The 358,448-nt window shown below is 48.6% G+C and carries 329 protein-coding genes, 2 tRNA genes, 1 rRNA gene, 5 pseudogenes and 3 riboswitches (1 of these 340 cut by a window edge); of the genes and pseudogenes, 91 read left to right on the top strand and 246 right to left on the bottom strand.

Annotated features, from left to right (window positions below):
• Window positions 1-121: ribosomal RNA gene (locus tag M3630_RS11940) — 16S ribosomal RNA — on the bottom strand; the annotation flags it as partial.
• 412 nt (window positions 122-533) lie between these two features.
• On the opposite strand from M3630_RS11940, the gene M3630_RS11935 reads away from it, so the two are divergent.
• Entirely contained in the window at window positions 534-815 is a 282-nt protein-coding gene (locus tag M3630_RS11935) for a hypothetical protein (RefSeq protein ID WP_015892359.1), read from the top strand.
• Between the two features lie 68 nt (window positions 816-883).
• Here M3630_RS11935 and M3630_RS11930 read toward each other — a convergent pair whose 3' ends face one another.
• From M3630_RS11930 to M3630_RS11920, 3 genes are read right to left on the bottom strand one after another with little or no spacing between them, the layout of a single operon-like run.
• On the bottom strand, window positions 884-1,660 hold the full coding sequence (locus tag M3630_RS11930; RefSeq protein ID WP_251252225.1) for a fumarylacetoacetate hydrolase family protein: 777 nt from the start codon (window positions 1,658-1,660) through the stop codon (window positions 884-886).
• A gap of 42 nt (window positions 1,661-1,702) precedes the next feature.
• Window positions 1,703-2,902: a tRNA uracil 4-sulfurtransferase ThiI gene (thiI, locus tag M3630_RS11925; RefSeq protein ID WP_173612347.1), complete on the bottom strand. Its 1,200-nt coding sequence runs from the start codon at window positions 2,900-2,902 to the stop codon at window positions 1,703-1,705.
• Window positions 2,903-2,927: 25 nt separating this feature from the next.
• Complete coding sequence (locus M3630_RS11920; RefSeq protein WP_237898908.1) at window positions 2,928-4,097, bottom strand: cysteine desulfurase family protein; 1,170 nt, start codon at window positions 4,095-4,097, stop codon at window positions 2,928-2,930.
• A gap of 276 nt (window positions 4,098-4,373) precedes the next feature.
• Between M3630_RS11920 and M3630_RS11915 the strand changes: the two genes are divergently transcribed.
• Window positions 4,374-4,520 (top strand): hypothetical protein, encoded by a 147-nt coding sequence (locus M3630_RS11915; protein ID WP_232773860.1) that lies wholly within the window; start codon window positions 4,374-4,376, stop codon window positions 4,518-4,520.
• A gap of 113 nt (window positions 4,521-4,633) precedes the next feature.
• On the opposite strand, the gene dapF is transcribed toward M3630_RS11915, so the two are convergent.
• Complete coding sequence (gene dapF / locus M3630_RS11910) at window positions 4,634-5,494, bottom strand: diaminopimelate epimerase (RefSeq protein WP_251252224.1); 861 nt, start codon at window positions 5,492-5,494, stop codon at window positions 4,634-4,636.
• Between the two features lie 143 nt (window positions 5,495-5,637).
• Between dapF and M3630_RS11905 the strand changes: the two genes are divergently transcribed.
• The gene (locus M3630_RS11905; protein ID WP_173612350.1) at window positions 5,638-6,168 is read left to right on the top strand and encodes a DUF84 family protein; all 531 of its coding nucleotides are present in this window, start codon (window positions 5,638-5,640) and stop codon (window positions 6,166-6,168) included.
• A gap of 68 nt (window positions 6,169-6,236) precedes the next feature.
• Here M3630_RS11905 and M3630_RS11900 read toward each other — a convergent pair whose 3' ends face one another.
• Entirely contained in the window at window positions 6,237-6,818 is a 582-nt protein-coding gene (locus M3630_RS11900; protein ID WP_173612351.1) for a DUF1700 domain-containing protein, read from the bottom strand.
• Between the two features lie 97 nt (window positions 6,819-6,915).
• Here M3630_RS11900 and M3630_RS11895 point away from each other — a divergent pair, with 97 nt between their 5' ends.
• Window positions 6,916-7,506, top strand: a complete 591-nt coding sequence (locus tag M3630_RS11895) for a 5' nucleotidase, NT5C type (RefSeq protein ID WP_173612352.1) — start codon at window positions 6,916-6,918, stop codon at window positions 7,504-7,506.
• Between the two features lie 61 nt (window positions 7,507-7,567).
• Here the strand turns inward: M3630_RS11895 and M3630_RS11890 are convergent, their stop codons facing one another.
• Window positions 7,568-7,792, bottom strand: coding sequence for a DUF1540 domain-containing protein (locus M3630_RS11890; protein WP_173612353.1), 225 nt, complete (start codon window positions 7,790-7,792; stop codon window positions 7,568-7,570).
• Between the two features lie 100 nt (window positions 7,793-7,892).
• Between M3630_RS11890 and M3630_RS11885 the strand changes: the two genes are divergently transcribed.
• Window positions 7,893-8,672: an SDR family NAD(P)-dependent oxidoreductase gene (locus tag M3630_RS11885; protein WP_251252223.1), complete on the top strand. Its 780-nt coding sequence runs from the start codon at window positions 7,893-7,895 to the stop codon at window positions 8,670-8,672.
• Here the strand turns inward: M3630_RS11885 and M3630_RS11880 are convergent.
• The gene (locus M3630_RS11880) at window positions 8,649-9,905 is read right to left on the bottom strand and encodes an MFS transporter (RefSeq protein WP_251252222.1); all 1,257 of its coding nucleotides are present in this window, start codon (window positions 9,903-9,905) and stop codon (window positions 8,649-8,651) included. The genes M3630_RS11885 and M3630_RS11880 overlap by 24 nt on opposite strands.
• 139 nt (window positions 9,906-10,044) lie before the next feature.
• Window positions 10,045-11,262 (bottom strand): MFS transporter, encoded by a 1,218-nt coding sequence (locus M3630_RS11875; protein ID WP_251252221.1) that lies wholly within the window; start codon window positions 11,260-11,262, stop codon window positions 10,045-10,047.
• A gap of 158 nt (window positions 11,263-11,420) precedes the next feature.
• Here M3630_RS11875 and M3630_RS11870 point away from each other — a divergent pair, with 158 nt between their 5' ends.
• Window positions 11,421-12,155, top strand: a complete 735-nt coding sequence (locus M3630_RS11870; RefSeq protein ID WP_251252220.1) for a transcriptional regulator — start codon at window positions 11,421-11,423, stop codon at window positions 12,153-12,155.
• Window positions 12,156-12,182: 27 nt separating this feature from the next.
• Entirely contained in the window at window positions 12,183-12,500 is a 318-nt protein-coding gene (locus M3630_RS11865; protein WP_251252219.1) for a hypothetical protein, read from the top strand.
• Window positions 12,501-12,573: 73 nt separating this feature from the next.
• On the opposite strand, the gene M3630_RS11860 is transcribed toward M3630_RS11865, so the two are convergent.
• The 14 genes from M3630_RS11860 to M3630_RS11795 form a co-directional block, all read right to left on the bottom strand.
• Window positions 12,574-14,010, bottom strand: coding sequence for a serine hydrolase (locus M3630_RS11860; protein WP_251252218.1), 1,437 nt, complete (start codon window positions 14,008-14,010; stop codon window positions 12,574-12,576).
• A gap of 32 nt (window positions 14,011-14,042) precedes the next feature.
• Complete coding sequence (gene menC / locus M3630_RS11855) at window positions 14,043-15,155, bottom strand: o-succinylbenzoate synthase (protein ID WP_173612360.1); 1,113 nt, start codon at window positions 15,153-15,155, stop codon at window positions 14,043-14,045.
• The gene (locus M3630_RS11850) at window positions 15,136-16,143 is read right to left on the bottom strand and encodes an ABC transporter ATP-binding protein (protein ID WP_221868172.1); all 1,008 of its coding nucleotides are present in this window, start codon (window positions 16,141-16,143) and stop codon (window positions 15,136-15,138) included. The genes menC and M3630_RS11850 overlap by 20 nt, the downstream gene beginning before the upstream one ends.
• Window positions 16,140-17,129 (bottom strand): ABC transporter ATP-binding protein, encoded by a 990-nt coding sequence (locus M3630_RS11845; RefSeq protein WP_088908700.1) that lies wholly within the window; start codon window positions 17,127-17,129, stop codon window positions 16,140-16,142. Before M3630_RS11845 ends, M3630_RS11850 begins: the two co-directional genes overlap by 4 nt.
• Before the next feature lie 23 nt (window positions 17,130-17,152).
• A complete protein-coding gene (locus M3630_RS11840) occupies window positions 17,153-18,007 on the bottom strand; it encodes an ABC transporter permease (RefSeq protein ID WP_173612362.1) in 855 nt (284 codons plus the stop codon).
• A 15-nt stretch (window positions 18,008-18,022) separates the two neighbouring features.
• Complete coding sequence (locus M3630_RS11835; RefSeq protein WP_173612363.1) at window positions 18,023-18,943, bottom strand: ABC transporter permease; 921 nt, start codon at window positions 18,941-18,943, stop codon at window positions 18,023-18,025.
• Window positions 18,944-18,960: 17 nt separating this feature from the next.
• A complete protein-coding gene (locus M3630_RS11830) occupies window positions 18,961-20,559 on the bottom strand; it encodes an ABC transporter substrate-binding protein (protein WP_251252217.1) in 1,599 nt (532 codons plus the stop codon).
• Window positions 20,560-20,584: 25 nt separating this feature from the next.
• Window positions 20,585-21,463: a MurR/RpiR family transcriptional regulator gene (locus M3630_RS11825; RefSeq protein WP_173612365.1), complete on the bottom strand. Its 879-nt coding sequence runs from the start codon at window positions 21,461-21,463 to the stop codon at window positions 20,585-20,587.
• Entirely contained in the window at window positions 21,464-22,957 is a 1,494-nt protein-coding gene (locus M3630_RS11820) for a M81 family metallopeptidase (protein ID WP_232773852.1), read from the bottom strand.
• 203 nt (window positions 22,958-23,160) lie between these two features.
• On the bottom strand, window positions 23,161-23,937 hold the full coding sequence (codY, locus tag M3630_RS11815) for a GTP-sensing pleiotropic transcriptional regulator CodY (protein WP_016742124.1): 777 nt from the start codon (window positions 23,935-23,937) through the stop codon (window positions 23,161-23,163).
• Between the two features lie 216 nt (window positions 23,938-24,153).
• Window positions 24,154-24,930, bottom strand: a complete 777-nt coding sequence (locus tag M3630_RS11810; RefSeq protein WP_173612367.1) for a sporulation protein — start codon at window positions 24,928-24,930, stop codon at window positions 24,154-24,156.
• A gap of 56 nt (window positions 24,931-24,986) precedes the next feature.
• Complete coding sequence (locus tag M3630_RS11805) at window positions 24,987-25,532, bottom strand: sporulation membrane protein YtrI (RefSeq protein WP_007720889.1); 546 nt, start codon at window positions 25,530-25,532, stop codon at window positions 24,987-24,989.
• On the bottom strand, window positions 25,529-25,840 hold the full coding sequence (locus M3630_RS11800; RefSeq protein ID WP_007720892.1) for a YtrH family sporulation protein: 312 nt from the start codon (window positions 25,838-25,840) through the stop codon (window positions 25,529-25,531). Before M3630_RS11800 ends, M3630_RS11805 begins: the two co-directional genes overlap by 4 nt.
• Before the next feature lie 132 nt (window positions 25,841-25,972).
• Window positions 25,973-26,200: a hypothetical protein gene (locus M3630_RS11795; RefSeq protein ID WP_173612368.1), complete on the bottom strand. Its 228-nt coding sequence runs from the start codon at window positions 26,198-26,200 to the stop codon at window positions 25,973-25,975.
• A 325-nt stretch (window positions 26,201-26,525) separates the two neighbouring features.
• On the opposite strand from M3630_RS11795, the gene M3630_RS11790 reads away from it, so the two are divergent.
• From M3630_RS11790 to M3630_RS11780, 3 genes are read left to right on the top strand one after another with little or no spacing between them, the layout of a single operon-like run.
• A complete protein-coding gene (locus M3630_RS11790; RefSeq protein WP_251252216.1) occupies window positions 26,526-27,773 on the top strand; it encodes an MFS transporter in 1,248 nt (415 codons plus the stop codon).
• The gene (locus M3630_RS11785) at window positions 27,770-27,922 is read left to right on the top strand and encodes a hypothetical protein (RefSeq protein WP_173612370.1); all 153 of its coding nucleotides are present in this window, start codon (window positions 27,770-27,772) and stop codon (window positions 27,920-27,922) included. Before M3630_RS11790 ends, M3630_RS11785 begins: the two co-directional genes overlap by 4 nt.
• 15 nt (window positions 27,923-27,937) lie before the next feature.
• Window positions 27,938-28,075, top strand: coding sequence for a hypothetical protein (locus M3630_RS11780; protein WP_251252215.1), 138 nt, complete (start codon window positions 27,938-27,940; stop codon window positions 28,073-28,075).
• A 71-nt stretch (window positions 28,076-28,146) separates the two neighbouring features.
• Here M3630_RS11780 and M3630_RS11775 read toward each other — a convergent pair whose 3' ends face one another.
• Window positions 28,147-28,662 (bottom strand): hypothetical protein, encoded by a 516-nt coding sequence (locus M3630_RS11775; RefSeq protein ID WP_251252214.1) that lies wholly within the window; start codon window positions 28,660-28,662, stop codon window positions 28,147-28,149.
• 42 nt (window positions 28,663-28,704) lie between these two features.
• Window positions 28,705-29,784, bottom strand: a complete 1,080-nt coding sequence (locus tag M3630_RS11770) for a M42 family metallopeptidase (RefSeq protein ID WP_251252213.1) — start codon at window positions 29,782-29,784, stop codon at window positions 28,705-28,707.
• A 153-nt stretch (window positions 29,785-29,937) separates the two neighbouring features.
• Here M3630_RS11770 and M3630_RS11765 point away from each other — a divergent pair, with 153 nt between their 5' ends.
• Window positions 29,938-30,777: a GNAT family N-acetyltransferase gene (locus M3630_RS11765; protein ID WP_251252212.1), complete on the top strand. Its 840-nt coding sequence runs from the start codon at window positions 29,938-29,940 to the stop codon at window positions 30,775-30,777.
• A gap of 78 nt (window positions 30,778-30,855) precedes the next feature.
• Window positions 30,856-32,157: a BaiN/RdsA family NAD(P)/FAD-dependent oxidoreductase gene (locus M3630_RS11760; RefSeq protein ID WP_251252211.1), complete on the top strand. Its 1,302-nt coding sequence runs from the start codon at window positions 30,856-30,858 to the stop codon at window positions 32,155-32,157.
• Window positions 32,158-32,395: 238 nt separating this feature from the next.
• Here the strand turns inward: M3630_RS11760 and M3630_RS11755 are convergent, their stop codons facing one another.
• The 7 genes from M3630_RS11755 to M3630_RS11725 all read right to left on the bottom strand — a co-directional run bounded on the left by M3630_RS11755 (window position 32,396) and on the right by M3630_RS11725 (window position 40,912).
• Window positions 32,396-32,605: a hypothetical protein gene (locus M3630_RS11755; RefSeq protein ID WP_173612375.1), complete on the bottom strand. Its 210-nt coding sequence runs from the start codon at window positions 32,603-32,605 to the stop codon at window positions 32,396-32,398.
• Entirely contained in the window at window positions 32,602-35,043 is a 2,442-nt protein-coding gene (locus tag M3630_RS11750; protein ID WP_251252210.1) for a septation ring formation regulator EzrA, read from the bottom strand. The genes M3630_RS11755 and M3630_RS11750 overlap by 4 nt, the downstream gene beginning before the upstream one ends.
• A gap of 47 nt (window positions 35,044-35,090) precedes the next feature.
• Window positions 35,091-35,693: a forespore capture DNA-binding protein RefZ gene (gene refZ, locus M3630_RS11745; RefSeq protein WP_173612377.1), complete on the bottom strand. Its 603-nt coding sequence runs from the start codon at window positions 35,691-35,693 to the stop codon at window positions 35,091-35,093.
• Between the two features lie 256 nt (window positions 35,694-35,949).
• Window positions 35,950-36,858 (bottom strand): hypothetical protein, encoded by a 909-nt coding sequence (locus M3630_RS11740; RefSeq protein ID WP_173612378.1) that lies wholly within the window; start codon window positions 36,856-36,858, stop codon window positions 35,950-35,952.
• Between the two features lie 128 nt (window positions 36,859-36,986).
• Window positions 36,987-37,985 (bottom strand): MBL fold metallo-hydrolase, encoded by a 999-nt coding sequence (locus tag M3630_RS11735; RefSeq protein ID WP_251252209.1) that lies wholly within the window; start codon window positions 37,983-37,985, stop codon window positions 36,987-36,989.
• A gap of 66 nt (window positions 37,986-38,051) precedes the next feature.
• Window positions 38,052-40,292 (bottom strand): sensor domain-containing diguanylate cyclase, encoded by a 2,241-nt coding sequence (locus M3630_RS11730; RefSeq protein WP_285860494.1) that lies wholly within the window; start codon window positions 40,290-40,292, stop codon window positions 38,052-38,054.
• Between the two features lie 38 nt (window positions 40,293-40,330).
• Window positions 40,331-40,912, bottom strand: a complete 582-nt coding sequence (locus M3630_RS11725; RefSeq protein ID WP_251252207.1) for a histidine phosphatase family protein — start codon at window positions 40,910-40,912, stop codon at window positions 40,331-40,333.
• A 230-nt stretch (window positions 40,913-41,142) separates the two neighbouring features.
• On the opposite strand from M3630_RS11725, the gene M3630_RS11720 reads away from it, so the two are divergent.
• The 6 genes from M3630_RS11720 (at window position 41,143) to M3630_RS11695 (ending at window position 50,323) form a co-directional block, all read left to right on the top strand.
• A complete protein-coding gene (locus M3630_RS11720) occupies window positions 41,143-43,428 on the top strand; it encodes a YcdB/YcdC domain-containing protein (RefSeq protein ID WP_251252206.1) in 2,286 nt (761 codons plus the stop codon).
• Between the two features lie 292 nt (window positions 43,429-43,720).
• Window positions 43,721-44,320, top strand: a complete 600-nt coding sequence (gene rpsD, locus M3630_RS11715) for a 30S ribosomal protein S4 (RefSeq protein ID WP_047071935.1) — start codon at window positions 43,721-43,723, stop codon at window positions 44,318-44,320.
• Between the two features lie 325 nt (window positions 44,321-44,645).
• The gene (locus M3630_RS11710) at window positions 44,646-47,786 is read left to right on the top strand and encodes a penicillin-binding protein 1A (protein WP_251252205.1); all 3,141 of its coding nucleotides are present in this window, start codon (window positions 44,646-44,648) and stop codon (window positions 47,784-47,786) included.
• A 71-nt stretch (window positions 47,787-47,857) separates the two neighbouring features.
• A complete protein-coding gene (locus M3630_RS11705; RefSeq protein WP_173612383.1) occupies window positions 47,858-48,490 on the top strand; it encodes an N-acetyltransferase in 633 nt (210 codons plus the stop codon).
• A 34-nt stretch (window positions 48,491-48,524) separates the two neighbouring features.
• On the top strand, window positions 48,525-49,169 hold the full coding sequence (locus M3630_RS11700) for a CBS and ACT domain-containing protein (protein WP_173612384.1): 645 nt from the start codon (window positions 48,525-48,527) through the stop codon (window positions 49,167-49,169).
• Window positions 49,166-50,323 carry an acetoin utilization protein AcuC gene (locus M3630_RS11695; RefSeq protein WP_173612385.1) on the top strand — a complete coding sequence of 386 codons (1,158 nt, stop codon included), beginning with the start codon at window positions 49,166-49,168 and terminating at the stop codon, window positions 50,321-50,323. The genes M3630_RS11700 and M3630_RS11695 overlap by 4 nt, the downstream gene beginning before the upstream one ends.
• A gap of 61 nt (window positions 50,324-50,384) precedes the next feature.
• Here M3630_RS11695 and M3630_RS11690 read toward each other — a convergent pair whose 3' ends face one another.
• The 4 genes from M3630_RS11690 to M3630_RS11675 form a co-directional block, all read right to left on the bottom strand.
• Complete coding sequence (locus M3630_RS11690) at window positions 50,385-51,317, bottom strand: 5'-methylthioadenosine/adenosylhomocysteine nucleosidase (protein ID WP_173612386.1); 933 nt, start codon at window positions 51,315-51,317, stop codon at window positions 50,385-50,387.
• A 45-nt stretch (window positions 51,318-51,362) separates the two neighbouring features.
• Window positions 51,363-52,373, bottom strand: coding sequence for a catabolite control protein A (gene ccpA, locus M3630_RS11685; RefSeq protein ID WP_173612394.1), 1,011 nt, complete (start codon window positions 52,371-52,373; stop codon window positions 51,363-51,365).
• A 116-nt stretch (window positions 52,374-52,489) separates the two neighbouring features.
• Window positions 52,490-52,798 carry a metal-sensitive transcriptional regulator gene (locus tag M3630_RS11680; protein ID WP_007720961.1) on the bottom strand — a complete coding sequence of 103 codons (309 nt, stop codon included), beginning with the start codon at window positions 52,796-52,798 and terminating at the stop codon, window positions 52,490-52,492.
• Window positions 52,799-52,924: 126 nt separating this feature from the next.
• Window positions 52,925-54,022: a bifunctional 3-deoxy-7-phosphoheptulonate synthase/chorismate mutase gene (locus tag M3630_RS11675; protein ID WP_173612387.1), complete on the bottom strand. Its 1,098-nt coding sequence runs from the start codon at window positions 54,020-54,022 to the stop codon at window positions 52,925-52,927.
• 313 nt (window positions 54,023-54,335) lie between these two features.
• Here M3630_RS11675 and M3630_RS11670 point away from each other — a divergent pair, with 313 nt between their 5' ends.
• Entirely contained in the window at window positions 54,336-56,492 is a 2,157-nt protein-coding gene (locus M3630_RS11670; RefSeq protein WP_251252204.1) for a cell division protein FtsA, read from the top strand.
• Window positions 56,493-56,563: 71 nt separating this feature from the next.
• Here the strand turns inward: M3630_RS11670 and ytxJ are convergent, their stop codons facing one another.
• The 3 genes from ytxJ to M3630_RS11655 form a co-directional block, all read right to left on the bottom strand.
• A complete protein-coding gene (gene ytxJ / locus M3630_RS11665) occupies window positions 56,564-56,890 on the bottom strand; it encodes a bacillithiol system redox-active protein YtxJ (RefSeq protein ID WP_047071916.1) in 327 nt (108 codons plus the stop codon).
• Between the two features lie 122 nt (window positions 56,891-57,012).
• Window positions 57,013-57,411 carry a hypothetical protein gene (locus M3630_RS11660; RefSeq protein WP_285860470.1) on the bottom strand — a complete coding sequence of 133 codons (399 nt, stop codon included), beginning with the start codon at window positions 57,409-57,411 and terminating at the stop codon, window positions 57,013-57,015.
• Between the two features lie 445 nt (window positions 57,412-57,856).
• Window positions 57,857-58,090 carry a hypothetical protein gene (locus tag M3630_RS11655; RefSeq protein ID WP_015892416.1) on the bottom strand — a complete coding sequence of 78 codons (234 nt, stop codon included), beginning with the start codon at window positions 58,088-58,090 and terminating at the stop codon, window positions 57,857-57,859.
• 226 nt (window positions 58,091-58,316) lie between these two features.
• Here M3630_RS11655 and M3630_RS11650 point away from each other — a divergent pair, with 226 nt between their 5' ends.
• Together M3630_RS11650 and M3630_RS11645 are read left to right on the top strand one after the other, a co-directional pair.
• Complete coding sequence (locus tag M3630_RS11650; protein ID WP_017250455.1) at window positions 58,317-58,409, top strand: YjcZ family sporulation protein; 93 nt, start codon at window positions 58,317-58,319, stop codon at window positions 58,407-58,409.
• Window positions 58,410-58,582: 173 nt separating this feature from the next.
• A complete protein-coding gene (locus M3630_RS11645; RefSeq protein WP_232773843.1) occupies window positions 58,583-59,695 on the top strand; it encodes an aminopeptidase in 1,113 nt (370 codons plus the stop codon).
• A 56-nt stretch (window positions 59,696-59,751) separates the two neighbouring features.
• On the opposite strand, the gene M3630_RS11640 is transcribed toward M3630_RS11645, so the two are convergent.
• A complete protein-coding gene (locus M3630_RS11640; RefSeq protein WP_047071910.1) occupies window positions 59,752-60,285 on the bottom strand; it encodes a PadR family transcriptional regulator in 534 nt (177 codons plus the stop codon).
• A gap of 450 nt (window positions 60,286-60,735) precedes the next feature.
• Here M3630_RS11640 and M3630_RS11635 point away from each other — a divergent pair.
• Window positions 60,736-60,990, top strand: a pseudogene (locus tag M3630_RS11635) (S1C family serine protease); the annotation flags it as partial.
• A gap of 13 nt (window positions 60,991-61,003) precedes the next feature.
• On the opposite strand, the gene M3630_RS11630 reads toward M3630_RS11635, so the two are convergent.
• Window positions 61,004-62,098: a YheC/YheD family endospore coat-associated protein gene (locus M3630_RS11630; protein ID WP_251252202.1), complete on the bottom strand. Its 1,095-nt coding sequence runs from the start codon at window positions 62,096-62,098 to the stop codon at window positions 61,004-61,006.
• 200 nt (window positions 62,099-62,298) lie between these two features.
• Here M3630_RS11630 and M3630_RS11625 point away from each other — a divergent pair, with 200 nt between their 5' ends.
• The 3 genes from M3630_RS11625 to M3630_RS11615 all read left to right on the top strand — a co-directional run bounded on the left by M3630_RS11625 (window position 62,299) and on the right by M3630_RS11615 (window position 64,485).
• Window positions 62,299-62,619 carry a winged helix-turn-helix transcriptional regulator gene (locus M3630_RS11625; RefSeq protein ID WP_088908731.1) on the top strand — a complete coding sequence of 107 codons (321 nt, stop codon included), beginning with the start codon at window positions 62,299-62,301 and terminating at the stop codon, window positions 62,617-62,619.
• A gap of 112 nt (window positions 62,620-62,731) precedes the next feature.
• Window positions 62,732-64,183 carry a recombinase family protein gene (locus M3630_RS11620; protein ID WP_251252201.1) on the top strand — a complete coding sequence of 484 codons (1,452 nt, stop codon included), beginning with the start codon at window positions 62,732-62,734 and terminating at the stop codon, window positions 64,181-64,183.
• Window positions 64,184-64,206: 23 nt separating this feature from the next.
• Window positions 64,207-64,485, top strand: coding sequence for a S1C family serine protease (locus M3630_RS11615; RefSeq protein WP_221868157.1), 279 nt, complete (start codon window positions 64,207-64,209; stop codon window positions 64,483-64,485).
• A gap of 29 nt (window positions 64,486-64,514) precedes the next feature.
• Here the strand turns inward: M3630_RS11615 and M3630_RS11610 are convergent, their stop codons facing one another.
• On the bottom strand, window positions 64,515-64,661 hold the full coding sequence (locus M3630_RS11610) for a hypothetical protein (RefSeq protein WP_017250462.1): 147 nt from the start codon (window positions 64,659-64,661) through the stop codon (window positions 64,515-64,517).
• A gap of 62 nt (window positions 64,662-64,723) precedes the next feature.
• On the bottom strand, window positions 64,724-65,005 hold the full coding sequence (locus M3630_RS11605) for a DUF2325 domain-containing protein (RefSeq protein WP_007721245.1): 282 nt from the start codon (window positions 65,003-65,005) through the stop codon (window positions 64,724-64,726).
• A 329-nt stretch (window positions 65,006-65,334) separates the two neighbouring features.
• On the opposite strand from M3630_RS11605, the gene M3630_RS11600 reads away from it, so the two are divergent.
• The 3 genes from M3630_RS11600 (at window position 65,335) to M3630_RS11590 (ending at window position 67,781) form a co-directional block, all read left to right on the top strand.
• The gene (locus M3630_RS11600) at window positions 65,335-65,934 is read left to right on the top strand and encodes an IMEF encapsulin system ferritin-like cargo protein (protein WP_232773839.1); all 600 of its coding nucleotides are present in this window, start codon (window positions 65,335-65,337) and stop codon (window positions 65,932-65,934) included.
• A gap of 37 nt (window positions 65,935-65,971) precedes the next feature.
• On the top strand, window positions 65,972-66,820 hold the full coding sequence (locus M3630_RS11595; protein ID WP_007721249.1) for a family 1 encapsulin nanocompartment shell protein: 849 nt from the start codon (window positions 65,972-65,974) through the stop codon (window positions 66,818-66,820).
• Between the two features lie 142 nt (window positions 66,821-66,962).
• Window positions 66,963-67,781: an alpha/beta fold hydrolase gene (locus M3630_RS11590; protein WP_251252200.1), complete on the top strand. Its 819-nt coding sequence runs from the start codon at window positions 66,963-66,965 to the stop codon at window positions 67,779-67,781.
• 54 nt (window positions 67,782-67,835) lie between these two features.
• Here M3630_RS11590 and M3630_RS11585 read toward each other — a convergent pair whose 3' ends face one another.
• From M3630_RS11585 to moaC, 5 genes are all read right to left on the bottom strand, one after another.
• Window positions 67,836-69,044: an aminotransferase-like domain-containing protein gene (locus M3630_RS11585; RefSeq protein WP_251252199.1), complete on the bottom strand. Its 1,209-nt coding sequence runs from the start codon at window positions 69,042-69,044 to the stop codon at window positions 67,836-67,838.
• Between the two features lie 191 nt (window positions 69,045-69,235).
• A complete protein-coding gene (locus M3630_RS11580; protein WP_173610993.1) occupies window positions 69,236-69,706 on the bottom strand; it encodes a hypothetical protein in 471 nt (156 codons plus the stop codon).
• Between the two features lie 154 nt (window positions 69,707-69,860).
• A complete protein-coding gene (locus tag M3630_RS11575) occupies window positions 69,861-71,042 on the bottom strand; it encodes a pyridoxal phosphate-dependent aminotransferase (RefSeq protein WP_251252198.1) in 1,182 nt (393 codons plus the stop codon).
• A gap of 83 nt (window positions 71,043-71,125) precedes the next feature.
• A riboswitch (SAM riboswitch) is annotated at window positions 71,126-71,240 on the bottom strand.
• Window positions 71,241-71,300: 60 nt separating this feature from the next.
• Complete coding sequence (locus M3630_RS11570) at window positions 71,301-72,557, bottom strand: MFS transporter (RefSeq protein ID WP_251252197.1); 1,257 nt, start codon at window positions 72,555-72,557, stop codon at window positions 71,301-71,303.
• A 3-nt stretch (window positions 72,558-72,560) separates the two neighbouring features.
• On the bottom strand, window positions 72,561-73,043 hold the full coding sequence (moaC, locus tag M3630_RS11565; protein ID WP_173610990.1) for a cyclic pyranopterin monophosphate synthase MoaC: 483 nt from the start codon (window positions 73,041-73,043) through the stop codon (window positions 72,561-72,563).
• Between the two features lie 172 nt (window positions 73,044-73,215).
• Here moaC and M3630_RS11560 point away from each other — a divergent pair, with 172 nt between their 5' ends.
• From M3630_RS11560 to M3630_RS11540, 5 genes are all read left to right on the top strand, one after another.
• Entirely contained in the window at window positions 73,216-73,755 is a 540-nt protein-coding gene (locus tag M3630_RS11560; RefSeq protein WP_251252196.1) for a methylated-DNA--[protein]-cysteine S-methyltransferase, read from the top strand.
• Window positions 73,748-74,461, top strand: a complete 714-nt coding sequence (locus M3630_RS11555; protein WP_221868154.1) for a 2OG-Fe(II) oxygenase — start codon at window positions 73,748-73,750, stop codon at window positions 74,459-74,461. The genes M3630_RS11560 and M3630_RS11555 overlap by 8 nt, the downstream gene beginning before the upstream one ends.
• Window positions 74,462-74,473: 12 nt before the next feature.
• On the top strand, window positions 74,474-75,292 hold the full coding sequence (locus tag M3630_RS11550; protein ID WP_251252195.1) for an SPL family radical SAM protein: 819 nt from the start codon (window positions 74,474-74,476) through the stop codon (window positions 75,290-75,292).
• A 103-nt stretch (window positions 75,293-75,395) separates the two neighbouring features.
• The gene (gene moaD, locus M3630_RS11545; protein ID WP_251252194.1) at window positions 75,396-76,103 is read left to right on the top strand and encodes a molybdopterin converting factor subunit 1; all 708 of its coding nucleotides are present in this window, start codon (window positions 75,396-75,398) and stop codon (window positions 76,101-76,103) included.
• A 4-nt stretch (window positions 76,104-76,107) separates the two neighbouring features.
• Window positions 76,108-77,133, top strand: coding sequence for a ThiF family adenylyltransferase (locus M3630_RS11540; protein ID WP_251252193.1), 1,026 nt, complete (start codon window positions 76,108-76,110; stop codon window positions 77,131-77,133).
• Window positions 77,134-77,202: 69 nt separating this feature from the next.
• Here the strand turns inward: M3630_RS11540 and M3630_RS11535 are convergent, their stop codons facing one another.
• Genes M3630_RS11535 through M3630_RS11525 form a run of 3 tightly spaced genes read right to left on the bottom strand, consistent with a single transcriptional unit; the run spans window position 77,203 to window position 80,696 of the window.
• The gene (locus tag M3630_RS11535; RefSeq protein ID WP_251252192.1) at window positions 77,203-78,264 is read right to left on the bottom strand and encodes a sensor histidine kinase; all 1,062 of its coding nucleotides are present in this window, start codon (window positions 78,262-78,264) and stop codon (window positions 77,203-77,205) included.
• Window positions 78,261-78,923 (bottom strand): response regulator transcription factor, encoded by a 663-nt coding sequence (locus M3630_RS11530; protein WP_217367230.1) that lies wholly within the window; start codon window positions 78,921-78,923, stop codon window positions 78,261-78,263. The genes M3630_RS11535 and M3630_RS11530 overlap by 4 nt, the downstream gene beginning before the upstream one ends.
• 15 nt (window positions 78,924-78,938) lie before the next feature.
• Window positions 78,939-80,696 (bottom strand): ABC transporter ATP-binding protein, encoded by a 1,758-nt coding sequence (locus tag M3630_RS11525; protein ID WP_173610982.1) that lies wholly within the window; start codon window positions 80,694-80,696, stop codon window positions 78,939-78,941.
• Window positions 80,697-80,988: 292 nt separating this feature from the next.
• On the opposite strand from M3630_RS11525, the gene acnA reads away from it, so the two are divergent.
• The 3 genes from acnA to M3630_RS11510 all read left to right on the top strand — a co-directional run bounded on the left by acnA (window position 80,989) and on the right by M3630_RS11510 (window position 86,819).
• Entirely contained in the window at window positions 80,989-83,718 is a 2,730-nt protein-coding gene (gene acnA, locus M3630_RS11520; protein ID WP_221868151.1) for an aconitate hydratase AcnA, read from the top strand.
• Window positions 83,719-83,965: 247 nt separating this feature from the next.
• Complete coding sequence (alr, locus tag M3630_RS11515) at window positions 83,966-85,147, top strand: alanine racemase (RefSeq protein ID WP_251252238.1); 1,182 nt, start codon at window positions 83,966-83,968, stop codon at window positions 85,145-85,147.
• A 79-nt stretch (window positions 85,148-85,226) separates the two neighbouring features.
• Complete coding sequence (locus M3630_RS11510) at window positions 85,227-86,819, top strand: alkaline phosphatase family protein (RefSeq protein WP_251252191.1); 1,593 nt, start codon at window positions 85,227-85,229, stop codon at window positions 86,817-86,819.
• A gap of 82 nt (window positions 86,820-86,901) precedes the next feature.
• Here M3630_RS11510 and M3630_RS31345 read toward each other — a convergent pair whose 3' ends face one another.
• A complete protein-coding gene (locus M3630_RS31345) occupies window positions 86,902-87,195 on the bottom strand; it encodes a hypothetical protein (protein ID WP_463674828.1) in 294 nt (97 codons plus the stop codon).
• A gap of 81 nt (window positions 87,196-87,276) precedes the next feature.
• On the opposite strand from M3630_RS31345, the gene M3630_RS11500 reads away from it, so the two are divergent.
• On the top strand, window positions 87,277-87,600 hold the full coding sequence (locus tag M3630_RS11500) for a DUF3892 domain-containing protein (protein WP_173610979.1): 324 nt from the start codon (window positions 87,277-87,279) through the stop codon (window positions 87,598-87,600).
• Between the two features lie 116 nt (window positions 87,601-87,716).
• On the opposite strand, the gene M3630_RS11495 is transcribed toward M3630_RS11500, so the two are convergent.
• The 3 genes from M3630_RS11495 to M3630_RS11485 all read right to left on the bottom strand — a co-directional run bounded on the left by M3630_RS11495 (window position 87,717) and on the right by M3630_RS11485 (window position 89,731).
• Window positions 87,717-88,220 (bottom strand): DUF4188 domain-containing protein, encoded by a 504-nt coding sequence (locus tag M3630_RS11495; RefSeq protein WP_221868149.1) that lies wholly within the window; start codon window positions 88,218-88,220, stop codon window positions 87,717-87,719.
• Window positions 88,221-88,229: 9 nt separating this feature from the next.
• Window positions 88,230-88,862: a TetR/AcrR family transcriptional regulator gene (locus M3630_RS11490; RefSeq protein ID WP_173610977.1), complete on the bottom strand. Its 633-nt coding sequence runs from the start codon at window positions 88,860-88,862 to the stop codon at window positions 88,230-88,232.
• A gap of 122 nt (window positions 88,863-88,984) precedes the next feature.
• Complete coding sequence (locus M3630_RS11485; RefSeq protein ID WP_047071855.1) at window positions 88,985-89,731, bottom strand: IclR family transcriptional regulator; 747 nt, start codon at window positions 89,729-89,731, stop codon at window positions 88,985-88,987.
• 227 nt (window positions 89,732-89,958) lie between these two features.
• On the opposite strand from M3630_RS11485, the gene M3630_RS11480 reads away from it, so the two are divergent.
• Window positions 89,959-90,696, top strand: coding sequence for a YheC/YheD family protein (locus M3630_RS11480; RefSeq protein ID WP_251252190.1), 738 nt, complete (start codon window positions 89,959-89,961; stop codon window positions 90,694-90,696).
• Between the two features lie 56 nt (window positions 90,697-90,752).
• Here the strand turns inward: M3630_RS11480 and M3630_RS11475 are convergent, their stop codons facing one another.
• From M3630_RS11475 to M3630_RS11385, 19 genes are all read right to left on the bottom strand, one after another.
• The gene (locus tag M3630_RS11475; protein WP_232773831.1) at window positions 90,753-91,577 is read right to left on the bottom strand and encodes an aldo/keto reductase; all 825 of its coding nucleotides are present in this window, start codon (window positions 91,575-91,577) and stop codon (window positions 90,753-90,755) included.
• 78 nt (window positions 91,578-91,655) lie between these two features.
• A complete protein-coding gene (locus M3630_RS11470; protein ID WP_251252189.1) occupies window positions 91,656-93,293 on the bottom strand; it encodes a hypothetical protein in 1,638 nt (545 codons plus the stop codon).
• A gap of 36 nt (window positions 93,294-93,329) precedes the next feature.
• Complete coding sequence (locus M3630_RS11465; protein ID WP_251252236.1) at window positions 93,330-95,429, bottom strand: phage tail protein; 2,100 nt, start codon at window positions 95,427-95,429, stop codon at window positions 93,330-93,332.
• A 33-nt stretch (window positions 95,430-95,462) separates the two neighbouring features.
• Window positions 95,463-97,706, bottom strand: a complete 2,244-nt coding sequence (locus M3630_RS11460) for a putative baseplate assembly protein (RefSeq protein WP_251252188.1) — start codon at window positions 97,704-97,706, stop codon at window positions 95,463-95,465.
• 41 nt (window positions 97,707-97,747) lie between these two features.
• Window positions 97,748-100,798, bottom strand: a complete 3,051-nt coding sequence (locus tag M3630_RS11455) for a putative baseplate assembly protein (RefSeq protein ID WP_251252187.1) — start codon at window positions 100,796-100,798, stop codon at window positions 97,748-97,750.
• Between the two features lie 49 nt (window positions 100,799-100,847).
• On the bottom strand, window positions 100,848-101,249 hold the full coding sequence (locus M3630_RS11450) for a GPW/gp25 family protein (protein ID WP_251252186.1): 402 nt from the start codon (window positions 101,247-101,249) through the stop codon (window positions 100,848-100,850).
• Window positions 101,250-101,265: 16 nt separating this feature from the next.
• Window positions 101,266-101,991 carry a phage baseplate assembly protein V gene (locus tag M3630_RS11445; protein ID WP_251252185.1) on the bottom strand — a complete coding sequence of 242 codons (726 nt, stop codon included), beginning with the start codon at window positions 101,989-101,991 and terminating at the stop codon, window positions 101,266-101,268.
• Window positions 101,988-103,103, bottom strand: coding sequence for a phage late control D family protein (locus tag M3630_RS11440; RefSeq protein ID WP_251252184.1), 1,116 nt, complete (start codon window positions 103,101-103,103; stop codon window positions 101,988-101,990). Before M3630_RS11440 ends, M3630_RS11445 begins: the two co-directional genes overlap by 4 nt.
• A gap of 7 nt (window positions 103,104-103,110) precedes the next feature.
• Window positions 103,111-103,746 carry a CIS tube protein gene (locus tag M3630_RS11435; RefSeq protein ID WP_251252183.1) on the bottom strand — a complete coding sequence of 212 codons (636 nt, stop codon included), beginning with the start codon at window positions 103,744-103,746 and terminating at the stop codon, window positions 103,111-103,113.
• A gap of 57 nt (window positions 103,747-103,803) precedes the next feature.
• Window positions 103,804-107,736 carry a hypothetical protein gene (locus M3630_RS31340; RefSeq protein ID WP_251252182.1) on the bottom strand — a complete coding sequence of 1,311 codons (3,933 nt, stop codon included), beginning with the start codon at window positions 107,734-107,736 and terminating at the stop codon, window positions 103,804-103,806.
• A 33-nt stretch (window positions 107,737-107,769) separates the two neighbouring features.
• Window positions 107,770-108,234 carry a phage tail protein gene (locus M3630_RS11425; RefSeq protein WP_251252181.1) on the bottom strand — a complete coding sequence of 155 codons (465 nt, stop codon included), beginning with the start codon at window positions 108,232-108,234 and terminating at the stop codon, window positions 107,770-107,772.
• Between the two features lie 5 nt (window positions 108,235-108,239).
• Window positions 108,240-108,431 (bottom strand): DUF6760 family protein, encoded by a 192-nt coding sequence (locus M3630_RS11420; protein ID WP_007721336.1) that lies wholly within the window; start codon window positions 108,429-108,431, stop codon window positions 108,240-108,242.
• On the bottom strand, window positions 108,428-108,805 hold the full coding sequence (locus M3630_RS11415) for a phage tail assembly protein (protein WP_251252180.1): 378 nt from the start codon (window positions 108,803-108,805) through the stop codon (window positions 108,428-108,430). The genes M3630_RS11420 and M3630_RS11415 overlap by 4 nt, the downstream gene beginning before the upstream one ends.
• Window positions 108,806-108,891: 86 nt before the next feature.
• Window positions 108,892-109,323: a phage tail protein gene (locus M3630_RS11410; RefSeq protein WP_007721341.1), complete on the bottom strand. Its 432-nt coding sequence runs from the start codon at window positions 109,321-109,323 to the stop codon at window positions 108,892-108,894.
• A gap of 37 nt (window positions 109,324-109,360) precedes the next feature.
• On the bottom strand, window positions 109,361-111,121 hold the full coding sequence (locus M3630_RS11405) for a phage tail sheath subtilisin-like domain-containing protein (RefSeq protein WP_251252179.1): 1,761 nt from the start codon (window positions 111,119-111,121) through the stop codon (window positions 109,361-109,363).
• Window positions 111,122-111,302: 181 nt separating this feature from the next.
• Entirely contained in the window at window positions 111,303-112,109 is an 807-nt protein-coding gene (locus tag M3630_RS11400) for a hypothetical protein (protein ID WP_251252178.1), read from the bottom strand.
• A complete protein-coding gene (locus M3630_RS11395; protein WP_258183171.1) occupies window positions 112,109-112,663 on the bottom strand; it encodes a Pvc16 family protein in 555 nt (184 codons plus the stop codon). Before M3630_RS11395 ends, M3630_RS11400 begins: the two co-directional genes overlap by 1 nt.
• Window positions 112,664-112,793: 130 nt before the next feature.
• Window positions 112,794-114,950 (bottom strand): ATP-binding protein, encoded by a 2,157-nt coding sequence (locus M3630_RS11390; RefSeq protein ID WP_251252177.1) that lies wholly within the window; start codon window positions 114,948-114,950, stop codon window positions 112,794-112,796.
• An 18-nt stretch (window positions 114,951-114,968) separates the two neighbouring features.
• Window positions 114,969-117,725: an adenylate/guanylate cyclase domain-containing protein gene (locus M3630_RS11385; protein ID WP_251252176.1), complete on the bottom strand. Its 2,757-nt coding sequence runs from the start codon at window positions 117,723-117,725 to the stop codon at window positions 114,969-114,971.
• Between the two features lie 170 nt (window positions 117,726-117,895).
• On the opposite strand from M3630_RS11385, the gene M3630_RS11380 reads away from it, so the two are divergent.
• Genes M3630_RS11380 through M3630_RS11370 form a run of 3 tightly spaced genes read left to right on the top strand, consistent with a single transcriptional unit; the run spans window position 117,896 to window position 121,411 of the window.
• Complete coding sequence (locus M3630_RS11380; protein WP_015892467.1) at window positions 117,896-118,282, top strand: DUF4280 domain-containing protein; 387 nt, start codon at window positions 117,896-117,898, stop codon at window positions 118,280-118,282.
• A gap of 19 nt (window positions 118,283-118,301) precedes the next feature.
• Window positions 118,302-119,975: an MORN repeat-containing protein gene (locus tag M3630_RS11375; RefSeq protein WP_251252175.1), complete on the top strand. Its 1,674-nt coding sequence runs from the start codon at window positions 118,302-118,304 to the stop codon at window positions 119,973-119,975.
• Window positions 119,976-119,977: 2 nt separating this feature from the next.
• A complete protein-coding gene (locus M3630_RS11370) occupies window positions 119,978-121,411 on the top strand; it encodes an eCIS core domain-containing protein (RefSeq protein WP_251252174.1) in 1,434 nt (477 codons plus the stop codon).
• Between the two features lie 53 nt (window positions 121,412-121,464).
• Here M3630_RS11370 and M3630_RS11365 read toward each other — a convergent pair whose 3' ends face one another.
• From M3630_RS11365 to dpaL, 9 genes are all read right to left on the bottom strand, one after another.
• A complete protein-coding gene (locus tag M3630_RS11365; protein ID WP_173610957.1) occupies window positions 121,465-122,103 on the bottom strand; it encodes a pyridoxamine 5'-phosphate oxidase family protein in 639 nt (212 codons plus the stop codon).
• Between the two features lie 73 nt (window positions 122,104-122,176).
• Entirely contained in the window at window positions 122,177-123,517 is a 1,341-nt protein-coding gene (locus M3630_RS11360; protein ID WP_221868135.1) for a YjiH family protein, read from the bottom strand.
• Window positions 123,518-123,589: 72 nt separating this feature from the next.
• Window positions 123,590-124,864 carry an imidazolonepropionase gene (gene hutI, locus M3630_RS11355; RefSeq protein ID WP_251252173.1) on the bottom strand — a complete coding sequence of 425 codons (1,275 nt, stop codon included), beginning with the start codon at window positions 124,862-124,864 and terminating at the stop codon, window positions 123,590-123,592.
• 5 nt (window positions 124,865-124,869) lie between these two features.
• Window positions 124,870-126,540 (bottom strand): urocanate hydratase, encoded by a 1,671-nt coding sequence (hutU, locus tag M3630_RS11350; RefSeq protein WP_251252235.1) that lies wholly within the window; start codon window positions 126,538-126,540, stop codon window positions 124,870-124,872.
• A gap of 163 nt (window positions 126,541-126,703) precedes the next feature.
• Window positions 126,704-128,200: a helix-turn-helix domain-containing protein gene (locus M3630_RS11345; RefSeq protein ID WP_251252172.1), complete on the bottom strand. Its 1,497-nt coding sequence runs from the start codon at window positions 128,198-128,200 to the stop codon at window positions 126,704-126,706.
• Between the two features lie 99 nt (window positions 128,201-128,299).
• Window positions 128,300-128,857 carry a signal peptidase I gene (lepB, locus tag M3630_RS11340; protein ID WP_251252171.1) on the bottom strand — a complete coding sequence of 186 codons (558 nt, stop codon included), beginning with the start codon at window positions 128,855-128,857 and terminating at the stop codon, window positions 128,300-128,302.
• 101 nt (window positions 128,858-128,958) lie between these two features.
• Window positions 128,959-130,740, bottom strand: a complete 1,782-nt coding sequence (locus tag M3630_RS11335) for a sigma-54-dependent Fis family transcriptional regulator (RefSeq protein ID WP_251252170.1) — start codon at window positions 130,738-130,740, stop codon at window positions 128,959-128,961.
• Between the two features lie 74 nt (window positions 130,741-130,814).
• Window positions 130,815-131,975 carry an ArgE/DapE family deacylase gene (locus M3630_RS11330; protein WP_251252169.1) on the bottom strand — a complete coding sequence of 387 codons (1,161 nt, stop codon included), beginning with the start codon at window positions 131,973-131,975 and terminating at the stop codon, window positions 130,815-130,817.
• Window positions 131,972-133,216 carry a diaminopropionate ammonia-lyase gene (gene dpaL, locus M3630_RS11325; RefSeq protein ID WP_221868130.1) on the bottom strand — a complete coding sequence of 415 codons (1,245 nt, stop codon included), beginning with the start codon at window positions 133,214-133,216 and terminating at the stop codon, window positions 131,972-131,974. The genes M3630_RS11330 and dpaL overlap by 4 nt, the downstream gene beginning before the upstream one ends.
• Before the next feature lie 574 nt (window positions 133,217-133,790).
• Here dpaL and M3630_RS11320 point away from each other — a divergent pair.
• Window positions 133,791-135,011: a leucine-rich repeat domain-containing protein gene (locus M3630_RS11320; protein WP_251252168.1), complete on the top strand. Its 1,221-nt coding sequence runs from the start codon at window positions 133,791-133,793 to the stop codon at window positions 135,009-135,011.
• Between the two features lie 100 nt (window positions 135,012-135,111).
• Here M3630_RS11320 and M3630_RS11315 read toward each other — a convergent pair whose 3' ends face one another.
• Window positions 135,112-135,690, bottom strand: a complete 579-nt coding sequence (locus M3630_RS11315; protein ID WP_173610949.1) for a TMEM175 family protein — start codon at window positions 135,688-135,690, stop codon at window positions 135,112-135,114.
• 274 nt (window positions 135,691-135,964) lie between these two features.
• On the opposite strand from M3630_RS11315, the gene M3630_RS11310 reads away from it, so the two are divergent.
• Window positions 135,965-136,375: a BlaI/MecI/CopY family transcriptional regulator gene (locus tag M3630_RS11310; RefSeq protein ID WP_251252167.1), complete on the top strand. Its 411-nt coding sequence runs from the start codon at window positions 135,965-135,967 to the stop codon at window positions 136,373-136,375.
• Window positions 136,376-136,411: 36 nt separating this feature from the next.
• A complete protein-coding gene (locus M3630_RS11305) occupies window positions 136,412-138,670 on the top strand; it encodes a M56 family metallopeptidase (RefSeq protein ID WP_251252166.1) in 2,259 nt (752 codons plus the stop codon).
• A gap of 143 nt (window positions 138,671-138,813) precedes the next feature.
• Here the strand turns inward: M3630_RS11305 and M3630_RS11300 are convergent, their stop codons facing one another.
• The 20 genes from M3630_RS11300 to M3630_RS11205 all read right to left on the bottom strand — a co-directional run bounded on the left by M3630_RS11300 (window position 138,814) and on the right by M3630_RS11205 (window position 159,376).
• Complete coding sequence (locus M3630_RS11300) at window positions 138,814-139,227, bottom strand: VOC family protein (RefSeq protein WP_251252165.1); 414 nt, start codon at window positions 139,225-139,227, stop codon at window positions 138,814-138,816.
• Window positions 139,228-139,305: 78 nt separating this feature from the next.
• Entirely contained in the window at window positions 139,306-140,058 is a 753-nt protein-coding gene (locus M3630_RS11295; protein ID WP_251252164.1) for a sigma-70 family RNA polymerase sigma factor, read from the bottom strand.
• Between the two features lie 133 nt (window positions 140,059-140,191).
• Window positions 140,192-141,049 (bottom strand): putative RNA methyltransferase, encoded by an 858-nt coding sequence (locus M3630_RS11290; RefSeq protein ID WP_251252163.1) that lies wholly within the window; start codon window positions 141,047-141,049, stop codon window positions 140,192-140,194.
• A 307-nt stretch (window positions 141,050-141,356) separates the two neighbouring features.
• A complete protein-coding gene (locus M3630_RS11285) occupies window positions 141,357-142,316 on the bottom strand; it encodes an ATP-grasp domain-containing protein (protein WP_251252162.1) in 960 nt (319 codons plus the stop codon).
• A complete protein-coding gene (locus M3630_RS11280; protein ID WP_251252161.1) occupies window positions 142,317-143,588 on the bottom strand; it encodes a type III PLP-dependent enzyme domain-containing protein in 1,272 nt (423 codons plus the stop codon).
• Complete coding sequence (locus M3630_RS11275; RefSeq protein WP_251252160.1) at window positions 143,581-144,753, bottom strand: DegT/DnrJ/EryC1/StrS family aminotransferase; 1,173 nt, start codon at window positions 144,751-144,753, stop codon at window positions 143,581-143,583. Before M3630_RS11275 ends, M3630_RS11280 begins: the two co-directional genes overlap by 8 nt.
• Complete coding sequence (locus tag M3630_RS11270) at window positions 144,750-145,781, bottom strand: GNAT family N-acetyltransferase (protein WP_251252159.1); 1,032 nt, start codon at window positions 145,779-145,781, stop codon at window positions 144,750-144,752. The genes M3630_RS11275 and M3630_RS11270 overlap by 4 nt, the downstream gene beginning before the upstream one ends.
• The gene (locus M3630_RS11265; protein ID WP_251252158.1) at window positions 145,750-146,397 is read right to left on the bottom strand and encodes a sugar transferase; all 648 of its coding nucleotides are present in this window, start codon (window positions 146,395-146,397) and stop codon (window positions 145,750-145,752) included. The genes M3630_RS11270 and M3630_RS11265 overlap by 32 nt, the downstream gene beginning before the upstream one ends.
• A complete protein-coding gene (locus tag M3630_RS11260; protein WP_251252157.1) occupies window positions 146,381-147,391 on the bottom strand; it encodes a polysaccharide deacetylase family protein in 1,011 nt (336 codons plus the stop codon). Before M3630_RS11260 ends, M3630_RS11265 begins: the two co-directional genes overlap by 17 nt.
• Window positions 147,358-148,596, bottom strand: coding sequence for a glycosyltransferase family 4 protein (locus M3630_RS11255; RefSeq protein ID WP_251252234.1), 1,239 nt, complete (start codon window positions 148,594-148,596; stop codon window positions 147,358-147,360). Before M3630_RS11255 ends, M3630_RS11260 begins: the two co-directional genes overlap by 34 nt.
• Window positions 148,556-149,758: an O-antigen ligase family protein gene (locus tag M3630_RS11250; RefSeq protein ID WP_251252156.1), complete on the bottom strand. Its 1,203-nt coding sequence runs from the start codon at window positions 149,756-149,758 to the stop codon at window positions 148,556-148,558. The genes M3630_RS11255 and M3630_RS11250 overlap by 41 nt, the downstream gene beginning before the upstream one ends.
• A complete protein-coding gene (locus M3630_RS11245) occupies window positions 149,759-150,475 on the bottom strand; it encodes a phosphocholine cytidylyltransferase family protein (protein WP_221868120.1) in 717 nt (238 codons plus the stop codon). It abuts the gene before it with no gap.
• Window positions 150,420-151,247: a CDP-alcohol phosphatidyltransferase family protein gene (locus M3630_RS11240; RefSeq protein ID WP_251252155.1), complete on the bottom strand. Its 828-nt coding sequence runs from the start codon at window positions 151,245-151,247 to the stop codon at window positions 150,420-150,422. The genes M3630_RS11245 and M3630_RS11240 overlap by 56 nt, the downstream gene beginning before the upstream one ends.
• 15 nt (window positions 151,248-151,262) lie before the next feature.
• Window positions 151,263-152,660 carry a flippase gene (locus tag M3630_RS11235; RefSeq protein ID WP_251252154.1) on the bottom strand — a complete coding sequence of 466 codons (1,398 nt, stop codon included), beginning with the start codon at window positions 152,658-152,660 and terminating at the stop codon, window positions 151,263-151,265.
• Window positions 152,661-152,683: 23 nt separating this feature from the next.
• Window positions 152,684-153,379, bottom strand: coding sequence for a CpsD/CapB family tyrosine-protein kinase (locus M3630_RS11230; RefSeq protein ID WP_251252153.1), 696 nt, complete (start codon window positions 153,377-153,379; stop codon window positions 152,684-152,686).
• Window positions 153,354-154,106 (bottom strand): YveK family protein, encoded by a 753-nt coding sequence (locus M3630_RS11225; protein WP_251252152.1) that lies wholly within the window; start codon window positions 154,104-154,106, stop codon window positions 153,354-153,356. The genes M3630_RS11230 and M3630_RS11225 overlap by 26 nt, the downstream gene beginning before the upstream one ends.
• A complete protein-coding gene (locus M3630_RS11220) occupies window positions 154,099-155,187 on the bottom strand; it encodes an LCP family glycopolymer transferase (RefSeq protein ID WP_251252151.1) in 1,089 nt (362 codons plus the stop codon). The genes M3630_RS11225 and M3630_RS11220 overlap by 8 nt, the downstream gene beginning before the upstream one ends.
• On the bottom strand, window positions 155,184-157,079 hold the full coding sequence (locus M3630_RS11215) for a polysaccharide biosynthesis protein (protein WP_251252150.1): 1,896 nt from the start codon (window positions 157,077-157,079) through the stop codon (window positions 155,184-155,186). Before M3630_RS11215 ends, M3630_RS11220 begins: the two co-directional genes overlap by 4 nt.
• 40 nt (window positions 157,080-157,119) lie before the next feature.
• Window positions 157,120-158,400 carry a nucleotide sugar dehydrogenase gene (locus M3630_RS11210; protein ID WP_251252149.1) on the bottom strand — a complete coding sequence of 427 codons (1,281 nt, stop codon included), beginning with the start codon at window positions 158,398-158,400 and terminating at the stop codon, window positions 157,120-157,122.
• The gene (locus tag M3630_RS11205; protein ID WP_251252148.1) at window positions 158,393-159,376 is read right to left on the bottom strand and encodes an NAD-dependent epimerase; all 984 of its coding nucleotides are present in this window, start codon (window positions 159,374-159,376) and stop codon (window positions 158,393-158,395) included. Before M3630_RS11205 ends, M3630_RS11210 begins: the two co-directional genes overlap by 8 nt.
• A gap of 191 nt (window positions 159,377-159,567) precedes the next feature.
• Here M3630_RS11205 and M3630_RS11200 point away from each other — a divergent pair, with 191 nt between their 5' ends.
• Complete coding sequence (locus M3630_RS11200) at window positions 159,568-161,106, top strand: glycoside hydrolase family 55 protein (protein WP_251252147.1); 1,539 nt, start codon at window positions 159,568-159,570, stop codon at window positions 161,104-161,106.
• Window positions 161,107-161,161: 55 nt separating this feature from the next.
• On the opposite strand, the gene M3630_RS11195 is transcribed toward M3630_RS11200, so the two are convergent.
• Both M3630_RS11195 and M3630_RS11190 read right to left on the bottom strand, forming a co-directional pair.
• Window positions 161,162-161,557, bottom strand: a complete 396-nt coding sequence (locus M3630_RS11195) for a hypothetical protein (RefSeq protein ID WP_353057229.1) — start codon at window positions 161,555-161,557, stop codon at window positions 161,162-161,164.
• Between the two features lie 111 nt (window positions 161,558-161,668).
• The gene (locus M3630_RS11190) at window positions 161,669-164,596 is read right to left on the bottom strand and encodes a DNA translocase FtsK (RefSeq protein ID WP_483298466.1); all 2,928 of its coding nucleotides are present in this window, start codon (window positions 164,594-164,596) and stop codon (window positions 161,669-161,671) included.
• A 170-nt stretch (window positions 164,597-164,766) separates the two neighbouring features.
• Between M3630_RS11190 and M3630_RS11185 the strand changes: the two genes are divergently transcribed.
• Window positions 164,767-166,041, top strand: a complete 1,275-nt coding sequence (locus M3630_RS11185; protein ID WP_251252144.1) for a hypothetical protein — start codon at window positions 164,767-164,769, stop codon at window positions 166,039-166,041.
• A gap of 63 nt (window positions 166,042-166,104) precedes the next feature.
• On the opposite strand, the gene cysC is transcribed toward M3630_RS11185, so the two are convergent.
• From cysC to M3630_RS11120, 13 genes are all read right to left on the bottom strand, one after another.
• Window positions 166,105-166,710 carry an adenylyl-sulfate kinase gene (cysC, locus tag M3630_RS11180; RefSeq protein WP_173610924.1) on the bottom strand — a complete coding sequence of 202 codons (606 nt, stop codon included), beginning with the start codon at window positions 166,708-166,710 and terminating at the stop codon, window positions 166,105-166,107.
• Between the two features lie 38 nt (window positions 166,711-166,748).
• Window positions 166,749-167,888: a sulfate adenylyltransferase gene (gene sat / locus M3630_RS11175; protein ID WP_251252143.1), complete on the bottom strand. Its 1,140-nt coding sequence runs from the start codon at window positions 167,886-167,888 to the stop codon at window positions 166,749-166,751.
• Between the two features lie 42 nt (window positions 167,889-167,930).
• On the bottom strand, window positions 167,931-168,647 hold the full coding sequence (locus M3630_RS11170) for a phosphoadenylyl-sulfate reductase (RefSeq protein ID WP_251252142.1): 717 nt from the start codon (window positions 168,645-168,647) through the stop codon (window positions 167,931-167,933).
• 15 nt (window positions 168,648-168,662) lie between these two features.
• A complete protein-coding gene (gene cobA, locus M3630_RS11165; RefSeq protein WP_251252141.1) occupies window positions 168,663-170,120 on the bottom strand; it encodes a uroporphyrinogen-III C-methyltransferase in 1,458 nt (485 codons plus the stop codon).
• A gap of 55 nt (window positions 170,121-170,175) precedes the next feature.
• On the bottom strand, window positions 170,176-170,415 hold the full coding sequence (locus tag M3630_RS11160) for a DUF3906 family protein (protein ID WP_221868112.1): 240 nt from the start codon (window positions 170,413-170,415) through the stop codon (window positions 170,176-170,178).
• Between the two features lie 37 nt (window positions 170,416-170,452).
• Window positions 170,453-172,069 carry a nitrite/sulfite reductase gene (locus M3630_RS11155; RefSeq protein WP_251252140.1) on the bottom strand — a complete coding sequence of 539 codons (1,617 nt, stop codon included), beginning with the start codon at window positions 172,067-172,069 and terminating at the stop codon, window positions 170,453-170,455.
• Window positions 172,035-172,847, bottom strand: coding sequence for a sirohydrochlorin chelatase (locus M3630_RS11150; RefSeq protein ID WP_251252139.1), 813 nt, complete (start codon window positions 172,845-172,847; stop codon window positions 172,035-172,037). The genes M3630_RS11155 and M3630_RS11150 overlap by 35 nt, the downstream gene beginning before the upstream one ends.
• 220 nt (window positions 172,848-173,067) lie before the next feature.
• Entirely contained in the window at window positions 173,068-173,835 is a 768-nt protein-coding gene (locus M3630_RS11145; RefSeq protein WP_251252138.1) for a potassium channel family protein, read from the bottom strand.
• 147 nt (window positions 173,836-173,982) lie between these two features.
• Window positions 173,983-174,420, bottom strand: a complete 438-nt coding sequence (locus M3630_RS11140; protein ID WP_251252137.1) for a DUF350 domain-containing protein — start codon at window positions 174,418-174,420, stop codon at window positions 173,983-173,985.
• A gap of 21 nt (window positions 174,421-174,441) precedes the next feature.
• Complete coding sequence (locus M3630_RS11135) at window positions 174,442-175,683, bottom strand: glutathionylspermidine synthase family protein (RefSeq protein WP_251252136.1); 1,242 nt, start codon at window positions 175,681-175,683, stop codon at window positions 174,442-174,444.
• A 10-nt stretch (window positions 175,684-175,693) separates the two neighbouring features.
• Window positions 175,694-175,951, bottom strand: a complete 258-nt coding sequence (locus M3630_RS11130) for a hypothetical protein (protein ID WP_173610912.1) — start codon at window positions 175,949-175,951, stop codon at window positions 175,694-175,696.
• 11 nt (window positions 175,952-175,962) lie between these two features.
• Window positions 175,963-176,409: a hypothetical protein gene (locus M3630_RS11125; protein ID WP_173610911.1), complete on the bottom strand. Its 447-nt coding sequence runs from the start codon at window positions 176,407-176,409 to the stop codon at window positions 175,963-175,965.
• A gap of 143 nt (window positions 176,410-176,552) precedes the next feature.
• Window positions 176,553-177,329 (bottom strand): inositol monophosphatase family protein, encoded by a 777-nt coding sequence (locus tag M3630_RS11120; RefSeq protein WP_173610910.1) that lies wholly within the window; start codon window positions 177,327-177,329, stop codon window positions 176,553-176,555.
• A gap of 110 nt (window positions 177,330-177,439) precedes the next feature.
• Here M3630_RS11120 and M3630_RS11115 point away from each other — a divergent pair, with 110 nt between their 5' ends.
• The gene (locus M3630_RS11115; RefSeq protein WP_173610909.1) at window positions 177,440-177,817 is read left to right on the top strand and encodes a hypothetical protein; all 378 of its coding nucleotides are present in this window, start codon (window positions 177,440-177,442) and stop codon (window positions 177,815-177,817) included.
• Window positions 177,818-177,864: 47 nt separating this feature from the next.
• Here the strand turns inward: M3630_RS11115 and M3630_RS11110 are convergent, their stop codons facing one another.
• The gene (locus tag M3630_RS11110; RefSeq protein ID WP_251252135.1) at window positions 177,865-178,353 is read right to left on the bottom strand and encodes a PaaI family thioesterase; all 489 of its coding nucleotides are present in this window, start codon (window positions 178,351-178,353) and stop codon (window positions 177,865-177,867) included.
• Window positions 178,354-178,551: 198 nt separating this feature from the next.
• Here M3630_RS11110 and ilvD point away from each other — a divergent pair, with 198 nt between their 5' ends.
• Window positions 178,552-180,228: a dihydroxy-acid dehydratase gene (gene ilvD / locus M3630_RS11105; protein WP_015892520.1), complete on the top strand. Its 1,677-nt coding sequence runs from the start codon at window positions 178,552-178,554 to the stop codon at window positions 180,226-180,228.
• Window positions 180,229-180,375: 147 nt separating this feature from the next.
• Here ilvD and M3630_RS11100 read toward each other — a convergent pair whose 3' ends face one another.
• Complete coding sequence (locus tag M3630_RS11100) at window positions 180,376-180,876, bottom strand: C40 family peptidase (protein ID WP_251252134.1); 501 nt, start codon at window positions 180,874-180,876, stop codon at window positions 180,376-180,378.
• Window positions 180,877-181,325: 449 nt separating this feature from the next.
• On the opposite strand from M3630_RS11100, the gene trmB reads away from it, so the two are divergent.
• Window positions 181,326-181,970 carry a tRNA (guanosine(46)-N7)-methyltransferase TrmB gene (gene trmB / locus M3630_RS11095; protein ID WP_173610906.1) on the top strand — a complete coding sequence of 215 codons (645 nt, stop codon included), beginning with the start codon at window positions 181,326-181,328 and terminating at the stop codon, window positions 181,968-181,970.
• A 357-nt stretch (window positions 181,971-182,327) separates the two neighbouring features.
• Here the strand turns inward: trmB and M3630_RS11090 are convergent, their stop codons facing one another.
• From M3630_RS11090 to M3630_RS11055, 8 genes are all read right to left on the bottom strand, one after another.
• Window positions 182,328-183,026: a response regulator gene (locus tag M3630_RS11090; RefSeq protein WP_251252133.1), complete on the bottom strand. Its 699-nt coding sequence runs from the start codon at window positions 183,024-183,026 to the stop codon at window positions 182,328-182,330.
• The gene (locus M3630_RS11085; protein WP_483298462.1) at window positions 183,004-184,635 is read right to left on the bottom strand and encodes an ATP-binding protein; all 1,632 of its coding nucleotides are present in this window, start codon (window positions 184,633-184,635) and stop codon (window positions 183,004-183,006) included. Before M3630_RS11085 ends, M3630_RS11090 begins: the two co-directional genes overlap by 23 nt.
• A gap of 98 nt (window positions 184,636-184,733) precedes the next feature.
• Window positions 184,734-186,041 carry a CitMHS family transporter gene (locus M3630_RS11080; RefSeq protein WP_251252131.1) on the bottom strand — a complete coding sequence of 436 codons (1,308 nt, stop codon included), beginning with the start codon at window positions 186,039-186,041 and terminating at the stop codon, window positions 184,734-184,736.
• 244 nt (window positions 186,042-186,285) lie between these two features.
• The gene (locus tag M3630_RS11075) at window positions 186,286-187,152 is read right to left on the bottom strand and encodes an ABC transporter permease subunit (protein WP_251252130.1); all 867 of its coding nucleotides are present in this window, start codon (window positions 187,150-187,152) and stop codon (window positions 186,286-186,288) included.
• A complete protein-coding gene (locus M3630_RS11070; protein ID WP_251252129.1) occupies window positions 187,124-188,086 on the bottom strand; it encodes an ABC transporter ATP-binding protein in 963 nt (320 codons plus the stop codon). The genes M3630_RS11075 and M3630_RS11070 overlap by 29 nt, the downstream gene beginning before the upstream one ends.
• Before the next feature lie 90 nt (window positions 188,087-188,176).
• Window positions 188,177-189,352, bottom strand: a complete 1,176-nt coding sequence (locus M3630_RS11065) for an anti-sigma factor family protein (RefSeq protein ID WP_251252128.1) — start codon at window positions 189,350-189,352, stop codon at window positions 188,177-188,179.
• Complete coding sequence (locus M3630_RS11060) at window positions 189,349-189,873, bottom strand: RNA polymerase sigma factor SigX (protein WP_217367222.1); 525 nt, start codon at window positions 189,871-189,873, stop codon at window positions 189,349-189,351. Before M3630_RS11060 ends, M3630_RS11065 begins: the two co-directional genes overlap by 4 nt.
• A 124-nt stretch (window positions 189,874-189,997) precedes the next feature.
• Window positions 189,998-190,708 (bottom strand): AAA family ATPase, encoded by a 711-nt coding sequence (locus tag M3630_RS11055; protein WP_251252127.1) that lies wholly within the window; start codon window positions 190,706-190,708, stop codon window positions 189,998-190,000.
• Window positions 190,709-190,804: 96 nt separating this feature from the next.
• Here M3630_RS11055 and M3630_RS11050 point away from each other — a divergent pair, with 96 nt between their 5' ends.
• A complete protein-coding gene (locus tag M3630_RS11050) occupies window positions 190,805-192,229 on the top strand; it encodes a L,D-transpeptidase family protein (RefSeq protein ID WP_251252126.1) in 1,425 nt (474 codons plus the stop codon).
• Window positions 192,230-192,375: 146 nt separating this feature from the next.
• Here M3630_RS11050 and M3630_RS11045 read toward each other — a convergent pair whose 3' ends face one another.
• The 4 genes from M3630_RS11045 to tkt form a co-directional block, all read right to left on the bottom strand.
• Window positions 192,376-195,693, bottom strand: a complete 3,318-nt coding sequence (locus M3630_RS11045; protein ID WP_251252125.1) for a collagenase — start codon at window positions 195,691-195,693, stop codon at window positions 192,376-192,378.
• Between the two features lie 233 nt (window positions 195,694-195,926).
• On the bottom strand, window positions 195,927-196,277 hold the full coding sequence (locus M3630_RS11040) for a hypothetical protein (RefSeq protein ID WP_173610895.1): 351 nt from the start codon (window positions 196,275-196,277) through the stop codon (window positions 195,927-195,929).
• A 101-nt stretch (window positions 196,278-196,378) separates the two neighbouring features.
• Complete coding sequence (locus M3630_RS11035; RefSeq protein ID WP_251252124.1) at window positions 196,379-198,895, bottom strand: transglycosylase domain-containing protein; 2,517 nt, start codon at window positions 198,893-198,895, stop codon at window positions 196,379-196,381.
• Window positions 198,896-199,065: 170 nt separating this feature from the next.
• Entirely contained in the window at window positions 199,066-201,072 is a 2,007-nt protein-coding gene (gene tkt, locus M3630_RS11030; RefSeq protein ID WP_251252123.1) for a transketolase, read from the bottom strand.
• A 129-nt stretch (window positions 201,073-201,201) separates the two neighbouring features.
• Between tkt and M3630_RS11025 the strand changes: the two genes are divergently transcribed.
• Together M3630_RS11025 and M3630_RS11020 are read left to right on the top strand one after the other, a co-directional pair.
• Window positions 201,202-201,357: a hypothetical protein gene (locus M3630_RS11025; protein WP_229088116.1), complete on the top strand. Its 156-nt coding sequence runs from the start codon at window positions 201,202-201,204 to the stop codon at window positions 201,355-201,357.
• Between the two features lie 16 nt (window positions 201,358-201,373).
• Window positions 201,374-201,835, top strand: coding sequence for an NUDIX hydrolase (locus M3630_RS11020; protein WP_251252122.1), 462 nt, complete (start codon window positions 201,374-201,376; stop codon window positions 201,833-201,835).
• A 254-nt stretch (window positions 201,836-202,089) separates the two neighbouring features.
• Here M3630_RS11020 and M3630_RS11015 read toward each other — a convergent pair whose 3' ends face one another.
• The 3 genes from M3630_RS11015 to M3630_RS11005 all read right to left on the bottom strand — a co-directional run bounded on the left by M3630_RS11015 (window position 202,090) and on the right by M3630_RS11005 (window position 203,467).
• Entirely contained in the window at window positions 202,090-202,677 is a 588-nt protein-coding gene (locus M3630_RS11015; protein WP_251252121.1) for a DedA family protein, read from the bottom strand.
• A gap of 188 nt (window positions 202,678-202,865) precedes the next feature.
• A complete protein-coding gene (locus M3630_RS11010) occupies window positions 202,866-203,072 on the bottom strand; it encodes a YqgQ family protein (protein WP_015892550.1) in 207 nt (68 codons plus the stop codon).
• On the bottom strand, window positions 203,069-203,467 hold the full coding sequence (locus tag M3630_RS11005) for a hypothetical protein (protein ID WP_232773789.1): 399 nt from the start codon (window positions 203,465-203,467) through the stop codon (window positions 203,069-203,071). Before M3630_RS11005 ends, M3630_RS11010 begins: the two co-directional genes overlap by 4 nt.
• A 22-nt stretch (window positions 203,468-203,489) precedes the next feature.
• On the opposite strand from M3630_RS11005, the gene M3630_RS11000 reads away from it, so the two are divergent.
• Window positions 203,490-204,827, top strand: a complete 1,338-nt coding sequence (locus M3630_RS11000; RefSeq protein ID WP_353057228.1) for an MFS transporter — start codon at window positions 203,490-203,492, stop codon at window positions 204,825-204,827.
• A gap of 63 nt (window positions 204,828-204,890) precedes the next feature.
• Here M3630_RS11000 and abc-f read toward each other — a convergent pair whose 3' ends face one another.
• The 4 genes from abc-f to M3630_RS10980 form a co-directional block, all read right to left on the bottom strand.
• Window positions 204,891-206,816 (bottom strand): ribosomal protection-like ABC-F family protein, encoded by a 1,926-nt coding sequence (gene abc-f, locus M3630_RS10995; RefSeq protein WP_251252120.1) that lies wholly within the window; start codon window positions 206,814-206,816, stop codon window positions 204,891-204,893.
• A gap of 454 nt (window positions 206,817-207,270) precedes the next feature.
• A complete protein-coding gene (locus M3630_RS10990) occupies window positions 207,271-208,068 on the bottom strand; it encodes a stalk domain-containing protein (RefSeq protein ID WP_173610887.1) in 798 nt (265 codons plus the stop codon).
• A 99-nt stretch (window positions 208,069-208,167) separates the two neighbouring features.
• Window positions 208,168-209,106, bottom strand: a complete 939-nt coding sequence (locus M3630_RS10985) for an AEC family transporter (protein ID WP_251252119.1) — start codon at window positions 209,104-209,106, stop codon at window positions 208,168-208,170.
• Between the two features lie 13 nt (window positions 209,107-209,119).
• Window positions 209,120-209,521, bottom strand: coding sequence for a hypothetical protein (locus tag M3630_RS10980; protein WP_047071713.1), 402 nt, complete (start codon window positions 209,519-209,521; stop codon window positions 209,120-209,122).
• A gap of 816 nt (window positions 209,522-210,337) precedes the next feature.
• Here M3630_RS10980 and M3630_RS10975 point away from each other — a divergent pair.
• The 5 genes from M3630_RS10975 (at window position 210,338) to M3630_RS10955 (ending at window position 214,518) form a co-directional block, all read left to right on the top strand.
• Window positions 210,338-211,165: an amino acid ABC transporter substrate-binding protein gene (locus tag M3630_RS10975; protein WP_251252118.1), complete on the top strand. Its 828-nt coding sequence runs from the start codon at window positions 210,338-210,340 to the stop codon at window positions 211,163-211,165.
• 176 nt (window positions 211,166-211,341) lie between these two features.
• Entirely contained in the window at window positions 211,342-212,175 is an 834-nt protein-coding gene (locus M3630_RS10970) for an amino acid ABC transporter substrate-binding protein (protein WP_173610884.1), read from the top strand.
• Window positions 212,162-212,857, top strand: a complete 696-nt coding sequence (locus tag M3630_RS10965) for an amino acid ABC transporter permease (protein WP_056489631.1) — start codon at window positions 212,162-212,164, stop codon at window positions 212,855-212,857. The genes M3630_RS10970 and M3630_RS10965 overlap by 14 nt, the downstream gene beginning before the upstream one ends.
• A 17-nt stretch (window positions 212,858-212,874) precedes the next feature.
• Entirely contained in the window at window positions 212,875-213,609 is a 735-nt protein-coding gene (locus tag M3630_RS10960) for an amino acid ABC transporter ATP-binding protein (RefSeq protein ID WP_173610883.1), read from the top strand.
• A gap of 534 nt (window positions 213,610-214,143) precedes the next feature.
• Window positions 214,144-214,518 (top strand): YybH family protein, encoded by a 375-nt coding sequence (locus M3630_RS10955; RefSeq protein WP_056489635.1) that lies wholly within the window; start codon window positions 214,144-214,146, stop codon window positions 214,516-214,518.
• A gap of 87 nt (window positions 214,519-214,605) precedes the next feature.
• Here M3630_RS10955 and M3630_RS10950 read toward each other — a convergent pair whose 3' ends face one another.
• A complete protein-coding gene (locus tag M3630_RS10950) occupies window positions 214,606-215,376 on the bottom strand; it encodes an ANT(4')-I family aminoglycoside nucleotidyltransferase (RefSeq protein WP_251252117.1) in 771 nt (256 codons plus the stop codon).
• A 169-nt stretch (window positions 215,377-215,545) separates the two neighbouring features.
• On the bottom strand, window positions 215,546-216,469 hold the full coding sequence (locus M3630_RS10945) for a LysR family transcriptional regulator (protein ID WP_251252116.1): 924 nt from the start codon (window positions 216,467-216,469) through the stop codon (window positions 215,546-215,548).
• A 145-nt stretch (window positions 216,470-216,614) separates the two neighbouring features.
• On the opposite strand from M3630_RS10945, the gene M3630_RS10940 reads away from it, so the two are divergent.
• Entirely contained in the window at window positions 216,615-217,097 is a 483-nt protein-coding gene (locus M3630_RS10940) for a DinB family protein (RefSeq protein ID WP_251252115.1), read from the top strand.
• A gap of 42 nt (window positions 217,098-217,139) precedes the next feature.
• On the opposite strand, the gene M3630_RS10935 is transcribed toward M3630_RS10940, so the two are convergent.
• Window positions 217,140-217,691: a nitroreductase family protein gene (locus M3630_RS10935; RefSeq protein WP_251252114.1), complete on the bottom strand. Its 552-nt coding sequence runs from the start codon at window positions 217,689-217,691 to the stop codon at window positions 217,140-217,142.
• A gap of 156 nt (window positions 217,692-217,847) precedes the next feature.
• Between M3630_RS10935 and M3630_RS10930 the strand changes: the two genes are divergently transcribed.
• A complete protein-coding gene (locus M3630_RS10930) occupies window positions 217,848-218,564 on the top strand; it encodes a GDSL-type esterase/lipase family protein (RefSeq protein ID WP_251252113.1) in 717 nt (238 codons plus the stop codon).
• Window positions 218,565-218,609: 45 nt separating this feature from the next.
• Here M3630_RS10930 and M3630_RS10925 read toward each other — a convergent pair whose 3' ends face one another.
• Window positions 218,610-219,392, bottom strand: coding sequence for a SagB/ThcOx family dehydrogenase (locus tag M3630_RS10925; protein ID WP_173610876.1), 783 nt, complete (start codon window positions 219,390-219,392; stop codon window positions 218,610-218,612).
• A gap of 125 nt (window positions 219,393-219,517) precedes the next feature.
• On the opposite strand from M3630_RS10925, the gene M3630_RS10920 reads away from it, so the two are divergent.
• The gene (locus tag M3630_RS10920; protein WP_251252112.1) at window positions 219,518-220,399 is read left to right on the top strand and encodes a LysR family transcriptional regulator; all 882 of its coding nucleotides are present in this window, start codon (window positions 219,518-219,520) and stop codon (window positions 220,397-220,399) included.
• Between the two features lie 21 nt (window positions 220,400-220,420).
• On the opposite strand, the gene M3630_RS10915 is transcribed toward M3630_RS10920, so the two are convergent.
• The 6 genes and pseudogenes from M3630_RS10915 to M3630_RS31155 all read right to left on the bottom strand — a co-directional run.
• A complete protein-coding gene (locus tag M3630_RS10915) occupies window positions 220,421-221,200 on the bottom strand; it encodes a GNAT family N-acetyltransferase (RefSeq protein ID WP_251252111.1) in 780 nt (259 codons plus the stop codon).
• Between the two features lie 178 nt (window positions 221,201-221,378).
• Complete coding sequence (locus tag M3630_RS10910; RefSeq protein WP_048034142.1) at window positions 221,379-221,762, bottom strand: hypothetical protein; 384 nt, start codon at window positions 221,760-221,762, stop codon at window positions 221,379-221,381.
• 79 nt (window positions 221,763-221,841) lie between these two features.
• Window positions 221,842-222,822 (bottom strand): BtrH N-terminal domain-containing protein, encoded by a 981-nt coding sequence (locus M3630_RS10905; RefSeq protein ID WP_229088118.1) that lies wholly within the window; start codon window positions 222,820-222,822, stop codon window positions 221,842-221,844.
• Window positions 222,806-223,378, bottom strand: coding sequence for a PadR family transcriptional regulator (locus tag M3630_RS10900; RefSeq protein WP_048034144.1), 573 nt, complete (start codon window positions 223,376-223,378; stop codon window positions 222,806-222,808). The genes M3630_RS10905 and M3630_RS10900 overlap by 17 nt, the downstream gene beginning before the upstream one ends.
• A 466-nt stretch (window positions 223,379-223,844) precedes the next feature.
• Complete coding sequence (locus M3630_RS10895) at window positions 223,845-224,018, bottom strand: hypothetical protein (RefSeq protein WP_251252110.1); 174 nt, start codon at window positions 224,016-224,018, stop codon at window positions 223,845-223,847.
• A gap of 77 nt (window positions 224,019-224,095) precedes the next feature.
• Window positions 224,096-224,272 (bottom strand): annotated as a pseudogene (locus M3630_RS31155) (glycoside hydrolase family 15 protein); the annotation flags it as partial.
• Between M3630_RS31155 and M3630_RS10890 the strand changes: the two are divergent.
• Window positions 224,207-224,674 (top strand): annotated as a pseudogene (locus M3630_RS10890) (LysR family transcriptional regulator substrate-binding protein); the annotation flags it as partial. The pseudogenes M3630_RS31155 and M3630_RS10890 overlap by 66 nt on opposite strands.
• 6 nt (window positions 224,675-224,680) lie before the next feature.
• Window positions 224,681-224,794: pseudogene (locus M3630_RS31335) on the top strand (GNAT family N-acetyltransferase); the annotation flags it as partial.
• Here M3630_RS31335 and M3630_RS10885 read toward each other — a convergent pair.
• Both M3630_RS10885 and M3630_RS10880 read right to left on the bottom strand, forming a co-directional pair.
• Window positions 224,794-225,133: pseudogene (locus M3630_RS10885) on the bottom strand (GNAT family N-acetyltransferase); the annotation flags it as partial. The pseudogenes M3630_RS31335 and M3630_RS10885 overlap by 1 nt on opposite strands.
• A gap of 29 nt (window positions 225,134-225,162) precedes the next feature.
• On the bottom strand, window positions 225,163-226,617 hold the full coding sequence (locus tag M3630_RS10880) for an aminotransferase-like domain-containing protein (RefSeq protein ID WP_251252233.1): 1,455 nt from the start codon (window positions 226,615-226,617) through the stop codon (window positions 225,163-225,165).
• Window positions 226,618-226,754: 137 nt separating this feature from the next.
• Between M3630_RS10880 and M3630_RS10875 the strand changes: the two genes are divergently transcribed.
• Entirely contained in the window at window positions 226,755-227,657 is a 903-nt protein-coding gene (locus tag M3630_RS10875; protein WP_251252108.1) for a DMT family transporter, read from the top strand.
• Between the two features lie 466 nt (window positions 227,658-228,123).
• On the opposite strand, the gene M3630_RS10870 is transcribed toward M3630_RS10875, so the two are convergent.
• The 4 genes from M3630_RS10870 to M3630_RS10855 all read right to left on the bottom strand — a co-directional run bounded on the left by M3630_RS10870 (window position 228,124) and on the right by M3630_RS10855 (window position 232,766).
• Window positions 228,124-229,206, bottom strand: coding sequence for a glycoside hydrolase family 15 protein (locus M3630_RS10870; protein ID WP_251252107.1), 1,083 nt, complete (start codon window positions 229,204-229,206; stop codon window positions 228,124-228,126).
• Window positions 229,207-229,372: 166 nt separating this feature from the next.
• Entirely contained in the window at window positions 229,373-230,197 is an 825-nt protein-coding gene (locus M3630_RS10865) for an inositol monophosphatase family protein (RefSeq protein WP_221868080.1), read from the bottom strand.
• Window positions 230,198-230,466: 269 nt separating this feature from the next.
• Window positions 230,467-230,679: a CstA-like transporter-associated (seleno)protein gene (locus M3630_RS10860; RefSeq protein WP_017250626.1), complete on the bottom strand. Its 213-nt coding sequence runs from the start codon at window positions 230,677-230,679 to the stop codon at window positions 230,467-230,469.
• Entirely contained in the window at window positions 230,676-232,766 is a 2,091-nt protein-coding gene (locus M3630_RS10855; RefSeq protein WP_232774471.1) for a carbon starvation CstA family protein, read from the bottom strand. Before M3630_RS10855 ends, M3630_RS10860 begins: the two co-directional genes overlap by 4 nt.
• A gap of 256 nt (window positions 232,767-233,022) precedes the next feature.
• Here M3630_RS10855 and M3630_RS10850 point away from each other — a divergent pair, with 256 nt between their 5' ends.
• Window positions 233,023-233,508, top strand: coding sequence for a hypothetical protein (locus M3630_RS10850; RefSeq protein WP_173610865.1), 486 nt, complete (start codon window positions 233,023-233,025; stop codon window positions 233,506-233,508).
• Window positions 233,509-233,568: 60 nt separating this feature from the next.
• On the opposite strand, the gene M3630_RS10845 is transcribed toward M3630_RS10850, so the two are convergent.
• From M3630_RS10845 to trxA, 6 genes are all read right to left on the bottom strand, one after another.
• A complete protein-coding gene (locus tag M3630_RS10845; RefSeq protein ID WP_251252106.1) occupies window positions 233,569-234,351 on the bottom strand; it encodes a LytR/AlgR family response regulator transcription factor in 783 nt (260 codons plus the stop codon).
• Window positions 234,326-236,053, bottom strand: a complete 1,728-nt coding sequence (locus M3630_RS10840) for a sensor histidine kinase (protein WP_251252105.1) — start codon at window positions 236,051-236,053, stop codon at window positions 234,326-234,328. The genes M3630_RS10845 and M3630_RS10840 overlap by 26 nt, the downstream gene beginning before the upstream one ends.
• Window positions 236,054-236,213: 160 nt before the next feature.
• Window positions 236,214-237,041 carry a GNAT family N-acetyltransferase gene (locus M3630_RS10835; protein WP_251252104.1) on the bottom strand — a complete coding sequence of 276 codons (828 nt, stop codon included), beginning with the start codon at window positions 237,039-237,041 and terminating at the stop codon, window positions 236,214-236,216.
• Window positions 237,042-237,083: 42 nt separating this feature from the next.
• The gene (locus M3630_RS10830; protein ID WP_251252103.1) at window positions 237,084-237,689 is read right to left on the bottom strand and encodes a sigma-70 family RNA polymerase sigma factor; all 606 of its coding nucleotides are present in this window, start codon (window positions 237,687-237,689) and stop codon (window positions 237,084-237,086) included.
• Window positions 237,690-237,858: 169 nt separating this feature from the next.
• On the bottom strand, window positions 237,859-238,950 hold the full coding sequence (gene hppD / locus M3630_RS10825; RefSeq protein WP_251252102.1) for a 4-hydroxyphenylpyruvate dioxygenase: 1,092 nt from the start codon (window positions 238,948-238,950) through the stop codon (window positions 237,859-237,861).
• Window positions 238,951-239,176: 226 nt separating this feature from the next.
• A complete protein-coding gene (gene trxA / locus M3630_RS10820; RefSeq protein WP_251252101.1) occupies window positions 239,177-239,491 on the bottom strand; it encodes a thioredoxin in 315 nt (104 codons plus the stop codon).
• Between the two features lie 285 nt (window positions 239,492-239,776).
• On the opposite strand from trxA, the gene M3630_RS10815 reads away from it, so the two are divergent.
• Window positions 239,777-240,175: an RrF2 family transcriptional regulator gene (locus tag M3630_RS10815; RefSeq protein ID WP_173610859.1), complete on the top strand. Its 399-nt coding sequence runs from the start codon at window positions 239,777-239,779 to the stop codon at window positions 240,173-240,175.
• A gap of 102 nt (window positions 240,176-240,277) precedes the next feature.
• Window positions 240,278-240,958, top strand: a complete 681-nt coding sequence (locus tag M3630_RS10810; protein ID WP_251252100.1) for a class I SAM-dependent methyltransferase — start codon at window positions 240,278-240,280, stop codon at window positions 240,956-240,958.
• Window positions 240,959-241,578: 620 nt separating this feature from the next.
• Here M3630_RS10810 and M3630_RS10805 read toward each other — a convergent pair.
• The gene (locus M3630_RS10805) at window positions 241,579-242,997 is read right to left on the bottom strand and encodes a hypothetical protein (RefSeq protein ID WP_251252099.1); all 1,419 of its coding nucleotides are present in this window, start codon (window positions 242,995-242,997) and stop codon (window positions 241,579-241,581) included.
• Between the two features lie 133 nt (window positions 242,998-243,130).
• Here M3630_RS10805 and M3630_RS10800 point away from each other — a divergent pair, with 133 nt between their 5' ends.
• Window positions 243,131-244,804: a M14 family metallopeptidase gene (locus M3630_RS10800; protein WP_251252098.1), complete on the top strand. Its 1,674-nt coding sequence runs from the start codon at window positions 243,131-243,133 to the stop codon at window positions 244,802-244,804.
• A 62-nt stretch (window positions 244,805-244,866) separates the two neighbouring features.
• Here M3630_RS10800 and M3630_RS10795 read toward each other — a convergent pair whose 3' ends face one another.
• The 4 genes from M3630_RS10795 to M3630_RS10780 all read right to left on the bottom strand — a co-directional run bounded on the left by M3630_RS10795 (window position 244,867) and on the right by M3630_RS10780 (window position 249,298).
• Window positions 244,867-245,748 carry a methyl-accepting chemotaxis protein gene (locus M3630_RS10795; RefSeq protein WP_173610846.1) on the bottom strand — a complete coding sequence of 294 codons (882 nt, stop codon included), beginning with the start codon at window positions 245,746-245,748 and terminating at the stop codon, window positions 244,867-244,869.
• A 30-nt stretch (window positions 245,749-245,778) separates the two neighbouring features.
• Window positions 245,779-247,236, bottom strand: coding sequence for a benzaldehyde dehydrogenase (gene yfmT / locus M3630_RS10790; RefSeq protein ID WP_251252097.1), 1,458 nt, complete (start codon window positions 247,234-247,236; stop codon window positions 245,779-245,781).
• Between the two features lie 85 nt (window positions 247,237-247,321).
• Window positions 247,322-247,407, bottom strand: a riboswitch (cyclic di-GMP riboswitch).
• 175 nt (window positions 247,408-247,582) lie between these two features.
• Window positions 247,583-248,518, bottom strand: a complete 936-nt coding sequence (locus tag M3630_RS10785) for a methyl-accepting chemotaxis protein (protein ID WP_251252096.1) — start codon at window positions 248,516-248,518, stop codon at window positions 247,583-247,585.
• A gap of 24 nt (window positions 248,519-248,542) precedes the next feature.
• On the bottom strand, window positions 248,543-249,298 hold the full coding sequence (locus M3630_RS10780; RefSeq protein ID WP_017250646.1) for a hypothetical protein: 756 nt from the start codon (window positions 249,296-249,298) through the stop codon (window positions 248,543-248,545).
• An 85-nt stretch (window positions 249,299-249,383) separates the two neighbouring features.
• Here M3630_RS10780 and M3630_RS10775 point away from each other — a divergent pair, with 85 nt between their 5' ends.
• Window positions 249,384-250,796, top strand: a complete 1,413-nt coding sequence (locus M3630_RS10775) for an RsmB/NOP family class I SAM-dependent RNA methyltransferase (RefSeq protein ID WP_251252095.1) — start codon at window positions 249,384-249,386, stop codon at window positions 250,794-250,796.
• Between the two features lie 78 nt (window positions 250,797-250,874).
• On the opposite strand, the gene M3630_RS10770 is transcribed toward M3630_RS10775, so the two are convergent.
• The 6 genes from M3630_RS10770 to M3630_RS10745 all read right to left on the bottom strand — a co-directional run bounded on the left by M3630_RS10770 (window position 250,875) and on the right by M3630_RS10745 (window position 256,161).
• Window positions 250,875-251,120, bottom strand: coding sequence for a hypothetical protein (locus tag M3630_RS10770; RefSeq protein ID WP_173610842.1), 246 nt, complete (start codon window positions 251,118-251,120; stop codon window positions 250,875-250,877).
• A gap of 164 nt (window positions 251,121-251,284) precedes the next feature.
• On the bottom strand, window positions 251,285-251,911 hold the full coding sequence (locus M3630_RS10765; RefSeq protein WP_251252094.1) for a LysE family translocator: 627 nt from the start codon (window positions 251,909-251,911) through the stop codon (window positions 251,285-251,287).
• Window positions 251,912-251,916: 5 nt separating this feature from the next.
• Window positions 251,917-252,351 carry an Lrp/AsnC family transcriptional regulator gene (locus M3630_RS10760; RefSeq protein WP_251252093.1) on the bottom strand — a complete coding sequence of 145 codons (435 nt, stop codon included), beginning with the start codon at window positions 252,349-252,351 and terminating at the stop codon, window positions 251,917-251,919.
• A gap of 190 nt (window positions 252,352-252,541) precedes the next feature.
• Window positions 252,542-253,708: an MFS transporter gene (locus M3630_RS10755; protein WP_251252092.1), complete on the bottom strand. Its 1,167-nt coding sequence runs from the start codon at window positions 253,706-253,708 to the stop codon at window positions 252,542-252,544.
• A complete protein-coding gene (locus tag M3630_RS10750; RefSeq protein ID WP_251252232.1) occupies window positions 253,698-254,534 on the bottom strand; it encodes a MerR family transcriptional regulator in 837 nt (278 codons plus the stop codon). Before M3630_RS10750 ends, M3630_RS10755 begins: the two co-directional genes overlap by 11 nt.
• A gap of 145 nt (window positions 254,535-254,679) precedes the next feature.
• Window positions 254,680-256,161, bottom strand: a complete 1,482-nt coding sequence (locus tag M3630_RS10745; RefSeq protein WP_251252091.1) for a DEAD/DEAH box helicase — start codon at window positions 256,159-256,161, stop codon at window positions 254,680-254,682.
• A gap of 318 nt (window positions 256,162-256,479) precedes the next feature.
• On the opposite strand from M3630_RS10745, the gene M3630_RS10740 reads away from it, so the two are divergent.
• Both M3630_RS10740 and M3630_RS10735 read left to right on the top strand, forming a co-directional pair.
• Entirely contained in the window at window positions 256,480-257,013 is a 534-nt protein-coding gene (locus M3630_RS10740; protein WP_251252090.1) for an RNA polymerase sigma factor, read from the top strand.
• On the top strand, window positions 257,000-258,112 hold the full coding sequence (locus M3630_RS10735) for a DUF4179 domain-containing protein (RefSeq protein ID WP_251252089.1): 1,113 nt from the start codon (window positions 257,000-257,002) through the stop codon (window positions 258,110-258,112). The genes M3630_RS10740 and M3630_RS10735 overlap by 14 nt, the downstream gene beginning before the upstream one ends.
• A 62-nt stretch (window positions 258,113-258,174) precedes the next feature.
• Here the strand turns inward: M3630_RS10735 and M3630_RS10730 are convergent, their stop codons facing one another.
• From M3630_RS10730 to M3630_RS10710, 5 genes are all read right to left on the bottom strand, one after another.
• A complete protein-coding gene (locus M3630_RS10730; protein WP_251252231.1) occupies window positions 258,175-259,251 on the bottom strand; it encodes a M42 family metallopeptidase in 1,077 nt (358 codons plus the stop codon).
• 254 nt (window positions 259,252-259,505) lie between these two features.
• Window positions 259,506-260,942: a dipeptidase PepV gene (gene pepV, locus M3630_RS10725; RefSeq protein ID WP_251252088.1), complete on the bottom strand. Its 1,437-nt coding sequence runs from the start codon at window positions 260,940-260,942 to the stop codon at window positions 259,506-259,508.
• The gene (locus M3630_RS10720; RefSeq protein ID WP_251252087.1) at window positions 260,929-261,660 is read right to left on the bottom strand and encodes a GTP pyrophosphokinase; all 732 of its coding nucleotides are present in this window, start codon (window positions 261,658-261,660) and stop codon (window positions 260,929-260,931) included. The genes pepV and M3630_RS10720 overlap by 14 nt, the downstream gene beginning before the upstream one ends.
• A gap of 133 nt (window positions 261,661-261,793) precedes the next feature.
• Window positions 261,794-263,875 carry a methyl-accepting chemotaxis protein gene (locus M3630_RS10715; RefSeq protein WP_251252086.1) on the bottom strand — a complete coding sequence of 694 codons (2,082 nt, stop codon included), beginning with the start codon at window positions 263,873-263,875 and terminating at the stop codon, window positions 261,794-261,796.
• Between the two features lie 122 nt (window positions 263,876-263,997).
• Complete coding sequence (locus tag M3630_RS10710; protein WP_173610832.1) at window positions 263,998-264,471, bottom strand: N-acetyltransferase; 474 nt, start codon at window positions 264,469-264,471, stop codon at window positions 263,998-264,000.
• Window positions 264,472-264,672: 201 nt separating this feature from the next.
• On the opposite strand from M3630_RS10710, the gene M3630_RS10705 reads away from it, so the two are divergent.
• Window positions 264,673-265,266, top strand: a complete 594-nt coding sequence (locus M3630_RS10705; protein ID WP_047071619.1) for a TetR/AcrR family transcriptional regulator — start codon at window positions 264,673-264,675, stop codon at window positions 265,264-265,266.
• A gap of 38 nt (window positions 265,267-265,304) precedes the next feature.
• Here the strand turns inward: M3630_RS10705 and M3630_RS10700 are convergent, their stop codons facing one another.
• Genes M3630_RS10700 through M3630_RS10690 form a run of 3 tightly spaced genes read right to left on the bottom strand, consistent with a single transcriptional unit; the run spans window position 265,305 to window position 268,446 of the window.
• Window positions 265,305-266,981 (bottom strand): peptide ABC transporter substrate-binding protein, encoded by a 1,677-nt coding sequence (locus M3630_RS10700; protein WP_251252085.1) that lies wholly within the window; start codon window positions 266,979-266,981, stop codon window positions 265,305-265,307.
• Window positions 266,982-266,984: 3 nt separating this feature from the next.
• Entirely contained in the window at window positions 266,985-267,158 is a 174-nt protein-coding gene (locus M3630_RS10695) for a hypothetical protein (RefSeq protein WP_173610830.1), read from the bottom strand.
• On the bottom strand, window positions 267,118-268,446 hold the full coding sequence (locus M3630_RS10690) for an ATP-binding protein (protein ID WP_251252084.1): 1,329 nt from the start codon (window positions 268,444-268,446) through the stop codon (window positions 267,118-267,120). The genes M3630_RS10695 and M3630_RS10690 overlap by 41 nt, the downstream gene beginning before the upstream one ends.
• A 181-nt stretch (window positions 268,447-268,627) precedes the next feature.
• Here M3630_RS10690 and M3630_RS10685 point away from each other — a divergent pair, with 181 nt between their 5' ends.
• Window positions 268,628-271,120, top strand: coding sequence for a U32 family peptidase (locus tag M3630_RS10685; protein ID WP_251252083.1), 2,493 nt, complete (start codon window positions 268,628-268,630; stop codon window positions 271,118-271,120).
• 31 nt (window positions 271,121-271,151) lie between these two features.
• The gene (locus tag M3630_RS10680; RefSeq protein WP_015892616.1) at window positions 271,152-271,382 is read left to right on the top strand and encodes a DUF1128 domain-containing protein; all 231 of its coding nucleotides are present in this window, start codon (window positions 271,152-271,154) and stop codon (window positions 271,380-271,382) included.
• 66 nt (window positions 271,383-271,448) lie between these two features.
• Here M3630_RS10680 and M3630_RS10675 read toward each other — a convergent pair whose 3' ends face one another.
• The 3 genes from M3630_RS10675 to fabF form a co-directional block, all read right to left on the bottom strand.
• Window positions 271,449-272,519 (bottom strand): DUF4179 domain-containing protein, encoded by a 1,071-nt coding sequence (locus M3630_RS10675; protein ID WP_251252082.1) that lies wholly within the window; start codon window positions 272,517-272,519, stop codon window positions 271,449-271,451.
• A complete protein-coding gene (locus tag M3630_RS10670) occupies window positions 272,494-273,042 on the bottom strand; it encodes a sigma-70 family RNA polymerase sigma factor (RefSeq protein ID WP_251252081.1) in 549 nt (182 codons plus the stop codon). Before M3630_RS10670 ends, M3630_RS10675 begins: the two co-directional genes overlap by 26 nt.
• Before the next feature lie 127 nt (window positions 273,043-273,169).
• Complete coding sequence (gene fabF / locus M3630_RS10665) at window positions 273,170-274,402, bottom strand: beta-ketoacyl-ACP synthase II (RefSeq protein ID WP_251252080.1); 1,233 nt, start codon at window positions 274,400-274,402, stop codon at window positions 273,170-273,172.
• Between the two features lie 134 nt (window positions 274,403-274,536).
• On the opposite strand from fabF, the gene M3630_RS10660 reads away from it, so the two are divergent.
• Entirely contained in the window at window positions 274,537-275,403 is an 867-nt protein-coding gene (locus M3630_RS10660; RefSeq protein ID WP_251252079.1) for a helix-turn-helix transcriptional regulator, read from the top strand.
• A gap of 84 nt (window positions 275,404-275,487) precedes the next feature.
• Here the strand turns inward: M3630_RS10660 and cimA are convergent, their stop codons facing one another.
• From cimA to M3630_RS10625, 7 genes are all read right to left on the bottom strand, one after another.
• On the bottom strand, window positions 275,488-277,110 hold the full coding sequence (gene cimA / locus M3630_RS10655) for a citramalate synthase (protein ID WP_173610823.1): 1,623 nt from the start codon (window positions 277,108-277,110) through the stop codon (window positions 275,488-275,490).
• Between the two features lie 119 nt (window positions 277,111-277,229).
• Entirely contained in the window at window positions 277,230-278,069 is an 840-nt protein-coding gene (locus tag M3630_RS10650; protein ID WP_251252078.1) for an alpha/beta hydrolase, read from the bottom strand.
• A 104-nt stretch (window positions 278,070-278,173) separates the two neighbouring features.
• Entirely contained in the window at window positions 278,174-279,265 is a 1,092-nt protein-coding gene (locus tag M3630_RS10645) for a YheC/YheD family endospore coat-associated protein (protein ID WP_251252077.1), read from the bottom strand.
• A gap of 118 nt (window positions 279,266-279,383) precedes the next feature.
• Complete coding sequence (locus M3630_RS10640) at window positions 279,384-280,577, bottom strand: M20 metallopeptidase family protein (RefSeq protein WP_251252076.1); 1,194 nt, start codon at window positions 280,575-280,577, stop codon at window positions 279,384-279,386.
• 75 nt (window positions 280,578-280,652) lie between these two features.
• Complete coding sequence (locus M3630_RS10635; protein WP_251252075.1) at window positions 280,653-281,651, bottom strand: histidinol phosphate phosphatase domain-containing protein; 999 nt, start codon at window positions 281,649-281,651, stop codon at window positions 280,653-280,655.
• A gap of 153 nt (window positions 281,652-281,804) precedes the next feature.
• Complete coding sequence (locus M3630_RS10630; RefSeq protein ID WP_251252074.1) at window positions 281,805-282,281, bottom strand: dihydrofolate reductase; 477 nt, start codon at window positions 282,279-282,281, stop codon at window positions 281,805-281,807.
• Window positions 282,278-283,072, bottom strand: a complete 795-nt coding sequence (locus tag M3630_RS10625; protein WP_056489736.1) for a thymidylate synthase — start codon at window positions 283,070-283,072, stop codon at window positions 282,278-282,280. The genes M3630_RS10630 and M3630_RS10625 overlap by 4 nt, the downstream gene beginning before the upstream one ends.
• Before the next feature lie 107 nt (window positions 283,073-283,179).
• Here M3630_RS10625 and pdxR (M3630_RS10620) point away from each other — a divergent pair, with 107 nt between their 5' ends.
• Window positions 283,180-284,619 (top strand): MocR-like pyridoxine biosynthesis transcription factor PdxR, encoded by a 1,440-nt coding sequence (gene pdxR / locus M3630_RS10620; RefSeq protein WP_251252073.1) that lies wholly within the window; start codon window positions 283,180-283,182, stop codon window positions 284,617-284,619.
• A gap of 117 nt (window positions 284,620-284,736) precedes the next feature.
• Entirely contained in the window at window positions 284,737-284,937 is a 201-nt protein-coding gene (locus M3630_RS10615; RefSeq protein WP_173610816.1) for a hypothetical protein, read from the top strand.
• A 115-nt stretch (window positions 284,938-285,052) separates the two neighbouring features.
• On the opposite strand, the gene M3630_RS10610 is transcribed toward M3630_RS10615, so the two are convergent.
• The gene (locus M3630_RS10610; RefSeq protein WP_173610815.1) at window positions 285,053-285,259 is read right to left on the bottom strand and encodes a cold-shock protein; all 207 of its coding nucleotides are present in this window, start codon (window positions 285,257-285,259) and stop codon (window positions 285,053-285,055) included.
• 124 nt (window positions 285,260-285,383) lie between these two features.
• Here M3630_RS10610 and M3630_RS10605 point away from each other — a divergent pair, with 124 nt between their 5' ends.
• Both M3630_RS10605 and putP read left to right on the top strand, forming a co-directional pair.
• Entirely contained in the window at window positions 285,384-285,863 is a 480-nt protein-coding gene (locus tag M3630_RS10605) for a hypothetical protein (RefSeq protein ID WP_173610814.1), read from the top strand.
• Window positions 285,864-286,048: 185 nt separating this feature from the next.
• A complete protein-coding gene (putP, locus tag M3630_RS10600) occupies window positions 286,049-287,512 on the top strand; it encodes a sodium/proline symporter PutP (RefSeq protein WP_251252072.1) in 1,464 nt (487 codons plus the stop codon).
• Between the two features lie 129 nt (window positions 287,513-287,641).
• Here putP and pdxR (M3630_RS10595) read toward each other — a convergent pair whose 3' ends face one another.
• Window positions 287,642-289,063: a MocR-like pyridoxine biosynthesis transcription factor PdxR gene (pdxR, locus tag M3630_RS10595; RefSeq protein ID WP_251252071.1), complete on the bottom strand. Its 1,422-nt coding sequence runs from the start codon at window positions 289,061-289,063 to the stop codon at window positions 287,642-287,644.
• A gap of 114 nt (window positions 289,064-289,177) precedes the next feature.
• Between pdxR (M3630_RS10595) and M3630_RS10590 the strand changes: the two genes are divergently transcribed.
• The gene (locus M3630_RS10590) at window positions 289,178-289,759 is read left to right on the top strand and encodes a GNAT family N-acetyltransferase (protein ID WP_251252070.1); all 582 of its coding nucleotides are present in this window, start codon (window positions 289,178-289,180) and stop codon (window positions 289,757-289,759) included.
• 243 nt (window positions 289,760-290,002) lie between these two features.
• Here M3630_RS10590 and M3630_RS10585 read toward each other — a convergent pair whose 3' ends face one another.
• The 4 genes from M3630_RS10585 to M3630_RS10570 all read right to left on the bottom strand — a co-directional run bounded on the left by M3630_RS10585 (window position 290,003) and on the right by M3630_RS10570 (window position 293,402).
• Entirely contained in the window at window positions 290,003-290,671 is a 669-nt protein-coding gene (locus M3630_RS10585) for a PspA/IM30 family protein (RefSeq protein ID WP_251252069.1), read from the bottom strand.
• A gap of 1 nt (window position 290,672) precedes the next feature.
• On the bottom strand, window positions 290,673-291,269 hold the full coding sequence (locus M3630_RS10580) for a hypothetical protein (RefSeq protein ID WP_221868052.1): 597 nt from the start codon (window positions 291,267-291,269) through the stop codon (window positions 290,673-290,675).
• A gap of 140 nt (window positions 291,270-291,409) precedes the next feature.
• Window positions 291,410-292,720: a sensor histidine kinase gene (locus M3630_RS10575; protein ID WP_251252068.1), complete on the bottom strand. Its 1,311-nt coding sequence runs from the start codon at window positions 292,718-292,720 to the stop codon at window positions 291,410-291,412.
• Between the two features lie 10 nt (window positions 292,721-292,730).
• Entirely contained in the window at window positions 292,731-293,402 is a 672-nt protein-coding gene (locus tag M3630_RS10570) for a response regulator transcription factor (RefSeq protein ID WP_251252230.1), read from the bottom strand.
• A gap of 992 nt (window positions 293,403-294,394) precedes the next feature.
• On the opposite strand from M3630_RS10570, the gene M3630_RS10565 reads away from it, so the two are divergent.
• Together M3630_RS10565 and M3630_RS10560 are read left to right on the top strand one after the other, a co-directional pair.
• A complete protein-coding gene (locus M3630_RS10565) occupies window positions 294,395-295,459 on the top strand; it encodes a hypothetical protein (protein WP_251252067.1) in 1,065 nt (354 codons plus the stop codon).
• A gap of 88 nt (window positions 295,460-295,547) precedes the next feature.
• Complete coding sequence (locus M3630_RS10560) at window positions 295,548-296,411, top strand: hypothetical protein (RefSeq protein WP_188069490.1); 864 nt, start codon at window positions 295,548-295,550, stop codon at window positions 296,409-296,411.
• Between the two features lie 107 nt (window positions 296,412-296,518).
• On the opposite strand, the gene M3630_RS10555 is transcribed toward M3630_RS10560, so the two are convergent.
• Window positions 296,519-298,486, bottom strand: coding sequence for a dynamin family protein (locus tag M3630_RS10555; protein WP_251252066.1), 1,968 nt, complete (start codon window positions 298,484-298,486; stop codon window positions 296,519-296,521).
• On the bottom strand, window positions 298,483-300,153 hold the full coding sequence (locus M3630_RS10550) for a dynamin family protein (RefSeq protein ID WP_251252065.1): 1,671 nt from the start codon (window positions 300,151-300,153) through the stop codon (window positions 298,483-298,485). The genes M3630_RS10555 and M3630_RS10550 overlap by 4 nt, the downstream gene beginning before the upstream one ends.
• Window positions 300,154-300,364: 211 nt before the next feature.
• Between M3630_RS10550 and M3630_RS10545 the strand changes: the two genes are divergently transcribed.
• The 3 genes from M3630_RS10545 to M3630_RS10535 are packed head-to-tail and all read left to right on the top strand — an operon-like array spanning window position 300,365 to window position 304,271.
• Window positions 300,365-301,939 carry a spore germination protein gene (locus M3630_RS10545; protein WP_251252064.1) on the top strand — a complete coding sequence of 525 codons (1,575 nt, stop codon included), beginning with the start codon at window positions 300,365-300,367 and terminating at the stop codon, window positions 301,937-301,939.
• Window positions 301,940-303,046, top strand: coding sequence for a GerAB/ArcD/ProY family transporter (locus M3630_RS10540; RefSeq protein ID WP_251252063.1), 1,107 nt, complete (start codon window positions 301,940-301,942; stop codon window positions 303,044-303,046). It abuts the gene before it with no gap.
• Complete coding sequence (locus M3630_RS10535; RefSeq protein WP_251252062.1) at window positions 303,039-304,271, top strand: Ger(x)C family spore germination protein; 1,233 nt, start codon at window positions 303,039-303,041, stop codon at window positions 304,269-304,271. The genes M3630_RS10540 and M3630_RS10535 overlap by 8 nt, the downstream gene beginning before the upstream one ends.
• A 229-nt stretch (window positions 304,272-304,500) precedes the next feature.
• Here M3630_RS10535 and M3630_RS10530 read toward each other — a convergent pair whose 3' ends face one another.
• From M3630_RS10530 to M3630_RS10510, 5 genes are all read right to left on the bottom strand, one after another.
• Complete coding sequence (locus M3630_RS10530) at window positions 304,501-306,234, bottom strand: hypothetical protein (RefSeq protein ID WP_251252061.1); 1,734 nt, start codon at window positions 306,232-306,234, stop codon at window positions 304,501-304,503.
• 346 nt (window positions 306,235-306,580) lie between these two features.
• Window positions 306,581-307,105 carry a type 1 glutamine amidotransferase domain-containing protein gene (locus tag M3630_RS10525; protein WP_173610801.1) on the bottom strand — a complete coding sequence of 175 codons (525 nt, stop codon included), beginning with the start codon at window positions 307,103-307,105 and terminating at the stop codon, window positions 306,581-306,583.
• A 291-nt stretch (window positions 307,106-307,396) separates the two neighbouring features.
• Window positions 307,397-307,479, bottom strand: a tRNA-Leu gene (locus M3630_RS10520).
• A gap of 16 nt (window positions 307,480-307,495) precedes the next feature.
• A tRNA-Pro gene (locus M3630_RS10515) sits at window positions 307,496-307,572 on the bottom strand.
• Between the two features lie 116 nt (window positions 307,573-307,688).
• Window positions 307,689-308,195, bottom strand: coding sequence for an IseA DL-endopeptidase inhibitor family protein (locus M3630_RS10510; RefSeq protein WP_251252060.1), 507 nt, complete (start codon window positions 308,193-308,195; stop codon window positions 307,689-307,691).
• A 135-nt stretch (window positions 308,196-308,330) separates the two neighbouring features.
• Here M3630_RS10510 and M3630_RS10505 point away from each other — a divergent pair, with 135 nt between their 5' ends.
• The 3 genes from M3630_RS10505 (at window position 308,331) to M3630_RS10495 (ending at window position 310,955) form a co-directional block, all read left to right on the top strand.
• Complete coding sequence (locus tag M3630_RS10505; protein WP_173610796.1) at window positions 308,331-308,555, top strand: hypothetical protein; 225 nt, start codon at window positions 308,331-308,333, stop codon at window positions 308,553-308,555.
• 71 nt (window positions 308,556-308,626) lie between these two features.
• Window positions 308,627-309,079, top strand: a complete 453-nt coding sequence (gene fosB, locus M3630_RS10500; protein WP_483298461.1) for a metallothiol transferase FosB — start codon at window positions 308,627-308,629, stop codon at window positions 309,077-309,079.
• A 154-nt stretch (window positions 309,080-309,233) separates the two neighbouring features.
• The gene (locus tag M3630_RS10495) at window positions 309,234-310,955 is read left to right on the top strand and encodes a protoglobin domain-containing protein (RefSeq protein WP_251252058.1); all 1,722 of its coding nucleotides are present in this window, start codon (window positions 309,234-309,236) and stop codon (window positions 310,953-310,955) included.
• Window positions 310,956-310,960: 5 nt separating this feature from the next.
• Here M3630_RS10495 and M3630_RS10490 read toward each other — a convergent pair whose 3' ends face one another.
• From M3630_RS10490 to M3630_RS10405, 18 genes are all read right to left on the bottom strand, one after another.
• Entirely contained in the window at window positions 310,961-312,064 is a 1,104-nt protein-coding gene (locus M3630_RS10490; protein ID WP_251252057.1) for a S1 family peptidase, read from the bottom strand.
• 681 nt (window positions 312,065-312,745) lie between these two features.
• Window positions 312,746-314,056 carry a nucleobase:cation symporter-2 family protein gene (locus M3630_RS10485; protein ID WP_173610792.1) on the bottom strand — a complete coding sequence of 437 codons (1,311 nt, stop codon included), beginning with the start codon at window positions 314,054-314,056 and terminating at the stop codon, window positions 312,746-312,748.
• Between the two features lie 32 nt (window positions 314,057-314,088).
• Entirely contained in the window at window positions 314,089-314,679 is a 591-nt protein-coding gene (locus M3630_RS10480; RefSeq protein WP_015892653.1) for a xanthine phosphoribosyltransferase, read from the bottom strand.
• 232 nt (window positions 314,680-314,911) lie between these two features.
• Window positions 314,912-315,013, bottom strand: a riboswitch (purine riboswitch).
• 136 nt (window positions 315,014-315,149) lie between these two features.
• Window positions 315,150-316,235, bottom strand: coding sequence for a ribosome small subunit-dependent GTPase A (gene rsgA / locus M3630_RS10475; RefSeq protein ID WP_251252056.1), 1,086 nt, complete (start codon window positions 316,233-316,235; stop codon window positions 315,150-315,152).
• Window positions 316,236-316,478: 243 nt separating this feature from the next.
• On the bottom strand, window positions 316,479-316,745 hold the full coding sequence (locus M3630_RS10470; RefSeq protein ID WP_251252055.1) for a hypothetical protein: 267 nt from the start codon (window positions 316,743-316,745) through the stop codon (window positions 316,479-316,481).
• Window positions 316,746-316,841: 96 nt separating this feature from the next.
• Window positions 316,842-317,063 (bottom strand): WYL domain-containing protein, encoded by a 222-nt coding sequence (locus tag M3630_RS10465; RefSeq protein ID WP_221868041.1) that lies wholly within the window; start codon window positions 317,061-317,063, stop codon window positions 316,842-316,844.
• A 166-nt stretch (window positions 317,064-317,229) separates the two neighbouring features.
• Complete coding sequence (locus M3630_RS10460) at window positions 317,230-318,471, bottom strand: MFS transporter (RefSeq protein ID WP_251252054.1); 1,242 nt, start codon at window positions 318,469-318,471, stop codon at window positions 317,230-317,232.
• Between the two features lie 277 nt (window positions 318,472-318,748).
• Window positions 318,749-319,372 (bottom strand): YcnI family copper-binding membrane protein, encoded by a 624-nt coding sequence (locus tag M3630_RS10455; RefSeq protein WP_173610787.1) that lies wholly within the window; start codon window positions 319,370-319,372, stop codon window positions 318,749-318,751.
• 15 nt (window positions 319,373-319,387) lie between these two features.
• On the bottom strand, window positions 319,388-320,674 hold the full coding sequence (locus M3630_RS10450; RefSeq protein WP_251252053.1) for a copper resistance CopC/CopD family protein: 1,287 nt from the start codon (window positions 320,672-320,674) through the stop codon (window positions 319,388-319,390).
• A 152-nt stretch (window positions 320,675-320,826) separates the two neighbouring features.
• Window positions 320,827-321,660, bottom strand: coding sequence for an alpha/beta fold hydrolase (locus M3630_RS10445; protein ID WP_251252052.1), 834 nt, complete (start codon window positions 321,658-321,660; stop codon window positions 320,827-320,829).
• A 66-nt stretch (window positions 321,661-321,726) separates the two neighbouring features.
• Window positions 321,727-322,830, bottom strand: a complete 1,104-nt coding sequence (locus M3630_RS10440) for a Ger(x)C family spore germination protein (protein WP_173610784.1) — start codon at window positions 322,828-322,830, stop codon at window positions 321,727-321,729.
• Window positions 322,827-323,930 (bottom strand): GerAB/ArcD/ProY family transporter, encoded by a 1,104-nt coding sequence (locus M3630_RS10435; protein WP_251252051.1) that lies wholly within the window; start codon window positions 323,928-323,930, stop codon window positions 322,827-322,829. Before M3630_RS10435 ends, M3630_RS10440 begins: the two co-directional genes overlap by 4 nt.
• Window positions 323,931-323,947: 17 nt before the next feature.
• Entirely contained in the window at window positions 323,948-325,423 is a 1,476-nt protein-coding gene (locus M3630_RS10430) for a spore germination protein (RefSeq protein WP_251252050.1), read from the bottom strand.
• 149 nt (window positions 325,424-325,572) lie between these two features.
• Window positions 325,573-326,628: an ABC transporter substrate-binding protein gene (locus M3630_RS10425; protein WP_173610781.1), complete on the bottom strand. Its 1,056-nt coding sequence runs from the start codon at window positions 326,626-326,628 to the stop codon at window positions 325,573-325,575.
• A gap of 61 nt (window positions 326,629-326,689) precedes the next feature.
• A complete protein-coding gene (locus M3630_RS10420; protein WP_173610780.1) occupies window positions 326,690-327,487 on the bottom strand; it encodes an ABC transporter permease in 798 nt (265 codons plus the stop codon).
• Window positions 327,484-328,287, bottom strand: coding sequence for an ABC transporter permease (locus tag M3630_RS10415; protein WP_251252229.1), 804 nt, complete (start codon window positions 328,285-328,287; stop codon window positions 327,484-327,486). Before M3630_RS10415 ends, M3630_RS10420 begins: the two co-directional genes overlap by 4 nt.
• Window positions 328,288-328,331: 44 nt before the next feature.
• Window positions 328,332-329,318: an ABC transporter ATP-binding protein gene (locus M3630_RS10410; protein WP_173610779.1), complete on the bottom strand. Its 987-nt coding sequence runs from the start codon at window positions 329,316-329,318 to the stop codon at window positions 328,332-328,334.
• Window positions 329,319-329,471: 153 nt separating this feature from the next.
• A complete protein-coding gene (locus M3630_RS10405) occupies window positions 329,472-330,419 on the bottom strand; it encodes a DMT family transporter (RefSeq protein ID WP_251252049.1) in 948 nt (315 codons plus the stop codon).
• A gap of 136 nt (window positions 330,420-330,555) precedes the next feature.
• On the opposite strand from M3630_RS10405, the gene M3630_RS10400 reads away from it, so the two are divergent.
• Window positions 330,556-331,905, top strand: a complete 1,350-nt coding sequence (locus M3630_RS10400; protein ID WP_251252048.1) for an aminotransferase-like domain-containing protein — start codon at window positions 330,556-330,558, stop codon at window positions 331,903-331,905.
• 337 nt (window positions 331,906-332,242) lie between these two features.
• On the top strand, window positions 332,243-332,866 hold the full coding sequence (locus M3630_RS10395) for a YqaA family protein (protein WP_221868034.1): 624 nt from the start codon (window positions 332,243-332,245) through the stop codon (window positions 332,864-332,866).
• Window positions 332,867-332,920: 54 nt separating this feature from the next.
• Here the strand turns inward: M3630_RS10395 and M3630_RS10390 are convergent, their stop codons facing one another.
• The 5 genes from M3630_RS10390 to rbsK form a co-directional block, all read right to left on the bottom strand.
• Complete coding sequence (locus M3630_RS10390; protein WP_251252047.1) at window positions 332,921-335,059, bottom strand: ATP-dependent Clp protease ATP-binding subunit; 2,139 nt, start codon at window positions 335,057-335,059, stop codon at window positions 332,921-332,923.
• 118 nt (window positions 335,060-335,177) lie between these two features.
• Window positions 335,178-336,317, bottom strand: a complete 1,140-nt coding sequence (locus tag M3630_RS10385; RefSeq protein WP_251252046.1) for an MFS transporter — start codon at window positions 336,315-336,317, stop codon at window positions 335,178-335,180.
• Window positions 336,318-336,382: 65 nt separating this feature from the next.
• The gene (locus tag M3630_RS10380) at window positions 336,383-336,979 is read right to left on the bottom strand and encodes a TetR/AcrR family transcriptional regulator (protein ID WP_173610773.1); all 597 of its coding nucleotides are present in this window, start codon (window positions 336,977-336,979) and stop codon (window positions 336,383-336,385) included.
• Between the two features lie 147 nt (window positions 336,980-337,126).
• The gene (locus tag M3630_RS10375) at window positions 337,127-337,489 is read right to left on the bottom strand and encodes a cupin domain-containing protein (protein ID WP_217367201.1); all 363 of its coding nucleotides are present in this window, start codon (window positions 337,487-337,489) and stop codon (window positions 337,127-337,129) included.
• A gap of 11 nt (window positions 337,490-337,500) precedes the next feature.
• A complete protein-coding gene (gene rbsK, locus M3630_RS10370; RefSeq protein WP_251252045.1) occupies window positions 337,501-338,403 on the bottom strand; it encodes a ribokinase in 903 nt (300 codons plus the stop codon).
• A 166-nt stretch (window positions 338,404-338,569) separates the two neighbouring features.
• On the opposite strand from rbsK, the gene nfi reads away from it, so the two are divergent.
• Window positions 338,570-339,256: a deoxyribonuclease V gene (gene nfi, locus M3630_RS10365; protein WP_251252044.1), complete on the top strand. Its 687-nt coding sequence runs from the start codon at window positions 338,570-338,572 to the stop codon at window positions 339,254-339,256.
• Here the strand turns inward: nfi and M3630_RS10360 are convergent.
• From M3630_RS10360 to M3630_RS10270, 19 genes are all read right to left on the bottom strand, one after another.
• Window positions 339,253-339,891 carry an immunity protein Imm33 domain-containing protein gene (locus M3630_RS10360; RefSeq protein WP_251252043.1) on the bottom strand — a complete coding sequence of 213 codons (639 nt, stop codon included), beginning with the start codon at window positions 339,889-339,891 and terminating at the stop codon, window positions 339,253-339,255. The two genes, nfi and M3630_RS10360, sit on opposite strands and share 4 nt — an antisense overlap.
• 146 nt (window positions 339,892-340,037) lie before the next feature.
• A complete protein-coding gene (locus M3630_RS10355; protein WP_173610769.1) occupies window positions 340,038-340,313 on the bottom strand; it encodes a hypothetical protein in 276 nt (91 codons plus the stop codon).
• Window positions 340,314-340,352: 39 nt separating this feature from the next.
• Complete coding sequence (locus M3630_RS10350) at window positions 340,353-340,634, bottom strand: hypothetical protein (RefSeq protein ID WP_229088133.1); 282 nt, start codon at window positions 340,632-340,634, stop codon at window positions 340,353-340,355.
• Between the two features lie 26 nt (window positions 340,635-340,660).
• On the bottom strand, window positions 340,661-341,290 hold the full coding sequence (locus tag M3630_RS10345; protein ID WP_251252042.1) for a hypothetical protein: 630 nt from the start codon (window positions 341,288-341,290) through the stop codon (window positions 340,661-340,663).
• Window positions 341,287-341,808 carry an imm11 family protein gene (locus M3630_RS10340; protein WP_251252041.1) on the bottom strand — a complete coding sequence of 174 codons (522 nt, stop codon included), beginning with the start codon at window positions 341,806-341,808 and terminating at the stop codon, window positions 341,287-341,289. The genes M3630_RS10345 and M3630_RS10340 overlap by 4 nt, the downstream gene beginning before the upstream one ends.
• A 15-nt stretch (window positions 341,809-341,823) precedes the next feature.
• Window positions 341,824-342,927, bottom strand: coding sequence for a pentapeptide repeat-containing protein (locus M3630_RS10335; protein WP_251252040.1), 1,104 nt, complete (start codon window positions 342,925-342,927; stop codon window positions 341,824-341,826).
• 16 nt (window positions 342,928-342,943) lie between these two features.
• Window positions 342,944-344,413 carry a contractile injection system protein, VgrG/Pvc8 family gene (locus M3630_RS10330; RefSeq protein WP_251252039.1) on the bottom strand — a complete coding sequence of 490 codons (1,470 nt, stop codon included), beginning with the start codon at window positions 344,411-344,413 and terminating at the stop codon, window positions 342,944-342,946.
• Window positions 344,414-344,640: 227 nt separating this feature from the next.
• Window positions 344,641-344,880 carry a DUF7660 family protein gene (locus tag M3630_RS10325; RefSeq protein WP_251252038.1) on the bottom strand — a complete coding sequence of 80 codons (240 nt, stop codon included), beginning with the start codon at window positions 344,878-344,880 and terminating at the stop codon, window positions 344,641-344,643.
• A gap of 185 nt (window positions 344,881-345,065) precedes the next feature.
• Entirely contained in the window at window positions 345,066-345,761 is a 696-nt protein-coding gene (locus M3630_RS10320) for a hypothetical protein (protein WP_251252037.1), read from the bottom strand.
• Between the two features lie 268 nt (window positions 345,762-346,029).
• Window positions 346,030-346,497 (bottom strand): hypothetical protein, encoded by a 468-nt coding sequence (locus M3630_RS10315; protein ID WP_251252036.1) that lies wholly within the window; start codon window positions 346,495-346,497, stop codon window positions 346,030-346,032.
• Window positions 346,498-346,730: 233 nt separating this feature from the next.
• Window positions 346,731-347,255 (bottom strand): hypothetical protein, encoded by a 525-nt coding sequence (locus M3630_RS10310; RefSeq protein ID WP_251252035.1) that lies wholly within the window; start codon window positions 347,253-347,255, stop codon window positions 346,731-346,733.
• 16 nt (window positions 347,256-347,271) lie between these two features.
• A complete protein-coding gene (locus M3630_RS10305; protein ID WP_251252034.1) occupies window positions 347,272-353,085 on the bottom strand; it encodes an RHS repeat-associated core domain-containing protein in 5,814 nt (1,937 codons plus the stop codon).
• A 13-nt stretch (window positions 353,086-353,098) separates the two neighbouring features.
• Complete coding sequence (locus M3630_RS10300) at window positions 353,099-353,521, bottom strand: DUF4280 domain-containing protein (protein ID WP_251252033.1); 423 nt, start codon at window positions 353,519-353,521, stop codon at window positions 353,099-353,101.
• The gene (locus M3630_RS10295) at window positions 353,508-354,059 is read right to left on the bottom strand and encodes an imm11 family protein (RefSeq protein ID WP_251252032.1); all 552 of its coding nucleotides are present in this window, start codon (window positions 354,057-354,059) and stop codon (window positions 353,508-353,510) included. The genes M3630_RS10300 and M3630_RS10295 overlap by 14 nt, the downstream gene beginning before the upstream one ends.
• Entirely contained in the window at window positions 354,056-355,201 is a 1,146-nt protein-coding gene (locus M3630_RS10290) for a pentapeptide repeat-containing protein (protein WP_251252031.1), read from the bottom strand. Before M3630_RS10290 ends, M3630_RS10295 begins: the two co-directional genes overlap by 4 nt.
• Before the next feature lie 71 nt (window positions 355,202-355,272).
• On the bottom strand, window positions 355,273-356,697 hold the full coding sequence (locus M3630_RS10285) for a contractile injection system protein, VgrG/Pvc8 family (protein ID WP_173611961.1): 1,425 nt from the start codon (window positions 356,695-356,697) through the stop codon (window positions 355,273-355,275).
• Window positions 356,694-357,362, bottom strand: a complete 669-nt coding sequence (locus M3630_RS10280) for a hypothetical protein (RefSeq protein ID WP_251252030.1) — start codon at window positions 357,360-357,362, stop codon at window positions 356,694-356,696. The genes M3630_RS10285 and M3630_RS10280 overlap by 4 nt, the downstream gene beginning before the upstream one ends.
• Before the next feature lie 14 nt (window positions 357,363-357,376).
• Window positions 357,377-358,156: a DNA and RNA helicase gene (locus M3630_RS10275; RefSeq protein ID WP_251252029.1), complete on the bottom strand. Its 780-nt coding sequence runs from the start codon at window positions 358,154-358,156 to the stop codon at window positions 357,377-357,379.
• A gap of 45 nt (window positions 358,157-358,201) precedes the next feature.
• On the bottom strand, window positions 358,202-358,448 hold the 3' end of the coding sequence (locus tag M3630_RS10270) for an acetate and sugar kinases/Hsc70/actin family protein (protein WP_251252028.1). It continues 2,426 nt past the right edge of the window; only the last 247 of its 2,673 coding nucleotides appear in the window; the start codon falls outside the window, past its right edge; its stop codon occupies window positions 358,202-358,204.

The following is a 358,448-nucleotide window of genomic DNA, read 5'->3' as shown; positions in this document are numbered from 1 at the left end:
GGCAGGTTGCCTACGTGTTACTCACCCGTCCGCCGCTAGCCTCCGAAGAGACTCGCTCGACTTGCATGTATTAGGCACGCCGCCAGCGTTCGTCCTGAGCCAGGATCAAACTCTCCAATAAAGTTTGTTACTGGTTCAAAGCTGGCAAATCATTTAATGATAGACTCATTAACGCTTTCGCTGTTCAGTTTTCAAAGAGCAATTTGTTTCATTCGCCCGAAGGCGACTTTTCCATCTTATCATGTAGCAGCTGTTTTTTGCAAGAAGTTTTTTTAACCATTTCATTTGCTTCAGCAGCGACAAGATCTAATATAACAAAATCACCAGATATAAGTCAAGTATTTCTCTCACTTTTTTATTGATGATTTTTTATTTGTATTGATTGTTTCGAGCAGAATTTAAATATAAATGAAATAAGTAACGGAGTCAACAGGAAAAACGAATAGCGATTCTCTTTTTATTTCACACTATAAACGCTTGGCTTTTTAGCTCCATGCCCATGAAGCATCCAACAAATAAATGGCGGTGTTACTATGGATCCAAAACCAACCTATGAAGAATACGAAAACGATCATTACAGTGAATTATCTACCGTAGAGTCACAACGCAATGAAATCCTTCAGGAAGAATTCCCTGAGGGGCCATTTGGAGCAGCCACGAACGAAGCTCGCTTAGGGAAAGCAACAGGCTGGGAGCCGGGACAGCATTCCACCACCACTCGATTCACTTACGAAACAAGGCTAATGCATCAAGACCTTCCTAGACAAGACCCATCCGCGCACCCCATTCATGATGACCCGAACGAAGAAGAATAAAATAAAAAAACCAAGCCCCCACTTCAAACAAGCAGGGGGCTTGGTCGATCTTATCAAAGAATGTACGACTACTCCTCAGCCACTACATGAGTCGTTAAGGTTCCGATCCCTTCAATGGTTACCGAAACTTCATCACCCGGAACAAGCTCACCTACACCAGATGGCGTCCCGGTTAAAATAACATCGCCGGGACGAAGCGTCATGACCGCTGTCACAGCCTCGATCAACTGCGGAATCGAAAAAATCAATTGGTCTGTGCGAGCATCCTGACGAACTTCCCCGTTTACTCGTGTCACGATACGCAAATTATGATAATCAAGTTTGGCTGCAATAGCAGGTCCAAGCGGACAAAACGTATCAAAGCCTTTTGCCCGAGTCCATTGCCCATCGCTCATCTGCAGATCACGAGCGGTCACATCAATCGCACAAGTGAATCCCAAAATATAATCGTCTGCATCCGCAGCCTTGATCTTCTTGGCCTCTTTCTTAATCACCACGGCGAGTTCGCCTTCATAATGAAGGTTCTGCGTCAGCTTTGGATAGACGATAGGCTCGCCAGGTCCAATGACTGTTGTTGATGGCTTCAAAAACATCAGCGGTTCTTTTGGCAGGTCAATCCCCATCTCAGCCGCATGGTCCCGGTAATTCAATCCGATGCATACGACCTTGCTTGGATCACTTGGCGCCTTTAACGTGACCTCATCCAAAGGCAGCTCAAGGCCCGTCATGATCGGTTTTGCCGTATGGATTTTGTATATGTCCCCTTCAATCACGCGTACTTTGCGATCCTCTTCCACCATCCAGCCATGCTTCACCTTACCATTGCGCTCATAACGGATTATCATGGTTCCTTCTCCCCCGTGTCGCGAGTTTCTCTATACTTGTAGTTAGAACAAGTCGGTTGTCGTTTCTTTTGGCTTCGTTGTAATCTCTTCGATTTCAGTTCGCGCTACAGCATCCTCCACTAACGCTTCTACATCCAGCGCTTCCTCAAATTTTGCAGCGAGGCGAGGCTTCGGTCGCGTTACAGGATTTTTCGGTGTAAACACTGTGCAGCAGTCTTCATACGGCAAAATCGAAAGCTCGTACGTATCGATTTGGCGAGAAATGTCCACGATGTCTACCTTGTCCATGGCGACGAGCGGTCGCAGGATTGGAATTGAAATCACCTTGTTGATCGTGTCCATGCTTTCCAAAGTTTGCGATGCGACTTGACCGAGGCTTTCTCCTGTTGCGAGTGCCTTGGCATTGGTATTTTCCGCAACACGCTCCGAAATGCGCATCATGAAGCGACGCATGATGGTGATCAAATAGTCTTCTGGACATTTTTCACGAATGGCGGTCTGAATCTCGGTAAACGGTACGACGTGGAGACGAACAGTTCCTCCCCATTTCGTCAGCTTATGAGCCAAATCACGTACTTTTTGCAAAGCGCGCTCGCTCGTAAACGGATAGCTGTGGAAGTGGATCGCTTCAAGCGTCACACCACGCTTCAGCATCATCCAACCTGCTACGGGACTGTCGATACCCCCAGATAGAAGCAGCAGTACTTTTCCGCTCACCCCAACTGGCAAGCCACCAGGTCCCTGGATGGTTTCACAGCTAAGGTAAGTACCCTCTGTGCGAATTTCTACATTCACGATGGTGTCCGGCTCATGCAAGTCTACACTGATAGCTGGCAGTGCGCGCAGGATATGCGTTGCTACCATTCGATTGACTTCCATAGAAGGAATCGGATAGCGTTTATCAGCCCGGCGGGAAACCACGCGGAACGTACGCGGCTGTGGATTTAATTGACGGACCATCTCCAGTGCTTTTTCCTTGATTGTTTCAATATCAGGATCTACCTGGATCGTCGGACTAAAGGAAGAAATACCAAAAACGCGCTTCAAACGCTCCATAACCGCATAGGCGTCCTCGCCATGCAGCTCCACATACATCCGGCCGTAATTGCGTCGAACTTTTACTTTAAAAAACGAGCGCAGTACGTTTCTCACACTCTTTACAAGGGCTTCTTCGAATTGATCCCGGTTTTTCCCTTTAAGCGCCAACTCACCATAACGAATTAAAATAACATCGTAGTTCATGTTTATCTCCTTTTAGTTGTCCACACTATTTTCTATGAGCGGGGGCAGGTTGTTGTTTGATATAAGTACGAAGCACACTGACGCATTCCTCTAGTGCCTTCAAAAACTGCTGAATGTCCTCCGCTGTATTTTCTCGGCCCAGACTAATCCTCAGAGACGACAGCGCGCAATCCCGCTCGATGCCAATCGCAGTCAGAACTCTGCTCGGCTCATTGACTTTGGATGAGCACGCCGACTTGGTGGATATCAGAAAGCCTTTTTCCTCCAAAGCATGCAACAGGACTTCCGCTTTTACTCCTGGTACTGACAAATTCATAATATGGGGAGCCGTATTCGCTTCCGGGGTATTCACAATGCAACCTTCAATCGTTGCAATCCCTTCACGAAGCTGTTGATTCAATTTTTGCAGCCTGATCATTTCGACGCTACCCAGTTCTTCTAAAATCCGGATTGCTTTTGCCATACCGGCGATGGCTGGGAGGTTTTCCGTTCCTGAGCGAACACCGCCTTCTTGACCGCCACCCATCATCAATGGGTGAATGATCAAGCCTTCTCGTTTATACAAAATGCCGACTCCTCTAGGACCGTAAAACTTGTGCGCAGAGACACTCAACAGATCAATCCCTGAATCCTTGATGCGCAAAGGAACTTTCCCAATTCCTTGGACAGCATCGACGTGAAACAGAACTTTCGGGAATTGCTTTAACCATTGTCCGATTTCCAAGATCGGTTGAATGGTTCCCAACTCGTTGTTCACATGCATGACCGAAACGAGAATCGTATCCGGACGCATTGCCTTTTGAACAGCTTCTACCGACACGCGACCTTCACGATCTACCGGCAAATACGTCACAGCAAATCCCAGACCTTCCAACTGCTTGCAAACATCATAAACAGCCGGATGCTCTACCTGCGTCGTAATAATATGTTTCCCTCTGTTTTGATATTGAAAGGCTACGCCCTTGATCGCCGTATTATTGCTCTCCGTACCACCTGAAGTAAAAATAACTTCACTTTCTTTACAGCCTAAGTACTGAGCGGCAACCTTTCGCGCCTGCTTCAGTACATTTTCCGCCTCTACGCCTTTTTGATGCAAAGAAGACGGGTTTCCATAGTAGCTTTCCATCGCGCGTCTAACGGTTTCAATCACTTGAGGATGAGGCCGGGTAGTCGCACTGTTGTCCAAGTAAATCACCAGTACACACCTTCCTAAGGGCAAAAGGCCCGAATACTACGCTTCATCATAACATGACTTTTCGTAAAGAACATACAAAGTATTACACTTCTCGGCCTTATTTTTCCCAGAGTGCCTTGCTCTCAAAAGACCAAATCAGACAATCTGAACAACCGTTCACAGACTATTCACGGATAAAGCGCTTACATCCAGATATAGGCTATTTACATTGTTTTGGCCTTTCGTTAGAATAGTCAATAAATTTAGATAAAAAACAACAACAAGGAGAGAACCACCATGACAGCACAAGCTATGCAAGAAGAAATCAAGAAGATGGAAGCCGAATTGAAAAGACTGCAAGCAGAACTTACGAAGATGAACAAGAATACCCCTCAATACGACAGTACGGAAGTCGCATACCTAAATGAGGTGTACAACGCGTGACACTTATTCGAATTCGATAGCGTGGTGACGGCATGTAGGATTGGCCGTGACCACGCTATTTTTTGTAAAAAACCGCTCCTGTCGGTTGCGACGGAACGGTTTTGGATTTGCTGTTATTTAAAAGGGATCTCCCCCAAATACACACCAGAAAAAACTTCAGTTGCCGGGCCCGTCATATAGACGCGGTTATCCGCTTCCTTCCATTCAATAAAGAGATCGCCTCCTGCCAGGTGGACAGTGACTTTTCTACCGGTCTTCCCGCTCAAGTGGGCAGCTACTGCAGCAGCGCAAGCTCCCGTCCCACAGGCAAGCGTTACACCTGATCCCCTCTCCCATACACGGAAAAGAATTTCCTCGTGATTCAAAATTTGGATAAATTCGACGTTGGTTCGCTCTGGAAACCATTCGTGATACTCGATCAATGGTCCGTAGTGACGAACATCTTCTTCCTTCACTTCATCCACGAAAAGGATGGCATGGGGATTGCCCATCGAAACAGCCGTCATCGTAAACGCCGTTCCACCGACCTCGATCACCTCTTCTCGCACTTGCTCCTCAGGAATGCCTGTCATCGGAATTGCTGCTCGCTCAAAATGAGGCTCCCCCATATCGATCGTTACTTGATCGACCTTACCATCTGCTCCTAGCGATACAACAGGAGTGACGGTCCCTCCCAACGTCTCCACGGTAAACGTTGTTTGCTCTGTCAAACCGTGATCGTATACGTATTTGCTCACACAGCGCAAGCCGTTTCCGCAGTTTTTTGCTTCGCTGCCATCATTGTTAAAGACCCGCATGCGAAAATCAGCTCGCTCCGATGGCATAATGAGGATCAGTCCATCGCCCCCAATGCCAAAATTCCGATCGCTCACCCTTCTAGCCAATTCGGGTAAATCTACACGCGACAAGTCTTCCTCAAAACAGTTGACGTAAACGTAATCATTCCCCAAGCCATGCAGCTTTGTAAATTTCATCGTCCACTCCTCTTTCTCTTTCGTATGCTGAGTCTGACTATTATCTATGCCTATTATCTTAACACAACCTAGAGAATCGCGGTCGAATCAAAAGGTGGTATACTACCACTAGCATCGATGATGGAAAGAGGTGGAACAAGCCGTTGGATTATCATATTTTCCGCTATGCACTCGGAACGAAAAATGAAGCTAAGCGTCTCGCTGTGCAAAAAGCAACCGGAACGGAGCCTTTCTGCATATCCGTCCCCTCGGGCGTATCGGCTCAGCCGATGAGTGAAGAAGAGACGATTACAGGAGCGATCAATCGAGCAAAAGCTGCACGTAGTCAAACCCCAGAAGCAGACATTGGGCTAGGCTTGGAAGGCGGACTTATGTACGATGAGCGTTTTACAAAGCAGTGGTATTTGATTTCCATCTGCGCAGCCTGGAATGGAAGTGAGCTATTTATTGGTAAGGGGTTGGCTTTTCCTATCCCGAATCAAGCCGTTCACCGAATCCAGCAGGAGCAAATTGAGCTCAGTACCATCATTGATGAATGGGGGAAAACCGTTGGCAGTAATCATCGTGGCGGCGCCTATTCTCTTTTAACGGATAATCGCGTACGTCGTTCCGATGTGTTTTGTGACGCCGTGATCGCAGCCATTACGCCTTTTGTTTCCTCTTTGTACAAATAGCAGTAGCGCAGCATAAAAAACCCTCTCCGGCTTTGAACGAACTGGAGAGGGTTTGCGGTTTGATGCTTTTAGCGAGCCGTATAATACGGGTAGATGACTAATGCGCCCAAAATGGCAACAGCACCTATGATCATCGCCCAAACTCCCAGCGTCTTCGAGTTGCGTCGATACGCCAGATAGCCAAGCACCATACCAATTGGAGCCACCAAGTACGGCATGAGAAACAGGGACAGGATCGATAAGCCCAAGCCAGTCATCCCGATACCGCTGGCCCCTTTTTCCCGGTTATCCTCGTCTGTGTCGATCTCACTGGCAGCACGACTGGTCGGAAACGGCTCGGCGATTTCTGCCGCCGCCTCGATGTCGTCATCTCTGACTTTGGCAACCGGTGAACGGTCTTCTTTTGTCAAAACAACGCCATCCAAGCGCTCCGAAAAGTCCTTTCTCTCCTCATCCAGCTCGCCTGTATAGCGCTCTGTCAAAGAGTGGGGGTCGTAGTGAACCCTGCGCCTAGACCGATTTTCCTCTTCGTCAAAGACGGCCTGTGTCCAAGTATTCGCTGCAAACTCCCTGTCGTGCTGATCAACCGTCTCGGAAAAACCGGTGTCTTCCTTCCGCTTCGCATCATTACGTTCATGTCGATCCAACATAGCATGCTCAGCCCCTTTTTTGGTAAAGGATTAATTAAGTGAAGGAAGTAGCCTTATTGTCTGCCTACGTTGTACAATTTAAACGGGAGGCGAGAGAATGAAACCAGACAAAATCCTAACCATTGGCATTGATATTGACGGTACAGTCACATCACCTAGCAGTATTGTTCCGTTGATGAATGAGAGCTTTGGAAGAGATTTACGATATGAAGATTGTGTGGAGTACAATTTAGCCAACGTGTATCAAATCACGGACGCAGAGTTTGAAATGTGGCTGGATCAAAATGGGGAGCGCCTTTATGATGGTGCGCCTGTTCATGGAATTGCCGATCAGGTTTTGCGCGATTGGTTTTCCTCCCACAAGCTGGTATATATAAGTGCTCGTGAGGATCGTCACCGCGATGTGACCTTACAATGGTTTGCTCGCTACAATATCCCTCATCATGAAGTGGATTTGATTGGGAGCCACGACAAGCTGTCAGCTGCACGCAAGTGGGGTGTGGATCTCTTTTTGGAGGATCGTCTGGAGAACGCTTTGCAATTGTCAGAAGCACTGCAAATTCCCGTGTTCTTGTTTGACACTCCGTATAACCAAGCTTCCCTACCTCCGCTCGTCCATCGAGTCACTTCTTGGGAAGAAGTTGCCCAAAAAGTCAACGAGCTTTTTCCGGCTAAGACAAGCGTATAGGTTGAATAGCAAAAAGACGTATCACCATTAAGGGATACGTCCTTTTTGCGCCGAAGCCGCGTTATTTCTTTTCGGATGTCCTCGGCTTAAACGTCAGACAACAGGTCTCAGACGAAGTGGAAGCCTGATCCTTATGCTGCGTATTTTGACCATACTCACCTGCAAACTCTTCTTTCAAGTTAACAGTTGCGTGTGCGTCAATCTCCACCATGATTTCTTCGGCGCTGCAAAGATTGCCCTTCGCCCAGTACTCACAGTTTGCAACAGAACATTTTACTGCTGGCATGTGCATTCACCCCCTAGAGGCTAGCCTTCACATCAACTTAGGGGCTTATACTTTGCCATTTACAATGGAAACAAACTCTACAAGGAAAGAAGAGAATGACATGTCGACTGCCCGTATTGTCATCATCACCGGAGCTTCTGGTGGCCTTGGTCTAGCTTTGACACGACTCCATTTGGAAAAAGGAGACTGTGTCATTGCCACAAGCCGGAAAACGATTACCCAGGAACTCGTTTCGTTACAAAAAGTTTATCCTGATCGTCTCCATCATTACCCGTTAGACGTCAGCAGCAACGAAGACATTCGGCAGTTCGCTGCATGGGTGCACATCCGCTTCGAACGTTGCGATTTTCTTTACAACAATGCCGGGATGGCCGTCTTTGAACCACTGATCGAAATGCGCGTAGAGGAGCTGGAAGAAACACTGCGAACAAATATTTCCGGTGTTCTTTACACGACCCGTGCCTTTTTGCCGATGATGCTCCAACAAAAGCAAGGTCATATTATTACGGTTGCCTCCCTCGCTGGACAAGTTGCAACAGCCAAAGCTGCAGTATATGCAGCCAGCAAAGCAGCCGTCATCCGCTTTAGTGAAGGATTGCGCCACGAGCTGCAAGGCAGTGGTATCGCTGTAACGTGTGCGATGCCAGGGCCGATCGACACACCCTTTTTAGATAAGGCAGACAAAACGGGCAGCTATCGTAGCAAAGTGAATCGGTATTTGCTGACACCGGAACAAACGGCAAAGGCTATTTATCGAGCGGCGAAAGCAAAGCGTCCGGAGGTTGCCATGCCATTTCGTCTTCATGCGCTCTCCCGCATCTACTTCTTAATGCCTCAGTGGCTAAAACAACTCGTCTCACCGCTCCTCAACAGGAAGTGACGAGGAATCCTCCAAGTTTTTCAATGCCCCGAATGCAAGGAGACCGAAAATGATACATACGGCTGCTCCGGCTCCAATGATCCCTTGAACGCCCAGAAAAGGGATGAGGAAGCCGGAGACAGCCGCTCCCGCCGGCATCCCTGTCCCCGTAATTGTGCGAACGCTGGTTAATACCCTCCCCAAGAGAGCATCGGGCACCTGCTTTTGCAGATAACTTCTGTACATGATGTTATAGGGAGCAAAGCAAAAGCCCGCCACAGCTATCGAAGCCATTGCGATCTCCAGCCTTGAGAACAAAGCGATTGGCAATGTGGTCAATCCCCACGTCACAATAATTCCTGCCAGCGTCGACCCCAACGGAAGTTTCCACGTAACCGTCGAAAAAAAGAGTGAGCCTAGTAAAGCCCCAACTGCCAAAGAAGACCACAGCATCCCTAACGCAACAGATCCTCCTGCCAAATCCTGATTCGCATACAGGGGTAGTGCAATTTCAATGGGGCCATACGACATGTTAAATAAAAACGTAAAGAAAACAAGAATGATCAATTGCTTGCGTCCAAATATGTAGCGATACCCTGTTCGCATGTCACTCAAGAGAGAACGCACGAACACTCCCATTTGACCTTTTACAATCGCTGCCGGATTCGCACTTTTCGTAAGCTCACGCGGCAGCCGGGAGAAGCAGAATGCACATACGAAAAAGCTGGCCGCATCAATCAACAGAACATAAGCTTCCCCAATCAACCCGATTAAAACACCCGCGAGTGCCGGTCCAAACATATAAACAATTTGCCATTGCGTTTCCATCACGCCATTCGCTTTGACCAATTGATTTTTGTCCCAGACGATTCTCGGCAACAAAGTCTGCGCCCCAGCAGTGCTCAACGGAGAAAGGATTCCTGCAATCACAATTAGTATGTATATCACAAATAGTGGAACCTGATCGACCTGCAATAATGCGACCAGCGCTATAAAAATAAGCCCTCGCGCCACATTGTCCATCATGATGAGCTTGCGTCGATCAAATCGATCCAGCAAAACTCCCGCTACTAAACCAGCAAAAACAGCAGGGAGCATATACGCAAGAACAACCCCACCCATCGCAGCAGGTGAGCCTGTTTTATTCATGACAAACCACGTCAAGCCCATCCAGCCAAACTGATCCCCCAGACTAGATAAGAACATCCCCATCCAATACCAGCGAAATGAACGCTGCCGCCATAATTCCTTCATGCTGCATCTTCCTTTTTCTCTATTTTCCATTCATTGTATATTCAGGTTCATACTTTTTCAATAATTATATTTATTAAATTAAAAAGTTTTATTTCGTATATAAAAGAACCTCTGCTCCAAATCAGCAGAGGAACCTCTCCTATGTCATCACTGAACGTCTGCGATCTTTTTGCAACTTACGACGGCTCCAAAGCCACAGAAGTCCTGCTGCTACCCCAAAGAAGCCAAGCCACACGGAGACAGCAGCACTGCCGACCTGCTCCGCACTGAATCCGAGAATCAAGCAGCTCGCAGAAAAGCTCCCCATGGTCGCCATTTCCCGAATGGAAAAAACGCGAGCCAAATAAGCAGGATCAGAGAGTCGTTGTAACTTTGTCACAGACAATATCGATGAGCTAAACTGAGCCGTTGATGCAAACAGGATGGCGATCGCCATTCCAAGTAGTGGTTTTGCATGAAACACGGCGATAATTGAGCATCCCATCGCTACGAGTGCCCATCCTTGGACACGCCATGTTGCTTTTTCACTCAGACTATCAGACAGCTTGTTCACAGCAATCCCAGCGATCACACCTCCGAGTCCCAACGGAATATCCAAGAGTCCGAATACATACAAGCCCTCTCCCCGCTCCGTAAGAACATAGTACATCAGCATAATGTAATAGGCGCCACACACCCGTTCCGCCATCTGATAGCCGATGACACTGGCAATTTCCCGATGTTTGCCGATATAGCGGAAGCCCTCATTTAGCCTTTCCATAAAAGGTACAACCGCTTTCGAATCAACAGAATTGGCGATATGCGGGAGCGGCAGCAAGACGAACAGCGACAACAAATAACAGGCGGCATCGAGCAAAAAGTTGTAACGATACGAGAACAAGTAAACCAGAACTGCTGCCATACCCTGACAAACAATAATGAGAAACGAAGTCGTCCCCTGTAAAAGGGAATTGGCAGCCAGTCTGTCCTTTTCCTCCACGGATTGTACGATCGCTACTTGCATGGCTGGTTGGAAAAAAGCACTGCAAATATTAACCAGGATCAATAACAAAAAAGCCACCCATAAGTAGGTCGCAGAAGTGATGAAGAAAAACAAACTGACGAGTATGCCCCGAAGCAGATTGACGACAATCATGACCCTCCGTTTATCCCAATTCTCCACAAGTGTCCCTGCGAAAAAGCTGGCAAATACATAGGGGATCATGCGAAACACAGTACCTGCCGCAAAGGAAAGACCCGATCCACTTAAATCATGTAATAGTCCAACGACCGCAATAAATGTAAATTCATTTCCGATGATGTGTACAATGTGGGCCGTATACAAACGGCGAAAGACGGGATGTTGTAAGATCGCCACAGGAATACATCCTCTCACCGTTTTTAATATTGTAGCATTTGTCGAAAAATAGGCGCAATTCATTCTTGCGAAACGGATCGTTTTGTTTTTACAATACGTTCAAATAAAATTGAACGTCTAAAAAAAATATCCACGTTCAGCGAAAGAGGTTGATCGACTTGAAACGATACGTAGTTGTGGAAACTTTGGATCAATTAAAAGCTGTCAGCGATTCCTTGCGCCTACAGATCATCACGATGCTGGTCAAGGAGGAATACACAGGCAAGCAGCTCGCTACCCTTCTCTCCCTTTCTCCCTCTAAAGTGCGTTATCACCTAAAGGAATTAGAAAGCCACGGCTTCGTTGAAGTCGTGCGTACGGAAGAAAAGAACGGGATCGTGCAAAAGTTTTATCGGGCTGTTGCTTACGACTTCAAAGTAAGTGATGATTTGCTGCCCTCCCTGCGCGAAGACAGTATCCTGTTGCAGGAAACGATGCTAAATCACCTGCGCTCCAGTATGAATCGCCTGTATAACGCACCAGACGAGTCATTCATGCTCTTTTCGGATCAAGAGGATCGTCCTCCTGCAATTGCAGTTAACTCCGAAGTAAAAGCACCTCGGAAAGAAATATTTGCTTGGCTCAATAAATATAAGGCTTTACTTGAGGAGCTATCGGAAATGGAAGATCGTTACTTGGAGAGGATTGCTGCTGGAGAAGAGGAGGATACGGTTGAAAACTTTTACATGGTCACGGTCGGGTTCATGACGAATGAACGCTACTACGTCGCAGAAGACGATTCCTTACCTGATAACTCTGAGCACCAACCATCTGAATTCAAGCATATCACTGGCAAGATTGTGGTGAAGAAAAAGAAGGAGGGGAATGGAGATGAGTACGCTGGCAACAAATAATTCCCTTTGGAAAAATGGATCGTCGGAATGGCACTCAGTATGACGAATATTCCGTTCATCACCTACATTCAAAGTATCGTCCCTGCCAACATGCTCGGTCGTGTCATGTCATTGCTTTCCCTGATGTCCGTCGGCTTCGGGCCTGTTAGCTATGCACTGTGCTCCTTTCTTCTCGCCAAAAACATCGCAACACCGGGGCTTCTATTGTTCTTTGGCGGTATCATATTTGCAAGTATCAGCCTTGGCCTGTTCTTTTTCCGCTCGTTTCGCCAAATGGAGCAGCATCCGAACTGGAAACGACCTATGGTAGAGGAGCAGCAACTTTCTGCCACCCTTTCATCGTAACGCCTCTCCTATATAAATAGAAAGAACGCGCACCACGCAAGCATGAGCTCTTGCAGGTACGCGTTTTGCTTTATTATACAGTTTGTTCTTTTTCGGCAAAGACCTTTATTAGCTGACGAGCGCCAAAGCCCATCCGCGTAACTACTCCTGCCTCATCGCGGACGAAGCGGATAAACGCATCCGTTTCTCCCCGCTTCATGACGAAGCTGTCTTCTCCCACTGAACGCAGTGGAATATTCGTTCCATTACTCTTGGCTACCAGCTCGTTCTCTTCGATTTCTACCGATACAGTCGCCCCTTCAGACGAGCGGTACTCCCCTGTAAATGCAGCGAGTGCATCTACAGAAATTTCATAATCCGGATATTGGAACGGCACTGTATTCGAAGAGTGTCCATTAGTTGCGTTTAAAATGCCATGCATCAAATCGGCCATTGGCCCGCCATCTGTGTTCATCAGTACGGCTCCTGTCAGGCCCCGCTCCGGTAAAACAAAAATTTGTGCCGCAACTCCCTTGATCGCTCCACCATGCTCAATGAGTGTTCCATCATGGCAATTGGCTACAAACAATCCATAGCCGTATGCTTGAAACGGCGAAATCGAGAAATGAGGCGCCGTCATGGCCTGCACACTCTCAGGTGAGAGCAAGCGATTCTCGCCCACCATTCCACCCGTTCTAAAAATTTCCGTATAGCGCAATAGATCGTGAATGGTTGATTTCAGAAAGCCAGCTGCCCGCATCGATGGTGAATCCCACCAGGAAGGGGAACGGTAAACCTCACCGCCATCCTTTGGGCTTTTTCGGGTGAATAGCGTAGCCACCTCTGCTTCCTCTGGCAAATCTTCGACGAGAAAAGCACTGTTCTTCATCCCGGCAGGCTCCAAAATATGGTCCTTCACAAACTGCTCGTAAGATATTCCGCTCACTCGTTCAATAATCAGTCCGAGCATGGCGTAACTGTCGTTGGAGTAGCTAAATTCCGTTCCAGGCGCACCTAGAAACTCGTAATTCAGCTTGCCGATATAGGTCATGAATTCTTCTTTTGTATTGATCTCTTCCACTTTATCGAGATCAAAAGCAAGACCGGAGCTAGAGGACAGGTCATCCCCTCCCTCTACAATGCTTCTTTTCATTGCACCCGCTAATGTATCCAAAGGAGGAAAACCTGCGGTATGTGTCATCAAATGATGAATCGTGATCTCCCGGGTATAAGCTTCATTGGGTGTACGGAGCTCAGGGAGATACTTGATGACCGGATCATGAACGGATAGCTTTCCTGCGTCCTGAAGCTGCATGATGGCTACACATGTAAAGGACTTGGTCACAGAACCGATGCCAAACACCGTATCAGCGGTTAATGCTCTTGCGTCTTCTGTGTTGTCTGCCAAACCGAAGCCATGGAAATACCTCAGCTCTCCTTGCTCTGCCAATCCGACTGCTGTTCCTGTTACTTTTGCCTCTGCAAGCAGCTTTTGCGCGTATTCCTCAAACGACTGTACCCAATCCGCCATGTTCCTTCTCCCCTTTTTCATTAAGCTTTGGTTTAAGGCCGGAAGTTTGCCGTGCGAATCACATAGTTGCCGATCGCCTTTTGGTTCAGGGTATAACCGATACCCGGGCTATCTGGAACTGCCAATTGACCGGGAGCCATCAGCTCTACACCATTCTCGACGATGTCTTCCTCCCAGTAACGGCTGGAGGCGGCTGTATCACCTGGGATCGTAAAATTCGGCAATGAAGTAATCGCAATGTTGTGCGCGCGGCCAACACCCGACTCAATCATGCCTCCGCACCAAACCGGAATGCCGTGTGCCTGGCACAAGTCGTGAATGCGCTTGGACTCTGTCAGTCCACCGACCCTCCCCACCTTGATATTAATAATGCCGCAGCTGCCTAGCTCTATCGCTTTTCTGGCATCATCCACATTGTGAATACTTTCATCGAGGCAGATTGGTGTGGACAGCTCCCTTTGCAGCTTGGCATGATCAATAATATCGTCATGAGCGAGTGGCTGTTCGATCATCATCAGCCCATATTGATCCAGCTCCTTCATCACATCCAGATGCTCCATTGTGTAAGCGGAGTTCGCATCTGCCATCAACGGGACACCCTCGCCAAAGCGTTCGCGGATTGCTCGAACCACCTCTACGTCAAAGCCCGGCTTGATCTTTACCTTGATTTTTTTGTAGCCCTCACCGAGATGGCGCTCTACTTTTGCCAAAACTTGCTCGACAGTCGGTTCGATACCGATGCTGATCCCAACGTCGATGACAGATTTCTCTCCTCCTAATGCTTTGGCGAGAGAGATTCCTTTTTGTTTACTGTAGAGATCCCAGATTGCGCCTTCTAAAGCCGCCTTCGCCATGTTATTGCGGCGAATCGGGGCAAACAGCCGATCCACATCCTCAGGGGTCTCGATCTCATTCGTGAACAGCTTCGGTATCATAAACTTTTCCATCATGTGCCATGCTGTCTCTGTCGTTTCTTCACTATAATAAGGGGCTGACATCGCCACACTTTCCGCGTGCCCTACCTCTCCCTCTCCATACACACTAACCAAAATGAGCTCCTTGATGGTCGTATATCCAAAGCTCGTTTCAAAACGGAAACGAAGTGGCATGTGTAGTTGCTGCAATTCAATTCGTTCGATTTTCAATGTACTTCATCCCTTCTGTTCCATATAAATGACATGCGACATAATGTTGCGGCGAAGCTAATGTAGCGACAGGACGCACTGTACGGCAAATTTCCGTGGCATATGAGCACCTGGTATGGAACGCACACCCTACGGGAACGTTGGCCGGAGAGGGAACATCCCCAGAAAGAACGATTCGCTCCTTCTTCCGAAACGGATTCGCTTTGGGAACCGCTGACATGAGCGCTTCTGTGTACGGATGTAACGGTCGCGTAAACAAATCCTTTTTGCTGGCGATTTCGACGATTCGTCCGAGATACATCACCGCAATTCTGTCACTGATGTGGCGAACAACACCTAGATCGTGTGAAATAAACAAATAGCTCAAACCTAGACGTTGCTGCAAATCCTGCAAAAGATTCACGATCTGCGCCTGAATGGAGACGTCAAGTGCTGAGACCGGCTCATCGGCTACGATTAATGAAGGTTCCACTGCCAGTGCGCGAGCGATCCCGATCCGCTGCCGCTGCCCACCGCTAAACTCATGGGGAAAGCGAGTAGCGTATTGAGCATTCAGCCCGACCATTTGAAGCAGTTCCTTTACTTGATCGCGCCTTTCTTTCGCCGACATCTGCGGATTTTTGACGCCTAACGCTTCCTCCAAAGCCCCTTGTACAGTCATTCGTGGATTTAACGACGCATACGGGTCCTGAAACACGATTTGCATTCGTTTGCGGAGTGGACGAAAACGTGCAGCCGACATCTCTGAAATGTTTTGCCCTTCAAATTCAATCGTTCCACTCGTCGGCTCAATGAGTCGCATGATACTGCGACCAGTCGTTGACTTGCCACAGCCGCTCTCTCCTACCAGCCCAAGTGTTTCTCCTTTGCGCAACTGGAAAGAAACCCCATCGACTGCCTTGATCACTTCGTCGCTATTGCGAAACAATCCTTTGCTAATGGGAAAATACGTCTTTAAATCGTTTACCGATAACAAGATATCCCTCATACCGCCATCTCCTTGTTCTCGTACAGCCAGCATCGAACGGCCTGTGTGCCTGTGCCCGTTGCCATCAGCGGCGGTTTTTCTTGGTAACATCGCTCCTCGGCCTGTGAGCAGCGGAAGCGGAATGCACACCCTTGTGTCACTTCACCCAGCAGCGGGACACTGCCTTCAATCGGATCAAGGCGAAGCTTCTCCTCCTCATCCAGATCGGGGATGCAGCGTAAAAGCCCAATCGTATACGGATGCTTCGGATGCGAAAACAGACTGGCAACATCAGCTTCCTCTACGATCTCCCCGTAGTACATCACAAGCACACGATCAGCCATTTCAGCCACGACACCCAAGTCATGCGTAATGAGCAGCAGAGAGGTATGATCGTTTTCCTTCAGATCGTTCATCAGTTCCAAAATTTGCGCTTGAATGGTCACATCCAGCGCGGTGGTCGGCTCGTCCGCGATCAATAAATCGGGGTTGCAAGCCATCGCCATCGCAATCATGACACGCTGCTTCATCCCACCTGATAGCTGATGGGGATATTCCCGCATGATGTCTTCTGCCCTCGGCACGCCAACTTTTTTGAGCATCTCAATCGCTTTTGCTTGGCGTTCTTTTTTCGATAAATCGGTATGCAGCTGATACACTTCCTCTAGCTGTCGGCCAATCGTATGCACCGGATTGAGCGACGTCATCGGCTCCTGAAATATCATCGCGATATCTTTTCCGCGAATGTTGCGAAGTTCACCGGTACTCAACTGGTTCAATAAGATATCACGAAATCGAATGCTTCCCTCCATCTGTGCATTCGCCCGGGACAAGAGTCCCATAATCGCCAAGGACGTCACGCTTTTACCGCAGCCAGACTCGCCTACCAACGCTACCGTCTCACCTTTTTTCAGTTGAAAGGAAATGCCTTGCAGCGCTGGCAGCTCGCCCTTGTCCGTCTTAAACTGCAGACGCAAATCCTTTACTTCCAAAAGTACCTCTTTCATCAGCTCGTGCCCCCCTTCATCCATTACCTCGTTTTCGGGTCGAATGCATCCCGTAATCCGTCACCTAACAGATTGAAGCCAAGGACAACCAGCATGATGGCCAATCCAGGAAAAATGGACATCCACCAGGCCTGACTCAAGAATGCCTTGCCGACAAAAACCATGGCTCCCCACTCAGGCATCGGCGGTTGCGCGCCCAGTCCGAGAAAACTCAAGGCCGCAGCTGCTAAAATACTCACACCGAATTGAATGGTGGAAAGCACGATGATCGGGGAGAGAATATTGGGTAAAACGTGTTTCAGCAAAATCTGCCAGTCCCTGATCCCCAGAGCGCGAACAGCCTCAATATACTCTTTTTCCCTTATGGATAAGACCGCAGAGCGAACGACCCGCACATAGGATGGAATAACGGCAATGACTACCGCGATCATGGCATTCGTTAAACCTGGACCCAAGACCGCAATGACAGCAATCGCCAGAAGCAGTGCAGGAAGTGACATGAGAATATCCATGCCCTGCATGATAAACAGATCCACACGACGATAATAGCCAGCGATAATCCCGAGCGTAACTCCGATCAAGGTAGAAAGCACAACTGTTATCAAACCCATCAGCAAGGAAATTCGCCCCCCGTGCAACAGACGGGAAAAAATATCTCTGCCGAAATCATCCGTTCCGAGAAGATGAGTCAAATTCGGAGCGCTTAATCGGCTATTAAAGTTCATTTGTTCGACAGGATGAGGGGCAATGACTGGCGCAAGAAGCGATCCCAGTGTAAAGACGATCAAGATAACCACACCCGCCATTGCTGTCTTATTGCGCCTCAGGCGTTTGCCCATCCCTCCCCAATACGACTCCGGACGATTACTGTTCACCATCTATCCGCTCCTTCCTTAGTCGAAATGGATTCGCGGATCAATCCGGCTGTAAATCAGATCCACGATCAAATTGGTTAAGGCAAAAATCAACGCCATGAAAAACACCATGCCCTGTATGGTCGGCATATCCCGTTTACTGATCGCCTCAATCGCCAGACTGCCGATCCCTTGCAGAGAAAACACGGTTTCCACCACCACAGCTCCAGCCATGAGCGCACCGAACTGCAAGCCTAACATCGTGACAACAGGAATAATGGCATTCGGCAGACCATGGCTCAAAATGACTCGGAAAAGCGCCGCCCCTTTAGCCTCGGCTGTCCGCATGTAATCCTGCCTGATGACTTCCAGCATGCTGGAGCGGGTCATTCGGGCGATCATCCCCGCTTCCGCCAAACCCAACGTGATCGCTGGCAGCAGCAGGGAGTGAATCCCCTCATAGCCGGAAATCGGAAACAAGGCCAGCTTGTAAGCAAAAATCCAGATGAGAAACAAGGCAATCCAGAAGCCGGGTGCCGAAATACCGAGTAACGAGGCAAGCACCACAAGCCGATCGATGATGGTGTTTTGCTTGACAGCAGCAATCGTGCCCAACAAAATACCGAATATTGCGGCAATGATTACACTAAGAATGGCAAGCTGCATGGTGATCGGGAAACGGTTCATAATCTGATCCCATACCTTTTCACCAGTGAATAACGATGTTCCCAAATCGCCAGCGAACAGGTTTCCGACAAACCGCAAGTACTGCTGCCACAGTGGTTGGTCAAGACCAAGCTTCGCTCTCATTTGACTGATAGCCTCTGGTGTCGCAAACTGTCCGAGTATTTGTGTTGCGGGATCGCCCGGAATGAGATGCACCATCAAGAAGATCAGGACGGATACGCCAAGCAGTGTACCCACCAGGGAAAGTAATCTTTTTATTACATATCGGCGCATGCCTTCACCTCCGTTGTCTATTTTTCGAGCGTGACATCATGCAACGTAATGCCTTGCGTGTACGGATTGACCGTAAAGCCTTTGACGCCGCGTGTGGCTATCACCGTTTCACTTACCCATAAAGGGACCCACGGCAAATCATTTACCAAAATCTCCTGTGCCTCTTCGTAAATCTTGAGACGCGCCTGCTCATTCATTTCCAAACGTCCTTTATTCAGTAAAACATCCAACTCAGGGTTGTTGTAATGAGTACGGCTTGTTGAATTGCTCTTTTCAAAAATGAGGTACAAGATATCCGCATCAAACCAGCCGTAGTACATCAACGCCATGTCATACGACTTTTTCGAAATACGCTCTTTGATGGTTGTCATTTCTTGCACGCTGATTTTCATATCAATACCCGCTTCTTTCAGCTGGCTCTGCAAAATCTGCACCGCTCGCTGAAATGCTGGCTCTTGAGAGACGAGCATTTCTAAAGACAACGGTTTCCCGTCCTTATCTACGATGCCATCCCCATTACTGTCCGTCCAGCCTGCTTCCGCTAGCAACTGCCTGGCTTTGCCTAAATCTCTCGTATATAACTGCTTCGCCTTGCTTTCAATCGCTTCACTGTAGCCATAAATCGTGGGTGCCAAAGGACCATAGACCGGCTTGCCGAAGCCGTTCAACGCTACCTGAACAAGTGGATCGCGATCTACGGAGAGGGCTACTGCTTTGCGCAGACGGACATCTGAAAACAACGGGTGCTTATTGTTCAATGCGATGTATTTGTTTCCAATGTCCATCACTTTCTCAATCTTGACTCCGGGCAGTGTCTCCAGCTCCGCAACCGAGTTCGGTGGCGCATCATACAACACATGAACCGTACCCTTTTTGAATTCCATCAGGCGTGTATCGTCGTCTTTCATAAACCGGAACATCATGCTGTCGAATTGCAGAGGACCTTTGTTGGCAGCGTACTCCGGTCCCCAGTTATAATCTGGATTTTTCTTGTAGGTGAGCGAAGCACCCCGCTCGCGTTTGTCAAAAATGATCGGTCCCGTTGCAGATGGGTTATCTGCGAAGCCATCCCCTAATTCTTTTGCCTTTTTGGCGTCAAGAGGCGAGACTAATCCACCGACAATGACGTTAACAAACGGAGCAAACGGTTGGCTAAAATGCACCTTGAGCGTATGTTCGTCTGTTGCTTCCACTTTTTCAATTGGACCTGCAAGCCCCTTCACAGGCGAAATGGCGAGCAAACGGTCAAAGGAATCTTTTACGGATGCTGCCGTCATTGGATCGCCAGAGTGATAGCGGACATCTTTGCGGAGGATGAATGTCCAAACCTTGCCGTCCTGCGAGATTTCGTACTTCTCTGCCAAACCCGGATGAAGTTTGCCTGTTGCATCACGGGTCAATAGAGGCTCGTATATTAAACTGTTTTCCATACTCAGCCAGCTCGTTTTGTGCATATCAAGCGAGTCTGGGTCCGTCAAGGAAGCGATGACTAATGTGTTCCCTTTGGCCGCCGTGTCATTCCCCGTTTGATTGGTCGGCTGTGAGGAGCAGCCTGCAATCAACGCCGTTGCCACAAATACACTCATGGCCCCTTGCTTCCACTTGTGAATTTTCATTTCCCGTCCCCCTTATCAATTGCCGTTACACTTCGGTCCCTTCCGCAAACGGGTATATTTGTCGACTTGTCTCTTCGTATTCTTTCAGTCTTTGTTGTACCTGTTCTCCATCAGCCTGAACCACACCACTGATCAAAATATTCAGCATGGAAAAGATCGCCGTCATTCCTTTTAAAGCAGTAGGAGCAGGTGCGCTGACTTTTAAAATTTGATCGGCTACCGGCCCAATAGGAGATAGCTCATCGTCTGTAATCCCGATGATTTTGGCGCCTCTCTCTTTGGCTGCTTTTGCAAACAGAATCGTTTCACTCGTATAGCGGGGGAAGGAGAGTGCGATCACGAGCCACTCCTGATTGATCTGGGTCAACAGATAGTTGACGTCATCAACTGGCCCATTGTACAGATGCGCGTTTCCTCTGACGACATTCAATGTAAAGGCGAGCCAATGGGCTGGAGCATAGGAGCTGCGAAACCCTACAACGAGAATGTGTTTGGCTGCCATAATACTTGAAACCGCTTGCAAAAGATGGTTCTTTTGCAACTCCCCTAACGTTTGCCGAATATACGCAACATCCTGTTCCATGTTATAAGAAATCAGATCTTGTTTTCCCTTCATCTCAACAGCCGCTGTTCGGAAACTGTGGATGGCATCAGCTTTTGGGACTTTTTCCAATAAGGAGCTGCGAATCTCATTTTGCAATTCGCTGTACCCGGAGTAGGCGAGAGCATAGGATAGTCGGATGATTGTCGTTTCGCTTGTGCCGCTCAATGCCCCAACAACTTTGGCTGGTTGCAGTGCAACGGTCTTCGGCTCGGCGAGAATATATTTGGCTGCTAGTTTTTGTTGGTTGGTCAATTCCGGATAATGCTTGCGGATGCGCTCCTGTACGGATTCCATGATCATCTACTTCCTTGTCAATTGATGTAGGTTCCACTCTGTGGCTGGGTCTAACGGATAAATCGGACGAATGGCGCGCTCGTATTTGAAGAAGCGGAAGTTGAGCGTCGTCAATCCCGGCGAATCGACGGTAATAACGCGTGCGCTAATCGGTTCGAAGGATGCCCGGAAGTGTGTGCTTGATTTCAAGGCCACGATCTTGTATTTGGTCACATCAATTCCGTGCAACAGAAAAATTTGCTCATCCAGCACTTGCGATTTCACGGAGCAAACCAGTACATCAACCCCGTCAATTTGCAAACGAACGGACTTGCCAAAATTCTCATGGCCCCCTTGCCCCATCGGCGTTGTCGCAATGAATTTTCCATCTGTCAAAGCTTTGACGTAGGCTGTTACTTCAAGCGGTTCTCCATGCAAGTAGTCTGTCTTTCCACCCAGTGATAGTTGTATGGTAGCACCTACTCCTGCCTGATGGGCAATCTGGACTACTTCGGGATCGTAAATAAAACCAAAGCATGCATTCGTCAGCTTGGCTTCCAGCATCGCCCGCAGCAAATGCGTTCCGTCTCCGGGTGTGCCTCCGCCAGGATTATCTGAGGTCTCATTGATTACGATGGGCATGCCTTCCGTTTGCAGTGCCATCGCAATTCCCTCGGCAGGCGTGGGCATGTTCAGCTCGAATTCATCCCGCTTTTCCCAAATCAGACTGGCGACATCCTCGCTCACTTTTTTGGCGAGCTCCTGATCGTTATTCGTAACGCTCAAAACGGAGACGCCCAACTCAGGAATGTCTGTGTACGGAAAACCGTGGAAGAATGCACAGTCGATGACGCCTTCTTCCTTTTCCCACGCCCAGCAGGCTTCGTTTATTTCACGTGCTGGGGAATGATGAGTAGCCGATGTAGGAATCAATAATGGCAGTCGGGTCAAATGCATGGTCGGCTTGATACCTTCTGTAACCATCTTATGCGCAAGGTCGATTGCTTCAATACCACGTTCATAGCAATCCACATGCGGGTAGAGGTGAACACCCAGGAGCGCATCGGCCTCATCCACCATTTTTTGTGTCATGTTTGCATGGAGGTCGAGCGTAACAATTAAGGGAATGTCATAACCGACCAACTGACGCACTGATGCCAGAATGTCCCCCTCCAGATCATCTATTCCTTCTACAACCCCCGCTCCGTGAAGCCCCAGACAAATGGCATCTGCACCTTCTGTCGCAGCAATTGTGTCAAGAAGCTCCTTTTTAATCCGGTCATACGCTTCTCGCACAATCGTCCCCGCTGGATACGTAAAGGTGAGAAAGGTCGGCAAAAGCTCGATGCCCAGCTCTTCGGCGCGATCCACCATCCCTCCAGGAAAGTTGCGAACGCCCCGATTGCGATTCACAATCGTTTCATGATAATCCCACTCATAGCTTTGAAACATCTCGAGCGTCGTGGGCACATTGGAAAACGTATTCGTTTCATGCGCAATCCCACCAATTATCACCTTCATTCTTAGACCCTCCATCCGCTTTTGAAGTATGAACTTTAATTTTTGAATTTTTTGAAGTTTAAACCTTTGTGGACATTATAAAGGGAAGAAAATCATTTATTCAATCGCTAAATTATGAACGTTTTATCGTTTCTGCTATACTCGTTGATTCATAAACAAAAGCCCTCCCCGTACAGGGAGAGCTTCTGTGTTGTTCGTGCAAATTATGAGGTTTTCCATTTCGCCAATTCAGAAGGGAATTTGTCATTCAGCACTTTGATATAGGTACCCTTCATTCCTAACGAACGGGATTCCAGTACACCCGCGCTTGCCAACTTGCGAAGAGCGTTCACGATGACAGATCGTGTCAGACCTGCTTGATCTGCAAGCTGACTAGCTACTAGCAAACCTTCGCGTGCATCCAATTGCTCCATAATTTTTTCAATCGCGATCTGTTCGCTGTAGGACAACGAAGAGAGTGCGATTTTGGCAAATGTTTTGTCACGGACTTCATTTTCAATCTGTTCTGTGCGCTGACGAACGATTTTCATACCGATTACGGTAGCACCGATCTCGCCCAAAATCAGATCTTCTGTTTCAAACTGACCGTAAGCACGCAGCAAGACGAGTGTGCCAAGACGGCTTCCCCCTGCATTGATAGGAACAATCGTCGTCATCATTTGCGGGAAGATTGAATTCAACTCTTTTGGAACCAGGCTGTACGGGCTGGTAACCGGCTCGTTGGCCAAGGTTTGTGACACTTCCAGCAGCTTCTGATGTACACCTTCCTGCAGTTGCGTGGATGAACGACCCTCTTCTTGCAGGGAGATCTCCTGATTCATTCCACTTCCCAGGATCGAACCATCTGCGGTAATGATGTAAACATTTGCAGAAATCACTTCAGATAAAAGCCTTGCGAGATCTTGGAAACCTACTCCGCTGCCACCCATTGTTTTTTGAAGCATCACATTAATTTTTCTCGTTTTTTCTAACAAATTCATAATAATATCCTCCTCTGGATTCTTCATGCTCACAGTATTGTCAGAAAAATCCAGCCCTATACATGCAAATCAAAAAAGTAGAAAGAGGATTGTGTACAGGAATGGGGGTAGAAGCCTCGACTATCGTAGACGTTGGCGATGATTAAAACCTCCAAAAAGAAAAAAGGCTGACAGAGTGGTTATTTTCACTCCGTCAGGCCTTTTTTGAATCACACTCTAGCGAAGCTGCTGCTTAATGAGCGCTTCTATCGCTTCGGCAATGACATGCGTATGTTTGTTCACGTCTGCATTCGTTAAGCGGAAACGAATATAGCGTTCATCGAGATTAAACGCTTCTTCAAATGCTCCCATAAAGCCGCGCGCACGTTTGTCCAGTTCCAATAAAACTTCCAATTCGCCATCACGAAGGAAGAAGACTACTTCGAGCTCCTCCAATTGGCTGCGATATGGCCCTGTTGGACGGAATTCAAATTCCTGTACAAACGGATGGTTGCGACCAAGGTGGCGATTGTATTCGCAGTCTACCTTATACAGCTGGAATCCGATCTGTTGAACAGCATCCAACACTTTGGTCATTAACGGATGTGGGCGAACCTCGATGAAATCGGAATCCCCTGGGTCAATCGCATTTTTAATATCGAGACCTGTCCGCAAGTAAACGGGTTGACGCCCCATTGTCAATGGCGTCTCATAAGGCAATTGAAAAGCGAATGGCAGAACGGTTTCTTCTTTCGGTTTCAATTGTACCCGCTCAGACAAACGATATTTGACAAGTGTGCATTCTTCCTTCGTCTTGTTATCGTTGATTTCTCTTTCATAGTGTGTAACGACATACATGTAGATTTCGTCGATTTCCTGGGCCACATCTCCTCCCTTGATATGGACTTCACCTCTGACCATATCGCCGGGAATGAGTGAATCCTGCTCAAGACGTGCATCTACTTGGGCAGAGCCAATACCTACACTAGCCAACAATTTTTTGAACATGGACATGCGTTCGCCTCTCCTTTATACCGACCCAGACCTACATGATCCGGCTATCAGATATTCTATATAGAAATATACGGCGGAAGAAATAGAAAGTTTCGCGCAATCTTTTGCCAAACATCATCGGGTATAACGTCCGCTGTCACGAACACATGCAGCGTTCTACTAATCACAACCGTTTTGATTCGTACCTCCACGGTCGTTCGATCTGACAAAATATATTCGCGGCGTCGCAGCATTTCATGCAAGACCTGATGGACCTCTGCAACCTGTTCAACCTTCTTCCCTTTTAACGAAGCGAGATCCTTTTCCACGCGATCGACTACTTGAACCACAATGGTGGCATGAAGCGGCTGCTTCTGATCGGCAGTGAGAACAGAGGCGCGTACGTCTTCGATAACGGTCTCTTGCTTTTTGCGATAGACCCGCTGATTTTGCTTCAGCTCCAGATTTTCCTCGTACAGTTTTTTGTTTTGCAGTTCCAAGCTTTTTTTGATCAGCATCATCTGCTCCATCTCGCGTCCGTATGTAAATAAAATCACGGTTCCGCCCAACACGCACCCCATGAGCAAAAGAGCGAGGTAACGTTTCCAAAGAATCACCTTCATGAGCGCACCTGTACCAGCCAATGCACGCAAATCGTTCCGATATGGGCACCCAAGAATGCAACGACGATCATAACAAGCTGTTTAAAGACCGGAGTCAAATTTCCCATCAGTATTTTTTCGATCTGCAAAAACGAATCAAATGTTCCGCCCAATGCCCCAACCAATCCCCATATTTTGAGCTGGTCAGCCAATTGGGCCATCGATAACAGGGGAGGCTTTTCCGTAAGAAATGCGCCCACCCCACCTGAAAGAGCGCCGCCGACCACAATGCCATAAGCCACAAAAAACGTCAAAATGACTTGTGCCATGATGTGCTTCATCCTTTCTTCGAACAAGCAGCATATGCTTATCCCTACGCTCGTCATCCCGGTTTTATAACAGGACTTGACAGCGTTCCAAATAAAAAGCGGCATGCTATATTGGGCAGCATGCCGGATCAATCAGCGTTGGTTCCTTCTCCATTTCTTCAATTTCTTTTCAATGCTAGGCGAGTTCATGATCATGAGATCCGTAAACAGGTTAACCATTTTCGGATTGCGCAGCATCTGGTTAAAAACCTCTGGATTTTGCTTGAACCACTGCTCATTGGCACGAATCCATTTCTTGAAAGCGTCGTTTGTTTTGTAATAGTGATTCAATTGCCGAACCGGTCGACGATATCCACTCATCTTAATCTATCCCTTCGTCAAAAAATATAACGAGGAGAAAAACGATCACGATGATCCAGATGATTACTTCGAAACCTTCCTCGTTGAAGAAACCAAATCCTCTCACGTCAGATCCCCCCTTCATCCTGCCGCGCTCCTCGCACCATTCCATACGCCCATGGTACCTTTCCCTATAGGTATATGTCGTTCCACGCTTGTTGGATTGGACGCTTGCCTGCCTTCATATTAATTTTGTGTGCTGGCCTACTTTGTTGTGAAAAACGACGCATAGGGACAATCCTTTTCCACTCATACTAGAGAGGACTGAAGCAAAGAGGAGACGAACATGACAGCCTCTACTGGATCTCTGTTACGCAACAAGTCTTACTTGTTGTTACTGCTAGTCGTCTTTTTCATGCACATGGCCTCTTACCTGGTCATTCCCGTCTTCCCAGTCTTTTTGCAAAAGGTACGGGTTCTTTCACTCTCCCAAGTCGGCATCATTTTGGCAGCGGGAAGCATCACATACCAAATCGGAAGCTTGGCAGGCGGCTTGATGTCAGATCGCTGGGGCAAACGCTCTATCCTAGCCTTGGGGGCATTCCTTCAGGGATGTGCCATGGCAGGCTATCACTTCAGCCATTCCTATGGTTTCTTCTTGTTATTTTCCGCTGTCAACGGCTTGGGTCTTGGCCTGCTCGCTCCTACCATTAAAGCCATGATCGCAGATGAAGTGGATGAGAGCCAAAGAACTGCTGCCTTCTCGTGGAGAGGGATACTCGCTCACAGCGGGATTATTGTCGCAGGCTTGATCATTACATGGATGACTGCGGGCGGGAAACAGCCGTTTCTCGTGGCTGCCTCTGTATACGGAGCACTTGCTTTCTTTTCTCGCTTCATCCTTCCCGATGATCGCTGTGTCGGAACAGATTGCAAGCAAACGCCAATCAAGGAGTATCGTCACATCTTGACCCATCGCAGCTTTCTGCTTTTTTCCCTGATCTCGCTCTTGATCTGGTCGCTTTACGCTCAATTCGCCATGATCCTGCCGCTGCGGGGAGAACATGTCCTGCATTCGGCTACGATGATTGGTCTCATTTGGACGATCAACTCGCTCAGTGTCGTCGTCTTGCAAGGGTTGATTTCACGTTTTGTACTACAGCGCATCAATCCGTACTTGTCCGTCACAATGGGAACGATCTTGTTAGGTGCAGGGCTAACACTCATGGGATGGGCAAACCACTTCCTCACACTGTGCGGGGCTGCGATTCTTTTCATTTTGGGCGAGATGCTGTTTATGCCGATGCTGGACAGTCTCGTCACCCATTTCGCAAAAGAAGAATGGCTGGGGGCGTACTTTGGCTTTTCCAATTTCGTCTCTGGTCTTGGGACAGCTCTTGGGACGGGTTTGGGTGGAGCAATGGTTGAAAAGCTAGGGGGAGTCGGCAGCATCAATCCGTGGATTGGCTATGGAGTGATTACACTGTTTTTGGCGGCTATTCTTGGTCTGTTTGCCCTATACGCCATTCCTCGCCACAAAAATGCTGTACTTGACTCCCCCTCAAAAACTCCCAGAAAGGAAGGGGCCACATGAACGTAGAGGAAAACGCACAGCATCAACTCGAAAAGCAGATGGAAGTGCTTCGGCGAGTGCCGCTCACCTCCCTGTTCATCCAACTGGAGGACCATGTATCCTCCCGTATTCGCCAAAAAACAAATTCGCCTTGGCAGCCATGGCTCTAAGAAAGGGGTAGTTACATGACCAAGCAAAACAAGGATTCCTCTGTAGAGCAAAATCGACCAGACGAACGCAATCGTCAGCCCAAAAACGTTCAAAACGATGCGCCGGGCTATGGAGACAAAAAACTGGAGGGGCCAAATCGTCCTTCCACCTAACCCTTAGGTAATCAATGAAAAAAGTCATTTTGCGCCTTCATGCAAGGGCAAAATGACTTTTTTCGTTTCCTTTACGCAATCGGTACGAGCTTGTACGGCAAAGAAAATTCTTCTAATCTGTCCAAAAATGCTTGGCGGGACTTTTCATCAGGCGTAATGAGTTGGAGATAGCGTGTGAAGTAAAACACGATGCGATCTTCTTTGCCCTCCTTCAAGCGATAGTGTGACAGCTGTGCGATGTCCGTCAGGTTGTAGAAGTATTCATAGTGCTCCTGTGTAAAAGGCGCATGAAAGATCCGGCTGACAACTACACCATTGCTCTGATTTTCCCTCATGTTCTCTTTTGTTGCCCCAAGAAAACGAAGCAGTTCACCGGCACGCTTCGCCCCGACCTTTTCCACCAGTAGGCTGTCGTTGTATTCCACTTCCAGATCGGTCAATCTGTTGGAAACGGCTGCAAGCATTGCCATCAACACCTTGCGCACTGCCAGATTCTCCGTAGCAAATTGATTGTCAAACACATTAAACTCAAAGGACGTAGCTTCGCCCTGACGCCGTGTATACAGTATGATCGCGTTCAAAAGCATTCCTCCGCTTTCTACTCACTCAATGATATTCTCCGTACCAATTTATCTAGGCAAAATAGATTCCCACGTCGCACGATCCAGCTTGCGAATGACACTGAACAAGAGACGCTTGGCTGCCTCGTAATCCTCACGATCAATGATCGATGCATGGCTGTGAATGTAACGGGACGGAATTCCAATAACGGCAGACGGTACTCCCTTGCCATGGTACTGAACGACACCTGCATCCGTCCCGCCTTTTGCTACATAAATCTGGTATGGAATGTTCTCTTCTTCGCACGTGGAGATAAGAAGCTCACGCAATCCTACCGGCATGACGTACATCGGATCGTAGATGCGCATCAACAGTCCACCGCCGAGCTTGCCGCCATCATCTTTTACCCCTGGTATGTCTGTGGCTGGACTCGCATCCAATGCCAGGAACAAATCCGGATCAATGGACGCAGCGGCAGTTTTCGCGCCGCGCTGCCCGGTCAATTCTTCCTGTACAGTAGCCCCGACGTAGACGATATTCGGATGATTTGGGTTTTCATGCAGCTCTTTTGCGAGCTCCACTGCCAAACTGCAACCATAGCGATTATCCCATGCTTTAGCCATGATGCGGCGCGGATTGGCCATGACCTGCAACGGGCAAACTGGTACGATTTGCTGACCAGCCCGTACTCCTGCCTGTTCGGCTTCCTCTCGTGAATCCACGCCGATATCAATGTACATGTTGCGTACATCCATCGGGCGATTACGCTGATCGTCGCTCAAGACATGCGGCGGGATCGAGCTGATTACGCCTTCGACTGGTCCATTGTCCGTAATAATATGTACACGTTGCGCGAGCAGGACCTGCCCCCACCAGCCTCCCAGCGTCTGAAATGAAATAAATCCTTTATCTGAAATTCGGGTGACCATGAAGCCGACTTCGTCCATGTGACCCGCTACCATAATTTTGGGACCGTTCTCGTCACCACGCATAACGCCAAAAATACTGCCCAGATTGTCGTACATGAGTTCACTCGTATAGCTGTTTATGTATTCCCGCATAATCTCGCGTACCGGACCTTCGAAGCCAGGCGCTCCTGGTGCCTGCGTCAAACGGTTCCACAGTTCAGCTTGAAATTTATTTTCCATCGCCAAAAATCCTCCTCGACCCTAGTTTCATGCCAGTTAACCTTCTCTATTATCTGCGAGAGAGAATTCAGACGCAACTACCTCCAAGCAGGAATGCAAGATCTTGTCCCGAATGAAGAAAAAACACGAATCGTTTTGAGGGGGAAAAAGCAGATGGCAATCACATTGCGAAAGTTGACCGAATTCAGTGAAATTGAGCAATTAGAAGGAATGGAAGGAAAAATATGGGACCCTTCTAGTGCTATTCCTCACCATATGACACTCACGATGCAAAAGTTTGGCGGTCTGTTTTTAGGGGCATTCGATGGCGAGGAAATGATCGGCTTCTTGTACAGCTTCCCGGGCTTTACCAACGGAGAACCCCATCTTTGTTCGCACATGCTCGGCTTTTTGCCAGAGTATCGCAAGCAAGGGCTAGGTGTTCAAATGAAATGGCTGCAAAAGGAAGAAGCGGCAGCTGCAGGCTATTCCAAAATTACATGGACGTACGACCCGCTTGAGACGGTAAACGGCGTTCTGAACATCGCCAAGCTCGGCGGAATCGTTCGAACCTATTTGCCAAACTGCTACGGAGAGCTCGATGACGACTTTAATCGAGGACTGCCGACAGACCGTTTCCTCGTGGAATGGATGATCGGAAGCGATCGTGTGAAATCCCGTCAGGCAGGAAAGAACCTTACTCCCTCTTTAGAACAGGCGCCAGACCTGTTGCGTCTGGAAATCAAGAATGGTATTCCATATCCTGTCGAAATCGACTTGTCACGCGAAGAGCCTATCGTGCTGCTGCCTGTCCCTGCCTTCTTCCAGGATGTTAAACGAGCTGATATGACCGTCGCTTCCATGTGGCGAGAGATGACCCGCGAATTGTTTACGGCCTATTTTGCCAAAGGTTATGTCGTTACGAATATCATCCGAGATGAATCCACCGTTCGTTACGTCTTAGAAAAGCAGCCGTTGACTGATATTTTAGGTGTCTCATCCTCTCTATCCTAGCTAGAATTGCGCGCCGGGTGCGCAGGTTGTGGTAAAATGGTGGTTGCCCAACCCTACACAACAAAGGACGAGAATGAAATGAATCGATCACAATACAAGTATGACGTTATCATCATCGGCGGCGGCCCCTCTGGGCTGATGTCTGCTATTGCTGCTTCTGGCCAAGGAGCAAGAGTTTGTCTCGTGGAAAAAGGCTCAAAGCTCGGACGCAAGCTCATCATATCTGGCGGCGGACGTTGCAATGTAACCAATGCGAAGGAACAAGATGAATTGATCAAACAAATGCCGGGAAATGGCCGCTTCATGTACAGTGCTCTCACCCAATTCGGCAACCGAGAGATTATCCAGTTTTTTGAGGAGTTGGGGGTCTCGTTAAAAGAAGAGGATCGCGGTCGCATGTTTCCGGTCACAGATAAAGCCGTGACAGTCGCCCAAGCGTTGATTGATTTGTTGAAGCAAAGAGGTGCCAGTATTCATTTAAATGCCCCTGTAAAAGAAGTGCTCTATTCGGAAGGCAGAGTCGGTGGCATCATGCTCCAGTCTGGTGAAAAAATTACCGCGCCTTGTGTGATTATTGCCGTTGGGGGTTGTTCTGTACCACAGACGGGATCTACAGGCGATGGCTATGCTTGGGCGAAAGCAGCCGGGCATACAATCACAGAACTGTATCCTACTGAAGTACCGCTTACAGCCAATGACTCTTTTATTCGCGATAAATCGATCCAGGGTCTGTCGCTGCGTGACATCACGATGACGTTGTACGCGCCCAATGGGAAAAAGATCAATACACAGGAAGGCGACATGATCTTCACTCATTTCGGAATATCAGGCCCCGCCTCTCTGCGCATGGGACATTATGTCTCTGTGTCGCAACGAAAATACGGAGCGGTTCCTCTATCTCTGACGATCGATCTCATGCCTGACAAAACAGCCGAGGAAATCATGTCGGAAAGCTGGCAACTGATCGAGGAACAGCCAAAAAAGGCAGTAAAAAATGCAATCAAAGGCTTCCTGCCTGAACGGATTATCCCACTCTTGCTTGCCATGGCAGGAATTTCGGATGAAACGACCTACAGCCATATGAAGAAACAGGAGTGGAGCAAGTTCACGAGCTTGATCAAAGCTTTTCCACTTACCATTACGGGGACGCTCTCTCTCGAGGAAGCGTTCATTACAGGTGGCGGTGTGAGTGTAAAAGAGATCGATCCACGTACGATGAGATCCAAACTCATGGATGGGTTATATTTTGCTGGAGAGGTCATGGACGTCCACGCCCATACCGGCGGCTACAACATCACCATCGCCTTTTCGTCTGGCCATTCTGCAGGTACGCATAGTGCGCAGGAAGCATTTGAATTTTTTTACGAGAATGACGTTTAGGTTATGAAGGATTGGGGAAACTATGAATCAGGTTCTCTTTTCATGAAAAGAGAAATCAGCACATTACTCCCCCCTAGTTGTAATGTGCTGGTTTAACAGACCTTACTCCCTTTATCTTCCTAGATGGGGCATCGCCTGCGTGAGCGATGCTTCTTTTTTTTGCCCACCAAAAAGCACCGGCTACAAAAGACGGCAAGTCCATCTTTTCATAGCAGGTGCTTTATCATTGATTATCGGTTTATCCAACAAGGCGGAACAAATACGCAAATCCAGCGAGCAAAAAGCCTAGGCCCAACAGAAAGAACGTATTGGCACGCTGCTTGACGCGCCTTTCGTCTCCCTGAAAATAAGCGTTCATCCGCGATTGCCAACGTTTTGTCCGCGGCTGCACCATGACGAGAATGCCAACTGCCAGTAAGAAGAGAGGAAAGACCATCATCTGGCTCATCCCTTTTTCTTACGACGGAGAAGCCAACCGTTGTCATCTTCGGTTGGTGCGCCTTCGATTACCAGACGTGCCTCCTCCGCAAGCTGGTAGGCTTCTGCGAAAGCCAGTTGTCGAAATGATATCTCTGCCTTCGTCAACAAATCATTGACCTGGCGATTTTGGCGACGATAACGGTTTGTATACTGAATGGCACCCTCTGCCATCTGACAAGTTGTGATAATCCGTTCTGCCATCCGCTCTGTTTCGCCGACCAAATCACTCGCGTCCTGGATCAACATGGCCACCTCTTCCAGATCATAGCGGTACTGTTCCATGATCGTTTGCACGCGGCCCAACGTTTGCACGACTTCTTCAAACATGTATTTCAATTGATCCGGAATGCCCGGCAAGTAGCTGCGCTTGATTTGCTGACGGAGTCGGACTAATGTGTTAGAAATTCGCTCCAGTTCATCCAGCGCATCGTCTTCCGTTTCGATGACCAAATACGCTTGCTCTTCTTCTTCCGGAATCATCTCTTCCTGTTCAGGCTGACTCTTCGGCATGACCAGTTCATACTCTTCTTCTTCGTACACAGGCTCCTCCGCTTTGGCTGCTGGAGCTGGCTTTTGTGCTTTTTTATTGAAAAGCTGAGGAATTGCTTGCAACAACACGGAACGTTCAGCTTCACTCAGCTCAGAGGATTTTCCTCGAACCGCTTGCTCTTCTTCCACTTTCGTCTGCTGGAAAGGCGTCGGTTTTACAGGATCTTCTTGCGCGGTCTCGCTAGCCAGAGTCGGCTCAGGTGTACGAATCTCCGGCTCCACAGGCGCGGATGTCGCAACTACTTGCTGTAGGGAATCATCCTGTTCCGCCTCTCCTACCTCTGCTCTCTTTTCTTCCTGCACAAATTCTTTTTCATCCTTACCTTGATTCACTTCTGCTTGTGGTTCCGATTCAACTTCTGCATACACCGTCGCTGCCGCTTCATCACGAGCAAGAACACCATCTTCTATCGCTTGGTACGTCGCATCAATGAGCACTTCGAACGCTTTGACATGGGTCAACACCATTTCCAGGCTTCCCTCTTCCAAAGCGCTCTTCGCAGACATGACCAATTGCTTTGCCTGCAAAAGAGCATTGTCAAAGGAATCCTGCTTTAATTGAAAGCCGTCACGAACGGCCTGCTCAATTCCTTCCTCCAGATGCTTGAATTCTTCCGGCAATTCCTTTTTCACGCGTTGCACAAGCTTTGGAATGAGCTCCATCGCTTGTCCTACCTGCTCCAAGACTTGCTGAGCTTTTTGTGTGGTTTCGTAGGCGGCAATGTCATCCCCTGCCGCCCGCGCTGTTTTCACGAGTTTTCGCATCGTGTCTACTTCATCCAGCGATGCTTTCAATTCATGGAAAGACAATCCGTACTCCAGGCGCAAATCGGACAAGCGTCGTTCCATCTGTTCTACTTGTTTTCCGATCTCAGGAACAACAACCTTGTTTTCTTGCTTGGTAACGGCCACTTTGGAAGTGTCAGTTTTCAGCTCATCAAGCTCTTCTTCAATTTTTGAAATGGCCTCTCTCGCCTCATTCAGCATGCCAAGTGCCAATGTAAAACGGAAACGATCGCAAGCCTCTTCTGCATCGAGAATCATCATTTCCACATCTGGGATGCGAATGCGCAGCAGATTTTCTTTTTTGTCAGCCAAGTGGTGGTAACGTACTTCTGTCATGCCGCTGGAACGGCGAAGCGGTTTTTCTACCTCAATAACATTGATCTTCTCAACGAGCTCTTCCTTCCAATCCTCTACATCGTCTACTTGGGCAAAAATAGCACGACGTCTGATCATTGCGTAAATCAAACCGATCGATAGCCCAGCAAATACCGCACCAACCAGATAGATCCACCAGGGAATCCCTCCGAGTGTGCTACTGCTTTCGTTCTCTCCCGCTTTACTAGCGTCGGTCGCATCCGGTTTTGCTGTTGCTTGCTTGCTTTCAATACGGCTAAGCTCCCTGTTTACTTCCGCGATTACAGTTTGTATACCGGTCAAATACTGCTTTTGTGTGCGGAATGCGTCATAAAAAGACGCGATCTTTTCATGCAGCATTGCCATCGTGGCACCTTTTTCCTGCAAAGAAGGACCGGCATAAATCCCCAGCTGTTCGGTGTTCATGTCAAGTACGATCATCAGTGCATCATCGGCCAAATTGTAATTGTCAAACAGCTTTTGCGCGTAAATATCTGGAGATTCAGCTTCCGGTGCAGTGCTTTCCACTACCACGACTTTGTAGCTGCCGGGTATCCCGTTCAAAGAATTTGCAAAGGCCGTTCTGTCTTCTTTTTTCAAATAGTTGTCAGCGTCCTGAACAACTTCGTCTTTTTTATCTGGAAACGGCGTTGCATAAGCCGGATTCGTATATAACAACATGCCTGCCAAACAGAGCATGAATAGTTTTCGTTTCACTTGTCATACATCCCCTTACTAGAATCATTCATTGGGAGAGGCCACGCCTAAGCGGGCAGCAAAGAACCTCGCAGATAACACATAATCGAGGTTTGCAGCCATTGGACGAAATCCTCGGAAGATGGCTCCAGATCATAGACCTGGCGAACCATTTGTGGTTGCAAAAATGGATATATCATCTGGCTCGTCATAGCCAGTACTGTACGATCAATAGAGACGGGCAAAAACTCACCCGAGACGACACCGCCCTCGATCACACGCGAAAGCCCGTGCTTCCATCGGCTCATATACAGTGTCATCACTTCGCGTGCAAGCATGGATTCTACGCTCAGCTCACGGTGAATCAAACGTGTGATAGGCGCATGCTCACATTGAAATTGCAAATACAGCTGCACAACTTGTTCCAATCGTTGATAGGCAGGGATGTTTTCCTGCTCGTTTTCCAGTTCTTCCAAAAGGCGAAACAACGTCTCAAAGTAGGAAGCAATCAGCGTCTCCAGGACTCCTTGCTTCCCTTCAAAGTGATAGGAAATCAGCGCGGAATTTACTTGAGCAACAGAGGCAATTTGTCTTACGGAGGTTCCTTTGTAGCCATGAACATCAAAAAGCTTCGCTGCTGCGGATAAAATACGCATTTTCGTCTGATCCATCAGGCATCTTTCCCATTGTACAGATTATTCGACGAAAAAAGATAGTCTTGTTGTAAGTTCGACAATGTTTTCCATGATTCCTTCTCACAATGCTGATTCCATCGAAAAAAACCGCTACCGCATAGATTTTCTTCCACATAAGAAGTACGTAAAAAGTATCGAGTACGTTACCTTATCTTTTTAATTTTCCCTGACAGAAAAAAGACGCTCCTGTCTGTTTTGCAAGAGGAACGTCTCACTTGATTACTCTTACTTCCTATTTGCTTTTTTCCGTTGGAGCTATAATGGGGGCTACCGTTCCATATTGCTGCAAATACGTTTCTACTTGCGTATGCTCTTTTACACGCTGATCGTTCAAATCGTACGAAGATCGGATTGACATCGTCATGTTCGTGGGGAGCATCGTTTTTTTATTGTAATGAATCGTGTACTCTGCCTCCACTTCCATCTGGTTCACGAGCTCGTTTACGTCCACCTTCTTCTTGGACTGAATCGTGGGTCCGGAATGATGGGCAGGCGTTCCTCTCCAATTGCCTTCCGAGAGTGACATCGCTATCTTTAGCTTCGGTATGTAGGGTTTTTCTCGCCCTGCTATCGATTGGACTTTTGCTCCCGACTTTGTTTGTTCTTGCATTTGGGTAACAAGCCAGCTCTTTAGTTTGGCAGAATCCAATACCACTCCGATCGCCTCAAAATCGTCTTTTGGATTGTCATCAGGCAACATCCGGACGTTTCGTTTCATATCGTCGATTTGCTGAAACGAAGCGATGGGGTTCCAGTTGTTCATTTCTTGATGCAGGGCCGGACTATCTCCTGCAACATGGTTCCAGCCTTCGTTTTGTCCATCCTTGGTGTACAGCTTGTCCCCTTGGCTGAGCAAGGATAGGTTGTCCACTCTGTTTTCCTCTGGTACGGAGAGCTTCACGTTCATGTAAACAGCCTCTCCGTCTTTTCTTCCCGAAAAGTTAACCATGTTCGCATTGGCACTGTTCGCCGTCAACAGCTTGGTTTGGCCGTAGAACGCATACGATTTTTGTGCATCGAACTTGTCTCGTACCTGCTCAAACGTTGTATTCGCATCCTGCTTCACTCTCATTTGGTTACAGCCACCCACAGCAACTGTACACGCTAGAGCCATCACGCAAATGGGCCAATACTTCTGCATCGATGCTACCCTCCCTCGGTTACCCTTGGGTCAGCCTCATGTGAGGTCCCAGGGTAATAGTCCCTTTTAGCGTTTCCGGGGAGGAATAGGCTTATTCTACTTGCAAGCCTCTCTTGCGCGATCAGGTTTTACAGGTGGTAATACAAGACTCGATCCTGCTCTCTCACTTCAATCTGATGGAGAATCATCAACAAATCGATGTGCCCCAATGTCTCGGATAGCGTTAATGGCAATTCTTTTTGGTACAAGCCCGGAAATAAGAGAGCATTCAGTTCAAAAGCTGTCTTTTCTCCATTTGCAAGAAGCCTGCGGAGCATGTCTGTTCTCTCCCAGTTCTTTTGCAGACGAGTGAGTATGAGCTCTCGATGATTGTCAACCGGTTCACCGTGTCCACTCAGGACTTGTTCGATCTCCATGTCCGCACACATTTGCAGCGCTGTGCGGTATTGGATCAAAGTCAGTGGTCTTGTACTCGTACGATTCCGGGGTGGTTCAATAAACGCATTGGATGAAATGCGCTTGATGATATGGTCTCCACCAATCATGACTTGATCCTTTGCCCGATACAACGACAGATGGCTTTGGCTGTGTCCCGGCGTATACAGTACTTGCCAGTCCTCCAGGTACGGCACCTTTTGCTCATGCTTCAGATGAAAGTCAATCTGGCTTGGCGCAGAAAACGTCTTCATCAGCTTGTGAAATTTCGAGATAATGACCATCATTTTTTCTGGCACACCGCTCTGGATGTACAGCTCTTCGAAAAACTGATCATGAAAAGTCATAAACTGCTCATCCTGCTGTACATAAGGTGTTGCCTGCGGATGGGCAAATGTCTTCGCTCCCGATCGCTCCCGTACTTTTTCTAACTGCCCGCAATGATCCACATGATGATGCGTCAGTATGACTTGATCGATCTCTTGCACGCTTACCCCAACCGATTCTAAGCCTTCTGTTAAGGCCACCCACGCAGCGTCGGTCAATGGGCCCACATCAACTAAGGTCAAGCGCTCCCCTTTTAGCAAGTAAACGTTTACTGCCCCCACATCAAAAGGCGTAGGTATTTCCAGACAATAAATATCAGGTGCTACTTGCATCGCGATCCTTTGCTTGCCATCATTTGTTGTCATTTTTTATCTACCTCTCAAGTTTTTTGCCTTTTTTTCCGAAAAGAGAAAAGAGCCATTGTTTTGGCTCTAGGCGAGAACAACTTGATTTCTACCTGAATTTTTGGCTTCATACAAAGCTATATCTGCTTGATGGAACAGCGCTTCTACACTCAGGTTTACATCCATCTCCCTGCTCCATTTCGCTAGTCCGCAGGAGATCGTGACCTGTGGAGACGTCTCCTGCTCGACGCATTCCCGTATGCGCTCTGCCACGGAATGTGCGGTGTTTTTGTCCACACGCGGCAAATAAACAGCGAGTTCCTCTCCGCCCCATCTTGCCGCGATATCACTGTCTCGAATGCTATGTCGAATCAGATTGGAGACCTGAATCAGTACCTCGTCCCCTACCTGATGACCAAACGTATCATTCACGTTCTTAAAATAATCAATATCGATCAAGATCAACGAGCCATAGTTGTCTTTTTGTAATGATCCTCTTACTCGTTCATTCAAATGTCTTCTCGTGTACAGACCTGTCAAATTATCCGTAATGACCATTCGTTCCATTTCATTATGCAGGACCGCGTTGGTCATTGCCAAGCTCGCGTGCTGGCCAAAGATTTCGAGGAGTTTGTAGTCGTCAAAACTAAAAAAATGATAACGGGAATCTGCGACTAAAAGGACTCCACTAATCTCACCCTCGACAACGAGTGGAACCCCCATGAAGGAACAGCACGAAAAGAGCGAAAAAGGAAGCGGTCCTGCCCCTGGCTGAGCCAGCAACAATGCCTGCTTGTTTTGCAAGATTTGCTGAAATGGCTTTTCATTAGAATTGATAGCCTGGCCATTGAATGCTGGTATGGAGGAAGAGAGCACATCGAAGCAATCTTCTCCTGGCGTTTTTCGCAAAATAGCACAAAACTCCGCATCAAAAGTAGCCCGCATCATGGTCGTAACAAAATCGAGAATTTCCTTTAAATCAAGACTTCTGTTCAACTGGCGTGCCATCTCATTAATCAAACGCAATTCTCGAATTAAATTGCGCGATTGCTGATAGAGCTGTGCGTTTTCAAACGCAGTGCCAGCAGTATCCGCCAAGATCGAGATGTAATCCTTTTCATGCTGATTCAAGGTGATTCGCTGATCGGATGTCACTTGCAAAACTCCGTAGATGCCTTGCTTGCCCAAGAGCGGCGCTGCGATCACCGTCACCTGTTGCTCCCCTTCTCCCACTTCTTCGGCAATGAGACGTCCTTCCAAATAGGCCTTGGTACTGGTCGACGGCTCTACTTCTTGAAAAGATAGCTGTTTGACCGGGGTGGTTGCATTGGGTTCAACCGTCAGGAAAAGCTCTGCTGACAAGTACGGATAAAGGCTGGGAATGCTCGTCACGATTTCATGCAAAACATCATTCACATCAATCGATGCCTGAATCTTAGACATCAACTGATACAACAAGTCTTTTTTGCTCGCTTCACGACGCAGGTCGTCCGACATGATCGAACGCCAAAGCGCAACGCTTGCCTTCGCGCCTACTTCCTGCAAAAAAGCTACATCCCGTTCATCGTACACGCAATCTGTTTCTTCGGGTGGCAGATGCAAAAACAATGCGTAGAGCGGCGTTTGGTTCAAGGAGACAGGCACGACGACAAGCCTGTGGTCATCCAAAATAGATGGCATGATTGGCGCCGTACCGAATCTCGAAACCAGTTGGGCAATGTGGGTTTGTCCACCTTCGGCCACTTGCGTTGTTACGCTCTCCTGTGGAATCAATGTGGCATTGTCCGCGAGCTTAACGGCCGAACAATAGCCTTTTTGGATAATGTCACTAATCTGACCCGTCAAGCTTTGCAACAGCTCTTTGGCCGTATCATGCAGCGTCAAATCCATGACAATCTGGCTGGTCACGTGTTGAATATAAGCATCATATCCCATGCGAATCAACGGCTCTAGCCCGCGCATGTAGGATGACAAATCGAAGTGGATCTGGTCTGTGGGCGCTATTATGCCAATGACAGCTCGAACCCTTCCATCTTCTTCACACAAAGGAAAGGCTCCACACACCTTGTTCGTTTCACTTCTCGTTTTGACTACGATCTCTTTGGAAGAAAGTGCCTCTACAACAATATCAAAGACTTTACCAATCGATACATCGTGTTGCAGGGTAAGCCCTTGAGAATTCCGAGATGGACCAACCTGCATTTCCATGAAGTTGATTACGCGGCCCCCGGAATCTGTCAAGAAAAGGATGCCTGGGCGCTTTTCCGGCCAAGATTGTAAGATAAAATGGGCCGTGTAGGAAAAGACCGTCTCTAACTTCCCCAACATTTTACTTGACACGAGAAACTCCCTCTCTCAGCATTTTCTCAAGCTTTCAAATGGTCTGTATCATTAACGGATAGAACTTCCCACCTGCGATCTACATACCGAAATATCGTAATACCGGTATTATCGATACGTGTAATCCCTGTTCCTTGTTCTCCTACCGTCACATAATGCAAGAAACTATTAATGAGACCGCCATGCGAGACAACGACAATCGCCTCACCTGGATGACTTCCTGCTATTTCTGTCATGGCAGCTACCGCTCGACGCTGCATGTCTTCGAATGTCTCGATTCCACAGGAGGCCTCATCCTGATTCTCAAATCGCTCACGTATTTCTTCATAGGTGAGCCCCTCCCACTCCCCATAGCAGCGCTCTCGCAAGGTTGGCCGCGTTGAAACAGAGGATTGGAAGCTATCAGCAATCTTGGCAGCCGTATCGCGCGCGCGACTAAGATCACTCGAATAAAAAGCGTGAATCGTCTCGCCTTGGAACCTGTCTGCTACTTGCTCGGCCTGGCGTACCCCGAGCTCGTTCAATGCGATGTCACTGTGGCCTTGTATACGGCGAACCTGATTCCACTCCGTCTCTCCATGACGAATGAGATACATGATGGTTTCCAAAACGATTTATCTCCTTACCGTTCTGTATTCTTATGGATAGTATTTCTTATTATATAAGATGCATGTTCACAATTCTAGATTGATAAAAAAACATTTGGTACAAAATTCCTATATTTCATTCCTTTCTGCAAATACCGGGAGCTTTTTTTCATGGATTTGAACTGAAACGAACTTTTACTTCCCCTCGTCAGAGGTGATAAGAAGAATATGACATCGTTGGAGGGGTTCCTATGAAACCGTGGATCATTCGGTCTAGCTCATTTGTTCTATCTGCCAGTCTGTTGCTGCCTGTCGCACAAGCGCATGCACAATCACCTCATGTGAGTACCAATAATATGGCGACTACTGTGTCACAAGCAGACTCCGTGGCACAAGCCAAAGCAAAGCTCTCCAAGGAAGCTGCCTTGGCACTCGCTACAAAAATAGTGCCTACCGCCGGGATGACAGTGCAAGATGTATCATTTCGTTCAGCGGATAGCTGGCGCCCATTTCCTGAATGGTCGTTTAGTTGGGTGAAGAAAAATCCGGAAAACGGCAAAGTCCTTCTATCATATAGCGTCAGTATCCACGCCAATACAGGCGAGCTGACTTCCTATTCGCGTCATGAGCAGGGAGCATCCTCGCTTCCCTATGCAAAGCGAATTTCCTACACGGAGGCGCAAGAGCAGGCGAAGCGTTTTTTGGAGAAAAACAATGCAGGAAAAGCAGCGGAAACAAGACTATATACTCGCGACATGCCAGAGCCAAAAACTCCGCTGAACGCAGAAGTTTACTATAATTTCCGTTTTGTTCGTGACGTGGATGGCATTCTCTTTCCCGACAACGGCGCAGAAATCACCGTAGATGCTTCCGGTACTGTGACCAACTATTCTCTGTCGTGGAACGACGTGACTTTCGAGGATACGGATACGAAAATCTCAGAGGACGAAGCCGAGAAACTGTTTAAAGAACAAGCGAATCCAAAACCAGTTTACCTGCTGCCATGGGAGCGAATGGAGACGCAAAACAACAAGCCATCCCTAGGTTATATGAATCCCTTCACCTTTTATATTGATGCGGAGACTGGCAAAGCAATGACACAATCGTTGACCTCGTATCAAGCACCGAAAGATCCTGAGCCTGTAAGCAGCAAAGTCCTTCCTGCACGCCGCAGCGGACAACCACTCTCCCAAGAGGAAGCTGTACAATGGGCATTGAAAACATTGAATTTGTCCAACTACGAGCTTCGTTCTGCCAATTACAATGAAAAAGACTTCCGTGGCAATCGCCCTGTCTGGGATCTCGAATTCGGCGAAAAAGGCAATAGCGAAGACGGATTTGCGTATGTCTCCGTGGATGCTGTAACCGGCGACATCTACCGATTGAACAAGGACTTCCGCGGCCATAAAGAAAAAACAACCGCTACTAAAAAACCAGATATGGAAAAATTCAAGGCAAAAGCGATGGAAGCGATTCGCGAACTGGCTCCAACCATGGCCCACCAGCTTTACTGGACAGAACGTATTGAGGAAGAAAATCAACCCGTTGTTGATTCCGAGCGGACGCAGATCCGATTTGAGCGTTTTATCAATGGAATTGCTGCAGCTAGCGGCTCTGCCCATTTCACGTTTGACATAGAAACAGGCGAGCTGCTGAATTACAGCGCTGATTTGGGCAACGAAACATACCCGACACAAGTTCCCAAGCACCTGCCTGCTGCCGAAGCGAGCGAGAAGTGGTGGACTGAGACAAAAGCAGAGGAAGTATACGCCCTCGTCCCTCTTACTCCTGAGGATGCCAAACGCGCAAAAGAGCAGCCTTCCTACACACCGAAGCGAACCGCCAAGATCGTTTATCGGGCGACCATTACGCCATTTGAGCAGCCGTATTACCTTGACGCTGTAACAGGCGAGTGGAGCTCCACCTCTACTGGCAAAACGATTGCACTGCATCGTCCGGCTCCTGCCGATTTGGAAGGACATCCAGCAGAGAAGGAACTTTTGCTGATGTATGAATACGACGCACTCACACTTGAAAACGGCAATATTATGCCGCAAAAACCGATCACACGTGGCGAAATGATTGAGATGCTCATGATCAGTCTCAACCAAGGCAGAAACTATCCACAGTACTCTCTGGAACGCAAGGCCACCTATAGCGATGTGGCAAATGGCTCGCGCTTCTTCTCAGCCGTGGAAGGTGCTGTTGATCGCGGACTTCTCGATAAAAATACTTCCAAGCTGAACCCAAATGAGACGATTACACGTGAAGAGCTCGCAGATATGATTGTTCGTGCACTCGGCTACAAAAAACTGACGGACTTCCCTGGCATGTTTCAGTCCGGGCTCTCAGACATTGCCAATTCGAAGTACCGCGGTTCGATCATTATCGCGACTACACTCGGTATTGTGCCGACCGATAAGCAGAAGTTCCAGCCGCAGAGCCTCGTCCCTCGTGCCGATGCAGCCATTACCTTTACCCGTTTCCTCGAAAAACGGGATAATCCAGACGGTCCGGTTACTTTGTTGCGAAAATAAAACCCAAAAAGCGCCATCCATCCCACTTCTTGCGGCGGATGGCGCGCTTCTTTTCCCTTGACTTTACTATAACGCGCCTAGTATTATTGAATGTATGTGTACAGGGTAGCATTGATTGTAGGTAAAAACGGAAGGATGTACCCTCTTAGTTCCCTCCCTTTACAGACTGCGGCTGATCATCTGTGAGGAGCACGATGCGGAAACGCTACCGTCCGAAGTTCGTGTAGATAAAGTAGGAACTAACCTGCCGGAAGTAAACACCTGCGAATCCATATTAAAGGAGAATGAAAACATGTCACGTTACACAGGACCTCGTCACAAACTGGCTCGTCGTCTGGGTATTTCCCTCGATGGTACAGGAAAAGACATCAAACGCAACTTCCCTCCAGGTCAACACGGTCACAACAACCGTCGTAAACTGAGCGAGTACGGAATCCAGTTGCAAGAAAAGCAAAAACTGCGCCACATGTTTGGCCTTAACGAAAAACAATTCCGCCGCACTTTCGACAATGCTAGCAAAATGGCTGGCGTAGTGGGCGAAAACTTCATGAAATTGCTGGAATCCCGCCTGGATAACCTGGTATACCGCATGGGCTTTGCTCCAACTCGCCCAGCTGCTCGTCAGTTGGTAAACCATGGTCACTTCCTGGTAAACGGCAAAAAAGTAAACATCCCATCCTACCGCGTACAACCGGGTGATGTAATCTCCATTCGTGAAAAGTCCCGTGGTCTGCAACTGATCAAGGACTCTCTGGAAAGCCGCACTTTCCTGCCGAACTACGTTACATTCAACGATGCTGCTGCTGAAGGTACCTTCACTCGTCTGCCAGACCGTGAAGAAATGCCAGCTGAAATCAACGAAGTTCTGATCGTTGAGTTCTACAGCCGTTAATCGTCTGAGGATAAAAAGAAAAAGAGTAGTGCCGCTTGTCGGCCTGCTCTTTTTTTATGTATTTGCTTTACGCCACGCTTTCTCCTGCTCCGACACCTCTCGGATGAATTCATCTTTCTGATTGCTGTGTTCAATTGTCTCCTCCTATGAAATCTATTTTCTCATCCCACTCTATAAGCTTAATAATGTCTGTAAAATGCAATCAATCACATGCCGTTGACAACTTCCAACGTTTTTTGACACATTTTGCTATCTCCTGCGCATTTTCTATCCTCTAGGTTCCTCGTATGGTATAATCAGGGGGTATGCTAGGGGGTCGTAGATTATGTCGAATAACCACACATCTTCCTCTGAACCGACGAAGAAAAAGCGACGCAGAAGCCGCGGTAGAACGTTCTGGATCATCTTCCAAATCGTCTTCGTACTAGGGCTTATGGGAGCTGCAGTCGCGGGAGGAATCGTGACAGGTTATGTTGCCGCACTCGTGAAGGACGAGCCTGTGCGCAGCAAGGAGGAACTGGAGAATAAAATCTTCACCAACTATCTGACTGGATTCGCCTACTACAACGACGGCTCTCTGATTGGCCAATTGCGGGCCGAAGAAGGCGATCGACGTTTAGTGAAGAAAGCAGACGTTTCTCCCTATTTGATTAATGCCATCATCGCAACTGAAGACAAAACCTACTACCACCACTCTGGAGTTTCGCTTCAATCTACCATGCGCGGAGCGATTCAGGAAATTACCAACCAGCCTGTCGTCACAGGTGGTAGTACGATTACACAGCAGCTTGTAAAAAATACAATCCTTTCTGCTGAAGTTAGCCACACCCGTAAGGCCCGTGAAATCTTTACCGCGATTCGAATCGAGCGCATGTTTTCCAAAGATCAGATTCTGGAAGCCTACATGAACGAAATTTACTTCGGAAAAAACGCCAACGGATCAAACGTATACGGCGTTCAGGCTGCCGCAAAAGGGATTTTTGGCAAAGATGTAAAAGAGCTGGGGCTCGCTGAGGGCTCATATCTTGCGGGCATGATTCAAAACCCAGGTGCCTACTCTCCGTTCCGTGCAGAAAGCTATCAGCGCGGGAAGGAACGCCAAGAAATGGTGTTGGATCGCATGCTGGAAAATGGCTACATCACACAAACCCAGTACGATGGAGCTCTCGCAAGTGATTTGAAGGCACAGCTAGCAAAACCCACGCAGCAAGCTTATCGGGAAGTACCATTCTTGATGATGGAAATTGAAGATCGTGCCGCACGTCAACTTGTGGATGCAGACCTCTTGGAAAAAGGACGAGACAAATCAACCATCGGCCGCAACGAATACCGACAGCTGGTTGAAGAGAAACGTCGCGACATACTGCGAAAAGGGTACAAAATACATACCACAATCGACAAGAGCGTATATGACATCATGCAGGCTGTTGCAGCCGATCCGAAAAACTTCGGTAAGAATCGCACCTATACGATTCGCCGCTCTAACGGCAAAACAGAGAAAATCGAAAATGCTCTGGAAGAAGTCGGCGCAATGCTGATTCACAACAAAACAGGAGCCATCCTCGGCATGATCGGGGGACGTGACTTCAAGGTGGAACAGACAAACCACGCCACTGTACCTCGTCAGCCTGGTTCGGCTATGAAGCCACTTGCCGCTTATGCTCCTGCTTTTGAACTGGGATTGCTCCAGCCAGCATCCCCAATCGATGATGCTCCGGTGCTACTCGCTGACGGCCAGAACGGTTCTCATTTACCTAAGAACTGGAACAACAAATGGCAAGGGATGATGAGTGCCCGCGAAGCGCTGCGGATGTCCTGGAACATTCCGGCGATCAAGACGTATTTGAAAGTTGGCATTCCAACGGCTCTCGAATACGTAAAGAAAATGGGAATCACTACATTGGTAGATGCTGACAACTATGCAGCAACTGGTGTAATTGGCGGTCTTACCTACGGAACAACTGTTGAGGAAATTACAAACGCCTATGGAACATTCGCAAATCACGGTTCTTTCGTGGATGCCTATCTGATTGACCGAATTGAAGATAACACCGGAAAAGTCATTTACCGACATGAGACTAAACCAGTGCAAGTGTACAGCGAGCAAACAGCATACTTGATCACGGATATGATGCGTACCGTTGTCAATAACGGTACAGGTACACACATCCGCAAATACGTGCCGCGCAAAGTCGATGTGGCAGGTAAAACCGGAACAACGAACAACAGCAACGACCTCTATTTCGTCGGTTACACGCCAGAGCTGTCCATGGGGGTATGGGTTGGCTTTGACGAGCCATATCCAATGCCAGACGCGGACAAATATGTTCCGATGGTCGTATGGGGTAAGGTCATGAAGGATGTCATTGCGAAGCATCCGAACCTTTCACCTCCTGATTCCACCTTTAAAAAGCCAGCAGGAATTGTCAGCGCGACTGTTGACTCGAAATCAGGTCTTTTGCCAAGTGAGCTTTCGAAAGAAGCTGGCCATTTGATCACTGATTTGTTCAACAGCAAATTCGTTCCGAGGAAGGTTGACGATACCCACCAAAAAGCACGCGTCATTACTTATAATGGCGAACGGTATTTGGCGAAGGAAGGGACACCTGAAGATTTTGTTACTGAAGGCGTCTTCTACCGCTCACCTGATCTACTTCCTACCAAGGAGCAAATTCAAGCGAAAAACAGCAGAGTCGCCACCCACCCACCAGATTGGGAGCAGCGTCTGCCTGACAGGGAAGATCCTCGCACAGAGACAGGTGGCGCGCCATCTTCGCCAAGCGGTGTAACAGCTACAGGCTCAGGCAAGCAAGTTACGCTTACGTGGCAGTCAGCCAAAGAAGCTGACTTGGTCGGTTATCGCATCTACCGTGCTGATGTTCAGAACGGCTTTGTCAAAGTAGCGACTGTGAAAGATCCATCGGAATTGACTTTTGCCGATACGACTGCAATCCATCGAGATTTAGGCTATTATGTCACTTCTGTGGATATCGCCGGCCATGAATCGCAGCCTTCCGCAATCGCTTCTGTCGGTTCATCACAGACATGGCAGTTGCCTGATCCAAATCAAGGTTCGGAAACAGGCATCCCGAATCCGATGGACAATAACGGGAATGGTCAAACAGATCCAGGCGGAACGGAGACGAACCCAGCAGATGGATCAGGAGGCACGAATACAAACACAGATTCCACTTCACTACCTGCTGCTCCAAGATCCTTGTCTATCAAAAATACGCCTAACGGTTGGCAGCTAAAGTGGAAAGGAAGCAGCTCGTCTGAGCAGATGTACAACGTATATTTCAGCCCTGACTCAGCAAGCGGCTATTTGCTACTCGGTACTGTCTCTAGCACAAGCTTTACACACGCAGCAGAAGTACCGAATGGCAGCAACTATTACATTACCGCAGTCAACAGTTACGGAGAATCGCCACATTCTAACATCGTAACTGCCAACACCACAGAATAAACTGGAATGACAACTGACAGAGATGGTTAGACGCCATCTCTGTTTTTCTACAAACGTAAGGGGGGGAACTGATGGAGCACGTCAAACGCTATCATTCATTGAGCCTAATGGTGAACAACAAGGAGCTGCTCGTCGAAGGACCGATTACAGGAAGTTATCTAGCCTCATTACGCTTTGATGAGGGACTGAAAGCTTTTCGTATCCCTGAACAGCAACACGAAGCTCTCATCGAAATCGCTGATTTGCCTGAAGGGCGCATTATTATTGCACGCGAAGGAGACCTCGTCCTCGGCTACGTGACCTTTCTGCACCCCGATCCACTGGAGCGATGGTCACAAGCCCAACTGCCTGATTTGCTGGAGCTGGGCGCGATTGAAATCAGTCATAAAGTGAGAGCAGGTGGCGTAGGCAAAAAGCTGCTGGAAGTCGCCTTCTTGGACGACGCCATGGAAGACTACGTCATTATTACAACGGAGTATTATTGGCATTGGGACCTGAAAGGAACAGGACTCGATGTATGGCAATACAGAAAGGTCATGGAAAAGGTCATGGGCAGCGCAGGTCTGAGCTGGATGGCGACAGACGACCCGGAAATATGCTCACATCCCGCCAACTGTCTAATGGCCAAAATCGGCAAGCGTGTACCGCCAGAAACAATCGTTGCCTTTGATGCTATGCGGTTTCAAAATCGTTTTCTTTACTAGTTTGGATGCCTTTTGATTCCAGGAGGTCACTCTTATGCGTATTGAAGAGATTATGCGAAAAAAAATTGTCACGATCCAGCCTTCCACTACAATCGGAGAAGCACTTCTTCTCCTCCGTGCAAACAGAATCAGGCATTTGCCTGTCATTGAAAACGACTCACTCGTAGGCATTGTCTCGGACCGTGACCTGCGAGACGCTCTCCCCTCTCGCCTGCTCACACATGACGATGATGACACCGTCCTGCACAAGCCTGTAGCCGATATCATGAATCAACAAGTCATCACAGCCCATCCACTGGATTTCATCGAAGACGCAGCCCTCCAACTATACGAGCACAAAATCGGCTCTCTACCCATCGTCGAAGGGAATCGGCTCGTAGGATTGATCACGGAATCGGATCTTTTCTCTAGCCTGATCGAACTTTTCGGCGTTAACAAACCTAGCTCCCATATCGAAGTAGAAGTAGACGACCGCGTCGGCATGCTGGCAGAAGTCAGTCAAGTGTTTCGCGATGCACAGGTAAATGTCACGAGCGTCGTGGTCTTTCCTGGGAAAAAGCCGGCGAAAAAGAACCTTGTTTTTCGGGTACAGACCATTGATCCGCGTATCGTGACGCAATTGCTCCTTGAAAAAGGCTTTTCCGTAATCGGCCCTACGGAAGGAGGGATACCCCAGTGAGCCGAAATGCTCGTCTGATCTACTCTCCAGACTACACGCAATATTATTTTCATGATGATCATCCGTTCAACCAGCGTCGTCTGCTCCTCACACACGATCTGATGAGCAGTTACGGAATACTCCAAGACTCAGACATCCTGACTCCCCGACCGGCGACAGATGAAGAACTCGCCCTGGTGCATGACCCACGCTATATCCAATTTGTTCGCGATCAGGGCCATAGTGAACACGAGCTTCCGCAGGCAGCCAGTTATGGCTTGGGAACAGAGGATGTTCCCTGTTTTTCAAACATGCATGAAGCGTCCTCGCTGATCGTCGGAGGTACGTTAAACGCAGTGGACGCGGTTATGAGTGGACAGGCAGAACACGCCTTCAATCCAGCCGGTGGACTGCACCATGCCTTTCGTGGGCGCGCCTCCGGATTTTGTATCTACAATGATTGCTCCGTCGCGATCGCTTATTTGCGAAAAAACTGGAATGCGCGCGTGTTGTATATCGACACTGATGCCCATCATGGGGATGGGGTACAGTGGGCGTTTTACGATGACCCTCATGTATTGACTGTATCCATTCACGAAACAGGAAAGTATCTCTTCCCGGGAACAGGCAATTTGTCTGAACGTGGTGATGGAAGCGGTTACGGTTATTCTGTCAACGTTCCGCTCGATGCCTTCACAGAAGACGATTCTTTTCTGGAAGTATATGAAGAGCTGGTGTCAAAGCTAGCAGCTGGCTTCAAGCCGGATGTCATCCTGACCCAAAATGGTTGTGACGCTCATGCATACGACCCCCTCACCCATTTGTCTTGCTCGATGAAAATTTATCAAGCGATTCCTCGCCTTGCTCACCGTCTCGCTCACGAATATTGTGACGGTCGTTGGATAGCAGTAGGAGGCGGGGGTTACGATATTTGGCGGGTGGTGCCACGGGCGTGGACACTGGTATGGAGTGAGATGAGTGATCAGCCTCTTGCGGACGGTGATCTTCCCGAAGCCTGGCTCAAGCGCTGGCAGCCTGAGACGGATTTGCCCTTGCCACCTCGGCTTTTTGACGAACCATTCCCAACAATCCCACGACGAGCAGAGATCACGGAAAAAAATCGGCTTACGTTAGAACGTGCGATGCTGTACGCACCTACTGGATCAGAGAAGTAAAAAAAAGCGTCCTGTCCTCGTACCTTTGGGTACTGGTCAGCACGCTTTTCTATTCCAAACTCTATTTCACCAGCTCTTCCAGCTCAGACGGTGCAAAGCCTTTTACCGCTTTATCACCTACGACTGTAACAGGCACACCCATGAAGCCAAAGCGCTCCACTTCTTCTTGATAGGCACGACTCGTCATGACATCGCGCACTTCAAAGGTAACACCTTTTGCTGTCAGCCAATTCTTAACCATGTCGCAATCCACACAGTTTTTCGTCGAGTAGACAATCACTCCGGCAGTTGTCGATGCTTGTGTTGCTGTCAGCATATTACGGACAATCGCGTAGGAGCGCTGGGAAGCCAGCTTGGTAAATTCCACGAAGTTTACATGCGCGGAGCCGTCTGCTTTATCCGACATCGAACGAACCACGACAAACGGCACGCCATTCATCGCACATACTTGTCCAACAGATGCCCCTTCCATTTCGGTGCAGTGTGCTGCAAATTGCTCATACAGCCATTGAACCTTTTCCCGACTGGCAACAAACTGGTCACCGGACAAGATACGCCCGCTCACTACTTGAACTCCCGCTTCCAGCTCCTTGCCCGCATCGATCGCTTGCTGCATCAGCCCAGCATCCGCTTGCCAAGTCCATTGCTCTGTAAACGGAATCTGTCCTGGCTCAAAGCCAAGTGGTGTCACATCGATATCATGTTGGATGCAATCCGTCGAAACTACAATATCACCAATATTTAATTCAGGGTGAACGGCTCCTGCTACACCTGTGAAAATGACACGTTCCACTTGGAATGAATCGATGAGGATTTGTGTCGTCACGGCAGCATTCACCTTGCCGACACCTGATTTGCACAGCACGACATCCTTGCCTTCCATTTTACCTGTGTAATAGGTAATGCCTGCTTTGGTGGCTGTAGTCGTCTCTTGCATCGCTTCCAAGTAAAGCGCGATTTCTTCATCCATCGCGCCGATAATTCCGTAACGCATTTCCCATCCCCCTCTTGCTGTCAATTACCAACGTTCCTTTACCGATCAGGCTTGATCGGGTTTTGTGCTCTCCCGATACTCAATTCGATGCGGCAGCAGCACGACATGCTCTTCGACATTTTCGTTATTCATGTACTTGGTCAACAGGCGCATCGCCACCGCACCAATATCGTACATGGGCTGTACGACAGAAGTCAGTCGTGGACGTACCATTTCAACCAGACGAATATTATCGTGACCAATGACTTCGATGTCACCTGGCACGTTCAGGCCAGAATCTTGAATGGCATGGATCGCGCCAATGGCCATCTCATCATTTGCTGCAAAAATCGCCGTCGGCGGATTTTTAAGGGCAAGAAAAGCTTTTGTAGTGGACAAGCCGGATTCATAAAAATAGTTGCCTGTCGCAATCAGCTCTTCATCCAGCTCGATACCCGCATCTTTCAACGCCTTTTTATAGCCTTCATAGCGCATCAACCCTGCCAATGGATCGTTTGCAGGACCTGCGATCATCGCAATGCGTTTGTGCCCGCGTGCAACCAATGCTTCCGTCGCATCATATGCGGCTTGGAAGTGGTCAATGCTAACCGACGGAAGTACGTTATCCGCATCGCGAGTCGCGGCGAGTACTGTCGGTACGGAGGTGCTTGTTAATGCCTGCAAATGATCTTCTTTGATTTCTGCGCCCAGGAACAGAAGCCCGTCCACCTGCTTTTCGAGCAAAGTATTAATGAGCTGTAATTCCTTTTCCATCCGTTGGTCAGAGTTACACAGAATGATGTTGTATTTGTACATGGTAGCGATATCTTCGATCCCTCGCGCCAATTCGGAGAAAAACAAACTGGAGATATCCGGGATGATGACACCAACTGTAGTCGTTTTTTTGCTGGCGAGTCCACGAGCAACCGCATTTGGTCGATATCCCAAGCGCTCAATCGCAGCCAATACCTTTTTTCGGGTCAAAGGCTTTACGTTGGGATTCCCGTTGACTACGCGGGAAACTGTCGCCATCGACACCCCCGCTTCTCTTGCTACGTCGTATATAGTAACCGGCATCATGCACCCTCACTTTCCCTATTTTTTGGTTTTCATAAGCGTTTTCATAAATATATGCACCTATGATACGACAAGCCGTATGCCGTTGCAATCGTTTTTGACGGCTTGCGCACCTGTTACTTCATGAGTTTGTTCATCGTTTTCAAAAGCTCATCAATCACTTCATGATCGCCTTGCTGAATGCGATCCATCACACAGCTTTTCATATGTCCTTCGAGGAGCATTTTCCCAACCGCATTCAGTGCGGACTGCACAGCCGCAATTTGATTGAGAATGTCGTCGCAGTAGACATCCTTTTCTACCATTCCGCGAATTCCACGAACCTGTCCCTCTACCCGATTCAGACGGGAGATGAGATTCGACTTGATTTTATCAGGTCTTTCAGTGGACCGATCAGTCGAGCAGCATTGATGGTTGTCTTCCATATGGCCTATCCTCCTTCACCAATATCAGCACGTAATTCTAGCTTACTTGGTCGCCAATGGTTCGTCAAATGAGAAAGGTCCTCCCGCGCGCAGGAAGGACCCTTAAAAGATACCCGAAAGGTATTCTTATGCTCTCGTTGCCACAATCTCGCCTTTGTACAGGCCAGAAGCGAGCAGTTCATCAACGAACTCATTGAACTGTGGAATGTTCAACTGTTGCTTCGCATCAGACAGTGCCACATCTGGATCTGGGTGAACCTCTACCATGATTCCGTCAGAGCCGACTGCGAAACCTGCTTTCGCGCAAGGCAAGAGCAGATCACGGCGGCCTGTAGAGTGCGTCACGTCTACAAACACCGGCAAGTGCGTCTCCTGCTTGAGGAGTGGTACAGCAGAAATATCGAGCGTATTGCGTGTCGCTTTTTCATACGTGCGGATTCCACGCTCGCACAGCATGACTTGTGTGTTCCCTTCGGACAGGATGTACTCTGCCGCGTAGATGAACTCTTCAATCGTAGCTGAGAGGCCACGCTTCAAGAGGATCGGCTTGTTCACACGACCTGCCGCCTTCAGCAGCTCGAAGTTTTGCATATTGCGAGCACCGATTTGGATGACATCGATGTATTTCGTCGCCATCTCAAGATCTGCTGGCGTCACGATTTCACTGATCGTTACGAGGTTGAATTCATCCCCGATGCGCTTGAGAATTTGCAAGCCCTCTTCACCGAGACCCTGGAAGTCGTATGGCGAAGTACGAGGCTTGTACGCGCCGCCGCGCAGTGTGCGCAGACCGCGTTTTGCGTGATTTTCTGCTACTGCTCTTACTTGCTCGTAGCTTTCCACGGAGCAAGGACCTGCGATGAGGATCGGATTTTTTCCTCCGAACTCTACGCCTTTTACCGTGATAACCGTATCCTCTGCCTGTTTCTTACGGCTGACGAGGAGTACTTTTTTCTTATCATCGTCTTGCAGATCTAAAGAAACTTGGAAAATTTGCTTGAACAAATGACGAATAGCATTGTCATTGAAAGGACCTTTATTGTTTTCAACGAGCAGATTGAGCATTTGGCGCTCACGCTCTGGGTCAAAACGGTTGCTGCCCTGTTTTTCTTTTTCTTTGCCGAGCTCTTGAACCAAGGTAGCTCGTTTGTTGATCAATTCAAGAATTTGCAGGTTGATCTCGTCTATCTGCTTACGCATAGTTTCGATTTGATCGTGTGCCATCTCTCTCCACTCTCCTCTTTTTATATAGGGATTTATCGATAAATTAGGGTAATTATAATCGATTCAAACACCCTTGTCAGCAGTTTAGCGCCAAAAAGCGCGAAAGTAAATTTTTTCTGTTTTTTTATCTTTTCCAATTATTCGTCAAAACGAAGAAGATTCCTTGATTCGACAGGATTCTTTCCTTTCAAATCGAATAGTTTTGGATATATGTTCTAGCTAAAAGTGATTGTTCCTTTCCGATACAGACCAAAATCACCGATAAGTATTGTAAAGACTTCATGAACAACCTCTTACAAGGAGTGACCTACATTTGTCTGACATCACAGCCCCTGAGCTTATTTTTTCATTAGATATTGGAACGCGCAGCGTCGTCGGCCTGATCGTGGAAACGACCGGCGAGCAGTACCGTGTATTGGACTGCGCAATTCGAGAGCACGATGAACGCTCCATGCTCGATGGGCAAATTCACGATATCGTCGCCGTAGCTAAGGTGATTCAACAAATAAAAGAAGAGCTGGAGGGGAAATATGGCAAGCTGCATCAAGTAGCGGTCGCTGCTGCCGGTCGGTCATTGCGCACCCGCCGTGTGCGTGTGGACATGCCGTTAGCCAGACATGCCTTCATTTCGCGTGAAGATGTTGTCGCTTTGGAGTTTTCCGCTGTACAGGAGGCTCAAGCCGCATTAGCCCAGGAGCTAAAGGATCAAGACGTCACTCGCTATTATTGCGTGGGTTACAGCGTCGTCCATTACCATCTGGATGGAGAGTTGATCGGGAGTCTGATCGACCAGCGGGGTGACATAGCAAGCACAGATGTGATTGCAACCTTCCTTCCACGCGTGGTTGTCGACTCGCTGATCGCAGCACTGAAACGATGCGATCTGGAAATGCAGGCATTGACGCTCGAGCCTATTGCGGCGATCAATGTCCTGATTCCTGTGACGATGCGCCGACTGAATATCGCCTTAGTGGACATTGGGGCAGGTACTTCTGACGTAGCGTTGACTGAAGAAGGGGCGATTACCGCCTACGGTATGGTGCCCGTTGCAGGCGATGAAATCACGGATGCGCTCATGAATGCTTTTCTCATGGATTTTCCGATGGCAGAAGAGGTGAAGCGTCTCTTATCCACCGAGGAGTCCGTCACCTTCACGGACATTCTCGGAATGGAGCATACGCTGAGCGCTTCTGAGGTAACGAGTGCGATTGAGGCAGACATCCAGCAACTCGCCGATAAAATTGCCTTCAAAATATTGGAGCTCAACGGAAAAGCTCCTCAAGCCGTCATGCTGATCGGCGGCGGCAGCCTCACCCCTGGGCTTACCGGAAAAGTCGCTCAGGTCTTGAATATTCCTGCCGCCCGTGTTGCCGTTAGAGGCGGCGATGCGATCAAACAGTACGTCGGAGACAACCCTTCGCTCAGTGGACCTGAGTTCGTAACGCCGGTCGGTATTGCTGTTGCTGCGCGCCGTCATCCGTTGCGCTATGTAACCGTTACGGTCAATGATGCTCCTGTGCGCATATTCGATCTGCGAAAAATGACGTTGGGAGATGCCCTCATTGCATCCGGACTGGATATCCGCCGTCTGTATGGTCGCCCCGGATTAGCGATGACTGTCACGGTAAACGGACGGATGAAAATGATTCCGGGTGGTCACGGTACGGGGCCGGTGATTGAGCGCAACGGGGAGGGCGTCAGTCTCGACACGCCAATCAATGACGGAGACCAAATCACTGTAGTGGCAGGTACAAATGGCGATGATGCACGTGTGTTTGCCAAAGATTTATTCGATGAGCTGGACACGCTTGAGGTGATCTGCAATGACCGTCCCTATTCGCTCGGTCCAGTCGTACATGTTAATGGAGCGGTTGCTACTCTCGATACCTTGATCACTGATCGTGCCGAGGTGGACATCCGTCTTCCGCGCACTGTCTATCAGGTACTGGAGCTCGCTGGCCTGAAAACGTCGGCGGAATCAGGCTTGCGTTTTTCCGTGAATGGACAAGATTATTCGATTCCGTCCCGTATCGAGGTGATCGAGCTGAACGGAAGACCAGCAGCTCTGACAGATATTGTCCGGCAAGGTGATGTCCTCGTATACCGGCTGGATGAAGTCCCCGCCCCTTCCATACAAGATGTCATCCCCTTGGAAGAATGGGTGCAGGAGACTATGATCGTACACTTCAATGGTGAACGGGTCGAATTGCCTGTTGCCCAGGTAACGATTACCGTAGACGGAAAAGCGGCGAATGCCTCTGATCCTGTGAGCGAAGGTGCCGACATCACGGTAAAATCCTCACCTGCGACTACACCTGTGTTTAGCGATGTCTTCCGTTTTGTCGATGTTTCCTTGGAAAAGCCCGACCGTGAGAGTATCTCCGGATTCGTCATGCTCGTCAACGGCGAACAAGCCAACTTCCAGACAGAATTGAAAAGTGGAGACAAGTTGGAGCTATTCTGGGAATAGTCTCTCCCGGGCTCTTTTTCTCCATGCAAAAAGCCGGATTCACCTCCTTATAGGGTGTTCCGGCTTTTTGATTACGCGTTGAGCGCCTGTCCAATCGCGTCCTTCGTAATTTTCCAGTGAGATGTGTGCCATTTTACTTCCCCGTCTTCCAGCAAAAAGATTTGCGGGGATTCGTGTTTGATGGAAAAACGATCCGCTACGGCATTGGAGACAGGGCGATCCTCCCTTACCAGAATGACCGCAGATTCCACTTGATTGTCCTGCAAATACGCTTGAAACTCTTCATAAGCGGACGTACTGATTGGGCAGATCGTGCTATGCTTAAACAAAAGCTTTTTCCCATTTTTCGCTACGAACTCATCCAGTTCTTCTATGGAGTGAAGCTGTTTTTGTGACATGATTCATCTCTCCTTATCTTATGTGCCTATCAGTATACCTAAGTCCAAGCAGCAAAGTCTACATTTGCGGTGCAGTGGAGAAATGAAAAAGAGATACCTTTTTCCTAGGCATCTCTTTTTCCTTACACCATGATTTTCGTTAGACGTTCGCGTAGCTCCAGCATCCATTTTTCATCGCCAAGGGACTGCGCCAACAAAAACAGATCCAATAGCTCGTTGACTTTTTCACCAAGTAATTCTCTTACGTTCGAATTCACCTTCTCATTAGCAATCAATACCAATAAGTTGGATAACTCTGACATTTCTTCGAATTCGATTGCCTGGCGCTGCGGATGTTGGCCCAGTTCCTCCATGAGTGACTTCAAATCATCCTTAATCACATCTACCACTTGGGAATGGTCACAGTCTTCGTCCACGCAGACGTGTACAGGTACATTCATGATTTTAACTCGTTTCCGGTACACGACATTGCGTAACTCGATCTCCATTTCGTTCCCGCAGCGGTTGCATCTCTTTTGCAAAATGTTCACCCCTACCTATCTATGTATGTCTCTCATAACTATTCGAGGAGCGTCCTTTCAATCCTGCTAGAGATCAGGTGGTACTTGGTGGATATAGAGTCAGATATAGACTAGAGTTCACATAGTGGAGGAGAAGAAAAAGCACAGTTCTCTTCGACTCTGACACGCACGCAAGGGGGATTGACTGTCCGTCTCCACTTCAAAAAGGGGACCGTCGATCCAAAGCCACCCTACGGGCGGATGTTTCTCAGAGAAGAAGTGTTCGACAACCGGGTCCCCTTTTTGAAGTTCCGACTGGGTAGGCGTTGTCAAGGTCTACGAGCCCTGTGCTTTTTCTTCTCACCAGCTAAGTGCGTTTATCGGTACCTTCTAAAACTTGAAAGAACGCAAAAAAGACGATGCTTGTAAGAAACATCGTCTTTCCTTTGTGATCAAAACTTCAATCTCACGCGTAGATTGCGTTTACTTTTTCACAATGCGGACAAACAGCGACTTTCCCCGCTTTTCCGTCTTCGTCTTCTACACGGTAGCCAGTAATTTGCTCGGAGAAACAAAAGAGACATTCTGTATTGAAGTCCATATCGTACTGCGCTTTCCACACAATGGATTTAAAGTCTTCTCCAACATTAATCGTAATTTGGACCAAATCATGCTGCAGGCTCGATAATGATCTTTGCATCACATAAACATCCTTTCATACTTGCAAAGTCTTTTGGTATCCTCTAGCTTTTCCTGCTTTTCAGAATAATAAACATCGAGAATTGCAAGAGTATGAAAAACGAGAGATTATCAAAACAATTTTCTCAAAAATGGGCGGATGCCCGGTTCGGTCCTATGTGATCACCCATATGTTGTAGATGTAAGCACAAGAGGCTTAACACACACATGAGGAGGATGTTTATTCGATGAGCGGCATCTTTAATGGAGAATTCGACGGCTTCACTCTGGTTTTGATTCTTTTCATCCTGCTGGTTATTATCGGGTGCAGCTGCGATTAATCTTTCTTCCCCGAAGATATAGCCATATTCAGCAGGCCGTTGCATATACATGAAGTACCGAATCCTTCAAGCGCGTTTCCTCCGCAAGCTACCCTCGCCAGTGGGTAGCTTTTTTCTGTTTGAGTTGTGTACAATGGATAAGAATGATATGGAAAGCGAGGGATCCCCTTCCTATGAAAGATCCACGAATTGAAAAACTGGCTGACGTACTCGTCAATTATTCGGTGACTGTCAAGCCTGGTGAAAACGTTTTAATTTACTCCATTGGCAACGTTACCGATCTGACAAAAGCCGTAATTGCCAAGGTATACGAAGCTGGGGGAAATCCGTTTGTCCAACTGATCGACCAATCCGTTCAGCGCGAACTCTTGATGGGTGCCAACGAAACACAATTGGGTATCATGCGTGAAGCAGATGTGGCTTTCATGAAACAAATGGATTGCTACATAGGCATCCGCGGCGGCGACAACATTAGTGAGCTCTCTGATGTACCTGGAGACAAAATGCAGCTGCATTCCAAGCTGCTAGCGCGTCCTGTACTGGATATTCGCGTACCGCATACCAAATGGGTCGTGCTACGCTATCCAAATGCATCCATGGCTCAGTTGGCTAATATGAGCACCGCCGCTTTCGAAGATTTTTATTTCAAAGTGTGCACGCTTGATTACGGCAAAATGGATAAAGCCATGGACAGCCTGGTCGAGCTGATGGAGAAAACCGACAAGGTACGTATCGTAGGACCAGGCACTGATCTGACCTTCTCTATCAAAGATATTCCGGCAATCAAATGTGCTGGTGAAGCCAACATCCCTGACGGAGAAGTATTTACTGCCCCTGTCCGTGATTCCGTCAACGGTACGATCGCGTACAACACGCCATCTCCTTATCAAGGCTTTACATACGACAACATCAAGCTCACCTTCAAGGATGGCAAAATCATCGAAGCAACTGCGAACGACACCGAGAAGATCAATGAAATCTTTGATACGGATGAAGGTGCGAGGTTCGTTGGGGAATTTGCGATTGGCGTGAATCCATACATCCAAAACCCGATGAAAGACATCCTCTTCGACGAAAAAATTGACGGAAGCTTCCACTTCACACCGGGACAGGCCTACGATGAAGCATTTAACGGAAACAAATCCTCCATTCACTGGGACTTGGTTATGATTCAACGTCCTGAGTGGGGCGGTGGAGAAATTTGGTTTGACGATCGCCTGATCCGCAAAGACGGACGTTTCGTTGTACCAGAGCTCGAATGCCTCAATCCAGAAAACCTGAAATAAATGAAAATAAGCGAAGGGCTCATTGTTCACAAGACATGAGCCCTTCGCTTTATTGGCTAAACGGAATAAGCTGGTTGTTTCAACAAGGAAGTCATTTTTTGTTCCATAAAGGAAATCGTTGACTCCAGATGATGAATGGTATACTCCCAGCAAAAACGTTGATATTCGTCAAAATTTACTTCCAGCTTTTTATAAGAAGCCTTACTTTGTTGGAGCAATTGACGCTGCGTATCCAAGCAGCCCTCTAGCAAATCCTTTTGTTCGTCGATCGTGCGGCTCTTGCCGAAGAAAATTTTAACCAGCATGTCTGAACGCAATACTGGCGGCAAGATAGGCGTCTGGATTTCTTGACGGAAAGATTGTTTTCCGGCTTCTGTAATACGGTACAAAATCTTGTTCGGCTTGCCAGACTGAATGATTTCTTGCTTCGTCACGAAGCCTTCTTCCTCCAGTTTGCGCAATGCTGGATAAATAGCACCAAAGCTAGCGTCATAAAAGAATCCAATACTGTTTGTAAACGCTTGCTTAATATCGTAGCCACTCATTTCCCCATAGCTCAAGAAACCCAGTATGATCGTTTTAACATCCATCTCTTCGCATCCTCCGTTACCGTTCTTTTTCTCTCTCTAGCGGCTAGGACTTAGCCTTTATGTTCAAAATATTCTTTAACTACATGTTATTATAAATGCATTTAAATAATTATACCAATGCTATTTCTTTATTATATCAATCAAAATTAATGATATAACCATACACTCGACTAGAAATTGGGCGTCCCTTCCCTCTCCACTCCCCATAAGATGATACATACCTATCTGCTGTAGGGGGAGAGATCGGTGAAAAGTAAAAAATGGTCCCAGTATACGCGGGTAAAGTACCCTGTGAGCAGCAGCAGTCTGCACCCATTCAATTTCTTCGTTCCCATTGTCGAGCGAGTTCAAGAGGGAGTAGTCTCCATCGTGACCGAAGATGCTCCCCATTCCAAAGACGTGGATTCGTTAATTCGCAGCCTCATTGATCATGAAGATAATTCTCCACCCATGGAACGAAGCTTTGGCTCCGGATTTCTTTTTCATCCGAAAGGGTATATCTTGACGAGCGAGCATGTCATCGGCAAATCCAAAAACATTTTCGTGAAGCTATATAACGGTAGAGTGTTTGAAGCCAAACGTATTATAGCCGATCGAGTCCGGGATTACGCCGTCATCAAAATTGATGCAGACTGCAAGCTATATCCGCTGCCACTAGGCAACTCCTCTCATACAAAAGTAGGAGAATGGGTCATCAGCGTCGGTTCTCCATCTGTATTCAAAGAGACAAAAAACGAGCCTGGTTCCGGGCCAAATACAGCGCAAATTGAACGGGACGGGCTATCGCCTTCTTGTATAATGCCATGTCACCCATCTGGCGAAAAACCTCTCTTCCCGGCTTGGGATTCACTTCGATTAACCACGCACGTCCGTCCACATCCACCCCAATGTCCAGCCCGAATTCCATCATGCGACCGAAATAGTCCTCGAGCGTGTTTGCTACATCAAAAGCAAGCCGATAACATTCCTGTTTGATCAGCTCTCCACGCTCCCCGCCAAATCGTCTGAACATAAACCATTCAAAGGGAATCGCTTTGCCCCCTCCATGCAAATTGGAAGTAGCACTGCCATTCTCCCCCATACGTACTGCGCACCCAGTCACCTCCCACTCCCCACGCTCGTCCTTTTGAATCAATAACCGTACATCAACGACATGCTTGCGTAGCAGGCCCAGGTCCAAACCTTGCTGCACCAGAAAATTGCCATCGCGAATGCGCTGTTCCTGTACCCACGTTTTGACCCATTTTTCCACGCCTTCCACCGTATCAATTCGAGCTACATGATACTTATGCTTCTTGTCACGTCCAGAGAGGTTATACTCCTTGCCACTGCTCTTCACTCTGAGAATGCTTCTTCCTCCTGTGCCATTCCCTGGCTTGACATAGACGAGCCCATGGCGTGCGAGCATGTTTCGGATCTTGCCTTTTTCGTAAACATGCGTCTCCGGAATCCAGCGTTTGACGCGTTCATCAGAAGCGAGCAGATTCGTCACTCTCCATTTTTTACTGAACGGACTATTGGCAAAGAAAAACAGATCACTATTTCGCAGCCGGATATACTCCTTTACCCTGCGTCGGTACCGATCGATTACGACTTCTGGCCAAGGGAATGTTTTACTCATCCAGCCCCCGTTTGGTTTGGGAATGAAGCCTTTGATCTTTCTGGCGGAAACATTGACGTCCTGATGCGAAAACAGGTAGATTTCTGCGCCTAGCTTTTGCCCTGTTTGAACCAGCCTTCGCAAATAAGCTGGTTCCTCAAAGCGTAACCCCTCCCGCCAGGTTAAAATGCCGATTACCCGTTTTGGAAGCATCGCAACACCCTCTTCGCTTCTTTTCTTTCGCGATTAGTGTATGTGTAGACACCTTATAGGGAAACATTTGTCCATGAAAACGGGCTTGACTTCTCAGCATTGTCAAAGTGTCATTCCAACTTTTCGTTACTTACTTTTTTCAAGCTAATCTGTTAGAATAAAGGGCAACAATAATGATGCTAGATAGAGGTGACGCCGATATGAGTCATGATTTTTCTGGCGAACACATGTGTCCAAAATATGAATGTGCAATGAACGTCCTTGGAAAACGTTGGACCGGCCTGATTATTCATGTGTTGCTACGCGGGACTGTACGATTCAAAGATATCCGGGAAATGGTTCCACATATGAGCGATAAAATGCTCTCGGAAAGACTGAAGGAGCTGGAAGAGCTCGAGATTTTGGAGCGCAAAGTGTACCCAGAGATCCCGGTTCGCATTGAATACGAATTGACCGAAAAAGGAAAAGATTTACGTCCTGTCATTGATTCCATTCACGAATGGGGCCAAAAATGGATGTAGCATAACCCCACTTGTCCAAAACGGATAAGCGGGGTTTTTTATTTGCGGTCAGGCATAAGCTCCTCCCTTTTGCTGTACACTCTAGCAACCCAAGATGAAGGGAGGACGGGCGATGCGAACGGCCGTCTACATTCGCGTCAGTACGGAGGATCAGGCACGCGAAGGGTTTTCGATCCCCGCTCAAAGGGAAAAGCTGCTCTCGTACGTTCACTCCCAAGGATGGGAAGTCCATGCAGTTTACGCAGATGAAGGCGTGAGTGCCAAAGATACGAATCGCCCCGCACTTGGTCAGCTCTTGCAGGATATCCGAACGGGTCAAATCGATGTCGTCCTCGTCTATCGACTCGATCGGCTCACTCGCTCTGTCCTTGATCTGTATCAGCTCCTGCAGGAGTTCGATCGACATTCGGTGCATTTTAAAAGCTGCACGGAGGTATACGATACGACTACGGCAATCGGGCGATTGTTTATAACCTTAGTGGCTGCCCTCGCACAATGGGAACGGGAAAACTTGGCAGAACGGGTCAAGCTGGGGATGAGCCAGATGGCAAGAGAACGAAAACGACCAGGAGGACCTGCACCGTATGGATACAATCTGGTACGAGGAACGCTGGTCGTGAATCAAAGGGAAGCAGCAGGCGTACGAAGCATGTTCGAGCGCTATGATCGAGGCGAATCTCCGCGTCAAATCGCTGAATGGGCAAATCATTCCGGATTGCGCGGCAAAAATGGCGCTTCATGGAGTGCAAGTGCCGTGCTTCGCCTGTTAAAAAATCCGGTCTATCACGGTGCGCTGCGTTGGAATTACACCGACGCCGATCAACAACGCAATGACCCTGAGGAATGGATTATCGAAGAGGCGACTCACCCGGCCATCATCGATCAATCCTGTTTCTCCCGGGTGCAGGAGCGGATGAGTTCTCGGGCAACAAGACACCCCCGCGTTCTCAGCTCCCGCTACCTTTTTTCCGGATTGCTGTACTGCTCGCGTTGTGGCTCCGCGATGCGCGGGAAAACAACTACGATCACAGGAAAAAGGGAAAAAAGCTACACGCACCGCTACTATTTATGTAAAAACAAGTTGGCTGGTACGTGTGATGCTCCTGCCATACGTGAGGATCGCTTGGAAAAAGCCATTGTGCAAGAGCTGATGCAGTATTCGCCAGAGTCAATCGCTGTAATGAAGGAAGTGTATCAGACTGTGTTGCAGACGAATTCCCGCGCTCCCGCAAAAGAAACCGAGCAGCAACTGCTAATTCGAAGGCAACGTTGGGAACAAGCTTATGAAGAGGGATTCCTTACACTCCCTGCCTTGCGAGAGAAAATAAGTGCGTTGGAGCTGGCTGCAAAAGAACAGGAACGGGCTTACTCTGCTTTTTCACACGTACACCATCTTGATTTAGATGCCCTTTCCAATTGGAATCTCATTTGGACGTATGCAAATGAAAAAGAACGGCGATTGCTCGTGTGCACACTCATCCAACGTATTGACGCAGAAGCAACAGACGCTGCCTCTAGTCAGAAAAATCGAGAGGTCTGTTTGCGTCTGTTGTCCTTTCATTAAAAATTGCTACTGATTTTGTTTGTATGGATACAGGCGGTTCCCCACTCGGGTTGGAAAATTCTGTGACAGCGGGAATCATCAGTGCTAAAAACCGCCGCCTACAGGTTGCGAAGCGGATGTACGAAGAAATTTTTCAGACGGATGCTGCTATTAACCCAGGAAATAGCGGAGGCCCACTCATTAATTTGAATGGAGAAGTCGTTGGTCTCAATGCATTCATCATTCAATCCAGCCAATGCTTGGGCTTCGCCATCGGAATTGACGCCCTCAAAATGCAACTGGAGCAATACGTATTCAAGTGAGAAGCATCGCTTCAATAAAAAAACCCCGTCTAGGAGGACGGGGATTGCTTCTCTAGTGCAATAAGATATACATTTGGACCTTCTGTGTTGATTTGTTCTTCTGCCTGTTTTAGTTGTTGCAGCTGAGCGGCCGTAAGCTGTGCGATAGGCAGTTCACTCAGACGATTCTGTTCCATGCGCATTCCTCCGTTGGTGTCAGACTCACGATCGTAGTCTGCCCGATCCGGAGAGTATGTATTTACGCAGTGAGGTCAAAAGCTTTGGCAATCGCAGAACACGAACGCTTGCAGAAAACGATGGGCAGCTCGCGATCTTTGGCTTGGTTTTTCACAGTTTTGGCCAAGTTGTGATTGACGAAATCAGTCAACACCAGAATCATGTGGATGCCAGCTGGAATTTTCACCCCGGTTTGCGAGCTTTTCCGTCCAGTTACGTGGTGAATATCCTTGAAGCCTTGACCCTGCAGAAATTCGATAATATTGCCCAGACGATCTCCGCCTATAACTAAAATGGATGACATAACTTGTTACCTCCTTAAATTTAGGTGATGTAGGATTTATGTTTTCTTCTCTGAATGCTAATTGATAATGAATATCACTCTTATTGATAAATATTATCATTCCCATTTGGCTTTGACAATACTCTCCATGATAACTTTTTTGTCAAAAAACAAAACTAGATACGATGCCGAAAAGAAAAGCCATGGCGCTCTAGTGTTCCCGCCCTCTTTTCCAAATTACACCGCACCATATTCTTCGTAATCATAGGAAAATGTACATAGGTGTTGCCCGGGTGTTTTTTCCAAAGGTATAATGAAAAAATAGATTGTGAATGAGGAGGTGGCGTAGGGTGCAAGAAATTACACAGCTGCACGCCATTTTTGATCGCACCAGAGGTTACATCAACAGTTTCATGGGCGTTATCCAGCCGATTATCGACGCGGCAACGGACGAGCATACTCGTCTTTACTACCATCATATTTTGGAAGAAGAAGAACAGCGCATGGGGCGCTTGCAGGAATTGGTTCCCTACCTGGAGAAGCTGTCAGCAGGAAAAAGCCTGGATCAGCTAAGTGATCGCGACCTCTCACAAATGCTGTCCGATGTGAATTTGGAACGTTTTGGACTGCACAATTTCCGCGAGCATCTGGAGCTCTCTCTGTATGAATTCAAGGATGACGAAACACGTCAGCTCCTGGATGGCATGCGTGAAAAGACGCATACAGACTATTTGACAGTCAAAGAGATCATGGCGAACATAAGCCAACGCTTCTCTGATGCGGCTCATCCTGATCTCACTGATCACGATGAGGGGCACGACATTCACCAGGTTGATCATTTGAAAGCCTCGGCTTCCGCTCCTCACGGTGTTGCTTCCGTGATCAAGCATTCCGCCCCAGCAGTTGCTGGCAAAAAAGGACTGACTGTTGGCAGCTTGAAAGGAATGTAAAGAATCGGAAATCCTGAAATAACATGGAGGTTACACTATGGACAAGCTTCGTAAATACCCAGACTCTCCCTTGACGACCGAAGAATGGAACCAGTTGGACGCAACTGTCGTTGACATGGCTCGCCGCCAGCTGGTAGGACGTCGTTTTATCGATATTTATGGACCATTGGGTGAAGGCATCCAAACCATTACCAACGATGTATATGAGGAATCCCGTTTTGGCGGTCTCTCCCTGCGAGGAGAATCACTGGAAATGACACAGCCTAGCCGCCGTGTCAGCATGACGATTCCGATTCTGTACAAAGATTTCATGCTCTACTGGCGCGATGTTGCCCAAGCACGCACACTGGGTATGCCTTTGGACATGAGCGCGGCTGCGAACGCGGCTGCGGGTGGTGCACTGATGGAAGACGATCTGATCTTCAACGGTGCTGCGGAATTCGACCTTCCTGGTCTGATGAACGTAAAAGGCCGCCTCACTCATCTGAAGAGCGATTGGATGGAATCTGGCAACGCATTTGCCGATATCGTGGAAGCACGCAACAAGCTGCTGAAAATGGGCCACAGCGGTCCGTATGCACTGGTTGTTTCTCCTGAGCTCTACTCTCTCTTGCATCGCGTGCACAAAGGCACCAACGTGCTTGAGATCGAGCACGTTCGCAATCTCGTTACAGATGGTGTCTTCCAATCCCCTACCATTAAAGGCCGTTCCGGCGTATTGGTAGCGACTGGCCGTCACAATCTCGACCTGGCGATTGCAGAAGACTTCGACTCTGCGTTCCTCGGCGACGAGCAAATGAACAGTCTGTTCCGTGTGTATGAGTGCGTTGTATTGCGGATCAAGCGTCCAAGCGCCATTTGCACCTTGGAAGAAACAGAAGAATAGAAAGCCCTTTGGCACACCCATTGACGATTCTCGTTGTGGGTGTGTTTTTTCATCCTTGAAATATGCAGCAGATTGCTTATAATAAGAACATACGTTCCGAACTTTCCAAACAATCTGACACAAATTCGTTGGGGGGCTTTTTATGAGATGCGAGGTCAATGGCGTCAACCTTTATTATGAGGAGATCGGAAGCGGTTTTCCTGTCTTGATGATTCACGGCTTTTCACTTGATCACCGCTGCATGACAGGCTGTCTGGAACCCATTTTTGAGAAACGTCCGGGATACCGACGACTTTACATAGATCTGCCGGGAATGGGACAAACGGAAAACTATGAACATATCCACACCACGGACGATATTCTAGAGGTTGTGCTCGCGTTCATCGATCAGCTCATTCCAGGTGAGCCCTTTTTCATTGCAGGTGAATCATACGGCGGATATCTTACACGAGCAGTTATCGAGAAGCGCCAGAAGCAAGTAAAGGGTGCCCTTTTCATCTGTCCAAATGTCATTCCAGACAAAGATAAACGCACACTGCCGGATAAACCTCTTCTCGTACAGGAGCCTTCCCTCCGGGAGGAGTTGAGTGAGACGGAACGGGCGGAGTTTGAGTCGATGGCGGTAGTCGCTACTGATTATACGTGGAATCGCTATCGAAAAGAGATTATCGATGGCTACATGCTGTCTGACCCTTCTTTCCTCACGAAAATCAGACAAGCGTATGGCGTGTCCTTCCCATTAGATACGGCCCCCTTCCCCCATCCGAGCCTTTTTCTTGTCGGCAAACAAGATCATTCTGTCGGTTATCGAGATATTTGGGATATCATCGAAGGCTACCCGCGCTCTACCTTTGCCGCTCTCGATTGTGCCGGCCACAATTTGCAGATCGAGCAGCCGCTTCTGTTTACAGAGCTCGTGAATGAATGGCTGGATCGTGCAGAAAGAGAGATCTCCCTGTAAACATGCATAAAAAAGACAACCAGCTCAAGGAGAATGGTTGTCTTTTTGCTTCCATTAAACATTTGTCACCAGTGATTCGCTGTAGGCGTGAAATGCTTTGCCAAGTCGTGAAATCGCAAGCTCCGTGTCTTCCCGGTTCAAGAGCGTATAGTTCAAGCGCATCGTATTGAGATGCGGCTCGGCTGCATAAAACGGCTTCCCTGGCACGAATGCCACGCCTTCCTGTACGGATTGGGTCAGCAGCTTCTCTGCATCGAAGTGCTCAGGCAGATTCACCCAGAGGAACATCCCTCCTCTTGGTTTTTCCCACTGTACTCCCTCCCAGTTTTGCGCAATCAAAAGCTCATGCATCCATTCCATCCGTGCCTTGTAGGACTCGCGGATTTTCTCAATATGACGCTCCAGATCAAAGCGGGACAACAGCTCATACAGCGCGTACTGGTCAATTGTGCTCGACTGCAAATCAACTGCTTGCTTCGCCTTCACCATCATTTGAATCACGCGTGTATCACCGATGGCCCATCCGGTACGCAAGCCTGGTGCGACAATCTTGGAGAAGGTACTGGTGTACACCACACAGGAATCGGTCGGATGCTCATCCAGTGAGAAAATGGAACGGTACGGAGCCTCCCCATCAAATTGGATCTCTCCATATGGATCGTCTTCCAGGATGAGAATGTTTTGCGCCTTGCATTGACGAAGCAAGCCTAGACGACGTTCAAGGCTCCATACCTTTCCTGTTGGATTGGCAAAGGTAGGAATGACATACACCATTTTCGGGCGATACTGGGCAATTTTTTTCGCCAGATCGTCCAAATCCATCCCATTGGCATCACCGTCTACGGGAATCGCTTTGATTCCCCGGAATTGGAACAGCTGAACGGCTGCCAAATAGGTAGGGTTTTCGACGAGAACGACATCGCCTTCGTCTAAATATACACGGCACAACAAGTCAACTGCTTGCTGAGAGCCAGTAGTGATGATCATATTATCTGCACCGACGTTCATATGCTTTTGCTTCATGCGGGATGCAATCCACTCACGAAGCGGCAGGTATCCATCAGTCAATCCGTACTGAAGAGCTTTTGCTCCTTTTTCAAATGCGCGGTTAAACGCTTCGCGCATCTCTGCGATTGGAAAAGAATCCTCTGCTGGCAGTCCACCTGCGAGCGAGAGCACTTGATTGCCTTGGGTCAGCTTCAAGATTTCCCGGACAGCCGAGGAGGATAGTGCTTCGACAGATTTTGAAAATGAGTACTCCATGTTCCGTTCCCCCTTGATTTTGCTTATCCTTGTTTTATCACTGTCAACAGCGTAAGTCCAATCTTTGCTAGCTATGAGCAGATAGGTTTTGACTATGTCGAGCGGTTGTTCAACCATTAGTCTTCACTCCACTGCATGCAAAAAACCCCTCTTCGTATCAAACGAAAAGGGGTTCATATGTATCGCTATATCTAGGCGATGCGGAACACACGCGGTTTTTCTGTATGTGGGAGGAAAGAGAGGTCGACATGATTGGACGCTTCTTCCATACCGATATCGCTTGCCAACAGCAATGCCTCTTCCTGAAAGGTCGGCGTACAGCTACCTTCATTCAGCTCACAGAGTCGCTTCAATCGCTTCAGTCTCTCTGCTGACTTTTCTATTCTCATGCATTCGTTCGTCAGCTCACATACGTTGACGTGACGAGCATCAGCGATCATGCTGATATCATTCACATGGACAATCAGTCTTTTGCCTTCTTCTGTAACAAATCCGATCGAGCAAAAATGCGCACCTGACATTTCCAAACGAGTGAGAACAGCATTGGCGTAAACTTCTCCCGTCCGCAAGCGAATCTGGCCTGCTTCAATGGCTCCGCCGATTTTTCTCTCGTTGGCGATCACCGTATACATATCCGTGTAACCGTTAATCTGATAGCGCATGGTACCCTCCCGCTCTCGCTGAGACTAATTATCATTAACAACAATGACATCGTATAATGAAAATCATTATCTGTCAATAATGAGAATGATTTTTATTCTAAAAGGAAAAAGCCACACTCCATTTATACGGTAGTGTGGCCAAATTGCCTCGCTTTTATTTTGTTTTCGTAAATAACCCCAGCCGCTCAATCCGCTTGACTGCTTCCGCAAGACGCTCTTCGTTGGATAACAAAGCCGCTCGCACATAGCCCTCACCTGTGGGGCCAAAGCCATTTCCCGGCGCTACGACGACATGCGCTTTTTCCAAAAGCAGGTCAGAGAACTCCACGGATGTGAAGCCGCTTGGAACAGGAAGCCAAGCAAAAAACGAACCTTGAGATGGTGGCGCCTGCCAGCCAATCCGATGCAGATTGGAGTACAAGGCATTACGGCGGCTTTCGTAGACAGCGACGAGATCGCGGACGCACTGCTGCGAATCCGTCATCGCTTTGGCTGCTGCCATCTGTACCGCTCCGAATAGGCTGACGAAGTAATGGTCCTGAATGAGGTTAATCAGACGAACCAGCTCGCGATTTCCTACCATGGCACCCACACGCCAGCCTGCCATGTTGTACGTTTTGGACAAGGTATAAAATTCTACGCCCACTTCTTTTGCACCCGGAACCTGCATGAAGCTGACCGGCTTTTTCCCGTCATAGCTAATCGCCCCGTAAGCGAAGTCGTGGCAGACGACGATTTCATGTTTTCGGGCAAAACGAATAGTTTCTTCATAAAACTCAAGTGGTGCGTTGACTGCTGTCGGATTGTTCGGATAGTTGAGAAACATCAGTTTCGCTCGATCCAAATCAGCTTGGGAGAGCTGGCTGTAGTCTGGCAAGAAATCGTTTTCCGCCTTCAACGGCATCATGGCCATCCGTCCGCCTACGACCGCAACCCCCGACCAATAATCCGGATAGCCTGGGTCTGGAACTAGTGCAACATCGCCTGCGTTCATGAGGACTTGGCAAATCTCTACGAGTCCGGTTTTGCTACCGAACAAAATCGCTACTTCTTCCTCTGGATCGAGGTCCACATCAAATTCTTGCTTATACCAATGAGCCACTGCCTGCTTCAGTTCCACGCGTCCCTGAAAAGGCGGATATTTGTGATGGAGTGGTTGTGCCGCTTGCACCTGTAATTCTTCAATAATGTGCGGCGGTGTCGGCAAATCCGGATTGCCCTGCCCCAGGTTAATGACGTCGTGGCCTTGCGCAATGACCTTGTTTACTTTTGCCACCAGGGTCGCAAAAAACTGGGTAGGGAGTCGATCAATCATATCGGAGGGTTGAATGCGCATCTTTGTTCCATTCCTTTCTTGGGCCCAATACAGTAAAACCCCCTTTTTCCATACAGAAAAAGGGGGAGATCAGCTTGGTCACGTCCTTATCTGTCAGGAAAAAATCCTGCTGGAATTGGCACAGCATCTGTCCATCACATGGAACAGATCCGCTGCCGGGCTTCATAGGGCCAGTCCCTCCACCTCTCTGAATAAGTCAAACACACGGAATATACTGTTTTTTCGTCTATATCATACTACTTGAGCACGTAAACCGTGTCAAGATGCTTGGTTCTGTACCGGCATTTGATGCCTTCTTTTCTGAAAAGAGCTGTGGAAGGCAAAGAAGGCGACAGACAACAAACACAAGCCTGCCATCACGAACAATAGTCCCTGCGCGTGAATGGATTGGAAAATGAATGCGCCAAGCAGTGGACCGAGCATCCGCCCAGCCGATCCAGTCCCTGCAATCAGCCCTTGGATAAAGCCTTCTCGTCCCTCAGGCGTAAATTGTGCAGCTACTGCCGGCACCGCTGGCCACACGAGCATTTCGCCCAGCGTCATGATGAACATGCCTGCCACAAAGCCTGCATAAACCGTTGACTGAGACAAAATCAACATCGACAAGGCAAAAATATAAGCGCCCAAGAGCATTTGTGCTTTTAGCGTACGAGCAAAGCGTCGAATGACCCACGCAATCAATGGCTGACCAAACAGGATCAAACCGCCGTTCAGCGTCCACAACAGACTGTATTGACGGAGGGAAATGCCCAGGGTTTGCATATAGGTCGACAGCACCGTCGTCCATTGGACATAGACAATCCAGCTAATTAATAGTCCCCCGCATAATAGCAGCAATGCGCCCCATACCACCTTTGTCTCTTGTTGTGGTTGTCGCGGCACATCACCAGCTACTTGCTCAGGCATGCTTTGTCCAGTCGTCGCGTTTCCGCGTTGTTGTTCCACCATTTTTAGCTGACGCGGCAAAATGAGCATGAACATCGCGAGGACGATCACTTGAGAGATGGCATTACCGAAAAACGTCCAGGCAAACGATACACTTGCCAAGAAGCCGCCCAACGCAGACCCGGCAGCTACCCCCACATTGAGGGAGACATAAATCAGATTGATTCCTTTACGTCCTCCGTCCGGCCATAAAACGACGGCCAATGCATTCATCACAGGAGAAAGTGTCCCGTAAAACAGTCCATTCAACAGAAGCAAGACAACATAAATCGTAAAATCTTGCGTTACACCTAATCCGATCGAAATCAGGATAACACCGATGGAACCTACAATAATAGTGCGCATTTTGCCCCAGCGGTCAAACATCATCCCGCCAACAATACTTCCGATCAAAAATGCGCCTTGATTTAAAAGCAACAAGAAGCCGGCTACAGTCAGCGGCTTTCCGAGATGATTGTGAATATAGATCGTTACTAGCGGCCAAATACACGCCATTCCGGTAGAAAAAATGACGGCAGCAATCGCCAATAAACGAATGCTGCTCGGATAGGATTCCCACTTTTGCCTCATGGCTTACTTCTCTCCCCGATGGAAATCGCCGCTTTTTCCGCCTGTTTTGGATTGCAGACTGGTCGGACCGATTATCATTGCTTTATCCATGGCTTTGCACATGTCATACACCGTCAAAGCCGCTACGCTGACAGCGGTCAACGCCTCCATCTCGACGCCAGTTTTCCCTGTCGTCTTCACGGTTCCTGTAATCGCAAGCGTCGTTTCATCTACAAATGCAAATTGTATGTCGATGCCAGTCAATGGCAGCGGATGACACATCGGGATAATTTCCCACGTCTTTTTGGCAGCCATGACACCTGCTACCTGCGCAACTGCGAGTACATCGCCCTTTTCGATTCGACCTTCGCGGATTCGGGCGAGTGTTTCGGGTTTCATGCTGATTTGGCTCTCGGCTACAGCCACCCGTTTTGTGACGTCCTTCTCGGATACGTCTACCATCCGCGCTCGATTTTGTTCATTAAAATGTGTTAATTGATCTGTCATACTAGCATCGTTCCTCCTCTATCTCCTCCTACCTTACTCCCGCCGCTGGATAAAAGCAATGGGAATGTAGAAGACATTGTTTCGTTATCTTGCTCATCCACTCCTAAAAACGTACGAAGAACAGGTGCTGGAGGTATACTGTTCGTACACAGCTCAAAGGAGGCGTATCGAATTGGAAACGAGGAAGAATCAGACGGTACATTGGTCCATGCTTGTGCATGGTGATTGGACCATTTATTTAGCTGCAACGACTGCCGGGCTTTGTTATGTCGGCTCGGTCAACCAGCCTTTTGCTGAATTGGAGGCTTGGGTTAAAAAACATCACCCACAAAGTTCGCTGGTGCAAGACGATCTATGGCTAAAGCCTTTTGCAACAGAACTGATGGAGTATTTGCAGGGAACGCGCGAGCATTTTTCCATGGATTGCGACCTGTCTGGAACGCCTTTTCAGCTCGCTGTCTGGGAGGCACTGCGCCAAATCCCATACGGTCAAACGGTATCGTACACCGACATTGCAACCGTTATTGAAAAGCCTGCTGCTGTTCGTGCTGTCGGTGCAGCAATCGGTGCCAATCCGGTTCTCATTACAGTGCCCTGCCACCGCGTCGTCGGTAAAAACGGTTCACTAACTGGCTATCGTGGAGGACTGCCCATGAAGACAACTCTGCTTGATCTGGAGAAAAAGACAAATCGGGGTGTGAAGCATGGCTAAATCAGTGGCAGAGACGATCGCTGCACTTGACTGGCATTCGTTGCAACAGGAGCTAGACAAACAAGGGTATGCAACTTTTCCTTCCTTAATAAGCGCCGATGCGTGCGAAGAATTAATCGCTACGTATGGACAGGATGACCTTTTTCGCAATACGATCCAAATGGCGCGGTACCGTTTCGGTGAAGGGGAGTATCGCTATTATCAAGCTCCCCTTCCCTCGCTTTTGCAGGAGCTTCGCGAAGGCTTTTATCCAATGCTTGCGCAGACTGCGAATCGGTGGCTGGAACTGCTGGGACGCGAAGCTATTTATCCTGCTACCCTCCCTGAATTTTTGGCGCAATGTCACGAGCAGGGTCAGTTGCGCTCTACTCCACTGATTTTGAAATACGAAACAGGTGGCTATAATTGCTTGCATCAGGATATGTACGGCGAAGTGTTCTTCCCGTTTCAAGTGGTTTTTGCCTTGAATCAGAAGGAGAAGGACTACAGAGGCGGAGAATTTCTACTGATGGAGCAACGACTGCGCGCACAGAGCAGGGGACATGTGATAACCTTGGACCAAGGCGCTGGCCTGATTTTCCCGACATCCTACCGTCCTGTGCAGGGAACGCGAGGCTACTATAAAAACACGCTGCGCCACGGTGTCAGTACGATTACCTCAGGAAAGCGCTACAGCCTCGGAATTATTTTTCACGATGCAAAGTGAGGAACGCCCCATATGAAAAGCATCCTTTCCTATAAAATGCCGAAAACCCTCCTTAATAAAGGAAGCGGATTTCTTGCGGATTACACTCACTCGCTCAATCCCTATACGGGCTGTTCTTTCGCCTGCTCTTATTGCTATGTTCGGCAAATGCCTGTCTCTTTGTTTCGCAACGAGCAATGGGGCACGTGGGTTGACATTAAGCAGCAAGCTGCCGATTTATTGCGCAAGGAGCTTTTGCGGGCAAAGAAAAAAGGAAAGGTAACCATCTTCATGTCTTCGAGTACAGACCCGTACCAGCCCATCGAACAAACGGAAAAAGTAACGAGGTCTTTCCTCGAAGTCATGGTAGAGAATCCACCCGATTTTTTGCTGGTGCAGACGAGAAGTCCCTTGGTTTGGCGGGATGCAGATTTGTTGCTCCTGCTGGGTGATCGCGTCCGCATCAGCATGACCGTCGAGACCGATTTGGAGGAGATTCGCCGGCACTTTAGCCCGCAAGCTCCCCCCATTCAAGCGCGGCTCAAAACACTCCAGCGCTTGGCGGAAGCAGGCATCCCTACACAAGCAACGATTGCCCCTGTTTTGCCGAGCAGTGAGTCATTCCCGGAGATTTTGCGACCCTTGGTCACCCGTGTCTGTGTCGATGACTTTTATATGGGAGATGGCAGCGGCGGCAAACGAACGAAAAGAAACGGCACTCCCGCTCTCTATGAACAGTTGGGACTGGAACAATGGTATGATCCTACCGCCTATCGGATCGTCTATGATCGGCTATTACGTGTTTTTCCGCCGGATCAGATTTATTTGAGTCAGGAAGGCTTCGCCCCTTAGAATCTACTGTTGATTGTAACACCCCATTCATTGGCAACTTTGATCGGTTTATGATATCGTCTAGCCTAGAGAGTAGTATCATCCAGGGAAATGAGGAATTGTCTTGACCATTACAATCTTGTTATTTGCCGGACTCGCCGAACGTGCGAATGCCCGGGAAGTACAGTTGACCTTATCTGAAGGCGCGACCGTTAGCGACCTTCTGCAAGCAGTGGAAAAAGAATATCCTGCGCTCTCTGCGCTTTTGGGCAGTTGCTTTGTCTCTATCAACCACGAATATGCAACGAAAAATCAAATCCTTTCAGCCGATGACGAGATTGCCCTCTTACCTCCAGTAAGCGGCGGAGAAGAAGACCCGCGCTTTGCCATTACCGAGGAGCCTATTTCTGCGGACAAGCTCGTTCGATTGGTGAGCAACCCGCATGCGGGTGCAATTCTTACTTTTGTCGGAACTGTTCGGGAATTCACCCATGGGCAGCGCACCGTGTATTTGTCCTATGAAGCGTATGCCCCTATGGCTGTTGAAAAAATGAAGCAGGTGGCAGCTGAGATCGAGGAACGCTGGCCGGGAGCGCAAGTCGCGATGCACCATCGCATCGGTCATTTGACTGTGGAAGAGATAGCGGTTGTTTGTGCCGTGGCAACAGCGCATCGCAATGAATCATTTGAAGCAGGCCGTTATGCCATCGAGCGACTCAAGCAGATCGTTCCTATTTGGAAAAAAGAAATGTGGGAAGATGGAAGCGAATGGAAGGGCCATCAGCAAGGACCATGGAATCCGCTTGCGATGCCAGAAGGAAAGGTGGAGTAACGCCTTGGATACTCGCTATTCCCGTCAAATTTTGTTTCATCCAATCGGGCGCAGTGGACAGGAGAAGCTCGGGCGAAGTCGTGTTGCGATCGTCGGCATGGGAGCGCTCGGAACGGTTATCTCCAATCATATGGTCCGTGCTGGAGTAGGTTTTGTTCGCATCATTGACCGCGACTTCGTCGAGCCGAGCAACCTGCAGCGTCAAATGCTCTACGACGAATCCGATGCAGCCGAGCATTTGCCAAAAGCAATTGCAGCCCACGCCAAGCTGACAAAGATCAATTCAGCTGTTACGATCGAACCGATTGTCGCAGACCTCACCGCTTACAATGCGGAGGAATTGCTGGCAGACGTCGATCTCGTTCTGGATGCGACAGATAACTTTCAGGTGAGATATCTCGTGAACGATGTTTGCGTTAAGCATAGTATCCCGTGGGTGTACGGTGGCGCCGTGAGTGCGACCGGAACCTTTACCGCGATTCGTCCAGGAATCACGCCTTGCTTGCGCTGTCTTTTCCCTGAAGCGCCAAACCCGGGCGAGATGCCTACCTGTGACACGGCTGGCGTCATCGGACCGATCATTCACATCGTCGCCTCCTATCAGGCAACAGAAGCATTCAAGCTGTTAGTGGGCGCAATCGATGAACTCAATCCGAATTTGGAGCACTTTGAGATTTGGCATAACCGCCATCAGCAAATCAAGGTGGTCAATGCCCGCCGAGACGATTGTCCGACATGCGGGCAGAAGCAATTTTCGTTTTTACAGCCGGATACCCAAGATGGACAAGCCGTTTCGCTTTGTGGTCGAGACACCGTACAAATCTCGCCCGCCGCTGCAATGACACTTGATCTGAACGCATTGGCTGAAAGACTTTCCCCTTTGGGACAAATTGAGCAGAACAAGTTTTTGCTGCGTTTCCGTGTCGATACGTACACGCTCGTCATTTTCCCAGATGGTCGCGTCCTCGTGCAAGGCACAGATGACGTCAGCCTGGCACGTTCGCTCCATGCCAAGTATATCGGCGCGTAACTGGTTTACCCGTAATGAAAATAAAAATAAGCTGTCCCAGACCGTCACTCGGACGAAGGGGCAGCTTTTTTACGCCGTTTGAACAAATGTAATCGTAAACGTGGTACCTTTCCCTACTTCACTATCCACGACGATCGTGGCATGATGCAAATCAATTATTTTTTTCACAATCGCCAGCCCCAGACCACTACCCGAATTGGCTCGATTCCGCGATGGGTCCGCCTTGAAAAATCTTTCGAAAATGCGCTCTTGATTTTCCTTGGAAATCCCGATTCCTGTGTCGATTATTTTCACGAGTACTTCTCCGTTTACCTTCTCCAGCTTTACGCTGATTTTCCCGCCTGCCCCTGTGAATTTGATGCTGTTCCCAAGCAAGTTGGTCCAGACTTGACTCAGCATATCCTCGTCTGCCACGATTTCGACTTTTTCCAAGTCTATGTCCATTTCAATCTCTTTCGCCACCCATTGGGGCTCGCATGCAAGGATAAGTGCGCGTAGTTGCGTGTCCAACCGATATGACTTCCGCTCCAAATCATGCTGGATGCCCTCTAGCGCAGTGAGCTTAAGCAGGTTGTCGCTGATCTTGGACAGTCGCTTGCTTTCCGACTCGATAATCTCCAAGTAGCGTTTACGCTCTTCTTGGCTAAGTCCTTCATTATGCAGGGCGCGAGCAAACCCGCTGATGGACGTCAAAGGCGATTGGATTTCGTGGGAAACATTGGAGATGAACTCCTGCCGCAGCTTCTCCATTTCATTTAATTGTTCCGCCACATGGTTGATGCCGTCCACCAGCTCCCCCCATTCATGCGCCAGCTTGATATCCAGATTGACCCGAAAATCCCCCATGGCAATCCGTCTAAGCGCATCAATCAATGGTTGAAACCTGCCCCGATGCCTTGACATGGTGAAGAAAGAAATAATTATTCCTACCCCAATAAACAGGATGCAGTTCAAAACGGATTGGACCAACGTTTTTACAAGATTATTGGGATGATAGCCCGTATAGCTATAAAAGAGAGTCGTAATCCCGTATGCACCTAGGCCGCACAAGGCAAAAACAACACATAAGCCCACCACACCGACGATTTTTTTCAGCAAAACATAGGAATGTTCTGGACTTCTCTTTTTCATACGACGATCTCCAAACGATAACCAAGTCCTCGGACCGTCCGGATCAAAAAGCCGTACATCGCTTCCGGAAAACGTTCCCGCAACCGGTTGATGTGCACGTCTACCGTACGCTCATTCCCCTCAAAATCATAGCCCCATATTTGTTCGATCAGCTGCTCGCGGGAAATGGTCTGCCCGGGATAGCTGGCCAGTTTGAACAACAACTCGAACTCCTTTAGTGGGATCGTCCAGGTTTTCGTGCCACTCGTGACTGCAAATGTTTTACGATCAAGTAACAGTTGACCTGCTTGAACCTGATGCGAAGCGGCAATCCGGTAGCGCTTGAGCAGCGCTTTTACCCGGACGACCAGCTCCTGCGGATCAAACGGCTTCACCAAATAATCATCTGTCCCTAGCTCAAAGCCTTTGATTTTTTGTGATGTCTCTCCCTTGGCAGTCAGCATGAGCAAGGGAAAATCATAATACTCACGAAGCTTTCGACACAGCTCCCAGCCGTCCATGTTCGGCATCATGATGTCAAGAATCACCAGTTGTGCGGCAACTGATTCCAATTTGTCCAATGCCTCCTGTCCGTCAACGGCTTCCACTATCGTAAAGCCTTCATTGCGCAAGAAGACGCTGACAAGCTCGCGAATATGCGGATCGTCGTCAACTACCATAATCGTGGTCACGTTCTACACCCTCTCTTTTACGAGCAATTGCTGACTAGCCAATTCCCGGTACATCTCATGGGTTTGAAAAAGCTCTTCATGTGTACCCATACCTGTGATTTTTCCCTTTTCCAAAAAGATGATTTGGTCTGCCTCCACCACGGTAGACAAGCGATGGGCAATCACGAGGGTGGTGCGTCCCTTCATCAAATTTTGCAACGCCTTCTGGACGATCATCTCGGAATTACTGTCCAAGCTAGAGGTCGCTTCATCCAGCATCAAGATTTGGGGGTCCCGAAGCAGTGCACGGGCAATGCCGATTCGTTGGCGTTGTCCACCCGATAGCTTCATGCCTCGCTCCCCTACTTCTGTCTCATAGCCATTCGGCAATTCCTCAATAAATTGATCCGCATAGGCCATCTTTGCCGCTTCCTTCAACTCCTCGTCGGTAATCGTCCGTGAAATCCCGTAGCAAATATTCTCTCGGATGGTTCCGGCGATCAATGGACTTTCCTGGGAAACGTAGCCGATTTGACTTCTCCATGACTTCAAGGAAAAATCCGTGATGGGATCATTGCCTAGCCTGATTTCTCCAGTCAGCGGCTGGTAATATCTTTCAACTAGGGAAAACAACGTCGTCTTGCCGCTGCCGCTCGGTCCGACAATCGCATTTACTTTTCCCGCCCCAATCGTAAAGCTGACATCATCGAGAATGGTTTCCCCGTTCTCATACGCGAAGCTCACATGGCTCAAATGGATGGGCAGTCCTGCGTTTTCAAGCGTCCGTCCTGTCAGAAGATCTTCCTCTTCAGCGTTCAGTGTCGATATGATTCTTTCGGTTGCCCCCATGGCTTTTTGTAACGAGGTGAAAAACTGTGTGAATTGCCCTAGTGGGATGACAATTTGCACCAGATACAAAATAAATGCGACCAGCTCACCAGCTGTCAATGCTCCCATGGACACGCGCATGCCACCATAGCCGATCACAACCACGAGCAGCACCATCAGGATAAAGGACATTAGCGGTCCAATGACGGCTTGGACCTTTCCTTCTCTCAGCCCGAATCGGAACAAATTCCCGATTGCCTTTGTTCCCATTCCCAACTCGTGGGTTTCGGCATTGGAAGATTTGACGAGCCGCATTTCTTGGAGCACTTGATTCATAATGGTTGTAAAGCTGGCCGTTTCATCTTGCAATCCTTTTGAAATTTTGTACATCTGACTGCCAAGCGGCATGAGAATCCCGATGCACAGCGGCACAGCAACGAGCATGGTTAACGTCATTTGCCAATCGAGGTAGAGCAAGGTCACCACAGAACCAACAATCGTGATCAATCCTGTGAAAAAGCTGGACAGGTGCTCCGTAATCAGGCTTTTCACAACGCCGGTATCGTTTGTCATTCGACTGATCGTATCACCTGTCCGGTTGTTATCATAATAAGAGATCGGCAGGACGAGCAGTTTTTTCCATAGTCGTTCACGGAGTGAGGCCACCACACTCTCGCCGACATGATTTAATAAGTAGATGGACAGTCCTCCTGCAATGGCTTGTGCGACAAAGGCAACGATCATTAGAATGATTTGCGGTGTTGTGATCGTAGACAGGGAAAAGCTGTCCACCAAATCCTTCGTAAACAACGGTATCACTAAGCTAACTAGTGTAGTTGCGATGCTCATGAACAACGCGACACCGATTTTCAGCTTGGATGGCTTTGTGTCCCTAATTAATCGAAAGAAAGGTCGCCAGTTTCCCCATTTCGCTACGCTGTTGGTTTGTTCCATTCGTTCATTTCTCCCCTTTTTCCTCCACTCATTTTCACTTGCAAGTGATAAGATACTGCATGAATGTAAACGAAATATAAACGGGATAATAATTCAAGTGCGTGCAATTTTCTTCTTTACTAAGTAAGAAGACGTTTCTGATCCAATTTTCTTTACCTATGATTTTTGTATATAAATGATGAATTTGGGGTAGAAGCCGGGAAACAAATCGTATATAATAGGTTCGTAATGAAGAAACGAAACAACGTTTCACCAGATGAAACTCCAAGTTATTATAGGGAGGTTGTATACATTGGCTAACAAAGATGCTTACAAAGTAAAGTCTTCCCTGCAAGTAGGCGACAAGTCTTTTGCTTACTATCGCCTGCAAGGGTTGGAAGAACAAGGATTGGGCGATGTTTCCAAACTGCCGTTCTCCATTAAAGTTCTGCTCGAGGCTGCTGTTCGTCAGTTCGACGGCCGCGCGATCACCAAAGAACACGTACAACAATTGGCGACCTGGACAAAAGGCCGCGACGAAAACCAAGAAGTACCTCTCATGCCAGCTCGTATCGTTCTGCAAGACTTCACCGGTGTACCGGCTGTAGTTGACTTGGCAGCGATGCGCATCGCGATGAAGCGCGCTGGTGGAGATCCAAAACGAATCAACCCGTTGGTTCCAGTTGACCTCGTTATCGACCACTCCGTCATGGTTGACGATTTCGGTAACGCGTCCGCTCTGGACAACAACATGAAATTGGAATTCGAACGCAACCAAGAGCGCTACCGCTTCCTGCGTTGGGCACAAACTGCGTTTGACAACTTCCGTGCGGTTCCTCCAGCTACTGGTATCGTTCACCAAGTAAACTTGGAGTACCTCGCAACGGTAATCGCTACTCGCGAAGTAGATGGCGAATTGGTTGCTTTCCCTGACTCTCTCGTAGGTACTGACTCCCACACCACTATGATCAACGGTCTTGGTGTTCTTGGATGGGGTGTTGGTGGTATCGAGGCAGAAGCAGGAATGCTCGGACAACCTCTGTATTTCGTAACGCCAGAAGTAGTTGGTTTCAAACTGACTGGTACCCTGAGTGCTGGTGCGACTGCAACCGACCTCGCTCTAACTGTTACGCAAATGCTGCGTAAAAAAGGCGTTGTAGGTAAATTCGTGGAGTTCTACGGACCAGGCCTGTCCAACATCTCTCTGGCTGACCGCGCTACCGTAGCAAACATGGCACCTGAGTACGGCGCTACTATGGGCTTCTTCCCAGTAGATGCTGAGACACTCAACTACATGCGTCAAACCGGTCGTGAAGAAGACCTCATCTCCTTGGTTGAAGCTTACACCAAAGCACAAGGCCTCTTCCGTACTGACGAGACTGTTGACCCAGTATTCTCCGAAACATTGGAACTGGATCTGTCCACTGTCGTACCTAGCTTGGCTGGTCCAAAACGTCCTCAAGACCGCGTAGAACTGACTGCTATGAAGGAATCCTTCAATAACAGCCTCGTGACGCCGATCGACAAAGGCGGATTTGGTCTCTCCGAAGAGAAAATCGCAGCTAGCGCACCTGTTGCTTATCCAAACGGTGAAACAGCTACGCTGAAAACTGGTTCGGTTGTTATCGCAGCGATCACTTCCTGTACCAATACATCAAATCCTAGCGTAATGCTGGGTGCAGGTATCCTGGCGAAAAAAGCTGTGGAAAAAGGCCTGAAAAAGCCTCCTTTCGTAAAAAGCTCCCTGGCTCCAGGTTCCCGCGTAGTTACCCAATACCTGAAAGACGCTGGTCTGATCGATTCACTGGATGCTATCGGATTCAACGTCGTAGGTTATGGTTGCACCACTTGCATCGGTAACTCCGGTCCATTGCCAGAGGAAACCAGCAAAGCTATCGCTGACGAAGATCTGACAGTTGCAGCGGTACTCTCCGGTAACCGTAACTTCGAAGGCCGTATCCATGCACAGGTAAAAGCGAACTACCTCGCTTCTCCTCCATTGGTTATCGCCTATGCACTCGCAGGTACTGTAAATATCGACCTGACTACAGAGCCAATCGGCACTGGCAAAGACGGTCAACCTGTATTCTTGAAAGACATCTGGCCAACTCCACAAGAGATCGCAGCTGCTATGGACAAAGCTATGAATCCGGCTCTGTTCCGCGCTGAGTACGGCCAAGTGTTCACACAAAACGAAGCTTGGAACAAAATCGACGTTCCAACTGGCGACCTGTATGAGTGGGATGAAAAATCCACGTACATCCAAGAACCGCCATTCTTCCAAAACCTGGCTGGAGAAATCGCTAAAATTGCAGACATCAAAGCAGCGAACACCATCGCACTCTTCGGTGATTCTGTGACAACTGACCATATCTCCCCAGCTGGTAACATCTCGCCAACTAGCCCAGCAGGTCTGTATCTGCAAGCAAACGGCGTAGAGCGCAAAGACTTCAACTCCTACGGTGCTCGTCGTGGTAGCCACGATGTCATGATGCGCGGTACATTTGCGAACATCCGTATCCGCAACCAAGTAGCTCCTGGAACTGAGGGCGGCGTAACGAAATACTTGCCAACTGACGAAGTAATGTCCATCTACGATGCTTCCATGAAGTATCAAGCAGACGGTACTCCACTCGTTGTACTGGCTGGTAAAGAGTACGGTACTGGTTCTTCCCGTGACTGGGCAGCAAAAGGTACATTCCTCTTGGGTATCAAAGCGGTTATCGCTGAGAGCTTCGAGCGTATCCACCGTGCTAACCTGGTTGGTATGGGCGTTCTGCCTCTGCAATTCGCTGATGGCCAAAGCTGGAAGTCCCTCGGCATCGACGGTACTGAGTCCTTCAGCATTGTGGGTCTCTCCGATGATGTTCAACCTGGCCAACGCGTAAAAGTAGAAGCAACGAAGAAAGACGGCAGCACTTTCGAATTCGAAGTAATCGTGCGCCTCGATTCCATGGTAGACGTAGACTACTACCGCAATGGTGGTATCCTGCAAACGGTTCTGCGTCAGTTGCTGGATGAAGGCAAACCAGTAAACGCGTAAGCAAACGAATAAAAAATAAGTTCGTATCAGCACCCACCCAATGAAAAGGGCAGGCTCCGAGTATCTCGGCAGTCTGCCCTTTTTACGTTCCCAGTCAGAACATGGTTGTCGTTAAACAGGCCTCCCTACACTTGGTCTGTTTTTTGTTTTCACTTCCTGATAGTGATAGGCCACGCCTAAGAAGAAGAAACGGTGAATACGCATGGAAGAGGGAATTGTTTCCCACAAAAAGGGAGGGATTTTCGTGATGAAACAGTTGTTTCGCGAAACCTGGATCGAGGTCAATCTCGATGCCATTAAGAAAAACATTCGGGCCATACGCCGGCATATTCCTGAACAGACGAAAATCATGGCAGTTGTAAAAGCGAATGCCTATGGCCATGGTTCTGTTGGAGTAGCCCGCCATGCCCTCGAGTACGGGGCTACTTCTCTCGCTGTCGCCATCCTGGAAGAAGGCATCGTCTTGCGAAAGGCGGGCATTGTAGCACCTATTCTCGTGCTGGGATTCACTCCTCTTTCACGTGTCAAAGAGGCGGTCGCCTGGAATATTGAGCTGTCTGCGTTTCAGGCCGATTGGATCAAAAAAGCCGATAAAATTGTCAAAGCAACCACTTTCTCCAATCGTTTGAACATCCATATCAATGTAGACACCGGCATGGGACGTCTCGGCGTACGGACAAAATCTGCGTTGCTTTCAGTCGTGAAGGCGTTAACTTCAAGCTCTTCCCTTGCATGGACCGGAATCTTCACTCATTTTTCCACTGCGGATGAACCTGACCACACATTGACCAAAGCGCAACACGAGTTATTTGTTGATTATCTTCGTTACCTGAAGGAAAAAGGCTTCGAGCTTCCGACCGTACACATGTGCAACACCGCCGCCACTATTGCTTTTCCCGAATACAACGCCGATATGATCCGCCTCGGAATCGGCATGTACGGGCTGTATCCATCTGCTTATATCCGCCAACTCCATCGTGTGAAGCTCGTTCCGGCACTCAGCTTGAAATCGCGCTTCTCCTATGTGAAGACAATGCTGACGCCACCGTATACCATCAGTTATGGGGCTACATACATAGCAAAGCACGGAGAGGTCATCGGGACGGTTCCAATCGGTTATGCCGACGGATATTCGCGCGCACTCTCTAACCGGGGATTTGTTCTGTATCGAGGCAGAAGGTTGCCAATCGCAGGGCGAGTGACGATGGATCAGATGATGGTCAGCTTGGGAGAAGGCAGTGGAAAGCAAGGCGATGAAGTCGTGATTTATGGCAAGCAAGGAAACGTCGAGATTACTGTCGATGAGATTGCTGAAATGCTCGGAACGATCAATTATGAAGTCGTTGCCACCCTCAGTAATCGCATCCCTCGTTTATTTTTGGAAAAAGGGGTGGTTGTAGAGATCTCTCATCTGTTACCGGAAGGGTAAATGAGGCAGGCTTGGAGAATAATTTTTCCCCGAAAACGAAAAATAGGGAAAACCAAATTCGCATAAAAGGAATGGAAACATGAAGCCGCGATTCACATACGCCACCCTTCTCCTGTTGGTGCTGAGTCTGACTGTGATCAGCTGCAAGCCAGACTCAGCTTCCCAAATCCGTCAGCATAGCCTTAAGGCTCAACCCACGGCTGAGAAAAACGAATCACAAAAGCCTGTCCTGCTCATTCTCATTGATTCGTTAATGGACAAACCACTGCAAGAAGCAATCCGGCAAGGCCGCGCTCCAGCTTTGGGTTATTTGCTTGCAAACGGGCGCTATTACCCGCAAGTTGTGAGCTCATTCCCCACCATGTCGGTGGCGATCGACAGCACCCTTCTTACAGGGACGTATGCCAATCAGCATCATGTACCGGGATTATCCTGGTTCAGCAACAAGGAAAAGCGGATGATTTATTACGGGTATGGCCCCAAAGAAGGGCTAAAGATCGATCAGCCACAAGTGCTATTAGATATCCTTCATCAATTAAACCTGGTCCAGCTCAATCCGCATACGAAAACCATCCATGAAGAATTGGCGGAAAAAGGCAAGGATACCGCTTCCATCAATGCGATTCTATGGCGAGGCAAAACGCCCCACACCTTACAAATCCCCCGTCTCATTGATTTCGGCACACGTTTGCCAAGTGAACTGAATGTGACCGGACCAAAATTGATGTCGTATGCAGCATTTGCCCAGCTTGATCCGAATCAAAAGCGTGAAAAGCGCATTTGGCGAAAATACGGGATGAACGATGAGTTTTCCGCGCAGGAGGCTGCCTATCTCATCGCCAACAAGAAGCTTCCCCCTCTTACCATCACCTACTTGCCGGAAAATGATATGGAAGTACATAAGAAGGGACCCGCTACGATCGAAGGGATTGAAAAAGCGGATAAAGCGCTTCAGACCGTACTCGATGCATTTGGCTCGTGGGACAAGGCAATCAAAGAAGCGCGGTGGATCGTCATGGGAGACAGTGGACAGACCCCTGTTCTGGATGATCGCAAGACCGCTACCATTGACTTGCGCAGCTTATTGACCGACTATCGCATAGCCAAAATCAGTCAGCCTGTCACCCCTACTGATCAAGTCGTGATTTCGACCAACGAACGGATGGCTTATATTTACGCCTTGGACTCACGTATTCCGTTATCGGATATCGTAAAACGCTTGCAGCGTGAAGCTAAGCTGGACATCATTGCGCGTAAGGAAGATCAAAAGATTGTCGTAACAGCAGGCCAGATCAATCAACAGTTTTCTTACCAGCCAAACGGTCCCTATATTGATCCATATGGTCAAACATGGAGCTTCGATGGCGATCCGCGTTTGCTGGATATGACCATCAAGAACAACCGGATGACATACGGGAAATACCCGGACGTTCTAGCGAGGCTCTATGGCGCAATGAATTCGCATGAAGGCAGCTATGTGGTCGTTACTGTTCAGCCTGGGCATGAGCTCATTACCGAAAGCTCTCCCACCCATATCGGCGGAGCGGCACACGGTTCCTTGCACGAGATCGATTCACTCGTTCCCCTGCTGGTAACCGGGACAACCACGAAACCCAAAACTTTGCGTATCGTAGACTTGAAAGATTGGCTGCTGCGCCTGACAACCGAGTGAGTAAGGCAGTTTTTTAGAGAAAGGGCGGGTTTCGGAAAATCTGCCCTCTACTCTTTTTATTCCGTCGTTTTATTGCTTCCCCTTATCTTGATCCTGCATCGGAATCATCCTTTTCTCTTACATCCGGCAAGAAACAGACCTGCGAGGCTATGGGGAAGAAAAACGCTGGGCGCATGCTGCCACTCATGCTGCAGACGCTCTCGATGACCTGACTCAATGCAGTGAACTGGATCAGACTGACCTGTCTGGAATCGTGATGAACTCTCAATGGATGATTTGGATGGATGGGTTCGGAGTTTTGCGAATCGTTTGGATAGTAGCTATTCAATCGAATCGTATAAGTGGATTGCAGCGACCTTGCTTCCTCTAAGTTCACAGCGAGCATAGTCACCGAAAATCAAAACGAATACATGTTCTCCCCTATTTTAGGCACCCTACTGATGAGGAGGGATGATGCATGGATCAACGAAACTTTGAACAAATTTATGAAACGTACAAAAATGCCGGAGAACAACAGGCGATCCAGGAAAATGAAGACAACAGCCCACTGACGAATACGGGAAAAGAGCAAATCGTCGCCGTCAGGAAAAATGACGATGGAGACTTGATCGCCTTTAAAACAGACACAGGCCGCGAGCTCGACTATATCACCGCACTCAACGACGCAAAGGCTGGCAAGCTGGCTCATGTAGACGTATTTCACAAGTATGGGAGAGACATTCTGCGGAGTGAGCCAGACGGAATCAAGGAAAACAATTTGGATAATCTGCCTGACTTTTGACGGCAAAAAGGTCGCCCACAGCAGAATCGGGGCGACCTTTTTTTGTATCGACGCGCATTGGATTAGTGGATAAACTTACCGCTACTCAATTCTTTTGTGGCTGCCGGTCTCTTCTGTTATTGTGCAGGAGTAGGAACTGCTGGCTCGTTCTCACCGCCCAAACGCCGGCGTGCCGTCTCCCTTTTTCCCACTGCCGGTAGATGCTCTCCTGCCTTGGCCAATCCCCAGACAGGCATATTTCCGTAAAGACATTCGTATTTTCCCGCATCGACCAAATACGTCTCGTGAAAAATCCCAACCGTTCCATCCATTCCTACCGCTTGGTTGAACTTCTTCCACGCGCTCAGATGATTGTGGCTTTTTCTCGCGTAATTTTCCAGGTGCTCATAGGATCGCCAGTACTGGATTTGGGTGATTTCACGGAGATTAAAATGCGAAGTGTGCCCCAAAAGTCCGAGCTCAGGATGCTGATACAACTCTCGCATCATGCCACCCATGGCGTTGGCTACTGGCATCCACTTATGAACCGCAAGCATACGGTTGATTCGCATCCCGATGATAAATACGACGAAAGATCCTTCCATTTGTGCTGTAAAACGCCCCGGAACTACTTTTGCCATCCGACTCCCCTACCTTATCAATGATTTGAGGTGCAGCTCATAACACGCCATATAATCAGACACATGAAACAAATGTGCCGTCAGATAGGCTCCGTAAAATATCGAGAATAGCAGAATAACGGCTTCCCTCTCCGGCAGGTGAAGGGCGAGTTGACCATCCTCGGCTGCTTCTTGCACGCACTTTTGCAACATTTGATGAAGATCAGTTGCTCTAATGGCTTCTCTCTCCTCTTCCTCGGGGAAGCGCAAGTACAATTCTGCATCAGATAAAAGCGGGACACACGGGTGCATTTTTTGCTCGGCTAAAAAGCTGATAAGGCTAAGCATGACCCCAGGCTGCTTCTCGCTATCGCGCGTAACCTTGGCAAAAATATGCCGAACAGCTTCCCAGCCTCTCTTGTCAGTACTCCGCAACTCAACAAAGCACTCTGCCTGCCATATGCTCATGTAATAAATCAAGAGCTCTTCTTTTTGCGGGAAAAATTTAAAGAATGTAACCTTCGACACCTCTGCTCGTTCGCAAATGTCATCCACCAGTACATTGCGGAAGCTCCCGTCTCCTATCAGCTCCAAGGCAGCGTCCAGAAGGGCGAATTTGGTTTTTGCTTTCTTTTTCTCACGTAGTGATAATGCTTCTGCCATCTTGTACTCCTTTTTCCATATTTCCATTTTCGTTTATAATAGTATATAAATTAACTTAAGTAAAGTTTTTTATTCGAGTAACAAAAAACCAGCACCTCCATGGCGGTGTGCTGGCTTCTTCGTTATTTCATCATTTTCCCCATCCGATAGGCTGCTTCCATGATGTAAGGAGCATATTGGCTCATTTTTTCAGGAGTCAGGCGGTTGGAAGGACCCGACGCCGCTATTGACGCTACCAATTGTCCGTTGCGGTTGAATATCGGGACGGCTACGGCTGCTGTCCCCAGCTCCCGTTCCTCTACGCTAGTCGCGAAGCCTTGCTTCCTGATTTGATCCAATTGCTCAATGAAAGACTCCTTGTTCACATAGTCAGGCCAATTCGGATCGCTGATGACTTCCTGCAAAATGAAAGGCTCCGCGTAAGCAACGAGTACCTTGCTGGATGCCCCCACCGCAAGTGGCATACGCGCTCCGATTGGCGCCACCCTGCGAATCGGCTGCTTGCTTTGGACTGCCTGTACGCGTATCCGCTCGTTTCCATCCCGCACGTACAAACTGATCGTTTCCTCCACCAAATCCCGCAATCGCTCCATTTCCGGCAGCAGCAATGTCGCTGGATCATCGTTTTGCGACAAGTTGGCGGATAACTCCCAAACGCGAAACCCAAGTCGATACTTCTCCGTCTGGACATCTCGTATCAGAAACCCTTTGTTCTCCAGCGTTGCCAGCAAACGATGCACGGTACTTTTATGCAAGGAGAGTCGACTCGCTATCTCGCTCAGGCCCAGATCCGTTGCGTCCGTAAAACAGAGCAGGATATCCAAAGCCCGATCGACTGCTCGAACGTTTGCTTTTTGTTCTTCTTCCATAAGTGTTTGACACCTGCTTCCTACTTTGTTCCGATCGTTTCATCTGATGAAACGAATATGCTACTTTTCAGTATACGAAAAAATAAAGCATAGTAAAGAGCGAATCCAAAGGCTCCCCTACCTATTTTCTATTTACGAGGTCATTCCCACAGACGCGGAAACCAGATAGGACATACACTGACAGCAAAATAGCTACGTTTCCATTCTCGATTGGGGGAATGACCTTCTTGGGCAAAAAGAGCAAATCAAAACTGACCAAGCATAACCTGCTCCGAGCAAGTTCTGCGCTTGGCTCGGCCTTACCCCGGACAGCTCGTTTTTCTAAACAGTCTTTGTATGCATTTCTGGATCAATACAAAAAGGTGATCGTCAAACCAGCAACAGGAAGTGGTGGTGCTGGCGTCATGCTCATCACCCGGAAAGCCAAGGGCCGTTACCGCGTGCAACGTGGACCTGCACACCACACGTTGCGTGGCAAATTGGAGACTTACAGGTATTTGCGCAGAAAAATAACGACCTCTTATCTGATTCAGCGCGGTATCTCACTGGCACGCGTCAATGGTGCCTTGTTCGATGTAAGAGTGATGGTCCAAAAAAGATCAGGCTCTCCCTGGGCCGTTACCGGAATCCTTGCAAAAGTAGCAGGCAGAGGCTATATTATCACCAATGTCAAAAGAAGCAAGGGACGGGTGCTGCCGATCCGTTCAGCTATTCAACGCTCATCGATTCGCGGTGCTTCTACCTCCACGATCATTGCTCGCCTGCGAAGAATCGCCATACTCGCTGCCAAACGTTTGGCACGCTATTACACGAGCCAGAAGGTCTTCGGACTGGATATGGGGATTGACGCAAGTGGCCGCGTGTGGATTATTGAAGCCAATCTCCACCCCGACATTACCCTGTTCCTGAAGCTTGCCGACAAATCAATGTACAACAGCATATGTGCTTATCGAAGGCATGTATAAGAAAAAGGGGAGCCGTTCTGACGCGGGCCCCCCTTTTTCTGTGTGTGATTGTCCTTTTAAAAATCAAAATGATCCGGGTCTGGCCCAAAACGCTTGTTTTCGTTTAGGGCAGTGATTTTTTCTACATCCTCTGCACTGAGGGAGAAGTCAAAAACATCTGCGTTCTGGCGAATCCGCTCAGGTGTGATCGACTTCGGAATCGTTACCACTTGGTTTTCCAAATCCCAGCGAAGCACAATTTGTGCAGGAGACTTGCCATATTTTTGTCCCAATTCCACCAAGAGAGGATGATCGAGATTTCCTTGCATCAACGGGCTCCATGCCTCTAGTTGAATGTGATGCTCTTTGCAATACGCATGCAATTCTTTTTGGGTAAGCAATGGATGATACTCGACTTGGTTGACAACCGGAATGATCTCGCTATGTTGGCGCAAATCCTCGAGGTGGTGGCTATGAAAATTACTGACGCCAATCGCACGTACATATCCATCGCGGTACAGCTTTTCCAAGGCCCTCCATGTATCGACATACTTGTCTTTTACGGGCCAGTGAATCAGGTACAAATCCAGCGTATCGGTACCCAATTTTTTCATACTTTCATCAAAAGCCTTCAGCGTTGACTCGTAGCCTTGATCCGCATTCCATACCTTGGTCGTGATGAACAATTGATCGCGATCAATCCCGGCTTGACGGATTCCTTCGCCTACGCCTGCTTCGTTGCCGTAGATAGCTGCCGTGTCTATACTGCGATAACCCGCTTCAATCGCGGATCGGACGGCCAACGTTTCGTTTCCGTCTTTTGCCTTCCAGACACCCAGACCCAGCCAGGGCATCTTCACCCCGTTGTTCAAAACGGAATGATCTGTGATATGTGTTGCCATTGGATCTCCTCCCGTCTTACGCTGATATGTACTTACATTAAGAAAGTGTAGCATAAATACAAAATGAAGCAAACCTTGCTACTCTTGCGAATCTTGATACACCTCATCCTCTGTCCCAGCTATCAGCGGTTTGATCGCCCACCATCTGATCCTTGCCCGATCTGTCTGAACAGGTCCCTTCACCTGGACGCCGATCCGAAACGTTCCTTTCTGCGGATAAACGATAACCCCCACGGCAAAATGCGCTGCATCTGTCGCATACTCCGAATCATCAAAAACACTGCTATGCCCGTACATCACTTGCTCATGCTGGGAAAGCAACTCATCGATCACATCTGCATGAAAATCCTCGATTCCTGCACCGACATACACGTTACCTTTTCCGAGAGAATGCTTGAGCTCCTCAGAAAAATAACGATTGCCAATCTTGACTCCAAACGGCCAGTTGGAGGAGTATGGCTCAATCGGTATTTCTACCACGCCAGTTGCTACTTGTTCATTAGTCTTTCCTGGTCGGGGCAGTCCAAGCTCAAACTGGTAGACAGACGCCAGATGATCGTAGCTCACATCGAACTGCGGCTTATCGCCTGCCGCGATTTCTTTCACACGCGTGGTCACCTGGAAGGAATCCCCAGGGGACCCTTGCTCGACTGGCTTTCCCTTCTGTACACGCAACGCAAGCTTTTGCAAAAGCGTTGGCGTATACACGTACTCCCCAAACGGAACAGGAACGATCTTCTCAATGACATAGGTCGCATTCATTTGCAGCAAGCATACTTTTGCCAAATAAAGAAAAGGCTGTTCGTTTGCCTGTGTCACCTGATCTAGCTTGCGATTGTAGTAATCGGACACAAGCCGCTCTACCAGATCGTCTGTCGTGATTTCAATTTTCCCTACAGAGACGAGATCGGTATGCACCAAGCGATCGCCGAGTCGAACCTCTGCCTTGCCACCCAGCACTGTCAGCTCCACCGTACCGCGATCCCTGCCAGCCTTGATCGGAATGGAGATGACGTAATCCGTCTCTTTCGCGTCAACAGGCTCTAAGAAGGATACGCTACCGTCGCTGCTTTCCAAGACTGTCAGCCCTGCCGCATCCAGCTTGTAGTGGAATTGCACGCGTGAGGTTTGTACCGTCTTCTCGATGTGCAACTGCAAGGTAAATACTTCACCCGGATTGACGTATCGCGGAGTTGCCTGCCAAATGCGCACCTGTTGATCTGCATAGAGGAGCATTCTTTGCTCTACCAGTTGCACCCCTTCGATGGAAGCGGGATGTGGTGCCTCCTCTTTGATAAAAAGCCGGTATCCTTCTGCCACCCGGTTGTATTCAGCCATTTCCTGCTCGACGGTTTCGGAGACGGAGAAGACCTGTTCTTTGCCTTTTTCATCATAGGCCAAGCAGACGTACACATTTTTCGCGTAATCGTTGTTGCTAAAGCCTTCCATCATGGACAGCTTCAGCTTCACAGGCTCAGGGAGCACGATTTCCCTCCCGAGATAATCGAGAGCGACTCCAGCTTCGACCGAAATCTGCTTTTCGTCCACAGCGATCACCTGCAAACCGCATACCACTCCACCCCCGTGAAGCAACCGATTGGTGAGTCGACGTTTGTCATTAAAATAGCGCTGTTCTGATTCGAAATCTCTGACGGTCAACAGCTTCCCTTTGAAATACACATTCCGTTCATGTGGAAAATAACGCAGATTCTTCATCTCGAACACCCCACTTTGCGTAAAAATCTCGGCTTCTTACTCCAGCTCTGCATCCAGGCCAATCCTCGTGTCATAATCGATTCGTCTGCTGCGGTCCTTTCCGCTTAGCACCGTGTTGTACGGCATGGATAAATTTTGATCAAGCGTAAGGAACGACGGCTCCGTCAAATAAGAATTAATTCCTACGTAGCTATGGAGGTCGGCGTAGATGCCCGGTCGCAGAACGATGAGCTTCGCCTCTGTAAAAGCAGGCTTTTGATCTTCCAAAATCTTTTGCAGAACCGACTGCTCTCGCTCTGTTTTCGCGCATTCCTGCGAAACGATCAGGCAAAATTGATACGGATGATCCATGTACAAGGAAGAGATTAGCTCGTGCAGCTCCGGAATCGCCTTCATGTCCCTGATTTGAAAATACTCAACGATCATCGGGCGCTCCCCGGTATACAGCTGTACCATCTTTTCCAATCCCGCACGAGTACCCCGCTCTGCGTACAGCTCCGGTGCGCGACGAATCAGCTCTCGGCGCTGTGCCTCTGTCCAATGCTCTTCCCTGCCCATCCCTAACCAGGAAGCGAGCCAAGGGACGAACTCTCCAGGTGTCGTATCAGGATCGAACAAACGTGAGATGGTATCAATCTGTTCCTCCAGCTCCAAGTAAAACGTCCCGAAAAGGGAGAGGAAGCGCTCCAAAAAATCAGCACTGGCAGGTTCACTTTGATAAGTCGCTGGCAGATAACGCAAAAATGTGTCGCGCGGCGAGTAAATCCGCATTTGCCTGAGGAGCGGCGAGTGGCGGTCAGTACCGAGCCATTCGATTTTGAGCCATAAATAGCGGCCTTGTGCGGAATGAAACAGCGCATCTGAAGCGTTGATTACCGGCTCTGACCATAGATTAGCCGTCCGTTGCAGCTTGGTTTTCCAGTCCATGCCGGGTTCCAGCAAAAAATCATCCAGATTGCGTACGGCTCCATCAATCACCTGCTCTTTTCGATCAGAAGAAAACGTCGAGATGAGTAACTGCGTTTCTTCCGGTATGTCTGCTTCCAGCGTGAATTTATGCCACACCGTTTCAAATTCCGTGCTATCCAATGCACGAGAGAAGTAGATGCCCATCGGTATTCCCGTCGCATCCAGGTTGGACGTCCGCGAGACGAGCCTCATCATAGTCAGAACATTTTTCTGCGCATCCCAAACGTACAATCGTTGCTGGTGATCAAAAACAAGCTTGTCTGCTCGACCGTGGTAATTGGTCAATGGCGCAAGTGCTTCTCCCGTAGGTTGAAAACGCAAAATGAATCGGGTATGATCATGGGCCGAATCGATGGAACGACTATCACCCACATAGAGGATGGGACCTGGACCCACTGCAAATCCCGCGGGCTTGGTGCCTGACGGAATCGCCAGAGTGCACACATCGGCGCCTTCCGAAGAGAACCGAAACACTTGATTCGTCTGTGCCAAAAATAGATAGGCCATGCCCGTTCCGGCAACAGACAGACGAAACAACCTTCTTCGCCTGATCTCACGGAGTGCAGATGTCTCTGTTACTTTCAATTCCTCATGCACGTATGTAGCGTCCACTTTGCCTGCCCGATTCAGCCGAAGGACGATGACTTGTGTTCCCGCTGCGATTTCCTTCCGTGCATTGTCCCCATCTACCACCACAGGTGTCGCGATGTAAAGACGTCCTTCTCCATCCAGCCCTGCATCCAAAGGAAAAAGCCGCGGTTCCTCCCCCTCTTCCCAGTTCCAAACGCACTGGCCATTGGCTATGGAATACGCTCCGACTTTTCGCCTCGCCTCGGGGTCGATGATGTACACGTATTCATCGTCAGCGACGAGAAACGAATCTCTGGAAAACAACCCGCGTCCAGCCCGAAACACCGTCTCCTTGAAGTTGTTGCTGTCATCGTAATGCGTGATCTGCCCGCTTTCATCCAGCCAAAGCAACGAACCAACGCGTGCCATGGCAAAATCCAAGAGTCGAGAGTGATGTGTCGTCCCAGCCTGATGCACATGATCGATCACATATTCGGGCGATTTATTCAGCGCGATCCCCTCGTTGGAGACGTGAAGGTTATACCAGGCCCCCCGCTGCCAATCGGACGGATTGTTCAGGGAAAAGAAACGATTCATTGTATCCACGCCCACTCCTCCGTTTGTTCACGTCTATCTTTCTCTATCCAAAACGAGCTCCAGAACATGCTCTCCTGAGTACACCAGCGCATGGCGCGGAATCTCAATATCGCCCCCTTCGTCCCTGACGATGCCTGTGCCCTCTGCGGAAACCCACAAATCCGTCACGTACAGCACACCCTCGATCTGGTTTAACACCTCGTAGAGATCACTTTTATAAACAGGTCGGCCAAACTCCCATCCTTTTCCTTGGTGAGTCGAAGGATTGTGCAGATCCAAAGGTGTCAAATATCGCTGTAATGCTTGTAGCACCATCTGCTTTTTGTCCGCAAATGCAGGCTCCACCATGATTGTCGCAAAAACGGTCACTTTGATATAGGCAGGAGCAGCCACATGGACTTCTGTTGTCAGGAGCCTTCGCTGTTCCAATTGGTGGCGAACGGTCCTAAGGAAGCCTTCACTTGGCAATGGTGTCGGCTGATCGCTGAATGGGACGATGACGACGGTCATTTGAGCGGCTGCATTTTGCTCGGAAGCTCCCATTTCCCCTACTTTGTACAGGGGGATTGCCTTCGCCCGGGCCACTCGCAATCCGGGAGTCGATAGCGCGATGGCCTCATAATCTTCTGCTGTAACGGCCCGCTGCGGTTTTTTCCATTCCGTCCTCATCCTGCGCTTGGCTTCATCAATCGTTTCCCGTTCGCTTCCCCCACAGGCTGGACGGGGATTCGTCACCTGCGCAGTGGTTCGCTGCCGGGCGAGTGGCAGGAATCGGGTAATTTGCCCTCCTTGCACATTCCCCTTCGCACCTTGGCCTGTCTGACACGATATGATCCGAATACCCGCCATGCCTTCCAGTCTTTCGGGAATGGCTCCGTGCTCATTGTTGCCAAACGCAATTTCTGCCCCGTCTGCATCAATCAGCATAAAATGGCGGTCCTGTGGTCCTGATCGGTCAAAATCAGTGACCAGCGACCAGTCTTCCCAGACGGGAAACGGACTGCCTTCATCCTGACGCGCCACCTGAATGACAAACGTTTCCGGCAAGATCGATTGGACATTCAGCCGAAACACTTGATGTGGCAATCCACTGCTTTCTCCAATGAACCGCTGCCCTGCAAAGTCACTCCGATAAGCGATGACCCGAATATTTTTGCGACCTTCTGGCGTTGCACTTCCAAATCGAATCATCGTTGTGCCCTGTTCTGGGTCACGCGAAACACGAAACGAAAATACGCCTGTATCGGCTTGGTCTGGTTCATCTTGATTCCATCCACTTTGCCAATGTTGCCCCTTTTTGTATTGAACCTCCACAGTGCCGTCGTACGATAGCGAACTGGAAAGGACGATCGTCTGATCCGATTCCCCCGTTCCATCGAACTCCCACGCTTGACTGAAGGTTTCTCGTTGGATGACACTCACGGTGTTCAGCTCGATTTTCTCCATGCGAGGAGCCAATTCGAATCGACCTGCACGCAATGTCGCACAGAGCCAAAAACGCGGCCGATCATTGGCAGGGTAAAGCATGAGCGGCTTCATTGTTCCTTCCAGCTCGATCAGGACTCGTCCCGAGAAGGAGAGATTCATCGTTTCATCCGAGATTGGTGGCAACGGACTCCACCCCATTTCCTGCGTTCGTTCGTTCTGTCCGTAGTACTCCCACTCGAGGCTGGCCGATGGAACGAAAAGCGATGTGGGCGTAAGCGGGGCAATTGGGACAGGATAGTCCTCAAACAGGCGCAATCCGATGGAGACTGCTTTCCCCACTGGCAGCGGTCGATCAAAGCCCAAGTAAATCTTGTTTCCTGTCTTCGGTTCCTGGCCAAATGCGTAGTAGGAAACACCGTTATGCGCATTGGATGAACTCACATCCGCCGTCCCGCTTTCTGTATGAACCAGCACTCGCTCCAGGCTGGCCGGTACCAGAACAAGCGAATGTTCCGTCTCGAAAGGAAGATTCCCCGCGAACAATCTCGTCTTCTCCGGAAGGATCGCTTCTTCTGACACGTCGAAAAACGTTACATCTGTCATTGCACATGACTGGTTCTTTGGGTGTACACCCATAAGCTGCAAAAATTTGCGTTCGTTCTTTTCGGTTATCCGGTTGAGATAATATTGCTGCATTTCCATCAACCACGCGAACATCTCCAAAAGCGTAATGCCGGGATCGTGATGACGGTGATCCCCCCACTCTGGCTGCAGCTTGGGGATCGCGTTTTTTGCTTGTTCGACGATCTCTTCAAAGTGGCGATCATCCAGATTCTTGGATGGAAGCATAGTGCACACTTCCTTTTTCAATGTTTAGGTGGGAAGAAAGCCTAGCCTTCGTGAACGCGGACGCTGATTCGATGTGCTCCCTCTGTGACGATCCCATGTACAATCGTTTCGTATTCAGAAGCGAGTATTTCTTTTCGGTGCCCATTTTCTGTTCGAAATACAGCCAAGGTCAAATGATCCACAAAGCGGACGCCCTTTACGGATTTCAACAAGGCAAACAAGAGCGAAGGGTGTACACGTTGGCCTATTTCCCAGCCCCCACCATGCAGATTTCCCGAAATCGGGTCAAGGAATCTCGCGAGCTTGCCGAGTGTCTCCAGCTCCACCTCAACGATTTCCTCCAAAGCCCCCACTGCCAGCTCTGCCGTCACCGCAATTTCCAAGTAGACAGGCTCCCTGACATGAATCCGTTCGGGAGAGGCTATTGTCGCTGCCGCATGTGTAAGCAAGTAGTTCGTGACAGAACGCCGGAGCTCCAAAAATGGTGTCCCGAAGCTTCCCACTGCGGGCAATACGATCACAGTGACATGTCCTGCTTCTTTTTGCAGTCGGCTGTTCCGATTCGGCAAACACTTCACTTTGACTATCCCCGGATGCGCTTCGCGGACGAGCCATTCGAAATCTTCACTCGTCACCGCTCGATAACGATGCTTGATTGTCTGAGGACCGCGCTGCAAGGCTTCCGTCAGCAATTCCCGATTACTTCCCCCAATCGCAGGCACCGGATTGCTGACAGCTTGGACAAACGGAATTGATTGTTCCAGTTGATTCAACTGCCCAGCAGGCAGATTCCCTGCTGTTCCCCCTCCGACCTTATACGTCACCCTTACGGAACCGAGTCCGGTTTGTGGAAGCTCCCTACCGTGTCGGCCATCGCCAAACAAAATTTTTCCGCTAGCACTCTCCAAGCAGTAATGGCGATCATCCGGGCCAGAATCGTGCAGATGCTCTACTCGCTTCCACAGAACCCAGCATTTTTGCTCGTTCCCTTCAGAATCATAGAGAAGCTCCACCCGATTTTCTGGATACTCCAGCCAGCTCTTTCGTTCACTCGGCAAAAAGAAGCCTGTCTCATCTACCCATACCTCTTCGCCCATGACGGGATGTCGGATCAGTCTGTACTCGGCTTGTGGTCCCTCTGCTATCCGCTCTGCCATTTCATTGCGAATCGTCTCCTGTTGAATGGCTCGTATCGTATTCGGATAAAAGCCGCTTAGCACGGGATGTCTTGCATTCGAAGTGCCTCCTCCAAGACGATTGTCTACGTTGACGGCGCGAATCCAATAACGCTCCCGTTCAAACATTTTGCTTTTTTCCATATCAAAAGGACCAGCGAAACGTACGGTACCACTTTCCGTAAAACCAGCGGTCTGATCAATCGTTTGCAGCTTGGCCCAAGTCGTCGCTCCTGTATCTCCGCGCTTGTATTCCCATTGCACAACCGGAGCATCCCCTGGGGATTTTTCCATTGGTAGAAAAGAAAAGTAGAAAGAGAGCGGTCCTTGTAATGGCGGCTGCTCAAATCCAAAGTAGACGGCGGGATGCAGGCATTCGGGCGGCAAAAACGGCTGGAAGCTGGCCTGATGATTGCCTCTACCGACAGGTTGCTGCCAATCCAAGTCGTTCTGTATGAGAATCGCTTCCGGCTCATGCAGCGACTCTCGGTACGAGTAGCTCAGACGCATATCTTCCAGCCACGGGGCCATGTATACAGGATTTGGGCCGTATAAGCCTTCCACCTGAAGAATTCTCACACGAATCCAACAACCATACTGGGATTGCACGGTTGTCGGCTGTAAATCATCCGGACATGTAAAAGCAACCACAATCTCCTCATCCGAATCGGTGCCGGCAAATAGCTTTTCAAGGTCGTTTCCTGACAGAAGCACCATCCATCCGCTGCCATTCCAGTATTCCCATACCACCTTGCTGACCGTGACGGGTGTCGTCGCAGGAGGGTCAAAGGAAGACTCTTTCATGATCCATTTCCATTTCGGTTCCGGCTGTGACAAGTGCGTAGCGGGATAGGGCACTGTCTTCATTCGAAAACGAAGGGCAACTGTACTTCCAGGCTTCGTCAACGCCTCTTCACAGGACAAAAAAAACATGCCATAAGGTGCGAGGTGCTCGCCAAACGCAAGGCAACCACTCCCAGAAACCTGTACATCATTGGAGAAAAGCATGTCGGGTGCAAGGCCCTCCGGATCATCTGTCGGCAAATAATCCGTCTTCAGCTGGATGTGGGTCAGAGAAAGGCTCCCGCCATTTTTCATCCACTCGCGAATCATGCCTGGCTTCACTCTACAGCGAAGCCAACGGTTTTCGATTCCTTGCACTTCACTGGGCTCCCATTTTTTCCGCTGCTTTTTTTCCAAGCGCAGCCGATTTAGATCAGCTTCGATCTTGTCGAACAAAACCCATTCGCCCTCTGACTGATACGTCCACTCGACCAGCTCCGGATTCGCCAGCTTCTCTGCCAGCAAGGATTCCAGATAGCGTTCCTGATTGGACACCATCGTGAGCTGGATCGAAGCACTCTCCCCTAAACAAAACAAGTCCTCGTGCCCCAAATACCAGCAATGCTCCTGGTGATTAGGCAAAGCCTGGCAGTCCAATAGCGGGAGCGGTGCATTTGTTCCAAGCCAACACGTTACATCTGTTAAAAAGTCTCGGCTGCCATTGGAAAACAACAAATCTGTCGGGAGAGAGGGGGTAGCCAGCATAGGATGATCGGTTTCAAAAACCACTTCATCGCCAAGGGCAGACTTCCCCGAAACCTTTGTACCCGCCGGAATCCACACTGGCTTTTGCACGCCCGTACTCAATTCAAATGCCAAAAAGGTTTCTGCCGGTCTTGCCTGAGCCATCCCGACACCAAGCATGTTAAGAAAAGCGATAAAATTTCGCTCCGGCACTTGATTCAAGCGATCACGATTATTCATCAGCATGTCTGCGAAAAGGAGAAACAAAGCCGTACCCGCATCAGGATCTTCTGGAGTGAAGCGCCACTCCGGGGTGTAAAATGGCACCACTTCGCGCATTTTTCGGATGACTGCCTGCATGTCCCGCGGATCGACCAACGGTGGTTTCACATTACCCACCTCCCTTCCTTTTTTTCTTCACGCGACTGTGACTCTTGCGCTACCCATGTGGATCGAGACGATGGACAGGATACAACAGCTGATAACCTTTGTTTGTCGCACGTACGGTATAGCTGATCGTAACATTCACCGTTTCGGAATGAGTCTTGTCGACCTTGGCCTCCACTTGGACATCCCGCACACGCGGTTCCCAGATTATGATCGCTTCTGCGATGCCTGATTGGAGCAAAGCCAGGCTCGTTCCATCCGTGCCATCAAACATAAAGCCTTGCAATCCGCTCCCGAATTTCGGTCGCATCACACGCTCACCCTTTGCTGTGGAAAGAATGATGCGTATCGCTTCAGCGATGTCATCCTCGTAGTCGGACAAGCGAATACGGCCTGTAGCCTGATCCACCTGAATAGGGAACTTCCATCCTTTTTCACCGAATGGCTGCTGCATGGAATCCCCCCATGAATTAATTCAATTTGATCACGGAACCGTTGATGGCAACGATGCCGTCAGATTTGATGTTCAGGGACGCTCCTGCTTTAATCGACATGGCTCCCTGCGCCTCCAGATTCAACTGGGTGGACTTGATTGTCAGCGATGTGTCTGACTGAATGGTAACTTGCCCTTTTGCATTCAACGTAATCGTACTTGAGCCGCTCTTCACCGTAACTTCATTGGCGCTACCGCCTTTAATAGCGATTTGGTTGTTTCCACTGCTCTCCGTGAGCACAATACTCTCATCCTTGTCCGACAGTTCCACCTGTTGTCCTTTTTTCGTGGCAATTGTGATCTTCCCGTCATTCGGATCATCGCCGAAAATCACTTCATGGCCTGCACGGGTCGTGATTTTTCGGATGCTGTTTTTCTCCGCCATTTCCGGACCTTTGTTTTCCTTATTCCATAACATCCCGATCACAAATGGTTCGCGTACATCTCCCCAGTGAAAAGCGACCAACACCTCGTCGCCTACCTCCGGAATAAACAGGCTGCCGCGATCTTTTCCTGCAAAAAGCGTGGCAATTCGCACCCAATCTGTCTCCCGCTCGTTATCAACCAAAGGCAGCTTCAGCTTCACACGCGAGAGCTTTTCCGGGTCTTCGTTGTTCGTCACAATCCCAACAATGACACCGTGGATTTTTGCCCGTTCTTCTTCTGTTATTTCATCCTGGTAGAACCAATGATCAAAGCTCATATCGTATTTCCCTTCACTTGAAACATCGTGACATAGCCAGATGCCACATCGATGGTGTGTGTAACAGATGTGATGTAATATGGCTGACTCAGCTTTTTCCCCATGCCCTCTAGTGTGATATAGCGGCCAGCACGAATTTCTGGCAGACCGATGGCCTCGCAGTTGCCGTCGAGAAGGTTCATGGCGAGCTGATTCAGGCGTGCCTTTGCGACCGCCTTTATCTCCTCGGGTGAGTCCAGCTTTTTCGTAGACTCGTATTTATCAAAATAATCACCGATTGCTCGTAGCAGATCAGCGCTTGTCTTCGAATTGGTCCCGAGCTTCCCGATATCTGCGCTCGTTGCTTTCGCTTCCTGGAGCACCGTTGTTTTGTCCTTTTCTACCCATCGCACCGTATAGGAGGAGGCTTGAGAAGCAATGTTCACATCGACGGAAAAGCTGCGCAAGGAAACTCCCCAGATCAAGGTAAGGACCGGCGTCGTGTTGCTCAGTGGCTTACGGAAATACAAGTTCTTCCCGACGATAAAAAAGTCGTAGTTACAAATTTTCGCAAGACGATTGATAAACTGAAAGTCAGTCTCGGCCACTGTCTTGGTAATGGTCTCGATTGTCTGAACCGTATCATCCACATGCGTTGACAAGCCGTATTTTTGTCCCAGCTCTTTCACGACATCACTGTATTTCTTTTTATTCCAGGAGGTAGACTTGTTATCGACCATAAGCAGGAACGATTTGTCCATCCCTTTTACCGTTATGGTAGGCGTCTCCTCGCATGCAAACGAAACGGCTGTAATGTGTCCGTAAAAGAGACTGGATAGCTCGGTTCCATAGCCCATCTGAATTTCAATTTCGTTGCCAGGAACCAAATAGTCATCTACCCAGCGGAACTCCCACGCTGCCGTATCAAAAGCATTGGTTACTGAAAACGAAAACGTATCTGCTTTGCCTTCCAAGCTAGAGTTGATCGTTGCTTTGGTAATGGCGACACCTACCTGGCTGATTAGCTTTTTCCCTCCAACGAGTATTTCCAGGGCTGGGGAATGAAAGTTGTTGTACGTTTGGCGCAGGTCATCGAAGGAATGGCGGTCTGTCGTCAATTTCAATTCGCTCATGCCCTCGTCACCTCACAAGTGGCACATGCAGGGTAGTAGCCGATTTTAGAAGTCTGGGATTGTCGATCCGATTGGCGTTCGCAATGTTTCGCCATTTCGACGCATCATTGTACGAGCGATACGCCATCAAGTACAGCTGATCTCCTTGGCTGACTGTCTGTTGTGCGACCTTTTCTCTTGCGGCCCCGATATCGTCCGCGGACTTTTTCACGCTCGTGCCTTTAAATGTGACGCCTAGCGTGGCTCGTACCGGTGTGCCTTGATCGAGAAACATCGTGAATCGCTGCGAAACCTTCTCGACAACACCAGTGAATTGAAAGCTGTCCCAGACGAATTTGCATAGGGGTGGTGTACTGATTTTCTTTTCTACGGCCATCAGTCCCAGCACCTGATTGGTGAATGCACGCACATCCACTCCTGCCTCGTATGTATCAAAAAACAAGTCGACCGATAATGTCTCGATATCACCGCTCGTAAACATTCCGACTGGTACAGATTGCCCCAATATCTTTTGCCAAGAGTAGTTATTGGAAGCATCTACCTTGTATTCCGAAGGGTTAAAGAGAACAGAAATACTCTCCTTGAAGTCACCTTGCCCATTGCGGTCCACTAAAATTTTGGCCTTTTTCTCCTGACCCATCATTGGCTTTTGCCTCTCTTTACCGAAGAAATAGTCGTCTGAGCATACGGCAAATCCTGCTTATAAACCTCGTCGCTGCCGCTCCTGCGTGAGGCGCTTGTCCAGCTCCTTCATCATTTTATCCATCAATCGATCCACCTCTTGTGGGGACAACGCCCTCTGATTGCCAGCCCCCTCTTGCACGTGTAAGTCGACCTGTCGCTGGGGTGGAAGTGTTGTCGTCTGCTGCACAGCGGTTTCTTGAGGCTGAATGCTTTTTCGCAAGTACTCCATGGACGGCGGCGACTGAACGGTAGCCACAGGGCTTGTGTGGCTGTCCGCTGTTCGTAATCCTCGTCGATGAATATGGGTTGCGTTTTCGGACAGGGAAAGCAGCTCGAATTCTTCTGGCGCTCTTTGAGCTTGTTGGATTCGTTGCAGGAGTGGAGGCAGCATCGTCATTGCAACCATTGGCTTTGGAACAAGTGTTAGGGATGTGTTTTTTTCCGCCTGTTCTACTTTTTCCGTGAATAGCCCTGGTTTTTGCAGAGGAGTGAGACGAGCGTCTCGAATCTCGACCTCCTGTGCCCAATCACTAGTTAGCTGTTTGATCGTCTGCATCTTTTGGTTAACCATCAGAATCTGCTCTTGGTTGCTTTGTTGAAAACGGCTGCGGCGACTGAACTGTCCAGAATGCAATCTGTCCATGGTTAAATCAATGGATTTTTCTCTCGCGAATGGAACGGAGCTGATTGGATGGTGGCGAGAAAATGGCTTCAATCTGTTGACTCGATCTTGTCGTTGGAGTGGCTCGATTGCACGTCTGTTTCCACTCTCATGCACGATACTGTGGGGTATCCCCACGATTTGACCATGCACAAGGCTATGGAATGGTCCCCATTGTTTCTGGACAACCATTTGTGCATCGTGACGATTCAGAACAGTCGAGAGTGGGTGATGGCTTTGGACATATGTTTCCGTCCGGAAATCAGTTTGGATAGCTTTTCTGATTTGCTCCATGACTTGAAGAAAGGAGCGAGCACGTAGGGCAACGGAGTTGGTCCGCAAGTTGGCTGTCTGCTGCAAGAAGTGGGAGCCACGGCTTTCTCGTAATGGATTGCTTTCGCCCTTGCGAGACCTTGACTGATCATTCGATTGCTTTTCACTGCTCGGGGAAGCTTTCCTACTTGTGCTTGTTGAGCCTACCTTTGCAAACCCACTTGTTGATGATAGCTTTGCAAACTCGCTCATCGCTGCCAGCTTCGCGCTTTTTTGCAAGAGGATCGTGAGTCCTAGTTCCACACTCCATCCAGCAGCTAGCTGTCGCAATGAGTTTCTGTCAGTGACGTCCTCGCTGGTAGAAAACGGCTTCGCAGACGTACTTTGCAATTGCTGATGATCTGCTCCTCCAAGTCCAATCCAATCTGTGGCACGAAGCGTTGCAAAACCAAAGCGGTTCAACCTGAGGAAAATGGCTTCCCGATCATGACGATGTGAATGCACGAATGCTTGACTTGTACTCTGTTCATTTTTTAGGAAGACGGTGTGCCGTAATGGTCTATGCACATGCTCGTGTACCATCAAAATCGTCGCTTTTCGTCCCAATAGGCTGAACTTTTCTTGATTCTTGGAGAAAGGGAAAGCAACATTTGTCTGCTTGCCCCTCTCACTCTGAAACGACAGTAGCTGACGTACCATCTCGTTTGACATCTGAGAAACGTGCTGATTTTGCAGAAAATAAATAGCTGGCTGGACATGATTACTGACCGATGTACTCTCTTTCGTTAGAACATTCAGCAGGTGTATCAACCATCTACTAGGCGTACCTGCCACAGGATGCAGAGATCGATTCTCCGGTTCATTCAAAAGGTTCCTTGGCGCTTGAGTTCTAGTAGCAAGGAGCTCCCTTGCTCTCAGCTGTTTTACCGCCATCTGTTGAAGATGCACCCACTCCATCACAGACTTCCCGTTCGTCTCGTGATGGGTATAACTTACGATACGATTCTGTAGCGTCTGCCAGAGTTGGCGATTCACACGGAAGACAGGCACGAAGCGATTCCCTACAAATCGTGCAGCACTTGCTGTACCTGCTGGCTCACGCTCGATTTCGTTATGAGTTTCAAAATATTGCTTGACCCACGGTTGGTTCAACCATCCTCGTTTTTCAAAGAAAACAGGATCATTGGCGGACTGGTAGCTCTGAATCGAATAAGCAGCAATCGATTTCCTGACAACTGACTGTGAGAGAAGCGGAACTGTTCGGGAGCTATCTGTGGTACGCGTTATACGCAATGGGAACGGTAGCCCTTGCATATAGTGTAAAACGTGTAACGGCGAACCCGTCCTCCACTCTCGCTGTAGCATGTCAAGCTGCTGATACGAAGCACGAGACACAGCTGGAATCACATTCTTGTTACCAAAATGAGTTTGCCCATGGTTCGATCTCAAGCGAACGGACTGCTCCCTAGCAATCTGATTCAACCCAGCTTCCTGTGAGATTCGCTGTTGCAGCCACTCGTATGTCCGCTGATTCCTTTGATTCTTTGTAGCCATTGTTTCAAATGGAAGCAGTTGCAACGTATGTAATGGAATGCTAGGGGGGTTCTGCTCAACCCGAGACACCAACATGGTTGCCAGTTGCTCTTGGCTTAGGACAAGCTGACGCAACCAATGTAAAAAAGTACTCGACTGTTGTTCCCGCAAGCTGTCTATCTGCTTCGAGCTCTGTCCAGAACCATGTACGGCAAAATGTACAGGATCACTTTCTGCCTTTGAAAACTGTTGAGCCAAATGGAACAGCTGTTTAAAGCGTTCCCTTACAGCCTGCTGTTTGGTCCGACCAGTATCCGCTCGATGAAGCATGCGAGGCATTAAGGACGAGAACATCTTCGAAAGCTCATTGCTATGAAGTATCTTCCGTTCCAATGGGATCAAAGAAACATCAGACTGCGTTTCTATCATCCACTCGCTTTTTACTTGTAAATGTTGACGGCTTCTCGCGAAAACAATCGGCTGTAATACACGTAGACGTGGATGCGCGTTCATCGTCCTTGGACTTGTGATATCTCTGCCGTCATTTCCGGCTTTCTCCGTCCACACCGAGCGGTCCAAGAAAGAGCTCGCAGCCCGTCCTTCTACTCTTTTTAAGAAAACTGGAAAAGACCACGTCCCAATCGTTGGATCCATCCCTCTGTGAATCAATTGCCAAAAATGGCGAACTCCAATCTGTTCGAATCTGCCAGTTTTAGAAAGTGTCGATCTGACACGTGAAATCGAAATTGCATCTACTCTTGCCCCGAACCGTATCCGTTCAAGTTCATGTTGCAAGCTCCTGCGTCCACCAGGATCACCCATTCGCACCGTGTGTACCAAAAACTCCGGTGAAATATAGGGAGTCCCAGGCGTCCAAAAACTTCCGCGTACCGTTTCCTTGCTGTCTGAAACCATTGCTTTCAAAAGAGGCGCGGCAAAATCGGCTGGGTGTATCTGCTCTTTTAACCGCCACTGCGGGAGCCATTTTTCAAGTGAGCTTCCTCGCTGAACCGAAGATTGAACATAGCTGGACCTGCGATATCTATCTCTTCCATTTGAGATAACCGTGATCTGCGGCAGGTATACCTTCTCGATTATTTTGGATGACGCCCACTTCTGAAAAAGCTCATGTATCAAAGTAGCTGGTCGTACTTTTCGTCCTGATCCCGATGCTTGCGTCATCACCACGCGCTCTTTTGCCCCTTGTGAGCCAGCCTGTCCGTTCGGCAACCTCTCGCGATTCAATCCGAGGTAGGAGTCAACTTGTGCACGCATGCGCACATGAATGAAGGTCTGATGAAAATGGTTTTCCTGCCCTCCGATACTCGGCGAAAAATCACGATGGATCAAAGCGAGGTAGCCGGGATCGCGACCTTCCCCGTGCCGATACTTTTGCATGATGCCCTGTGCAAAGCCTTGGTTGGACGCTCTTGGCAGCAGTGATGGACGGCGCGAAGGTGGGAGCTGCTTGATCGTTATCATCGTTTCTTTTGCTCCTTGCAGACGGGATACGGCTTAAAAATACGATTTTAAGCCGTGATGCACGATTTCCAATGTCTCGACGGCCACTTCTCCATGCGTGGCCCGGAACTCCGGTCCAACCCACTTGACCGGATACGCCCCTTCAAATGCCCAAGCCCCCACGTCGTTTCCGTTTGGGTCCATAAGAATGATTGCCCCTTGCTTGCGCTTGCGCTTTTCTGGCGGGCCAAAGTGGAAGTCCTCATACCATCTCCACAGCTCGTTTGATCTCACAAACCCCCGTTTGAAGACCAGATTGGGAAACTTGCTGCGTTTCGGCAGCTTGTGAACGAAATGATTCACGCCGCCCTCCTGGTATTCCTCCAGCTCTGTTTCGACCGCCAATCCGGACACTTCACTAAATCCAGCAACCCAGATACCATCCAGCTCCAATCCAAACGGAAGAAAGTCCACACGAAATCGGAGGTTGGTGTAATACGGATTCTCATTGCCGAACACCAGACTCACCTCCGCTTGAACACATCAAAAACATTTTCGGGTTCGTCATTTTGCTTGCGATTGATGGCGGATATTTCTTCACACCAGCGCCGTCGTTCCTTGTGTTCCATCGACATGATCTCGTCGTGAGGCCAGTGAAAATAGTAGGCGATGAAGGCGGCTTCTTCATAGATCTTGTCGACGGGATACCCACTCATACTTCCTCCAGCGCCCCTGAAAAAGCCATATCTACCTGAAATTCATGCTCGCATTTCGGGCAAGATGTCTTGAACATCGAGCTGTCCAATTCATTGATCTGTCTGTACAGGTTTTGCAGGTACGCGAGATCCGCTGTAAACAGTCGTTCCACCACTCTTGTATCTATTCCCCGTACATCTCCCAGTTTGGTAACCACTCTCGTCAGCAAAATAATCGTCAGGTAGCCGGGATTTTGCTGGACACGCGGATCACGCATCGGCAAAATCTCGTCAGCAGCCGTCGCCAAGCGCATGACGCCCCGCTTGTGCAGGTTTCCTTCTTCATCCACATAGCCGCGCGGGAGCTCAAATTCGTATTCCGTTTTAAATGCCATGGTGTCATCCTCCTCATCACCCGAGGCCAGCAAGAGTGACAAAGAAAAGCCTTTTCCTTGCCACTCTTAGGCGTCGGGATTTTCTATTATTTCGTGCGTGTCATTCCTTCGTGGGCAATTTCCAACTGCTCAATCGCCACCTCTGAGGACGTACCGTTAAAATCAGGGGCCGTGTATTTGGTCGGCCATGCTTCGATGACCTTCCATGTAGCGACATCATCTCCGGCTTCGTTAATGGCAATGATCGTTACCGTTTTGCGTGCGACCTTGCCCTGGATGGTGTCCTGCATCCAGTTGTACAAATCCATCGAATCCGTCACGCCCCATTTCAGCGTGATGTTCCCGTATTTCGCCAAGCCCGGGAGCTTGCGTGGAGTAATCACCTCATTGCCTTCGCGATACTCGACTACGTCCACAGACGCATCAAAGCCCGATACCTCACTGAAGCCTGCCTGCTGAATGCCGTCCATCTCTACCCGATACCGAAACTTGCGGTATGGATCCTTGCGATCTGCCATACTGTACCCCTTTCCTCACACCGTTTTTCTCCGTGAATTATTGCTGATCAGATGTTTTTTGTGTAATACGGAAGATGACGAACTCTGCTGGTTTGACAGGAGCTACACCAATCACGCAGATCAGTCTGCCATTGTCGATATCATCTTGCGTCATCGTGCTTCTGCCGATTTGGATGTAAAAAGCTTCCTGAGGGCTTGAGCCCATCAACGCGCCATCTCGCCAGACACGCGTCAGGAAAGAATCAATCGTGCGTTGGACGCGGGCCCACAGCCTCTCGTCATTTGGCTCAAATACCACCCAGTTTGTCCCGTTTTTGATCGATTGTTCTATGAAAATAAACAGGCGGCGCACGTTTATGTACTTCCATAGCCCATTGGATGACATTGTCCGCGCGCCCCAGACGCGAATTCCTTGACCTGTAAACGCACGAATCAGGTTGACTCCCTTCGGATTCAAAATATCCTGCTCGCCCGTATTGTACTGGCAATCCAGTCCTGTGCAGCCACGTACGACCTCGTTAGCCGGGGCTTTATGGACGCCACGAGTGTTGTCCGAGCGCGCGTATATACCAGCCATGGAGCCTGATGGCGGAATGTAGATGTTGCGCTTGTCCAACGGATCGAACACTTGCAGCCAAGGATTGTAGATGGCAGCGTATTGTGTATCGAAAATATTGCGATGCGTCAACACATCGCTTACTTTTTTCTTGTCGCGTGGGATATCGAGGATGGCGAAGCGGCTTTTCAGGTTTTCACAATGCGCCACAAGCGCAAGCTGCACATTCGGATCTGTCACGCCTGGAATGGCCATAATGCTCACTTCGTCATTATCGATGAAGGCTTGGATTCCCGTACGTTTTCCCGGTCCGTGGTCCTCTCCCATGTATTCGCCTGCTGACAGATTGGCGACAGAACCGTCGCTCCCCCCTGCCAATGAGATTTGATACAGACCGAATTCCGTCTTTCCGCCCTCGGATTGCGTTTCTTCCGCCATCCCTGAAATGACGGTAAAAGGAGGGATGACTTCTGCGCTCGCTGGGGCAGCACCTGCTTCGACCTCGACGATATTGCTCTTGGACAGCAGCTTGCTGACATGATTGGCAGCAGAGACATTGAGCGAGCATTTGTCGAACTCTTCGGCCTCATCGTTGTAGAAGACTTGCACCGTAAATTCGCATGTGGACAAAATCTTGACTGGCAGCAGATTGTTATCGATGACGTCTCCTGTAAGCACGGCAGACAACTCGATCACATTGTCCTGCGAAGAAACCACTTCGCTGTACTGCTTCGTTTCACCGTCGTAGAAAGAAACAACATCACCTGCTTGAAAGCCTGCACTGTTTTTCACGCGGTATTTAGGAGCTTCGCCTAGCTGCTCGTAAATCTGCGTTTTTGCCTTGCTCGACGGAATCAAATTTACGCGGATCTGATTTCCCCATGCCCCCGGGTTTTTTGCCGTAATCCGAAGGACAGCCCCTTCGCTGTTGCCCTCATTGGAAGCCGGCTTCGCATCTGCTGGCGCTACCCGCATCACATAACAACGAGAGCCACCATTCAGAAAGAAGTGATCCACCGCATAGGCGAGATAGCGGTATTCGCCAAATGCATTTTCAGACAAATAGGAACCGAACAACTTGCGGAAATCATTGACACCTGTAATCAGCTCGGGCAATCCCGCAACGGGTCCTTTTTGGGCCAGCCCGATAAAGCCGGCCGTGCTCGTACTCGCTCCCTCCATGGGAACGGGGCCACTATCAAACTCCTCGACATACACCCCTGGTGATAGGTACTCTGGCATCGTAACCTGATTGGAGAGTTCCGCATGTATCAGCAGCAGAAACCTGCAATCAGTCCCTCCCTCCGATTAATTTCATCACTTGCTTGACCACTTACAAAAATGCCGTTTTGATACGTGAGCCTTGCTCTATAATCAGGCAGCAGGATGTCATGGACCGACGCCAAACAACTGCCGGATCACCCTATTTAGGTCTGTTCATTTGGATGATACCTATGGATTGGTTCGTACCTGCTTGAATGGAAAGCTCGGCAAAACCAGCGGTTTCTTCCCGCCGCACTTCAATTTTCATACGTGCATGAGTTTTTTCCAGAAACAACGGAAGGGCAACTACGAATTCTCCTCTGTCGTCGCAGTGCGTTTCGAGCAGTGGGAGTAAGACAGTGCCTCTTGGGTAGGCAAAAGAAAGAGGTTCGGTCAAGGGATAAACCCGACCTTTTGGGGGACTTGCAAAACGAATGATCGTCCCTTTACATGTGGATGTTTCGAGAAGAAAAGCGTCAGCCAAATCGACTTGGCCCTTTTTACTGGCTACGATTAGCTCCGTGGCCTCTTTGTCAGCATCCTCGGCCAATCTCACCGGGGCATCTCGCTCATACGAGATGACAGCCTGCACACAGGCACCGCCAGCTGGGGAACCATCCGCCACGCAGGCTCTCCCTCTAACAAGGGAGTCTCCTGGCCGGAATGGATAGGCTGGACTCGGATGCAAGTAAACGATTCGTTCGGAGCAAGATGTGCTCCCGGTGATCACGGAGAAGGTCACAGAGCGATCCATATACTCCCTGCTGCTTATGTTAAGTGTGTAAATCCCATCGGGCAAATCAGTAAAGATATACCATCCGTCCCCTTTTTCTATGGGCACTTGTGGATGATTCGCCAAGCGAACAGACAAGCTCGAGCGAAAAGGAGCTCCTCTTGTATACATGTCCACCAGACGGACGGCATACGAGAAGACGGAACGAATGCGCACCTGGAAATGCTGCTCCATTAACCATGACCTTCCCCTCGTATGCGAATATCCCGTTCCAGCACGCGCTTCGTTGAACGAACTCGGGTGGAATCGATATGAACCGGCCCGACCGAGTAGCCGATGGATAGCTTGTACGGAACATGCGGAAAGAGTTGGATGAGTTTATCAACGGGAGGCTGCTCCACGACGACACGAAGCTCTGTATCCATGTTTGCAAGGGAGCCTTGAAGCTGATCGCCACGCAAAATGGCGTTGTCGTAGAGAACCTGCATGGCACGCCCGAGGATGCGGTGCTCGTCCAGCATGCGGGTATGCTGTTCCGCTGGGGAATGGGCGGTCAATATGTAGGAGAGATTGACCGTCATTGGGGGATATCGCAACTGATCAGTACCTTCACTGATCATCATGTGCTGCCTCTCCTGACTTTCCCGGATTTCGTATAAAAACAAGGCTAAGGCCAAATCTCCTGGCTGAGCAGGCGAGCTTAGACCAATCAGTTCGGGTTGGCTAATCGGCTCCGGCGTCATTTCTTTTCGCAAAAGAGCGAGCAGCGTCTCTCCTACTTCAGCAATGGCGGTGTACTGGCTGATACCCGCTCACCTCGACATTATTTGACAGAATATACTTATCATAACATTCAAATTAATGGTTTTACATGAATTTTTATCTAATTTTGTAAAATTACACACTTTCTTCGACACGCTACCTGCTGGCGTACTCCCCCAAATCCTCTTTCAATAGCAGCTTACCCGTCTTTTTTAACTCCTGCTTCGCAGCCGCAATCAAATGACTCATGGAAACGGGCGTGCCTTCCGATGCAGCCAAGAAGGATGCAGCGAGAACCACATTTTTGATCCCTCCCCCAGCAATGTGCAGCTTGGACGCGAGAAACTCAAAATCGATATCAGCAGTTCGCGGCGTATCGGTCGGGAACATGCTGCGCCATATTTCTTCGCGATAGTCCGGTTCGGGAAAAGGAAACTTCACCACGTAGTTGATTCTGCGCATGAAAGCCTCGTCAAAATTTTGCAAGAGATTCGTCGCCAAAATGGAGACCCCCTCGTACTCCTCCATCTTTTGCAGCAAGTAGGCCGTTTCCACATTCGCGTATTTGTCATGCGAATCTTTCACTTCTGAGCGCTTGCCAAAAAGGGCATCGGCTTCATCAAAGAAGAGGATGGCATTGCCGATCTTCGCTTCTGAGAAGATGTGGTGGAGGTTTTTTTCCGTCTCCCCAATGTATTTGCTGATCACCTGCGACAAGTCAATTTTAAAAAGTTCCAAACCTAGTTCATTTGCCACGACTTCCGCCGACATCGTCTTGCCCGTACCCGGAGGACCTGCAAACAACATGCTGACGCCCTTGCCATAAGAGAGCTTTCGCCCAAAGCCCCACTCTCCCAAAACGACATTTCGGTAGGTCACCTGATTGCAGGCGTTCCGCAACAAAGTCAGTTGCTCCTCAGGCAAAATCAAATCTTCCCAGCTGTATTTGGGTCTCAAACGCGTGGCGTGCTTTTCTAGTGCATGCCTCATTTGCAGGAAGCAAGCTTCATGGAGATGTGTTTTCGTAATGATCCCGTCTTTCGTCTGCATCGCCATCTCGTTTGCTCTGTGCAGCGCCTGGTTGATTTGCCCGGCATTCAGCTTGAATTTTCCAGCCAAAACGCCTACATCAATCTCTTGAGAAAAGCTCATGCCAGCACGGCCCTTCTCCCATAATCGCCTCCTTTCCGTTTCATCTGGACCAGGCACCTCCATTTCCAGCCAAATCCGCTTCCCCAGAGCGTTTTCCGGCTTCCATTGACTTTTCGCCAAAATGGCAATGGGGCCCAGAAAGCTTTCGAGTTCATCCATCACCAGTTGCTTTCGCCCAACAGTTTGGACCTCTTCTGTCTTAAAAACCTCGAACTGATGCAAGCACAGCACCCCCCGACGCAGCTGCACCTCCCGCAATACCTGCTGGAATCTGCGTGAAAAAGCTTCCTCGCGGATCAAGCGCTCTGCATCGACGAACAGCACTGGTCTCCTGACGCGATGAAACAGATGCTTGACTCGATGCCTTTTGCCAACGCCAGTCGGACCATGCAAATGCAGGAGAATCCGCTCTGAATCTGCTCCCGCCGTTTCCCACAATGTGTCAAAGAGCTCCTGCAAATGAATCGCACTTTCTCCTACCAACGGTTCCAGCTCTTGATCTGGCAAGCTCCAGGATAGCCAAGGCGGCAGACCGGCATCACCTCCATCCCTTGTCGTCAAAAAGTGCAGCAAACGTTCATCCAGCTTTAAAGGCCGAGAGAGCCAAGAGCCGCTGCCCCCCATGTCCTCCTCGGTAAAAAGCAGCAATCGGCCCAGCTTGCTTTTTTGCGCAAATGCTGTCCAGGCCTCTATTCTCTCGGTCGCTGTCCGGCAAAATAGCTGCATCGCCAATTCGGGAGTAGGTGACTTGCATGTAATATCATCGAGGAGGTAGCCAAACAGCTTTTCGTACTTCCGATCCAGCTCGACTGCCAGGCAAAGAAATAAACATCCCAGCTCGATGCGGTTGAGTGAAAAAGCGTCTGCCACTGCCAGAATTGGTACGCTACCCGCTTCTTGCATGTGCAGGGCATGAAGTCGTTCCTCGCATGCTGCCACCCGCTCTGCGAAAGCTTCCCATAGCAGCGTTGCCGGCGGAGCTGCCTCGAGCAATTGCACGACTTCTTCCTCTGTGACAATCACCCCCCTCATTTGATCCAGCGGATAATCATCCCCCTGCTGTGCTCGCACGGCCATCAAGCGCATCAAATGAATATCCAGCCATCGAAGCATCTCTTCGTAATAGTTCCACTGGTTGTGATTTGGTTCGGGACTCGTCATTTCGCTTTTTCACCACTCCTACGATATTTTCAACTCGCCAGACCAATCTCGCTCGGCCCCTTTTTGCGCGTATTCGTCACATAAGTAGAAATACTGTCGCGCCGCCTGATCCCAACGGTTTTGCTTGATGACGGACAGAAAAGCGGAGCGTGCATCGTGAAACCTCCCATTCTGATACATCGCAATCGCTTGCTCAAACAAATCCTTCGTCTCATCCTTGTGCGCACGAATCTGTTCAGCGTCCCCCTCGTAGACATCGTACAAATGCATCGGCTGAGCCTCCCCCTCGATATGCACCCAGCCTAAATCACGATATCGATACGGGGTGCTCTCTCCCATCTTGGCAAACAGCGAATCGGACATCAGGATGCAGGCCCCGAGCGTTTCCGCCATTTTTTCCATTTTCTCCACCACACGGACGTGATCCGATATAATCGCAGCCTCCAGACGCGTCGCCTCACCAATAATCCCCAGCATCAGCGGACCATGATGCAGAGCAACTCGCAACTCAATCGGATCGTATCCTTTTTCCGCCCGTTGCTCGTTATAGTCTGCTAACGTACGGCGCATCTGTACCGCCGCATCCAACGCGTCTTTTGCCTCTTTTGGATAAACAGCAAGCACCCCGGGATCGAGATATTCGGTAATCATCCCTTGATTCTCGTTCACAATCGGAGCAAAACGTTTGAGAAACGCATTGATGACACGGAAGGTCGTCTCTGGTTGCAGGCGATGAGAGATGGCATGAAACGATTGCAGACTCATCCGCATAACGGCCATTTCCCGCTCCACTTGATCGCCCAGCTCCACGTCGAGTATGCTTTCCTTCCCGAGAAAATGGATAAACTGCTTCGGCACAAAGCGATTGTTCGCCTCGCTCATCCTCGTGATATTCGAAATGTACTGACGAATGCGCTTTGCCATTTGGTTGAAGCTTTCTGCCAGCTTTTGAATTTCATCCATGGAACGAACCCTGGCCACCACACTGTAGTCGCCTTTTCCCATATCGGAGACGTTCGTTTGCAGATTGCGGATGTTTCGGTAAGTCAGCCACGAGAAAAGAAAAAATAGACTCGCACAGATCGACCACACCAGCGCAGCGCCACGACCGAGCTCACGGGACATTTCGTTGTGTTGTATGCGGACCCCGTTCATTTCTCTGCCTAACTCCAACACACCGGATAGCTTGCCTGCGGAGTTGTAGATCGGGGCCATCGCGTACATCCAGTAGCCTGTCCGATCCTGGGCTTTACCCGAGACGATCTCCCGTTTCATGACCACACTGCGGAACTCATCATCAATGGACACATTCTCAAACACTTCTGCGCTGTCATTGTCATCCATCATGAGAAACAATTCGCCATCTTTGTATTTGTAAATCGTTTTATATAACCCCCTGTTCACATTCACATCGTCTGGGACCCCCAGTTTTTTCAGGTTGGCCTGTATGGCTTGATAGTCCGCATTCATGTAGTCAATCGCTCCATTGATTCCATCCAGCCTGTCCCCTTCGATCAGCGTAGAAACAACATAGGCTTGGAGACGAAGATCGGTTTGATTTTCCTTCTCCATAAACGAGAAGGTCAGCTTCGTTCCCTCCAGTTGAAGAAATACAGGGACAACAATGAGTGGGGCGATCACAATCGTTTGCTTGATAATCAACGGAATCCGGAAGAGGCGAAACAACAGAAACTGAATGACACAAAACAGGAGAACTGCCACACCCAATCCTGTCCACCAGGTCCATTCCTTCAAGCGATCTTCTCCGGATACAGACGGGGCCGTGAGCTTGGTCATCACATTTCCTTGTTGATCCAGGAAGGCGAGTTGACTGTCTGTGGCGACTACGATCTCATACTGGGGAGTTACAGCAAACGCCGTTAAGGCACTGCTATCGCTCGACTTGATCTGCTCGAATGTTTTGGAAGGCACCATCAAGGCGATTTCATCTGGATGTGCGGGATCGAAGCGTTCAATGACATTTTGATCAGAATTGTAGAAAAGAAGACGACCTGCTGGCCCCACTTTGACATGATCGGGGACGGTACGATTCGTTTCCGAGCGTTCAGAGTGAATGTAGAGCGGACCTTTCACTTGAGCTTCCCCGCTTCCCTGGGGAACGTCGACCTGAAAAAACTCTCCGCGCTTAGTAGTGACATAGGTATTCCGTGGGTCTACTCCTGTGATTTCATTGACGTATACTTCATTAGGCAATTGGATTTGATAGAGTTGTGTGGGGGGTGAATCAGAGGGTACAAATTGATAGGCAATTACTTCAGGATGTTGATACACATAAAAATAAAGGCGATCTTTCGCAACTTGCAGGGAGCGTACCTTGCCAATTCGCTTGTACGAGCTGTTCGCTCCGTATGAATCTTCATACACGACTTGTACGATTTCTCCCTCTGGCGACATTCGCACGATTCTCTCGGATACAGTCCGCAAGCCAAAGCTGTCGAGCTTTGTAATCAGCACGTACGCATATCCTTCTTCGTCGATGGCTACCTCTGTGAAATTTTCCAAGCCTTCCTCTGGATTTTGCTCCAGGACTTGCTGGTACCGTAGCGTCCGATCGGGGTACAGGCTAGTCAGCTTTTGGTGTCCATCCGTTATGAGGACGACATCCTTTTGACTATTGACCGCGATGCTGTTGATCCTTTGAAACGGTTCGTCCTGCTTTCCGCTTCTATCCATGTTCCAAACGAGCAGCAAGCCGATCCCAACAAATACAATCAGCAGTCCGGTCAACCAGGAATACTTCTTGTTATTTCCCATCGTTTGCGGTTCTCCCATCTCTCGAAAACGTATTTTCGAAAATGATACCAAGCAACATTATACTAAAAATTACAAATTTCGCTATACATCTTCTCTATTTGACATTTATACTACTATACAGATTGATTTTCAATATCTTACCAGATGACTTATGAAAAGGAGTTGGCTTCATGGGACAACTTGTCTGCGGAGGAGCCATGCTACAGTGCAGCTTCGGTGCTGCTCCCAGTTCACTTATGGTGCTCCCGGTGAATCGCGTCACAACCAGTATGCCGATTGCAAACATCATGGACAATAAACCGATGGTAAACGTCCTTCCATTCGGGATGTGCAATACGATGTCCAACCCTCAGGTCGCAGCAGCCACAGCGGCAAAGCTGGGCGTTTTCACTCCGGTCCCCTGCGTTCCTGTCACAGCAGCCCCTTGGGTTCCTGGCTCCCCTACTGTTCTCGTCGCCAACATGCCTGCCCTCAATCAAACCTCCAAGCTCATGTGCAGCTGGGGTGGCGTCATTTCAATCACGAACCCCGGACAAGCGACGATTCAGGTTCCCTGACAAGTAGGGAGGTTACGATATGGACAAACAACTCCAAAAGCTAACGGAACAAACGATTGTCGACCCGCTCACCCATCCGCTCAAAAAATGGGGGCAGGATTGGATAAAAAAAGGAGCCGCCCTCCCCAAGCAAGCCCTCGATTGGATCAAGAACGGCATTGCCGGACTGTTCACCAAAAAAGAAACTTCACTCAACGATTACGTGCATATCGGCCGTTTTTACATCGCCAAACGCTTTCTCATTTTGACAGGACTATTCCTCCTTGTCCTGGCCTACTTCCTATTCATCAATCCTCCCGATGCGCTTAACCGCTTTTTGCAACGTCCCATCGTCATTCACTTAAAAACTCCCAATCAACAGATTTCCGACACGGGTTTTGCGATCATCTACAACCCGGAAGGCACGATGATCTATTCTGGTCAGCTCGTGGATGGTCTGTATGACGGAAAAGGCGAGCTCTATGACGACAATGGCAAGCTTTTCTACAGCGGCGAGTTTAAAAGCGGCACTCCGCAAGGCTTGGGCAAAGGATACCGGAAAGGCGTTCTCGTCTATCAAGGCAGGTTTGACAATGGGGTATACGCTGGTCAAGGAGCGTTGTACAACGACAACCAGCAAGTTGTTTTTCGGGGAGATTTCAAAAATGGGAAGCTGGATGGAGCCGGTCAGGAATTGTACACAAATGGCGCAATTAAGTACGAGGGTGCTTTTCAAAACGGCGTGTACAACGGAGCTGGCCGACTTTTTACGAAGGATGGGAAGCTGTTCTACGACGGACTTTTTGACAATGGCTTCTACGGCGGCGAAGGTACCGATTACTACGAAAACGGGCTCGTGCAGTATAAAGGGCAATTTGTGGACGGCAGATACAACGGGGCCGGGAGTCTTTTTGATCGGGATGGCAAGCTCGTGTATGAAGGGCATTTTCGCAATGGGCACTTCAATGGAACCGGAACCAAATTCTCCACCAGTGGCAGCATCGTTTATCAAGGTGATTTTTTGCTGGGCGTGTATCACGGGCAGGGCGAGCTGAAAGATGCAAGTGGCGTTACGCTGTATAAAGGCGGCTTTGCCGAAGGGCATTATCACGGAACGGGAGAGCTTCGTTCTGCCGAAGACGCTCTGTTGTATCAAGGGCAATTTCGGGCAGGTGCCTACGACGGCATCGGGGTACTCTACGACCAGGAAGGCTTGCCTCTATATACAGGTTTTTTTCGCGAAGGGCGCATTCATTTGCCAGGATTCATTGGCATCTCCCGGAGCAAGCTGGAGGAAATCATGGGCAAGCCCGACGATGACACACCGAAGGAAGCCGAGGGTGCTGTTCCTCCTCCTGCCGATCAAAAAGCACCCGAAGTTCCACCAGTAAAGGATACCGCTTTATCGCCGCAAAAACTTTCATATCGTGAAATGAACATGGCTTTTACACTTGAACCAGCACCAGGACTCCCTGGCAAGCAGATTGTCACTGCCGTGCACGTATATCACCCACAGGTCATCTCGATTGTCAAAGAAGATCGGAACGAGCTCGACAGCAAATCTGCCATTTTGCCCAAGACATCCTCCACATACTCTACCCGTACTGGCGCTATCACGAGCTATTTGGTCGACCCGTATCTGTATCTCTATTTCTATCAGGCACAGCAAAAGGAACCCGTTCAATTGGACGTGTCAAAAGCAGAGGGGGTGTAATCATGCGACGCTATGAATCTAGCAAGTCGTCTATGGATGCGATTCAGGAAAAACCGAAAGCACCTGTCTCCAAGCCCATGCTCCAACCGAGCCAGATCCAAAGAAAGGCGAGTCACTCTTCCCACATCCTTTCGCTGCAAAAGACTCTTGGCAACCAGGCCGTCCAGCGCATGTTATCGAATACTCCCCTGCAAAAATCGGAGAATCTCTCTTTCGGCAGCGGCCGCTCGCTCCCCGGTTCCGTCCAAGCAAAAATGGAAAAGGCTTTTCACACTGATTTTTCAGATGTACAAATTCATCCAGAATCGTCTGTCGCCTCCCAAATCGGTGCTGTTGCCTTCGCCCAAGGGAATGACATTCACTTTGCTCCGGGGACGTATCAGCCAGAGACGCATAGCGGCCAACAGCTACTCGGTCATGAGCTGACACATGTGGTCCAGCAACGACAAGGACGGGTACAGGCGAACGTTCCTGATTCCAGCTTGCCCATCAATGATGATCCGGCTCTGGAAGCGGAAGCTGATCACTATGGGTCACTGGCAGCAGCAGGAACCATGACGGATGGTACAGGTACGGATGCTTCTGGTTCTGTATCATCCCCCATTATCCAAGGCACTTGGGATGAAGCATTAAAAGATGCACGAAGAATGTGGGGTAAGCATGTGGATAAAACCAATGACTTGCATGACGGCACAGTCAGTGAACTTTTTGACAATGTTGACTACTTAACCTTCAATGACAAAGTGCGCTTCAGCTATAGTCTGCATTCCAAAATTTCCGATATTTTTTCAGTTACAGGCGGGAACTATACAGAACTTGAAGAGGCACAGCGCCTTTTGGGAGAGGAAATCACGCCTTTTTTCGGTCAGGATAAGGACAATGATCCTGACATCGATTACAGCTATTGGGAGGAGCAAGAAAACGACAACGATGAGAGAGTCGACATGATGGACGAAGACGAGGAGAATTCAAATGTTTTACACGTGGAAAAACGCGTTGCAATGGAGATCAAGACGATCAGTTCCCATGATGATTTACAAATTAACGCACGTATTCACGAGGCGATTGGTCAATTGGATAAACGACGAGATACCGATCAATATGATGAATACGTCATCGTCATTCAAAAATATCATCCAGAAAATCCTTGGCCGTACACCAAAATGGAAAACCGGGCGGCTGCCGAACTAGGCGATCTCAAGCAAAGGGTTATTCAAAGATTGGGGAGCATGACCAATCTGCCCAACTATAATATCAAGGTTATATTCCGCGGCATTACCAGAGGTACACCCACAGGCGGAACCGGTGGTGTAAATCCTGCATTCATTATCCCGGAACACATCCGTTATTCGAATATGCCATCGTATTCGTTGGAGTGTTACTACTGGGGTGAAATCGGGGCAGGGTGGCTGGTAGATGATCCAGTTCGCGAATAACATGATAAAACGACAGCCACGCTAAATAAATGGCTGTCGTTTCAATTTTGACATTAGTACAATCGATTCGTATAGCTGTCTTGCAAGCCCTCTGCCACTTCTTTTGCCGTCACACCTGGAAGCTTCACATGATCCGCCAGCATTTGCGCGACATTAGGAGTGGTCCCCTCTGCCGGCCAGGTCTCTGGCTTCCATAGACCGGAGCGCATAAATGCCTTCGCACAGTGGACGAAGCACTCCTCGACCTTTACGCCGATCCCGAGCGTTGGCGCCTTCCCGTTTACCGCCATTTTCGCGAGTATTTCTTCATCGCGAATAATGCAAGCCTTGCCGTTCACGCGAAATGTCTCTTCTAGCGTAGGAATCAAAAAGATAAGCCCAATATGCGGGTTGACCAAAATATTCGTGATAGAGTCCATCCGCTTGTTTCCTGGGCGCTCAGGGATGACGAGATGGTGATCGTCGATGACATGCACAAAGCCAGGCGCATCTCCGCGTGGCGAAGCATCGCAATGGCCATCTTTGTCTGCTGTGGCAATGATGAGAAATGGCGCTTGGGCAATGTAATTGCGGCTATGGTTATCCAACTGGGTTATCGCCTTGTTCTGTACGAGACGACTTGGCTCTCCTACCATTTCGCGCAGTTGCTGCTCTGACGTGATTACATTCCGGAATATTCCGAATCCTGACATGACTTCCCCCTCTTTCCTCTGCTTGTTCGAATCTGCCACCATCATACCATATTTGCCCATTCTCTTTTCATGATTATGGCAGGAGCAGGAAAGCTAACGGGGTAACAAACAGCAGCGTTAAGATCGTACGCTCTACCCAAATCACCAGAAGCTTTGGAATACTAATCGGAATCTCGGTAGACAAAATGCAAGGAATCGTCGCGGAAAAGAACAGGATGGAAGAAACTGAGACAACTGCAATGACAAACTTGGTGACCAGAGGCGCTTTTACCACTAATAGTGCGGGCAAAAACATTTCGGCAATTTCGATTGCTGACGCTTTTGCAGCCAGCATCGGCTCTGGAATTTGCAAGAGCCATGTAATCGGATAAAACAAGTAACCCAGCCAGTCAAACAAAGGGGTAAATTCAGCCAGCACCAACCCGAGCAAACCGACCGACATAATGGACGGAAGAATACTCATGGTCATAATAAAGCCATCCCGCAAGTTCTCCCAAATGTTTCGTTTAAGCGGCAGTGCTTTTCCCGCCGCATCCATTGCTTCCGTCCACGCCTGGCGCAGCCGTTTTTCCTTGATTACTTTTTCAGGATCGCCGTTGTCCTGATAATACGCATCGCTCATGCTGGACAGCGGCCAAATACGCACCGTCACTGCGGTTACGAGAAACGTCACGACGAGCGACACCCAGAAGTAAAGATTCCAGTAATTCATCAAATCCAATGTTTTCGCGATGACGATCATAAATGTCGCAGAAACGGTGGAAAAGCCCGTTGCAATAATGGCTGCTTCTTTAATCGTATATTTGCCTTCTTTGAATACCCGGTTCGTGATCAAAAGACCAATCGAATAGCTTCCCACAAAGGAAGCCACCGCATCTACCGCAGAGCGGCCTGGTGTTTTCCAAATCGGGCGCATGATCGGTTGCACCAGTACCCCGATAAATTCCAAAAGGCCGTAGCCAACCAGCAACGCCAAGAACACGGAGCCGATCGGGACCACCATGCCTACGGGAATCACCAGCTTTTCAAAAAGAAATGGCCCCATATTCTTGTCCAGCAGCCATGCTGGACCCGCCTGAAAATAGATCAACAGAGCGATAGGCACACCCAGTACTTTTAGTGCAGAAAAGACGAGATTTACTTTGCTCTGCTTCCAACTGCCCGTTACAAACGGATAAATGGCCCCAAGCACAATCACAAGCAAGGCATATATCGGTATTACACCCGGCATGATTTGCCGAACCCATGTCACGATGTGATCGAGCATAATCGAGCTTGTGTCATTAACGGTAACTGGAATAAAAAAGACAAAAATACCAATGAGGCTAAAAACAAAAAACTTCCAAGCATGTGTGGTGGATACGGCTTGCTGATCAGGATGAGGTGCAAGATTGCTGTTCGAAATATTTCCCATACATGTCCCCCCATTTCATAGACAAGCCGGTCTCCCCCACTTCTATCCGTTTTTCTTTTGCTCTCTTTCGTATTACGCCAGTCTGCTCCCAGCAACGACAATTGTTCCGTTTTTGATGACCGTGTTTACGTGATTGATCCCATACCGATATTGCAAGGTCATGAAATCAGGAACGTCAAAAATCGTGACATCTGCTTTTTTCCCAACCTCAAGGCTGCCGACTTCATGCGCGCAGCGGATTGCGTGAGCGGCATTGATGGTAGCTGCTGTCAGCACCTCGGCTGGCGTCATCCCCATTTTCAGGCAACCAAGATTCATGATGAGTGGGAGCGAAACCGTTGGAGACGAGCCCGGATTGCAATCCGTTGAAATCGCGACAGCCACGCCACGATCAATCATTTTCCTGCCATTTGCTGACTCTGCCATCAGGAAAAACGCCGTACCGGGCAGTAACACAGCGATGACACCCGCTTCTGCCATCTGTTCAATCCCCTTGTCGGAGGCACGCAACAAATGATCCGCAGATACCGCCCCAACCGAAGCTGCCAGCTCTGCCCCTTCATACGGTTCGATTTCGTCCGCATGAATCTTCGGCAGCAACCCATGACGGACCCCTGCTTCGAGAATGCGTCGGGACTGCTCAGGGGTGAACACACCTCTTTCGCAAAACACATCGTTAAAAACAGCCAGCTTCCGACGAGCAACCTCCGGGATCATTTCCTCGATGACCACGTCTACAAACGCATCCGGATTTTCCTTATATTCACGCGGCACCGCATGTGCACCCATAAAGGTACTAACGATGTCGATGGGATGTGCTTCGTGCAACTGCTTGGCGACCTCGAGCTGCTTCAGCTCATCTTCCAATGTCAGGCCGTATCCGCTTTTCGCCTCGACGGTTGTGACCCCATGCAACAGAAACTGGTCAAGACGCTGCTTACTCTGGGCAAACAGCTCTTCGTGGGTGGCTGCGCGGGTCGCTGCAGTGGTCGAGTGAATACCACCGCCATTGTTCATAATCTCCATATAGGTCGCACCGTTTAGTCGCATATTAAACTCGTTTTGCCGACTGCCCGCGTGCACCAAATGTGTATGAGGATCGATCAGCCCTGGCGTGACCAGTTGGCCCGAAGCATCGATGATTTGCGCCTCATGCGCACGGTCTCGATAGTGAAGCGACAGTTCTTCATCTGTTCCCACACGCTGGATCACGCCGTCTTCCAGCCAAATGCTTCCGTCCTCGATGATCGACAACTCGTTCATTTGCGCTCCTACTACAGGGGAAGAGGAGCCGCCAGCCAGCGTGGCAAGCTGACTGGCATGGCGAATCCATACAGGTTTTGTCATGGCTCTTACTCCTTCATCATCGGAATGTGGACGCCTTTTTCCTTGGCTGTTTGAATCGCGAGGTCGTACCCTGCATCGACATGTCGGACGATGCCCATGCCTGGATCGGTCGTGAGGACACGCTCCAGACGACGTGCTGCTTCTGGTGTTCCGTCTGCCACGATGACCATTCCGGCGTGGAGGGAGTAGCCCATGCCAACGCCTCCTCCGTGGTGCACAGACACCCAGCTCGCTCCGCCTACTGCATTGATCATGGCATTGAGAATTGGCCAGTCTGCAACCGCATCGCTGCCATCCTTCATCGCTTCCGTCTCACGGTTTGGCGAAGCAACAGAACCGGAGTCCAGATGGTCACGCCCAATGACGATAGGAGCCGATAGCTCGCCGCGCGCCACCATCTCATTGATGATTTGACCAAAACGCGCACGCTCGCCATAGCCTAACCAGCATATGCGGGAAGGCAGTCCCTGGAACTGAATGCGCTCCTGTGCCATGCGAATCCAGTTGCACAGATGCGTGTTATAGGAAAACTCGCGCAGGATGACTTCGTCTGTCTTGTAAATATCCTCCGGATCGCCGGATAGCGCTACCCAACGGAACGGCCCCTTGCCCTCACAAAACTGCGGACGGATGTAGGCTGGCACAAAGCCAGGGAAACGGAACGCGTCCTCCACACCCTCGTTTTTTGCCACCTGCCTGATGTTATTGCCATAGTCGAAAGTGACTGCTCCTTTTTCCTGCATGGCGAGCATCGCGCGAACATGTTCAGCAATGCTTGCTTTTGCGCGAGTTTCGTACGCTTTCGGATCGCGCGCCCGCAGTTCAGCTGCTTCCTCCAGTGACATGCCGATGGGAATGTAGCCATTGAGTGGATCATGCGAGGAGGTCTGGTCCGTCAGCACATCCGGGATAAAGTCGCGAGCCAGCATGGCATTCAGCACTTCGGGTGCATTGCCCAACAGACCGATGGAAATGCCTTTTTTGTCGCGTTTCGCGTCTTCCGCCAAACGGATCGCTTCATCCAGACTCTCTGTCATCACATCCAGGTATTTTGTGTCCAGTCTGCGTTGGATACGAGTCGGGTCCACCTCGATATTGATGCTCACACCGCCATTGAGCGATACGGCTAACGGTTGCGCCCCACCCATGCCGCCCAAGCCTGCTGTGACGGTAATGGTTCCGGTCAGCGTTCCTTCAAAATGCTGGCGTGCCAGTTCTGCAAAAGTCTCATACGTTCCTTGTACGATGCCCTGGCTGCCAATGTAAATCCAGCTTCCCGCTGTCATTTGTCCGTACATCATCAAACCCTTTTTGTCCAGCTCGTGGAAATGCTCCCAATTCGCCCAGGCAGGCACCAGGTTCGAGTTTGCCAGCAGCACACGCGGCGCATCGGTATGCGATTTGAATACAGCAACTGGCTTGCCAGACTGGATGAGAAGTGTTTCATCGCTCTCCAACGTTTGCAATGTTTTGACAATTGCATCGAAGCATTCCCAGTTCCGCGCCGCCTTGCCAATTCCGCCGTATACGACCAGATCCTCTGTACGCTCCGCTACATCGGGATTGAGGTTGTTCAAAAGCATGCGCAGCGCGGCTTCCTGCACCCATCCCTTTGTATGTAATTGGGTACCTGAAAAGGCTTGGATCAATTGCTCAACGGATTGTGTCGTCGTCATCATTTCCACCTGCTTTTCTAAAAGGATGTACTTCTTAGCTCCATTGTAAAAAAGCAAGGAAAGACAAAAAAGGCACCGCGCTTTCGATTTGGTGCCTCTATTTTCGATTCAGTTGCAACCGCATTCATGGTTTGACGAAAAAATCTGTCTTTTCTTTCGATTTCTATCTTTTCTTCTGATTTCGTAACAAACGTGGAGTTGTCCCTGTCTTTTCCTTAAAAATTTTACTGAAATAATTGGCGTTAATGAATCCGCATCGCTCTGCTACCTCTTGAACAGACATCGATGTTTCAAGAAGCAATCGACGTGCCTCTTTTACCCGCAACGAAGTGAGTATTTGGCGAAAAGAGCTTCCTTGCTTTTGCGCGAGCAGCGTACTGAAATAGGAAGGGCTACGGTCGATATAGCGTGCAACCTCCTCCAAACGCAGTGCCGGATCGGTATAGCGGCCCTCTATATAACGAATTGCCTGTTCCACGACATCGACACGGGACTCGTCGATGGGATGGTGAGCAGCATCCAGAAGCTGATTGATGAACAGCAGCAGTTCCACTACGATCCGATACAAGATCGGCGAGTACAGAATCGTTTCGAAAACCCGGTGATACTCCTCTTCCAAAGGTCCAGAGTCAAGACCACGTGATATCATGTAGCGTCTGACTTGGGCCAAAATACTCGTCAGCCGAATACGCAACAGCCCGGGCTCTGGATAGGGCTCTTCCTTGTAAAAAAAGTGTGTATACAGCCACTGCTTCAACTCTTCCCGATTGCCTTCATCCAGCATTTCTACCCACGTGCGCTGTTCGGCGGGGGTCAAAAATGGGTCAATCATCGTCCAATTCACGCGATTGTCCACGACCGTCACTTGCCGATATCCTTTGAAAAAGCGGACTTGCAGGGCTTGGCTCGCATCCGCATAATTTTCGTTCAAGCTCCGCTCATGGTTGCTTGGGTCATACATGACCAAAAAGAGCGGCGCGTCATTGTTTGCTTCCCAGTCCATCAGCAGACGCTTGCCCATTTGGTGGAGCGTAGAAGGCGAGACCACAGCATCCATTGGAAAAACCCCCACAATGGTCTCCCCTAACGGCAAAAGAGCGGGTTTGTCGCGAAACGGATATTCTTCAAAAAAGCGCAGCAGCTCAGGATGGCGCTTCGGATCCTCCAATTGAGCCAGCATGAGCGAATAAGACTTGGCTTGAACATGCCCGGGGAAAAACAGGTCAAGATACGAGACATCCCTGTCATTGTCCGATCCTGTTCTCTTCTCTTCGTTCACTCGCTTCCGATCCAAGCGCTCCTGGCAGCATCTCGTCAGGATTCTCCTGATGTATTCCGGTGTCTGTGGCTTCAGCCATAGATCGCGGGCAAAAAGTCCAATTCCCTGCATCGCGCGCTCGAACGTGGCTTCTGATGTGGTCACCACAACGGTCGGATGATACTGCTCCACCAGGAGCTTCAGCCGATCCCACTCCCCGCGCCCGATCATGTCCAGTTCAATACAGAGCACTTCCGGTGTATGCGCTTCCATCATTTCGAAAACGTCTTCCATGGTCCCGGCACTATGCACCTTGTCATACGGAATGGCATAGCTGTTGACGAGCCATCCGATCCCAATTCGTTCGTTCTGGTCCCGATCCGCTATCAAAATGCTGGGCATAAGCCGTCCTCCTTTTTAGAGCGATCAGAAAAGTGGGACATCATTCACTATGAAACAAAGGTTGCCCATAAATGGACAACCTTTTCTCCTTCACGTCCCTTACTTCTTGAGAGGGTTTTCGATCATGGTTCCCATCACATGATCCAGCGGAATAAAGCCAATATCGCGGGAATCTGTACTGTGATTACGGTTATCTCCCATAACAAAAATATGATCGGCTGGAACCGTGATCTTTCCGTCTGCTACATATTCCATCGTTTCTTTGATATATGGTTCGTTCAATGCCTCACCGTTTCGATACACCTTGTTGTCTTTGAACTCGAGTACGTCGCCTGGTCTTCCAATGACACGTTTGACATACATCGTGTGATCATCGCCTTGGCCTGTGACCAGCGACACCAAGGGATGCCCCATGATATCGTCCATCAATGTACGGTCTCGCTCTACCCTACTGTCGATCACGACAATGTCGCCGTAATCTGGCAAATAAGAAAACGTGTGTGATAGTTTAGACACATATATGCGCTGTTCGTCTTGTAAGGTTGGGTCCATGGAATGCCCATCAACCTTGAACGGTTGAAATACAAAGATTCCGAGGACAAGAGCGAAAACGACAGCAAAAGTTATCGACCGAATCCATCCCATTACTTCTTTCATTTTCTTTTGGCACTCCTTCCTTATACCATTCTCTCTTCCTGTATCGAAACCATCATACCACATTATCCGCCCAATCCCAAAAAATCGACCGGAAGCAAAGATCAGGTGAGACCGTACTCGCGCAGTTTCCGAAACAGCGTTGCCCGGCTTATGCCTAATAGCGCAGCTGCTTCTTCTTTTCGTCCGTTCCTATCCCGTATTTGTTGCATCACGGTATCAATTGCTGCTCGTTCCAGCTCTTTCAGCGTAAGCCCTTGCTTTTGCCAGTCGAATGACCCCTGATTTTCTTTTACGAAATGTGGGGAAGATTCACGCAGCATTCCCGTTCGAATGGGCAAGCTCGCAGGCTGGACCCAAGGGCTTGCTTCCATATTGACCGCGTACTCGATTACATTTTCCAGCTCTCGGACATTTCCTCTCCAGCCGTGATGAAACAGGACGTTTTGCGTTTCCTGGGAAAAGCCGAGCAGCTTCTTCCCCGCTCGATTCGCATGCGCCAAAAGGATATCGTTCGCCAAAGGCAGTATATCCTCTCTGCGTTCTCGCAGCGAGGGCAAGTGGATGGGAATTACATGCAAACGATAGTACAGGTCCAACCGAAACAACCCCGCGTCTACTCGCTCCTGCAAATTTAGATGGGTCGCTGCAATGATCCTCGCCTTTAAGCGTATAGGCTTGCCGTTTCCTCCGATTCGGTACAGTTCCTTTTCTTGCAACACGCGCAACAGCTTGCTCTGCAGAGGCATGGGCATATCCCCGATTTCATCGAGGAACAGTGTGCCTTTTCCCGCGACCTCAAACAAGCCCGGTTTTCCACCCTTTCGCGCTCCTGTGAACGAGCCTTCCTCGTAACCGAACAATTCGCTTTCCATCAAATGCTCAGGGATTGCTGCGCAATTAATCGAAAGGAACGGCTCGTCACGACGCGGGCTTGCCTGATGAATGGCTTTGGCAAAGAGCTCCTTTCCGGTTCCACTTTCACCTTGGAGCAGGACAGTCGAATCACTTGCTGCCACACGTCTTGCCACTTCCTTTGCCTGCATAATGGCAGGACTGTTTCCACCGATCATCCGAAAAGGGTCGGGCTCCGAATATCCACTCACCTGCCTTGCGATTTGCACGACTTCCTGTACATCATCAAGCGTAATCACCCATTCTTTGACCGTTCCTGCCAGTAGAATGGGCTTGATGGCAAACAAAAAGGTCTTGTCTTCCTGCCCGATGGACAAAACGACCTGCTTTGGCGCAGATTGCTCAGCATCTGCACGGCGAATGGCATCTATCCATTCTGCCGTCTGACTGTCGTCGTGATCGAGCTGCAAATATTGACGGGCACGCTGGTTCGCTTGCATGATCCGATTGTCTTGATCGACGAGAAACATAGCCTTGTCCATTTCATCCATAACGACACGCAGCTTTTCTACCGTATGCAGCTGCTCGACGTACAAGTAATGCTCTTTTAACTTAATGGCGATCAGCTCAGCCATTTTTTGCAAATAGGTCAATATCGCATCCACATCTGCAAACAACCGCTCGCGCTGCTCCTCATCGAAAGCGAGCAAGCCGATCACACCTATATTTTCATTATCTAATTGAATCGGGCAACAAATCTCTCCCGTCTCCCTGCAATTTCCATAATGCATACAAGGACGGCACCGCTCATCCTGCCCGGGATGCATGATCACAACAGGATGCCCGGCGAGCAACGACTCCCGGTAGATATGATCCTCTCCTGCCATCGTTCGCAAAACGCCAGCCTCATTCTTCCCCGTCCCTGCGATCCGCAAAAACTGACTGTCCGCAATCTCTACTTCTACGCGCAGAACCGATGCAACAGCCGAAGCAATCTGTTGCACACTTTCTTGAATATCTCGCAAGGGCATCTGGCTTCCCCTCCCGTCAATCTCTTGCATCCATTATAACGCATCACAGGAGAAGCCAGCCCTCTATGCAATTTTTACCGGCAAAAATCGCAAATTGTCTCCACCAAGATGGCACTCATGTCTACCAAGCTATCCACCTCTACATATTCGACTGCCGCATGCAGCCCAGCTCCCACTGGTCCAAACAAAACTGTAGGGATTCCCGCTTCCTGCAACAATGCTGCGTCCGTCCAACCCGAGAATCCGCACACTTCGGGTGTTTTTCCCGTCACACTCTTACACGCTCCCTGAAGGGCTATATAAACAGGCTCATCTAACCCGACTTCAAACGGCTCCCGCAAAAATGACAGCTCGGCGCTTGCTCGGAACGTCTCATCTTCTGCGCGCAGCTTCTGGAGTAATGCTTCTATTTCATTGGCAATGTCTGCCTCTGTCTCGCCCGGCAACGTCCTTCTCTCCCAGTCGATCCGGCAATAGTTTGGATAGGTGGACAGCTCCGTTCCTCCTTGAATGAGTGATGCATGGACAGATGCCGCACCGAGAATCGGATGAGCGGGACCTTGAGCCAACCTGTCCGAGAGGCGCTCCAGCTCTTGCAGGACTCTGCCCGCCCGAACGATTGCATCAATCCCTTCTGATGGACGGCTTCCGTGAGCTGCCTTGCCCAGCACCTCGCATTTGACCCAGGCAAAACCTCTGTGTACGACACCAATCGCCAGATCGGAAGGCTCGCAGCATATCGCTGCATCTGCTTTGTACGCCTTTACCAACTCCTCCGTGCCGATGCTTTTATACTCCTCGTCAGCGACAAAAGTCAAAATGACATCTCCTGCCAATGGAACCTTTGCTCGTGCGATCGCCTCTACTGCGGCAATCATGGCCCCTAGACTGCCCTTCATGTCCTGACTGCCTCTGCCGAAAATTTTGTTGTCCACAAGGGTAGGCTCAAACGGCGGAATTTCCATGCGCTTGGCGCTTACCGTATCCATATGTCCATTTAGCATCAAGGATTTGCCGCCGCCCGTTCCCCGTAGGATCCCGACGACATTGACCGCTGTGTCGCTAATAGGCGTGACGTGAACCTCCAGTCCAGCTGCCTCCAAACGCTCTCGAATAAAAGCGGCGATCGCTTTTTCGCCTGGGCCATCCTCGTCCAGGTATGGATTCACCGAATCAATGCGTATCAAATCCTGTACGAATGAAATCAGTTCCTCTCGATTGATCGTCACGTTCATTTTGTCAGACCCTCCTCTTCCCGGCATGCGCCCTCCCAGATGATGCGTTTGTAGATATCCCGATCCGTGTCACCCTCCGTACTAAAGCACAAAACAACGGAATTTTCATCTAAGCCGAGCTGCTCACGCTGCTGATGATACATTGGCTTGCTCATCAAGGCAGCGAGTAGCCCTACCCCGACTGCTCCACTTTCCCCGCTTACGATAGAAGGGTCGGTTCCAATCGGTGCCGCAAGTATACGCATGCCGTTTGCAGCCACATAATCGGCACAGCTAACGAAGAAGTCCGCATGCTCCTGCAAGATCTCCCATGCCATCGGATTCGGCTCGCCACATGCCAGACCTGCCATGATGGTTCCTAGCTCTCCCGTAGCAGTATGTGGTTGTCCGTCGTTCTCTTCTGCTGAGAGGACCATGCAATTGGCGCTATGTGGCTCTACAATCACGGTTGTCAGGTCTTTGTTTACTTGCGCCGCTACGAAATGTCCCAAGACTGCGGCAGCCATGGAACCGACACCTGCCTGCAAGAAGAGATGCGTCGGCTGTTTGGCGTCAGTAAGGGCTGAGAGTTGTTCCATAGCCTCTGCTGCCATCGTCGTATAGCCCTGCATAATCCACATGGGAATAGTCGTGTAGCCTTCCCATGCTGTATCTTGAATCACTTGCCAACCACGTTCTTTGGCCATTTGTTCTGAGAGTCGCACGGCTTCATCATAGTTTCCATGGATCACGTGAGCTTCTGCGCCGGCCTCGCGTATCGCATCTACCCGTTGCTGGGTGGAGCCTTTGGGCAAATAAACAACGGCATGTTGTCCGAGCGCCTTCGCAGCCCATGCAACGGCCCGTCCGTGATTGCCATCTGTTGCAGTGACGAAGGTGACTTCTCCAATTCGCTCTTTCACTTCTTGGGAGCACAGTGCTTCAAAAGTCATGTCTTCTGTCGATTTCCCCAGCTTCTCGCACAAAAAACGCGCCATCGCGTAAGAAGCTCCCAGGACCTTAAAAGCATTGAGACCAAATCGCTTGGACTCATCTTTTACAAGTACCTGTCCTACCCCCAGCTCACGTGCCAGTGCAGGCAATGTAACAAGGGGAGTTGGCTCGTAGTTTGCGAGAGATTGGTGAAAAGCTTTGGCAAAACGGGATTCTATTGTGGTCAAATAGGTAGGAACGCGAGAACTCTCCCTATTTTTTCTCTTATTCTTTACGACGTAGATTGGTGGCAGATTACGTTTATCCATTTGATGTGTACCTCCTCCGTTGGTTTCATCCAGAATGATAGAGCAAGGATCGTGCCAACGGTGGGAGGCGTGGGTGGCTTATTGTTTTGGTGGGAATCGTATCATAATGAGATTAAATTGTATCATTTTGATACTTTCAGTCTTTTTTTGAGACTTTTTATCCCGACTGCTGTGTTTGGAGGAAACAGAAGAAAACGCTCCAGCTTCTTGGGTCACCAGGCTCTTCGCTTATTTCTCCTGTTTCCTTGCGAGCGGATGTAGTTTCAAGTGGCTTTTAAAGATTAAGAATCATTGGACAGCTTCGCAGTGATTTGCGGGCAACAGAAATGCAACGTGCCCACGCTACGAAGCGGCTACCACTTTTGCATTTCCCCGCAAATCGCTGCGGAGCGGACAGTCCCCACTTCCCAGCAGGACGTAGCCCGGAGCGTAGACTGGAAATATTCTTCTCTCCACTACAGCAACTACAAAATCAACTTGGCTTTCTATGCTATATTTTTATTAAGCTCCAAGGTATTGAGATGTATTGATACATAGCGCAGAAGTCAGGAGTTAAGAAGGAAGGATGAAGGAAATGACAAATCATAAGCAAGTTCGTTCTCCTGCTGGTTCTATAAGAGAAGATGGTCGATATCCCATCGACCTGACTGGCCCTCACAGCCATACACTTGTTATCAAGCCTGGCGTAGGCAGTCTCTCCATTGGACCCTCACAATTGGGCAATAAGGCAGATTTGCACGTAGATCCCTATGCCCCCATCAATTGGAACATATTCGATTCCTTTGCCACACCAGCTGGCTCTCCCTGGCCGCGGTTTCTGTACTACACAGGTAGCGACGCGGGCTTCTTCAACTGGGCCAAAGAACGCCCCATTGAAGAAATGACATGGGTTCCGATCCTGTCAAAAGACATGGTCGTTGACGCCAGCCAATCCAAATTGCACAGCTTGCATATCGAACTGGACCAGTTTGAAAGCTGTTTGCATTTGAAACTCCCGAAACGCCAAGTCTCTGAATATTTCCGTCTGAGTGTGGCTGGAGATCTATCACGCTTCTCTGTCAATGGCGACATGCCATACTCCCTGACACTCAAGCCGCGAACCAGCCGCCGCAAGAATCATGCCCCCGTCTTGCTACCCGATCTGGGCGAGCTGCACCAGGTCACGAGCCTGACACTTCGAAACGAACCGCTGGCGCAGCCTGTCTCGCTGACGTGTTTAGAGAGATTTCAAAATCTTACATCATTGAGCTTGTGGGGCAATTTCTGCGACTTGGAGCTGTTAGCTCGTCAGACGCAGTTAACAAATTTGGAGCTCCGCTTCATGCCTGATCTAGGTGACCTGCCGCCATTAAATGTGTGGCCGTTGCTTGACAGATTTATCGCCTTTAACGTGGAAGAGATTACAGGCAAGCGACTGAGGCAGCAAATGAAAGCCCGAGCCAACACCCGCCCATGGACTGGCCACGCTTCCGTGAGCCAATTACGGAAGCCCGAGTGGTGGACGACCGAGTTTGGCCGCCCATTTTCGTCCTGGCCGAAACGTCTGGCCAAGCTGGCTAATGAAGCCTATGACGTTGCACAAGCGACCTTGGCGCAAGCCCGCAGCCTTGCTGATGCGGAGGCAGCCATTACGGCCTTTACAGTGCGTTTCAACACCCTCAAAGGTATCGAAACCATCGAACGAGATGACCTGGGTGAAGCTGTCTGGCAACTAAGCCAGTCTGACCACCAAATCGGCCAGCCTATTACGGAGGAAATGGCTCAACGCTGGTTCGACGCCGCACGCGATTACTGATAAAAGTGAAGCAATGTTACTAACAAGGTTTAAGGCCATCCTTTGCGGGAACCTATTTTTGAAAAAAAGCCTCCGGTTTGGAGGCTTTGCTTAGGCACAATTATTCGCTTCTCAAGATATGCTCGATTCGCTTTTCCGGCACGACCCAGATCACAGCAACGAGTACATAAAAGAAACCGGAAACCCATGGACCCACATACGCGGTCAATATTGCGAGCAAGTAGAGAAAAGGAGATACTTTCACCTTCCAGTCTCGGCCCATTGACTTTACGAATACGGAATCGCCAGAATGCTGGCTAATAATTGCGAGCTGGAGAAACCTGTAAGAAGTAGCTGCAAGCAGAAGAACGATCCCGTACAATGCCATCGGGGCGGGAGCAAAATGACTTTCCCCCATCCAGGCGGTCGTGAAGGGAATAAGGGATAGCCAGAAAAGCAATATCAAGTTGAGCCACATTAGCCGCCCGTTCATTGTTCGAATCATGTGCAGCAGATGGTGATGGTTGTTCCAGTAGATGCCGACATAAACAAAACTGAAGATGTAGCTAAGCACTTTTGGTCCTAATTCAATTAACGAATACCAGTCTTGGCCTTCCGGTACTTTGAATTCTAGCACCATGATCGTAATGATAATCGCCAGTACGCCATCGCTGAACGCTTCCATCCGGTTTGCTCTCATTTGGTGATCACCTGTTTCCTCTTTACGTAATTTGTTGATTGATAGATATTTGTAGTTATTCTATATGTTCTGCATAATGTCAAGCACAATTGTTGCGAACATTCCCTTGCGTTTCTGGCCGAATTGAACCGCAGCTGAGCCATGCGTATGTAAATAACAACCTGTGGTTATGAATGGAAAATATTTCTTGACACGCTTTATTTACGTTTGTAATATTAACCCGACAGATTATATTTACATCTGTAAATCAAAAGATGGATTAGGAGGTGAGTACATGCACAATCTCCCGAAAATTTCTGAAGCAGAGTGGGAAATCATGAAGATTATTTGGAAGAACAACCCTATAAACGCCGAGAATATCGCACTCCTCTTGCCTGATGAAATCGAGTGGACCGATCAAACCGTTCGTACCTTTATCAACAGACTTTTGAAGAAAAAGGTGATCGGTTTTGAAAAAGCAGGAAGAAGTTATAAGTACTTTCCATTGATTTCCGAAAAAGAATGCATCAAGGCAGAGAGCCAGTCGTTTTTGAAAAGAGTCTTTAGCGGGGCGGCAGACATGATGATGACCAATTTTTTAGAAGACGTCAAGTTGTCCCAGAAGGATATCGAGCATCTCCAAAAGATTCTGAATGAAAAGCAGAAAGACAAGGACAGAAGAGGCGATGACAGATGTGAAGAATGACAAAGCAGCAGAACTCACTGTAAAGAGGTAGAAAGCATGGATATGCTATGCGATATTTTTTTATGGGTTTTTGATGCCACCATTGGAGCTAGCCTCGTCGCTTTGATGGTGATAGCCATCAAGAAAATCTTTCATCACCGAATAAGTGCTCGACTTCACCACGCACTTTGGCTGATTGTGTTAATACGGCTTCTGTTCCCTTTTCTCCCTAACAGTCCGGTAAGCATCTTCAATATCTGGCAAGTAGGCGTAGACAGCATAAAAAATGCTGTTTCCCCTCACTCCCCTGTTGCGAATGACGCGTCACAAAAAGAGATAGAGCAAAACAGCAAACAAACAAACTCACCTCAAAATAATAAGACAAACCAGCCAGAAAATCAAAAACTTCTGGATCCCTCCCTATCCCACCAAATCAAAATCGATCCAGACCCTGTCGAGAACAATCACATCCTTGGCGTAAAAATAGCAGCCATCGTTTGGCTTGTGGGATGTTTTTCACTGCTTGGATTTATGTGTGCCTACATGTTGCGAACCAGAAGCAGAATGAGCAGCCTCAAGATCGAAACCGACCCGCAAGTCATTTCCATCCTAGATGATTGCCGAAAAAGATTTGGCATCACCAAACCAATCCCTATCTATTCAGGAAGCTATAGAAAAAGTCCGCATATCTCCGGGGTGATCCATCCATGGATTTACTGTCCCGAAGAGATATGCAAGGAATCGAACGCCTCTGCGCTTACCCACGTCTTCTCCCACGAGCTTGCCCACTACAAAAGAAAAGACATCGCGTGGAATCTGCTGAGTCTACTTGCTCTGGCCATTCACTGGATGAACCCTTTTGTTTGGTTGTGTGTAAAACAGATGAAAGCCGACCGGGAGCTTGCGTGTGACGCCTATGTGTTGAACGTTCTGGGTGAAGATGAGTCTGTGCCCTACGGGATGACGATTATTCAATTTTTGCAGCGTTTTTCTGCCAACCGCCAGCAGCTTCACTTGCTTCACTTTAACGAAGCAAATAACAAGAATCAAATGATAAGGAGAATTCAGATGATAAAAAGCTTTAAAGCAGGATCTTACAAGCTTTCGGTTGCTACCGTTTTGTGTGTAGCTTTGATGAGTTCGGTGACCCTTACGAATGCCGCGGTGAAGGTGGAGAGCACGGCCAAGCCAGTCGCCTCCGATAAAGCTAATGCAGGGCAAGAGGCTAGATTTTTATTTGACTCGGATGAGCGAACATACGACCGATTGTCAAAAGGAATACAGACAACTGGTTTTGATTTTAAAGTTCCTGATGTGCTTGCTATGGACTATGAGTTTAGCGGGATGTATATCGATCAGAAAAAGTTGCGTACCAATAAAGAAACGCACGTTCAGATTGAATTTAGAAAAAGAGGTCCATCATCCAAATATGTGCGTTTTTCTGCAAGGAGCGGACTAAAAGAATTGGAGGCGGCTTACAAAATAATCGTAGATGAACAAAAAAAGGGATATGGGGAACAAAAAATAGAGAAGCAAAATTTAAATGTCCAAGGGATAGATGTAATGAAAGTGACTTTTAATAGCGAACCCTCCGGTGAAGAAAACAACATTAACTACGTTTACTATCTATGGCAAGATAACGGAATACAGTATAACATTAGTAGTTTCGCTAGCGATCCTCAAGAAGACATTGCGAAAATGATCTCGAATGTGAAATATCCGGATCAAGCGATGAAAGAACGTTATGTAGGCAATTCCAGTTACGTCATGGGCTTATATGATACGGAAGATGTACAGCACGGCTCAAAAGCTATAGGGTTTACTCCTAAATTTCCTTTGGAGCTGCCGGGACAGTTCAAAGGTACAGCAGCAGATATAAGCTCAAAAGTAAATTTCAGCATGCCGGCAAATGAGGAAGATTATAAGACTACGTACCTTGGGATTTACTACGATGTTGCTGAGAAAAACGAAAGATTGAGCGGAGAAAATAGAATCTCATTTGATCAAATCAAAGACACAAAAATATACGAAGATATGAAAAAGGATGGAAATGTAGCATTTCACCTCGGTATGGATGATAAGCACATAGTTAAGGTAAACATGCTGAAAATCGCTGGAAATGAAGTGTTCAAAACGGCGAAATACAAGCGTTTTGGAGAGGCGAGCAAACCAGAGGATCCAACTCTCATCTCCTATTTCTGGAGAGAAAATGACGTTTGTTTCAAAGTCACGTTTACGGACGAAGTACCCAATGAGGAGGAGATTGTTTCCTACCTGATGAGCCAAAAAACGGTGGACTTTCAGAACTTGAAGTAGTAAGGACGTACTAGTACTGTGCGGTAGAAGGGAAGATGGTTTAGATGCCACCCCAGAAGCAAGCCTAGTTGTTCTGGGAGTGGCATCCTTCAAAAAGTACGGTTGTTAACGGGGGAATCAAAACGCTTAAGAGCTACCATTTTCTATGCGTTTCTCTCTTCATCCTCAGCAGAAGGCCAGCCACCCCATAGGTGGTTCAAATGCCCATCTGGATCACGAAATCGAAAGCTGTAGCCTCCGCCTCGCTTATACGTCATTTCACTTACTTCGATTCCTTTGCTTTTCAACTCCTCATAAACCTCATGGATTTGGTCTACCTGCAAGGAGATGATCGGCTGGGCTTGTCCGGCCATATCGGTAAAGTCCAATCGCGGAACCTCCGGGCAACGAATGAGTCCGAGACCTACTCCGCCTACGTTCAACCAAGCCTCATTGTCTCCAGGTGAATATTCAAACGTGAACGGAATACCGAGCACATCGCGATACCACTTTATGGATACCTCCAAGTTTTTGACTGGCAGCTGTACAACCGCAAAATTACGCACATGAGTACTCATTTGTGTTCGCTCCTTTTTTTCAAATATGTATTTTCACCCTCATGAACGAAAGAAAAGAACAAAAAGAAACGGGTACTTCTACCATTTCTGAAAAAAATGCAGCAAATGTCCATCCGGGTCACGAACCGCAAAGAAAAGGCGATCGCCTGCTACCGAAACCTTTTCCACGCTCACGCCCAGTTTTGCGAGGCGCAGGTACGTTTGACAAATTGCGTAGGCATCCCCTGCACGAAAGGCAGACAAAAATTGCTCGAACCCTTCTTTTGATACAAAACCGGACGAATCATGACGTCCAGCTTTGGCGAATTTCTTTTTGTGGGATGGGCTTTCTCCCTGTCTGGATTGCTCTGCCAACACGAACAAGCGCTGGCGTGCCCTCTTCACTCCTTCCTTCACTGCCCCTACGGTCGTATGGAGCAATGTGGCTGTTTCCTGCGCCGTAAACGAAAAAATGTCCATCATGAGAATCAGCACCATCTGCCTGGCATTTAGTCGATCCGCCAGTTGCTCGAACATCTCTCTCTGCACAAACGCATCAGATACACTGGACTGATGCAGATAGATCGCTTCATCAAACAAGGCGGGATGCTCATTCGCCTTTACTTTCCTGCAATGATCGATCCAAGCATTCGTAGCAATTTGCTTCAAAAATGCCTTGGTTAGTTCTCTGTCTGGAGTCTTCTGCAAGGAACGATACACCTTCGTCAATGTTTCCTGGAAAAGATCCTGCGCATCCCACTCGTTTTTCGTGAGGGACAAGCAATGCTTTTGGATATCCGCAAGGAAAGGTTTTACGCGCAAAAAGGAAGCCTTATCCTGATCAGCCCCCATACTATCCCTCCGAAACTTTTCTGAGTATTCATGCTTATTTTCAAAAAAATAAAGAACGCTGTCAACAACGACCATCTACAAATAGGAAAGCGACTGTCCCAACGGATTTTTCCCGCTCAGGACAGTCGCTGCTTTATTTCCTGCCAATCAATACAAGTAAGTCTATCGTCATATCCACTCCTGCCAAGTCAGACACTCGCTCCAATTGCTCAGGTGTCGCTCCCCACGCCAACGGAGTCATCTGAAGCAGGGACACAAGACGCTCTTCCTCCAGTCGGAACTGATACTGAACCCGTTCCTTACCAATTAGCTGGAAGCTGGTTTTGAAGTGCTCGATCGTACGAGTATTCTTATATTGTGTTTTGGGAGTCTCTTGATACAAGGCTTCTCGTAGCTCTCGCAAATAGTTGGCCTCCGGAATGACTTTGATCATCCGTCCATCATCAGCGAGGAGTCTATGAAACTCATCCGAATTGGATGGAGATAATAGATTCAAAATGCATGAAAACTGTCTGTCGACAAACGGCGCCTTCGTCAAATCGCCAACGCACCAAACTACTTCTGGATCGCTCTTCGCCGCGAGCATAACCCCCTCTTTGGCGAGATCGACACCCACTCCGACAAATGGGACTTTGCTTGTTTGCATCACTTTCTGCCGAACCTGCGTCAGATGATAGCCTTCGCCGCATCCTGCATCCAGCACGTACATCTGGCTTTCCTCAGCGTCTGTCCTCTGCAGGATGACTTCGCTCAATACGTCATACAATGGATCAAAGAAGCCTTGCTCCATGATCGCCCTTCTCGCTGCAAACAATTGCTTGTCATACTTTGTTTTGTAGGTTCGCGTAGCCAAGTGAACATAGCCGTGCTTGGATAAATCAAAGCAATGATGATTGTTGCATACCAAGCTGGTGGCAGGTACATTGCGCATAGCTGCCTGGCAAATTGGACAACGAAAAATCCCCACATGCTGGGAGATAGCTGTAGACATCAAAAAAAGCACCCCATTCATTCGTATTTCGGTGAATGAAAAAAGGCACAGTCAAATAAACCCCAAGCATTTTCAAAAAATGCGGGATTCTGTTGAGCTGTACCTCACATTACCGATAACGAATGAACTGGATGATCATGGTCTGTAACACTCCTGCACTTTGATTAAGTAGGCATCACGTGGACGCTCAGCTACAATTGTAGCACATTTCAGCAATACAGCCACTGTACAATATGGGGCAGGTACGCAATATTGGTCTTGTTTTTCGCTTCCCTGCCCTTTCCCGCTTCTGAGGGATTTTTTCCCTTCACTCCAGAAGCATGACCTCATCGTATTTCATCATGATGCTTCCTTCCTTGTACTCCCCTACTTTTGGTACATTGACCAGACCCTTTATGTTTTGGAGAAGCGCACGGACGCTGTTCACTCCGCTTTCGTGAGCATGGGGATACCCTCCTCCAAAGCGGGGATTGATCTCCGACACAACGTACTGATCTCCGACCAAAAAACAATCGATGTCAATGGGCCCTCGCGGCTCCAGGACACGAATCAGTTCCTTCGCTAGTGATAGCAGACGCGGATCTTTTACCGCGAGTGAGCGATCCGTCTCCCCTGCCCGCATGCGCAGCTTTTTGCGGGTGAAAAGTGTCACCAGCTCCCCCGAGATCAGATCCACATAGCCGTCCACTCCGTACTCCTCTGCCTGCAAGAACGGTTGAATGACGACATCCTCCGTGTTTTCCGTGAGCATGGACCATTCTTGATCATTCTCCACACGTGTGATGCCTAAACTGGCACTTCCATACCGCGGCTTGACAATCAATGGATACATAATCTGCCCTGCTGTAAGAGCTGCTTGTACCTCATCCACTTTTGTAAAGGTGGGAATGGCGGGAATCTGATGCGTGGACAAAAAATCATACGTAGCCATCTTATCCAAGCACATCTGGATTACATCCCGATCGGACACGATCACCTCGATGCCCTGCATGTAGAAACGTTCAGCATGCGCAGCCAACAGTGTCAGCTCCGGGTCTATTAAAGAGAGGATTGCCTTGATCTCGTAGCGTTGGCAAATGTTCAGCAGGACATCGAGATAACCAGGATCGTCGATACGCGGCACCTGCTCATGATAATGGGCAGCGTACAGAGCCGGGGCTGTCGTATCGCAGTCTGCCGCTATGATTTTGCCAGTGTCACCCCATTCGCGTACAAAATAGTGGAGCAGCTTGACTCGTCTGCCTACACTGGTCACAAGTACGTTCATTCAGTTCACGACCCCCTGCTTGTCAACGTGAAAACGATAAACCGATTCGGGTATGAATTGTTGGAGAGTCTCTTTTCCCCTGACAATGACTGCATCTTTTCCATCGATAGCGAGAACCGGTGGCCTCTCCCGAATAAAAGGTGGATTAAAGACGAGCGTATACGCCCCTACGTGTCCGAAGACAAAATAATCCCCGCTGTCAGGCAAAGGTCCCGTATAGCTTTGAAGCAAATAATCTTTTTCCATGCACGTATACCCGACGACATGATAGCTCGCTTCGGGAAGTGGCTTGCGGTTACACACATGTCGGGCTGGCAAAGGGTGCGCGTGCATCGTCGGCTTGACATTGTGAATGCTGCCATCCACGAGAACAAATCGCTCTCCTCTGTTTTCTTTTACATCGATGACCTGGCAAACGAAATGAACGGCATCTGCCACAAGTGAAATACCCGGCTCCAGAATCAGCAGCGGAGCGTGATCCAGCTCTGCCAGTTCCTCCTTCATGGCCGACGTAATCGCTTCGGCGTACTCCTCAAAGGTTGGTGCAGCCGTCATCCCGAATGAAGTCGGGAGCTCGCCAAAAAATCCGCCTCCCATATCGATAAAAGCAAGCCGCTCGCCCAAATGCTGTTTTCCCAAACGGCATAAATGGCGCGCAATTTGGCGATACACACCGACACTGCGATTGGTGGAAAAGTGTCCATGCAACCCGACTACATGCACATTCGGGGCGACAGCCAATTGACTCAGGGCTTTTTCCAAATTGCCGTTTTCGACGCAAAAACCAAATCGGCTGACCTCGTACCCATTTTGCAGAGGACTCACGCCACCCCTGGCCAAATCCACATTGATCCGCAGCCCGATCCGAAACGTCTGCTCGGGATACTGCTTGGCGTAGGCCACCACCCACGGGATTTCCGAAAAAGAATCCAGATTGATCAGGCTCCCCTGCTCCAAGGCAAAATGAATGTCCTCTTCCGTTTTGAGCGGGCCGTTGAAAATGATGGACGCAGGGTCGACGCCGAGTTTCCGTGCCAATTCGTATTCCAGTCGAGAGACGACTTCAGCATGCGCCCCTAGCTGATGCAGCTTTTGGCATAAAAACGGCAAGTAATTGGTCTTATACGAATACGCGACGACTACATGCTCATACCGCCGGGTAAAAGCCCGTTGGAAACGACGATAGTTCTCGGAGAGCTTCACGGTGTCCAGCACGTAATAAGAAGACGAGCAGAGGCTACGCCATTTTTCCAACTGCTCATAACTATACATGGCGCACCCCCCGTTCCTGGTTCAGGAGGCAGCTCATGATCAGACCGATGACCCGCTCCTGTTGTTCAGCAGTCAAGCTGGAACCCGACGGCAAGCAAACACCTTCGGCAAATAGCCGATCTGATATACTCTCATCAGGTTGGTGCGGATAGTATTGGCATTGTGCGAACAACGGTTGTAGATGCATCGGCTTCCACACGGGACGGGCTTCGATATTTTCTCTACCCAGTGCATCGATCAATTGTGCAGCAGAGAGTGTCGTGTCAGCTGGATTCAGTCTCATCACCGTTAGCCAGCGGGTGGATCGCCCTGTCGCCGGCTCGGGCATGAACGAAATGCCAGGCAATTGTCCGAGGGCTTGTTCATAACGCTTATAAATCCCTCGCCTTGCCTCGATTCGCTCCTCCAAGACGCGCAGCTGCCCCCGACCAATTGCCGCCAGTACGTTGCTCAACCGATAGTTGTAGCCCATCTCTTCATGCTGGTAATGCCTCACTGGCTCCTTCGCCTGCGTCGACCAGAAGCGCGCCTTTTCAATCGCCTCAACGTCATCGGAGACGAGCATTCCACCACCTGAAGTCGTCATGATTTTATTGCCATTAAATGAAAAAGTCCCAACATGACCAAAGGCCCCGCTCATTTTCCCTTTGTATACAGCTCCTAACGATTCTGCTGCATCTTCCACCACGCGCACCCCATACTGCTCACAAAGCGCCATCAACGGCCCCATATCTGCGCTCTGCCCATATAAATTGACGATGACGACCGCCTTGGGCAACTTGTCCGCTGCTCCCGCCTCCTGCAAGGCTCGCTCTAATGCCTGCGGAGACATATTCCAGGACCCTTCCTCGGAATCAATAAATACAGGAGTCGCTCCCTGATACAGAATCGGATTGGCACTGGCGACGAAGGTGAGACTGGAGCAAAACACCGTATCACCCGGAACCACACCGGCTAGCCTAAGCCCGAGATGGATAGCAGCCGTTCCAGAGGATACAGCCAGCGCAGCTTTTACGCCGACATACTGGGCAATCTCCCGCTCAAAAGCATCGACGTGTTCCCCCAATGGTGCGATCCAATTGGAGGCAAAGACGTCTGCCACCAAGTCCCGCTCATCCTCTCCCATATGTGGCGGTGATAAAAAGATTCGCTGCTGCGCACTCATTTGGATGTCCCTCCATTGCGATAGGCAGGAAAGAAATCTTGCTCGCCAGCCTGATCGACCTGTAGTTTTTGGCACAAAGCCAGATACACTTCCTCATCGTGAACTTTTTTGCCCATCCAGTACGGAAAATGATTGCCGTTTGCAAACGAGGACTTGAAACGGAACAAGCCATCCCCATCCAGATTTCCTCCTCCAAGGAGAAGCAGCTGTGCTCCATCTTGCTTTGCCTGCTGGATCATGGCGTCGAAGAGGAGGTGGTTGACGCCAAGCGCCATGTCTTCCGTATGGGATGCCCCTAGCTGATAATGGGCGAATTGATTTCCACTGAGCAAAAGTACTCCCGCCACCGGCCGATCCTCATGCATGGCAAGCAGAAGCCGCGGCTTGCACAGCTCTGTTTTTTTCATGAGTCCCCCAAAAAATTCAGGTGCATAGTAATAGATCGCCGCGGCTTGATTACGGTCCATCGTCTCCCGATGCAGCTGGATAAAAGAAGGAAGCCAATCGGTTCCGCCCAATGTAACCCGGACGTCGTTTGCCGCGGCCTTCCTGATATTTCGTCCGACGTTTTGCGTATAGTGAGCACGAATGTAGGAAAGTGTGGGGCGCAAATCGACAGCCGTTACCATCCTCACCAAATCCAGTCGCATTTGATCTGCAAACAGCTCCGCATTTCCCAGCAACGGATGAAAGCGGACCGTTTCTGTCAGATAGTTTTTGTAGCGACAGTAGACGTGGAATTGCTCCTGGAACAATCGGGCAGCCGTCTGTCCTCCCACGACAAATGGCCCTCCGTATCCAATCGAAACCAAATCCGCATAGCCGGGAATCCACCCATCCAGACGTCTGACCAAATACGGGTAGAAAACCTCGTTCTCCCCACTCTTGAAAAAAACAGCTTCTGGCGTGCCCTGCTCCATTTTGGCGTATAGCTGCACAAATTCTTTCGTGTAGGACACGTCTAATTTGAAAAACCGTCGCAAATATTCGGTCCAATCATCCTGTTCCGACAGTACGATCAGGCTCACATGCTTCCCTCCCAGCGCGCTCTGTGTTTTCACTCCCTCTGAAGTCTTCTACCGTGACGCTGCCCAGTTGATTTATGCCTGTCGATTGAAAAACACGCTTGATCGTCAGACCGATAATCCGCATATCCAGTAAAAAGCTGCCATTTTCTACATACCAGACGTCCAGCTCGAACTTTTGCTCCCAGTCAATCGCATTTCTTCCATTGACCTGCGCCCAGCCTGTAATCCCCGGCTTTACGTCGTGTCGTTTTAACTGCCGCGGCGTGTACAACGGCAAGTACTCCATCAGTAGCGGTCTCGGCCCTACGAGGCTCATTTCACCGCGAAGCACATTCCATAGTTGTGGCAATTCATCCAAGCTATACTTGCGCAAAAGCGTTCCGAATGAACCCAGCCGCTGCTCGTCAGAGAGAAGCACTCCACTCTCATCACGCTCATTGGTCATCGTGCGAAATTTGTAGATAAAAAAAGGTTTTCCATGCAAACCTGGTCTCTCTTGTACAAACAAAACCGGAGACCCCAGCTTCCAACGGATGAGCAGACTCACCAGCAAAATCAGCGGGGACAGCATGACGAGCATCAGGAAGGATATCCCACGATCAAACAAGGACTTCATGCCGCACCTCCTGTTGATTCCACTTCGCTGCCGCTTCCTCCATACTGAGGCTCTGCATGCCGTACCTCTCGCGTAACATGGAGTAATGCTGGAGGATTTCCTCCAAAAAGGACAGATTCTCTTCCATGTGGTTCCCGAAGTTTTCCGGATGCCACCATAGATGGTACAAGCGATTGTGCTCTGCCGTATGAGTCAGGTCGCGTTTGATTCTTTTCATGCGCCATTTTTCCAACCTCTGTAGTCGAGGATGATAAGGACGCAAAAACCGGCTGGATGGAACATCGACCATTCCCTCTGGACTACGCTGCAATGAAACATAATTGTTATGACCGGAGAGATTCACATACGCATCCATCAGTCGCATGGCTCTTTTGAACAAGGTCTCTTCGGCAGCCCCTTTTGTGTGATACATCCAAGACTGCTCGTTGCCGCGATAGGAACGAAACCCCTTTTTCTTGCACAAAGATAAATAGGCAGGCTGTACTTGATTTCGCGGAAAAACGATGCTGGTAGGGGAGTATCCTTTTTTGCGAGTCACTCGATGAAAAGAATCAAGGTCAGCAGCAAAAGCTTCGGGAGTCTGTCCCGGCTCCAGACAATAGTAGTGGGAAAGGGTGTGACTTCCGATGAATTGATGCGGGTAAGAGGATATCAGCTTGATTAAGGAAGGAGCAAAATGATACGGGTCGACCTGCTCATGCTCTCCGATCGCATCTGTGTCCATATAGGGATAGGGTGACAGCTTTTCATCGGCATACGCCGGGAGATGCCATGGGACGACACTTGCCAACTCCTTGCGCGACTCGCAAAACAAAAAACCGACAGTCGCCCAGGTGACGTGCATTTCATACTTGGCAAACAGCTCCAAAAGTGCGGGGATCACTTGACGAACGCCTAGCAAATTTTGCTCATAGGACTGAATGGTTCTCTTGTCTCGGACGCCCCAGTAGAGTTCAAAGTCTAGGGAAATGACGAATGCTCCCGTCTTGTCCAATCTTCTCCGCTGCCTCCTTTCTCCTGCTCTCTTTCTTCTCTCAGCTGACCAGTGAGTTGGGCAAATAACGCCGCCTGCTTCGCGAGGACCGTTCGCTCATCAAAGTGCTCAAGCGCGATACTGCGGCTGTTCTGCCCGAATGCTTCTCTGAGTCTCGAATCCACTACGAGCTTTTTTAAAGCTGTATACAAGGGACATATCTGTTTTGGTTCTACTAAAAATCCGTTGACCCCGTCCCTGACTTCTTCCCGACATCCACGGATATTCGTGGCGACGATCGGTTTTGCCATCGCCATTGCCTCAATGATGGATCGAGGCAGCCCTTCGCGATGAGAAGGAAGGACAAAAATATCACTGGTGGCCATCAACTCCGGGATGTCTGTGCGGAATCCAGCCAAAATGATTTGCGGATGCTGTCGACAAAGCTCCACGAAGTTTTGCCCCCGCTGATCGCGTTCACTGGAAGACACGTCCCCCACCAACAAGAGGCGCAGACGTGGAAATTCGCCCGCCAGCTTGCGAAAGGCCTCCAACAGCTCAAAAATTCCTTTCTCCGAGACCATACGTCCTACATAGGTGATCACCACATGATCATCCCGAAGCCCCAGTGAGGACTTGATGGACTGGACCTTTTCTCTCGTAACGTGTCGCGGGTGAAAGCGTTCTGTGAGATCAACACCGTTGCCAATATGCAGAATCCGCTCCGCCTGAGAGGAGAAGCCATCCTTCACGCTCAACTCGTAATCCTCCCGACTTTGAAGCAAAAGATAGTCAGTCATATGCCGGGCAAACCATTTTTCCAGCGTGTAATACATCCGATACGTTCTTTTGCTCATGCCCTCATGAAAGAAGTAGCCATGTGCTGTGTAAATGACATGCGGCACTCCTGCCAGCCTTGCTGCCACACGCCCGAGAACAGCAGCGATCGGTGTATGAACATGCACGACATCATACTTCTCCCTTTTCATTAACCGATACAATGCCCCAATCGTGACCAGATTGGAAATCGGGTCGATCTTTCGCTTAATGGGGATACTTCTGAGCGTCAATCCCTTTGCTGTTAGCACATCAAAGCGCCCTGTATCCGAACACGCGGTATGCACCTCGAAGCCTTCACCCATCAGCTTTTCAATCAGGGGAAACAGCAAGCTTTCTACAGAGCGGTCAATTGCGCATACTTGTAAGATTTTTTTCAAGCAGATCACCGCCATTTTTGATCTGACGCGTATTGATTTCGGCTGTCACAAAATACAGCGCGAGTATGATCCAGAAAAACGTTTCGCGAATTCCATTATGAGTGAGTCCGTACAAAATTTGGAAAACAAGCGGATACCAAGCAACCAATCGATGCCCACGAACCGCCCCATAAATCACGAGAATGAACAACACCGTGCCCATTACGCCGTAGGAAAAGAACAGGTTGGCTAAGGTAGAATGGAGTTCCAACGAAATGCTGCTGTTAAATCGCTCGTACATCCCTTCCCCTGCTCCGAACAAAATGTACTCCGGATGGTTGGCAATCCGGTCATAGCCCCGCGCTGCCCAATTGTCATCCGAATCTTCGCCGAGTGTGACCATTCGTTCTTCGATTTGTGTGTAAATAGAAGCATCGCTCAGCACGTTTTCGTTGGTGTACAAATAGATGAAGAAGACAGTGAAGGACGAGACGAGCACACAAAGCAGATTCATCCAAAACAAGCCCGTGCGTTCTTTGATCGAGAGGAGCAAAAAAACGAGGTACATCCCTACGGCACTAATGATCGCTGCTTTTGACAGGGACGCTGCAATGATGCTAAACGCCGTGCCGATCGCAACAAAGAGAGGAATGGTCTTCACAGATACGAAGCGGGCACACAGCAGGCATATCCCCATGCACAGAAGCCCAAAATAGCCGAGCTGGTTCGGATTGTTGAAGAACAAGGACTGCCTGAACTCGTCACTATCCGGTGACAGTCCTGACACGAGAATGAATGTCTGAACGAGCAAGGAAGTGGACGTAGCCAGGAAGACCCATTTGACGTACTCTTGCGGGTTGCGCCTGAACAAAATAACCAGGGCAAGCATCACGGCTCCGTTGTACAAATACCACTTGGTCGAGCTGAATACATCCATTTCCCCGCCGAGTGCAATCGCCCATATGCCGTTCACCATCATAATGTCGTACAAAAACAGAAGGGTAAGGAAGAGAAAAAATCCGAGTCTGCGGTTGACCCGCCCCAAGCGAAACAAGAAGCTGTAGGCGATCAAGATCAGCATAATAAAATCGGCGATTTGCGGATTGCCACTTGGGAAGAAGTAGAAGGGCTTAAGTACCACATATAGAAAAAGAAGGATCTTGTCCGGTGAGAGCTTTTCCTTGATCATCATTTACCTGTGCGCCAGATGGTTGGTGAATTGCAGGATTCGCCGATAATCCTCCCACGTATCAACCTCTGCCCAAAACAATCCCGATGGTATTTGTGCGACATACACATTCCTTTCCCCCAAAAAAGAATAGAGGACATTTTCCCACCACAAATCATACTGCTTCTCCTGAATCAACCTTTGTAATCGCCGCAAAAATATTGGCAGAAAGCTCTCTTGAAGCTTGGCAATTCCAACGTATTCGCCAGTTGTCTCTTCCAGTGAGAGCTCCTTTCCATGGCGGAGCAAGCGTCCGTTTTCATAGCCAAATTTATAATCCCCCTCATAGCGACGCACTGGATCAGCAAACATGACAGGACATGCGGTCTCTTGCAACACTACCTCCAGTACCTTCGACTCAAAGAAAACGTCGGCGTTCAACAGCAAGCAGTCACTTCCTTGCAAAAACTCGCGGGCGAACCAGAGGGACACCATACTATTCGTCCGATCATAAAAAGGGTTGTGATAAAAACGAATCGGTTCATCTCCGAGCAACTGGGTAATCACGTTGGCTCGATAGCCCACCACCATCGCGATCTCTTCAATTCCGTGGCGCCTTAGCTTTGTTATCGTATTTTCAATGAGCGCCTGGTTTCCGATGTCCACTGTACACTTGGGAATACCGTCAATTTGCTCGTTGATTCGTGACCCGAGACCTGCTGCCATGAGCAATGCCTTCATCCGACTCCCCTCCTTCTTTCAGAGATGGCATGACGTATTTGATGTTCAGCTTCAGCTTGTACATCGATCTGGCCAGTCCGACGAACAGGTGGTAGAAGGTCCATAGGAGCAAAAATAGCATCTGACCGCTGATTGCCCACAGGAACGCGGTAACGAGCACGCCCAACTGATAGCCCGTTTGGGTAAGAAAAAGGAAGACAAAAGCATCGATCCATTTGCTGCGCTTTCTCATAGAGACTGTTTCGTGAGAGATTTTCCCTTGACTAAAGACGAGATCGGAGCCATTCGTCGCCAAAATCTCTGCAAAAATCGTCAGCAAAATCAAATAGAGCAGCCACGGCCCCAACATCGCGTGATGATTGATGATGCCGTATATCACACCGAATGACACCAGGTAGAGTGCATAGTTGAGCCCGATGTCCAGCCATTCTCCTCCCTTGCTCTTCTGGTTGCGCATGCGGGCCACTTCCCCGTCGACGCAATCCGCCAAGTAGCACACCTGACAGAAGAAGCAGCCGAGCAGAAAGGATGCCGCCGTTCCATACATAAATGCTGCAGCGCTTAGGAGCCCGGCAACAATCCCCCCCATTGTAATCGCGTTGGGGGAAATGCGTGTTTTTCGGGTCAGCAATAAGCTCACGTAGATGGAGATGCGACGAGTGAAGTAGTACGACCAAAATTCCTCCCTGCTCCACGGCTTCTGCACCTGCAGACGGCAATGGCGTGTCTCTTCACTATCCCAAAACATAGACGGATACAGCTCATCCTTCACGGTAAGCCACCTTCTTCATGACCTCGTCTCCTGGAGCGAGACGGAATATTTTTCGGACAAAAACGGGATATACCACGTGCGAAATCCAAAATATTTGGATGCCCAATACGAAGCACAAAGATCTCGACAGATCAGGCTGATTGATGTAGCAATGGCGGCCCCGATAATTCCATACAGCGGAATGAGGCAAGCGTTTCCGATTATGTTTAGTGCAGCTGAACAGACAAGAATATTGCGGGCCGTTTTCTGATGCCCGGTCATCGTCAATAAGGGGATAACACTCCCTGTGCAAAAATTGACAAACTGCCCCATGCACAAAATCACTAGGACGAGGCTCTCACTGGCAAACTCTTCGCCAAAAAAAGTGAGCAACGGAACGGCGAATAGCGCCACTAGCAGATTGAGAGGAGCAGAGGTGAAGAAAATGAGCCGATTGGCAAACGCAATCATCTTTTTCAAGCCGTCCATATCATTACGTGCGTACAGCTCAGAAAACTTCGGAGAGAGGATCGTATTGATGGAAATCAACGCAAAGCCCGTCACCATTGCCAGACGAATGACCACACTGTATACTCCGACGGTTTTGGCGTCCGTAAAAATCCCCAGCATGATCATATCTGTCCACGTCATAATCAATTCCATCGACGCACTGAGATACATCGGGAGTGCGACTGCAATAATTTCCCTCAACCTAACACCGGGCTCTCCCGCAGTCGGCTGTACACCGCTACGAAATCCTCGGCTCGTCGCATACCACTGCCCCATCCCATACACCGCATTCAAGATAACAGCACCTGCGAGCAGTTGAATCAAGAGCATCGTACTGGGTTCGAAAAAAGGAATGGCGATGAAGAGAAACGCCAAGTGCAGAAAACGCATACCGACGATATCGACAGTGATCGAGATGACAACCCGATGCAGTGCCCGAAATGCAGATGCATACAGCCTGGCGAGCGACACAAACGGAAGCATCCACGCGACGACTCTTAGTGCCTCTGCTGGCAGCTCCCCTGCAAACACGTAGGCGGACACCTGCTCTGAGAACAGATGCAAAAGTACCCCAAGCACAATCGAAATCAGCGTAGCCCACAGCACTACTTTGTTGAAGACTTCGGAAATCTGATAAAGTGAGCCTTTCGCGCGAAACTCCGAGAGAAAGCGGATGATGGCTGTATCCGTCCCCAAAACGGCCAGCACCATTCCGATGTTCATCAGGGTGATCGTCAGCGAATAGATGCCCAGGCTCTCGGCTCCATACTCTCTGGCAATGTAGAACTGCAAGAGATAGAGTAGTACGAAGCCAAGGAGCCGAAACAAAAACGTGAAGGCCGAGCCGCGAATCACTTCGTGAACGTCGCGATCTTTATTGAGACGGCTCCATTGTCGTTGCCAAGCTATTTTGAGGGCATGCATGCCTACAAACGCCCCGCTTTCTGCTATGCGTTGTACCCGTTTCCGTAGTAGCCTTCTCTCTTTCCTACCTTTTTGTTGTTGAGAACAACACCGAGCAGGTTGGCGCCTGCTGCTTTTAACTGCTCTACCGCCTTGACAGCAGAATCCCGCTTCGTCTTGCTTGCATCCACAACCATGACACAGCCGTCCATTTCCCTCGCCAGCACCATTGCGTCGCTTACGATTAGTGGCGGACTGTCGACAATCACGAAATCGTAGTTGTGGCGCAGGTACGCCATCAATTCCAAGAGCCGTGGCGTCCCGAGCATTTCCGCTGGATTATGCGGGATCGGCCCTGCTGTAATGATCGACAACTCTGATACCCCAGACGGTTGGATGATATCGGGAATCTGGCACATATCCGAAAAGTAAGAACTGATCCCGTACAGATTCGGCATATCAAAGGTGAAATGCACCCGGGGATTGCGCAAGTCAAAATCAAGCAGCACCGTTTTCTTGTGATCCTTTGCCATCATCAAGGACAGGTTGGCAGCGGTGATCGTTTTTCCCTCAGAAGCCCCCGGACTGGTGACTAAAATCGTTTGCATCAGCTTGTCGCCCATCGAAAACTGAATGTTCAAGCGAAGAGTACGGTAGCCCTCTACCAGCGGAGACAGCGGCTCCCAATGGGCGATCAGCTTTTGATAACGATCATCAGGCTTCTGCCTTCTCATACTCATTCCTCACTTCCTCCACCTTGGGCTGGCGAAATGCCTTCCGTGTTTTTTTGTCAATCACCGCAATCGTTGCCAGTACAGGTAAACCTAAAAACTCCTCCACTTCTTTTTCCGATTGAAGTCGAGTATCCATCTGCACAAGCAAGAAGACGACGACCATAGATGTTGCCAACCCGAGGACAAAAGCGATCACCGAATTGAGGATCGGTTTTGGGCTCACGGGAATGGCCGCCGGATTGTTTCGGGCTTCCGCCAAAATATGCACGTTGTTCATGCTAAGCATTTTGACGACTTCTTCCTGAAAGGTCTTCGCGATGGTATTGGCGATGAGCACAGCTCTGCCCTGATCCGGGTCTTCTACCGTAATGGAAATGACCTGCGAGTCCTTGACTGGCTCCACTTTCGTTTGAAGAAGCAGATCCTCCATCGTAGCGCCGGCCCCGATCACTTCGAGCACGCGTTCCATCACCCGTGGACTTTCAATAATGACGCGGTAGGTCTCAATCAATTTCAGATTGGAATCAATTTCTGCGACGGATAGCACGCTCTCTACGGTTGAATCCAGCGAGCGATTGACTAATATTTCCGTCTTAGCCTGATAAATCGGTGTCAGCAAATAGAAGCTCACGAGCGCTGTTCCGATGGTGCACAAAGAAGTAATCAAAAGGATCAGCTTCCATCGCTTCAACAACATCAGGAGTATTTCACGAAAATTAAGCTCCTCATTCATCCTGCTTCCCCCTTTGCCCCGCCATGCTGTCACTTCCTTCTTCCGGCAGTTGTACGGGAGGTTCGATTTGTTTTTGAAAAGTTGAAAGACTCTCGGTCAATCTCTCACGCTCTTGCGGGCTGACGATATAGTAGTAGATTCCATTGATCATTTGACCCTTTCCTTCCAAACGAATCGTCTCAACGGAGGTAACTGCCGTGCTGTAGCTTAGGGCAAGCTGTTTCATCACATCAAAGGTCATGTTCGTTTTCACGTATTTCCCCATCGTCGTAAGGACATCATTCAATCGGGTAGGCGATGCAAGGGTTACCCCTTTATCCAGCAATGCCTTGATGATTTCCTGCTGTCTTTCGTTGCGCCCGAGGTCGCCTCTCGGATCTTCGTAGCGCATGCGAGCGTAGACCAAGGCTTGCTTCCCGTCTAACTGGATGGGACCTACCGGAAAGGTGTAATCGGCATAAGTAAAGGCAAGCTTGTTGTTGACTTCCACTCCGCCCAGCGCATCGATCACACCTGCGAATCCTTCCATATTCGCGGTCACCACGTAATCAATGGGAAATTGGAGAAACTGCTCGACGGTGTCTACTGCCTGCTGTACACCGCCGAATGCATAGGCATGATTGATCTTATCCTGAGTACCTTTGTGAGCGATAGCGGTTCGCGTATCACGCGGTATGCTGATGAGCAGCGCAGATTTCGTTTTCGGGTTGACGGAGAGTACGAGGATGACATCTGAGCGTCCCTTGTCGTTCTCTCTCTCATCAACGCCTAGAAGCAGCAAGGTGATCGGTTCTTTGGGCAAGATAGCGGAGTTCTCCACTTCAGCCGCAGATGGTGTTGTTGCTCCTTGGGAATTTAAAGCCGGTGTTTGTCTCACAGATGCTGGTTCAGTCGCTACAGGTATCTCCACAGATTTCTGCGTGCGGATAGGGAGGTACATTTTGCTGGCCGTTTCTTTTAACGACAGATAGACGTACACACCATACCCACTCAAGCTGATGAGACAAATCAATCCTCCCCATGCCAGCAGCCGCTTCCACTTGATCGTGGCGATCTTTTCCTTCCATTTGCAGACGCTCATCCGATTGCCACTGGATAAGGGACTGGCGTAGACTCTTCCTTCACGTAAGAAGTGGATTGATAGCCTGGAACGATCCCTTGCAAAATCTCGATAATGGATTGTTTGTCCTCCATCGTCGCTCCCTTGTCTGCAATTTGCTCCAACCGGGCGATCCCTGCCAAGAGCTCATTCCAGGAAAAATCGAGCGGCTTGCCTATGAAGATGCGATTATGGCAAGTAGACGACAAGCCTTCTTCCGCGGTCAAAATTTCTTCGTACAGCTTCTCACCCGAACGAATTCCTGTGAATACAACCGGAATATCCTTCCCCGGCTCCAAGCCTGCCAAGCGAATCAGGTCGAGGGCCATATCGACAATTTTGACCGGTTTCCCCATATCCAGAATGAAGATCTCCCCTCCCTGAGCGAGTGCTCCCGCCTGGATGACGAGCTGGGCAGCCTCAGGAATGGTCATGAAAAATCTCTCCATATCTGGATGTGTAATGGTAATCGGTCCGCCTGCCCGGATTTGATTGAGAAAAACGGGAACGACACTCCCCCTGCTCCCCAGGACATTTCCAAAACGAACAGCCGCGAACCGGGTAAGTCCGAAATGGTTATACCCCTGGATCAAAAGCTCGGCGATCCTTTTCGTGGCACCCATCACACTCGTTGGATTCACTGCCTTGTCCGTCGAGATCAGGATGAAATGAGAGACGCTGGTTTCCAGTGCGCATTCCGCTACGTTTTTCGTACCCAGAATGTTGTTCTTTAATGCCTCACACGGATTGTTCTCCATTAACGGCACATGCTTGTGGGCTGCCGCATGAAAAACAACGGCGGGACGATATTCATGCATAATCGAAGCAATTCTTTGTCTGTCACGAATATCTGCAATCAAGCTGACTGTCTCCTGCTCAGGAAACAAACGCGAGAGCTCCAGGCTCATTTCAAAAATCCCGTTCTCTTCATTCCCCAAGAGAAGAAGTTTCCTTGGTCCAAATCTAGCTATCTGTCTGCAAAGTTCCGACCCAATAGAGCCGCCTGCTCCTGTCACAAGTACGACTTGCTGTCGCAAGTATCCCGTAATCTCCTCCAGATTGACTTGAACAGGCTCCCTTCCCAATAAATCCTCCAACGCTACATCCCGAATCATGTTCATCGTGATTTTTCCACTAATGATGTCTGCTACGTGCGGCAAAATTTTGACGCTCGCTTTCGTCGTTTTGCAAATGTCGAAAATCTCCTTAATCGTCTGCCGGGAAGCGGATGGCATGGCAATCACGATGTCTGAAATGGAAAGTCGTTGCACGACACGGGCGATATCAGCCCGCTTCCCTACAACGGGCAGGCCATACACGCGCAGATTTTGTTTGCTGGGCTCATCATCGATAAAGGCCACTGGACGCAGCTCCGACAAAGGCGAGGTTTTCATCTCTCTGGCTACGAGCACACCTGCGTTGCCTGCCCCAATAATTAATGTGCGCCTGCGATCCTGCGTCCTTTTCTCCCGCTCTTCATTCCACCACTTCCAGACAAACCGGGAGCCTGTGATGCCGAGCAAAACAAAGGCTAGCGTCATCAGAAAGAGTGAGGTGGGAAATCGGATAGACCAACCAAGCAGGTACGTCATTTTGAGTACCAGGTAGAGCGCCAAAACGGAAAAGCTCGTGGCAAAAATGATCGAGACCAGCTCGCGAACACTGACATAGCGGAAAACAGGTCGATAGAGTTGAGCAAAGTGCATGCCTGTCACGACGAACAGTACGTGGCCAATCATCAAATACATAGGTTGATATTCGCTTATCTCCGTGAAAGAAAAATCAAATCGAACCAGGCAGGCCATCCAAACAGCCAAGCTGATAATTCCTGCGTCCGATAAGCTTAACCAGAATCTTCTCTTCCGGTAGCTCATATTCATCCGCTCCAGGTGATCGTTATTCAAATAATGGTCATCATAAACGCCATAGGCTAATTTCTGCCGGGCATGTTTCGCGATTGAGCACGCTTTTCACGTCTGCGATGACACCTTGCCCCTGATTCAAGAGTCCGGCAAGCTCCTCCCATCCCAGGTGCAGATATCGCTCATGAGGTACGGCCAATACGATTCCGTGGGCAGGCTGCAGGTCTTCCCACTCTCGCAATTGAATGCCGTATTCCTCTCTCGTCCGCTCTGGACAAGCCAATTCATCTGTCACTTGGACCTCTACTCCGAACTCCTTCAGTTCCTGGACAATGTCGATGACCCGACTATTGCGAATGTCCGACACGTTTTCTTTAAAGGTGATGCCCATAATCGTGATCCGCGAGCCTTGAATCGCAATATTTTGCCAGATCATTTGTTTCACGAGTGAGGTCGCGACGAACTTGCCCATCCCGTCATTGATCCGTCGTCCAGCGAGTATGACCTGCGGATGATAACCAACACTCTCCGCCTTGTATGTCAAATAGTACGGATCGACGCCAATACAATGACCACCGACGAGTCCCGGAGAGAACGGGAGGAAATTCCATTTTGTTCGAGCGGCTTCGAGCACATCTGCCGTTGAGATGCCCAAGCGGTCAAAAATAATCGAGAGCTCATTGATCAAGGCGATATTGATGTCGCGTTGCGTGTTCTCAATCACCTTGGCTGCCTCAGCCACCTGAATCGAGGGCGCTTTGTGAATACCTGCCTCTACAATCAGCCCATACATCTCGGCAATCGTTTCACACGTCTGGCGATCTTGCCCAGAAACGACCTTGACGATCTGGGACAATCTCCGCTCCCGATCCCCCGGATTGATTCGTTCAGGTGAGTAGCCGACATAAAAATCAATCCCCGCCAGCTTTCCAGACGCTTGTTCCAATACAGGAATACAAATCTCTTCTGTTGCCCCTGGGTATACTGTCGATTCATAGACGACGATAGTCCCTGAACTCAGGTGTTGCCCAACGCTTTCAGACGCGAGAATGAGTGCCCGCATATCGGGCCGTTTCGCAGAATCGACAGGAGTGGGCACCGTTATGATGATAAAATCGCACGCAGCGAGACTTGCAGGGTCATCTGTATACATGATGTTGGCTCGCTTCAGCTCATCTGTCGACATCTCTCCCGTTTCGTCCATTCCACTCTCCAGACTGCGTATGCGTCTTTCGTCTATGTCAAAACCAACCACTGGAAGCACTTGGCCAAAAGCAATCGCGACAGGCAGTCCTACATATCCAAGACCTACGACTCCCACTTTTTTACGCATGAGCGACACCATAATAGCTGACGTACCAGTCTACAAATCGAGATATCCCCACGTCGACTGGTGTTTTTGGGCGAAAGCCTGTCGCCTCATACAGAGCTTCTACTGACGCATAGGTAGCAGGAACATCCCCCGGCTGGATGGGCAAATAGTCGCGAACAGCCTTTTTCCCCAGCTTCTCTTCCAATATTGAGAGAAACGAAAGTAAATCGATCGGCTGGTGATTCCCGATGTTGAACACCTCATGCGGCGCCTTATCCCCCTCCCTCTGCGGGATTCGATTCATCAGTCGCAGCATCCCTTCGACGATATCGTCCACATACGTAAAGTCCCTCGTCATGTTGCCGTAATTGAAAATGCGGACAGGCTCTCCCGACAAAATCGCCTTGGTAAACGTATAAAGCGCCATATCGGGTCGGCCCCAAGGCCCATATACCGTAAAGAAGCGAAGTCCCGTCGCAGGCAAGCCGTATAAATGACTATAGGTATAGGCCATCAGTTCATTGGCTTTTTTCGTTGCTGCGTACAAGCTGACCGGCTCATCTACGGGATCGTACTCCGCAAATGGTAGCTTTGTGTTCCCTCCGTAGACGGAGCTTGAAGATGCGTAGAGCAACTGCTTGACCCTCGACTGACGGCATCCTTCCAAAATGTGCAGAAACCCGGTGATATTGGAAGTCGTATAGGCGTGAGGATTTTCCAGACTGTACCTGACGCCCGCTTGAGCGGCCAAGTGAATGACAATTTCCGGCTCCATCTCTCGGAACAACTCGTCCATTTTGCTCTGATCTGCAATATCCGCTTTGACAAAACGAAAGGATGGATACGCTTGGAGGATTTCCAGTCGGTTGCTCTTCAAGACCGGGTCGTAATACTCATTGCAATTATCTACCCCCCAGACCGTCTGTCCTTGTTCCAAAAGCCGTCGTGCTACATGAAAACCGATAAATCCAGCTGCACCAGTCACCAAAATCGACATACTATCCACCTCTTTGCTTATTCATACGGAGGTTCTAGGACAAATATGCCAGTGGCTGCCCAAAGTTTATGGAACACATTTTTGTGTAGTCCATGCCCTTTTTATTAAATGGTTGTCAACATTTGAGAAATAGTTGAATGAAATGAAATGAAGACAATCTTGTCTACCAATTACTGGAGGAGAATGCTTTTATGTGGATTGATGTAAAAACACACGGAGCGAAGGGGGATGGAGTGACCGACGATACCCAAGCAATCCAGGCTGCATTGACTGCTGCTCTGAACCTGCAAATCCCATTATTTTTTCCTGCTGGCACCTATATCATTGAGCCAAACAGACTGGAGGTCATCCTAGGAGCAGGAAAAAGCCTAGTGATGCAGGGAATCGGTCCGTTTTCCGTGTTAAAAAGGAAAGCCAATTCATCTGGCGCAGATTGGCGCTGGCTTTTCTCGATCACGTCCTCGGGTGGTGATGCTGATTCTTTTGTGGTCTCCAACCTGAAGATTGATTCCAATGCAAGAGCAAATCCGCTGCCACCCGATCCTTACGATTACGAACATAGCGCTGATTTCTACATTCGTGGTGGAGGTCCTAGTAGCTATATCAATTACGTAGCGCTACAACAAGTATGGTGTACGGATGGAGTCGCCGACCATTTTTACTTTGCCGGGGAAACGAACTGCTATGTCCGCACTGTGCAAATTACCGATTTTTATAGCGACAACCGCAAGCGTACACGCTCAGACATTACGGTGACGGGTGGCCTGGAGCGGCTAAATGCAACGAATGTAGCTTGTGATCGTTTTGAAGTCGAGCTCAATCAAGGGTACGACGGAGCCACACCCATGTTCGTAAACCTGAGCAATATCTCTTGCCGTCAACAGCTCGACTTGGAAGGAGATTTGTCCTCCCCGATGGTCGTGCAAGGTAGTAATCTGGTTTCGCTCGCCAGCTTCAGTCTTACTGGCATGACAGGCTGTATCAGCTCCTCGGTTTTTTATACGGCACCTGATCAGAAAAATCGGGTGAACTTTATGAAAAACATGACCTTCAGCAACTGTCGCTGGGTATTGCATACGACCTCGCAAGGAAGTACAAAGACGGTAGGTACTGGTCTAACCGTGGACTATTCGGATGTAGGACTTGTATTTGATGGCTGTAGCTTCGAGGCCAATGATACAGCGACTTCCATCGGCGGCTACGCCTTGAGCTTGGAGCCATGGGATGTGCTCGCCGAGCGGCATGTTACCGTGAGAAGTTGTTCGTTTGACCCTCGACTGACCCAAAACATTTCATTGAACCGCTGCGGAAACGTCTATCTCATAAACAACCGTTATTCCGGATCTGACCACGCGATCATGCTCTACGGCACTGGAACGTACCCATTGGTAGTCACCGTGGATGGTGGCGACTTCAGCCAGGTTACCGGAAAAATGTTTTATCACAAGACTTCGGATAAAATAACCCTCTCCATGAAAAACCTCCCTGTTCCTGTCTCCCTCACTAGCGGCTACAAATCCGAAAACTCTTCCTATATCCCAACTGTTTCCATCAACGAACGTGTGGTGTATGTCGCAACAGCCCCCAGCGCCTCCGTCAAATACGGTGGTCTCAAAGGCGATACTCTGCGCTTGATCACTCCTGTAAACAATCAACCATGCGAATGGATTGCAACTACGACAAATAAAACTGCCTGCACCTGGCTTGTGACCAAAACAGCCAAAAGCTAAGGGGAATGAAAAACATCCATCTGCCCCTCGTTGTGGGATAGATGGATGTTTATTATTAGGCAATACGCTCTAAATCCGGATTGTACCGTTTCACGTAGGTATAAATTTCTTCTCCAAGCAATTGCGTTCTCACTAGCTCATCTGCCCGTTCACTCAAGTGCCGGGTGAGTTGATTGGTTCCATTTTCGATGCGTCTTTTGGCAGCCTCAGGCAGTGTCAATACATGCGGTACGAGCAATTGCAGGTACCATACGCCCTTTTCTTCCTCGGAGACATCGATCTCCAGTTCCATGTCCGGACTGTCGAAATCGTACAGCTGGTTAAAGAGCCATTCTCTTTTTTCCAGCGTCATTGCGGCAATGTCGATTTTTTCCACGCTCAAATAATACTCTTCATTAAACAAGACAAGTTTGTCGTCAATTTCCTGATACTTTTTCGCCAGCGGATTCATCGTCATCGATCCTTTCCATCTCACATCTATTTTATAGCATACTACCTTACTGAATATTTAGGCAACTCGTCCGTTTAGAAAGGGCCTTGCTCCATGCAAGACCCTCGTTTTCTACAGGAGTGTCGATCCCTCCACTACGGCTTGTGCGTCCTCCTTGGAAATAAGGACAGCGCGAGCCTTACCGCCGCTTTGTCCTGCGACGTATCCATCTGCCTCCATCATTTCGATGAGACGGGCAGCACGGTTATATCCGACGCGGAAACGACGTTGCAATCCTGATGCAGAAGCTTGACCCTGCTCGGCCACGAACACGAGCGCTTCCTGATACAACGGATCGTCTCCACTGTCAAACGATGCAACCTGCTGCTCCAAATCCTCTTTGCTGAAAATGTACGCAGGCTTTCTTTGCTTTTTGATCATGTGCGTGATTCGCTCGATCTCGTCATCCGAGACGAAGTTCCCTTGCAGACGAACCGGAGTCGTGCCGCTCTCAAGGAACAGCATGTCCCCTCTACCCAACAGTCGTTCTGCCCCAGATTGATCGAGAATCGTACGCGAGTCAACTTGGGAGAATACGGCAAAAGCAAGACGCGTCGGTACATTTGCCTTGATGTTTCCGGTAATGACATCCACAGATGGGCGCTGTGTCGCCAAAAGCAAATGAATACCGCAAGCACGTGCCTTCTGAGCGATCCGGATAATACAATCCTCGACATCCTGCGGCGAGACCATCATCAGGTCAGCCAGCTCATCGATGATGATCACGATATAAGGCAGCTGATCATCTGTCGTCTGATTGTAGCGATCAATATCGCGAACACCCGCATCTACGAAAAGAGCATAGCGCTTCTCCATTTCTTCCACGGCCCACTTGAGAGATGCCGTTGCCTGCTTGGCCTCTGTCACGACAGGCGTAACCAGATGAGGCAAGTGATTGTAAGGCGCGAGCTCCACCATTTTCGGATCGATCAAGAGCAATCGCACCTGCTCAGGAGTCGCTTTGTACAGCAGACTGACGATGATCGAGTTGATGCACACACTTTTACCCGAGCCTGTCGAGCCGGCAATCAAACCGTGCGGCATCTTTTTAATATCCGCAATAATCGGCTCTCCACCGATGTCCATACCGAGTGCGACCGCCAGCGGAGATGAATGCTCCTGAAACTTGTCTGAACTGATGATCTTCTCGATTAATACAGGTTGGCTGGACATATTCGGGACTTCGATCCCAATGGCATTGCGTCCTGGAATCGGTGCCTCGATGCGAATATCTTTGGCAGCCAAATTCAGCTTAATATCGTCAATCAATCCCGTAATCTTGTTCACCTTTACCCCGGGAGCCGGTTGCAACTCAAAGCGTGTCACGGATGGACCTTTGACAATCCCTACGACCTGAGCGCTGACATTGAAATTCGCGAGCGTCTCTTCCAATAACAGCTTTTGAATTTGGGTATGCTCATCGTCATCATCGCTGACCGGCGGGCTCGGATTCAGCAGTCCCAAATCCGGCAAGGCGTATGGCGGCTGTGTGGACTCTGCTCCTTGGTCAGCTTCATTGGACGAGTCTTTTACCGGAGCTGACGCAGGCTGCACCGCCCTGGATGCCTGGGACATGTTCACGGGCTGTGCTGTGGATGAAGCAGGGACTGGGGCTGGAACGGTTTCTGCAACAGAGGTTGCAACTGGTACTACAACCGGTTCCACAACGGACTCCACAATTGGTTGAACAATGGATTCAGGCTCAGTTGGTTCTGTTTGCTCTGACGTATCTTCGGAGACCGAACCCACTCCTGCTGAACTGAGCTCCAGAGTATCTACTTCTGCTCTCTCTAGCAAACGACTGATAGCAGGTGCATAGGCAGGCTTTTCGACGCCATCGCTCTCTAGGGCCGTATCGACTGCTTGATTCTCCTCACCAACAGAAGGAGCCTGCACGTTAACGCCATCATGCTCGCTTTCCACCTGCACAACCGCACTGAGTGTAGTAACCAGTCTATGCTCGGTTTCTTCATGTGCTTGCCGCTCTTCCATCGTTTGAGAGTAGACTGTAGGTTCTGGTTGCCCAATAGACTCCGATACCTCTTCTTCCTCATGCACATCAGCCACCGTCTCTTCGACTTTTGGCTCGAATTCGTCAGAATCAGAATCTTGCAGCGCCGTCGCTTTTATTTCTTCTACTACCGTCTCTTCCAATTGTACGGAAGCAGCAACTTCTTGTTCTGAATCAAGAGCATCTGCCACAGCAGTCTTTGCAACAGCATTTTCTCCTTCATTATGTACAGAATCATTCGCAACAAAAGCATGCTGCGGTTCATTTTGCTCAGTAAATGCAGACTCTTGCTCCTCTGGAAAATATCGCTCGCTTATCTCTTGTTCCCACTGCTTCATCTGCTGCAAATGCTCTTCTTGTTCCAAACGTGGGTAAATGATTCCCGCAGTCGTATGGATGCGATGTTCCGCCTCGCGCGTCGCCGGAGTAATCTTCCCGTAAACAGGCGAAACGATTTCAGAAGGCTGATAGGCACGCTTTTCTTCTGTAGAAAAAACGGTCCTCGTCACTTTTTCCACTTCTTTTTGCGGCGTACGGACGGGACGCTGCTGTATCTCGCTGTTGTTTTTGACAAGCTCAGGTTTCTTTTTCTCGAAAACGGGCTCTGTCTTTGTTTCTGGCACGCGATCATTGGCTGGCCGCATCGTTTCACGCTTCGGCTCGAATCGCTCACGAGGTGCCTGTTGGCGACTGCGTTCATTCGATTCGGCAGAATTTACGCTTTGATTGCGCTTCCTCTCCAAATAGTCATCCGGGACAACCGGAAAACGAAATTGACGCTCTCTTCTTTGACGCACATTGTCTTCTATATCTCGATTGTCTACCCGCTCTTTTGGGTATATGCTTTTTGTTCTCGCCTGAGGCTGAGGCTGACGGGGAACGGGATTACCTGTTGGGTTACCGGTACCTGCTGGACGGCCTTCTTCCTCTATTTCTTCTTCTCTTTCTCCCTGAAAAAAGTTCATCAGCTTTTGAAGCCACGACCACATGTTGCAACGCCCTTTCTTCACTAACCATCTTCTCCCCTTCATTTTACCATGAATAATGAGGCAGAATTAGCCGGATTGTGATTTTTTTCCGTTTTTGCGAAACCTTTTCTCTATTTGTGCGTAGAACAAAGGGGGAATAAAAAATAATATACATAGGGGAGGAACACATCATGTGGAAAAAAGGTAGCGCCCTTCTGGTAGCAGGTACAGTACTGCTGACCGGTTGTGCAGGCGAGGCATCCCTGGTGCGTGATTCTATCGTAGCGACCATTGACAAGCCTAACTATGATTTTGAAGGCACTTTGAAGCTGACAGGAGACGTTGAGAAATTGCCTGAAGCATTCGGAGAACCGGTTGACAAAGAAGAGCAAGCATTGTTGTCCGCTTTGAAAGCAGGCGTAACAGTAAAAGGATCCCAGCTGGATCTGGACACTGTGAAGTTTGAAGTGGAAGTAAAAGACGACAAGCTCCTGCGCGACAACAAGCTCTGGACAGGTGACAAAAAAGCATCCGTTGAAACCATCGTTGACGAGGATAAAGTCTACGTGAAGTCTCCACTGGACAGCAAGTACTTGGTAATCGATTCGAACGCTTCCAATCCTTTCATGGCTGAGCTTGGCGGCTCCGATGCTGCTAACGCTGCGAAGCTGAAAGAATACCAAGACAAAATGAACGACCTTACTTTCAACTTTGTGAAAAAGTATGTAAGTAAATATGGCTATACATTGGCTGACGCGAAAAACCATGGCAAACAATCCGTAACATTGCCGAACGGTGAAAAAGTAGAAGCAACTCATGTAACTGTAAAAATCGACGCAAAAGAATTGGTAAAAATGTTCTTCTTCACAGCTAACGATGCAGTAGCTAGCAAAGAAGTAAAAGATTTCGCGATCGATATGATGGTACTGACCACTTCCATGACAGAAGATCTGTATCCGGAACTGGGCAAGAAAACCACAGAAGCTGAGAAGCGCGCAAATGCGGAAGCGATGGTAAACGAAGGCATGGCTGAAGCGAAAAAATGGTTGGATGAAACAGGTAAAGCATACACACCTGAAAAAATCGTAGAAGAAATGAAAAAAGAAGGCTTCCACAAGCTCGCTTGGAACCTCGACTTCTACATCGACAGCAACAAAATGCCTGTGAAACAAACAAGCGATTTGAGCGTAACTTTCCAAGCTCCTGAAATGAAGCAAGCTGTAACAATCGGTCTGGCTGCTGATCAATATGCATACAACTTCGGAAAAGCAACCAAGTTCAGTGCGCCAGCAAAAGATGCTGGTCTGACTGTAGAACAGCTGGTGAAAGATGAAAAAGCAATCAACAGCTTTAGCGACAAAGGCTTTGTTCGTCCAATCGCTGAAAACATGGTTGATCAACAAAAATGGATGGAAGAATTGTCTGAGGATCTGGAAGTTGAAGAAGCAGCGACCACTACGAAGTAATATTTTTCCTCACGAAGAAAGCACGGCGCCTCTCGCGTCGTGCTTTTTTACCTATCCATAAAACTAGAGAATCTTGTGCTTTTCCAGGTATGTAAGGACAATCTGGACAGCTTCTTCAATGGTCTGCTTGTCGCTCTCAATGACTAACTCCGCTTGAACAGGCTCTTCATACGGCGCTGATATCCCCGTAAACTGACCAATCTCCCCACTTCTCGCTTTTTGATACAATCCCTTCACATCCCGGCGCTCACACTCATCCAACGAACATTTTACATATACCTCGATGAATTCCCCAGCTTCTACCAGATTACGCGCAAGCTCCCGGTCTTCCCGATAAGGAGAGATAAATGCCGTCAAGGTAATCACGCCTGCCTCTACGAACAGCTTCGCAACCTCGCCAATTCGGCGAATATTTTCCCGTCTATCCTCTGCCCCAAACCCCAATCCCCGGTTTAAGCCGTGACGTATATTGTCACCATCCAGTACGTAACTGGCTACCCCTCTTTGATGGAGCTCATGCTCGACTGCATTCGCCAACGTTGATTTGCCAGCACCAGACAGCCCCGTAAACCATAAGACACAGCTTTTGTGGCCCGCACGCTTCTGTCGGTCTTGTTTCGTTACCGTCGTCGGATGCCATACGATATTCGCGGTACCCTCTCTACTCATCGTCTCTCCCCTCTCGCACAACCGATTTTTTCAGCGGATTAGACGGACACCGGGCGCAGCCCCTCGATCAATACCCGCGCAACCTCAGGACGGCTAAATTCAGGTGGCGGAGCCTCGCCACGCGACAGCATTTCCCTCACCTTGGTTCCAGACAGCGCGACATGATCCTCGCTATCATGCGGGCACGTTTTGGTAGACGCCATGTTTCCGCAGGTCTTGCAATAAAAGCTGTTCTCGAAAAATAATGGTGTAATTCCTAGCTCCTCTGGCTGGAACTGGCGGAAAATATGCTGGGCATCGTAAGTCCCGTAATAGTTGCCAACGCCAGCGTGGTCCCGGCCTACAATAAAATGAGTGCAGCCATAATTCTTCCTCACCAATGCATGAAAAATCGCTTCCCGCGGTCCTGCATAGCGCATGGCAGCCGGGAACACAGCCAACTCTACCCGTGTAGCCGGATAGTATTTTTCCAGCAATACCTGGTAGCTGTTCATCCGCACATCAGCAGGAATGTCATCTGCCTTCGTTTCGCCCACAAGAGGATTTAAAAACAGACCGTCGACGATTTCGAGAGCTGACTTTTGGATGTATTCATGCGCGCGGTGGACTGGGTTGCGTGTCTGAAAGCCGACAATCGTTTTCCAGCCCTTCTCGGCAAATCTTTCTCTCGTTTGTGCCGGATCGAAGTGATAGCTGGCAAAATGCCCTTTTTCGGTGCGCTTTACCAACGTAATTGGGCCAGCCAAATAAACAGCGGGACGCTCCAGCAGCTTTTTCACCCCGGGATGATTCGTATCGTCGGTGCCATAGACGAGCCGAGCTTCTCGCTCCTTGTCAGGTGAATAAATATCGGTAATTGCAAGAATGCCGTAGACCCCCCCCTGATGACTCAACCGCACCATGTCTCCGATCTGCAACGCTCCTGCGACAGTGGTCGAGACCGGAAGTGTTATTGGAATGCTCCAAACGGTACCATTTGCCAGCCGCAGCTGCTCAACGACAGAAATATAATCCGCCCGATTCAAAAACCCTTCAAGCGGACTGTAGCCTCCAATCCCGATTAACTCCAGATCTGCGAGTGCAAATGCATCTATCTCCACCTCATGCGTAGTCACTGACAGGTCTGCCTGTGGATCAAAACGGTTTACCAACTCTCCCCCGTGAGGTTTCCCACTCATACAAAAGCCCCTCCTATCCTTGATTTGTTCTTCTCTTTCTCCTTACCTTGCGAGATGAAGACCACATTCCGTTTTCCCTGCTTGCGCCCAGCGCCCTGCTCTTGAATCCTCGCCCTCTTTTACAGGACGCGTACAAGGAGCACAGCCGATGCTCGGATAGCTCTGGTCGTGAAGGGGGTTGTACGGCAATTCAAATGCTCGGATGTACTGCCACACTTCTTCCGACTTCCAATGAATGAGCGGGCAAATTTTCAACGACTGGAATTTTTCATCGCGATTGATAAACGCGACATTCGCTCTCGTTGCAGACTGCTCTCTGCGCAGCCCTGACATCCATGCAACCGCTCCAGTCAGCACACTTTCCATCGGCAGTACCTTGCGGATATGGCAGCACATATCCGGCTGCCTGCTCCACAATTCTTCGCCATGGAGGTCTGCCTGCTGTGCCAGCGTGATGTCCGGCTGCTTGACTGTTATACGCAGCGCCGGATACCTTGCTCTCACCTGGTCAATCAAGCTGTATGTCTCGGAAAAGTGGAGATTGGTATCCAAAAAGGTGACCTTGGCATCCTTTTTCACATCGCTGATCATATCGAGCAGCACCATGGCCTCCGCTCCAAAGCTACACGAATAAATCAAATCATCCGAAAACGTGGTGTAGGCCCATTTGATTACTTCTATGGTGTCGCCCTTTTCGAGACGATTATTGATAGAAGCGAGTTGTTCCTCTGTCGCTGACGCATAATTTAGCTGGCTCATGTGCCCCCTCCTTGATCATTTAGCGTACGACTCCTTCAGCTCGTTTATATTGATCGCGTTATCTTCTTGGCTGCTCACGAATTGCCAGCCCATTTCTCTGGCTGCATCCGCTGTTTCCTTTCCGACACATACGATTGGTGTCTTTGACCAGGCATCGCCAGCGAATTGGGCCAGCGCTGACAGCGTATGGACATCATCCGTGGCTAGCCAGTCAAATGAGCATCCTGCCATCTTTTCATTGGGGTTCTTCCCATCCCATTCGAACGTGCCCGCTTGGATCACTTGAATCGCCTTGCCATCGTCCAACCTGATTTTTTGCGGCTTCCCTTCCCCTGCGTAAAGCACCTGCTCTTCTTTTTCCAAGGCAAGCAGGTCAGGGAATGCCAGCAGTGACGTGTTTTCATCGAGCACCAAGTCCGGATATATCCCCTGTTTCTCGAAAGCCGCATATGCCCGTTGTCCACAAACAGCCAGCTTGCTCGTTAAGCGCCGTACATCGTAGCGCTGTTGTCGCAGGGCAGAAGTAAAAAAGGATACCTGCTGCGCATTCTGGAAGACGAGCCAACGATAAGTGGCAAGCTCTGTCAATGGGATGTCAAACGTGCAGCGTTCGATCAAAGAAATCGGCATGACTTCGGCTCCCAACTGTTCCAAGGCAATCAAGAGCTCGCTATTTCCTTCATCGCTTGCTCTTCTTGCAACAGCTACTCGTTTACCGAACAAGGGGCGGGATTCGTACCAGTTCAGCGATTCCCGCAGACGGACGACCTCCCCTACGATAATGATAGCGGGTGCGGCAAAACGAGCCTGCTCGACTTCCTTATCTATCGTCCCAAGCTGGCCGATCAGCGTCTCCTGCTCACGCACCGTCCCCCAGCGCACGAGAGCAACGGGTGTATCGGCGTCTTTTCCATGCGCAAGAAGGCGCTCCCTGATCCGAGGCAGATTTTTCACACCCATGTAGATGACCAACGTTTCCATCGAGGCGAGGGCTGCCCAGTCCGGCTCCTTTCCCGCATTTTTTTCACACAAGTGACCGGTGACAAAAGCGACGGAAGAGTTGTAGTCACGATGCGTCAGCGGAATACCCGCATAGAGCGGAGCCGCCATCCCGGAAGTAATCCCCGGGACGATCTCAAACGGAATAGAATGGTCACGGCACATCTGCGCTTCTTCTCCTACCCGCCCGAACATGCTCGGGTCCCCGCCTTTCAGTCGAACGACATACTTCCCTTTTTGGGCTTCCCGAATGAGAAGGAGGTTGATCTCTTCCTGCGGCAATGTATGATGATCGGCCTCTTTCCCGCAATAGATGAGGCTGGCGCCCTTTTTTGCGTACGAGAGAAGCTGCGGGCTTGCCAGGCGATCGTACACAATCACATCCGCAAGACGAAGCGACTCCATGCCGCGAATTGTCAGCAGCTTGGGGTCACCCGGCCCTGCTCCGACAAAAACGACTCTACCTGTGTTCATTGCGAATCCGTCCTCCTTGCTGCTTTGTTCCTTCACAGGAAGAGCCTTGGCTGTATCAGGCAAACGTAGAGGTTTCCACTACGTACCCGACTCCTTGGCGTCCGAGCGGCTTCTTCTCTACCAAGCTCAGCTCTTTGATGCGAGGTGGCGCTATGGTATGTCGCAAGAGATTGTTCTCGGCTGAAGAGAAAGCTCGCTCATCCGTTTGGGCGATCACAACAATCGTCAGTAACCGCCCTTCCTCTAGCACGGCTTCCAGCTTGTAAAGGTAGCTCTCTGCTTGTTCCTCTCCCATGACATTCCCCCCTAATCTAACGCTACCCGCCCTAGCATTACGCTGGTTGCAGAATGGAGTCAACCTGTGCTTGGATATGGGAAAGTCCTACCCGCTCTACGTAGCGCCAGTACGGTTCGTCTTCCTGACGATCCACCTTGTACAGCGTGATCAATTGGGCAAGGAACGGCCCGAGTCTGTCCACAGCAATCCGTGCATTGAGCTTGCGGTTGAATTGCGGTTCCTCCAGTGTCCCGCCTACGAAGATGTCAAACGCCTCTACCATTCCGTCCGCTGTCTTGACCAATGCACCTTGCAGGCCGATATCCGCAATTTGGCGCTGTCCGCAAGAATTCGGGCAACCGATCATGTGAATGCGCAGCGGCGTTTCGAGAACGACCGTATCATCCAAATATTGAGCCAGCGAACGCATCCGCTCCTTGGTCTCCACGATAGCCAGATTGCAATATTCCGTACCTGTACACGATACGGCATACCCGACAAACGTATTGGGCTGCAATTTGAAACGATTCACAATCAACGACTCATTGCGGAAAGCTGCTACTTTTGCTTCAGGAATGTTGCGAATCAGGACATTTTGCGTGTTACAGGTGCCAATCGTCCCATCGCCATATTCGTCCGCCAAACGGGCAAGTTCATTTAGTTCCCTTGCATTCATCCGCCCAACGGGAACAGACAAGCCCGCGTAGTACAGTCCTGCTTGACGTTGCTCGTGAATGCCATAAAAATATCCACCATTCCACCCCGCGGTTAAATCGATACCACCTGGCTCTAATTCGCCAACCAGCTCCAGTAATTGCTCCTTGAACTTTTCCGGTCCCCAGTCAGCGACCAAGAACTTTAGACGTGCATGTGTACGTTTTTGACGGTAACCGAAATCACGGTATAAAGTCGTAACTCCTGCGGCTACTTTGACGACATTCTCTGGTCGCACGAAAACATCCAGTTGCTTCGCCAAGAATGGCTTCGCTGACAAGCCGCCACCCACCCATACATGAAAGCCGATCACTTCCTCGCCAGCTATGACTTTTTTGGCCGGAGTGAATGCCAGGTCGTTGATTTGCGCATGCGCGGCGTTATGGATGTTGGCAGAAACCGATATTTTGTACTTGCGTGGCAGATTGGAGAAGTCCCGATTGAGCAAGAAAAATTTTTCTAACTCCGCTACGATGGGGCGCGTATCCAGCACTTCATACGGATCAATTCCTGCCAGTGGGTTCCCCATGATTTGCCGCGGGCAGTCTCCACATGACTCAAAAGAGGAAAGTCCGGCTGATGCGAACCGCTCAAAAATGTCAGCGAGCGATTCTACCGTGAGCCAGTGAAATTGCACAGCCTGACGCGTGGTCACATCCACCAGATCACGGCCATAATCTGCTGCGATATTGGCGAGCACCCGAGCTTGTTCACTGCTCAAAATGCCTCCAGGTATTCGTACACGCATCATGAAGTGTCCGTCCTTTGGCCGCTGCTGATAGACGCCTGCCCATTTAAATCGATCCATGTCAGAAGATTCAATCGATGCAAATCCTTCTTTGGAATAGGTGTTTACGATCGTCTCGATGACATCCAGTCCGTCTTTTTCCAGCTTCGTAAACTCCATTTTGTTGAGGGATGGATCAGCAGCCCATTTCCACTGCTTTCTCTCGGCCATGCTCGTACATGCTCCTTTGTGTGAAGATGTCAGTTACCAATGCCATTCGAATCGATTGGCTCATCCAGTCCGCAATCAGTGGATGGGGCAAGTACGCACTGCCCTCATAACGATAAGCCAAGCCCACAAGCCTTTTCGGGATTGCTTGTCGCGTGAAGTAACCTTGGCTGACAAACAGAGGAAGCACGAGAACCTCCCCTTTTTCTGCAAGTAAACAGGCTTGATCGTACAGTGTATCAGGCCTCAGTGTCGCATATCCGGCAGCGGCAAATGCAAAGCGGTTTTGCAAGCGGAATGTCAGACGCAAGAGCAGCTTTTCCCAGCGCTCATGACATCCCGGCAAGTCACTGCCGTGCCCGACGAGCAACAAAGCCTCCTGATTAGGCAAGCGTGATAGACTTGCGATTCGCTCTGCCACAATCTGCTCGACGTTTCCGTGATCCTCCAATGGTGGACACCAAAGAATTCTTGCCTGAACGGGAACGCGAATCAGGTCTGTCTCTCCTGTCGGCCATGGGTCTAGTCCAAGCATCGCGCGGATTTCCCCTACGTGATTGCTTCCAGCCGTAGCGAATAGCGGAACGACGACAATCGTTGTCGCTCCTGATGCTTCCAGACGATTCACTTCCTCGCTGATGCTTCGTCCTTCCACTCCTCCCAAGTAAGCTACCCGAATTGGCAAATCAGTGCGGCACTGCCAAACGGCTGATTCCACCAACGCCAACCAGTCAGGATCCGGTGAACCGTGAGCAATTACCAAAACCGCTGTTTTCGCCATCGGATAATCCCCTTATCCAAACTTATTTTGTAATTCATATGTGTTTACTCGGAATTATAATTTGGATGGATTGCCTCGTCAATAACAAAATCATATTTCACTTGAACATAGTGGTTTGGAAAGTTGCTGTTGTGGAGGGAAGAAGCTTTTAAAACACTATGAAAGTGATTCAAATGGAGAAGAAAAAAGCTGCCAGGCCTAATGCCTGACAGCTCTCCCCTTATTCCTCACTCTTTTTCCTCGTTCGGCGATACAGCAAATCCATGCTTTCTTTGAGCGTTTCATACTCGCGCTCGGTCAAGTTTTCGATCTGTTGGATATTTGTGATCGCCTGCTTTTTGATCTCTTCCGTCAAGCGATCTTTCTCATCCAGGCTTTTGCTTTCATGTGTCTCTGTCCAATGCGTAGCAAAATTTGCCGTCAATGCTCCCAGCATTCCGATCCCCGTTATCATCAAAATCGTCGCCATGATCCTTCCACCTGCCGTCACAGGCGAAATATCACCGTAGCCGACTGTCGTAGTTGTCACAATCGACCACCACAACGCATCCGGGAAGCTTTTGATATTCTCGTTTACACCGTATTCGAGCAAATAAATCGCAGTCGAGCTCCACAGCATGATGATCGTGACGACACCAAATACTTGACGCATCGGGCCAGATCGAATGATTCCCAGCAAAAATGGCGAAGCACGCACGATGCGCACCAGACGAAGCACGCGCATGATTCTGGCTAAATACAAATAAGAGTCCAATGGAATCATTGCGATCAGATCGAACCAGTTGGCATAAACGAATTTTCGTTTGTCCTTCGCCCTCCATAGCCGGACCAAATACTCGACAATCAGCAAAATGATCAGCCCATTGTCTACCTTGTCCATCAGTTCATCCGTCAACAGCGGATGATTGGAGAAGTCTGCGAACAACAGAATCGCATACGTAATCACAAGCATAATGATAAAAATCTCATACATGACGCGCCAGAACAAAAAGACTCCTCCCTGTGCCCGTAAGTACCTGTTCAAAATATGAGCGGTTCCACATCGAAAAAGAGGCGAGAACCTGAAGCGGGAGGAGCCAAATGCAGAGAACCTACATGAGCACCAGACTTCGAAGGTGAACGCCTCTTTCCATGCTTAGTAGCTGATCAGCGCAGCCATCAACAAGCCCGCTGCAATACTCAACCGCGATGCGAAAATACCGACGGATACGTTCCCGTTCGGAATTTCAGACACGACTTTAAATGGTGTGATCCATTCGAACAAATAAAAAATGATGACTTGAAATACCATTCCTACAATACCCCAGATGACCAAATCCCACAAGTTAACGGAGTGGTAAACAGCCGAAGCAAGGACGATTGCCAAACCGATGATTTTTCCTCCCAAATCGTGCGAGGCTGCTTTTGCCGCTGCCATTTTCTTCGGATCGTCAGTCTGTGCTCCCTGCTTGATCAGATCAAACTCCTTGTAAGGAGTCGTAATCGTAAACACAATAATCCCTACAGCCAATATCGGAATGGTCACTGCCAAATACGCCAAAAAGTTTACTACGTAATCCAATTGTCCCAACATGTAAGTTGTCCTCTCCTTTCGCTACTTGTCTATGCCGACCGGCAAATAATATGATAGGTTGTTTGTAATCGGTCCACCGACACGAGCTACAATTGCCGATGCCTCTGTGCCGATCCAAAAGGACCCCCAGAGCAGTCGTCCAGCATAAGCCCCCTTCATCGTCTGAACCGTAATCTCCGGAAGCTCCACCCGTTTCTGATAAATCATCGGCTGCTCCCAGTAAAACTCTTCCTGATCTTTCTCTTGCAGCGTACCATCTGATGCAAACAGCATGACACCGCCACCTTCTCGCCCAAAAATCGGCTTCGTGACGTAGTCCTCCTTGCCTGCAAACCGATTTTCAAAATAAGTAGGCAGCATGTAAGCTTCGATGATCGCGTGCTCCTCTTCGGTGAAAAACTCATTCGCCTCATGCAAGTTCCAGATGAGCGCCTGCAAAGCCTTCGTCTGAATGAGAAACGCAGAAGGAGGATTAATAATGGCGAGCTTTTTGCGGGCAATCAGCGAAAGCACATGCTCACCAGTCGGGTAGCCGTCTTCATCTTGTTCTACCGCCAGCTTTTCCAAAGCATGCAGACGGTACAGCACATCGACTGGGAGTAGCTCCTCATTCTCCTTTACATAGAGCCGATCTTGCCAAACACGCAAATGTTCCAAAGCGGCAAACCGGGCAGAAAGACCCGATTGGTTCAGTAAGTACAATGTCGTTCCCTTGTCTTCCTCATGCCAGTCGAGCGAGCTAAACCAGATAGAATCCGTATCATAGCCTTTCGCCCAATACGCGTCGACCACCTTGCTGAAAGCCGAACGCAACTGCCGCTCCATCCCTTCATTCGGGTCCTCACGCAGGAAATGGCGACAGGCACGACCGTTCACATAAAAAGCCTCGACGATTCCTGTAGGGGTGTCGCTGTTGCACTCAAGCATCTTCAAACCTTCTGTCGTCTGGGCAAAATCAAAGCGTCCAATCACAGTCGGCACCGTTTGGGAAACTACGATCCTGACTGCCTGCAATGCCTGCTTTGGCACTCCCAGTTCCAACAACAGGGAATCCTCTGCACGCTGCAATACCGGAACGACCTTGGTAAAGATTTGCCCCAGTCGCTCGGTTGCCATCGCGATTTCCTCTCGAAAGGTGGGGGAGATCAGGTGAATATCATGGAGCGCATATTCCTCGCCATACATCCAATCCCAGGTAAATACGCCCTCTTCCCGCATCGGACCGTACAGCGCCTCTCGTTCTCGTCGGTTATGGTCTGCCACTTTCCTCACCTCACCCGGAGCTGGAATAGCCCGAGCTGCCGATACCGCCCTTGGAGCTGCTCGTGCTTATCCCACTCGATACTCCGGATTTGCTCTTGTAAGACCTGTAGGTAGAGCTCGAACCCCCACTGCTGCTGCTATCGTCACAATAGCCGTCATTGTCATTATCGTAGCAATCATCATAGTCGTCCCCGGAAGAACAACCGCTGATCGCAAGTGCAGCTACGACGAACAGACCGACTACTTTCTTTGATTTCGTTTGTGCCATTTTTCTTCCTCCTACACTGGCTTCGCGTAGTAAACATAAACCTGCCGATCTTCATCCACCTCGGCCGATGTCTTCTCCCATTCGCGTCCATTCACGTACAAGTAGTCGCTTTGCAAATGCAAGAGAGCATCGTCATCGTCCTTGAAATAAAACGTGTGGACGAGCGGATAAACGCTTGCATTTTCTTGAAATTCACGCATTTCGATCTGGATGCTGCCCCAGCGTGCAGACACAGCCTCCGCGTAATCGACAGCTTGTTCTTCTGTTGAGCGCTTGACGTAAATGACATACGTACCGTTTTCGATTGCACAGGACGTTTTTTCATAAACGACATGCCCCTTCACCAAATAATCGCAAGCGAAACGCAGGGAGACCTCATCTTTGTTCACGTGGTCGTAGTAAAACTGAACTGGGTATCCCCTCGCCTCATCCAGCAGCCGATATTCCATTCGTGCCATTTTTCTCACCTCTTTACCTATCACAGAATAGCAAATCTTTCGCACAATTTTATACGTGCGCCGAAACATTTGGTTGCCAATAAATGAAAAGAAATCCAGCAGAGCCATAAACCGCTACATAAGTCCTGCTTCTTTTGTACCCGTTACTGTCGAATCATACCGCGAATGGTTTCATGCAAATGTCCGTTGCTCGCCATTAAGGAAGGGGTGTGATCTTGTTGGAACGGCTCATGCTGATACGGTTTTCCAGACCAGTCCGTAATCGTTGCACCCGCCTCCTGGGCGATCACAATTCCGGCGGCAACATCCATAATATTGGAGCGTTGCATGACAATATAATCGAGCCATCCGTTTGCCAGCAGGCACCAGTCCAGTGCAGGCGCAATATTTCGCATGAGACGCTTGGTCTGGAATACAAACGGTTCCGTAAAAGCCATCTCTTCCTCCTTCGTTACTGTGTTGCGTCCACGGATGTACGTTCCGACTGCACGTGTGAGGTCTTGTCGGTTATTGACGTTCAATCGTTTTCCGTTCAAATAGGCTCCCTTTCCTTTTTCCGCCCAAAACATTTGACCTGCTACCGGATTGTAGACGACGCCCAGTACCAGCTCGCCCTTGTGCTGCAACGCAATCGAGATTGAGAAATACGGATAGCCGATAAAGTAGTTATTCGTTCCATCTAACGGATCGATAATCCACAGATACTCTTCCTCGCGGGAAACCATTCCGACCTCTTCCGAAAAAATGGTATGTGTCGGGAAGTGGCGATGCAGGACCTCAATGATGCGCTGTTCACTGCCTTTATCCTCTGGCAGCTTCACGTCGTTATGCAATTCCTCATCGGGCACGAGCTGTTCAAGAAAACGTTCCTTCAAAAAGGCACCCGCGACACTTGCTGCTTCTTTTGCAATTTCGATCATGATATTTCGCTCCTTTATACGTTTGGAACACTTTTTTGAACAACCTTCCACTTGCACTTGCATAGGAAAGATTACTATCATAGAGAGATACCCGAAGGAGGGGGATAAATATGAACACCGACTTCATTCGGCTGAAAAATATGGAAGGTGAACTCAAATTCACCCAAATGAACAATAGCTACGGCTTCTCCGTCACCACAAAGGAGCTCGTTTTTTTCAAGCCACATATGACCTACCATTTGTTTTTACAGGATATCATCAGTATGATCCCGATGAAGCTGGACACAAGCCCTGTCACATTTCGGCATCAGAGTCAGACGGTACACGCCTCGTTTGGTTCCGATTACTACAAGCTGACCGCCAAGTGGGCGCGGATTGTTTCACGTTCTGGTATCGTCGAAAAAGAAAATATGGAGTTTATCGTGCCGCTTTCCACCAAAATGCTCACTTACATCTCGGAATACAGTGGTCTCGTTGTCATCAAATAACACCGTCACCCCTCGTTCTCACCTTTTTGATGTGGAGCGAGGCTTTTTTATTTCCGACCATTTCTGGAAAGCACAATGAACGTTCCTGTACCGTGGGCGATCCGCCTATCCCGATCATCGTAAACACTGCCCTCCATGACGACCAGCGTGTGTCCGCGATGCAAAAAGCTCGCTTCGGCGCGCAGCCGCTCTCCTGTTCCCGGAAGCAAGTAATTGAGCTTCAGCTCTGTCGTCACTGCATACTGATTGGGTGGCAAGGATCGATTGATCAAGGAGCCCATCGCTGAATCGATCAAGGTCGCAAGAATTCCTCCATGAACAACTCCCCCTGAATTGTGCATAAAAGGGGTCAGAGGCAATTCGAAGCGATATGACTGTCTTTCTTCGTCTATGAACTCTCCCTTTAATCCAAGAAACCCGGAGATAAATGCACTATTCCGTTCCCGCTTTTGATGAATGGCAGCAACAGCCAGCTCGATAATGCGGCGCTCCTCTTCACTCCCGTCCGACCAGATGTTTTTTAACTCGTCTAACATTTCGTTCACTCCAACCGAAATAGAATCGATTCTTCTATTTTATCCCAAACAAGCTGATTTCGCTATGATTCCTAAACTTATGTCATTCGAGACTGAGCAAATGTTCAGACTTTTACGGTTGTTTCTGTAATTAAAAATTGATAAGATAGTTCAAAACATAAGACAGGCATGATCCGTATTGGAAGGGAGTTTTTCAAATTGGCCAGACAACGAAGTGATATGATCAAAAAAGGATTCGACCGCGCACCACACCGCAGCTTGCTTCGTGCAGCAGGTGTAAAGGATGAGGATTTCGATAAACCGTTTATCGCCATTTGCAACTCGTACATCGACATTATTCCGGGTCACGTGCACTTGCAGGAGTTTGGAAAACTGGTCAAGGAAGCCGTTCGTGCTGCTGGCATGGTACCATTTGAATTCAATACGATTGGTGTTGACGACGGAATCGCTATGGGACATATCGGGATGCGCTATTCCCTCCCGAGCCGTGAGATTATTGCAGACAGCTTGGAAACCGTTGTCGCTGCTCACTGGTTTGATGGCATGATCTGTATTCCAAATTGTGACAAGATCACTCCTGGGATGATCATGGGTGCGCTTCGTGTCAACATTCCAACCGTCTTTGTAACCGGTGGTCCTATGAAAGCCGGAAAAACGAGTGATGGCCGCTCCATCTCGCTTTCCTCCGTATTCGAGGGTGTCGGAGCTCACCAAGCAGGCTTGATCAACGACCAGCAACTCGAAGAGCTGGAGCAATATGGATGCCCGACTTGCGGTTCCTGTTCCGGTATGTTTACAGCAAACTCGATGAACTGTTTGCTCGAAGCCATTGGTTTGGCTCTCCCTGGCAACGGTACCGTACTCGCTGTCTCGCCTGAACGTCGCGAGTTGGTACAAGCATCTGCTGAAAAACTGAAAAATCTGATTGAACGCGACATTAAGCCACGCGACATCGTGACACTTGAGGCAATCGATGATGCATTCGCACTCGACATGGCGATGGGTGGTTCAACCAATACGGTTCTCCATACTCTGGCTATCGCACAAGAAGCAGGCATCGAATACCCAATCGAGCGCATCAACGAAGTAGCGAAGCGCATTCCACATATTTGCAAGCTGGCTCCTTCCTCCGACTATCATATCGAGGATTGCCACGAGGCAGGCGGCGTATCAGCGGTTCTGAAAGAAATCGCGAAAAAAGCAGGCGCGATCCATCCAGACCGTATCACCGTCACGGGCAAAACCCTTGGCGAAAACATCGCTGACGCCGAAATCAAAAACGATCAAGTCATTCGTCGCCTAGACAATCCGTACAGCGCTTCCGGCGGTCTCGCTGTTCTGTTCGGCAACCTGGCAGAGCAAGGCTCGATCATCAAAACAGGTGGTGTCGATCCTTCTATTAAAAAGCACGAAGGTCCAGCCATCTGCTTTGACTCCCAAGAGGAGGCTCTGGCAGGAATCGCTGCTGGCAAAATCAAATCCGGTCATGTTGTCGTCATCCGCTATGAAGGTCCTAAGGGCGGCCCAGGTATGCCGGAAATGCTGGCTCCTACCTCGCAAATCGTGGGTATGGGTCTCGGTAAAGAAGTCGCGCTCGTTACAGACGGACGCTTCTCCGGAGCTTCTCGCGGGATCAGTATCGGTCACGTGTCTCCTGAAGCCGCAGAAGGCGGTCCAATTGCCTTCGTACAGGACGGAGATATCATCTCGATTGATCTCGAGGAGCGCACGATGCAACTGCTCGTGGATGAAGCCGAGCTGGCTCGCCGCAAAGAAGGCTGGAAAGAATTCGAGCCGAAGGTAAAAACAGGCTATCTGGCTCGTTACTCCAAGCTGGTAACGAATGCGAGCATGGGTGGTATTTTGAAAATCTAGCACACTGCTAGCATACAGACCAAAGCCCTTGTCTTTGTGGGAGACTCCACAAGGCAAGGGCTTTTTTTTACAAGATTTGCATTCCTCGATTCTCGCAACAAATTGGGTTGCCAGACGTATTAGTAAGTAGAGAGCCAGACGAGTAGATTACAAGACTCGCCGTGCCGAAACGAAGCGCTTCTCCCAGGACGTGCCCTTAAAGGTCGAATACGTCACTCCTGGTTTTCCATACGTATGTAAGAGTTTGTTGTTGCCTGCATAAATCGCTACGTGTGTAATCCGTTTGGATGTCGTCGTTGTACTCGCCTTGAAGAACACCAAGTCTCCCTTTTTCAGGTTGGCCTTGGACACACTTGTTCCTTTCTTGGCTTGATCGCGAGAAGTGCGTGGCAAGCTCTTGCCGACTGCGACTTTAAATACGCGCTGTGTAAAGGAAGAACAATCAAATACGGCTGTGGTATTGCTGCTCGCACCGAATTTATAAGGAGTACCCATATATTTTCTTCCCGTGGCAATGACCTTGTCCGCCTTGGATTGCGTCCACGCTGCCTCGGCTACATTTTGCTTTCCTGGCAGTGGAGCGACAATCGATGTGACTCCCAATGTTACTCCCATTACGATTCCTATGAGGGTTTTATGTAATTTCATGCTGTTCATCCTCCCTTTTCTTTTGAAAAAGATCCCTGCTCAACTAGGGACCATTTTATGCAAAGTTTGGCTGACCTCTCACTTGTTCTCTACTTTACCAAAGCTCACACTCTATGAAATTACCAAAAACTTACCAAAAACTATTTTTCCAACTGGATACGATTACCGCTTGACGCCTTCGCGCTTGATTTGACGGGCATTCCTCAAATTTTCAGTCTATTTTCCTGCCATAATGTCCCTCCTAAATTGGGAAATTTTATCCAGCTACCATTTGTCCAAATCCACACTCCATGCGACTTTCGTCCTAGTTCTATTTACAAAAAACCCCTTTTCCCTCCTTTTTCACGTAATCTGCCTCTGGAATCTCGCTTCCCTTTCTTCTCTCTCTACTTGCAACTAGCAGGGAGTCATCGTAAAGTAGATAGGAGTTCGTTTTGAAGGAGGCACATATGCGACTGCGTAACATTCCAGGTGCCGAAGCGGCCCTGAGAGAATATCCGACGTTTGTAGACAATCCCCTTTCCTATAAAGGAAACTGGAAGGAACGCTTCGGGAATAACAATCCGATTCATGTGGAGATCGGCTGTGGAAAAGGACGTTTCATTAATACATTGGCCGAGCGTCACCCTGACATCAATTTCATTGCGGTTGAACTGAAAGCGGAGGTCGTTCTGCGCGCTGTTCAGCGTACAGAGTACAAAGCTGTTCCGAATCTGGCCTTTGTCCAATACGACGCTTCCAAGTTGACCGACTTGTTTGCCGATCACGAAATTTCTCGCATCTATTTGAACTTTAGTGATCCGTGGCCAAAAACTCGTCATGCGAAACGCCGTCTTACTTACAAAAGCTTCTTGAACACCTATCGCCAGGTGCTTGTGGCAGACGGTGAGATTCATATGAAGACAGACAACGAGAACCTCTTTGAGTTTTCACTCAACCAATTCGCTGGGGAACGCTTCCAGATGCGCAATATCACTTTTGACCTTCACCAGTCCAAGCTGGCGGCGGATAATGTGATGACGGAGTACGAGGAGCGCTTTTCTTCTCGTGGGCAGCGTATTTATCGGGTGGAAGCGAGCTGTGTGATTAAGTAGGCTCTGGTTTGAGTCAACATAGGGGAGGAGAAGAAAAAGCACAGCTCTCTTCGACTCTGACACACCAGCAGGGGGGATTCACTGGACGTCTCCACTTCCAAAAGGGGACCGTCGAGCCAAAGCCACCCTACGGGCGGAAGTTTCTCAAGGAAGAAGTGTTCGACAAGCGTGGTCCCCTTTTGGAAGTTCCGACTGGGTGGGCGTTGTCAAGGTCTGCGAGCCCTGCGCTTTTTCTTCTCACCAGCTTTCGTTGGTTCATCGGAACCTTCTAAATGCTTATTAGAAATCAGAAGTACCAAAAAACCCTCCACGCTCTCTAGTAGGCTTGTACCTTACTTGCGAACGCGAAGGGTTTTTTTATTCTTTTTGCCGTCCGACGCTTTTGTACACGCGCTCTGGACGTCCGACGACTCCGTACGAAAGGTCTGCGATGGCGTCTCCTTTGGCTACCAGATATTCGAGATATCGCCTTGCTGTTGAACGGCTAATGCCTGTTTCTTTACTGACCAAATCGGTCGTGGCCTCCTGGGTCTGCATGAGAAAGCCTGAAATTTTGTCCAGCGTGATTTGATCAATTCCTTTGACTGCCCTTGTCTCGGTTGTCTTCTTTTGCCCAGTCCGGGAAATAAGCTCATCGATTTGGGCTTGGCTGATTTGATCGGTGTCTTTTTTCCAATCACTCACCTTTTGCCTGAACTCCTGATAATTCCGCAACGTTTGTTGCAAGCGTGCAAAGATAAGTGGCTTGGTAATAAAATCGAATACGCCATAGCGGATCGCCTCTACAACCGCATCTACTTCTTTGGCGGCTGTCAGCATGATGACATCCGTTGTAGGGAACTGCTCCTTTATGATCGACAAAAAATCGAGGCCGTCCATATCCGGAAAATAAATGTCGAGCAAAACGAGGTCGGGATGTAAAATTTCCATTTGGTCCTTGGCCTCTTGCCCATTCGTGGCAATGCCAATCACCTCGTACTCCTCTACTTTTTCCACGAAGCGTCGGTTTACCTCTGCGATTCTCAGGTCGTCTTCAATAATGAGTACCCGTATCATCTAGTACGGCCTCCTTCCGTTCTGCCGTGCGTGCATCCTTTGGTATCGTCACAGTAAAAATCGTTCCGCCTACCGGATTACCCGTATGCGTAATATTGCCGTGTACATGTAAAACAGCTTGTTTGACCAAGTGCAGACCGTAGCCATGATTCGGATGTTGTTTGGTAGAGAAGCCCAGCTCAAAGATTCGTTCGGCATTTTCTTCGGAGATGCCTGGCCCCCGGTCCTCTACCTCTATAAGCAAGACCTCTTCCATGTTAAGCAAAAAGATCGTGATTTCAGGAGCAAATGCACCTGGAGCTTTTACAGCGTCCATCGCATTATCTATCAAATTGCCGAGAATGACAATCAGCTGTGAGCGATCAATCGAGGCAGGAATGTCACGGAAGTTGCTTTCTGGATCTATTTTCAATTCCACTTTGCGTTCGTTGGCTTGATTCAGCTTCCCAAGCAACAAGCCACCTATCAGCGGGTCGGGGACTTCTTGCATAATAAACTTCGTATTGTGGACATGCACATTCAACTCGGAAGAGATCGTTTCAATGGCTTCCTGATACGATTCAAGCTGGATGAGTCCTGATATGAGATGCAGTTTGTTGGAATACTCGTGCGTCTGGGAACGAAGGACTTCCGCATACTCCTTCACTCGTGACAGCTCCTGTGTGACCTCGAACAGCTCGGACCGATTGCGAAAACTCGCTACAGCACCCATTACATGGCGCTCCTTATCCATAATCGGGACCCGGTTCACGACTAATACATGCTCGTCCACATTCGTTTCGCGGTCAAATTCGGCTTTCCCTGTCGCAATCACCTCATGAAGACCAAGCGAACGAACCAGCTCGTCCTGTTTGTCCATGATTCTGTCTTTATCCTTCGCTTGCCCGAGCATGTGGAGAGCGGTCTGATTCGCGAGCGTGATCGCCCCATCCTTATTGACTGCCACAATACCTTCGCGAATCGATTCCAGCACCGCTTGATTTTCCTGATACAATCGCCCGATTTGTTCTGGCTCCAAACCAAATATCGCTTTCTTTACATTTTGTGAAAGAATGAGCGTAGCCACCACACCCAGAAGCATGATGATGATGCCGATGACAACGATTCGATTGCGATACGATTCGATTGTTTCATTTATATCCTCAAACAAGAAGCCGACAGAAACGACCCCCATCACTTTTCCTTCCTCATCATAGATCGGTGTTTTTCCTCTCAGCCCAGGACCAAGCGAACCGACTGTCTCAGAGATGATGGATTGTCCCTCAAATACTGCCTCATTGTCGCCTCCCACCATCTTTTTGCCAATCTGCTCTGGATCGGGATGTGAGTAGCGGATGCTTTGCAAATTTCCTACGGTGATAAAAGCCGCATTCGTGTCCACGCGTATTTTTTCCACGATTGGATTAATAATCTTGGCGGGATCTTCTGTGTCAAACGCCTGTTTGATCTCGGACATCTGCGCGACGGTCTTGGCGGTGTGCAGTGCTCGCGTCCCGATCTCATGCTCTAATACGCCCGCCAGCATCTGTTCAAACATCGTACCGAGTATGACAATCACACCAAAAAGGAGCGAGCAAATAATCAACATCAGCTTGCTGTGAAAACGCACATCGTTCCCTCCTCTTCTTCTCATTGTATCTCATTTCGCCCGATGACGAAAAAAGAGGCCATGAGCAGGCCTCTTTTTTTCTTCCTTCTTTTCGTTGATCAGAATGAGATGACTCCGGTAAGAAGAGCAAGCGCAATCATCACCATCGATGTTCCAAACGCCCATTTCAGGACGAACTTTTGGGTTTCCGCATAATCGACTCCAACCATTCCGATCAACAGGTACTGTGCTGCAAACAACGGGCTGAGTACATGCAGCGGTTGACCCAGGATGGAAGCGCGACCAATTTCCGCCGGATCGATTCCGTAAGCGGCTGCTGCATTTGCCAGGATTGGAACGATCCCGAAGTAATATGCATCATTCGACATGAAATACGTGAATGGCATGCTTGTCAGCGCTACGAGTAGAGGCATATGGGAACCAAGTGAATCTGGAATCCAGGAAACGAGTGTGCTCGCCATCGCATCGATCATTTTCGTTTCAGTCAGGATGCCTGTAAAGATTCCCGCAGCGAAAACCATGGACACGGTAGCCAGTGCGTTAGCAGCATGGGCTGCAATTCGCTCTTTCTGATCTTGCATTTTCGGATAGTTCACAAACAGGGCAATGGCAAAAGCGAGCATGAACATCGTCGGCAGTGGCAAGAAGCTCGTAATCAGACCGACCATCAGGGCTGCGGTCAACAACAGATTGAACCAGATCAGGCGCGGACGTTTCAGTGCAGCAGTCTCATCTGTCGCCGCCACTTCTTGTCCTGCAAGCGATTGCAAATCTTCATCTGGTATCTCCATAATCCCCAGACGCTTACGCTCTTGTTTGCCCAGAATACAGGCTACGATCATCACCCACGCAATTCCGCCAATCATTACAGGAATAACAGGGACGAAAATCTCGGAAACATCCATATGAAGTACACTCATGACACGTGCTGTCGGTCCACCCCAAGGCGTCATGTTCATGACACCGAGTGCGAGCATCGGCATGACTGCCAGAATCATCGGTCTAATTCCCAGCTTGCGGTACAAAGGCAGCATCGCTGTAACCGCAATCATATAAGTAGTAGTTCCATCACCATCCAGCGCCACCAAGGTAGCGAGGATCGCTGTACCTACAATCACCTTCAGTGGGTCACCCTTCACCATTTTCACGATTTTCTTGATTAATGGATCAAACAGACCTGCATCCATCATGACTCCAAAGTACAAGATGGCGAACAACAGCATAATTCCCGTCGGCGCAATTTTCTTGATGCCTGCAAGCATCATGTCGCCAATTTCTGTACCAAATCCGCTAATCAACGCAAAAACAACAGGAACGACAATCAAAGCAACCAATGCCGAAAGCCGTCTCGACATAATCAGGTACATGAAAACGGCTACCATGAGAAATCCAAATAATGCCAACATACGCTAGTTCCCCCTTGCAAGAATGCGCTTACAATGATGTTGTAGCAACCATGACGAATGCGCTTTCATATTGTGCTGTCATTATAACAATGTTCGTAAAAATCCGAATAGAATATGCGCATAAACTGTTTTAACTGCATTTCCTCTATTAACATCATAAAAATCACGAAATGCGCATATGGTGATCGGCCATGCAAGGGCGAAAAGAAAAAGAACGGCCGAATTAGCCGTTCTTTTGTCTTTCTTATACATCTCGCTTCTGAAATACCCGAATGGACAGCCCTAACGCTACGACGCCATAGAGAATGGTGTAGATGAGCATGGCAGTACTCGGAGGTGAAGTCGTACCGAAAATGCCTTGCGAAGCGAAGGACAACGGATCGTCAGCTGTATCAAATAGCGAGAGCGTCGTTTGCCTGAATAACGAATCGGTTGGAAAAACCAGACTGGAAATAATCCCGATGTTCGTGAGTGAGCTGTTGCTAAATGCAACACCAAGCTGCTCGATAAAGCCACCAATAAAGCTGATCCCGTACAGAATGATCAAGATAATACCGCCCGTTACTGTTGTAGTCATACTGCTCAAGAGCATGGCTACACAAACAAGAATGATCGGCATACTTACGAAGAAAGCGGCTGCTTTCAGGATTTGGTCTCCTCCTACCTGAACAGCCAAGGCACCACCGCCCACCCATTGGTTGATCGCCAAAAGTCCGAGGAACATCAGGAGTGCGTATAGCCCCAACATACTTGCCAACCCGAAAAATTTCCCCAATACATATTTGTAGCGAGGAAGGGCGCGAGCCAGCCACGTGTCGATTTGGTGGCTCTCGATTTCAGATGCAATACTCCCGACACTGCTCAAAATCGCCAAGAGTGCCGTAATGACGGAACCAAAGTACAAGCCCATCCCCAAGAGCTGAGTGGAAAAGAAGTTTTTTTGCAGCAAAGCTTCCGGACCTGCGCCCTCGAACGATTCCTTCATTTCCTTGACCGCATAGCCTGTGGCAAGCCCAAACAGCAGCAGGAAGGCCAGCGACATGATCAGCGTAATCGTGAAAATACGCTTGGAGATCATTTCTCTATACGTGATTTTGATGATCGGCCACATGTCGTTCTCCCTCCTTTCTCTGCACCCAATACAGGAATACGTCTTCCAATGATTGTTGCTTGCGCACGACTTCATGTACTCCAGCCCCGGATGCAACCAATTGTTGCAACAGAGCGGGTACCCGATTGTCCTGATCCATCGTCATTAACCATGTATCACGGTCTTTCTCTTGTCTTACGAGACGACTCTCTGTGACAAAGGAAGGAAGCTCGTTCTGAAAGCCTGCGCTATCCTTGTCCACTGTCAATTCAATTTGTGGTTGGACGCTGCTCAGCTTGCGCCAGTCGCCATGTACGACCAACTCACTGCGGTGAATGATCCCGACGTAGTTGCACACGCTCTCCATTTCACTCAGTAGATGACTGTTGAGAAAAACCGTCTTTCCTTGGTCACGCAGCCGCGCGATCAGCTCACGCACTTCTTTCCGCCCGATTGGGTCCAGTGCGGAGGTCGGCTCATCGAGGAAGATCAGCTCTGGATCGGATAAGAGGGCGCAGGCAATCCCGATACGCTGCTGCATGCCTTTGGAATAGCCCCGGATGCGTTCACTCTCCCGTCCAGCCATTCCGACCAGCTCAACGACATTTTTTATCACGGATTTGCTCTCACGATATGTTAATCCACACAACTCAGCATGATGCTCTAGGAGCTGCTGGCCCGTCAACCAATCAGGATAGCGAAACAGCTCTGGCAAGTACCCTACCTTTTTTCGCGATTCGACACTGCCAATCGGCTGCCCAAGCATGACCGCTTTGCCATTCGTTGGGTGCAATAGCCCGAGCATCGTCCTGACAAAGGTACTTTTACCCGCTCCATTTTGACCGAGGAAACCAAATACGGAGCCGCGCGGTACTTGTAGCGTAATATTTTTGCAGCCGGCTTTACCGTTATATTGCTTAGTCAATTCCCAGGTCTCTATCACATAATCTGACATCGTTTACCTCACTTTCTCCATCGCAAAACGGGACAAAGCAGAGTCCTCCTTCTTCAGGAAAACTCTGCCAACACTCCACTATTTGTATACTTATTTCAGTTCTTTTGCAAAATCCAACAGCCCGTCAGCGTTCTTTTCGCTGCCTTCCAGCATGTGAATTTGTCCATCCTGCTGCCACATCAGATGCGAATTGTATTTACCTGTGATCAGCATTCCGTTTTGACCGTTCACTTTCACTTCCTTCATCTTGCTCTCGCCGTCTGCCATGTATGGCACAGGGAGGGTATGCTGCCAGTCTTCGATGCTAATCATCTGCTTTTTCACTTGATCCGGAATGAACGGCAGGGCCAAGATTGTCTCGCGAAGCTGTGCCAGATCGACTCCCTCTGGTGCGCTTAGCTCAGGAGCATCTACGACAGAGTAGCCAATATTTTCTTTTCCGACAAGCATCCTGACCTGCTGCATCTGTGGAATCTTCAAGGAGAAGCGTTTGCCACTCAGCTTTTCATCAAAGCGCGCCTCTACCTGCAATTGCGCCAGTAGCTTGTTTGCACGATCGGCATCGATCTCCATGTGCATGGTAAAAGGAGATTGGATCTCTACACTATCCACCGTGACGTCCTGCGGCAGCTGTGGCAGCTTCACCCCAGCCTTTTCAGCGGATTCCTTGTTGTTATAATAGTAGCTTCTTTGCTCAAGTTTCTCTTGATCGTTTTTATCCATCCAGATTTTTCCGATCCCAGGCAGTTCCGTCTCGCCCCAATTGCCGTTAGCGATCCATTGTTCCAGCTCTTGCATATCTTCTTTCGTCACTTTGACGAACTCTACTTTATCCATACGGAAAATGGACAGAAAATCGTTCGCTGCTGCTTGTACTTGGGGGAAAGACAGGGATACAGCCAATACTGCTGCTGCCGAAGCACCTGTCACCCATCTTTTTGTTTGCTTATTCATCTGATTCCAGCTCCTTCTGATTGTTGCTCGATTGGTTGTCGCTTGTCGATCTTGTGCATTTGTGTTCGTCGGTTTCTCGATTGTTTGCGAAAAACGCTGCCACGCTGCTTCCGTATTGACCTTCACATTGCTTGTCTCGGAAAAAGCATGCTCCATCTTCTCACCAGTCCAGCTATCCAACGCGGACAGTTCGTCCAGCCGTGTGCGGCAGGTTTCACAGTACTCCAGATGAAGCAGGAATTGCTTACTTTCTTTTGAGCTGCATTCCCCATCCAAGAACGCCTGGATAAAGCCTGTATCGGCACATTTCATTCCTCTTCCCCCCTCATCCGGCCATATATGGTACGAAATTTACTTTTCGCTCTCGCGAGGAGTGTTCCCACCGAGCTGATCTGCGTGCCAGTCGCTTTCGCCAACTCCGCATAAGGAAATCCGGAATATTTCATGACCAGCAAGGTTCGTTCCCGCTCGTCTAGCTCCTCTAGCACATCGCGGACGATACTCTGGGACTCTTTTGCAAGCCACATCTCTTCTGACGAAGGGCTGACGTGTTCTTGCTCGGATGCACTTCGCTCTTGTCTGGCGTACCTGCGTTTTTCTGAACGAAGATAATTGTACGCTGCGTAGAGCGCGGACTTGGACAGCCATGCCGGAATATGTTCGATCCCTGTGCGATCGGTATGGTAAAAGGAGAGAAATACATCCTGCGCAATGTCTTCTGCCGTTTGTTGATCTTTCACAATTCGCATGATCTGTCGGACTACAAACGGATAATACGTCGTAAACAATTCTTGAAAGGAATCTGTATGATCCTCTACTCGAGCATGGTTCATCACCAGGTTTGCTTGCACCTCCACTGGATTCCTCCTTCCCGCGTGCGCTATTGACGAATGCCCTACTGCTTCGTTCATCTAATAGAAACCGCCAAGCCGTTTTTTGTGACAGGAAGAATGAAAATTATTTTTCATCTAAAAATAGATCGGGCTTCTCCAGGAAACGGCGCGTCAATTGATAGTGCTCCGTATCGCGATAATTCACCTCTTGTACCGGCGATTCATCAAAATTGAGGATAGTTGCTCCGGGATAGCCCAATAGAATCGGCGAGTGCGACGCAATGATAAATTGTGCTCCTTCTTCCACCAAATCGCGCATCAAGTACAAAAAAGCGATTTGACGCTTCGGTGAGAGAGCAGCCTCGGGCTCATCCAGCAGGTAGATTCCCCTGCCGTTGAAGCGATTGGCAAACAACGAGAAAAAAGATTCTCCGTGCGACTGCTCATGCAGCGAGCGTCCGCCGTAATGTTGATAGCTTTTCGGGCCCATCTCATCGATATGGCTGGCAAACTGATAGAAGCTCTCCGCTCGCAGGAAAAAACCATTCGTTATTTTAGGCAGCCAGGAAAGACGTATGTAGTCACCCAGAATCGCCTCCGAGCGATGCACCTCATAATAGTTGTGACGCGATCCTCCAGCTGTGTTAAAACCGCATTGATAGGCAATTGATTCCAATAACGTCGATTTACCCGAGCCATTCTCTCCTACAAAAAAAGTGACGCTGCTAGCAAGCTCAATCTCTTCCAGCTTGCGCAAGGACGGCAAGTGAAACGGATATTCTTTCATGTTGGGAAATTTCTCCCGCAGCAGCTTGATCGTTCGTAAATAAACCATTTTTGACCTCCACTCTCATTATTTTCCCGACTCCATCCGATACATCCTTATAAGGGCGCCTTTTTAAACGCTCATTTATTTGGGGGAGAAGTATCCGTGGACAAGGTTTCCTTTCTTCAGGAAAAAAGTACATTTCATATGAAATATCCGGATCAGAGCGACCTCGCCTTTTACCGGTGGTATACGACGCAGTATCCAAACGAAGCCATCGGCTGGTTTCACCTTGGCCAAGAACGAGAAGCACAAGGAAACCGGGAACAGGCTCTCGAAGCGTACAGGCGTGGACTGGTATCCAAGCAAGGCTCGTATTACAACGAGACGCGTGACGCTTATCAACGACTGCTGCGGGAGCGACAACGCAATTCCTTGGGCAATCGAACGCGTTTACTCTTGGCTTCACTCTTGTTTCTCTATTTTCAATTCGCTTTTTCGCCCGGACCGTTGAGAGATGCGTCTTCCAAGACAACGCCGCAGGCTGCCAAACAGCCCGTACCGACACCTGGGCAAACGCAGCCGCATGTAGAGGTCATTGCAGTCCCTCCTACACTCAGTGCCCGTGAGCTATCTGAACAGGTCCGGCGGTATGTAGAGTCTCGGCGCCCTGCTCTGACTCAGCCTTTTTCAGTGATGGTTGTCCCGGAAGTGCCTGGTTCGCCGTTGTTCCGTCCCTTGCTGTTTTATCAGCCACGTGAAGTCCGAGGCATCTTGCGTTATAATCCGACGAGTCGAACTGTTCTCAGTGAAAAATGGTGGGATAAACCTGTGCAGTTGGAACGAGAACCGACACTTGCCACAGTAAAGGCAGAACTCACAGATGAGCAGCTAACCCTCCAGCATGTACTGATTTTGCGAAACGCCTTGTATCGCTACTATCAGCAAACCGGTACATTGCCTGCCCAGCTGTCTGATCTGGCTGGCGCATATCCAGGCAATTATTTGCCGCAAGTTCCAGTACCGCCGAAGAGACTTTTGTTAAAAAGCTATCCGTATCATCCCAAAGCCTTCTTGCCAGAGTCCGCATGGGACAGCTTGCGCAATGTGCTGCCGCTTCCCGGCTATCCGGAGCCAGTGGCGCCTTTCGAACCGTTACAGCTTCACTTGTCTACCTCGACACATACGATGAAGCTCATCAGCGGTTCCCATCTGGTACGCAGCTATCCCGTTGCCATAGGCAAAAACGGTTCTACACCCGAAGGCTACTATACCATTCAACAAAAAATCAATCAGCCGCGCGGACATGACAATATTTATGGAACGAGGGGCATGGTCTTTCAGGAGAACGGGTACGCCCTCCACGGGACAAACCATCCCGAGAGCATTGGCTCATCCGTTTCGCTCGGATGTGTTCGCTTGTACAATGCCGCTGTCGAGGAGTTGTACAGCTTTGTTTCCTTGGGGACAGAATTCATGATCTCCAATGCACCGTCCCCTGCCCAGCCTTGGAACAATCCTGTACCATTCGTTCTCCCGGCTGGCCCTGAGGAAGAGACGCCACAAGTCATTTACAATTGGCTCCATTGATTCCTTAGGCTTCGTAAAGAAAAGACGTGTGGAACGCCATCTCGTTACGCGCAGATTTTTACCAGGCGCTTACCAAACGAAAAAAGCCCTTCTATCCCTTTGAAAAAAAGGTGTAGAAAGGGCTTTTCTTCCTATAAACGGGAGGATTAGTCTGCGTTCACGATAGCTTTATACGGAATCGTCGTTTTATTTGTGTTGTAGACTAACAAGTAATATTTCCCTGGTTTTGCCTCAAATTCTCCCGTCAGTTTCTTACCTGCATTTTTGGGGTAGGCGAAATACGTTTCGAGATCATCTTCATGGAACACTACCCAGTTCAAGCCTTCGTCCTTCTCGCTACTTACCGTAACTTGAACAACCCCTTCCTCTTCAACCTGAAAGATGTACGTATCCTTGTCATCTGTACGATCGGTTTGACCACTTATCTCTTCGCCCAAATGTAGTGCATTTGCGTCATCGAATGAATTGTTCGGCTCCGTTTCGATTGGTTCTGATTCTTCTTCCGGCAATTCCGCGGTTACTTTGTATGGAATGGTTTCACCGTTAAAGTTGTACACGGATAAATAGTAGGTACCCGGAGTTGCTTCAAACTCACCGGAGAGCGTTTTTCCTGAAGTTTTGGGGTAAGCGAAATAATGATTCAGATCATCCTCGTGGTGAACGACCCAGTTCAAACCAGTATCATGCTCGCTCGTTACGTTGATTTTCACCGTTCCATTACCCAATACCTTCAAGGCAAAAATGTCCTTGTCATCTTGTTTGCTTGTTTGACCACTCAACTTCACATTGCTTTTCAACGGATTTGCCTCTGAAAAGCTGTTGTTTGGCTCTTGTTCCTTTTCCCCGATTTCTCCACCCTGCTCCTCGATTGTGATTGTCATCGATTTCGCAGTAACAGCTCCTTTGTCATCCGTTACTCGCAGTTTCACGGTATATTCTCCCTGATTTTCGTAGACATGCGTAGGATTGGCATCACTGCTGCTTGTGCCGTCTCCAAATTCCCACAAATAGGATACGATGCTTCCATCCGGATCGGAGCTTCCGTTACTGCTGAATGCAACCTCCTCGTTTACGGCCGCTTTTGATGGTCCGTTCATGACAATAACAGGCGGCTGGTTCTCACCATCTCCCTGTTCTGGAAGAACCCCGTGGAACGTGACATCATATTCAAACTGATTGGATGCATTTACTCTGTAGTTGGTAAAGTAGGCCGTTAAGGTTTTGTAGCCGTTCCATGGCCGGGAAGTAAGTGTAGTTAGAAACTCGTCTGTCATGCGATTCATCGTTTCCCAGTCTCGCTTCTCCCCTTGTGCCTGCGTACCCGTGTACGTGCCTGTTAACGTAAAGGTTTGGAAGAACGCTGAATCGTACTTGTTTGTAGACACATTTTGTAATCCAGTAACCTCTTCAATTTCCCCGAAGATTTCTGCATTTGCTTTGGGGTCTGGCGCGACCAGATAATCATCGGATACCAGCGGTACAGTCAGATCGGGATAGCTGTCTACCAATAATTCCATTGTTCGATGGTAATTCCGATTTAGCTCGGAATCATTGCTGAGCGTACGGATTAACTGGTCATAACCATCCACGTTATTGGCCTCTATGTAATCCATGATATCGTCCAGCTTGTTCCAGTCCTCTTTCATCATGTGATACTGCAGGGCGTATGAATACGTATAAAAGTCCCACGAGCCATAGCGTGCGTGCAAAGTTTGAGACGCCGTATACCAATTATTTTGCCCAAAGCGAATGAGATTGTTGACCATGGATTTTCGAGGCAGAACACCCGTTGTTCGCGTGGAGCCTGCAAAGAGTTCCGCTCCTCCTTCTTCAAACCACGACAGTCTCTCGTCTCTGTAAATCGGCCCCTCATTCCACAAGCCAGGTATGGCATAGCGCCCTTGCAAATAATGCGTGAATTCATGTCGGAACAATTCTTCCAGTGTGTACGTGCTCTGCTGCGGTGTTCGTTCGTAGGTGAAGAAAGTTCCTTTTCCCTCGATATACATGCCTCCGTTGTCCGTTTCATAGCCATACAGGGGGTTGTTCATCTTGTACTCTGAAGGACTATTGTAAAGGACAATGGTCAAAATATCGTCGGGGTTCCCTTCTTCCATCGGTTCATCTCGTCCTACCATCCGATGAAACTGCGCTTTGACCTCTTTTGCCGCCCAATACAACCGTTTCACTTTTTCTTCCGTGACATCTCCGCCTGTTTTCATGACGATGCTTCCGTCATCAAATGTGTATTCTTTGGGCAAATACTTTTCCATGGCATCCTCACGAATCTTGTTGAACTGGATGTCTCTTCCCTGCGCGTCTTTTCCTCCATAGACCGTTTGGATCAGCTTCGCTGCTTGCATATACTGAAGTCCCACATACGGATAAAGCTCTAACGCTTCTGTGAGGACCTCATTCCCCTTATTCGGATTGGAATGATATTCTCCCAAATACGCACTATGATAAAACCCATTGTCGACGACCCATTCTTTTGCCTCATCCGTATCGCCATGCAAGGCGAGTTTTCCCAACTCGTTCAGATACGAATCGATTTTGCCGTAAAACTCCTGCTTCTTCGTTGGTTCATCCACTTTCCACATTAGAATATAGCTAAACTGGCTCATGATACGGAATACAGCATCACCCGCACTCCGCTGCGTAATGAAAGTATCCATTTGTTCCTCGTATTGACGGATGATCGGGGCAGCTTTCTCCACGAGGGAAGCGTTTACAAAAGTGTTTCCGATGAGTCCACCAAATGCACCTACCACCTCATTTTGAGCATCTGTCCCTAATTTGAAATTCGGATTGTCTGCAATGGCTTGCAGAGCAGGGAACACTTTTTGATGCTCGCTTCTCTGATTGAGATAGGATAATTCCTGATGGTAGTAGCCAAGGTAATATCCAGAGCGAAGAACTTCAACCAAGGTGTCAATTCCTTTGGAATCGCTGCCGGAGTATTGCGTACCTCTCACTTGCAATGCGTCAATGATGGCCTGAACGCGCTGACGATCGTTGTAAAAAGCATACGAATCGGGGGTAAAGTCGAATAATTCAGGAATCTGCTCCCAGCTGACCGTCACCAGTACTTTGACTAACTCGTCATAACTGAGTTTGTTCAAATCGGACATCGCGTACTTTTCGGCATTTGCCTTTATGCTCCACTGCTGTTCGCTAGAAGAATCTTGCTCCTCCACACTCCAGGTCGGCTCCACTGGATGCGGATATTCTTCTGCTTTGTCACTGGATTGATGCTGAAACGAGGTGACTGGGTCCAGCTTTCTCCCCGCATATTTCCCAGAGGGCGGAACGTTTTGATGCGCATCCCTTCCAATCGCACTCGTGTAATCCTTGACCGCCAAGGCTTGGGCAGGGGTACCAACCGTCCCCAATAGAAATGATGTCGAGAGAAGGACACCAGCCATCATGCGGCTTGTGTGTACCGTGTGACGCTTTTTCCTCATGAATGAGCAAACCTCCTTTTGGAATGAAATAACGTACACGCTGTTAAAATTGCAATTATGGTGCCAATACATATAGCAGAAGAGAAGAGTATGTGTGTATACATTTTTTTACATAATTACATAAACATGTATGTTTCGTTAGACACTGTTACTTTCCTAAGTGAGCCTAGCTTAGCGCACGCAAAAAAGCGCGTTCCCGCAAATGGGAACGCGCCATGTTTTTACAGTCACATTTATTTTTCTTCTTCCAATTCCCTCATCGACTCTTCTTGTTCTTCTTCTGGGTTCCAATAATCGAGCACTTTTCCTTGCAGAACCTTGCCTTGAATGAATTCTACCTGCTGCTCACTGAAATCCTCTGTCCACTCAATACCCAATTGTTCAGCTAGACGTACGACGGTCAACAGTTCTGACCAAGCCACATAACGTTTGTACCAGAAGAACTGTGGCTGTTCGTTCATGTATGGGTAAAGATCATCGAAATCGGTGTGTTTACAGTCAAGTGCTCGCTCAAAATTCAACTTGGTTTGGCGTAACTGTTCTTTGAAAAATGTGGGTAGATCCCTTTGTGCGTAGCCAGACATGGACTGTCCCCCCTGTCTCCCGATTTAATGGTATTGTACCACGCGAAAGAAGTTGTGCAAATAGTCGAATCGGTTTTGAATCGTTCCTGCTGGGCTAATCTTTAGCCGTCTGAAGCATCCGGGAACTGGTTCTGCCCCTCCTCTTGTGGAGGTGGCGGTAATTGAATTTCGTTGGAAGAACCATTTGTCTGACCAGGAACTGGATTCATGATGTCCGGTGGAACCTCACCTGTTCCCTGATTTGGCGGTTGGCTACTGCCTTCATTATTTGTATGCTCACCAGTCTCTCCGGTACCTTGGTCAGGTGGAATTTCACCGTTGCCATTTCCCGTACCATCCGGATTTTGTCCCTGATTGGTGCCTTCCTCGTTATGACCCGGATCTTGATTAATCAGATTCTCCAGCTTCTTGGAATCGATTGGGACTTCTTTTGATGGTGTCCCTTCCTCACCTTGCGCATTTCTCGGAACGACTTGATAACGATATTGTTTGGGACTGTCCAACACATCCAGGAACGAGGTTTCCTTCGTACCCGCAGAGATGAGTTGTTTTTCGCCGTTTTCGCTAATGCGGTACAGATCGTACGTACTGCCGTCAGCTCCACCGATCCAGCTAAGCACGACCATCAATTTATTGGTGCTGGTATCCAATGTCATGTCGGCAGCCAATTGAATTTCCGGTTCAACTTCCTCTTGTTTATGTTGTACGACGCCTTCTGGTCGAACGAAGTCTGATGACGGCACCCCTTTTAAGGCTGTTGCCAACACTTTGGAAAACATTTGCGCCGTCATGCTACTTCCTTGGTGCATCAAATGCTGTTTATCCTCTGGGTCAAAGCCCATCCAGACTGCACCGACGTATTCCGGTGTATAGCCTACAAACCAAGCATCCTTGTTTGCTTTGCTATCTCCCGCAATCGATTGTGTCGTTCCTGTTTTCCCTGCAACATGGCGGCCAGAGATACGTGCTGCCTTCCCTGTCCCTTCCTGTACCGCTTTCTCCAGCATGGTGTGAATCTCCCAAGCTGCTTCCGGCTTCAGTGCCTCCGATTGTTTTGGCTGGTATTCACGGACGACACCCTCAGTCTTGTTCTCGACCTTGGAAATGGCGTGCGCTTCGGACACTACCCCTCCATTTACAAAAGGTGTATAGGCCTGAGCCATTTGCATCGGAGATATACCTGCATCCAATCCCCCGAGGGCAATCGCCAGGTTCCGGTCATTCGGTGTCAGCTCAATGCCGACCTTCTTGAGGTACTCCAAGCTTTCCTTTACACCGATTTCATTTAGCAACCATACAGGCGGGATGTTTGCAGAGTCGATCATTGCCCGGCTCATGCTCATTGTTTCACTGTAGCGGTTATTGTAGTTGCGCGGCTCATAGCCATTGAAGCTCTGCCTTTTATTGCTCAGTTGCGAATTCGCGTTCCATTTGTTGATATCTTTATTTACTGCTGGAGCGAACACGGCAATCGGCTTAAAGCTGGAGCCCGGTTGACGCTTCATGTCTGTCGCATAGTTAAAGCCTTTTGGCGCATAGTTGCGTCCGCCCATCATCCCGGCAATTCCGCCCGTTTTCGCGTCGATGACAATCATCGATGATTCTACACCGCGCTTGGCGCCGTCTTTCGGGAAGTTTTTGGCATTCGCATATTCCTCTACCATGGCATCCTGTACTTTCGGATCGAAGGTCGTGTAAATGTCCCAGCCTCCGCGGTACAGTTCTTCTTCCGTTACGCCGAACTCAGCTTCAGATTCTCGAAGCATATGGTCAAAAAATGCGCGATAGCCTTTTTTCAAGCTCGCACCCGCCACTTCATGCGGTTCTTTCGGCAACGCCTCTGCTTGAGCTGCGTCTTTTTGTTCATTGGTAATGATTCCTTGCTCATACATCAGACGAATAACGGTGTCTCGACGCAGTTTTGCTTTTTCCGGATTGTTAAAAGGTGAATAAGTGGTCGGTGCTTTTGGAATGGCCGCCAGCATCGCTGCTTCTGCAACGGTAACATCGCTCGCGGACTTACCGAAGTAATACTGGGCAGCGTCCTCTACCCCAAATTCCCCTTCGCCCAAATAAACGCGGTTCAAGTACATCTCTAAAATTTGATCCTTGGAATACTTACGCTCCAAGCCAATCGCGATACTCATTTCTTTTGTTTTGCGCCAGAATGTTTGGTCTAGGGTGAGAAAGACGTTTCTTGCCAGCTGTTGGGTAATGGTACTTCCCCCTTCAGCTAACGATCCTTTTTTAATGTCATTAACGATGGCGCCACCGATCCGAACCATATCCACGCCTTTGTGTTCATAAAAGCGCTTATCCTCTACGGCGAGGAAGGCATCGATCAGAGTCTTTGGCATTTCGTTAATCGGTTTGTATACACGGTTCTTCTGACGAATCAGGCTCGTCATCTCTTTCCCGTTTTTGTCGTAAATGACAGTTGGTTCTGCTTTTAAGTCCTGTAGCTTTTGCACGTTTTGCTCAATCATCCGGTCTCCCGCATACAACAGAGCAAAGTAGCCCCCAATCACACTAAGGATAAGGAAAATTGCAAACGATACGGCAATCATCAGCAAGTTGTTCTTTTTCTTCTTGACTGTCTTCTTGGCCTTTGCTGCCATTTTTTACCTCCTGGTCTTCTCTCTCTCCCCCACATCTTATATAGACGGTCCCATTTCAAAAAAGTTTCTGTTTTGGGTCGTAGTCTATCATTCCATACAAAATTCCGTTTGTCACTGGAAAAGCCTATCTCCTGAAACAGAAGATAGGCTTTTTCCTAAAGGTTTACGATTTATTTCAGCAGTTTTTCTGCTTCAGCTACAACATTTTCTACCGTGAAGCCGTATTCCTTCATAATACGCTCACCTGGTGCAGATGCGCCAAACTGATCGATTGCGATGACCGTACCGTTATCGCCAGCATAACGCTCCCAGCCCATTGGAGAACCCATTTCTACCGCCACGCGCGCTTTTACAGTTGGCGGAATCACAGCGTCGCGATACTCTTTCGGCTGACGCTCGAACAGGTTCCAGCTCGGCATGGAAACAACGCGTGTTTCAATACCTTTCGCGAGCAATTGCTCACGCGCTTGCATCACGAGGGATACCTCAGAACCAGTTGCCAACAGGATGAGCTGCGGATTGCCGCTTGGAGCGTCTGCGAGAACATACGCACCTTTGCTCACGCCTTCTGCCGCTTTCTCAATGGTTTCAGGCAGAACTGGCAGGTTTTGACGAGTCAGTACCAGGACGACTGGCTCATCTGTACGGGATACAGCGTATTTCCAAGCCTCGTTCGTCTCCACTGCATCAGACGGGCGAAGAATGGTCAAGCCTGGCATTGCACGCAAGGAAGCGAGCTGTTCAATCGGCTCATGTGTCGGTCCATCTTCACCAACAGCGATCGAGTCATGTGTAAATACGTAGACAACTGGCTGCTTCATCAGTGCAGAGAGGCGAATCGCCGGACGCACATAGTCGGAGAATACGAAGAACGTACCGCCGTATACTTTAACTCCACCGTGGAGAGCCATACCGTTGAGGGCTGCACCCATCGCGAATTCGCGAACACCAAACCAAATGTTGCGGCCATCGTAAGAGCCTGGCAGGAAGTTGCCCGCTTCTTTAATTACCGTGTTGTTGGAATGTGCCAAGTCAGCAGAGCCACCCAGGAAGAACGGAATGCTGTTTGCCAATGCATTGATTGCATTACCGGAAGCAACGCGTGTCGCCAGCTTCGCGCCAGCTTCATACGTCGGCATATGGTTGTCCCAACCAGTTGGCAGATGACCTTCCTGTGCAGTCGTAAATTGCAGCGCCAGCTCTGGATACGCTTTTGCGTAAGCAGCAAACAGGTCGCGCCAAGCCGCTTCTGCTTTTTCTCCCGCATCAGCCAAGCCTGCATAGAAATCCGCCACTTCTTGTGGTACGTGGAACTCACTTTCATGGTGCCACTCGTAGTTTGCTTTTGTCAGCTTCACTTCATCTTTTCCAAGCGGAGCCCCGTGGGAAGAACTGGAGCCGCCTTTGTTCGGGCTTCCGTATCCAATGACGGTTTTTACTTCGATCAAGGTAGGACGATCCAAATCTTTTTTCGCTTCTGCGATAGCCGCGTCAATAGCAGCCAGATCATTGCCGTCTTCTACGCGAATATATTGCCAACCATACGCTTGGTAGCGACCCGCTACGTTTTCAGAGAAAGAACGGGAAAGCTCGCCATCCAGAGAGATATCGTTCGAATCGTAGAGCACGATCATTTTGCCCAGTTTCAGGTGAGCAGCCAGGGAAGAAGCCTCGCTGGATACACCCTCCATCAGGTCACCGTCGCCGCAGATTACGTATGTGTAATGGTCAACGATGTCAAAATTGTCACGGTTGTAAACAGCTGCCATGTGCTTTTCAGCCATCGCCATACCGACAGCCATCGCGATCCCTTGTCCCAAAGGACCCGTTGTCGCGTCAACACCCGCCGTGTGCCCAAACTCAGGGTGACCAGGCGTTTTGCTGCCCCATTGACGGAAGTTATGTAGGTCTTCCAGTGAAACATCGTATTTCATCAGATGCAACATCGAGTATAATAGCATAGAGCCATGTCCTGCCGAGAGGACAAAACGGTCACGGTCAATCCATTTTGGATTGCTCGGATTTACTTTCATAAAGCGGCTCCACAGTACATGTGCCATTGGGGCTGCACCCATCGGCATTCCCGGGTGACCGGAATTCGCCTTCTCGATGGCATCAATCGCCAGCGTGCGGATGGTATTAATGGATAACTGATCAACAGACGTATGCTGAGTCATCTCGCAAAATCCTCCCTGCGTTTTCTAGAAATTACTACCGAGAATCAGGTAAAAACACACTGTGCCATTATAGCATAGTTCCCATTCATAATCATGTTCGCTTTGCATGAATTAAGGAGGTCTTTTTCAATGAATTGGCTTTATCTTACTATCGGGATCATTTTAGGTGTTGCTGGAATTGGCATGCTGCTCTTGGCGATGACCAGCTCTCCTATTTTGAAAAAAAACAGACTGGAACGCCGAAGACAGGCTGCCGAAAATCATCGCCCGGAAGAATATCATTAAATAGAGGAGAATTCGCATGCAAAAAGAGCGCTTCGCGATGCAGGTAGCCGTTCACCTTTTCCTGGTAAAAGATGCGCAAGTTTTGTTATTACGCCGCTACAATACCGGCTACGAAGACGGCAATTACAGCGTTCCCGCCGGACATCTCGATGGGAATGAAGAAGTGAAGACAGCCGCGATCCGCGAGGCCAAAGAAGAATGCGGAATTGACATCGATCCAGCGAGCTTGGAGATGGTAGGCGTCATGCATCGTCGCTCCCATGATGAACGCATCGATTTTTTTGTCGCTGCTACTGAATGGCGCGGAGAAATTATCAATGCCGAGCCGAATAAATGCGATGAGCTCGTATGGGTGAACATGGATAAATTACCCTCGAACGTCATTCCTTATGTGAGGCAAGCTCTCTCGAACTTTAGACGAAAGCAGTGGTTTGACAGCTTTGGCTGGGAGCCTGCTTTCGAGCAGAAGAAGTCATAAAAAGCAACCAATCCGCCAAAAGCCTTGTGCTCGCTTTGGCAGTTGGTTGCTTTTTTTACGTTACCCTTCGCTTACCGAATCTCAGAAGAGGACCTTTTCCCCCTGATTAGCCAGACCTACTGCTTCCACCTGCTCAGGTGAAAATGGAAATCTATGACACAACGACATTTGGTAAATAAATCGGCATAAAAAAGTCGCCTGCCATCCGAAAAGCTCGTGGATAGTAGACGCCGCACTCTAGGAATTCGTATCGATCATGACGCAGGTGGTTGCTTATTCGTTCGAGGTTCTTTCATTCCACCCAGACGCTGCAACTGGCGAATCATGAGGAACGAAAACCCTGCGAAACAAACGATTGTCAACGTAATTTTGCTATATTGATAAACGCCCGCAACCAATATTTCCAGTTGATCGGAAAACCAGTAGCCTGCCACAAAGTAATGCAAGGTCCAAACCATACTGCTCGGCAAAAAGAATAGAAGGAACTGCCGAAACGGCATTCGGCTGGCACCGGCGAGGATCGGCACGATATGACGAATAATCGGAAGAAAGATACCAAAAGCAAGTAGCCACCCCATTGACCCGCGCAATGCCGACAGTAAATCAGCACGCAAGCCCAGCTTCCGGGTCATCCAGCCAAATGCCTTCGCTCCCAGCAAGTACCACACGCAAGAAACGATGAAAAAAACGGGGTATATGACCGCAAATGCTATAAAAAAATCCGCTCCTGTATTGGCAATCTGCGCCCCCATGGACATGACCGTAATCTCATCAGGAATAAATTTTCCCAGCGTGCCTGTAACCATTTTCCCGAATAGCTCGTAATACCCTGTAAACTCCACCTGCGCCGCCTCCTTTCTCTCTGCACTCTATCCTAACGGGTAAACCTTTCAAAAGAAGACAGAAATCCTTAAGAAAAGGAAAAGTGTTTCTGAAGAATTTCTTACAAAATAGAATTCGAGATTCCCAAACAAAAAAACGTGCTCACCAACTACCGCATACACACGGCATGGCAAACACGTTCTTACTCTTATTCTCTTCCCTCAGCCTTACGTTTGCTGCGCAACGCTGACATGGCTTCAATGAACTCTTCCTTGTCAATGACATTCAGCTCATATAGCTCCCGAATTTCATCTTCTATCAACAGCAAATCCCCTTCAGGATCACCTGTATAAATAACCAATCCGAAACGGTGCAGAAACGCCTTCAAATCGAATTCATTCGGGTTTATTTTCAATGAGCTCCCTCCAGATCGATTTCCATCCTTGCGAGGACGGCATCGTAATCAAACTCGACAGCAAAGCCGGTAATGACGATGATCTTCGCGTGTGGATACGCTTCTTGCCACGCCTCCTCCTCTTCCGGTTTCAATCCGACGATATACAACGGAGCCGCGGACAACAGTGGATGTTCTTGACACAAGCGTAAAAACTCCTTGCATCTCTCCTGTTCGACAGCCGCATTCAGAACGAGGACCGCTCGCTCAACTTCTCCGGACTCTCTTTGTTTAGCCAGCAACTCAAACGTTTTGACCGAAGGCACAATGGCATTGATCTCAGGAAAACGATCGAGCACTTCATCCAGCCAATCATCTTCATGCCAGGCCAGGTAGTAAAGCATCGCAGTAGACATGTAACAAACACCTCATGGATATATACTTGACAAAATAGGTAGCCATTCTTATTTCCTTTCTATTATAGCACGTCTTGGTATAACTGCCCACGCTGCTAGCTTGACTTCACCTTTTCCTTCACGTAAGGTGGAAAAAGCAAACAATCCGCTTGAACAGATTTTTGTGCGAAAAGAGGTAGACGTAGTGAATAAGAAGCACCTTGCCCTCTTGTTCTTTATTGCTTTTTTCATCATGCTCGGTTTTGGCATCATTATCCCCATTCTTCCCTTTTTCGCGGAAAAGTTGGGTGCGACTTCGTTTCAAATCGGTGTCCTTTTTGCCAGCTACAATATTATGCAACTGGTGTTTGCACCGATTTGGGGAGCACTTTCTGACAGAGTCGGGCGAAAACCTCTCATATCATTCGGGCTGTTCGGCTTTTCCATCACTTTTATCCTGTTTGGACTCGCTGACAGTTATACAGAAATGCTTCTGTATCGCATTTTGGGTGGAATCGTCTCGGCTGCCGCATTGCCAACCGTAACCGCTATGGTAGCGGATCTCTTCCCTTCAGAAGAACGGGCAAAAGGAATGGGGATCATTGGCGCCGGAATTGGTCTTAGCTTTGTCTTTGGTCCAGTCATTGGTGGACTGCTCAGTGAATTCGGCTTTGCCGTTCCCTTCTATGCATCGGGTATCGTGGCGTTGCTTACGTTTTTCCTGATCCTTTTTGCCTTGCCAGAGAGCTTGCCGAAAGAAAAACGGGCGAATCTGCAAAAAGAACAACGGCAAAATCCGCTTGTCTCTTTGTTTGGTTCCATGTCCTTGCTATACGGTATTTTGTTCACCGTCTCCTTTGCTTTTTCCGGTCTGGAAACGACTTTTGCCCTGTACATAAGTGATTTGTACGGTTTTACCTCCAAAGACCTCGGTTATATGTTTCTCGTCATGGGCTTGATCGCTGCCGCGGTACAAGGCGGACTCATCGGGAGAATGGTCAAGCAGCTAGGGGAAGCAAGTGTCCTCGTCATCGGGATGATTCTTTACGGCATTGGATTTTTTGCCATTCCGCTGTCGGGTAACTTTTGGGTGCTGGCGTTGATCCTCTCCTTATTCGGAGCAGGACAAGGAATGATCAGAGCGACAGCCACAGCAATGATCACCCAGCGAACGATGCAAGGCCAAGGCGTGACGAGTGGGGCAATCAGCTCGATGGACAGTCTTGGACGCATCTTGGGTCCATTAGCTGGTGGAGCGGTATACCAAGTCTCCCACAGCGGTCCGTTCTTCCTTGGAGGAGTCTTGATGGTATTGCTCCTCCTCTGGTTCGTCAGCGGCTATCGTCGCCTGCCAGAACCAAGCACACAAGCACAATCGTAAGCCAACCAAAAGGAAGCACCGTCAGCATCAACACTTTGCTGACGGTGCTCTTTTTATTGCCGCCTACTGCTCCTGTAGCTCCATCCACGCCGAAAAGGTTACCTCTATCTCCTGCTGCACCTGATCGATCGCTTGTTGCCAAGCCACTAATTGCTCGTAATCGGCCCCTTCACTTTGGAGCAAGGCCGTCAGTTCGCCTTTTCTTCCTTCTAATGATGCTATTTTTTGTTCAAGCTCTGCCAGCTTGTATGGATTCGGACGTTTGACTGTCGCATTCGTCGCGGCGGTCTCTTGGACATGCTTGACTGCTGGCTGCTTTCGCTCTATTTCCTCCGGCTTACCCGCACGAGCAGCGATCCGCTGTTTTTGCTTTTCCCTTGCTTCCTCATAGGAACCCACATCGTGAACCAGCCGCTTATTTTCTACCCAAAACACACCATCTACCATCTTTTGCAGGAAATAGCGATCATGCGAGATGATGAACAACGACCCGTGAAAATCTGCCAACGCTTCCTCCAATGTTTCTCGCGCTTCAATATCCAGATGGTTGGTCGGTTCGTCCAGAATGAGCAGGTTAATTTCCTGATGCATCATTTGGGCCAAGCGCAGTCGCATCCGCTCTCCGCCGCTCAACTGCCCGATCCGCTTGAAAACTTGTTCGCCGTAAAACATAAACCGTGCCAGCAAATGTCGCGCTTCCGGCTCCGTCACTCTGGCTACTTCACGGAAAACGTCAATCAACCGCTGGTTTTGGTCCCCTTCCAAAGCTTGCTGGGACAAGTAGCCTACTTTAACGCTGCTGCCAATTTTGAGCGTACCTGCATCTGGCTCAACCTCTCCCAGCAGCATGCGAATCAGCGTAGATTTCCCGCAGCCATTTGGTCCAAGCAGCGCTTTTCGCTCCCCGTAGCGCAATAAAAAGCTGGCGTCCGCAAACAATTGTTTTCCGCCAAATGTTTTCTGTACCCCCGTCGCTTTCAGCACATCCTGTCCGCTTCGGTCGGTTTTCATAAACTGCAAGCCCATGCGATCCGCTTCCATTTTCGGTCGCTCGATACGCTCAATCCGTGCCAGTGCTTTTTCCATGCTTTTTGCCCTTCGGTGAAAAGCCTCATTTGGCGGATTGGAACGATTCCCCCACTCCTTGAGCCGTTTGATCGTCTCTTTCATTTTTTTGATTTGCTTCTGCTGTTCCTGATAAGCGGCAAACTGGCGCAGCAAGCGCTCTTCACGCTCCGTGGCGAATGCGCTGTAATTGCCGATATAGAATTCGGCTTCTCCTCCGTCCACATGATAGACAGACGTGACGACAGCATCCAAAAAATAACGGTCATGAGAGATGATCAGGATCGTGCCCTGATAATTTTTCAAAAACTCCTCTAGCCATTCCATCGACTCCACATCCAAGTGGTTCGTCGGCTCATCCAAGAGCAGAACATCGCTTTGTTGACAGAGTAGCTTGGCAAGGCCAGCCTTCGTCTTTTCCCCACCGCTGAGTTGGGCAAAAGGTGTCGCTAACAGTTCTGAACTAACTCCCAAGCCTTGTGTCACCTGGGTCATTTTCGTCTCCCACTGATAGCCATCCAGTTGTTCAAATTCATCTTGCAGCTTTTGATAGCGCAGCATGAGGCGGTTTAGCTCTTGTTCATTTTCGTAAAGCAATCCCATCTGCTGCTCGAGCTCGCGCATCTGCTCCTGGAGCTTGATGACATCCGCAAAAGCGCTGGCTACAACATCCGCCCCCGTCCACTCAGCCGGATACTGCGGCGTTTGCGGCAGGTACGCCCATATCGTTCCTTTTGCCCGAAAAAGCTCACCAGAATCGGGGCTTTCGATACCTGCCAGCAGCTTGAACAACGTGGTTTTGCCTGCTCCATTCGGTCCGACGATCCCGACGCGTTCTCCTGTTTTGATTTCCAATGTGATATCTTGTAATACCGGATCTGCTCCGTACGATTTTTGCAATTGCTGTGTCGCGACAATAATCATGATTGTTTCCTCCTAGAAATGTTGGTAACGGTTCAAAATAATGGATTTCCTGGTGGCCCCGGCACAATTTTGAGACCACACCGCACGTGCGAGTGGACGCAAAAAAGCCGCAGGCCATTACCTACGGCATCGTGAAAGGGACCGACCTTACGTCAGTTACCCATTATAGTCAAGAACAAACCGCCCCTGATCGATGCATGGTACGCCTATGGAAACTCCGTTCAGTTGTATGCGCAAAAAAGGACAGACTGGTCCCGTTGAATGCAAAATCATGCGTCATACTGGAAGTTTCTACCACAAACCATGCTTGCAGAGTTCCGAACACGTACACACACCTCCATTTCTCAAGGGATAGGAAATCACAACCATATCTTACATCAGGAATCACCCAAAAACAAGAGGGCCTGCTACGTGCTTATCGCTAGCAGACCCTGTACTTCTTTACCCGATTTTCTTATCGACTTCCATTGCCCTCTGTGGCAAATAGCGGCTTCTTCGTCTCTGCATCCAGAAAGGAAATCGTCGTGTAAGGTGGCAGCTTTACTTTTGCCGCCAAATACGGATAGGAAATCACTTGCGGGTACATTCTACCCGGATCAGGGAGCGTTTGTTTGACATACACAAAAACCTGCTCCAAGCTCTGCTCGACTTTGGTTACTTGAAGTCCGTAACCGGGATTCGGTGATGGGCCGCGAGCGATGACATACAGATCCCCTTGCTTGTGAATACCTTGCTGTTCTTTTACCGAGTCAATAAACGTACGTTCCTGTTCTGTCAGTTTATCCGCATCGACAAGCGTAAAAGCACTCTCTTCCCCAGCCATCACAATTTCCACCGCCTTTTTCTCGGCATTCCACGTGATTTGATGTCCGGCCTGCTCTGCCATCCATCTCAGCGGCAAATACACTTGCTTGTCACGCACGATTGCGCCCTGCCCATCTAGTAGCCACTTGCCATTCAACGCTACTTTTCCTGTAACGAGGTGGAACGTCAGCGTACCTTTCGCCAGCTTCATTTCCCCATTCGTTGCATCCTGTTTCCAAGAACCTTCCAAAATCCTGCTCGCATCCTCTGCGGAGACATACGTACGCTGCTGAACGAGAAGCGGTGCTTTTACCAAGGGAGCTTGCTCTCCGTTTACCAGTATCGGAGCTGTCGTTGTTTGTGGTGTGCTAGACACTGCCGCCTGCACAGGATAAGCCGCCAACACTTGCAGTGTCAGGGCAACAGCCAAAATCGATTTGCCTTTCATTGATGTTCCTCCATCCCTGATCATCATTTTCGTCATTCTTTACTTGTTAGACATAGGTTACCTCTGATTCGTTTCACTATGACTGAGATTGGCGAGAGATTAATGCAAAAGCCAATTTCCCATGACCAGAACAACCGGGATGGACAAGAGCGCCAGCAAGGTAGAACAAACCGTCGTCATGGCACCCATCTCCTCATCCGCCGCATAGCGCCCGAACAAGATCGAGGCTAATGTCAGGGTGGGCATTGCTACTTGCACGAGGGAAACGCTGACAATATCGCTGTCGATTTGAAAAACGGACAAAAGAAATGCCGTCATCAGCGGAAAAACAACTAGTTTAAACGTAAGTGGCATGCTCAAAAGCTTCAGGGATACTTGCGGTTTGTTGCGCAAAAACATGGGCAAGAGCATACCAATATACATCATGGCTAGCGGAGAGGCGAGCTTGGACAGCGTTCCAAACAGCTGCTTCACAGGCTCAGGCGGCACAAACCCGATGATGGCAGAACCGAGTCCGAATACAATCGCGATCATCGGAATGTTAATGAGTGTTTTGAGCCCTTTCAAGGAAAAGCTTCCTTTTTCCTGGAGCATCATCACACCCACTGTCCATAGCACACCATCCACCCCTGCGTCGAAAATAGCCGCCAAGAGCGCCCCTTTTGGCCCAAACAATGCCGCACAAAGCGGCAAACCGATGAATCCAGTATTCCCCAAGCCGGACAAAAGCGCGATCTCCCGACGTTTTTTCACAGGAAGCGGTAGTGCACGCGCACCTAACCAGCCGATAAAAATGCCCAAGCAGTTAAGGATAATTGAAATGAAGAATATTGCAAAAATTTGAGTTAACATTTGTTGATCAATGGTTGTCTGAAAAATCCCGTCTAAAATAATGCACGGCATGGCAACGTTTACAATAATCGTGATGACGAGTTGGCGGGAGTCCGCAGTCAAGGGTTGCCGGTAGCCGATTAAGCTACCGATCCCAATGATGACGGCCATGATGAGGATGGACTGCTGCAACGTTTGTAGTTCCATGCTGCCCTCCTGCCTACATTTCTACTGGAAGCCATTCGAGTTCGCTCGGCTCCCCTTTTTCACATGTTCGCAGCAAATCCCCGCATAAAGGAACAACCTGCTCAAGCGGAACACACCAGGAAAGGGGAAAGGCAACCTCACTACCCTCGATGACGAGTGTGGACATCACCGCCGATTGCTTGTCTGCCGCAAGTACAAAGTGCTGCTCCGCCGGCTCGTGTTCTTTCCATTGCACCAATACTTTGCCGTTGTTCCCGCCTGCGACGACCAAATCCACATGGTCGCCATACGCTGCGTGAACCAACGTCCGCGTTACTCCATCCAACTGAGCGATTTCCTTCAGCACTTCATGCCAAGCTACATGCTTTTGCTCCATTCCACTTCCATCTGTATACATACGCCAGTCGTTTAACATGTTGATTGACTCCTTTTGTCGGTGCGCTCTCCTATGAAGAACAAGCACGTCATTGCTTGTAGGCCTTTCAATTCGTACTAATTGTACGCTTCTTGACGAGGAACCTCAACCACTACTTATGCGCCTAGTTTTCGTCTCATGCACATAGCTACTGCAGGAATAGAGAATCCTTAAAAGAGATAACAAGTATATCGTTACTGTTGTGGTGGGGAGGAAACAGGAGAAAACGCTCAGATTCTTGTCCCACCCGCTGGGGGATTCACTGCCCGCCTCCATGCAAAAAGTGAAACCGCGTCCAAAGTGGTCATTCCACGTTGTAATTCAGAGGTGGACGCTTAAAGGCATGTTTCGCTTTTTGCATTCCGTCTCGGTCGGTGTACCAAAGATCTTCGCTGTTTTCTCCTGTTTCCTCTGCGAGCTTTCCCTGTCTAAATAGGCTTTTAGAGATTTAAAAAATGAAGAAATGTCATCTGTTACGCCAGAGAAGAATATTTCCAGACGTAGCGACTTGTGGAGTCCTACCGAGCGGAGAAGGGATTTGCGGGCACAAGAAACGCAACGTGCCCGAGCGACGAAGCGGCTACCACTTTTGCGTTTCCCCGCAAATCCCTTCGGAGCGTACAGTCTCAGCCCCCAGCAGGACGGAGCCTGGAGCCTAGACTGGAAATATTCTTCTCTTCACCGCAGCTACATAGAACCTTATCCTTTTCAATTCAAAGTAATCAAATAGGATTTAACAATTTAAACATTGACAAAGGCATGAACGACCACTACTATGAATCCATGAAATCCGATTAACATAAAGGGGATTACAACATGAAAAAAGTCATTCTGTCTACTTTACTATCTTGCCTGCTACTGGGAATGGTTGGCTGTAGCACTTCTGGTTCTCCTTCTCAGCCGAATAATACGACTCCGCCTGCTGATCAAGCAGCTTCGCAAAACTTGCTGGAAAAAGTGAAAGCCGAGAAAAAACTCGTCATTGGTACGGAAGGTACATACTCTCCGTTTACGTACCATGATCAGTCGGGCAAATTGACCGGATATGATGTGGAGGTTGTCACGGAAGTTGCCAAGCGACTCGGTGTAGAGGCTGTATTCCAGGAAACCCAGTGGGATGCCATGTTTGCTGGTCTCGACTCCAAGCGCTTTGACGTCATTGCCAATCAGGTAGGAATCCGTCCTGATCGTCAGGAAAAGTACGATTTCTCCAAGCCATATACGATTTCCCGTGCGGTTTTGGTGACTCACAAGGACAATAACACCGTAAAAGACTTCAAGGATATCAAAGGATTAAAAGCCGGACAATCCATGACCAGCAATTACGCTGACCTTGCACGTGCCAATGGGGCAGAAATCGTCGGTGTAGACAACTTCAATCAGGCGATTGACCTGATCGCACAAAAACGCGTGGACGTCGTGCTCAACGATAATTTGTCAGTGCTTGATTTCCTGAAACAAAAGCCGGATACACCAATCAAAGTCGTGGCGAAAAATGCAGAAGGCCAACCAACCGCTTTCATGTTCCGCAAAGGTAGCACGGAATTGATTGATGCGATTAACAAAGTGCTCGATGAGATGCAACAGGACGGCACCCTTTCCAAAATTTCCGTCAAGTGGTTCGGCGAGGATATCACGAAGTAATTCTTAAACCTAAAGAAAACCATTATCGAGGAGAACTCAAAAGGGATCGCCCGCGTTTATACGGTAAGTTTTCATGCGCCTACGAATTTAAATAAATTCTTAGGCGTTGACAAAATTGTCTGTCCCTTTTAGTATGTTCCTATTCAAATTCACATCGGTTTAGTGGGGGTTAATTTATGAAAAAACTATTATTTTCCCTTCTCGCTTCCACTCTGTTAGTCGCATTGGCAGGTTGCGGGTCGTCTTCAACGGGACAGCCACCGCAAAATAGTGCCGCTCCTGCCCCAACAGAAGAGAAAAAAGAACAAAACTTGTTGGAAAAAGTAAAAGCCGACGGTAAAATTCTGATCGGAACCGAGGGCACATACGCGCCGTTTACGTTCCACGATCAGTCTGGCAAGCTGACGGGCTATGATGTGGAGGTCGTGACAGAGGTAGCGAAGCGCATCGGTGTTGAGCCTGTGTTTCAAGAAACACAATGGGATGCGATGTTCGCTGGACTTGACTCCAAGCGCTTTGATGTCGTAGCGAATCAGGTAGGCATTCGCCCTGATCGTCAGGAAAAATACGATTTCTCCAATCCATATACTGTATCCACAGCGGTCCTTGTCACCCATAAAGACAACACGACCGTAAAAGGCTTTGAGGATATTAAAGGTTTGAAAGCAGCGCAAACATTGACGAGCAACCTCACCGATATCGCGAAGAAAAACGGAGCGGAAATCGTCGGTGTGGAAGGCTTTAACCAAGCGATTGACCTGCTTGTTTCCAAGCGTGTAGACATTACGATCAACGATGGGATTTCCCTGTTGGACTTCATGAAGCAAAAGCCTGATGTTCCTATCAAAATTATCGCAAAAGATCCGAACGTAGCGAAAAACGGTTTCCTCTTCCGCAAGGACAGCGCAGAGCTGGTTGATGCATTCAACAAAGCACTGGATGACATGACGAAAGATGGTACCCTCGCAAAAATATCAGAGAAATGGTTTGGTGCAGATGTCTCTAAGTAGCTTCTTTGAAAACCCAGAACGCCTGAACCGATGGATCGATATCGCGCAAAGCTCCTTTCTTCCCCTGTTGAAAGGAGCCTTGCTCTATTCTTTAACAATCGCCATCGCTGCCTTTTTCATTGGTCTAATCTTAGCGGTTCTCACTGCGCTGGCACGTCTATCCGGCATAAAGCCGCTGATTGCCATCGCCCGCTTTTATGTATCGATCATTCGCGGTACTCCTTTATTGGTCCAGTTGTTCATCATTTTTTACGGATTGCCGAGCATCGGCTTGATGATCGATCCGATACCGTCGGCAATCATCGGCTTCTCTCTCAGCGTAGGTGCCTACTCCTCCGAGGTAGTACGTGCCGCGATCTTGTCCATTCACAAAGGGCAATGGGAAGCAGCCTACTCCCTGGGGATGACTTACTGGCAAGCACTGCGCAGAGTCGTGCTCCCTCAGGCAGCTCGCGTCTCCATTCCTCCTTTGTCCAATTCGTTTATTAGTTTGGTCAAGGATACTTCGCTGGCTTCGGTCGTTCTGGTTCCGGAGATGTTTCGCAAAGCCCAGGAAGTCGTTGCTGCGACATATGAGCCGCTGCTCGTCTATGTGGAAGCGGCCCTTATCTACTGGGTGATTTGTTTCGTACTCTCCATTATCCAGGATCGCATTGAAAACAAGCTGGACCGTTACGTCTAAAAAGCAGGTGAAAACGAATGATTACGATCACGGATGTGCATAAACAATTCAACACCTTACATGTGCTCAAAGGCATTTCCCTCTCGGTGGAAAAAGGAAAGGTAGTCGTTATCATCGGTCCTTCTGGCTCCGGGAAGACAACCTTGCTTCGCTGCCTGAATGCACTTGAGGTTCCGACCAGCGGCAGCGTCCAAATTGGCGACGTCAAGCTGGACTTTTCCAAAAAAGTAGAGAGAACAAGTATTCCGAAGCTGCGTAAGCAGACAGGGATGGTGTTCCAAAACTACAATCTGTTCCCTCACATGACCGCCGTTGAAAATGTCATGGAGGGGCCTGTCACTGTCAAAAAAGAAGACAAAGAAAAAGCACGCACGAAAGCCGTTGCTCTCCTGAAAAAGGTCGGTCTCGGCGACAAGCTGGACCATTTTCCGGCACAGTTGTCTGGCGGACAGCAGCAGCGCGTAGGGATTGCGCGGGCATTGGCGATGGACCCGCAAGTCATGCTATTTGACGAGCCTACCTCCGCTCTCGACCCGGAGCTCGTTGGCGAAGTGTTGAAGGTGATGAAGGAGCTTGCCCAGGAAGGAATGACAATGATCGTCGTCACGCACGAGATGGGGTTCGCCCGGGAAGTGGCCGACGAAGTTATTTTCATGGACCAAGGCGTCATCGTGGAGCGAGATACACCTTCCCATTTGTTTGCAAAGCCGCGTGAGGAACGCACACGTCAGTTCTTGCAGCATTTGAAGTAGTGACCAGAAAAAAGACTCTGTCTCTTGTATTAAGAGCACAGAGTCTTTTCTTTGTACGATTGCCTTAATCATCAATGAAACAAATCACTAGAAAAATAATAATGAGAATCCAAATGAACCCGCCACCAAAAAAGAAGCCACCGCGATTGCAACCCATAATCTTCCTCTCCTCTCATTGAGATCAGATGGAAGCACCGATCAGCTGACAAGGATCAGTACTTCATTCAGCTTATGAAAACCGCATCTCTCCTGTATGGATGCCTGTCTATCCCAGCGATCAAAAAGAAAAAAAACGGGTGCCTGACCCTCGGCATTTATACAAAACCTAAAATTAACAAATGCTTCATGTTCTCTCTACTCTTCCTTAACATCAGACATCTATCATGAATGTGTCAGACCCTACGATGGACATTACGTCCTCCATTTCCGCCCGAATAGCCCCCTTCTACATCGGGCGGGCTTTTTTTCTTTGCCGCAAACCTATAAAATATGGATAAATAGACCATTTTTTTAGCGGAGAGAGGGATTTACTTCATGGAAGAGTATAAACGGGCGTTAGCGCAATATATTGACGCTACCAATACACATGACTTTGCCAATGTAGAAAAAGTGCTTCATCCGAATGCCATTTACTGGTTTTCTGACAAGACGTGTACATCCATGAGTGAGATCCGCGCTTACTTTGAAAATGCATGGCATCTGATCAAGGATGAAGTCTATGCAGCTACGGATGTCCAGTGGATTGCTGTCGATCAAAGATCCGCTAGCTGTGTATATACGTATCAATATCAAGGCTATTACAACGGGGAATTCGTCAAGGGAAGTGGTAGAGCCACGAATATTTTTACGAAAACAGAGACAGATGAATGGAAGCTCATTCATGAGCATTTGAGCGGCAAAGTTGAGTAAGAAAAAATAAAAGCCTCGCTAGGAAGCAAGGCTTTCTTGGTAAGTCGAGACCCCTTTTGGTAGGGGTCTCATTTCTTTTTTTATCCATTAAAAAGGAATTCGTTCTGAATGAATCACATACTGATGCTGTGCAGCCCACTCTTGGAGACCATCCCAGAATGCTTCGCAAGCGGTAACGATTTTTGCTGGATCAGTCAAATCCCCCGCCATTACCAAGCTGGCTACCTGATCGAATCCAGCCGGACGATGCGGCAATTCCAGCGCTTCTGGCAAAACCTTGGCCCCTGTTGAGTATAGCTGTCGGTTATGCAGCCCGATCAACATCGCACCGTATTGGGCAAACTCCATAGCCAAATAGGGCAGATAGGTGTGGGGGCCGTTTAGATTTACGTTTCGCAGCTTGCCAATAAACTCGTACATTTCCCCTACGAGAATACCGTTGATATTCTCTGTGAACGCTTCCTGCGACGGTGATTCTGCTGCTTTTTTGAGCGTTTCAAAAAAGCCCTTCGGATCGTACAGACTCAGCGGAGAAAAGAATGGGCCATGTGTCAGCGGCCAATCATCCTCGACAGTAGCGGCAGTGTTCAGCAAAACATCAGCACTGCACACATTCACTTCAGCCTTCCAAGGTCCCGCTGACCATTCGTAGCTAAATTCGATTTCTTCCCCTGTTTCTTCTAGTACACAAAACATCTCGATATCCGAATAAGGGCCGTCTGTCCCGCGAGAAATGGAACCATACACCCCAATGGCCAGAACCTTTTCTTTGTACACTTCATGCAATCTCGCAGCAATTTCTTGGCAGGTTTGAAATCGTTCACTTCGAGACATTTTTACAGGTCCATTCATGTTCATTTACGTACATCTCCCTTGATATTTTTTGAGGTGAGCTGACACAAATACATGAATGGAGGACCTCGGGATTAACGGGGGACTTTTTTTGGATGCATGTGAACTTCCTCCCATCGACCAGATCGTACTGTTCGTCATGATATGCATTTATTTTACCAAGGAAAGGAAAATCTTACGAGTGATTATTATTGATGGCGGAAGCCTGGGCGTTGTCGATGGCCGATTGAATATACGCTTGTAGCGTATCGATGAAGATACGAGCGGCGAACCCCATATATTTGTCCTTGCGATAAACCAGACAGATGTCTTGGCTGGGTGTCGGATGCAAGAGATTGATGATCGCAATCTCGTCGTCGTTTACGTTTTGCAGCAGTAAGCTAGGCAGGATACAGCCCCCGATCCCCTTTTTTACAAGACTCAATTGAGACTGGAGTGTAGTTGTTTCGATATGAGGCTGCAAACGAAAGCCTTCCTGTATGCAATAGCGATTGATGAGCTGTCTTGCTTGATGATCCGGCGGAAACATTACCATTTTCACATCTTGAAGCTGACCAAACTTAATTGCCTTTTCCTTGGCGAGTGGATGTGCGCGATGAACGGCAAGCGCGAACTCTTCATGAAATAGCGGAATGACAGTGATTCTCTCATCCGGCTCAGGTAACACAGTCACGCCCAAATCAATCTCGCCGGATGTGATTTGCTCCACGATTCTTGTAGACTCTATGACGGATAAAGCTGTTTTCGGATACAAGCGGTGGAATTCTACAAGAAGAGCATCAAACAATAAATCGGCATCGCCAGGCAAGACACCGATCGTAAGCGTGCCCCCTTCGTTGTTTTTCATGGCAGCAATCGCTTCGCGTGCGTAGTCGATATGGGAAAAAACATGCCGACTCTGCTCCAGCAATACCTTTCCTGCTTCTGTCAGCGTGATTCGCTTGCCCAAGCGGTCAAACAGCGGGACACCCAGCTCACTCTCCAAAAACTTGATTTGCTGGCTGAGGTTGGACTGCGAGGTACACAGCTTTTCCGAGGCCCGGGAAAAATGCATTTCCTCACATATTGCCATAAAATACTCCAATTGCCTGAGCTCCATTGCTTCACCTCTTGCGTCCATTATCATTTTTACTAATCATTCTAATCGGAAAAGCATGATTGTTGCGTTTTCCCCTACGACGTACACTTTAGTTGACGGTAAGAGCGCTGTCAATCATAGGAAAATGATAGGGAGGTTTTGTCTCATGTCTCAAAGCATGATCGCTACAGCCACATCCGTTCGTCAAATTGGCCTGCAACAGATTCCATTGATTCCTGAGGAGCTATTGGATGTTCAATCCCCCGCTTTTTCAAATACACTTCGCTGGAATATCGGGCATATCGTCTTTTGTTTTCAACATTTCCTGTCCATCGGCTTGCCTTACCAATCTGACCTGCCCGCTTCTTACGCGACTCTTTTTCAGACAGGAACGAAGCCTGCTGACTGGACGACTGCACCACCCTCGAAAGATGAGCTGATTCACTACCTATCCGTACAGCTAGATCTGCTGGCCTCCGTCACCCCTGACGAGCTAGAAGCAGCTTTGCCTGCCCCCATTACCATGGGTCCCTTCCAGTTTGCGACGGTAGGCGAAGTCTTTAACTTTGCCGTCATGCACGAATCCATCCATCTAGGGATCATTTCCAGCATGGTAAAAGTCATAGCGCAGGAAGCAACAGCAAAGTAGTTGCAAAAAAACGAGACCATTCGGAGGTCTCGTTTTTTTCGTTTATTCGAACCGAGTGAACTTTTCTTCGGCAGGTGTGCGCGTGCGTGCTGCTGGTACATTTTCCTGATCAAAAAAGCCGAGGTGCAGGAAACCAACGATTTTCTCTCCTGGCGCAACACCCAAGATAGCGTGTGCCTTCGGGTCCCAGTTGTGGGCGTTTGTTTTCCAGACGACGCCTAATCCATGCTCCCATGCGAGCAACTGGAAGTTTTGAATGAGAGCAGCCGTCGCACTGAAATCTTCTTCCCATTGTTTTTGGCGCGGATCTTCTTTCATGATCACGACCAAATAGGCTGCCGGCTGGTTGTACATGTCTCTGCGCGCCTGATGGGCTTCTGGAGGATAGCAGGTGATCAGCTTCTCCACAAACGCTTCTTTTTTCTCTGAAGATACAAACAAAAATCTCCACGGCTCACGAATACCATGGTTCGGCGCGTATACGGCGTCATTCAACAGCTCCAGAACAAGTTCTTCGGACACAGTATCTGGTTTATAGTCTTTTTTAATAGAGCGGCGCTCTCGAATGATTTTGGCAATGGACACAACGGTCACCCTCTTCTTTTAGACTTTGCACTTTGATAATGGTTATCAGTCTTATTCAGAACATATGTTATCGTGTACACTCGTCAAAATCAAGTAAGAAGTAAACGAAACTGCACACCACGCTTTTAAGGATATGGTAAACTTTTGGACGAGGAGGGATGTAGCTTGGACAGACAGCGCCCAGCTCTCATAAAGCCCGGATTTTTCAGTATCGATGCGCCAGCAGACAGGCGACGCAACGAATTTGACTTTCATAATGAAGCGTTGCTTTTCCACCAGCAGCCCGTCGATTTTGTTTTTTTCGGCGATTCCATCACGCATTGGTGGGATCTCGCTACCTTTTTTGGCCGGCCAGATCAGACGATCGTCAATCGTGGAATCGGCGGTGACACAACCGAACAAGCACGCAGACGTTTTGCCGCGGATGTCCTTCAATTAAAGCCACGTTATGTGGTGATCATGATCGGGATTAACAATACGTGGGCACTGGATACATTCTTGCCTTCCGACCGACTGACACCCCAAGAGATTTGCCAGCAGGTGACCAGTGATGTAGAAGCAATGGTGCATGCGGCTCTCGAGCAAGACATTCAGCCCATTCTTTGTTCCCTTTTGCCTACATGCATGGACCGATACGCACGCAACCGTGAACGAAATGAGCTCGTCATCACTATCAATGAACGTTTTCAAGTGATTGCTAACCAAACAAACTGTCTCTATGTCGATTTTCACTCCCGCATGACGGACGCAGATGGCATCACACTGCGCAAGGAATTGGCTGACGACGGGCTTCATCCGCATGTCCTCGGCTACCAGCTCATGGCGACCGTTCTGCGCGATACATTTTCTGCACATGACATCCCACTTGGCACACCATCATAAATGCAAAAAAGGATGCGGCTACTGATGCCCATCCTTTTTTGCTGCTTATTCCGGTCGACGGTCCGTCAGCCAATGTCCGCCTGCGATTTTGCCCACTGATGCCATCAAGACAGACAAATGAGACGTGCCATCGATGCCTAAATATTCGTTCATGTCATGATCCATCCAGTGACCAATCGTCGTTACCCCAAGCCCCAGTCCGTTTGCTACCAAATGCAGGTTCTGCGACACGTGCCCGGAATCCCACCAAATATAGCGGTACGCACGTTCTTTGTATTTGTCTTTCGTGCGATCCACCATCGCTGTCCAAACGAAATTGACAGCAGCCCGTCTCGTCACCTCTTGTTCTTCCGTGAACAGATACGCAATCTCGGATGTGTCTTCTCTCTTCAGTCCCTCCAGGCACCAATTCTGTACATCCAGGTGGTACAAGCCTTTCTCTAGTCCCTCCACATTGTTGATCATCAGGTACGTCTCAATCGGATACAGGGCCCCGGCAGACGGCGTCGTGCGTAATTGATAGTCTCCCATATCTTCTGTGATACCCTGTGTCCCCCATAGCAAGAGATTCAATTCGTTAAGCGTCATGGGCTGCTTCAAGAAATTACGCTTGGATCTTCGATTGGCGAGAACCTCCCACAAATCGACGGACGCTGGAAACTGTGGCTTGCCCAATTCTATGCGGGCAAATACCTCTTCATAGCGCAAATACGTCGCCGGTCTTTTGGAAAAATCGTAACGAGAGGCCCAGCCTTTTTCCAGCTCGCCCACCCGGTAAGAGGTCGCCTCGATAAATTCATTTGCAATTCGCTGCCATTCGGGATGCATCTATGTTCCTCCTCGTATGTTCTTGGTGGTGATGTCTTTTACTATACGAAGCTCTTTTCCATTAGTAAAACAATGATTTATAATATTTTTCATAAGATAAAACTAATGAAAAGGAACGTGGAGACATGACGCTTACCCAACTGCAAGTGTTTGTCGCCGCAGCAAAAGCTGGTAGCTTCACGCGGGCAGCAGAAGAAATCGGCTTTACGCAATCCGCCGTCTCGCAGATGATTCAGTCCCTGGAAAAAGAGCTAGGCGTCAGTCTTTTTCAGCGCAGTCGCAGCGGGATCACTCCGACGAGCATCGGAGAACGGATGCTTTCGCACGCTCGCGACATTTTAAACATCACATCCTGCATGACGGAGGAAGCAAACGTGGCCCGTGGGATTTCATCCGGCACCTTGCGTATTGCCTCGATCCCCAGCGTCGCCTCCCGCTTTTTGCCCGGACTTTTGGGCAGCTTTCGCAAGCGGTTTCCAGCTGTGGACATCCTGCTTTTGGAAGGCGATAGCGATGAAATTGGCAACTGGTTGCACAGCTCGGTTGTCGACATTGCTTTTACCGTTATGCCTGATAAGGAAATGCAAACGTTGCCGCTCCTGCAAGACGAAATGATGGTCATTTTGCCAGATACCCATCCGCTGAAGGACAGTCAGACCCTTCGTTTTTCCGAAATTGCAGAGCGTTGTTTTATCATGCCAAAGGATGGCTGCATCCGAAAAATGCTGCAAGAGAATCACATCACCCCGACGGTTACATTTGAAGTGCGTGAGGTGTATACGATTTTGACCATGGTGCAGGAGTATATTGGCGTCACCATCATGCCTGAGCTGTACATGCCACCTGTCATCCCCAAAGTCGTCGCGATTCCTCTGTCGCCCCCGATTACAAGGGAAGTGGTGCTCGCGGTGCGCAACTGGCAGTCGATCTCCCCACTCACGGCAGAGTTCGCCGTTCACAGCCAGCAATATGTAAAAGGCATGGATTTCACGCCAACGAGCAAGTAGTCACACGAACAAAGCCCTCGCCTATTGGGATGGGCGGGGCTCTTGGTGTGCGAGAAGCTCTGTTAGCCATTTTTCAAATTTATTGGCACTCATAATTTCATGGGTAATAAATTCGCCATCATAAAACAGGCCAAAGGTCGTCCATATGACAGGCGCGTTCTGTGCTGCTTCCCTCGTTGTCAGCTTGTACGCATAAAAGGGAACACTTTTCGCTTCCGCTACTTTTCTCAACTCTTCCAAAACACCACCAGCAAATGGACATTGCGCTGTGTAATAAATGGTGACGCCTTTCTCCTTTGTAGAAGTTGTTCCTGTTTTCTTAAAGGACGGCATTGCTGCTTGTCCATTCCATTTCCATGCCACTAATTGAAAATAAGGTTCTGCCTGGTCTGCCAGCTCAAACCCCATATGCTCAAAAAAGCGTCTCTCGCTCAAATATGGGTACTTGTTCTTCCCTACGATATGAACGATTCCGTCCATGCCACGTTTGACGGCATCTTCCTTGCAATGATGCAACAATTGCTTCGCATACCCGTTCCCTTTATATCTGCCGGACACCCACAAACAGTTGATATACATATAATTGGGCGCTTCAATTGGAACCCATGCCATTTCCGCAGGCAAGTACTCAATAAATACTTTAGCCCGGTCATCCAAGCGATAAAAAACCAATCCTTCATCCATTCGCTCTGTCAGCCACTTCTTCTTTTCAGCTACTGCACTCTCGTATTGTTTTGCACCTAATGCACAGCATATGTGCTCCGTTTCCATGTTCTTTTTCGTGATTTCTATATACCCCATTTTTTATCGCCTCCACCTTTCCTCTGCTTTTAGATTAAAATCGGCGATTCTGGATAAAAATGGTTGTTTTTTTAGTAGCCGAATAGTTGTGTATATTTTACCACTTCCTGACTCCTATGGAAAAGAAAGCAGAAGCATTTGTAGTACCAGTAGCCATTGAAGGCAATTGCGTGCGAATTTAAAGCTCTATTTCACCTGCTCGATCTTGCTCCAGATGAACAAGTGGAACAGGAGAGTAGATAAACGTATCCCCGTCGTTTTCAAGCTTGTACATGATACAAAATAAAGCTGAACCTCTATGATCGCCACTCGGTATGGAGAAAATCATGGCTGGACAGCGCAGCTCAGCAGAATGAACGCTTGCACACAGATCTTTATAAGTCACAACAGCAAGGTTATCGACATCAGCGAGATGCTGTTGACAATCCCCGATAACTTGCCTGTAATACTCTATATTCTGATTATACTTATTCGCAAAGCTCTGCTTATACTCCTCAATGCTAAGAAAGCAACACTCCCAATCCAAAGGTGGGATACTTAACACATAGCGATAGAACTTCAACTTTCGGATTCCTCCTTTTTTGAAATCGAGCTATTATACGCGATCATTAAAGCATATCTACTGGTATGAAATAAGGCTATCACAACAATAGCTCCATGGCTGCGCGTTCTTTATCCGCAATCTCGAGCAACAGCTTCGACGCGTGCACGAGCTCTTGGTGCTCACCTGTTCTTCCTGCATGGTCGATTGAAGCAGACACGCTAACCCACATTGGAGCGATCTCTGTAAACATAGAGTGGGCTTGTTCGATCCTCGGGTCCTCCAGCCGATCAGCACATTCTCTCAAATAATCCCTATACAGATTCCGAAATAAAGCGCCGCCGGTTCCCGCCCGCTCCATTAGCGTCGCGGTAAGACATAAATCATGTTCGAAATTGTTGCTGCGAGAAGGCCACTTCAAGATTTCATTGCTCATTTTAACAACGCCTCTATTGCCAATATTCTGAATGGGCGGGTTCAGATAGTCATGCGCATTCATGGTCAAGGATTCGCGCATAGCAGAAACAAGCGGAAGCAATGCGTCGTTTGGCTCGATCGTAAAGGAACGATTCCGGGAGCTCATGGGTCCCTTTGCATTTCTGGCAGCGGCCAAGCTTGTCAAACTCGTCTTCACTAGTCCACCCTGTTGTCTGGTGTCCGCCAAGTAGGCATATTCGTCATCTATACCGTAAAGTACCGCATAGTGACCGGCGAAGTGCACTTTGTTCGTAAAATAATCCAAGTAATAGGCATCTAATTTAAGCCCAACCGGAATCCCGTGTTCGATGCTGCTTCGGACGTTCTGCCACGCCTTATTGACGGACGAGGTTTCTTGATATCTGACGTTCAAGCCGAGTCGTTCGGCGAGATAAGCGGTCAGTTTATCCGGTTTTATCCTTCCTCCGATGAAGGGGAAGTCCATTCCCTTCGAATCCCAGTATATGAATCCAAGCCCTTGCCCGAGTCCGAACAACATCGGCTCAGACAGGTGGACTCCCGCATATTGCATTAAATTGCCCATGGCGGTTGTTTCGCAATGTTCGCCTTGATAAGGAATGAAACCTTCAATAAATTTGACCATGGCTACTTGCCTCCTCCAATAATTCATGTATGAAACGTCTAACGAACGCTTGCTCGCTCTCGATTAAGCTGAATGGATGCAAGAACAACGCCCTTACGTTCAGCGGCAAGCTAGCTCCGCCTTGTGATTCGTACTTCTGTCTTATTTTTATCGAGGCTTGTTCAAGAAAATCCAGTCGTTTCCGTAAAGCAATGACGGCCTCTTCCTTCCCGATATGGGGCAAAGCGGCCAAACCGAGATCGAAGCGGTTGTCCCGTTCCCGTGTAGACGAAAGACTATCAAGAATTTCATTTCTCAGCTTACGTATACCCACTTCGGTGAGGGCAAACCGGGTCGGCGCTGGCCCCTTGCCAGATTTCTCGTCGGATGTCTCGGGTGAGATCCATCCTTTATCGCTAAGTTTCTTCAATCCTGTATATATCGAGGTTGTACCGATATTCGCCCATTCTTTATAACCTCGCTGTTCGACTAACTTCATAATATCGTATCCGGAAGCTTGACGATGTTCCGCGATCATTTGCAGGAGCATGAATTCGACATTCGATAATGTATGCATAGAGAGACTCCTTACCTTTAATATTTCATACGTGAAATATAACGCAGGTGTAATAAAAATTCAATAACCGAATCAGCTAAAAAACTACAGCTTGAGAATGTTCAAATCAGGAACTGACGAACTTCAGAATGTATGGGTCTTGAGGTTGATAATGAAAGCGCAAGATCTTGAAACGTACATTCCCCTATACTAAAAATGGCAATTAGTTGTAACGAAAAATGGGGGAACGAACATGGGTAACAAGGTGGAAGGATTGTTAACTTATTTGCGGGTGGCATTGGATTGTTAGCTTCGGCTTTTACATTATTGTTCACCCCATTTTTACAACTACGTATGAAATCATTTCATGAAGTAACATTGGAAAAAGATGTGTCTATAAAGAGCTAAGGAGTGCCTTAAGAAGTATGAAACTAATGGTATCAATCGTTGTCAGCAATAAGAAAAACCAGGAAGACCCTCTTCCTGGCTAGTACCGAATGCCGAGCTCTGCCGCCAACACGAGAAACATCGCATGCGACCAAAGGAGCGGCACAGCGGGATGCCCTGCCCTCTCCACCCACATCTCATAATGAGTCGGAGAAAGCAAATGCTCCTGCACTTGCTCAGGCGTCCGCTCGCTTGCCGCTGGGACACCATCCACGCCGCTATCTTTTCGGCTTCTTCACGCCTGCCCGTTTTCACGTAATACGTATCGGTCGGATAGCGATGTACGCCGTATCCTGCGCGCAGCTCCTCTTCTATAGCCTGCACGGTTCGGAGCATAAGCGGATCATTTACATCGACGATCCCATACGGCAGTGCCAGCCAGAGAAGACTTGCATCCACAGAATGATCCCCGACGGATTTTATCAATCGCCCGTTGGCTGTACCATGCTCGCATATGAATTGGCGAATGGTCTCTCCTTGCTGAGTCGCCTCCCGCTTTTGCCCGGACTTTTGGGCAGCTTTCGCAAGCGGTTTCCGGCCGTGGACTTCCTGCTTTTGGAAGGCGACAGTGATGAAATTAGCAACTGGCTGCACAGCTCGGTTGTCGACATTGCTTTTACCGTTATGCCTGATAAGGAAATGCAAACGTTGCCGCTCCTGCAAGACGAAATGATGGTCATTTTGCCAGATACCCATCCGCTGAAGGACAGTCAGACCCTTCGTTTTTCCGAAATTGCAGAGCGTTGTTTTATCATGCCAAAGGATGGCTGCATCCGAAAAATGCTGCAAGAGAATCACATCACCCCGACGGTTACATTTGAAGTGCGTGAGGTGTATACGATTTTGACCATGGTGCAGGAGTATATCGGCTTCACCATCGTAGGGAAGAACAAGTACCCTTATTTGAGTGAGAGGCGTTTTTTTTAGCATATGGGGTTTGAGCTGGCAGACCAAGCAGAGTCGTATTTTCAATTAGTGGCATGGAAATGGTGAACGATTCCGTCCATACCACGTTTGATGGCATCTTCCTTGCAATGATGCAACAATTGTTTCGCATGCCCGTTCTCTTTATATCTGCCAGAGACTCACAAACAGTTAATATACATATAATTGGGCGCTTCAATTGGAACCCATGCCATTTCCGCAGGCAAGTACTCAATAAACACTTTTGCTCGCTCATCCAAGCGATAAAAAACCAATCCTTCATCCATTCGCTCTGTCAGCCACTTCTTCTTCTCAGCTACTGAATGTTCGTATTGTTTTGCACCTAATGCACAGCATATGTGCTCCGCTTCTATAATTCTTTTTCGTGATCTCTATATACTCCATTGTTTACCGCCTCCACCTTTCCTCTGCTTTTATCTATGATCGCGGACGATTTGACCAAGCCTCTCAATGCCAGATTCAAAATCGGCGATCGAAGCGTACCCATACGAGAGCCGCACATACCCTTCTTTCGTCTCCCCGTAAATGTTGCCCGGATTCAGCAGAATGCCCTGGCGTTTGGCTGCTGTAAAGAGCTCCATCGTCGAGAGCTTTCCATTTATTTTCAGCCAGATGAAATATCCTCCGTCAGGTACTTCCCACGTCGCGAGCTCACTCATGTGCTTCGTAAGTGCCCGGATGGCAGCCGCTCGTCTTGTAATGAGCTGCTCTCTGACCTTGTGCATATGCCTCTCATACAAGCCACTTGCCAGCCACTCCTCCGCCACACGTTGTGATAGTGAGCTGACTCCGTAATCCGTCTGCATCTTGATATCAGCCAGGCGTTCGATAACTGGCTCTGGCCCCACTACCCATCCAATCCGCAAGCCGGGGGTCAATGTCTTTGACAGGCTCCCGATGTACAGGACATGTCCGTGTTTATCTCTAGCCTTGAGCGGCAGCGGTGGAGGCTCTTTCGTCCACAGCTCGCGGTAAATGTCATCCTCGATAATCGGCAGACGCTCTTCTTCACATACCCGCAGCAGCTCCAACCGGCGTTTTTCTGTCATCAGGATGCCTGTTGGATTATGAAAGCAAGGATTGGTGTACAGAATCGCCCCATGCTCCTCTTTTCGCCTCGCATAGATCGCCTGTGCAATCATCCCCTGACGATCCATCGGCAATCCGGCAAGCTCCATCCCCGCCGACTGGAACACATGCAAGGAATTGAGATACGAAGGCTGTTCCAAAAACACAGTTGAACCTCGATGCAATAACCCAACCGAAATGAGCTGGAGCGCCTGCAATGCACCAGACACGATTAAGACAGAAGACGGCGAAGCTGTAATTCCTTGTCGTCCGACATAATCACTGACCGCTTGGCGCAGGGGAAGGTACCCTCTCGGCTCTTCATATCCAAATCCGCTAAGGTTCCTCGTTACCCGCTCCATGACTTGCTTCATCGTATCGACTGGAAACATGTCTGGGGAGAGCTCTCCTTTGCTCAGCTGAACCAGGTCTGACTGGAATTCACGCTTATTGATTTCTTGCACCGACGTCATGCTTGGCTTGTGCAATCCAGATCTGACGTACTCACTCCAATCCGGCGGTGGTGTCGTAGCCAACAGCGTCCAGGTATTATTGACAACGACAGTGCCCATTCCCAGCTTGCCCTCGATCAATCCGTCTGCTGTCAACTCCTCCAATGCCGCAATGACCGTGCTCCGATTGACTTCGAACGCTTGTGCCAAGTCGCGTTGGCTGGGGATTTTGCTGCCAATCGGCCATTCTCCTGTAGATATTTTTCCTTTGATAAAATCAATAATTTTCCGATATTTCGGCAACCGTTTCTCTCTGTGCAACCTGATCGATCCCTTCCTCTTCCTCATCTTTATAGGTAAAAGTGGTTGGTTTTTTTGATAGCCGAGTGGTTGCAGATATTTTACCACTTCTTGTTTACCATGGAAAAGAAAGAAGAAGCAGAGAATAGCAGGTTGGTTTTTTCATTCGAAGGAGGGAAGTTATCTTGTTTCATCCTGTCAGAAGTCGTATTTTCGCTGCACATGCCATCAGCATTTTGTTATGGGCCTCGGCCTTTGCCGGTATTCGCGTTGGGCTGCAAGCATACTCGCCGGAGCATCTCTCGCTGCTTCGCTTTCTGATTGGTTCTCTTTTTCTCGGGATACTCGCACTGTTTTTCCGCATCCGTCTGCCGGAGTTAAAGGATGTCCCAGCTATCCTTCTGCTTGGGGGCTTGGGTTTCGCCGTTTACCATACAGCACTCAACTACGGGGAGATGAGCGTAAGTGCAGGTGTAGCCAGCCTTTTGGTCACGACGACGCCGATCTTTTCCGCTCTCCTCGCTCTCCTATTCTTCCGGGAGCATTTCGGTGTGAGAGGCTGGTTCGGTGCACTGATCAGTTTTCTAGGAGTCGCCATCTGTACGATTGGCACAGGAGAGACCATCCAAATAACAGACGGAATATTCTTGATTTTATTGGCAGCCAGTAGCGAAAGCATTTACTTTGCGTTTCAGAAGCCATTCGTAGAAAAATACGGCGTTCTCGCGTTTACCGCCTACACCTTATGGGCAGGTACCTTCTGCATGCTCTTCTTTCTGCCCGGACTTGGCACAGCGATAGCCCAAGCGCCTTGGGATGTGACACTCAGTGTTGTGTATTTGGGCATTTTCCCTAGCGTTGTTGCTTATTTGTCCCTCGCCTATGTGACTTCTGTCGTTGGCACCTCGGAGGCTACTACCTCCCTTTACATGACGCCAGTGCTCGCTTTTCTGATTGCTTGGGTGTGGCTGGGTGAAGGTCCTACGCTTGTGACGATGGCTGGTGGCGTTGTGACGCTTGTCGGTGTCCTGCTCGCAACGATGAAGCCTCGGTTATCCAGAAGCACATTCAAACACCAACCCTTTTAGAAACGCCAGTATTTCCATGCTTGTCGCTATAGGCGTATCGATCGGAATCAATATGCTTGGAGCTTGGAATGACTACCGTTTTGCTTTGCGGATGCCTCGTAACCATTTGGATCAGAGAGAGCTTCACATCGAGCTTTGACTCAGTCTCCTCCGGGAGAAACAGAACCGGGCATCTCATTTGTGCGCAGGCATCCTCAAAGTGCACAAATCACAGACTGTCTCTATGCTCAGCGAGGCAGGTGCTCCCTTGCAAGGCCCCTTGCCCGCACGACAGAGGAAGCGGTTGCTCTGATTTTGTCCTATGAAGCTCTCCCCTCCTTCACGGACAAGCCATTTGCAAAAGAAACCCTGTCTGTGATAGCCAAGCTGCTTGCGAGTATTCCAACAGAGTCCTGAGCTGAGCATAGCAACAAATGGTGTCAATAGATGTCAGCAATAAGAAAAACCAGGAAGACCCTCTTCCTGGCTAGTACGGAATGCCGAGCTCTGCCGCCAGCACGAGAAACATCGCATGCGACCAAAGGAGCGGCACAGCGGGATGTCCTGCCCTCTCCACCCACGACTCATAATGAGACGGTGAAAGCAAATGCTCCTGTACTTGTTCAGGCAGTCCGCTCGCTTGCCGCTGGGACACCATCCAGGCCGCTATCTTTTCGGCTTCTTCACGCCTGCCTGTTTTCACGTAATACCAGCCCAGCCACGCAGATAACAAGAGCCACTGCCCCCCGCCGTAATACGTATCGGTCGGATAGCGATGCACGCCGTATCCTGCGCGCAGCTCCTCTTCTATAGCCTGCACGGTTCGGATCATAAGCGGATCAGCCACGTCGACGATCCCATACGGCAGTGCCAGCCAGAGCAGACTAGCATCCACAGAATGATCCCCAACGGATTTTATCAATCGTCCGTTGGCTGTGCCGTGCTCGTGTATGAATTGGCAAATGGTCTCACCTGCTTTAGCGAGTTCGAAAGCTCGGTCGGACAAATAAGGCTCCATCGCCTTGATCCCGGCATAAATGGCTCCAAGCGTCACCGGGTGGATGCGGTCTCCTCCCTCTTCCCAGCAATCAAAGTTTGGGAGCTGCCAACACGCCATTACATAGTCAAGCGTCAGTTCAATAGATGGCTTCAACTCGTGAATCAAGTCATGCTCTCCACTCATCCGCACATGCTCAGCCAGCCCCCACAGCCATGTCCCGTATCCATCGAGCTGAAAGCTGCCCCATTCACCTATCACTTCTTCTCCGTCCGCAGTATAGCGTGTATGCAAAAAGCGGTCGTTCCCCGCCTCATTTTTGTCTAATCCTTTTTTTACTGCCGTAATGGCTGCTCTTGCTTTTGTCTCATGCTTTCGGATCACAGAATCGCACCACTGGTAAAACTTGCGGGCACTCCCATGGTTGCCAGTACGGTTCATCGCGTATGCTGTAAATGTTCCATCGCGAAGCCACGCATACTGATAGTGGACAAATGCGGGTGAAGCGAGATACGCCCCAGTACTCGCTTGATGCTGTAGGATCAACCTTACACTTTCCTCGATCAGGGTCATGGTTATCCCCCCTTATTCGGACAAGCCGACTTCGTAACAAAAACAGTCGCTGCTCGTCTTCCGGCTATGCTTTTATAGCATATGCAACCGACATCCAAACGAAAACCCAATCTACATAGCAAAAGAAAACCCACTGGATGCGCATATCCAGCGGGTTCGGTGACACTTAATTTTGTGAAGGTACATCGGTATGTTCCGATTTCAGAAAATGCTGCAGCTCCTCATAAAAAGTCGGGTTGCAAGCCATCACGCTGCTTTTTTGGTCGTACGGCAGTGGTGTCCCCGTCATGGTCGTCACCCGCCCACCGGCTTCCTCTACAATGATGCGAGCTGCCCCGAAATCCCACGCATTGAGCTGCATACTGACGTAGCCATCCAGTCTCCCCGCAGCCACATATGCCATCTCCAGAGCGGCGCTTCCCAAAAGGCGCATTCCGCGAACCTTACCAGCAAGCTTTTTCACAATCAAATCGATGCCGATCTGCTCAGCACGCTTGTTCCAAAATACACTCGTGCATAACAAAGCTTGCTCCAGGCTCACTTCTCGATTCACCTGCAAGGGACGATCATTCAGAAAAGCCCCTTCCCCTTTTACCGCATAAAACAACTCGTCTCTGGAAGGATCGTAAACGGCTCCGACCATTCCCTCTCCCTTATGGTAAACGGCAATGGAAACGGAAAAATTGATTTGCTGATGCACAAAATTGGTCGTGCCATCAATCGGGTCGATGACCCAAAGCGTGTCATACTGCTTGTAATCCTCCGCATGTGCACTCTCTTCTCCTAGAATGCCGTGATCAGGGAAGCGTGCAAGAATCATCTGGATGACGTGATTCTCCACTTCTTTATCTACGGCTGTAACAAGATCGGAGGCAGATGTTTTATACTCGACGGTAAAAGGCTCCTTCATTCGCTTCAGACTCAGCTCACCCGCTGAACGGGCGCATTGCAAAGCGAGCTCCTTGAGAGCCGCCAGTGTTGATGCTTGCACACGTATCGCCACCTAAAACTTGACTTATTTTTTCGCAAAGCACACCCTTTTCTTCTGGAATAGAGAGGCTTCGACGTTTTATTTGAAAATGATGAGACAGCTCGTGCTAAAAAACGGTCATGCTATATGATTTAGTGTACCATACTTTACCTGCTGTTACACCACACGTTAGCCATGAGGGATGCGCCTTAAAGTGCGCGGATTATTGAAAAAGGGCCTCTCCCTCGTCATTTTCTGACCGGGGAGACACCCTTTTTTACATGACTACTTTAGCAGCAGCGCGTTACGCCGCCTTTTTCAAATCGTTCGGTCAATGCGTACATATAGTACTCACGCTCTGTCATCGGAAAGATCCCTGGTGCCCCATGTGTCTCGTACCAATGGGCGAGATACCGATCATAGTCGGGCATTCCGAAAATGGTTTTAATAGCAGAGCTCACTTTGCGCATTGCCTTTCGCATGGCTCTTAGCTTGCGCCTCATGCTACGTGATGTCCTTTCCCGTCAAATACATTTCCTTTGGACTTGATGTACGGCGACTCCTGCAACGGATAGTGCTTGCCGCGAAGAATATTGATCCATACCCGCGCTCCGTCAAGAATGATCCCAACCGTAATGACCATGAAGATCGCACATACCACCGCATCGATCTGGTCGTTGAAGATCATTTTTTGTGCAGCTTCCACCGTTTTTACCCCTTTGGGCAGCGTACCGGCATCCAATGCCTTTTGGAATGCTTCTGCGTGTGAGAGGAACCCGATTTTTGGATCAGGATGGAACAGCTTTTGCCAGCCTGCTGTCAGCGTCGCCGTCGTCAGCCAAGCCATCGGTACGAGTGTGATCCACGAGTAAGCCGCTTTGCCCATTTTGAAAATAATCGTCGTTCCCACTGTAAACGCAATCGCGGCGAGCATCTGGTTGGCGATACCAAAGAGCGGCCACAGCGTGTAAATGCCTCCCAACGGGTCCATGACACCTTGAAGCAGGAAGTATCCCCATCCGATGGTAATGATCCCGGAACCAATCAGATTACCTGGCAGCCAGTTGACTTCCTTCATTTTCGGAATGACGTTGCCAAGCATGTCTTGTACCATGAATCGTCCGACACGTGTTCCCGCATCGATCGTCGTCAAAATAAAGACAGCCTCAAACAAAATCGCAAAGTGATACCAGAATGCCATTAATGCCTTGCCACCCAATACACCGGAGAAAATCGTCGCCATTCCGATAGCCAGTGACGGCGCTCCGCCCGTCCGGGAAAGGATCGTCTTTTCTTGAATGTCGTTGGCAAGAGTGGTTAATTGGTCAGGGGTGACGGTATAACCCCAGCCCGTTATCGTCGTTGCAACCTGGACCACATCCACGCCAATTGCTGCGGCAGGTGAGTTGATCGCAAAATAGACTCCGGGAGTCAGCACGCATGCTGCAATCATCGCCATAATCGCGACGCCAGACTCCATCAGCATCCCGCCGTAACCGATCAAAGGCGCATGCGATTCCTTCGCGATCATCTTCGGTGTCGTTCCGGAAGACACGAGTGAATGGAATCCCGATACGGCACCGCACGCGATAGTAATAAACAAGAAGGGGAACAAATTTCCCGCAAAAACAGGGCCAGTACCATCAATGAACTTCGTCAGTGCCGGCATTTGCAATGGTGGCAGTGTCAGCACGATTCCTACCGCCAATACCGCTATCGTCCCTACTTTCAAAAACGAGCTGAGGTAATCGCGCGGTGCCAATAGCAGCCACACAGGCAAAACCGAGGCAATAAAGCCGTATACAATAATCATCCAGGCAAGCTGTACCTTGGAGAACGTAAAGGCTGGTCCCCATGTTGGCGATGCAGCAACGATTTGACCGAGCCAGAGGGAGAAGAACAAGAGAGCAAGCCCGATAATCGATCCTTCCAATACCTGCCCGGGTCGTATATACCGCATATACAATCCCATCAATATCGCGATTGGCAGCGTCATGAATATCGTAAAGGTAGCCCACGGTGATTCAGCAAGGGCGTTAACTACAACCATCGCCAAGACTGCAATCAAGATGATCATAATGGCAATAATTCCGACCAAGGCAAGCGCTCCGCCAACAGGACCGATCTCTTCCTTGGCAATCTGACCGAGAGACTTTCCATTGCGACGCATTGATCCAAACAGAATGATAAAGTCCTGCACCGCTCCACCGATCACGACCCCGACGATAATCCAGATCGTTCCCGGCAAATATCCCATTTGCGCAGCCAGCGTAGGACCTACGAGCGGACCTGCACCTGCAATCGCAGCGAAATGGTGCCCAAACAACACCCATTTGTTCGTTGGCACGAAGTCTTTGCCGTCGTTGTTCACTTCTGCCGGAGTAGCGCGATTGTCATCGAGCGCCATTAGTTTTTTGGCTATGAATTTACTGTAAAAACGATAAGCTACAGCATAAGTGCAAAATGCGGCAGTCAGTAACCAGAACGAGTTGACTGATTCCCCTTGCCAGAGGGCTATCATCCCGAATCCGACAGCACCCAATGCGGCTATCCCGCCCCAAATCAAAAGGGAAAGAAACCATTTCTTCACCCGAGTCGCCTCCTTCTATTTATCAAATATTCAGGCAATGAACCTTAGAAAAACGTATCACATCGGACAACTTGCCAACATAAAAAATGGCTGAACCGTACAAAAACAGGCACAAGCTGCACCATCCTCGTTTGAGTGCAAGCGCATTCAATTTTGGGACGTAGAAAGTCTCCGCCCAGAGTCTGATACAAACTCCTCCACAATATGTTAAAGTTATACATAAATTGGTATGGACATCAAAAAGGAGAATACGCACATGCGACGAATCGCGGGTTACATCATTATCGGAATCGGAGCGATTTTTGTTCTGGCCACCTACCTGAACGTACCGCTCGCACTGGACTTGCTATGGCCAGTCTTCCTTCTCATCCCAGGAATCGGGTTTCATATTTTCTTTTTTATGAACCCAAAGCCAAATCGCGCTGGATTGCTCGTACCGGGCGGAATCTTGCTCGTTTATGCCCCACTCTTCTTTTTCAGCCAGCTATTTTTTCATGGGGATATGAGCACGACGTGGCCCTTCTTCCTGCTCGGTCCTGCCGTGGGGCTTACCGAGCTGTACCTATTCGGCAATCGCAAACCCGCTCTCTTGATCCCCATTGGCATCCTCACCGTTCTTGCTATCGTATTTTTGATCGCGAATCTGGCGTCTACCCAGGTAGGCGGCATCCTTGGCTTGATCCTGATCGTATTAGGCGGGATCATGGTGACACGTAAGAAAAACGATGAATATCCCATGTAAGCTTTCGGAAAAAACAGACCAATCCTCCCCCAAACGGGACGCAGGATTGGTCTGTTTGCTTTAAAACCCCAATCGTTTCTTCAATTCCTTCACGACATTGCGGCTAACAGGCACTTCTGTTTTGCGGTGATCTTGCATGACTAGATGAATCGAGCCTTTGAACCAAGGGACGAGCTCAGCCGTTTTAGATAAATTAACGATAAAAGCCCGATGCGTCCGAAAGAACTGCTGGCGTGACAGCCTGCTCTCCAGCTCCTGCAACGTAAACGTGGTCGCATATTGCTCACCTGCTGTACAAATGATCGCATACCTTCCTTCCAAGGTGGCATAGACGATTTCGTTTGGATCAATCAGCATGATCTTGCCGTTTTTTTCTACGGGGACACGACGCGGCTGAGTATCGACCAGCACATTTTGCAGAAGGGACTGTAGCCTTTCCTCCAGCAGCGGTGACGAGTCCAATGCAGGTTCGCTTTTCCGCCTCATTTTTCGTACCCGATTCATCGTCTTTTCCAGACGCATTTCACTGAACGGCTTGACAATATAATCTACGGCTTCGGCCTCAAATGCTCGAACCGCATGAAAGTCATACGCGCTTGCAAAGATGATAACAGGTGGATTGACCATGGATTCGAGAAGCTCCTGTCCCACATCAACTCCATCCCTGTCCTGCAAATGAATGTCCAAAAAGACCGCGTCTGGCTCTGTCTGAAGCACCGCTTCCAACGCCTCTTCCCCGCTGCCCGCCTCTCCTACTACGGACACTTCCGAAAACTGCTCTAGCAAATACCGCAGTTCTTCTCTGGCAGGCGTCTCATCATCGACGATGAACACTTTGAGCACTGACGTTCACCCCTATCGGTAATTGTATGGTGCATGTTGTACCGCTCCCGCTTTTGCTCTCGATCACGATTCCATACGGTTCTCCGTAAATCGACTGGAGACGGCTTTTTACATTGGCAAGACCGATCCCGGATAATTGCCTCCCTGCACGCTTCTCATTAAGGGCTGGCTCGAATGGGTCCACTTCCATTCCGACCCCATTATCTGCCACTGTCAGTTCGACGATTTGCTTTTCTTTGCGGCGCGCACGAATCACTACCGTTCCCCCTTCGCGTTTGGGCAATAGCCCGTGCTTGACCGCATTTTCTACCAGGGGCTGCAAAATCAGTCCTGGCACAGTAATCCGCTCTACACCATCCTCGATGTCGTACTCTACATGGAGCTTGTCCCCGAACCTCGCACGTTCGATGGCCAAATACGCTTCGATATGCTCCAGCTCACGCGCCAAACTGACATATCCGCCAGAGTCATGCAAATTACGCCGGAAGTACTCCCCCAAATGAATCAACAGTTCACGGGCCTGTTCGGGGCGGAAGCGAATGAACGAAACGATCGTATTGAGCGCATTAAACAAGAAATGCGGATTGATCTGCGCATGCAAGGCTCTGATTTCTGCATCTGCCAACAAACGGGATTGCTTCTCCAGCTCAGCCAGTTCGAGCTGACTCGAGATCAGGTTCCCCAATCCACGCACGAGTTCCAGGTCCACTGCCGACAATTTGCGAGACCGATCCTGATACAGCTTAAGCACGCCCGCCACCTCACGTCTTCGCATCAGAGGGACAAGGATCGCATAGCGCAAGGAACAATTCGTCTCCCTGCACCCAATCTCTTCTTTCGTCTGGGCAATTTTTACTTCTTTGGTCGATAAAACTTCACGGGTCGCCTTAGTCGTTATGCCTTCTCCAACTACGTGATGGGACGAGCCTGCGCCAACATGCGCAAGCACAGAGCGCGTATCGGTAATCGCTACCGCTGCTACACGCGTCGTCCGCAATATTTCCTCCGCTACCTTTTGGGCAGAATCATACGTCAGTCCTTGACGCAAGTAAGAGAGTGTCTTGTCCGCTACTTGCAGCGTTCGCTGGGCTTGGAGCGCGCCAATCCGATCCTCTTCCTTTTTGGCCAAATCAATAATAATAATCAAAATAGCAATTCCAACCGAGTTGACGACTGACATCGGCACACTAATGGCCTGCACCAATGCCAAAGCGTCAGCGTAAGGACGTGCGATTAGAAGAACAATTCCCATTTGCAGCCACTCCGCCAAGAAACCAACGAAGAGTGCTGTCGTCCACCCGATTTTTTTGCTGCGGTTACGGAGGAACTGATAGATTAATCCCGCAAACAAGCCCTCGCTAATAGTCGAGATGGCACATGCCAAATCTGTAAAGCCCCCCAATGAATAGCGATGAATTCCCGCAATCAGCCCTGTCATTAACCCTACCCAGGGACCAGCCAGCAATCCAGCCACGACAGTCCCGATCACACGTGAATTCGCAATCGCATCCTGATACCAAATGCCATTATAGGTACCCAGTATGGAAATAGCAGAAAAAATGACGACCATCAGTGCTTTTTCTCGCCATGTCGCTTGCTGGTTCAATATGCTGCGGAATGCTCGTACACGTGTAAACAACAAGGCCGCCACTATCAAGACAGCCGTCCGCTCCGTCAACGGAACCATTAATGCCATATTCATTGGTTGATCCCTCTCAATCGCTGCCCGATGGTTCCTGCTCGTTTCTGTAACTAATCAAAATATTCACTCTCTACTACGTATTTCCCTTTTGTTTCTCTTCCTTTCCTAGTAAAAAAGGTTGCCGAAATGATTTCGACAACCCATGTATATCCGTATCGTTTTAATACTCGAACTCCAATATTTTGCACTTTTCCTTCGGCTCAAATCCTAGCTTTATCCCCAAACGAACTGATTCCTCATTCGTTTCCAGCGTGGTCCAGTGCGGTGTCAGCCCATGTTCCACGCAATGCTCCAGGTACGCCGCACAAGCAAGCGTAGCAAAGCCTTTGTTCATATCGGCTTCCTCGTACGTTTCCACGCTAATTTCATGGTCACGCTCATGGACACAGCAAGACAGGCAAGCACTCACAATCGCATTTCCTTTACATACGCAAAAACCTACGCCCCACTGCAGAAAATCATCCACCGAATGATAGAATTCCTCCACAACCTCGAGCAAGATGTTGTCCGGATCGTTTTCAATGACGCCTGCATCGATTCTTTTCAACGTGTATCCTTCGGGCAGAGGGCGATAGCTGATCTTTCGCGCTTGGAATTGCTCGGGATTGAACTGGTAGTAATATTCCCAATCCGTTTCGATCTCTCGATGCGAGATGGCTTTGGTCACTGCTTTTTCCCACGTCTCATCTGGGACAACTGCCAGAAAATGAGTGCCCCCGCACGATTCGGTCGTATATGTGCGCAATTCCCCCTCAATAAAGCCCCCCAGATCCGCTGTGAACGCTTCATTGGCAGCATCCCCTACGAAAATGCTGATCACTCCTGTTTGATCGACCAAGGCTGTCCGGGGCTGCTCCACATCGTCTACGTAAATCACTCCTCGATTTGTCCCATTGATAATCGCATGGATGGTCAAAATGTTCACATTATTAGGCGAGACCAACGTTCTGATTTTTGCATAATCATTTGGTTCCAATCGATGAATCATCCTAATTTCGGCCCTTTCTCTCTCTTTTGGACATCTGTGTACTTATGCGGCTAATAGCGGAGCGAAGTCGTCCAGACTCAGCTTCCGCACAAAAGTCGGGTCATCGTCCACGTTCCTTTCCTGGGAGGATTCCAGCTCTTCTGCAAGCAGTAGGCGAGCCCGGTTCAGCCGGGATTTCACTGTACCTTCCGGGATGCCTGCTCGCAAGGCGACTTGCTTGATTGGCAAATCCTCGTAATAGTGAAGCCAAACGACGATGCGCAGCTCTTGCTCCAACTTCCATACTGCCTCTGTTAATTCAATCGCTTCGTAGGGAACCTGTACCGCTTTCTCCTCTATTTGTAGTGAAAACAGCTCTACGGTTGTTGGGCTTCGTTTCTTTTTTCTCTGCCATTGTCTGCATTCGTTTATGAGAATTTGAATCATCCATGTTTTGAAATAAGCAGGCTCTCGCAGCGTTCGGATGGCTCTGAATGCTTTCATCACCGCATCCTGCACCACATCGGCACAATCCTCGTCCCGCCCGACATAGGTTCGTGCCAAGCCATACAAAGTCCGCTCGTACAATTGAATGACTCTGGCAAAAGCTTCTACGCTGCCGTCCTGCGCCAGCTGAATGTCCTGCTGAACTTCCCTCTTGATGCTCACATCGCATAACCCTCCTTTTATATCCAACATTTGGTTCTCATTAGTATAGATGATAGAGACGGGTAAATGGTTCATGAGGCATTCATTTTTCTGCTTCGAAAATAGAAAAAGACCATCCCTTCAGCTTTTTCAGCTTGAGATGGTCTTGTCATGCCGTTACATCAATAAATTACAGGTTACCTCTACGCTCTTGCTCGCGCTCCAGCGCCTCGAACAGTGCCTTGAAGTTGCCATTCCCGAAGCCACGCGCACCTTTACGCTGGATAATCTCGATGAACAGCGTCGGACGGTCTACAATCGGCTTGCTGAACAGCTGCAAGAGGTAGCCTTCGTCGTCTCTGTCGACCAAGACTCCCAGCTTTCTCAGCGCCTCGATGTCTTCGTCAATTTCCCCTACACGCTCTTTCAAATCTTCGTAGTACGCATCTGGCACCATGAGGAAATCCACACCGTTATCACGCAGCTTCGATACAGTGTCGATGATATCGTTGGTCAGGATAGCAATATGCTGTACCCCTGGCCCTTTGTAGAACTCCAAAAACTCCTGAATCTGCGACTTGCGGCGTCCTTCTGCGGGCTCATTAATCGGGAACTTGATGCGTCCGGTTCCGCTTTGCATTACTTTGGACATGAGCGCAGAATACTCTGTCGAGATGTCGTCCTCACTGAAATTTTGTACAGCTGTAAAGCCCATGACCTTTTGGTAATATTCTACCCACTCATCCATGACCTCGACGTTTCCAACGATGTGGTCGATGCCGATGATACCCGTACTCTCTCCTTTGACTGGAGATTGGTAAGCTTTATAGCCTGGGAAGAATGGTCCGTTGTAATTTTTTCGTTCGATAAAGGAATGAATGTTTTCTCCGTACGTACCGATAATCGCTTTTTTGACCGTCCCGAATTCATCGGTATACTCAGTCGGTTCCATGATCGGAATGGCTCCGCGAGAAACTGCCTCCCGGTAAGCCTGCTCACAATCCTCTACACGCAGGGCAACGTCTTTGACTCCGTCCCCATGCTTTTTCACAAAATCCGAGATCGGGCTGTCAGGCGTAAGCCCCCCGCTGATCACGAACGTCATATGCTTCTGCTTCAAGACGTAGGAAACCTTTTCCCGAGAACCTGTCTCCAAGCCCGCATAGGCTACTGCTTCAAATCCAAACGCTTTTGTGAAATAGTGCATGGTTTGCTTGGCGTTCCCTGTATAAAACTCCAGGTAGTCCCAGTCCTGAATCGGGAAAAAATCGGTATTGCTCATTGCCTACCCCTCCGCTTTCCTTTTCGATTATTGACATTATTTTGTGAATTGGGATTATTTTGTCGTTATCTTGAGAGTACATTGGAAGCGCTTCCCCTTGCAAGAACACGGAACAACGCGAAAACGCTCAAACGCTTTCATTCATTAAAGTACGCATGCGAGTAACAACTGGATACCAAAAAGCCACCGATCAAGTTGACCGATGGCTTTCCCTGAGTTTAGCTACTTACCTGTGTTTGAAAACAAATTGTTTCAGTTCCGCCAGAGGGGCCGCTCCTACGACTTTGTCGATCAATTCCCCGTTTTTGAGCAAAATGGTCGTTGGCAAACTCATAATGCCATACTGATTGGCAATCTCCGTTTGTTCATCGACATTGACCTTTAGGACTCGCACTTCGCTGCTATGCTCTCCGTCAAACGATTCGAGTATCGGCCCAAAAAAGCGGCATGGCCCGCACCAAGGTGCCCAAAAATTGACGAGAGTATAGCCTTCGCTTACATCATGTTGAAAAGTAGTATCTGTCGTGTGACAAATGCTCATTTGTACTTTCCTCCCTTTTATAAGTTGAAAAGTTAATTAAAACAACCATTACAGATTCCTAATATCCCTGATGGAGACAAAAAAACGCTGTGCTTGAATCATTTCGAATAACTTATTCACAGACTTATTGTGTCTATAATATCTCTAAAAGTTTTTTTGTGTCAAGTTGAACCATCCAAAAATGGGCATCGAAAGTGCAGAAAACAGCGCGAATCACTCTTCCCCTTGCTCATGCTTCCCATTCACTTTATGATGGATGTATTAAGTCCATGATTGAGGTGTCTTATGAAGTATTCACAGGCAACAGACTATGCCCTCCATGCGATGCTCTATCTGGTAGCAGAAGCCCCTGATAAACCCGTTAGTGTTCAGCTTTTGGCAGAGAAGCTGGGCGTCTCACAAACGTACCTATCCAAAATGCTGACCAAACTGGTCAAGGCTGGGTTAATACACTCGATCTCCGGCGCAAATGGCGGATACAAGCTCAAACGCAACCAGGATGATATATCGTTTCTGGATGTTATCCAAGCCATTGAAGGGACCACCTCCTTGTTTGAATGCAGTTTCCGACATGATAGTGCCTGCCTGATTCAACAGGTTGTGACTGAGGCCGAGCAGCAAATGATGCAGACGCTTAAGAGTAAAAAAATTGCTGATTTGGTCCCACATATCCCCAAACCATGATCGACTGACGTAAAACAACTTCCATGAAAAGCTCCGGCCGCCTCGACCGGAGTTTTTCTTCATAATGGTATCGCTCAATCGAAGAGAAAGGCGTGAAAAAGGATGAGCCAATGGACGGAACAAGCGGCCAAGCAATGGGATCAATTTGCAGAAGACTGGCAAAAAAGAAGTGAGCACATGTGGGAAAAAGGGAGTCGAAGCACCATCCTTCCCTATTTTATGAAGCATATACCTGTTGGATCTGGATCTGTTCTCGATGCAGGCTGTGGTGACGGCTATGCCAGTTGCAAGCTTGCAGAGCACGGCTACCAGGTGGAGGGCATCGACATTGCCGGGGAAATGATCCGCCTCGCTCATGACCGGGTCATTTCCTTCTCGGGTTCCGTTCATTTTCAGACAGGAGACATCAGTGAGCTTCCTTTTGCCAATGATACATTCTCCGGTGTGCTCTCCATTAACGTAGTGGAATTCACTCCGTCTCCGCTCAAGGCACTCCTAGAGCTTCACCGCGTGCTCGCACCCGGAGGAATTCTCGTCTTGGGTATCCTCGGTCCTACAGCTGGTCCACGCGCACATAGCTATCGCAGACTATATGAAGAGACGACGATCCAAAATACGATGATGCCCTGGGAAGCCAAGCAGTTGGCGAGCGAAAATGGCTTCACACTGCTGGGTGAAGAGCCGGTATACAAAGAGGGAATTACGCCAGATATCGCGGGCCGCTTAAGCGTAGAGCTGCGGGAGGCTGTCAGCTTTTTGACCTTGTTTGCCTTGCGGAAATAGATCAGAATGCTCTCAACTTTAAGTGAAGTATGCCGGTCACACCTATGAGAGGGAAAACCGGCAATTTTTTATGATCAATCACGTCAAACAGAGTCCCGTTAGTCTAGGCTTTGCTATTCCATAACTGGGCAGTTTACTAACCAATATTTCGTTGTTAAAATGGGTCGTGCTAATAAAATTTATTTATTTTTATTAATTCTACTAGAACTTTGTGCGACACGCATCTCGGAAGGTGAGTATCATTATCAACGAATACAATTTTACAATTGTTGCCCCTATCATTTGCTTTCATTGTGGGAATGGGAGCTTTCACAAATCTGATAATAAACACCAAATATACAAAGATCTCATCAATAATGAAGTCATTGAGATACCGGTAAAACGTCAACGGTATCGATGCACTGCTTGTGGTACGAAAGAATGGGACGTTGTATTGGGAGCATCGACGCATTTGAAAAAAACGAGAAGACTGCTCTCCTTTGAAAAGCGCCATACATGATTCCAAGGTTCATATGCCATTGCGAAATGATCCACCAGCTATAATTAAGCAGCCGCTTCCCTGAAGATTACAGGGAAGCGGCTGCTGCGAAATAGCTTATTATATTCTAGGTTCTTTTTTCTTAACGGTACGAAACATTATTCAATTGCATCCACATCCATTTACTGTCAATTAGCATCGCAAGCGTCATCTCATCCATCCCGTGCAGTTGACGGTACAAGCGCTGCGTTTCGACCAAGTCATTGTAGGTCAAGAACGGATAGTCCGGTCTGCCGAATGTTCCATCGGGAAAATAAGCGTAATGCAAATCGCCATTTCCGAGAATCCACTGCGATCCGAGGTTTACGACACCATAAAGCATCATATCCGCTAAATCTTTGTCAGTCCGGTCGCCGAATTGCAGGTAGCTTTTGTAGAGAAAATTGATTTCCGCCAACTGATGGTTCAAAGAAACATGTGTCTGAATCATCGGATTCGTTGCTGTCGCGTAGTCAGAAACCAGCCAGCCTTGCTGTACACCAGCGATGACAAAACGGTTCATGGCTGCGTGATTGTGAAAGTAAGAAGCATATTTTTTCGCTGATTGGCAAAAGTCCTTTTCTTGATACTGATCACAGCCCCGCAGCATCAGATCTGCCGCTCCTGTGTTGAATCTCGTATCGTAAAAGCCTTCTGGTATCCCGTAATCGCCACTTAGCCACAAGGAGCGCGGCTGCGTCTTCCAGTACCCCTCAGGCTCCTGCTGTTTCAAGCTCGCCCTCAGCATTACATAGCCCATATCCCGGGCAGCCTTGCTTCCACCTGTATATAAAAAGGAGCGAAGGACATAATTTTCAGGAATCCGCCAAAAGGAGGACTCCGAAGTCGGCTCATACGTGGAAGGGCTTTGATAGTAATACCCATCGTACAGCCATTTTGCCTTTTCCGTCACGTCCAAGTTAATCCAGACGCTGTCAATCGATTGTTCTCCCCAAGGAACGAGCGGATCTCTCGAATCGAGCGCCCACATTTCACTGATAACCCCTGCTTTCATCGGCAGCTTGATCACGAGCTCGACACCATAAGCCGTCTGTTTTACTTCGACTGGCAACGCCAATGCCGGCTTTTCTTCAATCGTGGCTCTGCCTTTATCCACGTAGGTAATGGGCTTACCTAACCAAATATACCTGCCCTCCGTCTCTACAAAACCTGAGGAGAGCGGAAGGATCTGGACTTGATCAAGCGTGACAACCTTCCAATACGGTTTCTTCGATTCATCATAGGCACGATAGCGGAACATCATGTTCTGACTGTTGCCCTGAATCGGAATGGTGAAAACGTGGGGCATCATATTGCGCTGACCTGTCATTTTATGGGCCCAATACGTGACACCATCGGAGAATCGAAATTCTTGTTTTTGGTGAATCGCGCCATTCAGGTGGTCAACAGTCTCTGTTTCTGTTGGTTTTTTCCATTCGTTTGCAGAAATATCGCTCGGAAAGAAACTACTTACGGCGATGGCCGTCATCAAAAGGAGCATTCTGCTGATTTTTCTGACCATGTCATCCCCCTATTCTATTAAAGGAGAACCGAAAGTCCTACTTTAAAATGAATATTTCGTAGTGATTATTATTTTTATAATAATCTGATAAATTAACCATAGGTGTCTACTTCTATTTCTCAGGAGGGAATTTATGGACAAGAAAGTACGCTACGTTGTTTCTACAGCACTCGTAATATCTCTGTTCACCAGCCCCTCAATCATCCATGCCAACCAAGCTGAACCACAAACCCACATTCCTTATTACGGAATAGGGCCAACCTATGTACAGCCTGCACAGATTGAGAGCTTGTTTCCCAAGCCAACTATCCAGTTTGGGACACCTGGCTTCCAAGAAGGAAAAGAAGCTTTTACGTCCCAGGAAGAAATGATGGCTTACATAAGCAAATTGGCTGCAGGCAACAAGGAAATCCAGCTGCTATCCATCGGTACATCCCTGGAAGGTCGCGATATCCCCCTGCTGTTATTCAGCAAAGACCACGGCAAGCTCAAACAAAACAAAGAGAAGCCACTCATCTGGCTACAGGCACAAATCCATGGAAATGAACCCGCATCCGGTGAATCTGCTCTTTTGATCGCCAAATGGCTGGCAGAAGGAAAACTTGGCGCCGATCTCTTGGATAAAGTAAACATTGCGATTGTTCCCCGCATCAATCCAGATGGCTCCTACCAGTTCAAACGCTACATCGCGACAGAGCTGGATGCCAACCGCGACTACATGAAGGTAGAATATCCAGAAGTGCAAGCGGTTCACCAAGCCATTAATGCCTATCAACCTGATGTGGTGCTTGACGCCCACGAATACGGCGTCTCTTCCAGCCAGCTTCGCGATGTTGGAGAAAAAGGCGCGATCTCTTCCTACGATGTTCTAATCTCCTCTGCGAAAAACTTGAATATCCCCGCCAACCTGCGAAAAATGTCAGACAACCTGCTCTTGGCTGACGTTCAAAAAGCACTCGACAAGGAGCAGCTTTCTAATCACGCTTACTATACGCTGGCAAAAGGCAAGGACGGAAAAATGACCGCAACAGAAGGCAGCACAGAGACAAGAATCGGACGCAATGCTCTTGGATTGAAAAACACATTGACGTTTTTGGTGGAAACACGCGGCATCGGCATTGGACGCGCCGATTTTGAGCGCCGTGTATACAGCCAGGCCATGACTCACGCTGCTGTCATTCAATCAACAGCGGCCAACGCCAAAGCAATCAAGTCCGCCGTGATGCAGGCACGCGCAGAAATCACGGAAAAAGGCAAAAAGGCAAACGACAACGACAAACTCGTCATCCTGAGTGAGAATAAGCGCGTACCGGGTCAGTCTCTCGAAGTGGTCGACCTAGCCACCGCAAAAAAAGTGTCTACCCCCATCGACTGGGTAAGCTCCACGGATGCCTATCCCATACTCGAGCGCGAGCGCCCCACTGCCTACCTCATGCCTCCTGGCTACCATGACGTCGCGACCAAGCTGGAATTGCTCGGTGTTTCGGTAAGCAAGCTATCAAAAGAAACGACCATAGCGGTAGAAAGCTACACCATTTTGGAAAACAAGGTGAATACGATTTACGAGAATGGGCATTTCACCAACCAAGTGACTGCAAATGTAACAGAAACAACGAAAACCTTTCCTGCGGGTAGTTACGTGTTCAGCATGGCCCAGCCAAACGCGAACTTCATTGCGTTAGCCCTGGAACCGGAATCAGTGGACAGCTACGTCACGTTTAACTTCTTGCCCGTTGAAAAGGGCGATGAAGTCCCGGTATATCGCTATATGCTGGAGCAACCGCTACCCACCACACAAAAGAACTAAAGGAAAAATTCCCCTCTCTAAAGTTAGACTCCTGAGAGGGGAATTTTGTTACATGTCTGGGCTTACTTTATTTCAAACACTTCTTGGGCAAGCCCTGCCAGCTTTTGCGTATTGCCGCTCACTTCGACCATCGTCGCGGAAATTTCCTCTGTGGCGGCTGCCTGACTCTCCATGGTTTGATTGATCAGTTCAATCGAGTTTTGCAGAAGCGTTATCAAATCCCGGATGGAATCCGTGGTTTGCTTGATTTTGTCTGCATTCGCCCTGGAATCCGTCGCCATATTGCGAACCTCATTCGCAACGACAGCGAACCCACGCCCTGCATCTCCTACTCGCGCAGCCTCAATGCTCGCATTTAGTCCCAAAATGTTACTTTGATCAGCGATTTTTTTCACGGCGAGTGTAATTTGCTCGATCTCGGTCGTACTTTGGCTGACATCATTGGCTTGCTCTGAGATCGCCTTCATTTGCTCGTTCAAATTCCCGATCTGCACGGCCATCTCGTGTGTGGTGGCACTCACCTGCTCGACGACACTCGAGAGATTTGCAGCGATTTCATACAGCTCATTGGCTCGCTCCATACTCGAACCAATGCCGACACCGCCAATGACTTTTCCCGTGTGATCATGCAGGGGAATCGCCCGTGCGACGAGAGGGAAACCAAACAATTCCTTGGGGACCATCATCGCCTGCTTGGTGTTTTTTCGGATCGCGTTGGTGATCACATCTCCTTCCTGGAGTGGATCACCAGGCTTGACTTGCAGTGCAAATGTTTGGGCAGGTACATTGCACAATAGCTTTTCCGTGTCGTAGACCCCAATGGTAATGTCATCGGAAAGCAAATCATTTAAATAGGGGGCAACCTTGATGAAAGCCTCGAGCAGTTCTGCGTTTTTCCCCTTTTCGGAAGCCTCTGTTTCGTTCCATTCTTCGTATCCGTTCATGACCCTCTTCACCTCTATATTTTGCTGGCATTAGTACGGAAATTGACGCTTCTTGTGCTGAACCGAAATCCATTTCAGCGTAGTAAACTCTTCTAAGCTCCATTGACCATTCAATCGTCCCAACCCGGAGTGCTTTTCACCGCCGAACGCCACGATTGGCTCGTCATTGATCGTTCCATCGTTGATGTGAATCATGCCGGTCTCAATGCGCTTGGCCATCTCGGCACCTCTCTCCAGATCACGGGTGTGAATTGCCCCGGACAACCCAAATGGTGTCTCGTTCGCCATGCGAATCGCTTCTTCCTCGGAAGCAAACGACATGATGCAAACAGCCGGACCAAACAGCTCTTTGGATGCAATCGACATGTCTGTGGTCACTCCTGTCAAAACAATCGGTTCGACCACGTTTCCTTTTACTTCCCCTTTCAGTGCAGGAACGGCTCCTTCGCGTATCGCCTCATCGATCGTTGCCATCAGATTGGCGACTTGCCGTTGATTGATGAGTGGACCGATTACCGTGTCAGGATCATTCGGGTCTCCTACCTTGAGTCCAGATACTTTTTCCACGTACAAATCGAGGAATTTATCGTATACATCTTGGTGAACCAGAACCCGGTTAGCTGACATGCAAATCTGACCTTGGTGGGTAAAACGGCTGAATACTGCTGCATTGACGGCATACTGGAGATCCGCATCCTCCAAAACGATCAGCGCACTATTGCCGCCCAGCTCCAAAATCGCCTTTTTGAAATGCTTCGCTGCCACCTGCGCGATATGGCTCCCAACTTGGCTAGACCCTGTAAACGAAAGGATGCGCGGAATCGGGTGGGAGACAAAACCATCGCCAATTTCAGCGATATCCGTCACTACGACGTTAATCAAGCCTTTGGGCAGACCTACTTCTTCAAAAATTTTCGCGATGAGAGTCCCACCCGTGATTGGCGTGTGCTCATGTGGTTTGAGGACGACACCGTTGCCCGCGCCAAGAGCTGGAGCTACGGACTTCATCGACAGATAGAAGGGGAAGTTGAACGGACTGATGACGCCGACAACTCCTGCGGGAATCCGATACAAGCGGTTTTCTTTTCCGTCTACGGGAGAAGGCAGAATTTTTCCTTCCATCCGCACTGGGAAGGTAGCCGCCTCGCGAATAATATCCTTCACAAGCCCGATCTCAAAAAACGCTTTCAATCGGGTTCCGCCCAATTCACGAATGATGATCTGAATGATTTCTTCTTCATGCTCTTCGATATAGTGAACAGCACGCTCCAACATTCGGGATTTGGTATAAGCATTCACTTCGTCCCACTCTTTTTTCGCGTGGGCTGCCGCCTTGTAAGCCGCGTCGATATCCTCCAGATTTGCCATTTTGAATTCTGCGATGACTTCCCCATTGTAAGGGTTGATATCTTGCAATGTCTTCGCGCCCAGCCCGTCGCGCCACTCCCCATTGATGTACTGCTTGTCCAATGTTTGCAGGATTGACATGCTACAACCTCTCCCTTTTGTAAAGGTAATAGGCCCCTTTCGCATGAAAGGAGCCGTAAAACTAAAACAGCAAAATACACTGCTCGTTGGCAACCCGGCTGCCATCGTAACGTGTACATTAGGCCCGTGGCTTTGCGTCCCCACTTTTCAATGGGTTTGCCCATTCATAGCGAATGCCGATATGATTTTGTCGAAAAAAGGAAAGATATGGAGAATGATACTTTGATTATAGTACTCTATTCCTAATAGTCAAACGAAAACATGTAAATATTTCGTGAAAGGAAGTAACAAATATCAAAAAGCCCGCATCGCTTGGATACGGACTCCTGGTTCTTCTTCCTTATGCTCACAATAACGATTTGACATTCTTTACGCTCGTCGCGAGCATTTGCTCTGTCGCGTTGGCGTCCCTTATGTGCTTGGTCAAGCCTTCATTCAGCTCGTCCAGCAAGCCCTTTGCATCACTTACCTGCTGGGACACATCATCAGCAAATCGCTTTTGATGCGCGATGATTTCCATCACACCCGACACTTCGACGTTCAGTACCTGGAAAGCGTTCACGATCTGATCTGTCTTCTGTGCAGCATCCTTGCTGATAGAAAGTCCATTTTTGATTGCACTGCTGCTTTTTTCACTGTTAGACAATGCTTCTTTTGTTTCTTCCTGAATCTTGCCAATCAATTCTGCAATCGTCTTGGTCGAGTTCGCTGTCATCTCGGCCAGCTTCCGTACCTCATCCGCTACGACAGCGAAGCCTCGGCCTTGTTCACCTGCACGTGCCGCTTCTATCGCTGCATTCAGGGCGAGAAGGTTGGTCTGATTCGCAATGTCGCTGATCACCTTGACGATGCTCGTAATTTCCGAAGAGCTCTCTTCCAAGCGGCTCATGGACTTGGACGTATGGACCGATTCTTTGTCGAGCAGGCTCATGACCTGCACAACGTCCGTCATTGCCTTCTTGCCTTCATCTGCACACGCTACCGATTGTTTGCAGATGTCTGTCAGGCGCTCTCCTCGAACCGACAACTGGCTCGCAGATTCATCATCCCGCTCGTTAATGGCCTGGATATTATCTACGACACGCTTCATCCTTGTCACCAGTCGCACCATTTGATCGGATTCGGCGTTCATCGCCTGGTTTGAACTGAGGATCGCACCCATCTGTTCGTAAAGATCGCGAAGCTCATGTTTCCAAGCGTCTTGCTGTCCTGTCATTGTGGTTGTGGCTGTCGTCGCTGCTGTCTCTTTATCTGCCAGGCCTTTGTCTTTTTTCCAAAACATCCGCTTCCCTCTCCTCTGTACCCATCAATTGTCACCTCGGCGGCTATATACGCGGGACTCGATTATTCCCGGATGTTGTTTCGCCAAGCTCAGCAAGTTTTCCAAGAAATAATAGTGACCCTCCAAGAGCTCCACGTCTTTACGCTCAAAATGCTTCGCCTGCAAATACTGCTGCATTTCCAAAGCATAGCGCTCCAGTTTATCGTGAAAATCGTTGGCACGAAGCATTTGCTCCACTTCTGGATATTCTGTTTTCAGGCGACTTAGCTCGCTGTATACACGCCCACCCTCCAGAATCATCTGGTAGGCCGTACGCTCAAGCGTAGCTGTCGTAGCTGCCTCCTGCTCCTCACGCTCCTCGCGCAAAGCTGCCAAGTACGTGATAAAATGGTAGACAGTTAAAAACAATGGTCCTAAAAATAGAATGATCCCTGCCTTGTACACATGCTGATTGGACAAATTGCTGATGAGCAGGAACAAGTGAAACAAGATCGCACCCAACCATACATAGATGATGATTTGGTGATTGATCTTCCCTGCCTTTTGGTGGCGTGAAAAGGCAAAGGTAAGTCCGAGCAGATAAAAGGCAAGCAATGTAAAGCTGGCAGAAAACAAAGCCATCTCCATATCGATCAGCCAATCTGCGTCGGCGGGTATTTCGATAAAGAATTCAAAAGCGAGCACCAGCAGTGAGAACAGCAACCCCATGATCCAAAACCGGCTTACTTCCGAGTCATTCCTCCGCCGGGAGCGGTAGCGTTTTGCACGGGATCCTTCCATAATGCTCTCACCTCATTCTCTATGATTCGCCATGATTCTATCTTTTCCTTTCACATGGGGCCAAAATCTGACATCGGAGGCTGTTATGACAAAAAATTTACCGACACCATTTACCGAGCGCATGCAAACCTTGCTCGGGCACGATTTCGAGGCATTCGTTTCCTCCTATGATCAGCCTGTAACACACGGCTTACGGGTCAATCCGTTGAAGGTAGGGCGTGACGATTTTTTGAAAATCTCGCCGTTTGCTCTGGAAGCAGTCCCTTGGTGCGAAAACGGATTTCGCTACAAAGAGCCAGCTCGTCCCGGCAAGCATCCTTTTCACTCCGCCGGCATGTACTATTTGCAGGAGCCAAGCGCGATGTCCGCTGCCGAAGCACTCGGTGCCCAACCTGGTGAGCGCATCCTCGACCTATGTGCAGCGCCAGGAGGGAAATCGACGCAGCTTGCAGCGTTTTTGCGTGGACAAGGAATGCTTGTGGCAAACGAGATCCATCCTGTTCGAGCAAAAGCCTTGTCAGAAAACCTGGAGCGCTGCGGCGTTACCAATGCCGTCGTGACCAACGAAACGCCTGAACGTTTGCAAGAGCGATTCCCCCAGTTTTTTGACCGAATTTTGGTAGACGCTCCATGCTCTGGCGAAGGAATGTTTCGCAAGCTACCCGAAGCAATCGAAGACTGGAGTCCTGCAAAAGTAATGGAATGCCATGTCATGCAAGGTGATATTCTCGAGGCGGCCGCTGCAATGCTGAAGCCAGGCGGGACGTTGGTCTACTCCACCTGCACATTTGCTCCGTTGGAAAATGAGCAGTCCCTGGTTAACTTCCTGGACCGTCACCCGGAATTTGAGATCATCTCGCTGCCACATGCAGATTGCTTTTCTGCTGGCCAACCCGAGTGGGCGTCGCCACAAAACGAGGAGCTCACCCAGACAGCCAGATTGTGGCCGCATCGTCTACAGGGAGAAGGTCATTACCTCGCCAAGCTGCAAAAGAGCGAGAGCGCTGAGGTTCAAGAACCTTCCGGGAAGCGTAAAGAAAAGCGTGCAGCAAAATCAACTCCGACGGGTCGAAAAGAAGCACTGGCAGCCTGGCGTACGTTCGCAGTCGAAGCGCTCCCGGCGCTCTCCAAATCATTCGAAGATGAAGCTGCTTTTCTTTTATTTGGCGAGCAGCTCTACTACTCACCTGCTCCCGAGCTCGACTGGGACAAGCTCAAGGTCATGCGCGTCGGTCTGCACCTGGGAACCGTAAAAAAGAACAGATTTGAACCTGCACACGCCTTGGCGCTCGCCCTCTCTCCTTCGGAGGCAGCCCGTGTCGCTTCGTATGGCGCGGACGATCCTGAACTGTTGCGGTACCTAAAAGGAGAAGCGCTCACGCGAGATGGGGAAAGCGGCTGGACGCTGGTTACTGTAGATGGATTCTCCATCGGTTGGGGCAAGCAATCAGAGGGGCAACTCAAAAATCATTATCCAAAAGGTCTACGCTGGTTGTAAGATTGCATCAAAAATAAAAAAGCTCACAAAGCTACACGAAATGCTTTCGCGACTGCTTGTGGGCTTTTCTCTTTTTTCTCATGATCGCCCTCTGCGGGGCGGACTGTCTACTACCGTTAACGAGCCATTTCTTATATAACGCAATATTTTTGAAACAGATATCCCTGTTGCATTGGCAATTTGCATCGCATTCGAATTCGGATAGGTTCTCACGTAATTGCGAATCATCTGGTAGTCTTGTATTTCGTTTTCTCCGCAAACCTGGCAACTGTACTCTCCCCGGCCCATCGGACTGCCGCATTTCAAGCACGTATCCGTCGTCATCACTGGTTCTCCTCACACCCTGTACTATGGTACTTTCACAAGAAAGGGTTCTATCTTCCTATCTATTACCCAATTCACATGGGAGGAAAACACTATTTTCTCTCACAATTCCTGTATCCTATTAAAATTCGATGCAGTCATTCCGAACTCCTTTAAAAAGGCCACTATCGCGGCAGCAAACAGCTTTTTGCGTAAAGGACAATCGCAAACCCAATTAGAAAGACTCCACTAAGCCCATGAAAAACGTTGAGCCAACCCGGGCGAAAAAAGCGAGCCAAATACGCGGCCAACAAAGCTACCAACCCCAGGAACAATAAAGTCGATAACAGACAGCCCGTAGCAAACAAGAACAACTCCGTTGAATGAACAAAAGTGCCAGATGCCAATAGCGAACCAAATACTCCCGCCCAAAACAGAACGGTCAGAGGATTTGCGAGCGTCAGAAGCACGCCGTGCCAAAAGCTGCTTCGATCCGACCGAGGATGCTGGACTGGTGTTTGTTCATGCTCTCCTCTTCCTTTTATGGCACGCAAGGTTTGAATCCCAAACCAAGTCAAAATCAGGGCTCCCATAATCAAGACCATCTGTTTGACCCATTGGATTTGTAACAGCAGCGACAGTCCCCCAATTGCCCCTACCATATACACCGTATCCACGAGTGCCACACCCAGTACCATCATAAGTGACTCCCGCAATCGCCGAGTCATTGAGCGATGCAACACCGCCAGACAAACCGGACCAACGGATAGCTGGAGCATCATCCCGAATAATAGACCGTTCCAGATCGCCATCAGATTCATATCTCCTCTTTCATGGAAGACAGGACGATCATCGTATTCGTCTTGCTTACCCCTTCTACTTGCTTTAATGTTTCAGAGATGAATCGTTCCAGATCAGCCGTCCCTTTTACGGCGATCTTCAATACATAGTCGTAAGCTCCCGCAATATGATGGCATTCAAGGACACAGTCTGCCTGCATGACCGTTTCACGGAAGCCAGCGATATGCTCCGTTTTCTCGATTTGTACCATCACAAACGCAATCAGGTGAAGCCATAGCTGCTCCCGATCCAGCTTCACCGTGAATTGCTTGATGAGTCCTGTATCCTCCAGCTTACGTATTCGCTCGGAGACCGCAGGCACGGACAAATGAACCTGCTTGCTGATGTCGGAGCTGGTGATCCGGGCATTTTCCCGCAATAAGCGGAGGATTTGTTCATCGATCCGGTCCATAGTGGTACCCCTCCTTTTTATCATGATTATACCAATTTCTTTAGAATAAAAAGGAGTTCGGCACTATTACCGTATTTTTTAAAGAATTGTCGCACTATCTCTTTCGTTTTTTCTGTAGCACAAATAATCTTGGGGCGTTTTCCTAAAATAATGCTGTCGAGAGAGACGAAAAGGCATCTTTCGCTATCTTCTACGCTGATAATTGCTCTTTCTCTTTCTTTAACGAAAACAAACGGATCGCGAGCAACAGTGACAGCAACGCAATAACAAATCCGGACCAGCCTAGATGCTCCACAGAGGCGTTGCTGATCACCAGTCCCCCAACCCATGATCCCAAAGCAAAGCCAAATTGAATAAAGGATGTATTGATGCCAAGAGCGATATCCGGCGAACGGGGCACCTGAGTAACCAGATATAGCTGTTGGGCCGGAGACGTTGCCCATGTGGCGAGCATCCACAGCATGATGATCACGATATGGACAGTTATCACTCCATCCATGACCGAAAGCAAAAGCAGCATGCTTGCCTGAAGGGAGAGTCCAAAATAAATCGAAAATTTCGGTCCCTTGCGATCTGCGATAACCCCTCCAATTTTTGACCCCATAAAACTGCAAATGCCTGCTAAAAACAGAATCCCCGAAATCTCGGATGCCGAAAGCTCTGCCCGGGTTAGCAGGAAAGGCGCAATATAAGTAAACACTGTTGAATAAGCGCCGATGTACAACAACGTGATAACAACCGCGGCCAGAATTTTTTTATTTTTTATAACAGCCAGCTGTGCCCGCGGTGTTACAGTCTCCTGCGCATTTATAGGCGGGACTTTTTTATAAATGACAAGCAGCGGAATTAAGCCCAGCAGTCCAATGAAAATGAACAGCAGTCTCCAGCCAATCGCTTCACTTAAATAAGTGCCAACCGGGAGGCCAAGTACAAGCGAGCTGCTCAATCCCATCAAAATGATACCGATTGCCCGTCCACGATTGCCCTCTTCAACTAGCTGTGTAGATACCGCCATCGCAACAACAGTAGCAACTCCTCCACTGAGTCCTTGAATCATACGTGTAACCAGCATCATCTCAAAGGAAGGACTCACATAGACCAGCCAGTTGCTCAACATAAAAATGCCAAGCATCGTGAGTAATAATTTTTTTCGGTCAAGATGGATGGTAGCAGCGATGATTATGGGAGCCCCTATTGCCGCAAAAAGGGCAAAAGCAGTGACAAGCAATCCGGCAGACGATGTCGTGACACCCAGGTCAACTGCCACGATTTGAATAATGCCGCTGATCATATACTCCACCGTCCCAATCAGGAAAACGGCCAAAGCGAGAGTATAGACAACCCATTTATTTCCCATGCTCAATTTGCCCCCTTGCTTCAATTGGAATCTGGATTTCTATGAGCTCAACTCCAGGTTCTTCTGATAAGGGAACATAGATTTCTCTGCCGGGCTGTTCGCTTCGAATACAGTAGCCATGCTGTTCAATCCACGTAGCCAGATCCAGGCAAGCTGATTCCTTAAAGGTCGAATCCGAACGGAATAGTAGCGTAGCCATTGTCTCGGCAGGCAAGAAGCTTCGTTCCATTTGCTCGGGCAGTGTGACAGAATCTGTTTTAATGGCGTAGCCCACCCCAAATTCGAAAAGCTGATCCTTTGTTCCGCTTTCCTTCCATAGCACTGTTTTGGGACCAGTCAAGGATGATTTCAGGCTGGCATCAAGCAAACTGTCGAACATTTGAAACAGCCAAGGAATATCTTCAGCAGCACCTCGTGCTGAATAGGAAATCAAGTGCATACGATCTACCTGCTTCAGAACCACCTCTTGCTCCTTCTCGATCCTTCCCTCCCGTTCAACAAGCTGCACCCGTTCTTTAATACGGGCAAGCTTTGACATCTCCATCTCCAGCAGGGATTGGATTTCATTTTCTTTGAGCCTCAGCATGCCCCGAATTTGTTCGGCTGGTATATTCTCATGAAGCAACTGCGCAATCTGCTGCAACGAGAACCCCAATTCTTTGAAGATGACAATTCGATTGATCTGCAGAAGCTGTTCGGCACAGTAATAACGGTACCCGGTCGTATCATCGATTTTTGCTGGTTTTAGAATCCCAATCTGATCATAATAGCGCAACGTTTGTAACGGAATTCGACTCAGTCGGGAAAACTCGCTGATTTTGAACAATTCCACACCTTCTCTCCCATTATTTCGATCCGAGTATAAACCTTCTAGTCGAGTATAAAGTCAAGAACTTCCTTTCATACGCCAAAGGCGTTTCTACAAAAAAACCGCCCAGATCCTTTTCGAATCTGGGCAGCCTCTTCATTTCTTATCTTCCTCTTGATTTCCCGGCAGATTGACTAAACGGTCTTCCACCCTTGGCAGAGCGAGCCGCTCCACCTTTCCCTGCTTTTTTGGCATCGGCAGGCTTAGCAGATTTACCCGCTTTGCGTGCTGCAATTGCTTCTGCCTTCTTGCGATTTTTCTCATACTGGGTCTGCAATTCACCCAGTTCACGCGCCATCTTCTTTTTGTAGCCTGGTTTTACCTTCGTCTTTTTCTTCAAGGCTTCACGTACAGGAGAGAACTCTTTGTCTTTTTCCTTCTGTTGCTCTTTCGCCTGTTGCGCCCGCAGCTCAATGAAATGAGCTTCCCGTTCTTCCGCACGTTGACGGCGACCCGCATCCAGATGGCGTCCTGCCTGCAAAATTCTTTCCTCGATCGATGCCTTCGTGGCTTTGGCAAAACGCCCCATCAAATTCTTCTGACGAGGAGAGATGAGGGAGATGGCTTTTCCTTTTTGTCCCGCACGACCCGTACGCCCAACGCGGTGAATGTAACTGTCCACGTCATTCGGCAAATCGTAGTTGATGACATGTGTTACGCCTTCTACGTCGAGTCCACGAGCTGCGATATCTGTCGCGATCAAGTATTGGAAACGAATCTCACGGAATTGCTTCATCAGTTGTTCCCGCTTGTTTTGAGACAAATCACCGTACAGTGCTTTCGCAGCGAGGCCATTTTCCTGCAATCGGGCTGTAAGCTGCTGCACACGAACTTGCGTATTGGCAAACACGATAGTCAAGAACGGCTGCTCCTGCTCCAGCACATCGACGAGAGCGTCCGTCTTATCGCTTTGGTTCACCACATAGTAAAATTGTTCAATGCGCTCCACAGTCTTCTGCTTGCCCTCGATCTTGATATGCGGTGGCTGCTTCATGAAGCGGTGCGCCAGTCTTTTCACCAAATCAGGCATCGTAGCAGAGAACAACAGCACCTGACGCTGGGAAGGCGTGTGGACGATCACTTGCTCCACATCTTCCAAGAAGCCCATTTCCATCATTTTATCTGCTTCGTCCAGCACTAGTGTAGAGATGCGTCCGAAATGGAGCGATCCGCGCTTCATATGATCCAGCACGCGCCCTGGTGTTCCGACTACAACATGAACCGTTTCTTTCAGTTTGCTCAGTTGCTTGTCGATATCCGTTCCACCGTGCAGAGACAGCACGTTTACATTCAGGTGCTTACCCAGCTTTTCTACTTCTTTTGCAATCTGAATGGAAAGCTCACGTGTCGGGGTGAGGATGAGCGCTTGAATGTCTCGTTTTCCCTCTTCCAATGCGTTGAGGATCGGCAGCATGAATGCAGCTGTTTTTCCCGTACCTGTCTGAGCTTGTCCGATCAGATCTTTGCCTTCCATAATGAGAGGAATGGCTTCCTCTTGAATTTGTGTCGGTTCTTTATAATACAGGTCTTGAATCCCTTGCATCAGCTCCGGACGAAAACCAAAAGACGCAAACGATTTTGCCATAACTTCCACTTCCTTTCACAAGCGATCCGATTCGTACACCATAACTGCATGGACAGTGAATGCGATAAAATCGGCTCTCATCAATCAAAATTCATCCTAGGCAGGTTGTTGCCCTTGCGAAATCCTATCCTACCTATACTAAAGGAGTCTTTTCGAAAAAACAACTAAACCGTTCAACTCCCGGGCATTTTTCTTCGAGTCTCGCGACGATGAAGCAAGCCTGGCCGAAATTTTTGCTTACATAATGTGACCATGTATCGATTTCGCTGATCTAATTATTGTCAATGTGAAAAACCAACACAGAAAGGAGTGAAAAAGGTGAATCTAAGAGAACAGGTTCTCCTGGCAAAGCAAGGAGATCGCGAAGCTTTTATCGCTGTTGTCAAACAAGTGGAGAGCTCCTTGTACCATACGGCTAAATCCATCCTGAAAAAAGAGGAAGATATTGCGGATGCTCTCCAGGAAACCATTTTAAAAGCATATAAATCGCTGCATTCACTTCGTGAGCCCCAATTTTTCAAGACATGGATGTTCCGAATTTTGATCAATGAATGCAACAAGATAGTAGCAAATCGCTCCCGTAACGTTCTCGTGGATGAATTCCCTACCCATTTGTCACTCTCACCGAAAGACGAACATATTGATCTGCGGGACGCCGTTGAGAGGTTGGATGAACAGCAGCGCCTTGTTATTGTGCTTCACTATTTTGAAGACATGCCTTTAAGACAAGTAGCAGAGGTACTGGAAATTTCGGAGAGTGCCGCGAAAATGCGACTCAGTCGGGCACGGAACAACTTGATGGAGAAATTAACTACATTTCGGGAAGGGAAGATACAATATGGATCAATCTAAATTCGATTTCGAACTAAAAGAGTACAAACGTTCAAAGGAAACGACGATGTCACCATTGGTACGGGCTCGACTGGATGAAACATACGCCGCACTCCCAGAAATGTCTCGCGATCGAAAAGTCCAACGATCACGCAAGGCACCTTATGTTGCGGCCGCCGCAGTCATTCTGGGTGCAACTGTATTCACCTCCGGTTTTATCTCGCCGGTCATGGCGCAATCGATTAAGCAGATCCCAGTGGTGGGGAGTCTCTTTAGCTTAATCGAGGCGGACCTCGGATTACGAGCTGCAGGAGAACAAGGTCTTTCTTCCAAGGTGAACAAGAGTATTTCTCATCAGGACATGAAGCTCGAGGTAACGGAGACGGTCTTCGACGGAACACGCGCTGTCTACCTACTCAGTGTAACGGCTCCAAACCTGAAGGACGGCATGTTTGATACGGGAAAAGAGGTTGTCAAACTCAGTGACGCTATCGAGAATGTCACTTTTAGTATCGATGGAAAAGGTCAAGATGACCCAGGTAGTTTGGTATCTGGCGGTGGTTTTTTCTCCTCTGCTGGCGAATCGCACCCAAACATGCTTGTCTTCGAAGAAATTTTGAAGACACCTGACCACAATTCAACAGGCAAGATTCCAGACTCTTTCCAAGCGGAAGTGGTTGTTAAGCTTGCTGGAATTGATCAAACCTTCAAGCTGGACATTCCGTTCCAAAAAGCGACAAGCAACATCATCCAGCTAAAACCGAATGCTGTTCAATCAAACGATGGGATTTCTTTCGAAGTATCCGAGGTCAATGTGACGCCAGTGACGACGCGCTTGTTGTATTCGGTCAAACTGGATGGCGAGACAGCAGATAAGTCCATCAGAGCTGCCCTGTTTGACGACCAAGGTCGTCAACTGACATCCCTCCACGGAGAAGGGGAACAACGCAAGGATAACACTCTCACATTTGACGCCCGCTATGCTTCTGAACAAGGACAGCCGAAGTATTTCATAATCAAGCCTTTTGTCGTAAAAGATCATTTCGCTGAAACAGTCACAGACGATCAATTTATTAAGGGTCTGGAAATAAAGGTAGACCTCCCCGAGCAGAACAAGTAACCAAACGAAACCCTCCCCAATGCATTTACACCTTGAATGGGGAGGGTTTTGCTTTCCTTACCTTATCTGTCTATCAATTGTTGTACTGTTTCCTTATCGAGCTTCTTGATAACAGCTGTCAGCAGCTGGGCAGCCTGCTCGAAATCGCTTTTGGACATAATCGCATTATGGCTGTGAATATACCGTGTCGCAAAACCGACGACAATCGACGGGCAGCCAATGCCGCTTGTATGGAATTTTGCGGCGTCTGTCCCGCCTCCAGCGAGTGCATCCACCTGGATATTGATGCCGAGCTCCTCTGCTGTGTCGAATACGAGATCGCGCAATCCGGTATGCGGAATCATCGTAGCATCAAATAACATGACGAGCGGACCGTCCCCCACATTGCAGGTCATCGGATACGATTCATTCCCAGGAGTGTCATATGCGAGTCCAACATCAACAGCAAAAGCAATATCCGGTTCAACCAGCCTCGCTACTGTGCCAGCACCGCGAGTTCCGACTTCCTCCTGCACAGTTGCACCGGCATATACCACATTCGGATGCTCTTCCTTCTGTAAACGTTTCAGCACTTCGATTGCCAGCGCACATCCCGCACGATTATCGAGTGCCTTTGCTACCCACAGCTCACCGTTGCGCATGGTCGTAAAATCACTGTCAGGAACAATCCAATCACCTGGGCGAACACCCATTTCCTTCGCATCTGCTTCATCTTTTGCCCCGATGTCAATGTACAGCTCCTTGAGCTTCATGACCTTTTCCCGTTCTTCTTTTTCCAGCGCGTGTGGTGCCTTAGAACCAATGAGTCCCAGATACTCACCTTTGCGTGTCTTGACCTTCACACGATGTGAGAGCATATTGTGCGTCCACCATCCGCCAAGCTGGATGAAACGCAAGTACCCTTTTGGCGTGATATGCGTCACCATGAACCCTACTTCATCCAAATGTCCCGCGAGCAAAATTTTCGGGCCGTTTTCTGCACCCGTCTTCTTTCCGAGTACCCCACCCAGCCGATCCTTTACCAACTCGTCGCTGAGAGGCTGCAAGTACTCCTCCATCTTCACCCTGACTTCGCGCTCGTGCCCAGGTACTCCGTCCGTTTCCGTCAAATCCTTGATCAATTTCGTAAGATCGTCCATCATTTATCTCCTTTTCGATACTGACATATTCCCATATGAGTTCGAGAAACCGCCTACAGAATCCTTTCATTTCCAAATTGCCTACACCCTACTTATGATTGTTCCCCCAACCCCTGTCCCGAATGCGCCCGAGTACTTCTTATGCTGTCACATTTGAGTGGGTTGCCTTCGCAGCATTTGCAAAGTCTTTTGTCTCGCCTGATTCAGCAAAAATAAAAAAACGGCTGGCGCTTTGTACCAGCCGTTTGCTATTTCTACTTCGCTAATTCATAGATCGCTTGCGCGTAAATCGCGGTCGCTTTGATCAGGTCATCCACGAAAATATATTCATCTCGCTGGTGTGCACTGTCAGGACGCCCTGGGAAAAGCGGTCCGAATGCTACCCCAACATCCAATGAACGGCCGTAGGTAGCGCCGCCAATGGCAATGATGCCAGCTTCCTCGCCTGTTTGTTCTGTATACACGCGTTGCAGTGTCGTCACCAAAGGGTGATTCGGATCGACGCGGTGCGGTGTCAGGTGCTCTGCCACTTCGAGCGAAAATGCCCCTTCGCTGAATCGTTCAGCCAGAACAGTCGACCATTTTTCGAAGGAAACAGAATGTGGGTAACGGATATTCAGACGGAAAAGCGCATCCTGCTTTTCATCATACTCGATCACACCTGTGTTCAGTGTGAGCGCACCCATTTCTTCATCATCATGCGCGATGCCGAGCGCTTCCCCGTAGTGCTGCTTGTGCAAATAACGATCAGCCAAGCTTACAAATGCAGCTCCGCGTTCATCCAGGGACAAGGTGCACAAAAAGTGAATGAGCTCGGTACCCGCGTTGACGCCTTTGCTCGGGTCCATTCCGTGAACCGAGACGCCCTCCATGTGCAGCACTACGAGACCGTCCTGCTCTTCCGCCTTGCCTTTCAAGCCAGTTGTATCCAAGTGCTGGCGATAACTTTGTGCAATCGCCTCACTATTCAAACCGATTGGCGCAAGTGTTGCTACAGCCTTGTCTGGAACCATGTTCATCCGCAAGCCAGCCTGTAAGGAAACGAGCTTTGCCTCCACGTTTTCCGCTACAGGCATTCCGAGGCTTTGGAAGGATGCAAGCGTCTGACGCAACGACAGATCAGTCAAGCCTTTTTCCGCATAGATCAGCGGGAAGTCTGCATCCGGCGTAAAGCCCATCGTCGGCATTTCTTCCGTTTCAAAATACGTGTTCACACATTGCCAGCTCGATTCTTCATCCGTACCGAAAATAAAGCGCACGCGCTTCGAGAGCGGCAATCCCAGCTCCATCACGATCTTCGCGGCGAAAATGGCAGCCATCGTCGGTCCCTTGTCATCAATCGCTCCACGAGCCACGATGCGTCCATCCACGATCTCGGCTGCATACGGTGGCGTACTCCAGCCATCGCCTTCCGGTACGACATCGACATGGCTCAGAATGCCGATCAATTCCTCGCCTTGCCCGAATTCAGCATGCCCTGCATAGCCGCGGACGTCTTTGGTTGTCATGCCTGCCTTTTCACACACGTCTAGCGCAAAGTCAAGCGCTTGCCGAATCCCTTCTCCAAAAGGGGCCCCTTCCCGTGCGGACTCGGGGTCCAATACGCTCTTTATTTGCAAAAATTGTTGCGTTGTCGCAATTAGTTCTTCCTTGCGTTTATTTGTTTCTTCCAGCCAATTAACGCTTGTCATCCTCTTCTCCAGTCCCCTCATTCATACTTCCTGCGTCCATTGCCGCATCGACGTCGAGATCCAGCTCCACCAGCGATAACAATGACTCCATCGGCACTTCTTTTTTCGTAAACTCTGCTTGGGCGTCTTTAATTTCGTCCCGGATATTGTTCATTTCGCTATCCAGCTTGTAGGACGCCTTGGCAGCCTCAAACAATCTTTGCCGTATATCAGACGGGATAATTCCCTCGTATTTATAATTCAGCGAGTGCTCAATCGTCGCCCAAAAATTCATTCCCAACGTGCGAATCTGAATTTCTACCGGAATGGTCACTTGCCCACCCGCCATCATGATCGGATACTCCACAGCAAGGTGATAGCCGCGGTATCCGCTTTCTTTTGGGGTAGAAACATAGTCCTTCTCCAAATAGACACGCATGTCTCCGCGATTGCGGATCATCTCTACGACTGCCGGTATATCATCAATAAACTGGCAAATGACGCGGATGCCTGCGATATCGCGAATTTCCCAGCAGATATTCTCATCAATCGGAAACTGCAAGCGGTTTGCCTTGTTGTAAATACTCGGGATCGATTTGACCCTGCCTACCGCAAACTCAATCGGTGAATGCTCCTTGCGTTTGCGCAGCTCGTTACGGATATTTTTAATTTTGACTTTGATTTCTTCTACAGCTTGTTCGAACGGTAGCAGATATAGTTCCCAATCTAGTTTGTGCACGCTTACGTCCCTCCGGCTTGAAACTCTCCATCGTCCTTATCATTCAACATTTTGTGTGAGATATCCTTCCAAAATACAAAAAGAGACGGGAGAAAAGGCAGTTGTCACCGGCTTTTGCTCCGTCCCTCTTTTCTTAATTTTCGCGCGAAACAAAGGTTGCAAGGGAGCTTCTCAGCTCTTCTGCCAGAATAGCCAGCTGATTCGCAGCATCTGCGATGAGCTCCATCGCTGCACTCTGCTCCTCTACCGCAGCCGAGATGCTTTGGACACCTGCAGCCGCTTGCATTGAAGCAGACGATACTTCCCCAGCGACTACAGCTACCTGTTGGGTATCTGGCGCCATACGCTTGAAGGCTTCGCTGACGCTGTTAATTTCTTGCGACACCCCGAGGATGTTTTCCTCGATGTGCTGGAACATCTCTTGCGATTGGTGTGCTGTCTTCATGCCACGGGCGGTCGTTTGGGCACCCTCTACCATTCTGGATACTGCTTCTCTCGTATCCTTTTGTACGTCTCCAATCATGCCTACGATCTGCTGGGCAGCACTGTTGGTATCTTCCGCGAGCTTGCGCACTTCCCCTGCAACGACGGCAAATCCCTTGCCATGCTCTCCTGCTCTGGCCGCTTCGATTGCAGCATTCAAGGCTAGCAGATTGGTCTGGCGGGCAATTTCTGTAATGACAGAGATAATTCTCGAAATGTCCTTTGAGCGACCTTCCAATACATGAATGACATCCGTGGCAGCTTCTACCGAACGATTGATTTCGTCCATGCTTTCCATCACATCTGCGATTGCGCGTCTGCCTGCGTGTGCATGCTGCTTCATTTCTTCCGCAGATAAGGTCACTCGTTCTACATTTTCCGTTACCACCGCCACATCCTTCGTCAAATCCACAGCAAGATTCAAGGTTTGTCCCATTTTTTCTACCTGACTGTCAGCTGCTGCAGCCACTTGATCGACGACGAGGACAATTTGCTGGCTGGAAGCGGCAATCTCACTGGTGTTTCCCTGAATATTTCGCACGGCACCGGAAACGGAAGCAGCTGCCTGCTGAATTTGAAACAAGATTTTGCGCAGTTGCTTTTGCATCGTAACGAGAGACCCTGCCAGCTCCCCTAATTCATCTTTTCGTTTTAATAGCTTGTCAGGAATCTCACGCGAAAAGTCACCATGCCCAATCCGCTCTGCGACAGAAAGCATGCCGCGAAACGAGCGGCGAAGCCAGTTTGCTGTAAGTAATGAGATGATGACAATGAGCACGAGTACGGCACCATTAAAGGCAATCATGGCATCCCGAATGCGGGTTGGGCCTTCCAGTATTTCGGTCATATTTCTCTCTGCCAAAATCGCCCACGTCTTCTTCCCCACTTTAACCTGATCGTAGGACACGAGCACTTGCTGCCCCAAGTAATCCATGCTTTCGGCCGTTCCTTCGGATTGTTGGGTGAGCAAGACTTGATCGACGATGGGCGTATCTACTTTTTGCTGTAACAACGTATTTGATCCACTGCCCAATTGCGAGCGCATGAGCTTGTCCGGGCCGCCAACCAAGTAAATCTTCCCGGTTTCCCCCAGACCTTCTCGTTGGTTGAATATTCTTGAAATATAATCCATGGAGACTTCGACTGCTATTTGCCCGATGATGTAGCCTCGTTCGTAGATCGGCGCTGCAATGTATACCCCTGGCGCCCCTCCAGATGGTTCGTAAATGCCTAGATCCGACATTTCTGCGCTTTGGGTTTTCTGGACTTGCTGCACAGTCTGGCCAAGTACAGAGTCAGCGTGTGGGCCCGTCAGGAGATTGGTACCAAAATCGGCCTGCGGCTTTGTCTCGTACACGATGTCCCCTTGTGCATTCAACAGAAAAGCATTTACGAAGCCGTAACGGGCAACCTCCATCTTCAATTCGTTCGTATATCGCGCTTGCACTTCTTCATAAGCAGGCGATTCCAGGCCTTGCCGCCACACGTCCTCAAACGAAGAAAGGGCGGACATTACTGTTCCCGATGCAGCCAACGTATCCACGTTCCTGGCTCGCTCGCGAAAGTAATTTTCCACCTGTTCCTTGTTGCTTTGACGTAGTGCTTCCAGTGTAGCGGCACTTCCATTCAACAATTCCTGCTTGGATTCCTGATAAGCAAACACTCCCGCTGCCGTCAGCGGTACACTTCCTGCCAATAGTAGTACGAGCAGTATACGAGCGCCCAACTTCATGGAAAAGCCCCCCATTTTTGCCAAACTATTTTTCTGGTATACTAATAGAATATTGTTTATATTTCTACTATTCATATGAATATAGTACCAGAAAAGGAAAAAGGAAGGCTAGACCAAATGTATCAGGACGTTTCGAAAATCATAGCAATTTCGTCGCACATCGGCAGCTTGGAGCAGTTAATACAATCCTTCCAGGCTTTTTGCGGCAGTGTTTCCTTGGCGACCACCCAAAATCCGCACTTTTCAAAAAACACTTGTTGATAGGTCAGCGCCAGTACACGCTTAATTCCCAAAAGGCGGCATTGCTCAACCAAATGAAGAACCAGATGCTTCCCAACGCCCATCCCCTTTGCTTTTTCCGAGATAGCCAAGGAGCGGATCTCCGCCAGGTCCTCCCACAAAATATGCAAGCCTGCGACACCTACGACCGAATCTCCATCATGAGCGACAATAAAGGATTGCAAGTTTTCCAAGAAAGACAGCTTCGTACGTGGCAGCATCAAGCCCTGCTGTGCATATTCATTAACAATCTCCAACATGGCATCCACGTCTTTCATCGTAGCCTGACGTACTGCCAGCGCCTTTGCAACACCCATTTTACTCTCCTCCACCCCATGCATAACGAGCCTGGTATGATTTAATATTTATTCATTATAGTATATAAATATACATTCGCACTGCGCAGAAGTCTATCCTTTTTTCACCTAAATTATGCTCAATTGCATGAACTATTCTTTTGTTAGGTAACGGTTGTGTTATAATCAAGCGTACGAGTTCTTAAGGAGGTGCTACATAACTTGACGACGAGACGGGAACGGAAAAAGCGCGAAACACGCGAAAAAATCTTCAATGCTGCCATCAAGCTTTTCAAAACGCATGGCTTTGAAGCAACCACCATCGACATGATTTCCGAAGAAGCCGATGTTGCTCGCGGTACGATCTTTTTGCATTTCACTTCAAAGGAAGCCATTCTCGCTAACTGGGGATATGAACGTCTGCATGAAATCGAGGAGCGTCGGGAAGAGTGGGACTATGGTAACGACTGCAAATCGAAGGTACTGCGGATCTACAAGATCATGAATGAAGTCACCATTACCAATTTCGATTTCATCAAAGTCGTCGTAGAATCTTCGATGAAACATCGAAAAGTGCTTGAGAATGAAAAGAACATGTACTTTGAATTGCGCCAACTATTCGCTGACCTGATTGAAGAAGCGCAAGAAAAGAATCAATTGAAAAGCAAATTCAACCCTCTTGTCGCTGCAAATATGTTGGAAAATATTTACTATAACGCTCTTTATGATTGGGTACGCAGCGAAGGCGCCTGGGCACTCGAAGAAATCATGGAAGAGAAGGTCTCTATCGTATTCGAAGGGCTGGTCGTGGAATAATCCGACTGACCAGCCCTTCGAATGTGACTACATATGATTTATTCGAAATAGGCCCATTTGTACTGCGCGTATCCCAGACCAGAAATGACTACGCCTTTCAACTTGGGGTTTTGCGCATACACCGTAGACTTAAAGTAAAACGGAATAACTGGCATTTCGTCTACCAAGATTTTCTCAGCCTCTTGCAAGATCGCTTTTCGTTTGGCAGCATCCTTCTCCTTGGCAGAAGCCGCCAATAGATCGGCAAATTGACGATTCTCCCAACGAGTATGGTTGTTGCCTTCCTTCCTCCGGAATATTTCCAGGAAGTTGATCGGATCGTTGAAATCCCCCGTCCACCCCATCCGCGCTACTTGATACTTCCCGTTTTTCACGTTTTCATAATAGACATTCCATTCCTGATTCTCCAGCTTGACGTGCACACCCAAGTTTTTTTGCCACATGTCCTGTACGGCTTGGGCGATTTTCGTCTGTGCTTCCTCCGTATTATAGGACAGTGTAATCGGCGGGAGCTGGTCGATGCTGGCGTACCCTTCTTCCTTCATGCCTTCCGCCAACAGTTGCTTGGCTTTTTCCATGTCGTTGTCTGTAAACAAGCCTTGCTCGTTCTCAGCAAACATCGTAGGCGGCACTACGGCTGTCGCAACCAATTCCCCTCCCTGGGTGATGTTCTCCACAATGTCTTTCCGGCTGATCGCGTATGAAAAGGCTTGGCGAATTTTTTTGTTGTGGAAAGGCTTTTGCTCTGTGTTGAATTCATACCAATACGTCCCTGCTTTTGGTGTGATCACCAGCAAACCTTTTTCCTTCAAGGTCGGCATCGCGTCGAGCGGAAGATTGCCAGTCGGGGCGCCTGCCCAATCGAGATCGCCGCCCTCCAGCATGGACAGCTCTGTATTCGCGTCATTGATCATATTCATTTCGATTTTGGTCAGCTTGACAGCGTCTGCGTCCCAATAATGCTCATTTTTCGTAAGCGTCAGCTTGTTTTTATGCTCCCACGCAGTGAGTTTGAACGGTCCATTCGAGGTGTAGGCTGGTCCTGCTTCCTTCGCCCAGTCCGGATGTTCTTTCACCACTTTGGTATTTAGCGGAAAGTAGCTGTAAAAAGCCGTCAGCTCCAGGAAAAACGGCGTCGGGTTTTCCAGTTGAACAACCAGTGTCTTGTCGTCTGTTGCCTTGACCCCGATCTCTTCGGGCTTCGCTTTGCCAGCAAAGGCCGCCTCTGCATTTTTTACATAAAACAGCTGGTAGGCATACTGGGAACCGTTTTTGGAATCGAGTGCCCATTTCCAGGCATTTTCAAAATCGTGCGCGGTTACGGGATCGCCGTTCGACCACATCGCATTGTCGCGAATCGTGAAGGTGTACGTCAACAAATCATCTGATGCCTTGATTTCCTGGGCCATCGCGGGCTGTGGAACGCCCTTGTCATCAATTCGTGTCAGCCCTTCAAACGTCTGAAAAATAACATTGGATGACCAAACATCCGAAATGAGTCCGGGATGAAGAGAAAGCGGTTCTGTAAAGTTATTCAGCCTGAGTATCTGTTCAGGTTGCGTAGATGCACTAGCTGGTGTAGCTTCTGTCGTTGGTTGTGTGGCAGGCTTTGCTGCTTCCTGAGGTTGTCCGCATGCAGCAAGCGTGAAAGCCAAACCTGCTGCGAAAACAACTTTTCCTGTCTTTTGCCACCATCGGTTTGCGGAACTTCTCATGGTCTATTCTCCTTCGTTTGAGAGCCTTCGCTGTTCTTCACGCTGCTGCCATTCTTTCAGCTCGTTTTTGATTTGATAGAGTTCTGCACGTGTTTCGAGCTTGAACGCTTTTAATTCACTTCTGATGACAGCCAACTCATGAAAGAGTCGCTCCCACACCTCTTGATCTTTGTCCATGTTCGCCTCCTTTTTCGGTCGTATACACTGCAGGCAGTTGAATCGTCACCTGCGTTCCGTGCCCGCGTTCACTCTGAAAGTGGATCGTCCCCCGCATCGCCTCGATAATCCGGCAGGTTACCATCAAACCGAGACCTGTCCCTTTTTCCTTCGTAGAATAAAAAGGTAGCCCGATCTGTTCAATCTGCTCCGGCGTCATCCCCTCTCCCTCATCCTTGATGGAAATCACATGATAGTTCCCGGCTGCTCGTACGGTGACATGCAGTATGCCACCTTGTCCCATCGATTCGATACCGTTTTTCATCAGATTCATCAATGCTTGCTTGAGCTTAACGGCGTTGCTCTCAACGAATAGGCCCGGCTCGGTCTCACAGGCGATTTCCACTCGATTCATGACGCTGTACGAGGACATAATGGCGCTCACTTCTTTTACGGTATGCGCAATCTCCAGTCGCTCCAGCGTCTCAGAATGAGGCTTGGCCAGATTTAAATAGTCGGAAATGATAAATTCAGCCCGGTCGAGTTCATTTAAGACCAATCGGATGTATTCAACGTTTTTCGGATTCGTCTCCTCACGCAACAATTGGACAAAACCTCGTACCACCGTGAGTGGATTGCGCACTTCGTGGGCGACACTGGCTGCCAGCTCGCTGATCAGATTCAGCTTTTCCGAGCGTTCGACCTGCTTGCGGATAATATGAGATTCTCGAATAAACTCGATGAAATAAACGGCTCCGCCTTGTACGATCAAAGCGAGGTAGCCAATCTCCACTAACGGCTCCAGATGATCGCTAATGATGGACAACGGGAACCCTCTCCAGATCAAAACAACCATCCCTCCACCGATGATGGATAGCTGCTTTAAGCATCCGATCAAGAGAACGGCCGCTAGTTTTTTTCGTAAAGAGTAGCCATACCAACGATTGACCAACAAAAACGGGATGATCGCGTAGACCATCGTTCCAAGAATCGTTATAAGAACGCCATCGCCTCCCAGAACAATCTTTACAACAAACATCATCAAAATCGTTAAAATGCCCGGGATATACCCGGCGTATAAAATGGTAATAATGATCGGTATCGAGCGTAAATCGTACTCCATACCATTACTGAGTTGTACTGGAAAGCTCATGGCAAAAATGACACTGATCGAGCTACAAACGATAACCATGGATGATTTGACGCTCATCTTGTTCGAGGTTGATCGCCCCAGCCAAACGTTTCTATACAGCAAAACAGGGACGATAACGAACAGCAACTGCAGCAAAATGTCTTTGATGATTAACATATATCGGTTCCCCTGGTTCGTAGAATATTTCGATTTTTCTTACAGAATACCATTACTAGGTATCTTTCTGGAAGGCACATTTTCAACATCTGGCAGAAAGGATGTTTTTGTTGCGGTGACCAGCACATTTCCCTATGATGAAGAAGAGCTTGTTTGAAGACCTTGGAGGTAAGACATACACATGCGAAATGGTATAAAGCGTGAAGATATTGAGCTGTTGGCACCTGCTGGTAACTGGGACTGTTTGAAGGCAGCCGTGGCCAACGGTGCCAATGCCATCTTTTTTGGGGTAGAAAAGTTCAACGCGCGTGCTCGTGCTGAGAACTTCCAAATGGCGGAACTGCCTGAGATTATGGCTTATTTGCACATGTACGGGGTAAAGGGCTTCCTTACCTTTAATATTCTCGTATTTGAAAATGAACTGGAGGATGCACGCGAGCTGATTGACGCCTGTATTCACGCTGGAGTAGACGCGGTGATCGTACAAGACCTCGGTCTTGTAAAGATGATTCGCGAGATTTCTCCAGACTTCCCTATTCATGGCTCTACACAAATGACGATTACTTCGCCGGAAGCGGTGGAGTTCACGAAGCCGTTTGATATGGAACGCGTCGTGCTCGGTCGTGAAAATTCATTAAAAGAGATCAAAAAAATCGGAGAAAAAGCGAAGCTGCCGATGGAAGTATTCGTCCACGGTGCCTTGTGTGTTTCTTATTCCGGCCAATGTCTGACCTCGGAAATGTGGGGGGGACGCTCGGCAAACCGTGGGGAGTGTGCCCAGGCCTGTCGCTTGCCGTATGACCTGATGGTAGACGGTGTGCAAAAGGACATGGGAAACATCGCTTACGTGCTGTCCCCGAAGGACTTGGCTGCTATCGATTTGGTTCCTGAGTTGATCGAGGCTGGCGTGACTTCCTTTAAAATTGAAGGCCGCCTGAAAACACCTGAATACGTGGCAAACGTCGTGAGCAAGTACAATGCCGCCATCGAGCGTTATTTTGCCGGACAAGATACGGGACCAACCGAGGTAGAAGTACGCGAGCTGCAACAAAGCTTCTCTCGCGGGTTTACGCACGGATTTTTGACCGGGACAAACAACAAGCAGCTCGTAGATGGTTCGTTCCCGAAAAGCCGCGGTGTGTTTTTAGGAACCGTGAAAAAACTGCTTCCTACAGGCGTTTTGGTGGACATCACTGCTCCTGTCAAACGCGGAGACGGTATCGTGTTCGACGCAGGTGACCCTACGCAAAAAGAAGAAGGCGGTCGCATCTACGATATTTTGAGCCGCAGTAAAAAGGTAGAAGGTGAAGTTTCCAAAGGCTTGTACGAAATCGTCATGGGACGCAATGACGTGAATCTGAAGCGTCTTCACGTCGGTGACCGCGTATGGAAGACGAGCGACCCTGAGCTGGATCGTCGCCTGCGCAAAACGTTCGAGACCGAAAAGCCTTATCGCACCTTCCCGCTGTCCGTTCACGTGAGCGGAAAGCTGGGTGAAAAACTCAGTGTCACTTGGGTGGATAAACAAGCGAATCACGCTGTCAGTGTTCCTTCCGAGGTACTGCTGGAGACTGCTTTGAAGCGCCCTCTGACGAAAGAGTTACTGCACGATCAATTAAGCCGTCTGGGCGGAACCATTTTCCACCTGGAAGCTCACGATCTGACTGTCGATCTTGAAGGGGATCTCATCGTACCTGTCAGTGAGTTGAACCGGATGCGCCGTGACGCAGTCGAACAGCTCGTGTTCCTGCGCTCCAAGCCGCCGATTTACCACCATCACGATATCAACGTATACGCGGATGTTCCGAAGAGCCAGCCAGTGGAAAAGCCGCTCCTGACAGCGCTGTGCCGTTCCCTTGAGCAATTGGAAGCAGCTGCGCAAACCGACGTGGACTTCCTCTACGCTGACTTTGAATTCGTCAAGCAGTATCCAGAGGGTGTCAAGCTGGCCCATAAGTACGGGAAAAAGATCGGGATTGCTACGATGCGCATTCATATGCCGGATGAAAACGGGGTCCTTGCCCTGATCGCGAAAAGCAAGCCAGATGCTATTCTGGTCCGCAATACGGGAGCACTCTATTACTACTTGTCCCGTCGTGATGAAATCGACATTCCGCTGATTGGCGATTTCTCCCTGAATGTCGCGAACCACAAGGCAGTTGAGCTGTTCCTTGCAACAGGTCTTGAGCGCGTAACGCCATCGTACGATCTGAACATCCAACAAATGGTCGATCTGCTCAGCCGCTCAAACGCTGCGAACATGGAACTGGTTATCCACCAGCACATGCCGATGTTCCACACGGAGCACTGCGTATACTGCACATTCATGAGTGAAGGTACTGACCATACAAACTGCGGAACTCCATGTGAGACCTCCCGCATTTCTTTGAAAGACCGCGTCGGCTTCTCACACCCTGTACGTGTGGATACCGGTTGCCGCAATACCGTTTATAACGCGATTGACCAGTCTGGTGCTGAGTATTTGAGCGAGTTCCGCTCCCTGAATGTCGGTAGCTATCGCATCGAGTTTTTGGAAGAAGAGCCAGAGCGCGTGAAAGAGGTAATCAGTCTGTATCGCAAAGCATTGCGCGGAGAAGTTAGCGGTACACATGTATGGCGTACCCTGAAGGCAACCAACCAGTTGGGCGTCACACGTGGGCAACTGACGAAATAACTACCAGATTTGTAGAGAGGAGCGAGAAAGCATGGCTGACCTGAATCAACCGACTGTAGAAAACTTGGCCATTATCATTGAGGGCATCAAAGCAAAGCTGAACATGGCGAATACTGCGGTGATGCGCCCGGAAGATTTCGATCTCGTTCATTACGAGGATTTGCTGTACCTGTACAACATGGTGCAGAAAAAAGCAGCGTTTGGCATCAATGAAATGACTGCCATCGTTGAAGAGCTGGGTGCGATGAGAAAACAATCCTAGTTTTTGCCCCAACAAGAGAAAAAAGCGTCGCTCCTGTACATGGAGTGACGCTTTTTTGCGTGGACTTTATTTTTTCAACGTAACGGTAAACGTTTTGAACTCAATGTCTTTCCCTTGTTTCTTTATCATGTCGATGGTTGTTTGGATTATCGTTTCTTTTCCATTTCCATCTATCCCAACACCACCACCTTGAGATGGCAATGACAGATATGGAGTGATCCTTAATTCTTTTACATCTGCTGTCACAGGATCGAAACGACGGGTTCCTGCAAGATATTCTTTACCATCAGATTTTTTACCTTGGCTACCGCCTGAGTAGGCTCCTAGCTCATTTCCTTTATCATCAACGACCTTGAATTCCAAATAGCTCGATAAATAGCCGATTTCCTCCGTTACCGCCTGGAAGCTGACCACCAGTCCTGCTGGACCCATTGTTATATCCGGAACAGTGAGGTCAATGCCTCCAGCTTTTTGCTGGTGATTGATCGCAATGCGCTTGGTTTCTGTACGGGAACTGATTGGCAAGGAGAAGTTCCACTGCTTGCCGTCCTCCCCATGAAAGCTCAATCCCAGCTTGAACTCCTCTGGCAAGCCATTGATCGCATCGATATCGACAATCCCGGTCGCTAGCGTCGGCGTGATCTGTGTATGTTTGCTGCTTCCTGCGTATCCAAATGCTTTCCCATTTACCGTCAGATCTGGGGAGGAGCCTAAATAATGCTCTCCGACTGCCTGCTTCGTTTCCAATGTATAACCAATCGTAAAACGCGTGCCGTCATAGTACACTTCATTGACAGTAATTGCATGACCATCCACGTCCTGCGACTCGCCAATGACAGTTGTTAAGCCTTTTTCACTCGCTAGCTTCAATCCGTTGTCTCCATATGCCGAGAAAATCGATCCAATCAAAGGCACCTTGGACACCAGATTGGCCATCGCCGGGGAAACTGCTGCTGAGCTAAACAAGACCCCTAAAGCTACGACCGCTGCCCCTGTACTGTACACCAGCTTTCGTTTGTTCAGGCGTTTTCTCTTCGGTACAGCCTGAACCGTTTGGGCGATAATAGCGTCCAGCTTCTCTGTCGGGACTCGAATGCGATCTACTTGCTCTTTATAGGCATGAATTTTTTCTCTCATCGAAATACTCCCCTTTTAGTTTCTTTTTTAATAGCGTCAATCCTCTGTGAATATTCGTTTTTACAGTGCCTTCCGGACAATCCAGCGTTTCGGCGATTTGTTTTACGGAGTAGTCCTTGTAAAACCTTAGCAGCAGTACCGTTACATACTTTTCTTCCATCTCTTCCATTGCTTCCAGCAGATCGATCCGTTCCTCGAGCCTTACGCTTCCTGTATCCCGCACATTTTCAATCATGTCTTTGCTAAGCGAAATTACCTTGCGTTTCCTAGCCAAATAGGCAAGCGCCGAGTTGATCAAAATGCGTGTCAACCATGTGGTAAAATACTGCTCTTCCTTTAAGGTTGAAATGGAGAGCAACGCCTTATAGACCGTTTCCTGAAAAATCTCAAGTGCATCCTCTTCGTTGCGCGAATACACGAAAGCCATCTTGTACAAATTGGTTTTTTCCTGATGAATCAGCATTTGGAACGCGTCAGCATCACCAGCCTTGGCACGAGCAACGAGACCAAGTTGTCTATTCAAACAGCTCCCCCCTCCTTTTCTCCCCTGTTAGAGAAATCAGGGCGACAAAACGTTTCATTTTTTCTATCGAAATAAAAAAAGCCTGCTCTCACAGTCTACCTGAGACTACGAGAACAGGCTCTATCCATTACATTTTTTTCAGCACAATGACTGCGTTGTGACCGCCAAAGCCAAAGGAATTGGACATGCCGATGTCAAGCGTGGCTTTGCGCGCTGTATTTGGCACATAGTCCAGATCGCATTCAGGGTCACGCTCCACCTGATTGATCGTAGGGGGAATGATTCCTTCCTGCAAGCTCTTGATCAGAGCGACCGCCTCCGCCCCTCCTGCTGCACCAAACATATGACCCGTCATCGATTTGTTGGCGGTGATCGGTACACGGTACGCATGGTCGCCAAACAGCTTTTTGATAGCCAATGTCTCGGAACGGTCTCCGATTTCTGTGCTGGTTGCGTGCGCGCTGATGACATCCACGTCTGTCGGTTGCACTCCTGCTTCCTGGAGGGCCCATTTCATCGCACGGTAGGGACCGATTCCTTCCGGATGTGTCGCCACCATGTGGTAGGCATCAGAGCTTGCCCCATAGCCAATCACTTCGGCATACATGCGTGCGTTTCTTTTCTTGGCGTGTGATTCCGATTCCAAAATCACAATTCCGGCACCTTCCGCCATGACAAACCCATCCCGCTTGGCATCAAATGGCCGACTCGCTGCTGTTGGATCATCATTTCTTGTGGACAATGCCGTCGCATTGCTAAAGCTGGCGAGAGATATGTCTGTCACTGCGGCCTCAGACCCTCCTGCGATGACGACATCCGCCCCGCCCGACCGAATGAGCCGGAAAGCCTCACCGATGGACGTATTCCCAATCGAGCACGCCGTAACAGGTGACATCGTTGGCCCGTACAGACCGTACTTGATGCTGATCATCGCTGCTGCCATGTTGGAGATGAGCATGGGAACCAGCGTCGGACTGACCCGCTCAGGACCTCGTTCACGAAGAACGTCATGCTGCTCAAGGAGCGTCCCTACCCCACCGATGCCAGAGCCTACATATACCCCGATGCGCTCGCGGTCCAACTCGTCCAGCCGAAGCCCAGCATCCTCTAGCGCTTCTTCTGCAGCAGCAAGGGCAAACTGGCAAAAGCGGTCCATTCGCCGCGATTCTTTGCGCCCAAACCGCTCTACCGGATCAAAATCTCGCACCAAACCTGCGATTTTCGTTTTATTGCGTGCTGTATCAAAAGTATCAATAGGCGAGATACCAGACTTCCCTTGCACGAGACTGTTCCAAAACTGATTCACTGTATTCCCTATCGGGGAGATTACCCCCATGCCTGTGACAACGACTTTTTCCATGATTAGCCTCCCATTGAGTGCCTTATGAAAACAATCTTGTCACACGGGTTATCCTATTACAAGTTGTTGTTTATCCTAGTATAATGAGTACTAGTCTAACAAACTTAACCAGTTGAGGAAACGGAGAGTGTACCATGAATCAGCAAACACGTTTGCAGGCACTGTCTACTTTTTTGAAAGCGCAGCGCGCCAAAATCCTGCCACAATCGGTCGGGCTGGCTCCTGGGACACGCAGAAGAACACCTGGGCTTCGAAGAGAAGAAGTTGCTCAACTCGCGGGGGTTAGCTCCACCTGGTATACATGGCTGGAACAAGGCCGCGATATCAAGGTCTCGCCATCCGTTCTGGATGCGGTAGCGAGAGCCCTACAGCTTACCGTCGATGAGCGAAAATATTTGTATGCGCTGGCACTGGAGACAGGCACTGGAGTAGGGCAAGACGTGCAAAAAGAAGATGAACCGCCGAAGATCAATCCTGCCCTCAAACGAATCTTAAAAGAGTTGCGCTCATGTCCAACCATCATTTCAGATCGGCGCAGTCATATTGTCGGCTGGAACGAGGCAGCGGCGCATGTCTTTCTCGATTTTGAACAAATCCCTTATGAAGAGCGCAATTTGATCCGCCTGGTGTTTACGCGAAAGGAATTACGGCGGCTGGCCGTGAACTGGGAGCATTTCGTCAGCGGCTTTCTCGCGATTTTTCGCGCCAATTACGGTCAGTATGTAGAGGACGAGTGGTACGAGCAGTTTTTAAGCGAAATGCGACAGGTTCATCCCGACTTTCACGAGCTTTGGGAGCAAAGCCGCGTCAGCTCAGCACCGGAGGTTTTACTGGAATTCCGTCATGCAAAGGCAGGGAAAATGCTCTTTCATCTGACTTCGCTGCAAGTTTCCGGGAGCGCGGATTTGCGGTGCAGCATTTACACGCCTGACCCGAATTCTGCCACGGAGACAAAGCTGCGGCAGCTAATTGATCGGCCGGTTTCATCTTCGAAGCCGTGACCGAAGGTCTTTGTGGTTTGAGTCAACATGGTGGAAGAGAAGAAAAACCAGCCCGACGGCATCTGCCCGGGCTGGTTCACTTTGCTAATGATTCACAATTCCTACGCGCGTCCCGGAGGAAGCAAGGCTTCCTACTTCCTCGCAGCCTTCTTTCCACAGCAAGTAACGGATACTGTCTGCCAGCGCTTCCCAGCTCGCTTCGATGACGTTGGTAGAGACACCGACTGTGCTCCACTTTTCGCCGTTGCTCGAGGATTCGATCAGGACACGTACTTTTGCGGCAGTCGCGCCATTTTCGTCCAGGACACGCACTTTGTAATCTTCCAGCTGCATTTTTGCAATGCATGGATAGTAGCCTTCCAATGCTTTTCGCATCGCATTGTCCAGTGCATTCACCGGACCATTGCCATCAGCAGCCGTATGGACAGACTCCCCGTTCACCCGCAACTTCACGGTCGCCTCCGACGTGATCGATTGGACGGCTGCCTTTTCCAGCATGATTTTGAAGGAGTCTAGTTTGAACAGGTTCTTCAGCTTGCCGGAGGCTTCCAGCAGCATCAGCGTCAGTGAAGCCTCTGCTCCCTCGTATTGATAGCCTTGGAATTCGCGCTCTTTGATGTGTGTAATGATTTCTCTCGCCTTTTGGCGATCCAGCGAGAGGTCGATCTCGAGCTCTTCCATTTTGGCGAGCAAATTGCTTTGTCCTGCGAGTTCTGAGACGAGTACGCGGCGTTTGTTGCCGATGTTTTCTGGCTCGATGTGCTCGTACGTTTTCGGGTCGCGCATAACGGCGCTTACGTGAATACCACCCTTGTGAGCAAAAGCACTGTACCCGACAAACGGCTGATTGTTCGGCATGGTCATGTTGGCAATTTCCGCTACATAGCGAGACAGCTGTGTCAGCTCCTGCAATTGATCAGTGCTCACACAATGATAGCCCAGCTTGAGCTGCAAATTGGGAACCACAGAGATCAAATTGACATTCCCGCAGCGCTCACCGATGCCGTTAATCGTTCCTTGCACTTGCTGTGCGCCAGCCTGAATCGCAGCTAGTGCATTGGCAACTGCCACTCCACTGTCATTATGCGGATGAATGCCTACAGGCGTCCGCAGATGGCCCACAGTCGTTTTGACAATATCATAAACTTCATGCGGCAGTGTCCCGCCATTTGTATCACAGAGAACAATCCAGTCAGCCCCAGCCTCTTCTGCTGCTTCTAGCACCCGCAATGCGTAGCGCGGGTTCGCCTTGTACCCATCGAAGAAATGCTCAGCCAAAAAGAGAGTCGTCAGTCCGTTTTCTTTTAAAAATGCGACCGAATCAGCGACCATGCGCACGTTTTCTTCCAATGTCGTCTTCAGAGCATCTGTCACGTGCAAATCCCATGATTTCCCGAAGATCGCGGCTGCCGAGGCTCCGCTTAAGATCAACGCTTGCAGATTGTCATCATCTGGCGCTGCTACATTCGGTCTACAGGTACTGCCAAAAGCCGTTACCTTTGCGTGCTGCAGCGAAATCTCCCGGATACGCTCAAAAAAAGCCATGTCCTTTGGATTGCTGCCCGGCCAACCGCCTTCAATAAAATCGATACCAAACTGGTCCAGCCGCAGTGCGATCTTTATCTTGTCTTCTACTGACAGGCTGATCCCCTCTCCCTGCGTACCATCTCGCAGGGTCGTATCATACAGATACACCTTGCTATTCATGTTTCTTCTCCACCTGTTCTGTTATTTTTCTGAATAATCACATCATTCCAACCGTTAGAACGATTCCCAGTATACCACAGCCCAAATGGAAAGAAAACGCGGGAAAATAGAGGTTTTTTCTATGTCCGTGGGGTGCGGACAAATGCGACGGTTTGCTTGATTGCAGCTTCCAACGGAGTCGATGTTCCCGCAAACGGATGACGCGTGTTAAATGTATGATCTCCGCCTTCTATCCAGTGCAGCTCGCTGTTTTTGGCGGCCTGATGAATTCTTTTTGCACCCTCTACCAGACGGACATAATCTTTTTCTCCTGTGATGATGCACAGTGGTTGCTCCATCGTAGAGACAAGTTTCAAAATATCGTATTGCTCTCGATTGTTGTCCACGTCCTCGATCACGACTCTCGTGATTGGCATGTCTTGACCAGTCCGCGCATTCGCTATGTATCCGACACCAGTCTCTTCTATTTCTCTGCGCAGCTTCTCGTCGAACAAATCGACATGAGCGATTCCGTTCCAGGTCACAATCCCTGCCACATGCGGGTTGTTTGCTCCGAATAAAATCGCGTCACCGCCGCCCTTGCTGTGTCCCAATACATACAGCTTCGTTTTGTCCACATAATCGGGTAACGGTAGCTCGCCTGACAAAATCCGTTCCGTCAACGCTTGCAAATCAGCCAGTTCGCGGGCATATGTATTGCGGCCGAATTTCTCCAGCTCGTCGAACTCCGTCAAGCTCTCCCCTACGCCATTGCAGCTAAAATTAAAGCGAATCGTGGTAATGCCTTGCTTGGCCAGCTCATCGGCTACGTAGGGAAAGCTTCCCCAATCCTTGAAGCCTTTAAAGCCATGGCAAAACAGCAGTAGTGGCTGTTCTGAGCCTGCCGCTTCCTCCGTATGAATATCGCCGCGAAGCGTCAACTCCTCATCGAGTGCGATGGAAAAGGATTGTTTTTGCATGTACGTTTCACCTCTTGTGCATTTTTTTATTATTATGCCGTGTCCCCCTCCTAAAAGAAACGAAAATACCAAAAAAAGAGATCTTCCTCTATGGAAGATCCCCTTTAGTTCACTGCATTGTTTTTATTAACAAGGTACAACGCATACTCCAACGGCCGCCGAACCGCCGTCGCATATCGCTTGTGCTGACGCATCTGCTTGAAAATTTCTCTCCCTGGCTTCGGATTGATTTCGATAATCCAAACCCTGCCATGAACATCAATCCCCAGATCAAAGCCAAACTCCATCATCAGGCCGAAATGCTCTTCAATGCGTTTGACAGTCTTGATCGCGAGCTCCCTGCATTCCAGCACAATCTGCTCTGCCTTTTCCCGACCAAATCGTTTGACCAAAAAGGAAACAGCAGGCAAAGCGGTTCCCCCTCCATGCAAATTGGAGGTGGACGATTGTATCGGCCCAACGCGAATGCCCATCCCGGTCAAACACCACTGACCCTTCCCGTCCTTTTGCACAAGCATGCGAGCATCTACTGTTCGCTTGGGAACCAGTGACAACCGTAGCCCCTGTTGAAGAAAAAACTGCTCGTTTCCGCTCTTCTCCTTGTTCATCCAATGCTCCAGCCGCTCGCACACCTCTGTGAGCGTCGCCAGTTTTTCGCAGCTTTTGGCTTGCTGCTTGGTCCTGCCATGCAAAAGGTAGCGACCTGCTTGTTTCTCCACACGCAGTATACTTCTGCCACCAGTGCCGTTTGTCGGCTTGAGATAAACCAGACGATGATCGGCAAGCATCGTAGCAAGCGTTTTTCTGTCGTAGGGGAGTGTTTCGGGAAGCCAGCGCTGCAGCTCAGGATCTTGTATCAAAATCTGATGCACAACATATTTGTTCGAGAAGCGGTTATTCGCATAACGAAACCAGTCTTGCTTGCGAAATGGCAAATAGGCACGATGCTTGGGCAATGGATAGTAGCGATAACGATCAATGACGATGTCGGGCCAGGCAAAACGCTCTCGTCTCCACTTCGTGCCATCTGGTACATAACCGTTGATCCGCTTTTCTTCCAAACGGACATCTTGTGGGCTAAACAAAAAAACCTCTGCCCCCATTTCTCTTCCTTCCTTAACCAGCCTTCGCAAATAGCCGGGCTCGACAAAGCCTGATTCTCCTCGGTAGGTCAGTACGCCTATCCGTTTTCTCACCGAAAGGCCACTCCCTCCCTTGTTCGATTTTCTAGCTAGCCTTGTATAGCTTATGGTTGAAAGCAAAAAAAAGCGCCTTTGTCCTATGTAGGCAAAAGCGCATCTTTCATACGTTTTCTTATCGTTGATGTGTTTCCAAATAATGCAGTGCTGTTCGTCCCAAGAGCTCGCCTGCAATCAGCATGGCATCCTCGTCGATATCGAAGCGGGGATGATGGTGGGGATATGTCGCCAGCTTTTCCGGATTGCCTGCCCCTACGAACAAGTAAGCGCCGGGCACCTTTTCCAAGTAGTACGAAAAGTCCTCGCCACCCATCAACGGCTTCATCGATTCCACACGGCCAGCTCCAAATGCGGCAATAGCTGCTTCCCGAGCGATCGCTGTTTCTCTTTCATGATTAATGACAGCTGGATACCCTCGCTCGTAGACAACTGTAGCGCTTCCTCCCATCATGGCAGCTGTCCCTTCCGCAATTTCTGTCAGGCGCTGCTCCGCTCGATCGCGGACGTCTGGCAAAAAGGAGCGGACAGTCCCTGTCAAACGACAGCTATCTGCGATGATGTTCGTACTGTCTCCGCCGTTGAACGTTCCCACAGTCACGACCACACTTTCTAATGGGCTGACGTTGCGGCTGGCAATCGTTTGCAGATGACCGACGATTTGCGAACCGATCACAATGGAGTCGACAGTTTCTTCTGGAACAGCACCGTGTCCCCCTTTACCTTTGATCTCGATGGAAAAGTCGTCCGTATTCGCCATGAGCGGACCCGCACTAATGAATACCTTTCCTACAGGGAACATCGACCAGAGATGAACGCCAAAGATCGCATCGACGCCATCTACAGCCCCATCCTCAACCATTTGGGTAGCTCCGCCCGGATTTTCCTCTTCCGCATGCTGAAAGACAAAGCGAATTTCACCGGGAAACTGCTCACGATTTGCTGCCAAAACAGAAGCGAGTCCTAATAGCTGGGAAGTGTGCGCATCATGACCACACGCATGCATGACACCAGGTACAGTAGATTTATACGGTACTTCTTTTTGATCTTGAATCGGCAGCGCGTCAAAATCCGCACGCAACGCGACGACCCTACCCGGGCTCCCTCCGCGCAAAACACCGATGACTCCTCTACCGCCAACGCCTGTACGAACCTCATCGAAGTGAAGTCCTCTTAATATTTCGGCAATAAGCGCTGGAGTCTTCTCCTCTTGAAAGGAAAGCTCGGGATGCTGGTGCAGATGACGCCTCCAGCTAATGATTTGCGGCTCCATTTCTTTGAGCAGCTCTTTTAATTGTTCCTGCAAGGCCATGGTTCTTACTCCTCCCCTGGATGCACCATTCTTTCTCCCATCATAGCAGAATCATGGGCTAAATGGGGAGCTTGACTAATCCAGAGCGAGCATGCTGCGTTTTCGTTTTTCAAAAACGGCAAAGCTCGTATAGCCTACCCGTTTCAACTGCGCTCGAGCCTCGTCCAACTGCTGACCGACTTGATCAGGCGCAGTAGCACTAGATGCCAAGGTGATGGGCACCTCATTCTGAAACAAAATTTCCAGAAAACGATAGCTGGGCGAAAATTCTCGGAGCTGACTCGCCAAACCGTAGCCTGTATTGATTTCCGTCGCAATCCCCATTCGTCCAAGAGCCCGGGCCACACGCTGATAATAGGGTAATAGTGCAGTTTCATCCGGTCTTACACCAAACGCTTTGATGCCATCGATATGGGCGATGACATCGAATAATTGAGATTTGATCGCCTGCTCCAGCTTGTCAAAATAAAGGCTATACAATCCGATGAGCTCCTGTCTTCCAAAGCGTTCTCGTGCATCGTGGATCGGATAGCCCCAGCCTTCCAGAAAATGCACGGCTCCTATACATACATCCCAAGGATATTGATTGATGACATGCCGCAGCGTCTCTTCTCCACCTGAAAAATAGTCCAATTCAATTCCCACACGCAGCTCAATCCCATCCTCCGCCCAACGAAGCCGCTCTTTTTGCAGGAAAACAACAAAGCTGTCCAGTGAGTCGTTTGCGACCTGACTCAGCCAGTTGCGCTGCGCTGTCCCCAAACGATCAGAGCCGATGTGCACATGCTGTTCGTAGTACGACTGGTACTCAAGAAAACGGTATAAGTGCTCGACCACACAAACTTGCTGAATCCCAGCCTGTTTGGCACGTAATCGATACAATTCAAGCCAATCCCGTGAATACGGTCCTTGTTGAAGCCGCTCTGCCAACCCATTGGTCAGCATACTTGCCCATTTTCGGCTCCCCTTCACTTCGGCATGCTCCACGAGGGGGCGCAATGATTCCGCTTGCTTCAGCAACCAGTCCAGCGAATACGGCCCTTCCTCCAGATGGACGTGAAAGTCTACCTTCACCCGATCACCTCCTTGGGTTCGTCCCTGCTATTTTCTATCGTTATATATGCGTTTGGTTCCATACATATGTCGAGTATTCACATGACGAACGACCTAGCAGAAGAGGTGACAAAAGAACAAAAAAATGCCTCCGCAACGAGGCATTTTTGCTTATCAGCTATTTTTTCGCTCATACACGTAAAACGCATGCGGATGAACGTTCTTCTCATCCACGATACCCTCACGCTTGTTCACCAAGGTGTAAGCATCGCGATCCCATGCCGGGAAAAACGTATCGCCCTCTGTTTCCAAATCGATTTCTGTAATGTACAGACGATCAACGACATCGAGAAACTGGCGATAAATTTCCGAGCCGCCAAAGATGATGACATCACCCATGGCGAGAACTTCTTCCTTCGTATGAACGACATCTACACCTTCAGGGTGAAAGTCCTGGCTGCGTGTCAGAACGACATTTCTGCGGTTAGGCAGAGGCTTGCCAATCGATTCGAACGTTTTGCGTCCCATCACAATCGTTTTGCCTGTCGTTAATTCTTTTACATTTTTCAAGTCGGCGGGAAGGTGCCACGGCATGTCGCCATCTTTTCCGATGACTTGGTTGCGAGCATAGGCAACAATCAGGCTGATCATACGGCCACCTCGCCTTTGATGTGCGGATGGGATTCGTAGCCGACGATTTCAATATCTTCGTATTTGAAGTCAAAAATGGAAGTCACTTCCGGATTGAGCACGAGCTTTGGCAGTGGTTTCGGCTCGCGGGTGAGCTGGAGCTTGACCTGCTCGATATGGTTGAGATACAGATGAGCATCTCCAATCGTATGAACAAAATCGCCCACTTCAAGCCCGGTGACATGCGCTACCATATGCGTCAGCAACGCGTAGGAAGCGATATTAAACGGCACACCCAAAAATGTGTCGCCACTGCGCTGATACAGCTGGCAGGACAGCTTTCCGTTCGCTACATAAAACTGGAACAGCAGGTGACAAGGCGGCAATGCCATCTTGTCCAATTCAGCCGGATTCCACGCGCTAACGATCAAGCGGCGAGAGTCCGGATTGCGTTTGATCTCATCAATGACCCATTGAATTTGGTCCACTGTTTTGCCGTCGCGTCCAGTAAAAGAACGCCATTGGCTCCCGTATACCGGGCCCAAATCTCCGTTTTCATCGGCCCATTCGTTCCAGATCCGCACGCCGTTTTCCTGCAAATATCTGACATTGGTATCTCCCGATAAAAACCAGAGCAGTTCGTGGATGATCGATTTCATGTGCAGCTTTTTCGTCGTGACCATGGGAAAGCCTTCACTCAAGTCAAAACGCATCTGATGCCCAAAAACACTGGTCGTTCCGGTGCCTGTCCGATCCTCTTTTGTGACACCCTCATCCAAAATGCGCTGGCACAAATCCAGGTATTGTTTCATCGTCCATCTCTCCTTCCATCTCATCTATTTTACCTGACCGAGACAAAAAGGAAAGATCGGAATGTCATGATATAATAAATGGATAAATGTAGAAAGCGGGATTCGTGATGGATGGCATATCTCCTGTGGCTACAAAGCCCTTATATAAACAAATAGCAGAGCAAATCGAGCAAAGAATCAGCAGTGGTGAATTCGGTCCTGGCAGCTATTTGCCCTCGGAGCGCACGCTGGCCAAAGAACTGAACGTCAACCGTTCTACCGTCGTCGCAGCGTACGATGAGCTGCAAGCAGCAGGTATGATCGAGCGCATACAAGGAAGTGGCACGATCGTCAGTCAAGATATTTGGGGACTGGCACGGACCCGCGTTCCGAACTGGCGTCATTTGACGGAGTCAGGTTCGTTTCGTCCGAATTTACCGTTGATTCGCAAAATCCGTCGTGAAACACAGGAAAATGACTTGATCGATTTGGCGAGTGGCGAGCTCTCGAGCGAGCTCGTCCCCAACCAAACGCTCCAACAGCTCATGACCCCCGATGACTTCCCAGCTCATCTCGGCTATGAGCATCCGCAGGGCAATTGGGCTTTGCGAGAGACATTGAGCATCCATATGAAAACTTGGCGAAGCATCGAAGCACCTGCTACCTCGATCATGATTACGTCTGGAGCCCAGCAAGCCCTTCATCTCGTCGTTCAATGCTTGTTAAAGCCAGGGGATGCGGTTGCGATTGAGGAGCCGTCTTATTGTTATTCCTTGCCGCTTTTTCATTCAGCTGGCTTGCGTACCTTTTCGCTGCCTGTAGACCGGGACGGAATCGATCCGAAGCACTTAGCCCAGCTCCATCGCCAGCACCGCATCAAAATGGTTTTTCTCAATCCGAATTATCAAAACCCGACAGGGACACTGCTTTCATTGGAGCGGCGCCATGAATTACTCACGTTCTCCTATGAAAATGGGATTCCCATCATCGAGGATGATCCATACAGCTTGACCAGCTTTTCGAGAGAGCCCGTCCCAACCTTGAAATCACTGGATCAACACGGAACAGTACTCTACATCAGCTCTTTGACCAAAATCGTCGCCTCGGGTCTGCGCATTGGCTGGATCGTCGGGCCCCCTACTGTCATGGAAAGACTGGCAGATGCGAAACAACAGTTTGATTTTGGACACAGCATTTTTCCGCAATGGCTGGCGAATCGCTTTCTCGGATCGCCTCAGTTTGCGAGTCATATTGATCTTTTACGAACAGAGCTATCCTTGCGGCACGATCAGCTTGTCTCCTCGCTTCAAGACAAGTTCGATGATCAAGTAGAAATAGTCGGTTCAGAGGGAGGCATTCACCTTTGGTGCAAATTTAAAGGGATATGGAGCGGCGAATGTCTTCTCACAGAATCAGTCAAACGAGGAGTTGTCTTTGTTCCGGGACATCTTTTCGGCGCAGAGCAAGGGTATGTCCGCTTCACCTTTGGCAGAGCTACCCTGGATCAGATCCCTGAGGCAGTCTCGCGCTTAGCGGATGCATTCACAGCAAGTGGATGGGCAAAATAATCCCCAAGTGGATGGCAACATTTTTGTGCGGTCGGTATATGATCGAAGTAAGCTACCGTATGCATCCTCGTGTATATCCAGCAGGATGACTGGGCCATACAGAAAGGACTGGCTGTTATGAGTATTTTGCCTTTCATTATTGCAATTATTGTACTTGTTCTTATAGCCCTCGTCGTTACGATAAAAATCGGAATCAACCCATCCGAATCCAAAGTGCGGGGCTTTAAACAACGCTCCCGAAATCTGTTGATCATTTACGGCATCATTACGATCGCTCTGGTCATTGCACTGTCAGTCTTTCTCTACAACAATCTTTGATCAATCCCGACGCTACGTGACATAAATAAGACGCCGTCTGCCTTTTACAGGTATGACGGCGTTTTTGAATCGAAGGAAGTCCTTCGTCATGTGTTTGTAGAAGATGTTGCCTCTTTTACACGACTTTCTTCGCCACATTGGCGGCTTGCAGCCCACGCTGCCCATTCACGATTTCAAAAACCACCTGCTCGCCTTCCTCCAAGTTCCGGTAACCGGACCCCGTGATCGCAGAATAGTGTACGAAAACATCAGGTCCTCCATCACGCTCGATAAACCCATAGCCTTTTTCTTTGCTGAACCATTTTACTTTCCCTTGAATCATTGTGTTTCCTCCCTGTAATCAGTGCAGCTCTTACGCTTACCTCATCATATGCGGATGCGAAGTCAGTGGATATACGGTAAAATAAATAAAATATGAATCGTCACGCCAGAAAGGAGTGAATCACATGAAAAAAGTATGGATGATTGCATGCGCGTTGCTGCTCACTGCCTGCTCCGATCTATCCGAAGGGGTCCAAACCGCTCAGCAAGCAGTAGAAACAGGTCAACAAGCGATTGAGACAGGTAAACAGGCTGTCGAGGCGGGCCAACAAGTACTGGAAGCCGGCAAGCAACTGGCTGAGTCTGAAGTCGCCAAACAGCTTCAAACATACCTCCAGCAAAAATACGAATCCTCTGAAGCATTGCGTAATGCCATGTTCAGTGGAGATGGTCAGTTGCTCGTAGAACAATTGCAAAAGACCGAGCTTGCGAACTTCAGCTTTTACAAATCTGACATGTTTGGTGTTGAATATACAGGCACGCTCTCGGCCGATGGTACTTTCAAAGTGCTCAAGCACGATTTGAACAACCAAGGTGCGGAGCCTACAGTCGTAAAGGAATTCAAAGTAACACTCGATGGAAACGGTCAGGTTCAGGTTCAGTAATTCGGAAAACATTTCAAGAAAAGCCTGCGATCAATCCTCGCGGGCTTTTTCGTGTTGTAAAAAACTTTTTATTGGGTTTCTACGAAATTTTCTGTGTTTACTTATAGATTTTTATAATTGGGCATGATAATGTGTAAGATGTTCATATAAATTTCACAAATACTAAACACAACGAGGTGATGCCAATGAATATGCTGCTCGCATCTATTATTGTGTACATGGCAGGTATGCTACTGATCGGCTATTATGCCTACAAGCGTACCTCCAATCTGACAGACTACATGCTCGGCGGTCGGTCGCTCGGTCCAACTGTAACCGCTCTCAGTGCGGGTGCATCCGACATGAGTGGCTGGTTGATGATGGGCTTGCCTGGCGCCATGTTTGCCCAAGGTCTTAGCGCATCCTGGATTGCCATCGGTCTGACTCTCGGAGCTTATGCCAACTGGCTGTATGTCGCTCCCCGCCTTCGTTCGTATACAGAGGTTGCCAACAACTCGATTACGATTCCTGCTTTTTTGGAAAATCGTTTCGGAGATGGGTCACGGATGCTCCGTCTTGTCTCGGCTCTTGTTATTATGATCTTTTTTACTTTTTACGTCTCATCCGGGCTCGTTTCTGGAGGCGTGTTGTTTGAAAACACCTTCCACTTGAGCTATCAAACGGGGCTATGGATTGTCGGATTGGTCACCATTGCCTACACATTGTTTGGAGGTTTCCTCGCTGTAAGCTGGACGGACGCTGTACAAGGACTCATCATGGTCATCGCGCTTATTCTCGTTCCACTCGTGACCGTTCTTACAGCAGGCGGATTGGGAGAAACATTTACCGAGATCCACACTGTCGATCCCTCTTTGCTCGATATTTTTAAAGGGACGAGCCTGCTCGGCATCATTTCCTTGTTTGCATGGGGTCTCGGCTATTTCGGACAACCGCACATTATCGTTCGCTTTATGGCGATCACGTCCACGAGTGAGATCAAAAAAGCACGCAGCATCGGTATGGGCTGGATGATTTTCTCCGTCGCTGGCGCCATGCTGACAGGTCTGGTCGGTATTGCCCTGTACTCTAAGCAAGGCTGGACGTTGAGCGATCCTGAGACGATCTTTATCCAGCTAGGTACGATCCTGTTCCATCCACTCATTACCGGCTTTTTGCTGGCGGCGATTTTGGCAGCGATCATGAGTACGATTTCCTCTCAGCTGCTCGTTACGTCCAGCTCCTTGACCGAGGATATTTACAAAACCTTTTTCAAGCGTTCTGCAACCGACAAAGAACTGGTCAACTTTGGTCGCCTGTCCGTCTTAATAGTATCTGTCGTCGCCTTTTTGCTCGCCTTGAATAAAAATGACACGATCCTCGATCTCGTCGGATATGCGTGGGCCGGATTCGGTGCTTCTTTTGGGCCAGTCATTTTGCTTTCCCTCTATTGGAAGCGCATGAACAAATGGGGTGCTCTCGCGGGTATGGTCGCTGGCGCGCTTACCGTTATCATCTGGACTCGTTTTGATGTGCTGAAGGACTTCCTCTATGAGATGGTTCCGGGCTTTGCCATTAGCCTGCTCGCCATCGTAGTTGTCAGCCAACTGACCAGCAAGCCTTCGAATGAGGTCAGCGCTCAGTTTGATGAGTACCAAAAAAGCATGAAATAATCCTTTTCGAAAAAAAGCCAAGCAGCCTATGCGCTGGACAATTGCCCTGTCCCACGCCATAGGCTGCTTTTTTCTGTTGAAACGATTTGGGACCCTCATCGGAACGAGAAGATCCGACAAAAGCGCAGATCATAACGAAAACCAAGCTTCTGCCAAACGACTGATTCCTACCGTAATGTCTTGTTCCTCCACTCCACCAAATCCAACGATGATTCGCGGCCGTGCATTCGTCGGATCATTGGCCCAGTTGTGCCCACTCGGATAAATGCGAACATCGGCTGCACTCGCCAGCTCGATCAGCTCCTTCTCCGTTCGGGAAGTATCCACCTCCAGCAAAATATGCAGCCCTGCTGACTGTCCCAATACTCGTACTTCTCGGGGCATGTACGTCTGTATCGCCCGAAGCAATGCATCGTGCTTGCGGTGATAGACGGTGCGCATTTTTCGGACATGCTTTTCCCAGTAGCCCTTTTGCATGAACAACTGCATGCTCCGCTGCAAATGGCGGGAAACCGGAGAAGGATACGCCTGAAATGCTTCCAAATAACGCCTGAGCAATTGCCTCGGAAGTACCGTATAATCCAAGCGAAGTGCTGGAGAAAATGCTTTGGAAAAATTGCCGATATAAACAACGCAACCGTCCCGATCCATTCCTTGCAGAGATGGCGTAGGGTGTACGTTGTAGCGGAATTCACCATCATAATCATTTTCGATGATGATTCCGTTCTTTCTTTTTGCCCATTGCAGCAATTGTTGGCGCTGACCGACTGGCATGACCATCCCATACGGAAATTGATGGGCAGGCGTCGTGTACACGACCGTTGCTTTGCTTTTCTCCAAGGCTTCAATGGACAGCCCCTCTTCCGCTAGCGGGATGGACACGACCTCATAGCCGTGATGGGAAAAGACGATCCGTGCATCTGCATAGCCGGGCTCCTCGATCGCAACCACACGATGCCGATCTGCCAAGAGCAGACATAAAAAGCTAAGAGCCTGCTGTAGTCCCGTGCCGATGATAATTTGCTCAGGCTGACAAATGAGCGTACGTGCTCTGCGCAAATATTTACTAAGCTCTTCTCTGAGTTCCCTCTCTCCTTGATCATCCCCGTAAAAAGAAAAATCCTCCGGATAGACATCTAGCGCCTCCAGCATGCAAGAGCGCCATGCAGCGTAAGGAAACGACTTCGTATCGATGACAGAACCGTGAAAATTGTAACGACAGGTGAGGTGCTCTCCTTTTTTCTTTTTCGAGATGGACGAGTACAAGGCAATCTCCTCATCCTGATCCACTGGCTCTGACCATCTCTCGATCTCGGCAGCGTAAAAGCCGCTTCGCTCCCGGCTCACGATGTAGCCTTCTGCTAGCAGTTGCTGATAGGCTGCTTCAATCGTATTTTTTCCGACGCCGCTTGCTTTCATCAACTGACGGATCGACGGCATCTTGGTTCCGGACGGTATCTCTCCTGATGCAATCCGTTTGCTCAATTGCTTGTATAGCTGCTGATACAGAGGTTCTTTGCTCTGTGCATCCATGATCGGCATGTACTCCATCAGCGGCCCTCCAATCTGTTCCCATCCAACTCTCCTAAACTGTCACTGTGTATAGGAGCAGTTCTCTTATACAATGATTGTACCAGATTCACCCAAACGAAAGGAGAACAAGTCATGCCTATTCATTTGCAAGGAGAAAAGGTCGTTCTGCGAGATATTCGAACAGAAGATTTGGATACGATCTACTATTGGAAATACGAAGCAGAAGATCGTGAACACCTCAATTGGAATGGCCCCTACAAACCGCTTGATCCGTACACAAAAGAAGAGTATCGTGCCCTCCCACGCTACCAGGAGTCTCTCGCTCTCGTCGGAACAGATGCACCAAGAACTGAGCTGATCATTGAGATTGACGGCGAGCTAAAAGGCAGTGTCGGTCGCTACTGGGTATCTGAGGAGACGAACTGGTGCGAAATCGGAATCGTCATTTACGACTCCCGCTACTGGCAGAATGGCTATGGTCGGGAAGCGTTTCGGATGTGGATCGACTACTTGTTTACCCATATGGATACAGTCCGTTTAGGCATTGGTACGTGGTCTGGCAATGAACGGATGATCAAGCTGGCTGCTCACATGGGCATGGTGGAAGAAGCGAGGGTACGCAAAGCAAGGATTGTTCGAGGTGAATATTACGATGCGATTAAGATGGGGATTTTGCGGGAGGAATGGGAGATCGGAAATAAGACTTTTGAATAACGGTTGTTTTTAACATGAGCATCTTCCATCTGTATAGGAAACTCCCTATACGAGGAAACTGTATGCCTAATATGGAAGATATCACCGTCCAAAAGTCGAATGCAGAACGAAAGAGCTATGTGTTTGTTGGTGCCATTTATCATGCAGCAGCGGAAGTCTGTTCAGTCGGTTGTCGGGTACCGCAAAAAACAAACTCCCTTCTATCTGAACAAAAAAGGGAGTTTGTCTGCGTTTCACATCCTCTTATTTCACTTCTTTCGTTTTTTTCAGCTCTGCTAATTGGGCCTCGACTGTTTCTGCCAGAAGATGATCAATATATGGCTTCCTGTCGACAGCTTTCGTACCGTAAACGTACGAACTCGCAGCTACTTCAGCTTCCAGCTTCTGGACAAACTCTTCTACCCTCGCAAATCCTTTCATTGCATAATCGCTATGAAACCCTAACAGCATTTCCTGTCCTTGCTTGATAGATTTTGCAGCGTGGGCTCTGGATGTTAACACCAGCTTTTTGTATTGGAACTCTTGATAGGTGTTTTTAAGTTTATCTATTTGCTCATACAGGATCGCTGTCTGTTTTTTTGTCGCGTCATATTGATCCTGGTACAGATTGCGCTTATTTTCATGAATTACTCTTTCCTGTAGGGCAAGCTTTGCCATGTTATCTTCATTACAATCAACAGCAAGGTTGGCTTGTTTCGTGCGCTTTTCTATGTTTGCTTCTTCTTCTGCGATGAGAAGATCATACCTTTTCTCAAGAAAGAGTTGATAGGAAAGTGCCTGGTTGGCTTTTTCGATTTGCTTTTCCATGTCTCTTATATATTGATCTAACAAAGTGATTGGATTCTCTACTTTATTTAATACTTCATGCACATCTGCAACAACAATATCTCTTACCCGTTTAAAAATACCCATCTTATTTTTCCTCCTTCGACATCTGTTTTTCCCATTTATCTAAAATGGCTGAATTACTATTCTCACCTGAATATGGGGAGTGAAGCGGTACATCAACGAAAACGATATTCCCTTTACGCGGTCTGATTCGTATACATAACCAGTAAATGAAGAACGCAATGACAAGTAATGGCAGGATGGGAAGAACCCCAACAAAGATCAGAAGCCAGCCTGTCCATTTTCTCCAGATACTCTCATTTGCATGTTTGCGAACAAACCAACCACTGATGACAAGACCTGCTGCAATCAGGAAGAATACCCAACCATCTGCTTGATGTCTTCGCTCACCGTGTTCTCGTTTGATATCCTCTTTGTGGAATCGCCTTCCTTCAGATTTGGGTTGTAATCGCTCCGAATGTTCGCTTTGTCCTACCAATTCCTTCTCGCCTCTGTCTTGCAAGCTTACAAAGATTTGATAAACATGCGGATAAGCGAGCATCTCCTTATTCATCCAGCCTGTTGCATGTAAAGCCCGGAATCCGCCAGCAAGAATGACAGCTGAAACAGTAGCAACGATCAGCCACCTCCAGATTTTCCGCTTCTTTTTTTTTTCTTCCATCCGTTCTCCTCCTTTTTCGATGATGAGATGTTTTGTTTACAGGTACGATTATGGACCTCCAGCCTTAACTTTTCCTTAAGAACTACAAGAGCAGGAAAAAAGAAAAAAGAGTACCAATGGAATCGGTACCCAATACTTTGTTATTTTTGATTCTTCGGGAACGTAATTTCAAAGCAAGTTCCTTCCCCTGCTTTGCTGCTGACCGTAATTTTTCCATGATGCTTGTCAATAATCCACTTGGCAATAGATAGCCCTAAACCATAGCCTTCTGCCATCGTCCGTGCTTTGTCGCTTTGGTAAAACCGCTCAAAAATGTTTGGAATTTCTTTCTCGTCCATTCCAATCCCATCATCTTTCACCTTCAGTTTAATTGTGGAGGCAGTTTGTTCACATATAAGTGAGATTTCGCCTCCTGCTTCTGTATATTTCATAGCATTGTCTAAGAAAATGAGAATCAACTGATGGACCCTTTCTTTATCTCCTGTGAAACTGATATTTACTGGCGTATGAAGAGTGATCGCTTTCTCTTGATATACAGTAATTTCTTCATAGTTAGCTACAATATCTCGCAGAACTTCATCAAGCAAAAAGGGCTGTTTCTTCATTTCCATCTGATTGGAATCAGATCTCGCTAAGGTAAGTAAATTGGTTACCAGTTTGGATAATCTTCTAGACTCATTTGAAATCATGGAAATATCAATACTTTTTTCTTGAATCGTTGCAGCAGGCGAGCGAAATAATAAATCTGTTTTTGCTTGTATGACAGCAAGTGGTGTTCTTAATTCATGAGAAGCATCTGAAACAAACTGTTGTTGTTTTGTCCAGGAATTTTGTATTGGGACCAATGCTCGACCTGCAAGAAAATAACCGGCAATCACAGAAGATACGACCCCGATACAGCTTCCGATGATAATAATGACGAGCAATCTGTCCAAAAGCTCCTGCTCTGAATTTACATTGCGGAGATACTGTACCGTTATTACCCCATTCGGGGAATGAACTTTCAAGGTTTTCACGTGAAAAGCAAAGCGCTCAACATGAATTTCCTGAATCTCTCCATCATCCAAGTGCCTTGGCTTCTTGACGAAATTCGCTTTTTGGAAGAAATCTACTCCTGGCCCAGTATTAATCAGCTCATTTTTATCATTCCAGACAAGCGTGATGACACGCGGATCATTTTCAAACAAGAATTCCTCGAGAGCCGGTCCTTTTTCAGGTCCTTTTTTTGCTCCAGCGCCAGGCTGACTCCCGGGCTTACTTCTAGGCTCATCGCTTCTTTCAGGCCTAAGCTGCGGGTTTAACTTCTCAGCTGTTTTTAACAGGGATCGATCAACATCCTTATACAATTGTACATAGGTGAAAAAGTAGATCACAGTAGCTAGCAAACCGATAAGCATTATGAAAACAACTGAATTCATAATGGTAAGGCGCATATGCGTTCGTCTGAACATATTCTTCCCCTTACTGTTCTTTTAACATATACCCAACGCCTCTAATGGTTTGAATATCTTTATGGTATCCGAAGGGCTCCAGCTTTTTTCGAAGATGATGCACAAAAACCTCAACAACTAATATTGTTGTATCTGACTCGAATCCCCATATGCGATCATAAATCTGCTCTTTTGTCAGAATGATGCCCTTGTTTTGTACGAGGTATTCCAATAATTCGTATTGTTTTAATGTCAATTTTACAGGCACCAGATCTACTAGGGTTTCCTGTTCTTTACCAACTAACTGGATGCCACGGTACTTTAAAGTATGATCAGTCGTCAAACTGCCGCTCCTTCTTAACAGCGCTCGAATGCGTGCTTTTAATTCAGCCATTTGAAAAGGCTTGGTTAGGTAATCATCTCCTCCCAACTCCAGACCTTGCACTCTATCCTCCAATGAATCCCTCGCTGTCAAGAATAATACTGGCGTTTTCATTCCCTCCTTGCGCATGCTTTCTATAATTTGAAAGCCATCCATTCCTGGTATCATCACATCTAGCACAATAGCATCATAAATATTTTGCATGGCTAGAAAGAGTGCTTCCTCCCCTTCAGATACTCCATCTACTTTAAACTCATCCACTAATATTTGAATAATCGATTCTTTCAAAGGGAGATTATCTTCTACAACTAACAAACGCAACATCACTTCACCCCACATCAATACATCTATTTTCATACTGAGGATCAATTATGTCTTACAACCCTTAACTCTTCCTTAAAGTTCACATCCTCGCAACTTAAGGATTTGTTAAGTTTTCTACGCTACTATTTATCCAACTTAAAGACAGAGGTGACTTTTGTGAAAAAAAATAAAACCTTGGCTACCCGCGGTCCTTTTCGTAACGGATATTGCAATGCTTATTCTTTATTCATTCTATACCACACCACAAAAAATGCACCAAGTTCCTCCTATCGGTGGCGGTCATCCGAATATGGCGAGCGGTGATTATCGAGATATCTTTCATTTACTTGGCCCGCTCGTCAAACATATCTTCCATTTTCATCTGTTTACAGGGTGGGCAGCATTAGTATTTAGTATATTGCATTCGTACCTAAGCTTTATTGGTCTTATCTTTTTGTTCATTCATACAGGTGGTCATTTTATAATCACCGTGACCGGTACGATACTCGTCTTGATTGCGGTTTGGCTCATAGGTTTTTTCACCAGACACGCGGATCCTCACACAAAATCAACCGTCATTCATTTAGACGATCAGCTATGAGGGGAAAAAGGAGATTTGATTAATGGAACTACAAGAGGAGAATCTGATGACTCCTTTACTCCATTTAATCATGTGACATGCTCTATTTAACAACAGAAAAAAGGCAATCCCCTCGTCGTTACAAGATCCGGGAACTGCCCTTTTCATTTTTCACTCTCAAACCTCTCTATTCCAACTCAGCCGCTACACGACTCACTTTTGCCGCCAGCTCGTCGAGATCGACGTGCAGGCGTTCATTGATTGGCGGCATGATTTTATCGGTCGCCTAATTATTTATTTAAAAACAATAATTTACATATATTCAATGTTGTGCTAAGCTTCAAACTGTAAATATTTACAGAAAATACCTTTTCTCAACCTTAAGGTACTAGAAATTAATTCATTTGAGAGGAGTGAAGTTTGTAACTACTTGGCACCAGTAGTACAAACGAAATACATGATGAAAAAATTACTTTGGGTTAAATTACTACTGATTTTTGGTTTATTCTTTTCCAACTCTAATAGTGCGTTTGCCAATGATGGAATAATAGAGAAGCAACAAATTCAGCAAAGTGACATCGAGGCATTCATTACTGGTATCACTGAAGAAGATTTTGAAGAAAAACCGCATAGAATCCAGATGGTAGAAGAAATAAAAGATTATATGAATGAACATGATGTATACTATTTCGAAGATGTTGCATCAATAATTGATAAACATCAGCCTACACGAACATCTAACATGAAAGCAAAACAATCAGAGGATATTGACTATAACGACTTGCAGGAAGACTTTGCAAGAATAGATGCGCTTGCACAAGAATACTACGAATACTATCAAATCCATCAAAGCTTCCCAGAGGAAAGTATGAGCTTGCGAAGCTCTATGTCAGAAAGTGATGCAATAAAGGCTCTAGGCAACGCTGGACTTAAAATGACTGAACGGCAATTAGCAGCTCGATTGGTTACATTAGGAGCTTTGGCAGCAATTGATGGCCCTTTGCCTGTGGGAGACTTTGTGGCGTTGGTTACAGGTGCCATTATTGTGAGTGAGTATTTAGATAATTATTTAGAAAACCAAGCAGCCTTAGAGAGAAATATTAGAGAGAATGAAGGACGTTCTTATGCCAGAGTTGTCACAGACAGTGTAACAATGACTAGTGAAATTGCAGATGAGATTAAAAAGAATAATGTTAAACACTTTCGAGCACGCTTGAATAGTTCTGGTGGGGTCCTCGTTACTACACCGCTATCCCTTGCAGCAGCTAAACTGGCTGCAAAAGATGAGGAAAATACATTTAGTGTTAGAAAGAGCCGAGCAAAAGACGTAGTAACGCAAACTGGGTATGAAAATATGCAGCATGATCCACATTTTTTTACTAGTCGGGGAATTCGCCCAGCCAATCTTCCTCACTATCACTTACTCAAAAAAAGAAACAATAATTGGGAACAAATGGAAGGGCATCATTTCTATCCTTGGAAATCCATGGGTTGAACCTTTTTGACGTAACTGTATTTACAGTTACGTCATCTCTTACTTATACTGGATGTTAAAATCGATCGTGCACACCACAGGAGGAACCATGAGGCTGGAAATATGCAAACTCGACGAGGTGATCGTCATTGGGGTCCCACAAGATTTGGATTTTGATTCTCATGACGATGATTACGCACAATTTTACAATCCTCGGCTCATTGGGATCGAGCATGTACTTGAGCCAGAAAAAATATTTGAGGTGTGGGATTCATATGGCACGATCATCGGGAAAAGAGTGAGCCATATCGGGGCTATTCCAGGTGGGTGTTTTGTGAAAAAAATACCCGCTGGACAATTTGCCAAACTTCATTCGAGTCAATTGGATTATACGCTAGATATGTTTGCTAGGACAAATTATCTCGAAGAAATGAGCTATGGATTCTCTACCAAAGTGACGAAAAAAAATGGCGATAAACAAGAATTTTCCTATCGTCCAGTTCAGTATCGTCCTGATGTTGTGAATACACGTACGATTCCATCATTAGAGAAAGAACGTTCTAAGTTGTTAAAAGAACGCTATGTTTCCATCTTTTTTGATACGGAAAGCTGTAGCTTTCGTCGATTTTTATATAAGCGATATGTTTCACAGGACAGAGGTTGTCTCTGGGAATTAGCGAGATTCAAAAACAATGATAAGGGTATCGTCAGAGAAGGTCTTTCAAAAAATGAAGCTGCAGCATTTTTACTCCAAAAAGGCGAGGTTCTCGTATTTTGGGAAGGGTACAGTACGTTTGGTAAAGAGATGATTCGTGACAAAGTAATGAAGATGGACGCAAAGCATCTGCTAGAAAACTACACGCGATTCACCTCTGACATGTACATTTTTGATGAGTCATTGACGTGGACAGTTATTTTTCAGCACGAACGAGATGAAGATGGATTCAAGCATATTTTGCTACGGGTAGAGTGATGAATGGGCTGACTCTCTATGCACTCCCCACACTTTTACCGAAAAAAGGGCAATCCCTGGTCTGAACAAGACATAGGGACTGCCCTTTATTACTTTTAGAAAATTAATTACTCCAACTCAGCCGCCACACGACTCACTTTTGCAGCCAGCTCGTCGAGATCGACGTTCATCTCAAGAGCCGCAAACAGACCTGTGAAGTACTCGTTGATCTGGTCGATGACGCGATTGCGTTCACTTGCCACCAGCTCTTGGAACAGCGTAGAAAACTGCTCATCCAATTGCTTGTTTCCGATTTCTACATATCCGCTCACTGGTTCTTGCATCCGCTTCTCCAGCTCGTCACGCATTTTTGCTTTGCCATCCTGCTCGAAAAAGTCTTTCGTGTTTTTGAACAAGGAAATCGCGGAAGCAAATGCGGATTCGGTTACTGGCAGCTCGTTTGCAAAGGAGAGTGTTTCCACCTGTCTCTGCTGATAAGGTGCCAAAGTCAAACCTGCTGCATAACCTTGTACATCCTTTTGCCACGCCGCAACAAGCATTGTGCCCTGCTTGTTCGTGAATTTCTCCAAACGAAGGGTAGTGGCACGCAGCTCCTGCGCCAAGTCGTAGCTGATCGAACGCAGAAGATCAGTCAAGCATCCTTGCAGTGCTTGCTTCATGTTGCGTCCATCGTCCTTAATCACAGCCGGGTTAAAAGCCAGATTAAACAGCTCATTGAAACGGAAGAACAAGCGCTGGCGAACGTAGTAGAGCAGCTCCTCGCGCTCTTTTGCCAAGTCGCGTTCGAACGAAGCGGTAGACAGTGCTTCAACAGCTGACAGAGCCTGTGTCTTGGCGTTGCTTGCTGCTTCTTTGCGCAATAGACGCTCGTCTTCCCCGGACTGTGCCATACGCATGAATTCAGTCAAGGTATCATGGGCGCGACGGATTTCACCGATTGCAGCATTCACAGCAATTTGCGTCAGCTCTTCAATCGTAAAGCGGAGGAACTCTGCTTCAAACGACGCCATTCCAGAGAACTTGAATGCTTCATCTGCTGGCATTAGCGGCTCGCCTTCAGCCGTATTCGTGCGCTGGCGGTATACTTTCTCAGCAGAAGCTGCCAGCTTGCCTTTTTCATGCATACGTGCCAACAGAGCAGTCTGGCTCGATACCGGATAAATACGTGGGAGGCGAATTCCGCACGAGAGGAGGTTTTTCTCTACGTGGGTTAGGACACCCTGCAATTCTTCTTCATTCGCTGCGAGGTCACAAGCATTGACGATAAAGAACATTTTGTCCATTTCAAATGTATCCTTGACGCGACCCATTTGCAGCAAAAACTCGCGGTCAGCCTGTGCAAAGGCGTGGTTGTAATACGTCACAAACAGAACCGCATCCGCGTTTTTCATGTATTCAAACGCCACACCTGTGTGACGTGCGTTAATGGAGTCAGCACCAGGGGTATCTACCAGAACAATTCCCTGATCAGTCAGCGGACAAGAATAGAACAGCTCGATGTACTCTGCGAAACAAGCTTTTTCTTCTTTTGCCACAAACCCTTTAAACGCTTGCATATCAACCAGCAGCTCGCCGCCCAGATGAGCCGACATTTCTGGCAAGCCTTTTGTAACAGCTTTCAAAAAGGTGTAGTGAGGTTTTGCCGTTGGCGGGATTTGGGCGACGTCGATCTTGCCCAGCTCAGCCAGTGCCCCTTCGAGATCAGTAGCGGTCATACCAAAGACAGCTAAGGAACGGATCACGTCCTGCTCAATGGCTTCACGCTCTTTCATGACGACACGAACCGTGCCATGCGGATGTGTATCTGTCGGCGGCATGATTTTGTTGATAGCCGCTGTTGTCGGGTTCGGTGACACTGGCAGCACGAGATCGCCCATCAAAGCGTTCGCAAAAGACGATTTCCCTGCACTGAATGCGCCAAACAGTGCAACGGTAAAACGATTGGCAGTCAGGCGATCTGCTCGATCCAGCATCGCCTGTGCCTGTGCTTGCATCCCTGGTACAGATACGACTTCTTCACTTGCGCGTCGCAGACGCTCTGCTGCCGCAATTAGTTTGTCTCGTAGTTGATTCATGCTACCTGTTCTCCTCCACGCATAATCGCCAACAGACGACCCTTGGTTTCTTCTTCTCTCGCTGCCAGTCCAGCCAGCTTTTGATGCAGTGCTGCCAATTCACGCAATACGCCAAGACGCTCGCCTTGAGCTGCACTTTCTACACGCACTTTCTCCTTTATCATCTCGACCACTTGTGCAATGAAAGAGAGACCCACTCGTCTGTACTCCAGCTTCATCCCGCTGGAAATATCCGCACAGTAGTTCAGGACGTACTCACTCGAAGCAGCACCCTCTTTGATGTGCTTGCTCAGGAACTCTCCTGTAATCTCAATCTTGGTCGCGTGCACGCTGGCGTGATATTCTTCGCTCCGCAAATCAAACACTTGCGGCTGCTTGCCAAGCCATTCTTTGAAATGGAAGTCGAGATTTCCCGCCACTTTTTCGCGGAACTCAACGAGAAGCGCTTCTTCACGACGTGCGCGTTCTTCCTCCGTCTTCTTGCCTGCAAACAACAATCCCACCTTGAAGCCCGGCTTACGGCTCTCCAAGTAGCTTCGTGCTGCTTCGTTTGTGCTGAAATAAGTCAAACGAGCATTGTCCAAGAGTACACTCAGCTCTTTTTCCATCTGCATTCGGGCATCCTCAGCACGCTGCTGTAGAGCCGCTGCAGTCGCTTCCTCCTGCTCAAGCGCTTTCTCCACAGCCGCTCTATTACGACTATCGATGCCTTCTACTTCCAGACCATCCAGCTGGGCTTCCCACTGCTGGCGTTGATCTGCCTGGCTTGTTCTTACTACTTGGATGTGTTCCTCGATCAAATGCTCGGCAGCACTGCGAACGCTCGTGCCAACCAGCTTTTCACGATCAGCGATCAACTGCGAGAGCATGCCCTTAAAATCCGCATACATGTTCTCAGGATGATCTGGCTCCGCAAGCGACGTGTAAAAAATACCATCGGGATGAATGTTCCAAGTCGCGAATGCTTCCTCGACACTTTCCTTATAGCTATCGAAATCCAATTCGAAATCAATATGTTTATCGATCATGTTCACAACCAGATAGACTGGTTTTCCACGGTCCTTCAACGTCTTCGTAAAATTGAAGTTCTCTTCGGCTTGAACATGGTTATAGTCCATCATGTAAATGACGACGTCCGCCAAATGCAATGCAGATTCCGTAGCGATTTTGTGTGCGGCATCCGTTGAGTCAATGCCCGGTGTATCGAGCAAGCTGGCGTATTCGTCAAGGAATGTTCCCGGATAAGAGACCTCTACGGATTCAACCGTATCTCCGTCAACAGCAAACTGCTTGAGCTTCTCCATCTCCGTATCTGGATCAAATGTAAGGACTCCGCTGTTCATGGTGAAGACGCGAGCCGCTTTTTCTCCGCCCCGAATCTTCACGACATTCGCACTTGTCGGAATCGGATTGGACGGCAACAAGTTGACACCCAGAAGCGTATTAATCATCGTTGATTTTCCAGCGGAAAAATGTCCGCAAAACGCAATATTCAGTTCAGCGTTTTTTGTTTTCTCGGCCAGTTGAATGAGCTTGTGCGGCGTGGTTTCGTCTCCCTGCGATTTCATTACTTCTGCGAGTTCTTCCCATGTATGTGCCAGTCGGGAAAAGTCCGTTTCCCGGATCAATACTTGACTGTCAAGCACTTCTATTCCACCCTTCTCCATCGTTCCTACTCTCTCTACTTGTGCCTGTTCAAAAGAACTTCCTTTATCCTACACTCTATTCTACCATGCCGAATGTACCATAGGTCACAAATGAGTTCAATTCAAAACTATGAAAGATTTAGCATTCGCCTATTCTTCCGCATAATTTTCCTCTCATCTGGAAAAAATCGCACTAACATGATATTCGCAATCTGAACGGGAGGAACTTAAAATGATGCGCAGATTTTTGTCACAGCGTCGCAAAAAGAAAACTCCCTCTCTTATCGCACAGCGTTTGCAGCAGCGAAATGATCCTGCACTTGCACTATCGACCAGTTTGCAACAAAACATGGAGACATTTAAGACTGTGCTCGGCAGCCCACACGATTTGTTAATTCGTTCCTTTACGATCGGCAACACCACACATTCCTGTGCCGTGATTGCGATTGATGGATTGGCGAACTGCGATATGCTAGATGCGCAAGTCCTTGGACAAATCCAGTTGATGATCTCGACTGCTTCCAAAGTAGTACCGACTGAACCTGATGAGATTGTCCGGATGCTTTATGAGGAAGTCCTTTCTGTCGTTGAAATATCGAAAGCAACGGATCTGACAAAAATACTCGAAGGCATTCTTTCCGGGGATACAGCCATTTTTGTAGATGGAGCGACCGAAGTCATTATTATCGACAGCAAGGGATGGAAAACTCGCGCGATTGAGGAGCCGGTCTCCGAAGGCTTGGTGCGAGGTCCGCGGGATGGCTTTACGGAGAGTATCCGGGACAATACCGTCCACATTCGCAGACGCGTCAAAGACCCAAACTTGCGCTTTGAAGGGTCCATCATAGGCAGACGCAGCCGAACAGATGTGATCATCGCTTACATTGAAAACATCGTTGATCCAGAACTACTAAATGAAGTGAGACGGCGAATATCCACGATCGATGTTGACGAGGTAGAAGAGTCCGGTTTTATCGAGCAATGGATTGAAGATGATTTTCTGTCGCCTTTTCCGCAGATTCATAACACAGAGCGGCCCGATAAAGTGAGTACAGCATTGTTTCAAGGCCGCATTGCGATATTGGTGGACGGCACTCCCATGGTGCTTATTTTGCCGGTGACGATTGGCTTGCTCCTCCACTCACCTGAGGATTACTACGAGCGTTGGATTGTCGGTTCATTAGCCAGGCTGTTGCGATATTTGGCAGCATTTCTGGCTGTCTATTCGCCCGCATTTTATATCGCTCTTGTCACCTTTCATCCCGGCTTGATCCCGTCAGATCTCGCCTTCTCGATTGCAGCCACACGTGATGGGGTTCCGTTTCCGGCATTCGTAGAAGCAATCATGATGGTGACGACGATGGAGCTGTTGCAGGAAGCGGGATTACGCTTGCCGAAGCCGATCGGCCAAACCGTCGGAATCGTTGGCGGTCTCGTCATCGGTGATGCTGCGGTTTCTGCGGGCATCGTCAGTCCAGTCATGGTCATCGTCGTCGCCCTCACTGCCATCGCTTCTTTTGCCATCCCTGCTTATCACCTTGCCATCGCCTTTCGGATGATTCGTTTTTTCGCCATGTTTATGGCGGCCATTTTTGGTATTTATGGCGTGGTGCTTAGCTTTATTGCCATCATGATTCATTTATCCAATCTGACCAGCATCGGGTACCCTTATTTGGCGCCTCTTGCTCCACAGATGCCAAGGGATTGGAAGGATATGATTTTACGCGCACCTGTTACCTTTTTGAAAACCCGACCAGATGCCCTTCACACGAAAGATGAAAACAGAATGAGTACAGGAGGGTCGTAAGTGAGTGCAGAAACCTTGGCGGAGAAAATGATCAGCAAAAATCATATGGGGATTAATATTGCCTCAGTCACAATCGGCGTCGGCATCCTGACCTTTCCCCGCTCCTTAGCCAAGGCAACCGGAGCATTCGATGGATGGATTTCCGTCGTGATTAGCGGTCTTTGCGCGTGTCTGGTTGGCTGGCTGCTTGCCAAGCTGGCTGCTCGGTTTCCGAGACAAAGCTTCTTTGAATACAGCTCGATCATCGCAAGCAAACCGATCGCCTACATCTTGACCTTTCTCGTCTGTATTTACACGATGCTATTTGTTTCATTTGAAATCAGGGCAATCGGAAACATCGCTAAGCAGTACCTGTTCTACAATACCCCGGTGGAAATGATCACGCTCTCTTTTCTCTTGATCGTTCAATATTCCGTGATTGGATCACGCATTGCCATGCTGCGGCTCAACTTGCTGTTTTTGCCTGTGGTTCTTGTCGTCATGTTCATCGTCCTGCTGTTTACTACCCAGTTGTTTGAGATCGATAATGTCCGCCCCTTCTTTTCATCAGACTGGCGCTCTCTCTTGGAAGGCTCCAGAGTAGTCGGACTGTCTTATTCGGGCTTTGAGATTATCCTTTTTTACACCATGCTGATGAAAAAGCCTCAGGAAGGGGCAAAGGCCGTGACGTTAGGTCTCTCGATCCCCATTCTGCTCTACATGACCATCTACATGTTCGCCATCGGAGTATTCTCTGCGGAGGTTGCGAAGAACCTGACCTATCCAACCATCGAGCTGGCAAAAGAGGTCGAAATCCCTGGCGGTTTTTTTGAGCGGGTGGAGTCCATTTTCTTCACCATCTGGATCATGACGATCTTCAACACATGTGCGATGTGGCTTGATATTACCGTGCTCAATTTGTCTTCCATGTTCAACAAGGTGCGCAAAACGTTTTGGGTGCTCATTCTTTCTCCCATGATTTATTTTGTCGCGATGCTCCCACAAAACCTGGTTGATTTCTTCGCGTTTGCAGACAGCATCACTTATTTCGGAATGATCCTTGTCTATTTATGTCCGATTTTGCTGCTCCTCATGGCTATCATACGGGGTGTAAAGGGTCATGAATAGACAGCTCACTGCTTTCTGCATCTTCCTGCTTCTATCGACTTTGCTGGCTGGATGCTGGGATCAGGTTCAAATTGAGGAACGAGGATTTGTGGTAGGCGTAGCGGTTGATAAACCTCGTACAAAAGAAGCCGAGCAGCAAGCCAAACAAGAGGCACCAGACAAACCTCAAGTAAAAGAGCGCTTTCTCGTCACCCATCAATTCGTCGTCCCCGGAGGATTGATCTCCGGCGGCCAAGGAAGCGGCGGTGGTCAAAACACAGCCAATGAGGCTTACCTCAACCTCGTATCCGAGGGAGATTCTCTTTTCGAGATTTCCCGCGAATTGGCTACCCGGACCAGCAGAACTCCGTTTTATCAGCATATGAAGATCCTGATCGTCTCCGAAGACGTTGCCCGTACGAAAAACGGATTTGCCAGAGCACTCGATTTCTATCTACGCGATCCAGATTCCAGACGAAGCAGCAAGGTATTTATCTCAAATGGCCCCGCTAAAGAAGTACTGGAAGTCAAACCGAAAACAGAGAAGTTGCCCGCTATTTACGTCAACTCGATTGGAGAAAACGTCAAAAAAAATTCCCGCATGCTCCCAGAGGCCCGATTGGGCGATGTCCATGAGGAGCTTCTCAGTTCGTACAGTTTTGTGGTTCCGCGTATTAGACCCGAAGAGCAGGAGGTAAAATTAGCAGGCGCCGCTGTTTTTACCCATGACAATCAGTTGGTTGGTTTTCTCGGGGAAGAAGAGACGGAAGGGCTGAATTTTCTCACTGGAAAAGTTAGCGGAGGTATGGTGAAAGGCAAGTTAAAAAACAATCTTGTCTCGATGAACATCCAAGGAATCAAGCATAGCATTGAAGCAGATTTACGCGATCCGCAACACATGAAATTCACGATAACTATCGAGTGTGAAGGCACATTAGCCGAGTCTTACGCCACAATGGATTCTCTGAATAACACTACGATGGAAAAGCTTGAACAAGTGTTTGCCGAAGAAATCGAGCGAATGAGTAATGATACCATCAGGAAGGTCCATAAGCAGATGAAAGTGGATGTCATCAAGCTTGGCAACTATCTGAAGCAGCATTATTTTTCGCTATGGAAAAAGATTCGGCGGGATTGGGAAACAGGGCAGCATCTGTATGAAAAAAGTGAAATAAAAGTTCAAGCAAAAGTCTATTTACGCAATATCGGTGCAATCAACCGTACCGAACGCCAAAACAACAGGTGATTCCATGCTCAAATTTTTAGGCGTAGTTCCTCCCTATATGACCTTCGCAGGAACGATCATGGCGTTTTTGATTCCCTATCTTTTTTTTAAAATCAATAACAAAATTCATGAGTTAGGCGATCCGCCGTGGAAGAAACGGAATAACTCCAAATCGTAACGAAGCCTCTATCAACATCAAAGCAAGGGCTTACTCAGCATTTTCGAGCAAGCCCTTGCTTATTTTCATTGTTCACCTTCCGTTTAAAAATTCTTCATACGTGACACGACTATAATTATTTTGCCGATTTTCAAGTTCTTGTATTTCATTTTCGAGTTCACAAATTTGTTGCAGGATTACTTGCATGCGTTCTTTTGCTTGTGTCTTCGTCGTGTTATCCTCTCTTTTCACTTTCTTTTTGGATCTTTTTATTTGTTCATCCAATTCCTCCTCTTCTTCTCTAAGCTCATCGACTCTACTTTTTCGATTTACCAAACGCAGATACTCTTGCCTTGAACCTCTTATGCACCCCACTAGTTTCCTTGCATATTCAGGATATGTTGTATCCACTACTCGCTTATACAACCAACGACTTTCTCGATGATCTTTTAATTTTAATAAGGTCCGCTTCAGTTCCGTAAGCAATTTTATATATTCTTCGATCTGAACTGGACTTGCCTGGTCATTTATTTTCGTGGCTAATTCGTTCCATGTTTCCTTTCCAATCCGAAAGATTTCCAATTCTTCTTGTTGAACCGAAAACAAATCTAACCAATCTTCATTCGCATCACGTAGCTTCTGATAATCGTTTTTGATGTGACATTCACCTAGTCTCGTGATAAAGAAGCCTTTTATTTGGTCTGAAATCAGTCCATTGATTTTGTCAGGAAGAAGCTCAAATTCTGCTGGTTTTTTTACGTCTTCTATGGCTTCAATCTCATGGATTAGGTGTTTGCTTTGCTCCAGGATTTTTTCTGCCCTTCCTAAACCGTTGGCAGACTTTGTGGCCCGTCCTTTTTGAACATCACCATAGTTGGCTACTTTCTTGACTTCCTCTCCCCTCCAATTGATCGGATTCTTGTTTTTCTTTCGATCAGTCGGTAGTGCTTGATGCATGGAAAAATGAATATTTTTCACCCATTTGATATCATCGAAGTCTTCGGAACCTTTTTCAAATAGTTTCTTGTCGCTTGTACCATCTCCTAGCCATAGATTGTATCTGGCAGTGGTGTCTTCCTTTGTGTAATCCAGATTCGCTTCGTCCATGGTTTGCGAATACTGTTCATATGAAGAGGTCCCGTCTGTCGGAAAACCAAATTGCCCATCATTGATCATCAACGCAGTAGCATCCCATTTAAAAGGAATTCGTACAGGAAGCTGAATTTCCCAAGGCTTATCCGAGTCTATTTCTTTCAATATGTTCCGTTTCTTCAATTGATCCTGATCCACGGAAAAGTTATATTGATCGTATTGTAATTCAACGGTGTATTCATACTTCGTTCCGACTCTTGCCTCTCGCAGCATTTCCTCGATCGTATTATTATAAGATTGTTGATTATTTTTCTTATCTTGTGGAGCAACATTCCATTGCTGATCTGCTTTTTCTCCCCGCAGAATCTGATAGCCAACCAAATGCCCCCCATTATAACTGGCTACTCGGTGTTTATCATTCCCATCACGTATAAGCGATTCTTCATAACCAAGATTACCGATAGCCGTTACTAGTGCGGACGCGTCACGATCAGAATTCCAGCCGTTTTTCGTGATCTCAACAGTAACGGAATGGGGCCGGTCGCAGGTATCCCCCAATTCTTTTGTAAAATGAAAAAACGATTCATTCAAATTTTCTTCCCCGTATACCTCTTTTAATAACCCCCAAAAGGTGGGAAGTCCTTTATCTGCTTGAACATCCGTAAATTTCCCGTCATCTCCGCGGGCATTTTCAAAATCCTTTTTTTCATATGTATCTGGCTTGTCTGCTTTCATTTTATTGAGATTGTCCGGATGGAGCTTCCTTTGGATGACAGGCATTGAAGATTGCTTTTGATTTTGCAGCAGCTTCGTCATTGCCTTGTTTCCTACTTTTTTAGCGAGTTGTAAAATGGGTGGCATATTTCGGTGGGAACTTGGTGGGAAAAGCGTATTTTTAGGAAGATGTGCGTTGCTAGCGATGTCATTTACTAATGGGACTTGATCTCGATTTTTGAACACCTTATCATCCCCTATTAAATGAAAATCATTCCTTATATTGTAACAATAGAGACAGAAAAAATGAATCGATAAGAAAAAGGGCTCACCCGTCTATCCGAGCAAGCCCCTGATTCCTTCTTTCCTATTGTTGTGCCAGCAAATCAGCAAACGCTTTGGCGTACGCAGGCAGATCAGGCGGTCTGCGTGAGCCAACAATGTGACCGTCTACCACAACCTCTTCATCTATCCAAATCGCTCCTGCATTCTCCATATCATCTTTAATGCCCGGCGTAGATGTCGTCGTTACCCCGCGTAAAATTTTTGCGGAAGCAAGCACCCAACCCGCATGGCAAATATGCCCAATTGGTTTTTTCGCCTCGTGCATCGCAACCACAAACGACAGCACTTCTGGATAGCGACGCAGCTTGTCAGGTGCCCACCCTCCTGGAACGAGTACACCTGCATAGTCGGCAGGATTGACCTCTGCCATCGCTTTGTCGGCCTCACACGGTACACCGTACTTCCCTATGTAGACGTGATTTGCCTTTGGGCCTACAAAATGGACCGTAGCGCCTTCCTCTCGCAATCTCATCACCGGATACCAGAGCTCGAGATCCTCAAATTCACTTTCGACGAAGCAAACCACTTGTTTTCCTGCAAGCCTCAACGTTCTCGCCTCCTTTTCCTTCTATACTACGCTATTGTAGCAGGTACAAAAGGAAATGACAGCAGGTTCATAGATCAGGCATTCATTTCCTCAGGAGTAGGTATGTACATGACGACTTTTGTCCCTTTTCCCATTTTTGACACTTGGTACAAGAGATCATCTGCCATACCGACCCCATCGCAAGTGTGTCCTCTCCTTTGGCAGGCTTTGTTGTCGTAAAGACAAAAAAAGTGAGAAACAGGCCTACTCACTGTTCCCCACCTTATAACGAAAACTATATGTATAGATTGCTGGTGCCGGTAGAGGGACTTGAACCCCCACGGTTTCCCTCACGATTTTGAGTCGCGCGCGTCTGCCAATTCCGCCATACCGGCTTATTCAAAATGAAAATGGTCGGGAAGACAGGATTCGAACCTGCGACCCCTTGGTCCCAAGCCAAGTACTCTACCAAGCTGAGCTACTTCCCGATTGCCAGCCATATCGGACCTTCTCTCATTCGACAACTTCCGATAAGTATCGCAACACTTACATACTATACAGACAAATTGAACCAATATCAATACCGGATTTTTTTGGAATATAGTCATTTTTTCCTAGTATTGAACTTCTCTCTTCTTGAGGTACAGATTTTCCCACATGGTATTTGCCGTTTCAAGAAATCTTGCGGAAGGTTAAAAGGATAATCCAGCGGATGGCGCCCTACAATGATCCAACGCCCATTTGGAAGCTTTTTCAACTGATACACACGGAAAAATCGATCACTGGAATCGAAGGCAAACCATACCACAAGTGTCGCGCGCTTGCTGCCCGAAGACAGGACCTGTGATTTTACAATCGGTGGCGCCCCTATCGTATCCCCTACCGGGATCGCGAGTCGTCCGTTTATTCGCCGCAAATCAAGATTGCCGATCACTCGATTTGCCAGACAAGGGGTCATGAATTTTTGCAGGAAACGGCGAATTTTCAACTTGGAACTGAACCGCTTTGGCAAAATGATTCCGCGATCCCCCACCCGCTTATGCGCTGAAAAGATAATCGTAAAGAATGCTTGCTCTGCCAATCGAATGACCTGCACCCATTGCTTTTTCATCTGACGTCCCTCCCCCTGTCAGACTATGCATCACGGGAGGAAAACGGTTGGACGCGTATCCATATACATAAACCGTTGCATGAGGGACAAATTAATACGGTGTTCCCATCATCAAAACCCGCAGGAGGTATAGCAATGCCTAGCCAAATTAACACTGACTCACTAAAAAAAGCAGAGGCAGCAACCACGCTGGCAAAAAATATGATTACGCAAGCGATCGAGCAATCTGCAGCCAATCCACAGCTCGCCGAAGAAGCCTTGAAACAAGCGTCACAGGAAATTGCCCAAGCGCAAACGATGGTGTCCCAAGTCCAATCCTCGCTGCAAACCCAAGCGCAAGCTCAACAAAGTCAATCCTAAACACATGCAGGCAGACCCGGAATGGACTGGTGGTTTGCCTGTTTTCCCCATACAATAGCAATAGTTGCAAGATGAATGCTAAAAAGGTGGGGGACGTATTGCCGCAACTCCAAGGATTGAATCATTTGCTTTTCTCTGTCTCTAATCTGGAAAAATCTTTTTGTTTTTACCGGGATGTCCTGCATGCCAAACCACTCGTACGAGGTCGCAAGCTGGCTTACTTTGACTTAAACGGCTACTGGCTGGCGCTAAACGAGGAACCTGACATCCCACGCAATGAAATTGCTCACTCCTATACACACATGGCCTTCACAATAACAGAAGAGTCATTTGACGAGTGGTACGCTCACTTGGAAAAGCATGGCGTTACCATTTTGCATGGACGGGATCGTTCGGAGCGGGATAAGCGCTCCATTTATTTCACCGACCCTGATGGGCATAAGTTCGAATTACATACAGGCACTCTCCAGGACCGTCTCGCTTACTACCGGGACGAAAAGCATCACATGACCTTTTTTGAATAATCGATGATGTTGCCCATTTCTTAACATTCTTTTCACAAAATCATAATAGTTCCAAAGATTCAACCCCATACGTGAATGCTATAATCTATAAAGTACTTATGGCCTATTCCCCTTGTGAATAGGCCCGTTTTTCGTAAACATATGGAGGGATTTTATGTTTGGTAAGCGTGGCGTCCAGACCGTTACCGCCTCAATTCAAAAAAGCGATGTCCAAATGTCCGATCAGCTAACGGGGAAGGTTCATTTTTTGCAAATGAATCAGACAGACCTTGATCGGCTGAAACAAATTGAACCACTCCTAACAGAACACCTAGAGGCCATTACAGAACGTCATTACCACATGCTTCGCCAATATTCCCATCTTATGCAGACGATCGAAACGCATACGACGGTTGACCGATTGGCCGTTTCCTTTCGTCACTATTTGCAATCGCTTCCACACGCCAAACTAGACGAGGCCTATGTTGCCGGGCGCAAGAAAATCGGAGAGGTCCACAGCAAAATTGGACTTGCGCCAGAATGGTATACGGGCTCTTACTTGCGGGTCTATGAATATTTGATTCCCGCAATCGTCAACACCTATTCGAAGCGTCCCCAGGAACTATCTTCTGTCCTGTTGGCACTCCTGAAGATCATCACGCTTGATTCGCAAATTGTCCTCCAATCGTATCAGGAAGACAATGATTACAAAGTCATTGATCGCCTGGGCGAAGTTCTGGAGTTAGTGATTAAGATCGATAAATTCAAGCATGTGTTGGACACGCTTGAGGATACGACTGAGGAAGCTGGCAATGTGGGATCTGCTGCTGAGCAACTAAGTGAATCTGTGCAAAAAGTGGCTCAATCAGCCGTCTCTGTCGCAGAGAGTGCTTCTACTACAATCGAGCAAGCGGCGATGGGCAAGGATATTATCCAAGAGTCATTAACCAGCTTTCTTTCCATGGCGGAGGAGTTCCAAGAGATGCAAACAAAAACTTCTCAATTAATGACATCCATCGCAGAAGTTTCTCAGGTCGTCCAAGTCATCCGCAATATTGCCGATCAAACCAATCTGCTTGCATTAAATGCGTCGATTGAGGCAGCTCGTGCCAACGAACACGGGCGGGGCTTTGCTATCGTGGCAGATGAAGTACGAAAGCTCGCAGAACAGACCAAGCAATCCGTTCAAAGCATTACAACCACAATCACCAACGTTCAGAATGAAGCTGTCCAGGTAAAAGAAACGGCCACTCTCATGAGCGACCATTTTAACGATAAAGTGATTCAGACACGGGATGCGATAAGGATACTAGGAGATATTGTGCAAAACATTGAGACTGTCGGGCATTCCACCGGACACATTGCAGCATTGGCACAAGAGCAGTCTGCTGCCACAGATGATATTTCAATGCGCATATCGCAAGTCCTGACGAATATGGAGCAGGTCTCTTCGCACGTCTCAAATGTAGGTAAAAACGTCTATGATGTTGGCGCTGGCATTAACAGCCTTCACAAGCTGAGCATCACACAAACGAGCCAATTAAAGACCAAGCATTATTTGCGAATCGTCAAAACCGATCATCTCTTATGGAGATGGTGGCTGTATAACTTCATGCTTGGGTATCACCACATTGATGAAAAGGAAATCGTCGACCATCATCAATGCCGCTTGGGGATTTGGTATGGCGAGGCCCTAAACAATCCTTCCTTGAGCACCTTGCCCTCTTTCAAGCAATTAGAAGCGCCTCATCGACAGTTCCACGAAACGGTTCGGCGGATTTACCACTTCGTCAAGCAAGGAAAACTAGAGGAAGCAGAAGCTACGTTTGATACGCTAGAAGATATCTCACAACGCATTCTCAACGTACTGGATCAGTTAGCCGAAGAAGTTTCCTAATGCTATTATTTATTTCGCTTTTTCTTGCTAGGCTGCCTTTTGGAGGCAGCTTTTTTTGTTTGGACACGGTTTAACTCCCCTGGAGATAGCGGTCTAGTGCGAGCGTTTGTTTGCCTGACTCTTTTGGCTTTGGCAACCGACCTGCCGGCTCTCCCTGCTGCTCTTGCTATCCCGACGCCAAACGCTTGCAATGCCCAGACAACCGGATACGAAATCGAGAGCCTCCCATTGGCTGAACCAGCAAAATTCACAGCCGCCGCGTAATTGCCCGCAGTCAGCCAAACAGAGCCGGAATCTCCAGGCAAGGAGATGGGAACCGTACTTCTTATGACTGTCTGATTCTGAAAACGGATGGTCCCCAGTCCTCCGTAGTTCCCGTAACTCACATCAATATCAGTGTGGATCGATTCAACCGTTCCCCAGGCCAACCCTGATGAACGGCCCACCTTTTTCAATCTGCGCCCGATGCCATACGAGCGAATTACACCTGGTACTCTGCCCACTGCTGCATAACGCGGGGCAAGGAGTCGATTGGAAGTAGGGATACTAATCGCTGCATCCATTCGATTACCTGCATTTTTTCGAAGTCGAACATACCGATACAAGCGTCCGATTCGATCTCTTCCTGAACGGCCTCCGTCTGCTCCACCTGGCTGGATGGTCTCGGTATAGCCGCTCGTATTGTTACGATTCAGGACATGATTGTTGCTCAGCACAAATCGTTGTCCTCCTCGCGCAACGATTAAACCAGCCGTTCCGGACGCCCCTGGGTAGCCGATACTATATCCAGCGATCACAGGTCTGATTCTTCTGCGATAATTCGTTGCAGAGGGACGTACAGCAGGATGACACTGGCACGGTCCAGAGGTGACGGTACGAACAGGAACGGATACACAGGCTGTCGCCACCTGCCTTTTGACAAGGACGCAACTTGGGCATCTCTTCTTCACGGCGGCACTTGCATTTACGGTATACATCACAATGCAGGCGCCGCCTTTTTTGTTTTTTCCGTTTGCGTAGCCAATCCCGATGCCAATTACGCCCGGCATCCGCTTCCACCTTTTGAGCAAATGCTTCTTGGCCAGGAGCGCTTCCTGAAAGGTTGCCATGGCACCCCTTCCTTTCGGGAGATAAGTTTGTTTTACATGGTCATCGTATGTAAAACTTGGCCAGCACTGTTGGACGCTTGTCATTGCCGGGAAGCCTTTTTTAAAAGTTGTTATTCGAGCTGTCGTGGTGGGGAGGAAACAGGAGAAAACGCTCAGATGCTAGGTCCACCTGCTGTGGGATTGACTGTCCGGCTCCATGAAAAAAAGCGAAACCCGCGTCCAAAGTCGTTCATTCAGGGGGTATCTCAGAGGTGGACGCTAAGAGCTTGTTTCTCTTTTTTTCATTGCGCCTTGGGCGGCGTCCCTAAGATCTTCACTTTTTTCTCCTGTTTCCTCTATGAACTTGCCATGTAATCCGATTTTCTAATGCCTAAAAAGATCAAAGAATGTAGTCAGCTACGACAGAGAAGAATATTTCCAGACGTAGCGACTTGTGGAGTCCTCCCCAGCGGAGAAGGGATTCGCGGGCAACAGAAACGCAACCGTGCCCACGCGACGTAGCGGCTACCACTTTTGCGTTTCCCCGCGAATCCCTTCGTTGCGGGCAGTCTCAGCCCTCAGAAGGACGGGGCCTGGAGCCTAGACTGGAAATATTCTTCTCCCCACCCCAGCCACATAATAAAAAAACCACCACTCCCCTATCAAACCAGGAAATGGTGGTTGGTTCATTATCTAATGATGTTAAGACGCTTCCGAAACAGTTACATTTGCCGGAGCAGTCTGAGATGCTTTTTTATTCGTGTGAACAAGCACGATATTCAAGATGACTGCCGTCAAAGAACCTGTCACAATACCATTTTGCAGCATCATTTTTGCCAAAGTAGGCAGTTGGTCAAACATCGTCGGAACCGCAGCAGAGCCTAGACCCACAGCGATACTGCAAGCAGCGATCAGCAGATTCTCGTTTTTGCTCAGGTCAACCTGCGAGAGAATATTGATACCTGATGCAACAACCATCCCGAACATGGCAATCATCGCTCCACCCAATACCGCGTTAGGAATGACCGTTGTCAAAGCAGCCAGCTTCGGCAGTAATCCGAGAACGACAAGGATTCCACCGGCACCAATCATCACATCGCGCGATTTAATGCCAGTCAATGAAACCAGACCAACGTTTTGTGAAAAAGCAGTGTAAGGGAATGCATTGAAAATGCCACCCAGTACGATTGCGACCCCTTCTCCGCGCAAACCTTTGACAACGTCTTGATCCGTTACTTTTGTATCCGTCACTTTACCGAGTGCAAAGTAAACGCCTGTGGACTCAGCCATGCTGATGATGTTGACGAGAATCATGGTAACAATGGCCACAATACTGAACTGTGGTGTACCGAAGTAAAACGGTTCAACCACGCTAAACCAAGAGGCTTCCGCAACATTCGCGAAGCTGACCATCCCCATCATGTAAGCTACAGCCGTACCGACAATCAAGCCGAGCAATACGGAAATCGCACGAATAAATCCGGTAAAGAAACGATTAATAAGCAAAATGATAACCAACGTTCCTAAAGCCAAAAGCAAATTGTGCGGTTGCCCAAAGTCCGGCATACCTTGTCCACCAGCCGCGTTGTTCATCGCAACGGGAATGAGCGACAGTCCAATGATTGTAACAACTGAACCCTGTACCACGGTTGGGAAAAAGCGCAGCAGCTTGCCGAACAGTGGAGCTGCCAAGACAACGAATATACCCGATATGATGATGGCACCGTAAGCGGTCGCTAGATTACTCGTAGAAGCAATCGCAATGATCGGTCCTACTGCTGTAAACGTACAGCCTAGCACAACGGGAAGGCGAATCCCCGTATACCTTGTGCCAAGGACTTGCAAGAGCGTCGCGATTCCACATGTGAAAAGGTCAGCAGCAATCAAATAAGCGATTTGCGTAGGAGTCAGATTCAAAGCACCACCGATAATCAACGGTACGACGACGGCTCCTGCATACATGGCAAGAATGTGCTGTAAGCCCAAAGTAACAATTTTATGTTTGGCTAGCATGAGTGAACCCTTACCTCCTATTGATTTTTTGATTAAACGCGTGCAGGCTCTTCTTCAATAAAGTGAATGCCTTCTGGTGACATCGATTCAATACGTGCCAATGATTCGATTCGTACGCCAGCTTGCTCCAAGAGACCACGGCCTTCCTGGAAGCTTTTTTCAATAACAGCGCCAACCCCTACGAGATGAGCACCCGCATCTTTGACAATATTCGTAAGACCCACCAGAGCAGCTCCCGTAGCCAGGAAGTCATCGACAATCAATACGCGGTCTTCTTTGGACAAATACTGACGGGAAACACTGATTTGATACGTTTCCTGACGGGTAAAAGAATGAACAGGAGCAGAGTATACTTCCTCTGTCAACGTGACAGCTTTTTTCTTTTTCGCATAGATAAAGGGAACACCCAAAGCAAAGGAAGTCGCCATCGCAAAATGAATTCCACTTGCCTCAATCGTCACGACTTTTGTAATGTTTTCACCAGCGAACAACTCGGCAAAACGCTGTCCGATCTTCATCGTCAATTGTGGATCTACCTGGTGGTTCAAAAACGCATCCACCTTCAAAACGGATGCCGACAGTACTTTGCCGTCCTGTACGATGCGCTCTTGTAATTCTTTCATCAGTTCTTCCTCCTCGGATATGGTTCCGGCCACTTTTTACCTGCGGCCTGCTGAAAATATAGAAAACCCAGAGTGGACAGTGTCACAAGCGGGCTACGTAATAAACCAACGCCAAGTGAAACTGTCCCTCTGGGCTTTTATCCCTTAGGTGTGACACATCATTCGTGCCTGCGTCGCTCGGACCAGCTTTCATTCAACCCTATGATTGGAATAGGAAAGAAAAAGACGGAACCCTAGACGCACTTTCACTCGTAGTCAGGTGATTTACGGTCACCTGGTAGAAACGGTTGGGCCTTATTCCCAAAATTATACGAGCTACCTATCTATTTTTTTCGAAGTGTAATAACGAGTATTGACCAAATCTATCATAACTCCCTCGTTGTGAGCAAGCGTTAATTTTTGAAAGGAAAAGGAAGCGCTTACTTGCTCAAACAAAGGAAAGAGCCCTGATTTCTCAAGGGCTCTCATACTTATCTCTTCGGTTTTTTCTGCCGCATTTGAACGTTGAGCTTCTTCCATTTATCCCTTTCAGCCGCTGCAAGCCTTGCATCTTCTTTACGCGCTAGATGTGCCAATTCGCGTTGAAGCTTCAGATAACTGTCAAAGCGTGCCTTTTCCAATGATCCAGCTTGGATGGCAGCTTGAACAGCACAGCCAGGCTCGCGCATATGCTTACAATCATTGAAACGGCATGTTTCCGCAATGGACTCGATATCGTCAAAGGCACCGCGGAAGCCTTCATCTGCCTCCCAGAGCTGAAGTTCCCTCATGCCTGGTGTATCGATCATCAGAGCACCACTCGGCAAGCGGAACAATTCACGATGTGTCGTCGTATGGCGGCCACGGTCATCACCTTCACGAACGCCACTGACTTTTTGCATCTCCGCTCCGCTCAATTTATTAATCAACGTGGATTTGCCAACACCAGAGGAACCCATCAAGGCAATCGTCTGGCCCTCGCCCAGATACGGTGCGAGTTGATCTAGTCCTTCTCCCTGCTCAGCACTGACTACGTGAACAGGTACTCCGATCGCAACAGATTCTACCTCTGCCATGGATGCATCCAGATCGTCACACAAATCTGCTTTGGAAAGCACAATTACCGGATTGGCTCCACTTTCCCACGCGAGAATGAGATAGCGTTCTAACCTGCGCAAATTCAAATCATTATTTAAGGAATTCACGAGGAAAACGGTATCGACGTTCGCGGCCACAATCTGCTCTTCCACTGTATCCCCAGCTACTTTGCGGGAAAACTTGCTCTTACGTGGAAGAAGTCCGTGGATGGAGGCTTTCTTTTCCTCAGGGCGAGCACTGATCACTACCCAGTCCCCGACAGCCGGAAAATCTTCTCGTCCGATGGCTTCATAACGAAGCTTACCCGTTACTTCGCCCAAGAGCTCGCCATGCTCACTCCACAGACGATAAATACGTTTATGTTCGAGTGTGATACGTCCCACACTGTAGCCTTGCTCGGCATAAGGGGCAAAATGATTAGCAAAATACTCATTCCAGCCCATAGATTGCAATACTTGTTGATTGGTTAGTTGATTCACTGCGGATTCCCCCTGCAATTGGTTAAATATATGGCTATCAGCCAGAACCAGTCACAGTCGAATCCTCATTTGGTGAACGGTATTACTGTTCGCTTGAAAGGAGGATTCCTGTGACCCCGACTACGACACTCTGAACAAATTTGATGGCTACCATAAAACATCTCTCCTTTAGCAAACCTACCATTCAGGTTTGGAATCATATTTCCCAATTATTGTACCATAATGAAACAAAATGCAACAGCGTCAATCTCCCCCGCCGCCGCCTCCACTATCTCCGCCACCACCGCTGTCTCCACCACTACCGCTATCACTTCCGCTGTCATAGCTATCCCAACGATCGTTTGAGTCGTGATTTCGATGATGATGATTGTGAGAGCTGTCTACAAAGAAGGCTCCGCCCCCGCTGTCTGAAGAGGAATGAGAGCGACTACTTCCGCCTTTTGCAGCTTTGGACGCCAAGACAAATACTACGATCAAAAACATGATGACGATGACAATGAAGAACTCCATTGTTGTCCCCGCCCTTCCTCTTTTTTGAAGTTGTTTCCTATTTAGTATAACATAGTGTAGCTGGAATAAGGCTGGGGGCGTGGAGGATGATCCCTTTCATCCGGCAAAATGCCCTGACACGGGTGCGATCGCCAAAATGTTTTCCAATACAAATACACGATACGCCTTCCTCATATAACAATATGCTTTTAAGCTCCCTTTGTTCTCATCAATCTGTACCAGACGGATCGTGCGCCTGCTAGTCTCTCCATCCTTCTTCAAATAAATGATCTCCACTGCTTGCTGCCGCGTTGCGTACCTTCTCAACTCCTGAATCATCAGGCTGTCACCACCACATAATGTGTCTTCTTGTTGTTGAGATCATCATATTAAAAGAGAACGTTTGTTCGCAAGTTTTGTTTGCAATAACCAACGATTGCCACAACAAAAAGGCATGCGCCCTAAAAATGGGCACATGCCTTACACTTGTCACACTTTGTTTGACTCAGCGCCTTCTAAGCGCACGTCCGAACACAATCAGAATCGGTGCCAATAAAATAGCCGCCGCAACCAGCGAAGCACGAATCGAAAAACGGGTTCCGATCCATCCGACAGCCGGACCACCTGCCGTTTGTCCTAAGGCATTGGACTGGCCCATCATCGATAAAACCGTCGCTCGCACACTGCTCTCAATGTTTAGATTCAGCCACGTATCATACAGCGGACTGCTTAAAGACTGAATCACACCGATTAACAGCAGTGCAACTAATGCCCAGCTAAAGCTAGGGGAAAAAGCAAAAGCAATCATCGCTGCAATTTTGAGTCCCGTCAACGTGAACATGCCCACAAGGACAACCCTCTCATTGTTCACATCCAGCTTTTTTTCCACAACGCCTACGACGATGAGGCCGAGTAAGCTTGCGAGTGCGGCAATGATCCCGAACCACATTGGCATTGAAATAGCCGCTAGCTCCGGAAAGCCAATTTCTGCGATCAAATGCGCTTCCCACAAACGGTCATACCCTTCAGAAGCTGCACCCGTAAATAGGGTCACGAACAAGATCAGCATGAGAACCGGCTGACTGCGAATCACTTGGGCACCCGAAGTCCACGTCTGAATCATTTCCTTCACGTGGGAAGCACCTTGCTCACGCTCACGAGGAATAAATCCAGTCTCCTTCATGAACAGAATCAGAAAGACACCAAGCCCCAGATACATAAGGCCACCTATGAGGAAAGGCAAATGGGGGGCGAGTGTTGACAAAGCCACACTAAGTGCAATCCCGAGCAGATTCCCAAACAAGGAATAGCGCTTAGCCTTCATGAAAATCGTACCGATCTTCTCTTCTCCAACCTCATCCACAATCCATGCAGTATCCGCTCCACTGATAAACGTATACCCGAGACCACTGATGACTTGCGAAAACAGGACCAAGCCGAAGACAGAAATCAACGGTATCCAAGCATCAAGCACGGGAACGATCCCCTGCATCGAAAATCCAATTCCCAGAAAAAACATCCCAATAATGACGGAGCGACGGCGACTGTACGTGTCCGCAACTACTCCTGTTATCCCTTCAAACACCAACACGGATAACTCCAATACCGTCCCGATCAATAGCAATTCAAACGGGTTAAAGCCCAGTGTCACAATATAGTAAAGCGCATAGGTCGTGAACATGGTTGTATTGGCCAGGGAAGTCAAAAAACTTTTGATCGTATATACTTTTGTCGCATTCATGAACATGGAAGCAGTATCCACCTTTTTTTAGGCAGATGACGCGTCCCGTTTTCACATACTGATCGTTACTCTACAATCCTCTACTGTGCAAAATGCGTACGCGTCATGCTGCCGTTCCTATTTTTCCTTCCTGTGTACTTGCTTGCTCTGAATAGTGTTTTTAACATGTGATACACCTCCGAAAGTAATTACAACTATTATAGAATGATTTAAATTGCCATACAATGGAAAAAGCTGTGCAGTGTGATTGGACACACTGCACAGCTTAATTATGAAGAAGCACTTACGCTTTTTTTCTAAACAGACCTACGATGGAGATCAGCAACGCCAAACCGGAAAGTACCAATGGCAAGGTATTGTTGCTGCCTGCACCCGCTGCTTCCCCGGCAGGAGCAGTTGCCGGCTTTTGTTCTTGTCCATGCTCATGCCCTGCTTCACCTACACCAGCCTTAATGGTAGTGACAGACGCTGGCGTTTTGGAATCCTTGTCCCCTGTCCATTCCACAACCTCGCCATTTGCATAGGTCTGATAAGCCTTCCAAGCCAATTGACCCTCTTCTTTCGGGTTTGCCCCGACAAACGTGAACTCTTGGAACTCATGCGCTTTGATTCCGCCTTCTGTTGCTGTCCAGACAAGCGCTGTGTTCACACCGTCTTTATCTTTTTCGAACTCGTAGGACCAGCCCGGAATCGGTTGTACGGAATTTACCTTCACACCTGCCGGGAATTCCAGCTTCACTTTTGTCGTGTTGACGTCTTTTTCTACAGGGACACGCACGGTGTATTTTTCATAGGAGCCTGTAGTAGCCTCTTTCGGATATACGTTCACATGTGCTTGTGCTGCTGTCGCCAACGTCAAAACTGCACCTGCTACCAGTACACTGCTCATCCATTTTTTCATTTTCATATTATGAAATCCTCCCTAATTTGAATCTGTTTGAATCACGGCTTGATTATTTGTCGTCGCAGTCGGGTAGTTGATTTGGCTCATCCAAAGTCCTGCCAGAACCGCGATAATCCCGAATATGATTTCCCAACGCAAGTAAGCGGGCTGCAAAGAATTTTTCGTCCGCCAACGTCTGGTTTGCCTAAAGGCCAAAAGAAGCATGAGGCAGACACTTGCTATTTTTCCATATAACAGATAGCTCCATGTCGTTGCACTCTGGAAAATGCTCATGACATCCGTTTGCACGAAGAGCATGACAACGCCCGTCACGACGGCAAGCACTGCCGCCACCGCAACTGTTTTCAAAAAGAACCTCTTGAACGACTCCTGTCCTCGTTCAGCCGCTTTGACTGTCAGTAACAAGTAGACAAGTGCCCCCATCCACACAGCGACCGTCAATACATGCAACAGTCTCAGCAAAATGGACAGCCAGACAGGAGCAATGCCCCATGCATGACCGCCAAAAGCTTGCGCGCTGATCAAGAGAACCCAGATTCCCACATACCAGCCTGACACCATATTGGGGATCGCGATCAATAACAGCAGGGCAAAGGACACCAGCAGCATGATCGCAAACGGAGACTGACTGAGCAAGTTCCCGTCCATCTGCCACAGTGCTTGCGTAAGGGATACAGCCGTTAACGATTCGTCATACAAGAACCACAAAAATATAAGTCCGATGATCGCCAAACTCCATCCGATTTGTCTGCCAATCCCGATGAGCTGGGCAAGCGAAGGCAATCCCTGACGTTGTGCTGCCCACGCTACCAGATACAAGCCGCCACCGACGAGAATAATTCCTTGCGCCAAATAGCGGTACATGATCAAGTAGCTTGAATCTGCTTTTTGCTCATTTGGCGGAACCACAACCGCACTTTTTTGTCCGATAGAAAACGTGAGCTTCTCTTCGATCGGATGTCCGTCCTCGGATACGACAGACACGATTACCGAATACGTCCCCTCAGCCAAATCGCTCGGCAGTTTCGCATTCAACTGCGAGGCATCACCCGGCTGCAATGTCGGCCGCTCCACTTTTATTTCCTTGCCATTCCAGTCAAATAAACGCACGTTAACAAGATCGGGCTCCAATGTTTCGGTAAACCGCGCAGATATTTGTCCCGGATTCGCCTTCAGTACCTCACCATCTTGTGGGGAGCTGCTCATCAAGCCAGCATGGGCGTAAGCAGTTGTCATACCCGTTGTCAGTACAAGTAAGAAGGCGAGCAAAAACACAACCGCATATTGTCTGATGTTGTATGTCACCCTATCACCTGCTTCCTTATTCCGTCCTTAATCCTATCAAAATAGTGCGAGAATCTATATGGCTCCATCGGGCTATCTGATGTGGCAAAGTGTTGAAAACAAAAAAAGGCATGTTCGGTAATTCTCTCCGATCCATGCCATTTCAAACTGCATTAGGATGATTTTACAGTGTTTTGTGCGAGAAATTCATGGACGAGCTTGTTGAATACCTCTGGTTGATCCATCGGTGGGATGTGCGCTGAGTCAGGCAGGATGACTTTTTTTGCGCCGGATATCCGTTCAGTCAATACATCGGCGATCTGTAGAAAATCTGGATAATCCCGCGCTCCTGCAATAACGAGAGTCGGCGCTTTGATATGTTCCAAACGCTCGATTGGTGGGGGAGATAAAACCTCCAATCCGGCTCCAAACTCCGGCAGCGAAAAGGCGTGTCTGTTTATTTCTTTAAAACGATTACGTGCTAGACGAGCTTGCTCATTTACCGGCTGACCAGGACCGTCAAACCACATTTGTGTCGTCATTTCCAACGCTTCCTCTGTCGTCCCACGCTGACATACTTGATTGAAACGTTCCACATCGTGCAGCCTCTGTTCACTTCTTGGGTGACCAAACAAGCCGGATGCGACCAGAATCAAGCTGTTCACCATCTGCGGGTAAGCAAGGGCGAACTCCTGCGCGACCATTCCCCCAAACGAAAGCCCGGCCACATGCGCCTTTTCGATCCCAAGCCCTTGCAGAACCGCTTTCACATCATCGTACAACGTAAAAGGAACGTCAGTCGCCAGTGTTTTACCGAACCCGCGGATATCAAATCGAACGACCTTATACGTTTGTCCAAATGCTTGCAGCTGGGCATCCCATAGCCTTGTATCCAGATTGAAGCCGTGGATTAATAAGAGCGGTTCGCCTTCCCCTGCTACTTCATAGTAAATACGTGCACCATTTGCTTCGAGAAAGCCTGTCTGTACAGCTTGCCCGTTTTCCATCTTTTCTCACCTCGCCCTCACTATCTCACCCCGGCTTGTTGCTTGTCTATGTATTTTTTGTTCCGACTACCCAATGACGCCTGTACGCAAAATCATGATCTCGACATCTACATCAAATTTCGCCCTTTTGATGATTTCCCGACATTCCTCTTTACTCAATTTCTTTTTCCCACTCTTTTGACTGGCTATATTGTAGATTTCCCCAAATCCTACCGGGTCTACATCGTGCTTTCTTAACTTTTCCAGTAAATGTTCCGTCTCTTTTTTAACCGCCAGTTCGATTGCTTTTTGGACCTTTTTCAACTGCTCAGGCTTGGATAAATCAATTTTTTCAGCCATTTCCTGAATCTGCGCTGACATATTGACTTTCACAGAAAATCTTGGTTTCTCCAAATCTAAAACTTTTATTTGCTTTTTGCTTGAGATATGTTCAATGACGGTAAAAAGACGCTTTTTATCGAGGGAAATATTTATTTCCAATTCCCCCTTATTGTAACGCTCCCGTAATATCTTGAGGAAAAATCCATCCCTTGAAGTAATCTCTGCTACCAGTTTTTGATCTCGAAATAAACCAATTTGATTAATATGCAATTCATTCTTTACTCTTTCAATATAAGGCATCACGGGATCTCTCCCGATTGCATAATAATCTTTCATGAACTCATGAAGTTTCGAGGAAATCATATTCTCCCCTTCGACGTTCTGCCGTATGGCTTGATAGAGGTAAATGCCAATGTTGCTGTTCTCGGGGTAGCGATGTGTCAAAATATCATACGCCCGACCTTTCGCTACCGTTAAATAGACATTGCTTCCTATGGAGGCATCACGCGTTAAGTTTTCCACAAGAGACAGGATCCCTTTACGCGCTAACTCATCGTGATAGACCACGACGCGAATTTGACCTCCTACAATTTTTTTGGAAGACTCCCTGTTCTGTGAAACGGTGAGTCCTTTGCTTGTATGTGCTGTGCCAGAAATGACAGTGACCAGCTCACGTGCCTCCGGGTCAATTTGATAAAATACCGTGGTACCCAACAACTTTCCGTCTCTGCTAAGATCGTACCCCACCGCAACCGCCAGTCCCAATTTTTCTAATACATGTTGCTCCCCACAGCCGTTCAATAACACGACCACTAAAAGATAGTGTAAAAGCAAACGCAACCTTTTCATGTCCGGACCGGTCCCTTCCGAAACAGCCGAATTACTACATAAAGCACGATGGGATAAACAAAAATGATATAGAAGCCTACACCACCGAAAATATCCGTGATGAGATTAATCGACTGGCGTGTTTCTAAAAAATTGCTAGCCAAAAACATGACACCAACAATCCCGAAAAGTGCCATTCTCTCCTTGAGCCCACTAATATGGTGAACCCCTCGCATGGCTACCCACAGGTTCATCAGCAAATTATCCAGCATGATGAGCATCCACAGTGAGATGGACACAAACTCAAAACGCTCCAAAAACGGAAACTCTACAATTTTCATCATCATTAGCGTCGCCCAGATTAGATGCTGAAGCTGTTCTCCTTGAAAGTACAAGAGTGTAACCAGCATGACTACCACATACAAGCAGGTGGTCATAAACAATCCACCATGTACATACCGCGATAGCAATTCCTTTTCCTTTACAAACGGATAGATGAACAAAATGATCTCAAATCCGATGATGGAAAAGGACATCTTCTTCGCACCGTCCATCAGCTGTACAAGATCATGATGAAAGACTGGCTGCAACAGATGAAAATCAGCGTATTGCATGGGATAAACCAAGAGCAGTAGCTGCCATATCGTCAACCCTACAGAAAAAAAGCTAATTCCAGCCAACACCCGAATACCACCTGTTACTCCATAAATGGCCAGGCAAAGCAAGGAGGCATTTAATATCCAGGAAGGTACTTCCGGAAACATCCATGACTGAATAATCTCGATGTACCCTCTCAAGATCGTTAAGGCCGAGCCCATGATATATACGATGAAGATGAAATTAAGAACACGGGCAGGCCATTTCCCAAATACACGTTGATGAATGTCATACAAATCCATGTCTTTGTATTTCGCTAAGATTTTTAGCATGAACCACGCCGCAATATGGGTCATAATGCCTGCTATTATGACCGCAATCCAGGCGTCTTGTTGTACCCTATCATAAATAAAGCGTTGTACGCCCGCTATGCCGATTCCAACCTGATTGCTATGAACCATAAATAGCGCAAGCGATACGCTGATAGCCATATGGCTATTCCGACGAAAAATGGACCGTGACATTCACACTCAACACCTAACTACTGAACTGGTCTTTTTTTCTCGACTTTATCAGGCAAACGGGTATCGTCAGGAGAACGTGTCATAACCGGACGCTTGCCGAGAGAGTAAAAAGGAAACCGGATCAGACTGTTTTTAAAATCCTGCAAGCGAAAAGGAAAAAAGGGGAGAAAAAACGGACGTCCCAGACTTGATTGACGCAGGATGTGTATCAATAAAAAAGACGCGCCTAGCATAATTCCAAAACCTCCCCAAATTCCAGCTAACAGGATAATCGGAAAGCGGAGGATGCGGACTGCCGTACTCATCATGTAGGAGGGAAAAGTAAATGAAGCTAGGGCACTGAGCGCCACAATCATGATCAATATGTTACTGGTAAAACCCGCTGCAACGGCTGCCTGTCCAATTACGATACCGCCCACGATCCCTATCGTTTGCCCAACTTTAAAAGGAAGTCTTGCTCCAGCCTCCCGCAAGAATTCAATAATCATTTCAAGTAACAAAGCTTCAAACAATGGGGGAAAAGGTACCTTGGATCGAGACTTTACGAGCGATACAAGGAGAGCAGATGGAATCATTTCATAATGAAATGTAAGCGCAGCCACATAAGTAGCTGTAAAAAACAGAGAGACAAAAAGAGCCGAGAAACGTAACAATCTTATAAAAGAAGCCATTTGCCACCGGATATAGAGATCTTCATTGGACTTGAAAAAGTCCACGAAGGAACTGGGGCCGACGATAGCAAACGGGCTCCCCTCGACAAATACGACTACCTTTCCTTCCAACAGGGCTTCACTTACATGATCAGGTCGCTCTGTCAGGATTAGCTGCGGAAAAATAGAGAACGTATTGTCATCAATCAGTTGAACCAATTTTCCGCTGTCAATCACGCCGTCTATATCTAAATCGCGTAAACGCTGCATGACGGTTTGAATATTTTCAGGAGCCGCCAGTTCCTCCATGTAACATATTTCCACATTCGTCCTGCTACGTTTCCCAATCGTAACGGATACGTTGGTAAGCAAATCAGTCGACAGATACCCCTGTAGCACCCCTAAATTGGTTTCCAAGTCTTCAGTAAAAGAAACCTGGGGACCGAAAATCTGGGTTTCGACCTGAGCCTCTCCCAAAGAACGACTCGGTATTCTTGCTACGTAGAGAAGAAGCCCGCACGCCATTCCTTCTATTTGAAGGTAAATCCATCCCCTCACGAGATAATCGCTGACTTGACTGTAATCCATGGTTTTGGTGACATGAGCAACAGGAACATTCCCCAAAATCGTATCAGGATCGATCTTTTCGTCAGGTAACCTTTCGAAATAAGGAAGCAACACCTGCTGGAGAATGACCGTATCAACTAGATAGGGGAGATAGGCTAGCAACAAGCTATTGGCTCCACAAGAAAGGTTACGAAACACCATTCGCGGATTTCGCATTTGATCCCATAATTTTTCACGCGTCTCGCTAACGGATTCAGAAATCATGTTGGTTGTCATTTTATTTACCCCAATACATGGTGTCCCCTTATTATTTTTCCAATGTCTTCGCTCTATTCCCCCCTTCCAGCCAAAGAGTAAGATCCCAGACAAAATGAACACAAAAAAACCGAGACGGAAATACTCCATCTCGGTTTGTTCACCACTTTTTATCTGCCGCTCTTCATTTCAGTCCAGTAGCGGTCGTATTGCTGCAAGGTTTCTCCTACATCGACCAGCCACTCCGCACGGGCAATGTCTGCTGTATCCAGGAAGACCATCTTGTTGGAACGATATTCTTCACTGTGCAGTGGGTATGCTTTTTCGTTCGGGTTACTGTAGCCAATCGATTCGTAGTTTTTCACACTGACCTCTGGGTCCATCAGGTAGTTGATGAACTTCTCAGCCATTTCCTTGTTCTTAGCGCCTTTTGGAATCGCCAGCGTGTCTGCCCAGATCGTTGCGCCCTCTTTCGGAATGACGTACTCCACATCTGGATTTTGTGCGTGAATGAAAGCGGCGTCTCCGGACCAAACCGTTCCGATCCATGCTTCCTCCGCAATCATCTTTTGCTTGATGTTGTCTGTATCAAAAGCAACCACATTCGGTACTACTTTTTTCAAATCAGCAAAGGACTTTTCCAGTTCCTCTGTGTTCGTCGTGCTATTGGAGAAACCGTTCTTGATCAGTGCCATTCCCATAACCTCACGAGGATCGTTCAGCATGATGACACGGCCTTTGTAAGCTTCATTCCACAGATCGTTCCAGCTTGTCGGGGCTTCTTTTACATATTTCTTGTTGTAAGCGATCCCGGTAATTCCCCATGTATATACGAGTGAATACTTGTTTTCTTTGTCAAAAGGAGGTGTCTTGAACGTAGACACAATATTGCCCATGTTCGGGATGTTCGCTTTGTTCAACTCTTCCAGGAGACCCAGCTGAATCATAGTGCCTACCATGTAGTCGGAAGGTTGGATCAGGTCGTAGCCAGATGCACCCGCTTGAATTTTTGCCAGCATTTCTTCGTTGCTGCCGTATACATCATAGTTGACCTTCACGTTGAATTTTTGCTCAAAATCTTTGATGACGTCTGGGTCGAAGTTGTCTGCCCAGCTATAAATGTTCAATACTTGTTGCTCTTGCTCAGATGACGATGAGCAGCCTACAGCAGTCACCGCAAGTACGGCGGTCAAAGCGCCGATCATCAAGGACTTGAAACGTTTCATTTTTTCCTCTCAACCTCCAAATCAGTTATGGGATTGCCTTTATGAAAACTCCATGATGTTTCTAAAAGATGGATTGATTATTTTTTGAGTCTTTGCGGCGGAAAACCTCTGCCACCACAACCAACAGCACAGTACTCACGATCAAAAGCGTCGAGAGTGCATTCACTTCTGGCGAGACGCCTCGTTTGACCAACCCATAAATGTAGAGTGGCAATGTAGTCGAATTCGGACCAGCCACGAAGAACGAAATAATGAAATCGTCCAACGATAGGGTAAACGCCATCAGGAAGCCTGCAATGATCCCTGGCATGATCAGAGGCAACGTCACATAGCGCAATGTCTCCCAAGGAGTTGCTCCCAAATCTTGAGACGCTTCTTCCAGTTCCTTGCCCATATCAGCCAAACGTCCAGAGATAATGACCATCACATACGGCATGCTAAACGTGACATGCGCCAGAATCAGAGTCACTTTCCCCAGCTCCATCTGCACCTGGCTAAACAACACGAGCATAGCCAACCCCATCATGATCTCCGGGATGACGATCGGCAAGTACATCAGCCCGTTAAAGATATTGCTCCAACGAAGCGAATAGTGCTTGACCGCCAGAGCGGCAGCCGTACCCAAAACCGTTGCGATGACGCTGCTGATAACCCCAATCGTCAAACTGTTCATCAGCGCTTGCATGACCTGCCTGTTTTCAAACAAAGAAACGTACCACTTCCACGTAAAACCCGTCCACGTAGCGTTGATCCGTGAATCGTTGAACGAATAAAGGACAAGGATCAAAATTGGCAGATACAAAAAGACCAGCATCAGCCACGAGTATCCAGATAGTGCGTTTCGACGTAATGTTTTCATGCTGATCCCTCCTTTGTCTCGCTCGCTTTGGTAGCGCGGAAATAAAGAAGAATCAACAGCATGGACAATAGCATCAGCACGATGGACAAGGCAGAACCGAACGGCCAGTCACGCGCGGACAAAAATTGATTTTGAATGACGTTTCCGATCAGAGCCGATTTCGCTCCGCCCATCACATCCGGAACGACGAACATCCCGATGGAAGAAACAAAGACGAGGATCGATCCAGTGACGACACCTGTCTTGGTCATCGGCAGAGTCACGTGCCAAAAAGCCTTCCAAGGCGTTGCGCCCAGATCATACGCGGCTTCCAGCTTGCGGCGATCCATTTGCTCCAGCGACACATAAATCGGCAGTACCATGAACGGCATAAGAGTGTACACCATCCCGAGCAGGACCGAGCCCGAATTGTACAGAAGCGGCAGCGGCTCCGAAATAATGCCCAGCGATTGCAGGAACGTATTGATTACGCCTTGCGAACGCAGGATGATTACCCACGCATAGGAACGGACCAAGAAGTTGATCCAAAACGGAATCATCACGAGCAAAAGCCATATTTGCTGAGTCGATTTTTCCAGCCGTGAAATGTAATACGCCAACGGATAGCCGCACAAAATCGAAAAGACAGTTGTTAAAACCGCTACGACCAGCGTATCCCAAAAAATTTGGCCATACAGCGGATCGAAAATACGGGTGTAATTGTTCAGCGTAAACTCATAGACAACTTGCCCGTACGTGCCTCTTTTGAGGAAAGACAGTATGGCAATCATAAGCATAGGCAGGACGAAAAGCGCACCCATCCACAAAAGGGCGGGAAGCGCGAGCAGTTTTACCGGCTTCTTGTTTAACAAGGAAGAATCACCTCGTCCGTCTGTGCCCAGCCAATGGCCACCTGATCTCCCACCTGCCAGTCCAGACCGTCACCTGCGTACTGGTGTGCCATTACGGTCATATCCTGCCCCTCAAGGCGGATAAATACCTTGCGCAGATTGCCGAGGAACACCGCGTCAGCAATAGTACCCAGCTTCTTGTGCTTGTCCTTGTCAGAGTCAACCGGGTACAGCTTGATCTTTTCCGGACGTACCGCTGCATTCGTTCCGTTTTCCCGGAAAATGTTGTTTTCCCCAATAAAGGTAGCCACAAACAAGGTTTGCGGGGAGTTGTAAATCTCTGCTGGAGAAGCAATCTGTTCAATTCGTCCCTTGTTCATGACTGCGATTCGATCGGACATCGCCATCGCTTCTTCTTGGTCATGTGTGACGTAAATGAACGTTATCCCTAGGTTTTTCTGCAAGTTTTTCAATTCGAGCTGCAAGCTTTTTCGCAATTGATAGTCCAAAGCACCTAGAGGCTCGTCCAGAAGCAGAACGCGTGGGTTGTTAATAATCGCCCGTGCGATTGCTACGCGTTGCTGTTGTCCGCCAGACAGCTGCTTTGGCGTGCGCTTCCGCAATTCTGTCAGTTGGACATACTGAAGTACTTCCTCCAAACGCTTCTGTTGTTCGGCTGCGTTCACTTTTTTCATTTTCAAACCAAACAGGATGTTTTGTTCCACGGTCATGTGTGGAAACAAAGCATATTGCTGGAACACCATGTTCATATCGCGTTGATACGGCGGCACAGCGCTAAGTGGCTTTTCGTCCAGGAAAATTTCCCCGGTCGTTGGCTGCTCAAATCCAGCAATCATTCGCAGCAGTGTCGTTTTCCCACAGCCACTGGGGCCGAGTAACGTCAAAAACTCCCCTTCTTCAATGGAGAGAGAAAAAGAGGGGACGACGACAGTATCTGCAAATCTCTTTTCAATCGAATCCAGATGTATAATTTTTTTCATTCCGTCATCTCACCATATGTCATTATACTCACAATCTAGGTAACTATATCGTGTATGATACGATTTGTAAACAGTTTCACGAACGATTCCTCCACAAAAACAAACAGAGCCAATGAATAAACATTCGCTCTGTTGTGTATCCTTTTTCTTTTCTCACACAGACGTGGATTTCGGTTGAGGCGTGTTCTTCTGTTTAAATTTTGCCCCCAGGAAGTTCGTCCCAATCACCCCGATAATAATCATCACTGCGCCAATGAGATGGTAGTATGCCAGTTGTTCCTGCAAAAAGATAACGCCTGCCACGATGGTAACCAGCGTAGACAAATTGTTAAACACGCTGAGTTTGGATGCCTCCATCTTGGCCAAGGCAAAGTTGGTCATAAATGACGTCATGAGCGAGGACAGTATCCCCAAAAATACAATCGAGATGATAAAGGCCGAGCTGGCGAAAGGGGCAAAATACGTGGATAAAGTCCCCTCTGTACTATGGCGAATAACTGACCAGCCGTTAAAAAACACAAATCCGAGTAACGCCACCATATACGTCATGTCTATATAATGAAAGGACTTGGTCATTTTTCTCGCCAGAACACTATACCCCGCCAAAGAAAACGCGGATAACAGGATGAGAATGGTACCGATACTGCTCCCTGAGCCTGCGCTTACACCCAGCCCCTTCATTGCAAAAATGTACACGACACCTCCGACGGATAAAAGCGTGGACAGCTTTTGGAGCCACGTAGAAGACTCTCCCAAAAAGAATGCCGCCATGATCATGGTAAAAATCGGAACGGTTGCTTGAATAATCCCTGCTTCCGACGAAGTGGTATACACCAGTCCAAACGCCTGAAGGGTAAAGAACAGAATGGGGTACAGCATGGCGAGCGGTATAATCGTGAGCATGTCTTTTGGTTTGATGGACAGCTTGATCCACCCAAACACGATCGGGATGGATGCAGCGATAAATGCCACGGTAAAACGGTGTGCCAAAGTATCAACCGGATTGGTTACAGCAAGTGCCATTTTCAGAAACAAAAACGACAAGCCGGTAATCCCTGCATTCAGTAATGCCGCAAGAATCGCTTTTTGTTGGTCTTTCATCGCATGTATCTCTCCTACTGGGGACTTTTTACAGACGGCCGTCTTAGGTTAATAGTAATGGGGGAGCAATCGTGCTACAATGCAAAAAAGGAGTAACTGTACCGATACAAATTCGGCGTAAGGGAATGTTTTTTGGATGCACAAATATTTGCAGCTTCAAAATGAACTTGAAACGTTGATTGAAAGCCTCTCCTATCGAGACGGAGACCGACTTCCCTCCATTCGGGAGCTCGCCTCTCGCTACCAATGCAGCAAGAGTACTGTTATCCGCACCCTGGATGAGCTCGAAAAGCGTCATCTCATCTACTCGGTCGACCGAAGTGGCTACTACGTCGTGAAAAAGCAAAGGAAGATACAACCCGCAGATACGTCGACAATCGATTTTGCGACCTCTGCTCCCGATCCTGACCTCTTTCCTTACATCGACTTTCAACATTGCATCAATAAAGCGATTGAAACCTATAAAAACGATCTTTTCATATACGGAACCACCCAAGGCTTGCCATCGCTCATTGCTGTCGTTGCCAAGCTGCTTGGGAATCATCAGGTTTTTACGGACCCGGGCAATATTTTCATTACCTCCGGTGTCCAACAAGCTCTATCCTTGCTATGCAGTCTTCCTTTTCCAAATGGCAAAGAAACGATTCTGATTGAGCAGCCCAGCTACCATCTTTTCATTGAAAGCTTGCAAGTACGCAAGCATCCTGTCGTCGGGATCAAGCGCACTGCCCAAGGAATCGATTTAGAAGAGCTGGAGTCTATTTTCCGCGCGGGAGATATCAAGTTTTTCTACACGATGCCTCGCTATCATAGCCCGCTCGGTACGTCGTACAGCCGAAAGGATAAGCAGCGTATTGTGGAGCTTGCCCAGCAGTACGACGTCTATCTCGTGGAAGACGATTACATGGCAGACCTTGAGCATGACAGCAAAGCCGATCCCCTCTTTGCCTATGACCGCTTTTCTCGCACGATTTATGTAAAAAGCTATTCCAAGATTATTTTTCCCGGGCTCCGTCTGGGTGTAGCTGTTATACCGGATGTGCTAAAGGATTCCTTCAACCAACACAAACGACTCATGGATATCGACAGCTCCATGCTATCTCAAGCCGCGCTGGAAATTTACCTAAAAAGCGGAATGTTCGAGCGACACAAGCAAAAAATACGCAGTTCCTATCACCGGCGATCCAACCTGCTGATGGCGTCCTTGAACCATTTTGCGGCGAATGAAGACCATCTGTTCACCTTTCAACCCCTTGCATACCCAGGGATTCATACGCACATTGTGTTGACCGATTCCATCCCGGTTCCTGCTGTTATCAGCCAGCTCAAAAAACGTTCGATCCTTGTGGATACTGCCGACAAAAATTATTTGGAGGGCTTTCCGCAAGAAAATATGTTGAAGCTGAATGTGTCCTATGCCAAGGAAGCAGTGATTGAGCAAGGGATTGACGTGTTGATGGATGTGTTACGTCGCATGCACCGTTAACCTATCCGCCTTAAGTCGTAGATCAAATCCGACGAGAGAGCGTTTTTGGACAACAACGAAATCTCGATAATGAAGCTATTGAGTGCATTCAAAAAAACCAAGGCGAACGTGAAGAATTGTTGAGTAACCAGAAAACGATCTACATCGTATTATCAGATAGATACAGGAACATGGTTAACCGTTGCATAGTAAGTGAATCCCAATTCAAAAAAATTCGTTCCAAAGTCAGCCAGTTTGAAGTAGAATCGCATCTATACACATAAAATTTACCTGGTACGATCCGACTCGATTGAGTTGATGACTGGCAGTTAACGATAGAATGACAAAGGAGAAATAGATGTTTCAGAACATTTTAGATTTCTTAATGGAATACGGCTATTTGGGAATGTTCATCCATTCTTTTGCAGACGCAGTCATCTTCCCCGTTCCTGCCTTCTTTCTTCAAGTGCCACTCAGCCTGGTTGATCCTTCGCAGGCATTGTGGATTGCAACGGTAGGCTACATTGCTTGTCTCATAGGGACTCCCGTCGGTTATTTAATCGGTAAAGTACTAGGCAAATCCGTTCTGTACAAAATCCTCAAAAAGGAATGGATTGACTCTGCAACAGAGATGTTTCAAAAGAAGGGCGAAGTCGCGATCTTCATCGGTTCGTTTACACCGATTCCGTTTAAAGTATTTACAATCATGTCGGGTTGCTTGAAATTCCCGTTGTGGAAGTTGATCGGGTATGCCGCAATTGGACGGGCTGTCAAATTTTACGCAGTCGGATTCTTGTTTTATTTTTACGGTAAAATGGCGGAAAATATGGTCCATAACGTTTCTCTCTATATCTTTCTCACCGTGGTGCCGCTCATCTTGATCGGGTTATGGGTGAAGAAAATCGTTGCCAAGCGCCGCCAGCTGAAAATGGAAAGTGCTGGCGTCAGAAATGGCATCAATGAGAAAGTCATGAATAAATAAAGATGATTTCAAAAAGCAAAGAAACCCCGATCGGGGTTTCTTTTTTTACGACTGTTATCCTTTTTTCACACGAATTACATTATCCTCGACATCAATGACCATAGCTGTCACATTGTCTTCTTCCATCACCAGGTCGGCAATGCCATCCTCGACGTATTGCTGAATCACGCGACGCAATGGACGTGCCCCAAAGGAAGGGTTGTAGCCCAGCTCAGCCAGCTTTTCTTTTGCGGCATCTGTCACGCTGATCTCCATTCCTTGCTCAGACAGATTGCCCTTGACATCTTGCAGCAGCAGATCTACGATTTTGACCAAATCCTGTTTTTCCAGATGGGCAAAGGAGATGATCGAGTCGAAGCGGTTCAGGAACTCCGGCTTGAAGTACGCTCCCAGAGAATCCAGCACGGTGACAGGCTCAGGCGCCTGTGCTCCAAAGCCAACGGAGATTTTACGCTCGCTCACACCAGCATTGCTCGTCGCAATAATAACCGTCTCCTTAAAATTCACCGTACGGCCTTGACTGTCTGTCAGACGACCATCCTCCAGAATTTGCAGGAACATGTGCATCACGTCTGGGTGTGCTTTTTCAATCTCATCCAGCAGGATAATGCTGTACGGATTGCGGCGTACGCGCTCTGTCAATTGACCTGCTTCTTCATGACCGACGTAGCCAGGAGGAGAACCGATCAATTTGGATACCGAGTGCTTCTCCATGTACTCGCTCATATCAAGGCGGATCATTGAATCGCGGGTACCAAACAGCTCCTCTGCCAGCGCTTTGGACAGCTCTGTTTTCCCTACGCCAGTCGGACCGACGAACAGGAAGGAAGCAATCGGTCTGTTTTTCGGTTTCAGGCCTGCACGACTGCGTCGAATCGCCTTCGCTACTTGTGTGACTGCCTCGGATTGACCAATGACTTTTGCTTCCAAATGGGCCGCCAGGTTCTTCATTTTCATCTGTTCATCACTTTGCAGCTTGGTTACCGGAATCCCGGTCTTTTGCTCGATCAAGGCTTGGATGTCTGTGACGTCAACCTGGACGCGTTGCTCCGTGCCTTCGATTTGATCCAGCTTCTCTAAAATACCCGCTTCCTCGTCTCTCAAACGGGCAGCTCGTTCGTATGCTTCTTGCTCCGTCGCTTCTTTTTTCTCCTGATTGATTTGCGCCAGCCGCTCATGCAGCTCTGTCGTATCAACCGCGGAGGATCTCAGGTTCAAGCGCGAGCCCACTTCATCCATGAGATCAATCGCCTTGTCAGGCAAGAATCGATCCTGGATGTAACGATGGGAGTATTCCACGGAGGCACGGATGACATCATCCGAGTAAGCGACTTGGTGGAATGCTTCGTATTTCGGACGCAATCCTTTTAAAATCTCGATGGCTTGTTCTACGGTTGGTTCCTTGACCATAACTGGCTGCAGACGGCGCTCCAGAGCAGCGTCTTTTTCAATGACGCGATACTCTTTTAGCGTAGTTGCTCCAATCAATTGCAACTCACCGCGAGCCAGTGCAGGCTTCAGGATGTTCCCTGCATCCATGGAGCCTTCCGCAGAGCCTGCTCCCACCAAGAGATGAATCTCATCCACAAACAGGATGACGTTTTTGCGTTTCTGCAGCTCGGCAATTACTTGCTTCATTTTTTCCTCGAACTGTCCGCGTATTCCCGTCCCTGCCACCAGAGAGGCGACATCTAAAATGTACACCTGCTTGTTTTTCAACTTGGTCGGTACTTGCCCTTCCGTAATGCGCAGAGCGAGGCCTTCCGCAATCGCCGTCTTCCCGACGCCTGGCTCCCCGATCAGAACCGGATTGTTTTTGTTGCGTCGGTTCAAAATCTCAATGACACGCTCGATTTCTTGTTCGCGTCCAATCACAGGGTCAATCAGTCCGGCACGTGCCGCATCGTTTAGATTACGGCCCAGGTCATCGAGGATGCCTCCACCGCGCTCTGGTGATTGTTGCTGCGGTTGGCCGGAAGACTTGCCCGGATTCACCCGGCCTTGGGCAAAGCCTTGCAGGAACTCATCCAGTCCAGAGAAAGAGGAGAAAGGACTAAAGCCCATGCCCACTCCCATTTTGTTAGTCAGCTTTGTTTTACAATCCTGGCACAAATCGTATTTTTGTTGCTGATTTTGTACACGTATATGAACTGTCACAGTTGCTTCTCGTTGTTTGCAGATTTCACAATGCATATTCAATCCCCCCAAAAGCGTTGTTTTGGAATTCAGAAGATCTTTGACCTTTCCTGACCTTCGTTGACTTTATTATAGTTTGACCATCTTTGACTTTCAAGAGGGATTGTATGGTTTTTTACACTTTGCTCTTTTTCAGGTAGGGAACGATTGAAAGTAACCCGATTACAGCTAAACAAGCACCTACCCACAATGGTGAAACAAGTCCATAGCCACTGCTGATTCCGATCCCACCTAAAGAAGAACCAATGGCAACTCCCAATGTAATAAAGGAAGTATGTACCGTGTTTACCATCGTCCCACTGCCTGCTGTTTTCATGACGCGTGCAATCATGGCCGGATTCATCGCTACGCCCGTCAACCCAATCAGAACAATGGACAGCACTGCGATCCATTTATTTTCGGCACCTACCGCAAACAGAACCAATGCCCCTAGGAGTATGCTTAATCCCGTTACAAGGATTCGCATGGTAAAGCGATCGGCAAGTCTGCCAATCACGCTATTTCCGATCACGGTCGCGATACCGTAAAGGGCAAGCAAATACGGGATACTCGCATCCGAAAATGCCGTTACACCGGTAAGAATCGGAGTAAAATAACTAAACGCTGCGAACGTACCACCAATGATCAGCATACTCGTTGCATACGCGGCCCAAAGGTGTGGATTTTGAAAACTGGCAAGCTCATCCTTTCCATTCATCTGGTCTCTTTGTGCGGAGGAAGGGAGCATCCATTGAATCAAGATCCCTGATAATAATACGGCTACCGCAACAGCCCAAAAGCTCATTCTCCAGCCGAAATATTGTGCAATCACGGTTGTCAGAGGGAGCCCGATGACAGTAGCAATCATTAAGCCTGCCAAGACAATCGAAGCAGCCTTTCCTCGTGAATGAGGGGGAACCAAGCTGGCTGAAATACTGACGGAGATGCCAAACGCTGCGGATGAAGCAATACCCGTTAGGATACGAGCAAGCATCATCGACTCGTAATTCCAAGCTATTGCCCCTAACGCTTGACCAATAAAGAAGACGGCAACCAAAGAAAGCAGCGCTTGTTTTCGGCGAATATGCAAGAGAGTTGCTGACAGGACGGGACCTCCTATCACCATTGCCCCTGCATACGCCGTAATGAAATACCCGATGGATGGGATCGACACGCCAAAATCATCGGCAAGTTCATTCATCATCCCAGCCACCATAAATTCAGAAGTCGTCATAGCAAAAATCGCTACCGCTAACAAATAAATCATCGACGGCATAAAGGAACACTCCTTATCTAATTATTGTAACAATCGGTACAAAAATCACTCAAAAAAAGAGCGCATTACGCGCCGAAGATAGATTCTATCGTGCCATTCATGATTTGTTCAGCCAATGTCCGATTCTGTGTGGATGTATTCAACACACGGAAGCCGTAGTAACTGCTTAAAAATAGGCTAGCCAAATCCACCGCAGATCGTTTTTTGGAGATTTCGCCCGTTCGCAAGCCTTCCTCCATCACTTTTTCCATGGTCTGCTTCAGAAGTTCAACATGTCTGGAGACAATTTCTTCAATCTTGGGATCTTCTTTTGCCCGTTCCAATCCCGCATTGATCAGCAAACACCCCTTTGGATTCGTAGATTCAAAGTCTTCCACCAATGCCCAAGCCAAAAAATTTTGCAACCGTTCTTTCACAGAACCCGGACTCTCCAATAATGCCCGCTGTTCACGAAGCCCGGTATCGTGATAGTGTTCCACCACTGCGAGATACAGGTCCTGTTTGCTGCCAAACGTATTGTACAAGCTGCCTTTCCCCAGTCCAGTATCACTGCATAAATCATGTGTAGAACAACCATTGTAGCCTTTTGACCAAAATGTTTTCATAGCCACATCTACGATGGACGCGTAATCAAAATCACGAGGTCTGCCGCGTTTGCTCACCGGAATCCTCCTTTCGTTTCCTACTGTTATGGAAATCTTACACATTATGTACCGATCGGTCAACAAATGAACTATCCGCAACTGTAACTACGCATAAAGAAAAAACCTATTTTGAAAATCATTTCTCAAAATAGGCTTGCTCATTGATTATATTCTCTCTAAATCAGTTACTGTTTTTTCGTTTACTTGATCTCCAGTATTCAGCGTCGACTTTGGTTCAAGCAATAATACATGAACCTCTTCCTCTGCAACTGGCATATGCTCTACCCCTTTTGGAACAATGACAAATTCCCCTTCGTTTAACCAAATATCTTTATCCCGAAACTTGATAAGCAGTTTCCCTTTCACTACCAAAAACATTTCATCCTCATTTTCATGCTGATGCCAGACAAACTCTCCTTTTAATTTGACTAGCTTTACATAGGAATCATTGATTTCTCCTGCAATTTTGGGACTCCAATGCTCATCGAATAACGAAAATTTTTCAGCTAAATTGACCTTTTCCACCATTTTCCCCTCCATTAAAAAGAGTATGCCTGTACTTCATCAAAAGTAGGCAGGGATGGCTGCGCACCATTCCTTGTAACGACAATCGCTGCGACTTTGCTGGCGAAAGTGGCCGCTTCGGTTTCGGTCATTCCTTGTGTGATCCCAACCGCAAAAGCTGCCGTAAAGGAATCGCCTGCCGCAGTTGTATCCACTGGCTCTACGCGGAAAGCAGGGATATGGGTCGCCTTATCGGCGGTGACTAAGAGAGCGCCCTTTTCCCCCAACGTCACGATGACGCGCTTTGGTCCACCAGACAAAAGCTTTTTGGCAGCAGCATGCACTTCGTCTATCGTGGATACAGGCATTCCTGTGAGAATAGAAAGCTCTGTTTCATTTGGGGTTAAGGTATGTACATGATTTAATAGCTCGCTGGATAGCTTGCGTGCAGGTGCCGGATTTAAAATGACCAGCTTGCCGAGTCGAGCCGCCTCTTTGACTGTATATTCCACGACAGGCATCGGGATTTCCAATTGGAGCAATACGACGTCGCTGTCCTTTAAAATAGACAGATGGTCTGCAATATGCTCTGTGCTGACGAGCGCATTCGCTCCTGGAACAAGCACGATGTTATTTTCCCCATCATCACTTACATTGATAAAAGCCATGCCTGTCGTACCTGAGCATTTGATCCCCTCTATGTGAACGTGCGCATCCGTTAGCCCTCCCAGCATAACTCGGCCGTTCTCATCCTCTCCTACCATTCCAATCATGGAGACATGCCCACCCAGGCGAGACGCTGCTACCGCCTGATTCGCTCCCTTTCCACCCGGGATTAGCTCGAAGTGATGGCTTGCGATCGTTTCTCCTGCTTTGGGTAAATGATGTACATGGGTTACGAGATCCATATTGATGCTTCCTACTACTGCGATTTTCACGACGAGCCCTCCTAGCTAATCTCGAACATGATGATTCGGTCGGTTACAAAATAGTGCTTTTCATTCAAAAAGTCAACGTATTTCCTCGGGATTGTTCCTAAGACTTGGAGCATAGCACATCTATTCGATATAATGAACCAATCTTCTATCATCCGGAGGTAACCAGATGGAGCCGATTATCCAACATCCTTGGAACATTGATGAGCAAGAGGCCATCAACTTACAGCGACAGCTAGCCCAGCAAGTAAAAAAAGAAGATCAACTAGCGGACGTACGCTTTATCGCCGGGGTAGATGTCGCTTATCATGCCGAGTCTGATTTGTTAGTTGCTGGTGTCGTGATCCTCGACGCCACTTCCCTGCAAGTCGTCGAGTCTGTCGTTATTCAAGACACCGTCGAATTCCCGTATATTCCCGGCTTATTCTCTTTTCGAGAGCTGCCTCCGTTGGTACGTGCATTCAAGGAGCTCAAAACAACACCACAGCTCGTCGTCTGCGATGGGCAAGGAATCGCTCACCCGCGAAGATTCGGACTCGCCAGTCATTTGGGCGTCCTGTTTGACATTCCTACCATTGGTTGTGGAAAAACGAGACTGCTAGGCGAATACGAAGAACCAGCACAGGTAAGAGGTGCGTATTCCCCTTTGATCGATCAGGGTGAAATCATCGGCGGAGTCTTGCGCACACAACCGAATATCAAACCGATATTCGTCTCAATCGGGCACGGAATCTCTTTGCCAACCGCATGCGCATGGATCACCACGCTCTCACCCAAATATCGTTTGCCCGAAACCACACGCCAAGCGGATCAACTCGTGAATAAAGTATCAGCGGAGTTAAATAGCAGCCGCTAATGGAGTGTCGGCCATACATTCACATCGTGCTCGTCCAGAACTGCTTCAATCTGATCTCCTTGGAAAACGACAATGTAGCCTCGTGGCAGAGCCATCGCCTGCAAAAGAGAGGGACGTAGCTCTAGCAGTTGGTAAACGTAGTATGACTCTAGCTGGTCACTGTCTACTTCGCCTTCCACAGGCCCAAGATACCACCCGGAGTCACCTTTTCGAACATCCTCTGCACGCTGCAAATAGACGTGTTCTTGTTCAAATGCACCTTTTGCCACCACAATTTTATCTTGGAACAAAGCAGCTTCCCCTTCTGCTCGCACCGTTTGCAAGCAGTTGTTTTGCGCCATTTGCACGACCAAGGACACAGTCAGGTCAGAAGTTATTTCGGAAAAAGGATTCGCGCTGTAGTCGGGTGCCATGATCTCCATACACCCATCCCGTTCGAAAACCAGCAGAATGGTCCATCCTACCTGAATTTTCGCACCGTTCTTGATCGGACCCATCTCGTCTTCTACATCAGAGAATACGTCTAACAGAAAGTCTGCTTGCTTCACCAAAGAATCTTGGCAGGTCACGACAAACGTACGGTTATGAATCTGTTTGGAGCGTTGGCAGAGTCGAGTCTCTTTCTCAACTGACATGTACCTCTCCCTTTCTGCATGATCGGAATTGCTACTATCTTCAGGATAACACGAATAGGAGAAAAGCTCCGTGTAAAAAAACAAGACATGTTCCTCCTCGATGATTCGAGTTGGAATATGCCTTGTAGTTGCCTTTGTATCGTCCCTTATTGCCCTTCCATGCCGATTAAAATAAACGTGATAATTGCGGTTATCGTACCAAATACGAAATATAAACCAAAAAGAATCGCCATTAACAACAAGCCCGCTTTTGCCCAGTTTTTACGATTCAAATTCCCATCTGAACCAAAAGCCCACACAAATAACAAAACAATATTCGCGATCGGAATCATCATGAACAACGAGACGATTATCCAATCTTTCATCGTCATGACCTTTTCGTTTTCCGCTACGCTTCCTTCCACATGCGTTTGGTGATCCATTCTATACCCTCCAGATTTTTTGCCAATCCACCGTTCTCGCTATTGTTCAACCGATGCTCCAATGAATGCCAAGATCAGAATAAAAAAGAATACGCATAAGTACAACCCGATGCAAACGCCCATAATCAGCAAGTTCGCTTTTGCCCAGTTCTTTCTGTTTAGATTGCCTTCACTGCCAAATGCCCAAACGAAATACATCACGAGATTGACCACGGGCACCATCATAATTAAAAAAGTAATCAACCATTCCTTGACTGACATGACCCGCTCATTTTCAGGCACGCTCACTTGCATTTGCTGTTGATGTTGCTGCTGTTCCAATTGGAAACCTCCCTGTTCTGTCATGATCAAACGTTCTCTACCCGCAGCGTGCGAATCAGCGCATGGGCCAAAGGCTGCCACACGAGCACTTCCTCAGACTCAAAATGAAAACTTCCGAGAAGTGCCCGCCCGTTTACTGATGTCGCGAACAAGATTTGATAGTAGGTTTTGTCCTCGACCGGGATAATGAATTCGCTGCAGGCAACTCTGCATCCATTCAGCTCGATCAGCTCATGATGTACAACCTGCAAGCCTGCATGCGCCTTTTTGACTTGTGCTGTCATCGCCTGCACAAACGTTTCCACGCCGCTCATCGGCAACGGATGTGCCATATGATTCATGCCGAGCATGACCGCGCTCTCTTCCTCTTTATAGGAAATCTGCTCGTGCTGAGAATTCCCTGTGCTATTTGACCCGCGTCCCCTCGGCATGAACTGCATCGAACGGGGCAGCTGAATGCCAAGCTGCCCGTCAAAGAGGATATTCTCTGCGAATTCGAACCTGCGTCCTTCGTACTCCAGGCAGCCTTTTCGCACGCCATCCAGACACTCGGCAAGCGTCAGCTGCACCTGCTGTTCTTCCATTTCAGCGAGTTGACGCCGTGCCTGGATACTGTTCCATACATCCAAAATCTTTTCATCCCAGTAGATCGTCATAGCTCCCTCCGCAGTGCCTGCTCTACTTTTTGCAAAACAAATCCGTTCAAGCTTCTGCGAAGGAAGCTTTCCGCAGCATCCAGACTCACCACGATATACGGCTCCAAGATCCCTTGAACTTTAAAGAAATGATGTGCCTTTATCTTATCGGTATCTAATACAAGTCTCTTTACCGTTCCATTCAAATGAAACGCAGTCTCCATGGAAAGGCAATCTACAGCAGGTACTTGCATGACCCAGTAGACGTTTCGCAGGTTGGTTTCACTGTCAATCAAATCGACGCGCTTCCATTGTACGCTCGGATTGTATTTGGCAGTAATGGTTTTCATCCGCTCCGAAATCATCGGCAGTGGCTTTTCCAACCAATCTGTGTAGGCGTAGGTCCCATCCGCGTTGACCTCAAGAACGGATATTGGCGGGAGTTGCTCGAAGGTGTTTTCCTTTTGCAGCCCCAGACCCGCTGGTACAACCTTTTGAGCGATTCGACCGTCATCTGCTAGCAAATAATAATCGCGCATGTCATCCCGCCTCCTTTATTCCGTTTTCCACTCAATCTGCTGCATCTGTGCTTCACTCAATGCAAAACGCCCACGATCCTTTTCGAAAAAAACGGCATTTTGCATATTCGCTCCATGAAAATTCGCATGATACAGACGAGAATGGCGAAAATCCGCTCCTTGCAAATCAGCATATGCAAATTGGACACCGAGTAAGCCCGGTACACGATGCAGCTCGTCCGCACTGACTCCTTGTCCTTCGGCATAAGAGAAGATGGCTCCACTCAAGTCAGCATGACGAAAATCGGCATCACAAAGAAGCGAATGACTGAAATCTGTGCGTTGAAGCTTGCTCTTTACCCATCTTGTTCCGAATAGGACACACTCACGGAACTGACTGTCTGCAAAATTACTGCCGCTAAAATCGCAGTAGCGCAAATCTAATGCTTCTACCATGCTTCGCGGCAAATCCATGTAGGCGAATGTTTCATGGGTGCAAAACGTTCCTTTCGGTTGCCCAAGCAAGCTTCTACTCTCCTTCTCCTCCCGCTTGTTCCGCTCATCTACGTACACCACTTCACTGATATCTTTGAATTCCCCCACTCGTATGTACAGACGATCTGCTTTCCTAATCTGTTGGTACTCAGGCAGCTTAATGAGCTCCGGAATCGCTACTCGGGCAAGCGCTGTGACAAACTGACCGAATAGCTCCATTTCCTTTAGCACCATATACTCCACATCAGCAGCGTGTATGATCCCCATGTACATTTTTCGGCGTTCGTCCAGTAGCGAAATGAGCTTGGAAGCCTCTTGCAAAGCCCATGCTGAATTGTAACGTGCATAGCATTCCACTGGCTCCCAGTACCATTGCTCCGTATAAGCCTCTATCAAAAGTGTGTACGTGCCATCCAATACGGTTGTCCGCAGCAATGAGTAGTGAATAAAACCGACAGGGGGTAGCTCCTCGTTGCTCTGCATGAACTCAATATGCAGGAGCATTTGCCGAAAAGACTCCACGAACTCCCGGACGAGCTGTTCCTTGTTTTGCTGGAAATAGCGCTCGAGTGCCGCTATGCTTTCAGCCAGTGCTGGCCGGAAGGTGTTATCGTTCAAATGCTGGAGCGCTTCCTCTTTTTTCATCGATGCAAGTGCCCCCCTAGTTCATCTTGATTTCCGAACCTTTCAGCTCGATCTTGTCTTCCAGTTTGATCGTATTTCCTTTTCCACTCAGCTCTATTTTATCCGCACTAATATGAAGAGAAGCAGCTGATAGCTTCATGTCCTTATCCGCCGTTATATTCACGTTCTGGCTACTCTTGATATCGATTCCATTCGTATCACTGATCGTGATCGACATATCTCCTGTCGTGATCACAATTTTGTCAGGAGCCAGCACGATTTCCTTGCCATATTTGGTACGAAACGTCTTTACAGCAGGGTCCTTCATCCGGTCTCCACCACCACCTCCACCTGCATTGCTTTTCGGTGTGGCTTTCTTTTTGGGAGCTGGCTTGTCATCGTCCGGGATTTCCTTGAGAACAGAGCTGATCGCGATACCGTCCTCTTCTTTTTTGCTCGGGAAATAAATCCGAATCTGGTCGTTCAGCTCTGGCATAACGTACCATCCGGTTTGATCCTCGGAGGCATAAATGGTGGAGTAAGGGAACCAGTATGCCGTACTCTGATCCTGCTGATCATCCATGTCCAGCTTGGCCCGCACATTGTCTTTCTGGACTTGCAGCACCCGGCCTTGGATGGACGCCCCGATGATCGCATGGTTATACTGTTTTTTACGCGCCAGACCTAGCCGCGGATAAAGCTTGTATGTGTGCGTGACAATGCCTTCCTTCATCTCTGTGACCGCTTCTCCGACGACAAGTGGTCTGGATTTGAAATTCACCTCATTGCCTACCTCCAGCACTCGTTCGCTCTGCACTTCATACACGGTATAGTCCTGGTCATCGATTCCCGGAACCTTGTTCTCCGCATCACTCTGATAATCCCCGACACGCTTGTGCACCGTATAATGACTAACGGCCAGCTTTCCTTTATCTTGACCTTTTGGCAAACCGAAATAAAACTTGGGAATGTCAAAAGCCGTTGTCGGGATCAAACCTGTATAAAAACGCGATGCCATCCTCTTCAGAAACTGCCAATCGGTTTCCTCATACTGCATCACAAAAGTATTCAAAGCTTTGCCGTTCGTAACTGAGTCAATAAAGTCAGCTTTTCCGTACCCGGACAGCACCGTTTTCACGAGCCCCGCATAAGTCATCGCCGGGTTTTGAAACGAACGCTTTCTCGTTTTGACATCCAACAAATACGTATGAGAAATAGCCTCCAGCGACAAGTAATAAATATCGCGAACCGCTTTGACATGGACGCGCAAAACGATGCCCTGGAACCATGTTTTCGGCTTGCCCGATTCATCAGCCAGTGCCACGCTGATCAGTGTTTGCGCATTTGTCTGGTTCACGTAGCTATCTTTTCGCTCTTCAGAAATGATCCCCGTGAGTGTCAGTCGTGCATGCTCGTTCATCTTTTTCACGACTTTCATCGTTTGCAAATGCGTAAACTCATAGGGCGAAACTTGTATATCTCCATAAGTGAGTGTTCGATTGCTCATGGTATCCCCTCCCTGCCAGATGAACCCCCTCCTCCGATGCTCCTAGGGAAATAGATTCACCTTTCCAAATAAGACCATTATTTTACATACAATCTTACAATCGGTATTATTTGGGATTTTTTGAATGGGTCGTTAGTCCTGAATGATATGATTTTGAGGCAAAGAGAGGGGCTTTGTACCTTTAATATCCCTTAAAATCGTCGCAGACCCTTGAATTCGTTTCCTATTTATTCATAACGGCTTCCTGCAATTAAAATGGTAGCAAACAAATTCCAATCTACACCTTCAAGATCAGCTAACATATTATCACAATCCTCAATCCATGATTCCATCCCACTTAGGAACTCTTCAAGTGATATATTCGCCCACTCTTTTTTATTTTGCTGATAATCCTTAATCAAATGAGAAATGAATTGAACCATATCCTCTCTACTCTCAACCGTACTCGCTCTCTCAAGAATATCCATGTGAAACTCCTCCCACTCCATGTCTTTATCTTCCATTTTATTATAGATGTTTTAACGGAGCTTGAAGAATTGGGGAATGAAAAAAGCCCGCTGGCGTGCAACGGACTTTCTGTCTCTTATGTGCGGGGGAACATCTGTCTAGTCAATAACAGGATTCGGGCTGTCACTATTCTCCTAGACGTTCCTTATTGAATAATCTCGGAAATTGCTTGCTTTTGCTCCAAAATCTCGCTTTGTACCTGTATCAGTTCTTTCAACAGATTAGCTGCCTCTTTCAAGGATGTCGCTGCTGGCTCCTTGTCACCAGCCTTGAATGCTTCTTTTGCTTCTTTCACTGTGTTTTTCTCATTTGCTTTCAGTTCTTTTGCTTGCTCTTTGTTCTCTTTCTTTTCAGTGCGGATTGGTTTCAATTGTTGGTTCATCTCTTTGAAGGACGCTTTTTTCTCTTTTACCTGAGCCAATTCTGGTTGGATATGCGCCAGTTTTTCTTCGATGGCGGTGTGGTTTGCGGCGATTTCAGCCTTGATGCTCGCCACCTTTTCTTTATCCTTTGCTTTCTTCGCTTCTTTCAGTTCAGCAGACAGCGCCTTGTTCTCTTCGCGGAGTGGCTTTGTCTCTGCCAGCACGCTTTTCACGGTTTCACGTACTTCTGGCGTCACATCGCCCCAAAGAATGTCCCATGCTTGTTTGTTAGTCTGGGTTTGAGCCTCTAGTTTATCTTGGAGAGCTTTTTGCTCTTCTTGCAGTGCTTTTAGTGATTGAACTTCAGGCAGGCTGCTCCACCCTGCTCCTTTTCCTTCTTTCTCCGCCGCAAAAGCTCCTGCCGCACTCGTTGCCATCAAGCACGCTGCGATTACAGATACGGAAAGCATTTTTTTCATGTGTGAACACTCCCTGTCTCCTATTGTTTCTTGCAAATAAATCGTACCGTATGGGCGCCGGGAATGTTCGGGATAACCTCGTGAAAAGTAAGGGGAAAGTGTGGGATTTGGGGAAAACGCAAAAAGCCCAGGGAAGGCCTGGGCGGGTCTGGATTGTTACTCAGAGAAAGCTATTTGATATAACTGTTCTTGGTGTAATCTGGTTCCACTTGCAAAATGACATCATGTTCCACTTTTATGATGAGCAGATTATACATGTTTTAGCTCTCTAATCATTCGATTTCATTTTCAAAACAACAATATTTCCAGCGTTTCCAAAACAAGAAGCATGGTACAAGCCTTCCAAAATATGCTCTTTATGAAATTCCCCAACAAATATGTGGTCTTCATTCTTTTGTTCATGAGCGTATCGAACGAGGATTACTGTGGCATTCTGCACATGCTTGTTTTGCATAAACAGTTGAATATTTCGGCTGAAACTTAAAATATCAACTGGTACTTCCTCTCTTTCCAACCACTCGTCAAACTCTCCAATGAATTCTTGATTCACCATTTCAAAAACGCTTGAATGAACAAAATGTCTCAGATGCGCTATCTTCTTGGGCAAAATTTTATCTTTCGGTAACACTTTGAAATGATTGGTAACTTCAAATTCTTTCAAAGATGCAGTGACATCAGCTTCATTATCGGAATCAAATGAAATAAACTGTGTACAATCAAACGTTACATATGACATAGCCTCACCTCATACTGCTCGATTAAAATGATGAAAAGTTTACGCTATTTACTTTTATGATACATTCGTTCAATTATTCAAGTGACTTCATCAACCCTAACGGATGAATGAGCCCATTCGATTGGCTATAATTCCATCACAGCCGTTATAACTGCTTGTCTTGCTCTCGTGCACACTTAAAAGGGAGGGTAAAAAACCTTGAAAGACATAAAGTCAATCAAGGTTAGGACATACTAAAATGTAAAGTTCTCAATTATTTTTAAACTACTGAAATCTGAATCATCATTTACCTTAGACGCATATATCAAAGGGCTTTCAAGTGCCGATAACTCAAATACTTTCCCTTCTGTACAAATGATAAATCTTTGTAAATCGGCAATAAGTTCTTGCATATTTATGCTGATAAACTCTGCGCTTGGTACTGATACAATTACAAATGGATGATTGAAGCTTTGATTCATACAAATAAAAGTATTATAATCAAATGTCGCCTGAGTAAATTCTTCTGGTAGGGAGTAAATAGATATCGTCTTTATATTCTCTCCATTCTCTAATGCTTTATTTAACTTTGCCTCTGTTCGTTTGATAGTGGATAACTTTCCTGATTTAAAGCTATCCCCAATGATACCTAGATGTGTTGAAGGGTATCCTAGCTTCTCATTAAATTTCAAAAAATATTGATACCATTCCCATATCTCCTGTTCCTTGGCCTTGATTAAGCCATATAAAACAATGGATGTCATTAATCTACCGCTCAAACCTTCCACCTCTTTTTTACTTTTTAATCGGCAGTAATTGTATACTCCCAGCTCTACTCCCAAGTTCTTTCTGGTTATCAATCATTCGTTCTATCAGTTTAGCTGGATCATCTGTCGTACTTGGAACTTCATACTGATTAATTTTACCATTAGATTTAACTACCATAACATCAGGCCTTCTCGGTCGAGCACTAGGTACTTCATTCTGGAGACCTTTGTTCAAATATACTTTAACTGTATCATCTTTCTTGGCTTCTTGAACAGCTTTCCGCATACTCGCAAACCAGTGACCAGGTGTTTTATTCGTATGTGGTTTACTCGGGAGTACAATTTTATCTTTCCAAGCCTTACACTTCATCAACCCCAACGGATCAATGAACCCAATCGGATCCCCATTCACATAAGCAAAACGGTTAAACGTTTGCCCGTCCGTCATATCCCCTTGGAGCACATCTCGGTTCAGGAACCGCTTCAATCCCGGATGGTAATACCGCGCCCGCATGTAGTACAACCCATTCGGATCGGTCATGACTCCATCGCGGCCGTTATAGCAAAACGGCTGTTTCGTCCTGCCCTCGTGTACTTCCAGTTCCCCATACAATCCGTAGGTATAACGGTCCGTAACTCGACCATGCTCGTCAGTCAACAGGGTCGTGCTTCCGCGCGTATCCGCGTGATAGGACAAATAATCGCCTTGCACATCCTCACGACCAATGAGCCCCAGTCCATATACATAATACGCTTTGGCTGCTCCATTTTCCTCCAGTTCCATAAGAACCTGAGTCAGGTCAGCGTTTTGGTCGACCACATACCGTGTCGTCTTACCGTTCCAGGTCATGGAGGTGCGGACGTATTCAGCATCGTAGGTGTAGCGAGCTTGTCCGGCGCGAACAAGACGATTGCGGGCATCGTACGCATACGTTTCTGGCTGTTGCTTACCTGGGAGCAGCAGAAGGTTGCCGTCCTCATCATACTGAACGGGTTTACCATCTACGGTGTCCAGTCGGTTGTCCTTGGCGTACGTCATCGCCGTAGCAAGACTCGAACCTGAATCCCCGATCGCGGTAATATTCCCGCCCTTGTCATAGGTATAGAGAATCTTACGTCCTGCCATGGCTCCACTTGTCAGGCGCCGCAGGGAATCATAGGTGTACTGCTTTTCTTCCTCTTGGATGATCTGCCCGAGCTCGTTATATACAAACCGATATTGCTGGAGCATGACGCCTTGCGCATTTTGATCCCAAAGACGGAGAAGCTGCCCGGCTGCGTCATAGTGACGCTGCTCTATCGTGCCGTTCGGTCGCTCTGTACGGATGAGGCGGTAATTTTCATCGTACGTGTACCTTGTAACACGACCTGCCCAGTCTGTGACCGTGGTCAATTGACCTACGAGATCGTAGGAATAGTGAACCTTCTTGCCATCTGGATAGACGAGCGTTGCCAGTCTGCCTCCCGTATCGTAGGTGTACTGTAGCGTATTCCCATACTGATCTATGCTGGAGACGATTCGTCCCAAAAGATCGTAGGTACGGCGCTTGGTGTCTTTTCCATCTTCTTTGACACTTACCATGTGACCCTCGGCGTCGAAAGTCCTGCGAACAGTCCCCGCTTCGTCCTGCTGCTCAATGAGCTGTCCGGCTGCATCGTAGCTATAGTGCGTTTCCTGACCGCGCGCATTGGTCTTGGCGGTCAGCCATCCGCGCTTGTCATAGCGGTAGGTCGTTCCTTCTCCGGTAGCATTGCGTTCAGCTAAAAGCAAGCCACTGGCATCGTAGGAGAGGGTGGTGGCATTGCCATTAGCATCTGTATAGCTCGTTAGACGGCCTTCTCCGTCGTATTGCTGCTTGTAGACGGCTGCTTCATTTTCCAACACCTCTGTCAATCGTGCGGCTGCATCGTAGGAGAACTTGGTTTTCTGTCCAGCCGCATTCGTCGTGGCAATGACTTGATGGAGCTTGTTGAACTGGTATTGGGTTGTTCTTCCGAGTCCGTCTATATGGGCAAGAATATTGCCTGCTCCATCATAGGTGAGCCCGCTCACCTTCTGTCCGGTTGCATCATAGACAGCCAGTAAACGTCCCGCCGCATCGTATTCATAGCGCTGGGTGTTCCCCAAAGAATCGGTGACAGCAGTCACTCTACCCATGGCATCGCGTTCGAGACTGGTCTTCGCCCCGGTTGGCTCTACCACCCCAATGATTTGCCATTCCTTGTCATACTCATAACGAGTGGCTTCACCATAGGCATTCGTTATGGATTCTACTTTTTCTGTAATCGTGTAGCTGATCTTCGTCGATACTCCGCTAGGCGTTGTCTCCTCTATCCGACAATCCTGTGTATCGTACGTAAAGGAATGCATCCTTCCAAGAGGATCTATGACACCTACAAGATTATCGTTGGCATCGAATACCTGACGCAGCGACCCCCCATAAGCATCTGTAAAGGTTGTCATCCTGCCTGTAGGGTCGAAGCCAACACGGAAGATGCGGCCTTCTGGGTCCTGAGCGGAAACAAGCATTCCCTGTCCATCGTAATGATAAGTGGTTTTTGCTCCTGTAAAATCAGTATAAGTGCTTCTTTGCCCGTGCTCGTTATACCCGATGGAAGAGGTGCAGCCGTCTGGTCGAGTAATACTGACCAGACGCTCGTGTTCATCATAGGCGTAAGTCGTGACTCCGCCTTCCGCGTCTTCTTCTGCTATCAGTAGGTCATTCTCGTTGTACGTATACGTCGTTGTATTGCCAAGAGGATCTGTCTCTTTTACCAGATTCCCGCGATGGTCATACGTGTAAGTGGTTGTTTCGCCCGCTCCGTTTGTTTCAGAAGTCGTTTGTCCCCACTCATTATAGGAGTATTTGGTGACCGTTCCATCCTTCTCCGTCTTCTCCAGCAACTGGCCATTGTCGTCATGGACCATGACCTCGACATGCCCGTTGCCGTCTGTGAAGGTCGTGACCATCATGCCAGGGCGGCTCTCGGTGTCGTAGTGAATATAACCAGGGATGCCTGCCGCGTCTGTCTGGCAGATGATGCGCCCTTCTTCGTCAAACGTATTCGTGTAGACGATGACGCCATCGGATGCCAGAGATTCCAGTTGGTCATTTCCTGTATAGGACAAGTCAGTGACAACACCATTAGGATTGGTGTAGCGAGTCATCCTGCGTTCGGCATCATACAAAAAGCGAAGGGAACGAGTCCCATCAGACAATGCTGACACCAAACCATCCGCCCCATACTCCAGTGAAAACGCTCGACGACTCCGCTCTTCTGTCAAGTGATTCAGCCTGCCATGCTGATCATAGCTAAAGAGCAGAGACATTCCGGCAGCTACCGTATGGCGAAGTGCTTGTCCATTTCTGGCAAAATCGTACGTCTCTCTCGTTTCCTTGACCCACAGCGTATAGCCGTCTTGTCTTTCCCGCAGTTCGTCAAAAAAGACATCCGCATCGCTGGACCGGTATAAGCCGTCCTGAACACGAGTAAAGGTATTGGCGCGGCCAGCATTCCACCACACCGTAATTTCTTCGCGTGTCTCATCCAGGAATTCCAGGCGCATTTCGTAGTTGTGTGTCCATGCTTTTCCCAGTGCTCCCTCTTGCAAAAGCAATGAATTGTAATGCAGCTCAAACGTCCACGTCTCGGCTCCATACAGCTTGAGGGCAGGATGAACGATAAACTGTGCTCCGGTGCCTCCGTGGATAGGGTCTCGAAGGCAACTTTTCAGCTTCGCTTTTTTGATGTTTCGTTTTTTCAGCCTATTGGTGTTCTTGTACGTCACTCGAACTTTTTTACGGCGCCCGGCCATTCCCGTTACGGTTGAGAAGACACCATCCGTCGCATAATCTAATACCTCAGATCCCGCTTCTTTTAGCACTTCCTTCACAACAGGCTTCTGCATGAACTTGCCGACCATGCTCTTCTTCAGCTTCTGCACAGCGGCAAGCTTGTCCATACTCTCCTGAATGTTCCGCGCAGCAGTGACGACCTTGCCTTTCACTGCGCTTGCTGCATTGGCCGTCGCCTTGACCGCTTTCGATACACCCAGCGCTTTGTCCGCTGCCTTGACCGCTTTCGTTGCCTTGGTCATCGCTTTTGTTGCCTTCACTGCTTTCGTCGTCAGCTTGGCCGCGGTCACTGCCGTACCCGCACCTGGAATCGCGGCTGCAAGGGACATAGCGGCACCCGCATAATCGCCACGTGCGACAGATATCCCCGCATTGACGACGTCTGCCACTTCCCCAATGACAGGGATCATCCCGACGATATCGAGTCCAAGCTGTAAGCTATCGAGGAAGCCCCATCCAGATTTCTCCTCTTCTTGCTCCTCTTCAACGACTTCCTCCTCTTCCTCCTCCTGCGGCAAATCCTCCACAACCACAGGCGCCTTCGTCAACCCGACCATCTCAATCTTCGGCGCTTGCAGATCCACTTCCCCGTCCAAAATCATGCTGCTGGTGCTGCACATGAGGTAGATCGCTTCCTTGGCCTTGATCTCAACCTTGGTGTCTGACGTAATCTCCATATCCTTTTCCGAGGAAAATACGATCGGATGCATACTGTGAATCTCGATACCGTCCTCTTCATGCAGCTTGATAAAAATATTGCCTTCCTTGCTCTCCTTTGCAGTGAGAACGAGCTCTTTGCCGCCCATCATCAGCTCTTTGCCAAAGTTGGTTCCCCAGTACTTGATGCCGGGATTGCCTGTCTTTGGGGTGCTGCCCCCGCCTTTTCGCACGGAACTGACTGCCATGGCGCCTTCTTCATCTGGTGTGGAGAAGTACAGCTTGACGGAGTCGCCCATTTGCGGCATGCAGTGAAAGCCGCTGTTGCCCTCTGCCGAGTAGACCGTGGCATACGGGAACCAGCTCGCCTCTGCCTTGGGCTGCTTCGGATCGATGTCGAGGTGGATTTTGACGGTGTCCTTCTGGATGTCGATGATCTTGCCTTCCAGAGCAGCGCCGCATATGTCATCGTTGCGAATAGGATTTTGCCGGATGCCTGCTTCTGGCATGAGCTGATAGGTGTGAATCAGCAGGGCATGGTCGATCCTCGTTGTGGACCCGGCGACGACCAGCTCTTTACCTTGGTAGTTCACGCGGTCCCCGAGCTGGAGAACCTGTCCACTTTCTACTTCATAGGTGAGAAAATCGTTTTCCGACATACCTGCTGCGTAGCCGTTTTCTGTCGTTTCCATATAGGGAGATAGCCTTTTGCTGATGGTGTAGCTGGCTTCTGTCAGTTGGGCAGTGCGCCCCTCTGGCAAGCCGAACCAGAACTTGGGTGTATCTGCCACTGCCTCAGCGACGAGAATGGAACCAAAGCGGGAGGCCAGTCGTTTTAAAAACTGCCAGTCCGTCTCCTGATACTGGATGGCAATGGTCCCAAGCGGCGCTCCGTTCGAAGCATGGTCCAAATAATCCGAACCGGGATAGTCCTTCGTGATTTCATCCAGCAGACTGGCATACGTCATTTGTTTATACTGAAAAGAGCGCATCTTGCGCTGTCCGTCCATTCGCTGCGTGTGCGAGACCGCTTCCAGCTCCAAATGGTACACGCCGTGAACAAAGTTGACACTGACGGAATCCACGAGTCCTTTGAACAGTGTCTTTGTAAGTGAACCGTTTTCCACCAAATTCAGCGCGACTGTATCCTCACTCGTCGCCATCTCAATGTAGCGGTCGCTTTTTTCCTCCGGGATGATACCGGTGACGAACAGTCTGGCGTGCTCATTGACTTTCTTCACGATTCTGACATCTTGCAGGCTTTGGATTTCAAAGGGTGAGACCAACTGAATATTCTCGTATCCAGCCAGCTTCTCTGTCGTATTCATACAATCCCCCTCACTATTGCTCCTGTCCGTCGTCTTCGATGCGTATGCAGCCTCCATATATGCACATGTTCGTGCTGGTGTTTAACAGGGCGGGATGGTTTTCCACGAGTACATCTGCTTTGCCATCGATCCAGGGCATGGTGACCACAGGAACGCATGGCATCGGCTTGAGTACGCCGTTGTTGGCAGCAGTAGCAGCCGCAACGGTTGGATTTTTCTCACATTTGCATTTGCCAAACGGCATGATATTTACTTGCGGCATATAGTCATTCACGTTCATCTGTGCCTGGTTGCGAATGTACACACCATGACTAAACGGCGTTTTCAGCTTGTTCTTCTGGCTCCCGTAGTCGCACGTGAGAATTGCTCCTGCCACAACGTAGCTTTTCTTCGGAGCGGACGAAGGCACAACCTCGACATCTTCAATCATGGGCATGACTCATTCTCCTCCCTGCTTGCTCTGCTTTTTTCAAGCGGATACCAAAAAAGTCCCTGCGCAGCAAAGCTTCCGCCAGCCGCAAGTCAATGATGATATACGGTTCACGAATTCCTTCAATTTGAAAAATCGTATGGCGTCCAATCTTTTCTGGATCCAGAACCAGCCTTTTGAGTGAGCCGTCCCTGTGAAACTCGCTTTGCTCGGACAGACAGTTCACGCGAGGCAGGATCATCAGCCAGTACAAATCCTGCTTGATCCGCTCCCTGTCTACCAGCACGACGGATTTGACGAACAGCTTCGGCGCGAACTTGTGGATGATTGTCTTTAAGCGGTTGGAATAGAGCGGGATGGGTCTGTCGAGAAAATCCAGGTAGTCGTTCTCTTTCTTTTGCTTGATGTCGAACTGGATGACGGCCTCGTCCAACTCGTCCTGATAGTCTGGGGTGAGCCACTCCTGCCGGATGACGTCAAAAACACCCGTTGGCTCTACTGCACTCGCGATGCGCTCGTCCTGTGACAAGATGAAATAATTCATACCTGACCCCCCTCTCGCCAAATGACATGTCGCTCCTGAAGCTCATCCAACAGAATGGACTCCCTGGCCTCCTCCGAGAATACGGCTCTCTCCAAAAGCGCGCCGCTAAAATTCGCGCCGGTCAAAATCGCATCTGTAAAGTCTGCGCCGCGCAGATCGGCTCCGGTAAAATCAGTCCCGGTCAAGTCCGCCCCGACGAACAAGACGCCATCAAATCCGGGCATCTCCCACGCATCTGGCTCCAAAAGACCCCTTGGCCCGGATGCTTCACGAAAGCTCGCGCCTAACAGATTTGCTCCGGTAAAATCCGCTCCATGAATGAGACTGTCACCGAAATCAACCGCTTTTAGCTGGGCACGATGCCATCTTGTTCCGACCAAAACACTTTCGCGAAGGGTCGCTTTCGTTAGCTGACTGTCAGAGAGGTCCGAATAACGAAGATCCAGACCATCGAATTGCCCTTGTCCCAGATCGAGGCCAGCCAAAACCTTGTAGCCGTATTCCAGCTCTTGCTTTTCTTCCAGCCAAGCCCGGATCATCTCGGAATCTTTGTGGCGAGTGTCCAGACAGTACACGATCTCGCTTTGATCCAGATATTCTCCGACACGCACCTCCAGCTCCGGCTCCTTGTCCACCTGTTGAAAGACTTCCAGTTGAACAGCCTGCACCATGGCATAACGGATCAAGTGAACGACATATTGATGAAACTTCTCTGCTTCCACTAGCTTGATCCGTTCGATATCGGGAAGTCTTACGTGTCCGGCATACGCTCTGGCAGCCTCGTTCCATTCTTCTGCGAGCCGATCCAAAAAGCGGAAAGCCCAGCTCGCATCATAGCTGGTTTGACACTCCACCGGGTCGAAAAACCAGCTGCTGTCCGTAGCTTCCAACAAATAATGACTGCTTCCAAGAAGAAGCTCCGTCCGCAGCATGGAATAGGTCAAGTGCGCCAGTTTGCCTTTTGTCCCTTGCTCCTGCTTATCAACCACGCTTCGGCATATGTCTTCAAATGAACGAAGAAATTCTTTTGCGAGCCTCTCTTTATTCGCCTGATAGTAAGCATCCAAGGCATGCAGGCTGGCAATGGTTCTCTTCGGCACCTCGTGCTCCCTGAAATGCTGCAAGGCTTCCTCTCTCTCCATGCCAATCCCCCTTCTTCTCACCGTTTTTGCATACACCAAACACACGGTTACCCGCGTGGGAACCATGTGTGTCAATTGGTTTTGAGCTCCTGCCCGACGATGCTTGTATTTCCGTCCATTTTGATGTTGCTCTCTTTGCAGGTGAGACTGATCTCCTCTTTCGCCGAGATAATCACCTTCGTGGCAGAGTCCATCAGGATGTCCTTTTCGGAGACAACCTTGATATTTTTCTTGCTGAAAATCTGGATGCCGTCCGCGTCGGTCATGCGTATGAGGATTTCCCCATCCTTTGCGCTAAGCAATACCTCCGACGGGCTGAACATCAGTTCTTTCCCGTTGGCCGTACGGAAGTATTTGATATCGGGATTCCCGAGCTTGTTCGTTTCGCCCTCGTCTGAATTTTTCCGGACAGAGCTGATCGCAATCCCGTCACTCTCCTTGTTGCTCGGAAAATAGACACGGACGTAGTCATCGAGCTCCGGCATGCAATACCAACCGCTGTTTCCTTCGGCCGTATAAACCGAGGAATACGGGAACCAGTGCGCTTCGCTCTTGCTTTGGCTCTCATCGATATCGAGATGGATTTTGACGTTGTCTTTTGAGACCTCAATGACTTTCCCCTGCACCGATGCCCCTACGATGAGCGAATTGTGGAGCGGCTTTTGGCTCATTCCTTTTTTGGACGCGAGCAAATACTTGTGCTTGAGCAAGCCTTTCTTCATCTCGGTATGGGCTTCATACACATACAGGCTCTTCCCTTTAAAATCCACTCCGTTGCCCAAATCGAGCACGCGATCCGTCTCTACCTCGTAAAAGATGTAGTCATTTTCATCCACGCCCTTGACTCCGTTTTCCGAGGAATGGCGGTATTCATTCAAATTTTTGCGCACTCGGTAGTGAAAATCGTCCAGCTTGCCTTTTGATGCACCCTCTGGCACACCAAAGCTGAATTTCGGCTTTTCAAAAACGGATGCCGGCATCAGTCCAGTCTGAAAACGCGAAGCCAGCCGCTTGAGAAATTGCCAATCCGTCTCCTGATACTGCATGGTAAAGGAGCCCAGTTTCCCTCCATTGGAGGCCATGTCCATAATGTCCATGCCTGGGTATTCTCCTGCAATTGTTTTCAAAAGGGCACCGTAGGTCATTGCTTTGTTTTGAAACGAACGGCTCTTGCGCTTTACGTCGAGATTGTACGTAGGCGAGACAGCTTCGACGTACAAATAATAGACGTCCCGTACGGCTTTGATGCCTATCTCCAGAACGATCCCTGCAAAAAGCGGCGTGGCGTTGCCTTCGTTATCCACCTGACTGATTTCGATCGGGGTCTGTGCTTCTGTCATTTCTACATAGCTGTCCTTCAATTCTTCTGGTACGATCCCCGTAAATGTCAGGCGGGCATGCTCATTGATCTTTTTCGTAATCGTCAGTTCTACCAGATGCGTTAATTGATAAGGAGAGATTTGCAAATTGTTGTAGGCAATGACAGGAAGACTCATATTTTCCCTTCTCCCTTCCCATGTTCATCTGAATTGGTGGATACGAGCGACAGGGAATCCATGATCCCCCAGCCTACTGGCTTCCAATCTGAAAGCTCCTGCTCCGTGCAATTGAACGTGCAGAGAAGAGCGCGTCCCTGTAGGGAGACAAAGCTGATCAGGTTGTAAATGTCTGTATCCAATGCTGGTGCAACAAATTCGAAAAATCCGACACTGGTCCCAGCAATCTCACGTATTCCTTCCTCCTGCCAACTAGCGAGCGGCTGTGTTCTCCGCAAAACCTGCTTCATGACATCCATGAAGGCTTTCAGTTGTGCAGGAGAATCCGTCAGCTTGCTCTCGGTATAGGTAAAAGCCAGGTTAATCGACGCTGTTTCATTTGTAAAAATCAGGGAAGGCCTACGTTCCGAGGGATACTTCAGAGCTGCTACTTCTGGACTCATGATGGAAAATGTCTTCGGGAGTCGAATCTGTACGAGATCGTCGAGGACGTGTTTGTCCTCCATGGGGATTCTCTCTTCACCGACTGTAATGAATGATTTGTTCACAACATCCAGTCGATTTTTGCCCTTTGGACCAAAACGTATTGCTGCTGGCTGTGCATCCTCACCGGAAAGCTCATTCAACATGCCGATAATGCTTTCATCCATGCGCGCCATTTCCATTCACCATCCTCTCGTTAATCAACAATAACCCGCTGACGCCCGCCTGTTTTCCACTCCGTTTTTGAGGACCTTCCGCCGCTCTTGGCATCATCCAATATACGTGCGAGGTATTTTAGAATCTGCAGGTTCGTGTACTCGCGGTAACCCGTCCCAAGTCTGTTGCCTATATAATGAAGAATGAGCCCCCGCTCTACTCTGTCCGCATTCAAGCACTGCATGGCAAAGGTGAGATCATACGGGTGATTGGTGACCGTTTTCAGCATTTCATTCGCAAAATACCGCAGGATGTAGGGGGCAAGTGTTGGCTCGTTTCTCCCGGCATGTTCGACATGCACGATATTCCACGTATTGAATTCGGTCGCCATATCGGATAAGTCCTGATAATCACCGCGAAGCCTTGCTCCTTGTTTGAGCTTGAAGCGCCCCAACTCCCTTTCATCAGGGCGTGAATCTAGCTCCTGATCGAGAACATAGGATGTCTCGTAAACATAATAGTCGGTCAGCGAAGTCTCCTCGTGAAAGCGAATCTTGAGCACCGTCTCTATACCTGTGGTCTCATAAGGGACACGCTCTTCGCGTTCAAACAAGTAAATCCGTCCTTGATGCTTGATGATCCCTCTGCCGACAGTGAGGTGCCCTTCGCCTATCGTTACATCCATCCCGGAAATAATGCCGTCTGTATAATCCCGAAAGTATAAATCTACAAAATGCCGCGGGTAATCACGCAGATTCTCAAGCATCTCTCGCTTGAGAATTCGCCCTTTATGAAAATTGGGATAGAGATGGGAAAACACCGCTGTTCCCCCTTCCTGTTCATTTAAGCTGCCTGGTTATTTTGATCATTTCATCCCGTCAAAGAAATCCAGCTCGGACAAGTCACTCTCAAAGGCAAAGAAAACCTTTTTCCCCAAAGCAAGCTGTTCATTCAGACGAGCTACTGGCACGACATGGAATCCCCACTCACTGCCGCTTGCAAAAACGAAGTATTTCGACTCGCCATTTTGAATCGAGTCCGTCTCATCCTGCGGGATATGTGTCCCATACTTGCTCGCGATGTCCTCATACAACACGGTTTTGTATTGAGCG

Origin of the sequence: Brevibacillus sp. MER 51 (genome assembly GCF_023714195.1) — a bacterium.
Taxonomy (GTDB): domain Bacteria; phylum Bacillota; class Bacilli; order Brevibacillales; family Brevibacillaceae; genus Brevibacillus.
The sequence above is the reverse complement of the archived record's forward strand: the minus strand, read 5'-3'. Positions and strand labels throughout refer to the sequence as shown.

Coding starts and splice junctions, on each gene's coding strand:
- M3630_RS10495 (WP_251252058.1), top strand. CDS start 309,234: ATGTTTGGTAAGCGTGGCGTCCAGACCGTTACCGCCTCAATTCAAAAA.
- M3630_RS11005 (WP_232773789.1), bottom strand. CDS start 203,467: ATGTCTACTGCGATGCTTTACTACCTGGCCTGGCATGAAGATGATTGG.
- M3630_RS10510 (WP_251252060.1), bottom strand. CDS start 308,195: ATGAAAAAGCAATGGGTGCAGGTCATTCGATTGGCAGAGCAAGCATTC.
- M3630_RS10695 (WP_173610830.1), bottom strand. CDS start 267,158: ATGGACAAAGATCAAGAGGTGTGGGAGCGACTCTTTCATGAGTTGGCT.
- trxA (WP_251252101.1), bottom strand. CDS start 239,491: ATGAGCATTTGTCACACGACAGATACTACTTTTCAACATGATGTAAGC.
- M3630_RS10415 (WP_251252229.1), bottom strand. CDS start 328,287: ATGGGTGCGCTTTTCGTCCTGCCTATGCTTATGATTGCCATACTGTCT.
- M3630_RS11690 (WP_173612386.1), bottom strand. CDS start 51,317: ATGCGTTACGGAATTATCGGCGCGATGGATGAAGAAATCGCGCTTTAC.
- M3630_RS11510 (WP_251252191.1), top strand. CDS start 85,227: ATGAAGCCGCGATTCACATACGCCACCCTTCTCCTGTTGGTGCTGAGT.
- M3630_RS10575 (WP_251252068.1), bottom strand. CDS start 292,720: ATGTTCAGACGAACGCATATGCGCCTTACCATTATGAATTCAGTTGTT.
- M3630_RS11305 (WP_251252166.1), top strand. CDS start 136,412: ATGGATATGCTATGCGATATTTTTTTATGGGTTTTTGATGCCACCATT.
- M3630_RS11730 (WP_285860494.1), bottom strand. CDS start 40,292: ATGTTGGGGAAGTTAGAGACGGTCTTTTCCTACACGGCCCATTTTATC.
- M3630_RS10975 (WP_251252118.1), top strand. CDS start 210,338: ATGAAAAAAGTCATTCTGTCTACTTTACTATCTTGCCTGCTACTGGGA.
- M3630_RS11645 (WP_232773843.1), top strand. CDS start 58,583: ATGAAAGATCCACGAATTGAAAAACTGGCTGACGTACTCGTCAATTAT.
- M3630_RS10700 (WP_251252085.1), bottom strand. CDS start 266,981: ATGAGAAGTTCCGCAAACCGATGGTGGCAAAAGACAGGAAAAGTTGTT.
- M3630_RS10385 (WP_251252046.1), bottom strand. CDS start 336,317: ATGCCGTCGATGATTTATTTGTTAGCGGTAGCGATTTTTGCTATGACG.
- M3630_RS11700 (WP_173612384.1), top strand. CDS start 48,525: ATGCGTATTGAAGAGATTATGCGAAAAAAAATTGTCACGATCCAGCCT.
- M3630_RS11110 (WP_251252135.1), bottom strand. CDS start 178,353: ATGTTAGACGAGTTAAAAAACATCTGGTCGGACGGGAGTGAAGAGGAG.
- M3630_RS11800 (WP_007720892.1), bottom strand. CDS start 25,840: ATGGCACAAGTCATTTTGACGTTTTTTGTGGCTTATGGCATTGTGGTC.
- M3630_RS10360 (WP_251252043.1), bottom strand. CDS start 339,891: ATGTCAGTTGAGAAAGAGACTCGACTCTGCCAACGCTCCAAACAGATT.
- M3630_RS11090 (WP_251252133.1), bottom strand. CDS start 183,026: ATGATACGGGTACTCATTATTGAAGACGACCTGAGAATCGCAGAGGTA.
- M3630_RS10805 (WP_251252099.1), bottom strand. CDS start 242,997: ATGGTCAGAAAAATCAGCAGAATGCTCCTTTTGATGACGGCCATCGCC.
- M3630_RS11060 (WP_217367222.1), bottom strand. CDS start 189,873: ATGAACCATGCTCGAGTAGAGGATCATACAGATTCCTTTCAAGAATTG.
- moaC (WP_173610990.1), bottom strand. CDS start 73,043: ATGACAGATCAATTAACACATTTTAATGAACAAAATCGAGCGCGGATG.
- M3630_RS11460 (WP_251252188.1), bottom strand. CDS start 97,706: ATGCTTCCATCCAAGAATCTGGATGATCGCCACTTTGAAGAGATCGTC.
- M3630_RS10445 (WP_251252052.1), bottom strand. CDS start 321,660: ATGGAAAACGGGCAAGCTGTACAGACAGGCTTTCTCGAAGCAAATGGT.
- M3630_RS11420 (WP_007721336.1), bottom strand. CDS start 108,431: ATGAGTGGGTATCCCGTCGACAAGATCTATGAAGAAGCCGCCTTCATC.
- M3630_RS10530 (WP_251252061.1), bottom strand. CDS start 306,234: ATGAAAGCAGACAAGCCAGATACATATGAAAAAAAGGATTTTGAAAAT.
- trmB (WP_173610906.1), top strand. CDS start 181,326: ATGCGACTGCGTAACATTCCAGGTGCCGAAGCGGCCCTGAGAGAATAT.
- M3630_RS11555 (WP_221868154.1), top strand. CDS start 73,748: ATGGCTAAATCAGTGGCAGAGACGATCGCTGCACTTGACTGGCATTCG.
- M3630_RS11410 (WP_007721341.1), bottom strand. CDS start 109,323: ATGGCAGATCGCAAGGATCCATACCGCAAGTTTCGGTATCGGGTAGAG.
- M3630_RS11125 (WP_173610911.1), bottom strand. CDS start 176,409: ATGGCACGAATGGAATATCGGCTGCTGGATGAGGCGAGGGGATACCCA.
- M3630_RS11360 (WP_221868135.1), bottom strand. CDS start 123,517: ATGGGAAATATTTCGAACAGCAATCTTGCACCTCATCCTGATCAGCAA.
- M3630_RS10785 (WP_251252096.1), bottom strand. CDS start 248,518: ATGTTTTGGAAAAAAGACAAAGGCCTGGCAGATAAAGAGACAGCAGCG.
- M3630_RS11120 (WP_173610910.1), bottom strand. CDS start 177,329: ATGATCGAAATTGCAAAAGAAGCAGCAAGTGTCGCGGGTGCCTTTTTG.
- M3630_RS11205 (WP_251252148.1), bottom strand. CDS start 159,376: ATGTCGATTTTGGTGACTGGTGCAGCTGGATTTATCGGTTTTCATGTA.
- M3630_RS11650 (WP_017250455.1), top strand. CDS start 58,317: ATGAGCGGCATCTTTAATGGAGAATTCGACGGCTTCACTCTGGTTTTG.
- M3630_RS11250 (WP_251252156.1), bottom strand. CDS start 149,758: ATGATGATCAAGGAAAAGCTCTCACCGGACAAGATCCTTCTTTTTCTA.
- fabF (WP_251252080.1), bottom strand. CDS start 274,402: ATGGAAAAAGTCGTTGTCACAGGCATGGGGGTAATCTCCCCGATAGGG.
- M3630_RS11770 (WP_251252213.1), bottom strand. CDS start 29,784: ATGGAAAATAAATTTCAAGCTGAACTGTGGAACCGTTTGACGCAGGCA.
- M3630_RS10315 (WP_251252036.1), bottom strand. CDS start 346,497: ATGTCATATGTAACGTTTGATTGTACACAGTTTATTTCATTTGATTCC.
- M3630_RS11390 (WP_251252177.1), bottom strand. CDS start 114,950: ATGACGAGTCCCGAACCAAATCACAACCAGTGGAACTATTACGAAGAG.
- M3630_RS11275 (WP_251252160.1), bottom strand. CDS start 144,753: ATGAGTGCGCAGCAGCGAATCTTTTTATCACCGCCACATATGGGAGAG.
- M3630_RS11215 (WP_251252150.1), bottom strand. CDS start 157,079: ATGAGCTACCGGAAGAGAAGATTCTGGTTAAGCTTATCGGACGCAGGA.
- M3630_RS10580 (WP_221868052.1), bottom strand. CDS start 291,269: ATGGAAGAAAAAAAAAAGAAGCGGAAAATCTGGAGGTGGCTGATCGTT.
- M3630_RS11615 (WP_221868157.1), top strand. CDS start 64,207: ATGGATACAGGCGGTTCCCCACTCGGGTTGGAAAATTCTGTGACAGCG.
- M3630_RS10410 (WP_173610779.1), bottom strand. CDS start 329,318: ATGAAAAAAATTATACATCTGGATTCGATTGAAAAGAGATTTGCAGAT.
- M3630_RS10985 (WP_251252119.1), bottom strand. CDS start 209,106: ATGGAACTACAAACGTTGCAGCAGTCCATCCTCATCATGGCCGTCATC.
- M3630_RS11775 (WP_251252214.1), bottom strand. CDS start 28,662: ATGCTTTTGAACGCGATCATACTGTATACACGGCGTCAGGGCGAAGCT.
- M3630_RS11785 (WP_173612370.1), top strand. CDS start 27,770: ATGAACGTAGAGGAAAACGCACAGCATCAACTCGAAAAGCAGATGGAA.
- M3630_RS11675 (WP_173612387.1), bottom strand. CDS start 54,022: ATGGCACACGATCAAATCGAAACTATGCGTAAGCAGATAGACGAGATC.
- abc-f (WP_251252120.1), bottom strand. CDS start 206,816: ATGATTATTGTCGCGACACAGCAATTGCAAAAATCGTACGGAGCAGAT.
- M3630_RS11765 (WP_251252212.1), top strand. CDS start 29,938: ATGGCAATCACATTGCGAAAGTTGACCGAATTCAGTGAAATTGAGCAA.
- M3630_RS11320 (WP_251252168.1), top strand. CDS start 133,791: ATGACAAATCATAAGCAAGTTCGTTCTCCTGCTGGTTCTATAAGAGAA.
- M3630_RS10400 (WP_251252048.1), top strand. CDS start 330,556: ATGCACAAATATTTGCAGCTTCAAAATGAACTTGAAACGTTGATTGAA.
- nfi (WP_251252044.1), top strand. CDS start 338,570: ATGGAGCCGATTATCCAACATCCTTGGAACATTGATGAGCAAGAGGCC.
- dapF (WP_251252224.1), bottom strand. CDS start 5,494: ATGAAATTTACAAAGCTGCATGGCTTGGGGAATGATTACGTTTACGTC.
- pepV (WP_251252088.1), bottom strand. CDS start 260,942: ATGACAAGCGTTAATTGGCTGGAAGAAACAAATAAACGCAAGGAAGAA.
- M3630_RS11860 (WP_251252218.1), bottom strand. CDS start 14,010: ATGGCGGATTGGGTACAGTCGTTTGAGGAATACGCGCAAAAGCTGCTT.
- M3630_RS11705 (WP_173612383.1), top strand. CDS start 47,858: ATGGAGCACGTCAAACGCTATCATTCATTGAGCCTAATGGTGAACAAC.
- M3630_RS11485 (WP_047071855.1), bottom strand. CDS start 89,731: ATGGAAGAAGAACAAAAAGCAAACGTTCGAGCAGTCGATCGGGCTTTG.
- M3630_RS11790 (WP_251252216.1), top strand. CDS start 26,526: ATGACAGCCTCTACTGGATCTCTGTTACGCAACAAGTCTTACTTGTTG.
- M3630_RS10675 (WP_251252082.1), bottom strand. CDS start 272,519: ATGAGAGAAAAAATTCATGCCTATAAAGAGCAAGTAGATCGCATTCGA.
- M3630_RS10605 (WP_173610814.1), top strand. CDS start 285,384: ATGAAAAAAGTATGGATGATTGCATGCGCGTTGCTGCTCACTGCCTGC.
- M3630_RS11585 (WP_251252199.1), bottom strand. CDS start 69,044: ATGGAGTACTCATTTTCAAAATCTGTCGAAGCACTATCCTCCTCGGCT.
- M3630_RS11055 (WP_251252127.1), bottom strand. CDS start 190,708: ATGGTTTATTTACGAACGATCAAGCTGCTGCGGGAGAAATTTCCCAAC.
- M3630_RS10320 (WP_251252037.1), bottom strand. CDS start 345,761: ATGAAAAAAATGCTTTCCGTATCTGTAATCGCAGCGTGCTTGATGGCA.
- M3630_RS10545 (WP_251252064.1), top strand. CDS start 300,365: ATGATGCGCAGATTTTTGTCACAGCGTCGCAAAAAGAAAACTCCCTCT.
- M3630_RS11655 (WP_015892416.1), bottom strand. CDS start 58,090: ATGCAAAGATCATTATCGAGCCTGCAGCATGATTTGGTCCAAATTACG.
- ccpA (WP_173612394.1), bottom strand. CDS start 52,373: ATGCCGGTTACTATATACGACGTAGCAAGAGAAGCGGGGGTGTCGATG.
- M3630_RS10955 (WP_056489635.1), top strand. CDS start 214,144: ATGGAAGAGTATAAACGGGCGTTAGCGCAATATATTGACGCTACCAAT.
- M3630_RS10990 (WP_173610887.1), bottom strand. CDS start 208,068: ATGAAAGGCAAATCGATTTTGGCTGTTGCCCTGACACTGCAAGTGTTG.
- M3630_RS11935 (WP_015892359.1), top strand. CDS start 534: ATGGATCCAAAACCAACCTATGAAGAATACGAAAACGATCATTACAGT.
- M3630_RS10815 (WP_173610859.1), top strand. CDS start 239,777: ATGAAGTATTCACAGGCAACAGACTATGCCCTCCATGCGATGCTCTAT.
- M3630_RS11235 (WP_251252154.1), bottom strand. CDS start 152,660: ATGCATGCCCTCAAAATAGCTTGGCAACGACAATGGAGCCGTCTCAAT.
- M3630_RS11025 (WP_229088116.1), top strand. CDS start 201,202: ATGAATTGGCTTTATCTTACTATCGGGATCATTTTAGGTGTTGCTGGA.
- M3630_RS10945 (WP_251252116.1), bottom strand. CDS start 216,469: ATGGAGCTCAGGCAATTGGAGTATTTTATGGCAATATGTGAGGAAATG.
- M3630_RS10465 (WP_221868041.1), bottom strand. CDS start 317,063: ATGATTCAGGAGTTGAGAAGGTACGCAACGCGGCAGCAAGCAGTGGAG.
- M3630_RS11840 (WP_173612362.1), bottom strand. CDS start 18,007: ATGGTGAACAGTAATCGTCCGGAGTCGTATTGGGGAGGGATGGGCAAA.
- M3630_RS10870 (WP_251252107.1), bottom strand. CDS start 229,206: ATGACCCTGATCGAGGAAAGTGTAAGGTTGATCCTACAGCATCAAGCG.
- M3630_RS11040 (WP_173610895.1), bottom strand. CDS start 196,277: ATGTCTGGCTACGCACAAAGGGATCTACCCACATTTTTCAAAGAACAG.
- M3630_RS11825 (WP_173612365.1), bottom strand. CDS start 21,463: ATGATCATGGAATCCGTACAGGAGCGCATCCGCAAGCATTATCCGGAA.
- M3630_RS11190 (WP_483298466.1), bottom strand. CDS start 164,596: ATGTGGTCGTGGCTTCAAAAGCTGATGAACTTTTTTCAGGGAGAAAGA.
- M3630_RS10920 (WP_251252112.1), top strand. CDS start 219,518: ATGACGCTTACCCAACTGCAAGTGTTTGTCGCCGCAGCAAAAGCTGGT.
- fosB (WP_483298461.1), top strand. CDS start 308,627: ATGAATGCTAAAAAGGTGGGGGACGTATTGCCGCAACTCCAAGGATTG.
- M3630_RS10710 (WP_173610832.1), bottom strand. CDS start 264,471: ATGGGTGTTGCAAAGGCGCTGGCAGTACGTCAGGCTACGATGAAAGAC.
- M3630_RS11280 (WP_251252161.1), bottom strand. CDS start 143,588: ATGTATAGTTATGAGCAGTTGGAAAAATGGCGTAGCCTCTGCTCGTCT.
- M3630_RS10660 (WP_251252079.1), top strand. CDS start 274,537: ATGAATCAGCAAACACGTTTGCAGGCACTGTCTACTTTTTTGAAAGCG.
- M3630_RS10585 (WP_251252069.1), bottom strand. CDS start 290,671: ATGGGTATTTTTAAACGGGTAAGAGATATTGTTGTTGCAGATGTGCAT.
- M3630_RS11500 (WP_173610979.1), top strand. CDS start 87,277: ATGGATCAACGAAACTTTGAACAAATTTATGAAACGTACAAAAATGCC.
- M3630_RS10560 (WP_188069490.1), top strand. CDS start 295,548: ATGAGGCTGGAAATATGCAAACTCGACGAGGTGATCGTCATTGGGGTC.
- M3630_RS11755 (WP_173612375.1), bottom strand. CDS start 32,605: ATGAGCCAGATGATGGTCTTTCCTCTCTTCTTACTGGCAGTTGGCATT.
- M3630_RS11225 (WP_251252152.1), bottom strand. CDS start 154,106: ATGAATGAGGAGCTTAATTTTCGTGAAATACTCCTGATGTTGTTGAAG.
- M3630_RS11245 (WP_221868120.1), bottom strand. CDS start 150,475: ATGAAGGCATTGCTCATGGCAGCAGGTCTCGGGTCACGAATCAACGAG.
- M3630_RS11265 (WP_251252158.1), bottom strand. CDS start 146,397: ATGAAGTCCTTGTTTGATCGTGGGATATCCTTCCTGATGCTCGTCATG.
- yfmT (WP_251252097.1), bottom strand. CDS start 247,236: ATGTCAATCCTGCAAACATTGGACAAGCAGTACATCAATGGGGAGTGG.
- M3630_RS10880 (WP_251252233.1), bottom strand. CDS start 226,617: ATGAGGAAGAGGAAGGGATCGATCAGGTTGCACAGAGAGAAACGGTTG.
- M3630_RS11385 (WP_251252176.1), bottom strand. CDS start 117,725: ATGGGAAATAACAAGAAGTATTCCTGGTTGACCGGACTGCTGATTGTA.
- M3630_RS10915 (WP_251252111.1), bottom strand. CDS start 221,200: ATGGGGTATATAGAAATCACGAAAAAGAACATGGAAACGGAGCACATA.
- M3630_RS11200 (WP_251252147.1), top strand. CDS start 159,568: ATGTGGATTGATGTAAAAACACACGGAGCGAAGGGGGATGGAGTGACC.
- M3630_RS11720 (WP_251252206.1), top strand. CDS start 41,143: ATGAAACCGTGGATCATTCGGTCTAGCTCATTTGTTCTATCTGCCAGT.
- M3630_RS11370 (WP_251252174.1), top strand. CDS start 119,978: ATGCGACGCTATGAATCTAGCAAGTCGTCTATGGATGCGATTCAGGAA.
- M3630_RS11465 (WP_251252236.1), bottom strand. CDS start 95,429: ATGAATCGTTTCTTTTCCCTGAACAATCCGTCCGATTGGCAGCGGGGG.
- M3630_RS10625 (WP_056489736.1), bottom strand. CDS start 283,072: ATGAAACAATACCTGGATTTGTGCCAGCGCATTTTGGATGAGGGTGTC.
- M3630_RS31340 (WP_251252182.1), bottom strand. CDS start 107,736: ATGATAACGATCAAGCAGCTCCCACCTTCGCGCCGTCCATCACTGCTG.
- M3630_RS11580 (WP_173610993.1), bottom strand. CDS start 69,706: ATGCGCTATCAGATTAACGGTTACACGGATATGTATACGGTGATCGCC.
- M3630_RS10835 (WP_251252104.1), bottom strand. CDS start 237,041: ATGATTCATCGATTGGAACCAAATGATTATGCAAAAATCAGAACGTTG.
- M3630_RS11915 (WP_232773860.1), top strand. CDS start 4,374: ATGACAGCACAAGCTATGCAAGAAGAAATCAAGAAGATGGAAGCCGAA.
- M3630_RS10775 (WP_251252095.1), top strand. CDS start 249,384: ATGACAAAAAATTTACCGACACCATTTACCGAGCGCATGCAAACCTTG.
- M3630_RS11405 (WP_251252179.1), bottom strand. CDS start 111,121: ATGCCAGAGTACCTATCACCAGGGGTGTATGTCGAGGAGTTTGATAGT.
- M3630_RS11495 (WP_221868149.1), bottom strand. CDS start 88,220: ATGGCAAAAGTAGTTCCGGGGCGTTTTACAGCACAAATGGAAGGATCT.
- M3630_RS10395 (WP_221868034.1), top strand. CDS start 332,243: ATGTTTCAGAACATTTTAGATTTCTTAATGGAATACGGCTATTTGGGA.
- M3630_RS10780 (WP_017250646.1), bottom strand. CDS start 249,298: ATGGAAGGATCCCGTGCAAAACGCTACCGCTCCCGGCGGAGGAATGAC.
- M3630_RS11760 (WP_251252211.1), top strand. CDS start 30,856: ATGAATCGATCACAATACAAGTATGACGTTATCATCATCGGCGGCGGC.
- M3630_RS10305 (WP_251252034.1), bottom strand. CDS start 353,085: ATGAATACGACAGAGAAGCTGGCTGGATACGAGAATATTCAGTTGGTC.
- M3630_RS11195 (WP_353057229.1), bottom strand. CDS start 161,557: ATGAATCCGCTGGCGAAAAAGTATCAGGAAATTGACGACAAACTTGTC.
- M3630_RS11330 (WP_251252169.1), bottom strand. CDS start 131,975: ATGAACGTGACGATCAATCGAGAGGAACTGATTTCATTCGTACAGGAT.
- M3630_RS10980 (WP_047071713.1), bottom strand. CDS start 209,521: ATGTTAAACGACTGGCGTATGTATACAGATGGAAGTGGAATGGAGCAA.
- M3630_RS11160 (WP_221868112.1), bottom strand. CDS start 170,415: ATGGGAGAGGAACAAGCAGAGAGCTACCTTTACAAGCTGGAAGCCGTG.
- M3630_RS11900 (WP_173612351.1), bottom strand. CDS start 6,818: ATGTTGGATCGACATGAACGTAATGATGCGAAGCGGAAGGAAGACACC.
- M3630_RS11220 (WP_251252151.1), bottom strand. CDS start 155,187: ATGAGCGTCTGCAAATGGAAGGAAAAGATCGCCACGATCAAGTGGAAG.
- M3630_RS11380 (WP_015892467.1), top strand. CDS start 117,896: ATGGGACAACTTGTCTGCGGAGGAGCCATGCTACAGTGCAGCTTCGGT.
- M3630_RS10455 (WP_173610787.1), bottom strand. CDS start 319,372: ATGAAAATGAAAAAATGGATGAGCAGTGTACTGGTAGCAGGTGCAGTT.
- M3630_RS11820 (WP_232773852.1), bottom strand. CDS start 22,957: ATGAAGGTGATAATTGGTGGGATTGCGCATGAAACGAATACGTTTTCC.
- M3630_RS11575 (WP_251252198.1), bottom strand. CDS start 71,042: ATGCGCATTCAACCCTCCGATATGATTGATCGACTCCCTACCCAGTTT.
- alr (WP_251252238.1), top strand. CDS start 83,966: ATGAAACAGTTGTTTCGCGAAACCTGGATCGAGGTCAATCTCGATGCC.
- M3630_RS10810 (WP_251252100.1), top strand. CDS start 240,278: ATGAGCCAATGGACGGAACAAGCGGCCAAGCAATGGGATCAATTTGCA.
- M3630_RS10965 (WP_056489631.1), top strand. CDS start 212,162: ATGTCTCTAAGTAGCTTCTTTGAAAACCCAGAACGCCTGAACCGATGG.
- tkt (WP_251252123.1), bottom strand. CDS start 201,072: ATGACTCAGCATACGTCTGTTGATCAGTTATCCATTAATACCATCCGC.
- M3630_RS10650 (WP_251252078.1), bottom strand. CDS start 278,069: ATGCAAAAACAATCCTTTTCCATCGCACTCGATGAGGAGTTGACGCTT.
- dpaL (WP_221868130.1), bottom strand. CDS start 133,216: ATGGATAAACGTAATCTGCCACCAATCTACGTCGTAAAGAATAAGAGA.
- M3630_RS10440 (WP_173610784.1), bottom strand. CDS start 322,830: ATGAAAAGGTTGCGTTTGCTTTTACACTATCTTTTAGTGGTCGTGTTA.
- M3630_RS11895 (WP_173612352.1), top strand. CDS start 6,916: ATGAAACCAGACAAAATCCTAACCATTGGCATTGATATTGACGGTACA.
- M3630_RS10860 (WP_017250626.1), bottom strand. CDS start 230,679: ATGAGGCGCAAGCTAAGAGCCATGCGAAAGGCAATGCGCAAAGTGAGC.
- M3630_RS11020 (WP_251252122.1), top strand. CDS start 201,374: ATGCAAAAAGAGCGCTTCGCGATGCAGGTAGCCGTTCACCTTTTCCTG.
- M3630_RS11345 (WP_251252172.1), bottom strand. CDS start 128,200: ATGCCCAGCATTTTGATAGCGGATCGGGACCAGAACGAACGAATTGGG.
- cimA (WP_173610823.1), bottom strand. CDS start 277,110: ATGAATAGCAAGGTGTATCTGTATGATACGACCCTGCGAGATGGTACG.
- M3630_RS11830 (WP_251252217.1), bottom strand. CDS start 20,559: ATGAAAATTCACAAGTGGAAGCAAGGGGCCATGAGTGTATTTGTGGCA.
- M3630_RS10970 (WP_173610884.1), top strand. CDS start 211,342: ATGAAAAAACTATTATTTTCCCTTCTCGCTTCCACTCTGTTAGTCGCA.
- pdxR (WP_251252071.1), bottom strand. CDS start 289,063: ATGGAGTACATGCCGATCATGGATGCACAGAGCAAAGAACCTCTGTAT.
- M3630_RS11810 (WP_173612367.1), bottom strand. CDS start 24,930: ATGTCCATGTTCAAAAAATTGTTGGCTAGTGTAGGTATTGGCTCTGCC.
- M3630_RS11535 (WP_251252192.1), bottom strand. CDS start 78,264: ATGAAAAAGAGAAGTCCAGAACATTCCTATGTTTTGCTGAAAAAAATC.
- M3630_RS11310 (WP_251252167.1), top strand. CDS start 135,965: ATGCACAATCTCCCGAAAATTTCTGAAGCAGAGTGGGAAATCATGAAG.
- M3630_RS11285 (WP_251252162.1), bottom strand. CDS start 142,316: ATGAACGTACTTGTGACCAGTGTAGGCAGACGAGTCAAGCTGCTCCAC.
- M3630_RS10390 (WP_251252047.1), bottom strand. CDS start 335,059: ATGCATTGTGAAATCTGCAAACAACGAGAAGCAACTGTGACAGTTCAT.
- M3630_RS11930 (WP_251252225.1), bottom strand. CDS start 1,660: ATGATAATCCGTTATGAGCGCAATGGTAAGGTGAAGCATGGCTGGATG.
- M3630_RS10755 (WP_251252092.1), bottom strand. CDS start 253,708: ATGGGAAATAAATGGGTTGTCTATACTCTCGCTTTGGCCGTTTTCCTG.
- pdxR (WP_251252073.1), top strand. CDS start 283,180: ATGGATGGCATATCTCCTGTGGCTACAAAGCCCTTATATAAACAAATA.
- M3630_RS11150 (WP_251252139.1), bottom strand. CDS start 172,847: ATGGCGAAAACAGCGGTTTTGGTAATTGCTCACGGTTCACCGGATCCT.
- M3630_RS10685 (WP_251252083.1), top strand. CDS start 268,628: ATGCGAAATGGTATAAAGCGTGAAGATATTGAGCTGTTGGCACCTGCT.
- M3630_RS10960 (WP_173610883.1), top strand. CDS start 212,875: ATGATTACGATCACGGATGTGCATAAACAATTCAACACCTTACATGTG.
- M3630_RS11490 (WP_173610977.1), bottom strand. CDS start 88,862: ATGGCAGAAGCATTATCACTACGTGAGAAAAAGAAAGCAAAAACCAAA.
- M3630_RS11440 (WP_251252184.1), bottom strand. CDS start 103,103: ATGAGCGAATTGAAATTGACGACAGACCGCCATTCCTTCGATGACCTG.
- M3630_RS10490 (WP_251252057.1), bottom strand. CDS start 312,064: ATGGCAACCTTTCAGGAAGCGCTCCTGGCCAAGAAGCATTTGCTCAAA.
- M3630_RS10430 (WP_251252050.1), bottom strand. CDS start 325,423: ATGACAACCAACATGATTTCTGAATCCGTTAGCGAGACGCGTGAAAAA.
- M3630_RS11805 (WP_007720889.1), bottom strand. CDS start 25,532: ATGAAGGTGATTCTTTGGAAACGTTACCTCGCTCTTTTGCTCATGGGG.
- M3630_RS10730 (WP_251252231.1), bottom strand. CDS start 259,251: ATGGACGATCTTACGAAATTGATCAAGGATTTGACGGAAACGGACGGA.
- M3630_RS10535 (WP_251252062.1), top strand. CDS start 303,039: ATGAATAGACAGCTCACTGCTTTCTGCATCTTCCTGCTTCTATCGACT.
- M3630_RS11630 (WP_251252202.1), bottom strand. CDS start 62,098: ATGCTTCCAAAACGGGTAATCGGCATTTTAACCTGGCGGGAGGGGTTA.
- M3630_RS11290 (WP_251252163.1), bottom strand. CDS start 141,049: ATGTCTACAGCTATCTCCCAGCATGTGGGGATTTTTCGTTGTCCAATT.
- M3630_RS10940 (WP_251252115.1), top strand. CDS start 216,615: ATGTCTCAAAGCATGATCGCTACAGCCACATCCGTTCGTCAAATTGGC.
- M3630_RS11365 (WP_173610957.1), bottom strand. CDS start 122,103: ATGTCAGGATTCGGAATATTCCGGAATGTAATCACGTCAGAGCAGCAA.
- M3630_RS11155 (WP_251252140.1), bottom strand. CDS start 172,069: ATGGCCGAGAGAAAGCAGTGGAAATGGGCTGCTGATCCATCCCTCAAC.
- cysC (WP_173610924.1), bottom strand. CDS start 166,710: ATGAGTAGAGAGGGTACCGCGAATATCGTATGGCATCCGACGACGGTA.
- sat (WP_251252143.1), bottom strand. CDS start 167,888: ATGAGTGGGAAACCTCACGGGGGAGAGTTGGTAAACCGTTTTGATCCA.
- M3630_RS10765 (WP_251252094.1), bottom strand. CDS start 251,911: ATGGCGATCTGGAACGGTCTATTATTCGGGATGATGCTCCAGCTATCC.
- thiI (WP_173612347.1), bottom strand. CDS start 2,902: ATGAACTACGATGTTATTTTAATTCGTTATGGTGAGTTGGCGCTTAAA.
- M3630_RS11400 (WP_251252178.1), bottom strand. CDS start 112,109: ATGGAGCAGCATTTCCAGGTGCGCATTCGTTCCGTCTTCTCGTATGCC.
- putP (WP_251252072.1), top strand. CDS start 286,049: ATGAATATGCTGCTCGCATCTATTATTGTGTACATGGCAGGTATGCTA.
- M3630_RS11680 (WP_007720961.1), bottom strand. CDS start 52,798: ATGGAAGACAACCATCAATGCTGCTCGACTGATCGGTCCACTGAAAGA.
- M3630_RS11865 (WP_251252219.1), top strand. CDS start 12,183: ATGGCACTCAGTATGACGAATATTCCGTTCATCACCTACATTCAAAGT.
- hppD (WP_251252102.1), bottom strand. CDS start 238,950: ATGAGCAATACCGATTTTTTCCCGATTCAGGACTGGGACTACCTGGAG.
- M3630_RS11890 (WP_173612353.1), bottom strand. CDS start 7,792: ATGCCAGCAGTAAAATGTTCTGTTGCAAACTGTGAGTACTGGGCGAAG.
- M3630_RS11140 (WP_251252137.1), bottom strand. CDS start 174,420: ATGTTGGGACAATTGGATTACGTAGTAAACTTTTTGGCGTATTTGGCA.
- M3630_RS10795 (WP_173610846.1), bottom strand. CDS start 245,748: ATGAACGGATACGAAGAATGGAACGAAACAGAGGCTTCCGAAAAGGGG.
- M3630_RS11620 (WP_251252201.1), top strand. CDS start 62,732: ATGCGAACGGCCGTCTACATTCGCGTCAGTACGGAGGATCAGGCACGC.
- M3630_RS11795 (WP_173612368.1), bottom strand. CDS start 26,200: ATGAGTGGATATCGTCGACCGGTTCGGCAATTGAATCACTATTACAAA.
- M3630_RS11415 (WP_251252180.1), bottom strand. CDS start 108,805: ATGGCATTTAAAACGGAATACGAATTTGAGCTCCCGCGCGGCTATGTG.
- M3630_RS11590 (WP_251252200.1), top strand. CDS start 66,963: ATGAGATGCGAGGTCAATGGCGTCAACCTTTATTATGAGGAGATCGGA.
- M3630_RS10550 (WP_251252065.1), bottom strand. CDS start 300,153: ATGGAGAAGGGTGGAATAGAAGTGCTTGACAGTCAAGTATTGATCCGG.
- M3630_RS10330 (WP_251252039.1), bottom strand. CDS start 344,413: ATGAGCAATCGAACACTCACTTATGGAGATATACAAGTTTCGCCCTAT.
- M3630_RS11075 (WP_251252130.1), bottom strand. CDS start 187,152: ATGTGGCCGATCATCAAAATCACGTATAGAGAAATGATCTCCAAGCGT.
- M3630_RS11740 (WP_173612378.1), bottom strand. CDS start 36,858: ATGCAGAAGTATTGGCCCATTTGCGTGATGGCTCTAGCGTGTACAGTT.
- M3630_RS10325 (WP_251252038.1), bottom strand. CDS start 344,880: ATGGATATTCTTGAGAGAGCGAGTACGGTTGAGAGTAGAGAGGATATG.
- M3630_RS11300 (WP_251252165.1), bottom strand. CDS start 139,227: ATGAGTACTCATGTGCGTAATTTTGCGGTTGTACAGCTGCCAGTCAAA.
- M3630_RS10735 (WP_251252089.1), top strand. CDS start 257,000: ATGGATCAATCTAAATTCGATTTCGAACTAAAAGAGTACAAACGTTCA.
- M3630_RS11335 (WP_251252170.1), bottom strand. CDS start 130,740: ATGCCCTTGCGAGATATTCAAGAAAGTGTGCAACAGATTGCTTCGGCT.
- M3630_RS11640 (WP_047071910.1), bottom strand. CDS start 60,285: ATGGATGTTAAAACGATCATACTGGGTTTCTTGAGCTATGGGGAAATG.
- M3630_RS11035 (WP_251252124.1), bottom strand. CDS start 198,895: ATGGCAGCAAAGGCCAAGAAGACAGTCAAGAAGAAAAAGAACAACTTG.
- M3630_RS10485 (WP_173610792.1), bottom strand. CDS start 314,056: ATGCTAGCCAAACATAAAATTGTTACTTTGGGCTTACAGCACATTCTT.
- M3630_RS10900 (WP_048034144.1), bottom strand. CDS start 223,378: ATGCATACATTATCGAATGTCGAATTCATGCTCCTGCAAATGATCGCG.
- M3630_RS11845 (WP_088908700.1), bottom strand. CDS start 17,129: ATGAAAGAGGTACTTTTGGAAGTAAAGGATTTGCGTCTGCAGTTTAAG.
- M3630_RS10420 (WP_173610780.1), bottom strand. CDS start 327,487: ATGAAAACATTACGTCGAAACGCACTATCTGGATACTCGTGGCTGATG.
- M3630_RS10480 (WP_015892653.1), bottom strand. CDS start 314,679: ATGAAAGAATTACAAGAGCGCATCGTACAGGACGGCAAAGTACTGTCG.
- M3630_RS10355 (WP_173610769.1), bottom strand. CDS start 340,313: ATGGATCACCAAACGCATGTGGAAGGAAGCGTAGCGGAAAACGAAAAG.
- M3630_RS10345 (WP_251252042.1), bottom strand. CDS start 341,290: ATGACGATCTACTGGGATGAAAAGATTTTGGATGTATGGAACAGTATC.
- M3630_RS11115 (WP_173610909.1), top strand. CDS start 177,440: ATGAACACCGACTTCATTCGGCTGAAAAATATGGAAGGTGAACTCAAA.
- M3630_RS10770 (WP_173610842.1), bottom strand. CDS start 251,120: ATGACGACGGATACGTGCTTGAAATGCGGCAGTCCGATGGGCCGGGGA.
- M3630_RS10300 (WP_251252033.1), bottom strand. CDS start 353,521: ATGCCCATGATTGAAGATGTCGAGGTTGTGCCTTCGTCCGCTCCGAAG.
- cobA (WP_251252141.1), bottom strand. CDS start 170,120: ATGAACACAGGTAGAGTCGTTTTTGTCGGAGCAGGGCCGGGTGACCCC.
- M3630_RS11835 (WP_173612363.1), bottom strand. CDS start 18,943: ATGCGCCGATATGTAATAAAAAGATTACTTTCCCTGGTGGGTACACTG.
- M3630_RS11070 (WP_251252129.1), bottom strand. CDS start 188,086: ATGTCAGATTATGTGATAGAGACCTGGGAATTGACTAAGCAATATAAC.
- M3630_RS11065 (WP_251252128.1), bottom strand. CDS start 189,352: ATGAAATGTGCCGATACAGGCTTTATCCAGGCGTTCTTGGATGGGGAA.
- M3630_RS11230 (WP_251252153.1), bottom strand. CDS start 153,379: ATGAGTATGAGAAGGCAGAAGCCTGATGATCGTTATCAAAAGCTGATC.
- M3630_RS10680 (WP_015892616.1), top strand. CDS start 271,152: ATGGCTGACCTGAATCAACCGACTGTAGAAAACTTGGCCATTATCATT.
- M3630_RS11530 (WP_217367230.1), bottom strand. CDS start 78,923: ATGGTAGTTGACGACGATCCGCATATTCGCGAGCTTGTCAGCGTCTTC.
- M3630_RS11550 (WP_251252195.1), top strand. CDS start 74,474: ATGAAAAGCATCCTTTCCTATAAAATGCCGAAAACCCTCCTTAATAAA.
- M3630_RS11625 (WP_088908731.1), top strand. CDS start 62,299: ATGAGTCATGATTTTTCTGGCGAACACATGTGTCCAAAATATGAATGT.
- M3630_RS10850 (WP_173610865.1), top strand. CDS start 233,023: ATGCGACGAATCGCGGGTTACATCATTATCGGAATCGGAGCGATTTTT.
- M3630_RS11595 (WP_007721249.1), top strand. CDS start 65,972: ATGGACAAGCTTCGTAAATACCCAGACTCTCCCTTGACGACCGAAGAA.
- M3630_RS11570 (WP_251252197.1), bottom strand. CDS start 72,557: ATGAGGCAAAAGTGGGAATCCTATCCGAGCAGCATTCGTTTATTGGCG.
- M3630_RS10340 (WP_251252041.1), bottom strand. CDS start 341,808: ATGCGCGATTATTATTTGCTAGCAGATGACGGTCGAATCGCTCAAAAG.
- M3630_RS10905 (WP_229088118.1), bottom strand. CDS start 222,822: ATGGTCAAATTTATTGAAGGTTTCATTCCTTATCAAGGCGAACATTGC.
- M3630_RS11475 (WP_232773831.1), bottom strand. CDS start 91,577: ATGGCAACACATATCACAGATCATTCCGTTTTGAACAACGGGGTGAAG.
- M3630_RS10335 (WP_251252040.1), bottom strand. CDS start 342,927: ATGAAAAAAGAGGAAGCGCTCCAGCATTTGAACGATAACACCTTCCGG.
- M3630_RS11185 (WP_251252144.1), top strand. CDS start 164,767: ATGTGGAAAAAAGGTAGCGCCCTTCTGGTAGCAGGTACAGTACTGCTG.
- M3630_RS10760 (WP_251252093.1), bottom strand. CDS start 252,351: ATGGACCGGATCGATGAACAAATCCTCCGCTTATTGCGGGAAAATGCC.
- M3630_RS10610 (WP_173610815.1), bottom strand. CDS start 285,259: ATGATTCAAGGGAAAGTAAAATGGTTCAGCAAAGAAAAAGGCTATGGG.
- M3630_RS10800 (WP_251252098.1), top strand. CDS start 243,131: ATGGACAAGAAAGTACGCTACGTTGTTTCTACAGCACTCGTAATATCT.
- M3630_RS10425 (WP_173610781.1), bottom strand. CDS start 326,628: ATGAAACGTTTCAAGTCCTTGATGATCGGCGCTTTGACCGCCGTACTT.
- M3630_RS11100 (WP_251252134.1), bottom strand. CDS start 180,876: ATGAAATTACATAAAACCCTCATAGGAATCGTAATGGGAGTAACATTG.
- M3630_RS11470 (WP_251252189.1), bottom strand. CDS start 93,293: ATGAAGAATCTGCGTTATTTTCCACATGAACGGAATGTGTATTTCAAA.
- M3630_RS10925 (WP_173610876.1), bottom strand. CDS start 219,392: ATGCATCCCGAATGGCAGCGAATTGCAAATGAATTTATCGAGGCGACC.
- M3630_RS10745 (WP_251252091.1), bottom strand. CDS start 256,161: ATGGCAAAATCGTTTGCGTCTTTTGGTTTTCGTCCGGAGCTGATGCAA.
- codY (WP_016742124.1), bottom strand. CDS start 23,937: ATGAATTTGTTAGAAAAAACGAGAAAAATTAATGTGATGCTTCAAAAA.
- M3630_RS11735 (WP_251252209.1), bottom strand. CDS start 37,985: ATGACAACAAATGATGGCAAGCAAAGGATCGCGATGCAAGTAGCACCT.
- M3630_RS11295 (WP_251252164.1), bottom strand. CDS start 140,058: ATGGGGGCTGATCAGGATAAGGCTTCCTTTTTGCGCGTAAAACCTTTC.
- M3630_RS11375 (WP_251252175.1), top strand. CDS start 118,302: ATGGACAAACAACTCCAAAAGCTAACGGAACAAACGATTGTCGACCCG.
- M3630_RS10950 (WP_251252117.1), bottom strand. CDS start 215,376: ATGAACATGAATGGACCTGTAAAAATGTCTCGAAGTGAACGATTTCAA.
- M3630_RS11445 (WP_251252185.1), bottom strand. CDS start 101,991: ATGAGCTTTGATCATTGGTTCTACCAGGATGAAATAACAGAAGAAGAA.
- M3630_RS10405 (WP_251252049.1), bottom strand. CDS start 330,419: ATGAAAGACCAACAAAAAGCGATTCTTGCGGCATTACTGAATGCAGGG.
- M3630_RS11210 (WP_251252149.1), bottom strand. CDS start 158,400: ATGCGTAAAAAAGTGGGAGTCGTAGGTCTTGGATATGTAGGACTGCCT.
- M3630_RS10280 (WP_251252030.1), bottom strand. CDS start 357,362: ATGGAAATGGCGCGCATGGATGAAAGCATTATCGGCATGTTGAATGAG.
- hutI (WP_251252173.1), bottom strand. CDS start 124,864: ATGACAAAACCTGTATGGATTCGCCATGCCAGTCAGCTTGCCACGCTG.
- M3630_RS10460 (WP_251252054.1), bottom strand. CDS start 318,471: ATGTTCATGAATGCGACAAAAGTATATACGATCAAAAGTTTTTTGACT.
- M3630_RS10435 (WP_251252051.1), bottom strand. CDS start 323,930: ATGTCACGGTCCATTTTTCGTCGGAATAGCCATATGGCTATCAGCGTA.
- M3630_RS10615 (WP_173610816.1), top strand. CDS start 284,737: ATGAGTATTTTGCCTTTCATTATTGCAATTATTGTACTTGTTCTTATA.
- M3630_RS10630 (WP_251252074.1), bottom strand. CDS start 282,281: ATGATCAGCCTGATTGTTGCCTATGCTCGCAACCAAGTCATCGGAAAA.
- hutU (WP_251252235.1), bottom strand. CDS start 126,540: ATGACGACGACACAATCCGTTGAGCAATTGATCCAAGCCTTTTCAGGT.
- M3630_RS11710 (WP_251252205.1), top strand. CDS start 44,646: ATGTCGAATAACCACACATCTTCCTCTGAACCGACGAAGAAAAAGCGA.
- M3630_RS10470 (WP_251252055.1), bottom strand. CDS start 316,745: ATGGAGTTCTTCATTGTCATCGTCATCATGTTTTTGATCGTAGTATTT.
- M3630_RS11885 (WP_251252223.1), top strand. CDS start 7,893: ATGTCGACTGCCCGTATTGTCATCATCACCGGAGCTTCTGGTGGCCTT.
- M3630_RS10590 (WP_251252070.1), top strand. CDS start 289,178: ATGCCTATTCATTTGCAAGGAGAAAAGGTCGTTCTGCGAGATATTCGA.
- refZ (WP_173612377.1), bottom strand. CDS start 35,693: ATGGATCAGACGAAAATGCGTATTTTATCCGCAGCAGCGAAGCTTTTT.
- M3630_RS10840 (WP_251252105.1), bottom strand. CDS start 236,053: ATGAATATGGCATTAATGGTTCCGTTGACGGAGCGGACGGCTGTCTTG.
- M3630_RS11170 (WP_251252142.1), bottom strand. CDS start 168,647: ATGAGCCAGCTAAATTATGCGTCAGCGACAGAGGAACAACTCGCTTCT.
- M3630_RS11780 (WP_251252215.1), top strand. CDS start 27,938: ATGACCAAGCAAAACAAGGATTCCTCTGTAGAGCAAAATCGACCAGAC.
- M3630_RS10505 (WP_173610796.1), top strand. CDS start 308,331: ATGCCTAGCCAAATTAACACTGACTCACTAAAAAAAGCAGAGGCAGCA.
- M3630_RS11045 (WP_251252125.1), bottom strand. CDS start 195,693: ATGAGGAAAAAGCGTCACACGGTACACACAAGCCGCATGATGGCTGGT.
- M3630_RS10285 (WP_173611961.1), bottom strand. CDS start 356,697: ATGAGTCTTCCTGTCATTGCCTACAACAATTTGCAAATCTCTCCTTAT.
- M3630_RS10690 (WP_251252084.1), bottom strand. CDS start 268,446: ATGTTAATCATCAAAGACATTTTGCTGCAGTTGCTGTTCGTTATCGTC.
- M3630_RS10555 (WP_251252066.1), bottom strand. CDS start 298,486: ATGAATCAACTACGAGACAAACTAATTGCGGCAGCAGAGCGTCTGCGA.
- M3630_RS10295 (WP_251252032.1), bottom strand. CDS start 354,059: ATGAATTATTTCATCTTGTCACAGGACGAGCGCATCGCGAGTGCAGTA.
- M3630_RS11450 (WP_251252186.1), bottom strand. CDS start 101,249: ATGCAGCAGCCATTCGGTGAAAAAGGATGGAAGTTCCCTATTCAGGTG.
- M3630_RS11525 (WP_173610982.1), bottom strand. CDS start 80,696: ATGGAACAAACCAACAGCGTAGCGAAATGGGGAAACTGGCGACCTTTC.
- lepB (WP_251252171.1), bottom strand. CDS start 128,857: ATGAAAGAAGTAATGGGATGGATTCGGTCGATAACTTTTGCTGTCGTT.
- M3630_RS11080 (WP_251252131.1), bottom strand. CDS start 186,041: ATGTTGGCATTATTTGGATTTCTCATGGTAGCCGTTTTCATGTACCTG.
- M3630_RS11850 (WP_221868172.1), bottom strand. CDS start 16,143: ATGAGGGATATCTTGTTATCGGTAAACGATTTAAAGACGTATTTTCCC.
- M3630_RS10290 (WP_251252031.1), bottom strand. CDS start 355,201: ATGGAGAGAGAGGAAGCCTTGCAGCATTTCAGGGAGCACGAGGTGCCG.
- M3630_RS10375 (WP_217367201.1), bottom strand. CDS start 337,489: ATGGTGGAAAAGGTCAATTTAGCTGAAAAATTTTCGTTATTCGATGAG.
- M3630_RS10640 (WP_251252076.1), bottom strand. CDS start 280,577: ATGGCCTTGCAGGAACAATTAAAAGAGCTGCTCAAAGAAATGGAGCCG.
- M3630_RS11880 (WP_251252222.1), bottom strand. CDS start 9,905: ATGAAGGAATTATGGCGGCAGCGTTCATTTCGCTGGTATTGGATGGGG.
- M3630_RS11435 (WP_251252183.1), bottom strand. CDS start 103,746: ATGATGGGTCAGGAGAAAAAGGCCAAAATTTTAGTGGACCGCAATGGG.
- M3630_RS11130 (WP_173610912.1), bottom strand. CDS start 175,951: ATGGCACAAACGAAATCAAAGAAAGTAGTCGGTCTGTTCGTCGTAGCT.
- M3630_RS10715 (WP_251252086.1), bottom strand. CDS start 263,875: ATGAAGTTGGGCGCTCGTATACTGCTCGTACTACTATTGGCAGGAAGT.
- M3630_RS11605 (WP_007721245.1), bottom strand. CDS start 65,005: ATGTCATCCATTTTAGTTATAGGCGGAGATCGTCTGGGCAATATTATC.
- M3630_RS11610 (WP_017250462.1), bottom strand. CDS start 64,661: ATGGAACAGAATCGTCTGAGTGAACTGCCTATCGCACAGCTTACGGCC.
- ytxJ (WP_047071916.1), bottom strand. CDS start 56,890: ATGTCACAAAAACAGCTTCACTCCATAGAAGAACTGGATGAGTTCGTA.
- rpsD (WP_047071935.1), top strand. CDS start 43,721: ATGTCACGTTACACAGGACCTCGTCACAAACTGGCTCGTCGTCTGGGT.
- M3630_RS11315 (WP_173610949.1), bottom strand. CDS start 135,690: ATGAGAGCAAACCGGATGGAAGCGTTCAGCGATGGCGTACTGGCGATT.